Origin of the sequence: Klebsiella scottii (assembly GCF_036561945.1) — a bacterium.
GTDB lineage: Bacteria > Pseudomonadota > Gammaproteobacteria > Enterobacterales > Enterobacteriaceae > Klebsiella > Klebsiella scottii.
The window spans coordinates 2,626,811-3,082,552 of record NZ_JARXNI010000020.1 but is presented as its reverse complement, the minus strand read 5'-3'; the positions used below and the strand labels follow the sequence as shown (position 1 = coordinate 3,082,552).

Sequence of the window (455,742 nt, the reverse complement as noted above, 5' to 3'; positions counted from 1 at the left end):
AAGGTGGTGCATCAGGATTGATGATCGTCATGATGGACAGGTGGTCAAAACGGAGAACAGTAAACGTACAATACCAATTCATAACAAATTGATAGATATAGGATTTTTGGACTATGTACAGAACCAGAAGGGTAGACTGTTCCCGCAGTTAACTTTCTATAAAGGGTCATACAGCCACTATTTCACCCGCTGGTTTAGCTGTTATCGCAAAAAATTAGGGGTTCCAGAGTTTCATTCACTGCGACATTACATTGCCACTAAGTTAAAAAATGCTGGTGTAGTGGAGCATTATGCTGCTGCATTCTTAGGACATGCAGATAATTCAATCACATACCGAAGATATGGTAAGTCAGTCGCTGTGTCTCAATTATGTGATTTATTAGAACATATTTGATTCGTACTTCGTACTAAGCAGTCTCTTCGCTGAGAGCCTGCTTAGTGACGGGAGAGCATAAGGGACATCGTGCAGCCTACTGGTGATACACAGTTTTTGTACCACTAAGGCTATGGGGGAGAGATTTCAGTACTTTAGCGTATAGCTATCAAGTACTTACCCTGAAATGGGTGGGGGCCCTGCCATCAGCCATTAGTACTAAATTGTGTTGGTTAATCAATTTGTTATAGTGGTAGTACTACAACAGTACTGTACCACTCTCGATAGTACCGTTCAGCACAAAATCTTGCAAGGTAACGTGTTTCAATAGATTTGTTATTATGTTTATTGATTTTTCTTTTTTATATCCTGCCTGACCGCAAGGTCGCATAAATTTATGCACCACTTAGAAAGTACATGAATACTTCTAAAACAATTTACGAATGTATCAGTAAGAAAGTACAAAGATACTCGCTAAATCATCTAATAATGTACCAGTTAAAAAGTACAAAGATAGTGCCTAAATGATATATGATTTTTTGACTTGAATAGTAATGATATTGTCAAGAAAAAGTTGCAACTATTCCTTGATTGGGGCAATTTTGCCCGTTAACATATAGCCAATCGAACATAAACAGCAGCCGTAGGAGGTTAACCATGAGATGAGTTTTAATTTAGAGGAGTGACAAAATGTCAAAGAAAAACGGTAAAATAAAAACAAAAAATAAAATCAGGACTAATAGGAAGTCATTGAACAAATCAGTTCGAAAGAAAGAAAAGGTTAATTTCATTCAACTAACATTCTCTCAGTACGAGAATATCACTACTAAGTGATATGACAAGTGCTAGGATTTGTAATTTACTTAAAGTTAATTGCGATCAAGATTTCATTAGCAATTTACGCAAAAATAAAGTGCCAGAGTATAGTGAATGGTTCAAGAAGGTACGTGGAGTATAACCCCACCCATTTTCTTCTGAAATAAAAAGCCTGAGTATTAGGAATACATCAGGCCAATATTAATTAACATCTTCCATAGGGGTATTTATCATGGCAAAAAAAGAAAGGATTTATGACAATAAAAAGTTAGAAGAAGCACTAAAACGTGTTACTTACAGTGGCCTAACATCAGAAGCAACTTTAATAATTAACCAGACGATTCAAGAGTGTAAATCATTGGGAAAGTACAAGTTACCTGTTAAAGATGTCTTCTACATCGTCAAACACGCTACAGAGCTTTCAAAAGTACAGGTTAAGTATTATCTTACCTTAACCCGTTCAGATCAGATGAAGAAATTTGCAGCAAGTGAATCATCTATCGAGAAGTACAAATTAGCCTGTACCGCAGTTGCTAAAGCATTGGATAAGTTTGTAGAAGAAGGTGGTACGCTATGTGGACTAAAGAAAGCATTGTCTGGTAAGCCATTAACCGACGAACAGAAGAACGCAGTACAGGAACTATTGAACAGTAATGCCTCAGCGAAAGATCTGATTGCATATCTACGAACCATTGTTTAATTGTACCTATAACCGTAACTTAAAACTAATAAATACGGTTACCATGATTATTAGTGAATTGTTATTCAAATAAAAATCAGTGAAATCAGTAGGTTATTCGTGTTTTATACAGTGGGGTGAATAACCGTAACTCAATATAATATTGCCTTTCACCTGATATTTTGAATGTATTAGCCTTACTGATATTCAGTATCTAAAGAGCCTAACTTCGCTTTGCTCGTTAGTCTCTATAAAAACCAAATATCAGATCGTAACTTTGCGTTTTTCTCGCAGTACTCGAAATCACGCCAAAGCCGTTACTTGCTTTCGCTCAAACAGATAACAGTACTGACAAATGAAGTACTCAAAGTGTTTTTAGGTCGGATTATCAATTTACAAGGGGCATCAAATGCCCCCATGTTTATGATTTTATGTAATTAGGATTTCTGAATCTAAAGAATCGTGGTGATTCTTTATCATTGTTCGATATGTCTGCAACAGTTTTATCGCAGTAATATAAGGCCGTTCCAGTGCTATATATGATAAGGATAATGTAAGAGATATTTAATACCATGCTTTGATTCCATATCTGGTGCATGGAAAGTATAAAGCAAGCGTACCATATAGCTATAATTAGCTTGCTTAGAAATATATTAATCTTAGTGACTGATGGGCGTTTGGTTCTATGGTTTTCGAAGAAGAAAAGTTTATAAAGGTTTCCTGTGACATAATATTCAATTTTATCAATTATAAACTCCCAGTTTTCTTGCCAATACTTACTACCGATATTCACATAACAAAAACATAAAGCAAAAACAGAACCAATGATCGCAAGTGCAGGGGCTAAGAAAGTATAGTTGTTATGGGTGAACAAATAACCAAATGCAGCTGTTATTACAGTGAAGAATGCGAAGAAGTATGTAGCACGCTTCCAATAGAGATCTATTTCAAACTTTCTTATGTCGTGGGCTTTATCAAGTGCAAGGGTGATTTTTTTATGATCAATTGAATCTTGGATAATTGGACCTTCACAATCAATAAATTCTGCGAAAAAGTCCTTATCTTCTGGTCTTATTTCAATAACTTCTTTATTATTCTCGTCCATAATCAAATCGCTTTAGGATAAAACGGAAGTATACAAAGAATTTATTCGTTCTGTATACTACGAGAAAGTACTCCCCCTTGCTAATGGGTAGGTTTGTTGGGTGTGAGGGCTAATACTCAAAACGGCAGTTCTTCTTGTCCACAAAACCAACCATCTTCATGAAGCCTGGCAATTCATCTTCCCTCGCCAGATAAGCTAACCCTTCCAGTACTGACCAGAGCGAAGCGACTTCGATCCGATTTATCCCCCTCCATGATGGTGTTCCCGACAAAACGCACAAGAATCCCTCCTGAAAGCGATTTTAGCCAAAGGCTGAAATCCCAAGCCATATGCGATAAAGAGACCTTAGCGGTTTTCTGAGGGCGTTTAAACGGCAGACCCAAACCATACTTCTGGTGTTTCCGAAGTACTGACCAACGTCTGATCGTTTTTACCTATTGATTTTCCTTCAATTAATATATTTTGATAGATTTAATCGATCGAAAAGAAAATATTGATCGTTTTTATCGATCGGTGTTTTGCGAAGTGATACTCTGATTGCCTTTGATACACAACCTTTGAGGGATTTTATGGCCGGGCTTGTCGTTTTCATCATTTGTATGATCCTTGCAGTACTTACTTTCAGGAAAGTTTCAAACCATTCCAGAAATAAAGATCGGGGAAAGTTCCGTACTTTAATTACGTCGTTAGGCATGAGTTTTATTGTCTTTGTCGTTTCGATAGGCATCGGTTCTGGGGTTGTTTCACAAGATAAAAGTACTGATGCAAAGGCTTCAACGGCTGGCAGTACTGAAAAGAAAAAATCCGATGTTTATAAATGCGATAAGTTTGATGCGATAACTCAAACTCGACAAGGAACAAAACATGATTCTGGATTCTATTCAGATAAAAATATTCTAATAGAATATACAATTTCTGATGATAAGTTGATCATGCGAATGCCAATTCCAAATGATAAAGATAGTATCTATATAGGTACATTCAACAAGGTTGCTGCTGATGGTTCAAGGAAGTACGGAAACTCATCAGCCAACTATTTCGTGTCTGAATTGAATGATAGTACGATAAAAGTAATAACCGTAAATTTTGATGTTCAAATGACATTGACACAAATTTGCTCAAAATAAATTATATTGCTAGGGACTTACTAAGGATAGTAGTAAATGAAGAAACTCATATATGCAGTACTGCTGACCATTATTCCATTAACTACAATTGCGGCTACCATTCCTGATGGTAAAACTGAAAAGCCGTTCGTGATTAATGGCGAAGTTATTTGTTTGAAAGAGATTAAGAAACAGATCACCCCTTATCTTAAATCTTTCGAAGAAGAAAGCGGCGTTAAGTACAAGTACGTTGTAAAATCAGGTCTCTCGTACAAGGATACGGTTGGTCTACGGCTGCAAATCAATCGCGTAGATTCGGGGCTGGATGTGCGTGTTGCCGTTCTTGATTACTACTGGCTTCAGGAACGCGGTAGTGTGTGCCAGCCTGCATATATGATACTTGATCGTTCTCAATGAATTCGGTGTTCAACAAGGCCGCGAAAGCGGCCTTAGTTTTGCTCATGATATTTCTATAATGTAAGTGCTTGACATAGTACTATCTTTCTATAAGTATCATGTTACATAAATCAATATAGGAAGAAAATTGCACATGGCAAGTACTAGCAATCAGAATGATAATGGTATTGTTCACGATCTTGATGTCAATGGATACAAGAATTTAATTTCGCGTGCCAGTGGTAAAAATTTCAAACTATCAGATAGTAAATCGGATATTGACAAGTTGTTCAAAGATGACGCTGATCGCTTCATTGAACAGCTACGTCGCCTCTCTCAGAATCTCGTTATGGTAGCTGACGAGTACAAGAAAGAAATTGATAAATCTAAAGTCGCTGATCTAGCTGCATTAATCAATAGTTTAAATGAAGATGCAAGAAATAGCTTAATTGAATCTTTGGGCATTTCGACAATCAAAGGTAGTAAAGCAAAAACTAAGTCTAATGTTACAACGAAAAGAGAACGTGTTGATATTACTGTCAATGGTAAGCAGTACAAGATACCTGTTACTGGGAACATGAATAAAGAACTGAAAGCTCTAGTGTCGGCATCTGGTTTAGAACGTAGTACTTTCATTGAAAATTACCGCACCGTTTAGTAGGTCAAGATTTAATGTAAAATACTCAGGAGAGTATCGCTATAGTAGTATCGATATAACTAATAGCGGTAATTTTTAATTTCAATAAAGATGATAAATTCATGAAGATAGAGATCCTAGGCAGCGAATACTACGATGGGGCAATTCCAACAGATTCAGGGAATTTTAGAAAATGGGTGAAGATTAATCACCCCGAGATTGACATCCAGATTCCTTTAGATTCTAAAAAGTATGCATTGCATGATTACTCTTTAATACTTCCTTTCGTGAATCTAGCTATTGAAGGAACATTGGAAAACTATTTAAAGCTTGTTTTAGAGTATGTGCAATACTGTTTTAGAGGAAATCTTGATGGTGAAAAAAACGAAATTACTTTTAATGTTAAATATAAAAATGAAAAAGATGGGGTTGAGAAAGAGTTTTACTTCAAAGGTAATGCTGATGATCTAAAAGATACAGTTAAAAAGTTCAATATTAATAAATTCATGGATCAGTAATATGCATGAGCTAAAATTAAATTCCTTACAATTACCATTTAATCCTGGCAAATACATAGAGTCTATTCTTAATGAATTAAGTCTTCGTAACTATCATGAAGTTAAAGTTCTTGCAGAAGATGCAATTTCACAGATAAAGTCATCAAAAGATAATGCAACTAAAGAACAGGATAAAAATGAAGGTTATATATGGGGAGTATTTTTTACTTTTTTTGAAAAATTATCTTCTTTCTGGCAAGGTGTAGAAAGTAAAAAGTATTATAATTCATGGGTTTCTTTACAAGATGCGTTAGACTGCCTTAGAAGTGTTAAAAAATTCTATTTATTTCATAGTGTTACTATCTCTTTTTTTGAAAAGCAACTGTTGTCATTAGAGAAGTTATATCCTTATAGCATATTCTCAAGTATTGGTTTTATAGAGTCCAACCATGAATGTAGTATATGTCATAATGATATGGATAGTGATGATTGTGAGCATTTGAGAGGTGATTTATACTTTGGAGAAATAGCTTATGCTATAGTGAAAAAAATAGAAAGGCTTGATCATATTGCATTAGTATATTCTCCATTGGATAAAAGACTTGTAGTTGGTATTAATGATGAGCATCCATCGTTTAAAGTTTTTATTGATTTAATTTCTTTGTTTGACGCTAGGAAAATGAATCCAATTAATTTTACCGAAGCTGTTACTTTAGATTTTATGAAGAGGAATCCTGATTGGGTAAAGGTAGCTAGGAATGAAAAATGTTTTTGTGGTAGTGGAATAAAATATAAGAAGTGTTGTATAAAAAATGAATATGTGAAGCATCGACATATAGAGTTCAAACCATTTAAACTAATTTAAAAAGTATTTAACCTATGGAATAGGCATGCACGCTTGAATTGCCATAGCTTTAGTAGCCATTTTCTAAGTTGGTTGTCTTGGTTGATTTTTTACTGACCGTGCACCCCGATCCCTAGACTTTCAAGTAATCAATTACTAATGAAGGTTTTCCATCGTAAAATTGGTGTGAGTTAAGTATACCTCAAGCAGACCTGCACAGATCTTCATTCAAAGTGGTTCATTAAATGAATTTTACAACCTAAAACAGACTGTATATAATGAACCATATAAAACAGACTGAGGGTGAGTATCATGCGTGTATGGGCATATCTAAGAGCATCGACGAAAGAGCAAGATGCAGATAGGGCTTTGAAAGAGTTAGAGGCATTTGCTCATTCGCATGATCTGAAAATATCAAAGTACTTTAAAGAAAATGAATCAGGTGCAAGCCTACAGCGGCCTCAATTATTTTTACTCTTAGATATCGCGGAACGTGGCGATATTCTGCTCTGTGAGCAAATAGATCGTATAAGCCGACTTACCGCAGAGGACTGGAAAACCTTACGAGGACTCATCGAATCTAAAGGGATCAGGGTTGTATCGTTGGATTTGCCTACGAGCCATCAGCTTTTGCATGTTCAGGATGAGTTCACCGCTCGTATGTTTGAAGCAATGAATTCTATGATGCTCGATATGCTGGCGGCAATCAGTCGCAAGGACTATGAAGATCGCCGCAGACGACAAAAGCAAGGTATTGAAAAGGCCAAGAGAGAGAAAAAGTATCGTGGTCGTCCAGTCGATGAGAGCCTGCATCATAAAGTACAAGAACTACTGTCTGACGGTAAAAGTTGGAGCAAAATTCAGACTTTGATCGGTTGTTCAAGGGCTACTATCGCAAAGGTGGCTAAAAATTCATCTCTTTCAGAAGAGTAGCGGGTAATAAAGGGCAGAGTAGGCCAGAATTGCTAGGTTGTTAACGAATATAGCGGTATAGGGTTAAGGAAGGGTACTTACAGTTGTGTAGTGGACGAATCCTTTTGATATCTATCCACGTTTTGTGATGAAAATCAATCTTAACACAATATGTAGTATTGAGTGGTTGGTTTTAACGCTATATGCTGATGTTTCCATGGAAATAGAGGGTTCGATAATGGGTAAAGATCAGCATGTTGTTCCTCATGATGGAGGTTGGGCCGTTAAGGGGGCTGGAAACAGTAAAGCGACCTCCGTTCACCCAACAAAGCAATCTGCGGTAGACGCTGCAAGAGGGATTGCTATAAACCAAAAAAGTGAGCTTGTGATCCATAACAAGGATGGCAGGATCGCAAAAAAAGATTCGCATGGTAACGATCCTTGTCCACCAAAGGATAAGAAGTAACTGAATAAGGGGCTTGTCGCCCCTTTTTTATGCACATCGGGTAAGCACTTCCGACACTATAAATTTCGAAAAGAACATGTCATGTCCCCAACCCTGACGGCACGTTACCTTGCAAGATTTTGTGCTGAACGGTACTATCGAGAGTGGTACAGTACTGTTGTAGTACTACCACTATAACAAATTGATTAACCAACACAATTTAGTACTAATGGCTGATGGCAGGGCCCCCACCCAATTCTGCTAGCGTTTTCCCCTCGCACTTCCCCCCGGTACGTTGATATTAATCCTCTTTTCTTCGCTCGATGCTATTAACTTAATGCTGGCGTGACTTACCTTCACGGCTGATAAAAATGGCCCCTAATCCTGCCAGGCCAAAGCACGCCGACAGATAGGGAATGGGATGCGGACCGGCCAGGTTAATCAACATTCCGCCAAGCAAAGAGCCGAGACCGATCGCTGCATTGAATACCGAGACATTGATGGAGGTCGCGGCGTCAGCGGCTCCCGGAATCCGGGACGCTTCCCGGAACACCAGCGTTTGCAGCAGAACGGGCAGTGCCCCATATGCGGCTCCCCATGCCGCCAATGCAATAAACAATGCGGCCGTGCTGGCTGCAGCCAAATTCAGACATGCCAGACTCAGCATGAAGAGGGCCGTGACCAGGCCAAGGCTTGTACGCGGGGCGCTGGAGGCAAAGGGACCGATGGCAAAGTTGGTGACCACGCCAGCAGCGCCGTAGATGAGAAGCAGCATGCCGATCTGCGCAGGGCTTTGTCCTGCGATCTGCTCCAGGTAGGGCGAGATGTAGGTATATGCCAGAAAATTGCCGGTCACGACCAGGGCGGTGATGCTGAATACAGCAAGCAGCGGCCCGTTTTTCAGCACGGACGACATTGCACCACGCCTGGCGGCTTTGGAAATGCGAACGGCGGGTACCGACCAGACAATAAGCGTGAAAACTAACAGGCTCAGCGCGGAGAGCGCGGCGAACACTGCGCGCCAGTTATACAGATCGCCCAACATCGTCCCGGCAGGAACCCCGAGCACTGCTGCCAGAGAGACGCCGCCAAAAACGATGGCAGTGGCCCTCACTGCATGACGAGAAGAAACCATATGTACCGCCGTGACAACAGCGGTAGACCAAAACACCCCAATTGCGGCTGCGACAAGAATACGCCCCAGAAAGACGACAAAGTAGCCCGGCGCCAGAAAGGTGACCAGGTTGCCGACGCAGCACGCGGCCAGCAAGCCGGCCATTAGCGCTTTACGGTTGAATCCAGCCAATATGCTGGTGAGCGGCGCGGCCGTGAGGGCCACCATGAAGGCAAATATCGTAACAAGATAGCCCGCTGCTCCGAGCGATACATGCAAACCCTCAGCCATTGCCGGCAATACGCCGACAGGCATGAGTTCGGTGCTGACAAAGGTAAAGCAGCCCATGCTTAATGCGAGTATGGCGGCAACCGCTCGCGCTTGAGAAATATTGCTACCTCGATGATGAGCGGCAGCGTGGTGCGTCTGCGATGATGAATCGACTTTAGATTCAGTACCATGAGAGTGCATGAATGTTCTCCATTAAAATGATCAATTAAATAGGTCTGGCGTCGCTGCGGCTTTTTTCAGGCATAGCGCTACCTTCCCCGGGCAACTCGACCGCGGGGTTGGATATAACCTGGACGGGATTAGTGAGCGGGAAACGCAACTCCGCTAAACCGGGCGCATCTCTTCATGAAGCGATCCTGAAGCGTAGGCTCGAATGCCGCACGCATAGCTTCTGCCGATGTCTGGTGATAGACGTCGTCGCCCGTTACGCGACGCGCGGGAGAGGCACCGGCCGCGAGCCAGGCCTGAGTACGACAGGCAAGATCGAGATCGTCAGGGGCATTTGCTCCGCCCATCTTCGATGCAACCCAGCCGGGTTCGACGCAGTTAGATAAGACTTCGGGCCAACGACAGGCAGTTGCAAAAGCGAGCAGCACAACATGTAGCTTAGGGTCAGAACAGGCTTGCATTCCGTTCCAGGGGCGTGTCTCCCACTTAAGGTCTGTCAGGGACGGATCGCCATTCAGGTGCAGTCTTGAGCTGATATAGATAAGCCTTTTGGGCACATTGATCAGCGCTGTCAGGATGTAAGGTGCAAGTGAGTTCACAGCCAACACATGGGGCAGACCGTCGACGGTTGCGATGCGCCCAGGCTCCTGAAAGCCCTCTGCCGCGTTATGAATCACGGCGTCGAAGTGCCCCATATCATTAATGCGATATGCCAGAGCCTTCGTTTCCTCAATACTCGAAAGATCGGCATCTGGTACCGACCGGGCTCCCGGGAGCTGTGCAAGGGCATATTCTGCGCGTGCTTTATTACGGGCATGCAGAACGACCTGGCGACCCTGGGCTACGAGCAGTTTCGCCGCCATTTGGCCCAGGCCATCAGACGATCCGGTGATGAAGATTCTTGCCATCTGGTTATCCTGTTTGTGCCGGTCAATCGCCCCGGCATTTAAAGAAAGCGCTTCGTTCATGGAGCAACGCTCTTTCGCGTTGGTGCAATTCTGTCCCGCCGTGCTTTGAAATGCGATAGCATGGGAATCACAATATTTATGTGTCGGAGTCATAAATGAGCGCATTCAGCAAGCAGCTTCTGGAAGGTCTGGACGTCATGGCTGCGATAGTCGACACGCGCAGTTTTGGAAAAGCGGCAGAGATTGTGGATATGTCACAGTCCGGCGTCAGCAGAGCCATCGCGCGTCTTGAGGCCAGATTGGGCATTCGCCTCTTCGAGCGCACGACACGGCAGGTACGTCTGACGGATGAAGGACGACGCTTCTATGAGGAAGTCATGCCACTTATAGGCGCTCTGGCAGAAGCGACCAGCAGCGCAGCAGGGGACGCTGAACGTGTCCGCGGAAAATTGCGAGTCAATGTCGATCCCCTGTTCGCAAGATTCATTCTGGCCCCTCGCCTTGGGGCCTTCATGGACCGTTATCCGGAATTAGAAATTGAATTGCGAAGCAAGGATGAGCCAGGTGACCTGGTTGCGGACGGTTTTGATCTTGCTCTGCGCTTTGGCCATCCTCAATCCTCATCGCTGGTAGCCAGAAAGTTATTTGATACCAGAGTGTTAGCTATGGCATCACCGGACTATTTGCAGCGATTCGGCCATCCGACGGATCCCCGAGAGCTGGAGTCTCCACCGCACAAATGTATTCTGTTCAGGGAGCCCGTCACAGGAAAACCGTTTCCATGGGAGTTTCATCAGCGTCGTAAGAAACTACTTGTTGAGCCGCAAGGTATGCTGACAGTCAACGATCCGGGGACTGTATACAGCTCTTGTCTTGCCGGACTGGGTATAGCGCAGCTTTTTGAGCTGGGTATTGAAGATTACGTGGCCGCAAATCAGCTGGTACAGGTTTTCCCTGAGTGGTCAGATCATCGGTTCCCTCTCTACGCATACTACCCTTCGCGCCGATATGTCCCCTCTAAAACCCGTGTACTGCTTGACTTCGTTGATCGCCTTGTCGATTAGAAATTATAAACTGCTCTGACCCGTGAATGTCACCATCGGCTGGAATCGGCCCTACCATTTTTGCGCAGTCCTGCAAGCAGTGGCTGAACCGGTCGCATTGTTACTCCGAGTCTGCAACACCAGGCTTTACTTTTAATATATATGGAATAACATATGTGTTAATTTTCCACTGGAGCTGCTTACGGATGCTACCTGTTCAACTTTTCAAGCTACTCGCAGACGAGACGCGCACGACGATTATTCTACTGCTGCGAGAGGCGGGGGAGCTGTGCGTATGCGAGCTTTGCTCGGTTACTAATCAATCTCAACCCAAAGTTTCCCGGCATATAGCCTTGCTGAGAGAGGCTGGATTGGTGCTGGATCGGCGTGAAGGAAAATGGATTTATTATCGACTTTCCCCGCACATGCCAGCCTGGGTGGCTTCCATCATCGAAACTGCCTGGAATAGTCAACGCGATGAAGTGCGGGAGTCTTTAAATAGCGTCAATGCCGCGATCTGCGGATGATAATAAATACATATTCACTAAATCGAATGTGTTTAAGGGGTTTGACGTGTTATTGGCAGGAGCAATCTTCGTACTCACCATTATCTTTGTGATTTGGCAGCCTCGTGCCCTCAGTATTGGCTGGACGGCTTCTACTGGAGCGGCACTGGCTTTAGTTACGGGGGTTATACAAGTCAACGACATTCCGGCTGTATGGCACATTGTCTGGAATGCTACCGGGGCCTTTATCGCGGTCATCATCATCAGCTTACTGCTTGATGAATCGGGTTTTTTTGAATGGTGTGCTCTGCATGTTGCCCGCTGGGGGAATGGACGCGGGCGGATTCTGTTTACCTACATCGTTTTGTTGGGGGCTGCCGTTGCTGCACTTTTCGCTAATGATGGCGCGGCGCTGATTCTTACGCCGATCGTTATTGCTATGCTGCTGGCGCTGGGTTTCAGCAAAGGAACAACGCTGGCTTTTGTTATGGCCGCCGGGTTTATCGCGGATACGGCAAGTTTACCGCTGATCGTCTCTAATCTTGTGAACATTGTTTCCGCTGACTTCTTCCAGCTGGGGTTCAGTGATTACGCTTCCGTGATGGTACCGGTGGATCTTGCCGCTATTGCTGCCACGCTTGCTGTGCTTCATCTGTTCTTCCGTAAAGACATTCCCGCCGTTTACGAGCTATCGCGATTGAAAGCACCTGCAGAGGCTATTAAAGACCTGGCGACGTTCAGAACGGGTTGGATAGTGTTATTGCTTCTTTTAGCCGGCTTTTTTGTGCTGGAGCCTGCTGGAATCCCGGTAAGCGCTATTGCCGCAGCTGGGGCGTTAATACTCTTCCTTGTTGCTAAACGCGGGCATTCCATCAATACGGGCAAAGTGTTGCGTGGGGCGCCCTGGCAGATAGTTATTTTCTCTCTTGGAATGTACCTGGTTGTTTATGGTCTGCGTAACGCAGGACTCACCGAATACCTTTCCGCTGTTCTCAATCAGTTTGCGGAACGGGGCATCTGGGCAGCTACGCTGGGAACCGGCTTCTTATCTGCGTTCTTGTCATCGGTCATGAACAACATGCCCACTGTCCTGATTGGCGCTTTATCGATAGATGGAAGTACGGCATCAGGGGTTATCAAGGAAGCGATGATCTATGCCAATGTGATTGGCTGCGATCTGGGGCCGAAAATCACACCAATAGGCAGTCTCGCAACCTTGCTTTGGTTACATGTACTTGATCAGAAAAGCATTAAAATAAGTTGGGGGTACTATTTCCGGGTGGGCGTGGTTATGACGCTGCCTGTGTTATTGGTCACCCTTAGCGCGCTGGCTCTGCGCCTGTCGCTTTCCCTGTAAGATAGGAGAAGAACCGTGACTGATATAACCATTTATCACAATCCCGCATGTGGAACATCCCGTAATACGCTGGCTTTGATTCAAAATAGCGGTGTTGAACCAACCGTGATTCTCTATCTGGAAACGCCACCGACCAGGGCGCAACTTAAGGCGCTGATCGGCGCAATGGGGATCGGTGTTCGCGCATTATTGCGGACAAATGTTGAACCATACGACCAGCTTGGGTTAGCTGAAGACCGCTTCAGCGATGAAGAACTGATTGCAGCCATGCTAAGTCATCCGGTTTTGATCAATCGCCCGATCGTCGTTACACCGCTGGGAACGCGTCTGTGTCGCCCGTCAGAGGTGGTGCTGGAGATTCTGCCCGCGCCCCAGCAGGGAGAGTTCATTAAGGAAGACGGGGAAAAAGTCGTTGATAAGGATGGCAAGCGACTGATTTAAGTTTAACCGTAGGCTATCCCGCATCATCCGTGTTGTCCGCGCCCCTGGGCGTGAGGTTCTGAGCGGATGATGTGGGCTGATTTGTATTTTGCGCGGTAGCCCGAAGTCACCCGCTACATTGGGGCAATATGTATCTACGCTCTGCCCGCGTCATGGTCGTCAAATATTAGCAAAATGCTTCATGATCAAATTCTCGCATATTCCCCATAGCCCGGATGAGCCTCTTTTTATCGTCGGCCCATAACGAGATAATACCTGTTCAAGCGCTACGCCGTTTTCTTTCCAGGTTCCCCCGTCAGTAAATATATTAACAAGCAGTGGCTGAAAGCGATCGAGGGCCTTGGCAAATTGAGCATCTGCGGTTTCTGCCTGCTCAAACTCTTGCCACAAATTAAGGAACTCAGTGCATTGTAGCTGCGGCAATAAACCAAACAGCCGCATCGCCGCTGCGGACTCCTCTTGATACAGTTCGCCTGAATAAGAACTATGAATTGGATGATCTCCAACATCTATTTCGACAATGTCATGCAGCAAGAGCATTTTTATCACGCGACAGGGATTAACGGCTCCATCGGCATATTCGCTCAATATTAAGGCGTACATCGCCAGATGCCAGGAGTGCTCGCCAGAGTTTTCTTTGCGGCTTGTATCAAGCAGCGGTGATTGCCGTATGACCGTTTTAAGTTTGTCAATTTCTCGCAGAAAGGTTAATTGTTTTTCCAACGCCGTCATTGCATTTTCCTTCATCTGAAAATCATATAGTGGAATACGGTCACTATTTCTACTGCCTGGAGTGACGCTTAGTCCTCAGCCTCTGGGTATAGTGACTTCAGCATTGGCTCCGGCGGTATACGTCAATGCGCAAGGGCGCCAGTCCGCCCCTGCAGGCTCAGGAGGCGGACTGGCGAACACCCGAGTCTGAAAACGGTTGCGGGCTGATGACGCCCTGGAACTACCGGCCTCGCAGAGGCGTAACGCTTAGCCAATACCGATAAAGAAACCGGCGATAGTCGCGCTCATCAGATTCGATAGCGTCGCTGCGAGCAGGGCCCGCATGCCCAAACGCGCTATTTCCGAGGTGCGCTCCGGCGCAACGGCGGAGAAAGCGCCCACCACCACGCCGATGGAGCCAAAATTGGCGAATCCGCACAGCGCGAATGAAACAATGGCGATAGTTTTACTATCCAGCAGGCCGGCATCATGCAGATAGGGTGAGAAGCTAAGATAGGCAACAAACTCATTCACCACCAGCTTCTGGCCGATCAGGCTACCTGCTAGCGCGGCATCACCCCAGTCAACGCCCATCAGCCACGCCAGCGGCGCCAGCACCACGCCCAAAATAGACTGTAGGCTTGCATCACCATAGCCAAACCAGCCGCCGACGCCGGCCAGAATCCCATTGATCAACGCTATGATACCAACGAATGCCATCACCACTGTTGCCAGTCCGGCGGCGATTTTGAGACCAATGATTGCTCCGGATGCCGCTGCTTCTATCAAGCTACGAGCGGGCGTTTCATTGAATGACAGATTATCAAAATCCACTTTAGACTCTTCCGTCGCGGGGCTAAGTAAACGAGCAAACAGAATACCGCCGGGAATGGCCATCAGTGAGGCGGCCAGTAGATACTCGATCGGCACGCCCAGCCCTGCGTATCCCACCATCGTTGAGCCGGCAATCGACGCCATGCCGCTGCAAATTGCGGTAAAGAGTTCATTACGGTTGAGACGATTAATGAAAGGTTTGACGATAGCCGGGATTTCATTCTGCCCAAGGAATATTGTCGTCACCGCGACAAAAGATTCGATCTTACTAATCTTCAGCGCCTTCTGAAATAACCCGCCTAATATCCGAATTAAAAATCCCATGACGCCTATGTAATACAGGATACTTACCAGGGCAGTTATGAATATAATTGCCGGGAGTACGCGGAATGCAAAAACAAAGCCTGCACCGTCAAATACTTTATCCATCTGCGGGCCGGCCAGGGCGCCAAAGATAAAGGCGCTACCGGCATCGCTATAGGATAATACATGATGAATTCCGTTTGCCGCTTTCTCTGCCAGCCATTTTCCCGGCGGTAGGTACAGCATAGTGCCGCCAATAACAATCTGTATTAAAAGTGCCGCGCCGGTGGTGCGTAGGCTAATACTTTTTTTATTTACTGATAGCAAAAATGCAATCGCCAGCAGTACCACCATACCAGGAACGCTTCTCAGTATATCCATAATGATCTCTCTTCATGTCATCTTTGGGATGTGTCATAGCGGTATGGGCGACTGCATTCTGCCCATGGTGGTTTATTTAGTGGTATTTACGTACGCATTCTTCTACCAGGTCCCAGAACCACGCGGTATCCAACGTTATGCCAACCTTGGTATTTGCGCTTTTGCCGAGTACACCCAGTTCGTCACAGACCGTGCGGCCATAGCATGGCCCGCTGTTGACGTCGATCTCGACATACATCTCCTGCACTTTGAAAGCATCAGGATTGATGAGATAAGCGACGCAGGTGGCATCATGCACCGGGCCGCCTTCCAGGCCATAGTTGTCGTATTGTGTCTTCAGCGTGAAGTTCATCATGTCACTGAATAACTTACCGGCCGGCCCTCCGGCATTTTCCATGCGCGATATGATGTCTGGAGTACAAACCGTTTGGTGGGTCAAATCGAGCCCCATCATCACCAGAGGAACGCCAGAGGTAAAGACCACGCGGGCGGCCTCAGGGTCGGCGAAAATATTAAACTCGGCGGAAGGGGTGAAGTTGCCGGTACCATAAGCGCCGCCCATCAGCACGATTTCACGAATTTTAGGAATAATAGCTGGCTGCATCCGCATCGCTACCGCGATATTAGTTAACGGCCCCACAGGGACCAGAGTAATATCTCCTGTGCTATCCATTAATGTATCAATAATAAAGTTAACGGCGTGCTTTTTTTCTGCTTTGCGGGTAAGTGGGCCGAAAACAGGGCCATCCAGACCGGTTTCTCCATGAATATTATCGGCGACAATTTGCTTGCGCATAATCGGCTGCGGCATCCCGGCATATACCGGGGTGTCAATATTCAGCGTTTGACAAACGTTCAGGCCGTTGATCAAGGTTTTATCGAGGGTTTGGTTTCCCGCAACGATGCTGATGCCCAGTAATTCAATTGCAGGATGTTTTGCTGCCAGCATAATTGCGATGGCGTCATCATGACCCGGGTCGCAGTCCAGGATTATTTTGCGCGTTGCCATTTTTATTCCTCATCTTTTATTTTGGAACACCTGGATATAATTTCAATAAAATAATCAGGTGCAGTAGGGTTGACGTTTTCACCTTATCAGCGGCAAACTACACCGGGCATGAGAAATCTCATAGGGGCGAGCGGGTGATGAAAGAAGTACAAAATGAATCCTTTAAAAATCAACTAATAAAGGAGTCTGGCTATGTTGATAAATTTTCAATGGATGTGATCCGTAACACACATTTATTCCATGCTCAGGCCGGAGACTACATTGTGCGGGAAGGTACTTTACCTACCTTTCTTTTTTATCTGGCGAGCGGACGCACCAAACTTTATGTCACATTAGCCAATGGTCGAATATCCTTAGTCGATTTTTTCAGCGCCCCTTGTTTTATTGGTGAAATAGAAGTATTAGATGACCAGCATCAATCTCGCGGGGTGCAAGCTATTGAAGAGTGCTGGTGTCTGGCATTGCCAGTAAAAACCTTACGGACGGCATTGCTCAACGATACATTATTTCTGCGCAACGTTTGTCTCGGCCTGGTTGAAAAGAATTTTCGCAATATTGTCACCTCAACGCGTAATCAGGCTTATCCGTTGATAAATCGCCTGGCGGCTTTTATTTTGCTGACCGAGCATGATGCGCTGTATAAAGAAAAACATACTCAGGTAGCAGAGTATCTTGGCGTAACCTATCGCCATCTGTTATATGTTATTGCGCAATTGAGCGCGCAAGGAATATTGATAAAACTTAATTCCGGCTACGCGATTAATAATAAAGAAGCGCTAACGGCGCTGGCACGGGAAATGGAGCCTAATACCACAATAGCCGGCAATTAATCAGGCTGCCGCCGCGTTCGGCGTTGCCAGGTTAAACAGATACAGTCAGCCCTCATCGGTCATTTATTGAGCTGACAATATCTCTCTCAGCAGACGGCGGCATTACCTGGAATGACTCAATCTATTGGCTACTTCCTGGCCGCCTTCGCTGATGGGCGGACTTCATCAATATGGCGGCAACTGGCAGGCAACCTTGGTCATGCGTGTGGTGCTTTGCCCGATCATGACCGTCCTGGGTTTGTAAGCCGGTCGCTCGGTTCGTATCTCCGATACGGGACCTGGGGCCAGAATCAAAAAGTGCAAATCCTCGGGCCGAAAACACTTTGAGCCCGACAAAAAAAGTAGCTGTCATAATTTTGAAATAATACTGAAATATATCCGTCATACATTCGTCATAAATAACTGGCAGATTAGTAGTGGGAATTTGTTGCCAGATTACAAGCCGTAAATATATGTCTGGATCAACATGTTAACTTCGTGTATTAATTATGATGAATTTATTGCACGGGAAGCGTGACTATGACCACAGTGGTTTTGAACGTAAAAATTGATGCAGAATTAAAAGAGAAGCTGCGTCACTATGCGGAATTAAATAACGAAAATCTGGGTACTGCGACGGAGAAACTGCTGCTACTCGCTTTTCAAATAGCGGATTCAGCAGACGAGGCGGGGGTTTCGGAAGAGGATATTGACAGCCAGCATACCGAAGAGGAAGCGACCCCATTAACCCCTAAAGAAATCAAAGCGTTAAGAAAGATTCTGAAGAAGAGAAAATGAAACAACAACTCTCTACAGCCAGCAACTACAGCGAAGCCTGCGACATGTTACGTTCAGGGTATGTGAAGCACGTTCGCCTGAACTGGAATATCGGCAGCGATGAGTTCTTTCGCATTGCTTCCGACTGGTGCGAAACCGGGGCGAAAATAAAAAAAGATGACGATGGTTTTATTATCTCGCTAAAAAGCTTTCCCATTCCGCGCCAGCATTAATGAAATGCGGTTAATTTTGTCATTACGCTGACATATTGCGATGACAAGATGAACTGCAATTTTATAAAAACATCTCATATCGGTCATGGATGATGACTTTTGACGGGCTGAACCCAGCCCGTCGATATTTTATTATATTATTTTACGCGTCCGCGTATTTTCACTCTGCTGTGCGAGACTATGCCACAGCGGCTGTAGCGTCGTGAAGGCGCTGCGTAATGCCTCATCCTCCAGCGTAAACGGTAGCCGCAGATAGCGATCAAAAGCTCCTGCGAGGCCAAAGCGCGTCCCGGTTCCAATATGAATACCGCGGCTTTCTGCCCGTGCGGAAAGAATTGTCGCCAGCATTCCCGGTAGCTCAACCCAAAAAGAGAGCCCTCCTTCCGGCGGCGTAAAATGCCAGTGGGGAAAATATTCAGCCATCAATTTACCGCACATGTCCCGGCGAGCGGCCAGCATTGCCCGGCGCGGCGGGAGCAGCTGTTTTTCATTTTCCAGCAGCCAGCAGCAGGACAGCTGTTCGAGCAGAGGCGAGCCTAAGTCCAGGGAGTCGCGAGCCTGGACGAGTGAGGCGATGGTTCGGGACGATGCGCGGATCCAGCCAATGCGCAGCCCGCCCCAGAAGCTTTTGCCGGCAGAGCCGATGGTGATAACCGGCGCCTCGGGGTTGAAGGCCGCCAGCGGCGGCGGCGGCGGGGCGTTGTACCATAAATCAACCATTGTCTCATCGACCACCAGCGTGGTGCGCGTATGAGCCGCAATATCAGCCACCCTCTGGCGGGTCGCGCTATCCATACAGCGGCCGGTGGGATTGTGAAAATCCGGCATCAGCCAGGCCAGGCGCGGGGCGGTTTGCGCAATGGTTGCCGCCAGTCCGTCGCAGTCCCAGCCCTGTGAGGGCAGCGCCACGCCAACCGGCCGACAGGAGGCTCCCTGAATAGCGCTGATGGCCATGGGATAGGTTGGGGCATCGACCACCACGCGGTCGCCGGGCCCGGTCATTAAGCGCAGAACCAGCGCCAGGCCGCTAAGCGCGCCGTTTACAATCATCACTTCATCAGGCCGGGTCGGTAAACCGCGCTCGCAGTAGCGGCGGGCTATCGCCTCGCGCAGTGCCGGCAATCCCTGCTGATCGTAGCCGGTGCTGGTCAGATGCTGCGGCATCACGCCCAGCGCATGATGGTAGGCCTGATGAATCTCGGGCCCGGCGCTGAGGGCGGCGGTGGCCAGATTAACCGAGGTTGCGCTGACGGCCTGTTCCGCGACTCCAGCCTGGCGCTGGGGCAGGGCGATACGCGAGCCGCTGCCCTGGCGACTATAAAGATATCCCTCTTCCCGCAGCTGGCCGAGCGCGCTGGCGATGGTCGTGCGGCTAACGCTCAGCGCCGTCGCCAGCTCGCGTTCACCCGGCAGACGCGTTTCCAGCGTCAGGCGGCCATCGAGAATCAATAGCCTCAGGGCTTCAGCCAGCTGACGCCAGAGCGGCGTGCGGGAGGCGGACTCCTGCCAGTTGCCCAGCAGGCGAACCAAAGATTGCGTACCAAAGCGACGAGAGGTCATAGCGATCCACTTTTGTAAAACTGGCCATTAATTATCAATCCATTTTTGCTGATGATGGCGAGGTCCGCAATCATCCAGAGGTAAAAAATGTTACGTCGTCTACTGCAGCTCTATATCGGTCTTGTCCTGTACGGCGTGTCGACCGCGCTCTTTGTGCACGCCAATCTCGGAGCCGACCCGTGGGATGTTTTTCATCTTGGCATGGGTAAGCAGTTTGGCCTGGATTTTGGCACGGTCATGATCCTGACCGGCGCGGCGGTCCTGCTGCTGTGGATCCCCCTGCGCCAGATGCCCGGGCTGGGAACCATCAGTAATGTGATCGTGCTGGGCCTGGCGGCAAATGCGACCCTGGCGGTTTTGCCGCCGCTGGAATCGGTCGTGGTGCGCAGCCTGATGCTGGTCGGGGCGGTGGTCCTCAACGCCCTCGCAACCGGTATGTATATTGGCGCCGGATTTGGCCCCGGGCCGCGCGACGGTCTGATGACCGGCCTGCATGCCCGTACCGGCTGGTCGCTGCGCGGGATCCGCACCGCCATCGAGGTATCGGTACTGCTCATTGGCTGGATGGCTGGAGGCACCTTTGGCGTCGGCACCGTGCTGTATGCGCTGACCATCGGGCCGCTTATTCAGCTCTGTTTGCCCTGGTTCCGTCAGCCCGTCGCTCCGCAGTCCATTGCTGCCAGCCGCGAAGCCGCATCCTGATTTTATGCCGTCGCCGGTGATGAGAACTAAACTTAACGCTGCAAATGTCGCCGGGTTTGCCGGCTGCGCTGCTCACTTCGGAGATAACGCTCATGAAGTACGTTGATGGTTTTGTCGTTGCCGTGCCCGTGGAAAATAAGGAGGCATACCGCGAGATGGCAGAGAAGGCCGCGTCACTGTTCAGAGAGTTTGGCGCACTGCGCGTAGTGGAGTGCTGGGCGGACGACGTTCCGCAAGGCAAGTTCACCGACTTTCGGATGGCGGTAAAAGCCGAGGACGATGAAGAGGTGGTATTCAGCTGGATCGAATATCCGTCGAAAGAGACGAGGGATGCCGCCAATGCAAAGCTGATGACGGACCCGCGGATGAAGGCGCTGGGAGAGAGTATGCCCTTTGACGGCCAGCGCATGATCTTCGGCGGTTTTGCGCCGCTTCTCGATGAATAATCTGCCAGCATCCCCGTCCCCGCCGCCCCCCGGTGCAGGGGATGGCGGTAGCCGGGCTACAGGCTGCTCCAGCCGTGCAGCATCATATACAGCCCCACCGCGATAATCAGCGCGCCGGAGATCCACGGAGCCTTGCGCGACAGATCGTTGAGAGCGGGCCAGCGCTGGGTAACATGCTTCAGGCTGAGCGCCGCGATAGCGCCGGATATGACCAGCGTCAGCGCCAGTCCAACGCTAAAGCCCAGTACCAGCGTGGCCCCCAGCGAAAACTGCTTCAGCTGCAGGCAAATTAGCAGCACGGTTATTGATGCCGGACACGGGATAAGCCCGCCGGTCAGGCCAAAGATAACGATCTGCCCGGTTGTTACCCGCTGGCCGTCAAAGCGACGATTGATCTCCAGCGCGTGCGCCTGCTGGTGGGCATCCTGCCAGCCGCTGTCCACCAGCTGATGGTGGTGATGGCGATCGTCGTGGCTATGCGCATGATGATGCTCGTGCTCGTGCTCATGTTCGTGCTGATGGTCATGATGGTCGCTATCGCGATGCGCCCGCGATTCATGCCAGGTGCGCCGCAGCATCCAGCAGGCGATGAGCACAATAACGATCCCGGAGATCAGCTGAAACCAGGGCTCCGAGGTCCGCGCATCCCAGCCGCGACCAAACCAAAGCCCGGCCATTGCCACCAGCCAGACCACCGCCGTGTGCGACACCGTTGCCGCCAGCCCCAGCAGGATCGCCTGCTTTAGCGTACCGCGCACCGCCACGATAAAGGCGGCCATCATCGTTTTAGAATGCCCGGGCTCGAGGCCGTGCAGAGCGCCCAGCAGAATCGCGCTGGGAATAAAGAGCCAGGCGTTGCCCTGGTGCAGAAGAGAGCTGAAATCGTTCATGTCGCGATCCTCGTTGAAAGTGATCGCATACTACTCCCCCCATGTATACTAATACTACCCCCCAGTAGATAAATACGCTCAAAGGGAAGGGCGTGCTATGCTGGTCGCATTACGAATGCCGGCCCCTGGCGCCGCAGCAGACAGACTTAAACGGTGGATTGCCTCATGTCACACACGGTTCGACATAAGAAGATGTTATTAACCCGGCTGAAGAAAATTCAGGGGCAAAGCAGCGCCCTGGAAAAGATGCTTAATCGCGAGCATGAGTGCGGGGAAGTGCTGCAGCAGCTGGCGGCAATCCGCGGGGCGGTGAACGGCATGATGCTGCAGGTGATTCAGGGGCATCTGACCGATCATGTGGTCAAAGAGCCGGAAGAGCTGCAGCGCGAGGCCGATCTTGAAGTGGTGATGCAGGTGATTAAATCCTATCTGAAGTAGCCGTCAGCCCTTGGCGCCGCACCGACGCGATCCGGGCGGCGCTCAGGATGCCTTGAGGTTGTTTTCCGCCCACAGAATAAATTCCTCTTTCGCCAGCGCTTTGCTGTATAGCCAGCCCTGGGCGTACATCACGCCGTGATCGCGCAGCCAGTCGCGCTGGCGTTCGGTTTCCACGCCCTCCGCGACGGTCGCCAGATTTAGCGCTTTTGCCATCTCGATGATATGCGGCGTCAGCGGTTTATACTCCAGAGTATCAACGAACGATTTATCGATTTTCAGGGTATCGACGTCCAGCTGCTGCAGGTAGCTCAGGCTGGAGTAGCCGGTGCCGAAATCATCAATGGAGATGCGGTGCCCCTCCCGACGGTAGCTCGCGATCACCGGGAGAGTGGTTTGCGGGTCAACGAAACCGCGCTCGGTAATTTCCAAAATGATCTGCTGTGCGGCGATATTCCAGTGCTCAAGCTGTTCGCGCAGAAGCATCGGCAGCTTTGGCGAGCGCAAATCATCAACTGACAGATTAATCGAAATATGGACCTCCGGGCGCTGTCGCAGCCAGGGGCCGAGGTCAGCAAATATTGTTCGGACGATATCCTCAGTTAAGCGGGTAATAAGCCCCGTTTGCTCGGCGAGCGGGATAAAAATATCCGGCGACAGAAAGCTGCCGTCGGGCTGCCTCCAGCGCGCCAGCGCTTCAGCTCCGGTGATTTTTCCCGTCTGCAGCGAGACAATCGGCTGATAGTAGACCTGGATGGCGCTGGAGTTCAGGGCATCCAGCATCCCATAGCGCGGCGAGCGCAGCCGACGCAGCAGCCGCAGAATTAAAAACGAGGCCAGCAGGCTGGTGAACAGGCCGATGGGCACCCACAGCAGCAGCAGATGCCGCCATCGCTCCTGCAGCGGCAGGGTTGAAGACCAGGTCGCGATCCCCAGGCCCAGCTCCGGTATGCGGTGAATGCGGAAAACGGTATTGTCGAGGGCCAGCGTTTTGGCATTCTGGTTTTTGATTTTCTCCCAGATTAGCGGATCGATCTTTTCGCTACTGACGATCGCCTGTTCGCGCCGGGTGCCAAATAAAACGGTGTGGATCTTATCCGGACTAAGCTGGACGACGTCGATAAACGACGCGGGATCTATCATCACCATATGATTATCGCTGCCCAGCGCCGTCATCCGGCGCTGCATGCCCAGATCGTTGAGGGATGTCAGCCAGGCGCGATAGCCGTCGGAGGTGATGCTATCGGGCTCGGGAAATTTGACCGGGGCGCTGTGGTCTTCAAGAGAAGAGCACTGCGGGACTGAATTATGCAGCCACAGCACTTCCTGCACGTAGCGATGGGTATAAGCAATACGCCGCATCGCCTGTAAATGCTGCGGGCTGCACGAGGCGTAGGGAATGGCCTCTGCTTCCTGCAGGGCCTCTTTCGCCCGATCGGCCACCTGCTGAACCCGCATTAAAACGCGTTTGGAGTAGTTATCCAGTTCGCTATAAAACTGCGTTTTTGCCTGACTCGTTGCCAGCCAGATGCTCAGCCCGGTGGGTAAAATAATGGCGAGAATCAGCACCCCCGTAACCAGACTCACCAGATGTCGGGTCGTCATGAGAATATCCTTATGTCAGAGGGGGTTCGATGAGTATACCCGATAGCGTAAAAAGGTTACGGCGGAGGTGAATTATTATTGGATGTAAAAAATGCCCGAACCGGAAGATGCCGCCGATATCGGGCTAAGATGGACGATCCGCAGCGTTCAAAGCGTTGAACGCGCGGAAAAAACGAGGGCTGGAATACCTTCCGCGCTAGCGTTAAGCATTCCGTAACAGCTTAATCGACGATCGTGACAGCGAGATGTTGCTCATCATGAAGGTCTAGTGGGCGTCCGGGGCGGCAATATCGGCGCTGATGCGCAGGTCATTTTCATCAAAGACCATACAGAAGCCGTCGTCGAAGGCGACGTCGATTTTCTGCCACGGGCGGAAGTGCACGTCGCCGGGGAGCAGGATTTTGACATTATCGTGACCGTAGCACTGACCAAACAGATAGGTGTTGTTCCCCAGCCGTTCAACGACTTCGCACTGGAAGCCGACGACCGTTCCGCTGCGAATATCGGTCGACAGATGCTCAGGACGGATCCCTAACGTGACGCTATCGCCGGGCCGTAGCGGGGAGGTGGTGATATTCAGCGTCAGGTTATGGTCCTGCGCCATCTTCACGCTGAGCTGCCCCGGCTGCCATGCGGTTACCGTCGCGGGCAGGAAGTTCATCTTCGGCGAGCCGATAAACCCGGCAACGAATTTATTGACCGGGTTATAGTACAGCGACATCGGCGAGCCCATCTGCTCAACCTTGCCGTAGTTCATCACCACGATCTTATCGGCAAGAGTCATGGCCTCAACCTGATCGTGGGTGACATACACCATCGTAGTTTTGAGCTCATGGTGCAGTTTGGCGATATGCAGACGCATCTCGACGCGCAGCTCGGCGTCGAGGTTAGAGAGCGGTTCATCGAACATGAACACCCGCGGATTGCGCACGATGGCGCGACCGATCGCCACGCGCTGGCGCTGGCCGCCGGAGAGCTGTTTGGGTTTGCGGTCCAGCAGATGCGAGAGCTGCAGGGTTTTCGCCACCATTTCAACCTGACGACGAATCTCGTCTTTCGGCACCTTATTGACCTTCAGGCCGTAGCCCATGTTTTCCGCTACCGTCATATGCGGATAGAGCGCATAGGACTGGAATACCATCGCCACGCCGCGATGGGCGGGAACAACATCATTCATCACCTCATCGCCAATCAGCACCTCACCATCGCTGACCTCTTCAAGACCGGCAATCATCCGCAGCAAGGTTGATTTCCCGCAGCCGGAAGGCCCAACGAAAACCGCAAATTCACCATCTTCAATATCAAGATTGACCTGATGCAGCGTCACGGTACTGCCAAACCGTTTGGTGACATTCCTCAGTCGTATATTGGACATCAACGTTCCCCGGGGTTAGTAGTCGTTATTTGCCGTTGGGATTAGGGTTGCAGCGGGTTTTTGTATTACGTGTAACAACTCGTCTGAACGATGATCAACAGCACTGAAATCATGCTATGACTATAACTTCCAGTATTTTTGAGCCCTACACCGATGTTTCATTTCTGCAATCACGATCACACAACTGGCAGCTTTATATGGTTTTATCCGTCTCCAAAGCGTAGCGTATAACAAATCATGAAAATCGGATTTTACCGTTATAAATCACCACAAAATGGCTGATGTAAACATCGACTAACGTCAGTATGATTAATAAAAACCAATAAATTGTTATACCTTCACATGAGGTTGATAATGAAAAAGAATACTCTTGCCGCACTTATCCTCACGACGCTGGCCGCCGGGCAGCTGGTTAGCCTGCAGGCGCAGGCCGCCGGACAGCTGAACGTCTGGGAAGACATCAAAAAATCCGACGGCATCAAAGCCGCGGTGAGCGACTTTGAAAAACAGTACAACGTTAAGGTCAGCGTGCAGGAAATGCCCTACGCGCAGCAGCTGGAAAAGCTGCGTCTCGATGGTCCGGCGGGTATCGGCCCTGACGTACTGGTGATCCCCAACGACCAGCTTGGCGGCGCCGTGGTTCAGGGGCTGCTGTCGCCGCTGAAGCTGGATCAGGCGAAACAAGAGGTGTTTACGCCGGCATCAATTAACGCCTTCCGCCTCGATAATGTCCTCTACGGCGTACCGAAAGCCGTAGAAACACTGGTGCTGATCTATAACAAAGACCTGATCGACAAGCCGCTGGATAGCCTGCAGGCGTGGTATGACTTCTCGAAGGCGCAGCGGGCGCAGAACAAATATGGCCTGTTGGCTAAGTTTGATCAGATTTACTACAGCTGGGGGGCGATTGGCCCGATGGGCGGCTATATCTTCGGCAAAAACGCCAACGGCGGCTTTAACCCGCAGGACGTCGGTTTGAATAAACCGGGAGCCGTCGAGGCGGTAACCTTTCTGAAAAAATTCTACAGCGATAGCGTCTTCCCGGCGGGGATCCTTGGCGATAACGGCCTGAACGCGATCGACTCGCTGTTTACCGAGAAAAAAGCGGCGGCGGTGATCAACGGCCCGTGGGCCTTCCAGCCGTACGAAGCGGCGGGGATCAACTACGGCGTCGTGCCGCTGCCGACGCTGCCGGATGGTAAGCCAATGAGCTCTTTCCTCGGCGTTAAAGGCTATGTGGTTTCGACCTGGAGCAAAGACAAAGCGCTGGCGCAGCAGTTTATTGAGTTCATCAACCAGCCGCAGTACGCCAAGGCCCGCTACGTCGCCACCGGTGAAATCCCGGCGCTGAAGGCGATGATTGACGATCCGCTAATCAAAAATGATGAGAAGGCCAGCGCGGTGGCGGTGCAGTCGGCGCGCGCCACGGCGATGCCGGGGATCCCGGAAATGGGTGAAGTCTGGGGGCCGGCTAACGCCGCGCTGGAGCTGAGTCTGACCGGTAAGCAGGCGCCGCAGGCGGCGCTCGATAACGCGGAAAAACAGATCAAAATGCAAATTGAAGCGATGCAGGCCAGCAACCAGTAATTGCGATGCTCGCCACTCTGCAGGCGACACGTAGGCTGGCGACGTGGATTCGCGCTGTGCTGCAGCGCGAATGATTCAGGGCATCGCTGTAACAGAACGGGCGGGGAACCTCCCGTTTTCAGAAGGAGTCGTGTGTGATTATCAATCCCAGCGAAAATATTGCCGCAGCGCGCGGCGCGGGACGCCATGCGTGGTGCGGCCTGCTGCTGGCTGTGGTGCCGGGTTTTGGCCAGTTTTATCATCGTCAGTGGCTGAAGGGGCTGGTTTTCCTCGTGCTGCTGAGCAGTTTTATGAGCGTTTTTTACGACTTCCTGCATCAAGGTCTGTGGGGGCTGTACACCCTGGGCGAAGAGGTACCGAGAGATAACTCTATTTTCCTGCTGGCGGAAGGGATAATCAGCGTACTGATCGTCGCTTTTGGCGTGCTGGTCTACTCTCTCTCGCTGCGCGATGCCTGGGTTAACGGCAAAAAGCGCGATGAGGGCGTGGCGCTAAACAGCGTTCGCAAGCAGTACCAGATGCTGCTCAAAGACGGCTTCCCGTATCTGATGATTACTCCCGGCTTTATTCTGCTGGTGTTTGTCGTGATCTTCCCGATTTTGTTTGGTTTCGCGATTGCGTTTACCAACTACAACCTCTACCACACGCCGCCGGCGAAGCTGGTGGACTGGGTGGGGTTAAAGAACTTTATTAATATCTTTACCCTGTCTATCTGGCGCTCGACGTTCTTTGACGTCCTGCAGTGGACGGTGGTCTGGACCCTGCTGGCGACCACGCTGCAGTGTACCGTTGGCGTTCTGCTGGCAATCCTCGTGAACCAGAAAGACCTGCGCTTTAAGCCGATGATCCGCACCATTTTCATCCTGCCGTGGGCGGTGCCGGGTTTCGTCACCATTCTGGTGTTTGCGGGAATGTTTAACGACTCGTTCGGCGTGATTAACAACGCGATCCTCTCCTTCTTTGGCATCAGCCCGAAGGCGTGGCTGACCGATCCGTTCTGGACTAAAACCGCGCTGATTATGATGCAGACCTGGCTGGGCTTTCCGTTCGTTTTCGCTATGACTACCGGCGTGCTGCAGGCGATCCCCGACGATCTGTATGAGGCGGCGACGATGGATGGCGCCAGCGCCTGGACCCGGCTGCGGACGATTACGCTGCCGCTGGTGTTGTACTCGATTGCGCCGATCATCATCACCCAGTACACCTTCAACTTTAACAACTTCAACATTATCTACCTGTTCAACAACGGCGGGCCTGCGGTGGCGGGCTCGAACGCCGGCGGGACGGATATCCTGGTGTCGTGGATCTACAAGCTGACGATGTCGTCTTCGCAATATGCCATTGCGGCGACCATTACCATCCTGCTGTCGATTTTTGTCGTCGGCCTGGCGCTGTGGCAGTTCCGCGCCACTAAATCCTTTAAAAATGACGAGATGGCGTAAGGGAAGCAACATGGCTAAATCACCCAGTATTAAACGCGAAAAGTGGATTCGCCTGTCGCTCACCTGGCTGGTTATCGCCGCGGTGTCGGCGATCATCATCTATCCGCTGGTCTGGACGGTAGGGGCGTCGCTGAACGCTGGCAACAGCCTGCTCAGCACCTCGATTATTCCGGAGAACCTGTCGTTCCAGCACTACGCCGATCTGTTCAACGGTAACGTGAACTATCTGACCTGGTACTGGAACTCGATGAAGATCAGTTTCATGACTATGGCGCTGACCCTCATCAGCGTCAGCTTCACCGCCTACGCCTTCTCCCGCTTCCGTTTTAAAGGGCGTCAGAACGGGCTGATGCTGTTCCTGCTGCTGCAGATGATCCCGCAGTTTTCGGCGCTGATTGCGATCTTTGTTCTCTCGCAGCTGCTGGGCCTGATCAACAGCCATCTGGCGCTGGTGCTGATCTACGTTGGCGGCATGATCCCGATGAACACCTGGCTGATGAAGGGCTACCTCGACGCGATCCCCAAAGATCTGGACGAGTCCGCACGAATGGACGGCGCCAGCAGCCTGCGGATCTTTTTCGAAATCATCATGCCGCTGTCGAAGCCGATTCTGGCGGTGGTCGCGCTGTTTTCGTTCACCGGCCCGCTGGGGGACTTTATTTTATCGAGCACCATCCTGCGCACGCCGGACAAATACACGCTGCCGATCGGCCTGTATAACCTGGTGGCGCAGAAAATGGGCGCCAGCTACACCACCTATGCGGCGGGCGCGGTGCTGATTGCGGTACCGGTAGCGATTCTCTATCTGGCATTACAAAAATACTTTGTTTCCGGCCTGACCTCTGGCAGTACAAAAGGATAACCCCATGAAAAGATTAACGCCCGCGCTGCTTGCTGTTTGTCTGGCATGCAGTTTTTCCGCCAGTTTGCATGCCGCGGATACGCTGCAAACGCGGTCCTTTAACAATATGCCCGCCGACTTTATTAAAGGCGCGGATATTTCCACCCTGCTGGATGCCGAAAAGCACGGCGCAAAGTTTTATAACCACAGCAACCAGCTGCAGGACCCCATCGCGATCCTCAAAGCCGACGGCGTTAACTACGTGCGCCTGCGCCTGTGGGTCGATCCTAAAGATGCGCAGGGGCAGGGCTACGGCGGCGGTGATAACGATCTGGCGGCAACGCTGGCGCTGGCGAAGCGGGCAAAAGCGCAGGGTATGAAGCTGCTGCTCGACTTCCATTACAGCGATTTCTGGACCGACCCGGGGAAGCAGTTCAAGCCAAAAGCCTGGGAAAAGATGGATTATCCGCAGCTGAAAACGGCTATCCACGACTATACCCGCGATACCATCGCCCGCTTTAAGCAGGAGGGCGTACTGCCGGATATGGTGCAGATTGGTAATGAAATTAACGGCGGCATGCTGTGGCCGGAAGGCAAAAGCTGGGGGCAGGGCGGCGGTGAGTTTGACCGACTGGCCGGCCTGCTGAACGCCGCCATCGACGGCCTGAAGGAGAACCTGAAGGGCGGCGAGCCGGTCAAAATCATGCTCCATCTGGCTGAAGGCACCAAAAATGATACCTTCCGCTGGTGGTTCGATGAAATCAGCAAACGCAACGTGCCGTACGACATCATTGGCCTGTCGATGTACACCTACTGGAATGGCCCGATTAGCGCGCTGAAAGCCAATATGGACGATATCAGCAGGCGCTATAACAAAGACGTTATTGTGGTGGAGGCCGCTTACGCCTACACGCTGGATAATTGCGATAATGCCGAAAATAGTTTCCAGGCTAAAGAGGAAAAAGACGGCGGTTATCCGGCAACGGTGCAGGGACAATATAATTATGTTCACGATTTAATGCAGGCCGTCGCCGATGTTCCCGGGCATCGCGGCAAGGGCATATTTTATTGGGAGCCGACGTGGATTGCCGTACCGGGAAATACCTGGGCCACGCCGGCGGGAATGAAATATATCCATGATGAGTGGAAGCAGGGGAACGCCCGGGAAAACCAGGCGCTGTTTGATTGCCAGGGCAAAGTATTACCGTCGGTGAAAGTCTTTAATTAATATCCCTGAGAGGTGTTGAGCTTCGGACGCGCTGGCGGAATTTGGCTTCCCGGCATGGTCTTAATTGTCCGCCTTTTGATGCTCAAATTATTCAGGGAATATATGAATGTTAAACTTCAGGATGTTTATTATGAAAAAATTTGCGCCTTTGAGTCCGAAGGTTAATGCGCTATTGCATGGTGCGGACTACAACCCGGAACAGTGGGAAAATTATCCCGATATTATTGACCAGGATATTGCCATGATGCAGCAGGCAAACTGCAATGTGATGTCGGTGGGTATTTTCAGCTGGGCCAAACTTGAACCTCGGGAAGGCGTATTTGAGTTTGGCTGGCTGGATAACATTCTGGATAAACTCTACGCCGCCGGTATTCACGTGTTTCTTGCCACTCCGAGCGGGGCGCGGCCGGCCTGGATGTCGCAGGCCTATCCGCAGGTGCTGCGCGTGGGGCGCGATCGCGTGCCGGCGCTGCACGGCGGGCGGCACAATCACTGCATGAGCTCGCCGGTATATCGGGAAAAAACGTTCAAAATAAACAGCCTGCTGGCAGAGCGCTATTCACAGCATCCGGCGGTACTGGGCTGGCATATATCCAACGAATATGGCGGGGAGTGCCACTGCGACATCTGCCAGGAGCGGTTCCGCGACTGGCTGAAGGCGCGTTATGAAACTCTGGATAATCTGAACCATGCCTGGTGGAGCACCTTCTGGAGCCACACCTATAGCGACTGGTCGCAGATTGCCTCTCCGGCTCCGCAAGGGGAGGTGTCCATCCACGGTCTCAATCTCGACTGGCATCGGTTTAACACCGCTCAGGTTAGCGATTTTTGTCGCCATGAAATTGCCCCGCTGAAAGCGGCAAATGCCGACCTGCCAGTGACCACTAACTTTATGGAATATTTCTACGATTACGACTACTGGCAGCTGGCAAAAAACCTCGATTTCATCTCCTGGGATAGCTATCCGATGTGGCATCGCGACAAAGATGAGACGACCCTGGCCTGCTACACCGCGATGTATCACGACATGATGCGCAGCCTGAAGGGCGGCAAACCGTTTGTGCTGATGGAATCGACGCCGAGCGCAACCAACTGGCAGCCGACCAGCAAGCTGAAAAAGCCGGGCATGCATATTCTCTCCTCCCTGCAGGCGGTGGCCCACGGCGCGGATTCGGTGCAGTACTTCCAGTGGCGCAAGAGCCGAGGTTCGGTGGAGAAATTCCACGGAGCGATTATCGATCACGTCGGCCACCTCGATACCCGCGTCGGCCGGGAAGTGACCCGGCTTGGTGAGATGCTGAGTCAACTGCCGGACGTGGCGGGCTGCCGCACCGATGCCAAAGTCGCGATTATCTTCGATCAGCAAAACCGCTGGGCGCTGGACGATGCGCAGGGGCCGCGCAATATGGGTATGGAGTATGAAAATACCGTTAACGAGCACTACCGGCCGTTCTGGGAGCAGGGCATTGCCGTGGATATCATTGATGCCGACGTCGATTTAAGCCCTTATCAACTGGTGATTGCGCCGATGCTCTACATGGTTCGCGACGGCTTTGCCGGGCGCGCCGAAGCGTTCGTTGCCGGCGGCGGTCAGCTGGTGACTACCTACTGGACCGGGATTGTCAACGAGAGCGATCTTTGCCACCTCGGCGGCTTCCCCGGCCCGCTGCGCAACCTGCTGGGAATTTGGGCGGAGGAGATTGATTGTCTGAATGACGGCGAGCGTAATCTGATTCAGGGGCTGGCGGGCAATGAGAGCGGGCTGCAGGGGCCTTATCAGGTGCGTCATCTGTGCGAACTGATTCATGCTGAAAGCGCGCAGCCGCTGGCGACCTATCGCGATGATTTCTACGCCGGGCGGCCGGCGGTGACCGTTAACCGCTTTGGGAAAGGCAAGGCCTGGCACGTGGCATCGCGCAACGACCTGGCCTTCCAGCGCGATTTCTTCGCCTCGATCGGCAAAGAGCTGGCGCTGCCGCGGGCCGTAGACGCTGATTTCCCGCCGGGCGTGGTGGCAACGGCGCGTACCGACGGCGAAACGACGTTCGTTTTCCTGCAAAACTACAGCGCCCAACAGCATAGCGTGACGCTCCCGCAGGGCTACCGGGACTGCCTCTCTGGCGCCGCGGCTGACGATCCGCTCAGCCTAAGCGCCTGGGATTGCCGTATCCTCAGCCGTAAAGCCTGATTCCTCTCTGCCCATGCCTGCTCCCGTGAGCAGGCTTTTTTTTATCTGGTTATTATCAGGAGCGTATTATGGTGAGTTTAAAATCCTTCCTGCACTATTTCTCCCAGCCCCGTCCGACGGTTCCTCTGAGCGATATGGAAAAGCAGCAGGTTCAGTCCCTCATTTCCGCCTTTGGCGGTGAGGAGAATATTGTTAACGTTGACGCCTGTATTACCCGCTTACGGGTCACGGTAAATAATCTGGCGGTCGTTGACTCTCAGGCTTTACAGCAGCTTGGAGCGTTAGGCGTTATTATTCTTGGGCAGCAGGTTCATGCTATTTTTGGTAAGCAGTCGGATACCCTGCGTCAATTATTAGACGGCCATTTCACCACCCGTCGGTAAATAAAAAAGGGATAGCTCAATAGTGAGTTATCCCTAATATACGCATCATATTTCAGGCCGTAGGTGAGTGGCTGCATTCGCTATTTAAAACTCTCTTGCGCCTGCCGCCGTGCCGCAACCCGAAGTATTCAGGATATAAAAATAGCAATGGCAATAATCATTACCGGAGGGTAATTAACAACCTTACAGCTGGAGATAAAACGATATTACGCGATATTTATTACCACCAGGCTTCGACCTGGACACCGAAGTTCCACGTATTGCTGGCAGTCTGATCTTCAAACGGCTTACCGTGCTCTGAATCATTCAGGTAGGAGGCAAAAATACGCAGTTCCGGGCGCGACATAAAGTCAGGACCGTCGGCAAGGCCTAGCGCAATGGTGTATTTCTCACCCGCCTGCTTGTAATCGGTATTGTTCTTGTAGCTATCTTTCTGGTAGAAGCCGCCCACCTCGCCGATCAGCCGTACGTATTCAGTAAACTGATACTGTCCGCGGGCGACGAGGGAAAGCAGCCGCGTTTTATTGGTGTAGTCGGTAATGTCGTCGGCGGAGCCCCAGGTCAGAACGTGGTTAATGGAGAACTTCTCGGTAATCGGGATCAGGCCGGTATTGATGACGCGATAGCCGGTAGCGTCGTTGACGTAGTTCCACATGTCGTACCAGCCGCCGCCCTGGGAGACCATATTTTGCGCCAGCCCTTTATTGGCGTACTGCAGCACCAGTTTGTTATAACCGCCCAGCATATCCTGGCTTATCTCACCGGTCAGCATGACGCCGTTTTCAGCATCGTACAGGCCGCCGTAGCTGTCCTGCTTTTTGGTGGTGTTCGGCATGGCATAGTCGATACCGAATTCGGTCCACGAGCCGGACCACGGTTTCCAGCCGGCGTAGCGCAGATCGAGGTAGTTAATATTGACGTTGCTGTCGCCATCGACGCGGTAGTCGACGTCGTTAGCGTCGCCGCGGATCCACGCAAATGAGACCGCGCCTGGGCCCAGGGTGTAGTTTTCGAGTCCGGCGCCGGAGCCGGAAATATTCCAGTATTTGGTATCAATGATGTGCAGATCGTGGCGCTGGTAATAGCGTTTACCGCCCCATATCACCGCGTTCGGGTCGCCCGGGACCAGACCTTTAATCTGCAGATTTAGCTGACGCAGGCCAAACTGCGCATCATCGTTAAGCGTGGTTTCGCTGTCGTTGGAACCGTCTGACACCATGCTGACCATGCTATCAAGGTAGAAGCTGACGTCGTCCTTTTTATAGACTTCCGAGCCGAGCTCCAGCTCGCCGTAGGTATCGGATTCGTTACCCAGGCGGCCGATTTTATTTTTTTGCCATTCGGCGAGACTTCCATCACCGGAGACCCCAACTCCGGCGCGCATGTAACCATGAAAATCGATACCCGGAACCGTAGCGGAGGCCGCCATTACGGAAGGTGAAATTAGCGCGGCGGTTAACGCAGCAGAGACGGTGCGCAGCGTAGTGTTCATGTCTATCCTCTTATTGTTTTGTATTACGTTCACATTAACGATGTCATAAAATGCCTAAACGTAAGTTCAGGCAAATCAATGATCGCGATAGTGTGACTAACTGCAAATAAAACCGCGTATTTTGTTACGGTCGGTGAGTCCATTCACAATTTGATGTATTGTGAGCGTAATACTTTTATAAGTGATTTTTCGCCAGGAAACGTTGCGGGGAGCGTTTTTTCAAATAGCCCCTGTTACAATCCAGGGATAACAACATAAGGAACCGGACCATGAAGTCTAAAAGTGCAACCTTAGAAGATGTCGCTCGCCATGCGGGGGTCTCTTATCAGACGGTGTCCAGGGTACTGAATAAATCTGCCAATGTATCCGAAGCCACGCGCCATAAGGTGGAGAAATCCATTGAGCTGCTGCGCTATGTGCCAAATCGCCTTGCTCAGCAGCTGGTGGGTAAGCAAAGTCGGACCGTGGGTCTGGTGACGATTTCGCTCGCGCTACATGCGCCTTCGCAGGTGGCGGCGGCGGTAAAACGCTACGCTAATGTTGAAGGATATCAGGTGCTCATCTCAATGATTGATGAGAGCGTCAACCAAAGTATCCAGGATTCGATCAACGAGCTGAAGTCTCAGCTGGTAAACAAGGTGATTATTAACGTCCCTCTGGAGACCGAACAGGCGCAGAAAATCGCCGCTGACAATGACGATATCGTGTGTTTGTTTTTAGATGTCGACCCCTATAGCTCCGTGTTTAACGTTTCGTTTAATCCGGCCGACGGCACCCGGGCGAGCGTGAAGTATCTCTATGAGATGGGCCACCGTGAGATTGCGCTGCTGGCCGGCCCGGAAAGCTCCGTATCGGCCAAACTGCGGCTGAAAAGCTGGCTTGAAACCCTGGAGGGCTATGGTCTGCAGCCGGTAACGGTGATCCGCGGCAACTGGGATGCGCAAAGCGGCTACGCCGGGGCTTTACAGATGCTGCGCGAGACGCCGAAATTTAGCGCGGTGCTGGTCGGCAACGACCAGATGGCGTTGGGAGTATTGAGCGCTTTCCATCAGCATCAGGTGCCGATTCCCGGTGAGAAGTCGGTCATTGGCTATGACGATACCTATGAAAGCTCCTTCTTCTATCCGGCGCTGACGACGGTTTCATTGGATCTCGATTTACAGGGAAAAGAGGCCGTGCGCCGCATTCTGGACAGCGGCGATAGCGAAAAGCTGCACACCTCTTCCATCCTCCCGGCGCGGCTGGTTGTGCGTCACTCTACCGGGCCCAAAATAGAGCAGGGGAAGGACCTGCAGGCCATCGCCGAGCAGCTGCGCGCGCTTGCCCATCAGCTGAATCCCTGATAGCCGGCGGACGGGCGCTGCAGCCCGCCGCCTAAATCCCTTTTCTGTTCATGGTTGATCTTTGTTCTTTAGCGGCGTAACCTTATTGTTATGTTATAACATATCTGATGGAGTTATCATGAAAGCTAATATTCATCCTCATTACCGCACCGTTGTGTTTCACGACACCAGCGCTAATGAATATTTTAAAGTGGGTTCGACGATAAAAACCGAGCGCGAGATTGATCTGGAAGGGGTGACCTATCCCTACGTGGCGATTGAGGTTTCCTCCAAATCGCATCCGTATTACACCGGTAAGCAGAAAACCTTCTCCAATGAGGGGAGCACCGCCCGTTTCCGCAAGCGTTTCGGCAGCTTTATTGATGCGAAAAGGAGCGAATAATGCAGGTGCTTAATTCATTACGCAGCGCTAAACAGCGCCATCCGGATTGCCAGATAGTCAAACGCAAAGGTCGGCTGTACGTCATCTGCAAAAGCAACCCCCGCTTTAAGGCCGTGCAGGGGCGCAAAAAAAGACGCTAGCGTACCTCGGGGCGAAGGCTCTCCAGCGTACGGATCTGCTGGCCATCGGCGCTGAAATTGTCGCTGGCCAGCCATTTCTGCATGGCGCTATCAATCTGCGGCCACTCGGCATCGATAATGGAAAACCAGTCGGTATCCCGGTTGTGGCCCTTTATCACCAGCGCCTGGCGAAAGCGCCCCTCATAATGAAAACCTAGCCGCTGCGCCGCCCGACGCGAAGGTTCGTTCAGACTGTTGCATTTCCATTCGTAGCGGCGATAGCCGAGGGTATCAAACACGTAGCGCATCAGCAGCCAGTGCGCTTCGGTGGCCATTGCCGTTCGGCTAAGCAGCGGCGAAAAATGCACGTGACCCACCTCGACAACGCCGTTGTTTGCATCAATTCTCATCAGCGCCAGTGAGCCGACCGGCTGCCGGGTCTGGCGATCGATCACCGCAAAATGAATTGGGTCGCTAAGCCCGGTCAGGCCGGCTACCCATGCGCTAAACTCTTCGACGCTGCTATCAGGCTCGCGCAGCAGCCAGGTCCAGCTGCGCGTATCCGGCGCCAGCTGATGGGCAGCGAACAACGCCTCCGCGTGTTTCCCGGCCAACGGCTCCAGATAACACAGGCGCCCTTGCAGGGTTTGCCGCTGCGGATAGGGGCGTGGCTGCCAGTCGGGCAGGGCATCGCCAACGGGTTGACCGAAGTGGTTGTGCTGGTTCATTAAGCTTTCCTTGTATGGACAGATACGCTGAGACTAAGGTCTTGCTGGTTCCATAAAAGGTGCCATTGAATTATATTTTCATGGTGCCACGAGGAGCCGGAATGAATATCCCTGACGATGCCTTTTTCACTTTACTTGAACACGCCCTGCGCGACAGGGGAGATGAGACGCTGCAGCGGACGCTGTATCACGCGCTGCGTGGCGCCATTTTGCAGGGGACTCTGGCTGGAGGCAGCCGTCTGCCGGGTTCACGCGCTATCGCTACGTGGCTCAATCTCTCGCGCAATACGATTAACGCGGCGCTGGAACAGCTGGCGATGGAAGGCTATTTGCTACGCAGCCGGCAGGGGTCGCACGTCGCGGCGCTCAAGTCTTCGCCGGAGAGCGAAGCCGTGATACCCGCGATTGCTCTGCCGGAAGGTCTGCTGGCGCTTCCGGCGGGGACCCGGCGCGATTCTCCGGCGCTGGCCTTTACTCCCGGCACGCCGGCGATTAACTACTTCCCTCTCTCCATCTGGCGACGCCTGCTCGATCGCGTCCTGCGCGAGGAGGGCAGCACGCTGCTGGGCTACGGCGATGCGGCCGGGGAGCTGGCGCTGCGGCAGGCTATCGTTCGCCATCTGGCCCTGTCGCGCGGGATTCGCTGCGATGCCCGGCAGATTGTCATTACCGAAGGCGCGCTTGAGGGCGTGAATTTGTGTACTCACCTGCTGAGCGTTGCCGGCGATACCGCCTGGGTGGAGGAGCCGGGATATTTAGGCGCAAAAAGCGTGTTTCTCAAGGCCGGGCTGCGGGTGAAGGGGATGGCGGTCGATAGCGAAGGAATGCGTCCGGAGGTGGGTGAGGGCGAAACGCCGAGGCTGATTTTCACTTCGCCTTCGCACCAGTATCCGTGCGGAGCGGTGATGAGCGCCGGGCGACGTCTGGCGCTGCTGGAGTATGCGCGCCAGCATAATGCCTGGATCGTGGAAGATGATTACGATAGCGAGTTTCGCTACAGCGGTGAGCCGATCCCGGCGATGCTGGGGATGATAAAAAACGCGCCGGTAGTCTATCTCGGGACGTTCAGCAAAACGCTGTTCCCGGCGCTGCGCATTGGCTTTGTCGTCATGCCGCCGGCGCTGGCTGCTGCGGCCCAGGGCGTGGTTGGCGCGCTGCTGCGGGGCGGCCATCGCGCTGAACAGCGGGCGCTGGCGCTATTCATCGAAGAGGGCCACTATGCCCGTCATCTGGCCGCAATGCGCCGTTTGTATCGAAAGCGCCGGCTGCAGCTGCGCGAAGCCCTGGCCAGGGAGCTGACGCAGCCTTGTGACATCCTCGGCGGCGAGGGCGGGCTGCATCTGACGGTCGCCATTGAGGGTATTGATGATGAGGCGGTGGTTGAGCAGGCCCGCCGGTTTCAGCAGGCCCCTGCGGCATTAAGCCGCTTCTATCTGGATGCGCAGCGCGCGCGAAGCGGGCTGGTGCTGGGGTATGGCAATACGTCCGCTTCGCATTTTGGCCCTGCGCTGCGGACGTTAAATCGCCTTATCCGGCAGTACCGACGCGGGTCAGGCTGAAGACATCGTAGAACGACAGCTCCCCTTTGGTAGCAATCATTTTTTGCAGCTGCGTTTTCTGCTCGCCGGCTACGCGCGGCGACTGCAGGATCCGCTCGATCAGCTGAGGCGGTACGAAGCGGGTGTTGTACCATTCGCCGTTGTAGCAGACGCGAAAGTCCAGGACGTCGATATCTTCGTAGCGGTAGCGCGGATAGACGTCAAAGAAAAAGAAGCCGTTCAGCAGGACAAACAGCACCACCAGCAGCCACACGGAATCCACCAGCGTCTCTGAGGTGAACATGACGACGAAGGTCGCAGCAAAGGCGGCGTACATCGCGACGAACAGCCACGGATGATTGCGAATAAAACTGATGCTGAAGCGCGGACGGTTGTCGCGCTTCTCTTTCACATTGAGCTCATCAATGGTGTTGGTCAGCAGTTGCTGTATTTCTGTCATTTTGTCCCCGAATTCTACTAAGGCCCAGCCTGAAGGCTATTTTATGTTGCGGGAATCAGATGGAAAAGTAACAGATCAGTTGCGGAAAAGCATAACAGTTACTCTTTTTCCGCCGCCAGCATCCGGATGATTTGCGCGGGATTGCCGCCAACCACCGCATTCGGCGGAACGTCTTTTACTACCACGGCCCCGGAGGCAATAACGGCGTTGTCGCCAATCTTCACGCCTGGGTTAATCACGGCGCGGCCGCCAATCCAGACGTTATTACCGATGGTTACCGGTTTGCCGTACTCCCTGCCGCTGTTGCGTTCGACCGCATCCAGAGGGTGAGTGGCGGTATAGATATGTACGCCGGGTGCCAACATGCAGTTATCGCCGATCCGTATCGGGCAGACGTCGAGCATGACGCAGTCAAAATTAGCGTAGAAATTACTGCCGAGATAAATATTGTAACCATAATCACAGCGGAAGGTTGGCTCAATATAGGCATCGCCCGCCTGACCAAATAACGCTGTCAGACAGTTTTTGCGTAGCTCACGTTCGTCCGGCGCCGAATGGTTGTAGCGATGCAGCTCCTGCCTGGCATGCAGGCGGTCCGCTCGTAGCGTAGCATCTCCGGGCTGATACAACTCTCCGGCGATCATCTTAAGCTTCTCTTCACTCATGGGGCTTTCCTCAAATAGCGGGTGGGCCACAGTATAAAAAAGAAACCGGTTTCAGATACGCCGTTTGGCTATTTATGCGAGTAATATCACAAATATACCTAAAGTGAGGGGAGGGGCCGATTATCGCCTGGTAGTTACCTGAAATGAGTTAGCGAATGAATTTCCATACCGAAGTAGGGATTTTGTCGTATAGCTTATTCATGGTCAATTCGGCAAGACGGTGATCGGCCGCTGAGTAAAATACAGCCAGTTCGTTGTCCGGAAGTTCGTATTTATTTTTTTCAATTACGCGTTCCAGCGTATCAATTGTCTGACAGCGGCGTAAGCGCATCAAATAGTCTGTTTTGGTTAATGGTTCACCAGACATAAATTCACCTTTAAATTGTAATAATACTAACAAGAAAGACTTGCCGGATTTTCCCGGCTGGCGTTAACAAAACAACGGAATAACCGATTTCCCGATTTACGCCATTTCTGCAGGTCTACGCTGTTAATGCCGTAGCTGCTAAACAACATGAAAGTGTCATCAAGGTATTCATCGAGCTGAGCAATCAGTTTATTATCCTCAGCGTACTTAATTTTATAATTAAGCGCGAAGGTAGCAATGTGATCGATCAGTTCATTAAGCTGAAGATTGACAGCCGACGTCGGGTCATTAACCCACCCGTGGTTGCTTTCTTCCAGGTTTGCAAGGCAATCATGATACAGGGTTTCGCAGAGAAATCGAAGCTGTGCGATATCATGTCTTTTTGGCGAGTATTCGTCCATAACACATCCCCTTTTGAGTGGTTTAAACGACGACTAACAAGCACCGTTGTGGGATGAACACGACTAACAGACCTGGCACATACATTGTAATCCTGTTGATTTAACTATAATCCACTCTTAAACAGATTTCACCGTGCTATTACGAAAAATTACAATTATCACCGTTAATTTATCTTAAAGCCGCGGACTCTATTATACCGCAGCATATCAAGGTGATGACTATGGGAAAGCACACCTTATGGATCATTGGTTTAGCCGGTTATTTTGTCATGCGCCTGTCGGCAGCCACGGATAACACAGGTATTAAGAATATTCTGAGTGAGGCCGAAGGGTTAAACCGTGAAGAATAATCTGGTAAAAATAGGCTACCTTACATCTTCGCTGATTATATATCAGAACATCCGCTAAACAATGACATTGTGTGCGTTTTCATCGATAAAAAAAGGGCCGCAAATGCGGCCCTGAGTTCAGAGATTAATGATGCCCGGTCGGATGACTGTGCTCAATATCTTCCGTTTTTTTACTGAAACGGCGGCGCACGACCACGAAGAATACCGGCACAAAGAAGATTGCCAGAACCGTCGCGGTTACCATCCCGCCCATTACGCCGGTACCTACGGCGTTCTGCGCGCCGGAGCCTGCGCCAGAGCTGATAACCAGCGGCATAACCCCGAGGATAAAGGCCAGTGAGGTCATCAGGATTGGGCGCAGACGCATACGTACCGCCTCCAGCGTCGCTTCAATCAGACCTTTGCCTTCTTTATCCATCAGGTCTTTGGCGAATTCTACGATAAGTATCGCGTTCTTCGCCGACAGGCCGATGGTGGTCAGCAGACCTACCTGGAAGTAGACGTCGTTAGTCAGCCCGCGGAAGGTTGCGGCCAACAGCGCGCCGATGACCCCGAGCGGCACAACCAGCATAACCGAGAACGGAATCGACCAGCTTTCATACAGCGCTGCCAGACACAGGAATACCACAATCAGCGAGATGGCATACAGTGCCGGAGCCTGGTTACCGGACAGACGTTCCTGATAGGACATACCGGTCCAGTCATAGCCAACGCCAGCCGGCAGCTTGCCCGCCAGTTCTTCCATCAGGTTCATGGCTTCACCGGTACTTCTACCCGGCGCCGCCTGACCGAGGATTTCCATCGACGGCAGACCGTTATAGCGTTCCAGACGCGGTGAACCGTACTCCCAGTGCGACGTTGAGAAGGCCGAGAACGGTACCATCTGGCCGTCGCTACCGCGAACGTACCAGTTGCCAATGTCTTCTGGCAGCATGCGGTATTTCGCTTCGGACATGACGTATACTTTCTTCACGCGACCGCGGTCGATAAAGTCGTTGACGTAGCTACCGCCCCAGGCTGCGCCCAGCGTGGTATTGATGTCACTGATGGATACGCCCAGCGCCTGCGCTTTCTCCTGATCGATATCAACCTTGAACTGCGGAGTATCTTCCAGGCCGTTCGGACGAACGCCGACCAGCAGGTCAGGGTGCTTCGCAACTTCGCCAAACAGCTGGTTACGCGCCTGGGTCAGTTTTTCGTGACCTAAGCCGCCCTGGTCGATCAGCTGGAAGTCAAAGCCGGTTGCGGTACCCAGCTCAACGATAGCCGGCAGGTTAAAGGCGAAGACCATCGCATCTTTAATCTGCGAGAAACGCGCCATCGCACGACCGGTAATCGCTTCAACCTTGTTCTCGCTGCCCGGACGTTCGCTCCAGTCTTTCAGAGAAACGAACGCAATACCGGTGTTCTGACCACGACCCGCGAAGCCAAAGCCGTTAACGGCGAACACGGATTCGACGTTGTCTTTCTCTTTCGTGAGGTAGTAGTCCGTCATCTCATCCAGCACTTTCTGCGTGCGTTCCTGGGTGGCGCCAGCAGGTAGCTGCGCCATGCTCAGGAACACGCCCTGGTCTTCATCCGGCAGGAACGAGCTCGGCAGACGAACGAACAGGAATGCCATTCCGACGACGATGATCAGATACAGCACCAGATAACGACCGGTACTGCGCAGGATGTTGCCTACGCTATCGGTGTAGTGGTGGGTGCTCTTATCGAACATGCGGTTAAACCAGCCAAAGAAGCCTTTGTGCTCGCCGTGACCGCCTTTAGCGATAGGTTTCAGCATCGTGGCGCACAGCGCCGGAGTCAGAATCAACGCAACCAATACCGACAGCGCCATCGCCGAAACGATAGTGATGGAGAACTGACGATAAATTGCGCCGGTTGAGCCGCCGAAGAAGGCCATCGGGATGAATACCGCCGACAGCACCATCGCGATACCGACCAGCGCGCCCTGAATCTGGCCCATTGATTTACGGGTTGCTTCCTTCGGCGGGAGCCCCTCCTCGGCCATGACGCGCTCGACGTTTTCTACCACCACGATGGCGTCATCCACCAACAGGCCTATCGCCAGCACCATACCAAACATGGTTAAGGTGTTTATCGAGAAGCCAAAGATGGCAAGGATGGCGAATGTCCCTAGCAGGACCACCGGAACCGCGATGGTTGGGATCAGCGTGGCGCGGAAGTTCTGCAGGAACAGGTACATGACCAGGAAGACCAGGATAATTGCTTCAGCCAGCGTTTTGACCACTTCATGAATTGAGATTTTCACGAACGGCGTGGTGTCATACGGGTAAACAATTTTCAGGCCCGACGGGAAGTACGGCTCCATTTTCGCCAGTTCAGCGCGAATGGCGTTTGCGGTATCCAGCGCGTTAGCGCCGGTCGCCAGTTTGATGCCCAGACCGGAAGCCGGCTGGTTGTTAAACTTAGCGATGATGTCGTAGTTTTCGCCACCGAGCTCTACTTTCGCCACATCGCGCAGGCGAACCTGCGAACCGTCCTGGTTCACTTTCAGCAGGATATTGCTAAATTCGTCCGCAGATTTCAGACGCGTTTGCGCAATGATCGAGGCGTTCAGCTGCTGGCCTTTCACCGGCGGCGTACCGCCTAGCTGACCGGCTGCAACCTGGGCGTTCTGCGCTTTAATGGCGCTAATGACATCCACCGGCGTCAGCTGGAAGTTGTTCAGTTTGTTCGGATCCATCCAGATACGCATCGCGTACTGGGAACCAAACAGCTGAACGTCGCCCACGCCTGACGTACGGCTAATCGCATCTTTCATGTTGGCGCCAACGTAGTCGGAAATATCCTCCTGCGTCATGGTGCCGTTGGTGTTGATAACGCCGACAACCATCAGGAAGCTGCTGGAGGATTTCTCCACGCTCACGCCCTGTTGCTGTACTTCCTGCGGCAGCAGCGGCATAGCGAGCTGCAGTTTGTTCTGCACCTGCACCTGCGCGATATCCGCGTCGGTACCGGACTGGAAGGTCAGGGTGATCTGTACCGTACCGGTTGAGTCACTGTTGGAGGACATGTACATCAGGTTATCGATACCGTTCATGTTCTGTTCGATAACCTGCGTGACGGTATCCTGCACCGTTTTCGCATCAGCACCAGGGTAGGTTGCGGAGATCGACACTGCCGGCGGCGCAATCGTTGGATATTGCGCGACAGGCAGCTTCAGGATCGCAAGTCCCCCAGCTAGCATGATTATTATGGCGATCACCCATGCGAATATTGGGCGATCGATAAAGAAATTAGGCATGTCTTAACGGCTCCTGTTTAAGTTAAGACCTGGTTTACTCTGACTGAGCGTTGCTTGCAGCTTGCTGCTTGTCGTCAGAGGCTACTTCCTGCGCTTTCACCTGCACGCCTGGTTTTACTTTTTGCAGTCCGGTGACGATGACGCGATCGCCCGATTTCACCCCGGTAGTGACCAGCCATTTATCGCCAATCGCCTGCGTTGCAGTGACCTGACGAACTTCGACTTTATCACCTTCGCCCACCACCATTACGCTGGCATCACCGCGCGGAGTGCGGGTTACACCCTGCTGTGGAACCAGCAGTGCGTCAGGGTTGGTGCCTTCTTCCAGACGCGCGCGGACGAACATACCCGGCAGCAGGGAGTTATCCGGGTTCGGGAAGATAGCGCGCAAAGTGATAGAACCGGTGGTCTGATCAACGGTCACGTCGGAAAACTCCAGCGTCCCGCCCTGCGGATACTTCAGACCATCGCTGGTGACCAGCTCGACCTTGGCTTTGCCGTTTTCCTGTTTCAGCTTACCGTTTGCCAGCTCCTGTTTCAGACGCAGGAAATCGTTGCTCGACTGGGTAACGTCAACATAGATCGGATCCAGCTGCTGAACGGTTGCCAGCGCGGTGGTCTGGGCATTCTGCACCAGCGCACCTTCCGTCACTGCTGATTTACCAATACGACCGCTGATAGGCGAAGTCACTTTGGTGTACGCGAGGTTAATTCGCGCGGTTTCCACGGCAGCTTTTGCCGCCACGACGGCAGCGTTGTTCTGCTGAGCGTCAGCAACTGCGGTGTCGTAGTCTTGTTGACTGATGTATTTGGTGCCTAACAGTTTCTGGTAGCGCTTGACCGTCAGCTGAGCGATGTTTGCCGCCGCCTGCGCTTTGGCTAAGTCGCCTTTCGCGCTTTCGTAGCTGGCCTGATAGGTTGCCGGATCGATCTGATAAAGGGACACGCCTGCCTGGATATCGCTACCTTCAGTGAAGTTACGTTTCAGAATAATGCCACTAACCTGAGGGCGGACTTCAGCAACGCGGTATGCACTGGTGCGGCCAGGCAGCTCGGTGGTGATTTGTAGAGGTGCGGATTTGAGCGTCACAACGCCGACTTCCGGCATTTGCTGGGCCCCTTGTTGAGCCGGTTTGTCGTCACATCCTGTTAGCGCTAAGCTGCCTGAGAGCATCAGAACGACCGCCAGAGGCGTTAACCCTCTGTTTTTGTTCATATGTAAACCTCGAGTGTCCAATTTCAAATTGTTCAGTGGCTCAAACGACCACAAACCCACTACTGTGTTTCTATTATGGTCATGCTATGGTACATACATTCACAAATGTATGTAAACGTAACCTCTGTAAACTCATCGACCTATGGCACGAAAAACCAAACAACAGGCACTTGAAACCCGGCAACACATTCTGGACGTTGCTCTGCGTTTGTTTTCGCAGCAAGGCGTATCATCTACCTCGTTGGCAGCAATTGCAAAAGCTGCAGGGGTGACGAGGGGGGCTATCTACTGGCATTTCAAGAATAAATCAGATTTATTTAATGAAATATGGGTGCTTTCGGAGGCCAGTATTAGTGACCTCGAAGTTGAGTATCGGGCAAAATTCCCCAACGATCCACTGTCAGTTGTCCGTGAGATCTTAGTCTATATTCTTGAAGCAACGGTGACAGAAGAGCGTCGGCGGCTGATGATGGAAATCATCTTCCATAAATGTGAGTTTGTTGGCGAGATGGCGGTGGTCCAGGAAGCGCAGCGCAGCCTCTGTCTCGAGAGCTACGATCGCATTGAGCACACCCTCAACGAATGTATTGCGGCGAAGATGCTGCCGGCCAATTTATTAACCCGGCGGGCGGCGATTTTAATGCGCAGCTATCTTTCCGGCCTGATGGAAAACTGGCTGTTTGCGCCGGATTCTTTCGATCTGCAAAAAGACGCGCGCGAATTTGTCGAGACGCTTCTGGAAATGTATCAGTTTTGCCCTTCGCTGCGGGCTCCATCCGAGGCCGCGCTTTAGCGCCTGGCCCAAATTTCCGGCCCGGTTCAGCGCGAAAAAATGCCGCGATCCGCCGCTATTCGCGCGCAGGTAGAAGTGCTATTCTGCGCGCTGCGACGACCCCCGGTATTCTCCGGCTTTTGCAATCATTCATGTTAACACTATGCTGCATACTATTCGTTGGCGAAACGCCATTTCCGCTTTTGTAATTGTACTGATGTTTTTCGTTGGCAGCCTTTGCGCGACTCAGGCCTTTGCGGCTGATTTGCCCGAACGCTCTGAAGTGCAGAGCCAGCTCAATACGCTGAATAAGCAGAAGGAACTCACCCCCCAGGACAAGCTGGTTCAGCAGGACCTGACGCAAACCCTCGAAACGCTCGATAAAATTGAGCGCATCAAGTCGGAGGCGGCCCAGCTGCGTCAGCAGGTCGATCAGGCCCCGGCGAAAATGCGCCAGGCGGTCGATGGCCTGAATGCGCTCGGCGATGTGCCGGATGATGAGGCCACGCGTAAAACGCTAGGCTCGCTGTCGCTCCGTCAGCTGGAAGCCCGCGTCACCCAGACCCTCGACGAATTGCAAAATGCCCAGAACGACCTGGCGACGTACAACAGCCAGCTGGTTGCTTTGCAAACGCAGCCGGAGCGCGTGCAGAACGCCATGTACACGGCGTCCCAGCAGCTGCAGCAGATCCGTAACCGCCTGAACGGCACCTCGGTGAGTGAAGAGACCCTGCGGCCAACTCAGCAGGGGCTCCTGCTAACGCAGCAGTCGCTGCTGAACGCGCAGATCGACCAGCAGCGTAAAAGCCTGGAAGGTAATACCGTCCTGCAGGATACGCTGCAGAAGCAGCGGGATTACGTCAGCGCCAACAGCAACCGCCTGGAGCATCAGCTGCAGCTGCTGCAGGAAGCCGTTAACAGCAAGCGGCTGACGCTGACGGAAAAAACCGCGCAGGAAGCGGTGACTCCCGATGAAACCGCGCGCATTCAGGCCAATCCGCTGGTGAAGCAGGAGCTGGAGATTAACCACCAGCTTAGCCAGAGGCTGATTTCGGCGACTGAAAACGGCAACCAGCTGGTGCAGCGCAATATTAAGGTCAAAAACTGGCTCGATCGCGCGCTGCAGTCGGAACGCGATATTAAAGAACAGATATCGGTCCTGAAGGGCAGCCTGCTGCTGTCGCGTATCCTCTACCAGCAGCAGCAGACGCTGCCGTCTGCCGACGAGCTGGAGGATATGACCAACCGCATCGCCGACCTGCGCCTCGAACAATTTGAGGTGAACCAGCAGCGCGACGCCCTGTTCCAGAGCGATGCCTACGTCGCAAAACTGGAGGAAGGGCACAGCAGCGACGTGAATCCGGAAGTGCACGACGCCCTGCTGGACGTCGTGGATATGCGCCGCGAGCTGCTCGATCAGTTCAACAAACAGCTGGGTAATCAGCTGATGATGGCGATTAACCTGCAGATTAACCAGCAGCAGCTGATGAGCGTCTCCAGCACCCTGAAAGCCATCCTGACGCAGCAAATTTTCTGGGTTAACAGCAACAAGCCTATGGACTGGGAGTGGATAAAATCCTTCCCTGAAGCGCTGAAAGGGCAGTTTAAGGCGATGAAAATCACCGTAAACTGGGAAAAAGCCTGGCCCGCCGTGTTCGTGGCGTTCCTCGCCGGCCTGCCGCTGCTGCTGATTGCCGGCCTTATCCGCTGGCGCCTGCAGTGGCTGCGCAGCTACCAGGCAAAGCTGGCGTCGCAGGTCGGGCAGCTGCGTAACGATACCCAGCTGCATACGCCTAAAGCGATTTTGATCGATCTGATAAGAGCTCTGCCGGTGGTTTTGCTGATTCTGGCCGTAGGCCTGATTCTGCTGACGATGCAGCTCAATATCAGCGATCTGCTGTGGGCGTACAGCAAGAAACTGGCGCTGTTCTGGCTGGTGTTTGGCCTGTGCTGGAAGGTACTGGAAAAAGACGGCGTGGCGGTGAGCCACTTTAATATGCCGCCGCAGCTGACCAGCCACTGGCGTCGGCAGATTGTCCGCGTCAGCCTGGCGCTGCTGCCGCTGAATTTGTGGTCGGTTATCTCCGAACTCTCTCCGCTGCATCTGATGGACGATGTGCTGGGGCAGTTCGTGATCTTTATGAACCTGCTGCTTATCGCGGTGCTGGTGTGGCCGATGTGCCGCGAAAGCTGGCGTGATAAGGAGTCGCACAGCCTGCGCCTGGTGACCGTCACCGTGCTGTCGATCGTCCCCATTGCGCTGATGGCGCTCACGGCGACCGGCTACTTCTATACCACGCTGCGCCTGGCCGGCCGCTGGATTGAAACCGTCTATCTGGTGATGCTGTGGAATCTGCTGTATCAGACCGTTCTGCGCGGCCTGAGCGTGGCGGCCCGCCGTATCGCCTGGCGTCGCGCGCTGGCTCGCCGCCAGCACCTGGTCAAAGAGGGCGCCGAGGGCGCTGAGCCGCAGGAGGAGCCGACGATTGCGCTGGAGCAGGTCAACCAGCAAACGCTGCGTATCACCATGCTGGTGATGATCGCGCTGTTCGGCATCCTGTTCTGGGCGATTTGGTCGGATCTGATCACCGTATTTGCCTATCTCGACAGCATCACCCTGTGGCACTACAACGGCACCGAAGCGGGCGTCAACGTGGTAAAAAGCGTCACGATGGGCAGCCTGCTGTTTGCGATAGTTGCCTCGATGGTGGCCTGGGCGCTAATCCGCAACCTGCCGGGTCTGCTGGAAGTGCTGATCCTTTCACGGCTCAACATGCGACAGGGGACGTCGTATGCGATCACCTCGATTCTGAACTACGCCATTATCGCGATTGGCGCGATGACGGTGTTCGGTTCGCTGGGCGTATCGTGGGACAAACTGCAGTGGCTGGCGGCTGCGCTGTCGGTGGGTCTGGGCTTTGGCCTGCAGGAAATTTTCGGTAACTTCGTTTCCGGCCTGATTATCCTGTTTGAACGCCCGGTACGCATCGGCGATACGGTCACCATCGGGACCTTCTCCGGCACCGTCAGCAAGATCCGCATCCGCGCGACCACGATTACCGACTTTGACCGCAAAGAGGTGATCATTCCGAACAAAGCGTTCGTAACGGAGCGTTTGATCAACTGGTCGCTGTCCGACACCGTTACCCGCGTCGTCATCCGCCTCGGCGTGGCGTACGGCTCGGATCTGGATAAGGTGAAGGAGGTCCTGCTGCAGGCCGCGCATGAGCATCCGAAGGTGATGCCTGAACCTGCGCCGTCGGTATTCTTCACGACCTTTGGCGCCAGCACGCTGGATCACGAACTGCGTCTCTACGTTCGCGAACTGCGCGATCGCAGCTACACGGTGGACGAGCTGAACCGCACCATCGATCGCCTGTGCCGGGAGAACAATATCAACATCGCCTTCAACCAGCTGGAAGTTCATCTGCGTAATGAAAAGGGTGATGAAGTGACGGAGCTGAAGCGTGAGGTCAAAGGGGACGATCCTTCCCCGGCGCTCGGCTGACAGCCGGTCGGGGCGGCCGATGTGCCGCCCCGCAGCGCGCTACCGTTCCTCGTTTTGCGCCGATCCCGGCGCGTTCTTTAGCTTGTTTTCATAATCACGGCGAATGATTTCCAGCGCGCCGAGCACGGTTTGCGCTGAGACCTGGTTTTCTTCAAGCAGCATGATTAAATCAACGGCCAGTTTGACTTCATCCGGGGCGTTTTCTAACGACATTCTCATTCCTCTGTTAGCGCGTCAGGCGTGCCAGCACGCTTTCTATTTTTTCCAGCGCATCGCGGCAGCGGGCCAGCCGTCCGGCATAGGCATCAACCTCTTTTGCCAGGCGCTGCTGTTCATCCAGCGTCGTCGCCTGCAGCCATTGCCGCTGGCGATCGTTGCGCATGGCCAGCAGGCGGCGCTCATATTCCTGGTGCTTCAGCCGACGCCGCTGCCAGCGGCCAGGCCCCGATGACGCGCTGTCCCAGCTGCGCAGCGACCAGGTTGCCGTCTCGCGGCTGATGGCGGCAATTTGCGCGGTCAGGCGTTCCGCCAGCCAGGCAACCTGCGGCAGCTGCTGGTGCGCGACGGCCTGCTGTAATTTGGCGAAATTACCCTGTGCTTCATCCAGGTAGGCCTGCATCAGCGTGCTGCGGGTACGGAACAGCTGGCGATCGAAACGGGCGCTCAGCGTCGCATGGTTGGCCAGCGGCGCGACCTGTTCGGCCAGCCGGGCCAGCTGCTCTTCCAGCGAGTGTAAAAGCCGGGTTGTTTTCAAATAACTCCTCCATACCCTGATAAGCAACTGTGCTACAGTAGCCATCTCTGCTTGATAACGATTCGCATTATGCCACGTATTATTTTAATCATCATTGGCTGGCTGGCCGTAGTTCTGGGAACGCTCGGCGTCGTCCTGCCTTTATTGCCGACGACGCCGTTTATTCTGCTGGCAGCCTGGTGCTTTGCCCGCTCGTCGCCGCGTTTTCACCGCTGGCTGCTGTATCGCTCGTGGTTTGGCGGCTATTTGCGCCATTGGCAGCAGTATCGCGCCATGCCGCCCGGCGCAAAGCCGCGGGCTATAGGGATGATTATACTGACCTTTGCCATTTCCCTGTGGCTGGTTAAGCTTACGTGGGTACGCATCATGCTGCTGGTGATTCTGGCCTGCCTGCTGCTATTTATGTGGCGTATTCCGGTGGTTGATGCAAAGCAACAAAAGCACTGATGCACCATAATGCCTGTTGCAATTGTCGCTGACAGCCAGTAAATTCGAGCGTTTTCGAGCGCGGATACGCCTGGTCAAAGGTTAATCAAATGTTTCCTTGGCCCGTTTGGCGTGTCCGTGAGTAACACCGTTTTGATCAGGCATAAACTTATGACCGCAACTGCACAGCAGCTTGAATATCTGAAGAACAGCATCCAAAGCATTCAGGACTATCCGAAACCGGGTATTCTTTTCCGTGATGTCACCAGCTTGCTGGAAGACCCGCAGGCCTATGCCCTGAGCATCGAGCTGCTGACCGAGCGTTATAAAAATGCCGGCATCACCAAGGTGGTGGGTACCGAAGCGCGCGGTTTCCTGTTTGGCGCACCGGTTGCGCTGGCGCTGGGTGTTGGCTTTGTTCCGGTGCGCAAACCGGGTAAGTTGCCGCGTGAAACCATCTCGGAGAGCTACGAGCTCGAGTACGGCACCGACAGCTTAGAAATCCACGTTGACGCCATCAAAGAAGGCGACAAGGTGCTGGTGGTTGACGATCTGCTGGCGACCGGCGGCACCATCGATGCGACCGTGAAGCTGATCCGTCGTCTGGGTGGCGAAGTACAGGATGCCGCTTTTGTCATCAACCTGTTCGATCTGGGCGGCGAGCAGCGTCTGGATAAGCTGGGTATCAACAGCTATAGCCTGGTTCCGTTCCCGGGTCACTAAGCATTTCCCGATACATAGCCTCGCCGATCCGGCGGGGCTGTGATAGCATGGCCCCTTCGTGATTTCACCTTCCAGCGTTTCAGAGCCAGCCCATGAGTTATCAGGTCTTAGCCCGTAAATGGCGCCCACAAACCTTTGCTGACGTCGTCGGCCAGGAACATGTGCTGACCGCACTGGCGAACGGCTTGTCGTTAGGGCGCATCCATCACGCTTATCTCTTTTCCGGCACCCGTGGGGTAGGTAAAACCTCCATCGCGCGCCTGCTGGCAAAAGGGTTGAACTGTGAAACCGGCATTACCGCAACGCCGTGCGGCGTGTGCGACAACTGCCGTGAAATAGAGCAGGGGCGCTTTGTCGATTTGATCGAGATCGATGCCGCCTCGCGGACGAAAGTCGAAGATACCCGCGATCTACTGGACAACGTTCAGTACGCGCCGGCCCGTGGCCGCTTCAAAGTCTACCTGATTGATGAAGTCCACATGCTGTCGCGCCACAGCTTCAACGCGTTGTTAAAAACGCTGGAGGAGCCGCCCGCGCACGTCAAATTCCTGCTGGCCACCACCGATCCGCAAAAGCTGCCGGTGACGATCCTGTCGCGCTGCCTTCAGTTCCATCTGAAGGCGCTGGACGTCGAGCAAATCCGCCATCAGCTTGAGCATATCCTCGGCGAAGAGCAGATTGCCTTTGAATCCCGCGCGCTGCAGCTGCTGTCGCGTGCGGCGGACGGTAGCCTGCGTGATGCCCTGAGCCTGACCGATCAGGCCATTGCCAGCGGCGACGGTCGTCTGACGACGGAGTCGGTCAGCGCGATGCTTGGCACTCTGGATGACGACCAGGCGCTCTCTTTAATTGAGGCGCTGGTGGCGGCCGACGGCGAGCGGGTGATGGCCGGCGTTAACGAGGCTGCGTCGCGCGGCGTTGAGTGGGAGGCGCTGCTGGTCGAGATGCAGAGCCTGCTGCACCGTATAGCGATGGTGCAGCTGTCGCCCTCGGCGCTGGGTGCCGATATGGCCGCGATAGAGCAGCGCATGCGCGAGCTTGCGCGCACCGTCCCGCCTGCCGATGTACAGCTATACTATCAGACGCTGCTGATTGGTCGTAAAGAGCTGCCCTATGCCCCGGACAGGCGCATGGGCGTCGAGATGACCCTGCTGCGCGCGCTGGCTTTCCATCCGCGTAAGCCGCTGCCCGAGCCGGAGGTCCAGCCCGTGCAGGCGATAGCCGCCGCTCCGGCGCAGGCCGCAGCGGTGCCGCCGGTTCAGCCGCCGCCGCAGAATTTGCCGCAGAACACCAGCCAGGTACTGGCGGCGCGGAGCCAGCTGCAGCGTAATCAGGGAGCACCCAGCCCAAAAAAGAGTGAGCCGGCAGCCGCATCCCGCGCGCGGCCGGTGAATAACTCTGCGCTGGAGCGTCTGAGTTCGATTACCGAGCGCGTGCAGGCACGTCCTGCTGCAGCGGCGCTGGAGCAGGCCCCGGCGAAGAAAGAAGCCTATCGCTGGAAATCGACGAACGTCGTCGAAACGGTGAAAGAAGAAGTCGCCACGCCGAAGGCGCTGAAGAAAGCGCTGGAGCATGAAAAAACCCCGGAGCTGGCGGCGAAACTCGCCGTTGAAGCGGTCGAACGCGATAGCTGGGCGTCGGAGGTTAATCAGCTTGCGGTGCCGAAACTGGTTGAACAGGTGGCGCTTAACGCGTGGAAAGAGCAGGACGGTAACCGTATCTGCCTGCATCTGCGTCCGAGCCAGCGGCATCTCAATTCCGCTGGCGCGCAGCAAAAGCTGGCGGAAGCGCTCGGTGTTTTATACGGCGCGCCGGTTGAACTGACCATCGTGGAAGACGATAATCCTGCGATGCGCACGCCGCTGGAGTGGCGGCAGGCAATTTATGAAGAGAAGCTCGCGCAAGCGCGTGAAGCGATTATTGCGGATAACAACATTCAGACGCTGCGCCGGTTCTTTGATGCAGACCTGGATGAAGAGAGTATTCGCCCCATTTGATGACAAGTTCGACTTGCCATCATCATCCTTAACGATGACTTACTGAGAGAGAAGCCTATGTTTGGTGGAAAAGGCGGCCTGGGTAACCTGATGAAGCAGGCCCAGCAGATGCAGGACAAAATGCAGCAGATGCAGGAAGAAATTGCCAGGCTGGAAGTGACCGGTGAATCCGGCGCAGGGCTGGTTAAAGTCACCATCAACGGTGCGCACAACTGCCGTCGCGTGGAGATTGACCCAAGCCTGCTGGAAGATGACAAAGATATGCTGGAAGACCTCGTGGCTGCGGCCTTCAACGACGCGGCGCGCCGCATTGAAGAGACCCAGAAAGAGAAGATGGCTTCCGTCTCTTCCGGTATGCAGCTGCCGCCTGGCTTTAAGATGCCGTTCTGATGCAAACCAGCCCGCTGTTAACTCAGCTTATGGAAGCACTGCGCTGCCTGCCGGGCGTTGGCCCGAAGTCGGCGCAGCGTATGGCGTTTACGCTACTTCAGCGCGATCGTAGCGGCGGGATGCGTCTGGCGCAGTCATTGACGCGCGCCATGTCGGAAATCGGCCACTGTGCCGATTGCCGCACCTTCACCGAGCAGGAGGTGTGCAATATTTGCAGCAATCCGCGCCGCCGGGAAAACGGGCAGATCTGCGTGGTGGAGAGTCCAGCGGACATCTACGCCATTGAGCAGACCGGGCAATTTTCCGGCCGCTACTTCGTCCTGATGGGCCACCTGTCGCCGCTTGACGGCATCGGACCGGATGACATCGGGCTTGATCGCCTGGAGCAGCGGCTGCGTGACGAATCGATGCAGGAAGTGATCCTCGCCACCAACCCAACGGTGGAAGGCGAGGCGACCGCGAACTACATTGCCGAACTCTGCGCGCAGTACGGCGTGGAAGCCAGCCGCATCGCCCACGGCGTGCCGGTCGGCGGCGAGCTGGAAATGGTTGACGGCACCACGCTGTCGCACTCCCTCGCCGGGCGGCATAAGATTCGGCTTTAGCCCGACATTCAGGCTGCGGGCGCGCGAGCTGCCTGCAGCCTGAATTATTTAGAGTATCAGGGCATTTTTCGCGGCTGTTGCTTGAAAAATTTTCCCGTCGTCCCCATCTCACACTCAACGGTTTTTTTACCATTAAACATGGCATTGTTGAGGTTAAGCTAGATGAAAGGACAAGAAACTCGCGGTTTTCAGTCAGAAGTAAAACAGCTTCTGCACCTGATGATCCATTCTCTCTATTCCAATAAAGAAATCTTCCTGCGCGAGCTTATTTCCAACGCCTCCGATGCGGCCGACAAGCTGCGCTTTCGCGCGCTGTCGCAGCCGGATCTGTACGAGGGCGACGGTGAGCTGCGCGTGCGGGTCTCTTTTAACAAAGACAACCGCACCCTGACCATCGCCGACAACGGCATCGGGATGAATCGTGACGAGGTTATCGATCATCTTGGGACGATTGCTAAATCCGGCACCAAATCGTTCCTCGAATCGATGGGCTCCGATCAGGCCAAAGATAGCCAGCTGATTGGTCAGTTTGGCGTCGGCTTCTACTCCGCGTTTATCGTTGCCGATAAGGTGACGGTACGGACGCGCGCCGCGGGCGATAGCGCTGACAACGGCGTGTTCTGGGAGTCTGCCGGCGAAGGCGATTACACCGTTGCCGATATCACCAAAGCCGATCGCGGGACGGAGATTACCCTGCATCTGCGCGAAGGCGAGGATGATTTCCTCAACGACTGGCGCGTGCGCTCAATCATCAGCAAATACTCTGACCATATCGCGCTGCCGGTAGAGATTGAAAAACAGGAAGAAGTTGACGGCGAAACCGTTATCTCCTGGGAGAAAATCAACAAGGCGCAGGCGCTGTGGACCCGCAATAAGTCGGAAATTAAAGACGACGAATACCACGAATTCTATAAGCATATTGCCCACGACTATAGCGATCCGCTGACCTGGAGCCACAACCGGGTTGAAGGCAAGCAGGAGTACACCAGCCTGCTGTACATCCCGTCCCAGGCGCCGTGGGACATGTGGAACCGCGATCATAAACATGGCCTGAAGCTGTACGTTCAGCGCGTCTTCATCATGGACGACGCCGAGCAGTTCATGCCTAACTATCTGCGCTTCGTCCGCGGCCTCGTTGATTCCAACGACCTGCCGCTGAACGTATCGCGCGAAATCCTGCAGGACAGCAGCGTCACCCGCAACCTGCGCAGCGCGCTGAGCAAGCGCGTGCTGCAGATGCTGGAAAAACTGGCGAAAGACGATGGCGAAAAATATCAGACCTTCTGGCAGCAGTTCGGCCTGGCGCTGAAAGAGGGCCCGGCGGAAGACGCCGCGAACCAGCAGACCATCGCTAAGCTGCTGCGCTTCGCCAGTACGCATACCGACTCCGCGGCGCAGACCGTGTCGCTGGAAGAGTACGTCTCCCGTATGAAAGAAGGGCAGGAGAAGATTTACTACATCACCGCCGACAGCTATGCCGCCGCGAAGAGCAGCCCGCACCTCGAGCTGCTGCGTAAGAAAGGCATCGAAGTGCTGCTGCTCTCTGACCGCATCGACGAGTGGATGATGAGCTATCTGACCGAGTTCGACGGCAAGGCGTTCCAGTCGGTGGCCAAAACCGACGAGTCGCTGGATAAGCTGGCGGATGAAGTCGATGAAAGCACCAAAGAGGCCGAAAAGGCGCTGGAGCCGTTCGTTGACCGCGTGAAAACGCTGCTGGGCGAGCGGGTGAAAGAGGTCCGCCTGACCCATCGTCTGACCGATACGCCGGCGATCGTCACCACCGATGCGGATGAAATGAGCACCCAGATGGCGAAATTGTTCGCCGCTGCGGGCCAGTCGGCGCCTGAAGTGAAGTACATTTTTGAGCTGAACCCGGCTCATCAGCTGGTTAAACGCGCTGCGGATACCCAGGATGATGCTCAGTTTGGCGAATGGGTTGAGCTGCTGCTCGATCAGGCGCTGCTGGCCGAGCGCGGTACGCTGGAAGATCCTAACCAGTTTATCCGTCGCATGAACCAGCTGCTGGCATCGTAACTCCTGCCCCTAATCTCCTCTCCCGAAACGGGGGAGGGGATTTACCCCAGACCTTCTGAAATACCCTCTTCAGCCAAAATAAACTGACCATTAACCGTTTCAGCCGCTCTGCCTTCCTTGAGCCATCTGCGTTCTGGTGGTATGGTTTAGCGTTTTTGAAAAATAGAATCGACTTTTGAGGGGATTTTCGTAATGCGTATTATTCTGCTTGGCGCTCCGGGCGCGGGTAAAGGAACTCAGGCTCAGTTCATCATGGAGAAATACGGTATTCCGCAAATCTCTACCGGTGATATGCTGCGCGCGGCTGTGAAATCTGGCTCTGAGCTGGGTAAGCAAGCTAAAGACATTATGGACGCCGGCAAGCTGGTGACCGATGAGCTGGTTATTGCGCTGGTTAAAGAGCGTATTACTCAGGAAGATTGCCGCAACGGTTTCCTGCTGGACGGCTTCCCGCGCACCATTCCGCAGGCTGACGCCATGAAAGAAGCGGGCATCGTCGTTGATTACGTTCTTGAGTTTGACGTGCCGGACGAACTGATCGTCGATCGTATCATCGGTCGTCGCGTACACGCCGCTTCCGGCCGCGTTTACCACATCAAATTCAACCCGCCGAAGGTTGAAGGCAAAGACGACGTGACCGGCGAAGAGCTGAGCACCCGTAAAGACGATCAGGAAGAGACCGTGCGTAAGCGTCTGGTGGAATACCATCAGATGACGGCTCCGCTGATCGGCTACTACCAGAAAGAAGCGCAGGCGGGCAACACCCAATACGCCAAAGTCGACGGCACCAAAGCCGTGGCTGAAGTTCGCGTTGAACTGGAAAAAATCCTCGGTTAATCCAGTCCGTTCTCATCCCGTGGTGACGGGATGAGAACACCTCTCATTCTACCTTTTTCTATGATTGGTTCCGTTTAGCGCCATTTAAGCTACAATTGTCTGCGATTCAAATGGTTAAGAGGCGGTAATGCATCAGACGAAAACAGGTATCTTGCTAGCCAATTTAGGCACTCCCGATGCGCCCACGCCCGACGCGGTGAAGCGCTATCTGCGACAATTTCTGAGCGACAAACGGGTCGTTGATACGCCTCGTCTGCTGTGGTGGCCGCTGCTGCGCGGCGTGATCCTCCCTCTGCGTTCCCCGAGGGTGGCGAAGCTTTACCAGTCGGTATGGATGGAAGAGGGCTCGCCGCTGATGGTATACAGCCGTCAGCAGCAGCAGGCGCTGGCCGCCCGACTGCCCGACACGCCGGTGGCGCTGGGGATGAGCTACGGTTCGCCTGCGCTTGAAAGCGCGGTGGATGAACTGCTGGGCCAGGGCGTTGACCATATCATCGTGCTGCCGCTGTATCCCCAGTACTCCTGCTCCACCGTTGCGGCGGTATGGGACGAGCTGGCGCGGATCCTCGGCAAAAAGCGGGCGATCCCCGGGATCTCCTTTATCCGTGATTACGCCGACGACGCGGGCTATATTGCGGCGCTCGCCGCCAGCGTTCGCGCTTCGTTTGCCGAACACGGCGAGCCGGACGTGCTGCTGCTCTCTTATCACGGTATTCCGCAGCGCTACGCCCGCGAAGGGGACGACTACCCGCAGCGCTGCCGCGACACCACCCGGGAGCTGGTCTCCGCGCTGGATCTCTCTCCCGATCGGGTGATGATGACCTATCAGTCGCGCTTTGGCCGCGAACCGTGGCTGACTCCGTATACCGACGAGACGCTGAAAATGCTGGGCGAACAGGGCGTGAAGCATGTCCAGGTTCTCTGTCCTGGATTTTCCGCCGATTGCCTGGAGACGCTGGAGGAAATTGCCGTGCAGAACCGCGAGTTCTTCCTCGAGGCCGGCGGGCAGAAATATGAATATATTCCTGCTCTCAACGCGGACGCGGCGCATATTGAGATGATGGTTAACCTGACGGCAGCGTATCGCTAATCGCGTGCGGCACGGGGAATATGCTACTATTCCCCGCCTGTCCACTGCCACTAAATCACCACTATGAAATTTCCCGGTAAACGCAAATCTAAACACTACTTTCCCGTAAATGCCCGCGATCCGCTGCTGCAACAAATTCAGCCGGAAAATGAATCTAATATTTCCTGGGTGGTCGGCATCGATCAGACTCTGGTGGATATCGAAGCGAAAGTGGATGAGGCGTTTATTGTGCGCTACGGCCTGAGCGCCGGACATTCGCTGGTGATTGAAGATGATATCGCTGAGGCGCTTTATCAGGATCTGCTGCGCAACAATCTGATCACCCACCAGTTTGCCGGTGGGACCATCGGCAATACCATGCACAACTATTCGGTGCTGGCGGATGACCGGTCGGTGCTGCTCGGCGTGATGTGCAGCAATATCGAAATCGGCGGCTACGCCTATCGTTATCTTTGTAATACCTCCAGCCGTACCGATCTTAACTATCTTCAGGGCGTGGACGGGGCGATCGGCCGCTGCTTCACCCTGATCGGCGACTCCGGCGAACGTACCTTCGCCATCAGCCCAGGGCACATGAACAAGCTGCGTCCGGAAAGTATTCCGGAAGAGGTGATTGCCGGCGCTTCAGCGCTGGTACTGACCTCTTATCTGGTGCGCTGCAAGCCCGGCGAACCGATGCCGGACGCCACGATGAAAGCGATAGAGTACGCGAAAAAACACGACGTGCCGGTAGTGCTGACGCTGGGAACCAAATACGTCATTGCCGACAACCCGCAGTGGTGGCAGACCTTCCTGAAGGAAAATGTTTCGATTCTGGCCATGAATGAAGAAGAGGCCGAGGCGCTGACCGGGCTTGCCGATCCGCTGCTGGCCTCAGATAAGGCGCTGGAGTGGGTGGATCTGGTGCTATGTACCGCCGGACCTGCGGGCCTGTATATGGCCAGCTTCACCGAAGACGAAGTTAAGCGCAAAACCCAGCACCCGCTGCTGCCGGGGGCCATTGCCGAATTTAATCAGTACGAGTTCAGCCGCGCGATGCGCCATCAGGATTGTCAAAACCCGCTGCGTATCTACTCGCATATCGCCCCGTACATGGGCGGGCCTGAGAAAATCATGAATACCAACGGTGCCGGCGACGGCGCACTGGCGGCGCTGCTGCACGATATTACGGCGAATAACTACCACCGTCATAACGTCCCCAACTCCAGCAAGCACAAGTGCAAGTGGCTGACCTACTCATCGCTGGCGCAGGTGTGCAAATACGCTAACCGCGTCAGCTATCAGGTACTGAATCAGCACTCTCCGCGTTTAACCCGTGGGCTGCCGGAGCGTGAAGATAGCCTGGAAGAGGCGTACTGGGAGCGCTAAGCGCGTTTCCCTTGCCGCAGGGGGAGGGAGACGTTTGACCGGATCGCGCCCTCTGCCGATGCGAGAGGGCGGCAGAGCTTAGCCGGTGACCACTTCACCCGCCGGCGGCGTTTCCAGCAGCAGCAGCATGGCGCGGGCGATTTCCCGCTCGCCCATCACCACCTGATTCGCGCCGCGTTCGACAATATAGTCCACTTCGTCATCATAGTGCGCGCGGGCGATAATCTCGATATTCGGGCATTTCTCACGCGCAGAGGCAACGATTTCTCCCGCCTCGTAGCCGTTAGGGATGGTCAGAAGCAGCCAGCGGGCGCAGTCCAGATGCGCCAGATTCATAATCTCTTCGTTTGCCGCATTGCCCAGCACCGCGCGGATGCCGCGCTCGCGCAGCTCGTCCACGCGGGTGCGCGACGTTTCGATAACCACCAGCGGAATACCCTGCGCCATCAGCTTCTCGCCGAGCAGGCTGCCGACGCGGCCAAAGCCAACCAGCAGCGCGTGATTGCAGATATCGACCGGAATTTGCTTCTCTTCTTCCAGCACCTCTTCGAGGGTTTGCTCGTCGAGGGTTTCGGTTTTATCGAGGTATTTTTCCAGCAGCGCGAACAGCACAGGGTTGAGCATAATGGAGATGATCGCCCCGGCAAGCACCAGGTTTTGCCCGGCCTGCGGCAGCAGATCCAGCGCCATACCGAGGCCGGCGAGGATAAAGGCGAACTCACCGATCTGCGCCAGGCTGGCGGCGATGGTCAGCGCGGTACGCGGGGAGTGGCCGAACATCCGCACGAGGAAGAAGGCCACCACCGACTTACCGAAGATGATAATCGCCAGGGTTGCCAGTACCGCCAGCGGCTGCTCCAGCAGGATCATCGGGTCGAACAGCATGCCGACGGAAACAAAGAACAGCACCGCGAACGCGTCGCGAAGCGGCAGCGTATCGTGGGCGGCGCGGTGGCTGAGTTCGGATTCGTTCAGCACCATGCCGGCGAAAAATGCGCCGAGGGCAAAGGAGACGTCGAACAGCTCAACCGCGCCGAAGGCAATTCCGAGCGCCAGCGCCAGCACCGAAAGCGTAAACAGTTCCCGTGAGCCGGTCGCGGCGCTGCGCGACATAATCCACGGCACCAGGCGGCGGCCAACCAGCATCATAATGGCGATAAAGGCGACGACTTTACCGATAGTGATGCCCATATCAACGGCCAGCGACGCCAGGCCGACGTTGCCTTTTTCCGTCATTCCGGCGACGGCGGGCAGCAGGACCAGCGTCAGCACCATCACTAAATCTTCGACGATTAGCCAGCCGATGGCGATTTGCCCTCGCTGACTATCAATAAGCTGGCGTTCTTCTAACGCGCGCAGCAGCACCACGGTACTGGCGGTAGAAAGACACAGACCAAAAACGATACCGGTCATCAGCGACCAGCCCAACATCGCTGAAAGCGCCATACCTAGCAGCGTTGCCACGCCTATCTGGGCAATCGCGCCGGGAATGGCGATCGACTTTACCGCCATTAAATCTTTTAAAGAGAAATGCAGACCGACGCCGAACATCAGCAAAATGACCCCAAGCTCGGCCAGCTCTGGCGCCAGTTTGGTATCAGCAACAAAACCCGGGGTAAAGGGGCCAGAGAGTACGCCCGCTAATAAATAGCCCACCAGTGGAGAAATACGTAACTTATTGGCAATCATGCCAAAAATAAAAGCGAGGACCAGCCCGCCGACAATGGTGGTGATAAGCGGTGTTGCGTGGTGCATTCCGTCTCCTTGCATGTGGTGAGCCAATCCATTTTCGGTATTAAACACGTCCTTCTTCAGGCTGCCTCTGCGTTAGCTTCGCGCGTTCGCCCCGACCACATAGTTATCTATGCTCCAGGGGTGTCGTCCACTCGCCGGCTTGATGCAACCCGAATGATATTGTGCATAAACCTAAAAAACCGAGTAATAGTTTATGACACTTTTAGCTGTTTTGTTTATGAATAATTATTGAATTCTTCCGAAAACTGGAATTAGCCCGCAAAAAAGCACAGATCGGAAAACAGGGGCAGGTAATGCAGGAGCGATCCTGATGGGGTAAGGGATTACGGCAGCCAAAGTTTCACTTTGGCTGCCGTATAATCACGCTTTTTGGTGATTGTTAGGGAGGAATATCGTCAATATACCCAGCAGAGGCAGGAAAGCACAGATTTTATAGACCAGCTCGATGCTGGTATGATCGGCCAACAGCCCCAGCACCGCGGCTCCCAGGCCACCCATCCCGAATGCAAAACCGAAGAACAGGCCGGAAACCATGCCAATTCGACCCGGTAATAGCTCCTGAGCGTAAACCAGAATGGCAGAAAACGCCGATGCGAGGATAAAACCAATTATCATGGTCAAAATCCCCGTCCATTCGAGGGTTGCATACGGTAAAATAAGGGTAAACGGCGCTACGCCGAGGATTGAGCCCCAAATCACGTATTTCCGCCCAATTTTATCGCCTACAGGCCCACCAATCACCGTTCCTGCGGCAACCGCGAACAGGAAGATAAACAGGTGTATCTGCGCGTTTTGCACCGATAAGCCAAACTTATCCATCAGATAAAAGGTGTAATAGCTGCTAATGCTCGCCATATAGAAGTATTTCGAGAAAATAAGCATCAGCAGGATGCTTACCGCCAGAATAACTTTATTTTTGGGCAGCGGATTGGCGATGACAGCCTTAGGTTTACCTTTGTTCATCCGATGCTGCGCCGCGTACCAGCGGCTAATTTGCGACAGCACGACGATCGCCAGCAGAGCGGCCAGCACGAACCAGGCGACGTTGCCTTTACCGTAAGGGGCAATGATGACTGCCGCCAGCAGCGGGCCCAGAGAGCTGCCAAAGTTTCCGCCAACCTGGAACAGCGACTGGGCCAGGCCGTGGCGCCCGCCGGAGGCCATGCGCGCCACGCGAGAGGATTCCGGATGGAAGACCGAAGAGCCGGTACCGACCAGCGCGGCGGCCAGCAGCACTGTGCCAAAGCTTCCCGCCAGCGCCAGCAGCACCAGCCCGCAGAGGGTAAAGCACATTCCGACGGGCAGCGACCACGGCATCGGGTGCTTGTCGGTTATATAGCCCACCACCGGCTGCAGGAGCGAAGAGGCGAGCTGGAAAGTGAGGGTGATCATGCCGATCTGCACAAAGGAGAGGGAGAACTCCGACTGTAGCAGCGGGTAGATCGCCAGGATCAGCGACTGGATCATATCGTTCAGCAGGTGGGAAAGGCTGATGGCCCCCAGAATGCGAAACGAGGTGCGGGCTTTTTGCGGCGGCGCAGCGGAGCCGGATAAGGGTTGAGCGGTCTGATTCATTGCCATAGATTCACTTAAAGGTTCTTATTAGAGGATGCAGGTGGAATTATTATCTGACTAACATACCTGCGCCTAAGGTTTGAAGGAAGTCGCAATTCTGAAAACATATTTGTCTAATCGCGTAACTCGCTATACTTTCGGCACTTGTTATTAAATCAGGGAGAGAAGCATGCAATTTGTGAAACGCGGGGTGGCGCTGGCGCTATTCGCGGCGCTATCGCTGGGAAGTCTGTCAGCGCAGGCCTATGAGCAGGATAAAACCTACAAAATCACCATCCTGCATACCAACGATCATCACGGGCATTTCTGGCGTAGCGATTACGGCGAATATGGTCTCTCGGCGCAAAAAACGCTGGTGGACGGTATTCGTAAAGAGGTTGCCGCCGAGGGCGGCAGCGTACTGCTGCTATCCGGCGGCGATATTAATACCGGGGTTCCGGAGTCTGACTTGCAGGATGCGGAACCCGATTTTCGCGGCATGAACCTGGTTGGCTACGACGCTATGGCGGTGGGCAATCATGAGTTTGATAATCCCCTCAGCGTGCTGCGCCAGCAGGAGAAGTGGGCTAAATTCCCGTTCCTTTCGGCCAATATTTACCAGAAAAGCACCGGTGAGCGCCTGTTTAAGCCCTGGGCCTTATTTAAGCGCGGCGGACTGAATATCGCGGTGATTGGCCTGACGACGGACGACACCGCCAAAATTGGTAACCCGGAGTACTTCACCGATATTGAATTCCGCAAGCCGGCGGAAGAAGCGAAGCTGGTTATTCAGGAGCTGCAGCAGAATGAAAAGCCGGACGTGATTCTGGCCACGACCCATATGGGCCATTATGACAACGGCGAGCACGGTTCGAATGCGCCGGGCGACGTGGAGATGGCGCGCAGCCTCCCTGCCGGAGCGCTGGCGATGATTGTCGGCGGTCATTCGCAGGACCCGGTATGCATGGCGGCGGAGAATAAAAAGCAGGTGGATTATGTTCCCGGTACGCCGTGCGCGCCGGACAAGCAAAACGGCATCTGGATCGTCCAGGCGCATGAATGGGGTAAATACGTGGGCCGTGCGGATTTTGAATTCCGCAACGGCGAAATGAAGCTGGTGCACTATCAGCTGATCCCGGTCAACCTGAAGAAAAAAGTGACCTACGACAACGGCCAGAGCGAACGCGTGCTCTATACGCCGCAGATCCCGGAAAACGCGCAGATGCTATCGCTGCTGACGCCGTTCCAGAATAAGGGCAAAGCGCAGCTGCAGGTGAAAATCGGCAGCGTCAACGGTCATCTTGAGGGCGATCGCAGCAAGGTGCGCTTCGTGCAGACCAACATGGGGCAGCTTCTGCTGGCGGCGCAGATGGCGCGCAGCGGCGCCGACTTTGCGGTGATGAGCGGCGGCGGTATTCGCGACTCCATCGAAGCCGGAGATATTACCTATAAAGACGTGATGAAGGTGCAGCCGTTCGGCAACGTGCTGGTGTACGTCGATATGAACGGCCAGGAGGTGACGGAATATCTCACCGCCGTGGCGCAGATGAAACCGGATTCCGGGGCCTATCCGCAGTTCGCCAACGTCAGCTTTGTGGCGAAAGACGGCAAGCTGAATGATTTGAAAATCAAAGGCCAGCCGGTCGATCCGACGAAAACCTACCGCATGGCGACCCTGAGCTTTAACGGCACCGGCGGCGACGGTTATCCGCATATCGACGCTAAGCCAGGCTACGTCAATACCGGCTTCATCGACGCCGAAGTGCTGAAGGAGTATATCCAGAAGAACTCCCCGCTGGACGCGGCGGCGTTTGAACCGAAAGGCGAGGTGAGCTGGCAGTAACGGAGCTGCGCCGCTCGCCAGGTTGTGGTTTTGGCCCGGCCAGCGGCGCGAGGCGGCTGGAGAGATTAATCGCGGCGGGCGATATCGGCGAACTTCGCATCCAGGATTTTCGCCAGATCGCTGGCCGCCAGCTCGATATCCAGCCCGCGCTTGCCGCCTGAGATATACATGGTGGCAAACTCCTGTGCCGGGGCGTCAATCACCGTCGGCAGGCGTTTTTTCTGTCCAAGCGGGCTGATGCCGCCGACCAGATAGCCGGTTACCCGCTGCGCCACCATCGGGTCGGCCATATCCACTTTCTTCGCGCCCAGCGCTTTGGCCACTTTTTTCAAATCCAGCTGACCGGCAACCGGGGTGACCGCCACGGCCAGATGCTTCATATCCCCGTTGAGCGCCACCAGCAGCGTTTTATAAACCCGATCGGCGTTCAGGCCGAGTTTGCGCACCACTTCGTCGCCGAAATTGGTTTCGCCAGGATCGTGATCGTAGCTGTGGATCGTAAAAGCAATTTTGTTTTTTTCGAGTAACTTAACGGCGGGAGTCATCGTTATCCTTCTTACCAACCGATCTAATGTACGTTAAGCATACGCCTGATGATTGTGTAAAAAATAGTACCATCTTGCGCAATAGTATTGGCAGTGATGGTCACTTTGAGCGACAATCGAACGATCCGAGGTGCGAATCTCGGGATAATAATAATGATGAAATTCCTCTTTGACGGGCCAATAGAAATATTGGCCATTTTTTTACGTCAGCATATCAGGCAGGTTCCCTTCACCGTATAAATGCAGCGCGCCCACGGCGACAACATAGCGCCCCGGAGGCAGAGCCAGCAGTACCTCGCGCCAGGCGAGGTTGCGTTGATGCATCAAAACATCGTACAGCGACTGGCTAAAGGTCGTGGGTAGGGAGGTGGCCCCTTTTGCCGGCGGCTGCTCCAGCCACCAGCCGATCATCACCTGCAGAAGACGGGCGTTGGTTCGCCAGTGGGTCAGCGTGTCTTCCAGCAGCGCCAGCCCGCCATCGGGCAAATCGCGCAGCAGCGCTATCTGGCTATCGGTTCCCTCCAGCTCCATCACCCGCACGCGGCTTTCGCGTGCCGCCATCAGCAGCTGATAATCTATCCCGTAATCCGGACGAAGCCCCAGCTTTTGCGCCTGAGTAGCCTGCAGCGCCATGGCAACCTGCCATAGCGGCTGGCTGTCGAAAATGGCGGTTGCCAGCCCCAGCTCTGCGGCGCGGGCTTCCAGCTCAAGGATCTGTTCAGCGCTCAGGCGCTCGGCCAGCGGCGGATAAGAGGGGAGGTTGCTGAAGGGCGTCTCGTTACCGGTAATGTCGGCTTCGACAATCAGCGCATCGGCCTGGCGAATTTTTTTCAGCAGCCTGGCCGGCGGCGGCGACATATCCCGGGTGCCCATGTGAATGCTGCCGACGAGGTGCAGGTAGCGTCCGCCGGGAAGGGTAATATCCAGCGCCGGCCAGGAATAAGACGAGCCAAAGGCGGCTCGCCACAGCATTTTTATTCGGTTTAACAGGCCCATACGCGCTCCGCAATGTGAAGAACTCATGCTAGCGCGCGCGGCCGGGAGGCGCAAGCGTGGGCGGGGGATAAGCGTGCGGTAGCCCGGACAGGGCGTGATGCCGCTATCCGGGAAGGCTCCAGGTTCGGGTCCGCGTGAGAGTCTACTCTTTTGGTTTAAAACGCAGCAGCCGGTTGGCGTTGCTCACCACGGTTATCGAGGAGAGCGCCATCGCCGCCCCGGCAACCACCGGGTTGAGCAGCGTACCGGTGAGCGGCCAGAGGATCCCGGCGGCAATCGGAATGCCCAGCGAGTTATAGACAAAGGCGCCCAGCAGGTTCTGCTTCATATTACGCAGCGTGGCTTTTGCAATGGCCAGCGCGTCGGCGACGCCGTTCAGGCTATGGCGCATCAGGGTAATCGCCGCCGTTTCAATGGCTACGTCGCTGCCGCCGCCCATCGCAATGCCGACATCGGCCTGCGCCAGCGCCGGGGCGTCGTTAATGCCATCGCCGACCATCGCGACCTGATGCCCCTGGCTTTGCAGGCGCTTGATGGCATCGGCTTTACCGTCCGGCAGGACGCCGGCAATCACCTCGTCGATACCCGCTTCTTTGGCGATAGCGTTGGCCGTAACCGGGTTATCCCCGGTGAGCATCACCAGACGGTAGCCCTGGCGATGCAGGCGGGCCAGCGCCGCCACGCTGTCGCTGCGCAGCGGATCGCGAATGGCGATCAGCGCGGCAACCTCGCCGTCTACCGCCAGCAGCACCGGCGTGGCGCCCTGCGAGGCCTGAGCGTTGAGGTCACTTTCCGCCGCGTCGGTGGCAATATTCTGCTCGTTGAGCAGCGCCTGATTACCGAGCAGGAGACGATGGCCGTCGGCTTCACCGCTCACGCCCAGCCCGCGAAGGGTACGGAAGTTTCCACCCTCCGGCAGCGCGCTATCCGCCGCTTTGTCGAGGATCGCCCGCGCCAGAGGGTGGCTGGAGCCCTGTTCCAGCGCGGCGGCCAGGCGTAAAGCGGTCGCCTCATCGATAGCTGTAAAGGTTTTCACCGCCACAACCTGTGGTTTCCCTTCGGTCAGGGTACCGGTTTTATCGAATACGACGGTATCCAGCTGGCTGGCGCGCTGCAGCGCATCGGCGTCGCGAACCAGCACGCCGTACTCCGCCGCCCGGCCGACGCCGGAAATAATCGACATCGGCGTTGCCAGGCCCAGCGCACATGGGCAGGCGATAATCAGCACCGTGGTGGCGATGATCAGGGTATAGACGATTTGCGGCGCCGGGCCGAAGAAGTACCAGATTGCCGCGCTGAACAGCGCAATGACCACGACCGTCGGGACGAAGACGGCGGAAATTTTATCCGCCAGCTGGCCGATTTCTGGTTTACTGCTCTGCGCCTGGCGCACCATGCGGATAATTCGCGCCAGCGTCGTCTGACTCCCCACGGCGCTGGCGGTAAACAGGACGCTGCCATCCTGCACCACCGTACCGGCATGCAGGGGATCTCCGCCGCTTTTCTGCTGCGGGATCGGTTCGCCGGTCAGCATGGCTTCATCAAGCCAGGCCTCGCCCTGGGTGATGGTGCCGTCAACCGGCACCCGGTCGCCGGTGGTCAGACGCAGGGTCATGCCAGGCAGAACTTGCGCCAGCGGTACGCTTTTTTCACCCTCAGGAGTGACCACGCGTGCCGACGGCGGCGTCAAATCGAGCAGTTTTTCCAGCGCCCGCGAAGATCGCTGCCGGGCGCGGGCTTCCAGCATATGGCCGAGGTTAATCAGACCGATAATCATGGCGCTGGCTTCATAATAGAGATGGCGAGCTTCCATCGGGAACCACTGCGGCCACAGGTTGACGCTCATTGAGTAGAGCCAGGCAACCCCGGTGCCCAGCGCCACCAGCGTATCCATAGTGGCGGTGCCGTTTCTCAGGCTTTTCCAGGCGCTGCGATAGAAGTGGCCGCCGGCAAAGACCATCACCGCCAGGGTGACAAGCCCGATAGCCAGCCACAGCGAGCGGTTGTCGTCGGTGACCATCATGTTGTCACCAAACATTCCCCACACCATCACCGGAACGCCCACCAGCAGGGCAACGATCGCCTGCCAGCGGAAGCGTTTCATGGTGGCGATGGCGGTTTCCTGCTGGCGCTCGCGGCGCTTCAGATCGTCTTCGATAGCTTCTGCGCCGTAGCCCGCTTTTTCCACCGCCTGCACTAATTCTGCGGCGGACGCGCTGCCCATGACCAGCGCAGTGCGTTCCGCCAGATTCACCCGCGCCTGCGCGACGCCCGGTACCGCGGCAAGCGCCTTCTGTACCCGGGAAACGCAGCTGGCACAGCTCATGCCGTTGATCAGTAGCTGTTGACTGTCATCGGTGTCATGGGCTGCCGGAAGCTCAGGAGGGGCCGCTGTCAGTGCTTCCGACGGGAGTATTGATTCCGCCAGCGGTTTAGCCTTTGGGTGGCTAAGCTCCGCACCGTATCCGGCTTTCTGAATCGTATCGATTAGCGCTTCGGCGCTGGCGCTACCGGTGACATGCGCTTCGGTAGTGGTGACGTCCGCCAGTTCAACGTCAGGACGCTGCTCCAGGCTCTCTTTTACGCGTTTGACGCAGTGGCCGCAGGTGAGGCCATCGAGCGTCAGGTCGATGGTTTGTGACATAACAAACTCCTTTATTACGTGGATGAGCTGACTGTGATAAAGGTTAAACCTTCCAGCAAGGGGAAGGTCAAGGCGGTTTTCGTCAATGCGGCAAAAAGACGCCGGCTACGGGGACGCTTCGACCGGGGAACCCTGAGCTTAATAATCAAGAACGATCAGCGGCGTTTGATTTTCAGACTCTTTAATGACCGTAATGTCGGCCTGATAGAGCGTCTTTAGCGCCCGCTGCTGCAGAACATCCTGCGGACTGCCGCTATCGACGACGCGCCCTTTATCCATCAGCACCACGCGATCGGCATAGCGCGCGGCAAGATTAAGGTCGTGCAGGACGCAGCAGACGTTGAACTGCCGCTCGCGCACCAGCCGGCGCAGCAGGCGAAAAAGATGCTGCTGGTGGTGAATATCGAGGGCGGAAGTGGGCTCATCCAGAAACAGCCATTTGGGGGAGGGGATGGGCTCCCAGAGCTGCACCAGCAGGCGCGCCAGCTGTACCCGCTGCTGTTCGCCGCCGGAGAGCTGCCGGTAGTCGCGGGCGGCCAGCTCGCGGCAGTCGCACAGCGCCATGATGCGATCCGTTTCATCACGCGAGCTGCATGTCCGCCAGGGATGTCTTCCCATGCGGATCACTTCCTGTACGCTGAACGGAAACGCCATATGGCCGTTCTGCCGCATCACGGCGCGGGTTTTCGCCAGCTCGGCTATCGACCACTCCTCCAGCGGCGTACCCAGCAGGGAACATCGCCCGCCGTGCGGCCGCAGATAGCCCGTGAGCTGGCGCAGCAGCGTGGATTTCCCGGCGCCGTTCGGACCCAGAATGGCGACGATCTCCCCGCCGGGCAGAGCCAGGGAGACATTATCGGTCAGGCGACGTCCCTGCAGGGTATAAACCAGATTTTCGGCCAGAATCATGCTGACCTCCGGCTGCGCAGGATCAGCCACAGAAAATAGGGGCCGCCGATCAGGCTGGTCAGCAGGCCGACGGGCATTTCCGCCGGCTGCACCAGCGTGCGGGCCAGGGTATCGGCCACCAGCAGCAGGCAGGCTCCGGCCAGCGTCGAGCAGGGGATAAGCCAGCGATGATCGGCCCCGGTGGTCATGCGGATCAGGTGCGGGATCACCAGGCCAATAAAGCCGATAACGCCGCTCACCGAAACGGCCGCGCCGACCAGCAGCGAGCTGAGCAACAGCAGCTGCTGACGTTTATGCTTAACGTTAACGCCGAGATAGTGCGCCTCTTCATCTCCCAGCTGCAGCAGGTTGAGCGTCCCGGCAAGAAACAGCGTGGCGACAATCGCCGGCAGGACAAACGAGCTGGCGACCAGCAGCGTAGGCCACTGCGCCTGGCCAAGATTGCCCATCATCCACAGCGTGAGCTGGCGCAGCTGCTGCTCGTCGCCGACGTAGCTCAGCACGCCGATCGCCGCTCCGCACAGCGCGTTGATGGCGATTCCGGCTAACAGGAGCTGCATCATGCCGCCGTGAGCGTGGCGCCGGCTGATGAGAAAAATCACCGCGCAGACCGCCATACTGCCCGCGACGGCAAAAATCATCTGCTCGTACAGCGCCAGTACCACCGGAAATGAGAAGGGCAGAACAATCGCCACCCCCACCATCAGCGCGGAGCCGCTGCTGACGCCAAGCAGGCCGGGGTCGGCCATCGGGTTACGAAACAGGCCCTGCATAATGACCCCCGCCGTCGCCAGCGCCGAGCCCACCAGTACCGCCAGCAGAACGCGGGGCAGGCGAATGTTCAGCCAGATATCACGGTATTCCTCGTCAAACAGCGCGCTGAAGCTGATGTTCAGCGCACCCTGGCTGGCGCCAACCAGCACCAGCGCGGCCAGCAGCAGTGAAAGGCCCGTCAGTACGCTGACGGAAGAGAGTGAATCCTTGAGCACGCAAAACTCCATAACGTCTTTGCGGCGCGGATATGCCGCGCCGCAGGGGATTACGCCGGCTTCAGATCCGGCTCAATCAGGCTGTAGACCTGATTGTTGAGCGCCGGCGCAGCGGCCAGATCGTGAATGTGCGCGGCGACGTCCGCACGCCTCACGAAACCGTGGCACTCCTGATTCTGCAACCGTTGCGCTTTACCGGTGGCCTCACCGTTGAGCAGGCCGCCGGGGCGCAGGATGGCATAATCGAGGCCGCTGGTTTGCAGCCAGCTTTCCGCCAGCGTTTTTTCGCGCACGGCCTGACCAAACGCGGCTTTGGCTCGGGGGGATAAAAAGGGCCAGCTATCTCCGCAGCCCAGCGAGGTCACCAGAATCATCCGCCCGATGCCCGCTTTTTCTGCCGCATCAATAACGGTCCTGTGCGCCAGGTAGTCCTGGGCGCCGCCCATAGAGGAGACGATCAGCGCATCCGGACCGGCAGCATGACAGGCGTCAGCCACCGCGGCGGCATCGCAGGCGTCGCCGGCGAAAACCCGCACGCCTTTAGCCTCAAGGGCGGCTACGGATTGCGGGTTGCGCACCACCGCCAGCACCGGACGCTGCTCCGCCAGCGCCAGTTCAAGCACCTTTGCGCCCGTGCCGCTGCCGCCGGCGCCAAAGATTAACCACGGCGTCATCAGGCGGTTTCCTTGAGGGAAGCGGCCAGGGCCTGGAAGGCGCTAACCTGCTCAGCGAGCAGCTGGCGATGCTCATCGCGACCGAGGAAAATCTTAAACATCGCGCTACCTGCTTTGTTAAAGAAGAGAATCGACGCGGTGTCCATGCCCATAAATTTACGTTCAATCAGCGCGATATGGCTGCAGTTTTCCGCTTTGATATGGCCCGTCATGCCCTTTTTACCACGCAGATTGAAATAGCCGTGGCGATGGAATCCGGAAGGAAGCTCGCCGGTAAACTCGAGGATAACGTCGGCGGTATGGACCAGCGTCGTGACTTTGCCCCATTCGCTGACGGTTTCCCAGATGGCGTCAAACCTTTCACCCGACACGACCGTCGGCGAAGGGAGGTTTTGCACCACCTCCAGAAGGGAAGTTTGGTAGCGATCGGCGATCGCTTCCAGGGTGCCGTCCGGCTCGGTTAGCAAAAAATCCGCTAAAGAAACATGGCTCATAAATCACTCCTGTTAGGGTTGCTCTACCGCAATGTGCGGCGCGTTAAGTTGTTGAATCAGCTCATCAAGAGACTGCAAAATGTTGCTGGCCCAGAAGCGTCCTTCATTGGTCAGGCGCAGGCAGGTTGAGGCGTCGCGGGTGAGCCCCGCGCGATGCCACTGGGCGAGTAGAGGGGTCAGCTCCCCGGCGCGCGGGGTCAGTTCATCCAGCGGCACGCGCGCTGTTTCCACGCCCGCCTGCAGCGTATGCCGCCACTGAAAACCGCGCTCGGCGGCGCGCATCATCATCATCAGCGGCTTTTTACCGGCGGCGATCGATTCGTGCCAGGTCGTCAGGTTACGTTCCACCATCCACGAATAGCCGTTGACCGAGCCGCCCGCGCCGGAGCCCAGGGCCAGGCAGTCGGCCCCCTGTTTAATCAGCAGGTTGTAGAGGTTGCGTTCGCGGGTTGTGCGGGCCCAGTGGCTGTTGCTGATACAGCGCCAGCCCGCGTCGTCCATGAAGTCGCAGCCCTGAAGGTAGAGATCGCGTCGCTCTGCCGGAGTGGGGACGGCGGTGCGACCGTTTTCCACGGCTTTACCCAGCGGCGTGTTGGGGAGCAGATTAAGCGCGTAGAGATCGACGCCGTCGAGCCCGATATCGCGGGCGATTTTGAGATCTTCCTCCCACAGCTTTGCGTCCTGGCCGGGGAGGCCGAACAGCAGATCGCACACCACGGCCGCGCGATCCCGCCGCACCAGCCCCTGCATAAAGGCGGCGGCGGTGGGGCCGTCAGAGGTGCGGGCCATTTTCTTGCGCACCTTGCTGTTGAAGGACTGAATGCCGATGGAGAAGCGATTGGCTCCGGCATCCAGGCAGGCGTCGATGCGGTTGTCATCAAAGTTAAGCACCCGTCCTTCGATGGTGATTTCACAGTCCGGCGCGAGGGGGAGCTTTTCCCGCAGGGTGGTGATAATTCTCGCCAGATCCTGCGCCGCCAGCGCGGAAGGCGTACCGCCGCCAAAGTAAACCGCGTGGATCGGCGCCGACTGGTGCAGGACGCTATCGGCCTCCATCTCGATTTCGCGCAGCAGCGCGTCGGTATAGCGGGCGCAGTGGTCATCTTCGTAACGGTTCTGATAAAAACCGCAAAAAGTACAGTGGGTTGCGCAAAAGGGAATATGCAGGTACAGCAGTCTTTTACGCGGCGGCGCGCTGCGGCTGATGACCTCCTGCCAGGTTTGCTCCAGCTGCTCTTTTGCCACCGGGATCGCGCCGCGCCACGGCATGGTGGCCCGACGATCTTTAAATGGCTGGTTTCCCTCCAGCGCGAAATGCGCAGAGAGATCCAGGGCGTTGTTAGTCTTCATAGCGTCAACATCAAATCCAGTTATTGGGGCCAAAACTGCTGGTGCAGGGACTCAACCGCGTCGGCAACCCGGGGGCCCATACCGAGGATCAGCGCCTGATCGACGGTAACAATGCGCTGATTTTTCCATGCGGCGGTGTGGGTTATGCCGGCGACGGCGCGCAGCCGGTTAATATCGCCGTCCACCATTTGCGAGGTCACGACAATAACCTCCGGGTTTGCCGCAATCAGCGATTCCGCGCTGTAGCTTTTATATTGCTCGTGCGAAGCCACATTCCGTGCGCCCGCGAGGGTCAGAATGGCGTCGGCAACGCTGCCCTTACCGGCCACCTGCGGCGCGCTGCTGCCCGCGGAGAGAATAAACATCGCCCTGACCGGCGCCTTTTGCGCCGCAACGCTGTGCTGAACGCGCTCCAGACGCTGATGAATCTGGTTTACCAGCGCATCTCCTCGTTCGGGAACCCGCAGCGTCTTCGCCAGCTGGCGAATGTTGGCGTACATCTGTTCAACCGTGGCCGGCACGCGCGGCAGGGTGACAACGTTAACTTTTTGCGTCCGCAGCTGATCCAGAACGATCTGCGGCCCGGCATCCCGCCAGGTGATGAAAACGTCCGGCCTGAGGGATAAAATGCCTTCGCTGCTGAGCTGCTTCCAGTAGCCGATATGCGGCAGCCTGGCCGTTTCCGGCGGCCAGGAGGTGGTTTCATCGACGCCAACCACCTGATTTCCGGCTTCAAGCGCGTAGATCAGTTCGCTAAGCGAGCCTCCGGCAACGACGATACGTTCGCTGGCATAGGTTGCGCAGGCGGCACAAAGCGTCAGCAGGGCGAACAACAGTTTTTTCATCATCAGAAGTTCCACGCAAAACCGACCGCTGCGTTAAATCCGGCCGCCGGAATGGTTTCATGGGCGGTTTGATAGCGTTTGTTGGTCAGGTTGTTGAGCGCCAGGTTGACCTGATACTGCTCCTGCGGGCCAAACTCGGTATTGAACGCGAGGTTAAGCGTTGCCCAGCCCGGATAGCGAATCTCCCTGGTGCCGGTTTTATCGTTGGCGCTGGAGGCGGCGCGCACGAAGAGATCGGAGGTCACGTTGGCGCTATTCAGCAGCAGCGTGTGCTTAAGGCCAGCCCTTCCCGTCACGGTAGGTTCGCCGGTATCCCAGGTTTTAATGGCTTCGCCTTCATACTGCCGGCGGATAAGATTGCCGCTCAGATAGGGCGAAACGGCCCAGCCGTTGTACTCCGCCGTCAGCTCCATCCCCCAGGTTTTGGCGCGATCGATATTGTCGTAATAGAAGTACTCGCCGCGTGAAGAGGTGCTGTTGCCGTTGCAAATCGCCTGACCCGAACAGGCGAGGCTGGCGATATAGTCTTTGGCTTCGGAGTAGTAAATCGCGCCGTCAACCAGCCACATATTGCCTTTGTAACGGGCGCCCAGCTCATAGTTGTTGGAGTGTTCCGCCTTCAGGCCGGTGTTGCCATAGGTGATGCCGCCGCCGGCCGAGGTCTGCATAAACAGCTGGGTCAGCGTCGGGAAGACGTAGCCCTGGGCGTACGCCGCGCGCAGTTCAATATCTTTAAAGCCGGAATAGCGCAGGCTGGTCGAGGTGACCAGCTTATCGTCATGCGCTGATTTTCCGCCCATTGACTGGCTGACCGTGCCGCTCTGGCTGTCGTTGCGGTTAAGCTCAGAGGAGAGCCAGTACTGACGCGCGCCAACGGTCCAGGTCCAGTCATCGGCGAAGCGCCAGTCGTTTTGGGCAAACACCGAGGCGTTGCTTTGTTCCGCTTCAGTATGCGACAGCGTATGGGTCTGGATATCGAATGCGCCGGTCGCCGCCGTCTGGCGCGTGCTGCTGCTGGTATCCTGCTTCACTTTGTCATGCTGATACTGGGTGCCGATAACCAGCTCATTGTTCGCCGGCAGGGAGAAGTTGCCCTGCAGCGTTACGCCCTGGGTATATTGCTTATCGTTGGTATTGGTCTGGTTACTGACCGTCAGCGCCTGGATCGCCGGGCTGGGGATCGGCTGGGTGGTCTTAATCCGGTTTTCAAATTTACGCTCAATGGTCTGGCTGTAGGCGTCGAAGTGAATTTTTTTCAGGTAATCGCCGTCGGCGTCGTAATCATAGAACACGCCGACTTTTTCGCGTTCCAGCTTCGGAATACGAACGCTGAAGTCTTCATATTGGCCGTCCGGATCGTCAAACCAGGTTTGCGTGGAGGTTTTGTAGCGGTCGAGCGACAGGCCGAATTTATGGCGATCGAGATTGTAGCCAAGCCAGACGCCCTGGCTGTTGTTGCGGAAGTTGGTGTTCTGCAATCTGCCGTCCGGCGTATCGCGGTTGCCCTGGTCGGAGTAGCTGCCGTTGATCCGATAGTCGAACTGGCCGATGCTGCCCCAGGCCGCAGCGGACTCTTCCCAGCCCGCAGTCGCCGAGTTATAAACGGCCTTCACCGTCCCGGCGACGGGCTTATCCCCGCCTTTTTTAGTGATAAAGTTAACCACGCCCCCGATGGCCTGCGATCCGTACAGTACCGAGTAGGGGCCTTTTACCACCTCGATCCGCTCCAGCGCGGATTCATCGATCAGCAGCCCGACGCCGTAGTTCTGCCCGGCGCGCTGATAGCTGACTACCTGACCGTCAATCAAAATCAGCACGCGCGAGGAGGCCTCGCCGCGGATGCGGATTTGTTTACGTCCGGCCAGAGAGTTATCGGTCACTTCAACGCCGGGGATATCCCGCAGATCGTCGGCGATAGAGACGCTGGTTGAGTTATTTAGCGTATCCCGGTCGATAACCTGAACGGTCGCCGGGCTTTCCCAGAGGCTCGATTCGGTACGATTAGCCGTGACGATCAGCGTCTCTTCGTCGGCCGTTTTGGCTGTGCTGGCCGGGGTTGCCGCAGAAACGTTAGCGGCAACAAACAACGACAGGCTGGAGAGTAGCATGCTCCCCCGGTTTGTCCTTTTCACCATTAGAGTAACCTTTATTATAATGATAACTAATATCATTCGCATTTATATTTGTTTCTAAAGTGAACGTCCAGACGCTAAGGGGTAAATGGAATGCACCTTTGATGTGGGTCAATTTCGAACGGTGCGTAAATACTTTTTTGTGAGATTCATCACATTATGGGAAAGCACAGGCGCGGTTAACATGATAAAAAATATGGCTTATATTTTTCCTCTCCACATAGGGTTGGTTATTGCGCGAATGGTCCTACAATAGGAGCAGTGCGAGAGGCAGCGAGGTGCAGAGGCGATGAATATCAGCGATGTGGCAAAAAGGACCGGCTTAACCAGTAAAGCGATTCGCTTCTACGAAGAGAAGGGGTTGGTGACGCCGCCGCTGCGTAGTGAAAATGGCTACCGCAGCTACAGCCAGCGGCATCTGGACGAGCTGACCCTGCTGCGCCAGGCGCGCCAGGTCGGTTTTAATCTGGAGGAGTGCCGCGAACTGGTCGGTCTGTTTAACGACCCGTCGCGGCATAGCGCCGACGTAAAACGCAGAACGCTGGATAAAGTCGCTGATATTGAGCGCCATATCAGCGAGCTGCAGAGCATGCGTAGCCACCTGCTGGCGCTGGCGGAGTCCTGTCCCGGCGATGACGGCGCGGACTGCCCGATTATCGACAATCTCTCCGGCTGCTGCCATCGCAAGGCGCAGGTTTAGCGGTGGGGAGGGGCGAGCCTGATCCGCAGCGTGATGCCCTCAACGGCCAGCACCTCGACCTTACTGCCGGCGGTGAGGTCCTCGTCGGCGACTACCGGCCATGAGCTGTCGCCGACGCGCACGTGGCCGCGGCCGTTAACCAGCGCCGTCTCCAGCGAGAAGATACGGCCAACCAGCTGCTTCCCGCGCTGGTTAAGCTGGGCGTCGGCCGGCTTCTGCCGCTTCACCTGGCGGCGCAGCCAGCGCGACCATAGCCAGGCCGCCAGCAGGGTCAGCGCGGCAAACAGCGCGCCCTGCCACGCCCAGTCCAGCGGCAGCATCCAGGTCAGGGCGCCGGTGATCACCCCGGCAACGCCGCTCCACAGCAGATAACCGTTGCCGCCTAGCATCTCCGCCGCCAGCAGCAGCCCGCCGAGGCTGAGCCAGAAGAGGTGCGGATGAACCAGTATCATCGCAATCATAGTTTTTTCCGTTCGCCGGCGCCTTCTTTAAGCAGTTCGCTAATTCCGGCGATAGAGCCCATCAGGCTGGTCGCGTCGAGCGGCATCAGCACGACTTTGCTGTTATTTGATGCGCCAATCTGCTGCAGCGCGTCGGTATATTTCTGCGCAACGAAGTAGTTAATCGCCTGAATATCCCCGGAGGCAATAGCGGAAGAGACCATCTGGGTGGCGCGAGCCTCCGCTTCCGCCGAACGTTCACGCGCTTCCGCCTGCAGGAACGCCGACTGGCGCTCGCCTTCTGCTTTCAGAATTTGTGACTGCTTTTCGCCCTCGGCTTTCAGAATCTCCGCCTGACGTATCCCTTCGGCCTCCAGGATATAGGCACGCTTGGTTCGCTCGGCCTTCATCTGGGCGTTCATCGAGGCGATAAGCTCCGCCGGCGGGCGCACGTCGCGAATTTCCACGCGGGTGATTTTGATCCCCCACGGGTTGGTGGCCTCATCGACGATATGCAGCAAGCGGGTGTTGATGCTGTCGCGCTGGGAGAGCATTTCGTCGAGCTCCATCGAGCCGAGTACGGTACGGATGTTGGTCATCGTCAGGTTGATAATCGCCAGCTCCAGGTTGCTGACTTCATAGGCCGCTTTCGGCGCATCAATAACCTGAATAAAGCACACCGCATCAATGGTGACGTTGGCGTTATCGCGCGAAATAACCTCCTGCGAGGGAATATCCAGCACCTGCTCCATCATATTAATTTTTCGCCCGATGCGGTCCATGAACGGTACCACCAGGCTCAGCCCCGGCTGGAGAGTCATGGTATAGCGGCCAAAGCGTTCGACGGTCCACTGGTAGCCCTGCGGAACAATTTTCACTCCGGCAATAACGATAACCAGCGCGACGAAAATAAGAACGGGGATAAAAATTAGCATCAAAAAACCTCCTGTTTAATTGCCTGCCAGACGTCAGCAAAGTGACGCATGTTTAAACCGAGTATATCTTTCTCCTCATCCTGGCGAAAGAAAAGTGGAGTAAACTAGTCGGGTTTTGGGAAATATATGGAACGATAATGAAGGAAAATAACGCTATCTTGCGCCTTGAGGATGTTGGCTTTCAGGTCGATAAGTCGATCATTTTGCATAATATTAATCTCGAGCTGAGCGCCGGGGAATTTAAGCTGATTACCGGGCCCTCCGGCTGCGGTAAAAGCACGCTGCTTAAAATTATCGCCTCGCTGCTTAGCCCGACCAGCGGGAAGATTTTTTATTCCGGCAAGGATATCAATACGCTATCGCCGGAAACCTACCGCCAGCAGGTCTCATACTGCGCGCAAACTCCGGCGCTATTTGGCGACTCGGTCTATGACAATCTCATTTTTCCCTGGCAAATTCGCCACCAGCAGCCGGACCCGCAGGCGCTGGTTGCCGATTTACGCCGCTTTGGGCTGGCGGAAAATACGCTGGGCAAATCGATCAACGAACTCTCCGGGGGAGAAAAGCAGCGCGTTTCGCTTATTCGCAATTTGCAGTTTTTGCCGCAGGTGCTGCTGCTCGATGAAATTACCAGCGCGCTGGATGACAGCAATAAGCGCAACGTTAACGATATTATTCATCGCTATGTGACGGAAAAGAATATTGCGGTGCTGTGGGTGACGCATGACCGTAATGAAATCGACCACGCCGATGAAGTGATGACGCTGCAGCCGGCTAGCGCAGGCGGTCAGGAGGTTATCAATGAACGGGCATAATATCACTAACGAATCGCTGGCCCTGTCGATGGTGCTGGTACTGGTAGCCATCGTGGTGAGCTATCGCGAAAAGCTGGCGCTGGAGAAAGATATCGTCTGGAGCATCTGTCGGGCGGTGGTGCAGCTGATTATCGTCGGCTACGTGCTGAAATATATCTTCAACGTTAATCACGTTCTGCTGACGCTGCTTATGGTGCTGTTTATCTGTTTTAACGCGGCGTGGAATGCGCAAAAGCGCAGCAAATATATCGATAAGGCCTTCATCTCATCATTTATCGCCATTACCACCGGCGCAGGGCTTACGCTGGCGGTGCTGGTCTTCTCCGGATCGATCTCTTTCGTGCCGATGCAGGTGATCCCTATTGCCGGCATGGTCGCCGGCAACGCGATGGTGGCGGTGGGGCTGTGCTACAACAATATGGGCCAGCGCTTCAGCAGCGAACAGCAGCAAATTCAGGAGAAGCTGAGCCTCGGCGCGACGCCAAAGATGGCCTCGGCCAGATTAATTCGCGACAGCATTCGCGCCGCGCTGATCCCGACCATCGATTCGGCGAAAACGGTGGGGCTGGTGAGCCTGCCGGGGATGATGTCGGGGCTGATTTTTGCCGGGATAGACCCGGTTAAAGCGATTAAGTATCAGATAATGGTCACATTTATGCTGCTATCGACCGCCAGCTTATCAACAATCATCGCTGGCTATCTGACCTACCGGAAATTCTTTAACCCTCGTCACCAGCTGGTGGTGACGCAGTTGAAAAAGAGCGAGTAGCGTCGTTCCCGCAGAAGGCGCTGGACGCCTGACCCGGGCTACGGGGGGCCGTAGCCCGGTCAGCGAAGCGCCGCCTGGGCGTAACGATCAGTACAGCAGGGAGTAGAGCTGACGGCGATATTTCGCGGCCAGCGCATCGCCGGTGCCGAGGGCGGCAAGAATTTCCTGCAGCATCTTGCGCACCTGGCCGTCGCCGGCGTCTAAATCTTTCTGCAGATGGCTGAACAGCAGAGCCAGCGCCTCTTCGTTGCGGCCAACCTGATGCAGCTGCAGGGCCAGCTGAGCCGCCAGCGCCGCGTCTTCCGGATTTTGCTCAACCTGCTGCTGGAGCAGCTGGATTTCCGGCGTATCGGCCGCCTGCTTGAGCAGCTCAATCTGCGCAACCAGCCCCTGGTAGCGGGTATCCTGATCCTGTAGCGGAACCGTTTTCAGCACCGCTTCGGCTTCGTCGGAGCGGTGCAAGGCGATTAGCGTTTCCGCCAGCAGCAGGCCAATCTGGCTCTCCTGAGCGGAGAGCTGCCACGCCTCTTTCAGCAGCGGCAGGGCTTCGGCGTACTTCTCTTCCTGCATCAGCGCCAGCGCCTGCTGGGCTTTTAACTCTTCTTCGCGCGGTAGCACTTTATCAAGCAGCGCGCGGACGGCGGCCTCCGGCTGCGGGCCTTCAAAGCCGTCTACCGGCTGACCGTTCTGGAACAGATAAACCGTTGGAATCGAGCGCAGGCCAAACTGCGAAGCCAGCATCTGCTCGGCATCGCAGTCCACCTTCGCCAGCGTAAACTGACCGTTGTACTGCGCCGCCAGACTTTCCAGAACCGGCGTCAGCTGCTCGCAGTGCTGGCTGCGCGCGGACCAGAAATAAAACAGCACCGGCGCGGTAACGGATTGTTCCAGCGTCTGGTGCAGGTTAGCTTCGGTAATGTTGATAATATTCTGTACTGACATAAGCGCATCTCTTTAATCAATTTTTTGTATACATGGGGGCGACGGCCGGAGCTTCAACTCAGCCCTGGATAATTTTGTCCATCATCCGCGTTGGCAACAGGCGTTTGAGCAGGGCCACCGCGTGCGTGACTAAGGTCACCGGATAGCGCAGCCTGGGTTTATCGCTAACGAAAGCATGGCGCACTTTTTCCACCACCGCCTCCGGCCCGAGGGTAAAGCGCGCGGCGATACCGGGGTTTTCCACCGGCTTATCGCTCCGGGTTTGATTGACGTTGCTCGTAAAGCGGGTGCGAATCGGCCCCGGCTCAATCAGGCTGACCTTAATGCCGCTATAGCGCAGCTCCATGCGCAGGGCGTCGGACCAGGCTTCCAGCGCGTATTTGCTGGCGGCATAGGCGCCGCGACCGGGGCTGGAGATGATCCCCATGACCGAGGAGGTCATCACGATACGGCCCTCGCCGTGCGGCTCCATAGCCGGAAGCAGCAGCATGGTGAGCTGGTGGGCGCCAAAAAAGTTGGTGGAAAACTGCTGCTCCATCTGCTGGCGGCTAACGGCGATCAGCGGGCCATAGACGCCGTAACCGGCGTTATTAAACAGGCCATACAGCCGATTCTCGGTCAGGGCGATAACCTCTGCCGCAGCGCGCTCCACGCTCAGCGGATCGTCGAGATCCAGCAAAATACCGGTCAGTCCGAGTTCCTGCATCCGCGCAACGTCGTCAGCCTTGCGGCAGGCGGCCAGAACGTTAAAGCCCTGACGTTTCAGATCGAGCGCGCTTTCAAGGCCAATACCGCTGGAACATCCTGTAACTAAAACCGTTTTTTGCATAACTTTACCTGCAAACAACCCCTGAGGATCAGGAGTCATGATTAACTAAGGGAGCCAGCCGCGTCGCCATCCAGTCGGCAATAAACGGCTGGGCGTCGCGGTTGGGGTGGATTCCATCATCCTGCATCCACTGTGGCTTCAGATAGACCTCTTCCATAAAAAAGGGTAACAGAGGAATATCAAACTCTTTGGCCAGTGCGGGATACATTGCGCTAAAGGCTTCATTATAACGACGCCCATAGTTGGCGGGCAGGCGAATTTGCATCAGCAGCGGCTGGGCATTCGCCGCTTTGATATCCTGCAAAACGGTGCGCAGAGTCTGCTCCGTTTGCTGCGGCGGGAAGCCGCGCAGTCCGTCATTGCCGCCCAGTTCGACCAGCACCCAGCGCGGTTGATGCTGTTTAAGCAGCGCCGGCAGACGCGCCAGCCCCTGCTGCGACGTGTCGCCGCTGATGCTGGCGTTAACTACCGGCGTTTTTGCCTGCCACTTATCGTTAAGTAGCGCAGGCCACGCGGCGTTGGCCGCCATTCGATAGCCGGCGCTCAGACTGTCGCCGAGAACTAACAGCGTGTCCGCCGCCATCGCGCGGCAGGTAAACAGGACCAGAAACAGGAAAGGCAAATGCCAGCGGAAAACATACTTGAAGTTCATCATCTTAAGAAGTCCGTCGGTCAGGGAGAGCATCAGCTTTCCATCCTCACCGGAGTTGAGCTGGTTGTCAAACCGGCGCAGACCATCGCCCTGATTGGCGAGTCGGGTTCCGGCAAATCCACGCTGCTGGCGATCCTTGCCGGGCTGGACGACGGCAGCGGCGGTGAAGTCTCTTTACTCGGGCAGCCGCTGCACCGCATGGACGAAGAGGCGAGGGCGCAGCTGCGCGCGAAGCACATCGGCTTTGTTTTTCAGTCCTTTATGCTGATCCCGACCCTCAATGCGCTGGAAAACGTCGAGCTTCCGGCGTTGCTGCGCGGCGAGAGCGACAGCCAGAGTCGGGGCAGCGCCAGGGCGCTGCTGGAGCAGCTGGGGCTGGGTAAACGCCTGAACCATCTGCCGGCGCAGCTTTCCGGCGGCGAGCAGCAGCGGGTGGCGCTGGCCCGCGCCTTCAACGGGCGTCCGGAGCTGCTGTTTGCCGATGAGCCGACCGGCAACCTCGATCGGCAGACCGGGGATAAAATTGCCGACCTGCTGTTTTCGCTCAATCGCGAACACGGTACGACGCTGATCCTGGTGACGCACGATCCGCTGCTGGCGGCGCGCTGCGACCGGCGGCTGCGGCTGGTTGATGGTCAGCTGCGGGAGGAAGCATGATTGCCCGCTGGTTCTGGCGCGAATGGCGATCGCCATCGCTGCTGATCGTCTGGCTGGCGCTGAGCCTGGCGGTGGCCTGCGTGCTGGCGCTGGGGTCGATAAGCGATCGCATGGAAAAGGGGCTGAGCCAGCAGAGCCGTGAATTTATGGCCGGGGACCGGACGCTGCGCAGCTCGCGCGAGGTCCCCGCCGACTGGCTCACGCAGGCGCGTCGGCTGGGATTAACGGTCGGCGAGCAGCTCAGCTTCGCCACCATGACCTTTGCCGGCGATACGCCGCAGCTGGCCGACGTCAAGGCGGTTGACGACACCTATCCCCTTTACGGTCAGCTGGAAACCCAGCCGCCGGGCTTAAAACCGCAGGCGGGCAGCGTGCTGCTGGCCCCGCGATTAATGGCGCTGCTGAATTTAAAAACCGGCGATACCATTGATGTCGGCGACGCCACGCTGCGCATTGCCGGCGAAGTGATTCAGGAGCCGGACGCCGGGTTCAATCCTTTTCAGATGGCGCCGCGGCTGATGATGAACACTGCCGATGTGGCAAAGACCGGGGCGGTGCAGCCCGGCAGCCGCGTCTCCTGGCGCTATAAGTTCGCCGGAACCGCGCCGCAGCTGGCGGAGTATGAGCGGTGGCTGTTGCCAAAGCTGGGGGCGGAACACCGCTGGATTGGCCTGGAACAGGATGACAGCGCGCTGGGTAAATCGCTCGAACGCTCGCAGCAGTTCTTACTGCTCTCGGCGCTGCTCACGCTCCTGCTGGCGGTGGCGGCGGTGGCGGTAGCCATGAGCCACTACTGCCGCAGCCGTTACGATCTGGTGGCGATCCTTAAAACCTTAGGCGCCGGGCGGGCGCAGCTGCGCAAGCTGATCGTCGGGCAGTGGCTGATGCTGCTGGCGCTGGCGGCGATTGCCGGCGGCGCGATGGGGATGGGGCTGGAGAAGATCCTGCTGGTGATGCTGAAACCGGTTCTCCCGGGCGCGCTGCCGGCCGCCAGCCTCTGGCCGTGGCTGTGGGCGATTGGCGCGATGGCGGTGATTTCGCTGCTGGTGGGCCTGCGGCCCTATCGGCTGCTGCTGGCGACGCTGCCGCTGCGGGTACTTCGTCAGGACGTGGTGGCTAACGTCTGGCCGCTGAAGGTCTATATTCCGCTGGTGTGCGCGGTGGTGGTTATCCTGCTGGCGTGGCTGATGGGCGGCAGCCCGCTGCTGTGGGCGGTACTGGCCGGCGCGGTGGTGCTGGCGCTGCTGTGCGGCCTGCTGGGATGGGGGCTGCTGTGGCTGCTGAAGCGGGTGACGCTGAAGGCGCTGCCGCTGCGCCTGGCGGTCAACCGGCTGCTGCGCCAGCCGTGGTCGACGCTAAGCCAGCTGGCGGCGTTCTCGCTGTCGTTTATGCTGCTCGCCCTGCTGCTGGTGCTGCGCGGCGATCTGCTGGATCGCTGGCAGCAGCAGCTGCCGCCGGAAAGCCCCAACTACTTCCTGATTAATATTGCCCCGGATCAGGTCGCGCCGGTCAAAGCTTTCCTCGCCGGGAACCAGACGGCGGCGACGGAGTTCTACCCCATCGTCCGCGCGCGCCTGACGCAGATTAACGGCCAGGCGACGGAGGGCAATAAGGACGAAGCGCTGAATCGCGAGCTGAACCTGACCTGGAGCGACGACAGGCCGGATCATAATCCGCTGGTGGCCGGCGCCTGGCCGCCAAAAGCGGGTGAAGTGTCGATCGAGGAGGGGCTGGCGCAGCGCCTGGGGGTTAAGCTCGGCGATAGCGTCACCTTTACCGGCGATACCCAGGACTTCAGCGCTAAGGTGACCAGCGTGCGCAAAGTTGACTGGGAGAGCCTGCGGCCAAACTTCTTCTTTATCTTCCCGCCGGGCGCGCTCGACGGACAGCCGCAGAGCTGGCTGACCAGCTTCCGCTGGGATAACGGCAGCGGCATGTTGACGCAGCTGAACCGAGAATTCCCGACCGTCAGCCTGCTGGATATTGGCGCCATTCTGCGTCAGGTGGGTCAGGTACTGACTCAGGTCAGCCGCGCGCTGGAAGTGATGGTGGTGCTGGTGACCGCCTGCGGTATTTTACTGCTGCTGGCGCAGGTTCAGGTCGGGATGCGCCAGCGCTATCAGGAGCTGGTGGTCTGGCGCACGCTGGGGGCCGGAAAGTCGCTGCTGCGCACCACGCTATGGGCGGAGTTTGCCCTGCTGGGCGTGGTGTCCGGGATCGTGGCGGCGATAGGGGCTGAGGTGGCGCTGGCGATGCTGCAAACCAAAGTCTTTGATTTCCCCTGGTCTCCGGACTGGCGATTGTGGGTGATGCTGCCGCTCTGCGGGGCGCTGCTGCTCTCCCTGTGCGGCGGCTGGCTGGGGCTGCGTTTGTTAAAAGGCAAAGCGCTGTTCCGCCAGTTTAGCCAGTAATTCAGCGCGCTTGGCATCTGCAGGCCCGGGGTTGAGTACCAACGCCCCGGGCTTTTTACTGCGTTCCGTTTAAGCCTGACGCGCGGTTAGCGGTTCATTCATTGCTCTGCGACGGCAAAGCGCGCCCCTGAAAGCGTGGCGGCGGCGCGACGGAGATAGTGCATTTGCATGACGGTTTGATGAAATTCGCGGCGGCTTTCTTTTAACGGCACAAAATGATAAGTCACTGATTTTTAAGAGCACGAAAGCTTAAAAACGAGACAACACGACGTTCGTAATCACGGTTAATATTCACCTTGCAAATATAAGGTTGCTTATTACTCAAGGAAAAAGCATGGCACATAAAATAAAAGCGCTGGCGATGACGATCGGCGCAGTACTGGCAGTGACTTCTTTTGCTTCCCAGGCTGAGATTACGCTGCTGAAACAAGATCCGCAGGCCGGCGACCCGTTAAGCCGCCTGAACTTCACCGTCGGCGGAAGTATTCGTCCGCAGTTCAACATGATGTCCGGCGATGGCGATAAAGGCTCCTATAAGCGTAACGGTTTCGACGGCGGTACCCGTTTCCGCTTCGCCGCTGATTATTATCTGTTTGATGATATTAGCTGGATCAGCTATTACGAACTGGGGGTCAATATTCCGGCGCTGTTCGACTGGGATAATCACTATGCGGAAGGCGCTAATAACACCTCTCGCCGTATGCTGTATACCGGGCTGAAGAGCGACACCTGGGGGACGCTAACCTACGGTCAGCAAAACAGTATTTATTACGATGTGGTCGGCGCCAAGACGGATATTTGGGATTACGACATGATCGCCCAGGCGCCGGGTAACGGGATCAACGGCGATTACGATGGTTCTTACCGCTCGCGCAATATGCTCAAGTATAAGAAATCTGCCGGCGACGTCGATCTTTATGCTTCTTATCTGTTTGAAGATAATGAGTATCTGCCGGGGAATGGCCTGCGCTATAAGCGTAAAGGCGGGGGCTCCGTTGGCGTGGATTATCACATCATGAAGGACCTGACCTGGGGTACGGCGTGGAACTATACGCGTGCCGAAATGCGCGATCCGTCCAGCGCTGAGAATAAAACCTATGACCAAAATATCCTCGGTACCGCCCTAAGCTGGACGCCGGATAACTGGACCTTCTCCTTCGGCGGCGGCTGGTATCAGAACTTCCTGACCACCAAAAAAGCCGATGTGAATAACTACTTCGCCGGCGATGCCTGGGGTATTGAGTACTTTGCGGGCTATAAAATCCCGGTTGGCCAGTACGCGCTTAAATCCGTTCAGCCGTACTTTATGGGCGACCGCCTGGAATACGTGAACGGACGTAACTACCAGCGCATTGATAACGGTCTGGGGATCAGCTTCCAGCTGGATTATGGCTTCCGCGTTGATTACGAACACGTCTTTACTTCGAGCACCGACAACCTGGGCGATATGAACCTGGTGCGTCTGCGCTACGACTTCTAAACCGCGACCTCCCGCGCAGCGCGATGCCGAAAATCCCGGCTTGCGCTGCGTTTACGCGGGCTACCGCGCCAGCCAGGAGGCGACGTCCTGCCAGGTTCCGCGAAAGATAATCTTCTCTGCCTTTTTACCCAGCTGATAGCGATACATTGGGTCGTAGTACTCTTTCAATAGCGGAACAAGCCACGCAAAATGCGCATCGGTGCTCGCCGTACGCAGCTGTTCAGCCAGCGCGTCATCAAGCAGGGCGGTGAGCTGAGCAAAACGCTGGAGCCCCAGGCGACGGCGGATAGCAAACAGGCCGTGGTGCAGATACGCGCTGTACTCCTGCCAGCCCCGATCTTCGCCGTACGCGGCTATAAAGTCGCGGTGCATCCGGTCAAAATACTCCTCCCGCAGGCGCGCCAGGCGGACGTCAAACGGGTCCTCCACCACCGCCAGCGGCGATTGCGCCATGCGCTCGCGCAGGCATTCCGGCAGATGGTTGGCGCCTATCATATGCCCTTCATCCTCCAGCACCCAGCGGCGCTGGCTGGCCGCTTTTTTCAGCATTGCGACCGCGAGGTGGTTTTCAAACGTTGCCTGAGCATGCTGGTCGCGCAGCGTCCGCCCGAACGATGAGCCGCGATGGTGGGCGAGCCCTTCGAGGTCGATTCCGTCGGGCCGCGTGCCGACCAGCTGAGTTTTACCGTTGCCGGTGCAGCCGCCGATAAGCACTATCGAGCGCTGGACCAGCTCCTGCGTCAGCTGGATGGCGGCCTGGCGCAGCGCCTTATAGCCGCCGACGATCAGCGGATAATCGACGCCCGATTCGCGCAGCCACTGCTGAACAATGTGCGAGCGCTGGCCGCCGCGGGCGCAGCAAAGATAGCCCTGAGGATTGCGTAAGCAGGCTTCACGCCACGCCCGCATGCGTTGGGCGCGAATGTCGCCATTGACCAGGCGATGGCCGCGCGCCAGGGCGGCTTCTGCCCCCTGACGTTTATAGCAGGTGCCGACGGCGGCGCGTTCTTCATCGTCCATCAGCGGTAGGTTGAGCGCTGCGGGGAGAGCGCTTTGGCTGAATTCAACCGGGGCGCGTACGTCAATGAGTGGGGTATCCGCGGCGAGAATTGCGCGGTAATCCGTCCCATTATTCATGGGTCTTCCTTTTGCAGTGAAACCGAGATTTTCTGTAAAGCGAAGGAGGGATTCTACGCGCCTGAAGGCGTGCCGGGGAAGGAATAACGCGCTTCCCCCGGCACGAAAGGCTTAGTTAAGCTGTGACTGCGCCCAGAAAATACCGCTGGCGTACTCCGGCGGCAGCAGCGGCTTTAACGCTTCGAGCGTGGCGCTCAGGCGGTCGGTATCGCTGTCGGTGAGGTTCAGGTGGCCCACTTTGCGGCCCGGACGAACCTCTTTGTCATACCAGTGCAGGTGCACCAGCGGCAGCTTCAGCCAGTCGTAATTGAGATCGGTGCCGATCAGGTTGATCATCACCGACGGGCTGTTGACCACCGGCGGCGGCAGCGGCAGGTCGGTAATGGCCCGCAGATGCAGCTCAAACTGGCTGATGGAGGCGCCGTTCTGCGTCCAGTGGCCGCTGTTGTGCACGCGCGGGGCCAGCTCGTTGATCAGCAGACCATCGGCGGTGACGAAGCACTCCATCGCCATGACGCCGACGTATTTCAGCTCTTCCATAATGGCGGACAGCATGCCTTCGGCCTGATCCTGCTGGCGGGCATTGGCCTGCGGGAAGGCCACGCTGGTCCGCAGAATCCCGTCCTGATGCAGGTTGCGGGTCAGCGGATAGAACACCGTGCTGCCATCCTGAGCGCGGGCGCCAACCAGCGACACTTCGCCGGAGAAGTTAATTCCCCGTTCGACGATGCATTCGCCGTAGTTATCGTCGGGCAGCTGCGCGCAGTCGTTCTCACGCAGACGCCACTGGCCGCGCCCGTCGTAGCCGCCCACGCGGCGTTTAACGATAGCCAGCTCGCCCAGGGTCGCGAAAATCTCCGGCCACTGGTTTTTATCCGCCAGCAGCTGCCACGGCGCGGTGGCCAGGTCCAGCCTGTCGAACAGCTGCTTTTGCGTCAGGCGATCGGCAATAATGGGAAACACGTCGCGGTTAACAAACGCCGGGTGACGCGCCAGTTCGCGGGTGAGGGCCGTTTCCGGCCAGCGCTCGATTTCAGCGGTGATGACGCTTTGCTGAAACGGCACCGCTTCAGGATCGGCCTCAAGGCCAACCGGCCAGACCGCGATACCCAGCGGCTCTCCGGCCTGGCGCAGCATGCGGCCGAGCTGGCCGTTGCCGAGGATACAAACCTGCTTCATGCCGCACCCCGTGGGTCCGGATTATCCAGCACTTCATCGGTTTGCGCCTGGCGCCATGCGCTCAGGCGCTGGTGCAGTTCGGCGTCGTGCACCGCCAGAATCTGCGCCGCCAGCAGGGCGGCGTTGGCGGCGCCGGCTTTACCTATGGCCAGGGTGCCGACCGGGATCCCGCGCGGCATCTGGACGATGGAGTAGAGGCTGTCAACGCCGCTCAGCGCAGCGCTCTGTACCGGCACGCCTAAGACCGGGACCAGCGTTTTCGCCGCAATCATGCCCGGCAGATGCGCCGCGCCGCCCGCACCGGCAATAATCACCTGATAGCCGTTGCTTTCCGCGTCTTCGGCGAAGCTGAACAGCTTATCGGGAGTACGGTGCGCGGAGACCACTTCAACATGGTACGGAACGTTCAGGGCATCAAGGATTTCTGCGGTAAACTGCATGGTAGCCCAGTCGCTTTTGGACCCCATCACGATGGCGATACGCGCCGAATTATTGCGGGAAGACATGCGTCTTAAAACTCCTGTGGGTGTGCTTCACACTGCTTTAGAGGCCACAGAGAATAACACGATATACGGGCGAGGAAAACGGTTGCGTAGGCTGATGTCGGCGGAAAATAGCGCGATAATTAAAACGGGAAAGGGATCAGTTCAACGTCGTCTTTGGTGACTTTGACCATCGAACCTTCGCTGTGCCACGCGCCGAGGACCACGCGAAAAGCCGGCATGCCGTTAGCCTCCATTTGGTGGATGGCCGGGCGATGGGTATGACCGTGGATCAGCCACTGTACGCGATGCTTTTCCAGGGTCGCCACTACCGCCTGTTGGTTAACGTCCATAATCTCCATCGACTTACTGCTGTTGGCCGCGGTGCTGTTGGCGCGCATTTTAGCGGCGATACGGCGGCGAATAAACAGCGGCAGGGCAAGGAAAAGACGTTGGATCCACGGCGTATGCACCTTAGCGCGAAACGCCAGATAGCCGGCATCGTCGGTACAGAGGGTGTCGCCATGCATAATTAAAACGCGGCGACCGTAGAGATCGAGCACGTTCTCTTCCGTCAGCAGCGTCATACCGCAGGCGCGGGCAAAGCGCTGGCCGATAAGAAAATCGCGGTTGCCGTGGACGAAAAAGCAGGGGACGCCGGAGCGGGTCAATGCGCTGAGCGCGGCGGCGATTTCCTGATGCAGCGGGTTAGGATCGTCATCGCCGATCCAGGCTTCAAACAGGTCGCCGAGGATATAGAGCGCGTCCGCCTCGCGGGCCTGGCCGCGTAAAAAGCGGAGAAAACCGGCGACGATCGCCGGTTCTTCGGTTTGCAGATGCAGGTCTGCAATAAAAAGTGTCGCCACGAATTATTCGCTGACGCTGACGCTTTTGATCACCACATCTTCTTTCGGCACATCCTGATGCATGCCGCTGCGGCCGGTAGAAACCGCTTTGATTTTGTCTACCACGTCCATGCCTTCAACGACTTCAGCAAATACGCAGTAGCCCCAACCCTGCAGGTTTTCACCAGAGAAGTTCAGGAAGTCGTTATCAGCCACGTTGATGAAGAACTGCGCGGTGGCGGAGTGCGGCGCCTGAGTACGGGCCATCGCCAGAGTACCGCGGGTGTTTTTCAGACCGTTGTTAGCTTCGTTCTGGATCGGAGACTTGGTTGTTTTCTGCTCCATGCCCGGCTCAAAACCGCCGCCCTGGATCATAAAGCCGTTGATAACACGGTGGAAAATGGTGTTGTTGTAGAAACCTTCGCGGCAGTAGTCCAGGAAGTTTTTAACTGTTTCCGGCGCTTTTTCGTCAAAGGTTTTGATTACGATATCGCCATGATTAGTGTGGAAAGTAACCATTTTTGCATCCTGTTCCGATGATTGTGGTGCTTGAACCCAAGGTTGGGCGTGACATAGGGGGCTGTTATAGCATAACCGCGGGGTTGGATCACCTTGCATTGTGTGCTGCTTCGGGGTTGAATTCAGGTTAGAATACGCGGCTTATCACTACACACGTTTACACGGAATCTTCGATGTTAAAAATTTTTAATACACTGACGCGCCAAAAAGAAGAGTTTAAACCTATTCATGCCGGGGAAGTTGGCATGTACGTGTGTGGTATCACCGTTTACGATCTCTGTCACATCGGTCACGGCCGTACTTTTGTCTCTTTTGACGTGGTGGCTCGCTACCTGCGCTTCCTCGGCTATAAGCTGAAGTATGTGCGCAACATTACCGATATTGACGACAAAATCATTAAGCGTGCGAATGAGAACGGCGAAAGCTTCGTGGCGCTGGTCGATCGCATGATTGGCGAAATGCATAAAGATTTTGATGCGCTGAATATTCTGCGCCCGGACCTTGAGCCGCGCGCGACGCATCATATTGCGGAAATTATTGAAATCACCGGGCAGCTGATCGCCCGCGAGCACGCCTACGTGGCGGATAACGGCGACGTGATGTTCTCGGTTCCGACCGATCCGAACTACGGTCAGCTGTCGCGCCAGGATCTGGAGCAGCTGCAGGCGGGCGCTCGCGTTGACGTGGTTGACGTCAAGCGTAACCCGATGGACTTCGTGCTGTGGAAGATGTCGAAAGAGGGTGAGCCGAGCTGGCCGTCTCCGTGGGGCGCAGGGCGTCCGGGCTGGCACATCGAATGTTCGGCGATGAACTGCAAACAGCTGGGCAACCATTTTGATATTCACGGCGGCGGTTCGGATCTGATGTTCCCGCACCACGAAAACGAGATCGCGCAGTCTACCTGCGCGCACGACGGTGAATACGTGAACTACTGGATGCACTCCGGCATGGTGATGATTGACCGCGAAAAGATGTCGAAATCGCTGGGCAACTTCTTTACCGTGCGCGATGTGCTGAAGTTCTACGATGCCGAAACCATCCGCTACTTCCTGATGTCCGGCCACTATCGTAGCCAGCTGAACTACAGCGAAGAGAACCTGAAGCAGGCGCGTTCTGCGCTGGAGCGGCTGTACACCGCGCTGCGCGGTACCGACAGCAGCGTAGCCCCGGCCGGCGGCGAGGCGTTTGAAGCGCGCTTTGTGGAAGCGATGGACGATGATTTCAACACCCCGGAAGCCTATTCGGTGCTGTTCGATATGGCGCGCGAAGTGAACCGTCTGAAAACCGAAGATGCGCAGGCGGCGAACGCGCTGGCGGCGCATATGCGTAAGCTCTCCGGCGTGCTGGGCCTGCTGGAGCAGGAGCCGGACGTGTTCCTGCAGAGCGGGGCGCAGGCGGATGATGGCGAAGTGGCTGAGATTGAAGCGCTGATTCAGCAGCGTCTCGATGCGCGTAAAGCGAAGGACTGGGCCGCAGCGGACGCCGCGCGTGACCGTCTCAACGAGATGGGTATCGTGCTGGAAGATGGCGCTCAGGGCACCACCTGGCGCCGCAAGTAGGCCTGGAGCCGTACCCCGGGCGAGGCGTCCGGGGATGTCAGAGCCTTGCGCGAAATAAATTAAGCGAAATAAAAATGCCGGACCTTCAGGGGCCCGGCATTTTTTTATTCAGCGACGGCAATCAGGCGGTGATGGTTACGCTCTGGCCTTCAAAGCTCACCGTCTGGCCGGCAACGATCTTGCAGCGCTTGCGGGTTTCAACCGCCCCGTCGACTTTAACCAGACCGTCGGCAATGACGATTTTTGCCTGCGCGCCGCTTTCGCTCCAGCCTTCCAGCTTCAGCAAATCGCACAGCTCAACGTGCGGGTGTTTACCCAGAGAAAAAGTCGCCATCTTAGGCCTCCTGAATGTCGTGATACTCTTCGCACGCCTGCAGCGTGTTCTGAATTAGGGTGGCAACGGTCATCGGGCCGACGCCGCCAGGGACTGGCGTGATGTATGACGCGCGCGCGGCGGCATCTTCATAGACCACATCGCCAACCACTTTGCCGCTTTCCAGGCGGTTAATGCCGACATCGACCACAATCGCGCCTTCTTTAATCCATTCTCCCGGAATAAAGCCCGGTTTACCGACCGCGACGATCAGCAGATCGGCATTTTCGACGTGCTGGCGCAGGTTTTTGGTAAAGCGGTGGGTAACGGTGGTGGTGCAGCCTGCCAGCAGCAGCTCCATGCTCATCGGGCGGCCGACGATGTTAGAGGCGCCGATCACCACCGCGTTCAGGCCGTAGGTATCGATGTTGTAGCGCTCAAGCAGCGTCACAATACCGCGCGGCGTGCACGGGCGCAGACGCGGAGCGCGCTGGCACAGGCGGCCGACGTTGTAGGGATGGAAACCATCGACGTCTTTGTCCGGCGCAATGCGTTCCAGTACTTTCACATTATCGATCCCGGCAGGCAGCGGCAGCTGCACCAGGATACCGTCGATAGCCGAATCGGCATTCAGCGTATCGATAAGCTCCAGGAGCTCCGCTTCGCTGGTGGTTTCCGGAAGATCGTATGAGCGGGAGATGAACCCCACCTCTTCACACGCTTTGCGCTTGCTGCCGACATAAATCTGCGATGCCGGGTTGCTGCCAACCAGCACGACGGCTAACCCTGGAGCGCGTTTTCCGGCCGCAGTGCGCGCCTTCACTTTTTCCGCGACTTCAGAGCGCACCTGCTGCGCAATCGTTTTACCGTCAATAATTTTTGCTGCCATCAGAGAGAGGATTCCATCTGTATCTTAACGAAAGGGGGATGTGGATATTTTGTCAGAAGCCAGCCTCCCTGTCAGTCCTCGTTTGATTTTTTATCGCTTTTCGGCGCGAGGGGGGACGATAAACCATATCGTTGAGGCGGGTTTAAGATGAATAAATGGCGGACCAGCACGCATTTAAGCCGATGTTATGCTGGGAAATGACCGCGAGGATTGGATAATCCTTAGGCATCGCCTGTCGCATAAGTAGACAAGTGACCTACAGAAAACAGTTTGATGGCAAAATGCATTGACTCATCAGGCGTGCACCGTATAATTCCCGGCGATTGCACATCATGAAGCTCCCGCTTCTCAGTGCGCCCTTAGCTCAGTTGGATAGAGCAACGGCCTTCTAAGCCGTAGGTCACAGGTTCGAGCCCTGTAGGGCGTACCATTTTCACTTCTCTTAACGTCTCCTGAAGTCTACTAAATCCAGCATACACGCGGCACTCGCCAATATCCCATTACCTCAACGCCTGCTATCGTCTACTGAAATCGCCATTCATGTGGGGTAGATTCCGGCTCAATGAAATGAGATCCCCCAAAATGAGGCTACCATCCCGCCGGGTCGATATATCTAAACTTAAAGATAAATCCTCCAGGTCATTGCGGACAACGTCCTCAGCCGCCAGAACGGTACGTCCTGGAGGCTGGTCAGGGCCGCAGGGAGAGGCAGCAGATGCGCTGGGTCCGGGAACCGCAACCCGGCAGAAAAAGCGTTGTTGCCTCGTCTGAATCACCGGTGGAAAACCCGACGGCTTAACGCTTTCGTCGATCAGCAGGCGGCGAGGTGTCCGCCGCCAAAATCAGTAAAGCGCTGCCGGACGCTCTGCCAGCCCAGGGGTTTGATGGGGTCAGGGCGCTCCGGTATTGCGCTGGCGACGCGGGGTTCGCGCTTGCGCTGCACGTCCGGCATAGGAACGGCGCTGAGCAGGTGTCTGGTATAAGGATGCTGCGGATGGTGCAGTACCCGATCGCGCGGGCCGATCTCCACGATCTGGCCGCCAAACATCACCGCCACCCGGTGGCAAATGCGTTCCACTACCGCCATATCATGGGAAATAAACAGATAGCTGAGCTGGTAGCGCTGGCGCAAATCCTCCAGCAGCGTCAGCACCTGCGCCTGTACCGACACATCCAGCGCCGAGACCGATTCATCGGCGATAATCACTTTAGGGTTCAGCGCCAGGGCGCGCGCGATGCAGATGCGCTGGCGCTGGCCGCCGGAAAACTGGTGCGGATACCGCCGCATCGCGTCAGCAGGCAGGCCTACCTGCTGCAACAGCTGCGCCACCCGCTCCGTGCGCTGTGCCACAGGCATCTGCTCATGAATCAGCAGCGGTTCCCCCATCAGATCGAAAATGGTTTTGCGCGGATTGAGCGCCGCAGAGGGATCCTGAAACACCATCTGCAAATCACGCCGTATCGCTCTTAACGCCTCACCCTGCAGGCCGTGCATCTCCTGCCCGCTGAGCTGCGCGCTGCCGCTAAACGGCACCATATTCATCAACGCCTTCGCCGTCGTTGATTTACCGCAGCCGCTTTCCCCGACGATGCCCAGCGTTTCGCCGGGGAAAAGATCGAAGCTGACGCCATCTACGGCATGAACTTCGCGGCGCACGCGCAGGCCGTCGCCGCGCACCGGAAAGCGTACGCAGAGGTCGCGGACGCTGAGCAGCGGTTGGGTCTGTTCAACCGGCGCCAGCGCGGGCGCCTGGCCAAGCACCGGCACCGCCTGCAGCAGCTGGCGGGTATAGGGCGCCTGCGGCGCGGTAAACAGCGTTTTTACCGGGGACTGCTCCACGATTTTGCCGTGATTCATGACCAGCACGTCATCGGCCATTTCCGCTACCACCCCCATATCGTGGGTGATCAGCAGCAGGCTGGTGGAAAACTCCTGCTGCAGCTCGCGCATCAAATCGAGAATTTGCGCCTGAATAGTGACATCAAGGGCCGTCGTCGGCTCATCTGCAATCAGCACCTGCGGTTGACACAGCATCGCCATGGCGATCATCACCCGCTGGCGCATGCCGCCGGAAAGCTCGTGCGGATACTGCTGCAGGCGCTTCTCCACCTGGCCGATTTTGACCGCGTCCAGCATCGCGCCGATCCGCCCGCGCCGCTCGCGGCGGCCCAGCGCTTCGTGCCGTTGCAGGGTCTCTTCCAGCTGCTGGCCTACCGTCATCAGCGGGTTGAGCGAGGTCATCGGCTCCTGAAAAATCATGGCGACCGCTTTGCCGCGCAGCTGCTGCATTTGCCGCTCCGGCAAGCTGAGCAGATCCTGATCAGCAAAAATCACGGCGCCGCCAGGAATATGCGCCTCCTCAGGAAGCAGTCCCATGATCGCCAGCGAGGTCAGCGACTTACCGCTGCCCGACTCGCCGGCGATGCACAGGGTTTTTCCTGGCCAGAGCGCAAAGCTGACGTCATCCACCACCCGCTGTGTACCAAACTGGATCGACAGGCGCTCCACCGAGAGTAGCGGCGCCGGGAACATGGCTGCTGACATAACGCTCCTAATTAAACACGCTGTTGGGAAAATAGAACGACACCACCCAGTTAGGCCGATCGACGATTTCGCTGATGCGCAGATCGCCGCACACGGAACAGAGCATATAGGCCTCTTCTGCCGACATTCCCTGTTCGCGGCACAGGGCATCGATGGTGTAGCTTACCGCGTCGCGGGCGGCGGTCATCAGATCCGGGCCAATGCCGGTGAAGGCGCTGTAGCCTTGCCGATCCAGATGACGGGTCACCGGACCTGGGGTGGTAAAACGCGGCGTTTTCAGCGGCATATCCTTAACCACCTCCAGCTTTACCACCACATCCATGGCGCTTTCGATCGCCGTGCCGCAGACTTCGCCATCGCCCTGTGCGGCGTGGGTGTCGCCAATTGAAAACAGCGCGCCTTCTACTTCCACCGGCAGCCATAGCGTGCAGCCGGCGGCTAAATCGCGAATATCCAGATTGCCGCCGACGCGGCGCGGCGGCACCACCGAATGATGGCCGGCGGCGGCGGGGGCGACGCCGATGGTGCCGGCGAAGGGCTTCAGCGGCACGCGGCCATAGCGGCCAAAGGCGCAGGGGGATAAGTTCTGTCTGTCATACTGCCAGAGCGTCAGCGCCGGCTCGGGAAACGTATCGGCCAGCAGGCCGAAGCCCGGGATATTGGCGGTCCAGCCGAAGCCGCTGGGACGAAATGATTCCAGCGTAACCTTCAGCGCATCGCCCGGCCGGGCGCCCTCCACATAGACCGGCCCGCTGACCGGGTTGAGCTTATCAAAAGGCAGCGTCGGGATATCCGCTGCGGTTGAGCCGGCGCTGAACCAGCCGTTAGCGGCATCCAGGCAGTGAAACTCCAGCTGGCTGCCGGAAGCCACGCGCAGCGCCGGGCTCAGGCTGTTGTCCCAGCCGAAATGGTGTTGCGTATGATGAATGGTCTTCACCAGACAATTTTGGCACATCTTGAATCCCCTTTAAGCAGCGGCACCGTTCCGGCAAACGCGGCACGATGCCGGCAGATTATTTCAGCCCGATATAGTCGTAGTTGACCGGTACATGGACCGGATCCACATAGAGGGCATCCTCGCCGCCCATACGCGCGGAGTGCACGGTGTAACGCTTCTCGTTGAATACCGGCACCCAGGGCGCGTCGCTCATCGCCGTGGTAAAGATTTTGCGCCAGGCTTCAATACGCGCGGCCTGCTGGTCAGGTTTCACCATGTTGTCCGCCGCGGCCGCCTGTGCGTCCAGCGCCTTGTTACAGTAACGCGCCCAGTTCCATCCGCCCTCTACCGCCCCCGCGCAGCCGAGGATCGGGCCATAGAAGTTGGAGGGGTCCGGAAAGTCGGCGATCCACGCCATGCCGCCGGACCAGACCATCGGCGCCTGGCTAGCGGAACCGCCCGCCGCAATCACGTTCGCCTGGGCCAGGGATTTGATGCTGGCGCGAATGCCCACTTTAGCCAGATCCTGCTGGATGGACTGGGCAATACGCGGCTGCGGATCGGTATTCATCACGTACAGTTCGGTCGCAAAACCGTTGGGAAAGCCCGCTTCGCTGAGCAGCTGCTTCGCTTTTTCCGGATCGTAGCTGAAACCCTGATAAGCCTTGTCGTAGCCGGGCATAGCGGGCGGCAGCGGCTGATTGGCCGGCGCCGCGCGTCCGTTGATGATGCGCACGATGCGGTCTTTGTTGACCGCCATGTTCACCGCCTGGCGAACCTTGAGGTTATCGAAGGGGGGCAGCGTGGTTTTCATCGTCACGTAGCCGGTCTGCAGCTGGTCGCCGGTGACCATCAGGCCCTTATAGGCCGGGTTGTTTTTAAACGCCAGAAACTGCGCGGGCGGCACGCCGTCGCCGGCGATATCCACTTCGCCTTTTTCCAGCCGCAGCAGGGCGACCGAGGGATCCTGGCCTATTTCAAACTTAATGCGATCCAGCCGCGGCACGCCGGCTTTAAAGTAGTTCGGGTTCTTGCGGAAAATCAGCTCCTGGCCCAGCTTCCACTCCTGCAGCTCAAACGCGCCGCTGCCGACCGGATGCTTGCCGAAGTCCGCTCCCCATTTCGCCACCTCCTCATGCGGCACCACCGAGGCGAAGTTCAGCGCCAGCACGTGCAGGAAGGTGGCGTTGGGCTCTTTCAGGGTGATCTTTACGGTATGATCGTCCACGACCTCGATGCCGCTCAGGGTTGTGGCTTTACCGCTGGCCTCTTCGTCATAGCCCGCGATGGGGCTGAAGAATCCGGCGCCCGGGCTCTGGGTTTTCGGGTTGACGGTACGCTCCAGCGAATATTTCACGTCCGCCGCCGTGACCTCGCGGCCGTTGTGGAATTTAACCCCTTTGCGCAGCACAAAGGTGTAGACCTTGCCATCGTCGGAAACGGCGTAGCTTTCCGCCAGATCGTTCACCAGCTCGGTGGTGCCGGGGCGGTAGTCCATCAGGCCGTCGAACAGGCTTTTGATCATCGACCAGTTTTGCCAGTCATAGCCAATGGCCGGATCCAGAGTCGCCACGTCGTTCTGGTATGTCACCACGATATCGCCGCCGGTCTTCTCGTCAGCCTGCGCGCCATAAGAGAAACAGACTGCGGCCACCGCCATTGTCAGTAACGCTTTTTTCATCATTTTCCCCTGCTACTTTTTGACATCAATGCGCGGATCGACCCACGGCAGCACCAGATCCGCAATAAGGTTGCCGCCAACAATGGCAACCGCTGAGACGGTGGTGACCCCGACAATAACCGGAATATCCACCTGTTGAATCGCCTGCCAGGCCAGCTGACCGATGCCTGGCCAGCCAAAGACCGACTCGACCACCACCAGCCCGCCCATAAATATGCCGATATCAATGCCGATCATCGGAATCAGCGGCAGCACGGCATTTGGCAGCACGTGGCGCAGCAGCACGCGGGTTCTGCCGAGCCCTTTTGCCCGCGCGGTGCGGATAAAATCCTGGTGCAGCACTTCAATCATCGATGAGCGCAACATGCGCGAGTACCAGCCGCTGCCGAGCAGGCCGAGGGTGAGCGCCGGCAGCGCCAGATGGCTGAAGCCGCCGTAGCCCCCCATCGGGAACCAGTTGAGCACCACGGCGAAAAGATAGAGAAACAGCATCGCGGCGATGAACTGCGGTGCCGAGACGCCGATAAAGGAGAGCGCCATCAGCAGCCGGTCCGCCAGCCCGCCGCGCTTTAGCGCCGCCAGGGTGCCGAGAGCGATCCCCAGCACCAGCTCGCAGAAAATCCCCGCCGCCATCAGCTGCAGCGAAGGCCCGATACGGGCGGAAATCAGTTCGCTCACTTCGCTGCGCTGAATAAACGAGCGACCCAGATCGCCGTGCAGCAGCCCGTTCAGATAGCGCAAATATTGCTGATAAAACGGCAGATCCAGCCCCAGCTGATGGCGGATGTTTTCGACCACTTCCGGCGTGGCGCTGCGTCCGGCGATTTGGCGTGCCGGATCGGCGGGCAGCATAAACAGCAGCAGGTAGCAGATCAGCGTAACGCCAAGCAGGATCAGCCCGGCATGCAACAGACGTTTTCCCAGAAACAGCATCAGCTTCTCCGTTTTAAACCAGGGTCGAGGGCGTCGCGCAGGGCGTCGCCGGCGATATTGAAAGCGAGCGACAGCAGCACGATCGCTGCACCGGGAAAGAACACCAGCCACGGGGCCGAGGTGAACCAGGTCTGGCTTTCAAAGATGATATTGCCCCAGCTCGCGGTCGGCGGCTGTACCCCCACCCCGAGAAACGAGAGGGTGGCCTCCAGCAGTACCGTGGTGGAGATGCCCAGGGTGGCCCAGACCAGTACCGTAGGCACCAGATGCGGAATTAGATGCACGCCGAGAATGCGTAAGGTTCCGGCCCCCAGGGTACGTTCCACGGCGATAAAGTCGCGGGCGCTGAGGGCGCTGGTTTCGGCGTAGATAACCCGGGCGATCTGCACCCAGTTCACCATGGCGATCACCATCGCCACGATCCAGACGCTGGGCTGGAAAATCGCCGCCAGCGCAATCGCCAGCAGCAGCGCCGGAAACGCCATCATCAGATCGGTAAAGCGCATCAGCAGCCCTCCGATACGCCCCTGCATATAACCGGCGCTCAGCCCCACCAGTACGCCAGTCAGTACCGCAATACCGTTGGCGACCACGCCGATCAGCAGCGAAGTTCTCGCGCCGTAAATCAGCCGCGAGAACAGATCGCGCCCCAGCAGATCGGTTCCCAGCCAGTAAGTAGCGTTGGGCGGGAGCGGGGCGCCCTCAAGGCTCAGCCCCTCGACAAACTGTTCATTGGGATCGAAGGGCGTGAGCCAGGGGGCGAACAGCGCGGCCAGCACCACCAGCAGAATAAACAGCAGCGAGAGCAGCAGCGCGGGCCGCCGCAGGAGATACCCCATCCGGCTCATTGCGCCCCCCGTTCGCCGGGCGCCATCCGCAGCAACCACTGCTGCGCCACCTGCGCCACCGGCTGGTTGGTGCGCATCGATTCCGTGCGCAGGCGAACCCAGGCCTGTTGTTCATCAATATTTTCCGCCATCATCAGGGCCGCCAGCGCCCGGGTAATCTGCGGCATCGCCGCCAGACGCTGGCGCAGCAGCGCCTGCTGCTGCCGGCCGTCATTCAGCTGCTGACGCAGCCCTACCGCCATCATCAGGGTGGTATAGATGGCCCGCTGGGTAATGGGTTTGGCGAGGATCGCCGTGGCTCCCAGCTCCAGCGCGCGCTGTACCTGGGAAAGCCCCTCGTGCGAGGTCAGCGCAATCACCGGTATCCCCGCCAGATTGACCTGTTGCAGGGTCAGCGGGCTGGCGAACGCCTCCAGCTCCACCAGCACCGCGCAGGGGGTAAGCGGCGGCGCGGCCTCATCCGCCGTCAGGTGATGCCAGCGAATGCCCATCCGCGTGAGATTCTTTTCCAGCGCTTCACGGCTCCTCGCTTCACAATCCACCAGCAGGAGCGGCTGAGCATCAAAATCCGGGGACAGTAGCGTTTTCATTTCACAATCCTCAGGGCAGGTCTGGCCGAAACCGTCCGACCGTGGCGCAGGTCGGTCGCAGAAAGATAGGGGTCGGGCATCACCGGCTGCGGTTCGCTATGCAGCAGCTGAAAGCGGGTTTGCTGCAGCTCGGCGATGTGGCAGGGCAGGCAGGCGTGGTTGTTTTGCGCCAGCACCGAGCGAGCGCCAGGCGACCGCGCGTCATGCTGGCGATACAGCGCCGCCAGCACCGCTTCCGGCTGGCTGTCTCCGGCCTGACGCAGGCTGTCGGCAAACAGCCTTACCGCCCGCCAGGCGCCGATGTAGTAGTGGGAGATGCGCTGCGCGCCGTGCAGCAGGCGCTGCCGCGCGCAAAAGTCGGGGTCGACGCTTTCAAAAAACGGGCCGCAGGAGAGCAGGCGCACCGCCCGCAGCGGGGCAACCTCATCGACTTCCGCTTCGGTAAAGTTACAGCTGAGCACTGCTAGCGTTCGCCGCTCGCGAACACAGGCGGCGTCCAGTGCGCGCAGAAAAGCGTAAGAGCTTTCGCCCACCAGGTTGTTGAGCACAAAATCGACATCTGTGCTGAGAATCGCCTCGACCAGCTCCGTTACGCTGCTGTTTCTCAGGTGCAGATATTTTTCACCCGCCACCGTGCCGCCGGAGGCTTCCACCACTTCGCGGGCGATGCGGTTGCTCTCCCAGCCCCAGACGTAGTTGGAGCCGGTCAGCCAGGCGCGGGTTCCGAACGTATCCAGCGCCAGCCGCAGCAGCGGCAGCAGGGTCTGGTTCGGGCAGCCGCCGAGATACACCACCTGCTCGCAGCTCTCGAACCCTTCGTAAGGACAGCCGTACCACAGCAGCAGGTTATGCTGCTCCAGGTCAGGGATTATCTCCTTACGGCTGGCGGAGGTTATGGTGCCGAAAATATGGCGGATGCCGCGATCGATAAAGTCGCTCACCGCTTCGCCGTAGGCCGCCAGCTCGCCCGCCGGGTTGATATGCCGGGCCCGGAGCTGAAATGGGGAAGCGGGATCGGCATTGATTTCCGCCAGCGCATGGCGCGCGCCGGACAGCGCGCTGTTCGCCATATGGCTATAGGTCCCTTCCGTTGACAGCAGAATGCCGATATCAATGGTTTGCACGTGCTTTGCTCTCCGCCTCAATAAAAAAAGCCCGATCGTCCTTAGCAGGACAATCAGGCTTCATTACCTGTCGATATTTAATGGGAACAAGGCTTAAGGGTTGCCCCGGCTTGTATATAACCGACATGAAAAATTCATGCCATCTTTAAAGTTCTGCGAGATCATCAGGTTAGAATTTTTGATTTTGCGGCATTGCACTACGAGGATGCAGATTCCCCAGCATAGTGCAGGGTTCTACCGCATGGAACAGGAAGATCTCTCGATCAATATTGCGGGATATGGCTGCTAGCTTTAGCCCAAAGGGCAGGGATAATGCTTATTCGTCCTCACCCTCGGAGAGGTCTGTGTAATCATAATAACCATTGTGACAGTTAAGAATGACGTACGCTGAGTATCGACTCTTTTCGCCAATGACCAATAATTTCCCGGACCAGGCGTTGTCTGAAAAGGAGGGCGTTGTAATGAATGCCACCTTAGATAACCCCATCTTTTCCAGACGATCGTCCTTTGCCGCCATCCTGAACCACGACTGAATGAATTTTGTTTTTATCTCTTCAGCGTCAAACTTTCGACAGGATTGTTGAAATTCATCGCTGGCTGGGAAAACCCGAGAAAACGCCATCATCACGAAAATGGCGGAAATCGTCAAAACGGCCCCACATAATATCATCAGTAAGCTATACGCTAGTTTTCTCATCATTATCCATCTCCCTGTGAAAGTTTTTTCACTTCAGCCATCGCGTATTTATGCCGGGTCTGCACTATGCAGCTGGCAAAGATCTGGATGGTTCAATCTATTGATGCATCAGTATAGCGATCGGCCCGATCCGTCCAAACTTTTTCAAAGAACGATCGGTAAACAGAACGCTCCCCCGGCAGCATTGCCGATAGTCGGTGCCATACGCGGGCCATCATGGGTCCGGAAGTCATTTATCTGTCTCACTTTGTCCAATTTTCACAGATGCGGATGATTACTATTAGCGTTTTTGTCGGGGGCGTTAATCAATCATGTGCAACTCAATCATTAAATTTAAACGAACTGAATTAGCCAGTCTGATCCTGCTATTCACCTCAGCGGCCAGCGCCGCAGAGTCAGAGACGATGGTGGTCACAGCATCCGGATTTGAACAGCGGCTGGAAGATGCACCCGCGTCAGTGACCGTGATTTCAGGCGAGGATCTCCGTAAACGTTCTATCCAAAACCTGGCTGATGCCGTTCGCGATGTCGAAGGTGTAGCCGTCATCGGCGGCGCCAATGAAAATGACATCTCCATTCGCGGCATGCCGGGAGATTACACGCTCATCCTTGTTGACGGAAAGCGCCAGAGTGGTCGCGATTCCCGGGTGAATGGCAATGCCGGTTATGAGCAGAGTTTTATCCCGCCGGCGGCCGCCATCGAACGTATTGAGGTGATTCGCGGGCCAATGTCATCGCTTTACGGGTCAGATGCGATTGGCGGAGTCATCAATATCATTACCCGTAAGGTCAATAAGCAGTGGGGCGGGTCGCTCTCCTGGGACTATGCTGCTCGCCAGCATGACGACCAGGGCAATGCGGCAAACACGCAGTTTTACCTGGCGGGTCCCCTGGTCGATGACAAGCTGGGCTTACAGCTATGGGGGCGCTATCTGGATCGTCAGGCCGATGATGATGTGCAGAACACCAATGGCTTCAGCAAAGCCGACCATAAGGACGTAACCGGGAGGCTGTCATTCGCGCCAACCGATAACCAGGAGCTGCAGCTTGAAGGCGGCGTCAGTCGCCTGAAAAACGGTGATGGCGAGAGTGCAAACTGGGCGACGCGTGAACAAAAAAATAACCGCGATCACTGGTCTGTCAGCTACGACGGCCGCTGGGACTGGGGAACATCGACGGTTTCTTTTGCTCAGGAAAAAACCAGCCGTGAAGGATTAGCCAGCCCTTCACAGAGTGACGTTTACGGCCGTAAACCCACCATCAAAAATAGCGTGCTGGATGCAAAACTGATCGTGCCGACCATGTACCATACCGCCACGCTGGGCGGACAGTGGCAGGAAAATGAGCTAAAAGACTGGAACCAGGGAGATGGTACACGCCAGGATCATCGCTATAGCGTGGTGCAACGAGCGCTGTTCATCGAGGACGAATGGCGGCTCGCTGAAGCGTTCTCGCTCACCGGTGGATTACGCCTTGATAATCACGAACAGTACGGCAATCACTACAGCCCGCGCTTATATGGCGTTTGGTATGTCAGTGATGAGTGGACCCTGAAAGGCGGCGTCGCGCGAGGCTTTAAGGCGCCGGAAATTCGCGCGGTGATTGACGATTACGCGGTACTGCGCCGCAATACCTGGGCCATGCTCGGTAATCCCAATCTGAAGCCTGAAACCAGTACCAATTACGAGCTTTCCGCGATGTGGTCGAATCGTGACGATCTTTCTGCCAGCGCTACGCTCTTCTACAACGACTTCCAGGACAAGCTTTCCACGCTAACGACGGATCGACGCTGGAACGGTTATATCGTGATGGAGCGTATCAATATTGATAAAGCGATCATCAGAGGCGCGGAATTAACCGGCAGCTGGAAGATAACGCCTGAGCTATCGTTAAAGGCTAACTATACCTTCCTGGATTCAGAGCAGAAAAGCGGCAGCAATAAAGGGGCGCCGCTGGCTTTAACTGCTAAGCATAAAGCCAGCCTGCGCAGCGAATGGGATTACACGGGACAAACGCAGTTTTGGGCAGCGGCTAACTATTACGGTAAAGAGTACGGGACCTCCGTTACCGCTGAGCCGGCCCCCGATTACCTGACGGCAGATGTTGGCGTGTCGCATCAGCTTAGCCGGAATCTGGCCCTCAATGGCGCTATTTACAACATTGGCGATAAGCGTCTGAACGACGAAACCTACGGTACGGTCAACTACGGTCGAACCTTCTGGGGGGGAGTGACGCTCAGCTTCTGATCGCTCCTGGCAGCAAAATCGTTGCACATAAACCGGCGGGCGAGCGATTCTTCAGGCTCAGCTCGCCGCCGTGGGCATGGACGCAAGCACGGGCAATCGATAAACCTAAACCCAGCCCGCCGCCAAAGTGGTGTCGGGCGGCGCGATTATCATTCAAGCGAACGAAGGGTTCGAAGACCTGCTCAAGCTGTTTCTCCGGGATACCCGGACCGCTGTCCAGAACATCTATCCTTACCATGTTGCTCTCCGTTGTGAGTATGACGGATGCCTCGCCTGCATAGCTCAATGCGTTCTCAATAAGATTGCTTAGTACCCGTTTTATCGCCAGCGGTCGGCAGTTGATCGTAATCTCTGCCTCTCCCTGCCAGTTAACTGACTCGCCTTTTTGGCCGTAACGATGCGTCAGATCGCTCAGTAACTTGCTCAGGTTGCAGCGGCAGGTTTTCTCCTGCGGCGTTTCATCACGGATAAAGTTCAGCGTTTCACTGACCATACTCTGCAATTCAATGAGACTTTCCAGCATGTCATCACGAGCCTCTCCGGCATCCATGAGTTCTATTTGCAGGCGCAGTTCTGTCAGCGGCGTGTTGAAGTCATGGCTCATTGAGGCCAGCATACGGGTCTTGCCTTCCAGATGCCGGGCAAGACGTTGCTGCATCAGATTAAAGCTACCCGTCAGGTCTTTCGATTCCCGCGGGCCAACGAGAGGTAGACTACCGGTCCAGTCTCCCCGACTAAGGGCATCAGCGGCGGCGGCAAGTCGCTGAATCGGCCTGACAACGCGGTGGGTGAAGTAAAGACTCAGCAGAATCAGCGGAACCGTCATGATGACCAGTGACAGTGAGAGCAGCTGTATCCATGCATATGCCGGATCAAGCGGCTGTATGCCGTTCAGATAAGTCCCGTCAGGCAAAGAGAGCGTCGATCGCAGCCTTAAAGGGTCGCTATTTTCCGTACTAAAGAGATGCCAGCGCGCCGGCCCACCGTTGGAACGCTCGAGCTGAAACGTCACCTGCATGTCCGGCGCAAATCCCTTTAACTTCAAAATAGCGTCACGCAGGCGCCGCTCTTCACGCCGCATGGGGAAAGGCGTCACTTCAGCATGATCGGCAATCCAGAACCTGGCGCCATCCTCACGAAGAATATGTAACGGAGAACCAGCCGCCAGCTGGCTGGTAAGATAGGCCAGCTCAATACGTTCCACAGCCAGATTACGCGTGGCAGGAGAGAGCAAATTACCGATCAGCTGAAGGCCGCCCACCGCGAGCAGATTGGCAATCACAATTGCCGAAACCATCAGCAAACCAAGCTGGCTCATCATTCTCTGCGGCAGCAGGCGTTTTAGCTGAGGCATTCGTCGCGCGCCTCAACCTGCGAAGCCAGACGGTAGCCCTCTCCCCATACCGTATCCAGCAGAACAACCCCCGGAAGCAACTGCTGCAGGCGGTTTCGTAGGCGGCTGACCTGTCGATCGATTGCCCGGTCAAAAACCTCATTTCCGGGCGTTATGCAGCGATCCATCAGCACTTCCCGGCTGAGTACAGCACCCGGGCTGGAGAGAAAAGCGGTCAGGAGCCGGGCTTCCACAGTACTCAGCTTCAGCGTTATCCCCTGTGGATTGGTGACCGTGCGGCTGACCGGCCGGTAGATCAACCCGGAAAAATTCATCGTACGATCGGGCCGTTGGTGAGCAGTATGCTGTGGCCCATCCGTTCTCCGGGCACGCCTCAGCACGGTATGGATGCGGGCAAGTAGCTCACGCGGCTCGAATGGCTTTACCACGTAATCATCAGCCCCCATCTCCAGCCCACTGATGCGGTCGTCAAGCGCGTCCTTCGCCGTAAGCAGGATGACAGGCGTTTTGTATTTGCGCTGAATCTGCTGGCAAAGCAGCATGCCATCACCGTCAGGCAGCATGACATCCAGAACGATCAGGTTAAAGGTGTTTGAACGCAGCATTGACCACATTGAGGTGGCATCATCAGCCGTGATGACATTGAGGCGCTGACGCCGCAGCCATGCAGCAAGCGGTTCGCGAATTTTTCGGTGATCATCAACGACTAAGATACTGACAGGAAAAGAAAAGTTATCCATTATTACTGACGACTTAGACGCGGCGGAGGGAAGAATAGCATAACAATATAATGAGAATGAGTGTTATTTTCAATAATAGTGTTGGCCTCTTTATCGCAAATGGTTGGCTGTCAGTTTGCCGTGTTTCAGTTCAAACCAGACGTTCAAGGTTAAGATACTATTGAGCATGTGTATAAGAACGCCCGGTTAATATGAGCGGCATTTATTCGAAGGAGGACTTATGGCGATGAATAAAACCGCTATAAGCATTATCGCCGTTATGCTTTGTGGTTGCGTGGATCCTGGTCGTGTTGGCATTCACCCGGAATTAAAAACGGTATATTTCGCCGGGCAAAAGCCCGCTGTAGAGAATTGTCTGTATTCAGCAGCGCTCTCGCAGAAATTGTCCTTAATGAAGGATGACCCTTTGCCTGGAGGGACGCAACGCTACAATTTGCAGGACGCCAACTATGAAGATGTGGCGTGGGTTGATGTCTCATCCTTTGGTAAAAAACAAACAAGCGTAGATTTTTATTATGCCCCTCATGCTCCGGACGTACAGAGGGCCATTTTGTCTATGATATCCAGCTGCCAAAACGACCTTTAATTACACGTTCTGCCGTGTAGCGGTTATCCGGAAGCAAATATTACGTCAGCGCGAGAAAATCAGTATGACATTCAAATTAACGGTGGCGATTGGCGTAGTTCTGGTAGCGGTAGCGACAGCCCTGTTTTTTCCCAAAATATTTCGGGAGTTGCAAACCAATAGTGAGTTAGAAAAAATGTTGCAGCAACCCGACAATACTTATCTCCTTTTCAGCCAGTGCAAAAAGGACGTTTCGGATGTTGATCGCTGCTACAACGCTTACAGTGCTGCGGTACAGCTAGCTGACTCAAAAAACTGTACTCCGTCCGGTATTGAGCTCAAGCGTAAATTTAAACGACTGGTAGAGCACTCGAAAGATCGAGACATTGAGAATGAAATAAACAAAGAGTGCCGCCTGAAGTGAGCGTTCCTTATGCAACCAGATGCCCTTCTTAACAGGGCAGCATCGACTGCGTTACCCTCAAGGGACCCCAAAAGCCGTTTTTCGGCACGTAGCGTAGCGTTTCCATGTCCATAAATATCCCAAGGCGCGAATACGGCGTATCGGCTACGGGCTGTCAAATATGCGGGTATTTTTTAGATTTAAAAACATTCAATAATAGTGGTGACAAACTCCTGCCACGTGCGGCATTCGCTGGCCTTTTTCAAATTCGGCGGCTCGAGGAGCAGTACGATAAGGTTATCGAAGATATCGTAGAACAGGGCCCTCTCGGCCTGATTAATCGAAAACAGCAGCACTACATTGACCATGTTATTGCCCCACGGGAAGCTTTTCTCGCTAATCACGACGCATAGCCCGGTTTTGTCCGCATTCATCTTCATTGAATGCGGAACGGCGATATTGCCAAAGGTGGTGGAGTAGTTGTGCTCCCTCTGGAAAACATCGTGCACGAAATCCGCATCCACGTAGCCGTGGCGGTGCAGCGCATCCGCCATAAACGGAATCGCTTCGTTTTCATCCGCCAGCTGCGGATTGTGGAAAAACAGTTTTTCGTTGGAGATAAGCTGCAGGTTTTCCAGCAGCCGGGCCCGTTTCTTCTTCTGCCGTACGCGCTCGATTTTATACTGCAGGGCCGAAATATCCCTGTCGGTCAGAAACGGATTAATATAAACCCATTCCATCAGGGTTTGCGGGATCCGCAGCGTGGAGATCAGAAAGTCAGGCGCCGGCAGGTTGGCAAACTCTTCATAGGAGGTAATTATAGCCCGAATAATAAGCTGCTGGCCGAACAGGCTGTCAATCTGCGATATTAGCTGGTTGGTATGGTTATGATAGTGCGGCACCAGCAGCACGCAGCTCACCTTATTTTGTCCGGCGATCTGGTTGCCCAAAATGCTGCCAATATGCAGCGCAATATAGGCAATTTCATGCTCGTCCACGGTGAAGCCGGTGGCCTGGCGAATTTTTTCCGAAATCGCCACCGCGCAGTCAAAAATAAGCGGGCAGGATGTCCGAATCTGTTCAGTTAAGGGATTACGGGTAACGTGCCCATGCTGAAGCCGCACCAGCAAATTTTTAATATGGATGGTGAATCGCACCAGGAACTGCTCGCTGTCGCCATCAATAAAATCATAGCGCCGCATTTCTTTGCACAGTATCGCCACCAGCTCCATGCACTCTTTGCCGGCCAGCACCTCGATATTCCCGGCGTGGATTTCGTCCATGTCGATTCTGATAAGACTGCTGAGCAGAACCACGGTGAGCGCTTCGGCTTCCTGTTCGCTATAAATCACCTCGAAGTGCTGCTCAATTTCGTTAATGACGTGGCGCGCCAGCGTTGTTTCACGCTCATCATATTTTCTTTCACCGGCAGCGGGCGAGGCGGCGGAACACGGATTAAAGGTGTGGTCGTTCCGAATGCGATCAATACTGATAACGACATCCAGCACCAGGCTTAGCAACGCATATTCGTTGATGAAGTAGTGCCAGGATTTACATGATTCGACCAGAATAGAGACCAGCTGGTCGATATCGTAGCGGGGAAATATCCGTCCGATTTCCGTCAGGCTGAGAATATTCGCGCTAAATTCCGCGTACAGAATGCTGGAAAACATCCGCCGTTTGTCCTGCTCCAGCCCCTCAATAGCCAGACAATCGTTGGTCACGGTGAGGTACAGATTAAAATCTTTCAGTTTTTTTCTGACCAGTAGCAGATCTTTTTTGACGGTTTCATAGCTGACGCACAGCACATCGCTCAGACCGTACAGGTCGGGCAGTTGCGCCGTCGGCTGGCGGCTGTTGAGGAGCTGGGTCAGCAGGTAGTTAATTCTTTCTTCCGGCGTTTGCGGCATTTTATGGGCATGGCTGGAGAGCACGCGCATGATGCGCTCTTTATCCACCGCATAACCGCGGTGCGAAGACTGGATAAGCCCTGGCTCATGCGCGTTTATCTCGGCAATGTAGTTCTTCACGCTGCGATCGCTGACGGCCATATTCATAGCCAGCATCTGTGCGGTTTGCGCGTCAGCGCCGTCGAGAAACAGCCGCAGCAGTTTCAGATGCTTATTTTGCATTTCCTCTCCTTTGTCTGACGCGTTTCAGCGCGGATCTGAGCCTGCCGACAGGGCGTCTTTCCGCCGCGGCGAGCGGTTCATCACCGTGAGCCCGGCGATCGTCAGCAGCATACCCAAACATGCCCACAGCCCCAGCGTTTCATGGAAAAATATCATTCCTGACAGCGTAGCCACTACCGGTTCTATCGAGGCCATCATCGCCGCCTTGCCTGCTTCTCCCTGGCCGATCGCCTGAGTATAAAGCAGATAGGGGAGCGCCGTATTCAGTATGCCGATAACGGCTATCCAGACCACCGACCCGGGCGCCGCGTACAGGATGGCAAGTCCATGAGGTATATCGACCGCACACAGTGCGGCCGCGGTGCCGAAGATAAAACACCAGGCGGTGATCGTCAGCGGATTGCCGCGCCGCGCCTCTATTTTCGCCAGCACGGCGTAAAGCGCATACAGCAGCGCGGCGAGAAGACCAAAACCGATCCCGCGTGCGGAATAGTGCTGAGCCGCGGGGGAGACGCCGGCTGCAAGGCAGATCCCGCCTAAAGTTAGCCCCAGCGCTACCGTTTTACGCGGCGTCAGCGGCTCACGAAATACCCGGACTGAAAGCAGCATGACGATGGCCGGAGACGTATAAACCAGCACCGCGGTCAGCGAGAGCGAAAGTTCCCGTACCGACAGCACGTAGCACAGCGAGTAGAAAAACAGGCATCCTGCGCCCATTATCGCCAGCGAGGGAAGCTGGCGCAGACGGATATGCATTCCGCCGGGGCGGCGCAGCGCAATGATGCTCACCGCTGCGGCGGCAACCGTCAGGCGCAGGGCACCGATTTCGGCCGCCGTGAAGCCATAGGCGCCAAGATGGCGCATTACCAGGCCAGACGTACCCCAGCAAATGCCGGCGCCCAGCGCCAGCAATGCGGGTTTTTCTGATGCTATCAAAGCTCTTCACCGTGGCTGGCAATCGCCCGCTGATACCAGCTATAGCTTTTCTTCGGACTCCGCGCGGCGCTACCCCGGCCGTAATCGTCTAAATCAACATAGATAAAGCCGTAGCGTTTGCTCATCTCAGAGGAGGAACAGCTGACGATATCAATAGGTCCCCAGGGGAAGTAACCAATGACATCAACGCCGTCACGGACCGCTTCTTTCACCTGCGCCAGATGTGCGCTCATATAATCGATGCGATAGTCGTCGTTAACCTCGCCATTCTCTTCTTTCGTGTCGAATGCGCCAATCCCATTTTCGGCAATCATGACGGGAACCTGATAGCGATCCCAGTAGAGGTTGAGCTTGGTGCGCAGGCCGATGGGATCGATGCCCCATCCCCAGTCGCTGGCCTGAATGTTTGGGTTAGGGTAGGACGTTTTATGCTTCAGCACGCTCTGCGCGTCGCTTATTCGGGTGTAGTAATATGAGATAGCGAGAAAGTCGGCCGTATTGCGTAAAGCCTCTTCGTCGCCCGGATAGAAATGCAGCTGAATATTATGCTCTGCAAAATAGCGGAACGCATATCCCGGATAGCGGCCCCGCAGCAGCACATCGCCGTAAAAATACTCCATTTGATTGCGACGCACGGTCGCCAGCACGTCTTCCGGCTTGCAGGTCGCGGGGTAGCTAATGCCGTCGGCAAACATCATGCCGATACGAAATTCCGGGTTGATGCGGCGCGCAATCTCGGTAGCTTTTGCGCAGGCGACCATCTCGTTATGCACTCCCTGATATTTTGCTTCATGAAGATTGGCTACTTTATCTTCCGCAATCCCGAGGTGGTTGAATGACTCATGAACGATCAGGTTTATCTGGTTCACAATAATCCAGTACTTCACCTTGTGCTGATAGCGGGTAAAGACCGTCTCACAGTAGCGGACGAAGAAATCAACCAGCTCTCGTGAATACCAGCCGCTATAGGCGGTAGTCAGATGCAGCGGCATTTCATAGTGGGAGAGGGTGATTACCGGCTCCATGCCGTTGGCGATAATCTCATCGATCAGGTTATCGTAAAACTGCAGTCCGGCCTCGTTTGCGACCCGATCGTCGCCGTTAGGGTAGATTCTCGACCAGTTAATCGAGGTACGGAAAGCATTCATGCCGGTGGCGGCTAGCAGCTGCAAATCTTCTTTATAGGTATGATAAAAATCGATGGCATTACGTTTTGGATAAACGCCCTGGTCATCCGTCATCGCATTGCGGATATATTCGGTCGTGATCTCTTCGTTGTATTTTTTTTCGAGCGCAACATCATTACGAAAAAGATTAATATCCGCCACACACCATCCTTTACCATCCTCCTGCCAGGCTCCTTCACATTGATTAGCGGCTACCGCGCCGCCCCAGAGAAAGTTATTGGGAAATCCATCAGGAACGCGTTTACTGGTCAAAATAGGTCACTCCTTTTATTAAGCGGCCGGCTGGCCGCTGCTCGGGAACAGGGTATAAAGTACGGTTTCAGGATGCCGCAGCTTCTGATTCAACCTGCTGTTTTTCATACATTTTGAAAAAGGGATACCAGATCAACGTACTGACGGTCGCCACGACGGCGAACAGCACCAGCCCGCTTAAATCTTGCGATACAATCCACGTCGAAATAGGGAACGGGCAGTACCACATATCAAAGACGGCGGCCGGGATATTGACGACTCCCATATCGAGAACGACATAGGTAATTAGCGGTAAAATAATGCCCTGGAGCCACAGCGGGACCATTAATATTGGGTTCCACGCTACCGCGCCAAAAATAACCGGTTCATTAATATTAAATATTCCCGGAACCAGCGATGCCGACCCTAGCGCTTTCAATCTTTTAGATTTCGATCTGACCAGCATAATCACCAGCGGTAGGGTTGCGCCTATCCCACCGATCGCTACCCACCCGGAATAGAGCACTTCTGCCGTCACAATGTTTTTGGCTACCCCACCGGCGGCCACCGCTGCCATATTGGCGGTAATACCGGCGAGAAAAATAGGCTTGGTTATAGGGAACAGCACCCAGCCGCTGATCCCCATCGAGTAGAGAAATACGCCTAAAAAGGTAATCAGTAAAAATCCTGGCAGCGTCTGCGCGAAGCTGGTGATCGGCATAAAAATATTAAGTAATATTTGATACAGATCCAGCTGCAGTACGTATACCGCCAGCCATCCGGTCACCGTCACCACCAGGATTGGAATAATCGCATCAAACCATACCCTGACAAAATCTGGAATCGCGCTGTCTTGTTTAAAGAATGAATACCTGCCGGCAATCCCCATAATAAAGGCAACATAGATCCCGGCAATAATAGAAACAAACATCCCGCCGGCGCCAAAGTATTTAAATTGCAGGACTGAAACCTCCTGCAGTTTGACAATAATCATAAACAGGGCAATTCCGGACATACCGGCAATTAAGCGCATTTTGTTGATTTTCTTTTTTTCCATATAGTTAAATGGAATCAAAAATGCAATAAATACGGAAAGCAGCCCCATCGTGTAGCTGGATATTGTCGATAGGTTGGGGAACCACGGCAGAAAATTTTTCAGAATCGATAAAACGGTTACCAGCGAGCCAACCAGAATCATCGGCAGCACCTGCATGATTGAGTCTTTGAGCGTTAAAACCCAAACATTGCGGTTGACCTTGTTCATTGGCGGTGCAAAATGCACCTCCATCCAGTCGATAAATTTTTGCATATCGGTTATGCCTCGCTTAACCTTTCTTTAATTCGCCAAGAAGATGATCCAGCGCTTTAGCGCCATCCAACAGTGAATAATAAGATTTATCCATTAAGATGACTTTGATGTTCATGGTTGCCACTTTTTCTTCCAGTTCCGGAATTAAATATTTGAGGTGTGGCCCAACCATCAGGCAGTCGATTTCCTGTAAAAAGCTTTCAACTTCGGCTTCGCTACGAGCAACGACGCTACAGTCGAGCCCGCGCTTTGCCGCTTCCTTGCGAATGTTCGCGGCAAGAAAACCGCTGGATGCTCCCGAGCCACAAATCAGCAATACGTTTAATTTCTTCATTTGCGTATAAACCTTTATATAAGTGTTGTGATGTAGGGTCATTTTATTATGGTCATCATTATTGCCGGCATTCAAATATGCTATTTCACTGTCGAAGTGAAAATATTTACTTACGCCGGCAGCGATGAAAATAAGTGATCGCCATCACGCGGAGTGAACGTTTTTATTTCAAAATAATTTGCTGAATCGCTTTTTTTAACGGCAATAGTCCCGGTGGTGATACTGAAAGTTCAGCAACACCCAGACGAATAAAATATTCGCTCAGCGCTAAGTCTGCCGCCAGTTCGCCGCAAACGCCCACCCATATTCCATGCTGATGCGCATGGGCGCAGACCTGCTCGATCAGGCGTAATAGCGCCGGGTGCGTCGGATCGCCGTAGGGGGCAAGCGCCTGGTTCTGGCGATCGACCGCCAGGGTGTACTGCGTTAAATCGTTGGTGCCGATACTAAAGAAATCCACCTCAGGCGCTAACAGGTCGCCGGTCAGTGCGGCCGCGGGCGTTTCGATCATTATCCCCAGCTCAATATCCGCCCGGTAGGGGACACCTTCCGCATCCAGCTGCTGGCGACACTGCTGGTAAAGATCTTTCAATGCCCGCACTTCCCAAAGCGACGCCACCATCGGGAACATAATGGCAATGCGTCCCCAGGCGCTGGCCCGTAAAATTGCGCGGAGCTGGGTTATCAGCAGTTCTGGTTGCGACAGGCACAGGCGAATTGCCCGGCAGCCCAGCGCCGGATTTTCTTCTTTCTCCAGGCGCAGCGCTGCGGTCTGTTTATCCGCGCCGAGGTCCAGCGTACGAATAATCACCCTCTTGCCGTTCATGCCTTCGGCAACGGCGCGATAGGCGGCAAACTGCTCCTCCTCGCCGGGTAGATCCTGGCGCCCGAGGTAGAGAAATTCGCTACGAAACAGGCCGATGCCTTCTGCTCCGTTGTCCAGGGCCGACGCCAGTTCCTGCGCTGAGCCGATATTCGCGTACAGCGCGATGCGGCGTCCGCAGCGCGTGATGGCCGGTTCGTCTTTGGCGGCGAGCAGAATCTCGCGCTGCCGGGCCTGCTGTTCCAGCTCCTTACTATAACGCCGACGCGTTTCATCATCGGGCGTCAGGCAGAGGCGGCCGCGATTGCCGTCAATCACCGCCTCCAGGCCGTCCCATGCGGAGGGGAGTTCCGCCAGATCCAGGCCGACGAGCGCGGGGATCCCCATTGCGCGAGCCAGAATAGCGGTATGGGAATTGGCTGAGCCCTGGCGGGTGGCGATGCCGGCGACGCGCTGCCTGTCGAGCTGTACGGTCTCGCTGGGGGTCAGATCGTCGGCAAGAAGAATTGCCTCTCCGTCGGGCTGCCGTAGCCCGGGGGCCTGATGGCCGCAGAGAATGGCAACCAGTCGCCCGGAGACATCCCGCACGTCCGCGGCGCGCGCCTGGAAATAGGCATCTTCCATGGCGGCCAGCTGGTTGGCAAACAGCTCTCCGGCCTGCTCGACGGCCCAGGCGGCGTTGAGCTTTTGCTCGCCGATCGCCTCGCGTATTTCCTGCTGGAAATCGTCGTCCAGCAGCATTAGCTGATGAGCTGCGAACAGCTGGGCGGTTTCTTCTCCGCTCTCCGCGCGGACCTTATCCTCCAGCGCCTGCAGCTGTATTAGCGCGGTACTGCACGCGCGCTCCAGTTTTTCCAGTTCCTGCTGCGGGCTGTCGATAGGCTCCGGGCTGACGTGCGATTTTGCTGGCCGGTAGCACCATATTTGCCCCCGTGCGATACCTGATGAAACGGCTTTACCTGCTACGATCTGCATGAACTTTCCTTAAGCGATAATCAAAGATGCTGCTGGAAAAAGTCGTGCAGCGCGGCGATCGCCTGCTGCTCATCCGCGCCGCTGGCGCTGATCGTCACCGTATCGCCGACCTTCACGTTCAGGCCCATTACGGTGAAGATTTTTTTCAGGCTGACCTGCCGATCTTGCCTGGCAATATGCAGAGTGGAGCTGTAGCCCAGCGCCAGCCGCACCAGCAGACCCGCCGGGCGAGCGTGGATGCCGAGATCGTCGCGGATAGTGTATTGAAATTGTTCCATTAACGTTTCCTGTTAAAAGGGAGGCGGGTAGTTTTATCGCATGCTTTTACCGCTATCTACGTGGTTCCAGCTCGCCTATGCGCTTATCAAGGGTGCGAAAGATTTTGAGCAGATGACGGCTCATCAGCAGCTCGCTATTAATGGTCATCAGCGTATCCTGCGCGTGGGTAAATAGCAGAGATGGCGGGAAGACTTCACCGTGGATTTCGCTCTGCACAATATCGGTCTGGTTGCCGTGGGCTGTTTTTATTTTCTGCTGGGCCTGGGTGATTTTTTCATCCGCGAGGCTAAACTGGTTTTTTTCAATGGCAGAGAGCGCATCGGTAATTAAAGCGCGGGCATCGCCGGCATCCATAATAATATTCATTGCCGTACTATTAATCTGTTCTGTTTTATCCATTGGTTATCTCACTATGCAGTTAATCTCTTTATTGCCGTTGTTTATTAGCTTCGGATGGAGAGAGAAAATGAACTCTTGCTGAAGAGCAGTTCACCACAGGCTTTCGGTGAGTAACAAATAAATAATTTCCCACCCGCAAGGAAGACTTTTACTTTTTTTGGCTTATATATTGTAACTTGTTGTTTTTGTTTTTTTTAATTTTGAGTGTGGTGGTGTTTTTTACTATTTATTATAATTGGGTTGAGTCGATTTTAATTTAATTGTGAAGTGTGTCACATTATTAGGCTATCGTATGTAGGTGACTGCTGCTCCGATCTTTTTCTATCGCCGCTTAACGCTAATATCCGCATGGACATGATGATCCTGTCGCTATTGAATGGAATGCAAGGTGGTTTTTCGAGCAGTATTCCTGCCAGGCTATTTAGCGTTACCGTTCCTGGCAATAAATTAGCGGTGTTCAGCATTGAAACCGATGAAATCACTGCCTTAACCAATAAGAGTGATGAGTTAAGGTATGCAGATATTATCGCTACCAATATCTAATATGGCCGGATACCGGCAGAAGGGCGGACATGAGTCTGAGCCGATGGCGTTTCACTCCCGCCGCTTTTGAGGGGGAGATTGCCCGTGGTTTAATTCACGCCCGTTTGCGAAGGCATCGGAAAAGGCCGGCATACCGATGCCGGAGGGGGGAGCTTGCGGTTCGTATCCTTCCGTCCACTGCCGCCGAAAGCTCATCATCTGCTCCGGGTCGGCTGCCCGCTGGCGGAGGGCGGAAACACCCGAGCGCACAGAAAATCGACCATAGCCCGAACTTTCGGCGAGGGATGCCTGCTGGCGGGCCAGAGCACGTGGAATACGCCAGCGCGTTCCACGCGATCGGCCAGAATGGCGCACAAGCGTCCATCCGCCAGCGCTTCCCCGATCGAGAATTCCGGCAGATAGGCGATGCCCAGGCCTTGAAGAGCAAAGCACACCCGCGTCTCGATGTTGTTGCAGATCATCGAGGTGGGAAGCTGCAGCTCGGGGTCTCCAGGCGCCTGCCGTAGCGCCCACGGCTCCAGCTTGCCGCTGTTGGGAAAGCGGTAGTGCAGGCAGGTGTGCTCCAGCAGATCGGCAGGCACTTTGGGTATACCTCGCCGCGCCAGGTAATCGGGAGAGGCGACCAGCATCGAGCGGAAGGTGCCCAGCCTCCGCGCCGACAGGCGCGAGTCCGTCGGGTTTCCCGTTCTCACCACCACGTCGAAACCTTCTTCGATCACATCGACCAGCCGGTCCGTGAAGTCGAGATCCAGCTCGATGGCCGGGTACTGGCGCATGAACTCGCCGAGCACCGGCAGCACCAGCGAGCTGACCAGAGGCAGGCTGACCCGCAATCGGCCGCGCGGCGCAGCCGTCGCCTGCGACAGCTCCAGTTCCGCGGCCTCAATCTCGGCAAGGATGCGGCGGCTGCGCTCCAGGAACAGCGTACCCTCGGCCGTCAGCGTGACGCTGCGGGTGCTGCGATGAAACAGACGCACGCCGAGCTTCTCTTCCAGCCTCGCCACGCTTTTGCCGATGGCCGATGCCGATACGCCCAGCAGCCGGCTGGCCGCGACGAAGCTGCGCGTCTCGGCGACCCGCACGAACACCACGAAGCCGTTAAGGTTGTCCACTTCACCCCTCCATTGCGGACAAATAGTTCCGCTAAGAAAGGAACTGTACCCTACTTTTTCTTTAATAGCTGCGTTTCTATCATGGCGGGAATGTTCACTGATGAAAGGAATTTCCCATGTCGGTTCCCGCATTTTCGCTGCAGGCAGGCGTCCCGCTTGCGCCTCTGTCCGCCCGCATTCAGGCCGTTGTGCAACAGGCGCTGGACGAGCGGCGTCTGGTCGGTGCCGTGGTCCTGGCGGCCCGCGACGGCGCGCTTATTCACCGCCAGGCCGCCGGCTGGGCCGATCGCGAAAGTCGTCGGATGATGACCGCGGATGCGCTCTTCCGCCTGGCATCGGTGAGCAAGCCTATTGTCTCAACGGCGGCGCTGGCGCTGGTGGCGCAAGGCAGGCTCAGCCTGGACGACAGCCTCGATCGCTGGTTGCCCGAGTTCAGGCCACGATTGGCCGACGGCCAACCTGCGCGGATCGCCGTATGGCAGCTGCTAAGCCATACGGCAGGGCTGGGCTACCGATTCTTCGAGGCTGATGCCAACGGGCCCTATGCGCAAGCCGGCGTGTCGGACGGCATGGATGCGTCCGGGATTAGCCTGGCGGAGAACTTGCGCCGTATCGCCAGCGTGCCGCTGCTGTACGAACCAGGCACGAGCTGGGGTTATTCGCTGGCCACCGATGTGCTGGGCGCCTTGATCGAGCGAGTGCATGGCGAACCGCTTGACGCAGCCGTGCGCCAGCTCGTGACCGGCCCGTTGGGCATGGCGGATACCGGTTTTGTCGCGCCGGATGCGCAGCGCGTAGCGACCGCCTACGTGAGTGATGAGCCTCAGCCGCACCCGCTGGCGGAAGGTGAAACCGTTTCGCCCTTCGAGGGGGCGGTCGGCATTCGCTACAGCCCTGCACGCATCTTCGATCCGCAGGCATTCCCTTCGGCTGGCGCGGGCATGGCGGGCACGGCCGAAGACTTTCTGCGCCTGCTGGAAGCCCTGCGTCAGGGCGGCGGTGCGATTCTGCCCAACGCATTGATTGCGGAAATGGCGCGCGATCGGACGGGGGATCTGGAGCTGCCCAATGCGCCGGGATTCGGCTTTGGGCTGGGGTTTTCGGTCTTGCGCGATCGGACGCTGGCCGCTTCGCCCGAGTCGGAGGGCACCTGGCGTTGGGGAGGCGCCTACGGCCACTCCTGGTTCGTGGATCGGGCGCTGGGGCTTAGCGTCGTCGCTTTCACCAACACCCTATACGAAGGGATGTCGGGCCGTTTCGTCAGCGATCTGCGCGATGCGGTCTACGGTGCCCTGGAGGCTGAGCGATGAGTTCGACTCCTCAGGATCGCATGCCTGTCGCATCGCTACTGGCGCTTGCGATGGCGGCTTTCATCACCATTCTGACCGAAGCGCTGCCGGCCGGCCTGCTGCCCCAAATGGCGCAGGGCCTGGCCGTCTCCGAGGCGTGGGTCGGCCAGACGGTCACTATCTATGCCATCGGTTCGCTGGTGGCGGCCATTCCGCTGACCGCCGCGACGCAAGGGGTCCGTCGCCGGCCGCTGCTGCTGGCCGCCATCGCCGGCTTCGCTATCGCCAACACGGTGACGACGCTTTCCGCCAGCTATGCGCTGACGATAGTGGCGCGCTTCCTGGCGGGCGTTTCTGCTGGGCTACTGTGGGCTCTGCTGGCCGGCTATGCGGCGCGGATGGTGCCAGAACATCAGAAGGGCCGCGCCATTGCTATCGCGATGGTGGGCACGCCGCTGGCGCTTTCTCTGGGGGTACCTGCCGGTACTTTGCTTGGCAATCTGCTGGGTTGGCGCATCTGTTTTGGCATCATGAGCCTGATGGCGCTATTGCTGATGGGCTGGGTGAGGCTGAAAGTGCCGGACTTCGCGGGGCAGTCGGTGGGCAAACGCCTGTCGCTGCGGCACGTGTTCACCCTGCCGGGTATTCGCCCGGTGCTGTTCGTCGTGCTGGCCTTCGTTCTCGCGCATAACATCCTCTACACCTACATTGCTCCGTTTCTGCTGGCGGCGGGAATGGTGGAGCGCACGGATTTGGTACTGCTGGTTTTTGGTATTACGTCGGTATCCGGTATCTGGATCATCGGCGTGCTGATCGACCGGTATCTGCGGGTGCTGACTCTGGCAAGTACGGTCTTATTCGGCGTTGCGGCGCTGATGCTGGGCATAGCCGGCACCGAGCCCATCGCGGTCTATGCGGCGGTGGGTACCTGGGGGCTGGCTTTCGGTGGCGCGGCGACCTTGTTCCAGACCGCGCTGGCCAGAACCGCCGGCGATGCTGCCGATATCGCGCAGTCCATGCTGGTTACAGCCTGGAACGCGGCGATTGCCAGCGGAGGTATTGTTGGCGGCGTGCTGTTAGATCGTCTTGGCGTAGGGGCATTCTCTCCTGCGCTCCTGGTGCTACTGCTGGCTACGCTCCTGGTGACCTGGTCGGCCAGATATCACGGCTTTCCCGCGTCAGTGGGATGAGATCAGATGGAGCCGCGCCATCTTTCTTATTTCCTTGCCGTAACGCTCACGCGGCCATCAGCGTGAGCGTTACATGGTTCGGCGCAACCGGCTGAGCGCTATTAGGCAAATCCAGCCTGTTACAGCATTTTTGCCCACGCGTGGCCAGGGTGCAGGCGATCGAGACAATCCCGCAGCCATAAGCGCTCAGACGGAAGTAATCCCGGCGCGGCCTTCGCGAAATCTTCCTCGTCCTTCGTCCGGCGGTATCTGGCCTTGAACAGCAGCACGGCAGAAGGGGTGAGGTAAGGGACTCCTTCCGCGGTCAGCGCGATCATTTCGCTGCGGGGGCGCGTGATTTGCCGATCCCGCTTATAGACCCAATGCTCATCCGTTCCCGGCTCAATCATCATATCCGCCCGCCAGCGGTCAGCGGGGCGATCGAAACACCAGATCTGGGCAATCTCCGCCTTCGGTTCCCGGTCGGCCGCCAGCCGTTCGAGCACACCGTCATTAACGGTGTAAAATTCCAGATCGCGCAACTCATCGCGGAAAATGCGCAGATCTTCGCGCAGGATCGTGAACTCGAGATCCTCATGCTCGCGCGTCTTCTCCCCGTGCCACAGGTCGAGAGCCCAGCCGCCAACGACGCACCAGGGCCTCGATACGCGGCTCAGCCGACCAGATAGCTCGGCGGGGCTCCAGGGCTCCCACTTTTCCTCGTCCGGTACAACCTGTCGATCGTTCATGCTATCGGTTCTCATTATCTGGTTGTCATCGGCCAGCTTTGGCTTTGCTGACGGCGGATCGCCGCCTCGGCTACGCCGTCAGAAACACTACCGCAGCGGTGAAGACAATCACAGGAAAAGTAATCCCTGTTTTATCATCCCTCATTGTGGTGCTGGCCTGATAAATTCCCGTTTTTTGCCCGGATGGCGTTGTAACAGAAGTCTTTTTTATTTTTTAAGTTCAGCTGGCTGGATGATTTTAGCGCGTTGAAATTCTTCTTTACTCTACCGACATCAACCGGCATCAAGTAGTATCTGTTGGTATATGTGATGGTACGCCTGTTCCATGAAACCCTGTACCAGCAGCCAGCAACTAAACGGCAGGTCGCTAATGGCATTGGCCTTAGCGAACAGAAACAGGCTTGCTTGATTATTTATGCAGGAGATGAGATATGACAGATGCGCCACGCGGGCGGGGAAGGCCCCGGAAAACGGAGAGTACATATTCAGATACGCGTAATGATTTGATCCGCAGCGGGCTCGAACTTCTGACGCAAAATGGTTTTCTTTCTACCGGCGTCGATGCCATCGTCAAGAACGCAAATGTCCCTAAAGGCTCATTTTATTACTACTTTCAAAGCAAAGAAGAATATGTGCAAACCGTGCTGGGCGCATATGACAGTTTTTTTGAACACAAACTAAAAAAACATCTTCATAATAAATCCGGTACCCCGATGGAGCGCATGGAAAACTTCATCAACGACGCCTGCGAGGGGATGAAAAAATACGAATTCACCAGAGGGTGCCTTGTTGGCAATATGATGCAGGAGAGCCCGGGGCTTCCGCCATCATTTATAAAGCAGCTTCAGGATATTTTAGATAGCTGGCAAAACATCGTTTCCTCCTGTCTCTACGATGCGCTATTAGCTGGTGATATCACCTCCGATGTTAATGAAAAACAGCTGGCGGCTATTTTCTGGAGCGGTTGGGAAGGGGCCGTGATGCGGGCGAAGCTTTATTGTTCAACGCAACCCATTCACGACTTCTGGGACTATTTTAAAATCTCCGTCAGATATCGCCATGAGCAGAATGAATTCAGTGAGAAGCTGGTTTAAGGGCCCGGAAGCGAGCCCTTGGCAAAGTTTGATACTTAGCTATCCGTCTGCTTTTCTCTCAGGATATATTGGCAGCGGCCTTAGTTGCACTGAATAACCGCGCGCCCGCGGATTTCGCCATTAAGCAACTTTTCAGCGACATTGATTGCTTCACTGAGAGGGTAAACGGTGGTCATGCTCTCCAGCTTAGCGAGCGGTAAATGTTGTAAAGCTTTCAGCCAGATGCCCGCTCTTTTCTCTTTAGCGAACATGACGCTGTCAACGCCCTTTAAGGTGATCCCGCGGAGGATAAACGGCGCCACGTTGCCCATCAGCTCCATACCCTGAGCCATACCGCAGGCAGCAACAATTCCGCCATATCGTACCCCGGCACAGGCGTTGCAGAGGGTGTGGCTACCAACGGTATCAATGGCCGCCGCCCAGCGTTCTTTTTGCAGCGGCTTGCCTGGGTTTGAGAGTTCTGCACGATGAATAATGTCGTTTACGCCTATCGTTTTATAGAGCCAGGGCGCCTCTTCAGGACGGCCGGTAGAGGCCGTAACGTGGTACCCCATAGACGATAGGATCATCGCCGCGATGCTTCCTACCCCTCCGCTGGCGCCGGTAACCAGTATCGGGCCATCTTCAGGCTTAACGCCATGATTGAGAAGCGCGTCCACGCACAGCATCGCGGTGAAGCCTGCGGTCCCAATGGCCATGACGTGTTTGCTGCTTACCCCGGCCGGAACAGGGGTCAGCCAGTCGCCATTAACCTGGGCCTTCTCTGCAAGTCCGCCCCAGTGTTTTTCGCCAACGCCCCAGCCGGTCAGGAGGACCTTATCACCAGCCTGATAGTCGGGATGAGAGCTGGCGGAAACCGTACCGGCGAAGTCGATGCCCGGCACCATCGGGAAATGGCGGACGATAGGGCCGCGTCCGGTGATGGCCAGGGCATCTTTATAGTTGATGGATGAGTAGTCGACATTGACGGTCACATCCCCCTCGGGTAGCTCACTTTCCGCTATTTCAGCAAATAGTGCGGCGTAGCGATTTTCTACTTTATTGATTAATAATGATTTAAACATTTTCACCTCGTGTGTCTGGTTGTATGACAGTCAGGTATTCAGGAGTATATAAAAAATATTGACCGATCGTCTAATAATCATCATTACTATCCCTGTGCTGTCCGATATTCAAGAATTGTTCGACTTGTCATCGCCTTATCGAAGGCGTTCTTGATAAATATCAACGTGAGGTCAGATTTGTCGTGTCTGAAAAGGGGAGGCATTCAGGGCTAAGCGAGCACCCGATACCGCCGAACGGTGATGGACGACCTCCACTCCGGTCGTCGTCACGTCCGTTGCGGCGGTAGTACCTTTATGCTAATGCTCTTAGGAAAATCAGCGTAAACTCGGGGCCTGTTAACGATGGCAGAAGAAGACGGTATTTTTGATACGATTATTAACCGGGCCGATTCTCCATCAATCAAATGGGGAGGTTCCCGGCAGGCTGAAGTCATTTCGTTTGGCATAGCTGATATGGATTTTCAGTCCCCATCCTGCGTTCGCAATGCATTAATAAACAAAGCTAAAAGCGGTCTCTATGCGTACGAGTATAAAACGGATGGTTACTACCAGGCGATTAGCGGTTGGTTCAACGATCGTCACCACTGGACAATTGAAAAAGAGTGGCTGACCGACGGCCCCGGAAGCTGGGCCATGCTCGCTCTGTGCCTTCAGGCATATACGATGCCAGGAGATAACATCCTCATCCACGCTCCCCATTTTCATCCTGCGGTTAGCGTCATAGAAAGCGCAGGGCGAAAGATTGTCGCGCAAGCGCTCGCTTTCGATGGCGTCAGATACATTTTTGACCCGCGTATCTTTGAGGAAACCCTCGTCAGACAAAACGTCAGACTGTTTTTCCTTATGAATCCTCATAACCCAACCGGCCTGATGTTCAGCAGAGCAGAGTTATCCGTTATCGCAGAGATCTGTGAAAAGTACGGCGTGCTGGTGGTTTCAGATGAAATCAACGGCTATCTGACCTACGACGATGCCGTATTTGTTCCCTACGCCAGTCTATCTTCGGTTAGTCGCCTTAATTCAATCACGCTTACCTCCCCGTCCAAGGCCTTCAATCTGCAGGGGCTGACCTATGCGATCGGCATCATCCCCGACAAAGTAAAGCGGCAGAAACTGCAACAAGTCCGGGTCGGTATGGGCGTTGATTTTGCGACTAATGTATTTAGCATTGCGGCAGCCGAAGCCGCTTATCGCTATGGAGGAGAATGGCTCATTTGCCTTAACCGCTATCTCCAGGGCAATCTGGATTTTATGGATAGCTATCTGAAGACCAACCTGCCGCAGGTAAAACTGATCAGACCGCACGGCGGTTATATCGCCTGGCTGGATTTCACCGCGCTTCGCCTCACTCCTGAGGCACTCAGAAACATCATCCTCGAAAAAGCTAAGGTAAACCTGACATGGGGAGAATCGTTCGGTCACGAAGGCGAGGGATTCGAGCGTATCAATTTTGCCTGCCCCAGAGGAACCCTGGAGAAAGGGCTTGCGCGAATCAAAAACGCATTTTCCTGACTCAGGTACCGCAGACCGGCCCTGGATTAAAACGGTGCCGGGTTTTGCCTCAGGATCGTTCCTTTGCCAGCCTGCGGGCCTGCCCGTTCACGTCAGCCACGCCCGGCGCGCGATTACGCAGTAAACAGCAAGAAAATAGCGAACTGCGGGTCCGGGCTGATCCACCGTCGGGCCATCGTCCAGCCCTTGCGTTCCACCAGGGTTGTAAAGGCCGCGGGGGTGAATTTATACGAGTTTTCCGTGTGCAGGGCTTCCCCCGCCGCGAAGTGGAAGACCCGGTCGAGAACGCGTACCTCCTGTTCGCGCCGGCTGACCAGCCACATTTCCATCCGGCTCGCCGCGGCGTTCCACACCGCACGATGCTCGAAGGCGTCAGGGTCGAAGTCGCCGCCCAGTTCGCGATTGATCCGCGCCAGCAGATTCCGGTTGAACGCCGCGGTGACGCCGCCGGCGTCGTCGTAGGCGGAAAGCAAAGTCGCTTCATCTTTCACCAGGTCGACGCCGACCAGGAACTGCGATCCGGCGCCGAGCAGCAGCCGCACGCGGCTCAGAAACGCAGCCGTGTCGCCGGGCGAGAAGTTGCCGATGGTCGAGCCGGGGAAGAAACCGATGCGGGGACGACCGTGAGCGTCCGGAGGCAAGGACAGCGCGGAGGTGAAGTCCTCCGCCAGCGGGCAAACCGCCAGGCCGGGATAGTCGTCGCGGATCGCCGCCGCGGCCCGCTCCAGCGCATCTACGCTGATGTCCACCGGCACGTAGGCAGCGAGCCGAGGCGCGGCGTCAAGCAGCACGCGGGTCTTCAGGCTCGCGCCGCTGCCGAACTCGACCAGCACCGCGTCATCGGCAATGCGGTCGGCTATTTCGGCAGCGGCCGCGCGCAGCAGCGCAAGCTCGGTTCGCGTTGGGTAGTACTCGGAAGTCTGGCAGATGGCTTCGAACAGACGCGAACCCGCATCGTCATAGAAATATTTCGGCAGGAGGTACTTGTCCGGTCGCGCAAGCCCTGCGAGCACGTCCTCGGCAAAAGCCGACGGCAGTCGCGCGTTCTCCCCGGCGGCGTCCCCGGCAAGCCGCACGCCGCTGAACATCCACCGCGCCTCTGGCGGGAAAAAATTGCGATAGGTCGCGCGCGTATGGCCGGGGGGCGTGATCGACGAGCCGCCGCGCAGGCTCATCTGCCCGACCATGAACTTGCCGTTGTACTCACCGACGGTTCCGGGCTGCGGATGGAAGCCCGGGTAGGCGTCGTAAGCGCTGCGGGTCCATTGCCAGGCTTCGGTATACAGATCGCGCAGGCCCGCGGCGGTCACCGCCGCATGCTCCCATTCCGCCTCGGTCGGCAGGCGTGCGCCCGCCCATTCGGCGTAGGCAACCGCTTCGTAGTAGCTGACGTGCAGGACCGGCGCGCCGGGATCGACAGGAGCTCGTCCTTGCAGGCCAAACTCAGACCAGCCATCGGATTCGCGACGCCAGTATAGCGGCGCCTGCCAGCCCTCGGCCTGTACCGTAGCCCAGCCACTGGCCAGCCAGAGCTCCGGCCGGCGGTATCCGCCATCGGCGATGAAAGCCATCCACTCTCCGTTCGTCACCAGGCGGTCGGCCAGCGCGTAGGGCTGCAGATAGATCTTATGACGCGGGGTCTCATTGTCGAAGGCAAAGCTGTTCCCGACGGCGCCAATCTCGACGATCCCTCCCTCGACCCGGCACCATTTCAGCGGGGCGGCGGGTGGATACGTTCGCGCTGGCCCCGGCCGATAGGCCGGAGTGAGCGGCGAACGTGAGAACAGGTGCAGCACATCCATCAGAATAAGCTCCTGGTGCTGCTCCTCGTGCGCCAGACCCAGCTCAATCAGCGGTACCAGGGCCGGGGAAATCGAGCGCAGCAGGCGCGCCATACCCGCATCGACGTAGGCCCGGTAGCCCAGCACATCGCGGACAGAAGGGCGGGTAATAAGGCCTCGTTCGGGGCGGGGCTGGCGCGGCCCCACGGCCTCGTAGTAGGAGTTGAACAGATAGCCGAAGGACGGGTCGAATGCGACGTAGTCCGCCAGGTGCGGCAACAGCAGAAAGGTCTCGAAGAACCAGCTGGTGTGGCCCAGGTGCCATTTGGTCGGGCTGGCATCGGGCATCGATTGTACCACCTGATCCTCGGGGCTCAACGGCGCGGCCAAAGCCTCGCTCCTGGCACGCACCCGGCGATATAGCTGATAAAAATGGTCCCCGTTGTCGACGGGGACGGGGGCATTGCAAAGTTGTCTCATTTGGGTCATTCCTGAACGTCCAAAGACAGGGAGTCATGTCGCCCTGGCTCAGGCGATGCCGCTGTCCAACGGGTAGAACCGATCAGTCGGCGAGCACGGCGCGCTGGCGGACATTCTTGACGGTCAGCCAGATCGCAGAGACGAGGAAGTAGAACGCGCCGAAGGCCGCATAGGGAGCAACCGTGGTCACGTCCAGCGCCATGCCGCTATGAGCCTGCTTGAACATGAAAGCGCCGGCGAGCGCGGACTGGGCGCCGCTGAGGATCATCGGCCATTGGCCGCTCGTCGTTTTCCAGCGCCGCACGCCCGTAGCCAGCTGCAGCAGGCCGGAGAAGATCGCCCAGGCGCCGAACACCGTAATCACCATAGGCATGCCGACGGTAAGCGCTCCGCAGACGGCGAGGGCGATGATGATGCTGACGATGAAGTTGAACTTTTGCGATGGATTCGCGCTCAGGCCGCCGCTTCTGCGCGCGTCCAGATAGTTAGCAAAGGCGTCCCAGGCCGGATACAGGATCAGCAGGGCCGCACCGACGGCGGGATTGTGCTTGCCGACGAAAGCGGCAAGAGCGATCCAGACAATCGACACCCCGGTGCGCAGGAAGTAGTAGGTCTGGAGCCATTGGTTCAGCGACCGATTAGCGGTGGCAGCGGTATTTGGCATGTCAGTTCTCCCGGTCGTCAGGCCATCAAAACCGTTAACGACCTATTAGTAGGTAGAATGTAAGGGTGGTTGTGTCCCTGCCATACGCGCGGGGACTGACTTGAGTACAGGGCAGCAAAGTGACGGCTGGATGAGACGGTTCGTCTAATGATGTTTCTGCTCAAGTGAACAGACATTAACCTACTAGTAGGTAGGTGGTCAATGTGTTATCTTGCATAACCGTGGGGGCTGGCGCGAGGGAGTGATAGCTATGGCAGGGTTTATGCGAACTTTAACAAGTATTCAGGTGATAAACACTCTGCTTTTAGGCGCAATCGTGGGCTTTAAGCCGGCCTGTTAAGCTTTTCCGGTCCTAGAAAAACCGATCCGCAGCCTGACCGCGGACCGTGTGAGAATATCCCTCCAGCCAGGAACGTTTCCTTGCTGATGACGCTGCGATTCTGAGACAACACATGCCATATAAACCACAGGATATAGGCCATCTGGCTGCCGGTTTGCCATCCATTGAGCGGCTTTTTATGGCGTCGGTGACTTTAGATATCAGCGTAGGTGGGACATCGAACGCGCTGACGATTGCGTGCGCGGCCATGCCGCTGGCGTACAGGCATTAATTTGGCCGGCCATTTGGCGTGATGTGGGGCAGGATCTTCTTAATCAGCCGGCGATTCAGATCTCTTTTTTCAGCAGCTGGAAAAACTCTGCGATTTTCTCATTATCACGCTTGTAGTATGTCCAGGGGCCGATGCGCCGGGATGTGACAAGCTGCGCTCGCTGCAGGGCGGCAAGATAAAGCGATACGGTAGACTGCGACAATCCCACCTTTTCCTGGATAATGCTTACGCACACGCCAACCTCATCTGCATCAGCATCTGGCTGATGAAAATGTTTTTTAGGTTCTTTAAGCCACTGGAGAATTTCTTTTCGCACTGGATTGCTTAGCGCTTTCAGAACCTCATTTAGTTTGATTTCAGACATTCTCGCTAAGCTCCTGTAGATAAGTTGTCATATCCCAATATTACAATACTTAGATATGATATGCATCATCTCTGCCTGGGCGGCAGAGATGATGTTTTACCAACTGATCATTTGTAAAGAGGATAGTCGGTATAACCTTTTGCTGAGCCGCCATACATAGTGGAAGGATCGACTTCATTGAGCGCCCAGCTATTTGCCAGCCGGGCTGGTAAATCAGGATTCGCGATGAAGGGGCGGCCAAACCCAAAAATGTCTCCCCAGCCGGCATTCAGGATCCGCTCAGCACGCTCTTTTGTATAACGACCGGCATACATTATGGTGCCGCTGAAAATGCTGCGCACCTGCTGGTAGAACGATTCCGGCAATTCAGGCGCGTTATCCCAGTCGGCCTCAGCGAGGGAAAGGTAGGCGATGCCGATTTCCTGAAGAATTTTAATCGCTTCAGTGTAGGTTTCGTGCGGATTGTCCTCCACAAGCCCGAGATATACGCGCTCTTCATTGGTGCTGGCAAACAGAGGAGCAAAACGCACTCCTACGCGATCTTTACCGACCACGTTTGCCACCGCTTCAACCACTTCACGCAGAAATCGCAGGCGATTCTGCAGCGAACCGCCGTACTCATCATCGCGTTTGTTGCTATGAATGGACATGAACTGGTTAACCAGATAGCCATTTGCGCAGTGGATTTCTACCCCATCAAAACCGGCGTTCAGCGCATTTTGCGCGGCGCGGGCATACATGCGGACAATCTCCTTTACCTCGGCGGTTTCGAGGGCGCGCGGCATCGACGCGACGGCCAGGGTGCCGGTTCCAGGCCCGGTTTCGATGAACACTTTAACGTTATTACCGGCGGGAATCGCGGAAGGTGCGACGGGGGCTGCACCTCCTGGCTGCAGGGACGTATGGGATATCCGCCCGACGTGCCACAGCTGGGCAAAAATAATCCCTCCTCTGGCGTGTACGGCGTCGGTAACTTTCCGCCAGCCCTCTACCTGCGCGGCGTTGTAGATCCCCGGAGTCCACGCATAGCCCTGTCCGCGAGGCTCAATCTGCGTCCCTTCAGTCACCATAAAGCCCGCTCCGCTTCGCTGGGCATAGTATTCAGCCATCAGCTCATTGGGGATATCGCCCGGCTGCGAGCTGCGTGAGCGGGTCAACGGCGGCAGGACGACGCGGTTTTTCAGCGTAAAATGGCCAATCCTGGCGCTGGTGAAAAGGCTATTCGATTTCATTAAATACCTCGATATATAGAAATTTAGATATTGGTGGTTAAAGTAAACTCAGAACAGATTGAAAGGCTGTTCAGCCAGACTGATGTAAATGTTTTTCTTCTGCGTATACGCATCAAGGATAGATTTATGGGTTTCACGACCTAAACCGGATCTCTTATAGCCGCCAAACGGGGCATGAGCCGGGATCTCATGGTATGTATTTACCCAGATACGACCGGTTTCTATCGCCCGGGATACGCGCAGTGCCCGGTTGATATCCTGCGTCCATACCCCACCGGCCAGTCCGTATTCGGAATCATTTGCCAGCCTGATAACTTCTGCTTCGTCGTCAAACGGGATGACGCACAATACCGGACCAAAGATTTCTTCGTATGCAACCCGCATGTCGTTGCGCACGTCCACCAGGATGGTGGGTTCGATGAAATATCCGTTGTCGTATTTTTCACCCTGGAGACGTTTACCGCCGGTCAGGATGGTGGCTCCTTCCTCTTTCGCGATCGCAATGTAGCCGAGGATGCGATTCATCTGGGTTTCGCTGATCTGGGCGCCCATCTGAGTCTGCTCGTCAAGAGGGTTACCAACGCGGACGTGGGTGAAATGCTTCATGAGTCGTGACAGGAAATCCTGGTACACCGAACGGTGCACAAACAGGCGGGCGCCTGATTCACATACCTGACCCTGATTCCAGAGAATGGCCAGCGCGGCCCCTTCAACGGCACGATCCATGTTGGCATCAGGGAAGACAATGTTGGCAGACTTGCCGCCCAGTTCCAGCGTGGCCGGAATGATTTTCTTCGCTGCTGCCGCGGCGACAATTTCGCCGACGCGGGTCGAACCGGTAAAGGCCAGCTTACGGACGTCCGGATGATCGAGCAGAGCCTGGCCGGCAGTCGCTCCCAGCCCGGTCACGATGTTGACCACCCCGGCAGGAAGAACCTGGGCAAAGATTTTTGCCAGTTCCATAATGGTGACGGGGGTCATTTCTGACGGTTTGATTACCACGGTATTGCCGGCGGCAATCGCCGGGGCAATTTTCCACGCGGCCATCAGCAAGGGGAAATTCCACGGAATAACCTGACCGACTACGCCCAGCGGTTCGCTGAGAACGATGCTAAGGGTATTTTCATCAAGCATCGTCGCTTCATCGGACTGGCTGCGGATAACGCCGGCAAAATAGCGAAAGTGGTCAATGGCGCCAGGGATATCAATCATCCTCGATTCCCGAATCGGTTTGCCAACGTCAAGGGCCTCCAGAATGGCAAAGCGTTCAGCCTGTTCTTCAAGCTGGTCTGCAATTTTAAGAAGGGCGAGGGATCTCTGTGCGACCGTTGTTTTTTTCCAGGATTCAAATGCCTGTGTCGCAGCCTGAACTGCACGGTCGATATCGCCGGCAGTCGCATCCGGGATGCGGGTAATGAACTCGCCGTTAGCAGGATTACGGCTTTCAATAGTTCGCCCGCTTTCTGAATTAACCCACTGATTATTGATGAATAAACCGTACTCCTGGTCTGGTTTGAACGGCGTTTCGGTGGTGTTCATCTATAGCTCCATATGACGTTGTTTTGCGATGTTGCAAACACACTATTCTACATATTTATATTTATCAATATGTATATGTAAAAAATTTAAGCGCAACGAGCGGGGATTTTTAAAAATCCATTAAAAACAAATGATTAATTTTTTTGCGTGAAGTGGTCTGAGCGCTGTGTATAAAAAAGGGTCTCAGCTGATTGGATCGGATCTTCGGAGAAGGGCGTTATACAGAAAAGCCCGGTTTTCGGTCAGGAAAAGCGGCATCATCGGGGGGCCTCCTAAGGAAGGGGAAGAGGAAAACGGAAGCCCCTCGAAATCGGAGGGGCGATTAGCCAATGATTTATTTCGTGGTGTAGCCACCGTTGACCAGAATCGTCTGTCCGGTCATCCACCAGCCGTCGCTAACTAAAAAACGGATCCAGGGAACGATGTCACTGATATCCGTCAGGCCAGTTTTACTGAAGGGGGACAGGGCTGCTGCTGTTTTATGATAGGCGACGGCATCGGCACCTTCGGCGGGGTAGAAGAAGGGCGTGTCCATGGGGCCTGGGCCGATGGCCGTGACGGAAATACCGCGTTCACCCAGCTCTTTAGACGCCGCTCGCGTGAAGTGTTCAACCGGCGCTTTCATACCGGCATATGCCGAATAGAATGGCGTGTAAGCCCCAAGAAGCGAGGTCACTAACGTACAGATTTTTCCGTTATCTTTAACGTGTTTACCCGCTTCTTTCAGGAAAAAGAAGGCAGTTTTAGCGTTAACGGCGCTCATTTCATCGAACTCCGCCTCGCTGATTTCAGCCATCGGTTTCTTGAGAACTTTACCTACGGTATTGATGGCAATATCGGGTTGCCCCACCGCTGCCGTGGCATCAGCAAAGAGTTTTTCCATCGCGGCGGCCGAAGTCAGATCGGCCTGCAGCGCAACGGCTTCGGCACCGACGGATTTGATCCAGGCAACGGTAGCTTCGGCCTCTTCACGCGTCGCATTACTGTTGTAGTGGATAGCGATGGCGCGGGCGCCCTGCTGGGCGAAGTCTCGGGCAATGAGTCCTCCGAGATTCTTTGCCCCGCCGGCGATGAGAACGGTTTTACCTTTGATAGCGTGATCTACCATGGTTTAGCTCCTGTTTCGGTTATTGTCCGGGCGAATCCCGTCAATAGCAGCTTAATACCTGCCGGTTATGTATAAAGGGGCTAATCCTGCATACACTATCCAGAATTAACGAATAGTGAGGCGAAAATGGATATGATCGATCTTTTCCGGATATTTATCAGAGTGGCGGAAAACGGCAGCTTTATTCGCACCGCTGAGACCTTGAACCGACCGGCTTCTACTATCTCTGCCGCTATTCGGGAGCTGGAGTCCCGCCTGGGAACTCGTCTTTTACACCGCACCACGCGCAGCGTCTCCCTGACCTCTGACGGGAGCGCGCTGTATGCGCGCTGCCTGGTTGTGGTACAGGACGTAGAGGAGACGGAAAACCTTTTCCGGCAGTCCAGCGGGCAGGTGAGGGGGAAAATTAAGGTTGATGTTCCGGGCCGGGTTGGAAGCCGCATCGTTATTCCTGCGCTACCGGAATTTTTTGCCCGCCACCCGTCGATTCAGGTGGATCTCGGCATAACCGATCGCAGCGTGAATCTCCCGGAGGAGGGAGTGGATTGCGCCGTTCGCGTCGGCGTGCTGAACGATTCAGGAATGGTGGCGCGTCGGGTGGGCGAGCTGAAGTTTATTAACGTGGCTTCTCAAGGCTACATCTCTTCCTTTGGCTCGCCGGCATCGCCGGAACAGCTCGATAGTCACGTGGCCGTAGGATACGTCTCGCCGACCACCGGGCGCAGGGAGCGCTGGGAGTGGGCGCGGGACGGGGAGATATTCGGCGCCGACGTCAACAGCCACCTGACCGTAAACAGCGCTGAGGCCTATATTGCGGCCTGCGTAGCAGGAATGGGCATGATTCAGATCCCTGAGTATGATGTGAGCGAATGGCTGTCCGCGGGGATACTATGCGAAGTGATGCCGTCCTGCTTACCGCAACCGCTGCCGGTAAGTATTTTGTATCCCAGCCGACGGCATCTTTCGCGGCCGCTTCAGCTATTTATTGCCTGGCTTGAGCCGCTGTTGCGGGAAAAAATGCGCCTCAGCGCCGGAGCGTAATCGATGCGCCGGGCGCCTGCTCGCGCGGTGGCGGCAGGATATCGGCGGCGAACAGCGCCACCGCGGAAGGTACCGTCATCGGCCCCTTTCCTGCTGCCGATGCTGCCTGCTGATGGCATATAAAATATGCCAAAATGGTATTTGAATGGCGTTTCTTATTCCAATAAGTTTAGCTGATTGTTTAGCCTCACGCTGCCGTGTCTACGGCAGTTAGCAATCGGAATTCGCTTCTATGAACCGCGTGAAAAAGCCGTTGGTGCTTTCGCTGTTGCAGTACCCAAGCGGCCATCATGTCGCCGCGTGGCGCCATCCGGAGACGGACCCAAAGGCCAATATCTCCGTCGATCGCTATATTGCCAGCGCGCGCGCCGCCGAGGAGGCAGGGTTTGATATCACCTTTATTGCGGACCGCCTCGGCATTCCCGAAGGCCCTCTCGAGGCTACGCGGCGCGTGGATGAATGGTCGCATGGCTTTGAGGCGCTGACCCTGGCCGCGGCGATTGCGGCCACCACTCAGCGCATCGGCATTGTGGTCACCGCCAGCACCACCTTCAATGAACCTTACACCCTGGCGCGCCAGCTGGCTTCGCTCGATCTTATCAGCGGCGGACGTCTGGGCTGGAATATCGTGACGTCGGGCCTGTCGAGTGAAGCCACAAATTTTAACCCGACGGAGTTTCGTCACGATAAACGCTACGAGCGCGCAGAGGAGTTTATTGCGGCGGTGCGGGCGCTGTGGGGCTCCTGGGATGTCACAAAATTTCCGCGCGATAAGCAAAGCGGCGTTTTTTTTGAAGCCGATGCGCTGCGTGAGCCTGGCTTTCAGGGCCGCTGGTTCCGCGCTCTGGGCGGGCTGAATGTCTTTCCCTCGGCGCAGGGGCAGCCTGTGCTGCTGCAGGCAGGGGCTTCGCCCGCGGGACGGGATCTCGCCGCCCGCCATGCCGAAGCGATCTTCGTCGCGGCGCCCACGCTGGAAGAGGCGGTTGCCTATCGTCAGGATCTGCACACCCGTCGTAAAGCGGCAGGCCGCAGCAGCGACGACCTTTATATTCTGCCCGGCATTTTTCCGGTGATTGGCAAAACCGCAGCCGAGGCCCAGGCGAAGTTTGACCAGCTACAGGGGCTGATCGCCGAAGACGTCGCGCTGGCGCTGCTGGGGAGCTATCTCGGAGATATTGATTTAACGGATGTCGATCCCAATGGCCCTCTGCCACCGCTTCCCGCGTCCAATTCCATTGCCAGCCGCCAGCAGCTGCTGCGGGAGCTGGCAGAGCGCGAAAACCTCACCGTGCTGCAGCTGGCGCGGCGCATTGCCGGCGCGCGCGGCCACCTGCAGATCGTCGGCACCCCGGAGCAGGTGGCGGCGGAGATGATCCGCTGGTACGAAGCGGGCGGGGCGGACGGCTTTATGCTGCTGCCTCCAACCTTCCCGGAAGGGCTGGATCTCTTTATTTCCGATGTTGTTCCCCTGCTTCGCGAGCGCGGTCTGCTGACGCCGCTGGAATTTAGCGGCACGCTGCGCGAGAGGCTCTGTCTGCCCGTCCCGCAACCTCATCTCACACACAATATTGACCCGGAAGGATGATAACCAGATGAAATTTTTAGCTAAAAAAATGATTGTCGCCCTTCTGCTGGCGACACCCGCAGCCCACGCCGTAAGTATCGTGGATGCCGGCTATGCCACCGCTCAGGGCACGGCGTATGTCGTCAAACTGCTGCTCGCAGATCAAACGGGGGCGGAGACCAAAATTGTGCCCGTCTCTTCCGTGCCGGTTATCTGGGAAGGGCTGAACCGCAACAACGGCGAGATCGATATCTGGACAGACGTCTGGCTACCCAATCAGGATGCGCTGGTGGCGAAATACGCCGGGGCCGGCAAGAACGTCACCCTGGCGAAAAACGCCTATGCCGGAACGCAGGGTTACTGCACCCTGACGGCGACCGCCGAGGCGCACAACATTCATTCCGTCTATGACCTGACCGACCCTGACAAAGCAAAAGTTTTTGCGCCGAAAGGTTCGGAACGCGGTCAGATCTGGCTGGGCGCTGCGGGCTGGCTGTCCACTAATTATGAAGAGATCCGCGCGCGGACCTATGGCTTCGCGCCGTTCTTCGACCTGACCCGCTCCGATGAAGCGGTGGCGACGGCGGCGCTGGATAACGCCGCGAAAACGGGCGGCGCCTGGATTGGCTACTGCTACGCGCCGCATCAGAACTACGTCCGCTACAAGCTCACGAATCTGCAGGAGCCTGAACATAATCCGGCGACCTGGCAGGTTGCGGATCAGTCGGACCCGGACTGGTTAAAGAAATCGCGGATCAGCACCGGTTATGGCGATGCGGCGATCCACATCGCCTACAGCAATCACTTTGCCCAAACGAACCCTGACGGAGTGAAAATCGTTGAAGCTATCCGCTTCAACACCCAGGATGTCAGCGCCCTGGCGTATGCGATTGCCGTTGAAGGGAAGACGCCGGAACAGGCGGCACGCGGCTGGCTGGATGCGAATAAGGCGCGCGTTGCTGACTGGCTGAGTGCGAAATGATCCAGCTGGAAAATGTCTGGAAGGTATTCGGTTGCGATCCGCAGCATGCCATCGCTACGCTGCGGCGCGACCCCGACGCCCGCCTGCCCGCAGGCGGCCTTGCCGCAGTGCGCGGTATCGATATGAGCGTCGAGCGCGGCGAGTTGTTATGTATTTTAGGTCTCTCCGGGTGCGGCAAATCCACGCTGCTGCGCATGGTTAACCACCTGATCGCACCCAGCATCGGCTGCGTGCGAATCGCCGGGGAGCCGATTGCCGATCTCTCGCCTGCCAGGCTGCGTGAGCTACGCGCTCGCCGCATCGGCATGGTGTTCCAAAGTCATGCTCTCATTGAACATATGAGCATTCAGGAAAACGTGGCATTACCTTTGGAAATCCTCGGGGTCGCCCGCGCCCGGCGCGAAGCGCGAGCGGAAGAGCTTCTGGAACGATTAGGACTCGCCGGGATGGGGCGGCGCGGGATCGACACGCTATCCGGCGGGATGAAGCAGCGGGTTGGGCTGGCGCGCGCGCTGGCCTCAGATCCGGACGTTTTGTTGATGGATGAGCCCTTCAGCGCTCTGGACCCGTTAATCCGCGATGACCTGCAGGCCGAGTTTCGCAGCCTGTCGCGCGATCTTAATAAAACCACGCTGTTTATTACCCATGATGTCGCCGAGGCGCTGCGCATCGCGGATCGTATAGCCGTTATGCGGCAGGGCAGATTTGAGCAGTTGGCCACGCCGGCGGAGCTATTGGCCAGTCCGGCCAATGAGTATGTCGCCAGATTTATCCGCATTGGCATGGCGAAAGCAGAGGAAATCACATGATGCACCAGCCGGATGTCGTGACGCCGTTTTACCAGCGCGCGTTTAGCCAACTGCAGGATGGATCGCGCAGGCTGCCGCCTTTTCATGCCAAAGCGGCGTTGTTCGGCAGCTTCTGGCTTGGCGCACATCGGTTTCGGGGGCTGTTCTGGCTATTTTTAAGCGCGGAACTTATTGGGGCGGCGCTGATCGTGCTTGCCCTGAGCCACGGCCTGTCGCGCGACCAGCAAGAGCGCGTGACCACTCTGGTCGAACTCGCGAGCCAGCGTGCGCAGGAGGCCGCCGTGGCCCACAAACAGGACCCGCAGAGTGCGATGACGCAATCCCTGGAACGATCCGCCGCGTCGCTGAGCAAAGCCGCCAGCGATGCGCGGACGGCGCTTGAGGCCGAGCGGGGAGGGCGCGGTCTTATCCTCGGCGGGCTGGCCGCGCTGCTGGGGACGCGCGTCATTTTGGGATTCACGGCCGTGCCGTTGATGGCCGGGCGTTTGCGCAGAGCGCGCCTGACGGAGGATTTTAGCGGTATGGCCTGTTCGACCGGCTCCGCCATCTTCGCGGCGCTGATTTGGTTGGCTATTGTGCCGATGGCGCTCTTAAACTATGCCGGAATGATCCCCGCTCAGATTTTCAACCCCGCCGGGTTACCCGATCTGGCGTCGAACGCATCGCGGTGGATTGATGAGGGGATGGGCGCGTTGGCCGCGGCCCTTGCTCCCGCTGCGCAGCATATATCCCGGGTGATTGATGCGCTGCTGAGTGGCCTGGAATATGCTCTGATTGCCACGCCGTGGCCCGTGGTGTTTATCGTACTCCTCGCCTTTGCTGCGCAACGCGGCGGCTGGCGTTTGGCATTTGGCGTCGGGGTGGGGCTGGCCTATATCCTCGCCTTTGGTTACTGGATCAAAGCGATGCAGACGGTAGCGTTGCTGGGCACGGCGTCGTTTATCGCCATCGCGATCGGCATCCCGCTCGGCATCTGGAGCGGTTATAACCGGCGCGTGGCGTCCGTTATCAGGCCGGTCCTTGATTTTATGCAAACCACGCCCGCTTTCGTATACCTGATCCCGATCATTGCTCTGTTTGGTATCGGTAAGACGGCTGGGATTATTGCCACCATCATCTTCGGCATCGCCCCGGTGATTCGCCAGACGGCCTTTGGTATTGCCAACGTTCCGGCCGCCGTGCGGGAGGCGGCTCTGGCTTTTGGCGCCGGGAGGGGGTTTATGCTATTTAAAGTCGATTTGCCGATTGCCCGCCCGGCGATTCTGGCGGGCGTCAGCCAGACGGTGCTGATGAGCCTGTCGATGGTGGTGATTGCCGCGCTAATCGGCGCAAAAGGTTTAGGCGAGGATGTCCTTTCCGCGCTGCAGTACGCCGCCCAGGGGAAAGGCATTCTGGCAGGGCTGGCGATCCTGATCTGCGCGATCGTTATTGACCGGATGGTGCAGTTCCGGCGGCGATCCTGAGCCAGCGCCGCGGGCGCGTTTACGCATAGCGGACCCGTTAATCATCGGTTAAATAGTTCTGCCGCATCTTATCAAAGGCCTGTTGTGAAAAACCCAGCTCGCTGTGGATATAGTTAGCGACGCTACCGGAAAGGGCTTTGATGGTGTTAAGCACTTCAATAATAAATGATTCACGGGTATCGATTAACGTATGAAGATAGGCAAGGACATCCTCATCGTCGGTTATTTTGCGGTAGGCGTCCATTTTTATAGCGTTACGCTCCATGCGATTAGCCTGCGTGACCATATAATCGGCGATGATATCCTCTTCGGATACGCCGAGCATCGATAGCGCCAGAAGAACGCCATAACCAGTGCGGTCTTTTCCCCCACGACAGTGCTGGATATTAGGCGCGTTATGGGGATCGAGCAGCACATCGATCATGCGCTTAAATGCGCGCTTAGATTTTTCGCTGGTCACAAAGTGGCGATATTGCTCTAAAACCTGTGCGCCTCGGCCATTAATTAATTCCGCGGGGATGTCGCGCATCACGCTTTCGATTAACGCGCGATCTTCATTGCTGGGTTCTGCAGAAAACTGTGCCGCCAGCTCCGCCGTTTGTGCCGTTGCGTTTAAATGGTAGGTTCTCTCTTCGCCGACGCGGTCGTTCGGGCTTTTGGCGATTTCATTGTCGCTTCGGTAATCGATGATGGATCGAATATTAAGGCGTTGGATGTAGGATAACGCCTGCCGATCGAGTTTGTACAAATGGTTGGAGCGAAATAGCACACCCCATTTTACGGTTTTCCCCCCGGCTGCGGGATACCCCCCAAAATCGCGGAAGTTATTTAATCCAGAAACCGGCAGCGTTCGCTCGGCGAAAAGGATCGACCGGCCGCTGTGCTCCAGAATAAAATAGATACGCTGTTCGGCCCGTAAAGGGTCCTCCAGTTCATACGGGCTGGCGGCATGTTGGGTAATAAGGTAGCGCTCTTTTGTTTTGACATCATTATCTTTGGTCCAGTACAGCGCTGCGTTTTCCGCGGGAGCGGTAAAAGAAAGCGTGAGATAATTTTTATTATTTCTAGATACTGACGGGATCTGACATAAACGCATTTTTTATCCTTAAGCTAAAATACCGAAGGTCGAACAAACAACGCCGAGCACTATCATCGAGATAATGAGCGTTACGGTATATTTTCCGCGCAGCCTTTTGACGAGGAAAAACACGCCTAAAGAAAAAAGCAGGGTTAATAAATTAGGCGTAACTTTATCAAACATCTCCTGCACTTTGATGGACTGTTGACCCACCGCAATGACCAGCGGCGTTGATATTTTGACCGTCGTGGCGATTAAAGAACCGAGCACCATAACCCCAACAACGTTGGCGATGTTGGTGATGCGTTGAATAATGTTGGAATTTTTCGACTGCTCGATTAAATCTACGCCCTTGTTATAGCCATAGTGGATAAAGAAGTATTTGGTACCAATGTTGACGATATTAAATAACAGAAACATCAGCACCGGGCCAATGAGATTACCCTGTAGCGCAAAGGCCGCGCCAATACTTCCGCAGATGGGTAGCCAGGTAAACTTTAACAGGCTGTCGCCCAGGCCGGCCAGCGGCCCCATTAATCCGGCTTTTACGGAAACAACGGCGTCCTTTTCTTCTTCGCTCGTTTTTTCTTCCAGCGCGGCGGTGATGCCTAAAATAAGAGCGCCGGTGTTTATTTGCGAGTTAAAAAACTCGAAATGGCGCTGCATTGCCTTAATTCGTGTCTCTTTATCGGCTTGCGCGTAGAGTTTATCAAGAACGGGGATCATGCAGTGCGCAAAGCCGATAGTCTGCAGCTTTTCATAGTTATATGAAAAGGACATTGTTTGCAGATTCCAAAAAATACGATTCAGATCTTTTTTATTCAGCTTGCGCGGATGGGAAGCGTGTTCTTCACTGACGTCTGTACGGATATTTTCGGTATTCATAAGTCGTACTCTTCTTCAGATGTCGCGGCGGAGTTTTTTTCGTCCGGCGTCGTATTGTTAGCGTTGTTAATTCCGTTGGTGTAGGCCATGTCATACAAAACGGCAAACGCCAGGGCAATAAAGGTGATAGGAATAATTGGCAGCTTCAAATACGTTGTCAGGATGAAACCGAGCAAGAAGAAAAACCACATTCTGCCTTTTAATAACATCAATAGCAGGATACATACGCCGACGGCCGGGATCATTTTTGATGCGACGCCCATACCGGTTAAGACGTTTTCAGGGATCGCCGCTAAAATTTTACTTACCAGATCGCCGCCGAAGTAGATCGCCAGAAAGCAGGGGATGGCGCGAATTAAAAACCACAGCGGAGTGGAGAAGTAATGAACTTTAACCAGCCCTCGGTAGTTGCCATCATGGATAGATTTTTCTGCCCAGAGGTTAAGAAAGCTGGCGAAAGAGCGCCATACGATAAGCAGCTGCTGGCATAAAATAGAGACCGGAACCGCAAGCGCAATCCCTGCGGCAATCCCCCCTTTGGAGGCAATCCCCAAAGCGACGCCGATGATAGAGCCGGCAATAATGTCGGGGGCGGAGTAGGCGCCAACGTTGCCGATGCCCATCCACATCAGCTCCAGCGTGGCGCCGATCGCCAGTCCCTGAACCGTATCGCCCATGATAATACCGGCAACGGTGCCGGTTAGCAGAGGCCGGCGGAGCATCTGCGGGCCCACGTCATCCATTGAGCAAATGCCTGCCCAGATAGCGACTAAAAGCGCTTCAATTAACATTTGATATTCCTCATTTATTATAAAATAAATGTTCCAGGTACTTATTTAAGTAACGTGTGAAGCTCAATGACGGGGTCTTTAGGCACCATTTGTACTTCTACGGCAATATCTTTGGCGATAAGGGATTTAAACGCCGCTTCTTCTTCCGGCGTAACGGCAACCGCGCGGGTCAGGCTTTTGCGCCCCTCCTGCATGCGCATGCCGCCGACGTTGAGGGTGGTAATGTTTAAACCGTTTGCCACCAGAATATTGACGTCGACGCTATTGGTGAATAACAGCATCGTGCGTTTCTTTATTTCCGTTTTTTTCAGAACATCTATGAATTTTTGTACCCCAAAAACGAGGACCTTCAGCTCAGGCGGCGCGGACATGGTCAGCACGGACTGCTGAACTTTATCGCCTGCGACCTTATCGTTAATAATCAGCACCTGCTCGATATCATGATTTTTTACCCAGGTCGTAATTACCTGGCCGTGGATAAGGCGGTCGTCTATTCTTGCAACATTAACTGGCATGATATTCCCCTTAGAGATCGGCGGCTTGCTGCTGTTCTTCATTTAAAATATCCCCGACGTTGAAACAGCTTTGCGGAAATACTTCAGCAATAAGTTTGCTAACCGCAGGCAGCGGCAGGTCGCGGTTGTTAAAGACTTCAAGCAGCGTTGGAATGTTAAATCCGCAGAATAAAACAACGTCATCATAGGTTAATACCAGCTCGCTGGCTAAATTACAGGGCGAACCGCCCAGCATATCAACCAGAATGAGAACGCCATTTTCTTTATTCAGCGCACGATAGGCCTCGGCCAGCCGCGCGCGCACCTCGTTGATATTGCTCTCTTCCTCAATGGAAATAACCAAAACATGACTTTGCTTACCAATGAGCATCTCCGCGCAGGTGAGGGCTCCCTGGGCAAAGGGGCCGTGGCTGATCAAGATGACGGGAAGTTCGGCTGACATAGCTTTCCTTTTTTGTAATATTGTTACTATGATTAGTTTTAATTATAGTAATACTATTACTTTTTGCTTAAGGAAATACCGTGAAACACTATTTTGACCGATATGTGATAACGATCGCTCTTTGGCAATGAGCCAGCTTGAGCTTTCAGAGGCCGTTTTCCGGCCGGGGAGTGAGGAGTAGGGGCGAGCTTAAGACGCGGAGATGAGCGGAACACCGCCGGCGCTGGGAGAGATGCTCAGCCGCGCAAGGCGATCGGCTGAGCGGCGGCAGCTTCAGGGCTTATGATTTTGACGATAAAAACGCTCGGCGCGCATCTGGATTTGTTTGAGCAAGCGCTCGTCATATTGCTGGACGAAAAGGTTGGTCACCAGCATGTTAATCACCGCCAGCTGCGACATTTTGGAGCGGATGGGGATCAGGCGTGAGACGCTCTCCGTAGAAACCGTGTGCAGGACGATGTCGGCTAAGGCGGAAATGCGGCTTTGCCCCATTTTAGTCACGGCAATGGAGGGGACGCGGAGCTGCTGTGCCAGGGTCAATAGCATCACGCCCTCCTGGTTTTCGCCAGAATGCGAGATAATAATCAGCAGATCGTTTTCATCCAGGGTATTAACAATACTAAACTGAATGCTGTAGTCCAGATGGCAGCTGACATCCTTTTTAATTTTGATTAGCTGATATTCAAGTTCTTTCCCTACAAGGCCGCTGCTGCCTGCGCCATAAATAACGATTTTATGGCTTTTCCTGATCAGCGCATTGGCTTCAAGAAGCGTACCGGCATTAGCAAGAGCGTGCGTCTCATCGATTGATGATTTCTCTATCTGCAGGATTTTAGCATTAACGGCCTCTATTGAGTCATCAAGGCAAATATCCTCCTGGAGAAATTTATTATTGTTTAGCGTGCTGGATGAGGTCATCAAATCAATTTTCAGATCGCTGAACCCCTGATAACCTAGCTTGTGGCATAAGCGTAAAATAGTGGTGGTGCTCACGCCATTTACCTTAGCCAGCATCTGAATACTCATACTTTTCAAGGACTGTTTGTTTTCAATGATATAATTGGCGACATTCCGTTCTTTGGCCGATAGTTCGTGACTAACTTCACGGATTTTTACGTCGAACATTTAACAGCCTTTATCATATTAAGAATATTATTGCGATAATCATACAATTGAAAAAAGAAAACATCAAGTTATAAACATTTCTGCTTAATTCCTTACGTGGCGGCAATTAAATAATATGCCGGGTGCCTTTGTTCGTTAATTAAAATTAAGCCGGGGCAGCGGCAGGCCGCTTTATTCCAGACCAAAACGCTGCCGGTACTGTCCCGGCGTTACGCCGGTGATTTTGCGAAAAATCTTGCGGAAGGCTGAGGGATCGGTATATCCCACTTCCCAGGCAATACGGTCGGCCGAACGCCCGGTTAACTCCAGGGCATCCCGCGCTTTCATGATGCGAACCTGCTGCAGATACTCCGTTGGCCGCACGCCCGTCGCTTTCTGAAAGCGGCGGAGAAAAGTCCGCGGGGTCATCCCCGCCAGCGCCGCCATTTCATCGATGCTTTGCTGTTCAGAATATGTCGCATGGAGGTGATGCTGGACGCGCAGAATGACGGGGTCGCCGTGGTCGAAATGCGGAATAAATGCCGAATAGGTGTTTTGCTTGCGGCGGGGAGGGTCGATAAGTAAAAAACGCGCTGTGGCCAGCATGGTACCGTTTCCCAGCAGCTTCTCTATCAGCGTCAGGCCGAGATCTGTCCAGGCAAGGATGCCGCCAGCGGTGATAATATCGCCGTCGTCGATAACCATATTTTCCGCCGCGACGTCAATCTCCGGGAAACGCTCCGACAGGGTCTGAGCAAACGCCCAGTGCGTCGTTGCGCGACGATGATCGATAAGCCCGGTCTCCGCTAGTACGAACGCTCCGGCGCAGACCGAACAGAGCGTCACGCCGTCATGGTACAGGGCGCTCATCCAGGCGGCAGGGGCCGCCATCGGCTTCATCTGAGCGGGCATGACCAGGCTGGGCGGGGCTATCGCGTGGCTCAGGCGATGCGGCTCATCCGGATGGCTGTCCCAGACGCACGCCACCGTATCGCCGTCGGGCATGACCTGCCAGTGCGACACCCGGATCGCGCGAACGCGCTCCTCGCCGGAAATGCTCACCGCCCAGTCCGCCGCAATCCTGAACATATCCGTCAATCCATACACCGCCGCCAGCTGGCACTCGGGATAAATCAGCATACCCACTTCCGCCACGATGCTCTTTTCAACAGAAGGCTTCATTTGTCATTTTTGCCTCTTATAGTGTCATTTTTGACAATTCTATCTCCCGACGTATTCCATAACAATAGCTCCATCGGCCAACAACAGCGATGACCTGAACGATAAAGGAGCGGATATGCCAGACGAACGGTTTGCGATTTCACGGCGGCGTCTGCTGATCCTCAGCGGTACGTTGTCTGCCGGTATCGGGCTGTCACTTTCGCCCTTAGCCCGGGGTATGACATCATTCTCATCACAGACAGGAGATATTCCTATGAGCAACGGCATTATTACTACCAAAGACGGTACCCGAATTTTCTATAAAGACTGGGGCCCTAAAAACGCGCAGCCCGTCGTTTTCCACCACGGCTGGCCGTTAAGCGCTGACGACTGGGATAATCAGATGCTGTTCTTTTTATCGCAGGGGTATCGGGTGATTGCTCACGACCGTCGCGGTCATGGGCGTTCCGACCAGACCGATACCGGCAACGAGATGGATACCTATGCCGCCGACGTCGCTGAACTTGCCCGCGCGCTGGATCTGAAAAATGCTATCCATATCGGCCACTCTACCGGCGGTGGAGAAGTGGCACGCTATGTCGCCAGGGCCGAAAAAGGGCGCGTGGCGAAGGCGGTGCTGATGGGCGCGGTCCCGCCGATTATGCTAAAAACGGCCGCTAACCCAGAAGGGCTCCCGCTATCCGTGTTTGATGGCTTCCGCTCCGCGCTTGCCGCCAACCGCGCGCAATTCTTCATTGACGTGCCGTCGGGTCCGTTCTACGGCTTTAACCGCCCGGGGGCCAAAATCAGCCTGGGCCTGATCGATAACTGGTGGCGTCAGGGCATGGCAGGCGGCGCCAAAGCGCAATATGACTGTATCAAAGCGTTCTCTGAAACCGACTTTACGCAGGATTTGCTGGCGATTGATGTACCGGTACTGGTAATGCACGGCGAAGACGATCAGGTGGTGCCTGTCGATGACGCCGCGCGCAAATCAATCAAGCTCCTGAAGCACGGGACGCTGAAAACCTACCCGGGGCTGTCGCACGGGATGTTTGCCACCCATCCTGAGGTAATAAACCCGGACCTGCTGGCGTTCGTTAAATCTTGAGCCTATACGCCGGACCCAGCCTACGCTGCGGGTCCGGCTTTTATCCGTGAGCGGACAGGCATCGCCGTCGGGTCGCATGCGGAGGGCGCTGGGCCGCCCGGGCAAAGTAATTATCGGGCGCCGCGCTGCGGCCTGAAACTAACTGATAGCTGACGCTGTCTTTAATTCATTGGCGCAATGCTTTTGGTGTGGAAGATAAAGATGACGTCCGTTTTGTTGATTGAGGATGATAACCGGCTGGCCGGCATGCTGATGCCGTACCTTGCCCAGTACGAATTTAGCGTGGTACACAGCGCCAGCGCGCAGGACGCGCAAAATAAGATGAAGCAACGCAAGTTCGATGTCGTGCTGCTGGATTTGATGCTGGGCGACGCCGACGGCCTGGCGCTGTGTCGGCAGATTCGCACCCGGTTCCAGTACGACCCGGCGATTATTATGGTGACGGGCCGGGGAGATCCGGCGGATCGTATTATCGGGCTCGAAGTGGGGGCCGACGACTATCTGGCAAAACCCTTTGAGCCGCGCGAGCTGCTGGCGCGCATGCGCGCGGTGTTACGGCGTATGAAGCCCGGAGCGGCGTCGGGCGGCGACAGCGTCATTCGTTCCGGCGCGCTGGAAATTGATACCGCAGCGCGCAGCGTCACGCTTAACCAGCAAGCCTGCAGCCTGACCTCCTTACAGTTTGACCTGTTGGTCTCGCTGGCGCGCAATGCGGGCCGCGTACTCAACCGCGAACAGATCTGGCAGTCAGTGCGCGGCGAAAGCTATGACAGCTTCGATCGCGCCATCGATGTCCATATCGGGCGTATCCGACAGGCTATCGAGGACGATCCGCAGGTGCCGAAGCGCATCATTACCGTGCGCGGCGTCGGTTACGTCTTCTCAGCACTACCGAACTCATGAAACGGCTCGCCTGTTTTCCCATGCACCTGCAGATCTTTTTTGCCTTTAGCTGCGCCCTTGCGCTGGTGGTGATCTGCACTATCGCCCTGTGGCTATGGAACAACGATAACAACCGTCATTTGAACGCCTTCGCCACCTTCTCCGAGCTGGTGGAACAAAATCTTCCGCCAGCTTCCGCTCCGCGCGCCGTGCAATTCCAGGCCATCGATAGTTGGATCCAGCGCACCCATACGCGCTTCTCCCTGTACGCCGCCGATGGCTCTCCGCTTAGCCGCCCGCTTAATCCGCCGCTCTCTTTCCCGCTGCGCGTGGCGTCAGGAGGATTATTTGATGACTGGTACGGCACGCGTTTTGTCTGGCAGCTCAAGGATAAGCGCGTGCTGGTCATTCAGCTAAGCAGCGACCGGCAAAAGCGCCCGTGGCTGTTTATTCTGATGCTGCTGGCCATGACGACCAGCGTGGTGCTGGTGTCGTTTCCGGTGATCCGTCGCTTAACGGCCCGCCTGGAGTCGTTACAGCAGAGCGTCGAGTCGCTCGGCAAAGGCAATCTTGGCGCGCGCGTGCAGGTTACCGGGCGCGATGAAGTGGCGCAGCTCGCGGCCAGTTTTAACCGTGCTGCCACACAGATTGAGCAGCTGGTTCAATCACAAAAAACGATGCTGGCTAATGCCTCGCACGAGCTGCGTTCGCCGTTGATGCGTATTCAAATGGCGGCGGCGTTATTAGTGCAGAAGGAGTCGCCCGCCTCCCGCGAGCTGCGGCGCAGCGTCGGTGAGCTGGATGAGCTGGTGGAGGAGATTTTGACGCTGAGCCGCCTGACGCTGGCGACCAGCGTCATTACCGGCGATTTCCAGCCGGCTGATATAACCGCCATTGCGGCCGAGGAGTGCGCCAGCGCGCAGGTGGAGTTACGGGCTGAGCATGTGACAGCCGAGGTGGATGCGCGGTTAATACGGCGCCTGCTGCGCAACCTGATTGAAAATGCGCGGCGCTATGCGGGTCATGATATTTCGGTCGTCCTGAAGCTTACCGACCGGGAGCACTTCACCCTCGAGGTGAAAGATCGCGGCCTCGGCATTCCGGAAGCGGAAATGGAGCGTATCTTCGAGCCATTTTATCGGCTCAGCAGCAGCGGAAACGGCTACGGGCTTGGCCTGGCGCTGGTTCGTTCAATCACCGAATACCACCGGGGCGCCCTTTCGGTACGCAACCGTAGCGGCGGGGGAGCCTGTTTTCAGGTGCGTATGCCTGTCGCAGTTACATAACTTTACCGGAGGTAAAAAGAGGGGTTACAGGAGCCTGTTCTAATAAGCCAACTCATTGTCGGCTTCCTGTAACGGTAAGGATCATCTACATGCTATCCACGTTGGCTAAACCCTTTACGCTCCTGTGCCTGCTCTCTACGGCAACTTTTCCCGCCATCGCCGAGCCGTCTGATAACGGACTTTCCGGTTTTATCGGCGGCGGCGTGGGAGTAAAGCCGAAGTACTCCGGCGCTAAAGAGTCCAAAACGACGTTCGTACCCGCATTAAAGCTGGCTTACGGGCCGTTTTTTGTCGGCGGAGTGGACGATCTTACGGCGCTGGGGTGGGAGTTTGCCCGCACCGAAAGCTGGACTTTTTCGCTTGGCGTGGGCGCGGATCTCTCTCCCCGTCAGGAGTCTGATGATGAACACCTCAGAGGGCTGGGCGATATTCGCTTCTCGCCGCGCGCCTTTAGCTCGGCTGTGTATGAAAATAGGCTCTTCAACGGCGGCGTGATTTTGACCCAGGATATCGGGGGGAATCAGCAGGGCTTTAAGCTCATCTCCTGGGCGCATCTTCAGTGGCGGCCGCTGGAGAGCCTGCGCTTTTATACCGGCCCAAGCCTGAGCTGGGGGGACAGCGATTACATGCAGACGCAGTACGGCGTCACCGCCGCTCAGTCGGCGCGCAGCGGCCTGTCACGCTACGACAGCGGGGCCGGGCTGGAGAAAGTAGGCTGGCAGCTGGGTATGGACTATTCGGTGACGCCGGCATGGCTGATCGGCGCCCGGATCAGCGCGCAGCATCTGCAAAACGATGCCGCCGACAGCCCCGTTACGCAAAAGTCAGGGCAGGTTAACGGCGTCCTGTTTGCCGCATGGCGCTTCTGATAAGCGCGGACCTTTTCCGCTCAGGCGGGGGATCGCGCATCAAATGCCGTACGGCGCGCTCGTTTTAGCCGCTGGTCGGGGCGTTTTTCCGGCGTCCCGCTAAAGCGACATTCCAATCACCGCGTTGACAACGGCGGAGGACATCAGCACGCCGCCAACGATAAAGCACGCCCGGTTCTTCCTGGTCGCGCCCAGGGTTAAGAGAACAACGGCAAGAGTGAAAAAAGGTATGGCAATAATGCTGAACGTGTTCAGGATGACCTCCGCGAAGAGTAAGAAAAGCCGGCCGTAATTAAGGAGTGGCTGATTATTAAGCAACTTAGCGTAATTTGCAGCAGGCCGGTAGCGCCGGCTTATTTTATCCGCCGTCAGCCGATGAGCAGAGCAGCCAGCGCCGCGATGGCCGGGAAAGCCTGAACGTAGAGTATTTTCCTGCTTGCCGTAATCGAACCGTATATCCCGGCAAGCAGAACGCAGCACAGGAAAAAGACTTTAAACTGCAAGCCGCTCTCTCCCGCCCATAACCCCCATAGTAAACCCGCCGCTAAAAAGCCGTTGTACAGTCCCTGGTTAGCGGCCAGCACCCGAGTGTCGCGAGCAAAATCAGCGCTCAGGTTAAAGGCTTTGTGACCAGTTTTTGTATCCCATAGAAACATCTCGAGGATCAGTATGTAGAGGTGGATGGCGGCCACCAGGGCGATAAGGAGATTGGCTAACACGACAGGCCTCGCTGAAAATGTAGGTGCTGGGTGATTATAGTTAAAACTCGTTTGCGCCGCTGCCCGTTATTTCTCAGGGGGAGCGGCGCCTTTCCGCAGACCTTCGCGATCGCAGCAAATACGCCTGGATTAAAACCGGCACAATACTGGTATCGAGAATAGCCTCATGCTGACTTCATCGCGCCATCAGCTTGACATATTAAGCGTGCTTGCTATTGCTTAATCAGGCAATAGGCTGAGCCTTAAAGCAATGTTTCCTTGTAAATCATCGGCCTTATAGTTTACAGGCGAAGCGGCGGGGTGATGAATGGCAGGTAATAAGGTGAAGTTGCCCGGTATAAAAGAGAGTCAGCGCTTGCTGAATTTTGAGGCGGCCTCAAGGACGGTGGGGCTGGTTATTCTGCTGGCTATTATCTGCGCTGCATTAGCCGGTGGATTTTCTGTCGGGTATTTTAGTGAGGCTGAAAAAGTCAATGCGCCGCGAACGGTAAAAGTCGACTATGAATATTTTGGTCGGTTACAAAAAGAGTTTCGCCTCAAAATCACGGCACTTCCGCTCCCGGCTGATAAATATGTATTCAGCCTCGGCGGCGATTTTATTGAAAATTATGAGCCGGGCAGCATCTGGCCACAGCCGGACGGTATGTATAGCCAGGGAAAGACGCTGTATCTGATTTATAACAATGTGAAAAATAAAGGTGATTTCTCCATCTGGCTGTACGTCACGCCGGCGAAGCCGGGGAGAACGGAGAATTCCATCCAGGTGAACGCCGAGCCTGAAATCCGCTTTTGGCAGTTTATTTATCCTTAGGGGGCTGGTATGGAGATGGTTTTCCGGGCGTTAGCCATTTATTTAATCCTGCTGGTGGTATTTAAAATTGCCGGACGCCGTGCATTATTACAAATGACCAGTTTCGATCTGATCCTGCTGCTGATTATCAGCGAGGCGACGCAGCAGGCCCTGCTAGGCAACGATTTTTCGGTTACCGGGGCAATGCTGACGATTATTACGCTGGTGGTGGTCGATATTCTGTTTGGGTTAATGAAAAAGTATATTTCTGGCGCGGAGTCGGCGCTTGACGGCTCCCCTGTTGTGCTGGTGGCCGACGGGGTGCCGTTAACCGATAACCTGAAAAAGGTCGACGTCTCTTGCGACGACATCCTGGTCGCCGCGCGTCAAAATCAAGGCATTACGGAATTTCGCAAAATAAAATATGCCATTCTGGAGCGTAACGGCCATATATCGGTTATCCCGGCAGAAAAGTAGGGAGCGCATCATGGCGGGCTCAGGCCATCGAGCTATTCAACCGTCCAGGCCTGGCTGAAGTTATCATTGATAAAAATCTCCGCCAGCCCGCTAATCTGCTTCAGGCGTAAAACCTCATCTTTGTCCATTCCCAGCTCCTGGCCGATGCGCATATCGTCCCAGCCCAGGCGGTAAAGATCGCGCACAATATCCGACATCGCGGCGATCTGGTGTTTCCCTCTGGCGCGGTTGTGGCGAATGGTCGCGGCGATACGCTCTTTCTTCCCCTGACGCGATGAGTTAATCAGCGTAACCGGCAGATAGCCATGAAGGCGATGGTGAATCTGCGGGTTGGAAGCGCTTATCAGGTGGCGATGAAAGCCATCGACAACCAGATACTGCTCCTGCTGGCGAGCGACCACCACCGGCTGGGTGAATCCATCCATTTCTACCGAGCGTTCCAGCAGCTTTTTTTCCGTTGCGCTCATGCTATTGGGATTATAGTCATTGGCCGTGACTGATTCGGCGTCGACCCACAATACGCAGTCCACGGGCTCATCGCAGAAGGGACTGTGCCGGTGGATGAGCATTTTAAGCTGGTTAATGGCGTCAATCTTACTTTCTGTATCTGAGAAAGAGTCAAGGTATTCGGCCACGACCTTGTTGATATCCGTTGACATTACAGCGTCCCCCATGTCTTTCGTTTGTTACTGATATTGTTGCAGTATCTCTTATAATGCTGGGATTGGGTCGGGCTGAATGACAGCGTCCGGCACCAGTAATCATTCTTGAGAATCGTTTTGCAGATCCTGCGCCAGGAGGGGATATCGCGGAAGCCAAGATCCTTCTCCTGGGCATCGGGAATATCCTGCGGAAAGCCGCGCGTCTGATACCAGCGCAGGTAGATGGCGATCTTGTTGCGGTAATGCTCCGCGGTTTTATCCGGCATGCTTTCAAGCAGGAACAGCGCGTAGCTGCGCCAGGTATGCTGCTCCGGTTTACGCATTTGCGTCCTGAGGGCGAAATAGTCGCCGCTTTCGTTCGCATATTTCGCCGCGCCGTGCGCGCCGCATACCCGGCGACACATCTTCTCCCATGTTTCTGGTTCGAGCGTGTGGTACAGCCACAATCCGCGACGCTGCTCCGGGCCAAAAGGCTCGCAAACGCGCATGTTTTTCAGCGTGACGCCGGCGCGGTACATCAAATCGTACAGCGGGTTATAGGGCAGCTTTGATTTCGCATTGAAGATCCAAATATCCTGAGTTCGCCAGTCGTACAGCGGATAGCAGGTGTAGCTGTCGCCCCCCGGCAGCGCGGTAGTCCAGGGTTTTTCATTATCAAAGCGCGATTTTGTCTGCGATGTCAGCGCCATATAGCGGTGCAGCGATTCGTCGGTACGAATGCCGATCAGCGAGGCCAGGCTGCGTCCGGCGGCCAGCCACTGAATAAATGCCGGCACAAAGGATTCGAAGGTCATCGGATATTGGTAGAAGGGAAGGTCGGCGCTGCGGGTCACAGCCCCAGCCGGCGGCTGGCGCACCCATTCGGCGCCGGGTTCCCAGCAGATCCATTCCGGCTGGTGCTGCGATACGCCGCTTACCGTGGTCAGCGGCAGGGCGATCCAGTAAAACTTGCTGATTACGTCCTGATAGAGCGCCCGCATTTTTTCCACATGCTCAATAGTTAATAGATACTGCGCCTCCCAGTCAATAAACAGAACCACGAACTTTTTCCGCTTCTTGCGCGCCACGGTTGCCGCCAGGTGAAATAAGACGGTTGAGTCCTTGCCCCCGGAGAAAGACAAACAAACCTGCTCAAATGATTCAAATACCCAATCCAGGCGGAGTAGCGCCGCGTCAAAAACGTCCATGTCGAGCTTTATTTTCTTCACCAGGCCTCCTGGTTGTTAAACGTAGGTGTAGGGGGGCAGGCCCAAATTGGTTAAGGGAATAACCAGCCAATATAGTTGAGCAGAGCGATTTTATTATTTACGCCGAGCTTATCTTTAATTCTCAGGTAGTAATGGGAGACCTGTTTATTGCTCATGCAGAGTATGCGTTCGACGCCACCGCGGGTCGGCGAGGTATATGCGGCACGAAGAACGTCATACTCTCTTTTTGTTAAATGGCCGCCGCTGCGCATTTGGCTATAATATCTCAGGAGCTTACCAATGCTGGCGACATTGTTGCTCTTGAGCTTTCTACGCCATTCCCGTAAGCCGGCCTGTTTAGAGATGAAAAAATCAGCCATGCCGTCTTTTATTTGGCGATCGCTGATAATTAAAACCGAAGCGTTGCCGCGAATGATCAGCACCTGAATAACCGCGAGAAGAGCGCAGATATTAGGAAAGTAGCTTTCTTCAAGAACAAAGAGATCCCCGGCGCCGCAGGGCCTTATCGACGCTTTTAGCGTCTCAAGGCCGTCGCTTACGTACTGGTTCGCCATATATGAATAAGAAGAGATCTCCGTTGACGGCGGGATATCCGTAAGGCGACCGCCACTATAGTTTTTTAATAATAATTCAAGATCCAGGTAAGCGTAGTGTTCGGTATCGGGTTTAATTATCTTACTCTGCCGATCGGGTGAGCTTATTTGTTCATGCATAGAAAATGCCCGCAATTTTAATTGTTCACAGGGAGCGTCTGAACTCATGGTGAAAATGATAAGGCGGGTTGTGTTGTTTTTGGTAGTTAATTTATCTTAAGTAATCTTTAGTACGGAAGGTTGCCATTTTAATCATTGAACCTCAGATCTTTTTATTTCTTATTTTTCTTTAGGTTCTGACTTATATCATTGACATTTTTAATTTATTTCATTGCTGGTTTCGACAGGGCGCGATCTAAAGACGGGAGGGCTCTATTTTTGCCCGTGCTGAAGCGGAATAAATGCTTAACTTTCGCCGCCGCCGCAAAAGATCGTTATAAGTAAGGGATCCTCTATCAGGCCGGAGATGAAGTCAACACTATTCGCCCCTTCCTGAACGGCTATTTAAAACAATGTGTAGCGATAAAGTAAAAATAAAGCGATGTCATTAATGCTGGCGATAAATAATAAAGGAGAGCGGAGTGCCATTCATCCGCCGTTTTGTCCCCTCATGAGGGCTCATAAGGGGATTTTCCGGTGCGTAAAGCCAACGGCCAGCCGCCGCCGCGGCTCAGGCATGCGATAGCGTCGGGAACATCAGCTTGTTGCCCTTAAAAATGTTCTCTTTTGCGGTATAGATAAATAAAAAGTCGTCACCCTCGATTTTTTCATACTCGCCGATTCGACCTTCGATCGGGGTGAAGCCTAAAATCGCCAGCTGAGTTTGTTGGTCGGCGAGCTCATTGACGATCGCTGACATCGAACGGGTGGCGTCGCAGAAAATATCGAAGCAGATTAGCGCACGATCGTTTTGCATCGCGATCGCCACGGCACCATTTTTTTCCGAATAGTAGACGAAGTGCTTCATAAACGCGGAGCAATAGAACATCAGCAGGCCGAAGTTATCGTGCGCCGAGAGCTGAGAGAAGGGATTGGATTTTTGATAATAGTGCTTCAGGATCGCCACATCGCTCTCTTTATCCATATCAAGCCGGCGGAAGTCTCCCGGGGTTGGAGTCACCGGCAGGGTATATTGATACTCATCGTACTGCTCGAAACCAAATCGTGGATAGAAATCCACGGTAGTAGAGTTAGCAAACAGAAAGATCGCATCAGCTTTATCTTTCCAGTCATCCAGAATGTGGTTAATCAACTGCGTCGCGAGGCCTTTATCGCGATGGTCGGTATCGGTCATCACGGTGCCGATCTGAATATAATGGACGATCTTTCCTTGCCACTTCAGATCGATGACGTTGGCGGAGGCATTAGCGATAACTCTATTATTATCAACGAAAGCGTAGGGAATATATGACCCGGTCCAGTAGCCTTTTTTGTACCAGTCCTTAAATGAGAGATCAAAGGTCTTAATAGCCAGGTCAATGAAGCTGTTCCTTAATGCATCATTATCCATAACCTGTTTGACTAATTTGTATTTCATTGGCCGGTCTTCCTTTTTATTTATTGTGCTACACGACAGTGCTAATACTAAATTAATATTAAAAATCAATGACTCATCTATACAGTTAAGTATGAACGGTTCACGATATTTGTACACCCCGCAGCCCGCAGTCATTTCTCAGGACGTTGGCTCGGTCACAGTAAATAAGGGGAAGCGGGCTCTTTGCCGACTTTGCGGAGGTTGTTGCGCGAGGGGACGGCGATTGCCGCCGGAGCAGTGGTGACCAAAGACGTGCCGCCGTATGCTGTGGTGGGTGGTAATCCGCCAAATTTATCAAATACCGCTTTGCGGAGTCAGATATTCAGCGTCTGCTTGCGCTGAACCTCTACGTTTTGCCGGAAGACGACCTGCTGGCGCTGCTGTCCGGCGAGGATATTACGGCGCTGGAGCAGGCGGTGCGGCGCTATCGCTAGCTCGTCAGGCGCGAAAAGGCCCGGAGCAAAAGGGCTCCGGGCGAGTCCCGGTTTACTTCGCCGCGACGGGGGGAGTCGAGATAGCCCTCCTGGCCCCCGCCTTTCAGCGCAGCGCGGATAAAGGGTAGCGATTAAATAGCATGATGCGTCTCCCAGGAGTCCGTTCGCCGCCGGCGCGTAAACCCTCGCGCCTCCCGGAACGGACCCTGAATAAATGATGGACGCAGAATAGTCCCCGGCTATTTTTAATGAAATGACAAAAGTGTTAATAGACTATTGCTGATTTTGTCTAAAAACAAAAAATGGCTAAACTTAATAAATGCAGAGTGATATAACGCGCTCAAGGTCATGACCCCTATCATAAATAGGTAGGGGAAATGTGGTATCATCCCGCCTTTCCCTTTTCGTTTGGGCTCTTTTTATGCAACAACCTGTTGTTCGCGTTGGAGAATGGCTGGTTACCCCCTCTGTTAACCAAATTAGCCGGAAGGGACGCCAGCTTACCCTTGAACCGCGCTTGATCGATCTTCTGGTTTTCTTTGCCCGCCACCCTGGCGAGGTGCTCAGCAGGGATGAACTTATTGATAATGTCTGGACGCGCAACGTTGTGACCAGCCATGTTGTCACCCAGAGCATTTCTGAACTGCGCAAGTCGTTGAAGGATGGCGACGACGGTAGCCTCGAATATATCGCAACGGTACCGAAGCGCGGCTATAAGCTGACGGTGCCGGCTATCTGGTGTACGGAGGAGGGGGAAGAGCTGACGCCGCTCGCACCGCAGGCGATGCCGGAAGCCACTGCGCCATCTTCGCCCGCCGCGCCCGACGTTCAACCCCCAACCAGAACCGAGAAACGTAAGCGGATCAGCACCTTTATTGTCTGGGGTCTGTTCCTGCTGGCGCTGGGAACCTGCGTGGCGCTGGTGGCGCTGTCGAGCATCGAATCGCGCCCGCCGGTCAATAAAGCCCGCCTGCTGTTAAACCCGCGCGATATCGATATCCACCTGCTTAACGGCAACTCCTGCACCAACTGGGCGTCCCAGCACTCCTACGCGGTGGGGCTTGGCAGCCTGGTCACCACGTCGCTGAATACCTTCTCCACCTTTATGGTGCATGATAAAACCAACTACAACATCAACGAACCGAGCAGTTCCGGTAAAACCCTGACCATCGAGTTCGTCAACCAGCGGCACTATCGCGCCCAGCAGTGCTTTATGTCGGTGCAGATGGTGGATAACGCCGACGGCTCCACCATGATGGACAAGCGCTATTTCATCACCAGCGACAACCAGCTGTCGATTCAAAACGACCTGCTGAACAGCCTGTCGGAAGCGCTGAAGCAGCCGTGGCCGGAGCGTATGCAGACCATGCTTAAGCAGTATCAGCCGTCGCAAAGCATAGCGCTGACCCATTTCTATCAGTCGCATCAGCTATTAATGAATGGTGATGTCGATTCATTAGGGAAAGCCAGTGCGCTGCTTGATGACGTGATTAAACAAGCCCCTGACTTTTCCTATGCGTATGCGGAAAAGGCGCTGGTAGATGTATTACGCCATTCGCAACAGCCGCTGGATGAACAGCAGCTCGCGGCGCTGTACGCAGAAATAAACCGGGTTGGCGATATGCCGGGTATTAAAGATCTGGCGGTATTTTATCAAATTAAAGCCGTCGATATGCTAGGGCAGGGGAAAGTAGACGAAGCGTACCACGCGATTAATACCGGCATCGACCTGGAAATGTCGTGGATGAATTATGTGCTGCTGGGTAAAGTCTACGAAATGAAGGGGGAGAACCGGGAAGCCGCCGATGCTTACCTGACCGCCTTTAATTTACGTCCGGGCGAAAACACTTTTTACTGGATTGAAAACGCGGTATTCCAGACCTCGGTTACGCGCGTTGTGCCATATCTCGATAACTTCCTCTCTTCAGAATAAGTAAACCCTCACCGCGCGAATGGTTTCGGGCCTGGTGAGGTTAAACTTATGTTTCTCATGAGGCCGGTGATTGTTATATTTATGCGGTAATTTAACTGCCGGTTGCAACACATTTTCAACACCGCGAGCGTCTTGTAACTGACTGTAATTTAATGGTGTTTATCTTTTTATGATATCAACATGTCATCCTGATATGTTAATCCAAAAAGGTCAAAATATCATTTGTCTGACGTTTGCTGTTATTTCACTTTATCTTTAGGACTTATCTCGTATGAGTCAGTAATCTTATTGGCAGTTGGTCGGGTCAATAAAAGGTTCACTATCATGATCTGTACCTCCAAAATAAACTTAGGAGAAAAGCAAACATGAGTTCTGCCAAGAAGATCGGGCTATTTGCCTGTACCGGCGTGGTCGCCGGTAATATGATGGGGAGCGGTATTGCATTATTACCAGCGAACCTCGCCAGTATCGGTTCAATTGCTATCTGGGGGTGGGTGATCTCTATTATTGGCGCAATGTCTTTGGCTTATGTTTATGCCCGGCTGGCGACCAAGAATCCGCAGCAGGGGGGGCCAATTGCGTACGCTGGTGAAATATCTCCGGCGTTCGGTTTTCAGACCGGGGTGCTTTATTATCATGCCAACTGGATTGGTAACCTGGCGATCGGGATTACCGCCGTATCTTATCTGTCGACATTCTTCCCAATATTAAATAACCCGGTTCCGGCCGGTATCGCCTGTATCGCGATCGTCTGGGTATTTACCTTCGTTAATATGCTCGGTGGGACCTGGGTTAGCCGCCTGACGACAATTGGTCTGGTGCTGGTATTAATTCCGGTGGTCATGACGGCGGTTGTCGGCTGGCACTGGTTTGACGCTGCAACCTATCAGGCCAACTGGAACACCTCCACCACCCCCGACAGCCACGCGGTAATCAAAAGTATCCTGCTGTGCCTGTGGGCTTTCGTCGGGGTTGAATCCGCTGCCGTCAGTACCGGGATGGTGAAAAACCCGAAACGTACCGTGCCGCTGGCCACCATGCTGGGTACCGCGCTGGCAGGTATCGTTTATATCGCCGCAACTCAGGTGATTGCCGGGATGTACCCTGCAGCCCAGATGGCCGCATCGGGCGCACCGTTCGCCATTAGCGCTTCAACTATCCTCGGCGGCTGGGCGGCTCCGATGGTTTCCGCCTTCACCGCCTTTGCCTGCCTGACGTCTCTCGGTTCCTGGATGATGCTGGTTGGACAGGCCGGCGTACGTGCCGCCAACGACGGCAACTTCCCGAAAATCTACGGCGAGCTTGATAGCAACGGTAACCCGAAAAAAGGCCTGCTGCTGGCGGCGGTGAAAATGACCGTGCTGATGGTGCTGATTACCCTGATGAACTCCAGCGGCGGTAAAGCATCTGACCTGTTCGGCGAGCTGACCGGCATCGCGGTACTGCTGACCATGCTGCCTTACTTCTACTCCTGCGTTGACCTGATTCGCTTCGAAGGCATCAACATCCGTAACCTGGTTAGCCTGATTTGTTCGGTGCTGGGCTGCGGCTTCTGCTTCATCGCCCTGATGGGGGCAAGCTCCTTCGAACTGGCCGGTACCTTTATCGTCAGCCTGATTATCCTGATGTTCTACGGCCGCAAAATGCACCAGCGCCAGCATGAAAATGACCCTGCTGACAACTCTACCGCTGGCGCGCATTAATCAGTAACCCCTTTTCCTGGGGCTCCTTCCTGCACCTGTCACCACGCGACGGGAGGGGCTTTCTATATCTGGAGATTTGACTATGAACGTTATCGCAATCATGAATCACATGGGCGTCTACTTTAAAGAAGAGCCTATCCGTGAGCTGCATCGCGCCCTTGAACGCCTGGACTTCCGTATTGTCTATCCGAACGACCGCGAAGATTTACTAAAACTTATCGAAAATAACTCCCGCCTGTGCGGCGTTATCTTCGACTGGGATAAATACAATCTTGAGCTGTGCGAAGAGATCAGCAAGCTGAACGAATATATGCCGCTGTACGCTTTCGCCAACACCTACTCCACGCTGGACGTAAGCCTCAACGATCTGCGCATGCAGGTTCGCTTCTTCGAATATGCGCTGGGCGCGGCCGACGACATCGCCGACAAAATCAAACAGAACACCGATGAATATATCGATGCTATTCTGCCGCCGCTGACCAAAGCGCTGTTCAAATACGTGCGTGAAGGCAAATATACCTTCTGTACCCCAGGCCACATGGGCGGTACCGCCTTCCAGAAAAGCCCGGTCGGCAGCATCTTCTACGATTTCTTTGGCCCGAACACCATGAAATCGGATATCTCCATCTCGGTTTCTGAGCTCGGCTCCCTGCTGGATCACAGCGGCCCGCATAAAGAAGCGGAAGAGTATATCGCCCGCGTATTTAACGCTGAACGCAGCTACATGGTGACCAACGGGACCTCTACCGCCAACAAAATCGTCGGCATGTACTCCGCCCCGGCCGGCAGCACCGTGCTGATTGATCGTAACTGCCACAAATCGCTGACCCATCTGATGATGATGAGCGATATTACGCCAATCTACTTCCGCCCGACCCGTAACGCCTACGGTATCCTCGGCGGTATCCCGCAGAGCGAATTCCAGCACGCGACCATCGCGAAGCGCGTTAAAGAGACCCCGAACGCCACCTGGCCGGTGCACGCGGTGATCACCAACTCCACCTACGACGGTCTGCTGTACAACACCGACTTCATCAAGAAAAACCTCGATGTGAAATCCATCCACTTTGACTCTGCGTGGGTGCCTTACACCAACTTCTCGCCAATCTATGCCGGTAAATGCGGGATGAGCGGCGGTCGTGTGGAAGGGAAAATCATCTACGAAACCCAGTCCACCCACAAGCTGCTGGCGGCGTTCTCCCAGGCTTCAATGATCCACGTGAAAGGTGATATCAACGAAGAAACCTTTAACGAAGCCTACATGATGCACACCACCACCTCCCCGCACTACGGGATCGTGGCGTCCACCGAAACCGCCGCGGCGATGATGAAAGGTAACGCCGGTAAGCGTCTGATCGACGGCTCTATTGAACGTTCTATTAAGTTCCGTAAAGAGATCAAACGTCTGAAAGGCGAGTCCGAGGGCTGGTTCTTCGACGTATGGCAGCCGGAGCATATCGACGGGGCTGAATGCTGGCCGCTGCGCTCTGACAGCGCATGGCACGGCTTCAAAAACATCGATAACGAACACATGTACCTCGATCCGATTAAAGTCACTCTGCTGACTCCGGGGATGAAAAAAGACGGCACCATGGACGAGTTCGGTATTCCGGCCAGCATCGTGGCGAAATACCTCGACGAACACGGCATCGTGGTGGAGAAAACCGGTCCGTACAACCTGCTGTTCCTGTTCAGCATTGGTATCGACAAAACCAAGGCCCTGAGCCTGCTGCGCGCGCTGACCGACTTCAAACGCGCGTTCGATCTGAACCTGCGTGTGAAAAACATGCTGCCGTCTCTGTACCGTGAAGATCCTGAATTCTATGAAAACATGCGCGTTCAGGAGCTGGCGCAGAACATTCACAAACTGGTTGAGCATCACAACCTGCCGGACCTGATGTTCCGCGCGTTCGAAGTGCTGCCAAAAATGATAGTAACGCCGTACGCCGCGTTCCAGAAAGAGCTGCACGGTCAGACGGAAGAAGTCTATCTCGAAGAGATGGTCGGCCGCGTCAATGCCAACATGATCCTGCCGTATCCTCCGGGAGTTCCGCTGGTTATGCCGGGTGAAATGATCGCCGAAGAGAGCCGTCCGGTGCTGGAATTCCTGCAGATGCTGTGCGAAATCGGCGCCCACTACCCGGGCTTCGAAACCGATATCCACGGCGCATACCGTCAGGCGGATGGTCGCTACACCGTTAAGGTGCTGAAAGACGAAAACAACAAGTAACTGAAGCACCGAAGGGAAGTGGCCTGCCGCTTCCCTTTTTCACGCTGCAAGGAGACCTCATGAAAACACCCTCACAGCCGCGCGCGATCTATTACATCGTGGCGATTCAAATCTGGGAATACTTCAGCTTTTACGGCATGCGTGCCTTACTTATCCTCTATCTCACCCATCAGCTTGGCTTTGATGACAGCCACGCCATCAGTCTGTTTAGCGCCTACGCCTCTCTGGTTTACGTTACCCCCATTCTTGGCGGCTGGCTTGCCGACCGCCTGCTCGGCAATCGCACGGCGGTCATTGCCGGCGCGCTGCTGATGACGCTCGGCCACGTGGTGCTCGGCGTCGAATCCGACTCAACCTGGAGCCTGTACCTCGCGCTGGCGATCATTATCTGCGGCTATGGCCTGTTCAAATCCAACATCAGCTGCCTGCTCGGCGAGCTGTATGCCGTTGACGATCGTCGTCGCGACGGCGGTTTTTCGCTGCTCTACGCGGCGGGGAACGTCGGCTCAATCGCCGCGCCGATTGCCTGCGGGCTGACCGCCCAGTGGTACGGCTGGCACATTGGCTTTGCGCTGGCGGGGATCGGCATGTTTATCGGTCTGCTGATTTTCTTAAGCGGCAGCCGCTACTTCAGCCACACCCGGGGCGTCGACAAGCAGGCGCTGCGGGCGGTGACGTTTGTGCTGCCAGCCTGGGGCTGGCTGGCGGTGATGCTGTGCGTGGCGCCGGTGTTCTTTACGCTGCTGCTGGAAAATAACTGGTCCGGCTATCTGCTGGCGATCGTCTGCGTGTTTGCCGCCCAGATGGTGGCGCGGATTATGATCCGCTCTCCGCAGCACCGCCGGGCGCTGTGGCAAATCGTTCTGCTGATGCTGACCGGCACGCTGTTCTGGGTTCTGGCGCAGCAGGGCGGCAGCTCGATCAGCCTGTTTATCGACCACTTCGTTAACCGGCGCCTGCTGAATATTGAAGTGCCGACGGCGCTGTTCCAGTCGGTCAACGCGGTGGCGGTGATGGCGGCGGGCGTAGTGCTGGCATGGCTGATGCGCCCGGAAGGCGCAGCCCGCTCCGCGCTGCGGGTATGGCTGAAATTTGCCTTTGGCCTGGTGCTGATGGGCTGCGGATTTATGCTGCTGGCGCTTAACGCCCGCCACGCAGCCGTCGACGGCCAGGCCTCAATGGGGCTGATGGTCGGCGGGCTGGCGCTGATGGGATTTGCCGAGCTGTTTATCGACCCGGTGGCGATGGCGCAGATTACCCGCCTCAACATGCCCGGCGTGACCGGGGTGCTGACCGGTATTTACATGCTCGCCACCGGCGCGGTCGCCAACTGGCTGGCGGGGATGGTGGCGCAGCGGACCACCGAATCGCAAATCAGCGAAACGGCCATTGCCGCTTATCAGCACTTTTTCTCCCAGATGGGCGCATGGACGCTCGGCTGCGTGGCGGCGATCGTGCTGCTGGCGTTTGCCGCAACCTGCAGCCTCGGCAAACGTCGCGCCGCCGGCGAAATTCCCGGCGGCGGCGCGTAAGCCATGAGGCTATCTCAAGTGCGGGAGCGGCATACGCTCCTTGCACCGTTCAATAATCAGGAGGAGGATATTCTGGCTGGTGCGGAATCCGAAGACTAAAAATCGTTAGTGAAGCGATGGCTGAGTGAGATCGGCCGGAAGTGAAGCCAGGTTCGTTAAGATTGTTCTCCGGTGATGACGCCCGAGACGGGCCGCGCCGGATGGTGACCTGGTTCAATTATCGAAGCAAGTTTGAAAGCAGGGTTATGAGGAACCAACATGTCTGAACAACAAGCACAAAGTGCCGATGAGGCAATTGACCTTAATAATGAACTGAAAAGCCGTCGCGAAAAGCTGGCTGCGCTGCGCGAGCAGGGTATCCCGTTCCCGAACGATTTTCGCCGTGACCATACCTCTGACCAGCTGCACGCTGAATTTGACGGCAAGGACAACGAAGAACTTACCTCCTTGAACGTTGAAGTCTCCGTGGCTGGCCGCATGATGACCCGTCGTATCATGGGTAAAGCCTCCTTCGTCACCTTGCAGGACGTCGGCGGCCGTATCCAGCTGTACGTGGCGCGTGACGATCTGCCGGAAGGCGTCTACAACGAGCAGTTTAAAAAGTGGGACCTCGGCGACATCATCGCCGCCCGCGGCAAGCTGTTCAAAACCCAAACCGGCGAACTGTCGATCCACTGCACCGAGCTGCGTCTGCTGACCAAAGCCCTGCGCCCGCTGCCAGACAAATTCCACGGCCTGCAGGATCAGGAAGCGCGCTATCGCCAGCGCTATCTGGATCTGATTTCCAACGACGCCTCGCGTCACACCTTTAAAGTACGCTCGCAGATCCTCGCGACGATGCGTCAGTTCATGGTGGCTCGCGGCTTTATGGAAGTCGAAACCCCGATGATGCAGGTGATCCCCGGCGGCGCCTCCGCCCGTCCGTTTATCACCCACCACAACGCGCTGGACATGGACATGTACCTGCGTATCGCGCCGGAACTGTATCTTAAACGGCTGGTTGTTGGCGGCTTTGAACGCGTGTTCGAGATTAACCGTAACTTCCGTAACGAAGGCATCTCCGTGCGCCATAACCCCGAGTTCACCATGATGGAACTCTATATGGCGTACGCGGATTACAAAGACCTGATCGAACTCACCGAGTCGCTGTTCCGCACCCTGGCGCAGACCGTGCTGGGTAAAACCGAAGTGCCTTACGGCGACCAGGTTTTCGACTTCGGCAAGCCGTTTGAAAAGCTGACCATGCGCGAGGCTATCAAGAAATATCGTCCGCAAACCGAGATGGCGGATCTGGATAACTTCGATGCGGCGAAAGCGATTGCCGAATCTATCGGCATCAACGTTGAGAAGAGCTGGGGCCTGGGCCGCATCGTCACCGAAATCTTTGACGAAGTGGCGGAAGTGCACCTGATTCAGCCGACCTTCATCACCGAGTATCCGGCAGAAGTGTCGCCTCTGGCGCGGCGTAACGACGTCAATCCGCAGATCACCGACCGCTTTGAGTTCTTTATCGGCGGACGTGAAATCGGCAACGGCTTCAGCGAGCTCAACGATGCCGAAGACCAGGCGCAGCGTTTCCTCGATCAGGTGAACGCCAAAGCCGCCGGCGACGACGAAGCGATGTTCTATGACGAAGACTACGTGACCGCGCTGGAGTATGGCCTGCCGCCGACCGCCGGTCTGGGCATCGGCATCGACCGAATGGTGATGCTGTTTACCAACAGCCACACCATCCGCGACGTGATCCTGTTCCCGGCGATGCGTCCGCAGAAATAAGCCAGCGTAAAAAGCAAAGCCCCGAGGCGCGTCGGCGTCCCGGGGCTTTTTTATGTCCGCCTGCCGTCAGGCGCGGCCCACACGGCCCCAGACCATCTGGCCCCGGTGGAAGGTTGCGGTGCGCGGCGAAATGCGCGCCACCGCTTCGGCGGAGCAGGAGGCGTCAACCAGCACGAAGCTGGCGTCGTCCTGGACTTTTGGCCACACGCGCTCGCCCTTATCGTTCAGCGGCAGCACGTCGCCGGTGGCAATCGCCAGCGAGCGGGAGAGCGTCTGCTCATTCGGGCGAATGTAGAGCTGGGCGTAGAGATTGGCTTTTTCCAGCATATCGCCGAGGCCGTACGGCGACCAGTGATCGATGACGCTGTCGGTGCCGGTCATCACAAACACGCCTTTCTCACGCAGCTGACGCAGCGGCATATGCAGGGTGCCGATCGGTACGGTTGAGGCGATGGTTATCCGCGCCGCCGCCATGCGGTCAGCAATCGCATCGACCTGCTGTTCGTTGAGGGTCGCCAGGGCAAAGGCGTGGCTGATGGTCAGCTTGCCTTTCAGCTGCGGGGTTTTCTCCACGGTTTCTACCATGTAGTTTATCGCCGCCACGCCCGCCGGGCTGGTTTCGTGCAGATGAATATCCACCCCTTTGTCATAGTCCAGCGCGATCTGGAACATGGTATCGAGCGACTTCTCCATCGCGCCGTCGACGTTGGTCGGATCGAGCCCGCCGACATAGTGCGCCCCGGCCTGCATCGCTTCGCGTACCAGCGACTCGGAGTGCGACAGCAGCAGGCCGTGCTGCGGGAAGGCGACGATTTCACATTCGAATCCCGGACTGCGCCGCGCCAGCACCGCCTGCAGGTTTTCGAGGTTTTTTAGCCCCGAAGTCGGTTCGATATTACAGTGGCTGCGGGCCACGGTGGAGCCTTTGGACTGGATCAGATCGATCAGCTTCTCCGCGTGCTGCTGGGTATAGGGCTGCAGCTCCGGCAGGAGCTTCTGCTCAAGCTTAATCATATCCTGAATCGTGGTGCCCGCCGGGCGGTTCAGGGAGCGCCACGGGCCGCCGTAAAAGGTTTTATCGAGGTGGATATGCATGTCGCGCATCGCCGGGAGCATCAGCATGCCCGCCGCGTCGTAGCGGGGAAGGGTGGCATCGGGATGGCTTTTATTGGGCCGCAGGGCCGCTATCTTCCCGTCGCGAATCTCCAGGGTCTGCAGCTCGGTGCGGGTATGGACCACCGCTCCGTTTTCATAGTCGAAGCCGCTCTCCAGCAGCACGTTATCGAGGTAATAGTGTTTATCGCTGAGGCTCATGGTCCCCTGAGGATCGCTGCAGGCGGCCGCTGCGCTGCTGTCCGCGTAGGCGGACGGCGCCGCGGCGCCGAGCAGGGCCGCGGCGGCGGCTATTTTTCCACTGCGGGTGATAAATTCCCGGCGGCTATTGTCTTTGTTCATCTTTCTTCCTTTAGTCATGCACAGTTAGTCATGCACAATGTGGGTGCCCGTTTCCCCGCGCAGCGCGGCGGGCAGGCGCTCCGGGGTGGTAATAATGACCCGGCTGCCGCCGTGGGCTAAAAATGCCAGGCTGGCGACGATTTTCGGCAGCATGCTGCCCGCCGGAAAGTGGCCCTCCTGCATATAGCGGGTCATCTCTCCGACCGTCACCGTTCCCAGCGCCTGCTGGTTGGCTTTGCCAAAATGAATGCACACCTTTTCAACGCCGGTGGTAATAACCAGCACGTCGGCGTGGATCTCACGCGCCAGCAGCGCGGTGGAAAGGTCTTTATCGATGACCGCATCCACGCTCTGATAATCGCCCTGTTCGCCGCGCACCACGGGAATGCCGCCGCCGCCGGCGCCAATCACCAGGAAGCCCTGGCGGGTGAGGGTTTTAATGGCCTCGGCCTCGACGATGCGTTTTGGCTCCGGCGAGGCTACCACCCGGCGATAGCCGCGTCCGGCATCTTCGACGAAGCGCCAGTCGGGATGAGCCCGCTGCAGCTCGTCACGCTGGGCGGCGCTAAAAAATGCGCCAATCGGCTTGGTGGGATGAGCAAACCCCGGATCGTTTTTATCCACCTCAACCTGGGTGACGATCGTGACCGCCTTTTGCTCGCCGCGATGGGCCAGGCGATTATTGAGCGCCTGCTGGATCAGATAGCCGATGCCGCCCTGGGTATCGGCGACACAGTTGGCCAGCGGCGTTAGCGGCAGGCCTTCGCGCTCGTGAGCGATTTCGGCGCGACGTAAATCCAGCCCGACCTGCGGCCCGTTGCCGTGGGTCAGCACGATGTTATAGTCCGATGCCAGCATCTCCAGCACCGTATCCGCCACGGCTTTCACGGCCTCGGCCTGATGCTCAATCGACTGGCTGGCGTTATCTTTTATGATGCTGTTGCCGCCAATGGCAACGACCACGAGTTCTTTCATTGTCCAGATTCCGCTACAGAGGGTAAGAAAGCTTGTTGTTCACCGTTGCCCGGACGCGGCGCCTGCGCCGCTCCCGGACAACTCTTTGCTACGCGAGGTAGCGCTCGCTCCAGCGCAAAATCGCCTTTTCAAAGCAGGCGAACGGCGGGTGGACAATGCCGGCGCCGATCATGCCGATCCCGGCATCTTTATGCGCGATGGCGGTATTGATCACCGGTAGAATGCCGCTGCTGCCGACGCGGGTGATATCGATAGCGGTCGGGATGCCCATAAAGCCGAGCAGCGGAATGGTGACGTTGGGGTTTTCACCGAGGGTGATTTCGCGCATCTGGCGTGAAAAATCGATAGCCTCCTCAACCGTGCCGCCAACCAGCGCGACGATAGCGGGGGCCGTCGCCATCGCAAAACCGCCGATGCCGTAGGTTTCGGTAATCGCGCTATCGCCGATATCCAGCCCGGAGTCTTCCGGTTTATAGCCGGCAAACATCGGGCCGATAACCTGCTGGGCCGGGCCGGTAAACCACTCTCCCGGCAGGCCGCTGACGCGCAGGCCGAACTCGACGCCGTTGCGCGCCATGGTGGTGACCACGGTGCTGTACTCAATGCCGTGGGCCGCATCCATCGCCGCTTTACACATCGCCATCCACGTCGGGCCGGAGAAGTAGTCGCTGCTGGCGACAAACTCGAAGACTTCGCGCTGCTGCTCGACGGAATAGCCGGCCTGAATAATGCCCGGCGTCAGTGCCTGGATCAGCAGGGTGGTGCCCGCATTGTTGCGGTTGTGGCACTCGTCGCCCATATGCAGAGCCTGAGCCAGCATCAGGCGCAGATCGATTTCGCCAACGATCTTCATTGCGTCCCGCAGCATCGGCCCCTGAACGTCGCGCATCCAGTTGAGGCGATCGATCACGCTCTGGTCGTTGGCCCCCATGCGCAGGATCTTCGCCATCTGCTCGCTCATGTTGGTAAACGCCACGTTGCCGTAGGTTTTATTCTCGACAATATGCATAAACATTGAGGCCGAGGTGACGCCCGCCATTGAGCCGACGCAGTCATGTTCGTGGCACGGCGAGAAGATGATCTCCCCGGAAGCCGCCAGCTCTGCGGCCTCATCCAGATCCTGCGCCAGGCCTTCGAACACCAGCGCCCCGGTCACCGCGCCCTTCATCGCGCCGCACATCTGCTCCCACTGCACTGGCGGCCCGGCGTGGAGGATGGTTTTGGCGGTCATGCCGGGAACCACGTTAATGGCCTGGTCGAAGCCGGTCAGCACCGGGTGCGACTGAATAATGCGCTCCAGCGCCTGCTGGTTGGCGGCGGCGATTTTGTCGGCCAGCGCGGAGTCGGCGATGGCGTCCAGCGCCTGTACTATCCGCATATTTCCCTGGCCCGGCGGCGTCCAGTCGAGCTGAGTAACGGCGGCGTGCTGCTTTTTCAGATCGTCGCTGAACAGGGCGATCCCAACGTTAATCACGTTCAGCGGCTGGTTGAATAGTGGCTGGCTCATCAGGCTTTCTCTCCTTTGCAGATAAACTCGCGCGCCAGCAGGCCGGTATGGCTGCTGCTGCTGGTCAGAATGACGCCCGCATCGCTAAGCATGCGGCGCTGTTGCTCCAGGGAAGGGGCGTCGAGGTCGGTGCCCAGCACGTAGCCGAGGATCGCCAGCGGGCGCCCGTCGGCGGCGGCAATAGCCTGCGCCTGCTTGATCGCCTCCAGCATCGCGCCGGCCGGGTCTTCATGGGAGCCGAAGCCGAGCACGAAATCCATGACGATGACGCCGACCTGCGGATCGCGGGCCTCCTGCAATAGCCGCTGGATGCGGTTGGTCGGGTCGATCATCGGGTGCGGCTTGCCGTTGGTGAAGTCGTCGTCGCCAAAATCGAGGAAGGTATGCTTAATGCTGCGGCTGATATCCGTCAGGCGCAGGGCCGGATCGGGCTGGATATTGCTGTAGACCTCGGCCTCTTTTTCCAGCAGCGCGAACATCGTTTCATCGCACAGGGTACCGCCGCAGAACAGGCCGCGAATATACTTCTGCTGCGGAGTCAGGCGCCCGCGAACCTCGGCAATCAGCGCCCGATCGGCAGCCTGGCGATCGTCGTCTGCGGGCGTAATGCCGCAGAGCGCGACCGCTTTCAGCGCCGCTTCGTAGGTTCCGCGGGCAAACTGCAGGCCGCTCTCATCCGCAGGCGCTTCGGCGCGACCGAGGAAGCAGGCCACCACCGGCTTGCGGCAGGCGCGGGCGCGCTCAACGACCTTCCGCGCCACCGCCGGAGCCGGGGGTTTGGAGATCAGGACGATGATTTCGGTCTGCGGATCGTTTTCCAGCATCCCGATGGCGTCCAGCATCATCAGGCCGCCGATTTTTTCGCTCAGATCGCGGCCGCCGGTGCCGATAAGCTGCGACACGCCGCCGCCGAAATCGTGGATCCTGACGCTCAGCTCCTGGCTGCCGGTGCCGGAAGCGCCGATAATCCCGATATTGCCGCGGCGCACCGCGTTGCCAAAGCACAGGGCGGTGCCGTTAATAATGGCGGTGCCGCAGTCCGGCCCCATCATCAGCAGACCTTTTTCATGGGCCAGCTGCTTAAGCGCCAGCTCCTCTTCTACCGTGACGTTATCGGAGAACAGCATAACGTTAAGGTCGTTTTGCAGCGCCTGGCGGGCTTCCCGGGCGGCGAACAGGCCGTTGACCGAAATCACCGCGAGATTGCTCTCGGGAAGATGCTTTTTGGCGCTGGCAAGCGTGGCATAACGGGCTTCATGCTGGCCGCTCTGCGCCTTGTTGTGGAACAGCTCTTCGATGGCCGCCAGGGTTTGTTCGTTGTCCGCGCCGTCGCGACCCTTAATGACGATCATCAGGTCGCCGTTTTTCGCTGCCGCCAGCTCCGGCGTCAGCAGCCCGAGATTTTTCAGCACCCCTTTGTTCATTTCCGTGGCCATCGCCACAAACGCCTGCTCGACGCCGTCGAGCTTATTAGCCCGCGTCGAAATCGACATCAGCGAAACGGAATCAAAATAGGTATTTGGCTTAACGATTATTTTAACTGACATCATTTCCTCCATACGCCTGGCTCAGGGCGCAGGCGTCCGCCATGCCGTACAGCATGTCGCAGCCGGAACTTGAGCCAATATTTTTAATATCGCCAATAGCGTCGACAGAAAAAGATTCTGGTTCATTCAGTAAATAATGAATAAAGCGCGCAATACTTTCTCTGTAACGCTGGTTTAATGCAGCCTCTAAGGTTATGGCGCTGAGCGTCGTGGTATTATTCCCGGTGCGCTGGAGGGCCAATAAAAAATCTTCCCGGTATTTTTCTGCCGGGTGTCCTGGGAGCAATAAAATAGTGCTCATGCCAACCAGGTAATCATCCGCCGACGGCGTCAGGCCAATACCCAACCCCAGCATCGAGGATACCGCAGGCGTAATTTCTTCTCCCTGCTGCAGGGCCGCTAGTAAAATGCGGCGGCGTTGCCGTAATTGCCGGCTAATTTCCTGATGAAAAGGATTATTGCCGCGATAGAGAAATAAAGTTTCATCTTCGCGCAGCTGCTGGCGGAGCGTTTGGCTCCAGCGCCGCCACGGAATATGCCGCAGGCGGTCGACGCTCAGCGTCGGTTTGGCCATTTGCCAGCGCCGGCATAGCGATGTCTCTATCCATCCGCTATCGCCGAACGCGATGCCTGAATCAAGAAAGCGAACCGGCTGGCCGGGCCGCAACAGATTGTCAAAGTGTGTGAGTGCCAACCTACAGCTGTTGGGCGCGTTATCGTAATCCGCGCAAAGCAGCGTCAGCATCCGCTGCGGACCCGGAACAAACAGATTTACCGCCCGGGAAAAGAGCTGTTCAACCCGCCCGCTGCCGCGCTGTGCGAGAAACCGTTCGTCCGCAGTTAGCGCTTGCACACACCGCCGTCCGGAGGTGTCGATAGCGGTTCTCCTCGGCTAGGCGCCCGCGGCAATCAGCAGCCGGGCTATTTCGCTAAAGCCTTTATCCCGCGCCAGCTCCAGCGGAGTTCGGCCATATTTATCGGTCATATGCGGGCTGGCGCCGTGCTCCAGCAGCAGCGCAACGATCGCCTGCTGCGTGTCGCCGCCGTCGTTGAGCACGATGGCTTCCAGCAGCGGCGTCCAGCCGACAAAGTTGGTGTGATTAACGTTAATCGCGGTGTGCGTCAGCAGCTCTTTGACGATCGCCAGATGGCCTTTTTCACAGGCTGGGGTCAGGCCGACTCCGCCGAAACGAGTTAAACAATTCAGGTCCGGAGCGGCGGGAAGAATTAAACGCAGCAGCGTTAAATCATTATTCAGGCAGCTTAGCAGGAAGGGGTTAAAACAGGTCTGGTCCTGTTTATTAATATCGATTCCCGCATCGATAAGCTGCGCCACGCAGTCATAGTGTTGATGGAGGCTGGCAAGGACAATTGCCGTCTGGCCGAGGCGGTTAGTGCTGTTAATATTAACGCCCTGGAGCAGGCACTGTTTTAATTGTGCGAGGTTTCCTTGCTCCGCCGCTAACAGGTATTCAGTGATGAGATTTTCCCTGGACATAAACCGGCTCCGGATAAATTTGCGCTGATGCTTTTGGTCGATGGGCTGAGAATAGCAATGAAAAAATGATAAAAGAACCCGCTTAAAATTTATTCGCCGGAAAGCGGCCGATTGTTGAATTTTATTTAATAATGGATGCAGACTGTGCGGTGATGCACCCTTTGCTGGTTTCTCCGTATTCCCCTTAATGCAATCGGGTTTTATTTATATATAGTTGCCGAACGTAATAACGACTCCTGGAAACGATTATCCGGAGGAGGACAAGATGAACGGACTCACGGCTACGGGGATTACTGTCGGAATTAGCGCCGGCGTCTGGCAGCTGATCTCCTCGCAGGTTGGGCTTGAGCACGGCTGGGAATTATTAGGTACGATTGGCTTCGTCGCCTTCTGCAGTTTTTACGCCGCGGGCGGGGGAAAAGAGGGGTTTATCAAAAGCCTGTTTGTTAACTATTCCGGGGCGGGGTGGGCGTTTCTTGCGGCGCTGGCCTCGGGATGGGTCGCCGCGCTGAGCGGCATATCGGGCTTCTGGGCCAGCGTCATCGTCACGGTGCCGTTCTCGGCCGTGATTGTCTGGCAGGGACGGTTTGCTCTGACTTCGTTTATCCCCGGCGGCTTTCTCGGCATGACGCTATTCTTCGCCTCCGGGCTGAACTGGCCGGTGACGCTGCTGGGCTTCTTTGCCGGCAACTGCGTCGGCCTTATTTCCGAGTATACCGGCCGTCGGCTGAGCGAAGCGACGTCGAAACCCGAGGCCTGAAACGACGCCGCTGGCCGAAGGAACCGGGAGCTCCTTCGGCCAGGCTGTCAGCATGGCGTTAAAAGTTATTCAAAAATGGTTGCCCAATCATCAGCGCAGCAAATACATTCAGCGTGAGGATCTAACGGATGGCCGGTTGACGAGAGCAGGAGCGGGCGCATGAACTCAATTTTTACCGAAGAGAATCTTCTGGCGTTTACCACGGCGGCGCGCTTTGGCAGCTTTAGCAAGGCGGCGGATGAGCTGGGGCTCACGACCTCCGCCATCAGCTATACCATTAAGCGGATGGAGACCGGGCTGGACGTGGTGCTGTTTACCCGCAATACCCGCAGCATTGAGCTCACCGAATCCGGCTACTACCTTTTTCGCAAAGCCACCGACCTGCTGAATGATTTCCACGCCATCAAGCGCAGCATCGATACCATCGCCCAGGGCATCGAGGCGCGGGTGCGGATCTGCATTAATCAGCTGCTGTATACGCCGCGCCACACCGCACGCCTGCTGCAGGTGCTTAAAAAACAGTTTCCCACCTGCCAGATAACCGTCACCACCCAGGTTTATAACGGCGTCTGGGACGCCATTATTAATAATCAGGCCAACATTGCCATCGGCGCCCCGGATACGCTGCTTGACGGCGGCGGCATTGATTACACCGAAATCGGCGCGATTCGCTGGGTATTCGCCATTGCCCCGGATCACCCGCTGGCGTTTATGCCGGAGCCTATCTCCGAAAGCCAGCTGCGCCTGTATCCGAATATCATGGTGGAAGACACCGCGAATACGATTAATAAAAAGGTCGGCTGGCTGCTGCATGGTCAGGAGGCGATCCTGGTGCCGGATTTTAATACCAAGTGCCAGTGCCAGATCCTCGGCGAGGGAATTGGCTTTCTGCCGGATTATATGGTCCATGAAGCGATGGACGAGCGGCTGCTGGTGACGCGCCAGATCCACAACCCGCGCCAGGATTCGGGAATGCTCCTCGCCACCCAGCACGCGGCGACCGGGCAGGTGACCCAGTGGATTAAAAAGGAGTTTCGTCCGGGCGGCCAGTTGACCGCTATTTATCAGGATTTACTCCATCGGGGGAAATAACGGGAACGGACCCGGCCACTTTATGTGATATAACAGCGGGTATAAAAACATAAGGTGTTAATTAAATGAGAAAATTAAAGCTAATTGTTGGCGGCTTGATCTGTGCTGGTTGTTTATTAACGCCGGTATTATCGCTGGCAAATTATAAAATAAATACCCAGCCGATTCATTTCGCTAAAGGCACCAGCGGCGCCAGGCTCCATAATGCGGTGAGCGGGGCCGACGTGAAAGACTATACGCTGGTGGCTAAAGCGGGCCAGACGATGCGCGTCAGTATGAAAAGCAGCGCCCACCATCCCTATTTCAACGTCATTAACCCGGCTAATGAAACGGTTTTTAATGGCTCCATGCGTGAAGGCGATTTCGAGCAGCGCCTGGCGACCGGCGGGAAATATACCGTTCGCGTGTACCAAATGGGCGGCGCGCGCGATGAGGGTAAAACCAGCCCCTATGAGCTGACGCTTAAAATTATCCACTAGCCTGCCGGCAAACCGCCTGCGGGCGGCTATTTAGTGCGCTTATAGCCCGCCGGCGGGAGTACCCTGCGCCCACCGCGATCGCCAGTGCGCGATATACTTCCTCGCAATCTCCGGCCGGTTACGAATAACCACTACGTTTTCGCTATTCATCGTTTCCGCCGAAGGGGCGTAGTTAAATGACCCGGTTTCCACCGTTGCGCCATCGGCGATAATCGTCTTGTCGTGCTGAATGTGATAGTGGCCATCGACGCGGAGCGGCACGCCATGTTGCACCATATATTGCATCATGAGCCGGCTGGCTTTCGCGCGGTTGCGCTTTTTATCCACCACGATCCGCACGTCAACGCCGCGATCCCTGGCGGCCACCAGCGCACGGGCAATATCTGGAGCCTGAAAGGCGTAGGCGATCATGCGGATCGAGATGTGGGCCTGATTAATCGTTTGTAGAACCAGCTGCCGGGCCGATCCCTCCGGTGAAAAGCCCACCTCGACATCAGGCGCGGCCTGGGCGAAAGCGGACAGCGATAGCGCCGTTGCGAATATCAGCGGCTGATAGATTGAGGAGCGCAGCATAACTGTCCTGTCGAGATCGGGAGAACCGGAAGGGCGCAGTCTACGCTCCCGGCGGCGCATCGTTCCAGTGTCTATCCATGATAAAGCATGTCCATCCATGAATGATTCCCCAATGAAATCATCTCCTGCTGAATGCCAGTCCCGCCCCATCGGCTCGTGAGCAAACTGCTGGCCGCCTCTCATTTTTCGCTCGTTTATGCAGCAATGTTAGATATCTGTCAAAGTTCTGTTACTACGTGGTTTTAAAATTTTCATTTCAGTTATTTAATTATAAAAGTTTCAAATTAGTTGTTAATGAAACAAACTGACTGAAATGTGATGACCGCAAGCGTAGATGATTAATGAACTGCTGTTTTAATAATTCATTATAAATCAACTGATTTTAGCGGTTTTTAGCGAAAGGTGAGCCGACGGCGCTGGCAGAGACGCGTGCTCTGGCCGAAGGACAGGCAGGTGTTTGCCCCGTTATTTATGAAATTAATTTTTCATTTATCTCAATAAACTGGCGTATCAACGACGCTCAAGGATCAACTGTGAATATCAAGAAAACGATTGTTGCCTCTTTGTTAGCCTGTATGTTGCCTGCGGTTGTTATGGCAAAAGATATTTCCGTCGGCGTTTCGATGGCGCTTTTTGATGATAACTTTCTGACGATCCTGCGTACCGCAATGCAAAAAGAGATGCAAAAAGATGGCGTCAAGTCGCAGGTTGAAGACGCCAAGGGCGACGTGGCGCAGCAGCTCCAGCAGGTTCAGAACTTCATCGGCCAGGGCGTTGATGCCATCATCGTTGCCCCGGTCGACACCAACGCGGTGAAACCGATTATAGATCAGGCGACCAAAGCCGGTATTCCGCTGGTGTTCGTTAACCGTCGCCCGCAGCTGCCGCTGACGGACAAAATGGCCTACGTCGGCTCGGATTCAGTCCTCGCCGGTCGTCTGCAGATGGAAGCGCTGGCGAAGGCGATGAACGGTAAAGGAAACGTCGCGATTCTGCTGGGCGATCTGGCGAATGAATCGACCCGCGACCGCACCAGGGGCGTGGAAGAGGTAGTGGCAAAATACCCGAATATTAAAATTGTGCAAAAGCAGACCGCCAAATTCATGCGTAATGACGCGGTGGACGTGGTGAGCAACTGGATGACCAGCGGGGAAGATATCCAGGCCATTGCGTCAAACAATGATGAAATGGCCATTGGCGCGCTGCAGGCGCTGGGCAGCAACCCAAATCATATTCTGATCGCCGGCGTTGACGGCACCCCCGACGCGCTGCAGATGCTCAAAAACGGCAAGATGATCGCCACGATTTTCCAGGACGCGAAAGGTCAGGGTGAAGGCGCGGTCAACGCCGCCATCAAGCTGGCTAACGGTGAGAAAGTAGAAAAATTCATCGACGTCCCCTACCAGCTGATTACCAAAGAAAACATGTCTGATTTCGTCAGCCGCAACCAAAAATAACCATTCCAGGCCCAGCGGTACGGAGGTTGATGTATGAACGCTTTTGCCCTAGAAGCCGAAGGTATCAGCAAGTTCTTTCCCGGAGTGAAGGCGCTCGATAATGTCTCATTACGCGTGCGCCCGGGAACGGTGCACGCGCTGATGGGCGAAAATGGGGCCGGTAAATCCACGCTAATGAAATGCCTTATCGGGATTTACCGGCCCGATAAGGGCGCAATAAGAGTCAAAGGCCAGCCGGTTCAGTTTCAGGACACGATGGATGCGCTGCGATCGGGGATCTCGATGATCCACCAGGAGCTTAATCTGGTGCCGCATATGACGGTGGCGGAAAATATCTGGCTGGGCCGCGAGCCGATGAAGTATGGCTTTGTCGATCATCGCCAGCTGATTAGCCAGACCCATGCGCTGCTGAATAAACTCAATATTCGCCTCGCTGCCGATCGGCTGGTGGGCGATCTTAGCATCGCCGCCCAGCAGATGGTCGAAATTGCCAAAGCGGTCTCGTGGAACGCCGATATCGTCATTATGGATGAGCCGACCTCGGCATTAACCGAAGGGGAGGTCGCGCACCTGTTTACGATTATTCGCGACCTCCGCGCGCAGGGTAAAGCCATCATCTATATCAGCCATAAGATGGATGAGATTTTTGCTATCACCGATGAAGTCAGCGTCTTTCGCGACGGCAGCTGGGTGGACAGTAAACAGACGGCGGAGTACACCCGCCAGTCGTTAATTACCCAGATGGTCGGGCGTGAATTAACCCAGCTGTTCCCAAAATTCAATAATACGATTGGGGAGGATGTCCTGAGCGTGCGGAATCTGTCGCGAAAGGGCTATTTCGATGACATCAGCTTCAGCGTGCGTCGCGGCGAAATCCTCGGCGTTGCCGGGCTGGTCGGGGCCGGACGCAGCGAGGTGATGGAGTGTCTGTTCGGCATGGAGAGCTTTGACGACGGAGAGGTCCTGATTGATGGCGTCCCGGTGAAGATCGATTCTCCTTCCGTGGCCATCGAAAAAGGGATGGCGCTGCTGACCGAGGATCGCAAAAAGTCAGGCCTGTTCCTCGTCCTGTCGGTGCTGGAGAATATGAGCATCGTCAATATGCCGGAATATGTCGGCAAAAGCGGGTTCGTGAAACATATGAAAATGGCGGAAGACTGTATGGCGCAGATCCGCCGCCTGAATATAAAAACTCCGACGATGGATCAAATTATTAATAACCTCAGCGGCGGTAATCAGCAAAAAGTACTGATTGCCCGCTGGCTCTTAGCCCAGCCCAAAATATTAATTCTCGATGAGCCGACCCGCGGTATTGACGTGGGAGCGAAGGCTGAAATTTACCATCTGATTAGCGAACTGGCGAACCGTGGCGTCGCGGTGATTATGGTTTCTTCTGAACTACCGGAAATTCTCGGGATGAGTGACCGCGTGATGGTCATGCACGAAGGGCGTATTACCGGCATCCTTGAAAAAGATGAGGCCGATCAGGAAACCATTTTGTCGCTGGCATCCAATTGAGGCGTAGAGAATGAGCAATATGAAATTGACCGCAGCTCCCGTAAATGAGAAACCCTCTTTCTTTCGTCATCTGCGGCATAAAATGCCGAAAGATACCGGGATATTTATCGTCATGGTGGTGATTGCCCTGACTTTTGAAATTGCCGGCTGGTTCGTTCGCGACCAATCATTTTTAATGAATAGCAACCGCCTGGTGCTGATTGTTTTACAGGTGGCAATTATCGGTATTATCGCCGTTGGGGTGACTCAGGTGATTATTACCACCGGGATTGACCTCTCCTCCGGTTCGGTTATCGCCCTTGCGGCGGTGGTGGCGGCGAGCCTGGCGCAGACCTCGGACAGCCTGACGCCTATGTTTCCGTCGCTGGTCAACCTGCCGGCGGCGATCCCCGTTTTGGCCGGGATCGGCGTCGGCCTGCTCTGCGGATTGACCAACGGTTTTCTGGTGACCCGCACCGGGATCCCGCCGTTTATCGCCACCCTCGGGATGATGGTCTCCGCCCGCGGTCTCGCGCAGTATTACACCCAGGGCAACCCGATTAGCTTCCTGTCCGACAGCTTTACCGCCGTGGGGCAGGGGGCGATGCCGGTCATTATTTTCTTTGTGATCGCCGCGCTGTTCCATGTCGCGCTAAAGCATACCCGCTACGGTAAATACGTCTACGCCATCGGCGGCAACATGACCTCGGCGAAAGTTTCCGGCATCAACGTCAACAAGTATCTGGTTATCGTTTATACCATTGCCGGCGCGCTCTCCGGCCTCGCCGGCGTGGTGCTGGCGGCGCGCGTCAGCAGCGGCCAGTCGAGCATGGGGATGTCCTATGAGCTGGATGCCATTGCCGCCGCGGTGATCGGCGGCAGCAGCCTGATGGGCGGCGTCGGGCGGATTACCGGAACGCTGATAGGGGCGGTGATCCTGGGGCTGATTAAAAGCGGCTTCACCTTCGTCGGGGTGGATGCCTACGTGCAGGATATTATTAAAGGCATCATTATCGTGGCCGCGGTGACCATCGATATGCGCCGCAACCGTAAAAAACACTAGGTTTTAAAAATGGCCCGCCGCGGGCCATTGGTTTTCATACGCGGGGGGGTTACGCCTCGTTTGCCGCCAGCAGCAGGCTGTGCAGCAGGACGTTGGCCCCTTTTTCGGCCCAGGCGGGCAGAATATTTTCGGCCTCATTATGGCTAATCCCCTTCTCGCAGGGGATAAATATCATGCTGGCGGGGGCTACCTTGCTGATATAGCAGGTATCGTGCCCGGCGCCGGAAACCATCCGTTTAGCGCTGTAGCCGAGCGCCAGCGCGGCCCGCTCGCTGCGCGCCAGGCAGTCGGGGTCGAAGGCGATGGGCGCGTAGTCAAAAATGCGCTCGACCTCTGCCGTCACGCCGCGTTCGCCCAGCGCCGCGGCGGCGCGGCGCAGCGCGAGCTCCATCGCTTCGAGAGCGTCGCTTTGCGGATGGCGAAACTCGACGCTGCACTCCACGCGGCCGGGCACCACGTTGCGCGAACCCGGCGTCACCTGCACGGTGCCGACCGTCGCGCGGCCGTCTGGCTGGTGGGCAAGACCGATCTCTTCCACCGCCAGCGCCAGCTCGGCAAAAGCGGTTAGCGCATCGCGACGGCTGCCCATCGGCGTGGTGCCTGCGTGGGCGGCGAAGCCGGTCAGGCTGACGTTGAACCAGCGCTGGCCCATCGCCGCGTGCACGAGGCCGATATCAATTCCTTCGTCTTCCAGAATCGGCCCCTGTTCGATATGCACCTCGTAGCAGGCGTGCAGGGGAAATGCGGCCGTCGGGTGCTGGCCGCGATAGCCGATAGCCTCCAGCGCTGCGCCGACGCTGACGCCGGTGCGATCTTCGCGGGCAAGGGCCCACTCTTCGCTGAACTGCCCGGCCCACACGCCGGAGGCGAGCATCGCCGGGGCAAAGCGCGCGCCCTCTTCGTTGGTCCAGTTCACCAGCACGATATCGCGCTCGGTTTCGCTGCCGCGTTCGTTAAGCGCCCGCAGCGCCTCCAGCCCCGCCAGTACGCCGTAGATACCGTCATAGCGGCCGCCCAGCGGCTGGGAGTCGACGTGCGAACCGGTCAGTACCGGCGCCAGCGCCGGGTTTTTACCCGCCCGGCGGATAAACATATTGCCCATGCTATCGACCCGGTAGCCAAATCCCGCCTCCAGCGCCCAGTCGCGCAGCAGATCCCGGGCCTGGCGGTCCTCTTCGCTCAGCGTCAGCCGGGTGACGCCGCCGGCGGGCGTCGCGCCGATGGTCGCCATTGCGTTAAGCGTTGCCCACAGGCGCTCGCCGTTGACGGTTATCATGATGGGTCCTTCTTTACGCGATAGCGGAAATCACAGCACGGCGCGCCCTGCATAATGGTCGTCGTGCGGGTTAGCTCAACCTCCGGCGCATAGCCGACGATAAACTTGTCATCGCGGGCGCAGGAGAGCAGGTGGCCAATCTCGCCGAGGCCCATCTGGTGATACATTTCGGCATAGCGGCAGCGGTTAACGTTGTAGTTGTACTGCCGATCGTCGGCATCCAGCACGGTGACCTCCAGCGCATTGTCCTTTTCCCACAGATACTGCAGGGCGATAAAGCTCTGGATATCCGCGCCGTTGGGCTCTTTGGCGGCGAAGGTTTTCCCCGCCTCAATGGCGGCGTTTTCAATCGCCTCGCCGATGACCGCCTGGGCGCGAGCTTTGCCAATCTCGCGGACCAGGATGTCGTAAATCGGCTTAATAATCTCTGCTTCAATTTTGCGGCGGGCGAGAATGCCCAGCTCATTATTATCACTCATCACGTTGCCTCACTGCGTTACTTCGTGGCGCCGCCGCCGAGTACGGTTTGCGGCTGCCATTTACCGTCGACGACTTTGTAGACGGTAAAGGTTGGCGACTTCAGGTTGCCCTCTTTATCAAAGGCGATCTGCCCGGTAACGCCTGAGTAGCTGATGGCGCGCAGGGCGGGCAGGTAGACGGCCGGATCGACGGAGTCGGCTTTTTCCATCGCCGCGACCAGCACGCGCGTAGCGTCGTAGGCGAACGGCGCGTGCAGCTCGATATGGGTGTGATAGCGCGACTGATAGGCCTGCTCAAAGGCCTTGCCGCCCGGCATCTGCTCCACCGGCAGTCCCGGCTCCAGCGCCACCACGCCGTTGCCCTCTTTTTGCGCCAGCTGCAGGAAGGTCTGGCTGACGAAGCCGCCTGCGCCCATCAGGGTGGCGCTGAGCCCCAGCTGCTTGATGCGGCGCGCCAGCGGTGCAGCCTGGCTGTCGACGCCGCCGAAGAAGATCAGATCGGCGTTTTTGCTGCGAATCGCCGTCAGCACGGCGCTGAAGTCCACCGTTTTGTCATCGACGTACTGGCGATCGACGATATCGATCCCCTGGGCCTTCAGCGACTTAATAAACTCATCCGCCAGGCCCTGGCCGAAGGCGGTGCGATCGTCGATCACCGCAATGCGTTTGGCCTTCAGGGTCTGCACCGCGTACTGGCCGGCAAACTGGCCGCCGTCATCGTCATGGCCCATCACCCGGAAGCTGGTATCGAAGCCCTGTTTGGTATACGCATGACCGGTCGCCACCGGCGCAACTTGGGCGATCCCGGCGTCGTGATAGACCCGCGCCGCCGGAATGCTGGTGCCGGTATTCCAGTGGCCGACCACGCCCGCCACGCCGCTATCCACCAGGCGCTGAGCCACGGCTACCGCGGTGCGCGGGTCAGACTGGTCGTCTTCTGATTGCAGCTTAAAGGTTACCGCCTTGCCGCCGATCGTCGGGTGCTGCTTGTTGATATCGTCAATGGCCAGCCGGGCGCCGTTTTCCAGGTCCTTGCCGATACGCGCGGAAGGGCCGGTTAGCGGGCCGGCAAGGCCGATAGTGACGGTTTCGCCGGCGGCGGACCATGCGGCGGTTGAGGCAAAACCGCTGAGCACAATAGCGGCGCTGAGCGCACTGATTTTTGCTGTTTTCATTGTTTTTCCCTGATGTTGGTTGGTGTGTTAAACGGGCATTTCGCCCAAATAAATCTGTGCAATGCGGTCGTCGGCCAGCAGCGCCTGCGATGCGCCGCGCTCAACGATGCTGCCGCTGTCCATCACCCACGCGCTGTCGGTGGCCTCCAGCGCCAGGCGCGCGTTCTGCTCAATGAGCAGCAGCGCCACGCCGCGCTGGCGCAGGGTGGCAATAACGCGAAAAACATTCTCCACCATCAGCGGCGCCAGCCCCATCGACGGCTCGTCGAGGATCAGCAATCGCGGGCGGCTGAGCAGGGCGCGGTTCAGCGCCAGCAGCTGCTGTTCGCCGCCGGAGAGCAGCCCGGCCAGCTGATGCTGGCGCTCGCCGAGGCGGGGAAACTGGCTGAAGATGTCGTCCATCTCCCGCTTAACCGCCGCGCCGTCGCGGCGCAGCCAGGCGCCCATCTGCAGATTTTCCAGCACCGTCATGCGGGCGAAAATGCCGCGGCCTTCCGGCACCATCACCAGCCCTTCACGCAGCAGCGTTTCGGCCCGGCGTTTGCGTACCGGCCTGCCGTTGAAGAAGATGTCGCCGCTAAACGGCTCCAGGCCGGTAACGGCGCGGACGGTGGAGCTTTTGCCCGCGCCGTTGGCGCCGATAAGCGTCGTCTGCTCGCCCTCCTGGACGCTAAACGACACCTCGCGTACCGCCTGGATGCCGCCGTAGTGCACCCCAAGACCGCTGACGGTTAACAGATCAGACATGCGCATTTCCTCCCAGCCAGGCGGCGATAACCGCCGGGTCGCGACGTACGGTTTCAGGCGTGCCGCTGGCCAGCGTTTTGCCATAGTCCAGCACCATCAGGCGATCGCAGATCCCCATCACCAGCTTGACGTCGTGCTCAATCATCAGCAGCGTTTTGCCGTCGTTACGGATGCGCAGCAGCAGCTCTCCAAGCGCCACTTTTTCCGCGGCATTCATCCCGGCGGCCGGCTCATCCAGCGCCAGCAGACGCGGATCGGTAGCCAGCGCGCGGGCAATCTCCAGACGCCGCTGGTGGCCGTAGGCGAGGTCGCAGGCGCGGTAGTGGGCGAACTGCGCGATGCCGGTATACTCCAGCCAGTGCCACGCCAGCTCGCGGGTTTGCGCCTCTTCGGCGCGGGCGCGGCGGTGGCGGCTCAGTGCCGCCCACAGGCCGTTGCGGGTGCGTACGTGGCGGCCGACCATCACGTTTTCCAGCACCGACATCTGGTTAAACAGCCGCACGTTCTGGAAGGTGCGGGCGATACCGGCGGCGGTGACTTTCTCAATGTTCTTCGGGAAGTAGGGCTGACCGGCAATGGCGAACTCGCCGCTGTCCGCCGGATAGAGCCCGGTTATCAGGTTAAAGCAGGTGGTTTTACCCGCCCCGTTGGGGCCGATAAGACCGTAGATTTCGCCCTCGTTGATGGTGAGCGAGACGTTATCGACCGCCGTCAGGCCGCCGAAGCGCTTTGACATATGGCTGACGCTTAGCAGGCTCATGCTTTGGCTCCTTTATGTCCGGCGGGCCAGATGCCCTGCGGGCGCAGCAGCATCACCAGCACCAGCGCCAGGCCGTAAAAGAGCTGGCGCAGAATTTCCGGGTCAATCAGCACTTCGCCAAACAGCGCCTGCTGCAGCGGGGCGGCCTGGCTGCGCAGCAGCTCGGGCAGGGCGGTCAGCAGCACGGCGCCGAGGATAACGCCCGGGATATGCCCCATTCCGCCGAGCACCACCATCGCCAGGACCGCAATCGACTCCTGCAGGGTGAAGGATTCGGGGGAGACAAAGCCCTGGAATGCGCCGAACAGCGCCCCGGCGACGCCGCCGAACGACGCGCCGATGGCGAACGCCAGCAGCTTATAGTTACGCAGATTAATGCCCATCGCCCGGGCAACGTCCTCATCCTCACGGATGGCGTGCCAGGCGCGGCCGATCCGCGAGTGCTGCAGGCGCAGGCAGACGAAAATAATCGCCACAATCACCAGCATCAGCAGGTAGTACCACAGCCACAGCGCCGGAACCTTAACGCCGAACCAGTGATAGACGCCGCTGAATTTAAGACCAAACAGGCTGAGCGTATCGATGCCGGAAATGCCCTTTGCGCCGTTGGTAATATTCACCGGGCGATCGAGGTTGCGCATCAGAATGCGGATAATCTCGCCAAAGCCGAGGGTGACGATGGCCAGGTAGTCACCGCGCAGCTTCAGGGTCGGCGCGCCCAGCACGATGCCGCAGCCCGCCGCCACCAGCGCGGCGAACGGAATAATCAGCAGCCAGGAGGTGTGCAGGCCGTCCGGGAACCAGGCCAGAAGCTGCGGGAACGTCTCCAGCAGATGCGGGGAGGCCAGCAGAGCCGCGAGGTACGCGCCGACGGCGTAAAAGGCGATAAAGCCCATATCCAGCAGGCCGGTGTAGCCGACCACGATGTTGAGACCCAGCGCCAGCATGATGTACAGCAGGGCGAAGTCGATGACCCGCACCCAGTAGTTGCCGCCGAGCTGGCTGGCGACCATCGGCGCCACCAGCAGCGCGCAGATAAACAGGGTCATGCCGGACCAGAAGCGACGGGAGGCGGCGGGGGCCGCGACGAGTTGTGCCGTTGTCATATTTTTTCCTATGCCCGATGCGCGACGCGCTCGCCGAGTAAACCGGCGGGACGGAACACCAGCACCACAATCAGCACCATAAAGGCGAAAATATCCTGATAGTTGCTGCCGAAGACGCCGTGGGTCAGGTCGCCGAGATAGCCGGCGCCCAGCGATTCGATGATCCCCAGCAGCAGGCCGCCGAGCATCGCGCCGCGAATATTGCCGATGCCGCCGAGTACCGCCGCGGTGAAGGCCTTAATGCCGGGGAGAAAACCCATTGAGAAGCTGGCGCTGCCGTAGTTGCTGGCCATCATGACGCCCGCCAGCGCCGCAAAAGCGCCGCCAATCGCGAAGGTGAGGGTGATAATGGCGTTGGGGTTCACCCCCATCAGCGTGGCGATGCGCGGGTTCTCCGCCACCGCGCGCATGCCGCGGCCTAAGCGGGTAAATTCCACCAGCAGCCACAGGCCGAGCATGACCGCAAAAGCCAGCGCAACGGTGACGATGCCGGTCACGGTGACGATCGCCGGCGGATGCGCTTCGCTGCCGTGGGTAATGGCGATCGGCTCCATCGGCAGGATCTGCGGGAACATCTGCGGGTTGCGGGTCCAGATAATCATCGCCGCGGTTTGCAGCAGCACCGATACGCCGATCCCCGAGATCAGCGGCGCCAGGCGCGGAGCGTTGCGCAGGCGGCGGTAGGCAAAGCGCTCAACCGCCATCGCCAGCAGCGCGCATACTGCCATAGCCAGCATCAGCGCCAGGATCAGCTGGGCCAGCGGCGGCAGGTTGGGAAAATGGGCGTTCAGCGCGTTCATTGCCGACAGCGTCGTCAGCGCGCCGATCATCAGAATATCGCCGTGGGCAAAGTTAATGATGCGCAGGATGCCGTACACCATGGTGTAACCGAGCGCGATAAGGGCATAGATGCTTCCCAGCATGATCCCATTGATGAATTGTTGTATGAGTGTGTCCAACCGAGTTACCCGACAATTTGCTCAAATTACGGCTACCATCCAATAAATGAATTAAATTGTAAAATACGGATATATTCTTTCTTATTATGATCGCGAATTTATCTATCTTTATGATATTTAATATAATTAAATAACGTATCGGATCTCATTTAGCGCTAAGAAAATCAATATATGAAAAAAACAGAACAGTCAGCGGAGCGGGAAGTATGGACGGAAAGCGGCCTGGTCAACGATCCGCCGCTGCGGGCAGTGCGCGCATTTGAAGCTATCGCCCGTCTCGGCAGCATCACCCTGGCCGCCCGGGAGCTGGCGATATCGCCGTCGGCGGTCAGTCATCAGCTGAAGGTGCTGGAAGGATACCTGCAGATCCCGCTCACCGAGCGGCAGGGGCGACGGCTGACCCTCAGCCTGCAGGGGCGCGAATACTACCGCTCCATTCGCGCGGCGTTTAACGTTCTGCGCCAGGCCACCGAGCATCTGGTCGATCAGGTCCAGAGCCAGCAGGTCACGATCAGCCTGATCCCGCTGTTTGGCATGGGCTGGTTTATTCCTCGCCTGCCGTCATTTGTCCACGCCAACCCGCAGACCGAAATCAATGTGGTTTACGCCAACCACCGTAACTACCTCAGCGACGCCTCGGATATGTCGATTCGCTTCGGCAACGGGCAGTGGGCGGGATATCAGAGCGAAAAGCTGATTTCCGGCAGAATGGTGGCGGTGTGCAGCCGGGCGTTTATCCGCCTGCACGGGCATATTGATACGCCGGAGCAGCTGCTGCAGATGCCGCTGCTTCATGACGAGGAGCGCAGCACCTGGAACCAGTGGTTTGTGCAGCAGGGGGTGAGGCGCCCGCCGCGATCGACGGGGCCGCTGTTCGAGGACGGGCTGTTAACCCTCGCCGGCGTGCAGGCCGGGCTGGGCTGCGCGCTGATGCGCGAACCGCTGATCGCGCCGTACCTCAACAGCGGCGAGATGGTGAAAATCTTTGACGCGGCGATCGATGACGGCCGGGATTACTATCTGTGCGTGCGCCAGGACAGCGAAATGACGCCTAACGGCAGGCTGCTGCAGAGCTGGCTGCGCAGCGAGGCGCTGGGATAGCCCACTAGTCATCGACCGTTGACGTTTGCGCATACAGGATCACGATGCCCAGCGCGTTGCTGCGTTTTATAATCGTAATCCGGTTGTCACCGGGATAGTAGCCAAAGGGGTAGCAGATGCGGATCTCTTTTTGTAGCTCCGGTTCTTCAACGTACGCCCCGGAGCAGCTGCGCGAGCCGCCGGAGGCATACTGGTAGGGGGCGGTATAGGTTGATACTTCACCGGGCTGCAGCCAGGTCAGGGTGATCAGTATCACATGCTGAATTAACATGGCGAGGGCAAACGTCACCACAAAACTGCCGACTATGGCGTTGAACAGCTGGCGAGGAGGCATATTGCTGACGACGCCCTTACGGATGCTTAACCAGATAAACAGGGCCATGATAAGCAGGGCCAGCGCTAAGGCGGCATACAGCATGCCGCGAATCACGACCGGATTGAGAAATGTTTCACGGTCGATTTCAACGCTCCACGCCACGGCAAAAAAAATCACCAGCAGCGTAGAAACGGTGACGGATATTAACCACGGATATGAATATTTCTTCACTGACTAGCCTCCCTGCTGCAATCAGTATGCGCTTAAGAATTTACCCAATGCCGCTCACATTTTTGCCTGGTGACGAATTTGCAGCGTCGCCGGCAGGTAGCGCTGCAGCGGCTCCGGGGCCGCGCCGTCGATTAGCTGGCTGATGAGGTCATAGCAGTGCCAGGCCAGCTGGCGATTATCCTGCTGGACGGTATCAATGCGCAGCGACAGCGAGTCATACAGATAGTGGTCATCAAAGCTGGCGAGGTGGATGCCGGAATCCAGTAAATTATGCTGGCTCATATAGCGCAGCACCCCTTCCAGCAGGCCGCAGGCGGCGGTGAACAGCGCCTTCGGCGGTCGCCCCAGCCGCGCGCAGAGCGCGGCAAACATTTCGTAGCCGGAGCTGGGATGATAGTTGCCGTTAATCACCCATTCGGGGCGGAGCTCAACGCCCGCCTGCGCCAGTCCCTGGGTGAAGCCGGCCAGCCGGTCCCGCGAAGGCGAAAGCCGCGGCTGGCCGCCGAGAAACCAGAACTCGTCGGCGTGTTGGGGGGCGATCCGTGAGATCAGCTCGGCGGTGGGGGTGATGGAGTCGGTCATCACCAGCGGCAGGCTGCTGCCGCTGGGGCTGCGGTCAAACAATACTACCGGCAGCTGTTCGCTGAGCTTGAGATAATCCGCGTCGTTGTGCATGCAGGAGGCGACGATCAGCCCGTCAACCTGGCGGGCAATCATATTATTGACCACCATGCTTTCCTGAGCCGGGTTTTCGTCGGTGCAGGAGATCAGCAGCTGAACGCCCGCCTCGCGGCACAGCATCTCCAGCTCATGGGAGAAGACCGCGAAGCCGTAGTTGGTGATTTCAGGCACCACCAGTCCGATGGTATGGCTGCGGTTATCGCGCAGGGAGCGGGCGTGAATGCTCGGCTGATAGTGCTGCTCGCGGGCTATGGTCTGGACGCGTTCGCGGGTTTCCTGAGCCACGCGCAGCTCTTTGCCACGACCGTTCAGCACGAGGCTGGCGGTCGCTTTCGAGACGCCCGCCAGCTCGGCGATATCTTTAATGGTAACGCGTTTGGTTTTCATCACGACAGCATACGCCCGAAATTAAAACGCTGATTCTACCATGCATGGCCGCAGCGGCCAGTAGCAGAATGCAGCCGGCGTCGCACCGCTGAAAATCATTTGTCCGGGATACTGCGGGAAATAGCGGCTGCTCATCACGCCTTCCCCTCCGTTGATGAAAACCTCAACGCTTGAGCTGTCGCATAAAATCCGCAGGGCATGCACCTCTCCCCGCCAGTAGCGGTAGAGCGCTTCGTCGGCGGTCAGGCTGCGCCGTTCGAGGCGAATGCCGTCGGCGTCGAGAGTGAGCTTGAGGGCGCCGCCGAAATCAATCGCCAGCTCGTCGCCGGGCGCGACCTCAAAGGCGATGTCCACTGGCGCCAGCGGCAGGGTTGGTCCCTGCCAGCCGCGGGCTTCACCGCGCAGGTCCGCCAGTTCGCGCACCGGATGCTGGTAGAGTTTTCCGTCGCGTAGCTCCAGCTCCCGCAGGCAGGTCATCTGGTGGATCCAGCCGTGGGCGAGGGTCGGCTGGCGCATCTCTTCGCCGTCCGGAACCCCCATCCAGCCGACCAGCAGCCGACGGCCGTCGGCGGCCTGCATGGTCTGCGGGGCGTAAAATTCGAACCCGGCATCCAGCTCATTAAGCGCGCCGTGGTCAAAGCTGGCGCTGGCGTAGTCGAAGCGGCCCGCCATCCACACGGCGGGGTAGGTGTTGAGGTAGCGGTCGGCCTCGCGGGCGATGCCCTGGGGGCAGCAGATCAGGATATGCTGGTCAGCGAGCGGGAACAGATCCGGACACTCCCACATATAGCCGGCATCGTGCAGGCCGTTGACGTCGCTGCCGGCAATTTCGCCTTCCGCCTCCCACTGGTGCAAATCCGCGGAGCTGAACAGCAGCACCTTACCGCGCTTTTGCAGGTCCTGGGCGCCGAGGACCATGTACCAGCGGCCTTCGTGCTGCCAGACCTTCGGGTCGCGGACGTGGCCGGTATAGCCCTTCGGCAGCGGCAGCACCGGGCCGGTTTTGCTAAAGGTACCGTCGCTGTTTTCCGTTGCCAGGCACTGCCACGCGGTTCTGCTGCCGTCTTCAAACTTCACGTTGCCGGTGTAGCACAGGGTCAATTTTCCGTCGTTATCGACGGCGCTCCCCGAGTAGCAGCCGCTGCGGTCGTACTCTTCGTCCGGCATCAGCGCGATCGGCTCATGCTGCCAGTGCAGCAGGTCGGCGGAGCTCCAGTGCCCCCAGCACTTGAACTTATGATCGCAGGCTATCGGGTTCCACTGATAAAACAGATGATAGCGCCCGGCAAATTCGATAAAGCCGTTAGGATCGTTCATCAGGCCGGTGGTCGGGGCCAGGTGCCACTGCGGATAGTGGCTATCGCGCAGCGCGCGCGGCTGGCCCTGCATTACGGCCCGTAAAATTGCCGGCAAACGTGAAGGAAGTGACATTATTCAGCGTCCGTTTTGTATTTCAGCAGCAGGGAAACGGTGAAGGCCACGCCGAAGGCGATAACCATCCCGATGATGTAGTTCAGCAGCGAGCTGGCCTGCACGATAGCCATGCCGGGGATCGCCGTCAGCCCGACCGCCGTCATGTAGACGTGCATCGAAACCACCCACGCGCCGCCCGCCGCGCCGCCGATAAGGGCCGCGATAAACGGCTTCACGAAGCGTAGGTTAATACCGAATATCGCCGCCTCGGTGATCCCCAGCATAGCGGAAAAGGCTGAGGGCAGGGTGATGGCTTTGATTTTGGCATCTTTGGTTTTAAACCATACCGCCAGACAGGCGCCGCCCTGGGCGACGTTGGCCATGGCCCAAATCGGCAGCAGGAAGTTGACGCCGATCGACGGGTTGCCCAACAGCCCTGCCTCAATGGCGTGGAAGCTGTGGTGAATGCCGGTGATCACGATAACCGAGTAGAGGCCGCCGAACAGCAGCCCGGCCAGCCAGCCGGCGTGGGCGATCAGGGTGCTAAGAATAAACGAGATGCCATCGCCCAGCGCGCGGCCGGCGGGGCCGATAATCAGCAGAGCGATAAAACCGGAAATGATAACCGTCAGGAACGGCGTCAGGATCAGATCGAGGGCGTCAGGGATCACCCGGCGCAGCTGTTTCTCGACGATGCTCATAAACCATACCGCCAGCAGCACCGGGAATACCGTGCCCTGGTAGCCGATCATGGCGATTTCCAGACCGAAAAAGTTCATCGAATGGAAACCGGCGGCCACGCCCCAGGCGTTGGTGAGCGCCGGGTGGGTTAAGATTCCGCCCAGGGTTGCGCCGAGATAAGGGTTGCCGCCAAATTCGCGTGCGGCGGTGAAGCCAATCAGGATCGGCAGAATGATAAATGCCGCCGAGCTGCACATATCGAGAATGATATAGATGGCGTTGCTCGGATCGACCCAGCCGTAGGTTTTTACCATCCCCAGCAGGCCCATCAGCAGGCCGGAGGCGACGATAGCCGGGATAATGGGAACGAAGATGTTCGACAGCAGGCGCGCAATGCGCTGGAAGGGGTTGAGCTTTCTCGCCGCAATATTGGCGGCTTCCGACTTGCTGGACTCGCCGATCCCGGCGGCCTGGATAAACGCGGCGTAGACTTTGTTCACGATGCCGGTGCCAAAGATAATCTGCATCTGGCCGGCGTTATTAAAGCAGCCCTTCACCCCTTCGATTTCGCCGATGGCCTTCTTGTCGGCCAGCGAATCATCGACCAGCACCAGACGCAGGCGCGTGGCGCAGTGCGCGGCGCTGGCGATATTTTCCTTACCTCCCAACAGCGGAAGCAGCGAGCGGGAAATGTGTTCGAAATCCATAGTACCCTCTGAATGCGTAATGATTTGCGTGTTTGGTCCCGTGGTGACGGGGGCGCAGTCTCTGCGTTGTTATTGTGTCCGGGGCGATGAAACGCGCTTTGTCGCCCCGGTTGTTTCTGTCGTCAGGTGTTAACCATCAGAACCAGGTTTCCATTTGCATACCGAACGACCATTCGCCGCCCGATTTAAAACCGCTGCTGCCTAAAGCGTCATCGCTGGCGTAATTATCCAGTTTTTTGCTCCAGTCCATCCACGAGGTGTAGAGACGGATCTCCGGACGACTGAAGAAATCACCGATGCTGCCGACCTTAAAGGTCGGTGCGAAGGTGAGCTTATAGAAGCTACCGTTCACCGCATGACGGTCGTTATAGCCCTCGGGTTTGAGATCCATGTATTGGTAGGTGCCTTCGTAAGCGAGGGCGAAGTTCTGGTTGATCTCCTGAATCAGACGCATGTTGAGGGTCGCCCACTGATAGCTGTCGCCATCGACATAACGGTCTTTACTGCTCTGCGCCAGTACCGCCGGGGCGATAAACCAGTTCTCGCTGAGCGGCGTGGTGCCGTAGCTGGCGAAGCGCCAGGTATTGGCTCCCGGACGCAGTGCCCCGTCGGAACCGAGGCCTTTCACCTCTGCGCCCAGACCGTGCCCATAGAGCAGGGCCGTTTTGCTGCTCCCTTCCCGTAGGCCGTAAAAACTGTCGTTGTGCAAACCGAGTAGCGTATGTACCCCGGTATTTGCCGCATCGCCTTTGACCAGATTGCCGTTGGTATCTTTCCGCTCGTCATTATCTTTCGCCCGCATCCCGCTGACCATCACCTGCACCGGGCCGATGAAGTTGTTCATGCTGAGGATGTAGTTCTGCACGCTATTGCTCGAATCATCAATATCGCCGAAGTTGCGTCCGTATAGAGAGAAGTTACTGCGCAGACTGTCGTTCCACTTCACGTCGTAAATACCGCCGCCGGTACCCGCGAGGAATACCACGTCGGAATCGACCCAGTGAATATCAAAGTTGTCGCGGTCAAAGCGTTTCCCGGCCCACAGGGTTGAACCTTTGAACGGTCCTTCGAAGGTCGGCAGGTTGCCCAGTTCTACGAAAGCCTGGCGAACGTTCAAATCGCTGGTGCTTGCCGTCCAGTCGTTGTAGGTGGTTTGTCCGTCGGCCACCATCACTTTGAAGCGGGTCGTCGCGCCGTTATCCAGGGTCTGCTTATGTTCAAGATTCATTTCAACATAGGTGTCGGCCTGGTTCCCCAGGCGGCCGATAGCCCCACCGGTTTCCCCCGCAGGCGTCATATATGCGCCGGATTTAGTACTGGAGGCTGAGTCGTTCATGATTACGCCGGAGCGGGCGTAGCCGTGGAACTCAAAGCCGCTCTTTTCATCGGCTTTCTTCTCCAGTTGGGCGGTGCGCTGGGCTACCTGCTGGGTGTTGTCCTGGGTTTTCTGCTGCTGCGTGGTGAGCTGCTCGACTTTCTTCTCGGCCGACTCGGCGCGGTTTTCCGCGGTCTGCGCCCGGTTTTCCGCGTCCTGTAGGCGTTTTTCCAGGGCGATCAGACGGGCTTCGATGGTGCTTAAATCCGTTTGCGCATGGGCCGATCCGGCACCGGTTAGCAAAGCAATAAGGACGGCAAGTGTGCGTTTTTTATACATGCTGTTCGCATCCCAAAGGTAAATTGAATGGTGTGTTGTTTTTGCTAAACCGGTTTAAGTCATATGTTAAACACGACTGATAACATCTTGAAATGAATTTTGCTAAACCGATTTAATAATTGTGACGGAGGCAACAAAGCGGGCCGTTGAGGACGGCCCGCGGGGGATCAAAACTGGCGATTGAGATCCTGCTGCCAGGGGAGGGCGGTCATGGCGCCTTTGGCGGTGGTCGCCAGCGCGCCGCAGGTCTGCGCCAGCAGCAGCGCGGGCTCCAGCGACGCCAGGTCGGTGGGTATTCCGTTGGCGGCGAGGCTGGCGAGCAGCCCGGCGACGAAGGCATCGCCAGCGCCGGTGGTGTCGACGCTGACCACCGGTTTCGCCGCAAAGTGGATCGTCTGCTGCTGGAAAGCCGCCAGCACGCCGGCTTTACCCTGGGTGACCAGCAGCAGCTCCGGGCGGTAGCGCTGGGTTAAGATGGCGATACCCTGCGCCAGATCGCTGCTGCCGCTGATAAGGACCAGCTCCTCCTCTGAGAGCTTCACCACGTTGGCAAGCGACAGCGCCCTGTCGAGGCAGGCCTGCAGCAGCGCCGGGTCCTGCCACAGGTCCTCGCGAATATTGGGGTCGAAGCTCACCCAGCCGCCGACGCTTTTTATCTTCTCCATCGCCGAGAAGGTTGTGCTACGGCTTGGCTCAGCGCTGAGGGCAATAGAGCAGACGTGGAGCCACTGGCGGGGCGCGAAGAGCGGTAAATCCTCCGGCTGCAGGAAAAGATCGGCGCTGGGGCGCACCATAAAGGTAAAGGTTCGCTCGCCGTAGCTGTCGAGGTCGACCACCACGGTTGACGTTCTCTGCTGCGGGTCGAGGCGCATATGGCTCACGTCGACCCGTTCCTGACTCAGCGTCTGGTACATAAAGCGGCCGAAGGGATCGTCGCCGACGCGACCAATAAATCCGCTCTCTCCGCCGAGGCGGGCAATGCCTACCGCGACGTTGGCCGGCGCGCCGCCGGGACACTGCAGCAGACGCCCTCCGCTCTCCGGCAGCAGGTCCACCACCGCATCTCCGACCACCCAGACTTTTGCGTTCATGCTCATTTCACCTCATTGCTAAACTATATTAAACCGGTTTAGCTTTATTAAAGCATAGCCCTGTGCAGATCGAAACGCCGTGATGCGTAAAGTGGGAGACAGGACAAAAAAACGCGGCGCCAGGATTGACGCCGAAAAATGGCCGCCGGGCGCGGCGGGAATATGCCCGTTTTGCGATCGGGGATGAAAAGGGCGACTTTTCCGATCCAATGGTCGATACCCGTCGCCGGACGTGGAAAGCGGGCGAAGCCGCGTAGCGACAGCAAAAGAGAACGTTGTTCAGGCGCGCAATGCCCTGCACTCCGCGGTTGGCGGGGAAAATACCCGGATTGCCTCGCTATCTCTCTCGATCGCTCATTCCCGCACCAGGCCGGCGCTGTTTAACATTCCCCCGCCTACGTCGGCACCGCGCTACCGACCAGACCGTCAATAATCACCTGCATGACCCCCTGGGAGCAGGGCTCAATGCGTCCCCGCACGCCGTACACCTCGGCTAATATCTGCGGAGTAATAACCTGCGACGGAGCGCCTTCGGCCAGCAGAAGCCCCTCTTTTAACATCAGCACGCGATCGGCATGGCGTAGGGCGATATTAATGTCATGCACCACCACCAGGGTGACGATGTTGCGCCTTCGGGTCTCTCTGCGCACCAGATCCATCACGTGAAACTGATAGTTTAAATCCAGCGCGCTGAGCGGCTCATCGAGCAGCAGCAGCGCAGGCTGGCGGATAAGCGACTGGGCCAGGCCGACGAGCTGCTTCTGCCCGCCGGAAAGCCTATCGAGGTAGCTTAGCGCCAGATGTTCAATGCCCAGCTGGCGCAGCAGGGACATCACCTGCGCCTCGCTTTCCGCGCCGTGCAGCCCGCCGGCCGCGCGCTGGGCGACGATAATCGACTCCAGCACGTGCAGGTGGACGCCCGCCGGCAGCGTTTGCGGCAGATAAACCACCTTTTCCGCCCGCCGGGCAAACGGCAGCGCCAGCAGATTTTCCCCGTCAAGCGACAGCTCGCCCGTCGAGGGGCCCAGACCGGCCATCGCCCGCATCAGGGTCGATTTGCCGCTGCCGTTGGGGCCCAGCAGGGCGGTGATTTTACCGCGCGGCAGCTGCGGTACCGTCAGGTCGCGGATAACCTGGCGCTTCGGATAGCCGGCGCTAAAGCGCGACAGCGCCAGTCCGGTACAGGTGTGCGGATTCATACGTTCCCCCGATGGCGTAAAATGATGCTCAGAAAGAACGGAACGCCAACCAGGGAGGTGACGATCCCTACCGGAATAATGGCGCCAGGGATCAGATTCTTCGACGCCACGGACGCCAGCGACAGCACCAGCGCGCCGATCAGGGCGCTGGCCGGGAGATAAAAGCGATGGTCTTCGCCGAAAATCAGGCGCGCGATATGCGGGGCCACCAGACCGATAAAGCCAATTGGACCGACGAACGCCACCGAAATAGCCGACAAAATGCTGATCCGCAGCAGGGTGGTTAAGCGCAGACGACGCACGTTAATCCCGAAGCTCATGGCCCGATCTTCGCCAAGGCGCAGCGCCGTCAGCTTCCATGAGCTCAGCATCGATAGCGGCATCACCACCGCCAGCACCGCGAGTAAAATGCCGACCTTCTGCCACGAGGCGCGGTCAATACTGCCCATAGTCCAGAACACCAGCCCCTGCAGCGTGTCTTCGTTGGCGACAAACTGCAGCATCGAGACCAGCGCGTTGAAGGTAAAGACCAGCGCGATACCGAACAGAATCACCCCGGAGGAGGCCACCTGCGTCCAGCGGGTAATGCCGTCCAGCAGCAGCGCGGCCAGCAGCGCGAAGATAAACGCGTTGGCCGAGATAAACCACTGGCTGGGGATACCCGGAATGCCGATCCCCAGCACGATGGCCAGCGCCGCGCCGAACGCCGCCGCCGACGAAACGCCAAGGGTAAAAGGGCTGGCCAGCGGATTGTTGAGGATGGTCTGCATCTCCGCTCCGGCGAGGCCGAGCGCGAGGCCCACAATAATCGCCATCAGGGCGTACGGCATGCGGATATCCCAGACGATGACCCGCGTTCCGGCGCTGGCGCCGGCAGGATCGATCAGGGTTTGCCACAGCGTATGCAGCGGCATCCCGGACGGGCCCATCATAAAATCGAGCAGCAGCGAGGTGACAATCAGCACCACCAGCAGCAGCATAAAACCCACACGGCGGCGCACGATGCGGCGATAGTTTGCCATCACCTCCCGTCCGGCGCTGAGGACGCCGATGGCGGATTCAGTCGTCGAGCTCATGGGCGCTTACTCACCTTGTTTCCAGGAAAAGACGAAGGGCAGATCGGGCAGCGAGGTGAAATGGCGCACGATATAGCGGTAACTATCATCCGGATTAAGGCTGTTAAACGTCTGCGGATAGATATCTTTCGCCAGATACTCCATGCCGACGATATTCCACGGATGGTTGTAGAAGTGGTGATAAATCCCGTAGGCCCGGCCGGCCTTCACCGGCGGAATGTCGCTGACCCCGGTCCGCGACAGCAGAACCTGAACCTGAGCGTCCACCTCCTGCTGATTAACCCGGTAGCCAAGCGGCAGAACCTGGCTGTTGCCGCGTTTTGAGCCGGTCATGATATAGGCGTCGGGCTTCATGCTGATAACCTTCTCCAGCGCCACAAAACCGGAGGCGCCGGGCAGCACCTGCGCGCCGATGTTGTTGGCCCCGACCGCTTCAACCAGCCCGCCCCAGCCGCTGTGTCCGTGGGTAAAGCAGCAGGCGTCGCTATTGCCTGCCAGCGCCTCCACGAAGACATTCGCCTTTGGCTCGATGGCCGCGGTTTTCTGGCGAATGGCCTGCAGCTGCTGGCGATAGTAGTCGGTATAGGCTTTAGCGTTGTTTTCACGGTTGAGCACCTGGCCCAGCAGGTCGATGCTCGGGGCGGTATCTTTCGCCGGATTCACTTCGTAATCGACAAACAGCACCGGAATATTGAGCGCGCCGAGCTTGCTGATAATGCCGCTCTCTTCCAGCGCCGGCTTCGCGCGCAGCTGGGCAATCATCAGGTCCGGCTGGCGGGAAATCACGCTTTCAAGGTCAATATTGCCCTTGTCGCTAAAGCCCATATCAAGAACGCTCGCCGACTGCGGCCACTTCTGCTGCAGCATTTTCCAGGTTTCAACATCTTGTTTTTTCGCCAGATTATTCCAGGCGACCAGCCGCCTGAAGGGATTATCCCGGTCCAGAAGCGCCAGCGCCATAATATCCCGGCCATCCTGCAGGATGATGCGCTGCGGCTCGTGCTGGAGAGTAATGCTGCGGCCGTCGAGGTCGGTTACGGTGAGCGGATATTGGGTGGCATAGCCGTACAGCGGAGCGGAGATTAGCGCAGTGAAAATAAGCGAACCTACTGATTTTATTGCCATAATGTGAGTTCCGTTTGCTAATTATAAATATAATGATTTTGATAATTATTCTCGTGTGAAAATAAACGGCAGATATATGAATCGTTGATTTCATAAAATGTAACAACTTTACTGGAATTTATAAGAGTGGCCGGAACCCGCCATTCGCTGATTAAAAAACAGGCAATTAACGTTAAAGGAAGTTTTAAGAACTATCCCTAAAGCCAAACGGCAGCATCTTGTGCCATGCTGAATGCGACTCATAACAATAAGCACGTTAGAGAGGATATTATGAAAAAGGCAATGATTGCGTTATCTGCGATTCTGGTAGCAGCTCCTGTTTTTGCTGCGACAACCACCACACACGCAACTGATGAAACCGTCGCGGCGGCCCATGAAGGGGCAAACACGGCGAAAGAAAAACTGCATAAGGCCCAGAATGAGGGCGATGAGCTGAAGCTCAAATCCCAGCACGCGGCTGAAGGCAAAAGCGATAGCTTAGGCAGCAAGGTCAGCGAAGGCACGCAGAAAACCTGGAACAAGACCAAAGAAGGGACTGAGAAGGGTTGGGATAAGACCAAAGAAGGGACTGAAAAAGGCTGGAATAAAACCAAAGCCGCCACCGAGAAAGGCTGGGATAAAACCAAGCAGGGTGCTGAAGATTTAAAAAAGAAAGTCACTGAGTAATCACTGACTGTTCCACATAAAAGGGCCGCGCAAGCGGCCTTTTTATTTTGCTATTTCAGGCGTAATCCCCACAGTTCGATTAAGGTAACTGCCCCGGCAATATGCCAGGAATACTCCTGGTTATCCCGATACTCACCGTTTCTCCACATTCTGGCGGTAAAAAGGAAATACATCAGGAGGTGGACAATGAAAAAGATTATTTCTCTGGCGGTTATTTTATCCTGCACGTTAACGTCTCTGGCCTATGCCGATGGCCCGAACGGCAACAACAACCCCGGCCAGCAGCAGGTATGGCAAAATGAATCCGGGCACGGAAAAACGGACGGCAATCGTCAACAGGGCCCCGGCAACGGGCCGCAGGGAAAGCAGGCGAACGGCCATCAGGATAGTGGCAATAATCGCGGACCGAATCGCGGCGAGCAGGAGCGCGGTAAGGCTTCGCAGGCGCGCCATGAGCAGGAGCATTTTGCCTGGAACGGCCATGACTTCCGCAAAGGACAGCCCGCGCCTGAGCGCTTCCGCGGCAATGCGTATCGGATTAATGACTGGAACGATCGCGGCCTGCCGGCGCCTCCTCAGGGGCAGCACTGGTCCTATATTGACGGCAACTACGTCCTGATTGCGGCGGCGACCGGGATCATCACCTCAATTCTGGTGAATGGTCTTCTCAACCACTAGCAGTCGATATCCCGGAGCGGTATTCCGTACCGTCTCCGGGAATGCCCGCCGTCAAGCCAGGGACGACGCTGCTCCCTGTCCCCGAACCCGATCCCGATCCGTGCGGCCTGTTCTCTATTTAGCCCATCATCCGGCCAGTCGCTGTAGCCGTTAATCATAAAAGGCCACGACGGTTCGCCGCCGCTTTCTGCGAAAGGGAAATAGCCCGCTCGTTGGCGCGCTTTTTTAATGCGTCGGGCGGCGGCGTATTTTCCCGGGCCGCTTGATAAACCGCTGAATAATCATTAGTAAATAAGATGACGCCCCCCTCAGGAATTAGAAATCCTGCTTGCATTAAACGCTTATCCAGATAAGTTATTCAGTCTGAGTATATTCTTCGTCCTTCAGGTTTTCAGCGCCGCTGGAGCGTGAATTATTGAAGATATCTTTACCCAATGGCTTTTGAGTTGCGGCAAGGCGGCAGCGCATCCCCCCGGAGCTGACATAAGCAAGCGGCCGTACGCCGCGCCCGTCGGGGCTAAACCAGGGATCGTCCTGGCTATTGCCAACGCAGATGCGGCCTGAAAGACAGCGGGTATATCTTATTTCCCGGAGACCGGCATGACAGATTTTGTAATTCCAGAAATAAAAGCAGCTGAAGATGAAATGATTGCGATCCGTCATTATTTACATGCCAATCCGGAATTAAGCCTGGAAGAGTTTAATACCAGCGAGCTGGTGGCCGGAAAACTGGCGGAGTGGGGCTATCAGGTGACCCGCGAGCTGGGAAAAACCGGGCTGGTAGGCTCATTAAGCAAGGGCGACTCGCCGCGCACCATCGGGCTGCGCGCCGATATGGACGCGCTGCCGATTTTTGAAACCACCGACCTGCCCTGGGCCAGCACCGTTGCGGGAAAAATGCACGCCTGCGGCCATGACGGCCACACCACCATTCTGCTGGCGGCGGCGAAGTATATCGCTTCTCCGGCCTGCGAATTTAACGGTACCGTGCACCTTATTTTCCAGCCCGCGGAAGAGGCCATCGGCGGGGCGGATTTAATGATCAAAGACGGGCTGTTCGAGCGTTTCCCCTGCGATCGTATTTTTGCGCTGCACAACATGCCGGGGCTGCCGGTCGGCAAGCTGGGCTTTTACGCCGGGAATTTTATGGCCTCGGCGGATACGGTCAAAATCACCGTTCATGGCTACGGCGGGCACGGCGCCCACCCGGACCGCACGGTTGACCCCATTCTTGCCGGCGCGGCGCTGGTCATGGCCCTGCAAAGCATCGTCGCCCGCAACGTGCCGCCGGGAGAAACCGCCGTTGTCACCGTCGGGACCTTCCAGTCGGGCATCGCCTCCAACGTCATTCCGGAAAGCGCGGTCATGGAGCTGACCGTGCGGGCGATGAAGCCTGAAGTGCGCGATCTGCTGATTAAACGTATCCACGAAATCACCGAGTTCACCGCCAAAAGCTACGGCGCAACCAGCGAGATCGAGGTTTATGACTCCTATCCGGTGCTGACGAACAGCGTTGAGGAGACCGCGTTTGCCAGGGAGCTGGCGCTGGAGGTCTTCGGCAGCGAGAAGGTGCTGCCATCGATCTCGCCGATGAACGCCAGCGAAGATTTTGCCTTTATGCTGCAGGCGCGTCCGGGCTGCTACTTCCTGCTGGGCAACGGCGAGAAGGGCGGAAAGGGCAGCTGCATGGTGCATAACCCGGGCTATGACTTTAATGATGACATTATTAGCACCGGCGCGACGCTTTTCGCCCGGTTAGTTGAAACGTACTGCCGCTGATCTCTGGAGCTCGTAAATAATGAAAAAATCTCTTCTGCTGTGGGTTGCGCTGATGGTCTCAACGTCGGCGCTGGCCGCAGAAAATAAGGAAATTCGCTTTGGCGTCGATCCGACCTTTGCGCCGTTTGAATGGAAGGACCCGCAGGGCAAGCTGGCGGGTTTCGATATTGATTTAGGCAACGCCATCTGCCAGCAGCTGCAGGCCAAATGCGTGTGGGTGGAAAGCAACTTCGACGGCATTATTCCGGCGCTGAAGGCGCGTAAATTTGATGCCATTCTGTCCGGTATGTATATGACCGAGAAGCGCAAAGAGCAGATTGGCTTTAGCGATAAGCTCTATAACGGCCCGGTGTTCCTCGTGGCGCGCAAAAATACGCTGAGCGGCAATACGCCGGAGCAGCTGAAGGGCAAAACCATCGGCGTGGAGCAGGGCTCGGCGCAGGAAACGTACGTTAATCAGCACTGGCGTCCGGCGGGAATTAATATCGTGGCCTATCAGGGCGCCGACAGCGTGGTTCGGGATCTGGAGTCCGGGCGTATCGACGGCGCGGTGCTCTCCGGGATGATGGCGGACTATAGCTTCCTGCAGCAGCCGCAGGGCAAAGATTTCGCCTTCGTTGGCGGCCATTTGCAGGACGATAAGCTGTTTGGCGCCGGGGCGGCCATTGGCCTGCGCAAGGACGACGAAGCCTTACGTCAGGAGATTAACGGCGCGATTGCCAAAATTCTTGCCGACGGAACCTATAAAAAACTGGCCGGTAAATATTTTAGCTTTGACGTCTATTCCGGGACATAATGCGGTTATGCATCCAGCGGGCACGGAAAGCCCGCTTCAGGCTTCCTTTCTCTACTATCATTTCTGACCCTGGCTCGATTTCTCAGGACGCAGAATATAAACGAGACCCTAACTAATTCGAGTTGAACCAGGCCGGGCGCGGGCAACCTGAAGGATGACGGGTCAATAAGGAGTGAACGGCATGATGACACGTCCATTGGGCAAAACCGGATTTTCCATTGCGCCGCTGGTTTTTGGCGGCAACGTTTTCGGCTGGACCTGCGATGAAAAAACCAGTTTTACCATTCTTGATGCTTTCGTTGACCACGGCTTTGACGCTATCGATACGGCGGACGTTTACTCCCGCTGGGCGGACGGCAATCAGGGCGGAGAGTCGGAAACGATTATCGGCCGCTGGCTGCAGGCGCGGCCAGGGATGCGCGACAGGGTCAAAATCTTCAGCAAGGTCGGTTCAGATATGGGGCCTGCCGGGCAGAAGGGACTGGGTAAAGCCTGGGTCCAGCAGGCGGTAGAAAACTCGCTGCGCCGCCTGAATACCGATTATATCGATCTCTATTTTGCCCACTGGCCGGATCCGCAAACCCCGCTGGCGGAAACCCTGGAAGCGTTCCAGGCCCTGCAGCAGGCCGGAAAAATTCGCGCGACGGGCGCGTCAAACCTCGATGCGCAGCAGCTTTCAGCGGCGCTGGAGGTGGCGCGTAAGGGCGGCCTGCCGGCCTGGCAGGTGCTGCAGCCGGAATATAATCTTTATCACCGCTCCGCTTTTGAAGGCGCGCTCTGCGATCTCTGCATCAGCCGCGAGATTGGCGTGGTGACCTACTACAGCCTGGCCTCCGGCTTTTTGAGCGGCAAATACCGCCAGCAGGCTGACCTGACGCAGAGCCAGCGCGGCGGCGGCATCGCTAAATACCTCAATCCGCGCGGTATGCGCATTATCGATACCCTGGAAGAGGTCGCCGGGCAGCACCATGCTAAACCGGCGGAAGTGGCCCTCGCCTGGCTGATGAGCCGGGAAGGGGTGACCGCGCCGATCGCCAGCGCGACCAGCGTAGCCCAGGTTGAAAGCTTTGCTCGCGCCGCCGGGCTGACGCTCAACGCCGCGCAGCTGGCGCGGCTCGAAATTGCCAGCGCCTGACGGCCGCCCGCCGGAGCCGTCGGGCTCCGGTTTTTCCCCGGCTAGCGGTGCGTCGTAACGTTCAGCACCTGCGCGCTGGCGCTCCCCTTTGGCGGCATAAAGGGTCAGGCATCGGCCGTGAGTCTGGCCGCGCGTTTATCGATAATTACGCCGGACTTAAATCCGTCATGGTGCGTTATTAAGGCGGGGCTGACCTGACGAAATATACTCGTTAGGGCTTACCTGTCGTCGGGAATAAAATAATACTTTTGGTTTATATTTAAATCACCCTCCCTCCGGCCTCTAACTAACAATTTAGTGGCCATTTTATTTACCTCATATATGTCTGCCGGTTAATTCACCGAAAACTTGTACAATAATAAGCTGGTTGGAAATTGGCGCTTATCCATTTTGACCTTATTACTACAGGCTGCGGAATTATTTCTTTTGCTTATCGCTTCTCGGCGAACTGTTGTTAATTAAATATTAACTAATGATTTTTAATTAACATTTGTTTTTTATTTTCAGGAGGTCGCAGTGACTGCGCCATTAAAAAAAATTGTCATTGTCGGCGGCGGCGCCGGCGGGCTGGAGCTGGCCACGCAACTGGGGCATAAGCTTGGCCGCCGTAATAAGGCCCAGATTATCCTCGTCGATCGCAGCCAGAGCCACCTGTGGAAGCCGCTGCTGCATGAGGTGGCGACCGGATCGCTGGATGCCGGCGTGGATGCCCTGAGCTTTATGGCGCATGCCAGTAAGAATTATTTTGAGTTCCAGCACGGTTCCGTTATCGATATTAATCGCGACGCGAAAACCATCGTGCTGGCGGAGCTGCGCGATGAAAGCGGCGAGCTGCTGGTTGCCGAACGCACGCTTGGCTGGGACACCTTAGTGATGGCGCTGGGCAGCACCTCTAACGACTTTAATACCCCGGGCGTGAAGGAGAACTGTATTTTCCTCGACAGCGCCGAACAGGCAAAGCGCTTCCATCAGCAGATGCTTAACCTGTTCCTCCGGCATTCGGCTAACCCGCAGAACCTCGGCAAGGTGAACATTGCGATTGTCGGCGGTGGGGCGACGGGCGTCGAACTGTCGGCCGAGCTGCACAATGCGGTGAAAGAGCTGCGGCGCTATGGCTATAAGCGCCTGACCAACGAGGCGCTGAACGTCAGCCTGGTTGAAGCCGGGGAGCGTATTCTCCCGGCGCTGCCGGAGCGCATCTCCTCGGCGGCACGCGACGAGCTGACGAAGCTGGGCGTCAAGGTGCTGACCCAAACCATGATCACCCGCGCCGACGAGCGGGGCCTGCATACCAAAGACGGTAACCTGATTAGCGCGGACCTGATGGTGTGGGCTGCCGGCATCAAGGCGCCGGACTTTATGCGCGAGATTGCGGGCCTTGAGACCAACCGGATCAATCAGCTGGTTGTTGAGCCGACGCTGCAGACGACGCGCGATGCCAATATTTTTGCCTTCGGCGACTGCGCCGCCTGCCCGCGTCCGGAGGGCGGATTTATTCCCCCGCGCGGCCAGGCGGCGCACCAGATGGCCCTCTTCACGGCGAATAATATTATTGCGCAGATGAAAGGCCGGCCGCTGAAATCGTTCGTCTACCGCGACCGCGGCTCGCTGGTCTCGCTCTCCGGCTATACCACTCTGGGGAGCATTATGGGCCATCTGCCGGTGGGGCCGATGATGGTGGAGGGGCGTCTGGCGCGTTTGGTCTACGATTCGCTGTACCGTATGCATCAGGTGACGCTGCACGGCTATGTGAAAACCGGCCTGCTGATGCTCTCCGGCGGGATCAACCGCATCATTCGTCCGCACCTCAAGCTGCACTAAAGGTGAGATAACCTCCCGGACGGCGGCGCAGGCGGCGGTCCGGGAGGCGTTAAATCCGGCTGCCCGTCCCGGCGCTAATCCGGCGACAAAACCCTTCGCGTATCATCCTCTAAAATCAGCCGATTACTGTTTTTGCCCTCGGCGGAGGCGATTGCGCTTGCCTGATTTTCGATAATGAGTATAGTTCTCATTCTTCTTTTTGTTTGCAGGCTAAGTAGGGAATGACCTGCGTTAGTGAGTCGCTCACAGGGAAACAGCGAAGGCGTAGGGTGGGGCTCAGTACGATAAGGCTGAAGAAAACAATATCGGCCAGGAGCTACCATCAGGTCATTGATTTTGTAAAGGATACCTCCTGTGAAATACGCTATCCCGGCCCTCGCGCTGGCTATCTCTGCGGTCTTAAGCGGCTGTGCCGCTACCCATACTCCTCCTGTTACTCAACCGGTTGCCGAAAGCGCCGCCGCTGCCGCCGTGGCTCAGCCGCTGAAGCGCGAGCTGGCCGAAGGTCTCTACGAAATGGCGCTGAGCCCGAAAGGCGATGCGCTGTATGTCGCCAGCGCGGAAGGTTTTAAAGACGTGCAGGGCGGGGCGGTATATAAGCTCGACCCGAAAACGCTGAAAACCATCGGCCTGAGCTACACCGACCTGAAAAACTTTGCCGTCCAGATAACCCCGGATGGCGAAACGCTGTTCGTCACCAACTCGCTTGACGGCGGCATCAGCGCCATTGACACCGCCACCGGCAAAGTCAAAAAGCGCCTGCTGTTTAGCGAGCGCAACGAGAAGGGGCTGCCGTACGGCGCGCGCCAGATCCTGCTGCTGAATAATACCCTCTACGTGGGTGCCGTTGCCGATCCGGCGCAAATCTGGGTGGTTGATGCCAATACGCTGAAGCTGAAAGCCCGGATTAAAAATACCGGCAAATGGATGACCGGCCTGCACTATTCCGCGCAAACCGGGCGTCTGTATGCGGCCAACGGCGGCGGGGAAATCCTCGTAATCAACCCGCGCAATAACCGCATTGAACAGCGCTGGAAGCCGCTGGGCGACAAGCCGGCGCTGCTGCTGAATATCGCCGAAGATAGCGAGACCGGCCGCCTGTTCGTCACCGATAACTCAAAAGCGAAAACCACCCTGGTGCTGGATATTCACAGCGGCAAGGTGATTAAGCAGCTCGACGTGGGCGACTCGCTGGCGGTGCTGTTCAACCCGAAACGCAATGAGATTTATATCTCCCAGCGCGAGTCCGGCAAGGTTATCAGCCTCGACGGCACCAGCTACGCGCAGAAACATCAGTGGGATATTCCGGCCAACCCGAACAGCCTGCTGCTCTCAGCCGATGGTCAGACGCTGTTTGTTACCGTCAAGCAGCCGTTTAATAAAGATCATTCGACCAAAGGTCCGGACAGCGTTGCCCGCATCGACCTGACGAGTAAATAAATAAAATTGGCCCGGCAGCGGGCCCTTTGTTTCACTTCTTTTTCTCCTCCACGGGACAAATTATGCACGTCACTCATACTTCATCTTTCCCGCTACGTAAAACGCTGCTGGCGTTAACGATTGGCGCCATCACCCACGGCGCTGCGGCGGCGGACGACGCGGCCGGCAGCAAGAAAAGCGAAGAGGTTATGGTCATCCAGGCGAGCGAAGGCGGCGACTTTAAAGCCGGCGGCGACCTGGTGGTTCCGGCATTCCTTGATGGGCAGATTGCCCACGGCGGCCGTCTGGGCATGCTGGGCGAACAAAAGGCGATGGACGTCCCCTTTAACGTCATCGGCTACACCGCCAAACTGATCCAGGACCAGCAGGCGCGCACCATTGCCGACGTGGTCAGCAACGATGCGGGGATCCAGACGGTCCAGGGCTACGGCAACTTTGCCGAAACCTATCGCATTCGCGGCTTTAAGCTCGACGGCGACGATATGACTATGGGCGGCCTCGCCGGGGTGGTGCCGCGTCAGGTGATGGATACCCAGATGCTGGAGCGCGTGGAGGTCTTTAAGGGCGCCAACGGCCTGCTTAACGGCGCCGCCAGCAGCGGCGTCGGCGGGATGATTAACCTTGAACCGAAGCGGGCTGAGGATATTCCCACCGCCCGGGTGGGCGTCGACTATACCTCCGATTCTCAGATCGGCGGCAGCCTCGACCTCGGCCGTCGTTTTGGCGACGATAACCAGTTCGGCGCGCGCGTAAACCTGGTGCATCGCGAAGGCGAGGCGGCGGTGGAGAACGACCGCCGCCGGACGACGCTGGCCTCCCTGGGGCTGGACTATCGCAGCGACCGCTTGCGCTCCTCGCTCGATTTTGGCTACCAGAAAAAGACCTTCCACGGCGGCGAGATGGGGGTTAACGTCAGCGGCGTCGACTTCGTGCCCGCGGTGCCGGATAACCGCAAAAACTACGGCCAGAAGTGGGGCTACAGCGATATCGAAAACGAATTCGGGATGGCGAAGGCGGAGTACGATCTCAGCGACAGCTGGACGCTGTACGGCGCCCTCGGCGGCCAGCATGCGCACGAGACCGGCACCTACAGCACGGCGAAGCTGCTGAATAAAAACGGCGACGCCACCGCCGGGCGTCTGGATACCAACCGGATTATCGACGCCTTCAGCGGCATGGGCGGCGTGCGCGGCAATTTCAACACCGGCGCAATTTCCCATCAGATCAACGTCGGCTACTCGGCGCAGATCAAGCGCGATAAAACCGCGTGGCGGATGTCGACGAAAAACCCGGCCATCAATATTTATGACGGCCACGACGTGCCGATGCCGGATAACACCGCTTTTGGCGGCAACTACTTCGACCCGCTGACCACTTCGCGCAGCCGCACTCAGGGCTGGCTGCTGAGCGATACGCTGGGCTTCTTCAACGACAAGGTGCTGCTGACCGCCGCCGCCCGTCATCAGAAGGTGGTGGTGCGTAACTACAGTAATAAAACCGGCGTGGAAGATCCCACTTCGCTCTATACCCAAAGCCGCTGGACGCCGACGGTGGGGCTGGTCTACAAGCCGTGGGAATCCCTGTCGCTGTATGCTAACCATACCGAAGCGCTGCAGCCGGGCAGCGTGGCGCCGAATTCCGCCGCCAACGCCGGGCAGAGCACCGGGATCGCGCACTCGAAGCAGGATGAAGTGGGCGTGAAGGTTGACTACGGCACCGTCGGCGGGTCGCTGGCGCTGTTTCAAATCAAAAAGCCGAACGCGATTTCCGATGCCAACGGCTACTACGGGCTGGACGGCGAACAGCGCAACCGCGGCGCCGAGCTGAACGTCTTCGGCGAGCCGATGCTGGGGCTGCGCCTCAACGGCAGCACGCAGTGGCTCGATCCTGAGCAGAGCAAAACGGCTAAGGGCGCCAACGACGGTAAAGACGCGGTGGGCGTCGCGCGCTTCTATGCGGTGCTGGGGGCCGAATATGATATCAAGCCGGTCGAGGGCCTGACGGCGACCGCCCGCGTTAACCACACCGGTTCGCAGTACGCCGATGCGGCTAACACGAAAAAGCTCGACAGCTACACCACCCTCGATCTGGGCGTTCGCTACCGCATGCGCCTCAACGCCGATCGTAACGAGATGGTCTGGCGCGCGGGCGTCACCAACGTGACCAACGAGAAGTACTGGTCCGGCGTCGATGATTCCGGCACCTATCTGTCGGTGGGCGATCCGCGCACCCTCCGCGTATCGATGAGCTACGATTTCTAAGGCCAAAGCGAGGGGCGGGCCCGGACGGCTCGCCCCTCGTCGCCGGCAACAAACGCAACTGCGGCTTGAAGTCGGACGAGCATAAGTGTAAAAGGACCCCCTTCACTAAAACTGACAGGGGATCGACGTGAAAGACGCGTCAACGCAGTCGGATACCGTAGAACAAAGCGGTCCGATGCTTCATCGCGGTTTACAGAACCGACATATCCAGCTCATCGCCCTCGGCGGCGCTATCGGCACCGGCCTGTTTCTCGGCATTGGCCCGGCGATTCAAATGGCGGGACCGGCAGTTCTGATCGGCTACGCCGTCGCCGGGATCATCGCCTTTCTCATCATGCGCCAGCTTGGCGAAATGGTCGTGGAAGAGCCCGTCTCCGGCTCGTTTGCCCACTTTGCCTATAAATACTGGGGCCCGTTTGCCGGCTTTCTTTCCGGCTGGAACTACTGGGTGATGTTCGTGCTGGTGGGCATGGCGGAGCTGACCGCCGCCGGCATCTACATGCAGTACTGGCTTCCGGACGTGCCGACCTGGGTGTGGGCCGCGGTCTTCTTTATTATCATCAACGCCGTTAACCTCGTGAACGTTCGCCTGTACGGCGAGGCGGAGTTCTGGTTTGCGTTGATTAAAGTGCTGGCGATTGTCGGGATGATCGGCTTCGGCCTGTGGATGCTGTTTGGCGGCCACGGCGGCAGCAACGCGGGATTCGATAACCTGTGGCGTCACGGCGGCTTCCTGGCCACCGGCTGGCATGGCCTGGTGATGTCGCTGGCGGTGATTATGTTCTCCTTTGGCGGCCTCGAACTGATCGGCATTACCGCAGCGGAAGCGCAGAACCCGGAAAAGAGCATTCCGAAAGCGGTGAACCAGGTGGTCTACCGTATCCTGCTGTTCTATATCGGTTCGCTGGTGGTGCTGCTGGCGCTCTATCCGTGGGTGGATATCAAATCTGACAGCAGCCCGTTCGTGATGATTTTTCATAATCTCGACAGTAACGTGGTAGCTTCTGCGCTCAATTTCGTCATCCTGGTGGCCTCGCTGTCGGTCTATAACAGCGGCGTGTATTCCAACAGCCGGATGCTGTTCGGCCTGTCGGTGCAGGGCAACGCGCCGAAGTTTCTCGCCCGGGTCAGCAAGCGCGGCGTGCCGGTCAACTCCCTGATCCTCTCCGGGGTGATCACCTCCCTGGTGGTGCTGCTCAACTACCTGCTGCCGCAAAAGGCGCTGGGCCTGCTGATGGCGCTGGTGGTGGCGACGCTGCTGTTGAACTGGATAATGATCTGCATGGCGCATCTGAAATTCCGCGCCGCGCAGCGTCGTAAGGGGCGGGAGTCGAAGTTTAAAGCGCTGCTGGCGCCAGGCGGAAACTACCTCTGCATCGCCTTCCTGGCGCTGATTCTGGTGCTGATGTGCACTATCGACGGAATGCGGCTGTCGGCCATTCTGCTGCCGGTGTGGATCCTGTTCCTGTTTATCGTCTTCAGGCTGCTGCGCCGCCCGGCGTAACGCCCGCGGCTCCGTCGTCCGGCGGAGCCGTTACCCTTTATTGTGATCTTCTTCGCGCTTAGCGCATTTGCTTAAGGATCTTCTTTTTGTAATCGATTACTTTGTTTGTCGAGCGGTTTTGTAATCGATTACTTTTTGAGGGCGGTCAAAATGGTATCAACAGCTGAAGGTCGTGAAAGTGCCCGCGTACAGCACCGGTTTCTGGTGCCGCGCCTGTCGTTAATGATGTTTATGCAATTCTTTATCTGGGGGAGCTGGTCGGTCACCCTCGGCCTGGTGATGACGCGCTACGATATGGCGCTGCTGATCGGCGATGCGTTCTCTGCCGGGCCGATTGCCTCAATTTTATCGCCGTTTGTGCTGGGGATGCTGGTCGATCGCTTCTTCCCGTCGCAGAAGGTGATGGCGGTGATGCACCTGGCGGGGGCGGCGATCCTGTGGTTTGTCCCGCAGGCGCTGGTTGCGCAAAACGGCGCGCTGCTGATCGGCCTGCTGTTTGGCTATACGCTGTGCTATATGCCGACGCTGGCGCTGACCAATAATATCGCTTTCCACAGCCTGGCGAACGTCGATAAAACCTTCCCGGTGGTGCGCGTCTTCGGCACCATCGGCTGGATTATCGCCGGGATCTGTATCGGCGTCACCGGCATTTCCGATACCACGGCGATCTTCAGGCTGGCGGCGCTGTGCTCCGTGGCGCTGGCGCTCTATAGCCTGACGCTGCCCCATACCCCGGCGCCGGCGAAAGGCATTCCGCTGAAGTTTCGCGATCTGCTGTGCGCCGATGCTTTTGCGCTGCTGAAAACGCGCCACTTCTTTATCTTCTGCCTGTGCGCCACGCTGATCTCCATTCCGCTGGGGACCTACTACGCCTACACCGCCTCATACCTGGCGGATGCCGGCGTGGCTGACGTCAGCACCGCGATGTCGTTCGGTCAGATGTCGGAAATCGTCTTTATGCTGGTGATCCCGCTGCTGTTCCGTCGCCTCGGGGTGAAATATATGCTGCTGGTGGGGATGCTGGCGTGGTTCGTCCGCTACGCCTTCTTTGCCCTTGGCGTCAGCGAAGAGGGGCGCTTCCTGCTTTATCTCGGCATCCTGCTGCACGGCGTGTGCTACGACTTTTTCTTTGTCGTCGGCTTTATCTATACCGACAGGGTGGCGGGAGAAAAGGTAAAAGGCCAGGCGCAGAGCATGATTGTGATGTTCACCTACGGCATCGGCATGCTGCTCGGTTCGCAAATCTCCGGGGCGCTGTATAACCAGCTGGTTGCCGGACAGGCCGTACCGCAGGCGTGGGTCACCTTCTGGTGGATCCCGGCGATCGCGGCGGCCGTTATCGCACTGATTTTCCTTTTCTCTTTCCAGTATCGTGAGAAAGAGCAGCACTAATTATTTCGGAGGTGGTGATGAGAACTATCAAGGGGCCGGGCATTTTTCTGGCGCAGTTTATCGGCGCGCAGCCGCCGTTTAACACCCTCGACGGGCTGGCGGAGTGGGCCGCGGGTCTGGGCTATCGCGCGCTGCAGATCCCGTGCAATCATCCGGCGATCTTTGACCTTGAGCAGGCGGCCGCCAGCCAGACCTACTGCGACGACGTTAAGGGGCGGCTGGCGGATCGCGGGCTGGTGATTAGCGAGCTGTCTACGCATCTGGAAGGGCAGCTGGTGGCGGTGCATCCGGCGTACGACGCGGCGTTTGATGGCTTTGCGCCCTCGGCGCTGCGCGGAAATCCGCAGGCGCGTCAGCGGTGGGCCAGCGAAAAGGTGAAACAGGCGGCGATCGCTTCCGGGCGATTAGGCCTGGCGGCGCACGCCACGTTTTCCGGGGCGCTGGCGTGGCCCTATTTTTACCCCTGGCCGCCGCACAACCCGCAGCTGCTTGAGGACGCGTTTAGCGAACTGGCCCGCCGCTGGCGGCCGATCCTCGATTGCTTTGACGAGCAGGGGGTGGATCTGTGTTACGAAATTCATCCCGGCGAAGATCTGCACGATGGCGTGACCTTTGAGCGTTTTCTGCAGCTGGTTGATAACCACCCGCGCTGCAATATGCTCTATGACCCCAGCCATCTGCATTTACAGCAGATGGACTATCTGGCCTACATCGACATCTATCATCAGCGGATAAAAGCCTTCCACGTCAAAGACGCGGAGTTCCGCCGCGACGGCCGCTGCGGCGTTTACGGCGGCTACCAGAACTGGCTCCAGCGGGCGGGGCGCTTCCGCTCGCCGGGGGACGGGGAGATCGATTTTAAGCGTATTTTTAGCAAGCTCGCCGAGTATGACTATGCGGGCTGGGCGGTGCTGGAGTGGGAGTGCTGCCTGAAAGAGGCGGAAGCCGGCGCCCGCGAGGGCAGCGAATTTATCCGCCGCCATATCATTCCGGTCTCCGGGCGCGCGTTTGACGATTTTGCCGCAGGAAGCGAGGTGCAGGGATGATTCAGGTCGGCATTATTGGCAGCGGGTTTATCGGCCCGGCGCATATTGAGGCGCTGCGCCGGGTAGGCGATATAGAGGTGGTGGCGCTGGGCGACCATAGCCTGGCGCAGGCGGAGCAAAAGGCCCGGCAGCTGAACGTAGCCCATGCTTACGGCAGCGTCGAAAGCCTGCTGGCTCATCCGGGCCTGCAGGTGGTGCATAACTGCACGCCGAACCATCTGCATGCCGGGATTAATCGCCAGATCCTGCGCGCCGGGCTGCACGTATTCTCGGAAAAGCCGCTGTGCATGCTGCCGGAAGAGGCGCGCGAGCTGGTGGCGCTGGCGGAAAAGGCCGGGGTGGTGCACGGCGTGAGCTTTGTCTACCGCCAGTATGCGATGGTTCAGCAGGCGGCCAGCATGATCCGTGAGGGCCTGGTCGGGCGGCTGTTTTCGGCGCACGGCGGCTATTTACAGGACTGGATGCTGCTGCAAACGGACTACAACTGGCGGGTGGAGTCGGCGCTGGGCGGGGCGTCACGGGCGATGGCGGATATTGGCTCGCACTGGTGCGATACGGTGCAGTTTATGACCGGACGCCGCATCACCGAGGTGATGGCCGACCTCTCTACGGTATGGCCGACCCGCCGGGCGGCTTCGCAAGGCGATGCGACCTTCGGCCTGCAGGATGACGGCCAGGGCGACGAGGAGCGGGCGGTGGATACCGAAGATCGGGGATCGGTGCTGGTGCGCTTTGATGACGGCAGCAAAGGCTGCTTCAGCGTCTCGCAGGTGAGCGCCGGCAGGAAGAATCAGCTGACGGTTGAAATCAGCGGCAGCGCCTGCGCCCTGGCGTGGGATCAGGAGATCCCCCAGCGGCTATGGGTCGGCCAGCGCGGGCAGCCAAATCAGATCCTAAGCGATGATCCGACCTTGATGCAGCGGGACGTTGCCGGCAGCGCGCACTTCCCCGCCGGTCATATCGAAGGCTGGCCCGACGCCTTCAAAAACATGATGCTGAGCTTCTACCAGGCGGTGCGCGCCGGGACAATGCCGGATGCGCGCTCCCGGCGGTTCGCATCGTTTTATGAAGGGGCGGACGTGATGTATATCGTTGATGCTATTTTGCGCAGCCATCAGCAGCAGCGCTGGGTCAGCGTCGAGAGGTAGCGTGGGGATAATGCGCCGCCTGAGGCGGCGCATTGACGGGCTATTTCACGCCGAGATAGCCATCGAGATAGGCGGCGGAAAGCTCGCGGCCAAACAGCTGCGCGTCTTTATCCTCCATCGATGAGGTCCACTTATCGTCAGACTTACGGTCAAAAGAGTGCTCGGTCTTCGTCCCCTGGCTGGCCTGCTGCTTAATCTGCTCGGCCCTGCTTCTGGCGTCGCTTTCACTCATTCCCGCCGCGCGATCCTCTTTGCCGAGCTGATAGATTTTACTGAACGTCGGCAGATTTAAGCGGTAATTATCCTGGACATTGACGGCAAAATTACCGCCGACAAAATCGGAGCGATGGGAGACAAAATAGTAGGCGTGGCGCTCGGGGGAAGGCTTTGAGGCGCTGCAGCCGGAAAGAACGGCCGCCGTGCAGGCGATGGCGATAATCGTTGATTTTAATTTCATTGTAACATCATCCCTAACTATGAGTGGTTTAACTATTTGAAACTTAATAATTATTAATTAATCGGAGGCGTAAATAACGCTCTGTTTTTATCTTCTTTTGGACCTATTTTGCATAAAAAAAAGACAGCGTAAACGGCAGAAGAGAATAGCCCTGATAATTGATAGTTTTTCGCCGCAGCCGCAGCGGCGAACGATTTTACGGCCCGGGCGGGCCATCGTGCCGCTCCCGACGATGCTGGATGCCTGCGGCACGCTCATTTATGATAGCCTGCGTCATATTACGCTTATCGCAGGAAGTGCAGCCCCTATGTCAATTCAGAAAATTGCTCGTCTGGCGGGCGTCTCGGTGGCGACGGTATCGCGCGTGCTCAATAACAGCGAGACCGTTAAAGAGAAAAATCGCGAGCGCGTGCTGCAGGCAATTGCGGAAAGCAACTATCAGCCTAATCTGCTGGCCCGCCAGCTGCGCACCGCCCGCAGCTATATGATCCTGGTGATGGTCTCAAATATCGCCAATCCCTTTTGCGCCGAGGTGGTGAAGGGGATAGAAGAAGAGGCCGAAAAGCACGGTTATCGTATTTTACTCTGCCATTCCGGCTCCGATTTGGCGCGCTCGACCTCCGGATTACGGCTGCTCTCCGGGAAAATGGTTGATGGCGTCATTACGATGAACGCGCTCGCCAGCCTGCCGGAGCTGACCACGCTTATCGGCGACGCGCCGTGGGTGCAGTGCGCCGAATACGCCGATGCCGGCAATATCTCCTGCGTGGGGATTAACGATCTTGATGCGGCCCAGGGGGCGGTGCTGCGTCTGGCGGAGAGCGGTCGTCAGCGTATCGCCCTGATTAACCACGATCTGAGCTATCGCTACGCCCGCCTGCGCGAGCGCGGCTATAAAAGCGTGCTGCACGTGCGGGATCTCAGCTATCAGCAGGTGGCCTATGCCAGCGAACTCAGCGCGGCGGCCGGCAAAGCGGCGATGGAAACCCTGCTGGCGGCGAAAGAGCGGCCTGATGCGGTTTTCGCGGTGGCGGATTCACTGGCCGCCGGCGCGCTGCGGGCTATTGCCCAGGCCGGGCTGCGGGTTCCGGAAGATATTGCGGTGATCGGCTTTGACGGCACCGAGCTGGCGGAGATGGTCTCGCCGCAGCTGACCACCGTTGAGCAGCCCTCGCGCGATATTGGCCGCACGGCGGTGACCCTGCTGCTGAAGAAAATCGATAACCCGACGGCGGAAGCCGAGCGGGTGATGATGGACTGGCGCGTGATTATCCGCGCCAGTGCCTGAGGTCAGGAGCCGATGCTCCCGGCCAGCGAGCGAATGTCGTTGCCGGTAGGCGACTGGTGAATGCGCAGGCCAAACTCGTCGACCACGGCGAAGATGTGGTCGAAGATATCGGCCTGAATGCTCTCATATTCCGCCCAGACCACGGTGTTGGTGAAGCAGTAGATCTCAATCGGCAGGCCGTTGGCATCCGGGGCCAGCTGGCGCACCATCATCGTCATATCTTTACGCAGCCGCGGATGGTTGCGTAAGTACTCCTGCAAATAGGCGCGGAAGGTGCCGATATTGGTCATCTTGCGCAGGTTCAGCACCGAGAGATCGGCGGCATTTTGCTGATTCCACAGGCTGATCTCCTCATGCCGCGAGTTCATATAGGGTTTCAGCAGCTTTGCCTGAATTAACCGCTGCTGCTCCTGCTCATCGAGAAAATGGATGCTGGTGGTGTCAATATTCAGGCTGCGCTTAATTCGGCGGCCGCCGGAGGCTGACATTCCGCTCCAGTTTTTAAAGGAGTCAGAAACCAGCGACCAGGTCGGCACGGTGGTGATGGTATTATCCCAGTTGCGGACTTTTACCGTCGTCAGGCCAATATCGATAACCGCGCCGTCGGCGCCGTATTTCGGCATTTCCAGCCAGTCGCCGAGCTTGAGCATGTCGTTGGCGGAGAGCTGGATGCCGGCGACCAGGCCGAGAATAGGGTCCTTAAATACCAGCATCAGGACCGCGGCCATTGCGCCAAGGCCGCTAATCAGAATAGCCGGCGACTGACCAATCAGCAGTGAAATCACCAGAATCCCGATGATAATGGCGCTGACCAGCTTAATGCCCTGGAATATGCCCTTCAGCGGCAGCTGCGACGCGGTGGCGAATTTTTGCGAGAGATTGAATACCACGTCCAGCAGCGAAAAGAAGGACAGCAGGGCATATATCATCACCCACAGCTGAGCGCAGGTGGTTAATATGTCGGCGGCTTCGCTGCCTTTTTGCAGCCACAGAACCGCCTGCACGTTGACGATAATCCCCTGGAGGGTAAAGGCCAGCCGGTGAAACAGCTTGTTCTGGGTAATGATTTGCAGCCACAGGTGGCTGCTGGCCTGCGCGCGCTTTTCGAAGGTCCGTAGCACTACCTTATGCAATATAAGATGGACAATGATTGCGGTCAGAAAAATAATGCCGAAGATAATAATGAGCGAGGTCGTAGGGGTAATTTTGATGCCTGCTGCGGCGATTTGCGATATTAATTCCTGCATAACGTCTCCTTTACATCCAGCGGTTATGATGACCGCTGGATGTCTATTATGCAAATCTCCGGTTACGCGCCGATGAACTATGAGGCGGCGACCAGCGGGCGGATATTAAGATGGTGACGCAGGCGCAGCGCGATGGCGCCGAGTAGCAGCATCATCACGACCTCAACCGCCAGAAAGTCGATCAGCGCCAGCGCGTAGTCGCCGCCGCTGCGCCGGGCGAGGGCTAAAAAGAGCGAACCCAGCAGCGCCGGGCCCAACCCCAGCGAGGCCTGCTGAAGCGTGCTGAGGATCGCGCTGCCGGCCCCCGCGTCGCTGGCGCTAATATCGCGCATCCCGATACGGTAAAAGCTGTTCACGATCAGCGCCTGGCCATAGCCGACCAGCACGGTGGAAGGGACCAGCGCCAGCGCCGAGGTGCGGGTGCCGAAATGATAAAAGGTCGCCATCAGCAGCAGCAGGCCGATAATCTGCACCGTCAGGCCGATCAGCAAAATTCGCCCCATGCTGTAGCGGGCAATCAGCTTTGGCGCGTACAGCGCGGAGACGAAATAGGCCACCCCAAGGGCGATAAAGCTGTTGCCCGACTGCCACGGCGCCATGCCCATTCCGGCCTGCATGGTCAGCGCCATGCAGAACATAAAGCCGGACCAGGCGCTGAAAAACAGCAGGGCGGTTGCCATGCCGAAGCGGATGCTGGTGAGCCTGAGCAGGCGAGGAGGCAGCAGCGGCTGCTCGCCGCGACGCTGTTTGCGCAGCGCGCTTACGCGCATCCATGCCAGCAGCGGCAGCACCGCCGCCAGCATCAGCTGCAGCGTCCACGGCCAGTGCAGCTCCGGCCCCAGCGCCATCGGGAACAGCAGGCAGCAGAGGATCAGCGCCAGGCTGAAGGTGCCCTGCCAGTCGATTCTGGAGCGCCCTTCGCGGCGCGTTTCCGGTACGTAGCGGCGGCTGAAAGCCAGCACCAGCAGGCAGATTGGCACGTTGATAAAGAACGCGTTGCGCCAGCCCAGCCCGGCAATATCCGCCGACACCAGCCAGCCGCCGCCCATCTGACCGACGATAAACGCAATCCCGCCGATGCCGCCATAGAGGCTGATGGCGCGCGCGTGGGCGGTGCCCTTGAGGGTGACGTGCAGGGTGGCGAGGATCTGCGGGACGATCAGCGCCGCCCCGGCGCCCTGCAGCGTACGGGCCGCCAGCAGCGCGCCGATGGAGTTGGCCATCCCGCAGAGCAGCGAAGCGACACCGAATAGCGTCACGCCCCACATAAACAGGCGCCGGCGACCGTAGTTATCGCCAAGCTTGCTGCCCATCGCCAGGCACACGGCAAAAGCGACGCCGTAGAGCGCGACGATCAGCTCCAGCTGGGTGGCGCTGGCGTCCAGCGAGCGGGTGATTGAATCCAGCGCGACGTTGGTAATTGAGGTATCGATCAGCGGCAGCATCTGACCGGTCAACAGCAGAAATAAACCGGCGCGGCCGGGTGAAACAGCAGACGAATTCATTGGATCTCTCCATTGCGTCATTCAGCGGATGGACGTAGCATCAACGATAAATTAAACGGGTACCAGTTCCTGCTTATACTGGTATTGGCACTACCATGCTGGAGGTCATATGACCGTAATGCCGCAACGCGCGCCGCTGCCGGTCGCGCCCGATGACAGCCGTAAGCAGCTGGGCGCCTTTCTGCGCGCCCGCCGTGAGAGCCTCGATCCGCAGCGTCTCGGCCTGCCGCGCGTCGGGCGGCGGCGAACGCCCGGCCTGCGCCGCGAAGAGGTGGCGATGCTCGCCGACGTCGGCGTCACCTGGTACACCTGGCTGGAGCAGGGGCGGGACGTTAATCCCTCTGAATCGGTGCTGGCCGCGGTGGCGAATGCGCTGCAGTGCAGCCCGCTGGAGACCCGGCATCTGTTTGTGCTGGCGGGAGTGACGCCGCCGGAAGCCGCCCAGGTTACGGTTTGCGAAGGGATCAGCCCCGGCACCCGGCGGATGCTCGATAGCCTGATGCCGCAGCCGGCCAGTATCCAGAAACCGAACTTTGATATCGTGGCGTGGAACGAGAGCTTTTGCCGGCTGATGGGCCTCGATTTCGCCACCCTCCCCGAGGAAGACCGCAACTGCATCTATCTCTATCTGACCAACGAAACCTGGCGCAGCCGGATCGAAAACCGCGACGTGCTGGCGACGTTTGTCTCCTATTTCCGCGCGGCGATGGCCGAGCATCGGGGCGATCCGCTATGGGAAAATAAGCTGGCGCGATTTTTCGCCGCCTCGGCGGAGTTTGAGGCGCTCTGGCACCAGCGCTACGAGGTCCGCGGCGTGGAAAATCAGGTGAAAAACTTCAACCATCCGCAGCTGGGGCGCTTCAGCCTGCAGCAGATGTACTGGTACTCGGCGCCGCGCAACGGCTCGCGGCTGCTGGTCTATCTGCCGATGGATGAGGCCGGCGAGCGGGCGCTGGCGTGGCTGGATAACCAGTAGGGCCGGCGGATTTCAGACGCCTGAAGTCGGCGTCGGGGGCGTGAAGCCGGCCCGGGCGAGGGCGCAAGAGCGCCGCCCCCGGGCTTTCTGCGGGGCGAGATTAAATCTCGGTAATGGTGGTCGCCTGCGGCAGGCGTGATTTTGGCAGCGCGGCGTTGAAGTCTTCGACGCTATGATGGCCAACCGGCACCACCACCAGGCTGGTATAGCCCTGCGCTTTGAGGTCAAACTCAGCATCAAGGATCGCGAAATCGACGCCTTCAATCGGCACCGCATCGAGGCCCATTGCGGCCACGCCGAGCAGGAAATTACCGACGTTCAGATAGACCTGTTTGGCCATCCAGTGGTTAGCGTCTTTAAAATCTTTGCGGTGCATATCGGCAAAGAAGGTGCGGCCTTTGTGATTACCCGCTTTCGCTTCCGGCGTCGCGAAACGGCCGTCGGCCTCCTCCTGATCGACCACGCGTTCCAGCCAGGCATCGTCCAGCTCGGTTTTTGCGCAGAAAACAACCACGTGAGAAGCATCGAGAATTTTACGTTCGTTGAACACGTAGGTGCCGCTGGCCGCTTTAGCTACCCGCGCTTTGCCTTCATCGGTGCTGGCAACGATAAAGTGCCACGGCTGGGAGTTGGTGCTCGACGGGCTGAACTGCAGCAGCGTTTTCAGGTTTTCCGCCTGTTCTGCCGTCAGTTTTTTGCTGGCGTCAAATGCTTTGGTGGAGTAGCGCTTTAGGGCGACAGAAACGATATCCATAACTCTTCCTCAGGTTTAATCTCAAGATAATTTGAGTTTACAGCCCCTTACGGAGCGTTCGGTGAAGGAAGAGTACAGCGATGCCGGGGAAATGATAAGAGACAAAAATGCGATAACACTTATCGCGCTGCGCTGAAAATCATTCAGGGCGCAGCCGCTGCTGGACTTTTTTCGGCAGTTTGTTCACCACCTGGTTCCACGAGTCGTCAATCAGCTCCGCCAGCAGATCTTCGCTGATGTCGGCGCCGGGAACTACGGTAATCCAGTGCTTCTTGTTCATGTGGTAGCCCGGCTCAATGCTGCGATAAATCTCCTGATTAAGCAGCGATTTTTGCGGCTCGGCCTTCAGATTCACCAGCGCCCGGCCGCGAATGTGCGTGGTCAGCATAAAAATGCGTCCGCCCACTTTAAACACGTCGTACTCCGGGCCGAACGGCCAGCAGTGCTCGGTAAACGGGTAGGCCAGCGCCATTCGGTGGGCGCTGGCGTGCAGTGATGCAGGTGTCATCAGGCGGCATCCTCATGCAGCGCCTGCCACATGGCTTCAAACCCGAGCGCGATCAGCTCCCGGGCGCGGTGCGGGTCGTGGCTGGCAAATTCGATAGTCGTTTCCGCCAGCGACAGAAACAGCGCATCGCAGAAGGCGCGATAGGCGTCGCTCTGAAAGATAGCCTTTATCGACAGCTGGCACATCTCGTTGAGTTCGGGGAACATCTCTTTAACGCGAGTGCGGGTTTCGTCGGTGATCCTTTCGCTAAGCGCCATCCGGCGGATGGCCTTGTGCTCCATCGGGCTGCGAATACCCCAGTCGATATAGCTGTTCCAGATATTGCGCGCGTTCTCTTTTGGACGCTTCTCGTTCGGCGTCAGCCCGGCCACCATCGAGGCAACCAAACCCGATTTGATAGAGAGGTACAGTTCGTTGAGCAGATCGTCCTTGGTGGCGAAATAGCGGAACAGCGTCCCCTCGGCAACCCCCGCGCTGCGGGCTATGGCCGACGTTGAGGCGGCAATACCTGACTGGGCGAAGGCGGCGGTTGCGGCCTCCAGTAACGCCTGCTTTTTATCTTCACTCTTAGGACGAGCCACTGCGCTTTACCTCGCACGTAATTAAACCCGGATCTAAGCATGCCTGGTCATGGCACTGCAACGGTGTATGTCAAAAATTGAAAATCGTCTTGACGACTTTCGTCTTCTTCCTAATAATGAGTGCTTACTCACTCATAATCAAGTCTTATAGTAGCAAAACCTTTGGGACAGAGGGTTGAGCCTGGTCCGAATATGAACCGTGTCATTGTCAGCGTGGTCGCCATCATGTTATTAGCCTCAGCAACAGCTTTACCGTTTGTGTTAAATGCCGGGTTTGGTAAGGCGCCACAGGGCGCACAGCTTAGCCTCGTTGAACAATCGCCGCACTATCATGACGGCCAGTTTCATAACCAGCTGTCCACGCCGAGCTTTACCGGACAGAAAAATATGCTGGCCGCGATGTGGGATTTTCTGGTGACTAAACGCGAAAACGCCAGGCCACAGCAGCCGCTGCCGCTGGTCAATACCGATCTTGCCAGCCTTCCGGCAGGGCAGGACGCGATGGTGTGGCTCGGCCACTCCTCCTGGTTTTTGCAACTGGCGGGCAAACGTATCCTGATTGACCCGGTCTTCAGCAACTATGCCGCGCCGTTTTCGTTTATCAACAAAGCCTTCCCGGGTGACTACCCGTGGCGCGCCGAGCAGATGCCGGAAATCGATCTGCTGATTATCTCGCACGACCACTACGACCATCTCGATTACGCAACCATCAAAGCGCTGATGCCGAAAATTAAGCGCGTGGTTACGCCGCTTGGCGTCGGCTCACACCTGCGCTACTGGGGAATGGACGGGGCGATTATCAGCGAGGCGGACTGGAACGAGTCGGTGAAGATCAGCGATGAGTTCACCGTGCACGTGCTGCCGGCCCGCCACTTCTCCGGGCGCGGCCTCAAGCGCAACCAGACGCTGTGGGCCAGCTTTATGCTGGTGACGCCGCAGCAGAAAATTTACTACAGCGGCGATAGCGGCTATGGCCCGCATTTCAAGGCCATCGGCGAGCGGTTTGGCGCGGTGGATCTGGCGATTATGGAAAACGGCCAGTACGACCAGGACTGGAAATATATTCATATGATGCCGGATGAGACGGCGCAGGCTGCCGACGATCTCGGCGCTCGCGCGGTATTGCCGGGACATGCCGGGCGTTTCGTGCTGGCAAAGCACAGCTGGGACGACCCCTATAAACGGCTGGCTGCGGCCAGTGAAAAACGCGCATGGCGTTTGCTGACGCCAATGCTGGGCGAGCCGGTTTGGGTCGCTGATAAGACACAATCATTTAATGCCTGGTGGCAGTAATCGCCAGTATGGTTCAAGAGGAGAGAGGACTTATGACTATTTCCGCTCAGGTGATTGAGACTATCGTCGGGTGGATTGATGACAATTTGCATCAGCCGCTGCGTATTGATGATATTGCTCGCCACTCCGGTTACTCAAAATGGCATCTGCAACGACTGTTTTTACAATATAAAGGGGAGAGTCTGGGGCGCTATATTCGTGAACGTAAGCTGCGGCTGGCGGCGCGCGATCTGCGCGATACCGACCAGCGGGTTTACGATATCTGCCTGAAATACGGCTTTGATTCGCAGCAGACGTTTACCCGCATCTTTACCCGGACGTTTAACCAGCCGCCGGGCGCCTACCGTAAAGAAAACCACCATCGCGCCCATTGAGACGCATCCGCCGGGGGAGACCGGCGGATGCTTTTCTTACCAGGCGTAGTTCACCGTCGCCGTTACCGTTCTGCCAATACCGTAGAAACACGCGCTATCGCTGGCGCATGATGCGACGTATTTGGTATCGGCGATATTATTCACGTTGAACTGCACCTTCGCCCCCTGCAGGCGCGGGCTAAGCTCGCCTAACTCATAGCTCACCATCGCGTCATACAGATCCACCGACGGCACCTTGAAGGTGTTTTTGGCGTCACCGTAGCTGGTGCCGATATAGCGCATGCCTACCCCGGCGGTCAGGCTTTTCAGCGCGCCGCTCGGCAGTGTGTAGCTGGTGAAGGCCGACGCCATATGAGTCGGGATACGCGCCGGCGTTTTCCCTTCGGTTCCCGCCACGGTGGTGCTGACGGTTTCGGCGTCCGTCCAGGTGTAGGACGCAATCAGGTTCAGGTTGTCGAATACCGTGGCGTGCGCCTCGGCCTCAATCCCTTTCGAACGCACTTTGCCGCTGTTTTCAAACCATCCCGCCGCGCTGTTGTAGGTGGCGACGTTGCTCTGCGTCAGGTCGTACATCGCCAGGGTCATCAGCGCATTCTGGTTTGGCTGATACTTCAGGCCCACCTCCAGCTGCTTGCCTACGCTAGGGTCGAACGGACCGACTCCCGGCGCCCGGTTGGTTTGCAGGTTAGGTTCAAAGGAGGTGCTGTAGCTGATATACGGAGAGAGGCCGAAATCAAAGGCGTACAGCAGGCCGGTGCGCCAGGTGAACTTGCTGTCGTTTTTCTGGCTGCGGCTGGCGTCGGTAAAATCGGTCGTCCGCACCTCCGCCCAGTCATAGCGGCCGGAAAGCAGCAGCTCCCAGTTCTCCCAGCTCAGCTGATCCTGCAGATAGACGCCCAGCTGGTCGAGATTCTGCTGCTCATCGCTGGCGGTGCTGAAGGTACTTTCGTCGACGTTAACGCCGTACGCCGGATGGCGCCAGTCGAGATCGTACTGCGATCCGCCGGCGCGGCCGAGGTACTGTTTATCCTTGCTGGTCTTATAGTCCAGCCCGCCGATGGCGGTATGCGTCAGCTGGCCGCTGGTAAACTGCGCCTCAAGCTGGTTATCAATGCCGAACTCATCGGTCTGCCGCTCCTCGCGCTGGGCGCGGCGCGACAGTACCGAACTGTTGGCGTCGCTGGTGGTGTACACCAGATAGCGATACTTCTGCTTGATGGTGGCGTAGCGCGCGTTCTGGCGCAGCGTGAAGGTGTCGTTAAGCTGATGCTCAAACTCATAGCCGATCATCGTTTGCTCGCGCCACGACTGATTATAGTTAGGGTCGCTGACGTTAAAATCGCGCGGAATATAGCTGCCGTCGACGCTGCTGACGGTGCCGTAGCGCGGCAGGAAGTTACGGTAGCCGGCATCGGGATCTTTTTGATAGCTGGTGAGCAGCGTGAAGCGGGTGGCCTGGTTTGGATACCAGGTCAGCGCCGGCGCAATCGCCATCCGCGTCTCTTTGTAGTCGTCGATCTGGTTATTCTGGCTGCGGCCGATACCGTTCAGGCGATACAGCAGGCTGCCGTCATCGTTCAGCGGGCCGCCAAAATCGAAGGCCCCTTCGGCCAGATTGTTATTGCCGGTGCGGAACTGCACTTCGTGAACCGGCTGGCTGGTAGGGCGTTTGCTGGTCATGCTGATAAGCCCGCCGGGATTGACCTGACCAAACAGCACCGAGGCCGGGCCGCGCACCAGCTCCACGCGCTCCAGCAGCCACGGGTCGAAGGTGCCGGTTTGCGATGAGGCGGTGGCGCCGTAGCTCAGGCCATCGAGATATTTTGGCACGTAGCTGAAGCCGCGAACGAAGACTTCGTCATTGCGGTTGGAGGACCCGCGATACTCGGTAAAGACGCCGGCGCTGTAGCGCAGCGCCTGGGATACCGAGGTAACGTCGAGGGCCTTCATCTGATCGCGGGTGACCACCGAGACCGACTGCGGCGTTTTGATAAGCTCGGCGGCGGTTTTGGTGGCCGATAGCGTTTTTGTCGCCACGATGCCCCTGAGCGGCGCGGTAGGATCTTCGCCGCTGCCCGCGGTGACCACCAGCGTCTCCTCCGCCGCCCGTACCTGCCCCGCGCATGAAGCCAGCGCCAGACCCGTGACCCAGATTTTTGTTATATTATTATTTTTAAACATATTTTCTGCTATATCCTTGGTTTTAATTGCCATAGAAATCCGTTTTTCCGCTAAGGGAAAATCTAACGGTCATCACTAACCTCCTGGATGTTATTGCAAATCATTCCCATTTGCATTAGCGTTGTTAACAAATTCTTACAGGGATAATCGGGCAATGAAGATGGCATGGAGTGGTCTGCTGGTGGGGATGAGCGCGCTACCGGCGGCGGCAATGAACTGCGAGTCTCCCTCGCTGCAGGGAGAGTTGCAGGGAAAATTCGATGCCAGCGGTGAGGTCTGTTTTGACCTGCCGACGTTGGGTGAAAACTACGTCACCGCGACCCTTTCTGGGGTGACGGATGCCCGTCTGCTCGATGAGCACAGCCGCCGTCTGCGCACGCTGCTGGCGGGCGGGCCGGCGGACGGCGAACAGACGCTGCTGTTCTCTCTGCCGGTCAACCGCCCTTCGGCGCTGGTGCTGCACGGCGAAGAGGGCACCCGCTGGCGCTTTCAGTGGCGGATGAAGGAGACGACCGCGCTGGCAAAAAACCAGCCTCTGGACCCCGTTAGCCCGCGTCTGCAGCTGCTGATGCGGGAGCTGGCGGCGGGAGGCTCAACGGCGGGCTTCTGGCAGGAGCGCGAGCAGGAGGGGACGCCGATGGTTGAGGCGCTGGACGCGAGCCATAAGCGCGTCACCTTCCTGTGGCGCGGGGCGAGCCGCAACGTGTTTATTCTGGGATCGCCGGCGGGCGATCACGATCCGCTGTTTCGTCTCGGCAGCTCCGACGTCTGGTTCCGCAGCTACGTCGTTCCGGCGGATACGCTGATGCAGTACAAGCTGGCGCCGGACGTGCCGGTGATTGACGGCAGCGCGCGCGACCAGCGGCGGGCGATTCTGGTCAGTGCCCAGGCCGATCCGCTGAATCCGCAAAGCGTCAACGCCGCCAGCGATCGCTGGAACCGCTATTCGCTGCTGGCCCTCAATCCGGCGCGTTTCTGCACCCCGCAGCGGATGGCGCAGCCGCTGCGCTACGGCACCTTGACCCGCCATCAGCTGTACAGCGACTTTTTGCAAAATAGTCGGGAGGTATCGATCTATCGCCCGCGCCTGCCGCAGCCGGCGCGCTGGACGCTGATGCTGTTTGATGGCAAAACCTACCAGGATGAATACCACTTCGCCAACGTCCTCGATAGCCTGATCGCCAGCCACGCGCTGCCGCCGGTTAACGTGGTGTTTATCGATAGCCTCGATCACCCGCGGCGGGCAAAAGAGCTGCCGCCCAACCCCTTCTTCGCCGACTTTATGGCCCATGAACTGCTGCCCTGGCTGCGCCAGCAGGGGCTGAGCCTGACGCGGCAAAAAACCGTGGTCGCCGGTTCGAGCTACGGCGGCCTGGCCGCTTCATGGGTGGCGCTGCGCTATCCGCGCCAGTTCGCCAACGTGCTCAGCCTGTCGGGTTCGTACTGGTGGGCGCCGAAGGGGGAGGAGGCGAGCTGGCTGACGCGGCAGTATCAGCAGTCGCCGCGCTATCCGGTGCGCTTCTGGCTGCAGGCGGGTAAGTTTGAGAGCTCGGGGCCGGACGGCGGGATTTATGCCAATACGCTGGAGTTTGAGCAGGTGCTGCGCGACAAAGGCTATCGCGTCAGCTTCCACCCCTCCTCCAGCGGCCACGATTATGCCGCATGGTGCGAGGCGCTGGTGGCGGGGATGCGCGATTTTACCGGACTAACGCTCAAGGGAAAACCAGCGGCGCCAGATCCAGCGCAGCACCACGTATTCAATCGCGCCAAGCGCTAAAAACCACAGGCAAAACAGCAGGGTGTAGAGCTGGTTGAGATCGAGCAGGTGAAAGGTCGCAACCAGCTTCTGCGCCAGCGTTAGCCCAAGGGAGGGGGCCGGCAGCAGCAGGCAGGAGAGCAGAGCCAGCAGCAGGATACCGGCGGCAGAGATCAGCGTTTCAAGCGGATGTTTCATTACTTGTTAATCGTCAGTTAAAAAACATATTGTCGGGCAAAATATTCTTTAACGCAATATTCTTTCGCCGGCTATTATTTTCTCCTCTCTGTATTATATCTGATACTTCAATTTTAATTTTTCTGTTAATTTAAATGGAGACTTTTGTGATTAAGTTAATAACACTTTAATGTAAATTAAAGTCATTATTAGATCGTCGCTTTTACAAAACTATAGGTGCTGTAGCCCACCAGAGTGGCGATAATGATAGCCAGCAGGATGTACAGCACCAGGCGGCGTCCGCGGTAGATTCCAAACATAATAGGCCTCGTTTAATATAGGTTTATTAATCTTCTGTAATAGTTGCTTAGAGAAATAACTTATCACATATTTTGATTTTTGCGAGAGATTAAAAGTTGCCCTTGGGTAATCTCTTGCACCCCGTGAAATTATAATCGTTCATTGGCCAGAAATGATTTCAGGCTTTCCGAATCACGGAGTTTATAAGGAAAATTTAATTTGACCAGAATGATAAATCCCCGCAACGCGCCCCTTTCGGGAGAGGCCGCATCCCGTCAGGCTTATCAGCAGACCGTGGCTGATGTTCTGGCGCAGAAAGAGAGCCGTGCCGACGGCCTGACTTCCGCCCAGGCCGCAGAGCGCCTGGAAACCTATGGCCCTAACGCGCTGCCGGAAAAGAAAGGCAAGCCGGGCTGGCTGCGCTTTCTCGCGCATTTTAACGACGTCCTGATCTTTGTCCTGCTGGCCGCCGCCGCGCTCACCGCGGTGATGGGCCACTGGGTGGATACGCTGGTTATTCTTGGCGTCACCGTTATCAACGCCCTGATTGGCCACGTGCAGGAGAGCAACGCCGAAAAATCCCTGCAGGGCATTCGCAATATGCTCTCCAGCGATGCGCGGGTGCAGCGCAACGGCAGGCACGAAACCGTGGCGACCCGCGAGCTGGTGCCGGGCGATATCGTTATTCTGCGCGCCGGCGACCGCGTCCCGGCGGATATGCGCCTGATTGAAACCCACAGCCTGCGGGTGGAGGAGGCGATCCTGACCGGCGAATCGACGGTCGTGGATAAGACCACCGACGCGCTGCAGGGCGAGCTGCCGCTGGGCGATCGCACCAATATGCTGTTCTCCGGCACCACCATCAGCGCCGGCGCCGGCGTTGGCGTGGTGACCGCCACCGGCCAGGAGACCGAGCTCGGCCATATCAACCAGATGATGGCGGGGATTGAGAAGCACCGCACGCCGCTGCTGGTGCAGATGGACAAGCTCGGAAAAGCGATTTTCGTCATCATCCTGGCGATGATGGCCGCGCTGTTCATCTTTAGCCTGGCGCTGCGCGACATCCCGATTGGCGAACTGCTGCTGTCGCTGATTAGCCTGGCGGTGGCCGCGGTACCGGAAGGTTTACCGGCCATCATCTCGATTATTTTATCGCTGGGCGTACAGGCGATGGCGCGGCAGCGGGCGATTATCCGCAAGCTGCCGACCGTCGAAACCCTCGGGGCGATGACCGTGGTGTGCTCGGATAAAACCGGCACCCTGACGATGAACGAAATGACCGTCAAAGCGATCGTTACCGCCGACTGCTGCTACCGCGTCGAAGGTGACAGCTACGAGCCGCAGGGCGATATCTGCCTCGAAGGCAGCGACGAGCCGGTGCAGATTAAGCCGGGCAGCGTGCTGGAAAGCTGGCTGCGGACCATCGACCTGTGTAACGACAGCCAGATCATCAAGGACGAGCGCGGGCTGTGGGGCATTACCGGCGGGCCAACCGAAGGCGCGCTGAAGGTGCTGGCGGCGAAAGCGCAGCTGGCGCCGGTTGACACGCGTCTGATTGCCAAAATTCCGTTCGACTCGCAGTACAAATATATGGCCACCCTGCAGCAGATTGGCGATGAGGCGCGGGAGCTGATTACCGGCGCGCCGGACGTTATTTTCGCCATGTGCCGCCAGCAGATGAGCAAGCAGGGCGCGGTACCGTTCGAGCTGCAGTACTGGGAAGATGAGATGGCGCGCTTCGCCCGTCAGGGCCTGCGTATGGTTGCCGCCGCCAGCAAGCCGGCGGCCGCCGGCAGCGCGACGCTGACCCACGATGATCTGCGCGAAGGCCTGGTGTTCCTCGGCATCGCCGGGATGATGGACCCGCCGCGTCCGGAAGCCATCGACGCCATTCACGCCTGCCAGAATGCGGGGATCCGCGTGAAGATGATCACCGGCGATCACCCGCAGACGGCGATGAGCATCGGCCAGATGCTGGGGATCACCAACAGCAGCCAGGCGATGACCGGCTACCGGCTGGAGCACATGGATGATGCCGAGCTGACAAAAGTCGCCGCAGAGTACGATATTTTCGCCCGCACCAGCCCGGAGCATAAGCTGCGCCTGGTGAAGGCTCTCCAGGATAACGGCGAAGTGGTCGGGATGACCGGCGACGGCGTTAACGACGCGCCGGCGCTGCGTCAGGCCGACGTCGGTATTGCGATGGGGATTAAAGGGACGGAAGTCACCAAAGAAGCCGCCGATATGGTGTTGACCGACGACAACTTTGCCACCATCGCCAGCTCGGTAAAAGAGGGGCGCCGGGTCTACGACAACCTGAAGAAAACCATCCTGTTTATCATGCCCACCAACCTGGCGCAGGGGCTGCTGATTATCATCGCCCTGCTGGCGGGGAACATTATTCCGCTGACGCCGGTGCTGATCCTGTGGATGAACATGGCGACCTCCGCCACGCTCTCCTTCGGCCTCGCCTTTGAAGCCGCCGAGCGCAACGCCATGAACCGTCCGCCGCGTAAAACCGGCCAGCACGTGATGGATGCCTTCGCCGTCTGGCGGGTGGCGTTCGTCGGCACGATGATCGCCGTCGCCGCCTTTATCCTTGAGGCCTGGCTGGCGCCGCGCGGCCACAGCCCGGAGTTTATCCGTACCGTGCTGCTGCAGATGCTGGTGACCGCCCAGTGGGTGTATATGATTAACTGCCGCAGCAGCGACAGCTTCTCGCTGAACATGGGCCTGCTGCGTAATAAAGGCATCTGGCTGGTGAGCGGCGTGCTGCTGCTGATGCAGCTGGTCATCATCTACGTCCCGGTGATGCAGACGATGTTTGGCACCGAAGGGCTGCCGCTGCGCTACTGGTTTATCACCCTCGTCATCGGCATGGTGATGTTCCTGGTGGTGGAGGTTGAGAAACGCCTGACCCGCCGTTGGCGTAAAACCGCCTGAACCTTCGCGTCCCTCCCCGTCCGGGAGGGACGCGATAACGTCAGCAAGGAATTCCCCTCATGAAAAAAATACTCCGCTGCGCCTTACTGGCCTGCGGCCTGGCCGGCTGCACCCTCAGCGCCGCCGCCGCGCCGGCGATCCCGGTCCGCGTGGCGACCGTCGAACGCACCGCCCATGTCGATGAACGTCAGCTTCCCGGACGCGTCGAGGCGATTCACGCGGTCGAGATCCGCGCCCGTACCGAAGGCGCGATCGTCCAGCGCCATTTTGCGGACGGACAGTACGTCAAACAAGGCGATCGCCTGTTTACCCTCGATGACGCCCAGCCCCGCGCCGCGCTGGCGCTGGCGCAGGCCGAGCTGAAAAGCGCGCAGGCTTCGCTGCGCCAGGCCGAACAGCTGCTTAGCCGCTATCAGCGCCTGAAAAACAACCACTCGATTAGCCGCAACGATGTCGATAACGCGCAGATGCAGCGCGATGTCGCCGCCGCCGCCGTGGAGCAGGCGCGGGCGCGCGTTGCCGCCGGACAGATTACGCTCGGCTACACCCGCATTGATTCGCCGGTGACCGGGCGCGTGGGCCACAGCCTCTTTCACGTCGGCAGCCTGGTGAATCCGGCCAGCGGCATGCTGGTGGATATCGTGCAGCTTGATCCGATCCGCGTCTCTTTCGCCTTAGATGAAAGCGCTTTTTATAGCAAGGCGGGGCAGCACGACGATATTGGCGCGCTGAAGCAGGCGTGGCAGGCGCAGATCGCCCCGGGCGGCGAGCGCGAAGAGGGCGTGCTGACCTCGGTTGATAACCGCATCGACAGCCGCACCGCCAGCGTCGTGATGCGCGCCGAATTTGCCAATCCGCAGCATCGCCTGCTGCCGGGCGGCAGCGTGACGGTGATTTTGCGCCCGCGCCAGCAGCAGGAAAGCCTGACGATCCCGCTGGCGGCCGTGCAGCAGGACGTGGAGGGCTTTTACTGCTGGGTGCTGACGGCAAATGACACCGTCGCGCTGCGTCGGGTGACGCTGGGCGCGCAGCAGGGGCAGCGCTACGCGGTAGCGCAGGGGCTGGATGTCGGCGAGCGCGTGGTGACGGAAGGCGTACAGCGCCTGCGTGACGGTGCGGCCGTGCGGCTACTGAAATAAGGAAGGAGAAGGGATGCTGACGTTTTTTATCCGTCGCCCGCGCTTTGCGATGGTGATTGCGCTGCTGATAACCTTTATCGGCGCGGTGTCGCTGAAGCTGATTCCGGTTGAGCAATATCCACAAATTACGCCGCCGGTGATCAGCGTCAGCGCCAGCTGGCCGGGCGCCAGCGCGGGAGATGTGGCCGAGGCGATCGCCGCGCCGCTGGAAACCCAGCTCAACGGCGTTGACCATATGCTGTACATGGAGTCCACCAGCTCCGATGAGGGGACCTACAGCCTGAGCCTGACCTTTGCGGCCGGCACCGACGCCGATCTGGCGGCGATCGATGTGCAAAACCGCGTCTCGCAGGCGGTGGCGCAGCTGCCCGCCGAGGTGCAGCAGAACGGGGTGCAGGTGCGCAAGCGGGCGACCAATCTGCTGATGGGGATCAGCCTCTATTCGCCGACGGAAACGCTCTCGCCGCTGTTTGTCAGCAACTATGCCAGTACCCAGGTGCGCGAGGCGCTGGCCCGGCTGCCGGGCGTCGGCGAAGTGCAGATGTTCGGCGCCCGCGACTACAGCATGCGCGTCTGGCTGCGTCCGGATCGCATGAATGCGCTGAACGTCACCAGCGAAGATATTGCCCAGGCGCTGCGGGAGCAGAACGTGCAGGGCGCCGCCGGGCAGGTGGGAACGCCGCCGGTGTTTAACGGCCAGCAGCAAACGCTGACCATCAACGGTATCGGGCGTCTGAGCGATGCGGCAAGCTTCGGTCAGATAGCGATCCGCAGCGGCGAGCAGGGGCAGCTGGTGCGCCTTTCCGAGGTGGCGACTATTGAGCTCGGCGCGCGCAGCTACAGCTCCGGCGCGCAGCTCAACGGTCGCGACTCGGCCTATCTCGGGGTTTATCCCACGCCGACCGCCAACGCGCTGCAGGTTGCCAGCGCGGTGCGCGCCGAGCTCACGCGGCTACACGCGCGCTTCCCGCCGGATCTCACCTGGGAGGTGAAGTTCGATACCACGCGCTTTGTGTCGGCGACCATCAAAGAGATTGGCGTTTCGCTGGTGCTCACCCTGCTGGCGGTAGTCGCGGTGGTTTCGCTGTTCCTGCAAAGCTGGCGGGCGACGCTGATTGTCGCCCTGGCGATCCCGGTATCGCTGATCGGCACCTTCGCGGTGCTCTATCTGCTGGGCTACAGCGCCAATACCCTCAGCCTGTTTGCCGTTATCCTCGCCCTGACGATGGTGGTGGACGACGCCATCGTGGTGGTGGAGAGCGTCGAAAGCCAGATGGCGGAAGGCGCGGGCCGCCTGGAGGCGACCGCCCTGGCGCTGCGTCAAATCGCCGGGCCGGTTATCGCCACCACCCTGGTGCTGCTGGCGGTGTTTGTGCCGGTGGCGCTGCTGCCGGGCATTGTCGGCGAGCTCTATCGCCAGTTTGCGGTCACCCTCTCCACGGCGGTCACGCTGTCGAGCATCGTGGCGCTGACGCTGACGCCGGCCCTGTGCGCGCTGCTGCTGCGCCCGCGTCCGGCGCAGCCCGCGGCCGTCTGGCGGTTGTTCAATCGCGGCCTCGATCGCCTGCGCGACGGCTACGGGGCGATCGTCGCTCGCATGAACCGCCGTCCGTGGCTGGCGCTGACGGCGGTCGCGCTGGCCGCCGGGGTGGTGGCGTTCAGCTTCAGCACCATGCCGAAGGGCTTTCTGCCCGAGGAAGATCAGGGCTACTTTTTCGCCAGCGTTCAGCTGCCGGAGGCGGCTTCGCTGGAGCGCACCGAAGCAGTGATGGCCCAGGCGCGCGAGCTGCTGCTGGTCAATCCGGCGGTGGAGGATGTGATTCAGGTGTCGGGCTTCAATATTTTGAACGGCACCAGCGCCTCAAACGGCGGGTTTATCTCGGTGATGTTGAAAGATTGGCACCTGCGGCCGCCGCTGGAGCAGGTGATGAGCAAGCTGCAGGGGCAGCTGCTGGCTCTGCCGGAGGCGACGATTATGGCCTTTGCGCCGCCGACGCTGCCGGGGTTGGGCAACGCCTCGGGCTTTAACCTGCGCATTCTGGCCCAGGCCGGACAATCGTCGGCGGAGCTGGAGCGCGTGGCGCTGCAGGTGCTGCAAATTGCCAATCAGCATCCGCAGCTGAACCGGGTCTTTACCACCTGGAGCAGCAACGTGCCGCAGCTGACGCTGAGCGTCGATCGCGATCGCGCCGCCCGGCTGGATGTCCCGGTTTCGCGGATCTTCAGCAGCCTGCAAACGGCATTTGGCGGCACCCGCGCCGGGGACTTTAGCATCAATAATCGGGTCTACCACGTGGTGATACAAAACGAGATGCAGTGGCGCGAGCGGGCGGAGCAGATAAGCGAGCTCTACGTGCGCAGCAACCACGGCGATCGGGTGCGCCTGAGCAATCTGGTCACCGTCACCCCGGCGGTGGGGGCGCCGTTTATCCAGCAGTACAATCAGTCCCCGTCGGTATCGATAAGCGGCTCGGCGGGAGAGGGCGTCAGCAGCCGCGCGGCGATGGCCGCGATGGCGGAGATTCTGCAGGCCAATTTGCCGCAAGGTTACGACTACGCCTGGAGCGGGATCTCGTGGCAGGAGCAGCAGACCGGTAATCAGGCTATCTGGATCGTGCTGGCGGCGGTGGCGATGGCGTGGCTGTTCCTCGTCGCGCAGTATGAAAGCTGGACGCTGCCGGCGAGCGTGATGCTGTCGGTGCTGTTCGCCATCGGCGGGGCGCTGCTGTGGCTGTGGATCGCCGGCTACGCCAACGACGTGTACGTGCAGATTGGCCTGGTGCTGCTCATCGCCCTTGCGGCGAAGAACGCGATCCTGATCGTCGAGTTCGCCCGGGCGAAGCGCGAAGAGGGGATGTCGATAGCCGACGCCGCCCGGGAAGGGGCTATCCGCCGCTTTCGCGCGGTGCTGATGACCGCGGTCTCTTTTATTATCGGGATCATGCCGATGATGTTCGCCACCGGCGCCGGGGCGCAGAGTCGGCGGATTATCGGCACCACCGTGTTCAGCGGCATGCTGGTGGCGACGCTGATTGGCATTCTGTTTATTCCCTCGCTGTTCGTGCTCTTTCAGCGCCTGCGCGAGTGGGGACACCGCCGGATGTAGGTCCGGCGCTACCGGGCTTCCACCGTAATCATGCTGACGAACGGATGGTACTGCCAGGGTACGCCGCCGCCCCGCTGGTACATTTTCGAAATGGTGCCGTCGAGGTAGAGCATCTGCCGGACGTTGAGCTTTGACTGCGCGTAGCAGGCGAAATCGTAGAAATTGGTTTCCCGCTCGCTGAGCATGAATATTACCTGTCCCTCGCGGGTGAGGCCGACGCCGTTGCGCAGCTTGCGCGAGGCGGCCGACGGCTTCAGCCGCCAGTTTATCCTGCCGTTTTCGATCAGCATCGGGCCGGACTGCACGGCGTAATCGATGGCCGGCGACGGCCGGTATTTATCGATGCTGACAATCCCCGCCTGCTGGCCTTTAACAAAAAAGACCCCGCCGGGACGAATGAAAAAGTTGCCGCCGCCGGAGGCGCGGTTGAGCGCGGTCAGCCGTTTGCCCTTTTCGATATACAGCCCCAGCGGGGCATAGGCTTTATCGTAAATCCCGCCGTTCATCGCCATCCGCACGCGGCCGTCGCGATTGATATCCGCCAGCAGCGATCGCAGGGAGCCCCAGGCGCTACCGTCGCCGTTTTTCCAGTACATCGCGATCCGCTCCTGCTGCGGATTGACGGCGTAGCTTTGCAGCGTCAGCGACGGGTCGGTGAGGGTGCATTTTCCGGCGGCAAAGGCCGAAAACGGTAACAGCATCAGCGCGACGAGTCGCGGAGAGAGGCGCGGGAGCATGGGCATTCCTTGAAGCGGCTAAGGCGGGCAGTATACCTTTTTGCCGGCGCTACGCCGCCCAGATCTCGCAGTGCTTTTGCACCAGGCCGATCAGAGAGCCGCCGTTGGCGACAAATTCGCGCATGCGCCGGGCTTCGCTGCGATCCTGCTGCGCCTGGCGGACGATGGCGTCGAGGGCGCTGGTGGCATTGAGCCGGTGGGCGAAGGGGACCAGGCGATCCGCCAGGCGTAAAATCTCCTCCCGGACGGTGCGCCGCTCGCCGGAGCGGACGTCGGTGACGATCCCCGCGAGGCCGTAGCGGCAGGCCTGGTAGCGGTTGAAGGGATAGAGCAGATAGTCCTCGGGCTGCGGGGTAAAGGGCCTTTCCGTCAGCAGCCAGCAGGCAAGGATCTGAATATAGCCGGCAATATTTACCGCCTGCGCAACGGTCAGCGGGGTATCCATCACCCGCACCTCAACGGTGCCGAAGCGCGGACTGGGACGAATATCCCAGTGCAGATCCTTCATGCTGTCGATCATGCTGGTATAGCTGAGGCGCCGGAACAGCCCGTTAAACGCCTGCCAGCCGGTGACCCACGGCATCGGACCGTTGTCAGGGTAGGCGGAAAAGAGGTTCAGGCGGGCGGTGGCGAATCCGCTGTCGGCTCCGTCGAGCCAGGGAGATGCCGCGTTAAGCGCAATAAAATGCGGCACGTAGCGCGACAATCCGTGGACAAGATAAATCGCATCGTCGCCGTTTTGGCAGCCGACGTGGACGTGCTGGCCGAACACCGTTGACTGCTGCGCGAGGTAGCCAAAGTGCTCGACGGTCTTCAGGTAGCGCGGGTTGCTGCTGATCTGCTGGCGCTGCCAGGCCTGAAACGGATGAGTGCCGCCGCCGCATATTTGCAAATGCTGCTGCGCGCCGGCGCGCAGTATCTCCTGCTGAATAGTGGTCAGCTGCGCCATCGCCTGGTGAATGTCGTGGCAAATCCCCGTCGCCACCTCAAGCATGCTCTCGGTGATATCGTGCTTAACCTCCCCGGCAGGAATGGCGTCCTCCACGGCCGCAATCAGCGCCGAGGAGTCCTGGCTCAGATCGTATCCCGGCGGGTTGACCACCTGCAGCTCCAGCTCGATACCGAGCGTAAAAGGGTCCGAAACGTGAAAATCAGGTAATGACATGGCGATTCCTTGCGTACGGATATGCCAAAAGTATAGGTAAAATTTTTCCGGCTTAGAGCCTGTCCCGTTGGATGAGTGGGACAAACGCTTATAAATTGAGGGGGATTATGAATTTATTTTATATAAGCTTCCGCTGCGTTATTATTACCTGCCGCGACAAAATAAGCTGGTGCAGTTCTGCAACATATTTCACGATGGCGGTGCGGGAGAATAAGCTGTTATTATTTTATTAATACATATCATGTAGATACCATAATTTATTCTTATTTTATAAGCGCTTTCACACTTATTTTCATGACGTTCAGATGTGGTATGCATCTTGCCTGCTAAATAACGACTTTTTATTTAACAGGGACATTGTGATGCTCAAAAATACCTTACCCTTGCGTAAACGCCGCCCCGTGGCCGCGGCGGTTGGGGCGCTGGCGCTGCTGACCTCCCTGCAGGCGACCGCCTCAACGCTGCGAATTGCGATGACCGCGGCCGACATCCCGTTAACCCTCGGCCAGCCTGACCAGGGCTATGAAGGCAACCGCTTCACCGGGATCCCGCTGTACGATGCGCTGGTGGAATGGGACCTCTCACAAGGGGAGAAACCGAGCGGTCTGGTACCGGGCCTGGCGACGGAGTGGCACGTTGACCCGCAAAATCAGACCCGCTGGATCTTTACCCTGCGCCCCGGCGTGAAGTTTCATGACGGTACCGACGTTAACGCTGACGCCATCGTCTGGAACGTCGATAAGGTCTTAAACAAAAATGCGCCGCAGTATGCCCCAGGGCAGATCGGCAATACGCTGTCCCGTATGCCGACGCTGACCGGGGCCGAAAAAATTGACGATCGCACCGTCGCGCTCACCACTTCCGAAGCCGATGCCCTGCTGCCGTACAATATTACCAACCTGTTTATCGTCTCGCCGACGGCATGGCAGAAACTGTATGCCGCGGTACCGGCCAGCGCCGGCGATACCGCCGCGCGCGGCAAGCTGGCGTGGACGGAGTTCGCCGCCCATGCGGTGGGCAGCGGCCCGTTCAAAATGGAAAAACTGGTTCCTCGCCAGCAGCTGATCCTCGATAAAAACCCGGACTACTGGAATAAAGACCGCATCCCGCGGGTCGATAAGGTGGTGCTGATCCCGCTGCCGGAGGCCAATGCCCGCACCGCGGCGCTGCTGTCGAAGCAGGTGGACTGGATTGAGGCTCCGGCCCCGGACGCGGTGGATCAAATCAAAGCCCAGGGCTTTAAAATCTACGCCAACACCCAGCCGCACCTGTGGCCGTGGCAGTTCTCATTCGAAGAGGGCTCGCCGTGGAAGGATATTCGCGTGCGCAAGGCGGCCAACCTGTGCCTTAACCGCGCGGAGCTGAAGAGCTACCTTGGCGGCTATATGACCGAAGCGACCGGCGTCTATGAGGCCGACAGCCCGTGGCACGGCAAGCCCTCCTTCCAGATCAAATATGACCCGGAAGCCGCCCGTAAGCTGATGACCGAAGCGGGGTACAGCACCGGCAAACCGCTGCACGTTACCGTCGCCACCTCGGCGTCCGGCTCCGGACAGATGCAGCCGCTGCCGATGAATGAGTACATTCAGCAGAGCCTGAAAAGCTGCTTCTTTAACGTCGACATCAAGGTGACCGAATGGAACACCCTGTTCACCAACTGGCGCCTCGGGGCAAAAGACCCTTCGGCAAAAGGCATTGATGCCATCAACGTCAGCGCGGCGGTTAACGACCCTTACTTCGGCATGATCCGCTTCTCAACCGCCAAAGCGTTCCCGCCGGTGGCGACCAACTGGGGCTATTTCTCCACCCCGGAAACCGAAAAGCTGGCAACGGCGGTGAAGCACGCCTTTACCCCCGAAGAGATGAACAAAGCGGCCGGCGAGCTCCACGCCGCGCTGGTGGACCAGGTCCCGTTCCTGTTCGTCGCGCATGACGTGGGACCGCGGGCAATTTCGCCGGCGGTTAGCGGCGTGGTGCAGCCGCAGAGCTGGTTTATCGATCTCAGCCTGGTGAGTAAGAAAGAGTAATCGTGACGGGAGCCAAAGATGATCAATACGCTGCTGTACCGCGTTCTGCTGGCCGTGCCGACCATGCTCGGCGTGGCGGTAATCTGTTTCATGCTGGTGCAGATTGCGCCGGGGGATCCGCTGGTGTCGGTGATGCCGCCGGACGCCTCGGAGGCGCTGCGCCAGACGCTGATGCAGGCCTACGGTTTTGATAAACCGCTGCCGCTGCAGTTCGTTCACTGGCTGTGGCGGGCGCTGCACGGCGACTTAGGGATGTCTGTAGCCACCGGACGCCCGGTGATCGGCGAAGTGATGACCGCCGTCAGCTACTCCCTGCGCCTGGCGCTGCTGGCGACGATTATCGGCTTCGTGCTCGGCAGCCTGTTTGGCTTTGTCGCCGGCTATTTTCGCAACAGCATCATCGATCGTCTGGCATCGGTGCTCTCGGTGTTTGGCGTCAGCGTGCCGCACTACTGGCTGGGAATGCTGCTGGTGATTGCCTTTAGCGTCAAGCTGGCGGTCTTACCCGCCACCGGCGGCGGGCCGATCGGCGAAATCGGCTGGCAATGGGATTGGGATCATCTGCAGTTTATGCTGCTGCCGGCGATCACCCTGTCGGTGATCCCGACCGGGATCATTGCCCGCACCGTGCGTTCGCAGGTCGCCGACATTTTGAGCCAGGAGTTTATCGTCGGGCTGCGCGCTCGCGGGCTGGGCGAATCGCGCATTTTCCTCCACGTGGTGAAAAATGCCGCCCCCACCGCGCTGGCGGTCATGGGGCTGCAGGTGGGGTATCTGATGGGGGGCTCGATTCTGGTGGAAACGGTGTTCTCGTGGCCCGGCACCGGTCTGTTGCTCAACACCGCTATCTTCCAGCGCGATCTGCCGCTGCTGCAGGGCACCATCTGGGTGCTGGCGCTGTTCTTTGTGCTGCTCAATCTGCTGGTGGATATTCTGCAAACCGCCCTCGATCCGCGCATTAAGAGGAGCTGACAATGGTGGATACCTTGACGACGAAAGCGCGACCCGCTTCCCCGGCCATTCCCGCCCGGCAGGGCTACTGGCGCGGCGTATTCCGCCGCCTGCTGCGCGATCCCGGCGGCGTGGCGGTCGGGTCAATTATTCTGCTGCTGCTTATTCTGGCGCTGTTTGGTCCGTGGCTGATAATGAAAGACCCTTACCAGACGTCGATGTTTCTGCGCCTGAAGCCGATTGGCACCGACGGCTTTCCGCTGGGCTCCGATGAGCTGGGCCGGGATATGCTATCGCGGCTGATTCTCGGCACCCGGCTGTCGCTGTTTATGGGGATTGTCCCGGTGGTCTTCGCCTTTTTCATCGGCGGAGCGATCGGCATCGTCGCCGGCTACGCGGGCGGTAAAACCAACACCCTCATCATGCGCACCGTCGACGTGTTTTACGCCTTTCCCTCCGTCCTGCTGGCGATTGCGCTCTCCGGCGCGCTGGGGGCGGGCATTGGCAACGCGCTGCTGTCGTTAACGCTGGTTTTCGTCCCGCAGGTGGCGCGCATCGCCGAAAGCGTCACCGCCCAGGTGCGGCACATGGACTATATCGATGCCGCCCGGGCTACCGGGGCCAGCGCGTTGACGATTATCCGGGTTCAGGTGTTAGGCAACGTGCTGGGACCGATCTTCGTCTTCTCAACCGGTTTAATTTCGGTCTGCATGATCCTCGCCTCCGGGCTCTCGTTCCTTGGGCTGGGCGTGCGTCCGCCTGAGCCGGAGTGGGGATTGATGCTCAACACGCTGCGCACGGCGATTTATACCCAGCCGTGGGTGGCGGCCCTGCCGGGATTGATGATTTTTATCACCTCCATTTCGTTCAATATCCTCGCGGACCGCCTGCGCGCGGCGATGGCGATCAAGGAGTAAACGATGCAACCTTTTGTCAATATTGACCTCGGCGGCCCGGCCCAGCCGCTGCTGCAGGTCAACAATCTGTTGAAATACTTTCGCGCCGGCGGCGGGAAGGGACATGAAGTGGTGCAGGCGGTGGATGACGTCAGCTTTACGGTGGTCAAAGGCGAAACGCTGGGCGTCGTCGGAGAGTCGGGCTGCGGGAAATCAACCACCGCGCGGCTGCTGATGCAGCTCCTGAACCAGGATCGCGGAGAGCTGGTTTTCGACGGACTTGAGGTGGGATCGTCCCGCCTGCCGATGAAAGAGTACCGTCGCCAGGTGCAGATGGTGTTTCAGGATAGCTACGCCTCGCTCAACCCGCGGATGACTATGGAGGAGAGCATTGCCTTCGGCCAGCGCGTGCACGGGGTCAGCGCGAAGGAGGCCAGCGAGTACGCGCGCTATCTGCTGGCGCACGTTGGCCTTGAGCCGGGGCGCTTTGCCCACCGTTATCCGCACGAGCTTTCCGGCGGCCAGCGGCAGCGGGTGAATATTGCCCGCGCGCTGGCGATGAAGCCGCGGCTGGTGATCCTCGACGAAGCGGTCTCGGCGCTGGATAAATCGGTGGAGGCGCAGGTGCTGCAGCTGTTGCAGGAGCTGAAGCGCACGCTGGAGCTGACCTACGTATTTATCAGCCACGATCTGCACGTGGTGCGCTGGCTGTCGGATCGGATCCTGGTGATGTATCTCGGCGAGGTGGTGGAAATCGGGCCAGCGGAGCAGCTGTTTACCGCCTCGGCCCATCCCTATACCCGGGCGCTGCTGAGTTCGATGCCGTCAATGGACCCGAAAAACCGCACCCTGACCTCGCCGCTCAGCGGCGATCCGCCCAGCCCGATTTCACCGCCAGCGGGCTGCCGTTTCCATACCCGCTGCCCGCACGCCAGAACGGTCTGCGCCGAGGTGAAACCCGCCCTCGAAAGCGTGGGGGAGGGGCATCAAAGCGCCTGCCTGATGGCGCAGCCGGCGTCGCCCTGGCATCACGCTATCGCCGTACGGGAGGTACGCCATGTCGCATGAAGCCTTTGTCCATATCCGCGATCTGCGGGTTGAATTCCGCCGCGACGGTCAGACGATCAATGCGGTAAACGGCGTCTCTTTTGATGTGCAAAAGGGCGAGGTGCTGGCGCTGATTGGCGAGTCCGGCTCCGGAAAAAGCGTGACCCTCAGAGCGCTGATGCGCCTGCATCCTCCCAAAAGCAGCGTCCTTTCCGGAACCCTGCGGGTGGATGGCGAAGCGGTGCTGGAGATGAGCGCTTCCCGGCTGCGGCGCTATCGCGGCGCGCGCTGCGCAATGATATTTCAGGAGCCGCTGCTGGCCTTCGATCCGGTGTATACCGTCGGCCAGCAGATCGTCGAAGGCCTGCGCCGCCATGAAGGGCTTTCGCGCCCGGCGGCAAGGGAGCGGGCGCTGGAGGCGCTGCGTCAGGTGCGCATTCCGAGCCCCGAGCGGCGGCTGGATGCCTATCCGCACGAGATGTCCGGCGGGATGCGCCAGCGGGCGATGATCGCCCTCGCGCTGTCGTGCAACCCGCAGCTGCTGCTGGCGGATGAACCGACCACCGCCCTCGACGCGACGGTGCAGATCCAGATTCTGATCCTGCTGCGCGAGCAGCAAAAGGAGCGCGGGCTGTCGATTATCTTTGTTACCCACGACATCGGCGCCGCGGTGGAAATTGCCGACCGCGTGGCGGTGATGTACGCCGGGCGCATCGTCGAAGAGGCGTCGATGGAGGATATTCTCTACCGTCCGCGCCACCCTTATACCCAGGTTCTGCTGGGCAGCCGCCCGAAAGAGGGGCTTAAAAAAGGCGATGCGCTGCGCTGCATCCCCGGCTCGCCGCCGGACTTAGCGCGCCTGCCGGCGGGCTGCGCGTTTGCCGACCGCTGCCCCCATGCGAGGGCGGTCTGCGGGCAAAGCCAGCCGGCGACGGAGCAGGTTGGTCAGCGTCACGTGGTGAGCTGCCATCGCTGGCGGGAGCTGGCCGCCAGCGTCGAGAACCAGGCGCAGTACGCCTGAAGCAATAAGGAGACAAGCATGCAGGATGATATTCGCGCGTTTATGCCCTATCCGGCGCACCCGGTTCCGCACGCGCACAGCGGGCCGCTGAGCGGCATGACCTTTGCGGTAAAAGATCTGTTCGACGTGGCGGGCTACCCGACCGGCGGCGGTAATCCGCATCTGCTGGCGCTCTCCGGGATTAAAAGCCGCACCGCGCCGGTCGTGCAGACGCTGCTGGATAGCGGCGCGCGGTTTATGGGCAAAACCCACACCAGCGAGCTGGCCTATTCGATGAGCGGCCACAACGTTCATTACGGCACCCCGCGCAACGGCGCGGCGCCGAATCATATTCCCGGCGGCTCCTCCTCGGGCTCGGCCTCGGCGGTCTCCAACGCGGCCTGCGATTTTGCCCTCGGCACCGACACCGGCGGTTCGGTACGCACGCCGGCGAGCTACTGCGGGCTGTTCGGCCTGCGGCCAACCCACGGGGGGATCTCCCTCGACGGCTGCCAGCCGCTGTGCGCCACGATGGACACCTGCGGCTTCTTTGCCCGTTCGGCGGAGGTCTTTAGCGCCGTCGCCGGATGCCTGCTCGGCGGCGAGCGCCCGGCGGTCGATGACGTCAGGCTGGCCTGCCACGAGGCGCTGTTTTCACGCCTGCCGCTGCGCAGCCAGCAGGCGCTGCTGCCGGTACGCCAGCGCCTGAGCCGCGCTTTTGGCGAAATAGCCTCGCTTAGCGCGCCGCTGCCGGACGTCGACGATATCTATCTCGCCTTCCGCCAGACTCAGGGTTATGAAGCCTGGCAGGCGCAGGGAGAGACGATTGAGCGCTACGGGCTGCAGCTGGGGCCGGACGTGCGCGAGCGGTTCCTGTGGGGGAAAGCGGTGACGGCGGCGCAGTTCGACAGCGCCTGCCAGCAGCGGGCCCGCTTCAGCGCCTGGTGGGATCGGCAGCTGGGCGAGGCCATCTTAGTGCTGCCGACGGTGCCTGACGGCGCGCCTCTGCTGACGGCGCAGGCCGATGAAATTGAGGCGGTGCGCCGCCTGTCGCACGATCTGTTGCTGATTTCCGTTATGACCCGGCGCCCGCAGGTGACGCTGCCGGTCGCCCTGGTGGGCGGCCTGCCGCTGGGTATTTCATTCCTGGGGCCGCGCGGCAGCGATCGTCTGCTGGTGGAGCTGGCCGCCGCTTTTGTGCAAGGAGAAGACAATGAGCAGTGATGTCCTTTTTACCCCGGCCGCCGGGGTTGACGCCGGTCGGGTCAACGGCGAACGGCTGTGGGATTCGTTAATGGCGCTGGCGGAGATTGGCGCGACGCCGAAAGGCGGCTGCTGTCGTCTGACCTTAACCGATCTCGACAGGCAGGGGCGGGATCTGGTGATCGGCTGGGCGAAAGAGGCCGGGCTGAGCGTCACCGTTGATAAAATCGGCAACGTTTTTATGCGCCGGGAAGGGCGCAACCCTCAGCTGCCGCCGATCGTTTCCGGCAGCCATATCGATACCCAGCCCACTGGCGGCAAGTTTGACGGCAACTACGGCGTGCTGGCGGCGCTGGAGGTGGTGCGCACGCTCAACGACCTCGATATCGAAACCGAAGCGCCGATTGAGGTGGTGTTCTGGACCAACGAGGAGGGCTCGCGCTTTGTACCGGTGATGATGGGCTCCGGGGTCTTTGCCGGCGTGTTTGCGCTGGAAGATATCTATGCCGTGCAGGATGCGGAAGGGAATACGGTGGGCGAAGAGCTGGCGCGAATTGGCTATATCGGCAGCCAGACGCCGGGGGATCGGCCGGTCGGCGCCTATTTTGAAGCGCATATTGAGCAGGGCCCGATCCTCGAAGCCGAAGAGAAGGTGATTGGCGTGGTGCAGGGCGTGCTGGGCATTCGCTGGTACGACTGCGTGGTCAGCGGCCAGGAGTCTCACGCCGGGCCGACGCCGATGCGCCTGCGAAAAGACGCCCTGCAGGTGGCAACCCACATTATGCAGGAGGTGGTGGCGATCGCCGGGCGCAGCGAAGAGGGGCGCGGGACCGTTGGCCGGGTGCAGGTGTATCCGAACAGCCGCAACGTGGTGCCGGGCGAAGTGACCTTCTCTATTGATATGCGCAATCTCAGCGACGAGCTGGTGGATGAGATGGACCGCCAGCTGCGGGAGTTTATCGCCAAAGTCGAACAGGAGAGCGGCCTCGCGGTGGCGCTGAAAGAGGTCAGCCACTATCCGGCCGCGCCGTTCAATCCGGATTGTCAGGCCGCGATTGCCGCAGCGGCGCAGCGGCTGGGCTATCCGGCCCGGGCGATCGTCTCCGGCGCCGGGCATGATGCGGTGTACATGAGCTATCTGGCGCCAACCGGCATGATTTTTATCCCCTGCAAGGACGGCATCAGCCATAACGAAATCGAGTACGCCTCGCCGGAACACGTCACCGCCGGCGCTAACGTGCTGCTGCAGGTGATGCTGCAATACGCCCGGGCGGTATAGTCCTGCGCAACGGTAGCCCTTAGCCGGGCTACCCCATCTGCTCCAGCTGGCCGCACAGCACCTCAACCCCCTGTTCGATGGCGTCGGGGTTGATGGCGTGGAACCCCATACGAAAGAAGTTATCCGGCGGAGCGTCGCTGAGAAAATGGCGCGCTCCGGGCTCAATCAGCACTCCCGCATGGGCGGCGCGCCAGGTGAGCTGCTGGGTATTGATATGTTCCGGCGTCGCCAGCCAAAAGGCGTTGGCGTACTCGCTGCCGGGTATGATCCGGCAGTCCGGGAGATGGTTCTGCAGGGCGCTATTGAGCCGATCCCAGCGCTGGGCCGAATCGTAATGGTAGCGCCGCAGGTGCGTTTCATAGTGCCCCTGGGCGAGGAAGTGCGCCATCTGATACTGAATATTGGTGGGCGGATGGCGATAGATCAGGCGCCGCAGCGCCCGCGCCTCGTCGATAAGATCCGGGTCGGCCACCATAAAGCCCAGGCGCAGCCCCGGCGACAGCGCTTTTGACAGGCTGCTGACGTACACCACGCGCCCGCTACGATCGCTGGCCTTCAGCGCCGGCAGCGGGTTGAGCATAAAGTTACTCTCCGAATCGTAATCATCCTCAACGATCACCGCGTCATGGCGCGCGGCGTATTCCAGCAGCTGGCTGCGCCGGGCCTTACTCATCGCCACGCCGGTGGGGACCTGGTGGCCGGGAGTCACGTAGTAGTAATCGCAGGGGGCGTCGTTGAGCACAATCCCTTCGTCATCCACCGGATGCGGCACGATGTCGGCATCCGCCAGCAGGAAAGTATTAATCGCCTCGCGAAAGCAGGGATTCTCCACGCCGACCCGGGTCGCGGAGGACATCAGCAGACGGGTGAGCAGGTACAGCGCGTTCTGCGAACCGAGGGTAATCAGGATTTCATCCGCAGCGGCCACAATTCCGCGCTTCGGCAGCACCCGGGTGCGGATTTGCTCAATCAGCATCGGCACGTCCTGGTCAACGTGATCGACGACCCATGCCGGATCGCGCACGCCGCCGTGCAGCCAGTTGGCCGCCGAGCGCCAGGTCGCCAGCGGGAACTGGCGGGTATCCGGCTGGCCGTAGATAAACGGATAGCGGTAGTTCATCCAGCCGGCGGGTTTGAGGATCGACTCCTGCTGGCTGGGCGTCATCTGCAGCCGGGTGCCCCAGCGTGGTGCAGCGGCCTCGTCTTCCGGTGCACTGTGAACGGCGGCGCCGGCGGTGGGCTGCGGATAATCCGGGTGCAGATAGAACCCGCTGCGCGGCCGGCTGATGAGATAGCCTTCGTTGACCAGGCTTTCAAAAACCAGGGCCGTGGTATTGCGCGAGACCCGCAGCTGGCTGGCCAGCTGGCGGCAGGAGGGGAGCGGGGTATCGGCGGCGAAGATACCGCTCAGAATGGCGTTAATCAGCGTCTCTCGTACCTGTTCCTGCAGCCCGCGATGCGGGTCGAAATCGACGTGTAAAAGGTGACGGATCATGCTCAGCTCCTTACGCAAAAACGGTATCGGGCATGTTGCAAACTCCATACCACCCTGAAAATGACTGACACATCTACGCGGCGAATCTGGCTCTATGGAGAAATTGAAAACGCTCCATACAGTAAGAAACCATCTATCGGTCGTGGACCGGAACGTCCGTCGGCACATATTTTGCAAAACCTTTCCGTGTTCCGGAGTGAACCAGTCTGGCGAATTAATGAGGGGTAGATTGATGAACAAATCATTGGGTTCAGTTTGTCTGGGCGCCGTTATGGCAATGGCCTTTTCTTATCACGCAGCCGCCGCCGATCTTCCGGCAATCGAAAAAGCGGGCACCCTGAAAGTCGCGACCGAAGATGATTACGCGCCTTTTAACTTTATGAATAATGGCCAGGCAGATGGTTTTAACAAAGATATGCTCGATGAATTGCGTAAATATGCGAAATTCAACGTCGACCAGAGCATCCTGCCGTGGACCGGCCTGCTAGCGGCGGTCTCAACCGGCCAGTACGATATGGCCCTCACCGGCGCGGTGATTACCGACGACCGGCTGAAGGTGTTTGACTTCACTCCTCCGTGGGCATCGGCGCAGCACTATTTCGTGAAACGCGCCGGGGATAACTCCCTCGATACCATCGCCGCGCTTAGCGGCAAAAAGGTTGGCCTGCAGGCCGGCAGCGCGCTGCTGGCGCGGCTGCCGGAGCTGAAAGCGATGCTGGAGAAAACCGGCGGCAAGCTCGGGCCGGTGGTGGAGTATCCCTCTTACCCGGAAGCCTACGCGGATCTTGCCAACAAGCGCCTTGATTACGTGATTAACGTGGTGATTTCGGTGAACGACCTGGCGAAGTCTAAGCCCAAGGTTTTTGCCAAAGGGCTGGCGGTTTCCGGTCCGGGCTATATGGCGTGGCCTATTCCTAAAAACTCACCGCAGCTTTTGGCCTATATGACCAAATTTATCAACCATATGCGAGAAACTGGCCGCCTCGCAGAGCTGCAGAAAAAATGGTTTGGTGAAACCTACGACAACCTCCCGACGGAGGCGATAACCAGCCCTGAGCAGTTCCATAAGCTGGCGGGTCTGTAACACGTCGCGGCGGGCAACCGCCGCCTGTTGATGCGAAGGAGGGCCACATGGATGCAATTTCCTGGCAGTTATTGATTGAAGGCGCGTGGACGACCCTCTGGATTTCGGCTATCGCCATCGCCCTCGGGGTGGTGATTGGCCTGCTGATCGCGCTGGTACGGATGCTGCGAATTCCGCTTATCGATCAGCTGCTGGTCGTCTATATCAGCCTTGCCCGCGCCACGCCGCTGGTGACGCTGGTGCTGTTTCTGTTCCTTTCGCTACCGACGGTGGGGATCAATCTCGATAAGAACCTGTCGGCAATCGTGGCGCTGACGCTGAATACCTCGGCATTTAACGCCGAGATCTGGCGCAACGCGTTTCGCACCTTTCCCCGCGAGCAGCGCGAGGCCGCGGAATCCGTCGGCATGCGGCGCTGGACCTACTTCCGCTACATCATGCTGCCGCAAATGTGGATCGAGAGCCTGCCGGCGCTGGTTAACGAAATGTCCTTTCTGATCAAAGGCAGCCCGGCGATTGCGGTGATTGGGGTGGTGGACTTAACCCGCGTCACAAACCGTATCTCCTCGGTGACCTACGAACCTTTATCGCCGATCCTCGCCGCGGGGCTGCTGTATGTGGTCATTATCGGGCTGCTGCTGAAGCTGCAGAGTATGGCGGAACGCAAAGCTAAACGCCTGGCGCGCTAAAACAGGAGATCCTATGAATCAGTGGGCCGTTATCTGGTCGGTGCGCGACAGCTTTATTGCCGGTTTGTTTGCCACCCTTGAACTATTTATCATCGCGGCGCTGGCCGGTTTATTTATCGGGATTGTGCTGTGCTATCTCACCGAATATCAGAAGAAGTTCCTTAACCGGCTCATTATCGGCTTCGTCAGCCTGATGCGGGCCATTCCTTTTTTAATTCTCGCGTATCTGCTTTATTACGGACTGCCCGAAATCGGTATCAGCCTGGAGGCCTGGACGGCAGGGCTGGTGGCTCTGATTATTTATCATGGCGCCTATTTCTTTGAAATACTGCGCAGCCAGCGGCGGGTCTTCTCCAGCGGCTATATTGAGGCGGCGGTGGCCCAGGGCTTTTCGCGCTACAAAATATTTATCCGCATTATTCTGCCCAATATCGTTTCATCATCGCTGCCGCTGATGGGCAACCAGCTGATTATTTGCCTGAAAGATACCGCGTTTCTGAGCATTATCACCGTCCAGGAAATTACCGCCGCCGCTAACAGCGTCCAGGCGACCTATTTTATCCCGTTTAACGCGTTTATCGTCGCCATTGCGCTCTACTGGGCGATCGGCATTCTGCTGGAGCTGCTTGTTAAGCGGCTGAGCGCCTGGGGAGCGAAAAGAGGAATGAGCCATGCCTGATTCAACCGCTGTCAGCATTAAAAACGTCTCCAAACAGTTTGATAATATTGAAGTGCTCCGCGACATCAACCTGACGGTTGAAAAAGGCACGGTGGTCAGCATTCTGGGGTCGTCGGGGTCCGGAAAATCGACGCTGCTGCGCTGCATGAACTGGCTGGAGCAGCCGGATCGCGGCGAGATCCATATCGGCGGCCTGCGCCTCGGGGTTGATGAACGCAGCGGCCGGGCCATGTCCCACCGCCAGCTGTCAAAGGTGCGAGAGCGGGTGGGCATGGTATTCCAGAGCTTTAACCTGTGGCCGCACCTGACCGTGCAGCAGAACGTCAGCGAAGCCCTGCTGCACGTGAAGGGAATGAAGCGCGGCGAAGCCAATGAGATGGCCCTGCGTCAGCTGGAGAAAGTCGGCATGGCGCACAAAGCGGACGTCTATCCGATCACCCTGTCAGGCGGGCAGAAGCAGCGGGTGGCGATTGCCCGCTCGCTGGCCATGTCGCCGGAAGTGATTCTCTTCGATGAGCCCACCTCGGCGCTGGACCCTGAGCTGGTCAACGAAGTGCTGGGGGTGATGAAAGCGCTGGCGGCCGAGGGCTACACGATGGTGGTGGTGACCCACGAGATGGACTTTGCTCGTCAGGTATCCGATGAGGTGGTGTTTCTTGAGAAAGGGCTGCTGATTGAGAAAGCGCCGCCGGAGAAGTTCTTCACTAATCCGGACTCCGAGCGGGTACGGCAGTTTTTGCAGAGCAGCCGCTAGCGCTAAAAAGCCCGGTCGGCTGGCCGACCGGGCCTGTTCAATACGCTGTTTTAATCGCGATCGATGGCGAACGGCTGCCAGGCCTGACGTACCGGCATCACCTCCACGCGGTTGATATTCATATGATCCGGCAGGGTGGCGATATAGAACATCTGTCCGGCAATATCCTGCGCGCTCAGCGGCGTGGTGCCACGATAGAGGTTATCGGATGCCGCCTGGTCACCTTTGGTGCGTACCAGGGTGAATTCGGTCTCGGCGATCCCCGGCGCGAGGTCGGTGACCCGCACGCCGGTCCCCAGCAGGTCGCAGCGCAGGTTGTAGCTGAACTGCTTCACGAACGCTTTGCTTGCGCCGTAGACGTGGCTGCCGGGATAGGGCCACTGGCCGGCGATAGAGCCGATGTTGATAATCGAGGCCCCGGCGCCGTGCTTAATCAGCGTCGGCAGCAGCGCGTGGGTGACGTTGACCAGCCCGGTGACGTTGGTATCGATCATCGTTTTCCAGTCCTGCAGGTCAACCTTTTGCGCCGGCTGCGGCGACAGCGCCAGCCCGGCGTTGTTAATCAAGGTTTTGATATCGGCGAAGGCCGCCGGCAGCGCGGCCACCGCCGCCTCCACCGCGTCGCTGTCGCGCACGTCGAGCTCGATAATATGCACCGGCACCTTTTGGCTCAGCGCATCCTTCAGCTTCTCCAGCCGCGCCAGACGGCGGCCGCTGAGCACCAGCGACCAGCCCGCCTCGGCAAAAACCTGCGCCGCCGCTTCGCCAAAACCCGAGGTTGCCCCGGTAATAAATACCACGTTGTTGGTCGTCATTTCATTCTCCTGTGTGCCTGGTTCACCCACTATAAAAATCCGCGGCGGGCGCGCACAGGGCCAGTCGTCATGCGGCGATGTGACACCGTGTCACATCGCCTGCCGCGCACTGGCTCTATCCCTTTTTCGGCAATGCGCCCAATGATAGGGACAACAACAACGCCATCAGAGGGGCAGGGTATGAAGCTGGCACTACAAGACGATGTATCGGTAAGCAACGATGACGTACGCCAACTGGATCGCGCTTATGTATTTCACTCATGGTCGATGCAGGGCAATTTAAACCCGCTGGTGATTGCCGGAGCCAAAGGCTGCGAGCTGTGGGATTACGAAGGTAAAACGTACCTTGATTTCAGCAGCCAGCTGGTCAACGTCAATATCGGCTATCAGCATCCTCGGGTGCTGGCGGCGATGAAGGCGCAGCTGGAGGAGCTGGTGACCATCGCGCCGGCTACCGCCAACCTCGCCCGCGGCGAAGCGGCGAAGCGCATCGTTGAGCTGGCGCCGGAAGGCTTTAGCAAGGTGTTCTTCACCAACGCCGGCGCGGACGCCAACGAAAATGCGATCCGCATGGCGCGGCTGTATACCGGGCGCGATAAGGTGCTGTCCGCCTACCGCTCCTATCATGGCAATACCGGCAGCGCGATTGCCGCCACCGGCGACTGGCGTCGGGTGCCGAACGAGTATTCGCGCGGCCACGTTCACTTCTTCAACCCGTACCTCTATCGCAGCGAATTTAATGCCGCCAGCGAAGAGGAGGAGTGCCAGCGCGCGCTGGCGCATCTGCGCAGAATGATCGAGTGCGAAGGCCCTGGCGCTATCGCCGCGATCCTGCTGGAGTCTATTCCGGGCACCGCCGGGATCCTCGTGCCGCCGGATGGCTATATGCAGGGCGTGCGGGCGCTGGCCGACGAGTTTGGCATCGTGCTGATCCTTGATGAAGTGATGGCCGGCTTTGGCCGTACCGGCAGCTGGTTCGCCTTTGAACAGGATGGCGTTGTGCCGGATCTGGTGACCTTCGCCAAAGGGGTTAACGCCGGCTACGTGCCTGCGGGGGGCGTGCTGATTAGCGAGCCGATAGCCCGTCACTTTGACGATCATTTCTTTGCCGGCGGCCTGACCTACTCCGGCCACCCGCTGGCGATGGCGGCCATTGTGGCCACTATCGACGCGATGAAAGAGGAAAAGATCGTCGAAAATGCGGCGACGATTGGCAACGGCGTGCTGCGCCAGGGGCTGGAGGCGCTGGCGCAAAAGCACGCTATCATCGGCGACGTGCGCGGGCGCGGGCTGTTCCAGGCGCTGGAGCTGGTCAGCAGCCGCGCGCAGAAAACGCCGCTGGCCGCCTCCGATATGGCGGCGATTAAGGGCGCATTAACCGAGGCCGGACTGCTGGCCTTCGTGGTGGAAAACCGGATCCACGTGGTACCGCCCTGCACCATCAGCGCCGAGCAGGTCGAAAAAGGGCTGGCTATTTTTGACGCGGTGTTCGCCCGGTTTGCCGATCTGGCGAAGTAGAACACGCGCCGCGGCCGCCTCCCTGATTGGGCATTTACGCCGGGGCGGCCTGCGGATCGACAACCTCAGCTCATTCGATGCTCGCCGTTGACCAGCGCTTCGCGGTTGAAGAAGCGCTGGATCGCCCCTTCCGCCATAAACGCCGCCCGGTCCGACATATGGGCCACCACGTCCGCGTCGTGACTGACCAGCAGGTAGGTCATACCGTGTTCCTGCTTCAGGCGGTTCAGCAGGTTGAGGATCTCCGCCTGTACCGACATATCCAACGCCGACGTCGGCTCATCCAGCAGCAGAATCTGCGGGCGCAGCAGCAGCGCGCGGGCAATCGCCACGCGCTGGCGCTGGCCGCCGGAAAGCTGGTGCGGATAGCGGCGCGCGGCATCGGCGGGCAGCCCTACCTGCTCCAGCGCGGTGGTGACCCGCTGCTCAATATCGCCGATGCCGTGAATTTTCAGCGGCTCCGCGAGGGTGCGCCACAGGGTATGGTTTGGATGCAGCGAGGCGTACGGGTCCTGAAACACCATCTGCACGTTGCGCCGCAGCTGGCCCTGAAAGCGAACGCCCGGCGTAATGGCTTTGCCGAACAGCGCGACGTCGCCGCTCCAGTCGCGCTGCAGGCCGCCGAGTACCCGCAAAATGGTGGATTTTCCGCAGCCGGAAGCGCCGATCAGGCTGAAGGTTTCCCCGGCGTCAACGCTAAAGCTGGCGGCGGAAACCGCCGTTTTATCGCCGAAAACAACCTGTAACGCTGCGAGATTAACGACCGTCATGCGCCGCCTCCGTAAAGGATTGATTTCTGTCGAGGGTCGGCAGCATCCGGCCGTAGGTCTGCGCGTCGGGACGGCAGGTCCACAGCGTGCGGGTATACGGGTGGGTGGCCGTAGGCAGGTCGCGCGCCGCCATCTCGTCGACCTGCGACCCCTGATACATCACCAGCACCCGATGGCAGTGTTCGGCCACCAGCGGCAGGTCGTGGCTGATCAGCAGCATCGCCATCTGCCGCTGCTCGCACTGTTCAACCAGCAGTTCGAGGATCTGGCTACGCAGGCGGGCGTCGAGGGCCGAGGTTGGCTCATCGGCAATCAGCACCTTCGGGTTGTTGAGCAGCGCCAGGGCAATCATCACCCGCTGGCCCATGCCGCCGGAGAGCTCCCCCGGATAGCGGCCGAGCACCGGTAAATCGAGGCCCACGGCGGCAACGGCGGCTTTTACCGCCTCCAGCCGCTGGCGGCGGTTCAGGCGCTGGTGGAGCGTTAGCGCCTCCTCCAGCTGCGCCTGGATGCTGAGCACCGGGTTTAGCGCATAGCGCGGGTCCTGCAGCACCATCGCCATATCGTTGCCGCGCAGCGCGCGCCAGCCGCGGTTGTTGAGGGTTAGCGCGTCGCGGCCCAGCACGTTGAGCGCGCCGGCGCTGACCACGCCCGGCCTGCGCACCAGCCCCATCAGGGCGCGGGCGGTCATCGATTTCCCGGAACCCGATTCGCCAACCAGCGCCAGGCGCTCGTTGCCGAGCGTAAAGCTTAAATCGTTCACCACCCGGGCGCCGGGGTAATCAATGGAGAGCCCCTGGACGTTGAGTCGGATATCAGTCATGTTGCGGCTCCAGAACGTCGCGCAGGCCGTCGCCCAGCAGGTTAAACGCCAGGCTGGCGATCAGGATCGCCGCCCCGGGCGCGGCGGCAATCCACCATTGGTCGAAAATCACCTGCATTCCATCGGCGATCATCGCCCCCCATTCCGCCATCGGCGGGCGGGCGCCGAGGCCAAGAAAGCCCAGCCCGGCGGCGGCGAGGATAATGCCCGCCAGATCCAGCGCCAGGCGCACGATGGCCGAAGGCAGGCACAGCGGGAGAATATGGCCCATCAGCAGCCGCCAGCCGCGAATGCCCATCATTTCCGCCGCCGCCAGGTAATCGCTATGGCGCAGGCGCTGAATTTCGCTCCGCGCCTGGCGGGCGTAGGCCGGCCAGGTGGTGAGCGCCAGCGCCAGCGCGCCGTTGACCAGACCCGGGCCGAGCATGGCGACAAAGGCAAAGGCCAGAATCAGCCGCGGCATCGACATCACCACGTCGGTAAAGCGCATCAGTCCGCGTTCCAGCCAGCCGCCGTAGTAGCCGGAGAGAATGCCCACCAGCAGGCCGGCTGGAAGGGTAATCAGGGTGACCAGCGCGACCAGCCCTAGCGCCGGCCGGGCGCCATAGATCAGGCGCGAAAGCAGATCGCGGCCGTAGCTGTCGGTGCCGAGCCAGTGTTGGGCTCCCGGCCCCTGCAGGCGGGCGGCGGCATCCTGCCAGTTGGGGTCCAGCGGCGCCAGCCACGGCGCGAACAGCGCCACCAGCACCAGCAGCAGAATAATCACCAGCCCGCAGAAGGCGGCGGGGGAGCGTCGCAGGCGGCGTAAAAACAACCAGGTCGGCATCAGCGCACCCTCGGGTCGGTTAACCGTACCAGCAGGTCGGTGAGGTTATTAATCAGGACGAAGCTGGCGCCAATCAGCAGCGTGCCGCCCATGATCGCCGTGGTGTCGCCGGCAAACAGCGCGGTGGTCAGATAGCGCCCAATTCCCGGCCATGAGAAGACGGTTTCGGTGAGCACCGCGCCTTCAAGCATGGCGGTGTAGGCCAGAGCGATCACCGTCAGCAGGGTGCCGCGAATATTGGGCAGCACGTGGCGCAACAGGATCGTCATTTCGCTGGCCCCTTTGGCGCGCGCCAGCAGGATGTACTCTTTGTTCATCTCGCTCAGGCATGCGGACCGCGTCAGGCGGGTGATGCTGGCCAGCGAGTAGTAGGCCAGCAGCAGCACCGGCAGCAGCAGGTGGCCGACGGCATTTTTAAACGCCTCTTTGTCACCCGACAGCCAGGTGTCAATCAGCGCAAATCCAGTGCGCGGCTCGACGCTGTACTGATAGATATCGTCCAGCCGCCCCGGGCCAGGCGTCCACTGCAGCCTGGCGTAGAACAGCGCCAGCATCAGCAGGCCGAGCCAAAAAATCGGCACCGAGTTGCCGAGCAGGGTAAAGGTGCGTACCACCAGGTCCCACGGCGAGCCGACGTAGCGGGCGCAGAGCACGCCGGCAATGACGCCAAGCAGGGCGCCAATAATCAGCGCCAGCGTCGCCAGTTCGAGCGTCGCCGGGAAGGTGGAGAGCAGGTCGTGAAGCACCGGCTGACCGGTGGCGCTGGCGGTGCCAAGATCGCCGTGCGCGAGCCGGGTGAGATAGTGCCAGAACTGTACCGGCAGCGGCCGGTCAAGGCCGAGCTGGTGGCGTACCTGATCGTAGGTGGACTGGCTGGCGTGGTCGCCGACGATTTGCAGAACCCGGTCAACCGGCGACAGCGCCGAGAGCGCGAAGGTCACCAGCAGCAGGCCGAGCAGAGTCAGCGCCAGGGTGAGCAGCCCCTGAAATAGCGCGAGCAGAGGGCGCTTTGCGCGCCGCTCCGCTCCGGTGGGTGAAACAGCAGACATGGTTATTCCGTAGGTAAAGAGTGCAGTGTAACCGTTGCGGGTAAAATCCCCGGACCGCGGCGTAACGCCGGTTCCGGGTGACTAAAATATCGCTATTTGCTTACCCGATCGTACCAGACCATATCGGCGTTCAGGCCCTGCTGGTAACCCTTCACGTTGTCGCGGACCACAATCTGCGTTTTTCCCTGATCGACAAACACGTACGGCGAGCTGCGCTGCAGCTCTTCCTGCATCTGTTTATACAGTCCGAGGCGTTTGGCGGCATCCGGCTCGGCAACCGCCGCGAGGGTGGCTTTATTCAGCTCCGGGATTTGCCAGCCGTTAAGACCGGCCACGGTGCTCGACTTACCGTCGTTGTAAGCAAAGGCGCTGGCGTTGGAGTGGGCGTCGAAGTAGTCGGGGATCCACAGGCGAATCGCCGCCTGATGCTGCTTCGCCCGCACGCGGGCGTACACCTGGCTACCGGCCGCCGGCAGCAGATCGATCTTCACGCCGCCCTGGGCGAAGCTGGCCTGCATGGACTGGGCGATAGTGATAAACGGCGGTTTGTTTTCGACATCGAGGGTGAAGTGGGCGTCTTTAATTCCGGCTTTGGCGAGGATCGCTTTGGCTTTCGCCGGGTCGAATTTAAACGGATTGTTGTCCAGCGCCCCCGGCAGACCGACCGGCAGGAAGCTCTGATGGACAAAATACTGGCCTTTGAGCAGGTCCTTCGTGATGCCGTCGTAATCCACCAGCCAGCGCGCGGCCTCCCACAGCGCCGGGTTTTTCAGCAGCGGGTTGGCGGCGTTGCCGGTGTTAAACGCCAGATAGTTTTGTTCCGCCGACGGGATGCTCAGCACCTTCACGCCGGGCTTGCCCTGCAGGGCGGCAATCTGATCGGCGCCCAGATCGCGCGCCACGTCGGCGTCACCCTGCTGGATCAGCAGGCGGCGGGAGGCCGGATCGGGCACGTTTTTGATGATGATGCTTTTCAGCTTCGGCGCGCCGGTGGGCGAGCTGTCGTTAGCCTCCAGCACGATGGCCTGATGCGGCTGGTAAACGCGCATTTTAAAGGCCCCGCTGCCCGCTGAGTGCATCTTCAGCCAGCCGTTGCCGAAATCGTTATCTTTGGCATTCGGCGCCACCAGCTTTTCATCGACGATAGAGGCGATAGGCGTGGAGAGAATATTCAGCGCCACCGCCGGGCTCACCTCGGCGGTCCAGTGCAGCGCCAGCGTGTGGTCATCCACCTTCTTCAGCTGGCCGGCAATGTTGTCCGCCTGCCAGCCGAGGACGTTGAGGATAAAGGCCGGTGATTTATTCAGGGTCACCGCGCGGGTGTAGGAGAAAATAACATCTTCCGGACGTAGCGGGTTACCGGAGGCGAACTTCGCCTCGGGCTTGAGCTTAATGGTCAGCGTTTTCGCCGCCGGGTCCGCCTGCCAGCTCTCTGCCAGAATAGGGGTGATTTTTTCAGGGTTGTCGCGGTCCGGCTGCACCAGACGCTGGTAGAGGCTCGGTACCGTCTGGATGCTGGAAAGTTCGTTGGCTTCCGCCGGGTCGAGGCTGACGATGTCGTCGAGGCCTTGGGCAACGACCAGGGTAGTTGGCGGCGTGGCGGCATGGACGGCGGCGGATAGCGCGGTCAGCACCAGTAATGACAGCAGTTTTTTAGTCATGAGCAATCCCTGAAAAATGATGTTTTGATTATTTATGTGTCGCTAAATTAGGCCCCTTCATGAAAGGCGTAAAGTCAAAATGCGGATAAGCTTATGCTTAAAAAGCATAATCAATATCATCGGGCTATGAGTGAAAAATAACGCGGTCGTCTTTCTGCGCGTTGTGCTTCTTGATATAACGATTTGATCACAATTTAACGGAACTTAAAGATGCCGGAAATCAATCAGTATGGCCAGCAGGTGAACGATGTGGTCGTTGGCTGGCAGGGCGCCAGCGTGCTAAAGCGAAGCGCGTTAACGGGACGCTATTGCCGGCTTGAACCGCTGGATACCCGGCGACACGCCGCCGATCTGTTTGCCGCCTACGCGCTGGGCGACGGCAGCGACTGGACCTGGCTTGCCAGCACGCGCCCCGAAACCGTGGAGGCCACGGCGCACTGGGTGGCAGGTAAAGTTGGCGACGACGCGCTGGTCCCCTTTGCGGTTATCGATCTTGGCTCCGGTCAGGCGGTGGGGCTGGTGAGCTTTATGGCGATTGAACAGGCTATGGGCTCGGTCGAAATCGGCCACGTCACCTGGTCGCGAAAGATGAAAAATACCCCGCTGGGAACCGAGGCGGTTTGGCTGCTGCTGAAGGACGCGTTCGCAGCCGGCTACCGGCGTCTGGAGTGGAAGTGCGACTCGATGAATATCGCCTCCCGGCGGGCCGCCGAGCGGCTGGGCTTTACCTGGGAGGGGCGCCTGCGCCAGAAGATGGTGCGCAAGGCGCGCAGCCGCGACAGCGACATGCTGTCGATTATCGATGGCGAATGGCCGCAGCGCGACGCCGAACTGCGGGCGTGGCTGGCGGCGGACAATTTTGATGCCCAGGGGCGGCAGATAAAGCGGCTGGATGAGTTCCGGGAAGCCATTTCCCCCTCCTGAATAACCGGAGGGGGAGGCGCATAGCGGGCGGCGCCAAAGGGCTGACGCGGTCGAAGAGGCGGCGCGGTTTACCAGCAGATAAATCCGCCATCGACCACCAGGTCGACGCCGGTGCAGAATGACGCGGCGTCGCTGGCGAGGAACAGCGCCGGGCCTGCCATCTCCTCGACTCTCGCCATCCGCTGAACCGGCGTCTGGCTTTCGAATTCGCGGGTCTGATGGACCATTTCCGGACGGGTGTTCATCGGGGTGGCGGTATAGCCGGGGCTGATGGAGTTCACGCGGATACCTTTACCGACCCACTCCATCGCCAGGCTTTTGGACAGATGGATGACGCCCGCTTTAGAGCTGTTGTAATGCGCCTGCTCAAGGCCGCGGTTAACGATAATGCCGGACATGGAGGCGATATTAATGATCGAGCCGCCGCCGGATTCCAGCATCAGCTCCGCCTCGGCTTTACAGGAGTTCCACACTCCGGTGAGGTTGATATCAATCACGCGCTGCCACTGCTCGGTTTCCATCTCCAGGGCCGGGTTGGCGTTGGCGATACCGGCGGCGTTAACGGCGATATCCAGGCGTCCGAAGCGGCTTTTCGCCAGCGCTACGGCCGCGCGGAGATCGCTGAGCTGGCGTACGTCCCCGGTGTACAGGCAGGCCTGCCCGCCGATGGCTTCGATATGATTCACGGTATCGGTGAGCCCGCCGTCTTCCCGCAGATCGAAGCACACGACCCGCGCACCCGCGCTGGCAAGTCCGTAAGCAATGGTCTGGCCGATCCCGCTGCCCGCGCCGGTTACGAAGGCGACGCGTCCCTGCAGATTAAACAGCTGTTGAGCAAAATCTTTTGCGATCATAGTTATCACTCTTTTAATGAATGTCCCGTAGCCCGGAGCGGCGCAACGCGCGGCCTCCGGGCTATCTGTTATGAACCATCGCTGAACGGCGCTGCCCGATAATCCCTCTGAGGGGCATCAGGACATAATCAGGCCGCCGTCGATGTTAATCGTTTGTCCGGTGAGGTATCGCGCGTCGTCGGAGGCGAGAAACGCCACCAGCCCGGCGACATCCTCCGGTTTCCCCGCGCGCTTCATCGGAATACCTTCAACCCACTCGGCCATCAGCTCGCCTTTGGCGTAGCGTTTCCGATCGCTGCTGAGGACCTCCCCCCACACGCGGTCGTTGTAGTCCCACATTTCGCTCTCGATGATCCCGGGGCAGAAGGCGTTAACGGTGATATTCCACGGCGCCAGTTCATGGGCCAGGCTTTGGGTGATCCCGATAACGCCCATCTTGCTGGCGGCGTAGTGCGGGGTATAGATAAAGCCCTGGCGGCCCTGACCCGAAGAGGTATTAATCAGGCTGCCGTGGTTTTGCTTGACCATGTATTTAGCCGCTTCGCGGCAGCACAGCCAGACGCCGGTGGTATTTACCGCCAGCACCTTCTCAAAATCAGCCTTTGGCATACGGTCGAAGTAGTCGATAGTGATCACTCCGGCATTTTGAATAGAGACGTCAATGGTGCCGAAACGCGCGGCGGCCTGTTCATAAAGAGACTGAACCTGGGCTTCGTTGGTCACATCGACCTCCAGTGACAAAATGTCCGCCTGGTAGCGCTGACGCAGGGTTTCCGCGGTTTCATGAACGCGGTCGGCGTTAGAGACCATCACCAGCCTGGCGCCATCGCGCGCAAAGCGCTCGGCGATCCCCGCGCCAATGCCGCGACAGGCTCCGGTAATAACAATCGTTTTGTTGTGAAAATTTCTGTTCATATTATTTTCCCTTTAGCGAGGCCGGGCGGTGTACGCCCGGCGCAATGATCGTTGTCTGTCGGCGTATTAGCTGGAGGCGGCGCCGCCAGGCAGCGCGGTGGTCTGCTTTTCTTCATGACGACGCATCAGGATGACTTTGTTCTGTAGTTTTTGCTGGAACTGGTCAACGACGACGGCGGTTACAATCACCACGCCTTTAATGACCATCTGCCAGAAATCGCTGACGCCCATCATGACCATGCCGTCGGCGAGGAACACGATAACGAAGGCGCCAATAATGGAGCCTGTGACCCGGCCTCGGCCGCCTGCCAGCGCCGTGCCGCCAAGCACGGTGGCGCCGATGGCGTCCATTTCAAACATATTGCCGGTCATCGGGTGGGCGGTTTGCAGCTGAGAAGCAACGATCAGCCCAACGAACGCCGCGCAGAGACCGGAGAAGGCGTAGACGAAGATCTTCGCTTTCACGATGGGCACCCCGGCGAGGCGGGCAGCGGACTCGTTGCCGCCGATCGCGTAGATGTAGCGACCGAGCGGCGTTTTTGTCGTCAGCCAGTAGCCGAGCACAAGGAAGGCGATCATCAGCCAGATGGGCAGATAAATGCCGAGCACGGTGCCGGAACCGAGGATCGAGAAACCGGTATTTCCCAGCGCTTCCATGCCGTTGAGGTTAGGGTAGGTGCTGCCGTCATTAAACAGCAGCGCAGAACCCCTGGCGACGTACATCATCCCGAGCGTGCAGATAAAGGGAGCGACGCCAAAGCGGGTGATCACGGCGCCGTTAATAAAGCCGACCAGGATGCCAAAAATGGCCACGCAGAGGATCACTTCAGGCACGTTGAAGAAGATCACGCTGCCGTTCCATAGCGGCAGCCCGTTGGTCAGCAGCGCGCCGGCGACCATGCCGCAGATCCCGGCGACGGCCCCGACCGAGAGGTCGATACCGCCGGTAAGGATCACCAGCGTCATCCCAATGGCCAGCAGGCCGGTAATCGCCACGTGCTGGGTCATAATCAGCAGGTTAGAGGTGGTCAGGAAATTCGGTACCATCACGCTGAAGAATGCAATTACCAGCAGCAGAGCGATAAACGTTCTGGCCTTCAGCAGGTACATATAAATCATATATTTCTGGTTCATGATGGATTCCAGCCTGATTAATCTTGGGGTGTTGAAGCCGCGATGAGCTTTTCGCGGGTAACCGCATGGCGCGGTAAATCGGCGGTAATACGGCCATCGGCCATCACCAGAATGCGGTCGGCCAGGGCCATCACTTCATCCAGTTCCGAGGAGGAGAACATGACGGCCAGCCCCTGATGCGCCATTTTGCCGATCAGGTGATAGACGTCCGTTTTGGCACCGACGTCAATCCCGCGGGTGGGTTCATCGAGAAACACCACCTGTGGCTGCGTCATAAGCGCTTTACCCAGCACGACTTTCTGCTGGTTGCCGCCGCTCAGGGAGGTAATGGGCAGCTCGGGGTCGCTGACCTTGATGGCGAGCTGGCGGATCATCTCCTTCACGCTGGCGCTCTCTTTCTGCGGATTCAGCCACTTCCACGCCCGGCGAAAGCCCTGCAGGCTAAAGTCAGAGAGCGTCATGTTGGATTGAATGGACATCATCTGCACCACGCCTTCGCCCTGGCGGTCTTCTGGTACCAGCGCCAGACCCTTTTTTAAGCGGGTTTGAAAGTGGGCTTTGCCGATATTCTCCCCGTTGAGATGGATGCTGCCGGTCTGGCAGGTCATCAATCCGATCAGGCCCTTAAACAGCTCGGTGCGCCCGGCGCCCAGCAGGCCATAGATGCCGATGACCTCGCCTTTATTCAGCGTGAAGGTCACGTCATTAAGCTTGTAGCCGCCGCTGTGATGCAGCGCGGTCAGGCCCTCGACGGCAAGAACCGCCTCGCCCTGCGGGGCCGGCTGATAGTCGAAGTGCTTTTTCTTATCCCCGACCATCTGCTCAATGATCCAGGGAATGCTGGCATCGCTGACGGTGCGTTCGCTGATAAAGCGGCCATCGCGGAAAATAGTGATGTGGTCGCCAATCTCCATCAGCTCTTCCAGGCGATGGGAGATATAAATAATGGTGACGCCGCGTCGTTTTAGCTGCTCAATGACGTTAAACAGGACCTTAACTTCCGACTGGCTGAGCGCTGAAGTGGGCTCATCCATGATCAGGACCCGGGTGTCCTTTGAGAGCGCGCGCGCGATTTCCACCAGCTGCTGATGGCCGATCCCCAGCTCTCCCAGCGGGGTGTAGGGATCGACATCAAGCTCCAGTCTTTCCAGCAGCGATTTCGCCAGTTCATACTGATATTTTTCGTTAATCCGGCCTTTCTGGAAAAATTCGTTCGCCATGAAAATATTATCCATGACGTTCATATTGGGGAATAAATTGAGCTCCTGGAAAATAATGCTAATGCCCTGACTTTCCGCCTGATGAGTGGAGCTTAATGACACTTCGGCACCGTCGAGAATAATCTGTCCGGAGGAGGGCGTTTCGACACCGGCAAGCATTTTCATCATGGTGGATTTACCCGCACCATTTTCTCCGATCAGAACGTTTACTTTATTTCGATATACCCGGTAATTGACATTATCTAAGGCAATAACGCCCGGATAAACCCGCGACAGCTCGCGCGTTTCGATAATAACTTCAGATTCGACTGGTTGGGGAGCGACGATAGGTTGCGACGGCATCTTATTGTCCTCCGGAACGTTCGATTTTTGCTGGCGTAATGTCGGGTAGCGTCTGCGGAATATCCCAGGCGGAGAAGACGCCGTATACCTGGGTCATTTCGCCGCTTTTCACCTGCGCGGCCTGGATCATTTTCACCGCCTGTTCATTAATGGCCCGGCCGTATTCGCCAAACAGTACCTGGTCATTAAAATCCTGATAGCTGGCGCCTTTATAGCCATCCCGCAACTGGGTGCCGCGAAGCGTCGGGCCAATTTGCACGACAACCGGGCCGCCGGCGCTATCTTCGACCGTCATTTTTCCGCTGCGGGAGGCTGAGTCGATCCCGGTGATTTTACCTGCTACTTTGACGTAAAAAATGCAGGGATTCTCCTCCTGGGCGCGATAGCCCAGAGCCTGACAGGCGCTATCGAAATCTTTAGCCGCGCGCAGTGCGGCCATCAGTTCGCTGACCGGACGGGCCTGCGCCACAACCTGCGGCACGATTTTGTTCTGCCACGTTTGATCGATATTTGCCATGTGCGGATTGGGCGGGGATTTAAGATCGGCCAGCTCCTGCTGGGAGACGATACGACAGCCCCCGAGAGCAAGAACGGCCAGTGCCAGCCAGGTTTTTTTGTACATATCACTCTCCTACGCGCCCCCGAAGGGGCGCAACAACCCGAACTCAGGATTTGATGTTGAAGTCCTGAACTTTATCTGCGTTATCTTTGGTTATCAGAATTCCGCGGAACATGACGCGTTGCTTCGCGGGCTTCACGCCTTTTTGCAGGTAGTTATCGAGGTCGGTAACGCCCTGCGCCGCAATAGCCTGGGCCTGCAGCATGACGGTTGCCTGCAACGTGCCGGCCTTAACCGCATCGCGCTCGTCGTTGCTGCCGTCGATGCCGACCACCACGACGTCAGTACGGTTGGCCGCCTTCAGGGCGGCGATGGCGCCAAGAGCCACCGGGCCGTTGCCGCAGATCACGCCTTTGACATCAGGGTGGGCCTGCAGAATGCTGTCCATGATGCGCTTGCCGTCAATTAACGTACCTTTGGCATCCTGTTTAGCTACGCTGACCATATCCGGATACTGGTCAATAACCTGGTGGAATGATTTAGAACGCGTGACGCAGTTATTATCTGCAAGGTTGCAGGTCAGTTCGGCGTATTTTCCTTTTTCCGCCATTTTCTCGACAAATACGTTGGCGACTTCCGAACCAGCCTGGAAGTTATTATGCGTAATCTGCTCAAGGGCCACGTCATCGACAGGAATTTCCCGGTTAATTAATATAATCGGAATGCCTGCTTGTTTCGCTTTTTCAATCGCCGCGACGCTGGCGGTTGAGTCGGCGTTATCCAGAATAATACCCTGAACTTTTTTGCCGATGGCTGTATCAATCAGTTCGTTCTGTTTTTTTACATCTTCGCCATGAGACAGAATGGTTGTTTTATATCCGAGTTCTTTTGCTTTCTCGCTGGCCCCTTTGGCTTCAGAAGCGTAATACGGGTTATCCAGCGAGTTAACCATGATCATGATGGTGCCTTTTTCTACTGCCTGAGCAGTAAAAGAAAGCGCGGTCAGGGTTGCAACAGTCAAAAGCGTTAAACGTAATTTCATGACAATGTTCTCTCTATGTTGTTATTGTCGGGTACGGTGAAACAACGTAAGGCCGGAAAGGCGGTTGTATGGGCCGGAATTCTCCTTCTGTTAATGATTAAGGTTCGTCACCTTCGTTTTCCCTGGTGGGCGTCAGGCGGACGTAGCCGGTTTCCATAATGTTCTGTCCACCGCATGGCGCCACTCCTGCCACCTTGCCTGCAGGCGCTGATGGCGGGCCATGTCGGGGCTAAATTCACTGTGTTCGGTTAAAAAGGCCGTCAGGTCGACGGGCGTATCGGGATTGAGCGCCTTGCGGGCAAGCAGGGCTGCGCCGATGGCGGAGAGTTCAGGCACATCGCTGCGCATGACCGGGCAGCCCAGCAGATCCGCCTGGTACTGCATGAGCCAGTCGTTTTTGGTCGGTCCGCCGTCGACCATCAGCGCCGACAGGCTGAAATCATCATGCTGGCGCATGGCGACCACCACATCGGCTATCTGATAGGTGATGGATTCCAGCGCGGCGCGGATCAGGTGCGCGCGCTTAACGCCGCGGCTCAGTCCACAAATCACGCCGCGGGCGCTATCGTCCCACCACGGAGCGCCAAGCCCGGTCAGCGCCGGCACAAAATAGACTCCCATCGTCGAGTCAACCGAAGCGGGCAGGGTGTTAAGTTCGTGGGCCAGCTCGTCGGCGGAGAGTTCGCTCAGGCCGGTGCTGTCAGCCATCCACGCCACGGCATCGCCGGTATGGGGAATATTGCCTTCCAGTCCATAGGTGATGCGCTCGCCGTCATGCCAGGCAATGGTGGTGGCCAGCGCGTCAATATCGCACTGCGCTGATTTAACCGGCGCCATCACCGACGAGCCGGTACCGTACGTGGCTTTCACGCACCCGAGTTCCCCTAATGCATGGCCAAAAAGCGCGGCGTGAGAGTCGCCGACCATCGCCATGATCGGAATGCCGTCAGGTATCGCCGCGAGCCCGCGGGTGTAGCCAAATAATCCGCTGGATGGCTTAATTTCCGCCAGCGCGGCGCGGGGGATCTGGAACAAGGCCAGCATGTCGTCATCCCACTGCCCGCTCTGTAAATTGAGCAGCTGGGTGCGCGCGGCGTTGGAGTAATCGCAGCAGAAGGCGTCGCCGTGGGTTAAATTCCACAGCAGCCAGCTATCAATGGTGCCGAGGCAGATCTCACCGCGTTCGGCGAGAAGGCGACCCTCGGGGATAGACTCCAGCAGCCAGCGCATTTTGGAGGCGGAAAACAGAGGAGCAATCGGCAGCCCGGTCGTGGTTTTAATCTGCTGCTCTTTGCCCGCATGGCGCAGATCGTCGCAAAAAACGGCGCTGCGGGTGCATTGCCAGGTGATGGCGGCGTTAACCGGCTTTCCGCTATGGCGATACCAGCCGATGGCGGTTTCCCGCTGGTTGCTGATGGCTAATGCGGCAACATTTTCCGCGCCAACGTGCTCAACCGCTTTGGCAATCACCTCAAGCGAGGCCTCGATCAACGTCTCGCCAGATTGCTCTACCCAGCCATCGCGAGGGGTTTGAATCGCCAGGGGTTGTGAAAATTTCACAATAACGTTGCCGCGGCCGTCGAGCACCACCGCTTTTGCATTGGTCGTCCCTTCGTCGAGCGCAATAATGAACTCTTGTTGTGTTGCCGGCATTAGATAGTCTCCTGAGTCACACTTCGTCCTGGCGCTGAGGGGCGAACATTCCTCGCTATCGCGTTGCTACTTAGCAGGCCATGATGTGACATTTCGTTATCACTTTTGTAATCACTGAATATATATTCGATAGTGATTATTTATTTAATACCTTAGCCAGAAACTTTCCCCGGGGCTAGAGGAAAAGTTATCAATTGTGCTGGCAATCACACTTATCTGCATGGATAAATGCGCGGAGGGCTGGAGGGGGAAGCGCCAGGAAATTTAATCAGGATATTGAAATATAAATGTTTATTTTGCATGCCTCGGCATCAGAAAAGGTGGCGCAAAGGCATGCAAAAAGATGTCTGATGGAAAATTAGCCGGTGACCAGCAGCCTCGCGGTTGGATAATCGGTGATTAAAACATCGATATAGCCGCCGGAGAGGGCGCCTTTGATCGCCGCAACCTTATCGCTACCGCCGGCCAGCGCCACGACGTTGGGGCATTTTTTTACTTTTTCCAGCGCCATGCCGATAACAGGATCTTCATCATCGCTTAACACGGCCTGGCCTTTTTTGTCGTAATAGTGCAGGCAGATATCCCCCACCGCGCCGCGCTCGGCGAGCACCTGCAGCATATCTTCGTGGTAATAGTTACCTGACGTTTTCAGCAGCTGAGAAGGTTCGAGAATACCAATCCCGACGATGGCAATATCGACCTCGTCGAAACGCGAAACCACATCGGCGACGTCCTGGCTGGCGATGAGACGGTTTTTCTCCGCCATCGAGCCCTCAATGCTCTGCGAAGGAAGCAGCCAGGCCTGGCAGTTAAGATGCTGAGCGAGCGTCTGGGTCAGGATGGTTGCCTGTACGTTGCCGTTCGGCCCCACGCCGCCGAGCAGCTGGATAACTCCGCTGGCCTTCAGGTTTTGCGCGTGGACCTCATCGACCATGGCCCTGATGGTCGAACTCCATGAGGAGACGCCGATCAGATCTTTTGGTCGCAGGCGGGTTTCCAGATAGTGGGCCGCAGCGGACCCAATCGCGCGTTTGAGGGTGTGATCGCTGGCATCCTCTTCGGTATCGACGACGATAGCCTGCTTAATTCCGTAGCGATCTTCGATGCCTTTTTCGAGGTTAAGAAAAATATTCGAGGGCTGAACGACGCTAATTTTTACCACCCCTTCTTTCTGGCAGCGGGTGATGGCACGGGAGACAAATGACTGGGAAAGCGAAAGAAGTTGTGCAATGTCGGACTGCTTTCGTCCTTCAAGATAGTAAAGTGTGGCAATCTTAACTAACAGCCTTTGTTCATCCTGCTTAGCCATATATATCCCCGAAAATCATTAACGTATATCCATTATGTTATACCCGTCAGGCCGAAAACTACATGTCCGCTGGCTGCGTGCGTCTACCGCGCCGGCCCCTGCCTGAGCAGACTGCAATTCGAATAATTCAGGGTATAGAGGCTTTTATCATACGTGAAAAAGAAAGAGAACTAAGTGTGATGAAACTCTAACTTTTATCAATCCTCAAAATCAGCTATGGACAAAAACAGAACAGTTGTCGCATAATTGAATAAAGAATCATTGTTGAATATATATTCATGGTGATATCAAGTCAACTGAAAACTTATCCAGGCACAGACATGCCTGATAGTAAGGAGGCAGAATGTTCCTGAGTATGATGCAGCGGCGGAAGCCTGATGATGCGCTGCCTGGGGATGTCTGGTTTTTTTAGTCCCTTGTGGAATAAATATTCCAAGTTGAAATTAAATTCAGAGGTATTAAATGAATCCCTATAGCTACGATGTCCAGGCACTTGAGCGTAAAGCTCGCGCGGTACGCCGCCATATTATCAGATTGAATGCCAACAGCCCGGCCGGGGGGCATACCGGCGCCGATTTGTCGCAGGTAGAGCTATTAACCGCCCTCTATTTCCGCGAGCTAAACGTCTCCCCGGAGCAGATTGCCGACCCGGAGCGGGATATTTATATCCAGTCTAAAGGCCACGCGGTGGGGTGCTACTACTGCGTGCTTGCGGAAGCCGGCTTTTTCCCGGTCGAGTGGCTGGCGACCTATCAGCACGCGAACTCGCACCTTCCTGGCCACCCGGTTCGTCAAAAAACCCCCGGCATCGAACTGAATACCGGTGCATTGGGCCACGGTTTGCCTGTTGCGGTGGGGCTGGCGCTGGCTGCAAAGAAAAGCAACAGCACCCGCCGCATCTTTTTAATTACCGGCGATGGCGAACTGGCCGAGGGCAGCAACTGGGAGGCGGCGCTGGCTGCGGCGCATTACGAGCTCGATAACCTGATTATTATCAACGATAAAAACAACCTTCAGCTCGCCGGGCCGACCCGCGAGATTATGAATACCGACCCGCTTGCCGATAAGTGGAAAGCGTTTGGCATGACCGTGACCGAGTGTCAGGGAAACGATATGGCCTCAGTGGTGGCCGCTCTGGAAGGGTTGCAGCAGGCAGGTAAACCTAACGTCATTATCGCAAATACGACAAAAGGCGCCGGTATTTCCTTTATCCAGGGGCGTCCGGAATGGCACCACCGGGTACCGAAAGGCGAAGAGATTGAACTGGCACTGGAGGAACTGAAAGATGAGTAATGCAGAACACCTGGCGAGCGTAATGGTGCAAGCGTTTATTGACGCGGTAGAAAGCGGTGTTGATCTGGTGCCGGTCGTTGCTGATTCCACTTCGACGGCGAAAATTGCGCCCTTTATTAAACAATTTCCCGGCCGTCTGGTTAACGTCGGGATTGCCGAACAAAGCATGGTCGGCATGGCGGCCGGGCTGGCGCTGGGCGGGAAAGTTGCGGTGACCTGTAACGCCGCGCCCTTCCTGATTTCGCGCGCCAATGAGCAGATCAAAGTCGACGTCTGCTACAACAACACCAACGTTAAGCTGTTTGGTCTGAACGCCGGGGCCAGCTACGGCCCGCTGGCGAGCACCCATCACTCCATTGACGACCTTGCCGTGATGCGCGGGTTCGGCAATATCCAAATCTTTGCCCCCTCTACGCCGCGCGAGTGCCGGCAGATAATCGACTACGCCATCCAGCATCAGGGGCCGGTCTACATCCGCCTTGACGGCAAGGCGTTGCCGGAGCTGCACGACGAGAGCTACCGCTTTGTGCCGGGGGCGGTGGTTACCCTGCGCGAAGGCCGGGATATTGCGCTGGTTGCTACGGGGTCGACGGTGCATGAAATCGTCGACGCTGCGCAACTGCTGGCGGAACAGGGCATTGAAGCGAAGGTGGTGAGCGTTCCGTCGATTCGCCCTTGCGACACTCAGGCGCTGCTGGCGGCGCTGGAGGGCTGTAGCGCGGTCATCACGGTTGAAGAGCACAACGTGAATGGCGGACTCGGCAGCCTGGTTGCCGAAGTGCTGGCCGAAGGCGGTGCCGGTATCCCCCTGAAGCGCCTGGGGATCCCGGACGGTGAGTATGCGGCGGCGGCAGACCGCGGCTGGCTTCGTCAGCACCACGGTTTCGATGCGCCGGCGATCGCGGCGCTGGCGCCTACGCTGCTCTAACCGTAGCCAGATAACCCGTGCGGGCAGCCCGCGCGGGTGATGCTATTTTGGCAACCCGCAGAGCGTGATGACCCGCGCGTCGCTTTGCATCCAGTGAACCTGAACTATCTCATCATCAATTTGCATCCGCAGCACTCCTTCCTCTATATACGTCACCCGCATGCGCAGAAAATCCATCCCGAGCTGGCGGGGGAGGGAGAGCGCCTTAAACCCGCTCTCTTTTGCCGAGAACGCCAGCGTCAGCGCCAGCGCAAAGGGCAGCCCGCTGGCCGCCAGCAGCGTTTTTTCCGCCGGGTTGATAATGCTGCTGGCAAGTTCCTCCGCGAGGATTGGAGTAAAGCACCGCTCAATATCAATCCCTATAGGGCGAGAAGAGACTACCGCCAGGGCGCTATTTTCACAGTGGCTGATGCTGCCGAACCACGGCGCGGGCCACAGCGGCTGGCGCTGCTCGCCGGGCGGCGGCGGCATTTTTTCGCCAACTTCGCGCAGGGCGTGAACGGCGGCGATGCGTCCGGCAAGATGTTCGGCCTGGCGCTTACGGCCGCCTGCGGCGAGCAGGGCGTGATGGGGCAGCCACAGCAGATCCGCGGGTTGGAAGCTGGCTGGGTCGAAATCAATCCGCTGGAGAGGATGGCCGGCAAGTAAAAGGGTGCTGTGATGTGTCTGCATGAAAGGATGTTAACCGATTTCCCGGCCGCCCTCTATGGCTGGAGGGCGGCGGGATTCAGGCGAGCAATCAGAAGTGAGTGTTGACGCCCATATACCAGGTACGGCCCGATTCGTTATAGGTTTCGGCGCCCGCGCCGTACATATAACCGGTGGTGCCGCCGGTTGTCTGGGCGTTACCCGCACGCCAGTGGCGCTTGTCGAAGACGTTATCCACGCCGCCGGTCAGGCTGACATTTTTGGTGACGTCCCAGGTCGCGCTCAGGCCGAGGATGCTGTATGGGCTAACCTCGTTCTTCTCGCTGCCGGTAACCGGTTCGCCCTTGTAGTTATACTTTTTCGGCTCCTGCTTGCCGTACCAGGTAAAGGTCGACTGCACGGAAACATCCTGGTATATCTGCCAGCTGAGGGTCGAGTTGAGCGTATATTCCGGGATAATCGACAGGCGATCGCCGGTCTCTTTGTTCTTACTCTGCAGCATGTAGGTGATGTTGTTGGTCCAGTTAACGGTCTCGCTAACCGGAACGTTTAACGTCCCTTCCAGGCCCTCAACCACCGCTTTCGGCACGTTCTCCCACTGGTAAATATCGGTTTTCACCTTACCGCTTGATGTAGAGGAGAGCGGCGCGTATCCCGCTTCGATTTTGTCGCGGTAATCGTTGCGGAACCAGGTCACCCCGGCCAGCCAGCCGTCTCGTTTAAACTCAAGCCCAATCTCTTTGTTGATGCTGGTCTCTGCCTTCAGGTCATCGTTACCCACCATATAGCAGCCGGTGCCGGTTGCGCTGGCGTAGCAGCCCTGGCCCTTACTGTACAGGATGTAGTTCGGGTTGGTCTGATACAGGCTCGGCGCTTTATAGGCGCGGGCAATACCCATCTTCAGGGTAAAGTCGTCGCCCAGGCCCTGGGACAGGTTCAGCGATGGGCTCCAGTTATTGCCGACGATGCTGTGGTGATCGAAACGTAGCGCCGGCGTCAGCATGGTGGAATCGGTGAGCTCAACGTTGTCTTCGGCAAACAGCGAGAAGATCTCCGCCTGTGAGTACGGGCTGCGGTTGGTACTGCTTGCGCCCGGAATATCGCCACCCATAAAGGTCTGGGTATTGGAGGCGTTATCCTTCATCCGCTGCTGGTTCCATTCGCTCCCCAGGGTCAGGTTCTGATTGACCCACAGGTCGAACGGAATGCTGATTTCGCTGTGCAGCATCACGTCGGAAAGGTCGGTATCGGAGAACAGGTTGCTGTTGAAGATACCTTCTGTGCCCCCGGCCAGGCCTTCGCCCTTACGCGAGTTGCGGGTGTGCTCGTACTGCGCCCAGTTGCTGGTGGTGATACCATTATCCCAGCCGCCGTTCCAGGTGACGGAGTAGGTCTGACGATAGAGACGGTTGGTCTCTTTACCGTAGTTCTCTTTCACCAGGTCGTTGGTGTTGGTGTTCTGCGTGTCGCCCGCGTAGAGGTTGCCCTGGCGGCTGTAACCTGACTCAAACTCCAGCGACTGCATCGGCGCGAAGTCCCAGCGCACGACGCCGTTGATACTTTTGTTTTTAACCCCTTCACGCCCGGCAGGCATGGTATCGGCGTAGATGCCGGTACGCTCGGACTGATGCCCCTGGTTAATATCCCAGGCATCGGCCTGCGTCTTCTCAAGGTTGCCGAACAGGCGGAAGCTGAAATCGCCGCCCAGCGGACCGTTGAGGCTGAAGTTAGTGCGCTTGGTGGAGCCCTCGTCTTTATGTTCCGGAGCGTTCATGTAGGTATTCCATGAACCGTGCCACTCGTTGCCGCCTTTTTTGGTGATGATATTGACCACGCCGCCCGCCGCGCCGTTGCCGTAGCGCGCCGCAGCAGGGCCGCGAATGACCTCAATGCGTTCGATCATTTCCGGCGGCACCCAGCTGGTATCGCCGCGGGTGTCGCGCTCGCCGCGCCAGCCGAGACGAATAGAGTTGCGGCTGGTGACCGGCTTACCGTCAATCAGGATCAGGGTATTTTCCGGGCCCATGCCGCGAATATCAATCTGGCGGTTGTTGCCGCGCTGGCCGCTGGTGGAGTTGCCGGTCAGGTTAACGCCCGGCATAGTGCGGATAATTTCTGAGACATCGCGGGCCGGTGGACGCTTACGAATTTCATCGGCGGTGATGGTGGAGACGCCGGGAGCCTGCAGATTCTGTTCCGCCGCGGTAACGACCATAGTCTCTTCGGCGGCCGCTTTTTTGCTGTCTGTGGTCTCTTCCGCGCACAGCGGGAAGGCAACACCATAAATTCCCAGATTGACCAGCAAGGCCAGGGATTTGATCCTGTTATTCATTTTAAATCCTGCTGTCTGTTGCCGCTTTCCCCAAAGGCCCCTTCCCACCGGGAGAGGAGACGGCATACACCAATGTTGCCAGTAGAGGACAAATGGGTTCCATCTCTGGCATGTTTTTAGAAGTTACTCTTATCAACGCGCGGTAATACGCTATTGCAAATGCAAATAGTTATCAATAATATTATCAATAAAATATTACGTTTATTGATAAATATCACGATAAACATAGGGTTATTGAATGCTCAAGACAGGAAGCGATGACTGGTGGCAGATTCTTACCGGCCCGCAGTCAGAGGCGTCTGGCGATGCATACCGGGTGACGTTCTGGTGGCGGGACCCGGCGGGCAGCGAGGCCACTTCGGCGACGCGGCGGGTGTGGATTTACATCACCGGCGTCACCGACCACCACAAAAATGCCGTCCCGCAAACCCTGCGGCGCGTCCCGGGCACCGATGCCTGGCAATGGCAGACCACGCTCTCGTCGACCTGGCGCGGCAGCTACTGTTTTATCCCCTCCGAACGCGATGACGATTTTGCTCCTGAGATTTTTAACGGCGACAGTCCGGACCGCACGCTGCTGCGCGAGGGCTGGCGACGTCTGCTGCCGCGTGCGGTTGCCGACCCGCTCAATCCGCAAAGCTGGAAGGGCGGGCGCGGCCACGCGGTCTCCGCGCTGGAGCTTGCGCAGGCGCCGGAGCAGCCCGGCTGGGCGCTGCGCGATGAAAATTACGCCCCGCCGGTCTGCATTCAGTGGCGCAGCGCGCGGCTTGGCAACAGCCGTCGGGCGTGGATTTATGCCACCGGCGACGGCGCGGCGGAAGAGCGCCCGCTGGCGGTGCTGCTGGACGGCCAGTTCTGGGCCGAGAGCATGCCGGTATGGTCGCCGCTGGCCGGACTCACCCGCGAGGGCCGGCTGCCGGCGGCGGTATATCTGCTGATCGACGTGATTGATAACGCGCACCGCGGCCGCGAGCTGCCCTGCAACCGCGATTTTTGGCTGGCGGTGCAGGAGGAGCTGCTGCCGCAGGTGCGTCAAATCGCGGCCTTTAGCGACCGGGCCGAGCGTACCGTCGTGGCCGGGCAAAGCTTTGGCGGCCTGGCGGCAATGTTTGCCGCCCTGAACTGGCCGCAGCGTTTTGGCTGCGTGCTCAGCCAGTCCGGCTCCTACTGGTGGCCGCACCGCGGCGGCGCGCAGGATGGCGCGCTGATTGAAGGCCTGAGTTCGGGCGAGCTGCGCGCCGAGGGGCTGCGAGTCTGGCTCGAAGCCGGCGAGCGGGAGCCCCTAATTTTCCGCGCGAATCAGGCGCTTTTAGCCCGGCTGCAGCGGCCGGAAGGGACGGTGTTCTGGCGCCAGGTTGACGGCGGACACGATGCGCTGTGCTGGCGCGGCGGGCTGACGGCGGGACTGATTCAGCTGTGGCAATCTACAGAATCCGCCCCTTCGCAACCCAATCATTGATCATGCGCCAGGGCTGCCGACGCGGCCAGCAGGATAGCGAGTATTAACAGGAGTTTGAAATGCAATTCAGTAACCCCTTCGATAATCCGCAAGGGCAGTTTTACATTCTGCGTAACGAGCTGCAGCAGTACAGCCTGTGGCCCCATCACTGCGCGCTGCCGGAGGGCTGGACGGTAGAGTGTCCACCGCAGTCGCTGGAAGCGTGCAATGCCTGGCTGGCGGCGAACTGGTCAACCCTCACCCCCGCGCACTACGCGTCCTAAGGAGCCGATGATGACCACTCGTTTACCGCTGGTTGCAGCGCAGCCGGGGATCTGGATGGCGGAGCGGCTGTCTACGCTGCCCGGCGCCTGGAGCGTCGCTCACTACGTCGAGCTCAGCGGCAGCCTCGATCCGGCGCTGCTCGGCAGGGCGATCGTCGCCGGTCTGAGCCAGGCCGATACGCTTAGCATGCGCTTTTGCGAAGACAACGGCGAAGCCTGGCAGTGGGTTGATGAGGCCCGGGCCTTCGACGAACCGCAGTACCGCGACCTGCGCGAGGCGGACGATCCGCACGAGGCCGCGCTGGCAATTATGCGGGCCGACCTCGGACAGAATTTGCGCGTCGATAGCGGGAATTCGCTGGTCTGCCACCAGCTGCTGCGCACGGCGGATAATCGCTGGTACTGGTATCAGCGCTATCATCATTTACTCGTAGATGGCTTTAGTTTCCCCGCTATTACCCGCCAGATCGCCGCCATTTACCGCGCCTGGCAGCGCGGCGAGGCGACGCCGGAGTCGCCGTTTACGCCGTTCGCTGAGGTGGTGGAAGAGTATCAGCGCTATTACGGCAGCGACGGCTGGCAGCGGGACAAGCAGTTCTGGCAGGAGCAGCGCAAGGCGCTGCCGGCGCCAGTCTCGCTCTCCGCCGCGCCGCTGGCGGGACGGGCAACGGGCACGGAGATCTGGCGCCTGAAGCTTGACGCTGACGCCGCGACGTTCAGCCGTCTGGCCGCCGGCGCCCCGCAGTGCCAGCGCGCCGACCTGGCGCTGGCGCTTACCGCGCTGTGGCTGGGGCGCCTGTGCGGCCGTATGGACTATGCCGCCGGCTTTATCTTTATGCGCCGCATGGGATCGGCGGCGCTGACCGCGACCGGGCCGGTGCTTAACGTCCTGCCGCTGGCGATAAACATCGATGCCCAGGAAACCCTGGCCGAGCTGGCGCTCCGCCTGGCCGGACAGCTGAAAAAAATGCGTCGCCACCAGCGCTATGATGCGGAACAAATCGTCCGCGATAGCGGCAAGGCCGCGGGCGATGAGCCGCTGTTTGGCCCGGTATTAAATATCAAAGTCTTTGATTACGTTCTCGATATTGACGGCGTGCAGGCGGTGACGCATACCCTGGCGACCGGCCCGGTTAACGATCTTGAGCTGGCGCTGTTCCCGGACGAAGCCGGCGGCCTGTCGCTGGAAGTGCTGGCCAATAAGCAGCGCTACGATGAGGCCACGCTGCGCGCGCACGTTGAGCGCCTCTCCGCGCTGCTTGCCCAGTTTGCCGCCGACCCGGCGCTGCGCTGCGGCGAAGCGAACATGCTGTCAGCGCGGGAAACGCAGCGGCTGGCGGAAATCAATAATACCGGCATCGCGCTGCCCGCCACGACGCTGAGCGCGCTGGTCGCAGAACAGGCGATGAAGACCCCGGATGCGCCCGCGCTGGTGGACGCCAGCTGGCAGTTCAGCTACCGCGAAATGCGCCAGCAGGTTGTGGCGCTCGCCGAGGTGCTGCGCGCGCGGGGGGTTAAGCCCGGCGATAGCGTGGCGGTGGCGCTGCCGCGTTCGGTCTTCCTCACCCTGGCGCTGCACGCCATCGTTGAAGCGGGCGCCGCCTGGCTGCCGCTCGATACCGGCTATCCTGACGATCGCCTGCGCATGATGCTCGAAGACGCGCGCCCGACGCTGCTGCTGACCTCTGACGATCAGCTGGCGCGCTTTAGCGATATCCCCGGGCTTGCCAGCCTGTGCTATCAGCAGCCGCTGGCGGCGGGGGATGACGCGCCGCTGGCGCTCTCAATGCCGGAGCATACCGCCTATATCATCTTTACCTCCGGCTCGACCGGACGCCCGAAAGGGGTGATGGTGGGGCAGACCGCGATCGTCAACCGCCTGCTGTGGATGCAAAATCACTATCCGCTCGGCGCCGATGACGTGGTGGCGCAGAAAACGCCGTGCAGCTTTGACGTCTCTGTATGGGAGTTCTGGTGGCCGTTTATCGCCGGCGCCCGGCTGGTGATGGCGGAACCCGAAGCGCATCGCGACCCGCTGGCGATGCAGCAGTTCTTCGCCCGCTACGGCGTGACCACGACCCACTTTGTGCCGTCGATGCTGGCGGCGTTCGTCGCTTCGCTCGACGCGGAAAACGTCACCGCCTGCCAAACGCTGCGGCGGGTATTCTGCAGCGGGGAAGCGCTGCCGACCGGGCTGTGCCGAGAATGGGAGGCCCTGACCGGCGTGGCGCTGCATAACCTCTACGGTCCGACCGAAGCGGCGGTAGACGTCAGCTGGTACCCGGCCTGCGGCGCGGAGCTGGCGGCGGTGACCGGCAGCAGCGTGCCGATCGGCTGGCCGGTGTGGAACACCGGATTACGTATTCTTGATGCCGCGATGCGCCCGGTACCGCCCGGCGTCGCGGGGGATCTGTACCTTACCGGCATCCAGCTGGCGCAGGGCTATCTCGGACGTCCGGACCTGACCGCCGGCCGCTTTATTGCCGACCCGTTTAGCGCCGGCGAGCGCATGTACCGCACCGGGGACGTGGCGCGCTGGCTCGATAACGGGGCGGTGGAGTATCTGGGGCGCAGCGACGATCAGCTGAAAATTCGCGGCCAGCGCATTGAGCTGGGCGAAATAGATCGCGTCATGGCGGCGCTGCCGGAGGTGGCTCAGGCGGTCACCCACGCCTGCGTCTTTAATCAGGCGGCGGCGACCGGCGGCGATGCGCGCCAGCTGGTCGGTTACCTGGTGTCTGAATCCGGGCTGCCGCTGGATACCGCGGCGCTGAAAGCGCGTCTTGGCGAGCAGCTGCCGCCGCATATGGTGCCGGTGGTGCTGATCCAGCTGCCGGCGCTGCCGCTGAGCGCTAACGGCAAGCTGGATCGTAAAGCGCTGCCGCTGCCAACGCTGAGCCAGGAGCGTCGCGGCCGGCCGCCGGAGTCAGAGAGCGAGCGTGCGGTTGCCGAGGCGTTCAGCCAGCTGCTGGGCTGCGAAGTGAACGATATTGAAGCGGATTTCTTTGCGCTTGGCGGCCACTCGCTGCTGGCGATGCGCCTGGCGGCGCAGCTGAGCCGCCGCTTTGCGCGTCAGGTGACGCCGGGACTGGTGATGGTCGCTTCGACGGTAGGGCAGCTGAGCGCGCTGCTGGCGTCCGATCTGAGCGACGAGCAGGCGCAGCGCCTGGGCTTTGATACGATTTTACCCCTGCGTAAAAGCGACGGCCCGACGCTGTTCTGCTTCCATCCGGCCTCCGGCTTTGCCTGGCAGTTCAGCGTGCTGGCTCGCTATCTCAACCCGCGCTGGTCAATTACCGGCATTCAATCGCCACGCCCGGAAGGGCCGATGGTGAGCGCCGCCAGCCTTGATGAAGTCTGCGAATCTCATCTGCAAACTTTACTGGCGCAGCAGCCGCACGGGCCATATTACCTGTTCGGTTATTCCCTCGGCGGCACCCTGGCGCAGGGAATTGCCGCGCGCTTACGCCAGCGCGGCGAAGCGGTAGCGTTCCTCGGGCTGCTGGATACCTGGCCGCCGGAGTCGCAAAACTGGGCGGAAAAAGAGGCCAACGGCCTCGACCCGCAGGTGCTGGCCGAAATTGATCGCGAGCGGGAAGCGTTCCTCGCCGCGCAGCAGGGTCAGCCGTCCGGCGAGCTGTTTAGCGTGATTGAGGGCAACTACGCCGACGCGGTGCGCCTGCTGACCACCGCGCACAGCGCGAAGTTCGACGGCAAGGCGACCCTGTTCGTTGCGGAAAAAACGCGCCAGCCGGGGATGGACCCGCGGGCGGTGTGGGGGCCGTGGATCGGCGAACTGGAGGTCTTCAGCCAGGCGTGCGCGCACGTCGAGATCATCTCTCCGCAGGCCTTTGAGTCGATAGGTCCGGTGGTGCGGGAGATTCTGGAATAGGTAGAGCGTCGCCCGGAGTTATCCGGGCGACCCCGGCGCATAATCCTGTAACCCCGGTAAGCGTAGCGCGACCGGGGTTTTTTTATGCTTTAGCCTGGGAGAAAAGGGGAGGCTAGCGTCGGCCCAGCGGCACCACCAGCGGCGTATGGGCGACCGGATCGTCGATGATCGTGCAGCGCAGGCCGTAAATCCGCTCGATAAGCTCGGCGGTAACGATCTCTTTCGGCGCCCCTTCGGCGATAATTTTGCCGTCGCGCAGGGCGATCAGATGGGTGGCGTAGCGGCAGGCCTGGTTGAGATCGTGCAGCACCGCCGCCAGGGTATAACCCTTCTCGCGATTCAGCTCGCTCAGCAGCTCCAGGAGATCGATCTGATGGCTGATATCCAGCCAGGTCGTCGGCTCATCGAGCAGCATGATGGCGGTTTCCTGCGCCAGCACCATTGCAATCCACGCGCGCTGACGCTGGCCGCCGGAGAGCGTGTCAACGCTCTGCAGCGCAAGGTCGGTGATGCCGGTGGCCCTCATCGCCTGATTGACCGCGTCATCGTCTTCTTTACGCCAGCGGGTGAACATCGGCTGATGCGGATAGCGGCCGCGGGCAACCAGCTCCTGGACGGTAATATCGCCCGGGGTGGTGGCGTTTTGCGCCAGCAGGCCGATCCGCCTGGCCACGTCCTTGCTGGCGTAGCGCTGGATCTGCTCACCGTCGAGATAAACATGGCCGCTGGCCGGAGTCATCAGGCGGCTGAGGGTGCGAAGCAGCGTCGATTTGCCGCAGCCGTTGGGGCCGATAATGGCGGTGAAGTGGCCGTCGGGAATGGTCACGTTCAGCGATTCGGCGATGATCTTTTTGCCGTATGCCAGGGTCAACTGGTCGCCGCGCAAACGGGGGGTTACAGCGGTCATTTTTTGCGGGACTCCTGAATTAACAGTGCGATGAGATAGATACCGCCGAGGCTGACGGTGACGACTCCCACCGGTAGCTGATAGGGCATAAACAGACGCTGGGCGCTGTAGTCGGCCAGCGCCAGCAGCAGCGCGCCGCACAGCGCCGACTGGGTCAGACCCCAGCGCGCGGTGCCGCTGAGGCGGCGGGCGATATGCGGAGCTACCAGCGCAATAAAGGAGATCGGACCCGCCAGCGCGGTGGCGGCGGCGGTCAGCACCACCCCCACCAGCATCAGCAGCAGGCGAGAGCGCTCAACCCGCACGCCCAGCGCGCAGGCGGTGTCGTCACCCATTTCCAGCAGGCGCATACGCCGCGCCAGCAGCACGCTGCACGCCAGCATCAGCACAATAAGCGGCGCCGATGGCCAGGTTTTACTCCACGTCAGCCCGTTGAGCGAACCGGCGTTCCATAGCCCGGCGGAAAGCGCGGTTTCCAGCGACGCGCGCAGCAGCAGCCAGGTATTGAACGCCACCAGCATCGCGCGGATACCGATGCCGATAATAATCAGCCGGAAGGTTTCAATCCCGTTACGCCAGGCCAGCAGCCAGACCAGCAGGGCGGTAAGCACCCCGCCAACCATCGCCGCCAGCGCGATAGCCGTCAGGTTCTGGCCAAAGATCACCATCGCCACCAGCACGCCGCTCCACGCGCCGGTGTTGAAGCCCATGACGTCCGGGCTGCCCAGCGGGTTGCGCATCAGCGACTGAAAAATCGCGCCGCTGACGCCCAGCGCCGCGCCGATCAGCAGCGCCATCAGCACCCGCGGCAGCCGCCATTCGGTGACTACCATCGTAATATTACGCGGCGCATCGCCCAGCAGAGCGGAGATAACCTGCTCCACCCGCAGCGGCACCAGGCCGCTGCCGAGCCCCCAAAGGGAAACCAGCACGCTGGCGACGATCAGGATAAAACAGCTAAGCAGTAAACGACGGGAAGGGGCGATCACATTGCACCTCCGCGCGGCTGACGACGCACCAGCCAGATCAGCACCGGCGCGCCGATAAAGGCGCTGACTACCGATACCCGCAGCTCTCCGGGAACCAGCAGGCGGCCAAGAACATCGGCAAACAGCAGCAGCGCCGGGGTTGCCAGCAGGGTGACCGGTAGCGACCAGCGGTGGTCGGCACCCACCAGCCAGCGCGCCATATGCGGCATCATCAGGCCGATAAAGGCGATTGGGCCGACCACCGCCGTGGCGCTGCCGCAAAGGACGGTTATCGCCAGCAGGCCGATAAACTGCGTGCGCGCCACCCGGCTGCCGAGCGCGGTGGCGGTATCGCTGCCGAGGCTCAGGCTGTTCAGCGCCCGGCTGAGCAGCAGCGTGACGGCGCCGGCGATCAGCACCGGGATCAGGACAATTTTAAGCGTTTGCAGGGTACGGATATCCAGCGAGCCGGCCTGCCAGAACCGCAGCTGGTCGTATACATCGGGGTTAAGCAGCGCAATGCCGTTAGAGAGGCCTTCGAGCACCGCCGCCAGCGCGACGCCGGCCAGGGTCAGGCGCACCGGGCTAAGCTGACCTCCGCCCTGGCTGCCGGTGAAGGCCACCAGCAGCGAGGCGGCAAAGGCGCCGCAAAAGGACATCAGCAGCTGTTCCTGCGGAGAATGAATGCCGAACAGCGCGGCGCCGAGGACGATCGCGAAGCTGGCGCCGGAGTTGACGCCCAGAATGCCGGGGTCGGCCAGCGGATTGCGGGTGAGGGTCTGCATCAGCGCCCCCGCCAGGCCCAGCGCGACGCCGGCGAGCAGTCCGGCAAGGGTGCGCGGCAGGCGGGCATCGAGCACGATGGTGCAGTCAGCGCTCTGGCAGGTGCCGGTAAAGGCATCCACAACGACGTTGAGTGGCAGAGGTTTGGCGCCGACCAGCAGGCTGAGCGCAATCGCAACGGCTAAAACCAGCAGCAGACCAGGCACGGCAACGGCGCGCACCGTGGTCGTAGAAAACGACATAGTTCACATCCCTGACATGATAATGATAGTAATTATCGTTATCGATTCTATCCAGTTATGTTAGCATGGCGGCCCCTAAGAATGGTATACGCAAATCATTCGGGATGCATCGCGACGGCAGGGCGTGGGCGCCCGGGCGCTGACGCACAGCGCCGCTCGGGCGAAGAGTCAATCCGCCCGCAATGGCCCGAGGTGCAGCGAGGCGGGGTCGTTCGGTCGCCGCCGGCGCATCTGCAGCCCGACGTATGACGAGTATTGATGGAAAATAATAACAAGGTGTTGTAATGAACCGACAATCCCGGCTGCTGGACCTGAGCCTGCTGAAAACGCATCCGGCGTTTCGCGCCGTCTTTATCGCCCGCTTTATCTCTATCCTCTCGCTTGGCCTGCTGGGCGTTGCGATCCCGGTACAAATCCAGATGATGACCCACTCCACCCTGCAGGTGGGACTCTCGGTCACTCTGACCGGCGGCTCGATGTTTATCGGCCTGATGGTGGGGGGCGTGCTGGCGGATCGCTACGAGCGTAAGCGCCTGATCCTGCTGGCGCGCGGTACCTGCGGGATCGGTTTTGTCGGCCTGTGCCTGAACGCGCTGCTGCCCGAGCCTTCGCTGATCGCCATCTACCTGCTGGGCATCTGGGACGGCTTCTTTGCCTCGCTGGGCGTGACGGCGCTGCTGGCGGCAACGCCCGCGCTGGTCGGGCGGGAAAATCTGATGCAGGCCGGGGCGATTACCATGCTGACGGTACGCCTGGGCTCGGTGATTTCGCCGATGATCGGCGGCCTGCTGCTGGCGACCGGCGGCGTGGCCTGGAACTACGGCCTGGCGGCGGCCGGAACCTTTATCACCACCTTGACCCTGCTGCGCTTACCGCAGCTACCTCCGCCGCCGCAGCCGCGCGAGCATCCGCTGAAGTCGCTGCTGGCGGGGCTTAAGTTCCTCTTTAATAGCCCGCTGATTGGCGGTATCGCGCTGCTTGGCGGCCTGCTGACGATGGCGAGCGCGGTGCGCGTGCTCTATCCGGCGCTGGCCGAAGGCTGGCGGATGTCGGCCTCGCAAATCGGCCTGCTGTACGCGGCGATCCCGCTGGGCGCAGCGCTCGGGGCGCTAACCAGCGGCCAACTGGCGCAAACCGCCAGGCCTGGCGCGCTGATGCTGGGCACCACCGTCGGCTCCTTTGTCGCCATCGCGCTGTTTAGCCTGATGCCGCTGTGGCAGCTGGGCGCGCTGTGCCTGGCGCTGTTTGGCTGGCTGAGCGCCATCAGTTCGCTGCTGCAGTACACCCTGATTCAAACCCAGACGCCGGAGGCGATGCTTGGGCGCATTAACGGCCTGTGGACCGCGCAGAACGTCACCGGCGATGCCGTTGGCGCCGCGCTGCTGGGCGGCCTCGGCGTGATGATGACCCCGGTCGCTTCGGCAAGCGCCAGCGGCTGGGTGCTGGTTATCGTTGGTGCGATTTTGATTGGGCTGCTGAGTGAATTACGCCGCTTTCAGCGTCCGGAGACGGTGAGCGAAAGTTGAGCCTGCTTCCCGGCCAGGCGTTGCGCCGGCCGGGAACAGGGTTTAGCCGAAGAAGGTTGCGAGACGCTGCAGCACCAGCATGGCGCTGTAGTAGTCGAGACGGAACGTTTCGATGCCCAGCGGATAGACGCGTTTGGCTTCGACCGCAGGCAGGTGGGCCAGCAGCGGATTAGCGTAAATCGCCTTAACGTCCTTCTCGTCGCCGGCGAACAGGAACAGGCTTTGACCATTGAGTCCGGCGGCTAAATTCTCCCCGCCCAGCTGGACGATATCGTGACGTTTACCCTGACTCTGGCTGGCATGCAGCCCGGCGGGCAGGGTGGCCAGCGTAAAGCCCAGCTGTTCGAGCATCTGGCCCTGAGCCGACTCCGGCGTCCACAGATTGGCGCTATGGGCCGCGGCGGTATAAACCAGCGCGCTAACCGGCTGCGGCGGTAGCTTCATCTGCTGCTTCAGCGCCGCCAGCTGTTTATCAAACTCAGCAATGCGCACCGAAGCCTGCTGTTCCTGACCGGTAATCTGCCCGAGCTGGGTGAGCAGCGCCTGCCAGCTTTTGTCGTCGTAGTTGATGATAAGCGTTGGCGCAATAGTAGAAAGCTGATCGTACAGCGCCAGCGCGGAATCGCCCCCGGTGGCGCTAATCAGGATCAGGTCCGGCATCTGCGCGGCGACGGCTTCAGCGCTCGGCTCGCCGATATAGAGTCGCGCCAGCTTACGATCCCGGGCGACTGTGCTCCACTGACGCAGAAATCCCTGAGCATCGGCCACGCGGTTATTCGGCGTGGTGGCCCCGCTGGCTACCACCGGGGCATCAATCGCCAGCAGCGAGCCGGTGAGGGTGACGCTGGTGGAAACAATGCGCAGCGGCTTGTGTTCGAGGGTGTGCGCGCCGCGGCTGTCGGTAATCTGACGCGGCCAGTCGGCGGCGAGCGCTGAGGTAATTCCTAAATACGCCAGCCCGCAGGCCAGCAGAGTACGGCGGCACAAAGTGGAGAAATTCACGAATTTGCATCCTGATTGAGTTGAGATAAATGCGTCTCATTTTCAGCTTTGTGCCGCATGGATGCAAGCCTAAGTAGCACAACATGCTGTTTATACGGTTGACATGTAGAGCAATACCTTTTAGGTTAGCCAACCAAAATATAAATGATAATTATTCGTAATATCTTTATCGTTTTTGGAGGATGATATGGAAACGTCACTGGCCGAGGATGTACGGGAACAAAAAATGACTCTGGCACCAGAAAGCTTCTTCTTTATGTCGCCGTACCGCAGTTTTAGCACTTCAGGCTGTTTCAGGCGCTTCTCCCATTCCGCCGCCGACGGCGATGCGCTGACCGGTGAATTCCAGCAACAAATGGCCGCCGCGTTCCGGGAGGCGAAAGCCGCCGGGATCCACAAGCCGGTGATGGTCGGTGCGATCCCCTTTGATACCCGCCAGCCGTCCGAACTGTTTATTCCCGAGCGCTGGGAAACCTTCTCCCGCACCGGCAAGCAGCAGTCTGCGCGCTACGCGTCAGGCCAGGCGGCGATGGACGTCGTGGCCCGGCAGGAGATCCCCGAGCAGGACGCATTTATGGCAATGGTCGAGCGCGCCGCCGCGCTGACCGCTACGCCGGAAGTCGATAAGGTCGTACTGTCGCGCCTGATTGATATCACCACCCGCGATCGCGTGGACAGCGGTGCGCTGCTGGAGCGCCTGATTGCGCAAAACCCCGCCAGCTTTAACTTCCATGTGCCGCTCTCGGACGGCGGCGTTTTACTCGGCGCCAGCCCGGAGCTGCTGCTGCGTAAAGAGGGCGATAGCTTTAGCTCCCTGCCGCTGGCGGGATCGGCCCGGCGCCAGCCGGACGATGTGCTGGATCGCGAAGCGGGCAATAAGCTGCTGGCTTCCGGCAAAGATCGCCACGAGCACGAGCTGGTGACCCAGGCGATGAAAGCGGTGCTCGCGCCGCGCTGCCGCGAGCTGTCGCTGCCGGACTCTCCGCAGCTGATCACCACCCCAACTTTATGGCATCTGGCGACGCCAATCGCAGGGACCGCCGCGGCCGGGGAAAACGCCATGTCGCTGGCGTGCCTGCTGCATCCGACGCCGGCCCTCAGCGGTTTCCCGCACCAGGCCGCCACGCGCCTGATCCGCGAGCTGGAACCGTTCGATCGCCAGCTGTTCGGCGGCATCGTCGGCTGGTGTGATGACGAAGGCAACGGTGAGTGGGTTGTGACCATTCGCTGCGCCCGCCTGCATCAGCACACGCTGCGCCTGTTTGCCGGCGCAGGGATCGTTCCGGCCTCCTCTCCGCTGGGGGAGTGGCGCGAAACTGGCGTCAAACTGACCACTATGCTGAACGTGTTCGGCTTGTATTAAGAGGCGATGATGATTGCATTTAACCGCTGGCCGGAAAGTTTTGCCGCCCGCTACCGTGAAAAAGGCTACTGGCAGGATCTGCCGTTAACTCAGCTGATTACCCGTCACGCGGCGAGCGATGCCGTGGCGATTATCGACGGCGAAGTCCAGTACAGCTATCGCCAGTTCAACCAGCTGGTGGATAATCTCGCCTGCTCCCTGCAGGGCATGGGGCTCAAACGCGGTGAAACCGCGCTGGTGCAGCTGGGCAACGTCGCCGAATTCTATATCACCTTCTTTGCGCTGCTGCGCATCGGCGTGGCGCCGGTCAACGCGCTGTTCAGCCATCAGCGCAGCGAGCTCAACGCCTACGCCACGCAAATTGAACCCGCGCTGCTGATTGCCGATCGCCAGCATGCGCTGTTTGCCGACGATAGCTTCCTTAACGGATTTATCGAACAGCATCCGTCGGTGCGGGTGGCGCTGCTGCGCGGCGATAGCGGTGAGTATGACCTGGCCGCGGCGATCGCCCAGCCGGCCGCAGGCTTCATCCCTAACCCGACGCCTGCCGATGAGGTGGCTTTTTTCCAGCTCTCCGGCGGCAGCACCGGCACGCCAAAGCTGATCCCGCGCACCCACAACGATTACGAATACAGCATTCGCCGCAGTAATGAAATTTGCGCTATCAGCGCCGATACGCGCTATCTCAACGCGCTGCCCGCGGCGCATAACTATGCGATGAGCTCGCCGGGATCGCTGGGGGTGTTTCTTGCCGGAGGACGGGTGATCCTTGCCGCCGATCCGAGCGCCACGCTGTGCTTCCCGCTGATTGAAAAGCATCAGATTAACGTTGCCTCGCTGGTGCCGCCGGCGGTCAGCCTGTGGCTGCAGGCGATCCACGAATGGGGCAGCAATGCGCAGCTGCAGTCGCTGCAGCTGCTGCAGGTTGGCGGAGCGCGCCTGTCCGCGACGCTCGCCGCGCGCATTCCGGCCGAGATTGGCTGCCAGCTGCAGCAGGTTTTCGGCATGGCGGAAGGGCTGGTGAACTACACCCGCCTCAGCGATAGCCAGCAGCGCATTATCAATACCCAGGGCTGCCCGATGAGCCCCGACGACGAAGTGTGGGTCGCGGATGCCGAAGGCAACCCGCTGCCGCGCGGCGAAGTCGGCCGCCTGATGACCCGCGGGCCCTACACCTTCCGCGGTTACTATAAAAGCCCGCAGCATAATCTGGAGGCGTTTGACGCCGACGGGTTCTACTGCTCAGGCGATCTGATCTCGATCGACGAAGACGGCTATATCACCGTGCAGGGGCGTGAGAAAGATCAGATCAACCGCGGCGGAGAGAAGATCGCTGCGGAAGAGATTGAAAACCTGCTGCTGCGCCACCCGGCGACGATCCATGCCGCGCTGGTGAGCATGGAGGATAGCCTGCTGGGCGAGAAAAGCTGTGCGTATCTGGTAGTCAAAGAGCCGCTGCGCGCGGTCGCGGTACGCCGGTTCCTGCGCGAGCAGGGCGTGGCTGAATTTAAGCTGCCGGATCGCGTGGAGTGCGTGGACGCGCTGCCGCTGACGCCGGTGGGCAAAGTCGATAAAAAACAATTACGTCAGTGGCTGGCTGAACGCAAGCTGGGCTGAAGGAGAAGACAGAATGGCCATTCCTCAATTACAGGCTTACGCGCTGCCGGAAGCCAGCGATATCCCGGCGAACAAAGTAAGCTGGGCCTTTGAGCCGTCCCGCGCCGCGCTGCTTATCCACGATATGCAGGAGTATTTCCTCAACTTCTGGGGTGAAGATAGCGCGATGATGGCGAAAGTGGTCGCCAACATTGCCGCGCTGCGCGATTTCTGCAAGCAGCACAATATTCCGGTGTTTTACACCGCGCAGCCGAAAGAGCAGAGCGAGGAAGATCGCGCCCTGCTGAACGATATGTGGGGACCGGGCCTGACCCGCTCGCCGGAGCAGCAGCGGGTGATTGCCGCCCTGGCGCCGGACGAAAACGACACCGTGCTGGTGAAGTGGCGCTACAGCGCGTTCCACCGTTCGCCGCTGGAAGAGATGCTGAAAGAGAGCGGACGTGACCAGCTGATCGTCACCGGCGTGTATGCTCATATCGGCTGCATGACGACCGCTACCGATGCGTTTATGCGCGACATCAAGCCGTTCTTCGTTGCCGACGCGCTGGCGGACTTTAGCCGCGAAGATCATCTGATGGCGCTGAAATACGTCGCCGGACGCTGCGGTCGGGTGGTCATGACCGAAGAGCTGCTGCCGCTGCCGGCGTCAAAGGCGGCGCTGCGCGCGCTGATACTGCCGCTGCTCGATGAGTCAGACGAGCCGATGGATGATGAAAATCTGATCGACTACGGCCTGGATTCGGTGCGCATGATGGCGCTGGCCGCGCGCTGGCGCAAAGTGCACGGCGATATCGACTTCGTCATGCTGGCTAAAAATCCCTCTGTTGACGCCTGGTGGGCGCTGCTGTCCCGCGAGGTGAAATAATGGCCGCTCTCGATTTTCAGGGCCAGACCGTATGGGTTACCGGAGCGGGTAAGGGCATCGGCTACGCCACCGCGCTGGCCTTCGTCGAGGCCGGCGCGCAGGTAACCGGTTTTGACCTCGCGTTCGCGGGCGAAAGCTATCCGTTCGCCACCGAGACGCTGGACGTGGCCGACGCGCCGCAGGTGGCTGAGGTGTGTGGTCGCCTGCTGAACGGCATTGAGCGTCTCGACGTGCTGGTTAATGCGGCCGGTATTTTACGCATGGGCGCGACCGATGCGCTGAGCGTTGAAGAGTGGCAGCAGACCTTCGCCGTTAACGTTGGCGGCGCGTTTAACCTGTTCCAGCAGACGATGCCCCAGTTCCGCCGCCAGCGGGGCGGGGCGATTGTCACCGTGGCGTCCGACGCCGCGCATACGCCGCGGATCGGGATGAGCGCCTACGGCGCGTCGAAGGCGGCGCTGAAGAGCCTGACGCTGACCGTCGGACTTGAGCTGGCGGGCAGCGGGGTGCGCTGTAACCTGGTCTCGCCGGGTTCGACCGACACCGATATGCAGCGCACGCTGTGGGTTAGCGATGACGCCGAGCAGCAGCGCATTCGCGGTTTTGGCGAGCAGTTCAAGCTCGGCATTCCGCTGGGTAAGATCGCCCGGCCGCAGGAGATTGCCAGCACCATTTTGTTCCTCGCCTCCCATCACGCCAGCCATATCACGCTGCAGGATATCGTGGTCGACGGCGGCTCGACGCTGGGGGCATAAATGGCCTGGAAACGTCAGCTGACGCTGGACGAGCTTAACGCCACCAGCGCGAATACGATGGTGGCCCATCTCGGCATTGTCTATACCCGGCTGGAAGAGGGAGTGCTGGAGGCCGAAATGCCGGTCGATGCCCGCACCCATCAGCCCTTTGGCCTGCTGCACGGCGGCGCGTCGGCGGCGCTGGCGGAGACGCTGGGTTCGATGGCCGGCTGGCTGATGACCGAAGAGGGCCAGTGCGTGGTCGGGACCGAACTGAACGCCACCCACCATCGGGCGGTCTCCAGCGGTAAAGTCCGCGGCGAGTGCCGTCCTCTGCACCTGGGCCGCCAGGGGCAAAGCTGGGAAATTGCCATCTTCGACGCCCGCGGACGGCGCTGCTGCACCTGCCGCCTGGGCACCTCGGTGCTCGGCTAAGTCGCCGCTTTCCCCGGCTCGCGCTGCGCCCGTCCGGGCTACGGTCTCATTTCTGTAGCCTGAACAGGCACCGCGCGAACGCCTTTATGACGCCACGGTTTTCATCCATTTTCCTGCCAGAAGTGATCTCGCTAGCAATGTGAGATAAATCCCTGCCCCTGGGCGACATCTACACGGTTCCGAAGTTGTTAAAATCTGCGTTGTGTTCTAGAAACAAAATGTAACAGATTGATTACCCTACCCGTGGAACCCGATAATGAATAATTCAGGGAAATACCTCATCTGGACACTGCTCTCCGTCATTGGAGCCTTTGCCCTCGGCTACATAGCTTTAAACCGCGGTGAACAGATTAATGCGCTATGGATTGTCGTGGCGGCAGTCTGCATCTATCTGATTGCCTATCGCTTCTATGGCCTCTATATCGCCAAAAACGTGCTGGCGGTTGACCCGACGCGGATGACGCCCGCGGTGCGGCACAACGACGGCCTCGACTACGTTCCGACCGATAAAAAAGTGCTGTTCGGTCACCATTTTGCGGCAATTGCCGGCGCCGGACCGCTGGTTGGGCCGGTGCTGGCGGCGCAGATGGGCTACCTGCCGGGGATGATCTGGCTCCTCGCCGGCGTGGTGCTGGCCGGCGCCGTGCAGGACTTTATGGTGCTGTTTGTCTCGACCCGCCGCGACGGGCGCTCGCTCGGTGAGCTGGTGAAAGAGGAGATGGGGCCGACCGCCGGGGTGCTGGCGCTGGTGGCCTGCTTTATGATCATGGTGATCATCCTCGCGGTGCTGGCGATGATCGTGGTTAAAGCGCTGACCCACAGCCCGTGGGGAACCTACACCGTCGCCTTCACCATCCCGCTGGCGGTCTTTATGGGGATCTACATTCGCTATCTGCGTCCTGGGCGCATTGGCGAAGTGTCGGTGATTGGCCTGGTGATGCTGGTGTTTGCCATCGTTTCCGGCGGATGGGTTGCGGAAAGCCCGACCTGGGCGCCGTGGTTTGACTACACCGGCGTACAGCTGACCTGGATTCTGGTGGGCTACGGCTTTATCGCCTCGGTGCTGCCGGTCTGGCTGCTGCTGGCCCCGCGCGACTACCTCTCGACCTTCCTGAAAATCGGCACCATCGTCGGGCTGGCGATTGGTATTCTGATTATGCGCCCGACGCTAACCATGCCGGCGCTGACCAAATTTATTGATGGCACCGGCCCGGTGTGGAGCGGCAGCATGTTCCCGTTCCTGTTTATCACCATCGCCTGCGGCGCCGTTTCGGGCTTCCACGCGCTGATCGCCTCCGGCACCACGCCGAAAATGCTGGCCAACGAAGGCCAGGCCTGCTTTATCGGCTATGGCGGCATGCTGATGGAATCATTCGTCGCCATTATGGCGCTGGTGGCGGCCTGCGTTATCGACCCCGGCGTCTACTTTGCGATGAACAGCCCGATGGCGGTGCTGGCGCCTGCCGGAACCACCGACGTGGTGGCGTCCGCCGCGCAGGTGGTCAGCAGCTGGGGCTTTAGCATCACCCCGGATACGCTGCGCCAGATAGCCAGCGAGGTCGGCGAACAGTCGATTATCTCCCGCGCCGGCGGCGCGCCGACGCTGGCGGTCGGGATGGCCTACATCCTGCACGGTTCGCTTGGCGGCCTGATGGATGTCGCCTTCTGGTACCACTTCGCCATTCTGTTTGAAGCGCTGTTTATTCTGACGGCGGTGGATGCCGGCACCCGCGCGGCGCGCTTTATGCTGCAGGATCTGCTCGGCGTGATAAGCCCGGGGCTGAAGAAAACCAGCTCGCTGCCGGCGAACCTGCTGGCGACGGCGCTGTGCGTACTGGCCTGGGGCTACTTCCTGCACCAGGGGGTGGTGGACCCGCTCGGCGGGATTAACACCCTGTGGCCGCTGTTCGGCATCGCCAACCAGATGCTGGCAGGGATGGCGCTGATGCTCTGTGCGGTGGTACTGTTTAAAATGAAACGTCAGCGCTATGCATGGGTCGCGCTGCTGCCCACGTCGTGGCTGCTGATTTGTACCCTGACCGCCGGTTGGCAGAAGTCGTTCAGCCCGGATACCAAAGTCGGCTTCCTGGCCATCGCCAATAAGTTCCAGGCGATGATCGACAGCGGCGCCATCCCGCCGCAGTACACCGAATCCCAGCTGGCGCAGCTGGTCTTTAACAACCGTCTGGATGCCGGTCTGACCATCTTCTTTATGGTGGTGGTGGTCGTGCTGGCGCTGTTCTCAATCAAAACCGCGCTGGCGGCGCTGAAAGAGGACCAGCCAACGGCCAAAGAGACGCCGTACGAAGCGATGCCCGCCGATGCCGAGCGCCTGGTCACCCAGGCGAAACGCGCGCATTAGCGAGCCGCTTTTTGTTAGCCAAATCCTCTCCCGTAAGGGAGAGGATGATGTGAGAGATGAAAATGTTCGATAGCCTTTCGAAAGCGGGAAAATACCTAGGCCAGGCGGCAAAAATGATGATTGGCGTGCCTGATTACGATAACTACGTCGAGCATATTCGCCAGACTCACCCTGAGCAGACGCCGATGACCTACGAAGAGTTCTTCCGCGAGCGCCAGGACGCGCGCTACGGCGGCAAGGGCGGCGCTAAGTGCTGCTAGGCCGCTCCCTCAGGCGTTAAACCCGCCACCTACGTCCAGACCGGCGCCGGAAATCTTCCCGGCGGCCGGGCCTTTCTTACGCTTTCCCGCGCTCAGTGCACCTGGCGGCGGAAATTTTCCACTTTCTCAAAGGCGGCCATCAGGGTCTGCGGGGTCAGCTCCACCGGCAGGAAGTGGATCGATTCCACCGGGCGCAGCGTATGGGCAATCACCTTCTCCAGCTCGGCCTGGTTGTGGATATCTACGTCGAGCTCCGCGAGGGTGGTCGGCAGGTTAAAGCGCTGATAGGCAGCCACCAGCTGAGCCAGCACTGCATCCTGGCCGAGCAGGGCGCTCTGCACCAGAATGCCGTAGGCGACCTTGGTGCCGTGGAGAAATTTATCCGTCTGCGGCAGCACCGTCAGGCCGTTGTGCACCGCGTGGGCGGCCGCAACCCGGGTGTAGCGCTCGCCCAGGCCGCCGACCATCCCGCCGCCGGCGATAATCGCATCGATAACGTCCAGAAGCGGCTGGCTCAGCTCGCCGCGCTGCCGGTCGGCGAGCGCCGTTTCGCTGCTCTCCAGCAGGACGTCGCGGATCGCCAGCGCGCCGTTAATCCCCAGGCGTACGGTCAGCGGCAGGGTTTCCGGACGCGGCGCCAGCACCACCGCCTCATACCATTTCGCCAGCGTATCGCCGATCCCCGCCAGCAGATACTCCTCCGGCGCGTTGAGGATGATCCTCGGCTCCACCAGCACCAGGAAGTTGGCGTCGTCGAAAATTTCAAAATGCAGCGCCTGGCCGGCGTCGTTGTACCACACCGATAGCGGCGTCCACGCCGCGCAGGTGGCGGCGATGGTCGGGATCGCCACCACCGGTAGCGCAAGCCGCCTGGCCACCGCTTTGGCGGTATCCAGCAGCGCGCCGCCGCCAACGCCAATCACCACGGAGCGGTCTTCACCCGCCTCGCGAACCAGTCGGGCGACGTCGCTTTCGCTGCAGTGGCCCTTAAAGAGGATTTTTTTGGCGCCGGGCGCATTGAAGGCCTCGGGTAAAAAGGGTTCTGCGCCGGCGATTGCCCGCTCGCCGTAGATCCACAGCGCCCGGGAAAGCTGCTCTGCGCTGTAAAAATCATTCAGCCGCGCGAGGCTGCCGGGATGGGAGAAGTAGTTGGCGGGGCCGGGGACCACGCGGATATCGCTGTTGCTCATAGAGGCTGACCTTATTGTCGTTTCGCTAACCTGATGTTATGTCTGGACATCCGGATGGCTAATATTATTTCGTTTTATCTTATGCCTTTTACGCAGTTGTCAGTCAAGGGCGGCTGTGAAAAATTCATTAAATCAAAATATTAATCGTAAAGGGTAGCAGGGGATGACAGCCAATCGCCTCGAGATGCACAACATTAACCTGGCCTTTTCCGGCTTTCGGGCGCTGAACAACGTGGCGTTTTCCCTGAAGGGGGGGACCGTGCACGCGCTGACCGGCGCCAACGGCGCGGGAAAATCGACGCTGATGGCGGTGCTCTGCGGGACGCACGCGCATTATGAGGGCGAGATTGTCATCAATAATCAGCCGGTCAATATTCGTTCTCCACGCGATGCAAAGCAGCTTGGCATTCATCTGGTGCAGCAGGAAGTCGACGTGGCGCTCGTTCCCGGCCTGAGCATTGCCGAGAACATCATGCTGGACCGGCTGGCGCTGCCGGGCCAGGGCTTTAGCTGGCGGCGGGTCCGCGAGCAGGCCCGGGCCGCGCTGGCCCAGCTGGATATCGTTCTTGACGTGCGGCGCTCTATCGATAGCTGCTCTCTGGCCGAGAAGCAGCAAATTCTGCTGGCGCGGGCCCTGTCGCACCACTGCCGCTTCCTGATCCTTGATGAACCGACGGCGCCGCTGGATCGTCACGAAAGCGAACGCCTGTTTACCGTGGTGCGCCGCCTGCAGCAGCAGGGGATCGGCGTGGTGTTTATCTCCCACCGCATTCATGAGCTGAAGGCCATTTGCGACACCTTAACGGTGCTGCGCGACGGACGGCTGATCGAAAGCGGCCCGATGGCGGAGCTCAGCGGCGAGCAGATCGTGGAAAAGATGCTCGGCCATGAGCTTAGCGATATTTTTCCGCCGAAGCGCCCGCCGCACGGTGAAGAGGTGCTGCTCCAGGTGGAAGGGCTGCACGACGAGGGGCTGCTGCAGGATATCTCTCTGCGCCTGCGCAAAGGCGAAATTCTCGGCATCGCCGGGCTGGCGGGAGCCGGTAAAACCGAACTATGTAAGGCGCTGTTCGGCGCCAGTAAAAGCCGTCTGACGCGCGGCGAGCTGAATAGCCAGCCGTGGCGCCCGCGCGACCCGGCGGACTCCGTCGCCCGCGGGCTGGCGCTGGTGCCAGAGGAGCGGCGCAAGGAGGGGATTTTTATCGAAGAGCCTATCGCCATGAACCTCGCGGTGAGCGCCGATCGCAGCTTTTCGCGCTGGAGCCTGTTTGGCCATCGTCAGGCGTGGCGCTGGGCGGAGGAGGTGGTGGCCCGGATCGGTATTCGCACCACCGGCCCAGGCCAGACGCTGCGTCGTCTCTCCGGCGGCAATCAGCAGAAGGTGGCCATCGGTAAATGGCTGCGCGGTAGCGCCAACGTGCTGATTTTTGATGAGCCGACCAAAGGCGTTGACGTGAAGGCAAAGACCGACCTGTTCAATTTAATCGACGGACTGGCGCGAGAGGGCAAAGGGGTGATCTACGCCTCGGGCGAATTCTCGGAGCTGGTTGGTTTGTGCGACCGTATTTGCGTGCTGTGGGATGGCCGCATTGTGGCAGAAATAGCGGGCGCAGAGGCCCGCGAAGAGACCCTACTTTATTACTCCACCGGAGGAGCAGCAGCGTGAGCAAGGCCCTGACCGCTACCGCGACGGCATCGAGCCGTCAGCGATTTTTCGATTTTCTCTACAAATGGGGCATGTTGCTGACCGTTGTGCTGCTGATCGCCGTTTTTGGCCTCGCATCGGATAACTTCCTTGACCCGTTCAACATCATCAACATCCTGCGCTCGATTGCCATCGTGACGGTGATCGCCATCGGGGTGTCGATTTCGCTCACCATCGGCGGATTCGATCTGTCGGTCGGCTCGACCGCCTCGCTGGCGAACGCGCTGGTGATTTCGCTGTTCGTCTGGCACGGATTTGGCACCACCGAGGCGATTCTGATCACCCTGGCGCTGTGTACGCTGGTGGGGCTGTTTAACGCCTTTCTGATCGTGGTGCTGCGCATTCCCGACATGCTCGCGACCCTCGCCAGCCTGTTCGTGATTCAGGGCGTGGCGATGACCTACAGCTACGGCGGCTCGATTACCGAGAACATGGTGCTGCCGAGCGGCGAGATGGCTGAAGGGACCATTCCGGCGGCGTTTGGCCTGCTGGGGCAGGTTCCGACGATTGTCATCATTATGCTGGCGGTGACCGTGGTTGCCCAGCTGGCGCTCTCTTTCACCACCCACGGGCGGCGGATGTACGCCATCGGCGGCAACCCGGAGGCCGCGCGCCTCTCCGGCCTGCGCATCACGCGCTATAAGGTGGCGGCGTACGTTATCGCCTCGCTGCTGGCGGGCCTCGGCGGCATCCTGCTGGCGTCGCGCATCGGCTCCTCCCAGGTTAACGCCGGCGGGGGATACCTGATGGACGCGGTGGCGGCGGCGTGGATCGGCTTCTCGCTGGCGGGCTCGGGCAAACCGAACGCGCTGGGCACGCTGGTGGGGGCGGTGATCCTCGGGGTGCTCTCCAACGGCCTGGTGATGCTCTCGGTTCCGTACTACGCAATGGACATTATTAAAGGGCTGGTGCTGGCTGGCGCGTTAGCACTGACCTATTTTCAGCGCCGCACTTAATTATAAACAGGGTAAACATGATGAAAAAAATAACGCTTTCTCTTATTGCGCTTGGGCTGCTCAACTCCGTAGCCGCCTATGCTCAAACCCCAACGCCGGTGCCGGCCGCTATCGCTGAACATAACGGGCCGATCCGCATTGCGGTGATCCGTAACCTGGGTTCCGATGATAACACCACCCAGTTTGTGTCCGGGGCTATCCAGGAAGGCAAGAAGCTCGGCTTTAAAATGAGCACCTTCCTGAGCAACGGCGACGACGCGAAATTCCAGGACTTCGTCAATCAGGCCATTAGCCAGAAATATGACGGCATTATTCTCTCCCAGGGGCGCGATCCCTACTCGACCGCGCTGGTGAAGAAGGCGGTGGACGCCGGGATTAAGGTCGCGGTATTCGACACCGCCGTCAGCGGCGAGATCCCGGGCGTGACCGTGACCCAGCAGGATGACGCCTCCCTGACCGATCTCTCTTTTGGTCAGCTGGTGAAAGATTTCAACGGTAAAGCCAACATTATCAAGCTGTGGGTCGCCGGCTTCCCGCCGATGGAGCGCCGTCAGGTGGCTTACCAGGCGCTGCTTAAGCAGAACCCGGGCATCAAAGAGCTGGAGTCGATCGGCGCCGTCTCCTCCGACGTGCAGGGCGATACCGCCAACAAAGTCGGGGCGATCTTAGCGAAATACCCGAAAGGCAAAATTGACGCGATTTGGGGCACCTGGGACGCCTTCAGCCAGGGGGCTTATAAGGCGCTGAAAGAGAACGGCCGTACCGAAATTAAGCTCTACAGCATTGATATCTCTAACCAGGATCTGCAGCTGATGCGCGAATCCGGCAGCCCGTGGAAGGTGAGCGTGGCCGTGGATCCGAAGCTAATCGGGGCGACCAACGTACGTCTGGTGGCCAACAAGATTGCCGGGGAGCCGACGCCTGCAACCTACGATTTTAAAGCCGCGGCAATCCCTCAGGCGCTGCTGGCCGCGCAGCCGGGGGCGGTAAACGTGGCGTCGCTTGGCAAAATCATTCCGGGCTGGGGCCAGACCGAAGACTTTATCGCCCCGTGGTTCGCCACCCTGGAAGCTAAAAACAAGTAAGGAGCAGGTATGGCGACGGAACTCCCGCGTCCCGATTACAGCCGCAATATGCGGCTGATTGGGCATAGCGATCAGGGCGGACGCCCGGATGGCGTCCAGCTGATGGTGCATCGTGGTTTTGCCTATATCGGCCACATGGTGTCCCAGGGTTTTTCGGTGGTGGACGTTCGCGACCCGAAAAACCCCAAAGCGGTGAACTACGTTGCCGCGCCGCCCGGCACCTGGAACGTCCACCTGCAGGCGCACGACAACCTGCTGCTGGTGATCAACGCCCGGGATCTGTTTGCCGACGCCCGCTTTGCCGACGAGAAGGTCTACTACACCCGTTCGGTGGGCGAGACGGTCAGCGACGTACGGGAGAAGGGCTGGAGCGCCGGGCTGCGTATTTTTGATATCTCCGTTGCGGATAAACCGCGTGAAATCAGCTTTCTGTCGCTCGACGGGATCGGCATTCACCGGATCTGGTACGTCGGCGGCCGCTGGGCCTACGTTTCCGCGCTGATCGACGGTTTTAGCGACTATATCTTCCTGACCATCGATCTCGCCGATCCGCGCAAGCCGCAGGTCGCCGGGCGCTGGTGGCTGCCGGGGATGAACCAGGCGGCAGGGGAGACGGCGAGCTGGCCGCAGGGTAAACGCTACGCCCTGCATCACGCCATTATCGCCGGAGATACCGCCTACGGCAGCTGGCGCGACGGCGGTCTGACCCTGCTCGACGTCAAGGACCGCACCCAGCCTAAGCTGATTAGCCACCGCAACTGGAGCCCGCCGTTTGGCGGCGGCACCCATACCGCGCTGCCGCTGCCGGATCGCGATTTACTGGTGGTGCTGGACGAGGCGGTGCTCGACAACCAGCAGGATGGCGAGAAGCTGATCTGGCTGTTCGATATCCGCGACCCGGCGAATCCGGTCAGCATCTCGACCTTCCCGCAGCCGCGGGAGAGCGACTATGTGGCGAAAGGGGCGCATTTTGGCCCGCATAATCTGCATGAGAATCGCCCCGGAAGCTTCGTCAGCTCGACGCTGATTTTCGCCACTTACCAAAACGCGGGCGTGCGGGCCTACGACATCTCCGACCCGTACCGGCCGGTAGAAACCGGGGCGCTGGTGCCCGCGGCGCCGGAGAAGATGATGGATACCCGTCCGGGTCGCCCGCGGGTGATCCAGTCCTGCGACGTGTTCGTTGACGCGCAGGGGATTATCTACAGCACCGACTATAACGGCGGGCTGTCGGTGATTGAGTATTTGGGGTAGGGAAGTGCGGTGAGCGGGTAGCCCGGGCAAAGCAGCGCTAGCGCCGCGCCCGGGAATACACGGGGAACGGCTTAGCTGTACTGGCGAATGCGGGCGATCAGCTCGTCGACGCTGTCGATACGTTCGGCAATCACGATCAGCGCTTTGCCGAGCGAAATCGCATGGCGCAGACATTCATGGCGCATGGCCCGATCCTCAATGCTGTCGATATCGGCAACGTGCGACAGGCCGACGCTGCGGCGAATCAGCTCGGTTCCGCAGAAGCCAATCGCATCCGCCCACACTTTTTTCAGGAACGCTGAGGCATAGCCGGGATAAGCCAGCGCCGCATCGCGGCTCTTCTCCGCCGCCAGCGCCTGGAAGCGTTCGGCAAAGGTCGTCCACAGCGCCTGAATATCGTTCAGGCGCTGTTCGCGCGCGGCGGCGGCGTCGCGAATGCCCAGATGGCCCGGCAGGCCGCAGTAGTTCAGCAGCAGGTTGCCGATGGCGGTGCCGACATCAAAGCCAATCGGGCCGAAATAGCCGAACTCGGCGTCGATGGCTTTAAAGCTGCCCTCGGCAACGAAAATTGAACCGCTGTGGATATCGCCGTGCAGCAGCGATTCCGCCTGGGAGAAGAAGCGGTGCTTGAGCGAGGCCACCGCCAGCCTGAGCTGGCTATCGTGGCGCAGGGCGGCAATATCGTCCTCCAGCTCCGGCGGATAGCTGTTGCGTTCATGAACCTGGTAGGGGTCGTTGAAGAACAGATCCTCGGTTATTTCACACATCTCCGGGTTAATAAAGCGCGCGACCTGGGCTTTTTTATCGTGAGGATGGAGATAAAAATCGCTGGTATGGAACAGCGCCTGGGCCAGGTATTCGCCCAGCTGGCTCGCCGCCTGCGGATAGTAAACGTTGGCGATAAGCTCGCCGCGCCAGATACGGTGATCGGAAAGATCTTCCATCACCATCACCGCCAGTTCAGCATCGAAATGGTGAATTTTTACCGTGTGCTGCGGGCAGTGTTGATAGTGGGTCACCAGCGTCTGCGCCTCGAGTCGGGCGCGATCGAGCGTCAGCGGCCAGGACTCTCCGACGCAGCGGACGTAGGGCAGCGCCTGCTTAACGACAATGCGGCTCACGCCCTGGGTATCAAAAATTTTAAATACCAGGTTGAGGTTACCGTCACCCACTTCCTGCGCGGACACCAGTTCCGACGGGTCGTCGAGACCGCCAAATTGTTGTGCATAAGCCACCGCATCGCTGGCCGTGAAGGTATGGTATTGCGACATTGCCTCGATCCTCAAAAGTTCCAGTTAAGCCGTTCAGACGTCTATACTTCTGGATTCCATCCTGACACAATGTGATACAACAACGCAACAGGGATTTAACGACATGCAGACACTACAGACCACCAGCCTGCGGGTAAGCGAAAATCAGCTTTTTATTCTTGACCAGCAGGCATTGCCGCAGGAAAAACGCTGGCTGGCGGCAGATAACGTTTCGTTACTGGTTGACCATATTCACGCTCTGCGGGTGCGCGGCGCGCCGTTAATCGGTCTCTCTGCCAGTCTGCTGTTAGCGCTTCTGGCGCAGCGCGGCCTGACCCGCGATGAGCTATCGCAGGCGCTGGATACGCTGCGCGCCGCGCGTCCGACGGCGGTCAACCTGATGAATAATCTCGACCGCATGAAGCTGGCGCTGGCGAAAGAGAACTATATTCCGGCTCTTGAAGAAGAAGCGCTGCGCCTGATCGCTGAAGATAAGCAGCTGTGCGCCAGCATCGCGGAAACCGGCGTCAGCCTGGTCAAAGCGGGCAGTCGCCTGCTGACCCACTGCAACACCGGCGGGCTGGCGACCGCAGGGGTGGGCACGGCGTTAGGGGTGATCGCGCTGGCCCATCAGCGCGGCCTGGTGGCGAACGTGTGGGTCGACGAGACGCGCCCGCTGCTGCAGGGCGGCCGTCTAACCGCATGGGAGCTGGGTGAGCTGGGGGTGCCCTATCAGCTGATTACCGATTCTATGGCCGCCAGCCTGATGGCTAAAGGGCAGGTCGATGCGGTGTGGGTTGGCGCCGATCGCATTGCCGCCAACGGCGACGTGGCGAACAAAATCGGTACCTATTCGCTGGCGGTGCTGGCGAAATATCACGGTATTCCGTTCTATGTCGCCGCGCCGCAAACCACGCTCGACCGCGGCTGCCCGAACGGCGAGGCCATTCCTATTGAACAGCGCGCGGCGGCGGAAGTGACCGGCGTGGCCGGCAGCTTCGGCGCGGTGCAGTGGGCGCCGGCGGATGCATCGGTTTATAACCCGGCGTTTGACGTCACGCCTGCGGCATTAATCAGCGGCTGGGTGCTGGACAGCGGCGTCGTTACCCGCGAGCAGGTGGCGGCCGGAGCATTTGCGCCAAATATTGGCTAACGGCGCGGGTCTGCCGCCGGATAGCGGATCTGCTCCGGCTGGCGCTGCAGAATGATTTTGCCGCGGCGAATGGAGGTCAGCACTTTGGCCTGACGCCGCACGGCGTCATAGTCATTTTCCGCATCGAGGATCAGCAGGTTCGCCGGGCGGCCTTCGGCGATACCGTAATTATCGCCGAGGCACAGCGCCCGGGCGCTGTTATCGGTAATCAAATCGAGACAGCGCTGCAAATCTTCATACCCCAGCATATGGCAGATGTGCAGTCCGGCATCGAGGATGCGCATGATGTTGCCGTTGCCCAGCGGGTACCAGGGGTCCTGAATGGAGTCCTGGGCAAAGCAGACGTTAATCCCGGCGCGGTCCAGCTCCGCCACCCGCGTCACGCCGCGGCGTTTTGGCCAGCTGTCGAAGCGCCCCTGCAGGTGAATGCTTTCGGTTGGGCAGGAGATAAAGTTGATGCCCGACGCCTTGAGCAGGCGGAACAGCTTCGAGCAGTAGGCGTTATCGTAGGAACCCATCGCGCAGGTATGGCTGGCGGTGACCTGCGCGCCCATGCCGCGTACCCGAGCCTCTTCCGCCAGCACTTCGAGAAAGCGCGACTGCGGGTCATCGATTTCATCGCAGTGCACGTCCACCAGGCAGCCGTGGCGCTGGGCCAGGTCCATCAGAAAGGCCAGCGAGCTGACGCCCTTGTCGCGGGTGTTCTCGTAGTGCGGAATGCCGCCCACCACGTCGGCGCCCATTTCGATGGCGCGGGTCATCAGCTCTCGTCCGCCGGGGAACGACTCGATCCCCTCCTGCGGGAAGGCGACGATTTGCAGGTCGATAAGATCGGCAGCCTCTTTTTTCACCTCCAGCATCGCCTCCAGCGCCGTCAGGGAAGGGTCGGTGACATCAATGTGGGTGCGCACGTGCTGCACGCCGTTATCGCGCAGCATACCGATGGTCTTCAGCGCGCGCTGGCGCGTATCTTCTACCGTGACGCTCTCTTTACGCTGGCTCCAGCGGGTGATGCCCTCAAACAGCGTGCCGCTCATATTCCACTCCGGCTCGCCCGCCGTCAGGGTGGCGTCAAGATGGATATGCGGCTCGACGAACGGCGGGATAACCAGCTTTTGCTGCGCGTCGATATCGCTGGCGTCAGCCGCCCGCGCGGCGGCCTGCGGGGCGATGCTTTTAATCATGCCGTCCTGTAACTCAAGGGTATAGAGCGCTTCTTTATGGCGCAGGCGCGCGTTGATAATTTTCATGGTTGTTCCCGTAAATGGTTTTGCGACATACGCCAGATCGCTAAGGCGACCGAGGCGTTGAGATGAAACTGCGGATGGCTGACCGGATAGCGGGTCAGCTTTTCAATACGTTGGATACGCTGATGCAGGGTGTTGCGGTGAATGCCCAGCCGCTCGGCGGCCCTCATCACGTTGCCGTTCTCCTGGAGCAGGGTTTCCAGGGTCTCCATGAGCAGCCACGGGCTTTTACGATCGGGTTCGATCAGGCAGCCAAGGGTGTCGTGCATAAAATCGCTCAGCAGCGTGGGATCGCCGACGGCGGAGAGCAGCTTGATAAAGCCCAGCTGCTGATAGTCGCTGATGCGCTGAGCCGGGCGCAGGGTATCGCTGAGATCCAGCGCCTGGCGCGCCTGCGACAGCGCCCGCTGATAGCCCTGCAGTTCCTGCACCGGCGCGGAGAGGCCGCACAGCAGCGACAGCCCGTCGTCGCCCTCCGCAAGCTGGAGCAGCCACTGCTGCAGCCACTTTTTCTGCTGATAAAATTCGCCTTCCTCATCCGGGAGCAGGAACAGCAACATATTGCTGCGCTCTACCAGCGGGAAGGGGTTGCCCTGCTGGTTAAGCTGCTGCTGCAATCGCTGGCGCACGGTGCGACGGGCCTGCTGCAGCCAGGCTTCGGCCTGCTCTGGCGGAAACTGGCGAAACAGGCGCTGAATCCCCTCAAGGCGCAGCGCCGCTACCCGCAGCGGGCGGGTAAAATCCAGCTGCTGATGAAGCGCGCGTTGATGCAGGATCTGCAGGTCGGGATAGTCGCCGGTTAACAGCTGCAGCAGAATATCGCGCTGCGACTGCAGCGCGTTTTCGCTGCGCACCAGCGCGGTACCGATGCGCTCGGTGACGATCACCATTTTGAGCAGATAGGGCTGTTCGATCAGCGGAATGCCCAGCTCGTCGGCCAGCGCGATCAACCGCGGAGGGATCGTCTGGATATAGGCGTCGCCGGTCAGGATCACCATGCCGGCGATCCCGCGCTGCTTGCCCTCCATCAGCAGATGGATCAGGTTCTCCTCATTGCGGGGATGGTTGATCCCGGTGATAAACACCAGCTCTCCGCCCATGATCCACTCGGCGATATTTTCATTTTCCGCTACGTAGTACCAGCGCACCGCCAGCTGGAGCCCCTGCTGCCCCGCGCGCAGCCGCATCGCCGAGAGTCCCTCCAGCGCGAGGATTTCGCTGACCGTCAGGCTCATGGCTACTGCTCCGCGGCCGCGTCAGCCGCGGGCTGGCGTTTGCTCAGGCGGGTCAGGATGATATAGACCAGCGCGGAGACGGAGATGCCCACCAGCGGCGCAACCCACGGCGACAGGTAAGCCACCAGCGCGCCGACGGCATAAGCGCCCAGGCCCAGCCAGTTGAAGCGCGGTAAGCGCGCGGTGTGCAGCAGAGGATAGCGTCCGCCGCGATAAAACCAGTAGTCGGCGAGGATCACGCCGCCGATGGGCGGGATGATGCTGCCCAGCAGAACCAGGAACGGGATCAGCATTTCGTACATCCCGCCAATGGCCAGCAGAATGCCGACGCCGGCGGCGACAACGGTCAGGGTCCGGCGGCGTTCGCTGCGCAGCAGGTGGCAGGCGGCGGCCGAAACGTTATAGATTGTCGGTCCCTGAATCGTCAGCAGATTGAGGCACAGCATGACCACCGCGGCGACGGAGAGCCCCTGCAAAATCAGCACTTCCACGATATCGGCCTGCTGATAAACGATGGCGCACCAGGCCCCGGCCACAATCATCAACCCGTTACCGATAAGGAAGCTGCCCATGCTGGCGAGGATGGCGGTGCGGCTGGAGTTAGCCAGCCGCGTCCAGTTCGTCGCCTGGGTCGCGCCGCTGGCGAAGGTGCCAAATACCATGGTGATGGCCGCCGACCAGGTCATGGTTTCGCCCGGTTCGATTTTGGTCATCGCCTGCCAGCCGCCGGCGTGGTGGGCGGCAAGGTACATGGAGACCACCAGCAGGATAAACATCAGCGGGACCGAAACCCTCGATAGCGCATCCAGCCCCTTATAGCCCACCAGCGCGGTGACGCAGAACAGGATGCCGAACAGCACCATCAGCGGAACGGTCATCGCCTCGGGCAGGGCAAGGATTTTGACCAGCGAAATAGCCACCGTGGCGGTACCCCAGGCGTACCAGCCCAGCTCGGCGAAGCCGAGAATAAAATCGGCAAGCCTGCTACCGATCTCGCCGAAGCAAAAACGCCCCATCAGTACGGTGTTCAGCCCGCTGCGGGCGGCAATCCAGCCGAGCGACGCCGCGTACAGGGCCAGCAGAAAGTTACCGATAACCGCAATCCACAGCAGGTTAACGATGGAAAAGGAGACGCCGAGCTTCCCGCCCGCGAACATCGTGCCGGTAAAAAAGGTAAAGCTGAACAGAACCATGGAGATTGAAAACAGGCCCTTGCGCCCTGAGGCCGGCGCTTCGACGAGCGGGAAATCGTTGCTGTTTGACATAGTGGAACCTCTGAGTGGTCACCCGAATGGCGATGCCAGAGGGGTAGCAAGAGGTGTGCCAAAAAAAGCGGGGCAACGGGAACATATTGGGGTGTGCAGTGTGCACATAAAAAGGCGTTAAACGGCGCCGTTTTGCCAGAATGGTGTGCATGGTGCAAAGTTTTGCACCAGCGTGGAGCAGCCGTTCGGACTTTGCCATCGCGCGCGGTCGCTATCGCTGGCGCTGAAATTTACGCCAGCCGCACGCAGAACGATCCCCCGTCTTTTTAGCGGCCCGCAGCGGGTAATATTGGCGTTATGAAAACGTTCAGTTGTATCACTGTTAAAAACGGTAATTTTATATGCGTTTCTGATATAACCATTCTTAATGTAAGCCTTTCCTGAAATATTGTTCAGCCGGGCAGGCGGTGTTAGTATCGGATAAATAGCCATTTAGACGGCTAAAGAACGTTGTCTCGGGATACCCTGTTTACCATTTTGAGTCACAGCAGCGCCCACGCTGCCAGCAACAACGGCGCCCGAGCGTCAAGGTTCTCAAAATACCATCGCTAAACTAAGGAACTGCTATGTGGCAAGAAAGACTCGCGCAACTGGTCACCACCTGTCATTGGATCGGTGCGAAGGGCTGGGCGCCGGCGACCGGCGGCAATATGTCCGTGCGCCAGGATGAGACCTGGTGCTGGCTCAGCGAGTCGGGACGCGATAAGGGCAGCCTGACCAGCGAAGATTTTCTGCAGGTTGATATTGCCAGCAATACCGCGCCTTCCGGGCGCAAGCCCTCGGCGGAAACCGGGCTGCATACCTTGGTCTATCGCCTGTTCCCCGAGGCCAACGTCGTGCTGCACGTCCATACCGTCAACGCGACGGTGCTGTCGCGCATCGAGAAGAGCGGGACGCTGGCGCTGCAGGGCTACGAAATGCAGAAAACGCTGACCGGCCAGCACAGCCATCTCGACACCGTCCCGGTGGCGATTTTCGATAACGATCAGGATATCGACGCCCTGGCGGCGCGCATCGAAGATTATGCGCAAACCCGCCCGCTGCGCTACGGCTTCCTGCTGCGCGGCCACGGTCTGACCTGCTGGGGGAAAGATATTAACGAGGCGCGCCGTCAGTTGGAAGGTCTGGAATTCCTGTTCGAGTGCGAGCTGATGCGTCGCCGCTACGAGCGCGACTAATTTTCAATAAGCGATCGGATCAGGCATGGATTTTTATCTGGGTATCGATATCGGCACCTCGCGCGTCAAGGCGGTGCTGTTTGATGAGCATTTTCAGGCGCGGGCCAGCGCGGCGGAGAATACCGGGCCGCGTCTGTCGGCTAACGGCTACGCCGAGCAGGATATGGCGCAGCTGTGGCAGTCGGTCATCGCTATTTTGCGCCAGATTGCGCAACGCCCGGAGCTGCAGAGCGGGCGCTTAAGAGCCATTGGCCTTGCCGGGCAGGGCGAAGGGGTGTGGCTAAGCGATGCCGAGGGCGAGCCGGTCGGGCCGGGGATCCTGTGGAGCGATACCCGCAGCCGGGAGCTGATGAGCGATCTGCTGCGCCGCCCGGGCTTCGATCGCCGCTTTTTTGCCGAGACCGGCACCCACCTGCAGCCGTGCAATACCAGCATGCAGCTATGCTGGCTCCGGCATTATCAGCCGGAGCGGCTGGCGGCGGCGCGCTATCTGTTTTTTGCCAAAGACTGGATCCGCTTTCGCCTGACCGGCGTCGCGGCGCTGGATATCACCGATGCCAGCACCTCGCTGCTCAATCAGCAGAGCGGGGAGCTGTCGGCGGTGGTGCTGAATGAAATGGGGCTTGCCGACCTGCATCATCTGTTCCCGCCGCTGCTGGCGCCGGATGCGCAGGCCGGCGCCCTGCGCGACGAGGTGGCGGAGCTGACCGGGCTGGCGGCCGGTACGCCGGTGGCCGCCGGCGCGCTCGACGTGTGCAGCGCGGCGCTCGGCTGCGGCGCGGTGAACGACGGCGATATCTATACGATCCTCGGTACGACCTGCTGTACCGGCATCGTGTGCCACGGTCGTCAGACGGTGAACGAAGGAACGCGCTACGTCACCCATACCGAAGCGGGGAGCTTTATTAACCTCTTTCCGATGCAGGCCGGAACGCCGAATATCGACTGGCTGCAGCAGCATATCTCCCTGAGCCCGGATCTCCAGCAGCTTGAGCGGGCGATTGCCGACGTCGAGCCGGGCAGCGGGGGCGTGTTCTGGCAGCCCTATCTGAACGGCGAACGCGCGCCGTTTTATAGCCCGGATGCGCGGGCCGGCTATTTTGGCATCAGCCAGCATACCACCCGCGCCGAGCTACAGCGGGCGGTCTTTGAGGGGCTGGCTTACGCCATCGTCGACTCGCTGCAGGGCTATCCGCAGGGCGGAGAGCTGTACCTGACCGGCGGCGGCGCGGCCTCCGCGACCTGGCTACAGATTATTGCCGACTGCAGCGGCAGAACGGTGGTCTCCAGCACCTTTAACGAACTCAGCGCCCGCGGGGCCGCGATTCTGGCAGCCCGCAGCGTTAACGAACTCTCGCACTACCCGCAGCTGGAGCAGACGCGCTATCAGCCAGATCCGCGGGCGCACGCCCGCTACGCCGCGCTCTATCCGGTTTATCGCCTGCTACGCGAACAGATGCTGCCCGTCTGGCAGGCCAGGCAGGAGGCGCTTCAACGTATTTCTCAGGAATCAGACCAATGAAAATTGTATTTACCGCTGAACACTCCGGCGATCTTGCGGCGTTCCACCAGCTGGGCGATCTGCGGGTTGAGGGATGGGCGCTGGGCAAACCGAAGCTCAGCGCCGGCCAGCTGATCGATCTGGCTCACGATGCCGAAGTGCTGGTGACCAGCTACGACGACGTGACGGAAGAGGTGATCGCCGCCTGCCCGCGCCTGAAGGTGATTGCCTGTACCCGCGCCAATCCGGTGAATATCGATGTTAAAGCTGCGGCGGCGCGCGACATTCGCGTGCTCTACACGCCGGGCCGCAACGCCGACGCGGCGGCGGAGCTCACGCTTGGGCTGATGCTGAGCCTGGCGCGGCATATCCCGCAGGCGCACGCGGCGCTGAAGCGCGGCGAGTTTACCAACGCCGACAATGCGGCGGCGGTCACTCAGGCCGGGCTGCGCCGCGACGTGGTGTGGGACGTGAGCCCGCAGAGCCCTTACGAGGTGTTTAAAGGCAGCGAGCTGCGCAATAAAACGCTGGGGCTGATTGGCTACGGGAATATTGGTCGCCGGGTGGCGCGTATCGCCCGCGCGTTCGGCATGGCGGTGCTGGTGGTGGACCCGTTCGTGGCGGGCGAGGATATCAACGAGCCGGGGCTGCGCAAAACCACTCTCGAAGCGCTGTTCCGCGAGGCGGATATCGTCAGCCTGCATCTGAGCAGCGGCGCCGGCAGCGACGGCCTGGTAAACGCGCCGCTGCTGAACAGCATGAAGCCCGGCGCGCTGCTGATTAACACTTCCCGCGCGGCGGTGGTTGACGAGGAGGCGCTCATTCACGCTCTGCGCCACGGGCCGCTGGGCGGCGCGGCGCTGGACGTTTATCATCGCGAACCGCTGTGGCGCGATCACCCGTTTGTCACCGAGTTTGCTAACGTGATTATCACCCCGCATATTGCCGGCGCGACCCGCGAAAGCATCAGCAAGCATACGGCGATGATTGCCGCCGATCTCCAGCGCTACGTCGCCGGCGAGCCGCTGTTATACCAGTGGCGCTAAGCGCGGGGCCGCAGGCTATCCGGCCCGATTCGCGGCCATAAATGCCAGGGTGTGGTCCCAGTCGATCACGCCCGCATCCGATCCCAGGCCGGTGGCGACCAGCGCCGCCACGGCCGATGCCACTTCGCAGGCCTCTTTTTCGTTCAACCCGCGGGCCAGCGCGGCAATAAAGCCGCCGCAGTAGCTATCGCCGCAGCCGGTAGTATCCACCGCCTCTACGCGCCACGGGGCGATATGCTCGACGCGGCCCTCGCGGGTCAGCAGCCAGGAGCCGTTGGCGCCGTCTTTCAAAATACAGGTCCCCACGCCGAGGTCGAAGAAGAAACGGGCGATTTCGGCGGGCTCGCTGCGTCCCGACAGATAGGCGGCCTCCTCCAGCGAGGGCATAAAGTAGTCTACCGACGGCAGCAGCGGGCGCAGCAGATCCAGGGTTCGCTCATCGGGGGCGATCAGGTCGAAGCTGGTGGTGACGCCGCGCGCCCTGGCCGCCGCCAGCAGTCGCGCGCTCTGACCCTGGTCCATTGCCGCCAGCAGACCCGTGCCGCCGTGATGCAGGAAGCGGCAGTCGAGAATCGAGGCGAACGTCTCTTCGCCGACGAACAGCGCATCGGAGGCGCCGCGACAGTGCAGCGCGGGCCGCTCGCCGTTCGGGCGGATAGGCAGGATCGTTGCCGAGGTCTCCTTTTGCGTCGTGCGCTGGATCAGCGAGCAGTCGATCCCCAGGCGCGCGTAGCTGGCGAGAATAAAATCGGCTTTTTCATCGTGGCCAAGGCAGGCGACGGCGGCGGTGCGAACGCCGAGCTTCGCGGCGTTGATATTCGCTCCGGCGGCGGTGCCCGCCGGGTTCAGGCGAATTTGTTCGATAAAGGCCACCCCGCCGCGGGGCGGGATGTCGAGAACCGGGCGACCGGCGATATCAAGGATCGTCAGGCCGACAAAAACGGCGTCAAAGGCTGCCATAGATACTCCGTTAACGATGCTGCTGACGCAGACGCGCCTGCCAGAAAGAGAGGGCCAGCGCGACCACCAGAATGACGCCGACCAGCGCGTCTTTGACCAGGTAGTTAAGACCCATCAGGTTCAGGCCGTTATCAATGATGGCGAGGAACAGCACCCCGCCGAGGGTACCGGCGATGCTGGCCCGGCCCTGGCGGTTAAAGGCGGTGCCGATAAAGACGGCGGCAATCGCATCCATCAAATAGGACTGGCCGGCCAGCGGCGTAAACTGCCGCAGGTTAGCGGAGAGGATCACGCCGCCGATGGCGCACAGCGCTGAGGCCGCGACCAGCACCCATAGCATGGTCAGCCGATCGCGGATCCCGGCGATGCGCGCCGCTTCCCCGTTCTGGCCAATGGCGCGAACGTACTTGCCGAAGAGCGTGCGCTCGGTAATCAGCCAGGCCACCAGCCACAGCGCCAGCACGATAACCACCGGCGTCGGAATACCGGCGATATTTCCCACTGCCAGATCGTGGTACTCCGGCGCCATCCGGCGATAGGCGATCGAGCCGCCGCCGTCGGTATAGATCCGCTCCACGCTGCTGGCAATAAACCAGGTCCCGAGGGTGGCAAGGAACGGACGGATCTGGCAAATCAGGATCAGAAAGGCGTTCAGCAGACCGATGATCGCCCCGCCGAGCAGAGCATAGCCCACCGCGGCCTGCCACGGCAGGTGCCAGGTTTTCAGGGCCACCAGCGCAAAGGCGGCGCCAAAGTCGAGCGCGACGCCAACCGAGAGATCGATGGCGCCCGCGCTGACAATGAGGGTCATCGCCATCGCCACAATCAGCAGAATCGCGCTGCCCTGGAGCAGGTTTGCCCAGTTATCAACGGTCAGAAATACCGGGTTAGCCCAGCCGAACAGGGCAATAGCCAGCAGGGTGATAATGCCGAAGCCCGCCCGCGACAGATAGGCCAGCGGGCCGCCGGCGGTCTGCTCCGGCGATGAGGATTTGAGCGTCAGCTGGCTCATTGATTGCCTCCGTGATGTCTGACCGCAGAAGCCGCCAGCACGATAAGGATCAGGGTGCCTTTGATGGCACCCATCCAGAAAATATTGACCCCCAGCAGCCCGAGGCCGTTGGAGAGGGCGTTGACCAGCACCGCGCCAAGCAGCGCGCCCCAGATGGTGACGACGCGCCGGCGCGAGAAGGCGGCGCCGATAAAGGTCGCCAGCACGGTCTCCAGCAGCAGCGGCGTGGCGGTACCGCTGGAGCTGCCCGAGCCCTGGCTCAGCAGCGGCAGAATCGCCAGACCGGCGGCGATGCCTGCCAGCAGCCAGACGTAAACCGTCAGCCGGCGCACGTTAAGCCCGCTCATTTGCGCCATATCGCGGTTGCCGCCGACCGCCTGCAGATGCTGGCCGAAGCGCGAGTGGTGCACCAGCAGCTGGAACAGGACGAAGACCGCCAGCAGATAGATCAGCGGCCAGGGGATGCCGAGCAGCGTCTGGTCGCGAAAAGCCACCATCAGCGGATCGCTGACCGCAATGCGCCGCTGGCCGGTGAGTAAATCGGTCAGGCCGGTAAAGGCCACGGAGGTTGAGAGCGTTGCCAGCAGCGGCGGCAGCCCGGCGACCAGCACCAGCCCGGCGTTGATCGCCCCGCAGGCGAGGCAGACCACGAGCGGCAGGAGCAGCAGCCACAGATAGGACATCTGCCACTCCACCATGCCGAGGCTCAGAAGCGCGACCCCGAGCACCGCGATGGCGGGAAGCGAGAGGTCGATCCCGCCGGTGACCACGTCATCGCCGCCGACGGCAATCACGCAAACCAGTCCGAAGCAGAGAATGGCCAGCGGCACGCTCTGCACCAGCATCATGCTGATATTCTGCCAGCTTAAAAAGAAGGGCGACTGGAGGCTAAGCCAGACCAGCAGGGCAAAGAAGAGAATCAGCGGAAATTTTTCGATAAGCGTCGTTATGCCCGGCAGGCCGCGGCGTTGGATACCCGTACTCATAGCTGTTGTTCCTGTCCACCGTTAATCGTTGCCAGCAGGGCGTCGAGCGTCAGCCCCTGGGTGGTGAGATTCGCCACCAGCTCGCCGCGCCACATCACGAGGATCCGATCGCATAGCCCCAGCAGCTCCGGCGCATCGCTGGAGGAGACCAGCACCGCGCGTCCGCGATCCGCCAGCTGACGGGTTCGCTGATAGATATCGCTGCGGGCGCCGATATCGACCCCGAGGGTCGGTTCATCGAGAATAAAGAGCCGCGCAGCGGTGCCCAGCCAGCGGGCCAGAATCGCCTTTTGCTGGTTGCCGCCGCTCATCAGCCGCACCGGCAGCTCCGGGCGGCCGGGGCGGATAGAGAGCTGCTCAATCCAGCTGCGGGCTTTCTCCAGCGCCCGGCCTCGGTGTTCCCAGCCGAAGGTGGCGGTGTCCGACAGGGAGGCCAGATTAATGTTATCGGCGGTGGTGAAGGGGAGGATCAGCCCCTGATGGCGGCGGTCGCGGGGCACCAGCGCCATGCCGGCGCGAATCGCCTGCTTCGGCGTGCGTATGCGCTTCGGCTGGCCGTCGATGCTAATCACGCCGCTGTCTACGCGCCTCAGGCCGTAGAGAAGGTCGACCAGCACGTCCCGCCCGGCGCCCAGCAGGCCGGCGACGCCGACGATTTCTCCGGGCTGGATATCAAAGGTAATGTCGCGCAGCTGATGGCCGTCGCCGAGCCCGCGCACCGACAGCAGCGGCGCGCTGGCGTCGGCTTCAGGCGGCGCGGACTGGCGCGGGGTATAGAGCTGCTCTATTTCCCGGCCGACCATCATTTTGATCAGCGCATCGGTATCCTGCAGCAGCGAGCGGTCAGGGTAGCCCACCACCTCGCCGTTGCGCAGAACGGTTCCGCGATCGCAGAGGGCGGCGATTTCGTTCAGATAGTGGGAAATATAGAGAATGGCGATCCCCTGCTCGCGCAGGCGCAGGATCGCCGAGGAGACCAGGCTGGCCTCCTGCGCTTCCAGCGGCGCGGTGGGTTCATCAAAGACCACCAGCTTCGCGGCGCCGTCGATCAGCGCCCGGGCGATTTGCACCAGCTTACGTTCGGCAAGGCTGAGATCGCGAATCAGCCGCCGCGGGTTAATGCTCAGCTGCCAGCTATCGCGGAAAAAGGCCTCGGTGGCGGCGTTCATGCGCTTTCTGTCCAGCGCGCCCCAGCGGTGGCGATACTCCTGGCCGAGAAAAACGGATTCCGCCACCGTGAAGTGGGCAATCAGGTTGAGTTCCTGGTGGATAACGCGGATGCCCATTGCTTCAATGGCCGCAGGGTTGCCGAACGGGATCGCCGCGCCATCGAGGGTGGCGCTGCCGCTATCGGCCTGGTACACGCCGGCAAGGATCTTGATCAGGGTGGATTTTCCCGCCCCGTTTTCGCCGATCAGACCGTGAATTTCACCGGGGTTAAGAAGCAGCGTGACCGCATTTAATGCAGTCACGTTGGCAAAGCTTTTGCCGATCTGGCTCATGACCAGACCAGCGGCGGGGCGCTCCCCGCCGAGGGGTTGATTAATCACTGCAGTTCGCCATATCCCAGCTGTTTGTAGACCGCTTTCGCTTCCTGCGGGCCCTTCACCGGGACCACCGGAATAAAGGTTTGCAGCGGCAGAGCCTGTTTAGCGAAGTAGTGCGCGACGTTGTCGGCCGACGTCTGGCCAATCAGGTGCGGCTGCTGAGCGACGTTAGCGACGAACGGGCTGCCGGGTTCGGCCATAATCTCCAGCGTTTCCGGGCCGGCATCGATGGCGGTGACCTTCACGTCTTTGTCGCGTCCGGTCTCTTCCAGAGCCTGCACGATCCCGATGGCCGGCTGATCCCAGCAGGCGACGTGGATGGCATCCAGTTTGCCTTTCGGATACTGGCTGAGCAGTTCGAGGGTTTTCTTACGCGCATCTTCCGGAGAGTTGGCAAACTGTTCGGCCAGCTCCGGCTGAATAATATGAATATCCGGATAATCCTTAAGGACATATTTCCACTGGTCGTAGCGGATGCCGCAAATTCGCAGCGAGCTGGAGAATGCATTAAATACCGCAACGTTACCTTTGCCGCCTAATTCATCAGCCATATAGCGGCCAATGGTTGAACCCAGGGTGTAGTTGTCGGAGGTTGTGTTATTGACGGAGTATTTTGACACGTGGTCCACGGTAAATACCGGGATGCCGGCATCGCGCAGCGCTTTAAATTTAGGTTCAACGGCGCTGTCGCCGAGAATACTAATTACGGCATCGACCTTGCGTGATAATAAAATATCGTGGTTATTGGCGTGTACCTGATTATCACGACCGCCGTCGACGCCGATGACTTTACCACCCAGTTTTTCAACCTCTTCGGTGGCGCCTTTATAGGCTTCGCGATCCCAGAAGTGCTGGGTACCGACAACGGCGACGCCGATGGTTTTCCCCTGCAGCGACAGGGGCTCTGCGGCGGAGGCGCTGACGGAGACGAGCGTCATCAGACCCAGCGCGGCGGGCAGTAATTTTATTCTCTGCGACATTCTTATTATAGTCCTGTGATAAAGGTGTTTGCGGATTCGTAGCATGACAATAACGACCACGCAACCTCAAATACAAAATATGTCTAAGTTATACCAATAATGGTATATCGACGGAATAGGGCAGGAAAACTTAATTTTACCCGCTATAACCTGAAAATATTTCATGATGCTGAAATTAAGGCATGTTTATATTGTGGGTATAAGGTAAAAGCGCTGACTTTTATTGCAAACGGTAATTGCTGCTTAATGATGGCTATATTTATGGTGGGATATGGTGAATATAACCCAGGGCTCGCGTCATGCGGATGGTTATCGGCTAAAGTGACAGGATATTATAGTGTCATTGGCATTTTATCTTCAGCCAGCTCCCGACTTATTATAGCGGCCTCTATCGGGTGACAAAAAAACGGGCAACATGAATAAACAACATAATCTGGCGGTGATGCACTGGGGAACCTGGCAGGTGCAAACCCGCGATGGCGCCATTGATGCCGTCGTACCGGTCGCCTGGGATAAAAATCCCTCGCGCATCGGTCAGTCCCTCACCGATGCGGTCACCAGCAAAACGCGCATTCGTCGTCCGGCGGTGCGGGCCGGCTATCTGAAAAATGGCCCCGCGTCGCGGGAAGGTCGCGGCAAAGAGCCCTTTGTAGAGGTGAGCTGGGAGGTCGCCCTCGACCTGCTGGCCCGTGAACTCACTTCGGTGAAGGAGCGCTGCGGGAACGAAGCCATATACGGCGGCTCCTACGGCTGGGCCAGCGCCGGGCGTTTTCATCACGCCCAGAGCCAGCTGCATCGTTTCCTGAAATCTTTCGGCGGCTACACCGCCAGTACCAATACCTACAGCAGCGCCGCCGGCGAGCGTATTTTGCCGCATGTGCTGGGGCCGCTTAGCCCGCTGCATCGTCAGCATACGCACTTCTCTGAGCTGGCGCGGGAGTGTCAGCTGTTCGTGGCGATTGGCGGCCTGCCGCTGCGTAACTCTCAGGTTAACGGCGGCGGCGCCAACGACCATATGCTGAAGCACTGGCTGGAGAAGATGCAGGCCAACGGCACGCGCTTTATCAATATCAGCCCGGTCAGCAACGATCTGAGCGCCGTCGACTCCGCGCAGTGGCTGGCGGTGCGTCCGGGGACCGATACCGCGCTGCTGCTGGCGCTGTGCTACGTCCTGATTACCGAATCCCTGTACGACAGTGACTTTGTGGCCAGCCACACGGTGGGCTTTGCTCCCTACCGCGCCTATCTGCTGGGAGAGCGTGACGGGGTGGCAAAAACGCCGCGCTGGGCCGCGGCGATCGTGGGGATTTCCGAGCAGCAGATCGTCTCTCTGGCGCGCGAGATGGCCAGCCAGCGCACGATGGTCAATATCTCCTGGTCCATTCAGCGCGCCCGCCAGGGGGAGCAGGCCTACTGGGCAACGGTCGCCCTGACCGCTCTGCTGGGGCAGATTGGCACCCCGGGCGGAGGGCTGGGCTTCGGCTACGCCTGTACCAACCTGGCGGGCGCGGCGCGCAAAGCCTTTTCCGGCCCCCGTCTGCCGGCGGGGAAAAATGCGGTTAACAGCGCGATCCCGGTGGCCCGGCTGGCGGACATGCTGCTGCACCCCGGCGGCGAATATGAGTTTGATGGCCAGCATCTGCGCTACCCTGATATCCGCCTGGTCTACTGGGCGGGGGGCAATGCTTTTCACCATCATCAGGACCTTAACCAGCTCTGCGAGGCGTGGCGACGGCCGGAAACGGTGGTGGTGCATGAGCAGTACTGGACCGCGCAGGCGAAGTTTTCCGACATTGTGCTGCCGGTGACCACCTCCCTGGAGCGGGAGGATATCGGCAGCGGCGGGCATGACGGATTTATGATTGCCATGAGCGCGCAGATCCCGCCGGTTGCCGAGGCCCGCGACGACTACGCGATTTTCTGCGATCTTGCCGCTCGGCTAGGCTGCGGCGAGCGCTTCAGCGAAGGGCGCAGCGTCGGGCAGTGGCTGCGGCATATTTATGATGAGTCGCGCCCGCGGGCCCGGGAAGAGGGCATTGAGCTGCCGTCGTTTGAGGATTTCTGGCAGCAGGGGGTGCTGGAGTACAGCGCGCCGGAGCAGCCGCAGGTCTTCCTGGCCGATTTTCGCGCCGACCCGCTGGGCTCTCCGCTCTCCACGCCGTCCGGCAAGATTGAGCTCTTCTCGCAAACCGTCGCCGACTTCGGCTACCGCGAGTGCCCGGGCCATCCGTGGTGGGATGAAGAGGAAGCTAGCTGGCAGCGGGAAGAGGCCAGCCGCTGGCCGCTGCATCTGCTGTCCAGCCAGCCGCGCACGCGTCTGCACAGCCAGTACGATCATGGCAGCGTCAGCCGGGCGACCAAAATTCAGGGGCGCGAGCCGCTGTGGATGCATCCCCAGGATGCGCAGGCGCGGGGAGTAACCGAAGGCAGCGTGGTGAAGGTGCATAACGCCCGCGGAGCGATTCTGGCCGGGGTGCATCTCAGCGAAGGGATCCGCCAGGGGGTAGTGCAGATGGCCACCGGCGCCTGGTACGATCCGCTGAACCCCAGCGAAAAAGGCTCCCTGGATAAGCACGGTAATCCGAACGTGCTGACCGAAGATCGCGGCAGCTCGCGGCTGGGCCAGGGCTGTAGCGCGCAGAGCTGCTGGGTCGAGATTGTCCCGTGGCGCGAGGCGCTGCCGCCCATTACCGCGTTCGATCCGCCGGCGTTTATCAGCGCGGACGCGTTGCCCTGAACGGCAGCCCGGCGGCGCAGGGCCGCCGGGCTGGATGAAGGAGATTACGCCAGCCGTGGGTAGGCGTCGGCAATATCATCCCCGGTAAACTTCGCCACCCAGCCTTCCGGGTTATCGAAAATTCGGATGGCGGTGAAGTTCGGTTCCGAGCCCATATCAAACCAGTGCGGCGTGTCGGCGGGGACGGAGATTAAATCGTTCTTCTCGCACAGCACCTGGAATACCTCATTGCCGATATGCAGGCAAAACAGCCCGGCACCCTCGACGAAGAAACGCACCTCGTCCTCGCCGTGGGTATGCTCGTTGAGAAACTTCGCGCGCAGCGCCTCTTTCTGCGGGTTGTCCGCGCGCAGGCTGATAACGTCCCAGCTCTGGTAACCCTTTTCGGCAACCAGCTTATCAATCGCGTGCTGGTAGGCCTCAAGCACCGTTTCCGGCGTTGGCGCGACGCCTAAATCGCGGTCGGCCTGCCAGCGCTCAAAGCGTACGCCTTTCGCCTTTAGCTGCTGCTGAATTTCGTCGGCGTCGGTGCTGTGCCAGATGGCGTTTCCGGCGTCCTGGTCAGAAAAAATCGTTAATGCGCTCATGCAGGTATTTGCTCCGGATGAATGTCGTCAAAACGCTGAATCTGCGGATGATGGCTGGCGGGGTCGCGATCGCCGCGTACCAGCTGCAGGGTGCGAAAACCGGCCTCCTCGGCGGCATCCAGCTCCTGATGGATATCGGAAAGGAACAGGATGGCGGCAGGGTGGTGACCCAGCTGTTCAGCAATGTTGCGGTAGGACTGCGCTTCGCGCTTCGCGCCTACCAGAGTATCGAAATAGCCGTTGAACAGATGAGTAATATCACCTTCGTCGCTGTAGCCAAATAACAATTTCTGCGCAGCGACCGAGCCTGAGGAATATACATATAAATCAATTCCCTGCGACTTCCACTTTTCCAGCGCCGGCAGAACATCGGGATACAGATGGCCGGTAAAGTCGCCGTTAAGGTAGCCATCGCGCCAGATAATCCCCTGCAGCGCCTTCAGCGCGGTGGATTTGCGATCCTCCTGCATAAAGGCAAATAGCGTATCGATAAGCTCGGCGGTGCTGGCAGCGGGAGCGGCGATTTCGTGGCGGAGGTTATCAAGGATCGTTTTGACCGGCTCAGCGTACTGCTGGGCGGTCACGAAGCCTGCTAATCGTTCACGGGCGTACGGAAACAGAATGTTATGTACGAAGCGAATGTCGCTGGTGGTACCTTCAATATCGGTCACGATGGCGCGGATCATGGTTTCTCCAGAGTGGGCGTTACGCCGCATTGATGGTGGCGGCAGACCATAGCCGGCCTGACATCATCATTTATACACGTCATTGCGCAAAGCGCGTTGCAGCTTTTTTGCATAACGGCGCATATAGACGTCTAAGCGTCTCGATTGCCAAATATTAACATCGTGTTATAGTGGCTTCAACAACAGCATTACAATCGGTAATAACAAAATGAGCAATAAGCCACTGATTCCTGAGAGTAAACTCCCTTCACTGGGCACCACTATTTTTAGCCAGATGAGCGCTCTTGCGCAGCAGCATCAGGCGATAAATCTTTCACAGGGCTTCCCGGATTTTGACGGGCCGCGCTACCTGCAGGAGCGACTGGCTTTTCATGTCGCCCAGGGCGCCAACCAGTACGCCCCGATGACCGGCGTACCGGCGCTGCGCGAAGCCATCGCCGATAAAACCGCCGAGCTTTACGGCTACCGACCGGACGCCAACAGCGATGTGACCGTTACGGCGGGCGCAACCGAGGCCCTGTATGCGGCCATTACCGCCCTGGTGCGTAGCGGGGATGAGGTGATCTGCTTTGACCCGAGCTACGACAGCTATGCCCCGGCGGTTGAGCTGTCCGGCGGCGTGCTGAAGCGCATTGCCCTGCAGCCGCCGCATTTTCGCGTTGACTGGCAGGAGTTTGCCGCCGCGCTGAGCGAGCGTACCCGGCTGGTGATCCTCAATACCCCGCACAACCCGTCGGCGACGGTCTGGCAGCATGAGGATTTCGCCGCGCTGTGGCAGGCGATTGCCGAGCGTGAGATTTACGTGATCAGCGATGAAGTCTACGAGCATATCTGCTTTGCGGCGCAGGGACACGCCAGCGTGCTGGCCCATCCGCAGCTGCGCGAGCGGGCGGTAGCGGTCTCTTCGTTTGGTAAAACCTTCCATATGACCGGCTGGAAGGTCGGCTACTGCGTCGCCCCTGCGGCAATCAGCGCCGAGCTGCGTAAAGTGCATCAGTATCTGACGTTCTCGGTGAACACGCCGGCGCAGCTGGCCATCGCCGATATGCTGCGTCACGAACCGGAGCACTATCGTCAGCTGCCCGAGTTTTACCAGCAGCGCCGCGACCTGTTTATCGAGGCCCTGCGCGCCAGCCGCCTGGAGATATTACCCTGCGAGGGCACCTACTTCCTGCTGGCAGACTACAGCGCGGTTTCCGATCTCGACGACGTCAGCTTTTGCCGCTGGCTGACGACTGAAATCGGCGTGGCGGCGATCCCGCTGTCGGTGTTCTGCGCCGATCCGTTCCCGCACAGGCTGATTCGGCTGTGCTTTGCCAAGCAGCCGGCAACCCTGCTGGCCGCCGCGGAGCGTCTGCGCCAGCTGTAGCGCGCCGGCGTCGGGTCGCTGAGTGAATTGATGGTCGCCGGACGTTTTAAGTCGACCATTAATTTTCTCCGATGGCTGTTTTCGCTATTTTATTTTTCTGATTTATGTGCGGATATTCACGTGGTCGATAATTAACGGCGGCCACTTTTATTATAATGCCGCCTCTTTAATAAGAGAGGCTAAAACAGGGTGGTCCATCTGCACCCGATTATAAATCATATGAATCATCGCCCGGGGAATATCCGCCGGAGCAGGTATTATTCTCAGCCTGAGGTCGAAGAGCTGCGGGGTTGACGCAATTTTTGGCATAAAGCCGATAAAATCAGTCTGGCTAATAATATTGAGGATGGCAATGTGTGAGTCGCTGCTGAAGGCAATATTTCGTTCGGGGAACAGTTTCTCAAGCCAGTAGTCAACCGCCTGCATCCCCGCCTCTTTGGTCAGATAGTCAGTAAAGCTCTCCCGCGCAATGGATTCTGCGGAGGTGAATTCGGCTATTCGCGGATGATTCTGCCGGCAGACCAGCACCATCTCTATTTCCTGAAACGGCAGGCATACGGTGGTCGGGCTGGCAAGCGGTGAAAGGCTAAAAATCAGATCGGCTTTGCGGTAGGCGAGCAGGCTCTCCGCCGACTCCGAGGCGAGCTGAAGGTCGTGGTGCTCCACCTGCAGGTTGGGGTCACGGTAGAGCGTGCTGATGAGCGTTGCGGAGGAGGGCGAGAGGAAAAACTGCGGGCTGTAGATAACAAAGCGTTTTCTCAGTTCGGCGCCGTGGACGATATTGATCGTCTGCTCAAGCTGGTTGAGATTTTTTTCCAGATGATGATGAAGGTTAACCGCCAGGGTGGTGGGGCTCATCCCTTTACCGGTGCGGATAAACAGCGGATCGTTGAGCTGATTGCGCAGGCGCTGCAGCGACTGGCTGACGGCTGAAGGGGTAATAAATAAGGTTCCTGCGGCCTGGCTTATACTTAAATGCTGATAGATACATTCAAAAATAACCAGTAGGTTAAGATCGAACTTTTTAAGTTCGTAAAGTTTAGCCATTGCTAGCATCCTGTCCGTTGCTGTGTCTGGTGCGAATTATTATCTTTTTATTCTATTTGTTTATTATATTTAATTTGCGTAGCGATTGATGGGCTGAATTATTTAAGGCCGGTTTTATTAATGACTCTGAATGTATACGACGAAAAGTGATTTAGCCAGACCCTTTTGGGGCGAGTAGTCCGGCTAAAAAGGGTCTGACGGGATGCTTTATTTTTCGCCCATCATCACCTGGAGCTTATCCGCTTCCGGTAAGCCGACAACCTGCTGCAGCATATTTTCTTTATTCATATAGTAAATAGCCGGCGTGGCGTTAGCCCCTAGCCGATCCATCAGCTGCTGGTTTTGGTTGAGGATGCGCATTTTTTCCGCCGGGATGTCCGCCGGGATCTCAACTTTCATTTTCCCGGCCGATTTTTCGTAATCGTGCCAGGTTTTTGCCGGATCGCGGCTGGCGAGAATGGCGGCGGCCACCGGCGTACTTTCCGGTTTGATAACGCCTACCAGCAGCGTGCGAATCTGCACTTTCCCCGACTCCACCCAAGGTCGAGCCTGTTGCCAGAACTGCTTGCAGTACGGGCAGAAGGGATCGGCGAAGACGTACAGGATAATCGGCGCCTCTTTTTTGCCGTCAAGCAGCCAGCTGGCGGCCTCCATTTGCTTCCACATCTGCTGGCCCGCCGGAGTATAGAGCTCTTTCTGGAACAGCTGTTCGCTAAGATTGGTGCCGTTTTCGTCATACATGTAGCCGGAGATGGCGTGCTTGCCGTCAGGCGTCAGATAGATAGCGACGCCCATATCCTGATATTTACCCAGCCAGCCTTTCACTCCGCCCGGCGCTGCGAAGGGTTTAATGATGGTAATACCCTGTTTTTCTATCGCTTTTACGGGGGCAGGGAGATCTTCTGCATAGCTGCAAAGGGGCAAAAGGCTCAGGAAAAGCAGACGTTTTAACATGATTATTCCTTGTGAAATCAATGTATAAGGCACAGCAGATGATGGAACCTATCGCAGCTATAGGCAAGACCTGCGCCCGGGCAGATTGCCCTTTGCTGAGGCGGGTGGTGTAATCGCCCATGCTGTTACATTAAGGTAATGTAGAGCGCAACGCATAGCCAGCTTGCCTGGCGCTGAAGCTACCTGCGGGTATTTCAGGTAATAGGGCCGCCTGAGAGGGCGGCCTTTTTACTTTATCGGCTTAGCGGGTGCGTTCGGCGGCGCGACTTGTCCCGACGGGTTCACAAAGTTGTCTTGTTGCGGTTGTTAGATATTGCTTATTGATTTGATAATGCAAACGCATTGGTCGGGTCAGGAAAAATTAGTTACCTTAGACCTCAACGAAAACACGGAGGAAGTATAGATGTCCTTAATTAACACTAAAATCAAACCTTTCAAAAACCAGGCGTTCAAAAACGGTGAATTCATCGAAGTTACCGAGAAAGATACCGAAGGCCGCTGGAGCGTTTTCTTCTTCTATCCGGCTGACTTCACCTTCGTATGCCCGACTGAACTGGGTGACGTTGCTGACCATTACGAAGAGCTGCAGAAACTGGGCGTAGACGTCTATTCCGTCTCCACCGATACCCACTTTACTCACAAAGCATGGCACAGCAGCTCTGACACCATCGCTAAAATCAAGTATGCGATGATTGGTGACCCGACTGGCGCCCTGACCCGTAACTTCGAAAACATGCGTGAAGACCAAGGCCTGGCCGACCGCGGCACCTTTATCGTTGACCCGCAGGGCATCATTCAGGCGATCGAAGTTACCGCTGAAGGTATCGGCCGCGATGCGTCTGACCTGCTGCGTAAAGTGAAAGCAGCTCAGTACGTTGCTTCTCACCCAGGCGAAGTTTGCCCGGCTAAATGGAAAGAAGGCGATGCGACTCTGGCTCCGTCCCTGGACCTGGTCGGCAAAATCTAAAATTTCCATGTCTTTCACGCCATGGCGGCGTTGGCGTCACCTGCTCACCCCGGTCACTTACTTATGTAAGCTCCCGGGGATCCCCAGACTAGCCGCCTTGCCCTGACGCGAAATCCAAAGGGAAATTGATACCGAATAACGGGTGTTTTATTACGCCCGTTTTTCTTCCAAACCCCATGATGCAAGCCGCATTCAGGCAGCCGTGAGGCCGCTTGCATGATGACGTTTTAAGAGAGGGATAACGAGATGCTCGACGCAAATATGAAAACCCAGCTCAGGGCCTACCTTGAGAAACTGACCAAACCTGTTGAGCTGATTGCTACGCTGGACGACAGCGCTAAATCGGCAGAAATCAAAGAGCTGCTGGCGGAAATCGCTGAGCTGTCTGAGAAAGTGACGTTTAAAGAAGACAACACGCTCGCCGTGCGCAAACCGTCTTTCTTGATAACTAATCCAGGTTCTACCCAGGGGCCGCGCTTTGCCGGTTCACCGCTGGGGCATGAGTTTACCTCTCTGGTTCTGGCGCTGCTGTGGACCGGCGGTCATCCGTCGAAAGAGACCCAGGCCCTGCTGGAACAGATCCGCGACCTTGACGGTGATTTTGAGTTTGAAACCTACTACTCGCTCACCTGCCATAACTGCCCGGACGTGGTGCAGGCGCTGAACCTGATGGCGGTGCTGAACCCGCGCATTAAGCATACGGCGATTGACGGCGGGACGTTCCAGAATGAGATTACCGATCGTAACGTGATGGGCGTTCCGGCGGTCTTTGTCAACGGCAAGGAGTTTGGCCAGGGGCGCATGACGCTGGCGGAGATCGTCGCGAAAGTTGACACCGGCGCGGAGAAACGTGCCGCAGAAGAGCTGAACAAGCGTGATGCTTACGACGTGCTGATTGTCGGCTCCGGCCCGTCCGGCGCGGCGGCGGCGGTTTACTCGGCGCGTAAAGGGATTCGTACCGGCCTGATGGGCGAACGTTTCGGCGGCCAGGTGCTGGATACCGTGGATATCGAAAACTACATTTCGGTACCTAAAACCGAAGGTCAGAAGCTGGCCGGGGCGCTGAAGGTTCACGTCAATGAATATGATGTCGACGTCATTGACTCACAGAGCGCGTCGAAACTGATTCCGGCGGCGGTAGAAGGCGGCCTGCATCAGATTGAAACCGCCTCCGGCGCGGTGCTGAAGGCGCGCAGTATCATCATCGCCACCGGCGCTAAATGGCGTAACATGAACGTGCCGGGTGAAGACCAGTACCGGACGAAAGGGGTGACCTACTGCCCGCACTGCGACGGCCCGCTGTTTAAAGGCAAGCGCGTGGCGGTGATCGGCGGCGGTAACTCGGGCGTCGAGGCGGCAATCGATCTGGCGGGCGTGGTGGAACACGTTACGCTGCTGGAATTCGCGCCTGAAATGAAGGCGGACCAGGTGCTGCAGGACAAAGTCCGCAGCCTGAAAAACGTCGATATCATTCTTAACGCGCAGACCACGGAAGTGGTCGGCGATGGCAGTAAAGTGACCGGATTGCAGTATCGCGATCGGCTGAGCGGTGATGAGCATCACGTCGAGCTGGCGGGGATCTTCGTACAGATTGGTCTGCTGCCTAATACCACCTGGCTGGAAGGCGCGATTGAACGTAATCGGATGGGTGAAATTATCATCGATGCGAAGTGCGAAACTAACGTCAAAGGCGTGTTCGCGGCGGGCGACTGCACCACCGTACCGTACAAGCAGATTATTATCGCCGCCGGCGAAGGGGCAAAAGCATCCCTGAGCTCGTTCGATTATCTGATTCGGACAAAAACCGCATAATAAAAGAGAGTAAGATCGACCTGCACAGCAAAGAGGCTACCCACCGGTAGCCTCTTTTTTTATCGCCTTTCTTCACGCCGTCGGCAGGCGAGCGGCGTCTCCCGCTTATCGGACAACCATTACCGGGATATGCGCATGGCGAATGACGCTCGAGGCATTAGAACCGAGCAAATGGGTGCTGATAGACGGATTGCGTGAACCAATGACGACCACGTCGGCGTTAATTTCGTTAGCCAGCTCGTTCACCATATCCCGCACGTTGCCGAAGCGTACGTGCTTTTTAATTCGTGAGGGATCGATGCTGAAGTGCCCGGCCATGGTGGTTAGCCGCGTTTCCGCCTCATGCTGCAGATGCTCTTCAAAGCGGCGCAGGTCGGCGGTGAATCGACTCATGGTGAAGCTGGATGAGCCTGGCAATACGTGGAGCAGGTGAATAATTCCGTCCTTCTGGGCCAAAAACTCCGCATGGCGGACGGCTTTGTCGCTTAACTCCATCTCAAAAACGTCAACCGGCATAATGATTGTTTTATACATATGCATTCCTCCTTGTTCGACTGTTTCTATATCAACATATTATACGAAGATATTGTGCCATTCAGGTCGCAAAACTGTCAGCTGAGGCTCAGGGCGGCGTAAAAGTTTGTCAGGGCGGGGAGGGCAGAAAGAGGATGCGAAGACACCCTCTGAATAAAGCGCAGAACGCCTCAGGCGGCGGGAGGGTTAGCGGTGAAATTCACCCGCGGCTTCCGGCTGGTACAGCAGCTCCAGGACTTCGAGGTGCGCAGAGGCGCCGCCCGGTAATTCCCAGTGAATGGCGCTGCCGACCTTCAGGCCCAGCAGCGCGGCGCCGACGGGGGCGAGTACCGAAAGCTGGGTGGCGCTATCGGTTACCTGCGAGGGGAAAACCAGCGTCCGCACGCGCTCTTCGCCGTTGGACAAATCACGGAATCTGACGGTGCTGTTCATGCTGACGACATCATGCGGCATCGCTTCCGGCGCCAGCATTTGTGCGCGATCCAGCTCGTCGTTCAGCGCATCGGCGACCGGTGAACTGGCGAACGCCGGCTGCTCGAGCAGTCTGTCGATGCGTTCGGCATCGAACTCATTGATGATGATTGCGGGTCTGGTCATTGCGTACTCCATGTTATCCAGGAACCTGTCCGTAAAAGAAAACCCTCACCGAAAATGGCAAGGGTTAATGTCTTCCCATCATACTGAGACTTGTCGGCGGTTTGAAGTGATTAAACGCACATTAAGCAACGATCGCGAACGGCGTCATATGAAATTTATGCTGCTGCCGTCGCAGTAAGAAAAATTGTCTTATCCTTTTTAGGCGATATCAGGCACGTCCTTTCCAATACATGCAGGAGGACTCTATGAGCGGTTTTGACAAACTTACTCTCGATGACGGCAGCTATCTCTATTTTAAAGACTGGGGGAGCGGGCAGCCGGTTGTATTTAGCCACGGCTGGCCGCTAACGGCTGACGCTTTTGAAGATCAGATGCTGTTTCTGGCCGATAACGGATTTCGGGCGATAGCGCACGATCGCCGTGGCCATGGCCGATCGGCCCAGCCCTGGGACGGCCACAACATGGATCGCTATGCTGACGATCTGGCTCAGCTGACGGCACATCTCGACCTGCGCGATGCGGTGCACGTCGGCCATTCGACCGGCGGTGGCGAGGTGGCGCGCTATATCGGGCGCCACGGGACCGAAAGAGTGGCAAAAGCGGTGCTTATCAGCGCCGTGACGCCGATAATGATCCGCACGGATTTTAACCCGGACGGCGTGCCCAAAGAGGTATTTGACGGCATCAGAGAGGGCGTTATCGAGGATCGCGGCGCGTTCTTCTATGAGCTGACCGCCGCGTTCTATGGCTACAACCGGGACGGGGCTAAAGAGTCAAAAGCGGTACGCGAAGGGTTTGTCGAACAGGGGCTGCAGGGATCGATTAAGGCGCTCTATGACTGTATCAAAGCCTTCTCGGAAACCGATCTGCGCGAGGATCTGCGCAAGATGACCATTCCGACCCTGGTTATCCACGGCGATGACGACCAGATCGTACCTTTCGAAACCTGCGGTAAAGCAGCGGCGCAAATATTGCCAGACGCCAGATTAACCGTCTATAAAGGCGGGTCGCACGGGATTTGCACGACCCACAAGCATCAGATAAATCAGGATTTACTGGCGTTCATTCGCGAATGAAGCCTCTGTGGCGGCTGGCGCCGCCGCATGATTAATTACCGACCTTATCCAGAACAAACTGCTTACCGCAGTTGCCCGGATGGGGTTGGGGCAGGAAGGCATCGGCGGAGAGCGGCGTATTGATAGCCGCGGCCTTAATGGCGATCTGTATTTCGGTTAAATAGGCCGGATTGCCGTTGCAGGTCAGCTTGAACGCCTTAACGCTCTGTTTTCCGTAGGCCTGGGCGATGGCCGCATCGAAGTCCTCGCGGCTGACGCTCTGCCCGTAGCGTTGCGCCAGGAATGTCCCGAGGGCGCTGTGCTTCACTTCACCGCCGAGGCGGACCATCGTGCCGAAGTAGCTGTCAGGATCGAAGCCAAAACAGACGCCGTGTTTCGCGTACTCGTAGCGCTCAAGGCAGGAGTTGCCGCCGGCACCGGGCATTACGCTGTTGAGCTTATTGGCCATCTCCAGCGACAGGCCGGTTTCCGCTGCCTGGCATTTCCGCCCGGCTTTGACTTCCGGCATATTGGGTATCGGGCGCGTGGCGCAGCCAAAACGCATCCAGCGGCGATCGTCCACGCCGCGAGCGGCGATGGATTTCGGCAGGCCCGGCCACAGGCCGTGCACGGTAAGATGATCGGTTTTGTTGGCCGTCTCCTGCTGCAGACGGCACTCTTCCGGCTCGCTGCGGTTTCGGTCATGCATGCTCTGGCAGAAACCGGTTTGCCAGGATAAGGCCAGAACGTAGCGGTCGAAATCGCCGTATTGTGTTGCGGTGAGCGGTTCAGCGCCGACCTGAGTTGCCGTTAGCAAGAGGGCAATGGCGACGAAATCCTTCCTGAACATTTTTATTCCTGATAGTGGATGGTAATGGGTTCCTCGAATTATTAAAGCATAAAAAAGGCGCCTGCTGGCGCCTTTTCACGTTTATTGAACGGTGGTTCCGGGCACCAGAATCTCGGTGGTGATAATCACCACCAGCAGGCCAACAAGAACCGGTACCGAGGTCCGTTTCACCACTTCAAATGGCGAGATTTTTGCCATCCCGGCGACGGCGACCACCACGCCCGATACGGGGGAAATGGTACGCCCGAGGTTCGACGCCTGCAGCATCGGGATCGACAGGTAGGCCGGGTTAATACCCGATGAGTGCGCCAGCTTGGGGATCATCTCAACGAAGGCGTAAAACGGCGCGTTGCCTGAACCGGTTGTCATGGCTGCCAGCATCGTCAGCACGACCAGCACCAGCATCAGAATGATGCTGGCGGAGCCAAACGAGGTCGCAATCGAAATCAGGCTATTGATAAAGCCGATGGTGCTCAGGCCCTGGGCAAAAACGCCGGCGGCGACCAGCAGCATGACCACGCCGGCAAAGGCGTCGGCCATGCCGCGATAGGCGGCTTCCAGTCCGCTAAAGACGTTTTTGGTGTTAAAGCCGCGGCAGAATTCCAGCACCGCCGCCAGCAGCATGCAGATAACCAGGATGGCAATAATATGCAACTCCGGGCCCCATTTCCCGTCGAAAATCAGCACGCCGATAATGGGCGTGAAGGGCAGAATGGCATAGAAGGAGGGGGCGGTAGTGGTTATCTCGTTCACATCGAGCATTTCGTGGGAGGCGTTCTCTTTTTTATCCAGATAGCGCTGCCAGAAAAAGTGGGCAATCGCCATACTGACAATCGCCACGATGGAGATCGGCAGCGTGGTTTTAAAGGCAAAGTCGATGAGCGGCATTTCGGCGGCCTTCGCGGCCAGGACGACATCGCCGGAGGTCGGGGAGAGGATAATGGCCGCCGGGGAGGCGCAAATGGCCGCCGCCGCGCCGCGGCTGATGCCGACGTTCACCATCACCGGGAACAGCGTTGCCATCAGCAGGACGCCGAGGCCGGTCGCCGAAGAGACGGCCAGCGACATCAGGCAGGCGACAAAATAGGCGGCGATCATCAGCAGGTAGGGGGAGTTAATGTAGCGCAGTGGCCTTGAGGCCAGTTTGACCACCATATCGTTGGCGCCAATATGCGTCATATAGGTGGCAAATCCGCAGAGCATCATGATCATCATGCCGAGGTCGCCGCCGCGGCTCATCAGCAGAATTTTGATATATTCGATGATGTCGGTTGCGGAATACCCCGTGCTTTTCGCATCGCCGGGTAAAATTTTATGTCCCATCAGCGCGCTGACGATAAGCAGCGTCAGACCACCAACAAAGAGTACGCCGGTGGCGGAGTACCCTTTGATGATATAGCGGGCGACGCCCACAATGACCACAATCCCGATAAGGATCTCAACTAGCGTAAGCATTATTTTACCCCTGAACCATTAACCCAAAGAATCTGCTGATAAATAAGGTTGTGCAAAAATTAAGTCAGGGAATGTGCCGAATAAATCGACGAAACATGCTGATGCAAATCAATAAACTGATGAGAATTATCTAATCATCAGCCGGTGCGGGGGCGCTATCACAAAGTCGACGGGCAGGGTTGTTGCGATTTGGTAGGCGGTAAATCAAGACTTTGCCGTATTTCGTTAAGGTTATATTAAGATTATATTTGCTACTTTATTCCGCTTTAAAATCGATATTGGTAATTGAGAAGTGTTAAGACTACGTTATGTTGTACTGTTTTTGCTCAGTTTTTCCGGGCTGCTGCTCTCCAGTGGGATAGCAAATGCGTCATTCAGCTCGACGATTCGCGATGGCTATAGCACCTTAAGCGATAACGTCGTTGAGACCTGGCAGGAGCCTGAACACTACGACCTGTATATTCCCGCGATCACCTGGCACGCCCGTTTTGCCTATGACAAAGAAAAAACCGATGCGTATAACGAACGTCCCTGGGGGGCGGGTTTCGGCGTGTCGCGCTGGGATGATAAAGGCAACTGGCATGGCCTGTATCTGATGGCGTTTAAGGACTCGTTTAACAAATGGGAACCGATCGCCGGCTACGGCTGGGAGAAAACCTGGCGTCCGCTCGCCGACGATAACTTTCATCTTGGACTCGGCTATACGCTCGGGGTGACCGCGCGCGATAACTGGAACTATATTCCGCTGCCGGTGGTTTTGCCGATGGCGTCTATCGGCTACGGCCCGGCGACGTTCCAGATGACCTATATCCCCGGCACCTATAACAACGGTAACGTTTACTTCGCCTGGGCACGCTTTCAGTTTTAAATCCGCAATAGCTTAGTGATAAAAGAGATGAGCACTATGTTGTGTGGAAAAACAATAACTAAAGCGCAACCACTAAAAAAGATAGCGACTTTTGTCACTTTTTAGCAAAGTTCGACTGGACAAAAGGCACCACAATTGATGTACTGGATCGCGACACAGTATCAGTGTCTTTTTTTCATATAAAGGTAATTTTGATGTCTAAGATTAAAGGTAACGTTAAGTGGTTTAATGAGTCCAAAGGATTCGGTTTCATTACTCCGGAAGATGGCAGCAAAGATGTATTCGTACATTTCTCTGCAATCCAGTCCAACGGTTTCAAAACTCTGGCTGAAGGTCAGCGCGTAGAGTTCGAAATCACTAACGGTGCCAAAGGCCCTTCTGCTGCAAACGTAAACGCTATCTAAGCAACGCGTCAGTAGAATATAAAAACCCGCAATTTGCGGGTTTTTTTTTGCCTGTTTTTAACGACTGGCGGCATGAGAAAACAGCCAGAACGCCGCTGCCGTCATGGCGAATGAACCCAGTAGATTGACCAGGATATTGAGCAGGGCCCAGCTGAAACGTCCCTGCTGCAGCAGAAACACCACTTCCGCTGAGAAGGTGGAGAAGGTTGTCAATCCGCCGCAAAAGCCGGTGGTGATGAGCAGCTTCCACATCGGGTCGATATCGGTCAGTCGGTTAAACCAGGCCAGACCGGCACCAATGATAAATGCGCCCAGCAGGTTGGCCGTTAGCGTGCCAACGGGAATGGCATGGTGCATTGGATTAAACTTCATGCCTAACCACCAGCGCAATACGCTGCCGGTGCCGCCGCCAAGAAAAACGGCTAAAAGTAGTTGTGACACTCTCATTCCCTGCTATTTGGTTAATACCGGGAATTGAGTGTAGCGCGCAAAATGCGTCGCTGGCTATGAATTCGCGAACGGGAGATTAAGATGCTGGTTGCTGCTGGACAATTTGCCGTCACCTCGGACTGGCGGACGAATGCGCTGACCTGCGTAGCGCTGATGGCTCAGGCCGCCGGGCAGGGAGCATCGCTACTGGTGTTGCCCGAGGCGCTGCTGGCGCGTGACGATAACGACCCTGATCTATCGGTTAAATCGGCGCAGGAGGTGGATGGCGGCTTCTTACAGCTGCTGCGCGAGGAGAGCCGTAATAACGGCTTAACCACGATTTTGACGATTCACGTACCTTCTGGCGAGGGACGAGCGGCTAATACGCTGGTGGCGATACGCCGCGGCGAGGTTATCGCGCAATACCAGAAGCTACACTTATACGATGCGTTTAATATACAGGAGTCGCGGCGCGTTGATGCCGGCCTGCAGATCCCGGCGCTGATTGACGTCGACGGGGTTCGGGTTGGCCTGATGACCTGCTATGATTTGCGCTTCCCGGAGCTGGCGTTAAGCCTCGCGTTGAGCGGCGCCGAGATCCTGGTTCTCCCCACCGCATGGGTAAGAGGGCCAATGAAGGAGCATCACTGGGCGACGCTGCTGGCCGCCCGGGCGCTGGATACGACCTGCTATATCGTGGCGGCGGGCGAGTGCGGCAGCCGTAATATTGGCCAAAGCCGGATTATCGATCCGCTCGGCACGACGCTGGCCGGCGCGGCGGACCGGCCGCAGATGATTTTTGCCGACGTTTCCGTGGATTATCTTCGCCAGGTGCGCGAGCGCTTGCCGGTGCTGCAGAACCGCCGCTTTGCGCCACCGCAATTATTGTGACGTTTTTTTAAACAGAGCTTGATTCACCTTGTTACAGATTGCTATTGTGTCCGCGCGTCAAATAGCCGTTAATTGTTCGCGTGTATGATGGCGTATTCGCAGATTGTTTTAGAGAAGAAGGTTAGCTATGGGTGAGATTAGTATTACCAAACTGCTGGTTGTCGCAGCACTGATTATTTTAGTGTTTGGTACCAAAAAACTACGTACGCTGGGTGGAGACCTGGGTTCGGCTATCAAAGGCTTTAAGAAAGCCATGAACGACGACGACGATAGCGCGAAGAAAACCAGTGCGGAAGAAGAAACTCCGGCACAGAAGCTCTCTCATAAAGAGTAATTAAACGCCTGCTCCCCGACAGCGGGAGCAGGCTGCCGCCAGGCGTCAGCCTGCACGGATAAGAGGCCGCAGCGATTATCGTTGCGGCCTCTTTTTATATCCAGCAATGTTATTGGCAGAAAAAATGCAACCGACTGTAACCGCGCCGGCGGATTCGCTGTTGGCAAAAAGATGGCATACGGAAGGAGAGCTGACCGCCGCACGCGGGAAACGTGCAGCGGTCGAGGTTGTGAGTGAATTACTTCACTTCCATCCCTTTGGCCTGCAGATCGGCGTGATAGGACGAACGGACGAACGGGCCGCAGGCGGCGTGGGTGAAGCCCATCGCCATCGCTTCGGCTTTCATCTCTTCGAACTCGTCCGGGCTAACGTAGCGCTGTACCGGCAGGTGGTGACGGCTCGGCTGCAGATACTGGCCTAAGGTCAGCATCGTGACGCCGTGGCGACGCAGGTCGCGCATAACTTCAACGATTTCAGCGTTAGTTTCGCCGAGACCGACCATCAGACCCGATTTGGTTGGGATCTCCGGATGCGCTTCTTTGAAGTTTTCCAGCAGCTTTAACGACCAGTTGTAATCGGCGCCTGGGCGTACCTGGCGATAGAGACGCGGCACGTTTTCCAGGTTGTGGTTAAAGACGTCCGGCGGCGTAACCTTGAGGATTTCCAGCGCGCGATCCATACGGCCGCGGAAGTCCGGAACCAGAGTTTCAATCTTAATCGACGGGCTTTTCTCACGGATAGCGCTGATGCAATCGGCGAAATGCTGAGCACCGCCGTCGCGAAGGTCATCGCGGTCGACGGAGGTCACGACGACGTACTTCAGGCCCATGTCGGCGATGGTTTGCGCGAGCTTCTGCGGTTCATTAGCATCAGGCGTCACCGGACGACCGTGCGCGACGTCGCAGAACGGGCAGCGGCGGGTGCAGATAGCACCGAGGATCATAAAGGTTGCCGTTCCGTGGTTGAAGCATTCCGCAAGATTCGGGCAAGAAGCTTCTTCGCACACGGAGTGCAAACCGTTCTTACGCATCGCTGCTTTGATACCCTGGATACGGGACGAGTCAGCCGGAAGTTTGATTTTCATCCATTCCGGTTTTCTGAGCAGAGCTTCACGCTCAGTTGCCACGTTTTTCACCGGGATAAGGGCCATTTTATCGGCGTCGCGGTACTTAACACCGCGTTCCATCACAATGGGTTTACTCATAGCGTGCGTGTTCCAGTTGCGAGTACGAAGGAAAACGAATTAATTCAAGTAAATGTTGTATTTATCAACTATTTTTGAATCAAGGACAGGCAGTATACCATTGATATGGGACAGAAAGCAGCCTACCTGTTCGGCAAATTGTAAAATAGTTGTTGTTTTATGCTTTCCCTCACGTGCGGTATGGTTTAAAAAGCCTGACGAATCGCCTCAATGACCTCATTTAGCAACGGTTCCTGGGCGCTGAGTTTGTTGTAATGCAGTGAAATATCGATATTTTCATCCGCGAGCGGCGGGTAGTCCAGCGCCGCCAGGGGCCACGTTTTGGCCAATAGCGAAAACATTCGCTTCGGCATCAGCCCCAGCATATCGCTCGCGCTAACCAGCGCTGCCTGAGTTAACAGATTGTAGCTGCTAAAACCGCAGCGGCGCTCCCCTGGCAGCTCCTGCAGCCGGCGGTGCAGCGCCGCATAGCGCTGGCCCTCGGGCAGCAGCAGGGCAAACTCGTACTGACGAAGATGCTCTTCGTTGTACGGCATACCCAGCGCCGGATGCGCCTCACGGCAATACATCATCACCCGATCCTGAAACAGGACGTGATGCACGATCGACAGGCCGCTGTGCGCGTAGCTGTCGATCAGTAAATCCACCTGGCGCTGATTGAGCTGGCTGGTGGCGTCGATAATGGCGACATTATGCAGCAGCACCTGCGGGAAGCGAGGCTTCAGGGCTTGCGCAATTGTCGGCATGACCAGCGCGCCGACGGTGGGCGAGGTGGCGATGGTGATGACCCGCTGCTGATGCGGGCTACCGGTTAAATCCAGCGCGCTCAGGAAGGCTTCCATGCCTTGACTGATGTACTGATGGAGGTGCGTCGCGTAAGCGGTCGGCGTCACCCCCTGACCCTTGCGGATAAACAGCGGGTCGGGAAACAGCGCGCGGAGTTTATTCATCGACTGGCTAATGGCCGAGGGGGTGATATTCAGCACCCTGGCCGCATTCACGATGCCTTTGTGCACGTATACGGCTTCGAAAATAGTCAGTAAATTCAGATCAATATTACGCAGAATGCGGAATACCTGGCGATCGTTGAGCCGTTCGGTGGGTTCCGGTTGCGGATGATTTTTTTCCACTCTGCGCCTCCTGTCATAGCGAATAGCGCAAGTATAGCGGTCAGCGACGCCGCCGTTTGTGGCAATTAATTGCAAATATAATGGCTTAACAGAAGTCAGGCGCAAAACGCGCCCCGGGAAGCCGGGACGCGCGGATTTACCCTGCGGGAACGTACTCGTGAGGCGGGTTGTTGAGCAGCGCCAGCAGGTTGGCGACCAGGCGCGGCGCCACGATTTGCGGCACCGCTTCGGGCTGCCACTGGCGCATTTGCGCCATTTCCATTCCGGCGTAGCCGCAGGGATTAATCCGCAGGAACGGCGAGAGATCCATCGCGATATTTAGCGCCAGGCCGTGGAATGAGCACCCTTTGCGAATGCGTAAGCCCAGCGAACAGATCTTTTGATCGCCGACGTAAACGCCGGGCGCATCGGCACGCGGATGGGATTCAATGCCATACTCCGCCAGCGTATTAACCACGGTCTGCTCGAGCAGCGTCACCAGTTCGCGCACGCCCAGCTTGCGGCGTTTGAGATTTAGCAGCACGTACATCACCTGCTGCCCCGGCCCGTGATAGGTCACCTGGCCGCCGCGATCGCTTTGAATGACCGGAATATCACCCGCCACCAGAACGTGTTCCGCTTTTCCCGCCTGGCCCTGGGTAAAGACCGGATGATGTTCAACCAGCCAGATTTCATCGAGGGTTGTCTCATCGCGCGAGTCGGTAAAGTCATGCATTGCCTGAGAGACAGGAGCGTAAGGCTGCAGGCCGAGTTGCCGAATGAGGATTTTATTGTGCTGCAAAACAACGTCTCCGCACAGAGAAGTGATTTAAGGCAGCGAGTATATCACAGCGGGGAAGGGGATTACCCGGCGCGGGGCCGGGTAACGGGATGGGTTACAGCACCATCCGGACGATCTCGATATTACCCAGCTCTTCGTACAGGGTTTCGACCTGTTCGATATGGGTGGCGTTGATGGTGATAGAAACCGAGTGGTAGTTACCTTTGCTGCTCGGCTTTACCTGTGGAGAGTAATCACCAGGCGCATGGCGCTGTACCACTTCCACCACCTGATCAACCAGCTCAGGCAACGCCTGCCCCATTACTTTGTAAGTAAATGGAGTAGGGAATTCAAGCAGTTCGTTAAGTTTGGTTTTCATGTCAGCTCCGGTGTTACGACAAAAAATAATAACTCCCACAAGATGTGGGAGTTATCAGGTTACTTTGATAGTTAGTATATGGGGATGTAAATCACACTTTCAAGCGTTCGATTTTTAACCAAACCAGTGGTGGAACATTAACTTAATGTAATCAATCATTTTGCCGAAGAAATTGCCTTCCGGGATCTCCTGCAGCACAACCAGCGGGCGCTGATCGATAGTTTTGCCGTCCAGCTGGAAGTTAATGGTACCGACAACCTGGTTTTTCTGCAGCGGTGCGTGCAGCTCGGTATTGTTCAGTACGTAGCTGGCTTTCAGATCTTTCATCCGACCGCGCGGAATGGTCAGATACACGTCCTTATCGACGCCCAGCGATGCGCGATCGCTATCGCCAAACCAGGCCGGCTCGGAAGAGAACTCTTTGCCCGCTTTCAGCGGATTCACGGTTTCAAAGAAGCGGAAGCCCCAGGTCAGCAGCTTTTTGCTTTCTGATTCACGGCCTTTATAGGTGCGACCCCCCATCACGGCGGAGATCAGACGCATCTGGCCTTCGGTCGCCGATGCGACGAGGTTATAGCCCGCTTTATCCGTGTGGCCGGTTTTAATACCGTCGACGTTGAGGCTGTTATCCCACAGCAGCCCGTTACGGTTGAGCTGGCGGATACCGTTGAAGGTGAACTCTTTTTCTTTGTAGATGGTGTATTCGTTCGGCACGTCGCGGATCAGCGCCTGGCCAATCAGCGCCATATCGCGCGCGGAGCTGAACTGACCTTCGGCATCCAGGCCGTGAACGGTCTGGAAGTGGCTGTTTTTCAGGCCGAGGGCGTTGACGTAGCTGTTCATCAGGCTGACGAAAGCGTCCTGGCTACCGGCAACGAAGTCCGCCATCGCGACGCAGGCATCGTTCCCTGACTGCAGGTTGATGCCGCGGATCAGCTGAGAAACCGGCACCTGCATGCCTGGTTTGAGGAACATCAGGGAGGAGCCTTTAAATACCGGGTTACCGGTTGCCCACGCGTCGTTGCCCACGGTGACCAGATCGGACTCTTTGAATTTACCCGCTTTCATGGCCTGACCAATAACGTAGCTGGTCATCATTTTGGTCAGACTCGCCGGGTCGCGGCGTGAATCGGCGTTATTTTCCGCCAGCACTTTGCCTGAATTGTAATCGATAAGTATCCAGGATTCGGCGTCAATCTGCGGCGCGCCAGGGATCATGGTTTTGAGATTCAGGTCATCGGCGTGGGCTGCGGAGGAGAGCGCGGCAACGGAGAGGGCCGTAACGAGTAAACGTGCGGTGAAAGAGATCTTCATGGTCTGAACAACGGCATCCGTGATGGAGTTAAAAAAGTGCCTTACTATAACAAATGCTCTGCGGACCGGCATCCGACATTGCGCATGACTTTGTTAACGATTTTGTCATGCCCAATGCGATACGGACGGCGGTCCGACGCGTTTAGTTGGCGTGAGTAATAAATGACTGCAGCTGAGCTTCGCTTTGCAGGCGCTGCTGGACGGTACTGGCCTGCGGTTTGCTGCCGAATGGACCCAGCTGAATACGCCACACCGCGCCGTTTTGCACCACGCGGCCGGGAACCGAGAACTGCTGGCTCAAGCGCTGCTGGTACTGTCGGGCGCGCGCCTGGTCGCTAACGGCGCCAACCTGCACCACATAATCACCGCTGGCAGCAGCGCTGGAGCTGGTAGAGGCGGCGGCAACCGCAGTCGTCGCGGCGGCGGCTGGCGCAACGCTGCCCTGGATGGACCCGGGAGCGGTGACCGGCGCGGTTGATGCCGCAGCCTGAGCGACGGGTTCACTGCCTTCCAGCACGCCGTTATTCAACGGCGTAGGGGCGCCAAGGAAGCCGCTGCTGTTGACCGGTGCGCCGACGCTATCGTCTGATTTCAGCGTCGAGTTGCTGATGGCGCGCACGTCGGTTTGCACCGGCTGATCGGCTGAGACGCTGGTGCCGCCGTCCAGATCCGGACGCGCCGGCAGCGCATAGGTTTGTTTGGCGACGGTGGTACAGGCCATTCCCGGGCCTGAGAGCGAGCCGTCCGGCGCGACGACGATCGGGTCGATGCGCACTTTGGTATTATTCGAGGTGTTCAGGCGATCGGCGGAAGCGCGCGAAAGCGATATCACGCGATCGTTGCCGTACGGGCCGCGATCGTTAATGCGCACCACGATCATCCGGCCGTTGGCGACGTTAGTAATACGCGCGTAGCTGGGGATCGGCAGCGTAGGATGCGCAGCGGTGAGCTGGGTAGGATCGAAGGCTTCACCGGATGCGGTCAGGTTGCTGTTGGGCTCAGCATCATAAATCGCCGCCAGGCCGGTCTGGGTGAAATTAGACGGGTCCTGCACGATTTTATAGCTTTTACTGTCGCGTTCGTAATCCTGATTCGCCGTCGGATTCGGCGCTTCATAATGCGGATCGGCGCCGCTGATTTCTACGCTTGGGCCATTACATACCGCCGGCTGCGGTGTGCTGACGGTTTTTTGTTGAACGTCTTCACCCGAACATGCCGCCAGCAGCCCTGCTGCTATGCAGATCCCCAGCCATTGCTTACGCATTGCGAACCCCTTTAAACGCTTTTCGACAACATTTTTCTGTGGGTGTGGATCGACATTACGATACCAAACCCGGCCATCAAGACGATCAGGGCTGAGCCCCCGTAGCTGACCAGCGGCAACGGTACCCCCACCACTGGCAAAATACCACTCACCATACCAATATTTACGAAGACATAAACGAATAAAATCAACATTAAACCACCGGCCATTACCCGGCCAAAGGTGGTTTGCGCCTGGGCGGCAATCCACAGCCCGCGCATAATGAGCAGGATATAGAGCGCCAGCAGCACCAGCACGCCAATCAGCCCAAGCTCTTCAGCCAGTACCGCGAAGATAAAATCGGTATGTCGTTCCGGCAAAAATTCCAGCTGCGACTGGGTACCGTGCAGCCAGCCTTTCCCGCGCAATCCGCCGGAGCCAATAGCAATTTTAGACTGAATAATATGATAGCCGGCGCCCAGCGGGTCGGTTTCCGGGTCGAGCAGCATCATAACGCGCTGACGCTGATAGTCGTGCATCAGGAAGAACCACAGAATAGGGATAAACGCGGCGACCAGCACCACCGCTACGCCGATCAGGCGCCAGCTCAGCCCGGAAAGGAACAGCACAAACAGGCCGGAGAGGGCGATAAGTATAGAGGTCCCGAGGTCAGGCTGAGCCGCAACCAGCAGGGTCGGCAGGAAAATCAGCACCAGCGCAATGGCGGTATTTTTCAGCGAGGGCGGGCAAACGTCGCGGTTAATAAAGCGCGCCACCATCAGCGGAACGGCGATTTTAGCGATTTCCGAGGGCTGGAAACGAACGATGCCGAGATCCAGCCAGCGCTGGGCGCCTTTCGAGATAGCGCCGAAGGCATCCACCGCCACCAGTAAAATAATACAGAATATATAGAGATAGGGCGCCCAGCCTTCATAAACGCGCGGCGGGATTTGCGCCATGACGATCATAATCACGAAACCCATCGCGATCTGGCCGATTTTACGTTCCATCATCCCGATATCCTGGCCGCTCGCGCTCCAGATAACCAGCGCGCTGTAGGTCAGCAGCGCCAGCAGTATCAGCACCATCGTCGGGTCGAGATGGATTTTATCCCATAGCGATTTTTTGTTTGGATTATCGGTCATTATTGATCCTCCCCCGCCGTCACCGCCGGGTTTTCACTCGGCAGATTCGTGTTGTTATCACCCAGCATAATGTGATCGAGAATCTGGCGCATAATCGTACCGACAGCCGGGCCTGCGCCGCCGTTCTCGAGAATGATCGCCACGGCAACCTGGGGGTTGTTGTAAGGAGCAAACGCCGTCATGAGTTTATGGTCACGCAGGCGCTCAGCGATTCTGTGCGCGTTATAGGTTTCATTGGCCTTCAGGCCAAAGACCTGTGCCGTACCGGATTTCGCCGCGATTTTATAAGGCGCGCTGGCGAAGTACTTATGCGCGGTACCGTTGCCGCGGTTGGCAACGCCGAACATTCCGTCTTTGGCTATCTCCCAAAAACCGGAGTGAATATCGCCGACCGGCGGCTCGTGCGGCTGAACCCACGGCACCTGCTTGCCGTCTTCCACGGTGCTTTGCAGCAGATGCGGCACTTTTACCACGCCGTCGTTAATCAGGATCATCAGCGCCTTGTTCATCTGAATCGGCGTTGCGGTCCAGTAGCCCTGGCCGATACCGACCGGAATGGTGTCCCCCTGATACCAGGGCTTTTTAAAGCGCTTCAGCTTCCATTCACGGGTGGGCATATTCCCGGAGCGCTCTTCCGACAGGTCGATGCCGGTATAGTGGCCGTAGCCGAATTTATTCATCCATTCCGACAGGCGGTCGATGCCCATATCATAGGCAACCTGATAGAAATAGGTATCCGCAGACTCTTCCAGCGCTTTGGTCACGTTCAGGTGCCCGTGGCCCCATTTTTTCCAGTCGCGGTAGCGTTTATCGGAACCGGGCAGCTGCCACCAGCCGGGATCGAACAGGCTGGTATTGCGGGTGATAACGTTGGCGCTCAGCGCCGAGACGGCAACGTAAGGTTTCACCGTCGAGGCAGGCGGGTAGACCCCCTGGGTGGCGCGGTTGACCAGCGGCGTATTCGGATCGTTTAGCAGCCCGGAGTAGTCCTTGCTGGAGATCCCGTCAACGAACAGGTTCGGATCGTAGCTCGGGGTGGAAACCAGCGCCAGAACGCTGCCGGTGCGCGGATCGGTCACTACCACCGCGGCGCGGCTGCCGGCCAGCAGCGTTTCAATATACTGCTGCAGCTTGAGATCGAGGGTTAAATAGATATCGCGCCCGGCCTGCGGCGGTACCTCTTTGAGCTGGCGAATGACGCGGCCGCGGTTGTTGACCTCTACCTCTTCGTAGCCGGTCTGCCCGTGCAGGACGTCTTCATAGTAGCGTTCGATACCCAGCTTGCCGATATCGTGGGTTGAGGCGTAGTTAGCCAGCTTGCCTTCTTTATCCAGGCGATCGACGTCTTTATCGTTAATTTTTGAGACATAGCCGATAACGTGGGTGAGGGCGGAGTTGTAGGGGTAATAGCGGCGCTTATAGCCTTTAACTTCGACGCCGGGAAAGCGGTACTGGTTGACCGCGAAACGGGCAACCTGCACTTCCGTCAGGTTAACCTTGACCGGAATAGAGGTGAAGCGATGGGAACGCGAGCGCTCCTTTTTAAAAGCGGCGATATCATCATCCGTGAGATCAATGACGTTACGCAGCGCGTCCAGCGTCTGCTGCACGTTATCGACTTTCTCCGGCATCATTTCAAGCTGGTAGATGGTGCGGTTCAGCGCCAGCGGCGTGCCGTTACGGTCATAGATAATGCCGCGGCTTGGCGGGATGGGAACCAGCTTGATACGGTTTTCGTTCGAGCGCGTCTGATAGTCCGTGTAACGGACTATCTGCACGTTATAAAGATTGGCAACCAGTATGCCGGTAAGCAGCAAAATCCCCAAAAAAGCGACCAGCGCCCGGCGCACAAACAGCGAGGATTCAGCCGTATAGTCGCGGAAAGAATTCTGTAATTTCATTCGCTGCTTAGTCTACCCTGGTCATCATTATTCACGGTGGTAAGGGTGGTTGGTTGTAATACTCCACGCCCGATACAGGCTCTCCGCAACCAGTACGCGTACCAGCGGGTGAGGCAAGGTCAGGGTGGAGAGCGACCAGCTCTGTTCCGCCGCGGCTTTACACGCCGGAGAAAGCCCCTCCGGGCCGCCGATCAGCAGGCTGACATCGCGGCCATCTTGCTTCCAGCGCTCCAGCTCGCGCGCGACCTGCGGCGTATCCCACGGTTTCCCCGGAATATCCAGGGTCACGATGCGGTTTTTACCCGCCGCCGCCAGCATCATTTCCCCTTCTTTTTCGAGGATACGCTTGATATCGGCATTTTTACCGCGTTTACCGGCGGGGATTTCCAACAGCTCGAACGGCATATCTTTTGGAAAACGACGCAGATACTCACTAAAGCCGGTCTGAACCCAGTCCGGCATTTTGGTGCCAACGGCCACCAGCTGCAGCTTCACGCATTAACTCCAGAGTTTTTCCAGCTCGTACAGACGACGGCTCTCTTCCTGCATGACGTGAACCATGACGTCGCCAAGATCGACAACAATCCAGTCGGCGGCGCTTTCGCCTTCAACGCCCAGCGGCAGCATGCCGGCGGCGCGAGACTCTTGTACCACGTGGTCGGCGATGGACATTACGTGGCGCGTAGACGTGCCGGTGCAAATAATCATGCAATCTGTAATGCTGGATTTGCCATGAACGTCAATGGCTACGATGTCCTGACCTTTCAGGTCATCAATTTTGTCGATAACAAAATCCTGGAGTGCTTTACCCTGCAAGAGTTCCCCCTGGGTGAGTGAAGAGTGACAATAATAAACAGCCTGGCAGTATACCTGAACTCATAAAGAAGTCGGGATAAATGTCTGCCAACGGGCGTTGGAGGCGGCTATCATCCCATCCATCGCCGTCGATTGCATCGCCATTTTTGTAAAACATCTGTATGGCGGATACCTTCAGGCTGCGGAGAATAACAGCCTGCTCTGACCTGTCAATGGTCTGGGCTGAATTCTTCTTCCGCCCGCCAGACGGCCCGGCTATTTAGTACCCGCAGCGTGGTGAAATCTGCGCGAAGATCGAGCATGCTCCACGCGCCGTGCTCGATGGGGAAATGCCACATCGCCGCCGCTGGCATCTCCAGCAGCAGGGCGGTTAACAGGCTAAGCACGCCCTGATGGCCGACGATGAGCAGATGGTCAAGATGCTGATACTGCGCCAGCTCCTCGCTAAATACCGCTACCCGGCGGGCAAAATTCTGAAAACTCTCGCCGTTGGTCGGCGCCGCGTGCTGCCAGTCCGCGCACCAGGCGGCATAGTTTTCCGCATCTTCGTGCTGCAAATCCCGATGGTGGCGCATTTCCCAGTCGCCGAAGAACATCTCATTGAGGCCAGGAATAATCTCGCGGGGGATCTCTCTGCCTTCCAGCAGCAGGCTGGCGGTGCGCTGGGTACGCTCAAGCTCGCTGCAAAGAACGCGGTCGAACGGAACCGCCTGCAGGCGTTGACCAAGCCAGCTGGCCTGGGCCTCGCCGCGTTCGGTCAGGGGGGTTGGGGCCCGTCCGCTGTACAGACCGGCGGCGTTAGCCTGGGTTTCGCCATGACGAACTAACCATAATCTCATGATCATCCTCACTGAGCCGAAAGGGGAGCGCTGGCCGGGCACCCGCGCTGAGGGTTAGCAATAAAGCTTTTGCTGATGGATGTAATCCAGGACGGCTGCCGGCAGCATATCGGCACAGGATTCGCCTTGTTCAAGCCGCTGGCGAATGAGGGTGGCTGAAATATCAAACCACGGCGTTTCCGCCAGATAGATAGCCCCGGCGGGACGGCGGTGCAGCTGCTCGACATCGTGCGTTAAATGCTTATCAAGCCACTGCTGGTCCTCCGGGCGCTGCATTACCAGCGGATAGCCCGGACGGCGGCAAACGATCAGGTGCACGTTATCAAGAATGCTGGCGTAGTTGTGCCAGGTCGGGAAGGTGAGCAAAGAGTCCTGGCCGATGATAAATGCCAGCGACGGCTTTGGCCCCTGCTCCTGGCGCCACTCCTGTAGCGTTTGCGCCGACCAGGAGGGCGTCTGGCGCTGCAGTTCGCGCTCATCCAGCACGAACAGCGGATTGTCAGCGATAGCCAGTTCGAGCATATGCTTGCGCTGGGCGCTGGTTGCCTCGGGCTGTGGACGATGCGGCGGCACGTTGTTAGGAACGATAATCACTTTTCCCAGGCCGATCTGATTTGCCAGAATCTCGACCGGTTTGAGGTGACCGTAATGCACCGGATCGAAGGTACCACCGTACATTGCCTGCAGCTGCGCCATATCAACCATCAATAAACACGTCCGCCAGCGCTTTGTGGCAGAGCAATAAGGAAAGACTCTCTAACTCGGGCCAGATGCTGGTTCCGTAATCCTGCTTGAAGGTGAGCTCTGTGCGGGTAAGCAGGGTGACGGCCTGACGCAGCTGATCGCTACCGAGGCGCGTGAGCGCGTCAGTCAACAGCGGCCGGCGGTTTTGCCACACGCGATGCTTATCGAACAGCGAGCGCAGCGGCGTATGGGCCGACTGGCGCTTCAGGTTCACCAGCAGCAGCAGCTCTCGCTGCAGCGTACGCAGCAGGATTGCGGGTTCGCTGCCTTCGAGCCGGAGCTGCTGCAGAATATGCAGCACGCGCTTGCTTTTGCCTGCCAGCAGCGCATCGACCCAGTGATACGGCGTAAAGTGGGCGGCATCGTTTACCGCCTGCTCTACGCGCGGCAGCGTGAGCTTGCCGTCTGGCCACAGCAGGGACAAACGCTCCAGCGCCTGCGACAGCGCCAGCAGGTTGCCTTCGTAGCAGTAGCACAGCAGCTGGCTGGCCGCGTCGTCAAGCTGCAGATTGTTCTGCTTTGCGCGCGCGGCGAGCCAGCGCGGCAGCTGGGCATATTCCGGCGTTTGACAGCTTACCTGCACCGCGCGGCTGGCGAGGGCGGTGATCCAGGCGGCGTTCTCCTGCGCTTTGGTCAACTTACTGCCGCGCACAATCAGCAGCAAATCGTCATGCAGCATGCCGATAAGCGTCGCCAGCTGTTCGTTAATGGCCGCATTGGGGCCATTTTCAGGCAGGATCAGGAGCAGCGTCTGACGGCTGGCGAACAGGCTCATGGCCTGACTCAGCGAGAAGAGAGCGTGCCAGTCGGTGCTGGCGTCGATCGTAGCGGTATGGTGTTCGATAAAGCCCTGAACGGCAGCGGCTTCGCGAATGGCATCCTGACTTTCCTGCAGCAGCAGAGGATCGCCACCCAGCAGTAAATAGGCCGCGCGCAGCCCTTCATTGAGCTGCGCGCGGAGCTGTTCCGGGTACAACCGAATCATCAGTTACCCAGCGTGGTGGAGACGCGATTGCCGGAGGTGGAGGAGGCTGGGGTCGTGGTGACCGGCTTCTCCTCGCCTTTGGTGGCTTCGACATCCGCAACGTGGACGCTTGGCAGCTTACGAATCAGCTGCTCTGCCGCTTTGTCGTACATTTCCTGGATTATCATATCCTGCTCGGCATCTTTCGCTAACGCCGCCTGCGGGTTATCGAAGAACGAGCGGTAGACTTTCGTCGTGATCGGATAGATATCATGGCCCGGGATCAGCACGCTGGCATGAACCGTCATCACCATCTGGTATTCCGCGGTACGCCCGTCCTGGAAAATGGAGGCCGTATCTTTCTGAATAGATGATGATTCCAGACGCAGAGAAGGAACATCCTTACGCAGCGTGCTGCCATCGATCAGTTCAACCCCGTTCAGGCGCAGCTGGTTACGCACCGAACGGCTCAGCGGGCCATTCGGATCGCCCGACTGGAAGATCATGGTTTTCATTGCGGTTGGGACCTGGGTAGTACTCCGCAGGTGCCAGCCGCATCCGGCGGTGATTAACACCGCCAGAGATAACAACAATGTTGCCAGATATCGCACGCTTCCTCCTGCGCTTAGCCAACGACCAGATTGAGCAGTTTGCCCGGAACGTAGATCACTTTACGTACGGTGACGCCGTCGAGATACTTCGCGACCAGATGTTCCTGACCCGCGCGGGCGCGGACCTGATCTTCGGTGGCATCTACCGGTACGGTAATTTTACCACGAACCTTACCATTAACCTGGACGACGACCAGAGTGGTATTTTCCACCATGGCGCTGTCGTCGGCGACCGGCCACGGCGCGCTGTCGATATCGCCTTCGCCGCCCAGCTCTCGCCATAAGGTGAAGCAAGCGTGCGGGGTGAACGGGTTGAGCATACGCACTACCGCCAGCAGCGCTTCACGCATCAGCGCGCGATCCTGCTCGCCTTCCTGCGGCGCTTTCGCCAGCTTGTTCATCAGCTCCATGATCGCCGCGATCGCGGTGTTGAAGGTCTGACGACGGCCGATATCATCGGTGACTTTAGCAATCGTTTTGTGCACATCGCGACGCAGCGCCTGCTGATCTTCGCTCAGGCTGGCAGCGTCGAGGGCGATGGCCGGACCCTGAGTGGTGTGCTCGTAAACCAGTTTCCAGACGCGCTTCAGGAAGCGGTTTGCCCCTTCAACGCCGGACTCCTGCCATTCGAGGGTCATATCCGCCGGAGAGGCGAACATCATGAACAGACGCACGGTATCCGCGCCGTAGCGTTCAACCATCACCTGCGGGTCGATGCCGTTGTTCTTCGACTTGGACATTTTGCTCATGCCGGTATACACCAGCTCGCGGCCCTGCGGATCGAAGGCTTTAACGATACGGCCTTTCTCGTCGCGCTCGACGGTGGCATCAACCGGGGAGACCCAGTTACGCTCGCCGTTTTCGCCGACGTAGTAGAACGCGTCCGCCAGAACCATCCCCTGACACAGCAGCTGCTTAGCCGGCTCGTCAGAGTTAACCATGCCCGCGTCGCGCATCAGCTTGTGGAAGAAGCGGAAGTACAGCAGGTGCATGATCGCATGTTCAATACCGCCGATATAAATATCAACCGGCAGCCAGTAGTTCGCCGCTTCCGGGTCCAGCATGCCCTGGTCGTACTGCGGGCAGGTATAGCGCGCGTAGTACCAGGAGGATTCCATAAAGGTATCAAAGGTGTCGGTTTCACGCAGCGCAGGCTGGCCGTTGACGGTGGTTTTAGCCCACTCAGGGTCGGCCTTAATCGGGCTGGTGATGCCATCCATGACCACGTCTTCCGGCAGAATAACCGGCAGCTGATCTTCCGGGGTCGGCATTACGGTGCCGTCTTCCAGGGTAACCATCGGGATCGGCGCGCCCCAGTAGCGCTGACGGGAAACGCCCCAGTCGCGCAGACGGTAGTTCACTTTACGCTCGCCAACGCCCATCGCCGCCAGCTTGTCGGCGATGGCGTTGAAGCCCGCTTCAAAGCTTAGCCCGCTGAATTCGCCGGAATTGAACAGCACGCCTTTTTCCGTCATCGCCTGCCCGGAGAGGTCAGGTTCAGAGCCGTCTGCCGCGAGGATAACCGGTTTGATGTTGAGGCCATATTTGCTGGCAAACTCATAGTCGCGCTGGTCGTGGCCTGGAACCGCCATCACCGCGCCGGTACCGTACTCCATCAGCACGAAGTTGGCCGCCCATACCGGAATAGCTTCGCCGGTCAGCGGGTGAATCGCTTTAAAGCCGGTGTCGACGCCTTTTTTCTCCATCGTCGCCATTTCAGCTTCTGCGACTTTGGTATTGCGGCATTCGTCGATAAATGCAGCCAGCGCCGGGTTATTGGCCGCCGCCTGCTGTGCCAGCGGGTGGCCCGCGGCTACGGCCAGGTAGGAGCAGCCCATAAAGGTATCAGGACGAGTCGTGTAGACGGTCAGCTTGTCGGCGTAGTCGTTGACGTTGAAGGAGATTTCTACCCCTTCAGAACGGCCGATCCAGTTGCGCTGCATGGTCTTGACGGTATCCGGCCAGTGATCCAGATTATCCAGATCTCTCAGCAGTTCGTCGGCGTAGGCGGTAATTTTGATAAACCACTGCGGGATCTCTTTACGCTCAACCTTGGTATCGCAGCGCCAGCAGCAGCCGTCGATAACCTGTTCGTTGGCGAGAACGGTCTGGTCGTTAGGGCACCAGTTCACCGCGGAGGTTTTTTTGTACACCAGGCCTTTTTTATACAGTTCAGTGAAGAACTTCTGCTCCCAGCGGTAGTATTCCGGGGTGCAGGTCGCCACTTCACGGCTCCAGTCGTAGCCGAAGCCCAGCTTTTTCAGCTGGTTTTTCATGTAGGCGATGTTGTCATAGGTCCACGGCGCCGGCGCCGTATTGTTTTTCACCGCCGCGCCTTCTGCAGGCAGGCCGAAGGCATCCCAGCCGATTGGCTGCAGGACGTTTTTGCCGAGCATACGTTGGTAGCGGGCAATCACATCGCCGATGGTGTAGTTACGCACGTGGCCCATGTGTAGTCGGCCAGAAGGATAAGGTAGCATCGACAGGCAGTAGTACTTCTCTTTGCTCTCGTCTTCAGTGACTTCAAATGTACGATTATCGTCCCAGTGAAGCTGGACTTTCGATTCTATCTCTTCCGGGCGGTATTGCTCTTGCATGGCAGCCAGTGGTCCTGTTTTCAATACAGCTACATATGTAGCCAATGGATGTGTTATCTCAGATCGGCATAGCATAGCCCAAACGCCCACGTCAAAACAGCCTTTCGCACATTAACATCGGCAAAAGCGGCGGAGAATATTTAGCGACTCTGTGGCCTGGATGGCAAAGCAGCCGGCAGATAACGTCTATTATTAGAATAAGTTAACCACACTGGAGGCGAAATGATGAACAAGGTTGCTCAATTCTACCGCGAGCTGGTGTCAACGCTCAGCGAACGGTTACGCAGTGGAGAGCGTGATATAGACGCGCTGGTGGAGCAAGCGCGGGTGAAAATCAGCCAGTCTGGTGAGTTAACGCATCGCGAAGTTGAGACGCTGACTAAGGCGGTAAGGCGCGATCTGGAAGAGTTTGCCCGCAGCTATGAAGAGAGCCAGGATGAGCTGACGGACAGCGTATTTATGCGGGTCATAAAGGAGAGCCTGTGGCAGGAGCTGGCCGATATTACGGATAAAACTCAGCTGGAGTGGCGCGAGGTGTTTCAGGACCTGAACCACCACGGCGTGTACCATAGCGGCGAGGTGGTCGGGCTGGGTAATCTGGTGTGCGAGAAGTGCCACTACCATCTGGCGGTTTACACCCCGGACGTGCTGCCGCGCTGCCCGAAGTGCGGCCACGATCAGTTCCAGCGCCGGCCGTTCGAACCTTAATATTGCGTTGAGAATTGCCGTGAACAGCGCGCACGGACCCGTGCGCGCCTGACCGTTAGTGGAGGATTTTGGCGAGGAAGTCTTTTGCGCGTTCGGACTGTGGGTTGGCGAAAAATGCTTCTTTATCGGCATCTTCGACGATCTTCCCTTCATCCATAAAGATCACCCGGTTGGCGACCTTGCGAGCGAAGCCCATTTCGTGGGTCACCACCATCATGGTCATCCCTTCGTTTGCCAGTTCGACCATGACGTCCAGCACTTCGTTGATCATCTCCGGATCCAGCGCCGAGGTCGGTTCGTCAAACAGCATGGCAATCGGATCCATGCACAGCGCGCGGGCGATGGCGACGCGCTGCTGCTGGCCGCCTGAAAGCTGCGCCGGATATTTTTCCGCATGGGCGGAAAGCCCCACGCGCTCCAGCAGCTTCAGGCCTTTGGCGCGGGAAGCGGCCTTATCGCGGTTGAGCACTTTTACCTGCGCCAGCGTCAGGTTGTCGATAATCGACAGATGCGGAAACAGCTCGAAGTGCTGGAATACCATCCCGACGCGGGAGCGCAGCTTCGCGAGGTTGGTCTTTTTATCGTTCACCTGAGTGCCGTCAACGGTTATCTCGCCCTGTTGAATCGGCTCCAGGCCGTTAACGGTTTTAATCAGCGTTGATTTTCCCGAGCCGGACGGCCCGCAAACCACTACCACTTCACCTTTTTTCACTTCCGTGGAGCAATCGGTCAGCACCTGAAAGTGACCATACCATTTTGAAACGTTTTTCAGGGTAATCATTACACAGTCCTTTTCTTCAACCAGCTGACCAACAGCGATGCGCTGAGACTAATTGCAAAATAAACGGCACCTGCGAACAGGATCATTTCGACCTGGGTTCCGTCACGCTCGCCGATAGTGGACGCGGTGCGGAAGAAATCTGCCAGGCTCAGAACATAGACCAGCGAGGTATCCTGGAACAGGACGATCCCCTGGGTTAACAGCAGCGGCACCATCGCGCGAAAGGCCTGCGGCAGGATAATCAGCTTCATCGACTGCCAGTGGGTCATCCCCAGCGCCAGCGCGGCGCTGGACTGCCCGCGGGAGATGCTCTGGATTCCCGCGCGGATAATTTCCGAATAGTACGCCGCTTCAAACATGGAGAACGCAATCATGGCCGAAATGAGCCGGATATCGGTCTTCGGCGACAGGCCAAGCACGTTCTGTAAAAAGCCGGGAACAATCAGATAAAACCACAGCAGCACCATCACCAGCGGGATGGAGCGGAATACGTTGACGTAGGTTTTGGCAAACCACGCCAGAGGTAAAAAGCTCGACAGACGCATAACCGCCAGAAGGGTGCCCCAGACAATACCGATAACGATGGCGATAACGGTAATTTTCAGGGTGATGACCAGTCCTGCCAGCAGATACGGCATGGATGGAACGATGGAACTCCAGTCAAAATCGTACATTATTATTTGCCCCCCAAATTGCCCGGCAGGCGAACTTTGCGCTCAACCACATACATAATCAGCATAATCACCGCGTTAATGAACACATAGGCGAGGGTAATTGCGGTAAACGACTCCCAGGCGTGGGCGGAGTAATCCAGCAGCTTGCCCGCCTGCGCCGCCATATCCGCCAGCCCGATGGTGGAGGCGATAGCCGAGTTTTTTACCAGGTTCATCATTTCCGACGTCATCGGCGGGACGATAACCCGATAGGCGTTGGGCAGCAGCACGTAGCGATAGGTCTGCGGCAGGGTGAGGCCCATTGCCAGCCCGGCGTTTTTCTGCCCGCGCGGCAGCGACTGGATCGCCGCCCGCACCTGCTCACACACGCGGGCGGCGGTAAACAGCCCGAGGCAGAGCATGGAGGAGATAAAGAACTGAATATTTGGGTCCAGCTCGGACTTGAACCACATGCCGATATTTTCCGGCAGCAGTTCCGGCACGACCAGGTACCAGGTAAAGAACTGCACGATCAGCGGAACGTTACGGAACAGTTCGACGTAGCAGGTGCCGATGCTGGATAACAGTCGATTAGGCGCGGTACGTAAAATACCGAAGAGCGAGCCGACGAGAAAAGCGATAACCCAGGCGGTAACCGACAGGGCGACGGTGACCTGAAAGCCGCTCCATAGCCAGCCCAGATAGGTGGTGTTGCCGAACGGGGCCTGTTGCAGGAATATCCCCCAGTTCCAGTCTATTGACATAAATGACTCCTGGAAAAAAAAGGGTAGCAGCGCTACCCTCGAAGATCCTTGTCCAGCGTACTTCGGTATTCGCGGCGGCTGGGGAACGACCAGCCACCGTATAGTCTGTCCGTGCTGTGACAACAATCGGGAGGGCAGGATGTCCTGCCCCTTGTTTTTTTAATTAGTTAAGAGCCTTGTCATTAGGTGATTTGAACAGCGCCTTCATATCTTCAGAGAGTTCGAAGTTCATATTCAGGTTCTTCGGCGGGATTGGGTTTTTGAACCACTTGTCGAACCATTTTGCCGCTTCGCCAGAGGTCTGCGCCTTGGCGACGGTGTCGTCTACCAGAGTTTTGAACTGCGGATCGTCTTTACGCAGCATACAGCCGTAGGCTTCCTGGGACTGCGGCGTGCCGATGATTTCCCAGTTGTCCGGTTTCTTGGCCTTAGCGCGTTCGCCGGCCAGCAGCGCGTCATCCATCATAAAGGCCACCGCGCGGCCGCTTTCCAGAGTACGGAAGGAGTCGCCGTGATCCTTGGCGCTGATGATGCGCATATTCATTTTTTTCTCATCGTTCAGCTTATGCAGCAGAATTTCTGAGGTTGTCCCGGAAGTGACCACGACGGCTTTATCTTTCAGGTCAGCAAAGTCTTTGATCGCGCCACCTTTTTTCGCCAGCAGGCGGGTGCCGACGACAAAAATGGTGTCAGAGAAAGCAGCCTGTTTCTGCCGCTCCAGGTTGTTGGTCGTGGAGCCACATTCGAAATCGTAGGTCCCGTTTTGCAGCAGCGGAATACGGTTCTGCGAGGTGACCGGAATCAGTTTTACCTGCAGGTCAGGTTTGTTCAGCTTCTTCTTGATAGCATCGACAATGGCGTTGGAGTAATCCTGCGAGTAGCCGACGACCTGCTGCTGGTTATCGTAGTAGGAGAACGGTACGGATGATTCGCGATGGCCAACGACGATCACGCCGTTTTTGGCAATTTTATCCAGAGTGCTCTGGCCTGTAGCCGGTGCGGCATCTTCCGCGTGCGCCAGGCCGGCGGTCATACCCATGACCAGCATAGCTGTGGCCAGTTTACGTAATTGCATATCCAACTCCTTATCCGCAGCGCCAGGGACGCCATTGATGCCCATTGTGAGTGTGTCTGTGTTTTATTATCGCTGCTGCCTTTAAGTGCAGCGTTTGTATGTGTTTGTTAGCATTTAGTTTGGCTTAATGTAAAGATTTTGCTGTTATATTGTTTATTTTTGCGAAGTGGTCCGCACCATTTAAAGGCAAAAATCGTTCATTGCACCAAAATAGCGCGCAGCAGGTTTACCTGTGGTGCAACCCGGTTGTACCAGCAGCCATAGCGGCGCGATGTAAGTATATTAAGCAATGGGCGTGCCAGATTAGGCGGGAAGAGAAAAATCCCCGGCGATGCGTCTCACCGGGGCGGGGCGGAGAAGGGCTTAGCGGCGGCGTTGACGCAGGCTCATCAGCAGCGCGCCGAAACCAAACAGCGCGGTCAGCGACCACAGCGGCCAGTTGCCGGTACGGGCGTACGGGGTCAGGCCCGTCGTCGGAGTCACCTTCGTGGTTAACACGGCGCGGGTGAACTGCGGGATCATGTCCTGAATTTCCCCCCGAGGACCAATGACGGCGGTAATGCCGTTATTGGTGCTGCGCAGCAGCGGGCGCGCCAGCTCCAGCGCCCGCATGCGCGCCATCTGGAAGTGCTGCCAGGGGCCTATCGACTTGCCAAACCAGGCGTCGTTGGAGATGGTCAGCAGGAAGTCGGTATCCGGGCGGAAATTATCGCGCACCTGCTCGCCGAGAATGATCTCGTAGCAGATGGCGGCCGTCAGCTTCAGGTTGTGCGCCACCAGCTGCGGCTGAACGTACGGGCCGCGGCTGAAGGAGGACATCGGCAGATCGAAGAACGGCGCCAGCGGACGCAGAATCGATTCCAGCGGTACAAACTCGCCAAACGGAACCAGATGGTTCTTGTTGTAGCGATCGGTAGAGCCGTAGCTGTAAGGGTTATCCTTGCCCAGCGTAATGATGGTGTTGTAGGTATCGTATCGATTCTGCTTGTTCAGCCGGGCATCGACGATGCCGGTCACCAGCGAACTGTTTTTCGACCGTAGCAGGTCATCCATCATGGTGAGGAAATTCTGCTGATTGATCTCCAGATCCGGAATGGCGGATTCGGGCCAGATAATCAGCTGGGATGAGCCCATATGCGGCTGGGTCAGATCCAGATAGGTCTTCAGCGTGTTGAACAGCTGTTTTTCATCCCACTTCAGGGCCTGAGGAATATCGCCTTGCACCAGCGACACTTCGGTCGCGCGCTCCGGCAGCAGCTGATACCACTGGATGTAGCGCAGCGGGAAGGGCAGGGCGAAGAGCACCGCGGCGACGATCAGCGGTTTCCAACTGCGCCGGACGACGGCCAGCGTCAGCAGGCCGCTGACCACCATCAGCAGGAAGTTAATCGCCTCGACGCCCACGATCGGGGCTAAGCCTTTCAGCGGGCCGTCAATCTGGCTGTAGCCAAACTGCAGCCACGGGAAGCCGGTCAGCACCCAGCCGCGCAGGAACTCGGTGATTTGCCAGACTACCGGCGCGGCGATGGCGACGCGCAGCCAGCTGGTTTTCGGCCACAGGCGGGAGAGCAGGCCGGCGAACAGCCCGGTGTACAGCGACATATACGCCGCCAGCAGCACCACGAGGAACACGTTGACCGGGCCAGGCATGCCGCCAAACTGCGCGATGCTGACGTAGACCCAGTTAATCCCCGAGCCGAACAACCCCATGCCCCAGAAGAAACCAATCCAGGTGCTCTGTAAAGGACGACGGTTAAGGGTTAAGCCCTGCAGGCCGATGAGCGAAATAATCGCCGCGGGCCAGATGTCATAAGGAGAAAAAGCCAGCGTTCCGCTGGCTCCGAATAGTAGCGCCAGCAGCAGGCGTACGCGCTGGCGTTCGAGAAGAGAGGCAAATACCATTTAGGTTAATCGTCCCGTGTGATTAGTCTTCCAGCTTCGGCTGCGGCGCGTCGTCAGGAAGTTTGACATGTACCTGGATAATACGTCGGCTATCGGCCATTGCGACCTTGAATTGGTAACCATCAATGTCGATAGACTCGCCGCGAGCCGGCAGATGGCCAAAGGCCTGCATCACCAGTCCGCCAATGGTATCAACTTCTTCATCGCTGAAGTGGGTGCCGTAGGCTTCGTTGAAGTCTTCAATGGAGGCCAGCGCGCGGACCGTCCAGGTGTGGCGGCTCAGCTGACGAAAATCGATATCTTCTTCTTCATCGTATTCGTCTTCGATCTCACCGACGATAAGTTCAAGGATGTCTTCAATGGTCACCAGACCGGAGACGCCGCCAAACTCATCGATAACGATAGCCATATGATAACGCTGGGAGCGGAACTCTTTCAGCATGCGATCGACCCGCTTGCTTTCAGGCACGACAACCGCCGGGCGTAACACTTTTTCCATGCTGAAGGCTTCGGAGTCGCTGCGCATAAACGGCAGCAGATCTTTGGCCATCAGAATCCCTTCGATGTGATCTTTGTCTTCGCTGATCACCGGGAAACGCGAGTGGGCGGATTCGATGATGACATCGAGGCACTCGTCCAGGGTCTGGTTGCGTTTCAGGGTAATCATCTGCGAGCGGGGGATCATAATATCGCGGACGCGCTGGTCGGCGATGTCCATTACCCCTTCGAGCATATCGCGCGTATCTTCGTCGATAAGATCGTTCTGCCCGGAATCACGGATCAGCGCCAGCAGTTCATCACGGTTTTTGGGTTCTCCGTGAAAGAGCTGGCTGAGTAACAGGGAGAAGAATCCCTTTTTGCTGTTTACTGTGTCACTACTGTGTGAGTTGTCGTCGCTCATGGCGTCGTGTGGGTTCTCATGTTAGTTAAATCGTCGCACGTCGCGCGTATACTCAGCGCCCGGCATAGCGGCCAGTCGCCGGCAAAGCCGGCGGCAGGTTATTCCTTCTCGGCAATGTACGGATCCTCATAGCCCAGAGCAAGCATTATCTCTGTTTCGAGGCTTTCCATCTCTTCCGCTTCTTCATCAACGATATGGTCATAGCCCAGCAGGTGCAGGCTGCCATGAATAACCATATGCGCCCAGTGCGCTTCCAGCGGTTTTTCCTGCTCTTTCGCTTCCTGCTCAACCACCTGGCGGCAGATGATCAAATCGCCGAGCAGCGGCAGCTCGATACCCGGCGGCGCTTCGAAGGGGAATGACAGGACGTTGGTCGGCTTATCCTTGCCGCGATAGGTCAGATTTAGCTCGTGGCTCTCGGCTTCGTCTACCAGGCGAACGGTAACTTCCGACTCTTCCTGGAACTGCGGGATCACGGCATCCAGCCAGCGCTGAAACTGCGCTTCATCCGGCAGCCCGCCGTTCTCTTCGCAAGCCAGCTGTAAATCGAGAATGACCTGACTCATTTCTGCTCCTGTTCCTGGGCTTCGCGTTTGCGCTCGGCGGCCAGTTCTGCTTTACGTTTTTGATCCGCTTCTTCCCACGCTTCATAGGCATTGACGATACGGGCAACCACCGGGTGGCGCACCACGTCTTCGCTATTGAAGAAGTTGAAGCTGATTTCATCGACTTCCGCCAGAACTTCGATGGCGTGGCGGAGGCCGGATTTGGTGCTGCGCGGCAGGTCAATCTGGGTGACGTCGCCGGTGATCACCGCTTTAGAATTAAAGCCGATACGGGTCAGGAACATCTTCATCTGTTCGATGGTGGTGTTCTGGCTTTCATCGAGAATGATAAAGGCGTCGTTCAGCGTACGGCCGCGCATGTAGGCCAGCGGCGCGACTTCAATCACGTTGCGCTCGATCAGTTTCTCAACTTTCTCAAAGCCCATCATTTCGAACAGCGCATCGTACAGCGGGCGCAAATAGGGGTCGACCTTCTGGCTCAGATCCCCCGGCAGGAAGCCCAGCTTCTCACCGGCCTCAACGGCGGGGCGGGTCAGCAGAATACGACGCACGTCCTGACGTTCAAGAGCATCGACCGCGGCGGCAACCGCCAGATAGGTTTTCCCGGTCCCGGCAGGGCCGACGCCGAAGGTGATATCGTGGTCGAGAATATTAGCGACGTACTGCGCCTGGTTTGGCGTACGGGGCTTGATAACGCCACGCTTGGTCTTGATATTAATGGCCTTGCCGTACTCCGGGACGCTCTCGGCGCTCTGCTCCAGCACGCGGGCCTCTTTGATGGCAAGGTGAATCTGTTCCGGCTCGATATCGTTAATCTGCCCGCGCATTGGGGCGGTATCGACGTACAGGCTGCGCAGAATATCCGCAGCCGCGTTCACGCATATTGGGCGTCCGGTCAGCTTAAAGTGATTGTCACGGCGGCTGATTTCGATGCCCAACCGGCGCTCAAGCTGTTTGATGTTGTCGTCAAACGGGCCGCACAGTCCAAGCAGGCGCGCGTTGTCCGCTGGCTCCAGGGTGATTTCACGGGTTTCTGTGTTCAAGCTGTTCCTCTTATCTGCGTTTTGCCGGGCGGTAAAAAGGTATACCCGCCTTCATGCAGGCGTTACCCCGGCGGGTAAGGAAATTATTCACGTCACGGGAATATGGCGCAAGCATTGCTATGAATATTGGGTCCGGGAGAGGAAATACAAGGCCTGCCGGAGCCGGCAGGCCTGAACGGATTAAGGCTGATAAAGCGTGACGCCCGAATCGTTTTCTTTACGGGTCCGCGCGATGACGGATTGCGGTGATTCCACAATGCGCAGCCCCATTTCCTCTTCGGTACGCACGATTTTTCCGCGCAGCGAGTTGGTGTAGACGTCGACGATCTCGACATCGACAAACTTGCCGATCATATCCGGCGTTCCTTCGAAGTTGACGACCCGGTTATTTTCGGTGCGCCCGGTGAGCTCCATAATGCTCTTGCGGGAGGTCCCTTCGACCAGAATACGCTGGGTGGTGCCGAGCATCCTGCGGCTCCAGGCCATCGCCTGCTGGTTGATGCGCTCCTGCAGAATATACAGGCGCTGTTTCTTATCTTTTTCCGGAACGTCGTCGACCATATCCGCCGCCGGCGTCCCCGGCCGCGCGGAGAAGACAAAGCTGTAGCTGACGTCGAGATTTACATCGGCAATCAGCTTCATGGTCTTTTCGAAATCGTCGTTGGTTTCGCCAGGGAAGCCGACGATAAAGTCGGAGCTGATCTGGATATTCGGCCGCGCTTCGTACAGCTTGCGAACGATGCCTTTATATTCCAGCGCCGTGTGGGTGCGCCCCATCAGGTTCAGCACGCGGTCAGAGCCGCTCTGAACCGGCAGATGCAGGAAGCTTACCAGCTCCGGGGTGTCGCGATAGACGTCGATAATGTCATCGGTAAATTCAATCGGGTGGCTGGTAGTGAAGCGAATGCGATCGATCCCGTCGATCGCCGCGACCAGACGCAGCAGATCGGCAAAGCTGCCGGTGGTGCCGTCGTAGTTTTCACCGCGCCAGGCGTTAACGTTCTGTCCGAGCAGGTTGACCTCGCGGACGCCCTGAGCCGCCAGCTGGGCAATTTCGAACAGGATATCGTCAGAAGGACGGCTGACCTCTTCGCCGCGGGTATAGGGCACCACGCAGTAGGTACAGTACTTGTTGCAGCCTTCCATAATGGAGACGAACGCCGTCGGTCCGTCGGCGCGAGGTTCCGGCAGACGGTCGAACTTTTCGATTTCCGGGAAGCTTACGTCGACCACCGGGCGGCGGTTGCCGCGCACCGAGTTAATCATTTCCGGCAGGCGATGGAGCGTCTGCGGGCCAAAAATAATGTCGACATAGTGGGCGCGCTGACGGATGAGCTTGCCTTCCTGCGAGGCGACGCAGCCGCCGACGCCGATAATCAGGTTGGGATTTTTTTCTTTCAGTAATTTCCAGCGGCCCAGCTGGTGGAAGACTTTTTCCTGGGCCTTCTCACGGATTGAGCAGGTATTGAGCAGCAGTACATCCGCTTCTTCCGCGATTTCAGTGAGCTGATACCCGTGCGTGGCATCCAGCAGATCGGCCATCTTTGATGAATCGTATTCGTTCATCTGACAGCCCCAGGTTTTAATATGGAGTTTTTTTGTCATCGACATGCTCATGCTCAATTATAGATATCCAAAATGACGGGTACAGACGCTCTATGAATTTCGAATTGCAGGCGGCAGGCCGCAAAATCGCAGCTCGCCAGGGGACCGGGCGCTGCCAGGGCACCTGCAATTTGAAAAACGACGAGTATAGCCAGGATTGCAGGGGGCATATTGTAATGCTTTGGTCGTGCCCTGACCAGTGCGAGCGTAATCGCCGCAGGGCGCCTGAAAATCCGGTAAACTGAACGGATTGAGGTTTTAAGGATAATTGCCATGACAACTCACGCAACGGATATCGCCATTATTGGCGGTGGAATGGTCGGCGGCGCCCTCGCGCTGGGGCTGGCGCAGCGCGGTTTTACGGTGACGGTGATCGAGAAGGCCGCGCCCGCGGCCTTCGATCCGGCGCTACCGCCGGACGTGCGCATTTCGGCGATCGGCTCTTCTTCAGTCGGGCTGTTGAAAAGCCTCGGCGTCTGGGAGGCGATACGCGCGATGCGCGTGCATCCCTATCGTCGTCTCGAGACCTGGGAGTGGGAAGCGGCCCACGTCTCCTTCGATGCCGCGGAGCTGGCGCTGTCTGAGCTGGGATATATGGTTGAGAATAACGTGCTGCAGCTTGCTCTGTGGCAGGCTCTGGAAGCGCATGAGCAGGTCACGCTGCGGGTTGGCGTTTCGCTGCAGGCGCTGCTGCGCGAATCTGGGCATACGCAATTGCGCCTGAGCGACGGCGGCGAGTGCGCGGCCCGGCTGGTTATCGGCGCCGACGGCGCAAACTCCGAGGTGCGTCGGCTGGCCGGTATTGGCGTACATGCGTGGCAGTACCAGCAGTCCTGCATGCTGATTAGCGTCCAGTGCGCCGACGATCCCGGCGATAGCACCTGGCAGCAGTTTACGCCGTCCGGGCCGCGCGCGTTTCTGCCGCTGTTCGATCGCTGGGCCTCGTTGGTCTGGTATGACACCCCCGCGCGAATTCGTCAGCTGCAGGGGATGAGCATGGCGCAGCTCAGGCAGGAGATCGGGCGCCACTTTCCGTCGCGCTGTGGCGATGTCACGCCGCTAAGCGCCGGCGCGTTTCCGCTGACCCGCCGCCACGCGCTGCAGTATGTGCAGCCGGGTCTGGCGCTGGTGGGCGACGCCGCGCATACCATTCATCCGCTGGCGGGGCAGGGCGTCAACCTCGGCTATCGCGACGTTGATGCGCTGCTGGATGTCTTAACGCGCGCGCGGGATCGCGGTGAGGAGTGGGACAGCCTGCCGGTGCTCAAACGCTATCAGACGCGGCGGAGAGCCGATAATTTCATTATGCAGTCGGGGATGGATCTGTTTTACGTTGGCTTCAGTAACGATCTGGCGCCGGTGCGCGCGCTGCGCAATATCGGCCTGATGGCGGCGGCGCGGGCGGGCATTTTAAAGCGTCAGGCGCTGAAGTATGCGCTGGGGCTGTAGCTAAGCGGCTCCCCGGCCTGCGCTGCGCGAAGCCGGGGAGGTGCTTGATGCTAGCGTGCGCTGAAAACGGCGGACGATAAAAACAAAAAAGCTCGCCGAAGCGAGCTTTTTTGTTACTAAGTGGCTGGGGTACGAGGATTCGAACCTCGGAATGCTGGTATCAGAAACCAGAGCCTTACCGCTTGGCGATACCCCAACGGGTGCGCTCACAAGTGAGCGACTTTTTTAAATTGGCTGGGGTACGAGGATTCGAACCTCGGAATGCTGGTATCAGAAACCAGAGCCTTACCGCTTGGCGATACCCCAACAATTTTTTTGGATTTATCGAACTGAATCAATAATTCCCTATCTGGTGGCTACGACGGGATTCGAACCTGTGACCCCATCATTATGAGTGATGTGCTCTAACCAGCTGAGCTACGTAGCCAAATCTTATCACATTCTTCGATGGCTGGGGTACCTGGATTCGAACCAGGGGATGCCGGTATCAAAAACCGGTGCCTTACCGCTTGGCGATACCCCAATAACCGTCGCGGTGAACCGCTAACCTCGAAGAAATATGGCTGGGGTACCTGGATTCGAACCAGGGAATGCCGGTATCAAAAACCGGTGCCTTACCGCTTGGCGATACCCCATCCGCGCAACGCTTTCGGTGAATGGTGCGGGAGGCGAGACTTGAACTCGCACACCTTGCGGCGCCAGAACCTAAATCTGGTGCGTCTACCAATTTCGCCACTCCCGCAAAAAAAAGATGGTGGCTACGACGGGATTCGAACCTGTGACCCCATCATTATGAGTGATGTGCTCTAACCAGCTGAGCTACGTAGCCATCTTTTTTTTCGCGTTACCTTATCGGCGTTGCGGGGCGCATTATGCGTATTGGGCCTGCGAGCGTCAACCTCTTTTTCAAGGAAAATCGCCGGAATGTGACTGTTTGGTTAGGTTGCGAACAGCGTGGTGGAATAATCGGCAATTATTGGTTATTTATCGCTTTTAAGCCGTAAATAAAGGCATAAAAAAACGGACCCCGCGGGGTCCGTTTGTCGTCTGGCGTGATTATTTATAGGCCGACTGGTGCACGCCTACCGCGCGTCCTGACGGATCGTTCATGGTTTTGAAGGTTTCATCCCATTCGATCGCTTTAGCCGAAGAGCAGGCGACTGACGGGCCACCGGGGACACACTCCGCGGCGCTTGGCAGCGGGAACAGCTCTTCGAAGATTTCACGGTACAGATACGCCTCTTTCGACGATGGCGTGTTGTACGGGAAACGGAAGCCGGCGGTTTCCAGCTGCTGGTCGGAAATCTGTTTGGCCGCAACTTCTTTCAGCGTATCGATCCAGCTGTAGCCGACGCCATCAGAGAACTGCTCTTTCTGACGCCACGCCACGCTTGCCGGCAGGTAGGATTCAAAGCATTCGCGCAGGATATGCTTTTCCATTTTACCGTTGCCGCACATCTTATCCTGCGGGTTGATGCGCATCGCGACGTCGAGGAACTGCTTGTCGAGGAACGGCACGCGGGCTTCCACGCCCCACGCGGACATCGCTTTGTTCGCACGGGCGCAGTCAAACATATGCAGCGCCTGCAGCTTGCGCACGGTTTCTTCATGCAGCTCTTTGGCGTTCGGCGCTTTGTGGAAATAGAGATAGCCGCCAAAGACCTCATCAGAACCTTCGCCTGACAGCACCATCTTGATGCCCATCGCTTTGATTTTACGCGACATCAGGTACATCGGGGTCGACGCGCGGATGGTGGTCACGTCGTAAGTTTCGATGTGATAGATCACGTCGCGAATGGCGTCGAGGCCTTCCTGCACGGTGAAGTGGATCTCGTGGTGGACGGTACCCAGATGGTTGGCCACTTCCTGTGCGGCTTTCAGATCCGGCGACCCTTCAAGGCCGACGGCAAATGAGTGCAGCTGCGGCCACCAGGCTTCGCTACGCTCCTGATCTTCAACGCGACGGGCGGCGAACTTTTTGGTGATTGCGGAAATGACCGAAGAGTCCAGACCGCCGGAAAGCAGCACGCCGTAAGGAACGTCGGACATCAGGTGGCTTTTCACCGACTCTTCCAGAGCCTGACGCAGTTCGTTTTTATCGGTAACGTTGTCTTTTACCGCGTCGTAATCAAACCAGTCGCGCTGGTAGTATTCGCGGATTTCGCCATCTTTGCTCCACAGGTAGCTGCCGGCCGGGAACTCTTTAATGGTGCGGCACACCGGAACCAGCGCCTTCATTTCTGATGCGACGTAGAAGTTACCGTGTTCGTCGTGACCCATATACAGCGGAATAATACCGATATGGTCGCGGCCGATCAGATAAGCATCCTTCTCGCTGTCGTACAGCGCGAAGGCAAACATTCCCTGCAGATCGTCGAGGAAGGCCGGACCTTTTTCCTGATACAGCGCGAGGATGACTTCGCAGTCCGAACCGGTCTGGAAGGTATAGCGGTCGCCGTATTCTGCGCGCAGCGCCTGGTGGTTATAAATTTCGCCGTTTACCGCCAGGGCGTGAGTTTTTTGTTGGTTATACAGCGGCTGAGCGCCGGCGTTAACGTCAACGATAGACAAACGTTCATGTACCAGAATGGCTTTATCGCTGGCGTAGACGCCGGACCAGTCCGGCCCGCGGTGGCGCATCAGGCGGGAAAGCTCCAGTGCCTTTTTACGCAGTTCTACCGCGTCAGTTTTAATATCCAGTACGCCGAAAATTGAACACATAGCCTTCTCCGTTACCCTGTCGTATTTGATGTTGTGCAGACGTCGTCTTGTTGCGAGGTCTTAGTGCGTGCTTAAGAAAATGCCGCAAAGGAGAGGGCGGTGCAAGGGATTTACGGGGCTAACAGGAAAAAACGCAATTGTGATTGTTGAATATTAAAAAAAGAGCATGTTTTGAGCGGCTTTATTGATGGATATTCAAAAATAAGCTGATTTTATTAGATGAGGGTTTTTAATTGCCGGCGATAAATGAAAAACCACGTCCTGGGACGTGGTTTGGCTTAGAAAATATCAATTTCGGCGACCGACGGATAGATCCACGACGGCCGGAACGGCAGGCTGTCGATATCGTCGAGCGTCGAGACGCCGGACAGCACGAGGATCGTTTCCAGCCCGGCCTGGAAGCCCGCCAGAATATCGGTACGCAGGTTATCGCCGACAATCACGGTTTGCTCGGAGTGCGCCTGCATCTTGTTCAGCGCGGAGCGGATAATCCACGGGCTCGGCTTGCCGACGTAAAACGGCTTGCGGCCGGAGATCTTCTCAATGCCCGCGCACAGCGCGCCGCAGGCCGGGTAGAAGCCGCGGCCGTGGGTGTCCGGATTGGTGGCAATAAAGCGCGCGCCGTTTGCCACAAAGAAGGCCGCTTTGTGCATCATCTCCCAGTTGAAGGAGCGGGTCTCGCCGACGATGACAAAATCCGGGTTGACGTCGGTGATGGTGAAGCCAGCCTTATAAAGCTCGTGGATCAGCGCGCCTTCACCCACAACGTAGGCTTTTTTGCCTTCCTGACGGCGCAGAAAGTCGGCAGTCGCCATAGCTGAGGTATAAAAGGCGCTATCCGGGACGTCAATGCCCGCCGTGGCGAAGCGGTTTGCCAGATCCTGGCCGGTCTGGGACGGATAGTTGGTCAACATCACCAGCGGCATATCTTTTTCGAGAATGCGTTTGATAAATTCAGCAGCGCCCGGTACGGCCACATTGTCGTGCATCAGCACGCCGTCAATATCACAAATTACGTTTTGAATGGTCATGGACAGTCCGACATCGTTGAAGAAAAGCAGAAATTCGTGAACCAGAATACGCTAACTTTCCAGCAAACGCTGGAGCAGGATCCCGTTGAGCATCGCGCGTTTCACCAGCGCAAAGGCGCCGATCGCCGAACGATGGTCGAGCGTGGAACGCACCACCGGCAGATTTTTACGAAACGCTTTTAGCGCCTGGGCGTTAATACAGCCTTCGATGGCCGGCAGCAAAACCTTTTCGGCTTCGATGATTTCACCGGCGATCACCACTTTCTGCGGGTTGAACAGGTTAATGGCGATGGCGATGGTTTTCCCCAGGTGGCGACCGACGTGTTCGATAACCTCGCAGGCCAGCGTATCGCCCTTATTGGCGGCTTTGCAGATGGCTTTTATATTGCACTCATCGACGCTAAGGCGACTCTGATAGCCCTGTTCCAGCAGGTGGCGCACCCGCTGTTCGATGGCCGCATTGGCGGCAACGGTCTCCAGGCAGCCGAAGTTGCCGCAGTGGCAGCGTTCGCCGAGCGGGTCGACCTGGATATGGCCGATCTCGCCCACGTTACCGTTGCGGCCGATAAAAATGCGTCCGTTGGAGATGATTCCCGCCCCGGTGCCGCGGTGGACGCGCACCAGAATAGAGTCCTCGCAGTCCTGACTTGCCCCAAAGTAGTGCTCAGCCAGCGCCAGGCTGCGGATATCATGGCCGACAAAACAGGTGACTTTAAAGCGTTTTTCCAGCGCCTCTACCAGACCCCAGTTCTCAACCTGAATGTGCGGCATGTAGCGGATGACGCCGCTTTCCGGATCGACAAGGCCGGGTAAAATCACCGAGATGGCGATGAGTTCACGGATCTTGCGCTGGCAGCGTTCGCTAAAGGCGGCGATGATGTTCAGCAGCGCGTGTTCGAGGGTTTCCTGGGTGCGTTCCGGCAGCGGGAAGTGCTCCTCTTCCAGCGTCTTGCTGCTTAAATCGTACAGGGTCAGCGTGGCGTCGTAGCGGCCGAGGCGTATGCCGATGGCCTGGAAGCTGCGGGTCTCCGCAATGATGGAGATGGCGCGGCGGCCTCCGGTGGAGGCCTGCTGATCGACTTCTTTGATCAGCCCGCGTTCAATCAGTTGACGCGTGATTTTAGTCACGCTGGCAGGGGCAAGCTGGCTTTGTTCCGCGATCTGAATGCGCGAGATAGGGCCATGCTGGTCAATCAGGCGGTATACGGCCGCGCTGTTCAGCTGTTTTACGAGATCAACGTTACCAATTTGAGCATGTCCGCCTGCTGTCATACTTTTACTTACTCAGTGACGACCTCGTTACCATTAACGATGGTCTTGATGATTTTATAGTCGCGGGTAAAGGCGGTCAGGTTAGCGACCATTCCCGGCGCAATGCTGCCGAGCTGCTTTTCCACGCCAATGGCACGCGCAGGGTAGAGGGTTGCCATCCGCAACACTTCTTCCAGCGCGATACCGCAATGTTCAACGAGATTACGCACGCCTTCAATCATGGTCAGCGAAGAACCACTGAGGGTACCGTTTTCATCTACGCACAGTCCGTTACGGTAGTATATTGTTTTACCAGCAAAAATGAACTGCTCAATATTGGCACCCGCCGGCGCGGTCGCATCGGTTACGAGGCACAGCTTGTCGCCCTTCAGGCGCTTCGCATTGCGTACGTTAGCATAATCAACGTGCATACCGTCGACGATAATACCGCAGTAAACGTCCGGCTCGTCAAAAATAGCGCCCGCCAGGCCCGGCTCGCGACCGGTAATATACGGCATGGCGTTATACAGATGGGTCGCAAAAGTGATGCCCGCGCGGAAACCGATTTTGGCTTCCTTAAGGGTGGCGTTGGAGTGCCCTGCGGAGACGACAATCCCGGCGTTGACCAGCTGGCGAATCACTTCTGGCCCGACGCGCTCCGGAGCAAGGGTCACCTTGGTGATGACATCGGCATTTTCGCACAGGAAGTCCACCAGCGCGGCGTCCGGTTTACGCACGTAGTCCGGGTTGTGAGTCCCTTTTTTTACGATGTTCAGCCACGGGCCTTCAAGATGCAGGCCCAGCGCCTGGTTAGGATATTTTTGCAGGTACTCGCGCATGACGCGCACGCCCTGTTTCATCAGATCGTCGCTGGAGGTAATCAGCGTTGGCAGATAGCTGGTGCAGCCGGATCGTTCGTTGGCCTTCTGCATGATTTCCAGCGTTTCGACGGTCACCGCATCCGGGCTATCGTTAAACTGCACGCCGCCGCAGCCGTTCAGCTGGACGTCGATAAAACCGGGGGCGAGAATGGCGCCATTGACCGAGCGTTGCTCAATCTCGGACGGTAAATCAGCCAGGGAACAGATTCGTTCGATAAGGCCATCAGCGATAACTATCGCATGGTCATCCAGAATTTCATGACCGGTATAGATCCGGCCTTGGGTTAATGCATACATACGACCCCCGGTTTACGCACGCTATCCTTCAAGCCAGCCTCTTTAGCAGACCGTTAATTGACCGTTTTACTGCCGCCTGAATGATTTTGTGCATCAGAAAAAAAGAAATGTCCCGCGGGGGTAGCCGCAGGACGGGACCAGATTACAGCCCTTTGACGTTTTCGGCTTCTAATTCGTTGAAGTATTTCAGCGTCTTCACTTTCAGTTCCATGGTGGACGGCTCGTCGCAAACGATCACTGCTTTCGGGTGCAGCTGCAGACAGGTAATGGTCCACATGTGGTTGACGTTGCCTTCTACCGCCGCCTGCAGCGCCAGCGCTTTCTGATGGCCCAGCACCAGAATCATCACTTCTTCGGCATCCAGCAGGGTGCCAACGCCAACGGTCAGCGCATATTTCGGTACCAGGTCAACGTCGCCGTCGAAGAAGCGGGAGTTCGCCACGCGGGTGTCATGGGTCAGGGTTTTAATACGGGTACGGGAAGCCAGAGAAGAAGCCGGCTCGTTGAACGCGATGTGACCATCGTTACCTACGCCGCCCATAAACAGATTAATTTTGCCGTAGGAGCGGATTTTTTCTTCATAGCGACGACATTCTGCATCGATGTCTGACGCATTACCGTTGAGCAGGTTAATGTTTTCTGCCTGAATATCAACGTGATCAAAGAAGTTGCGGTGCATAAAGCTATGATAGCTTTCCGGGTGCTCCTTCGGCAGGCCAACGTACTCATCCATGTTGAAAGTAACAACGTGTTCGAAGCTGACCTGGCCCGCTTTGTGCATCTCAACCAGAGCTTTGTAGGCGGTAAGAGGTGTACCACCGGTAGGCAGACCCAGTACAAACGGACGGTCCGCAGTCGGTTTGAACGCATTAATGCGGTTAACGATGTGGCGAGCAGCCCATTTGCCTACTTGTTCAGCTGTTACCAGGGGAATCAGTCTCATTCTTCACCTCTATAGTTAAATTATAACCTGGCGGATTGGCGCCAGTACTCTATGAAGAGTATTGCAGTAACTACGCCGACCGGGTCAATCCGTGTTGATTTTTTGAATGATAAAATAAGTTTTCGTTGTTAGCCAGTCCAGGGGAGGGGTTAATACGATATTTGGTGATTATAGTCACAAAAAATACGCGTTTAATTTGCGATACGAATTAAATTTTCACACACTTTGCGGGTAAGTTAAAAAACTGACCTTTTTACACAATAAAAAAATGGCTTTGAGTGAGCCTCATCGGGGTCTCATAGGGGGAATAAGATGAATATTTTAGGTTTCTTTCAGCGGCTCGGTAGGGCGTTACAGCTCCCTATCGCGGTGCTGCCCGTCGCGGCGCTGCTGCTGCGATTCGGTCAACCCGATCTGCTTAACGTGGCGTTCATCGCGCAGGCAGGCGGGGCGATCTTTGATAACCTGGCGCTGATTTTTGCGATCGGCGTGGCGTCCAGCTGGTCTAAAGACAGCGCCGGCGCCGCGGCATTGGCCGGTGCGGTAGGTTATTTCGTATTAACAAAAGCAATGGTCACCATCAACCCTGAAATCAACATGGGCGTGCTGGCGGGTATCATTACCGGTCTGGTCGGCGGTGCCGTTTATAACCGCTGGGCTGGCATTAAGCTGCCTGATTTCCTGAGCTTCTTCGGTGGGAAACGTTTTGTTCCTATCGCTACCGGCTTCTTCTGCCTGGTGCTGGCGGCCATCTTTGGCTACGTCTGGCCTCCGGTACAGCACGCTATTCACGCCGGCGGCGAGTGGATCGTGGCTGAGGGCGCGGTGGGTTCCGGTATCTTCGGTTTCATCAACCGTCTGCTGATCCCAACCGGTCTGCATCAGGTGCTGAATACCATTGCCTGGTTCCAGATTGGTGAGTTCACCAACGCGGCAGGCGCGGTGTTCCACGGCGACATCAACCGCTTCTACGCCGGCGACGGCACCGCGGGGATGTTCATGTCCGGCTTCTTCCCGATCATGATGTTCGGTCTGCCGGGTGCGGCGCTGGCGATGTACTTCGCTGCGCCGAAAGAGCGTCGTCCGATGGTTGGCGGTATGCTGCTGTCGGTCGCTATCACCGCGTTCCTGACCGGTGTTACCGAGCCGCTGGAATTCCTGTTCATGTTCCTGGCTCCGCTCCTGTACCTCCTGCACGCCATCCTGACCGGCATCAGCCTGTTTGTGGCAACGTCGCTGGGTATCCACGCGGGCTTCTCCTTCTCCGCAGGGGCCATTGACTATGTTCTGATGTACAGCCTGCCGGCAGCCAGCAAAAACGTCTGGATGCTGATTGTCATGGGCGTGGTGTTCTTCTTCATCTACTTCCTGCTGTTCAGCGCGGTTATCCGCATGTTCAACCTGAAAACGCCGGGTCGTGAAGATAAAACTGACGACGTGGTGACTTCGGAAGCCAACAGCAACACCGAGGAAGGTTTGACTCAGCTGGCTACGCAGTACATTGCGGCCGTCGGCGGGACTGACAACCTGAAGGCGATTGATGCCTGTATTACCCGTCTGCGTCTGAGCGTTGTGGATTCCGCGCGCGTTAACGATGCAGCCTGTAAACGCCTCGGCGCTTCCGGCGTGGTTAAACTGAACAAACAAACCATCCAGGTTATCGTCGGTGCGAAAGCAGAGTCCGTCGGTGATGAGATGAAAAAAGTGGTAGCACGTGGCCCGGTAGCCGCTACTGCCGCCGCAACCGACAGCGCGCCTGTCGCCGCCGCGGCTGCGAAACCGCAGGCTGTGGCTAACGCGAAAACTATCGCCGCGCTGGTTTCACCCGTTACCGGTGATATCGTGGCGCTGGAGCAGGTCCCGGACGAAGCGTTCGCCAGCAAGGCCGTCGGTGACGGCGTGGCGGTGAAACCGACCGATAAGATCGTTGTCTCCCCGGCTGCGGGTACCATCGTTAAGATCTTCAATACCAACCACGCGTTCTGTCTGGAAACGGAAAACGGTGCGGAAATCGTCGTCCATATGGGCATTGATACCGTCGCGCTGAACGGCCAGGGCTTCAAACGCCTGGTGGAAGAGGGCGCGGAAGTGAAGGCCGGTCAGCCGATTCTGGAAATGGATCTGGACTTCCTTAACGCGAACGCCCGTTCGATGATTAGCCCGGTAGTCTGCAGCAACAGCGATGATTACAGCGCGCTGGTGATTCTGGCGACCGGTAAAGTTATCGCCGGCCAGACGCCGCTGTATGAGATTAAAGGCAAGTAAGGCTCCTGAGTAGAGTTTATGCCTGTGCGGCGGGGGGAAACCTCCGCCGCTTTTTTTTGCAGCAAATGACCCCATAATCTCCTTCAGATACGTATTTTCAGTAACTAATAGTTGTCTCCACGTCCTGCTTGTAAGATCATGTCCCGTTATACGTTGTTTACGCTTTGAGGAACCCACGATGAGTGAGGCAGAAGCCCGCCCAACTAACTTTATTCGTCAGATCATTGATGAAGATCTGGCTACTGGTAAGCACACCACCGTTCATACGCGCTTCCCGCCGGAGCCGAACGGTTATCTGCACATTGGCCACGCGAAATCGATTTGCCTGAACTTCGGCATTGCTCAGGATTATCAAGGCCAATGCAACCTGCGCTTCGATGACACCAACCCGGTGAAGGAAGATATCGAATACGTTGAGTCGATTAAAAACGACGTGCAGTGGTTAGGTTTCCACTGGTCCGGGAAAGTTTGCTACTCGTCTGATTATTTCGACCAGCTGCACAGCTACGCCGTTGAACTGATTAATAAAGGCCTGGCATACGTTGACGAACTGTCGGCGGAAGAAATTCGCGAATACCGCGGTTCGCTGAAAGCGCCGGGCAAAAACAGCCCGTACCGCGATCGCAGCGTAGAAGAGAACCTGGCGCTGTTTGAAAAAATGCGCGCCGGTGGTTTTGCGGAAGGTAAAGCCTGCCTGCGTGCGAAAATCGATATGGCCTCGCCGTTTATCGTTATGCGCGACCCGGTGCTGTACCGCATTAAATTCGCCGATCACCATCAGACCGGCAGCAAGTGGTGCATCTACCCGATGTACGACTTTACCCACTGCATCAGCGATGCGCTGGAAGGCATCACGCACTCTCTGTGTACGCTGGAGTTCCAGGACAACCGTCGCCTGTACGATTGGGTGCTGGATAACATCAGCATCCCGGTTCACCCGCGCCAGTACGAATTCTCGCGCCTGAATCTCGAATATACCGTGATGTCCAAGCGCAAGCTGAACCAGCTGGTGACCGAGAAGCATGTGGAGGGCTGGGACGATCCGCGTATGCCGACCATTTCCGGCCTGCGTCGTCGCGGCTATACCGCCGAATCGATTCGCGAGTTCTGTAAGCGCATCGGCGTGACCAAACAGGACAACACCATTGAAATGGCGTCGCTGGAGTCCTGCATTCGCGAAGATCTGAACGAAAACGCCCCGCGCGCAATGGCCGTTATCGATCCGGTAAAACTGGTTATCGAAAACTATCCGCAGGGCGGCAGTGAAAATGTGACCATGCCGAACCACCCGAGCAAGCCGGAGATGGGCAGCCGCGACGTGCCGTTCAGCGGTGAGATCTGGATCGATCGCGCTGACTTCCGTGAGGAAGCCAACAAGCAGTACAAGCGTCTGGTACTGGGCAAAGAGGTTCGCCTGCGCAATGCCTACGTGATCAAAGCCGAGCGCGTAGAGAAGGATGCAGAGGGCAATATCACCACTATCTTCTGCACCTATGATGCCGATACGCTGAGCAAAGATCCGGCGGACGGCCGCAAGGTGAAGGGCGTTATCCACTGGGTGAGCGCGGCGCACGCGCTGCCGGTAGAAATTCGCCTGTACGACCGTCTGTTCAGCGTGCCGAATCCGGGCGCAGAAGAGGACTTCCTTGCAGTAATGAACCCCGAATCGCTGGTTATCAAGCACGGCTTCGCCGAGCCGAGCCTGGCGCAGGCGCAGGCCGGTAAGGCCCTGCAGTTCGAGCGTGAAGGCTACTTCTGCCTCGACAGCCGCTATGCAAGCGCCGACCGTCTGGTGTTCAACCGCACCGTTGGCCTGCGTGATACCTGGGCGAAGATCGGCGCATAAACCCGCGTCGCCGCATCGTCATCAAAAACGCCGCATCGCGCGGCGTTTTTTTATTTCCGCATTTAGCTGACTCATTTGGTTATTTTCGCGATGCGAATTAATCTTGTTTACAGCTTGTAATATATCCCGCCTGGCCCGTCTGTTATTTTTGTGTAAAAAACCGCTGTAAGCGTTTCCATCTCATCTTTTATCCTGATTTTGCAAATACTTCCGCGCTAAATGTACGAAATCCCAGGCTGTAACAAAAAGACATAGATTATGTGCGCTTTGTCATAATCTTAAGCTTTGGTCGGCGAAAGAGATTGATAATTCGCGTCACGAAAAATAGTCTATCCAGAGTGGATATGCGGATTTTTACCGCACCGCTTTTTAGCAGTCTTATTTATTTTTCGCGGCTTGCCTTTGGCTCCGCGTTTTAAAACGTCAAAGAGGATATGCACATGCGTACGTTTAGTGGCAAACGTAGTACGCTGGCGCTGGCTATTGCCGCCGTCACCGCGATGTCGAGCTGGATCGTTGTTCCGCAGGCCAGCGCAGCAGGTTTTATTGATGATTCCACGTTAACCGGCGGTATCTATTACTGGCAGCGTGAGCGCGACCGTAAAGACGTCACCGACGGCGATAAGTACAAAACCAACCTTTCGCATTCAACCTGGAACGCCAACCTGGATTTCCAGTCCGGCTATGCTGCCGATATGTTTGGTATTGACGTGGCTGCCTTTACCGCAATTGAAATGGCGGAAAGCAGCGAAAGCGGTCACCCGAACGAAATTGCCTTCTCCTCAAGAAATAAAGCCTACGACGAAGATTACTCCGGCGACAAGAGCGGGATTAGCCTCTATAAAGCGGCGGCAAAATTTAAGTATGGCCCGGCGTGGGCGCGCGCTGGCTATATTCAGCCAACCGGGCAAACGCTGCTGGCTCCGCACTGGAGCTTTATGCCGGGCACTTATCAAGGTGCCGAAGCCGGAGCCAACTTTGATTACGGCGACTCTGGCGCGCTGAGTTTCTCCTACATGTGGACGAACGAATACAAAGCGCCGTGGCACATTGAGATGGATGAGTTCTATCAGAACGATAAGAAGACGAAAGTCGATTATCTGCACTCTCTGGGCGCCAAATATGATTTTAAAAATGACCTCGTGCTGGAAGCCGCGTTTGGCCAGGCTCAAGGCTATATCGACCAGTATTTTGCTAAGGCCAGCTATAAATTTGACGTCGCCGGCGCTCCGTTAAGCACCAGCTATCAGTTCTACGGTACCCGCGATAAGGTCAGCAACGGCGGCGCGAACGATATTTATGACGGCACCGCCTGGCTACAGGCGCTAACCTTTGGCTACAAGGTTGCCGACGTGCTGGACCTGCGTCTGGAAGGCACCTGGGTGAAGGCTGAAGGTCAGCAGGGCTACTTCCTGCAGCGTATGACTCCAACCTACGCATCCTCTAACGGTCGCCTGGACGTGTGGTGGGATAACCGCTCAGACTTCAACGCCAACGGCGAAAAAGCCGTGTTCTTCGGCGCCATGTACGACATGAAAAACTGGAATATGCCGGGCTGGGCGTTTGGCGCGTCTTACGTTTACGCGTGGGATGCGAAACCAGGCAAAATGGCGACGCCCGATGCGTACTACAACGCGGACAAACGTCTGGAAGAGTCGGCCTACAGCCTCGATGCCATGTATACCGTGCAGGACGGCCGGGCGAAAGGAACGCTGTTCAAACTCCACTTCACTCAGTACGACAACCACTCCGATATTCCAAGCTGGAGCGGCGGTTACGGCAACATCTTCCAGGATGAGCGCGACGTGAAGTTTATGGTTATTGCCCCGTTCACTATTTTCTGATGCCGTAGCGGCGGGCGTAAGCCTGCCGCCAGCCCGTGAGGTTGATTATGAAGAAGCTATTGCTCATCGCCATCATGGCATCGGGTCTGGTGGCCTGTACGCAGTCACCGGCGCCAAAAGAAGATACTAAATTGAAGGATGCCTACAGCGCCTGCATCAATACGGCAGAAGGGAATCCGGATAAAGTTCAGGCGTGCCAGAGCGTGCTGAACGTTCTTAAAGAGGATAAGCAGCATCAGCAGTTCGCTAATCAGGAAAGCGTGCGCGTGCTGGATTATCAGCAGTGTATCCTGGCGACCCGCACCGGCAACGATCAGGCGGTGAAAGCCCGCTGCGACCAGATCTGGAAAGAGATCCGCAGCAACAATACCCGGCCCTGATTTCCCTCGTACTCCGTATTTGCGGGCATAAAAAAAGCCAACCTGCGGGTTGGCTTTTTGCTGCTTACGCTGCGGGAAACTATTTTTCCACCGCGTCGTGCGCGTGTTCATCTTCGCGGCAATCGCCTTCTGCACAGTGGCCGTACAGGTACAGGCTGTGGTTGGTCAGGCGGATACCGTGACGGTGGGCAATTTCACGCTGACGCGCTTCGATGGAGTCATCGCTGAATTCGATCACTTTGCCACAATCGAGGCAAATCAGATGATCGTGATGATGCTGCTGCGTCAGTTCGAAAACGGATTTACCGCCTTCAAAATTATGGCGGGTAACAATGCCGGCATCATCAAACTGGTTCAGTACGCGATAAACGGTAGCCAGACCGATCTCTTCACCCATGTCGATCAGGCGTTTGTATAAATCTTCCGCGCTGACGTGATGGTTATCCGGCCCCTGCAGCACTTCCAAAATTTTTAATCGTGGAAGTGTGACTTTCAGGCCAGCCTTCTTCAATGCGGTATTGTTGTCAGTCATGCGGAATCTGTCCTGTTGCTAAACGATCTACTTCCATTAGCGGAAGTAATACAGAGAATCACCCGATGTAATGCGTCTCATTATAGAACTGCCATGATGAAATGAAAACCGCAAGCATCGAGCCTTGTATGCTGTCAAAAACGAGGCACACGCTACAAACTGTGTCACGTCTCCTCGTTAAATCAGAGGACATTGTACAGATATGTGATTAAAAGTTAAAAACTTGTAGCTATTAGTTTTATTGCTTTTACCTATCAATACGGCGATACCCGAAGGTAGCGCCGTTTAACGATCAGGCGTTTTTGATTTCTTCGAGATGCAGTTCTTCAGAAATCTGTTTAACCCACTTCTCTACGCGCTCGTTGGTCAGCTCAGGCTGACGGTCTTCATCGATAGCCAGACCGACGAAATGGTCGTCATCGGCGAGACCTTTAGAGGCTTCAAAATGGTAGCCTGCAGTCGGCCAGTGGCCGACGATGGTTGCGCCGCGCGGTTCGATGATGTCGCGAATGGTACCCAGCGCGTCACAGAAGTATTCAGCGTAGTCTTCCTGGTCGCCGCAGCCAAACAGGGCTACCAGCTTACCGTTGAAATCGACCTCTTCCAGCGTCGGGAAGAAATCATCCCAGTCACACTGCGCTTCACCGTAGTACCAGGTTGGGATGCCCAGCAGCAGAATATCATGACCTTGCAGGTCTTCTTTGCTGCTTTTGGCAATGTCGTGAACATCAGCAACATCTTTACCAAGCTGCTTTTGGATCATTTTTGCAATATTTTCGGTGTTGCCGGTGTCGCTGCCAAAAAAGATGCCGATGATTGCCATGAGTAAAATAACCTCTTGAAACTTAATGATGTGGTAGTGGCGTAATGCCCGCAGATAACGGCAATCATAGCAGAACAGGGAAGGGCGCGGAAACAGCAATCACACCCGACTGCACACTCTGCTACATGAAAGTGTTGTTTTTGAGGTTTCTCAGACTTTACCCTGGCTATGCAGGGCTGCCAGCTGGTTCATCAACATCTCTTCAATCAGATCGCTACGGTTCATATTACGGGCATCAGCTAACTCGTTGAGCGCATCAACCGCTTCAGCGTTGAGCTTGAGCTCCACGCGCCTTAAGCCGCGAACTTTGTCGCGTTTAAGCTGGTTGCGTTTATTGATGCGCAGCTGCTCGTCGCGCGAAAGCGGATTGGTCTTTGGTCTACCCGGGCGACGCTCGGTTGCGAACAAATCTAATGTCGTACGGTCCGTTTGTTCTTTTGCCATGATTCAGAGTGACTTCGGGGAAACGAGTTGTCGGGCCATTGCCGACACAGATAGCGCGCCATAATACATCAGGCGAACCGCTGCGCCAACGACCGCAGGCATTCTGCGGCGCGGTCGGGCAGTTTTTAGCCAGTTATGCCGCTAAAAAGGAGAGATATCGACGAATTGCGCGCAATACCGCTTCCGGTTTCTCCGCATGGACCCAATGGCCCGCGCCGGCAATCACGTGCGCGCGGGCCTGAGGGAACTGAGCCAGCAGCGCGTCGCGATATTCATCGGTCACGTAGGGAGAGTTGCCGCCTGGGATAAACAGGGCCGGATGCGGCCACGCGGGAACCGGCTGCCAGCCGACGATATGGCTATATTGATTCCACAGGACCGGCACGTTAAAACGCCACTGGCCGTCAACGAAGGATTTCAGCAGAAACTGAATGACTCCCTCTTCCTGCAGATGCTTGCGCATAATTGCCGCCGCCTGCTGACGGGTTGCGGCGCCGGCAGCGGTCACGGCGTTAATGGCGGCAAAGATTTCGTCATGGCGGCGGACGTGATAATCCACCGGCGCGATATCAATAGCCACCAGGCCGTCGATGCGTTCCGGGGCCAGGGCGCTCAGCGCCATCACCGCTTTACCGCCCATTGAGTGGCCGATAAAGGTCGCTTTTTCCAGCTGAAGATCGTCAAGGGTGTCGAGCAGATCCTGAGCCATAGCGGCGTAGGTCATCTGCGGATCGCGCGGGGAAAGACCGTGATTGCGCATATCGACCTGCAAAATATCGTAGTCGGCGACCAGGTCGCGTGCGAGGATACCGAGGTTATCAAGGCTGCCAAACAGACCGTGAACCAGGACCACAGGGGAATTATTGTGCGGATTTTGTGCAGATTGCGCGCGGCTATTTAATTTCATGGCAAAGTTCTTTTTTTCGCTCCGTCGGGTTAGGGTATTATGTTGGACATTCTGCCATCCGGCTGCAAGACCCAGAGCTATCTGAGTTTTACCGCCATCCTGGTTTGACGCTATCCGCGGTTAGGATTTGTCCTTATAATCCTGACAACTTGTATTCAGAATAAGATATCGCACTGGATTAAGATGAAAACAATTGAAGTTGATGATGATCTCTATCGCTATATTGCCAGCCACACCCAGCATATTGGTGAGAGTGCATCCGACATTTTACGGCGCATGCTGAAATTTTCCGCCGCTTCCCAGACTGCCACCTCCGTCGCGAAAGCCGCGCCGGCTCCGGCTCCGACCGCTGTTGTTGAGGCCAGGCCCGCGAATCCGGTGAAGGATAAGGTCCGCGCCGTGCGCGAGCTGCTGTTATCTGATGAATATGCCGAACAAAAGCGCGCGGTAAACCGTTTTATGCTGGTACTGACGACGCTTTACTCGCTGGACGGCAAAGCGTTTGCTGCGGCCACCGAGTCTCTGCACGGACGTACGCGTACCTATTTCGCTGAAGACGCCCGCATCCTGCTGAAAAGCGGCAATCAGACCAAACCTAAGCAGGTCCCCGGCACGCCGTGGTGGGTGATTACCAATACCAATACTGGCCGTAAATGCAGCATGATTGAACATATCATGCAGTCAATGCAATTCCCCGCGGAGTTGATTGAGAAGGTTTGCGGCACGATCTAGCTTTATTCACCCTTGCATCAGAAGGATCAGGCAATGGCAATCGATAAGCGTGCGGGGCAGCCTGCACAACAGAGTGATTTGATTAACGTCGCCCAGCTGACTGCCCAGTACTATGTACTGAAGCCGGAAGCAGGCAATGCGGAGCATGCGGTGAAGTTCGGGACCTCTGGCCATCGCGGCAGCGCAGGTCGCCATAACTTCAACGAGCAGCATATTCTGGCGATTGCTCAGGCAATTGCGGAAGATCGCGCGAAGAACGGTATTACCGGTCCATGCTACGTCGGTAAGGATACCCATGCGCTCTCCGAGCCGGCCTTTATTTCCGTACTGGAAGTACTGGCAGCTAACGGTGTTGATGTGATCGTGCAGGAAAACAACGGCTTCACCCCGACGCCGGCGATTTCCAACGCTATTCTGGTGCACAACAAAAATGGTGGTCCGCTGGCGGATGGCATCGTGATTACGCCGTCGCATAACCCGCCGGAAGATGGCGGTATCAAGTACAACCCGCCGAACGGTGGTCCGGCTGATACCAACGTCACCAAAGTGGTGGAGAACCGGGCTAACGAACTGCTGGCTTCCGGCCTGCAGGGCGTGAAGCGCATCTCCCTCGATGCTGCTCTGGCCTCCGGCCACGTGAAAGAGCAGGATCTGGTTCAGCCGTTTATTGAAGGGCTGGCGGATATCGTCGATATGGCGGCGATTCAAAAAGCGGGCCTCAAGCTTGGCGTCGATCCGCTGGGCGGTTCCGGTATTGAATACTGGAAGCGCATCGCAGAGTACTACAAGCTGAATCTGACCATCGTTAACGATCATGTCGATCAAACTTTCCGCTTTATGCATCTGGATAAAGACGGCGCCATCCGCATGGACTGCTCGTCCGAGTGTGCGATGGCTGGCCTGCTGGCGCTGCGCGACAAGTTTGATCTGGCCTTCGCCAACGATCCGGATTACGACCGTCACGGCATCGTTACCCCGGCCGGTCTGATGAACCCGAACCACTATCTGGCGGTGGCGATCAACTATCTGTTCCAGCACCGTCCGCAGTGGGGCAAAGAGGTTGCCGTCGGCAAAACGCTGGTCTCCTCGGCGATGATCGACCGCGTGGTCGGTGACCTTGGCCGTAAGCTGGTGGAAGTGCCGGTAGGCTTTAAATGGTTCGTTGACGGCCTGTTTGACGGCAGCTTTGGCTTCGGCGGTGAAGAGAGCGCGGGCGCTTCGTTCCTGCGTTTTGACGGCACGCCGTGGTCCACCGACAAAGACGGTATCATCATGTGCCTGCTGGCCGCGGAAATCACCGCCGTCACTGGTAAAAACCCGCAGCAGCACTATGATGAGCTGGCCGCACGCTTCGGCGCGCCGAGCTATAACCGCCTGCAGGCATCGGCAACTTCCGCGCAAAAAGCGGCGCTGTCGAAGCTGTCGCCGGAGATGGTCAGCGCAAGTACGCTGGCGGGCGATCCAATCACCGCTCGCCTGACCGCCGCGCCTGGCAACGGCGCGTCGATCGGCGGTCTGAAAGTGATGACCGATAACGGCTGGTTTGCCGCCCGTCCGTCAGGCACGGAAGACGCCTACAAGATCTACTGCGAAAGCTTCCTCGGCGAAGAGCATCGCAAGCAGATTGAGAAAGAGGCGGTAGAAATTGTCAGCGAAGTGCTGAAAAACGCCTAAACGAAAAAGGAGCCGCAGGGCTCCTTTTTTATATCACTGTACTCAGATTACCTCACCAGCCGCTCCTGCGCATCGCCGATAATCCGGGTTCGCCAGGTATCAGCCGTGTTTGTTTTTCAGCTCAAAACGTGGCGATACCAGACCATAAAGCGTCCAACCGAGGAAGGTGACGATCGAGCCGTACAGCATGGCTTCTTCGCCGGAGGAGTAGAGCGCGTAAAAGCTATACAGTGCGCCGATAAAGGCCACAACGTTGGCGGATTTGGCTTTCGCCGGATTGACGTTCGCCATTTTCTGAATAATCACCAACGCGGCCATCGACAGAATATACGGGATGATATTGGTCACTACCGCCAGGTTTACCAGTACATTGAACTGGCTGTTCAGCGACGGACTGATAGTCATCAGCGCGAGTCCGCTCTGGATGATCACGATGGTCAGCATACCCTGAACCGGAGCGTCCACTTTTGTGACCCGAGAGAAGATTTTCGGGAAATAGCCTTCATCGGCCGATGATTTAAAGACCTGGGCGATAGTGAACTGCCAGCCGAGCAGCGAACCGCAGCAGGACATCACCATCAGGGCCATGATGACCTTGCCTGCTTCCGGAGTAAACATCTGCGCGAAGGCCAGCCCGAACGGCGCCGTGGAGTTAGCTAAATCCATATTTGGCACAATCCCGGCAATCACGTTGGTTGAGATGATATAAATTACCGCTGCACCCAGCGTACCTCCCAGCACCGCAATCGGCACGTTGCGTTCCGGATTTTCCACGACTTCGGCGTTGGCGCAGGCCGACTCCAGCCCGAGGAAGGCCCACAGCGTCATCGCAATGGAAGAACCAACGGCCGAGAAGAACGGCACGTGGTGCGGATTCCATGAGCTGGCGTAGAGGGTTGGACTAAACCAGAACCAGCCGATGACGCACAGGCCGACAACCGGAATGATCACCCCCCAGACGGTGATACTACTGATCTGTCCGGTAATGCGCGCGCCGCCAAAGTTGGCGACGGTGCACAGCCACAGCACGCCGATGGTTGCGAGACCGATCTGTACCGGCGACAGCGCGGCGCCGAACAGCTCGGTGCCGTAGCCGACGGCGGAGATCGCGATTGCGACGTTGGCAATCAGCAGCGAAACGCCATAGGTATAGTTGGCCATAAAGTTGCCGGATTTACCGAACGCATACTCGGCGTAGCCGCCCATCCCACCGGATTTACGGCTGAACATCCCGCACTTAGCGAATGCCCATGCCAGCGCCATTGAACCGACGGCGGTCACCAACCATGAAATGATCGAGATGGTACCCACCTCCGCAAGCTTGGTCGGCAGCATAATGATCCCGGAGCCCATCATATTCACGATGGTCAGAATAGTGAGCTGGACAACGCCCATTTTGTTGGACTTAGGCTTGCTCATAGTTTTTCCCCTTTCAGCAGAGCGTGCCTGGGGGCGCATTGCTGAATGACGTAGCACCATACCTGCTTACGGCCGTCCTGTTCTTCGATATACACACCCTGCAACTCAGGTGCAAAACCTGGCAACAGATTGATCCCTTCTTCCAGCGCGCTGAAATAACGCAGCGCTGAGCCGCCCCAGACTTCGCCGGGGACAACGCAAAGAACGCCCGGTGGGTAAGGAAGCGCGCCTTCCGCCGCAATTCTTCCTTCCGCATCCCCAAGGCGAACCAGCTCAACCTCTCCGCGCAGATAGGCGTAGTTGGCCTGTTGAGGATTCATACTGACGCGGGGAAAGTGCGTTTTGCGGAACATCTCTTTTTGCAGCTGTTTCACATTGTTGCGGGAATACAGATCGTGCATCTCCTGGCACAGCTGGCGCAGGGTGTAACCGGCATAACGCGCTTCATGTTGCCGGTAGATTGATGGCAGAACGTCGGCCAGCGGCACGTCGGACGCCAGCAGGCTTTCGAAACGCACCAGCAGGGCAACGAGCTGCTGCAGCTTGGCCATATCTTCCGCAGGCGTCAGCAGAAAAAGGATCGAGTTGAGGTCGCATTTCTCCGGGACAACGCCGTTTTCACGCAGAAAGTTGGCGAGAATGGTTGCCGGTACGCCAAAGTCATCATATTCGCCGCTGCGTGCATTGATACCTGGGGTGGTGAGCAGAAGTTTGCAGGGATCAACGAAATATTGCTGTTCCGCGTAGCCCTCGAATGCATGCCACTGTTCGCCGGGGACAAAGTGGAAGAAACGCAGATCGTTGGCGATTTGCGCGGTGGGGTAAGATGCCCAGGGTTTTCCATCGACCGTTTCCGGTACAAACGGTCGAATATGCTGACAGTTATCGAGGATCAGCTTGCGCGCATCAATGCCGTTCGCCACACAATTCATCCACATGTTACGCCCGCCGATCCCCTCATGCATTTTGGCGTTGATATCAAGTGCCGCGAAGAGCGGGTAGAACGGGCTGGTGGAGGCGTGCATCATGAAGGCGTTATTCATGCGTTTATGCGGCACGTAGCGCGGCTGTCCTTTGATATGGCTATCTTTTTTATGGATCTGCGAGGTCTGGGAGAAGCCGGCCTGTTGCTTGTGCACGGACTGGGTGACCAAAATACCCGGATCGTTCTCATTCAGTTCTAATAACAGCGGAGAGCAATCGGCCATCATCGGAATGAACTGTTCATAACCCACCCAGGCGGAGTCAAACAGAATGTAGTCGCATAGATGGCCAATCTTATCAACGACCTGACGGGCGTTATAAACAGTACCGTCATAGGTTCCAAGCTGAATGACCGCCAGGCGGAAGGGGCGCGCGTCCGTGGCCCGCTGCGGCGCGACTTCGCAAATAAGCTCGCGCAGGTAGCCCTCTTCAAAGCAATGGGCGTCAATCCCGCCGATAAAACCATAGGGGTTACGCGCTGTCTCCAGGTAGACCGGCGTGGCGCCGGCCTGTAGCAAGGCGCCGTGATGGTTGGATTTATGGTTATTACGGTCAAAGAGCACCAGGTCACCCGGCGTTAGCAGGGCATTAAGCACAACCTTGTTGGATGATGACGTCCCGTTGAGGACAAAATAGGTTTTATCCGCGTTAAAGACTTTCGCCGCGTGCTGCTGGGCGATGCAGGGCGCGCCTTCATGGATAAGCAGATCCCCCATGGCTACATCGGCGTTGCACAGGTCGGCGCGGAAAAGCGTCTCTCCAAAGTACTCAACGAACTGATTTCCCGCCGGGTGGCGCCGGAAAAACTCGCCCCCTTGATGACCGGGACAATCAAAAGCGCTGTTACCCTGATTGACATAGTCGACCAGGGCGCGGAAGAAAGGCGGACGCAGCTGGGTTTCATAGTGACTGGCTGCGGTTTCCAGCTGGCGGCCGTAGAATGCGCTGCGCGCTTCGTTGTGTTCGAAAACACCCGATATACGCGGTAAATATTCCGCCGGCACCCGCTCTTCGCCATGCGTCGTAACGAAGACCGGGATGCCGTAGCCTGTTGCATCGATTTCGTCGAGTTTTCCTTCTTCAATATCATTGATGGAAAGTACCACTGCAGCAATATCAATAAAACTTGTTTCATTAACATTAATGATGCTGCGTTGCGTCGAAAAACTATCCGGGCAGAGACGACTTACGGCTATTTTTAATTTTGACATTTTTTAACTCTTTATTTTTGGTAATGGCTGGCCCTCAACTTCTCGCATGAGAAATTGATATCTCCGGAAAAAAAGCAAAACCATCTCGCTGATAATAAAATCAGTAAATTGCTTTTTTTAGATACAATAAACCCTACCGTATCCGGTCATGGTTAATTCAGGGTTTATGTGGGTGAGCACCACGCGGAGTGCAGGAATTCCCCCGTATCACAAGGGATCGGGAAGACCTGCATACTGAGTGCCCGAAGTCAGAAGACTATCGGGCATTAAAGAAATGAAAATCGAAGCTATTGCGGTGAGAGAACATCATAATATGCGTTGTACGCCTTATATGAGGCATTAGTCGGTTATTGTTTTCCATTTTTAACGTTCCTTTCATTTTCTGTTGAAAGTGCAGTCATTTTATTTGTAAAACTGATAGTTTCCGTGAAGTTGATCAATAAAACAGATCAATGGCAATATATTTGACTGGTTTTTGTTGCGTTTTTGTTATGATTGTCTTTATTGTTCTTGTTAAGTTGATTTTTTGTTACATTATGAGGGTGAAATGATTCGTTGCCGGAGAAATATTATTTCCTCAGCAATGAGATTTTTTCTGCAAATAAAATTATTTTTATTAAAAATAAATGAAAAAGAATTTACGGCATAAACCGGTAGCCAATGCCGGTCTCGGTCAGCAGATGCTGCGGCCGCGCGGGATCAACCTCCAGCTTTTGCCGCAGATGCCCCATATAAATTCGCAGATAGTGGCTGTGCTCCACCGCGTTCGGCCCCCAGACGTGATTCAGCAGATGGCGCTGGGTCAGCACTTTGCCTGCATTATTCAGCAGCGCAGCCAGCAGGCGGAACTCAATCGGAGTCAGATGCACTTCCTCCTCGCCGCGAAGGATACGCCGCGCCGGGATATCAACCTGGATAGTGGAAAAGCGGACGATGGGTTCATCGGCCTGGGCGCCGGCGTGGCGGCGCAGCGCGACCCGCAGCCGCGCCTGCAGCTCGCCAATGCCAAACGGCTTACTCAGATAGTCATCGGCGCCGGCATCCAGCGCGGCAATCTTATCCTGTTCTTCCGTACGCGCCGACAGCACGATAATCGGCATCTGGCTCCACTGGCGCACTTCGCGAATAAAATCGCTGCCGTCGCCATCGGGGAGGCCAAGGTCAAGGATCGTCAGGTCAGGCTTGCGGGTTGCGGCTTCGAGAAGACCGCGCTGCAGCGTTTCGGCTTCAAATACGCGCATGCCGTCGGCTTCCAGCGCGGTGCGCAGAAAGCGACGAATAGCATGTTCATCTTCAATAATAAGAACGTTGATCACGGTTCCTCGGCTAGTGCTTGCAGTCAGGTCAGGCGTCGCCGCACCACTCATCCAGCTCCGGCGGCGCTTCTCGCGGCAGTGTAACACGGAAGCAGGCGCCGCCCTCAGGGCGCGTTTGCGCGGCGATGGTGCCGCCGTGGACCTCGACGATCGCCTGGCAGATTGCCAGCCCCAGCCCTACGCCTGGGATCGCGGACTCTTTATGACCGCGGGCGAACTTATCAAAGATAGCCTGCTCCTGGCCCAGGGGGATCCCCGGGCCATTATCCCACACGTTGAGCAGCAGCTGGCGATCGTCGGCCTGCGCCGTAATGCCGATTTGCGCCTGCGGTCCGGCGTACTTCAGCGCATTCTCCAGCAGATTGATCAGCACCCGCTCAAACAGCGGCCCGTCAACGTGAACCAGCAGCAGCGGGTCGGGTAGCGCCAGCTGAATATGCTGGCCGCCGAGACCCGGCTCCAGCATCCGCAGCGCGCTGCCGACCACCTCTTCGAGGGTGAGCCACTCTTTGTGTAAATTAAAGCCGCCGGACTGGATCCGCGCCATATCCAGCAGATTATTCACCAGCCGGGTGGTGTTGAGCACGTGCTGGCGAATTTCGTTGGCCTGCGGCGCGTGCTTCGATCCTTCGCTCGCCAGGTCGAGGGTCAGAATCTCCGCCTGACCGAAGAGGATCGTCAGCGGGGTGCGTAAATCATGCGACAGCGCCGCCAGCAGGGAGTTACGCAGGCTTTCGCGTTCGCTGTTAAGCCGGGCCTGCTCTTCGCTGGCGGTGAGCGTCAGCCGCTCAAGGGCGCTGGCGACCAGCAGGGTAAAGGTCTCCAGCAGGCGCTGCTGCTCGGGGATCATCAGCTGGCGCAGGTTATCCGGCTCAACCACCAGCAGCCCCCAGCTGCGGGCGGCGCTTTTCAGCGGCAGAATCTGATAGGGAACGCCGGGCAGCGTATCGGTACCCGCGCCGGCGGGCTGGCCTTTATCGAAACTCCAGCGCGCAATCGCATCATCCCACGAGGTGAGCCCCGTCTGCTGGGTCAGCGGCCGCAGAGCTCCGCTATCGTCGGGCAGCAGGAGCTGGCCGCGGGCCTGGAAAGTAGAGGCGATAAAGCGCTCGCTGGTCAGCGCAATATCTTCCCGGCTGCGCCCGACCGCCAGCGCTTTTGACATCTCATACAGGTGGCGGGTGCGCTGCTCGCGGTAGCGGGCCACGCGGGCCTGGTAGCGCACGCCGGCGGTAAGGTTGCCGATCACCAGGCCAACGGTGAGCATGACTCCGAAGGTCAGGAGATACTGGACGTCGGAAACCGCCAGCGTCCCGCGCGGGGCGATAAAGAACAGATCGAAGCTGACGACGTTGATAACCGTCGCCAGCACCGACGGCCAGCGGCCGTACAGCAGGGCGATAACCACCACCCCGAGCAGGTAGATCATCACCAGGTTAGCGGCCTCAAAGGCCACCAGCCACTGCATGGCGACGAGCGTAATTACCGCGCATATTGCCACCGCGACGCAGCAGCCCTGCAGCTGCAGACGCCACTTATCCATCGTGGTGCGGCTATCGCCGGCGCGAGCGGGCAGGGGAGCGCTCTTTTCATCAAGGGCGATAACCACCAGATCGAGGTCCGGCGCGTGGCGGGCCAGGCGGTCGGCAAAACCCTGCCGATCCCACCAGCGGCGCTGACGCTGACGGCCAATAACGATCTTGCCGAGGTTATGTTCCCGCGCGTAGTGCAAAACCGCTTTCTCTTCCGAAGGATCGGACAAGGTGGCGGTCTCCGCGCCCAGCTCCTGGGCGAGCCTGAGCGCCGCGAGGATCGCCCGCCGCCTGGCTTCCGGCAGGCGATGCAGCGAGGGGGTTTCAACGTAGACCGCGTGCCAGACGCTGCCGAGCCTGGCCGCCAGGCGGGCGGCGGCGCGTACCAGCTTCTCGCTGCCGGTATTGTGGCCAATGCACAGCAGGATGGCGTCGCGGGTGTGCCAGACCTTCTCCTGACCCTGGCGGTCGCGCCAGGCGCGCATCTGCTCATCGACCCGGTCGGCGGTGCGGCGCAGCGCCAGCTCGCGCAGGGCAATCAGGTTACCTTTGCGAAAGAAGTTTTCGATGGCGCGTTCGGCCTGGCCGCCGATATAAACCTTCCCCTCGTTGAGGCGCTGGCGAAGATCGTCGGGCGGGAGATCGACCAGCACCACGTCATCGGCGGCATCAAAGAACGGGTCGGGGACGGTTTCGCGGACCTGCACGCCGGTGATGCCGCTGACCACGTCGTTCAGGCTTTCCAGATGCTGGACGTTAACGGTGGTAAAGACGTCGATTCCGGCTTCAAGAAGCTCTTCGACGTCCTGCCAGCGTTTGGGGTGGCGTGAGCCGGGGGCGTTGCTGTGCGCCAGCTCATCGACCAGAATCAGCGCCGGGCGGCGGGCCAGGGCGGCGTCGAGATCGAATTCGTGAACGTAGCGCCCGCGGTGGGAGAAACGGCGCGGGGGGAGGGTGCTCAGCCCCTCCAGCATCGCCGCCGTCTCTTTACGCCCGTGGGTTTCCGCCACGCCAATCAGAATATCGAGCCCCTGGGCACGCAGCCGCTGCGCCTCCGCCAGCATCGCCCAGGTTTTACCGACGCCCGCGCAGGCGCCAAAGAACACCTTCAGCTTCCCGCGATGCGGGTCGGCGGCGTGTTGCAACAGACGGTCAGGGTCCGGGCGCAGCGGCTCGTCACTCATTTTTAGTTATCCTTCAGGGCATCCAGCGCCATATTCAGCTGCAGTATATTTACCACAGGTTGGCCGAGAAAACTGACCAGCGGTTTTTGCGTCGCCTCATTCACCAGCCGGGTGACCTGCTCCGCGCTCAGACTGCGGGCTTTGGCGATGCGCGGAACCTGCCACAGCGCCGCCGCCGGAGTCAGGCCGTTATCCAGCCCGCTCGCCGAGGCGGTGACCAGCTCCACCGGCACCCGTGGGCTGGCGTCCGGGTTGGCGCGGCGCAGCGCCGCGACCCGTTCGCTGATGGCTTTATCCAGCGCCGGGTTGCTGGCGGCGAGGTTGCTTCCGCCGGACGCCAGCGGACTGTCCGCCGTCTGGGCGATGGCCGAAGGACGTCCCTGGAAATAGCCTGCGGCGGTAAAATTTTGCCCAATCAGGCTGGAGCCGCGCACTTCGCCATTGAGGAGGATCGGCGAACCGTTCGCCTGCTGGGGGAACCACCACTGCCCCAGAGCGGTGGTGAGCAGCGGATAGAGCCCGCCGGTGAGCAGCGTTAACAGGATAAATAGCACAACGGCCGGACGAATGAATGACATGGTATTTTCCTCACACCAACCCGGTCAGGGTCAGCAGCAGATCGATGATTTTGATGCCGATAAACGGCACCAGCAGCCCGCCAAGACCGTAGACCCACAGGTTACGGCGCAGCATGGCCGATGCCGACAGCGGGCGATAGCTCACGCCCTTCAGCGCCAGCGGGATCAGGAAGACGATAATCAGCGCGTTAAAGATAACCGCGCTGAGGATCGCCGATGACGGCGAGTGCAGGCGCATTACGTTGAGCATGGCGAGCTGCGGGTAGACGGCGGCAAAGGCGGCCGGAATAATGGCAAAATATTTCGCCACGTCGTTGGCGATACTGAAGGTGGTTAACGAACCCCGGGTCATCAGCATCTGCTTACCGATATGCACCACCTCAATTAATTTGGTCGGGTTGGAGTCGAGGTCGACCATATTTCCGGCCTCTTTTGCCGCCTGGGTACCGGAGTTCATCGCCACCGCAACGTCGGCCTGGGCCAGCGCCGGGGCATCGTTGGTACCGTCGCCGGTCATCGCCACCAGCCGACCTTCGGACTGGTACTGGCGAATCAGCGCCAGCTTGGCTTCCGGCGTGGCTTCGGCGAGAAAATCATCGACCCCCGCTTCGGCGGCAATCGCCGCCGCGGTCAGGCGGTTATCGCCGGTGATCATCACCGTTTTGATGCCCATCTTGCGCAGCTGGGCAAAGCGCTCCTTGATCCCGCCTTTGACGATGTCTTTCAGCGAAATAACCCCCAGCACGCGCTCGCCTTCGGCCACCACCAGCGGCGTGGCGCCCAGGCGGGCGACCTCTTCCACCTGTTTGTCGACGTCCGCCGGGAAGTGGCCGCCGTTGGCCTCGACGTGGCGACGAATGGCATCGACCGAGCCTTTGCGGATCATGCGCTGATCGATGTTGATGCCGCTCATCCGCGTTTGGGCGGTGAACGGAACGAAGGTCGCCTGCAGCGACTGCAGATCGCGTTCGCGGAGATTGAACCGCTGTTTAGCCAGCACCACGATGCTGCGTCCTTCGGGCGTCTCATCCGCCAAGGAAGAGAGCTGCGCCGCGTCGGCGAGGGTTCGCTCCTCCACGCCGCGGGCCGGCAGGAAGGCCGAGGCCTGACGGTTGCCGAGGGTGATGGTGCCGGTTTTATCCAGCAGCAGAACGTCAACGTCGCCGGCGGCTTCAACCGCGCGCCCGCTGGTAGCGATAACGTTCGCGCCCAGCATGCGGCTCATCCCGGCGACGCCGATGGCCGACAGCAGGCCGCCGATGGTGGTGGGGATCAGGCATACCAGCAGCGCCACCAGTACCGTTACGCTGACCGCATTGCCGCTCCATGCGGAGAAGGGCCAGATAGTGGCGGTGGCCAGCAGGAACACCAGCGTCAGGGCGATCAGCAGGATCGTCAGCGCGATCTCGTTCGGCGTTTTGCGCCGCTGGGCGCCTTCCACCATCGCGATCATCCGGTCAAGGAAGGTTTCGCCGGGATTAACGCTGCAGCGGATCACCAGCCAGTCGGAGAGAATGCGCGTCCCGCCGGTGACCGACGCGAAGTCGCCGCCGGATTCGCGGATCACCGGCGCCGATTCCCCGGTAATGGCGCTCTCATCTACCGAAGCGCCACCTTCAATCACTTCGCCATCGCAGGGAATGATATCGCCGGCTTCCACCAGCACCACGTCGCCTTTGCGCAAATCCTCGGCCGGAATATGGTCGATCCGGGCATCGTGCTGCGGGGCGCGTAGTTTACGGGCGAATGAGGTCTTTTTGACGCCTTTCAGGCTGTTGGCCTGGGCTTTACTGCGCCCCTCCGCCATCGCTTCGGCAAAGTTAGCGAACAGCACGGTAAACCACAGCCAGATGCTCACGGCGGCGGTAAAACCGGCGCTGCCGGCAATATGTCCGCTGGTCATGCCGATGGCGAGCAGGGTGGTGACCAGGCTGCCGATCCAGACAATGAACATAACCGGGTTACGCCACTGCACCGAAGGGTTCAGCTTTTTCACCGCGTCCAGCAGCGCCTGGCGCACCAGCGTCGGCTCCAGCAGGGCTAATTGTTTGCGACTCATAACAGGTTGCTCCGCATCGCTTAAAGTAAGGAGAAGTGTTCCGCCAGCGGGCCGAGCGCCAGCGCGGGGATAAAGGTCAGGGCACCAACCAGCAGCACGGTCCCGATCAGCAGGCCGATAAACAGCACGTCATGGGTGGCGAGCGTGCCGGTGCTGGCGGGCTGAATTTTCTTGCCGACCAGCGAGCCGGCAATCGCCATCACCGGAACGATGACCGCGAAACGACCGATCAGCATGCAGAACGCCAGCAGCAGGTTCCAGAACGGGGTGGCCGCGCTCAGGCCGCCGAAGGCGCTGCCGTTGTTATTGGCCGCCGAAGTGACGGCGTACAGCACTTCGCTAAAGCCGTGCGGGCCGGGGTTAAACATCGCTGCCCGTCCGGCATCGGTCATCATCGCCAGCGCGGTGCCGAGCAGAACCAGGGTCGGGGTAACGAGGATCGCCAGGGCGATCATTTTCATCTCGCGCACGTCGATCTTTTTACCCAGATACTCCGGCGTCCGGCCGATCATCAGTCCGGCGATAAACACCGCCAGCATGACGAACAGCAGCATGCCGTACAGCCCCGATCCCACGCCGCCGAAGACCACCTCGCCGATCTGCATCAGCCACATCGGCACCATGCCGCCCAGCGCGGTAAAGGAGTCATGCATGGCGTTCACCGCGCCGCAGGAGGCGGCGGTAGTCACCACCGCAAACAGGCTGCTGGCTAAAATGCCAAAGCGGCTCTCTTTGCCTTCCATATTCGCGCTGCTATCGGCGCCAAGCGCCAGCAGATGCGGGTTGCCGTGGGTTTCCGCCCACATTACTACCGCCGCGCAGACGATGAAGATAAGCGTCATGGCCCACAAAATTGCCCGACCCTGACGGCGATCGCCCACCGCCTCACCGAAGGCAAAGCACAGCGCCGCCGGGATCAGGAAGATCGCCAGCATCTGCACCATATTGCTTAGCGCCGTCGGGTTTTCGAACGGATGCGCCGAGTTGGCGTTAAAGAATCCGCCGCCGTTAGTCCCCAGCATTTTAATGGCTTCCTGCGACGCCACCGGCCCCATCGGCAGCGTCTGGCGTACGCCTTCCAGGGAGGTGAAAGCCTGGTACGGCAGCAGATTTTGCGGCACGCCCTGCTGAATAAAGAACAGGGCAAGCAGCAGCGAGATCGGCAGCAGCAGCCAGAGCGTGATGCGGGTGAGGTCGACCCAGGCGTTGCCGAGGGTGCTCACCTGCTGGCGTGACCAGGCGCGGGTGAAGGCGAAGATCACCGCGATACCGGTTGCCGCTGAGAGGAAGTTCTGCACCGCCAGGCCCACCATCTGGCTGAGATAGCTCATGGTGGTTTCACCGGCGTAGGCCTGCCAGTTGGTGTTACTGACAAAGCTAACCGACGTGTTCAGCGCCAGGTCCCAGGAGAGGCCGGGCAGATGCTGAGGGTTAAGCGGCAGCGATCCCTGCAGCATCAGCAGCGTAAACAGCGCCGCCATCCCGAGGGCGTTAAACAGCAGAATGGCGAAGAGATACTGATACCAGTTCATCTCCTGTGAACGAATACCTGCGACGCGCCAGATCCCGCGTTCGATCCCGGCCAGGCCGGGCAGCGGGGTATCGGCGATCATTCTGGCAAGCACCGTTCCCAGCGGGCGGGCCAGAACCATCAGCAGCCCAATAAAGCTGGCGATAAGTAAAAATCCTTGAGCGGCCATCAGAATGCCTCCGCGTTGATCAGGGCATAAACCAAATAAGCCAGCAACAGGAACACCAGCGCCACGCCAGCGATTACGCCTGCACTCACAATCCACCTCCGGGTGTATTTACGATTTACCCGCAGGATAGGAATTACGGCGCAAAGATTTTGCAAAAATCGGCGGGGGCGGTGTAAAAAAAGTATAAAAATGCCAAAGACCATTATTTAACTAATGGTTAGTATTAATTTAACTTTTCTGTAACTCAATTACCGGATGAATGTAAATAAAGGCTAAATAAGCCGCCTTTAGTGGTCGGATGAGTAGTAAAATTACAACCAAAGCGCTATTATTTTGCGCAGAGAGACATTGATAATTTACCGGCGTTAATTGCCGGCCTGACATAAGGGAGAGAAATTATGGCGTTATACAAAACTTATCCTGCTCACGTAGTCTTCTTACGTCGCGCTTTCGCCGTCGTGGCCGGCGTTGCGGCATTTCCGGTGATGCTGTTCTGGAAAGACAGAGCCCGCTATTACAGCTGGCTGCACCGCGTATGGGCGAAGACCAGCGAACAGCCGGTATGGATGGCGCAGGCCGAAAAGGCCGCCGCTGATTTTTACTGATCGCCATCCCGTCGACTGACAAAGCAACCGCCGGTTTTCCGGCGGTTTTTTTTCGCCCGTTGTGGCTTACACTGATAGCTCTTTAACGATAAAGGAGCCGTCATGAGCGATAACTGGCTAGAGGATGATGACAAAACCCGTTTTTACACCCTGCGCGAGCTGGATAATCTGCGCCGCGATGGGCTGACCCGGGGCCGGCTGATGGATTTTCACAGCCGCTATAAGCTGTTGCTGCTGGCCCATTCACAGCCTGAATACCGCCAGATTGGTCCCTTCATGGCGGAGATCGCCCGATGGCCGTCGCTGGAGGAGTTTTTTGTTGCCTATCGCGAGCGGCTGGTGAAGCTGCTGGCCCATCCGTCCACTCGCGCCAATCACACCAACGTGCTGATGCACGTTCAGGGCTACTTCCGCGAACATTTGACTGCACAGCAGAAGCAGGAGCTGACGTCGCTGATTGACGAATATCGCCGCGGCCAGCAGCCGCTGCTTGCGCCGGTGAGCCTCCTCCAACACTATATGAGCGAATTTCCCGATCCCTGGCTCGCCGGCCAGCGCTATTTCAACCCCTGGCCTGAGTTGCAGGACTAATGAGACGCTATTAAGAGCAGGAGTTTTATGGCCACCCATCTGGTCTGGTTTCGCGCGGATCTGCGCATTCACGATAATCTGGCGCTGGCTGCGGCCTGCCGCGATCCCGACGCCAACGTTCTGGCGCTATTTATCGCGACGCCCGAACAGTGGCGTCAGCACGGGATGGCGCCGCGTCAGGCGGCGTTTATGGTCAGCCATTTGCGGAGCCTGCAGGTCGCGCTGGCCGAGCGCGGTATCGCGCTGCAGGTGGCGCAGGCGACCGATTTTGCCGCCAGCGTCGCGCTGCTGGCCAGGTTCTGCGAGGAGCAGCAGGTCAGCCATCTGTTTTACAACTATCAGTATGAAATCAACGAGCGCCAGCGCGACGCGGCGGTGGAGAAAACGTTGGGCCGCGTGGTGTGCCAGGGATTTGACGACAGCCTGCTGCTGGCGCCTGGCAGCGTGCTGACCGGCAGTCGTGAAATGTATAAGGTGTTCACGCCGTTCAAAAATGCCTTTATCCGCCGTCTGCGCGAGATACTGCCGGAGTGCGTGGCGGCGCCGAAGGTGCGTAAAAACGGGCCGCTGACGCCGGCTGCCCTGCCGGAGATTGACTACCCGCAGACGGCGTTCGACCCGCTGCTGTTTGCCGGCGATGAAAAAGCGGCCATCGCCGGCCTGCGCGCTTTTTGCCAGCAGAAGGCCGCCGATTATGACCAGCAGCGCGACTTTCCAGCACTGGAGGGCACCAGCCGGCTTTCGCCGTGCCTGGCGATTGGCGCGCTCTCGCCGCGCCAGTGCCTGCATCGTCTGCTGGCGGAGCAGCCCGGCGCGCTGGACGGCGAGGGCGGGGCGGTATGGCTCAACGAGCTTATCTGGCGCGAGTTCTATCGCCACCTGATGGTTTACTACCCGGCGCTGTGCAAGGGGCGGCCGTTTATCGCCTGGACCGACAGGGTGGCATGGCTCGACGATGAGCCGGGGCTGCAGGCATGGCAGGAGGGGCGCACCGGCTTTCCGATTGTCGATGCCGCTATGCGTCAGCTCAACGCAACGGGCTGGATGCACAACCGACTGCGGATGATTGTTGCCAGCTTTCTGGTTAAGGATCTGCGCGTCGACTGGCGCGCCGGCGAGCGCTATTTCATCAGCCAGCTGATCGACGGCGATTTAGCCGCCAATAACGGCGGCTGGCAGTGGGCGGCGTCTACCGGGACCGATGCGGCGCCCTATTTCCGCATCTTCAACCCCACGACCCAGGGCGAGAAGTTCGATAAAGCGGGAAGGTTTATTCGCCAATGGCTGCCGGAGCTGGCAGCGGTGCCGGAAAAGGCCCTGCACCAGCCGTGGGTCTGGGCCGATAAGCAGGGCGTAACCCTGGCGTATCCGCGCCCGCGGGTCGATCACAAGCAGGCGCGGCTGGAGACGCTGGCCGCCTGGGAGGCCGCCAGCAAAGGCGCTACTCCAGCGCCAGGCGGCGGGTCCTGACCCGCAGCGAGTGATAGAGCCAGATTGCCAGCACCAGGCCGACGCAGGCCAGCGAGCCCCAGGTAATCTGGCTGAACACGTCGATGTAGGCCTCAATGGCGTAGTGCGCTGCCCCGGCCGCATCGAACGAACCCTGCGACGTCTGGTCGGCGATAACCCCCGCCAGATAGTTGGCGATGGCGCCGGAGAGCAGCATATAGATGCCGGTCAGCACGCCGGTGACGCCGGGTATTTCAATCCGCGTAATCTGCGACATCGCCACCGGATCGATAAACAGTTCGGCAAAGCCCATTACCGCCAGCCCGAGTACCATCAGCGGCATTGAGGAGTGGCCGTAGGTGGCCGACCAGCGGGCGCTCAGCGTCAGGATACAAAAACCGGCGCTCATCAGGCCAAGGCCCAGCGCAAATTTGCCCCAGATGCGCACGGTGCGGTTGCCGCTGATATTCTCTTTGACCAGCCACGCCAGAACCATCCCGCAGAGCATCACCGCAAAGGCGTTCACCGACTGGAACATCGCGGTCGGGACTTCGTAGCGCATAACATGGCGGTTAACGAAGCGGTCGATGTACAGGCTGATGGAGCTGCCGCCCTGCTGGGCAAAGGCCCAGAACAGCAGGCTGAAGCCGGTCAGGATGATAATCAGCCGCAGATCCCGGCGCTGTTTGGCGGTTTCCGCCCGCAGATAGATTCTTGCCAGCACCGCCAGGCCAATGACGGTGGCGACAATCAGCGCATAGACCGACCACTCCTGCCAGAACAGCACGGTAATCAGCAGCGGGGCGGCCACCATCAGCACCAGCAGCCAGCCCCAGTTCGGCAGCATAAAGCGGCGGGCGCGCAGCGCCTGACGGTTGACGCCGGAGGTATGGCGAAAATGACGGCTGCCGCAGAGGAAAATCACCAGCCCGGCGATCATGCCGATGGCCGCCAGCGCGAAGCCCATCGCCCAGCTGTACTCTTCCTGCACGTATCCGCAGGCGATAGGCGCGATAATGGAGCCGATGTTGCCCGCGGCGTACATCAGCGAGAAACCGCCGTCGCGACGCGGATCGGTCGGCTCGTATAGCTCGCCGAGCAGGCAGCTGACGTTGGACTTAAACAGTCCGTAGCCGCAAACGATAATGGCCAGCGACAGGTAGAGGAAGGTGGGGGCGATTTCGCTGGCGCCGAGCACCAGGTGGCCAATAGCCATCAGCAGCGCGCCGATCATCACCGCCATGCGGTTGCCTAACAGCTTATCAGCCAGAAAACCGCCGAGGATCGGCGTAACGTAAACCAGGGAACAGTAGGCGCTGAAGAGGGCGTAGGCGTGGTTATCATCATACTTAAGCTGATTGGTGAGATACAAAATCAGCAGCGCCCGCATACCGTAAAAACTGAAATATTCCCAGATTTGCAGCGCGACGACGTAGTAGATGGCGCGTGGCTGCGATGATTGTGTGTTCATGTAACGCTCAGTTCCTGCCGTAAAGCGAAAGTCGATCTTCCTGCATGAATAGCGCTTTAGTAGTGGAATTCATGGTCTTAAAGGCTTTCTGATTATTTAATATGCTGTAATAGTGCATAAATATACACGAATGCGCGGTGGGGTGGGTAGACAAATTGCGGCTCTAAGCTAAAAGTCAAAATAGAGGGCGTCGCGAGCGTGCTATCGACGGTCAGCGCGGTTATCGTTATGTTATCTTCGCAGATAACCTGACGACCTGATGGAGCGGCAATGAAAAATAGCGAACTGGAACAACTCATTAACGAAAAGCTTAACAGCGCGACGTTCAGCGACTATGCGCCGAACGGCCTGCAGGTGGAAGGACGCGAGACGGTGCAAAAAATTGTCACCGGCGTGACCGCCAGCCAGGCGCTGCTGGATGAGGCCGTGCGCCTGCAGGCGGATGCGGTGATTGTCCATCATGGCTATTTCTGGAAGGGAGAAGCGCCGGCTATCCGCGGCATCAAGCGCCAGCGCCTGAAAACCCTGCTGGCCAACGATATCAACCTCTACGGCTGGCACCTGCCGCTGGATGCTCATCCTGAACTGGGCAATAACGCGCAGCTGGCCCAGCTGCTGGGTATCACCATTATGGGGGAAATTGAGCCCCTGGTGCCGTGGGGAGAACTGTCGATGCCGGTCTCCGGCCTGGAGCTGGCCTCGTGGGTTGAAGCGCGTTTGGGACGTAAACCGCTGTGGTGCGGCGATACCGGGCCGGAAAAAGTCTCGCGGGTGGCGTGGTGCACCGGCGGCGGTCAGGGCTTTATCGACAGCGCGGCGCGCTTTGGCGTCGATGCCTTTATTACCGGCGAAGTTTCGGAACAAACCATTCACTCGGCGCGCGAGCAGTCGCTGCATTTTTATGCCGCCGGGCACCATGCAACCGAGCGCGGCGGCATTCGCGCCCTTAGCGAATGGCTGACGGAAAATACCGATCTGGACGTCACGTTTATTGATATCCCTAACCCGGCCTGAAGGGAGAGAGAAAAGTGCAGCGAGCGCGTTGTTATCTGCTAGGCGAAACGGCGGTAGTTCTGGAGCTGGAGCCCCCGGTTACGCTGGAAAGTCAAAAGCGCATCTGGCGCCTGGCCCAGCGGCTGGTGGATCATGAAGATGCGGTGGACGTTATACCGGGCATGAATAATATCACCGTGGTGCTGCGCCACCCGCAGCTCATGGCGTGGGATGCGATTGAACGTTTGCAGCGCTGGTGGGAAGAGAGTGAAGCCCTTGAGCCTGAGTCGCGGGAGATTGCGATCCCGGTCATCTACGGCGGAGAAGCGGGGCCCGACCTCGCCGAGGTGGCGCGCCACTGCGGGCTGACGGAGAAGCAGGTGGTCGAGCTGCACTCGTCGGTGGAGTACGTGGTGTGGTTCCTCGGCTTCCAGCCGGGTTTTCCCTATCTCGGCGGCCTGCCGGAACGGCTGGCAATGCCGCGCCGCGCGGAGCCGCGTCTGCAGGTCGCGGCGGGTTCAGTCGGTATCGGCGGCGCGCAAACCGGCATCTATCCGCTGGCGACGCCCGGCGGCTGGCAGCTGCTGGGGCGGACGCCGCTGGCGCTATTTGATGCGCAGCGCAAGGAGCCGGCGCTGCTGCGGTCTGGGGACAGAGTACGCTTCGTGCCGCAAAAGGAGGGCCTATGTTGAAGATGATTCGCGCAGGGATGTATACCTCGGTGCAGGACGGCGGCCGGGAAGGGCAGCGCCAGTCGGCTATCAGCCGCTGCGGCGCGCTGGATAAGCCGGCGCTGACCATCGCTAACCTGCTGGTGGGGAATGACGCCAACGCGGCCGCTCTGGAGATCACTCTTGGGCAGGTGGATATTGAGTTTGAACAGGACTGCTGGTTTGCGCTGACCGGCGCCGCCTGTGAGGCGACGGTGGGCGGCAAGCCGGTTTGGATCGGCTGGCGGACGGCGGCGCAAGCCGGCCAGCATCTGGTGCTAAAGAACCCTCAGCACGGCATCCGCAGCTATCTGGCGGTGGCGGGGGGCATCGACGTGCCGCTGGTGCTCGGTTCTCGCAGCACGGACCTGAAGGTCGGGATCGGCGGGCTGGAGGGGCGGCGCCTGAAGGACGGCGATCGGCTGACGTCGGGCAAGCCGTCCCGCCATTTCAGCGGCCCGCAGGGCGTCAAACAGCTGCCCATCGGCAACCGCATTCGCGCGCTGCCCGGGCCGGAATATCATGAGTTCGACAGTACCTCGCAGGCCTCTTTCTGGCGTTCGCCGTGGCAGCTGAGCGCGCAGAGCAACCGGATGGGCTACCGCCTGCAGGGACAGCCGCTTACGCGCACGACCGATCGCGAAATGCTCTCTCACGGCCTGCTGCCCGGCGTGGTGCAGGTGCCGCATAGCGGCCAGCCGATTGTGCTGATGAACGATGCGCAAACCACCGGCGGCTATCCGCGTATCGCGAGCATCATTGAGGCGGATATGTACCAGCTGGCGCAAATTCAGTTGGGTCAGCCGATTCACTTTGTTTCCTGTTCGCTGGAGGAGGCGCTGAAAGCGCGCGCCGACCGCCAGCGTTACCTGGACCAGCTGGCGTGGAGGCTTAACGATGAAGATTGACCTTAATGCCGATCTTGGCGAAGGCTGCGCCAACGATAGCGCTCTTTTGCAGCTGATCTCTTCCGCCAATATCGCCTGCGGCTTTCACGCCGGCGATGCGCTGCTGATGCATCAGTGCGTGCGCGAGGCGCTAAAAAATGGCGTTGCGATTGGCGCGCATCCGGGTTATCCGGACCGACAAAACTTTGGCCGTACCGCGATGCAGCTACCGCCGGAGACGGTTTACGTCCAGACGCTGTACCAGATTGGCGCCCTGGCCGCGATTGCCCGCGCCGAGGGCGGCGATCTGCAGCACGTCAAGCCGCACGGGATGCTGTACAACCAGGCGGCAAAAGAGGCACCGCTGGCGGATGCGATTGCCAGAGCCGTTCGCGATTTTAACCCCGGGCTGGTGCTGATTGGGCTGGCGGGGAGCGAGCTGATTCGGGCAGGCCAGCATTACCGGCTATCCACCCGCCAGGAGGTTTTCGCCGATCGGGGATATCTGGCCGACGGCAGCCTGGTGCCGCGTTCACAGCCCGGCGCGTTGATTGCCGACGAGGAGCAGGCGCTGGCGCAAACGCTGGAGATGGTGCAGCACCAGCGGGTGCGCAGCGTGACCGGCGAGTGGGCGCACGTCATGGCTGAAACCGTTTGTCTGCACGGAGACGGGGAGCACGCGCTGGAGTTTGCCCGCCGTTTACGCGCGGCGTTTGCCGGACGCAACATTCAGGTCAGCGCGGCGTTGGAAGAGTAGCCAGATAGTGACAACCTACGATGACGATGCAGGGAGAGGAGAAGGGAGCATGGCTGGCGTATTGATTACCGGTTTCGAGCCATTTGACGGCGAAGCGCTTAACCCTTCATGGGAAGTGGTAAAGCGACTTGATGGCGCTATTATTGCCGGAGAGCGCGTCGTGGCGCGACGGCTGCCCTGCGTTTTTAACGAGGCGCTGACGGTGCTTCACGCCGCGCTGGATGAGCTCAACCCCGCGTTGACCCTTGCCGTTGGCCAGGCGGGAGGGCGGGCTGATATTACCGTTGAACGCGTGGCGATAAACATCGACGATGCGCGGATCCCGGATAACAAGGGCCAGCAGCCGATCGATCTGCCGATCGTGGCCGGCGGTCCGACCGCCTGGTTTAGCAGCGTGCCGATCAAAGCGATCGTCGCCGCGCTGCGCCAGCAGGGCATTCCCGCATCGGTATCACAAACGGCGGGGACGTTCGTGTGCAATCACGTGATGTACGGTTTGCTGCACCGGCTGCAGGGTAAAGCTGGCGCAAAAGGCGGCTTTATTCATATTCCGTATCTGCCGGAGCAGGCTGCGGCCCATCCCGGCGAGGCGAGTATGGCGCTGGAAACGATACGAGCGGCGCTGGAAACGGCGATTGCCGTGGCTCTGACCCACGACGACGATCTCAGCCTTACCGGCGGCGCGACGCACTAACAGAAGGACGACATTATGCCGGAAGGTCCGGAAATCCGCCGCGCGGCGGACAGCCTGGAATTGGCGATTAAAGGCGAGCCCCTGACCGAAGTGTGGTTTGCCTTCCCGCAGCTGCAGCCCTGGCAGCCTGAGCTGGTGGGCCAGCGGGTGACGCATATTGAGACGCGCGGCAAAGCGCTGCTGACGCATTTCTCCGGCGGGCTGACGCTGTACAGCCACAATCAGCTGTACGGCGTGTGGCGCGTGGCGGCGGCAGGAGAGCAGCCGTCGACCAACCGCATTTTGCGCGTCAGGCTACAGACGGCGGAGAAGGCGGTGCTGCTCTACAGCGCTTCGGATATTGAAATATTGACCCCGGCGCAGTTGGCAGTACACCCTTTCTTACTCCGGGTCGGCCCCGACGTGCTGGATATGACCCTGACGCCTGAAGAGGTAAAGGCCCGTCTGCTATCGGCAAAATTCCGTCAGCGTCAGTTTTCCGGCCTGCTGCTGGACCAGGCATTCCTCGCCGGGCTGGGCAACTATCTGCGCGTCGAAATCCTCTGGCAGGTGGGGTTGACCGGGCGGCACAAGGCCTCGGAGCTGACGGACGGGCAGCTCGATGCTCTGGCGCAGGCGCTGCTGGAGATCCCGCGTTTATCCTACAGTACCCGCGGCCAGGTGGATGACAATCTGCATCATGGGGCGCTGTTTCGTTTTAAGGTTTTCCACCGCGACGGCGAGCCCTGCGAACGCTGCGGCACGCTTATCGAGAGAACCATGCTCTCATCCCGACCGTTCTACTGGTGCCCCGGCTGCCAGCTTTAAAGCGCTTGCTAACCCTGCGCGTAGACGGGCAGGGTTAGCGTGTTTTTTGAGGGCTGGCCGTGCCGTATTCAGGCCGCGCTCATCTCGGCGCTGATTTGCTCAAGGGATTTATCTTTGGTCTCCGTTACGCAGAAGAGATTGAGTAAAAACCATAGCAGGCAGCACAATCCGTAGAGCAGGAAAGGGAAACTGCCGTTGAACCACTCGTTGAGCACGCGGCTATCCATCAGCATCGGGAAGGTCTGGGAGACAATAAAGCTACCGCTCCAGATTAAAAATGTCGCCCACGACATCAGCTTACCGCGAATAATGTTTGGTGATAGCTCCGGGATAATTATCCATAGAATAGGTCCGACGGTTCCGCCAAAAAATAAAATATAGATAATCATAATAACCAGCATAAAGATGCTGGTGATGCCCATCCATATTAAAATTCCGAGCAGCATAAGCGATACAAAGCAGACAAACGATCCCACGATCAAGAGCTTACGCCGACCATATTTATCCACCCGGTATACGGCCCATACTGCAGCGGCAAAAAATGCGCTGCCGATAATAATTTGCTGATAATAGGCGGTGCGTTCGTTCGCGATTCCAATATTTTCAAGTAATACGTTGCCATAATACAGGACGGCGTTAATGCCGCAAAGATTTGCCAGCAGCGCCACGGCGAGGATCGTAAATGATACCCGGCGGTATTTTTTCGATAATAGTGAGGTGGTTACCCCTGAGCTACCGGCCCCGCTAGCGGAAAATGAGCGTTTAATTTCCGATAATGCAGTGGTACAGTCATAGTCCTCGCCATTAATATATTTCATTATCTTATTTGCTTCGGCATCCCTGTTTTTACCCATTAGCCAACGCGGGGATTCTGGCAAAAAGCAGACAAGGATCATAAACAAACAGCCGGGAAGCGCCATGGCGCCTAACATAAGGCGCCATGAATATTGGGTCGCCCATGCCTGGTCTGGCGCCTGTGCGGCGACCAGCGCATTTACCAGATAGACCAGCAGGATGCCGAAAGCGATCATCATCTGGTAAAAACCCAGCGTTTTACCGCGTATTTCTTGTGCCGATATTTCGCCGATATACACGGGGGCGGTTGCCGAACCCAGGCCCACTCCGACGCCACCAAGGATTCTGAACAGGATAAACAGGGTAAAGTTATAGGGGAATGCGGTGAATATCCCCGCTAAAAAAACCAGTAACCCGGAGATCAGTAATGCTTTTTTCCGCCCCAAAGAGTTATTGATAAACTGCCCGCTCAGCGCGCCTATCATAAACCCTAAAACGACCGAAGAAACCGCCCATCCGGTACCGATAGCATCGAGTGAAAAATATTTACTGAGATGAGAAATTGCCCCGGCGATAACTGCGGAATCAAAACCATACAACAACCCCGCTAATGAGGCAATGAGGGACAGTTTATAACTCATATGATGTGTTGTATTCATGTGCAGGCATCCATCAGTAAATTTTTTTTATTTTGGGTACGGCCTTGTCGATAATGCGCCGGGAGCGTTCAATATATTCAGGGATGATTTTCATGGAGTCATCGAACCAGGCATCAGGATCGGTGCTGGCGACCAGCGCAAAGTTTCCCCAGGGCATCAGTGAACCTGAACGAATAGTCACTTTAGCCCGCGGATAAATATCGGTAACGAGATTTCTGTGCGGAATCAAGGTGAAGTCCGCACCGCTGCCGGTAAATATCTCGGTTACACGGGTGAGTAGTTTTGGATTATTATCCGGGACCTCATCGGCAAAAATAACTTCTTCGATGAAAATTTCGTTGCGCAGAACGGCGAGAATTTCAAGAAGATTGACGCTCCCGGAATAAAAGGCTAGATCGATGCGATTCGCGCTAGCGGGAATCGGCGCGCCGGCATCGGTAACTAATATAATGTCGCCATGCCCTAAACTGGCTAACGCTGAGGCGATTTGCGGATGTAGGATTTTTCCAGGTCTCATAATGTTCTCCGGATAGTGTTATTTATATAAGTAAAATACGGTACAGGGTGTCAGGCGGTGAAACGCTCCCGCCGTGGGCTAAGGACTATTTACGGTGTAATTCGAGCTCTATTTCTTCCAGCGTCTTGCCTTTAGTTTCAGGAACCATGGTCAGGACAAAAATTAGCGCGACCGCCGATGTTGCGGCAAAAATAAAGAATGTACCTGCCGCACTGATATTTTCTACGAGGACCGGGAAAAAGCGCGACACGAAGAAGTTGCCTCCCCAAAGGGCAAACGTTGCGATAGAAACCGCCACGCCGCGGATGTGAATAGGGAATATTTCTGCGATGATGACGTAGGCCACGGTGCCATAAGAGACGGCGAAAATAGCCACATAGGCGAGAATACTCAGCAGTAGCAGGGTGGTGTGCGCTTCGCTGGCGCGGAACAGCATCCCAATACAGGTTAACGCAATCGTCATACCGATAGAGCCGAAAATCAGCAGCGAACGGCGTCCGACTCTATCAATGATCCACATGGAGAGCAGGGTCGAAATAACCAGCGTCAGGCCAATCAGTACGGTAAAAGACATCGCGCCGCTGACATCCACACCCGCTGTTTTAAAGATTTCCGGGGCGTAGTAAAAAATGGCGTTAATCCCGGTAATTTGTTGAAACAGCGCCACGCAAAAGCCGACGATCAGCGCTTTACGCAGGCGCGGGGTAAATAGCTCGCTCAGCCGGGACTGGCTTTCGTTTTGTAACGCGGATTTGATCGCCGCCAGCTGCTGCCTGGCCGTTGCCTCATCCGGATTAATTTTCCGCAGTACATCGAGCCCTTTCGCATCATGCCCCTTGCGCAGCAGCCAGCGTGGGCTTTCCGGCACCCATGCCAGCAGGATCAGAAAGATCGCCGCCGGGGCGATGCCGGTCGCGAAGATAACCCGCCAGCCGTATTCGATATTCCACGCTTCGCTGGCGCTGCTGGCGATGATTGCCGCAATCGAAAAAATAGCCAGATTGCCCACGCAGTTAAAAAGCTGATTTAACGAGACCAGCCGACCGCGAATGTGCGCTGGAGAAACCTCGGCGATGTAGAGCGGCGCGATGGTTGTTTCCACGCCAATACCAACCCCCACGAGGATGCGAAACCACACCAGCATCTCCGCCGAGGTCGCTATGGCCTGACCGAGTACGCCAAAAATAAAAATCAGCGCCGTCAGCAGCAGAACTTTTTTTCGTCCTACCGCATCGGAAAGCGGTCCCGCCAGCGCTACGCCGATGATACAGCCCACGATAATCGACGACGTCACCCAGCCGATACCGTTCGCATCAAGGGTGAATTTACTTTGTAAAAAACCTACGGATCCGGAAATACTGCCGTTATCAAAACCAAACAGAAACCCGCCGACGGCGGTCACTATGGAGATCAACAGAACGTTACGCATCCAGGCGTTTTTTGCTGAGATAGAGGCATGATTGACCATAATACACTCCGTTATTAAGCGGGTGAGCGTACCGCGCGTACCGCGCAGCGTTGTTGTAATACATGAAGGCTGACATCGGCGGCCAGGCCTGCCGTTGAGCTGGCCGCATTGGCCGCGCCGCAGGCCGCCGCGAGCGTCAGGTGCGCCGCCCAGCCCGACTGCGGTCGGGCCAGCAGGCTGGCGATGAGCCCGGCGCAGTACGCATCGCCAGAGCCAACCGCGCTGAGCGTCGCCACTGCGGGGGCGGCGACTGTAAAATTTCCGTCCGGCGTAAGCGCCTGGGTTGGCTGCTGTCCATCGGTAATAATCACGCAGCGCACGCCCTGTGCGAGCCAGTGGTTGGGTAAGTCGTCCGCCGTCTCTGCGTTGGCCTGCCGCAGCTCATCGCGGTTGATTTTGATGATGTCGGGCAGCGCGGCGGCGGATTGCAGCAGTGCTGCTCCGTGAGTATCGAGCAGCGAAAGGACGCCATGTTCGCGGGCCAGGGATATCCAGCGCCCGTACTCGTCCGGCGTCAGGTTCTGCGCCAGAGAACCGGTGCAGACAACGGCGCTGGCGCGAGGAAGCTCCGTCGCCAGCATGCTCCACAAACGACGGTATTCCTCGGGCTGAATAGCCGGGCCAACGGCGTTGTAGACGCTGGCTTTGTCCGGTGCTTTTTGCTCCGTCACCACCTCACAGATGCGGGTGCTCGCGGCAATCTCGCACCAGCGTCCCTCCAGCCCTTCCTCGGCCAGCAGCTCGCGGCATAGCCGACCCGTCGCGCCGCCAAGAAAACCGAGCAGCAGGGGCTCCGGCGCGTTTTCCAGCTGTAGCTGAAGCTGGCGTAAAACGCGCGCCACGTTTACCCCTTTCCCGCCGGCCAGGGTTTTATCGTTCAGCAGGCGATGGACCGTTCCGGGACGCTGTTGGTCGACCAGCAGCAGACGTTCAATAGCCGTATTCAGCGAGGCGATAAGCACGTTCACAGGCGGTTCTCCCGGTGAGTGGTAATGAGCCAGCTTTCGCGAGCGATCATGGCGGCGCCCGTGGCAACCGGTTCAGCGAGCTCGCTGACGAACAGCGGCATTTTCCAACGGCGTTTGCGGTGCTCAAGCATCTCCTTGCGCTGGAATAGCGAGCCCATCAGCACGGCATCCTGAGGGCGGATTACGCCAATCTCGCACATCATGGTCAGCAGTCGAAATGCGCGATCGGCGATATGGTTCAAGGTTGCCTGCACGATGCTTGCCGGCTGAATACCGGCAGGCAAATGGTGCAGTGAAAACAGGCCCAGAGATTCGTCTTCATTAACCGAGACCGACACGCCAGGCGTGCGCGCCTCCTCGAGCAGCTCGCGAAACAGCGGGTCGTAATCCCCCTGATAGAGCAGTTCCGCCAGCGTCTGAATGATTTTCCCCGACGGAGTCGCACAGCCCATGACAAATTCTCCCGGCTGCCAGGTTCGTTCGATATCCACGCCAAGCTGCCAGGCGATGGGCGTATCCGGGAAGTGGGGCGTCAGCACCATCAGATATTCCGAGGTGCCGATCGAATCGAAAACGTGAGTGGGCTGGCGACTCTGAACAGCCCAGGCGGCAATAATTTGATCGTGCCCGCCGGCAAAAACGCAGGCCGCGGGATGCAGCGCCACCCCGGGGAGAGCCTGAGGCCTGATCTCCCCGCAATGCTCGCCGGTGTTAACCGTAGTCGGGAAAATTTCGGGGCGCAGTCCGAGCTTATCCAGCGTGGGTTCATGTAGGTACATCGATTGTAAATCGACGCACTGCGAGTGGGTTATTTGCGACGTGCAGGAGCGCCATTCACCGGTTAGACGCCACATGGTGTAGCTGCCGAAATCTACCCACTGGTCGGTTTGCCTCCAGAGATCGGGATGCTGCTGGCGTATCCAGCTCAGCCGTTCCGGACTCTGGTTTGGGCGCGATCGCATCCCGGAAATAGCGTAATGCTCCTGGCTATCCAGCCAGAGATGAACGTCGTCGGGCAGCGCAGTGACAGGATAGTTCTCCCACCACGCCAGCGATGGATAGATAACGTCACCATAGCGATTGACCGCCACCGACTCCTCCTGCCCGAAGGTGCCGATGGATATCGCCGCCAGCGGGCCGCAGGCGCAGGCCTCGCTGCGGGAATAATCGATGATAAGCGCAGCCACGGTTTGCCAAACCGACTGCGCATCGTGGAAGGTCAGCCCGTTGCGCTGGAGGACGGGCGTGCGGCACTTCTTCACCGCCAGCGGCTGACCTTCTTCGTCGATGCCGATAATTTTTATATGCGTGGTGCCAATATCAATGCCGAGAAACCACATGGTGATGACCCTCAATTAAGCGTTATAGCCCCAGTTTGCCAGGGTTGAGAATGCCATTTGGATCGAGCGCCTGCTTGACGCGTCGCAGCAGTATATGCGCCGAACCAAGCGATTCTCGGGCATAGGGTGAGCGTACCAGTCCGCCGCCGTGGTGGTGCGAGAGCTCGGCGTTGTGCGCCAGGCAGACGCGCATCGCTTCCCGCCATATAGTGCGAAGCTTGTCTACCGCCTCGGCGTCGTTGGTTTCGTGTCCGAGAAGGATCATGTACATGGAGGTCCCCTGCGGGTAGACGTGGGAGAAATGCGAGAGAACTTCGCCGGCCAGCGGCGTCAGCGCTTGATTCAGGTCGTGATACAGGCTGGCAATACCATCCCAGGTATGGGCGACTTCGATGGTTTCGGCAAAGCCGCCGCTGCAATCCAGCAGCTTTTCGACCGTTGAGAAGTCGAAGCGGCGATCCATCCACTGGAGTACGCCCTGAGTACCGAGCGATTTGCCGCCGTGACGCTGGACAAGGGTCATAAATGCGTCCATTTCCGCACGGGCAACGGCCTCAACGCCCTGAGTGCCGAGAAACATCACCGGCTTTTCCTGAGCCGGATTTTGCATAGCATGGCGGGCTTCGGTGGGATCGTACAGCCGGAGGAGGAAAGGGCGCAGCCCGGCCATCGCCTGTTCGCGCATGATCTGCAGTCCGGCTTCTACGGAGGGCAGCTCCAGGGTGTCGTAAAGACGCGTTTGCGGCAGCGGGAATATCTTGAGCTGCACTGAGGTTACTACGCCCAGCGTTCCTTCGGCGCCGATAAATAGCTGGCGTAGATCCGGCCCCATCGCCGCGCGCGGCGAGGCTTTCAGCCGTACCTTTTCACCCGTTGCGAGGATAACCGTATAGGCGGTAATGAGATCTTCAATTCCGCCGTAGTAAGAGGAGAACTGGCCGGTCGCCAGCGTTGATAGCCAGCCACCGACGCTGGACAGGTACAGCGATTGCGGCGAGTGTCCTAGCGTCCAGCCCATCTGCTGCAGTTCATCTTCCAACTGGCCGCCGTTGTAGCCGGCGGAGACTTCGACGGTCAGGTTGGTCGTATTGATTGCGCGCTGATGCGCCATGGCGGTGAGATCGAGGACTATACCGCCCCGCGTGGGTAGCGGCTGTCCGGTAACCGAAGAAGCCAGAGCCCGAGGGGTGACCGGCGTATCGTTGGCCGTCGCCAGCGCGAGCACCTGCTGGATCTGTTGCTCATCGGTGACCTTCACCACAACGTCCGCCTGGTAATCATGGCACCCTAAGCGCCTGAGCTTTGTCGACAGTGGCCATGTATCGTGGCTTGAGGCCTGAAGGGTTTCGCGGTCGCTCAGTACCTGCTGTTCTGGCAATATATTTTTCAAGGCGCTAATGAGATGAGAAATGTCCGGCATACCGACTCCTGCATTGACAATTGTAGAGAACATCCTGGCGGTCTGGCGGAGAGAACGCGCTCAGGGATAATTCATTGACATCGTGTTGATGGCTAATATACGATCAATTTGCAGAAAGCTGCAAATTGCATTTTATTTTTTTAGTCAACTTTGTGAAGGAGAGCAAGATGGATTCCCGTACCGGCAAGGCAGTTCGTTTAAGTCGTATTTTGCGCCCGGAAACAGGGCACGCGGTGGTCGTCGCCGCCTCCCACGGGGTGATGTCCGGCCCACCGTCGGGGCTGAAAACCCGTGGGGATATTGAAAGCGTCTTTGCCCAGCTGCGCGGCGCGGATGGGGTGATGGTTTCGCCGGGGATGATCCCGCTGGTGGATCAGACGTTTATGGGGCGCGACAGGCCGGGGTTTGTGCTACATCTCGACTGGAAAAACCACGCGCGTTCGATCTATACGCCGGGAAAAGATGGCCGCAGCGAAGGCGTACTGGTGCAGCTGGCAGAAATTAGCGAGGTGGCCGCCAGCGGTATTGATGCAGTGATGACCTATATGTACCTCGGGCAGAAGGATACGGCGCTGGAACAGGCGGAAATTGCGCGCAACGCGCGTATTGTTCGCGAATGTGAACGATACGGTATCGCGGTGATTATCGAACCCCGCTCGGCGCTGGAGGGCATCGATCCCGACGCGCTTAGCGCCGGGGTGATGAGTATGTACTGCCGGATTGCCGCCGATATCGGCGCGGATCTGGTGAAGGCGCTTTGGCCCGGCTCGGTGGAGGATTTTGCTGCGGTAACAAGCACCTGCTATACTCCGGTGCTGCTGGCAGGCGGTGCGGGCGGCGAAGATCCGCAGTCAACGCTGCAGCTGGCGGCCGATGCCATGCAGGCGGGAGCGAAAGGGGTCATGTTTGGACGACGTATTTTCCGCGCGCAGCGGCCGGCCGGCGTGCTTCGCGCGCTGAATGCCGTGGTGCATGAAAACCACAGCGTTGAACGGGCGCTGCGGCTTCTGGAACAGTAAGAGTTGACGGAAACAATGACGGTTATTGCGCGCGATGCGAAACAGCTTTCTCCGGTCGCATTTATTGCCCGTACGATTATCTCGCTTGGGCTATCCGGCCGTCTGCCGACCACCTCCTGGTTTCAGGAGGTGCTGGATATCGGCTCTGGTACGGTGCAAAAGGCGCTGCAGGAGCTGAAAAAAGACGGCGCGGTCAATCTCGTCTCTCGCGGGCACCAGGGGACATTTGTCGTCTCCTGGGATTTCCCGACGCTCTGGGACGCCGCGCGCATGCCGCCGGTGCATATCCTGCTGCCGCCTCGAGGCTCCCTCGAAGCGACGCAGGTGGCCTCCGCGTTTGTACAGCAGTCCGAATGCTGGGGTGTGGTCACCACCGTCGGCTACCTGCGCGGCGCGCGTTCGCGCCTGGCCGCTTTTGAGCAGCATGCGGTGGATATTGTTCTGCTCTCTTCCGGTTCTGCACAAATGCTGATGGCGGATGCCGCCGAACAGGGCTTCGAACTCTTTGACGTCGGCTACGGAAGCTACTATCGGCCGGGTAGTCTGGTGGTGGTGGAGAAAACCGATGCGGCGTTAGCCCGGCGCCCGCGCGTCGGCATCGATTTTCATTCCAGCGATCATCAGCGGCTGACGCGAGCCCAGTTCCCGGAAGCGGATTATGAGTATGTGGAAGTGGACTTTACCCTGCTGCCGCGTTCCGTTTTTCTCGGCGAAATTGATACCGGCGTCTGGCATCAGCAAGCATCGCTGATTCCGCTGGATAAGGTTGGGCTGAACATTTGTCCGCTGGATAATTCGTCCGCGCAGGCGCTGGCCAAAGAGATTTCCAGCGCGGTACTGGTGGTCCGCTCGTCCTCTCCCGTAGCCCAACTGCTGCATCAGCTCGATCTTCCGCGCCTGCAGCAGCAATCATCTCAGGCGTTCGATAGCCTCAATGACGTTCAGCTGGCGTTTCGTCTGCCCTGAATGGTGCTCAGATAGCGGCGATATCGCAGCCATAAAAAAACGCGCCCTGAAGGCGCGTTTTTTGTTGCCGAAATCTGGCTTAGTGCTTGATGTCGCACTTGAAATCGCGTTTGTCGTAGCCGGTGTACAGCTGACGCGGACGGGCAATTTTCATGCCGTCGCTGTGCATTTCGTTCCAGTGGGCAATCCAGCCTACGGTACGCGCCATCGCGAAGATAACGGTAAACATGGAGGACGGAATGCCCATCGCTTTCAGGATGATACCGGAGTAGAAATCGACGTTCGGATAGAGTTTCTTCTCGATGAAGTACGGGTCGTTGAGCGCAATATGCTCAAGCTCCATCGCCACTTCCAGCAGATCGTCTTTGGTGCCCAGCTCTTTCAGCACTTCATGGCAGGTTTCACGCATTACGGTTGCGCGCGGGTCGTAGTTTTTGTACACGCGGTGGCCGAAGCCCATCAGGCGGAAAGAGTCATTTTTATCTTTCGCGCGACGAACAAATTCCGGAATGTGTTCAACGGAGCTGATCTCTTCCAGCATCTTCAGCGCCGCTTCGTTTGCGCCGCCGTGCGCCGGTCCCCACAGGGAGGCGATGCCCGCGGCGATACAGGCGAACGGGTTCGCGCCTGAGGAGCCTGCGGTACGGACGGTTGAGGTCGAGGCGTTCTGTTCGTGGTCAGCGTGGAGGATCAGAATACGGTCCATTGCGCGTTCCAGTACCGGATTTACCTCATAGGTTTCACACGGCGTGGAGAACATCATGTTGAGGAAGTTACCCGCGTAGGAGAGGTCGTTGCGCGGATAAACAAAAGGCTGGCCGATTGAATATTTGTAACACATGGCTGCCATTGTCGGCATTTTGGACAGCAGACGGAACGCTGCGATATCACGGTGGCGCGGATTATTAACGTCCAGGGAGTCGTGATAAAACGCCGCCAGCGCGCCGGTAATACCGCACATCACCGCCATCGGATGCGAGTCGCGACGAAACGCATGGAACAGACGGGTAATCTGCTCGTGGATCATGGTGTGGCGGGTAACGGTGGTTTTGAACTCTTCGTACTGGGCCTGATCCGGCTTTTCACCGTTCAGCAGGATGTAGCATACTTCGAGGTAGTTGGACTCGGTCGCTAGCTGATCGATCGGGAAACCACGGTGGAGCAGAATACCTTCATCACCGTCGATAAAAGTGATTTTAGATTCACACGATGCGGTTGAAGTGAAACCAGGGTCAAAGGTAAATACGCCTTTTGAACCAAGACTACGAATATCAATAACATCCTGGCCGAGCGTGCCTTTTAGCACATCCAGTTCGATAGCAGTATCACCACCTAGGGTGATTTTTGCTTTTTCATCAGACATTTATGGTCTCCTTAGCGCCTTTATTGCTTAAGACTGCCGGGGGGGATTTGCCTTCGGCTCGTGCCTGATTACGTTACCAGTTTGTTATGTTGCACACAGCTCTGCGACAGCGGAATTGGCAGGGTACAGAGCAAAGGCGCTTGATGGAACGTTTTCAGTTTACGACGAAATAACAGCAAATCAGCGTTTTAGCAGCCCGAATTTGAAAATCGTTATACCACTAATAACCGTCCTGATTACATTGGTCAATACCGTCACACTGTTGCATAACTTATTCTCAGGTGAAAGAGTGACCCCATAACTTTTGAGCATTATTGCATTTATCTGGTGATGGTTGTAACAAGAATGTTTAATATTTGTCAAATCAGGTGATTAAATTTTAAAATAATGTTGTTATCGTGATATTGATCACTGTTCGGGACAAAACCCGACAAACTATATGTAGGTTAATTGTAATGATTTTGTGAACGGCCTATACTGCCGCCAGGTCTCCGGAACACCCTGCAATCCCGAGCCACCCAGCGTTGTTTGGTCACGTTTTCGCTCCTGGAAAGGGGGTTATTCATGACTACAGGTTATAGAAAGGACGCTGTCTGACCCGCAAGCAGACCGGAGGAAGGAAACAATAAGAACAGCATGTGGGCGTTATTCATGGTAAGAAATGTGAAAAAACAAAGACCTGTCAATCTGGATCTGCAAACGATCCGGTTCCCAATCACGGCGATAGCGTCCATTCTCCATCGCGTATCCGGTGTGATCACCTTCGTGGCGGTCGGGATTCTGCTTTGGCTGCTGGGCACCAGTCTTTCCTCTCCCGAAGGTTTCCTCACTGCAGCATCCATTATGGATAGCTTCTTCGTGAAATTCATTATGTGGGGCATTCTGACCGCATTGGCTTATCACGCTGTGGTTGGTATCCGCCACCTGATGATGGACTTTGGCTACCTGGAAGAAACCCTCGAAGTAGGGACACGCTCCGCCAAGATTTCTTTTGTTATTACTGTCGTGCTTTCACTTCTCGCAGGAGTCCTCGTATGGTAAGCAACGCCTCAGCACTGGGACGCAACGGCGTACATGACTTCATTCTGGTTCGTGCCACCGCTATCGTTCTGACCCTCTACATCATCTATATGGTCGGCTTTTTTGCCACCACGGGTGAAATTTCATGGGAAGTCTGGACGGGTTTTTTCTCCTCCGCGTTCACTAAAGTCTTCACCCTGTTGGCCCTCGTCTCCATCCTGATCCACGCCTGGATCGGTATGTGGCAGGTACTGACGGACTACGTTAAACCACTGGCTGTGCGCCTGGTTCTGCAACTGCTTATCGTTGTTGCGCTGGTGGCTTACGTTCTTTATGGATTTGTTGTGGTGTGGGGTGTGTAATGAAATTGCCTGTCAGAGAATTTGATGCTGTTGTGATTGGTGCCGGTGGCGCAGGTATGCGCGCGGCGCTGCAAATTTCCCAGAGCGGCCAGTCCTGTGCGCTGCTCTCCAAAGTGTTCCCTACTCGTTCCCATACCGTTTCCGCTCAGGGTGGCATCACCGTTGCGCTCGGTAATACCCATGAAGATAACTGGGAATGGCACATGTACGACACCGTAAAAGGGTCGGACTATATTGGTGACCAGGACGCCATTGAATATATGTGCAAAACCGGTCCGGAAGCGATTCTCGAACTGGATCATATGGGCCTGCCGTTCTCGCGTCTCGAAGATGGCACCATTTATCAACGTCCGTTTGGCGGCCAGTCGAAAAACTTCGGCGGCGAGCAGGCGGCACGTACCGCGGCGGCGGCTGACCGTACCGGCCACGCCCTGCTGCATACCCTGTATCAGCAAAACCTGAAAAACCACACTACTATCTTCTCCGAATGGTACGCGCTGGATCTGGTGAAAAACGCCGACGGCGCGATCGTTGGCTGTACCGCGCTGTGTATCGAAACCGGTGAAGTGGTCTACTTCAAGGCCCGTGCGACCGTGCTGGCTACCGGTGGTGCAGGTCGTATTTATCAATCAACCACTAACGCCCACATCAACACCGGCGACGGCGTTGGGATGGCTATCCGCGCCGGCGTTCCGGTGCAGGATATGGAAATGTGGCAGTTCCACCCGACCGGTATTGCCGGAGCCGGGGTGCTGGTCACCGAAGGCTGCCGCGGTGAAGGCGGCTATCTGCTGAATAAACACGGCGAACGCTTCATGGAGCGCTATGCTCCAAATGCGAAAGACCTGGCGGGTCGTGACGTGGTGGCGCGTTCCATCATGATCGAAATCCGTGAAGGCCGCGGCTGCGATGGTCCGTGGGGCCCGCACGCCAAGCTGAAGCTTGATCATCTGGGCAAAGAAGTTCTCGAATCCCGCCTGCCGGGTATCCTCGAACTGTCGCGTACCTTTGCGCACGTTGACCCGGTTAAAGAGCCGATTCCGGTTATCCCAACCTGCCACTATATGATGGGCGGTATTCCGACCAGAGTAAGCGGCCAGGCGCTGACCGTTAACGAGCAGGGCGAAGATGTCGTTATCCCTGGGCTGTTCGCCGTCGGCGAAATTGCCTGCGTATCGGTCCACGGCGCTAACCGTCTGGGCGGCAACTCGCTGCTTGACCTGGTGGTGTTCGGCCGCGCGGTCGGCGTGCATCTGCAGGAATCTATCGCCGAGCAGGGCGAGCTTCGCGACGCGACGGAAGAAGAAGTTGATGCTTCTCTGGCGCGCCTGAACCGTTGGAACGGCAACCGTAACGGCGAAGACCCGGCCGAAATCCGCAAAGCGCTGCAGGAATGTATGCAGCACAACTTCTCGGTATTCCGCGAAGGCGATGCGATGGCGAAAGGGCTTGAGCAGCTGAAGGCGATCCGCGAGCGTCTGAAAAACGCGCGCCTCGACGACACCTCCAGCGAGTTCAACACCCAGCGCGTTGAGTGCCTGGAGCTGGATAACCTGATGGAAACCGCATACGCAACGGCGGTCTCTGCCAACTTCCGTACCGAAAGCCGTGGCGCGCATAGCCGCTTCGACTTCCCGGAACGTGACGATGAAAACTGGCTGTGCCATTCCCTGTATCTGCCAGAGTCGGAAGCCATGACGCGTCGTAGCGTCAACATGCAACCGAAGCTGCGCCCGGCATTCCCGCCGAAGATTCGTACTTATTAATGCGGAGACAGGAAAATGAAACTCGAGTTTTCAATTTATCGTTATAACCCGGACGTTGACGATGCTCCGCATATGCAGGATTACAGCCTGGAAGCGGAAGACGGTCGCGACATGATGCTGCTGGACGCCCTGATGCAGCTGAAGGAAAAAGACCCGTCGCTCTCATTTCGTCGTTCCTGCCGTGAAGGGGTCTGTGGCTCCGACGGTCTGAACATGAACGGTAAAAACGGTCTGGCGTGCATCACGCCGATCTCCGCGCTGAATAAGCCGGGTAAGAAAATTGTTATCCGTCCGCTGCCAGGTTTACCGGTTATCCGCGATTTGGTTGTAGACATGGGGCAATTCTATGCACAATATGAGAAGATTAAGCCTTACTTGTTGAATAATGGGCAAAATCCTCCGGCTCGTGAGCATCTGCAGATGCCTGAGCAGCGTGAGAAACTCGACGGGCTGTACGAATGTATTCTGTGCGCATGTTGTTCAACGTCCTGCCCGTCCTTCTGGTGGAACCCGGACAAATTTGTCGGCCCGGCAGGATTACTGGCGGCGTATCGCTTCCTGATCGATAGCCGCGATACCGAAACCGACAGCCGCCTGGAAGGGTTGAGCGATGCTTTCAGCGTATTCCGCTGTCATAGCATTATGAACTGCGTCAGTGTTTGTCCTAAGGGGCTGAACCCGACGCGCGCCATCGGCCATATCAAGTCGATGCTGCTGCAGCGCAGTGCGTAAGTAACCCGGTCTGTCCCGGATGGCGCTATCGCTTATCCGGGCTACCCGAAGCAGTAGCCCCGGCAGCGTTTGTGCCGCCGGGAAATGAATACCCTAAATAATTCGAGTTACAGGAAGGCGGCGACGCCGCGAATCCCCAGGAGCTTACTCAAGTAAGTGACTGGGGTGAGTGAGGAAAGCCAACGCACATGTAACTTGAAGTATGAAGGGGATGGCAGGAAATCTTTAAAAACCGCCAAATATGTACCAGTAATCAAGGCGTTCAGAGCGAGGTAAGGCGGCAACTGAACGCATCCCCGGGAGCATAGTGAACTATGTGACCGGGGTAAGTGCAGGCAGCTAACGCAACCGCAGCCTGAACGCCGAAGATTAATGGCAGTTTTTAAAGGTTCCTTCGCGGATGCAGAAGCCACAACTCGTCCGCAACAAGTGAACCCCGGCACGTACAATCCATGTGCGTGGTAGTTTCTACGGCGAAATAAGCATATAAATGCTTAAGGGATCACGATGCAGAACGGCGCAATGAAAGCCTGGCTGGACTCTTCTTACCTCTCTGGTTCGAACCAGAGCTGGATAGAACAGCTCTATGAAGACTTCTTAACCGATCCTGACTCTGTTGACGCCAACTGGCGTTCTATGTTCCAGCAGTTACCTGGCACCGGAGTCAAACCGGATCAATTTCATTCCAAAACGCGTGATTATTTCCGTCGATTGGCGAAGGATGCCTCACGTTACACTTCTTCGATTTCCGACCCTGACACCAATGTGAAGCAGGTTAAAGTCCTGCAGCTCATCAACGCCTATCGCTTCCGCGGTCACCAGCACGCGAATCTCGATCCGCTGGGACTGTGGAAACAGGATAGAGTGGCGGATTTAGACCCGGCATACCACGATTTGACCGAGGCCGACTTCCAGGAAAGTTATAACGTAGGTTCTTTTGCCATCGGCAAAGATACGATGAAGCTGGGCGAGCTGCTGTCAGCGCTCAAACAGACCTACTGCGGCGCTATCGGCGCGGAATACATGCATATCACCTCTACCGAAGAGAAGCGCTGGATCCAGCAGCGTATTGAATCGGTAGCAGGGAAAGCCAGCTTTACCGCTGAAGAGAAAAAACGCTTCTTAAGCGAACTGACCGCCGCTGAAGGTCTGGAACGCTACCTTGGCGCGAAATTCCCGGGCGCGAAACGCTTCTCGCTGGAAGGCGGCGATGCGCTGATCCCGATGCTGAAAGAGATGATCCGCCACGCTGGCAAAAGCGGCACTCGCGAAGTGGTGCTGGGCATGGCGCACCGCGGCCGTCTGAACGTGCTGGTCAACGTCCTCGGTAAAAAGCCGCAGGATCTGTTTGATGAGTTCGCCGGCAAGCATAAAGAACATCTCGGCACCGGCGACGTGAAGTACCACATGGGCTTCTCTTCCGATATGGAAACCGAAGGCGGTCTGGTACACCTTGCGCTGGCGTTTAACCCGTCGCACCTTGAGATCGTCAGCCCGGTGGTTATCGGTTCCGTGCGCGCCCGTCTGGATCGTCTGGACGAGCCAAGCAGCAATAAAGTGCTGCCGATTACCATTCACGGCGACGCCGCGATAACCGGTCAGGGCGTGGTTCAGGAAACGCTGAACATGTCGAAAGCCCGCGGTTACGAAGTGGGCGGTACCGTACGTATTGTTATCAACAACCAGGTGGGCTTCACCACCTCGAACCCGCTGGACGCGCGCTCTACGCCGTACTGCACCGATATCGGTAAAATGGTTCAGGCGCCGATCTTCCACGTTAACGCGGATGACCCGGAAGCCGTGGCTTTTGTTACCCGCCTGGCGCTGGATTTCCGCAATACCTTCAAACGTGATGTTCTGATCGACCTGGTGTGCTACCGCCGTCACGGCCATAACGAAGCCGACGAGCCGAGCGCAACCCAGCCGCTGATGTACCAGAAAATCAAAAAACATCCGACTCCACGCAAAATCTATGCGGACAAGCTGGAGCAGGACAAAGTGTCGACGCTGGAAGACGCCACCGAGCAGGTTAACCTCTACCGTGATGCGCTGGATGCCGGCGAATGCGTGGTAGAAGAGTGGCGTCCGATGAACCTGCACTCCTTTACCTGGTCACCGTACCTCAACCACGAGTGGGATGAGAGCTACCCGAGCAAGGTGGAGATGAAGCGCCTGCAGGAGCTGGCTAAGCGTATCAGCACCGTGCCTGAAAGCATTGAAATGCAGTCTCGCGTCGCCAAAATCTACGGCGATCGTCAGGCGATGGCTGCCGGCGAGAAGCTGTTTGACTGGGGCGGTGCGGAAAACCTGGCCTATGCGACGCTGGTCGATGAAGGTATTCCGATTCGTCTGTCCGGTGAAGACTCCGGTCGCGGCACCTTCTTCCACCGCCACTCGGTTATTCATAACCAGGTGAACGGCTCAACCTATATTCCGCTGCAGCACGTGCATAACGGCCAGGAGCATTTTAAAGTCTGGGACTCCGTGCTCTCTGAAGAAGCGGTTCTGGCGTTTGAATACGGCTATGCCACCGCTGAACCGCGCACTCTGACCATCTGGGAAGCCCAGTTCGGCGACTTCGCCAACGGCGCCCAGGTTGTTATTGACCAGTTCATCAGCTCCGGCGAGCAGAAATGGGGCCGGATGTGTGGCCTGGTGATGCTGCTGCCGCACGGCTACGAAGGTCAGGGCCCGGAGCACTCCTCCGCGCGTCTGGAACGCTATCTGCAGCTCTGCGCTGAGCAGAATATGCAGGTCTGCGTACCGTCGACCCCGGCTCAGGTTTACCACATGCTGCGTCGTCAGGCGCTGCGCGGTATGCGCCGTCCGCTGGTGGTGATGTCACCGAAATCGCTGCTGCGTCACCCGCTGGCGGTTTCCAGCCTCGATGAGCTGGCAAACGGCACCTTCCTGCCGGCGATCGGCGAAGTGGACGATCTTGACCCGAAAGCCGTGAAGCGCGTGGTGCTGTGCTCTGGTAAAGTTTATTACGACCTGCTGGAGCAGCGTCGTAAAAACGACCAAAAAGATGTCGCTATCGTGCGCGTAGAGCAGCTCTATCCGTTCCCGCATCAGGCGGTACAGGAAGCGCTGAAGCCTTATGCGCAGGTGCATGATTTTGTCTGGTGTCAGGAAGAACCGCTCAACCAGGGCGCGTGGTACTGCAGCCAGCATCACTTCCGCGAAGTGATTCCATTTGGGGCCTCTCTGCGCTATGCAGGCCGCCCGGCCTCCGCCTCTCCGGCGGTAGGATATATGTCCGTTCACCAGAAACAGCAACAAGATCTGGTCAATGACGCGCTGAACGTCGATTAATTAAAGGATACATAATGAGTAGCGTAGATATTCTGGTTCCCGATCTGCCTGAGTCCGTAGCTGACGCGACCGTTGCAACCTGGCATAAAAAACCGGGCGATAGCGTCCAGCGTGATGAAGTGCTGGTGGAAATCGAAACTGACAAAGTGGTACTGGAAGTACCGGCATCAGCGGACGGCATTCTGGAAGCAGTGCTGGAAGATGAAGGCGCGACCGTGCTTTCTCGTCAAATTCTTGGTCGTCTGCGCGAAGGCAACAGCGCGGGCAAAGAGTCCGGCGCGAAAGCCGATGCTAAAGAGTCCACCCCGGCTCAGCGTCAGCAGGCTTCTCTGGAAGAGCAGAGCAACGATGCGCTCAGCCCGGCGATCCGTCGCCTGCTGGCTGAACATAACCTCGATGCGAGCGCGATTAAAGGCTCCGGCGTTGGCGGCCGTCTGACCCGTGAAGATGTTGAAAAACATCTGGCGGCAGCGCCGGCTAAAGCGGAAACCAAAGCGCCGGCCGCGGCCGCTGCTCCGGTTGCTCAGCTGGGCCACCGTTCTGAAAAACGCGTTCCGATGACCCGCCTGCGCAAACGCGTAGCCGAGCGTCTGCTGGAAGCGAAAAACTCCACCGCCATGCTGACGACCTTCAACGAAGTCAACATGAAGCCGATTATGGATCTGCGTAAGCAGTACGGCGACGCGTTTGAAAAACGTCACGGCATCCGTCTGGGCTTTATGTCCTTCTACGTGAAAGCGGTTGTGGAAGCGCTGAAGCGCTATCCGGAAGTGAACGCCTCCATCGATGGCGACGACGTGGTTTATCACAACTACTTCGACGTCAGCATGGCCGTATCGACGCCGCGTGGCCTGGTAACGCCGGTTCTGCGCGATGTTGATCTGCTGGGCATGGCGGATATCGAAAAGAATATTAAAGAGCTGGCAGTGAAAGGCCGCGACGGCAAGCTGACCGTAGAAGATCTGATTGGCGGTAACTTCACCATTACCAACGGCGGCGTCTTCGGGTCTCTGATGTCTACGCCAATCATCAACCCACCGCAGAGCGCAATTCTGGGTATGCATGCTATTAAAGATCGTCCGATGGCGGTCAATGGCAAGGTGGAAATTCTGCCGATGATGTACCTCGCGCTCTCCTACGACCACCGTCTGATCGATGGGCGTGAATCGGTAGGCTTCCTGGTAGCGATTAAAGAGCTGCTGGAAGACCCGACTCGTCTGCTGCTGGACGTGTAGCGAACATGGCCCGGCAGCGTTCAGCTTACCGGGCCAATAAAAACATCATCAGCGCTGTAAACCGCGATTTATCGCCTTACAGACTAAATGATAACGATTACCTGAAGGATGGACTGAACACATGAACTTACATGAATATCAGGCGAAACAACTGTTTGCCCGCTATGGCTTACCGGCGCCGGTGGGTTATGCCTGTACTACTCCGCGTGAAGCAGAAGAAGCCGCTTCAAAAATCGGTGCGGGTCCGTGGGTAGTGAAATGTCAGGTTCACGCTGGTGGCCGCGGTAAAGCGGGCGGTGTGAAAGTAGTTAACAGCAAAGAAGACATTCGCGCATTTGCTGAACATTGGCTGGGCAAACGCCTGGTGACCTACCAGACGGATGCGCACGGCCAGCCGGTTAACCAGATCCTGGTTGAAGCTGCGACCGATATCGCCAAAGAGCTCTATCTTGGTGCGGTAGTTGACCGTAGCTCCCGTCGCGTAGTGTTCATGGCTTCCACCGAAGGCGGCGTGGAAATCGAAAAAGTGGCGGAAGAAACTCCGCACCTGATCCACAAAATTGCCATCGACCCGCTGGCGGGCCCGATGCCTTACCAGGGTCGTGAGCTGGCGTTCAAACTGGGTCTGGAAGGTAAGCAGGTTCAGCAGTTCACCAAAATATTCATGGGCCTGGCGACCATCTTCCTGGAGCGCGACCTGGCGCTGATCGAAATCAACCCGCTGGTAATCACTAAGCAGGGCGACCTGATCTGCCTCGACGGCAAGCTGGGCGCCGATGGCAATGCCCTGTTCCGCCAGCCGGATCTGCGTGAAATGCGCGACCAGTCTCAGGAAGACCCGCGTGAAGCTCAGGCGGCGCAGTGGGAGCTGAACTACGTTGCTCTGGACGGCAACATTGGCTGTATGGTTAACGGCGCAGGCCTGGCGATGGGCACCATGGACATCGTTAAGCTGCACGGCGGCGAACCGGCTAACTTCCTTGACGTTGGCGGCGGCGCAACCAAAGAGCGCGTTACCGAAGCATTCAAAATCATCCTTTCCGACAGCAATGTTAAGGCCGTACTGGTTAACATCTTCGGCGGTATCGTGCGTTGCGACCTGATCGCCGACGGCATTATCGGCGCGGTAGAGGAAGTTGGCGTTAACGTTCCGGTGGTCGTTCGTCTGGAAGGTAACAACGCCGAACTGGGCGCGAAGAAACTGGCTGACAGCGGCCTGAATATTATTGCAGCGAAAAGTCTGACGGACGCAGCACAGCAGGTTGTTGCCGCAGTGGAGGGGAAATAATGTCCATTTTAATTGATAAAAATACCAAGGTTATCTGCCAGGGCTTCACCGGTAGCCAGGGGACTTTCCACTCCGAACAGGCGATCGCTTACGGTACGCAAATGGTCGGCGGCGTTACGCCGGGCAAAGGCGGCACCACGCATCTGGGCCTGCCGGTGTTCAACACCGTGCGCGAAGCCGTTGACGCAACCGGCGCTACCGCGACCGTTATCTATGTACCGGCTCCGTTCTGCAAAGACTCCATTCTGGAAGCTATTGATGCGGGCATTAAGCTGATCATCACCATCACCGAAGGTATCCCGACGCTGGATATGCTGACCGTGAAAGTGAAGCTTGATGAAGCTGGCGTACGCATGATCGGCCCTAACTGCCCGGGCGTTATCACCCCAGGCGCATGCAAAATCGGCATCATGCCGGGTCACATTCATCAGCCGGGTAAAGTGGGCATCGTTTCCCGTTCCGGTACGCTGACCTATGAAGCGGTTAAGCAGACTACTGACTACGGCTTCGGCCAGTCTACCTGCGTCGGTATCGGCGGTGATCCGATCCCGGGTTCTAACTTCATTGATATCCTGAAGCTGTTCCAGGAAGACCCGCAGACCGAAGCGATCGTGATGATCGGTGAGATCGGCGGCAGCGCTGAAGAAGAAGCGGCAGCCTACATCAAAGAGCACGTGACCAAGCCGGTGGTAGGTTACATCGCCGGTGTGACCGCGCCGAAAGGCAAGCGTATGGGCCACGCTGGCGCCATCATCGCTGGCGGTAAAGGTACGGCTGACGAGAAGTTCGCTGCCCTGGAAGCGGCCGGTGTGAAAACCGTCCGTAGCCTGGCAGATATCGGCGAAGCGCTGAAATCTATCATTAAGTAAATGTAATAAACGGCCCCTGCTATTTGATGGTTGCTATTGAATAGACCGGGGCTGGTCCAGTTTCGACATGGTTGGCCACCTTCCGGTGGCCTTTTTTACGCCAGCCTCTCTGCTATCCTCGAATTTTTCGATCACGCCGGCTATGATGCTCAGCGGTAATAATACGAATAACACGGATTAGTTTTTTTGAGCCACCCTCGGGATCGCCGACGATCGAAAAGAACGATGGCTTTATACTTGAATAACCCCTGTTAAATCAATAGTAATCAAAGGGTTACTTCCGTTTTTGTTTGCGGAGTGCGGGCGATGAACAGCGCTTTAAATAAGCATGAATTTATATTTATAGGCGGGCTGTTATTTTACCGCCGAGGTGAAATCAATATTTAATAACGTCGCGGAATTGCTTTTTAATTATGTGATAAACGGCGTGAAGAAATTTCCAAAGGGAATTACGTTTTTCGGTAGATACATTTTTTAATGTAGGTAATAACAGCGAAAACGTCTGTTATATATTCATTTTTGTTGGCAGGCGCTGAAGGCGAGAGGGTAGGCCAACGCGCGTAATTATTCTTTGCGCCATCAGCGGCGGTGCGCTACGCATTTGCGGAACTGAGGAGCCGGCGGCGGGGAGGTATCCCGATTTTGTCGATTCGGCGATAGTTTCCCTGCGGTGTTAAGTGTAAGTAAAAACAATGATAAATAAAATAAGTAGAAATTAAACGGGTAATAACTTGATAAAAAAAATCCGTGAGCTACGCGACATTATTTGCCGATAGTGGCCAACCCCGGCACTGTTTCCCCGGCTTAAAAGGCGATCCGGCTTTAAATAAATCGACTATCATTTTTTAGTAACTGATGACACCTTCACAAAACATATCTTTAACCTGCCGTTTACTAGCGTTGTACATAGTAAACATAATTAACATTCAAAATGAAAATTGATTTAAATCAATGTTTAACTGTTGGAAAAAAATGAGAAATGGAGTTAAATTGTCGCCGATCAAATTGGCTGAAAACCGGTATTTTCGCTATAAATTGATCGCTGTCGAAAAGCGCAAATTTATCTCAATAAAAACCTATTTATTGTAAGGGATTTGCAGCGTAATATAACCACGGGATCAATTTGGGTGTTTTTTTAACATGTTTGTAACTTTTCACCATTACCGTTTCCTCTTAAAGGAAGACAGGGTGCGGCGAAAGGGCGCAAATAAATTTGTATTGGGGCATGTGTGTGACCCTTTCTAACGGGGTTCACTCTCGGAGTCTTCATGCGATGAGCAAGGAGTCATGATGTTAGATATAGTCGAACTGTCGCGCTTACAGTTTGCCTTGACCGCGATGTACCACTTCCTTTTTGTGCCACTGACGCTCGGTATGGCGTTCCTGCTGGCCATCATGGAGACGGTTTACGTCCTTTCCGGCAAACAGATTTATAAAGATATGACCAAATTCTGGGGCAAGTTGTTTGGTATCAACTTTGCGCTGGGTGTAGCAACCGGTTTGACCATGGAGTTCCAGTTCGGGACAAACTGGTCTTATTACTCTCACTACGTGGGCGATATCTTCGGTGCGCCGCTGGCCATTGAAGGGCTGATGGCCTTCTTCCTTGAATCTACCTTTGTCGGTCTGTTCTTCTTCGGCTGGGATCGTCTGGGCAAAGTACAGCACATGGCGGTGACCTGGCTGGTGGCTCTGGGGTCCAACCTTTCCGCATTGTGGATCCTTGTTGCTAACGGCTGGATGCAAAACCCGATCGCCTCGGACTTCAACTTCGAAACCATGCGTATGGAGATGGTCAGCTTCTCCGAGCTGGTCCTGAACCCTGTCGCTCAGGTGAAGTTTGTCCACACCGTCGCCTCTGGTTACGTCTGCGGCGCGATGTTCGTGCTGGGCATCAGCTCCTACTATATGCTGCGCGGTCGTGACTTCGCCTTTGCTAAACGCTCCTTCGCCATCGCGGCAAGCTTCGGTATGGCCGCTATTCTCTCCGTTATCGTACTCGGCGATGAGTCCGGTTACGAAATGGGCGACGTGCAGAAGACTAAACTCGCGGCTATCGAAGCCGAATGGGAAACGCAGCCGGCGCCAGCCGCCTTCACCCTGTTTGGTATTCCCGATCAGGATGCGCAGCAAAACCGCTTCGCGATTCAAATCCCGTATGCGTTGGGGATTATCGCCACCCGCTCCGTGGATAAGCAGGTTACCGGTCTGAAAGAGCTGTTGGTGCAGCACGAAGCGCGTATTCGCAACGGGATGAAAGCCTACACCCTGCTGGAAGAGCTGCGTGCCGGTTCGAAAGATCAGGCCGTTCGTGATGAATTCAATAGCATCAAAAAAGACCTTGGCTACGGTCTGCTGCTGAAACGCTATACGCCTAACGTCTCCGACGCGACGGAAGCTCAGATTGCGCTGGCAACGAAGGACTCGATCCCTCGCGTGGCTCCGCTGTACTTTGCCTTCCGTATCATGGTTGCCTGCGGCATCCTGATGCTGGGTATCATTGCGGCCTCGTTCTGGACGGTTATCCGCAATCAGGTCGGCGAGAAAAAATGGCTGCTGCGCATCGCGCTTTACGCGATCCCTCTGCCGTGGATTGCCATCGAATCCGGCTGGTTCGTTGCTGAATATGGCCGTCAGCCGTGGGCGATAGGTGAGGTGTTGCCGACCGCCGTGGCGAACTCCTCGCTGACCGCCGCTGACCTGATCTTCTCGATGTTGCTGATTTGCGGTCTGTACACCCTGTTCCTGGTGGCGGAGCTGTACCTGATGTTCAAATTCGCACGCCGTGGCCCAAGCAGCCTGAAAACCGGTCGCTACCATTTTGAGCAGTCTTCCGCGACTACTCAGCCGGCACGCTAAGACAGGAGTCGTCAAATGATCGATTATGAAGTATTGCGTTTAATCTGGTGGCTGCTGATCGGCATTCTGCTGATTGGTTTTGCCGTCACCGATGGCTTCGACATGGGGGTGGGGATGCTCACCCGCTTCCTCGGTCGTAATGACACCGAGCGTCGAATCATGATCAACTCCATTGCCCCGCACTGGGACGGAAACCAGGTATGGCTGATTACCGCGGGCGGCGCGCTGTTTGCCGCCTGGCCGACGGTCTATGCCGCAGCGTTTTCCGGCTTCTATGTGGCAATGATTCTGGTGCTGGCGTCTCTGTTCTTCCGTCCGGTGGGTTTCGACTACCGCTCGAAGATTGAGGACACCCGCTGGCGTAACATGTGGGACTGGGGCATCTTCATCGGTAGCTTCGTGCCGCCGCTGGTGATCGGCGTTGCGTTCGGTAACCTGCTGCAGGGCGTGCCGTTTCACATGGATGAATATATGCGCCTGTACTACACGGGTAACTTCTTCCAGCTGCTGAATCCGTTTGGTCTGCTGGCCGGCGTGGTTAGCGTGGCGATGATCCTGACCCAGGGCGCGACCTATCTGCAGATGCGTACCGTCGGTGAACTGCACCTGCGCGCTCGCGTAACCTCACAGGTTGCGGCACTGGTGACGCTGGTCTGCTTCCTGCTGGCAGGCGTTTGGGTGGTCTACGGTATCGATGGTTACGTAGTGACCTCGGTTATCGATCGCGCAGCGCCGTCTAACCCGCTGACTAAAGAAGTCGCTCGTCAGGCCGGCGCGTGGATGGTCAACTTCAATAACATGCCGTCGCTGTGGGCGATCCCTGCGCTGGGCGTCGTGCTGCCGCTGCTGACTATTCTGACCTCACGTATGGAGAAGGGCGCTCTGGCGTTTGTTTCTTCCTCCATCACGCTGGCGTGTATCATCCTGACTGCGGGCATCGCTATGTTCCCGTTCATCATGCCTTCCAGCACGATGATGAACGTTAGCCTGACCATGTGGGATGCGACCTCCAGCCAGATGACGCTGAACCTGATGACCTATGTGGCGATTGTCTTTGTGCCGATTATTCTGGGCTACACCAGCTGGTGTTACTGGAAAATGTTTGGCCGCATCACCAGAGAAGACATCGAAAAGAACACCCACTCGCTGTACTAAGGTAAGGAGCTATATATATGTGGTATTTCGCATGGATTTTGGGAACGCTTCTTGCCTGTGCTTTTGGGGTTATCACCGCGCTGGCGCTTGAGCACGTGGAAGCCACCAAAGCAGGTAAAGAAGAACACTGATGATAGTTATCGCAACGCGATATACGAAATCAGTCGGGTTGCATCGAGGCGGCAAGCCAGGGAATCCCCGGGAGCTTACGGTGGTAAGCGACTGGGGTGAGCGGGCATAGCCAACAAGGAGGCAACACGAATGATAAAATATATCTATGCGATAATGGATAAGCGCCCGCTCAGGGCGCTTTCTCTGCTGATGGCGCTGCTGCTGGCAGGCTGCATTTTCTGGGACCCGTCGCGCTTTGCGGCGAAAACCAGCGAGCTTGAAATCTGGCATGGTTTCCTGCTGATGTGGGCCGTTTGCGCCGGCGTTATCCACGGCGTGGGCTTTCGTCCGCGCGCCGTCTTCTGGCAGGGGATTTTCTGTCCACTCATCGCTGACATTGTCCTCATTACAGGGCTTTTCTTTTTCTTCTTTTGAACGATAAAAGTATAAGAGAACTCTGGTAACCTCATGGGCTTGCATAAGCCCATAAAAATTTACTCGCCGTTTACTTTCTCCCATTCCAAACCACGATTCCCGCGCGTATAGTAGCGAAGTTTGAAAGCACTAATCTTTTTTTGCATTACCGGGATGTAAAGTGAACACAACGCGATATACAACGGCATTCTCAATGCATCGCGGCGGCAGGTACGCAACTCACCGGGAGCTTACAAGAGTAAGTGACTGGCGTGAGCGGACGAAGCCAACAAAGAGGCAGCAGGAATGAATAAGTATATGTTTCGATGGCCGGTTCGGGTCTACTACGAAGATACCGATGCCGGTGGTGTGGTTTACCACGCCAGCTACGTCGCTTTTTATGAAAGAGCACGTACGGAGATGCTGCGTCACCATCACTTCAGTCAGCAGGTTTTGTTGGCTGAGCGAGTTGCCTTCGTGGTTCGCAAAATGACGCTTGAATATTTTGCGCCCGCCAGACTCGACGACATGCTCGAAATCCAGACGGAAATATCTTCGATGCGAGGCACCTCATTGGTCTTCACGCAGCGAATCGTCAACGCCGAGAATACAGTGTTAAACGAAGCTGAGGTTCTCATTGTGTGCGTTGATCCACTCTTAATGAAGCCTCGTGCGCTTCCCAAGTCTATTGTCGCGGAGTTTAAGCAGTGACTGACATGAATATCCTTGATTTGTTCCTGAAGGCCAGCCTTCTGGTTAAACTTATCATGTTGATTTTGATTGGTTTTTCTATCGCTTCCTGGGCTATTATTATTCAGAGAACGCGTATCCTCAATACCGCAACCCGCGAGGCTGAGGCCTTTGAAGATAAGTTCTGGTCGGGTATTGAGCTTTCTCGCCTGTATCAGGAAAGCCAAGGGCGTCGCGATAATCTGGTCGGTTCGGAACAGATTTTCTACAGTGGTTTCAAAGAATTTGCCCGCCTGCATCGCGCCAACAGCCATGCGCCTGAGGCGGTGGTCGAAGGGGCCTCGCGCGCTATGCGCATCTCCATGAACCGCGAACTGGAAACCCTGGAAACGCATATCCCGTTCCTGGGAACAGTCGGCTCCATCAGCCCTTATATCGGCCTGTTTGGTACCGTTTGGGGGATTATGCACGCCTTTATCGCTCTCGGGGCGGTGAAACAGGCGACTCTGCAGATGGTTGCGCCGGGTATCGCCGAAGCGCTTATCGCCACGGCAATCGGTCTGTTTGCCGCAATCCCGGCGGTAATGGCCTATAACCGTTTGAACCAGCGGGTGAACAAACTTGAACTGAACTACGACAACTTTATGGAAGAGTTCACCGCGATTCTGCACCGTCAGGCTTTTACCAGCAGCGAAAGCAATAAGGGGTAAGCCATGGCCAGAGCTCGTGGACGCGGACGTCGCGAACTGAAGTCCGAGATCAACATCGTTCCGCTGCTGGATGTCTTGTTGGTGCTGCTGCTGATCTTTATGGCAACAGCGCCGATCATTACGCAGAGCGTAGAGGTCGACCTGCCGGATGCTACCGAATCGCAGGCGGTTAAAAGCAACGACGAACCGCCGGTGATCGTTGAAGTTTCCGGCGTCGGGCAGTACAGCGTGAAAGTTGGCCAGGAAACGCTGTCGCAGCTGCCGCCGGAGCAGGTTATTGCCGAAGCGAAGCGCCGACTCGAGGCCAATGAGAAAACGGTGTTCCTGATCGGCGGTGCGAAGGACGTACCTTACGATGAAATTATTAAAGCGCTTAACCTGTTGCATAGCGCAGGGGTTAAATCGGTTGGCTTAATGACCAAGCCTATTTAATCGCTTCAGATATGTGCGCCCGCAGGACGCAGGCGACGAGAGAAACAGGCTCGTCGCCTGCGAGAAGAGCGGGAACAGGCGAACAGTTTTTGGGAACCGATAGTGTCAAAGGCAACCGAACAAAACGACAAGCTTAAACGAGCCATCATAGTTTCAGTCGTGCTGCACATCTTTCTGATCGCGCTGCTGATCTGGAGTTCGTTCGATGAGCATCTGGATACCTCATCCGGTGGAGGAGGAGGCTCTTCTATTGATGCGGTGATGGTCGATCCTGGGGCGGTCGTTAACAACTACAACCGTCAGCAGCAGCAGCAGGCCAGTTCGCGCCGCGCCGCAGAGCAACGCGAAAAGCAGGCTCAGCAGCAGGCCGAAGAGCTGCGTGAAAAACAAGCCGCAGAGCAGGAGCGCCTGAAGCAGCTGGAGCAGGACCGCCTGCAGGCTCAGGAAGCGGCTAAAGAAGCGAAAGAACAGCAGAAGCAGGCTGAAGAAGCCGCAGAGAAAGCGGCTTCAGCGGCGAAAGCGAAGGCTGACGCTCAGGCGAAAGAAGCGCAGGAAGCGGCTGCGAAAGCCGCCGCCGATGCAAAAGCGAAGGCGGATGCTCAGGCTAAAGTAGCGGAAGCTGCCGCAGCCAAGGCCGCCGCTGATGCGAAAAAGCAGGCGGAAGCGGAAGCGGCGAAAGCTGCAGCGGACGCGCAGAAGAAAGCCGAGGCGAAAGCTGCGGCAGACGCGCAGAAGAAAGCTGAAGCCGACGCGGCGAAAAAAGCGCAGCAGCAGGCTGAGAAGAAAGCACAGCAGGACGCGGCTAAACAGGCCGCCGCCGAGAAGGCTGCGGCAGAGAAAGCGGCTGCAGCCAAAGCCGCCTCTGAAAAAGCCGCGGCAGATAAAGCTGCAGCGGCTGCAGAGAAAGCAGCGGCAGCCAAAGCCGAGGCCGCGGAAAAAGCTGCCGCAGAAAAAGCGGCTAAGGCCGCCGCAGCGAAGGCCGCAGCCGGTAAAGCCGCCGCCGCGAAGAAAGCCGCGGCAGCTAAAGAAGCTGACGGCGTTGACGACCTGCTCGGCGATCTGAGTTCGGGTAAGAATGCGCCGAAAGGTGGCGGAGCGAAAGGTCAGGGGCAGCCGGCGAATGCAACCGGCACTTCGGGCAGCAACGGCGGGGCGTCTGGCGCAGATATCAGCGGCTACGCGTCGCAGATTCGTAATGCTATTCAGAGCCGTTTGTACGGTGCTGATTTGTATGCAGGAAAGTCTTGTGTGCTGCATATTAAGCTGGGGCCTGATGGTCAATTGCTTGATATACAACAGGAAGGTGGGGATCCGGCTCTTTGCCAGGCTGCATTGACGGCGGCCAAAACGGCGAGGATTCCGAAACCACCTAGCCAGGCAGTTTATGAGAAAATAAAAGATGCCAAACTAGACTTTAAACTGTAATAGTTTTCCCCGTGCAAACGGGGCAAAACAATCTATGGTTGTCACCGGGTTTTGGTAGTTTTGTGTATTTGAGTTTGTTAACATTCTGCTAAATTATCGTGGGCTTTCCGCCCGGATAAGGGAGATATGATGAAGCAGGCATTACGAGTAGCATTTGGTTTTTTAATGCTGTGGGCGGCTGTGCTGCACGCAGAAGTACGTATCGAGATCACCCAAGGGGTGGACTCGGCACGCCCGATCGGCGTTGTACCGTTCCAGTGGGCCGGGCGGGGTGCTGCACCTGAAGATATTGGCGGTGTGGTGGCGGCTGACCTGCGCAACAGCGGTAAATTCAACCCGCTGGATCGCTCGCGTCTGCCTCAGCAGCCGGGAACCGCGCAGGAAGTTCAACCTGCCGCATGGTCCGCGCTGGGCATTGACGCCGTAGTCGTCGGCCAGGTTACGCCAAACCCGGACGGTTCTTACAACGTAGCCTACCAGCTGGTCGACACCGGCGGTGCGCCGGGCACGATTCTGGCGCAGAACTCCTATAAGGTGACTAAACAGTACCTTCGCTATGCGGGTCATACCGCCAGCGATGCGGTATTTGAGAAGCTGACCTCGATTAAGGGCGCGTTCCGTACCCGTATTGCTTACGTTGTCCAGACCAATGGCGGCCAGTTCCCGTATGAGCTGCGCGTCTCCGACTACGACGGCTACAACCAGTTTGTCGTCCACCGTTCTCCGCAGCCGCTGATGTCTCCGGCATGGTCTCCGGACGGTTCTAAACTGGCTTACGTCACTTTCGAAAGCGGTCGTTCTGCGCTGGTCGTGCAGACTCTGGCCAACGGAGCGGTGCGTCAGATTGCCTCGTTCCCGCAGCATAACGGCGCACCGGCATTCTCGCCTGACGGTAGCAAGCTGGCCTTCGCGCTGTCGAAAACCGGTAGCCTGAACCTGTACGTGATGGATCTGGGCTCTGGTCAGATTCGTCAGGTGACCAACGGTCGCAGCAACAACACCGAACCAACCTGGTTCCCGGACAGCCAGAACCTGGCCTTTACTTCTGACCAGACCGGTCGTCCGCAGGTGTACAAAGTCAGCGTCGGCGGCGGTACTCCGCAGCGTATTTCCTGGGAAGGTTCGCAAAACCAGGATGCGGATGTCAGCAGCGACGGTAAATTTATGGTAATGGTGAGCTCGGCCAGCGGCCAGCAGCACATTGCCAAACAAGATCTGGTAGCGGGTGGCGTACAAGTTCTGTCGTCAACGTTCCTGGATGAAACGCCAAGTCTGGCACCTAACGGCACTATGGTTATCTACAGCTCTTCTCAGGGGATGGGATCCGTGCTGAATCTGGTTTCTACAGATGGGCGTTTCAAAGCGCGTCTTCCGGCGACTGATGGACAGGTAAAATTCCCTGCCTGGTCTCCGTATCTGTGATAATAAATAATTGATTATTAAAGGAATCAAAGAAATGCAACTGAACAAAGTGCTGAAAGGGCTGATGATCGCTCTGCCGGTTATGGCAATCGCGGCGTGTTCTTCCAACAAGAACGCCAGCAACGACCAGAGCGGTGAAGGCATGCTGGGTGCCGGCACTGGTATGGATGCTAACGCTAACGGCGGCAACATGTCTTCTGAAGAGCAAGCTCGTCTGCAAATGCAGCAGCTGCAGCAGAACAACATCGTTTACTTCGATCTGGACAAGTACGATATCCGTTCTGACTTCGCTGCAATGCTGGATGCGCACGCTAACTTCCTGCGTAGCAACCCGTCCTATAAAGTGACCGTTGAAGGTCACGCGGATGAGCGCGGTACTCCGGAATACAACATCGCTCTGGGCGAGCGTCGTGCTAACGCCGTTAAGATGTATCTGCAGGGCAAAGGTGTTTCTGCTGACCAGATCTCCATCGTTTCTTACGGTAAAGAAAAACCTGCAGTACTGGGCCATGACGAAGCGGCTTACGCTAAAAACCGTCGCGCCGTACTGGTTTACTAAGAGAATTGCATGAGCAGTAACTTCAGACATCATCTGTTGAGTCTGTCGTTACTGGTTGGCATAGCGGCCCCCTGGGCCGCTTTTGCTCAGGCGCCAATCAGTAGTGTCGGCTCAGGCTCGGTCGAAGACCGCGTCACTCAACTCGAGCGTATTTCTAATGCTCACAGTCAGCTTTTAACCCAACTTCAGCAACAGCTCTCCGATAACCAGAACGATATTGATTCCCTGCGCGGTCAGATTCAGGAAAGTCAGTATCAGCTTAATCAGGTTGTTGAGCGCCAGAAACAGATCCTGCTGCAAATTAACGGGATGAGCAGCGGCGGGGCGGCGACGGATGCGCAGACGCCGGCGGCATCGTCTGGCGACGGGCAGGGCGCAGCGGCCGCTACGGCGGCACCAGCGGCGAACTCTGGCGTTCCGGCGCTGACCGGAGATGCGAACACCGATTACAACGCCGCTATTGCGCTGGTGAAGGATTCGTCCCGCCAGGATGACGCCATGGCTGCGTTTCAGAATTTCGTCAAGAAGTACCCGGACTCAACGTATCAACCGAACGCCAACTACTGGCTCGGTCAGTTGAATTACAACAAGGGGAAAAAGGACGATGCGGCCTACTATTTCGCTTCGGTGGTGAAGAATTACCCTAAATCCCCAAAAGCGCCGGATGCGATGTTTAAAGTCGGCGTGATCATGCAGGACAAAGGTGATACCGCAAAAGCGAAGGCAGTTTACCAGCAGGTAGTCGGTAAATTTCCCGGTACCGATGGCGCGAAACAAGCTCAGAAACGTCTTAACGCGCTCGGATGATTATGCCATGACCAGAAATTGCAGTATTTCTGGTCGTGTCGCATGAATCCTAAGCAGTCAGATGTTTTTTATCGAAATACTTGTTGCGCTGAATTCTTAAATCAGTAATATATGCCGCCGTTGCCACGGGATATCGAACAAGCCTGAAGCGACGAAAAAAGTGGGTCGTTAGCTCAGTTGGTAGAGCAGTTGACTTTTAATCAATTGGTCGCAGGTTCGAATCCTGCACGACCCACCAATCGTTCTGGTGGAACGCGATAGTAAAACGTGAAGGATAACGTTGCATTAGCAACGGCCCGTAGGGCAAGGCGAAGCCGAGTCATCCTGCACGACCCACCACTAACTCGCTTAGTTAGTAGCAGTATCCAGCGTAGTATCGGGTGATTAGCTCAGCTGGGAGAGCACCTCCCTTACAAGGAGGGGGTCGGCGGTTCGATCCCGTCATCACCCACCACTCGGGTCGTTAGCTCAGTTGGTAGAGCAGTTGACTTTTAATCAATTGGTCGCAGGTTCGAATCCTGCACGACCCACCAATTTTAACGTCTTACTCAGATGTTAAGCGTGAAGGATAACGTTGCACGGCAACGGCCAGTAGGGCGAGCGCAAGCGAGTCATCCTGCACGACCCACCAACTTTGTTGGTGACGAGTAAAAATGATTCAGGTAGTACCCGAGCGGGTCGTTAGCTCAGTTGGTAGAGCAGTTGACTTTTAATCAATTGGTCGCAGGTTCGAATCCTGCACGACCCACCAACGCTTAAGGTATTTACCGGTAGAGACAGTGAAGGATAATGTTGCGCGGCAGCGGCCCGTAGGGCGAGCGCAAGCGAGTCATCCTGCACGACCCACCAACCTGAATGATTTAAAGTAGTAAACCCGCAAGGGGTCGTTAGCTCAGTTGGTAGAGCAGTTGACTTTTAATCAATTGGTCGCAGGTTCGAATCCTGCACGACCCACCAATTTTAATGTCTTACTCAGATGTTAAGCGTGAAGGATAACGTTGCACGGCAACGGCCAGTAGGGCGAGCGCAAGCGAGTCATCCTGCACGACCCACCAGTGTAAAAAGGCGCCCTAAAGGCGCCTTTTTGCTATCGGCAATTTATAATATTCAACCCGCAGCTTTATCCCTTTTCCCGCAGATAAATTCCCCACGACATTTTCTGTACAATCGGCTATCTTGTTTAGCATATAAAACACTACGGCCGTCCCGGTGCCGCGTGAAGGCATTTTAACGGTCTTTGAGTTAAGCCAGTAAAACGAGATTGCATGATGAGCGTAATGTTTGACCCTGAAACGGCGATTTATCCTTTCCCGCCCAAGCCGATGCCGTTGAACCGCGATGAAAAGCACTTTTATCGTGAAAAGATCAAGCGCCTGCTGCGCGAACGGGATGCGGTCATGGTTGCCCACTACTATACTGACCCTGAAATTCAGCAGCTGGCGGAAGAGACCGGCGGGTGCATCTCTGACTCTCTTGAAATGGCGCGCTTTGGCGCCCGCCACCCGGCATCCACGCTGCTGGTTGCCGGCGTGCGTTTTATGGGCGAAACGGCAAAAATCCTTAGCCCGGAAAAAACGATCCTGATGCCGACGCTTCACGCCGAGTGCTCCCTCGATCTGGGCTGTCCCATTGATGAGTTCAGTCAGTTTTGCGATGCGCATCCTGACCGCACCGTGGTGGTCTACGCCAATACCTCCGCGGCGGTTAAAGCCCGCGCTGACTGGGTGGTGACCTCCAGCATTGCGGTTGAGCTGATCGAGCATCTTGATAGCCTGGGCGAAAAAATCATTTGGGCGCCGGACCGCCACCTGGGCAATTACGTACAGAAACAGACGGGCGCAGACGTTCTGTGCTGGCAGGGCGCCTGTATTGTGCACGATGAATTTAAAACCCAGGCGCTGAGCAGAATGAAGGCGCTGTACCCTGACGCCGCGGTGCTGGTTCATCCTGAATCGCCGCAGTCGATTGTGGATATGGCCGATGCCGTGGGGTCAACCAGCCAGCTAATCAATGCGGCCAGAACGCTACCTCAGCGCCAGCTGATTGTCGCCACCGACCGCGGTATCTTCTATAAAATGCAGCAGGCAGTGCCGGAGAAAGAGCTGCTGGAAGCGCCGACGGCCGGCGAAGGGGCAACCTGCCGCAGCTGCGCCCACTGCCCGTGGATGGCGATGAACGGTCTGAAGGCGATTGCTGAAGGTCTGGAACATGGCGGAGCAGCGCACGAGATTCAGGTTGATGAGCAGCTGCGTACCGGCGCATTAATTCCGCTTAACAGAATGCTGGATTTTGCGGCTACACTACGGGGATAACCGACAACGCGTGCAATACGCTCTGGGGAAAAGATGGATTTTTTAAGTACACAGAATATTTTGGTACATATACCCATTGGCGCCGGGGGATATGACTTATCCTGGATTGAGGCCATAGGGACGATTGCCGGGCTGCTATGCATCTGGCTGGCGAGTCTGGAAAAGATCGGCAACTATGCATTTGGGCTAATTAACGTCACCCTGTTTGCCATTATCTTCTTTCAGATCCAGCTCTATGCCAGCCTGCTGCTGCAGGTATTTTTCTTCGTGGCCAACGTCTACGGCTGGTACGCCTGGTCGCGGCAGACCAGCAGCCATGAGGCCGCGCTGCAAATCCGCTGGCTACCTCTACCCAAAGCTCTGGGCTGGCTGGCGGCGTGCGTGGTGGCGATTGGCCTGATGACGGTATTTATCGATCCGGTATTCGCGTTCCTGACGCGGGTGGCGGTGACGCTGATGCAGGGGCTGGGACTGCAGGTCGCCATGCCGGAGCTACAGCCGGATGCCTTCCCGTTCTGGGACTCCTGCATGATGGTGCTGTCGATCGCAGCCATGATCCTGATGACCCGCAAATACGTTGAGAACTGGCTGCTGTGGGTGATTATTAACGTGATCAGCGTGGTCATTTTTGCGCGGCAGGGCGTCTACGCGATGTCGCTGGAATACCTGCTGCTGACCTTTATAGCCGTCAACGGCAGCCGGATGTGGATCAACAGCGCGCGTGAGCGGGGTTCTCACGCGTTTTCTCGCTAGTGATGATGCTGATGGGCGTGCCCGGAGTGAGTCATGTTAAGACGGCATTCCGGGCCGCTGCAGGGCTGATACTCCATCTGCACGGTCGCGTGCTCAACGTCGTACTTGTGGTGCAAAAATGCCTGGATACGATTCAGCAGGGCGTCGTGATCGTGCGGAGGGACGACCTGTACGTGCAGCGTCATCACCGTTTTTTCCCCGACCAGCCAGACGTGAACATGGTGCACGTCGCGGACCTCGACAACCGAACGGCGTAAATCACGCTTCAGACCGTCAACATCCAGCGAACGCGGCGCCCCCTCCAGCAGCTCGTTCAGGCTCTCCTGCAGCAGCCGCCAGGCGCTGCGCAGCACCAGGCAGGAAACCAGCACCGACAAAATCGGGTCAATCGGCGTCCAGCCGGTGGTTAAAATCACTATCGCGGCGATAATCGCGCCCACTGAACCAAGTAAATCGCCCAGCACGTGCAGCGCCGCGGCGCGAACGTTAAGGTTGCGCTCCTCGCTGCCGCGGTGAAGGATCCAGAAGGCCAGAATATTGGCCAGCAGCCCGGCAACGGCGATGATCATCATGGCCGCACCGGCGACGGGCTGCGGATGATTAAAGCGCTGAATCGCTTCCCATACGATAAGGATGGTAATGACCACCAGCGCGATGGCGTTAACGAAGGCGGCGAGGGTCGTCAGACGCAGCCAGCCAAAGGTATGCCGGGCGTTAGGTGGACGGCTGGCAAAACGGACGGCCAGCAGGGCGAAGAGCAGGGCGGCGGAGTCGGTCAGCATATGGCCGGCGTCGGCCAGCAGCGCCAGAGAGCCTGAGAGCGCGCCGCCAACGGCTTCAACCACCATAAAGCCGGCGGTGACGATAAAGGCCAGCAGCAGGCGGCGAGCGTTATTATCCTGCGGCTGCTGAGGTGAATTATGCGAGTGCGCCATGGTGTCATCCCCTGATTATTCTCATTATTACTGTATGACATCATACCGATTTTCGGTGAATAAAATAAAAAAGGAGAGCCGCGGCTCCCCCTGTTTTCAGGCGCGGATGCTACTGCGTCGTCCCGTCCGTTTTGCTACCGTTATCGCCTGGGGTGCTTTCCGGGCAGCGGCCGTCCTTGCACATCGCATTTTTATGGGCTTCGTCGCTGGTCATTCCGTCATGGTTCATGGTTGAACCGTCGGAGTTGAGCATCTTGTCGCCAGAGTTGATCTTATCGTTATCAACCTTGTTTGGCGCGACGTTGGCGCGGGCATCAGGCGCGACCTGCCCGGCATCGGCGGAAGCGTTGGCCTGTCCGTTGTTGGACTGGGCGCCCGTATCTGCTGCCAGCGCGGCGGCGCTGCTCAGGCCAAGGGTAGCGGCTAAAAAGAGTGGGGTGAGGATGGTCATTTTCATAGGATGCTCCTGTTATGGTCGATATGTCGGATAACCTCTTCCAACAGTGCATGTGCCAGAGTTCACGCGCTCTCTACGGTTAAAAGCTTCACATCAATAAGTTACATCAGCACGGAATACTGATTAGTGGCGTGAAGATTGGTCTTAACAGTTAAAAATTGTAGTTCATGACCTGTTTTTCGCTGCTTTATTGCGTTTTTTAATCTATTTTCAGGATTAATCTGTTGTCACTGTAAAATCACGTTTACACTTTTTGAATGAAGATATAGATTGGGGGGATTGCATTTAAATAGATAAGATGGCAGAGCTGGAAAGAAAATGAATTATCAGAACGACGATTTACGCATTAAAGAGATCAACGAATTACTCCCTCCCGTTGCGCTTCTCGAAAAATTCCCCGCGACCGAAAATGCTGCTAATACCGTGGCGCATGCTCGTAAAGCGATCCACCAGATCCTCAAGGGCAACGACGATCGTCTGCTGGTTGTTATTGGGCCCTGCTCTATTCACGATACGGCGGCGGCGAAAGAGTACGCTGAGCGCCTGCTGACCCTGCGAGAAGAGCTGAAAGGCGAGCTGGAAGTGGTGATGCGCGTCTATTTCGAGAAACCGCGCACTACCGTCGGCTGGAAGGGGCTGATCAACGATCCGCATATGGATAACAGCTTCCGCATCAACGACGGTCTGCGCATTGCGCGTAAGCTGCTGCTGGAGATTAACGACAGCGGTCTGCCGGCGGCGGGCGAATTCCTTGATATGATCACCCCCCAGTACGTCGCTGACCTGATGAGCTGGGGCGCAATCGGCGCGCGTACCACCGAATCACAGGTTCACCGCGAGCTCTCCTCAGGCCTCTCATGCCCGGTTGGATTTAAAAACGGTACCGACGGGACGATTAAAGTCGCTATTGATGCCATCAACGCCGCCGGCGCGCCGCACTGCTTCCTGTCGGTGACCAAGTGGGGTCATTCGGCGATTGTGAACACCAGCGGCAACAGCGACTGCCATATCATTCTGCGCGGGGGTAAAGAACCAAACTACAGCGCGAAGCACGTTGCTGAAGTGAAGGTTGGGCTGGCGAAAGCGGGTCTGCCGGCGCAGATCATGATCGATTTCAGCCACGCCAACTCCAGCAAACAGTTTAAAAGACAAATGGACGTGGGGAGCGATGTCTGCCAGCAGATTGCCGGCGGCGAGCAGGCGATTATGGGCGTGATGATTGAAAGCCACCTGGTGGAAGGTAGCCAGAGCCTGGAGAGCGGAGAGCCGCTGACCTATGGTAAGAGCGTGACCGATGCCTGCATTGGCTGGGAAGACACGGATATTATCCTGCGCCAGCTGGCGGATGCGGTGAAAGCCCGCCGCGGGTAGCGTGTTCATTGCCCGACCGCGCGTCGCGACGCCGGGATTAAGGGCAAATAAAAAAGCGTGGAGCAATCCACGCTTTTTTTATACCGGCGAAAATTACTTCGCTTTACCCTGGTTCGCTACCGCCGCCGCTTTGGCAGCGATTTCATCAGCATTGCCCAGATAGTAATGTTTGATCGGCTTAAAGTTTTCATCGAACTCATATACCAGCGGCACGCCGGTCGGGATATTCAGTTCGAGGATCTCTTCTTCGCCCATGTTGTCGAGGTACTTCACCAGCGCACGCAGGGAGTTACCGTGAGCGGCAATAATGACGCGCTCACCGCTTTTCAGACGCGGCAGAATGGTTTCATTCCAGTAAGGCACCACGCGCTCGATGGTCAGCGCCAGGCTTTCAGTGACCGGCAGCTCGGCATCGGTCAGTTTCGCATAACGCGGATCGTGGCCCGGGAAGCGCTCGTCGTCTTTGGTCAGCTCTGGCGGCGTAATGGCAAAACCACGGCGCCACTGCTTAACCTGCTCGTCACCGTATTTCTCAGCGGTTTCGGCTTTGTTCAGACCCTGCAAAGCGCCGTAGTGGCGTTCGTTCAGTTTCCAGGATTTCTCAACCGGCAGCCAGGCCTGATCCAGTTCGTCCAGCACGTTCCACAGGGTATGGATGGCACGTTTCAGCACAGAGGTATAAGCAAAGTCGAAGCTGAAGCCTTCCTCTTTCAGCAGTTTACCTGCCGCTTTTGCTTCACCCACGCCTTTTTCGGACAGATCGACATCGTACCAACCGGTGAAACGGTTTTCGTTGTTCCATTGGCTTTCGCCGTGACGGACCAGTACCAGCTTAGTTACAGCCATTCTCTCACTCCTCAATACAACACGCCGTCCTTCGCGCTGTGGCTCAGCAGCCGCCTTCGTTCCCCCTGCGAGCATAGCGAGACTATGTTTTGCGGGACTCACTCAGCGGCCGAATCGATACAACCCGAATGCTGCGGTGTATGCGTTTATTGATTGATAACTATTCTCATTATATTGCTGTGATTTACCTCACGGCAACGCTTATCCCTAACCATAGCGAAAATAGTGGCTCAGTGTAAGATGCTTGTAAATCAGCGGTTATATTTTTGTCGGCAGGTGGCGTAATTTACGCCAAAGTGGCGAAAAAAAGCCCTCCATCAGGAGGGCGGGGGCATTATCTGGCGATGAACTGGTATTCCGTCAGGCTGACGTACTCCTCGCCCGGGTGTAATACGCAATCCGGCTGCGGCCAGTGCGGGTGGTTTGGCGAGTCGGGCAGGAATTCGCTCTCCAGCGCCAGGCCTTGCCAGTCTGCGTACGGTTGTTCCGTGCGCGACGGCGTGCCGCCGAGGTAGTTGCCGGAATAAAACTGCAGCGCCGGGGCGGAGGTGTACACCGTCATCTGCAGCTTTTCATCCTGCGACCAGACGTGGGCCGCCGGCTGGCCGGCATCGCCCTGCGCCTGCAGCAGAAACGCATGATCGTAGCCTTTCACCTTGCGCTGATCGTCATCGCTCAGGAACCGCTCCGCCAGCACCTGAGGTTCGCGGAAGTCAAAGCTGGTTTCGCTAACGTCGCGCAGATCGCCGCCGGGGATGCCGTCGCTCTCTACCGGCAAATAGCGGTCGGCGAAGAGCTGCAGCCGATGCTGACGAACGTCGGTCTGCTGACCATCAAGGTTGAAGTAGACGTGGTTGGTCAGATTCACCGGGCAGGGCCGATCGACGATGGCGCGATATTCGATGGCAATACGGTTATCGTCGGTCAGGCGATAGCGCGCCGTAGCCTGCAGATCTCCGGGGAATCCCTGGTCGCCGTCGGCGGAAGAGAGTGAAAACAGCGCCTGGCGTTCGTCGGCGCTGACTATCTGCCAGCGGCGCTTATCAAATCCGTCCGGCCCGCCGTGCAGCTGGTGGCCAGCGTCATTGGACGGCACCAGGTTGACGGTATGGCCATCGAGAACAAACCGACTGTTGGCGATGCGGTTGGCATAGCGACCGACCGAGGCGCCGAGATAGGCCGCCTGGCGGGTATATTGTTCCGGCGAGGCGCAGCCGAGCAGGGCTTCGCGGACGCTGCCGTCAGCCAGAGTGACCTGGGCGGAGAGCAGCGTAGCGCCCCAGTCCATCAGCGTGACCACCATCCCGGCGTCATTGCGCAAGGTAATGAGCTGCCACGGCTGGCCATCCGGCGCGCGTTCTGTTGTTTGATTTAGCACTGTCCGGCTCCCTGCGAAGGTTTGCAAACGTAGAAGGTCTCTTTAATACCGGTTTTCGCTTCATACTGCGCGGCAACGGCCTGCTGAACGGTATCCACCAGCTCTTCCGGCACCAGCGCCACAATGCAGCCACCGAAGCCGCCGCCGGTCATGCGTACGCCGCCTTTGTCGCCGATGGCGGCTTTGACGATCTCGACCAGGGCGTCAATTTGCGGGACGGTAATTTCAAAATCATCGCGCATCGAGGCGTGAGACTCGGCCATCAGTTCGCCCATACGCTTCAGGTCGCCTTTCTCCAACGCGCTGGCGGCTTCGACGGTGCGGGCGTTTTCGGTCAGCACGTGGCGAACGCGCTGAGCAACGATCGGGTCCAGCTCAGCGGCCACGGCGTTGAATTCGGCAAGGGTAACGTCACGCAGCGCCGGCTGCTGGAAGAAGCGCGCGCCGGTTTCGCACTGTTCGCGGCGGGTATTGTATTCGCTGCCGACCAGGGTGCGTTTAAAATTACTATTGATGATCACCACCGCCACGCCTTTCGGCATCGAGACGGCCTTGGTGCCCAGCGTGCGGCAGTCAATCAGCAGGGCGTGGTCTTTCTTGCCCAGCGCGGAGATCAGCTGGTCCATAATGCCGCAGTTACAGCCGACGAACTGGTTTTCCGCCTCCTGACCGTTCAGCGCGATTTGCGCGCCGTCCAGCGGCAGATGATAGAGCTGCTGGAATACGGTTCCAACGGCAACCTCCAGCGACGCCGAGGAGCTTAAGCCGGCGCCCTGGGGAACGTCTCCGGCAATGACCAGATCCGCGCCGCCGAAATGGCTGTTGCGCTTCTGCAGATGCTTCACCACGCCGCGCACGTAGTTGGACCACTGTTGGCTATCGTGGCTGACAATTTTCGCATCCAGCGAAAACTCGTCGGACTGATTTTCATAATCCGCGGCGATCACGCGTACCACGCGGTCCGTGCGCGGCGCGCAGCTGATGACCGTTTGATAATCAATGGCGCAGGGCAGCACGAAACCGTCGTTATAGTCGGTATGTTCGCCGATCAAATTAACGCGACCCGGAGCCTGAATGGTGTGGCTGGCAGGGTAGCCAAATTTCTCGGCAAACAGGGCTTGGGTTTTTTCTTTCAGACTCATTGTTATTCTCCGGATTCGCGAAAATGAACGTCGCTGACCGCGCGCAGACGCTCGGCGGCTTGCTCCGCCGTCAGGTCACGCTGGGTTTCGGCCAGCATTTCGTAGCCGACCATAAATTTGCGTACCGTAGCGGAACGCAGCAGCGGCGGATAAAAGTGGGCGTGTAGCTGCCAGTGATTATTGTCTTCACCATTAAACGGCGCGCCGTGCCAGCCCATAGAGTAGGGGAACGAGCACTGGAACAGGTTGTCGTAACGGCTGGTCAGCTTTTTCAGCGCCAGCGCAAGGTCGGTGCGCTGTGCGGCGGTTAAATCGGTCAGGCGCAGGATGTGCGCTTTCGGCAGCAGCAGGGTCTCAAATGGCCAGGCCGCCCAGTAGGGAACAACGGCCAGCCAGTGTTCAGTTTCGACAACCGTGCGGCTGCCGTCAGCGAGTTCACGCCGGGCGTAATCCACCAGCATCGGCGAACCGTACCCGGCGTAGTGCGCCTTCTGCAGGCGATCTTCGCGTTCGGCTTCGTTCGGCAGGAAGCTGTTGGCCCAGACCTGGCCGTGCGGATGCGGGTTGGAGCAACCCATCGCGGCGCCTTTATTCTCAAACACCTGCACCCACGGGTAGTGCTGGCCGAGATCGGCCGTCTGTTCCTGCCACGCTTTAACCACGCCGTCCAGGGCTTCAACGCTCAGCTCAGGCAGCGTTTTGCTGTGGTCTGGCGAGAAGCAGATGACCCGGCTGGTCCCGCGCGCGCTTTGACAGCGCATCAGGGGATCGTCGCTTTCCGGTGCATCCGGAGTATCGGTCATCAAGGCCGCAAAGTCGTTAGTAAACACGTACGTGCCGGCGTAATTCGGGTTGGTATCACCGGTGACGCGGGTGTTACCCGGGCACAGGAAACAGTCCGGATCGTGCGCTGGCAAGGTCAGTTTTGCCGGCGTTTCCTGCGCCCCCTGCCAGGGGCGCTTGGCGCGATGCGGGGAAACCAAAATCCACTGCCCGGTTAACGGGTTATAGCGACGGTGCGGATGGTCGACGGGGTTAAATACGCTCATGACGGTTCCTTAGTCTGGGTAACCCTGCGGATGACGGGACTGCCAGTGCCAGGTGTCCTGTGCCATCTCGTCAAGGTTGCGCGTGACGCGCCAGTTCAGTTCACGGTCGGCCTTTTCGGCGTCAGCCCAGTAGGCCGGGAGATCGCCTTCACGGCGCGGCGCGAAGTGGTAGTTAATCGGTTTGCCGCAGGCTTTGCTGAAGGCATTAATGACGTCAAGGACGCTGCTGCCAACGCCTGCGCCAAGGTTATAAACGTGCACGCCTGACTTACCGGCCAGTTTTTCCATCGCCGCAACGTGACCGTCCGCGAGGTCCATAACGTGGATATAGTCGCGCACGCCGGTGCCGTCTTCGGTCGGATAGTCATTACCGAATACCGCCAGCGATTCGCGACGGCCCACCGCCACCTGCGCAATGTACGGCATCAGGTTGTTGGGGATGCCCTGCGGATCTTCGCCCATATCCCCGGACTGGTGAGCGCCAACCGGGTTGAAGTAGCGCAGCAGCGCAATGCTCCACTCGGGCTGGGCTTTCTGCAGGTCGGTAAGAATTTGTTCGACCATCAGCTTGCTTTTGCCATACGGGCTTTGCGGAGTGCCGGTCGGGAAGCTTTCAACGTAAGGGATCTTTGGCTGGTCGCCGTAGACGGTAGCGGAGGAGCTGAAAATAAAGTTTTTAACGCCGGCGGCGCGCATGGCGGAAACTAACTTTAACGTGCCGGTCACATTATTGTCGTAGTATTCCAGCGGTTTAGCGACGGATTCGCCGACGGCTTTCAGTCCGGCAAAGTGGATCACCGCCTCAATGGCGTGATCGTGCAGGATCTCGGTCATCAACGCTTCATTGCGGATATCGCCTTCAACAAAGGTCGCTTTTTTCCCGCCAAGACGCTCAATCACCGGCAGCACGCTGCGCTTACTGTTGCAGAGGTTGTCGAGAATAATCACTTCATGTCCCTGCAGCAGCAGCTGTACGCAGGTATGACTTCCAATGTAACCGCTACCACCTGTAACCAATACTTTCATGACTCGCTCCAATAGGCTTATCGTATGTGAAGACGATAGCATATCAAAGAACGAAAAAGTGTGACACAGACCAAATTGGTGGTATCGCTTACACTAAAATACACAAACGCGATGTTTAAATAAATACTGTTTTAAAACATTATGTTAATGGTTATTTTTGAACTTTATCTGAAAAAATACAGGGATCCGCAGACCCCTGGATTGGTTTATTTTGCCAGCGGACCGATCCGGTAAGTGTAACCGTCTCCACTCGGAATAAACTCCAGGCGGTGGGTGATGCAGTCCGGGGCGTCTTCGGCATGGTGGGAAACAAACAGCAGCTGGGTGGCCCCTTCGCTAATCAGCACGTCAACAAAGCGGCGTACCAGCTGGCGGTTGAGAGGGTCGAGACCCTGCAGCGGCTCGTCGAGGATCAGCAGCGTCGGGTGTTTCACCAGCGCGCGGACAATCAGCGCCAGACGCTGCTGGCCCCACGACAGGCTGTGGAACGGGGCGTCGGCGGTGCGGCCGTCAATACCCAGAATATCCAGCCAGGTTTGTACCAGCTTGCGCTGCTTATCGGAAACGGCCTGATAGATGCCGATCGAGTCGAAATAGCCCGACAGAATGACGTTGCGCACGGTGGTGCTGACGCGATACTCCAGGTGCAGGCTGCTGCTGACGTAGCCGATATGCTTTTTGATATCCCAGATGGTTTCACCGCTGCCGCGACGGCGGCCAAAAAGGGTCAGGTCGTTGCTGTATCCCTGGGGATGGTCGCCGGTGATCAGGCTGAGCAGCGTCGATTTCCCGGCGCCGTTGGGCCCGACTATCTGCCAGTGCTCGCCGGGGTTTACCTGCCAGCTGAGGTGATTGATGATTGGCCGGTCGTTGTATGACACCACGCCATCGTTGAGGATAATGCGCGGCGTATCGGCAGCGAGAGAGTGGCGGGCGGCGGGCGCATCCGGTTCCGGTAACGCGATCCCGTCAAGCTGCTCGCTGTGGGCCAGCTGGGCGATCAGCGCCTGCTGCAGCAGGGTCTGCTTCTCACCGATCTCGCTTAGCGTACAGTCCGCCAGCACGCCGGCAAACTGGACGAATGCGGGGATTTCATCGAACCGGTTGAGTACCAGCACCAGGGTGATGCCTTCTCCGTTCAGGGTTGCCAGCAGTTCGGCCAGCTGGTGGCGGGAGGCCACGTCAAGGCCGTCGAAAGGCTCATCAAGGATCAGTAAATCCGGTTTGGCCATCAGCGCCTGGCACAGCAGCGTTTTGCGCGTCTCGCCGGTGGAGAGATATTTAAAACGGCGCTGCAGCAGGCTGGAAATGCCAAACAGCCCGGCAAGATGAGCGCAGCGGGCGGCATCCTTATATTCATCCTGGATTATCTCATGCGTAAAACGGCCGGTATCTTCTTCGCCAGGGCTGAGCAGATCGGTGTTGTTGCGCTGCCACTCGTCGCTGACCAGCTTCTGTAGCTGTTCAAAGGAGAGGCGGGTGATGCGGGTAAAATCACTTTCACGCCGGCCGGAGAGCAGGGTGAGTTCGCCGGATAGCGCGCGGGCCAGCGCGGATTTACCGCTGCCGTTGCTACCGACGAATGCCCAGCTTTCGCCGGCGCCAACGGTGAGGTGTTCAATATTTAGCGTTTTTGTGTCGCTCAGGCGGAACGTGCCTTGCGATATTTGCAATGATGACATTGTGTATCCCACTTTTTGCAGCAAAGTGCTTCAGGGATACGTCTTCAGGCGGATAATGTCAATCCCGTCAGCACAAGGTGGCAAGAATGATGCGATCGGCATTGAAATAGGCGATCGCCTCGGCACTTTCAGCCAGATCGCGAATCTGCTCCCGAGGAAGGGTCGCACACAGGTTCTGGCCGTCCGGCAGCGTCATCAGCACTTCGCACTGCTCCGGCCCGTATTCGATATGACCGATCCGTCCCGTGAGCTGGTTGTCCGCTTCTGCGGCCACCGCCGGGTCCTGGGTCATACCGACCCACGGCGCTTTCAGCAAAACCAGCACCTCCTGGCCTTCATCCAGGCCGAGCCGTTCGGCGCTTTGGGCGGTGATCGCGACTTTAAAGCGGGTCTGTCCGTCGGCCAGCAAAACCTCCACATGCTGCTGCACCTGCTGATGGTCGCGGCCGGTGATGGTGCCAAACCACTGGTTACGGGCGCTGGTTTGCAGGGAGAAGCGGGAGATGGCGGCGAGCAGGCTGTCGAGAGGCAGCGCGTCGTCGTCGCTCAGGACGTCAAAAGCTTTCTGTTGAATCTGCGCCAGCAGATCGTAAAGCTGAATCAACCGCTGGCCGTAGCGGGTCAGCACCGCGCCGCCGCCGCCTTTACCGCCGGTCGCGCGGTCAACCAGCGCCTGCTCGCTGAGCTGATTCATTTCGTTAATAGCATCCCACGCGCTTTTATAGCTGATGCCGGCATTTTTCGCGCCCTGGCTAATTGAACCCGTCTGGTCAATCTGTTTCAGCAGGGAGATGCGGCGAGGGTCGGCGAACAGGCGCTGCTGTAATTTCAGGGTGAGGAGAATTTCGGCCTGCATAATAATATCCTGGCAAAAAGGGTATTGTGACCGATAGCGAGCATCTTGCAAGATAGATCTATGACCGTAGTCGGCGAGGCATCGCACAAATGGGGCGTGTTTTTCCTGCTGAAACGGTTACAATTAAGCATTCGTACTTTCTGGAGCCAACTATGTTAGAGCTATTGAAAAGTCTGGTTTTTGCCGTGGTCATGGTCCCGGTGGTGATGGCTATCATCCTCGGTCTGATTTACGGTCTGGGCGAAGTGTTCAACATCTTCTCCGGCGTCGGTCATAAAGATCGCGGCCAGCAAAAAAACTGATTTCCTGACGCCCGGTTTCTCCGGGCGTTTTTTTATCCCTTCCTTTTGATCCTTCTCTATTTACCACCAATTCGCACTGGGAAAACCCTGTTCACATCGTTATATTGTTTCGTACATAACGCACGCACAGGAGTTTCAGATGGCACGTCAATGGTTACGTTTTTTTGTCGGAGCAACGTTAACGCTCTCCGTCGCCGGGCAGGCGCTGGCAGAAGAGGGGAAGATAACGGTCTTCGCGGCGGCTTCATTAACCAACGCGATGCAGGATATCGCTAAGGCGTATAAGCAGGAGAAAAAGGTTGATGTAGTCTCATCCTTTGCCTCCTCTTCAACGCTGGCACGGCAAATTGAAGCGGGCGCGCCTGCTGACCTGTTTATCTCCGCAGACCAGAAATGGATGGATTACGCGGTTGAGAAAAAAGCGATTGATACCGCCTCACGCGAAACGCTGCTGGGAAACAGCCTGGTTGTCGTTGCGCCAAAGGCCAGCGCGCAGGGCGATATTACCATCAACAGCAAGACTGACTGGACCAGCCTGCTGAAGGGCGGCCGTCTGGCGGTGGGCGACCCGGAACATGTACCGGCCGGGATTTATGCTAAAGAAGCGCTGCAAAAGCTGGGGGCATGGGACACCTTGTCAGCAAAACTGGCTCCGGCGGAAGACGTGCGCGGGGCGCTGGCATTGGTTGAACGTGACGAAGCGCCGTTGGGCATCGTTTACGGCTCCGATGCGGTTGCCAGCAAAGGTGTTAAAGTAGTGGGCACCTTCCCGGAAGATTCGCATAAGAAGGTTGAGTATCCGCTGGCCATTATTGACGGGCATAAAAATGCAACCGTCAGCGCATTCTATGACTACCTGAAAGGGCCTGAGGCGTCAGCTATCTTCAAACAATACGGATTTACCACGCGCCAATGATTTTAAGCGATCCCGAATGGCAGGCGGTGCTGCTGAGCCTCAAAGTATCATCCCTGGCGGTGGTGTTTAGCTTACCTTTTGGGATCTTTTTTTCCTGGCTGCTGGTCAGGCGCAGCTTCCCCGGAAAAGCGCTGCTCGACAGTATTCTCCACCTCCCGCTGGTGCTGCCGCCGGTGGTGGTCGGCTATTTACTGCTGGTTGCGATGGGAAGACGCGGTTTCATCGGCAGCTGGCTGTACGACTGGTTCGGCCTGACATTTGCCTTTAGCTGGCGCGGCGCGGTGCTGGCGGCGGCGGTGATGTCGTTTCCTCTGATGGTGCGGGCGATTCGCCTGGCGCTTGAAGGGGTCGATATCAAGCTGGAGCAGGCGGCGCGAACCCTCGGCGCCGGGCGCTGGCGGGTGTTCTTTACCATCACCCTGCCGCTGACGCTGCCGGGCATTATTGTCGGCACCGTGCTGGCCTTCGCTCGCTCGCTGGGCGAGTTTGGCGCGACCATCACCTTCGTTTCCAATATCCCCGGCGAAACGCGCACGATCCCCTCGGCAATGTATACCCTGATCCAAACGCCGGGCGGCGAGGGCGCCGCCGCGCGTTTATGCTTAATTTCGATCGTCCTGGCGCTGATCTCGCTGCTGGTTTCCGAATGGCTGGCTCGCCTCAGCCGCGCGCGGATGGGTAAATAACGATGCTTGAACTCGATTTTACCCAGACGCTGGGAACCCACTGCCTGAACATTCAGGAGACGCTGCCCGCCAGCGGTATTACTGCGATATTTGGCGTATCCGGAGCCGGTAAAACCTCGCTCATCAATGCCATCAGCGGCCTGACCCGGCCGCAGAAAGGACGAATCGTGCTCAACGGCCGGGTGCTGAATGATGTCGAAAAGCGCATCTGCCTGGCGCCGGAAAAACGGCGGATTGGCTACGTTTTCCAGGATGCCCGCCTGTTCCCGCACTACAAAGTGCGCGGCAATTTGCAGTACGGCATGGCGAAGAATATGGCCGGGCAGTTCGATAAGCTGGTGGCGCTGCTGGGGATTGAGCCTCTGCTCGAGCGCCTGCCGGGCGGCCTCTCCGGCGGCGAGAAGCAGCGGGTGGCCATCGGCCGGGCGCTGCTGACCGCCCCCGAGCTGCTGCTGCTCGATGAGCCGCTGGCATCGCTGGATATTCCCCGTAAGCGTGAGCTGCTGCCCTACCTGCAGCGGCTGGCGCGCGAAATCAATATCCCGATGCTGTACGTCAGCCATTCGCTGGATGAGATCCAGCATCTGGCGGATAAAGTGCTGGTGCTGGAAAACGGCAGCGTGAAGGCGTTTGGCGATCTCGAAGAGGTGTGGGGCAGCAGCGTGATGCACCCGTGGCTGCCGCAGGACCAGCAGAGTACGATACTGAACGTTTCGGTTGTCGCCCAGCATCCGCAGTATGCGATGACCGCGCTGGCCCTCGGCGAGCAGCGGCTGTGGGTCAACCAGCTCGAGCGGCCGCTGGGCGAGTCGGCGCGCATTCGCGTTCAGGCGTCCGACGTGTCGCTGGTGCTGGAGCTCCCGCAGCGAACCAGCATTCGTAATATTTTACGCGCGCAGGTGGTGCAGTGTATTGAAACCAACGGACAGATTGAGGTGCAGCTGGAGGTCAGCGGCCGCACTCTATGGGCGCGCATCAGCCCGTGGGCCAGAGATGACCTGGGGGTTACGCCAGGTCAGTGGCTGTACGCGCAAATCAAGAGCGTGTCGATTACCGCCTGATCACAGCAGGTTGCGGTTGATAAAGTCGGCAATGCTGTTGCTTTCGTTCTCGCCAATCACCACGTTCGCGCGCGCTTTGACTTCGTCGACTGCGTTACCCATCGCCACGCCGGTACCGGCGGCTTCCAGCATGCTGAGATCGTTATAGTTGTCGCCGAAGGCCACCACGTCCTGCATCGACAGCCCCTGGGCTTCAACCCACTGCGCCAGGCGCTTGCCTTTGCTGTTGCCGGCGCGGGCGATATCGACCTGATCGTGCCACGACCATTCGCACTCCAGCCCCAGCGTCTGGCCGACGTGCTGCGCGAACTGCTGCAGTTTGGGAATGTTTTCATCGGTGAGGGCAAACTTCCACACCGCCTTCACCTCGCGCGCCGCCTGCGCCAGGGAGTCAACCTGGGTGAAGACCGGACGCTGTTCCGGCGGCAGCGACTCTGCCCAGCGGGCGGTACGGATGACGTGCCCGGTCGGTTGCTCGTAGAGCATGGCGTCGTCGACGTACATCAGGCCGTGAACGTCGTGGTCGGCCAGCATCCCGGCGAGGCTTAGCGCCTTATCTACCGCCATCGGATCGGCTTGCAGAACCTTTTTTGCCTGATAATCATACAAATAAGTGCCATTACAACAAATTGCAGGTGTATCCAGAGCCAGTGCCTGATAAAAAGGATGGATCGCGACGTGATGTCGACCCGTGACGACGATCACCTGGTAACCGGCCGCGCGGGCACGCGCCAGCGCCTCAAGTGAGGCGGGCAGGATCGTCTTGCTTGAGGTCAATAAGGTGCCGTCTAAATCCAGGGCAATCACGCGTGAGGTCATGTGTTGTTTCCGGTTAATGGTGAAAAGTGAGCAGGCCATGATGGTACACCGCTGTGCCTCAGGGGCAAATTTTTCAGCATCTACCGTTAAAAGAGTCTATACATTGCATCGAACAAGCAGCTTGCTGAATGAAATGTATAAGTTTTCCATGCGCAGTGAGGAAAGGAGTATTCATGAAACAAACCGTTTATACCGCCAGCCCGGAAAGCCAGCAGATTCACGTCTGGAGTCTGGATCTTGCGGGAAATTTGACCCTGGTACAGGTTGTTGACGCCCCGGGTCAGGTGCAGCCGATGGTGGTTAGCCCGAATAAAGAGTATCTCTACGTCGGCGTGCGTCCGGAGTTTCGCGTACTGGCTTACCGCATTGCGCCAGATAACGGGGCGCTGACTTTCGCCGGTGAAGCCGCGCTGCCGGGGAGCCCGACGCATATTTCGACCGACAGGCTGGGCCGCTTCGTGTTCAGCGCCTCCTACAATTCGGGCTGCGTTAGCGTCACGCCGCTGACCGACGGTCTGCCGGGTGAAACGGTGGCCGTGGTTGAAGGGCTGGAAGGCTGCCACTCGGCCAATATTGCCCCGGATAACCGCACGCTGTGGGTACCGGCGCTGAAGCAGGATCGCATTTGTCTGTTTACCCTCAGCGATGACGGTTTCCTGGCGGCGCAGGAGCCGGCGGAAGTCACCACCGTTGAAGGCGCCGGCCCGCGTCATATGGTGTTCCATCCGAACCAGCAGTACGGCTACTGCGTTAACGAGCTGAACAGCTCCGTCGACGTCTGGGAGCTGAAGGACCCGCACGGCAAAATTGAGTGTGTGCAGACGCTGGATATGATGCCTGCCGACTTTACCGGCGTGCGCTGGGCGGCGGATATCCACCTGACCGCCGACGGCCGTCATCTGTACGCCTGCGATCGTACTGCCAGCATTATCACCATCTTCAGCGTCTCCGAAGACGGCAGCGTGCTGGCGATTGAAGGCTACCAGCCGACCGAGGCCCAGCCGCGCGGCTTTAACCTCGATCACAGCGGCAGGTACCTGATTGCCGCCGGGCAGAAATCACACCACGTCGCGGTATATGAAATTAGCGGCGAGCAGGGCCTGCTGCAGGAGAAAGGGCGCTATGCCGTAGGTCAGGGGCCGATGTGGGTTGTGGTTAACGCTCACTAAGCCGCAGAGGCTGATAAAACCTCGCTGCGGCGAGGTTTTTTTATGCGTCGGGCGAGGTCGTTGCAAATGAGCCCGCCGTCCGGTCGCGGCGGTATGGCACTTATGACAGCGCCGCCTGTAGCGCCCGGGCGCTATTGTGCAGCTGTAGGCCAGGGTTGCGGCCAATTAATACGAACTGATATCCCCGATCGTGCCACCAGGCGAGATTCATCCCGTGGCGCTGCTCGCTGCTAATCTCCGCGCTGCCCGGCTGGCGCAGCGGAGAGATGCACAGCGCCATGGGGCCATATTCGGCATGCATCCAGGCAATCTGCGCGATGGAGGTGCTGTCGTAGCGCAGCATGCGGACCATTTTAAGCTCCGCGCCCTGCAGCCTGAGCTGCTGTTCATTGAGATGCAGGCCGATATCCTCGGCGGTGCGCGTCAGGCCGCGCTGCAGCAGCGGCGACGAGCTGTCGAGATCGAGCAGCGTTTCGGCGCTGTAGAGCGACATGTAGCGGGCTTCAAGATCGCGAATATTTTCGCTCTCGTCGGGCTCGCCCGCCGGAGCGCGCGCCAGATAGCCTAACCCGGAGCCAATCAGCAAAAAGCTGAGCGAGGCGGCAATCATCGAGCGGCGGCTAAACGACGGCCGTGGCGCGCGGCTATCCTCGTCCTCCGCCAGCTGCGCTTCCAGCCTTGCCTGCATGCGCTCCAGCGGAGCCTCGTCGAGTAAGGGAGCGAAGGCCTGACGATAGTTCTGATTGCTGCTCATCAGCTCGGCGGTGCGGGCGGCAAGCTGCCCATCGCTCTTGAATGCGGCTTCGAACCTGCGGGCGTCGGCGTCGCTCATCTCGCCATCCAGCCAGGCAACGATGGCCTCATCGTTATAGGGAGGCGTAAAACTTAAGGATTTCAAGAGCGTTTCTCCTTCGCAGAGGGCGGGGTAGCTATCGATTTTGCCAGCGTCAGCCTTGCCGCCGCCAGCCGGCTCATAATGGTACCAACCGGCACCGACAGGGTGTCCGCCGCCTCCTGATAGGTAAAGCCTTCGACATACACCAAAAATACGGCATTGCGCTGCGCTTCCGCCAGCGCGCCCACGCGCCGCATAATTTGCCGGTACTGCAGGCTATCTTCCGCCATTTCACGGGAATCCGGCGCAACCAGCTCTTCGCTGTCAACGAATCCTTGCCCCATCCGCACGTGGCGCGCGCGCAGCTCTGAGATCCAGATTGAGTGGAGAATAGAAAACAGCCATCTGTCGATACGCGTGCCCGGCGTATACTGCGCGCTCTTTTCGAGCGCGCGTACGCAGGTGGACTGTACCAACTCTTCGGCTACATCGCGGCTGCGCGACAGTACCAGCCCGTAGCGCCAAAGGCGGGCCAGATGCGCGGCAAGCTGTGAGCGAACTTCACTGGTTGTGATTTTCTTACCCTCGTGACGATATTCAGGATTCGGGATGTCCGTTAATGGCCGCCTGCAGATCGCGATACTCCTCGCAGCCCTGGCCGCAGATCCCGGCAATCACCTTCAGCTGCTCCTTCGCGAGATCCGGACGACCTTTTATCATCCAGGCTTCACCCAGATACTCCCGCGCTTTGGCATAATTCGGCTCAAGCGCCAGCGAACGCTGATAATAGCCGATGCCTTCGTCCGTGCGGCCGAGCTTGCGGGTTGCATAGCCGCGGTAGTTCCAGGCCTCGGCCGTATTACCGTTTTTTAACGAATCCAGCAGGTTCAGCGCCGTCTGGTACTCGCCTTTTTTCGCCAGATGGTAAGCGTAGTTGGTTTTATCCTGGTCGCTGAGGCTGCTGGTTTTCTCCGGCACGCACTGTTTGGTGGCGCTGTTGTAAACCTGCCCGCTCGGGCAGTCCGGAGTTTTACTCTCGGTACTATTATCGCCCATGGCAAAAACCGGCGGCACGGACAGGAAAAATAGCAGTGCCGGAACGGCCATGCGGCGCGAAGCGGGGCGTAATGCAGAGGAAAGTGCGTTCATTTTAGTCTCCAGAGTGGGCGAATGCGCGACCGGGCGTACAGGTGAACCGCAAGGGTTAAGTGCCGTCATGGTCTTGCATGGTATAAACGCGCCAGCGGGAGTTTTTATTCGCCTAAAAAGCGTATTTTTTTGCGGCCGGGAAAGCCCGTCGGGAAGAGGGGGAGGTAAAGGGGGAGCGGCGTCCCCCTTTTAAGCTGCGGCGGTTACTGCTTAGGCTCGGCTACGATAAAGCTTCCCACGCCGCGGTTGTTGTATTCCCACATGCGGTTGAAGCCGTTGTCGTTGAGATTACGCTGCGCAACGCCTTTAGCGTCCACCGCGCCGGTATCACCGCTGAATGCGCGGTTAGATACTGCCGCGTCGGCCCACGGCTTAGCGACATTAAAGCCTTCGTTAATCACGCTATCGCGGATAACAACCTGACCGTTGGTGTTGCTATCAACGTCCAGAGAGCGGCCCAGCTGAGCGAAGCCGTCGCCGGAAGCGGTGAAGCGGCTGTTGATGGCCAGGAAGCCGTAGGTGACGCTCTTCAGCGTAGCCGGAGCAAAAACGTAGCCCTCTTTCTGCGTGCGGGAATTCACGACGCGGAAATCGGTATTATCAAATACGACGGCGCCGCGGCCGGCAACGATATCGACGTCGCCTTCAATATAGCTGTTGCTGACCAGCGTGCGGGTCTGGCGATCGTTCTGCAGGCGGTTCTGCACGCCGCTGTTGGTCACGAAGAAGGTGTTCTGGCGGCCCAAAATATTGACGTTGTTAATCTGGACCTGGTCGCCATCGCTGCGCAGGGCTACGGCCTGGTGGGTACCGGCATCAACGCTATCGCCGAGGTTGTTAGCGATGGTCAGGTTCTGCAGCTGCAGGCCGTTATTCTGCGACCAGAAGACCGCAGAGCACATCATGCCAACGGTGGCCGTACGCTTGCTCTGGCAGTTGTCGAACATATACCACGCCGGTTTGCCTGGCATATATTTTCCGGCCGGATTGACCAGGTGGCGCCAGCTGGTGACGTCCATTTCAGAATCGATCGCCTGGCTAATTTTCACATCCAGCGGCTTCTCGCCGGTACCGTACAGGGTCAGCGCGCCGGGGGCGGCCGGAACATAGACGGTACCGGTATATTCACCCGGCATAATCGCAATGAACAGACGGCGGTCGGAATGGCGGGCGATTGCCGCATCAACGGCAGCCTGAATCGTGGTGTGGGTAACGCCTTGAGTGCCCGCAGGCCCGACGACGAAGTCAGGCTGGGCCGGCACGGCAATGGCTGCCGGCTTCCACGCTGCGGCGTTCGGGTCCAGCGACTGGAAATAGCTCGTCGGCAGGAAGTTCTTCGCTTCATCGGCGCTTAAAACCGGGCGAGAGGCGATACCCGGCGCGGCCTGGGTAGAGGGTTGCTGATCGGCAGGGGTTGAGCTGCAGGCGGATAACGTCACGCCGAAGGCCAGCGCCAGCGCCAGTCGGGAAACTGAGAATGTGTTCATGTTGCTCCGGGCAAGAATCAATTAGCTATACCCGCCATACTTCAAGCCGCTTCTTTGCTGGCAGCGTGCGCCTGCCATCTCGATACGGGCCGAATTATTTGGGGTGTGTGAATAGATAAGCTCTTTAAAACCTGCTTTTTTATACTAAGTTGAGCAAAACGGGAAGACGCTGAGCTAAAAAGTTAGCGTAATGCTGTTTTGCATCCTGAAGCGGGGCCGCTCGCAGTCACAAAAAAATAACAATTCCGCCTGCTTTTATTGACATTCTCGGTGGAATGAAAATAAATGTCTATACAACCCATGACAAGTTGACTGGTATGACTAAAGCCACTTCCGATCTCGTTATCTGGCGAAACGCCCGCCTCGCCACGCTGAACCCTCACGACTCGCGGCCTTATGGCCTGCTGGATCGCCACGCGCTGCTGGTGCGCGATGGCCGGATTGAGGCCGTGATCCCTGAAAGCGACGCCCCGGCCGGGCGGAGTATTGACCTTGGCGGCAGGCTGTTGACGCCGGGGCTGATTGATTGCCATACCCACCTGATCTTCGGCGGCAGCCGGGCGCAGGAGTGGGAGCAGCGGCTAAACGGCGTCTCTTACCAGACGATTAGCGCTAACGGCGGGGGAATTAACTCGACGGTGCGCGCCACCCGCGAGAGCAGCGAAGCGCAGCTGCTGGCGCTGGCGCAGCAGCGCCTGGATCGCCTGCTGCGTGAAGGGGTGACCACGGTTGAAATTAAGTCCGGCTACGGGCTGGATCTGGAAAACGAACGCAAGATGCTGCGCGTGGCGCGAGAGCTTAGCGAAAGCAACGCGGTGGAGCTGTCGGCCACGCTGCTCTCCGCCCACGCCACGCCGCCGGAGTATAAAGATGACCCGGACGGCTACATCGCGCTGGTCTGCGAAACCCTGCTGCCGACGCTGTGGGAAGAGGGGCTGTTTGAAAGCGTCGACGTGTTCTGCGAAAACGTCGGCTTCAGTCCGCAGCAGACCGAACGGGTATTCCAGGCGGCGCAGGCCCGCGGAATCCCGGTGAAGGGCCACGTCGAACAGCTGTCATCGCTCGGCGGCGCCGAACTGGTCAGCCGCTATCGCGGGCTCTCTGCTGACCATATCGAATATCTGACGGAAGAGGGCGTGTCGGCGATGAGCCAAAGCGGGACGGTCGCGGTGCTGTTGCCCGGGGCGTTTTATTTCCTCAACGAGACCCGCCGGCCGCCGGTAGAACTGCTGCGCCAGCACCGGGTCCCGATAGCCGTCGCCACCGACTACAACCCGGGCACCAGCCCGTTCGCCAGCCTGCATCTGGCGATGAATATGGCCTGCGTCAAGTTCGGCTTAACGCCGGAGGAGGCATGGGCCGGCGTGACCCGCCACGCGGCCCGGGCGCTGGGGCGCCAGGCGAGCCACGGCCAGCTGGCGGCGGGATTCGTCGCCGATTTTGCCATCTGGGACGCCGAACATCCGGTAGAGATGGTTTATGAACCGGGGCGCAGCCCGCTCTGGCATCGCGTGGTTCGAGGAGAAATGCAATGAAGCTGTGGCAACCGACGCCCGCCGGGCTGTGGCAAGGACGTGATGACAGCGGCGAAGCCGCCAACGCGCTGCGCCTGTTTCAGACGATAGCGCGGGTGGACCGTTTCGCTCCCGACGAGCAGCCGGGCGAGATTGCGCTGCTGGGGTTTGCCTGCGACGAGGGCGTGCGGCGCAACCGCGGGCGCACCGGGGCAGAAAAGGGGCCCGAGACGCTGCGGCGGGCGCTGGCGAATATGGCCAGCCACGACGGCCACGACCGCTGCGTGGATATGGGCAGCATTAGCGTGATGGGCGACGCGCTGGAAGAGGCTCAGCAGGCGCTGCGCGAGGCGGTAACTGCCTGCCAGCGCGCCGGCAAACGCACCCTGGTGCTGGGCGGCGGCCACGAAACCGCCTTTGGCCACGGCGCCGGCGTGCTGGACGCGTTCCCCGACGAAAAGGTCGGCATTATCAACCTCGACGCCCATCTCGATTTACGCTTTGCCGACCGGGCCAGCTCGGGAACGCCGTTCCGCCAGCTGGCGCTGGAGTGTGAAGCGCAGGGGCGCGGTTTTCACTACGCCTGCATCGGCGCCAGCCGGGCGGCGAATACCCAGGCCCTGTGGGATGAGGCGGCGCGTCGCGAGGTGCGGGTCATTGAGGATCTGGACGTGCTGCAGGCCTATGAAGAACGGGCTGCGCCGGAAATCGCGCGCCAGATAGCCCTCTACGATCGCCTCTACCTGACCATCGACCTTGACGTCATGCCGGCGGCTGAAATGCCGGCGGTGTCGGCTCCTGCTGCGCTGGGCGTGCCGCTGACGACGCTGCTGCGCATCGTCGAGCCGCTGTGCCGCAGCGGCAAGCTGCAGGCGGTGGATCTGGTGGAGTTTAATCCGCAGTTTGACCTCGATAGCCGGGGGGCCCGCACGGCGGCCCGGCTGGCGTGGCAAATCGCCCATTGGTGGCGCTGACGATTCAGTATATTCTGATCGTTTCGCCGCCCATTGAGTATAAGGAAAGCCAGGCTATGTTTTCACAGCAATCTCTCTCCGCGCCGGCACCGTTCTATGAAAAGGTGAAGCAGGCGATCAGCGAAAAGATCCAAAGCGGCGTCTGGCGCCCGCACGATCGCATCCCTTCGGAAGCGGAGCTGGTGGCGCAGTTTGGGTTTAGCCGGATGACCATCAACCGGGCGCTTCGCGAGCTCACCGATGAAGGCCTGCTGGTGCGCCTGCAGGGCGTGGGGACCTTTGTGGCGGAGCCGAAAGGACAGTCGGCTCTGTTTGAAGTCCGCAGCATCGCCGATGAAATCGTCTCCCGCCAGCACCAGCACCGCTGTGAGGTGCTGCTGCTGGAAGAGACCCAGGCCGATCTTATTCAGGCGGCGGCGCTCAACGTCGCCGAAGGCACGCGGATATTTCACTCCCTGATGGTGCATTTTGAAAACGACGTTCCGGTACAAATTGAGGACCGCTGCGTCAATGCCACCGTGGTGCCGGACTATTTACGCCAGGACTACACCGCCACCACGCCGCACGACTACCTGTCGCTAATTGCCCCGCTAACCGAGGGGGAGCATATTGTGGAAGCGGTGCAGGCGAGCGCGAAGGAGTGCGAGCTGCTGCACATTCATGCCCACGATCCCTGCCTGATGATTCGCCGCCGCACCTGGTCGACGACGCATATTGTTTCCCACGCCCGCCTGCTGTTTCCCGGCAGCCGCTATCGCCTGCAGGGGCGTTTCGGATCCTGATCCTCCGCGCGTCGGCAAAAGCGTGATTGCTGACGCAATATAACAAAATTGTATCATTTCTGTTAAATCCTGGCTTGCGTAGAGTTGTATAGACAAGTATATGTATCTACGTAAACAACGTTAATTGTCAGGAGAAACCCCGATGTCGCAAAGCAAATATCGCCAGCTGGACGTACGTGCACCGCGAGGCACCACGCTGAGTGCGAAGAGCTGGTTGACCGAAGCGCCGCTGCGTATGTTAATGAATAACCTCGATCCGGACGTTGCCGAAAACCCGCATGAGCTGGTGGTTTACGGCGGTATTGGGCGCGCGGCGCGTAACTGGGAATGCTATGACGCTATCGTGAAGGCGCTGAAAAACCTGGAAAACGATGAGACCCTGCTGGTGCAGTCCGGCAAGCCGGTGGGGGTGTTCAAAACCCATGAAAACTCACCCCGCGTGCTGATCGCCAACTCTAACCTGGTGCCGCACTGGGCGACCTGGGAACACTTCAACGAACTCGACGCCAAAGGTCTGGCAATGTACGGCCAGATGACCGCCGGGAGCTGGATTTATATCGGCAGCCAGGGCATCGTGCAGGGAACCTACGAAACCTTCGTCGAAGCCGGCCGCCAGCACTATGAAGGCAGCCTGAAAGGGCGTTGGGTCCTGACCGCCGGTCTGGGCGGCATGGGCGGCGCTCAGCCGCTGGCCGCGACCCTGGCGGGCGCCTGCTCGCTGAACATTGAGTGCCAGCAGAGCCGTATCGATTTCCGCCTGCGTACCCGCTACGTTGACGAGCAGGCGACGTCGCTGGATGACGCCCTGGCCCGCATCAAAAAATATACCGCCGAAGGCCGCGCCGTCTCGATCGCGCTGTGCGGCAACGCCGCCGACATCGTGCCGGAAATGGTGAAACGCGGCGTGCGCCCGGACATGGTCACTGACCAGACCAGCGCCCACGACCCGCTGCACGGCTATCTGCCGAAAGGCTGGAGCTGGGAAGAGTATCAGGAAAAAGCGGTCTCCGACCCGCAGGGCACCATTCAGGCCGCCAAACGCTCGATGGCCGACCACGTTCAGGCCATGCTGGCCTTCCATGAGATGGGCATCCCGACCTTCGACTACGGTAACAACATTCGCCAGATGGCCCAGGAAATGGGCGTCGACAAGGCCTTCGACTTCCCGGGCTTCGTTCCCGCCTATATTCGCCCGCTGTTCTGCCGCGGTATCGGCCCGTTCCGCTGGGTGGCGCTCTCCGGCGACCCGCAGGATATTTATAAGACCGATGCCAAAGTGAAAGAGATTGTCAAAGACGACAAGCATCTGCACCACTGGCTGGATATGGCGCGCGAGCGCATCAGCTTCCAGGGCCTGCCGGCGCGTATCTGCTGGGTTGGCCTCGAGTGGCGCCAGAAGCTGGGTCTGGCCTTTAACGAAATGGTTCGCAGCGGCGAAGTTTCCGCGCCGATCGTTATCGGTCGCGACCACCTTGACTCCGGGTCGGTTGCCAGCCCGAACCGTGAAACCGAATCCATGCGCGATGGTTCTGATGCGGTTTCCGACTGGCCGCTGCTCAACGCCTTGCTGAATACGGCCAGCGGCGCGACCTGGGTTTCGCTGCACCACGGCGGCGGCGTAGGCATGGGCTTCTCTCAGCACTCCGGGATGGTTATCGTCTGCGACGGGACCGACGAAGCGGCCGCGCGAATCGCTCGCGTTCTGCATAACGACCCGGCAACCGGCGTGATGCGTCACGCGGATGCGGGCTATGAGATTGCGATTGAATGCGCAGCGGAACAAGGACTGAATCTTCCTATGGTGTCAGCAACGCAGGGGCAACGCTGAAATGAAAACTTTAACTCTTATTCCCGGCCAGCTGAGCCTGACGCAGCTGCGCGATATTTATAGCTATCCGCTGAACGTCGTGCTCGATGAGAGCGCCTTTGCGGCGATTGACGAGAGCGTGGCCTGCGTCAACGCGATCCTCGCGGAAGGGCGCACCGCTTACGGTATTAACACCGGTTTTGGTCTGCTGGCACAAACCCGTATCTCAACCGAGGACCTCGAAAACCTCCAGCGCTCGCTGGTGCTGTCCCATGCCGCCGGCATCGGCGAGCCGCTGGATGAGGCGATGGCGCGGCTGATTATGGTGCTGAAGATTAACAGCCTCTCCCGCGGCTTTTCCGGCATTCGTCTGAGCGTCATTCAGGCGCTGGCGCAGCTGGTGAATAAAGGCGTTACGCCGTGGATCCCGGCGAAAGGCTCCGTTGGGGCATCCGGCGACCTGGCGCCGCTGGCGCATATGTCGCTGACGCTGCTGGGGGAAGGGAAAGCCCGCTGGCAGGGGGAGTGGATGCCGGCCGCGCAGGCGCTGGAAAAAGCGGGCCTCAAGCCGATTACGTTGGCGGCCAAAGAGGGGCTGGCGCTGCTTAACGGCACGCAGGCCTCGACGGCGTTCGCGCTGCGCGGCCTGTTTGAAGCCGAAGATCTGTTTACCTCGGCGGTGGTGTGCGGCGCGCTGACGACCGAAGCGGCGCTGGGCTCGCGTCGTCCGTTTGACTC

The 455,742-nt window shown here is 57.5% G+C and carries 419 protein-coding genes, 13 tRNA genes, 2 pseudogenes and 1 other annotated feature (2 of these 435 only partly in view); of the genes and pseudogenes, 203 read left to right on the top strand and 231 right to left on the bottom strand.

The window, feature by feature from the left end; genetic code table 11:
* Together QFI97_RS22160 and QFI97_RS22155 are read left to right on the top strand one after the other, a co-directional pair.
* Positions 1-394, top strand: partial view of a tyrosine-type recombinase/integrase gene (locus QFI97_RS22160; protein WP_346431998.1) — the 3' portion only. The gene continues 668 nt to the left of window position 1, outside the view; only the last 394 of its 1,062 coding nucleotides appear in the window; its start codon lies beyond the left edge, outside the window; it ends in the stop codon at positions 392-394.
* A 1,027-nt stretch (positions 395-1,421) separates the two neighbouring features.
* Positions 1,422-1,889, top strand: coding sequence for a hypothetical protein (locus QFI97_RS22155; RefSeq protein ID WP_346431997.1), 468 nt, complete (start codon positions 1,422-1,424; stop codon positions 1,887-1,889).
* A gap of 400 nt (positions 1,890-2,289) precedes the next feature.
* Here QFI97_RS22155 and QFI97_RS22150 read toward each other — a convergent pair whose 3' ends face one another.
* Positions 2,290-2,973 (bottom strand): RipA family octameric membrane protein, encoded by a 684-nt coding sequence (locus QFI97_RS22150; protein WP_346431996.1) that lies wholly within the window; start codon positions 2,971-2,973, stop codon positions 2,290-2,292.
* Positions 2,974-3,542: 569 nt separating this feature from the next.
* Here QFI97_RS22150 and QFI97_RS22145 point away from each other — a divergent pair.
* The 7 genes from QFI97_RS22145 (at position 3,543) to QFI97_RS22115 (ending at position 7,831) form a co-directional block, all read left to right on the top strand.
* Positions 3,543-4,100: a hypothetical protein gene (locus QFI97_RS22145; protein ID WP_346431995.1), complete on the top strand. Its 558-nt coding sequence runs from the start codon at positions 3,543-3,545 to the stop codon at positions 4,098-4,100.
* A 36-nt stretch (positions 4,101-4,136) separates the two neighbouring features.
* Positions 4,137-4,496: a hypothetical protein gene (locus QFI97_RS22140; protein ID WP_346431994.1), complete on the top strand. Its 360-nt coding sequence runs from the start codon at positions 4,137-4,139 to the stop codon at positions 4,494-4,496.
* A gap of 133 nt (positions 4,497-4,629) precedes the next feature.
* Complete coding sequence (locus tag QFI97_RS22135; protein WP_346431993.1) at positions 4,630-5,133, top strand: hypothetical protein; 504 nt, start codon at positions 4,630-4,632, stop codon at positions 5,131-5,133.
* 101 nt (positions 5,134-5,234) lie between these two features.
* Positions 5,235-5,630 carry a hypothetical protein gene (locus tag QFI97_RS22130; RefSeq protein ID WP_346431992.1) on the top strand — a complete coding sequence of 132 codons (396 nt, stop codon included), beginning with the start codon at positions 5,235-5,237 and terminating at the stop codon, positions 5,628-5,630.
* Between the two features lies 1 nt (position 5,631).
* The gene (locus tag QFI97_RS22125; protein ID WP_317358798.1) at positions 5,632-6,474 is read left to right on the top strand and encodes a YecA family protein; all 843 of its coding nucleotides are present in this window, start codon (positions 5,632-5,634) and stop codon (positions 6,472-6,474) included.
* 291 nt (positions 6,475-6,765) lie between these two features.
* The gene (locus QFI97_RS22120; RefSeq protein ID WP_189095069.1) at positions 6,766-7,386 is read left to right on the top strand and encodes a recombinase family protein; all 621 of its coding nucleotides are present in this window, start codon (positions 6,766-6,768) and stop codon (positions 7,384-7,386) included.
* A 127-nt stretch (positions 7,387-7,513) separates the two neighbouring features.
* Positions 7,514-7,831 carry a DUF2188 domain-containing protein gene (locus QFI97_RS22115; protein ID WP_438943439.1) on the top strand — a complete coding sequence of 106 codons (318 nt, stop codon included), beginning with the start codon at positions 7,514-7,516 and terminating at the stop codon, positions 7,829-7,831.
* A 313-nt stretch (positions 7,832-8,144) separates the two neighbouring features.
* On the opposite strand, the gene QFI97_RS22110 is transcribed toward QFI97_RS22115, so the two are convergent.
* Positions 8,145-9,395: an MFS transporter gene (locus QFI97_RS22110; RefSeq protein ID WP_346431991.1), complete on the bottom strand. Its 1,251-nt coding sequence runs from the start codon at positions 9,393-9,395 to the stop codon at positions 8,145-8,147.
* A 119-nt stretch (positions 9,396-9,514) separates the two neighbouring features.
* A complete protein-coding gene (locus QFI97_RS22105; protein WP_223261736.1) occupies positions 9,515-10,351 on the bottom strand; it encodes an SDR family NAD(P)-dependent oxidoreductase in 837 nt (278 codons plus the stop codon).
* 95 nt (positions 10,352-10,446) lie between these two features.
* Between QFI97_RS22105 and QFI97_RS22100 the strand changes: the two genes are divergently transcribed.
* From QFI97_RS22100 to arsC, 4 genes are all read left to right on the top strand, one after another.
* The gene (locus QFI97_RS22100; RefSeq protein WP_346431989.1) at positions 10,447-11,355 is read left to right on the top strand and encodes a LysR family transcriptional regulator; all 909 of its coding nucleotides are present in this window, start codon (positions 10,447-10,449) and stop codon (positions 11,353-11,355) included.
* Between the two features lie 185 nt (positions 11,356-11,540).
* Positions 11,541-11,861, top strand: a complete 321-nt coding sequence (locus tag QFI97_RS22095; protein WP_346431988.1) for a metalloregulator ArsR/SmtB family transcription factor — start codon at positions 11,541-11,543, stop codon at positions 11,859-11,861.
* 46 nt (positions 11,862-11,907) lie between these two features.
* Positions 11,908-13,197, top strand: coding sequence for an arsenic transporter (locus QFI97_RS22090; protein ID WP_346431987.1), 1,290 nt, complete (start codon positions 11,908-11,910; stop codon positions 13,195-13,197).
* 15 nt (positions 13,198-13,212) lie between these two features.
* Positions 13,213-13,638 carry a glutaredoxin-dependent arsenate reductase gene (gene arsC, locus QFI97_RS22085; protein WP_095094441.1) on the top strand — a complete coding sequence of 142 codons (426 nt, stop codon included), beginning with the start codon at positions 13,213-13,215 and terminating at the stop codon, positions 13,636-13,638.
* A 159-nt stretch (positions 13,639-13,797) separates the two neighbouring features.
* Here arsC and QFI97_RS22080 read toward each other — a convergent pair whose 3' ends face one another.
* The 3 genes from QFI97_RS22080 to rihB all read right to left on the bottom strand — a co-directional run bounded on the left by QFI97_RS22080 (position 13,798) and on the right by rihB (position 16,876).
* Positions 13,798-14,370, bottom strand: a complete 573-nt coding sequence (locus QFI97_RS22080; RefSeq protein ID WP_346431986.1) for an HD domain-containing protein — start codon at positions 14,368-14,370, stop codon at positions 13,798-13,800.
* A 246-nt stretch (positions 14,371-14,616) separates the two neighbouring features.
* Positions 14,617-15,867, bottom strand: coding sequence for a NupC/NupG family nucleoside CNT transporter (locus QFI97_RS22075; protein ID WP_346431985.1), 1,251 nt, complete (start codon positions 15,865-15,867; stop codon positions 14,617-14,619).
* Positions 15,868-15,943: 76 nt separating this feature from the next.
* The gene (gene rihB, locus QFI97_RS22070; protein ID WP_095094447.1) at positions 15,944-16,876 is read right to left on the bottom strand and encodes a ribosylpyrimidine nucleosidase; all 933 of its coding nucleotides are present in this window, start codon (positions 16,874-16,876) and stop codon (positions 15,944-15,946) included.
* A 137-nt stretch (positions 16,877-17,013) separates the two neighbouring features.
* Here rihB and yeiL point away from each other — a divergent pair, with 137 nt between their 5' ends.
* The 3 genes from yeiL (at position 17,014) to QFI97_RS22055 (ending at position 18,695) form a co-directional block, all read left to right on the top strand.
* Entirely contained in the window at positions 17,014-17,706 is a 693-nt protein-coding gene (gene yeiL / locus QFI97_RS22065; RefSeq protein WP_346431984.1) for a transcriptional regulator YeiL, read from the top strand.
* A gap of 519 nt (positions 17,707-18,225) precedes the next feature.
* Positions 18,226-18,483 (top strand): hypothetical protein, encoded by a 258-nt coding sequence (locus QFI97_RS22060; protein WP_331834166.1) that lies wholly within the window; start codon positions 18,226-18,228, stop codon positions 18,481-18,483.
* On the top strand, positions 18,480-18,695 hold the full coding sequence (locus QFI97_RS22055; RefSeq protein WP_041144338.1) for a hypothetical protein: 216 nt from the start codon (positions 18,480-18,482) through the stop codon (positions 18,693-18,695). Before QFI97_RS22060 ends, QFI97_RS22055 begins: the two co-directional genes overlap by 4 nt.
* Before the next feature lie 132 nt (positions 18,696-18,827).
* Here QFI97_RS22055 and yczR read toward each other — a convergent pair whose 3' ends face one another.
* Positions 18,828-20,255: a MocR-like transcription factor YczR gene (gene yczR / locus QFI97_RS22050; RefSeq protein ID WP_346431983.1), complete on the bottom strand. Its 1,428-nt coding sequence runs from the start codon at positions 20,253-20,255 to the stop codon at positions 18,828-18,830.
* Between the two features lie 87 nt (positions 20,256-20,342).
* On the opposite strand from yczR, the gene yczE reads away from it, so the two are divergent.
* Complete coding sequence (gene yczE / locus QFI97_RS22045) at positions 20,343-20,957, top strand: membrane protein YczE (protein ID WP_095094454.1); 615 nt, start codon at positions 20,343-20,345, stop codon at positions 20,955-20,957.
* Between the two features lie 92 nt (positions 20,958-21,049).
* Entirely contained in the window at positions 21,050-21,403 is a 354-nt protein-coding gene (locus QFI97_RS22040) for a DUF1428 domain-containing protein (protein ID WP_346431982.1), read from the top strand.
* Positions 21,404-21,459: 56 nt separating this feature from the next.
* On the opposite strand, the gene QFI97_RS22035 is transcribed toward QFI97_RS22040, so the two are convergent.
* A complete protein-coding gene (locus tag QFI97_RS22035) occupies positions 21,460-22,293 on the bottom strand; it encodes a nickel/cobalt efflux protein RcnA (protein ID WP_346431981.1) in 834 nt (277 codons plus the stop codon).
* A 165-nt stretch (positions 22,294-22,458) separates the two neighbouring features.
* Between QFI97_RS22035 and QFI97_RS22030 the strand changes: the two genes are divergently transcribed.
* Complete coding sequence (locus QFI97_RS22030; RefSeq protein WP_095094458.1) at positions 22,459-22,731, top strand: metal-sensing transcriptional repressor; 273 nt, start codon at positions 22,459-22,461, stop codon at positions 22,729-22,731.
* 42 nt (positions 22,732-22,773) lie between these two features.
* On the opposite strand, the gene pdeB is transcribed toward QFI97_RS22030, so the two are convergent.
* Together pdeB and QFI97_RS22020 are read right to left on the bottom strand one after the other, a co-directional pair.
* Positions 22,774-24,333 (bottom strand): cyclic di-3',5'-guanosine monophosphate phosphodiesterase PdeB, encoded by a 1,560-nt coding sequence (gene pdeB / locus QFI97_RS22025; RefSeq protein ID WP_331834171.1) that lies wholly within the window; start codon positions 24,331-24,333, stop codon positions 22,774-22,776.
* Between the two features lie 265 nt (positions 24,334-24,598).
* Complete coding sequence (locus tag QFI97_RS22020) at positions 24,599-25,708, bottom strand: ABC transporter ATP-binding protein (RefSeq protein WP_331834172.1); 1,110 nt, start codon at positions 25,706-25,708, stop codon at positions 24,599-24,601.
* Positions 25,709-26,062: 354 nt separating this feature from the next.
* Here QFI97_RS22020 and QFI97_RS22015 point away from each other — a divergent pair, with 354 nt between their 5' ends.
* From QFI97_RS22015 to QFI97_RS21990, 6 genes are all read left to right on the top strand, one after another.
* On the top strand, positions 26,063-27,295 hold the full coding sequence (locus tag QFI97_RS22015; protein WP_331834173.1) for an extracellular solute-binding protein: 1,233 nt from the start codon (positions 26,063-26,065) through the stop codon (positions 27,293-27,295).
* Between the two features lie 134 nt (positions 27,296-27,429).
* Complete coding sequence (locus QFI97_RS22010; protein WP_045854241.1) at positions 27,430-28,737, top strand: carbohydrate ABC transporter permease; 1,308 nt, start codon at positions 27,430-27,432, stop codon at positions 28,735-28,737.
* A 10-nt stretch (positions 28,738-28,747) separates the two neighbouring features.
* Positions 28,748-29,599 carry a sugar ABC transporter permease gene (locus QFI97_RS22005; RefSeq protein ID WP_041144345.1) on the top strand — a complete coding sequence of 284 codons (852 nt, stop codon included), beginning with the start codon at positions 28,748-28,750 and terminating at the stop codon, positions 29,597-29,599.
* A gap of 4 nt (positions 29,600-29,603) precedes the next feature.
* A complete protein-coding gene (locus QFI97_RS22000) occupies positions 29,604-30,806 on the top strand; it encodes a glycoside hydrolase family 53 protein (RefSeq protein WP_331834174.1) in 1,203 nt (400 codons plus the stop codon).
* Between the two features lie 130 nt (positions 30,807-30,936).
* A complete protein-coding gene (locus QFI97_RS21995; protein WP_346431980.1) occupies positions 30,937-32,994 on the top strand; it encodes a beta-galactosidase in 2,058 nt (685 codons plus the stop codon).
* Between the two features lie 68 nt (positions 32,995-33,062).
* Complete coding sequence (locus QFI97_RS21990; RefSeq protein ID WP_095094468.1) at positions 33,063-33,377, top strand: PTS sugar transporter subunit IIB; 315 nt, start codon at positions 33,063-33,065, stop codon at positions 33,375-33,377.
* Between the two features lie 220 nt (positions 33,378-33,597).
* Here the strand turns inward: QFI97_RS21990 and QFI97_RS21985 are convergent, their stop codons facing one another.
* Positions 33,598-34,869 (bottom strand): maltoporin, encoded by a 1,272-nt coding sequence (locus QFI97_RS21985; protein ID WP_095094470.1) that lies wholly within the window; start codon positions 34,867-34,869, stop codon positions 33,598-33,600.
* Between the two features lie 269 nt (positions 34,870-35,138).
* Between QFI97_RS21985 and QFI97_RS21980 the strand changes: the two genes are divergently transcribed.
* From QFI97_RS21980 to ykgO, 3 genes are all read left to right on the top strand, one after another.
* Entirely contained in the window at positions 35,139-36,212 is a 1,074-nt protein-coding gene (locus QFI97_RS21980; RefSeq protein ID WP_331834176.1) for a LacI family DNA-binding transcriptional regulator, read from the top strand.
* A 118-nt stretch (positions 36,213-36,330) separates the two neighbouring features.
* Positions 36,331-36,594 (top strand): type B 50S ribosomal protein L31, encoded by a 264-nt coding sequence (locus QFI97_RS21975; RefSeq protein ID WP_095094474.1) that lies wholly within the window; start codon positions 36,331-36,333, stop codon positions 36,592-36,594.
* Positions 36,594-36,734 (top strand): type B 50S ribosomal protein L36, encoded by a 141-nt coding sequence (ykgO, locus tag QFI97_RS21970; protein WP_003859006.1) that lies wholly within the window; start codon positions 36,594-36,596, stop codon positions 36,732-36,734. The genes QFI97_RS21975 and ykgO overlap by 1 nt, the downstream gene beginning before the upstream one ends.
* On the opposite strand, the gene QFI97_RS21965 is transcribed toward ykgO, so the two are convergent.
* Positions 36,731-37,441: a GNAT family N-acetyltransferase gene (locus QFI97_RS21965; protein ID WP_331834177.1), complete on the bottom strand. Its 711-nt coding sequence runs from the start codon at positions 37,439-37,441 to the stop codon at positions 36,731-36,733. The genes ykgO and QFI97_RS21965 overlap by 4 nt on opposite strands.
* A gap of 101 nt (positions 37,442-37,542) precedes the next feature.
* Between QFI97_RS21965 and pdxR (QFI97_RS21960) the strand changes: the two genes are divergently transcribed.
* Positions 37,543-39,000, top strand: coding sequence for a MocR-like pyridoxine biosynthesis transcription factor PdxR (gene pdxR / locus QFI97_RS21960; RefSeq protein WP_346431979.1), 1,458 nt, complete (start codon positions 37,543-37,545; stop codon positions 38,998-39,000).
* Here pdxR (QFI97_RS21960) and QFI97_RS21955 read toward each other — a convergent pair.
* A complete protein-coding gene (locus tag QFI97_RS21955) occupies positions 38,969-39,439 on the bottom strand; it encodes a YlaC family protein (protein WP_095094480.1) in 471 nt (156 codons plus the stop codon). The two genes, pdxR (QFI97_RS21960) and QFI97_RS21955, sit on opposite strands and share 32 nt — an antisense overlap.
* On the opposite strand from QFI97_RS21955, the gene QFI97_RS23550 reads away from it, so the two are divergent.
* Complete coding sequence (locus QFI97_RS23550) at positions 39,429-39,569, top strand: hypothetical protein (protein WP_370525524.1); 141 nt, start codon at positions 39,429-39,431, stop codon at positions 39,567-39,569. The genes QFI97_RS21955 and QFI97_RS23550 overlap by 11 nt on opposite strands.
* Here QFI97_RS23550 and maa read toward each other — a convergent pair.
* The 3 genes from maa to tomB form a co-directional block, all read right to left on the bottom strand.
* A complete protein-coding gene (gene maa, locus QFI97_RS21950) occupies positions 39,538-40,104 on the bottom strand; it encodes a maltose O-acetyltransferase (protein WP_095094482.1) in 567 nt (188 codons plus the stop codon). The two genes, QFI97_RS23550 and maa, sit on opposite strands and share 32 nt — an antisense overlap.
* Before the next feature lie 148 nt (positions 40,105-40,252).
* Positions 40,253-40,471, bottom strand: coding sequence for a hemolysin expression-modulating protein Hha (gene hha, locus QFI97_RS21945; protein WP_041144355.1), 219 nt, complete (start codon positions 40,469-40,471; stop codon positions 40,253-40,255).
* 26 nt (positions 40,472-40,497) lie between these two features.
* Entirely contained in the window at positions 40,498-40,872 is a 375-nt protein-coding gene (gene tomB / locus QFI97_RS21940) for an Hha toxicity modulator TomB (protein WP_041144356.1), read from the bottom strand.
* Positions 40,873-41,093: 221 nt separating this feature from the next.
* Between tomB and QFI97_RS21935 the strand changes: the two genes are divergently transcribed.
* Positions 41,094-41,222, top strand: coding sequence for a hypothetical protein (locus QFI97_RS21935; protein ID WP_255430867.1), 129 nt, complete (start codon positions 41,094-41,096; stop codon positions 41,220-41,222).
* Between the two features lie 124 nt (positions 41,223-41,346).
* On the opposite strand, the gene acrB is transcribed toward QFI97_RS21935, so the two are convergent.
* Together acrB and acrA are read right to left on the bottom strand one after the other, a co-directional pair.
* The gene (gene acrB / locus QFI97_RS21930) at positions 41,347-44,493 is read right to left on the bottom strand and encodes a multidrug efflux RND transporter permease subunit AcrB (RefSeq protein WP_095094484.1); all 3,147 of its coding nucleotides are present in this window, start codon (positions 44,491-44,493) and stop codon (positions 41,347-41,349) included.
* Between the two features lie 34 nt (positions 44,494-44,527).
* Positions 44,528-45,709 (bottom strand): multidrug efflux RND transporter periplasmic adaptor subunit AcrA, encoded by a 1,182-nt coding sequence (gene acrA / locus QFI97_RS21925; RefSeq protein ID WP_095094486.1) that lies wholly within the window; start codon positions 45,707-45,709, stop codon positions 44,528-44,530.
* A 142-nt stretch (positions 45,710-45,851) separates the two neighbouring features.
* On the opposite strand from acrA, the gene acrR reads away from it, so the two are divergent.
* On the top strand, positions 45,852-46,502 hold the full coding sequence (gene acrR, locus QFI97_RS21920) for a multidrug efflux transporter transcriptional repressor AcrR (RefSeq protein WP_095094488.1): 651 nt from the start codon (positions 45,852-45,854) through the stop codon (positions 46,500-46,502).
* 142 nt (positions 46,503-46,644) lie between these two features.
* Entirely contained in the window at positions 46,645-49,989 is a 3,345-nt protein-coding gene (gene mscK / locus QFI97_RS21915; RefSeq protein ID WP_346431978.1) for a mechanosensitive channel MscK, read from the top strand.
* Between the two features lie 39 nt (positions 49,990-50,028).
* Here the strand turns inward: mscK and rsmS are convergent, their stop codons facing one another.
* Both rsmS and priC read right to left on the bottom strand, forming a co-directional pair.
* Positions 50,029-50,202: a pleiotropic regulatory protein RsmS gene (rsmS, locus tag QFI97_RS21910; protein ID WP_095094492.1), complete on the bottom strand. Its 174-nt coding sequence runs from the start codon at positions 50,200-50,202 to the stop codon at positions 50,029-50,031.
* Positions 50,203-50,215: 13 nt separating this feature from the next.
* The gene (priC, locus tag QFI97_RS21905) at positions 50,216-50,743 is read right to left on the bottom strand and encodes a primosomal replication protein N'' (protein ID WP_095094494.1); all 528 of its coding nucleotides are present in this window, start codon (positions 50,741-50,743) and stop codon (positions 50,216-50,218) included.
* A gap of 69 nt (positions 50,744-50,812) precedes the next feature.
* On the opposite strand from priC, the gene QFI97_RS21900 reads away from it, so the two are divergent.
* From QFI97_RS21900 to QFI97_RS21860, 9 genes are all read left to right on the top strand, one after another.
* Positions 50,813-51,190 (top strand): DUF454 family protein, encoded by a 378-nt coding sequence (locus QFI97_RS21900; RefSeq protein ID WP_095097930.1) that lies wholly within the window; start codon positions 50,813-50,815, stop codon positions 51,188-51,190.
* Between the two features lie 150 nt (positions 51,191-51,340).
* On the top strand, positions 51,341-51,892 hold the full coding sequence (gene apt, locus QFI97_RS21895) for an adenine phosphoribosyltransferase (RefSeq protein WP_095094496.1): 552 nt from the start codon (positions 51,341-51,343) through the stop codon (positions 51,890-51,892).
* 92 nt (positions 51,893-51,984) lie between these two features.
* Positions 51,985-53,889, top strand: a complete 1,905-nt coding sequence (gene dnaX / locus QFI97_RS21890) for a DNA polymerase III subunit gamma/tau (RefSeq protein WP_331834181.1) — start codon at positions 51,985-51,987, stop codon at positions 53,887-53,889.
* Positions 53,222-53,286 (top strand) — a sequence feature (DnaX frameshifting element). (Overlaps the previous gene by 65 nt.)
* A 57-nt stretch (positions 53,890-53,946) precedes the next feature.
* Entirely contained in the window at positions 53,947-54,279 is a 333-nt protein-coding gene (locus QFI97_RS21885) for a YbaB/EbfC family nucleoid-associated protein (protein WP_041144364.1), read from the top strand.
* Entirely contained in the window at positions 54,279-54,884 is a 606-nt protein-coding gene (recR, locus tag QFI97_RS21880; RefSeq protein ID WP_041144365.1) for a recombination mediator RecR, read from the top strand. Before QFI97_RS21885 ends, recR begins: the two co-directional genes overlap by 1 nt.
* Before the next feature lie 162 nt (positions 54,885-55,046).
* Entirely contained in the window at positions 55,047-56,921 is a 1,875-nt protein-coding gene (gene htpG / locus QFI97_RS21875; protein WP_331834182.1) for a molecular chaperone HtpG, read from the top strand.
* A gap of 192 nt (positions 56,922-57,113) precedes the next feature.
* Complete coding sequence (gene adk, locus QFI97_RS21870) at positions 57,114-57,758, top strand: adenylate kinase (RefSeq protein WP_095094501.1); 645 nt, start codon at positions 57,114-57,116, stop codon at positions 57,756-57,758.
* Positions 57,759-57,885: 127 nt separating this feature from the next.
* A complete protein-coding gene (hemH, locus tag QFI97_RS21865; RefSeq protein ID WP_095094503.1) occupies positions 57,886-58,848 on the top strand; it encodes a ferrochelatase in 963 nt (320 codons plus the stop codon).
* A gap of 63 nt (positions 58,849-58,911) precedes the next feature.
* Positions 58,912-60,216, top strand: coding sequence for an inosine/guanosine kinase (locus QFI97_RS21860; protein WP_095094505.1), 1,305 nt, complete (start codon positions 58,912-58,914; stop codon positions 60,214-60,216).
* A gap of 78 nt (positions 60,217-60,294) precedes the next feature.
* On the opposite strand, the gene ybaL is transcribed toward QFI97_RS21860, so the two are convergent.
* The gene (ybaL, locus tag QFI97_RS21855; protein ID WP_095094507.1) at positions 60,295-61,971 is read right to left on the bottom strand and encodes a YbaL family putative K(+) efflux transporter; all 1,677 of its coding nucleotides are present in this window, start codon (positions 61,969-61,971) and stop codon (positions 60,295-60,297) included.
* 360 nt (positions 61,972-62,331) lie between these two features.
* Positions 62,332-63,552 (bottom strand): MFS transporter, encoded by a 1,221-nt coding sequence (locus tag QFI97_RS21850; protein ID WP_095094509.1) that lies wholly within the window; start codon positions 63,550-63,552, stop codon positions 62,332-62,334.
* 163 nt (positions 63,553-63,715) lie between these two features.
* On the opposite strand from QFI97_RS21850, the gene ushA reads away from it, so the two are divergent.
* Entirely contained in the window at positions 63,716-65,368 is a 1,653-nt protein-coding gene (gene ushA / locus QFI97_RS21845) for a bifunctional UDP-sugar hydrolase/5'-nucleotidase UshA (protein WP_346431977.1), read from the top strand.
* Positions 65,369-65,433: 65 nt separating this feature from the next.
* On the opposite strand, the gene ybaK is transcribed toward ushA, so the two are convergent.
* The 10 genes from ybaK to QFI97_RS21795 form a co-directional block, all read right to left on the bottom strand.
* The gene (gene ybaK, locus QFI97_RS21840) at positions 65,434-65,913 is read right to left on the bottom strand and encodes a Cys-tRNA(Pro)/Cys-tRNA(Cys) deacylase YbaK (protein ID WP_095094513.1); all 480 of its coding nucleotides are present in this window, start codon (positions 65,911-65,913) and stop codon (positions 65,434-65,436) included.
* A 201-nt stretch (positions 65,914-66,114) separates the two neighbouring features.
* Entirely contained in the window at positions 66,115-66,909 is a 795-nt protein-coding gene (locus QFI97_RS21835; RefSeq protein ID WP_095094515.1) for a TraB/GumN family protein, read from the bottom strand.
* Between the two features lie 142 nt (positions 66,910-67,051).
* Positions 67,052-69,553: a copper-exporting P-type ATPase CopA gene (gene copA / locus QFI97_RS21830; RefSeq protein ID WP_346431976.1), complete on the bottom strand. Its 2,502-nt coding sequence runs from the start codon at positions 69,551-69,553 to the stop codon at positions 67,052-67,054.
* A gap of 138 nt (positions 69,554-69,691) precedes the next feature.
* Positions 69,692-70,462, bottom strand: a complete 771-nt coding sequence (locus QFI97_RS21825) for a heme ABC transporter ATP-binding protein (protein WP_095094520.1) — start codon at positions 70,460-70,462, stop codon at positions 69,692-69,694.
* Entirely contained in the window at positions 70,459-71,451 is a 993-nt protein-coding gene (locus QFI97_RS21820; RefSeq protein ID WP_331834185.1) for a FecCD family ABC transporter permease, read from the bottom strand. Before QFI97_RS21820 ends, QFI97_RS21825 begins: the two co-directional genes overlap by 4 nt.
* Positions 71,452-71,501: 50 nt before the next feature.
* A complete protein-coding gene (gene chuY / locus QFI97_RS21815; protein ID WP_095094522.1) occupies positions 71,502-72,125 on the bottom strand; it encodes an anaerobilin reductase in 624 nt (207 codons plus the stop codon).
* Entirely contained in the window at positions 72,125-72,619 is a 495-nt protein-coding gene (gene hutX / locus QFI97_RS21810; RefSeq protein ID WP_095094524.1) for a heme utilization cystosolic carrier protein HutX, read from the bottom strand. The genes chuY and hutX overlap by 1 nt, the downstream gene beginning before the upstream one ends.
* 12 nt (positions 72,620-72,631) lie before the next feature.
* Positions 72,632-73,969, bottom strand: a complete 1,338-nt coding sequence (hutW, locus tag QFI97_RS21805) for a heme anaerobic degradation radical SAM methyltransferase ChuW/HutW (RefSeq protein ID WP_095094526.1) — start codon at positions 73,967-73,969, stop codon at positions 72,632-72,634.
* A 20-nt stretch (positions 73,970-73,989) separates the two neighbouring features.
* Positions 73,990-74,814, bottom strand: coding sequence for a heme/hemin ABC transporter substrate-binding protein (locus QFI97_RS21800; RefSeq protein ID WP_331834205.1), 825 nt, complete (start codon positions 74,812-74,814; stop codon positions 73,990-73,992).
* Between the two features lie 2 nt (positions 74,815-74,816).
* Complete coding sequence (locus QFI97_RS21795; protein ID WP_346431975.1) at positions 74,817-76,949, bottom strand: TonB-dependent receptor plug domain-containing protein; 2,133 nt, start codon at positions 76,947-76,949, stop codon at positions 74,817-74,819.
* Positions 76,950-77,235: 286 nt separating this feature from the next.
* Here QFI97_RS21795 and cueR point away from each other — a divergent pair, with 286 nt between their 5' ends.
* Positions 77,236-77,646 (top strand): Cu(I)-responsive transcriptional regulator, encoded by a 411-nt coding sequence (gene cueR / locus QFI97_RS21790; RefSeq protein ID WP_095094530.1) that lies wholly within the window; start codon positions 77,236-77,238, stop codon positions 77,644-77,646.
* Here cueR and QFI97_RS21785 read toward each other — a convergent pair.
* Both QFI97_RS21785 and QFI97_RS21780 read right to left on the bottom strand, forming a co-directional pair.
* The gene (locus tag QFI97_RS21785) at positions 77,643-78,107 is read right to left on the bottom strand and encodes an NfeD family protein (protein ID WP_331834189.1); all 465 of its coding nucleotides are present in this window, start codon (positions 78,105-78,107) and stop codon (positions 77,643-77,645) included. The two genes, cueR and QFI97_RS21785, sit on opposite strands and share 4 nt — an antisense overlap.
* A complete protein-coding gene (locus QFI97_RS21780; RefSeq protein ID WP_045854276.1) occupies positions 78,104-79,021 on the bottom strand; it encodes an SPFH domain-containing protein in 918 nt (305 codons plus the stop codon). The genes QFI97_RS21785 and QFI97_RS21780 overlap by 4 nt, the downstream gene beginning before the upstream one ends.
* Before the next feature lie 137 nt (positions 79,022-79,158).
* Here QFI97_RS21780 and fetA point away from each other — a divergent pair, with 137 nt between their 5' ends.
* On the top strand, positions 79,159-79,836 hold the full coding sequence (gene fetA / locus QFI97_RS21775) for an iron efflux ABC transporter ATP-binding subunit FetA (RefSeq protein WP_095094534.1): 678 nt from the start codon (positions 79,159-79,161) through the stop codon (positions 79,834-79,836).
* Positions 79,823-80,605 (top strand): iron efflux ABC transporter permease subunit FetB, encoded by a 783-nt coding sequence (fetB, locus tag QFI97_RS21770; RefSeq protein ID WP_095094536.1) that lies wholly within the window; start codon positions 79,823-79,825, stop codon positions 80,603-80,605. The genes fetA and fetB overlap by 14 nt, the downstream gene beginning before the upstream one ends.
* An 87-nt stretch (positions 80,606-80,692) precedes the next feature.
* Here fetB and QFI97_RS21765 read toward each other — a convergent pair whose 3' ends face one another.
* The 3 genes from QFI97_RS21765 to tesA are packed head-to-tail and all read right to left on the bottom strand — an operon-like array spanning position 80,693 to position 83,031.
* Positions 80,693-81,547, bottom strand: coding sequence for a thioredoxin family protein (locus tag QFI97_RS21765; RefSeq protein ID WP_095094538.1), 855 nt, complete (start codon positions 81,545-81,547; stop codon positions 80,693-80,695).
* A 58-nt stretch (positions 81,548-81,605) separates the two neighbouring features.
* Positions 81,606-82,415 carry an SDR family oxidoreductase gene (locus QFI97_RS21760; RefSeq protein WP_346431974.1) on the bottom strand — a complete coding sequence of 270 codons (810 nt, stop codon included), beginning with the start codon at positions 82,413-82,415 and terminating at the stop codon, positions 81,606-81,608.
* Positions 82,405-83,031, bottom strand: coding sequence for a multifunctional acyl-CoA thioesterase I/protease I/lysophospholipase L1 (gene tesA / locus QFI97_RS21755; RefSeq protein WP_095094542.1), 627 nt, complete (start codon positions 83,029-83,031; stop codon positions 82,405-82,407). The genes QFI97_RS21760 and tesA overlap by 11 nt, the downstream gene beginning before the upstream one ends.
* Here tesA and ybbA point away from each other — a divergent pair.
* The 3 genes from ybbA (at position 82,999) to QFI97_RS21740 (ending at position 87,576) form a co-directional block, all read left to right on the top strand.
* Positions 82,999-83,685, top strand: coding sequence for a putative ABC transporter ATP-binding protein YbbA (gene ybbA / locus QFI97_RS21750; protein WP_041144387.1), 687 nt, complete (start codon positions 82,999-83,001; stop codon positions 83,683-83,685). The two genes, tesA and ybbA, sit on opposite strands and share 33 nt — an antisense overlap.
* Positions 83,682-86,096 (top strand): putative ABC transporter permease subunit YbbP, encoded by a 2,415-nt coding sequence (ybbP, locus tag QFI97_RS21745; RefSeq protein WP_346431973.1) that lies wholly within the window; start codon positions 83,682-83,684, stop codon positions 86,094-86,096. Before ybbA ends, ybbP begins: the two co-directional genes overlap by 4 nt.
* A 334-nt stretch (positions 86,097-86,430) precedes the next feature.
* Positions 86,431-87,576, top strand: coding sequence for a porin (locus tag QFI97_RS21740; RefSeq protein ID WP_095094546.1), 1,146 nt, complete (start codon positions 86,431-86,433; stop codon positions 87,574-87,576).
* Positions 87,577-87,636: 60 nt separating this feature from the next.
* Here the strand turns inward: QFI97_RS21740 and mnmH are convergent, their stop codons facing one another.
* The 5 genes from mnmH to ppiB form a co-directional block, all read right to left on the bottom strand.
* Positions 87,637-88,713, bottom strand: coding sequence for a tRNA 2-selenouridine(34) synthase MnmH (mnmH, locus tag QFI97_RS21735; RefSeq protein WP_346431972.1), 1,077 nt, complete (start codon positions 88,711-88,713; stop codon positions 87,637-87,639).
* A gap of 111 nt (positions 88,714-88,824) precedes the next feature.
* Positions 88,825-89,892 carry a 5-(carboxyamino)imidazole ribonucleotide synthase gene (gene purK, locus QFI97_RS21730; RefSeq protein WP_346431971.1) on the bottom strand — a complete coding sequence of 356 codons (1,068 nt, stop codon included), beginning with the start codon at positions 89,890-89,892 and terminating at the stop codon, positions 88,825-88,827.
* Positions 89,889-90,398 carry a 5-(carboxyamino)imidazole ribonucleotide mutase gene (gene purE, locus QFI97_RS21725; protein ID WP_346431970.1) on the bottom strand — a complete coding sequence of 170 codons (510 nt, stop codon included), beginning with the start codon at positions 90,396-90,398 and terminating at the stop codon, positions 89,889-89,891. The genes purK and purE overlap by 4 nt, the downstream gene beginning before the upstream one ends.
* A 119-nt stretch (positions 90,399-90,517) precedes the next feature.
* Entirely contained in the window at positions 90,518-91,240 is a 723-nt protein-coding gene (gene lpxH, locus QFI97_RS21720) for a UDP-2,3-diacylglucosamine diphosphatase (protein ID WP_095094555.1), read from the bottom strand.
* Between the two features lie 3 nt (positions 91,241-91,243).
* The gene (gene ppiB / locus QFI97_RS21715) at positions 91,244-91,738 is read right to left on the bottom strand and encodes a peptidylprolyl isomerase B (protein WP_095094557.1); all 495 of its coding nucleotides are present in this window, start codon (positions 91,736-91,738) and stop codon (positions 91,244-91,246) included.
* A gap of 173 nt (positions 91,739-91,911) precedes the next feature.
* On the opposite strand from ppiB, the gene cysS reads away from it, so the two are divergent.
* The gene (gene cysS, locus QFI97_RS21710) at positions 91,912-93,297 is read left to right on the top strand and encodes a cysteine--tRNA ligase (RefSeq protein WP_095094559.1); all 1,386 of its coding nucleotides are present in this window, start codon (positions 91,912-91,914) and stop codon (positions 93,295-93,297) included.
* Positions 93,298-93,418: 121 nt separating this feature from the next.
* Here the strand turns inward: cysS and ybcJ are convergent, their stop codons facing one another.
* On the bottom strand, positions 93,419-93,631 hold the full coding sequence (gene ybcJ / locus QFI97_RS21705) for a ribosome-associated protein YbcJ (protein WP_095094561.1): 213 nt from the start codon (positions 93,629-93,631) through the stop codon (positions 93,419-93,421).
* 1 nt (position 93,632) lies between these two features.
* Positions 93,633-94,499 carry a bifunctional methylenetetrahydrofolate dehydrogenase/methenyltetrahydrofolate cyclohydrolase FolD gene (gene folD, locus QFI97_RS21700; RefSeq protein WP_041144398.1) on the bottom strand — a complete coding sequence of 289 codons (867 nt, stop codon included), beginning with the start codon at positions 94,497-94,499 and terminating at the stop codon, positions 93,633-93,635.
* A 353-nt stretch (positions 94,500-94,852) separates the two neighbouring features.
* On the opposite strand from folD, the gene QFI97_RS21695 reads away from it, so the two are divergent.
* A tRNA-Arg gene (locus QFI97_RS21695) sits at positions 94,853-94,929 on the top strand.
* A gap of 381 nt (positions 94,930-95,310) precedes the next feature.
* Here QFI97_RS21695 and QFI97_RS21690 read toward each other — a convergent pair.
* The 8 genes from QFI97_RS21690 to QFI97_RS21655 all read right to left on the bottom strand — a co-directional run bounded on the left by QFI97_RS21690 (position 95,311) and on the right by QFI97_RS21655 (position 103,857).
* A complete protein-coding gene (locus QFI97_RS21690) occupies positions 95,311-97,044 on the bottom strand; it encodes an ABC transporter ATP-binding protein (RefSeq protein ID WP_346431969.1) in 1,734 nt (577 codons plus the stop codon).
* A 7-nt stretch (positions 97,045-97,051) separates the two neighbouring features.
* Positions 97,052-97,999, bottom strand: coding sequence for an acetamidase/formamidase family protein (locus QFI97_RS21685; RefSeq protein WP_346431968.1), 948 nt, complete (start codon positions 97,997-97,999; stop codon positions 97,052-97,054).
* A 58-nt stretch (positions 98,000-98,057) separates the two neighbouring features.
* Entirely contained in the window at positions 98,058-99,662 is a 1,605-nt protein-coding gene (locus QFI97_RS21680) for an ABC transporter substrate-binding protein (protein ID WP_346431967.1), read from the bottom strand.
* A 12-nt stretch (positions 99,663-99,674) separates the two neighbouring features.
* Positions 99,675-100,595, bottom strand: coding sequence for an ABC transporter permease (locus tag QFI97_RS21675; RefSeq protein WP_095094593.1), 921 nt, complete (start codon positions 100,593-100,595; stop codon positions 99,675-99,677).
* Positions 100,595-101,443 (bottom strand): ABC transporter permease, encoded by an 849-nt coding sequence (locus tag QFI97_RS21670; RefSeq protein WP_095094595.1) that lies wholly within the window; start codon positions 101,441-101,443, stop codon positions 100,595-100,597. Before QFI97_RS21670 ends, QFI97_RS21675 begins: the two co-directional genes overlap by 1 nt.
* Positions 101,440-102,033, bottom strand: a complete 594-nt coding sequence (locus QFI97_RS21665; RefSeq protein WP_346431966.1) for an ANTAR domain-containing response regulator — start codon at positions 102,031-102,033, stop codon at positions 101,440-101,442. Before QFI97_RS21665 ends, QFI97_RS21670 begins: the two co-directional genes overlap by 4 nt.
* The gene (locus QFI97_RS21660) at positions 102,030-103,157 is read right to left on the bottom strand and encodes a transporter substrate-binding protein (RefSeq protein WP_346431964.1); all 1,128 of its coding nucleotides are present in this window, start codon (positions 103,155-103,157) and stop codon (positions 102,030-102,032) included. Before QFI97_RS21660 ends, QFI97_RS21665 begins: the two co-directional genes overlap by 4 nt.
* A 316-nt stretch (positions 103,158-103,473) precedes the next feature.
* Positions 103,474-103,857, bottom strand: coding sequence for a hypothetical protein (locus QFI97_RS21655; RefSeq protein WP_095094601.1), 384 nt, complete (start codon positions 103,855-103,857; stop codon positions 103,474-103,476).
* A 308-nt stretch (positions 103,858-104,165) separates the two neighbouring features.
* On the opposite strand from QFI97_RS21655, the gene QFI97_RS21650 reads away from it, so the two are divergent.
* Positions 104,166-106,100: a TonB-dependent receptor domain-containing protein gene (locus QFI97_RS21650; protein WP_346431963.1), complete on the top strand. Its 1,935-nt coding sequence runs from the start codon at positions 104,166-104,168 to the stop codon at positions 106,098-106,100.
* Here QFI97_RS21650 and QFI97_RS21645 read toward each other — a convergent pair.
* Together QFI97_RS21645 and QFI97_RS21640 are read right to left on the bottom strand one after the other, a co-directional pair.
* Entirely contained in the window at positions 106,090-107,454 is a 1,365-nt protein-coding gene (locus QFI97_RS21645) for an ATP-binding protein (protein WP_223261740.1), read from the bottom strand. The two genes, QFI97_RS21650 and QFI97_RS21645, sit on opposite strands and share 11 nt — an antisense overlap.
* On the bottom strand, positions 107,442-108,194 hold the full coding sequence (locus QFI97_RS21640; protein WP_095094605.1) for a response regulator transcription factor: 753 nt from the start codon (positions 108,192-108,194) through the stop codon (positions 107,442-107,444). Before QFI97_RS21640 ends, QFI97_RS21645 begins: the two co-directional genes overlap by 13 nt.
* 220 nt (positions 108,195-108,414) lie before the next feature.
* On the opposite strand from QFI97_RS21640, the gene QFI97_RS21635 reads away from it, so the two are divergent.
* Together QFI97_RS21635 and QFI97_RS21630 are read left to right on the top strand one after the other, a co-directional pair.
* Positions 108,415-108,780 carry a hypothetical protein gene (locus QFI97_RS21635; protein WP_223261741.1) on the top strand — a complete coding sequence of 122 codons (366 nt, stop codon included), beginning with the start codon at positions 108,415-108,417 and terminating at the stop codon, positions 108,778-108,780.
* 64 nt (positions 108,781-108,844) lie between these two features.
* On the top strand, positions 108,845-109,183 hold the full coding sequence (locus QFI97_RS21630; protein WP_095094607.1) for a hypothetical protein: 339 nt from the start codon (positions 108,845-108,847) through the stop codon (positions 109,181-109,183).
* A 179-nt stretch (positions 109,184-109,362) separates the two neighbouring features.
* On the opposite strand, the gene QFI97_RS21625 is transcribed toward QFI97_RS21630, so the two are convergent.
* The 8 genes from QFI97_RS21625 to QFI97_RS21590 form a co-directional block, all read right to left on the bottom strand.
* A complete protein-coding gene (locus tag QFI97_RS21625; RefSeq protein WP_095094609.1) occupies positions 109,363-111,294 on the bottom strand; it encodes a BglG family transcription antiterminator in 1,932 nt (643 codons plus the stop codon).
* Between the two features lie 24 nt (positions 111,295-111,318).
* A complete protein-coding gene (locus QFI97_RS21620) occupies positions 111,319-112,230 on the bottom strand; it encodes a DMT family transporter (RefSeq protein ID WP_346431962.1) in 912 nt (303 codons plus the stop codon).
* Complete coding sequence (locus tag QFI97_RS21615; protein WP_331850664.1) at positions 112,227-113,669, bottom strand: glycoside hydrolase family 1 protein; 1,443 nt, start codon at positions 113,667-113,669, stop codon at positions 112,227-112,229. The genes QFI97_RS21620 and QFI97_RS21615 overlap by 4 nt, the downstream gene beginning before the upstream one ends.
* 67 nt (positions 113,670-113,736) lie before the next feature.
* On the bottom strand, positions 113,737-114,957 hold the full coding sequence (locus QFI97_RS21610; RefSeq protein WP_095094615.1) for a PTS sugar transporter subunit IIC: 1,221 nt from the start codon (positions 114,955-114,957) through the stop codon (positions 113,737-113,739).
* Positions 114,958-114,973: 16 nt separating this feature from the next.
* Positions 114,974-115,291 (bottom strand): PTS sugar transporter subunit IIB, encoded by a 318-nt coding sequence (locus QFI97_RS21605; protein ID WP_095097948.1) that lies wholly within the window; start codon positions 115,289-115,291, stop codon positions 114,974-114,976.
* 163 nt (positions 115,292-115,454) lie between these two features.
* The gene (ptsP, locus tag QFI97_RS21600) at positions 115,455-117,089 is read right to left on the bottom strand and encodes a phosphoenolpyruvate--protein phosphotransferase (protein WP_346431961.1); all 1,635 of its coding nucleotides are present in this window, start codon (positions 117,087-117,089) and stop codon (positions 115,455-115,457) included.
* A gap of 20 nt (positions 117,090-117,109) precedes the next feature.
* The gene (locus QFI97_RS21595) at positions 117,110-117,367 is read right to left on the bottom strand and encodes an HPr family phosphocarrier protein (protein WP_095094619.1); all 258 of its coding nucleotides are present in this window, start codon (positions 117,365-117,367) and stop codon (positions 117,110-117,112) included.
* 52 nt (positions 117,368-117,419) lie between these two features.
* Positions 117,420-117,767 (bottom strand): PTS lactose/cellobiose transporter subunit IIA, encoded by a 348-nt coding sequence (locus tag QFI97_RS21590; protein WP_331850662.1) that lies wholly within the window; start codon positions 117,765-117,767, stop codon positions 117,420-117,422.
* Positions 117,768-118,115: 348 nt separating this feature from the next.
* Here QFI97_RS21590 and QFI97_RS21585 point away from each other — a divergent pair, with 348 nt between their 5' ends.
* The gene (locus QFI97_RS21585; RefSeq protein WP_346431960.1) at positions 118,116-118,310 is read left to right on the top strand and encodes a hypothetical protein; all 195 of its coding nucleotides are present in this window, start codon (positions 118,116-118,118) and stop codon (positions 118,308-118,310) included.
* Between the two features lie 194 nt (positions 118,311-118,504).
* On the opposite strand, the gene QFI97_RS21580 is transcribed toward QFI97_RS21585, so the two are convergent.
* Positions 118,505-119,422 carry a LysR family transcriptional regulator gene (locus QFI97_RS21580; RefSeq protein ID WP_331850661.1) on the bottom strand — a complete coding sequence of 306 codons (918 nt, stop codon included), beginning with the start codon at positions 119,420-119,422 and terminating at the stop codon, positions 118,505-118,507.
* A gap of 116 nt (positions 119,423-119,538) precedes the next feature.
* Between QFI97_RS21580 and QFI97_RS21575 the strand changes: the two genes are divergently transcribed.
* Together QFI97_RS21575 and QFI97_RS21570 are read left to right on the top strand one after the other, a co-directional pair.
* The gene (locus QFI97_RS21575) at positions 119,539-120,732 is read left to right on the top strand and encodes a serine hydrolase domain-containing protein (RefSeq protein WP_346431959.1); all 1,194 of its coding nucleotides are present in this window, start codon (positions 119,539-119,541) and stop codon (positions 120,730-120,732) included.
* A complete protein-coding gene (locus tag QFI97_RS21570; protein WP_346431958.1) occupies positions 120,729-121,901 on the top strand; it encodes an MFS transporter in 1,173 nt (390 codons plus the stop codon). The genes QFI97_RS21575 and QFI97_RS21570 overlap by 4 nt, the downstream gene beginning before the upstream one ends.
* Before the next feature lie 119 nt (positions 121,902-122,020).
* Here the strand turns inward: QFI97_RS21570 and QFI97_RS21565 are convergent, their stop codons facing one another.
* Together QFI97_RS21565 and QFI97_RS23625 are read right to left on the bottom strand one after the other, a co-directional pair.
* A complete protein-coding gene (locus tag QFI97_RS21565; RefSeq protein WP_346431957.1) occupies positions 122,021-122,644 on the bottom strand; it encodes a nucleotidyltransferase domain-containing protein in 624 nt (207 codons plus the stop codon).
* Between the two features lie 55 nt (positions 122,645-122,699).
* Entirely contained in the window at positions 122,700-122,774 is a 75-nt protein-coding gene (locus tag QFI97_RS23625; RefSeq protein ID WP_487333643.1) for a hypothetical protein, read from the bottom strand.
* Positions 122,775-123,060: 286 nt separating this feature from the next.
* Here QFI97_RS23625 and acuR point away from each other — a divergent pair, with 286 nt between their 5' ends.
* Positions 123,061-123,723 carry an acrylate utilization transcriptional regulator AcuR gene (gene acuR, locus QFI97_RS21560; RefSeq protein ID WP_346431956.1) on the top strand — a complete coding sequence of 221 codons (663 nt, stop codon included), beginning with the start codon at positions 123,061-123,063 and terminating at the stop codon, positions 123,721-123,723.
* A gap of 80 nt (positions 123,724-123,803) precedes the next feature.
* On the opposite strand, the gene acuI is transcribed toward acuR, so the two are convergent.
* Positions 123,804-124,787 carry an acrylyl-CoA reductase (NADPH) gene (acuI, locus tag QFI97_RS21555; protein WP_095097952.1) on the bottom strand — a complete coding sequence of 328 codons (984 nt, stop codon included), beginning with the start codon at positions 124,785-124,787 and terminating at the stop codon, positions 123,804-123,806.
* 342 nt (positions 124,788-125,129) lie between these two features.
* Here acuI and QFI97_RS21550 point away from each other — a divergent pair, with 342 nt between their 5' ends.
* Positions 125,130-126,299 carry a MalY/PatB family protein gene (locus QFI97_RS21550; RefSeq protein WP_346431955.1) on the top strand — a complete coding sequence of 390 codons (1,170 nt, stop codon included), beginning with the start codon at positions 125,130-125,132 and terminating at the stop codon, positions 126,297-126,299.
* A gap of 113 nt (positions 126,300-126,412) precedes the next feature.
* Here the strand turns inward: QFI97_RS21550 and egtB are convergent, their stop codons facing one another.
* The 6 genes from egtB to QFI97_RS21520 all read right to left on the bottom strand — a co-directional run bounded on the left by egtB (position 126,413) and on the right by QFI97_RS21520 (position 134,078).
* Positions 126,413-128,560, bottom strand: coding sequence for an ergothioneine biosynthesis protein EgtB (gene egtB / locus QFI97_RS21545; RefSeq protein ID WP_346431954.1), 2,148 nt, complete (start codon positions 128,558-128,560; stop codon positions 126,413-126,415).
* 82 nt (positions 128,561-128,642) lie between these two features.
* Entirely contained in the window at positions 128,643-129,224 is a 582-nt protein-coding gene (locus QFI97_RS21540; protein ID WP_331850653.1) for a DUF308 domain-containing protein, read from the bottom strand.
* Positions 129,225-129,890: 666 nt separating this feature from the next.
* Entirely contained in the window at positions 129,891-130,199 is a 309-nt protein-coding gene (locus QFI97_RS21535; RefSeq protein WP_095094637.1) for an ArsR/SmtB family transcription factor, read from the bottom strand.
* A 107-nt stretch (positions 130,200-130,306) separates the two neighbouring features.
* Positions 130,307-131,431: an alkene reductase gene (locus tag QFI97_RS21530; RefSeq protein WP_346431953.1), complete on the bottom strand. Its 1,125-nt coding sequence runs from the start codon at positions 131,429-131,431 to the stop codon at positions 130,307-130,309.
* A 48-nt stretch (positions 131,432-131,479) separates the two neighbouring features.
* Positions 131,480-132,970 (bottom strand): aldehyde dehydrogenase family protein, encoded by a 1,491-nt coding sequence (locus QFI97_RS21525; protein WP_346431952.1) that lies wholly within the window; start codon positions 132,968-132,970, stop codon positions 131,480-131,482.
* Positions 132,971-133,304: 334 nt separating this feature from the next.
* On the bottom strand, positions 133,305-134,078 hold the full coding sequence (locus tag QFI97_RS21520) for an SDR family oxidoreductase (RefSeq protein ID WP_095094643.1): 774 nt from the start codon (positions 134,076-134,078) through the stop codon (positions 133,305-133,307).
* A 132-nt stretch (positions 134,079-134,210) separates the two neighbouring features.
* On the opposite strand from QFI97_RS21520, the gene QFI97_RS21515 reads away from it, so the two are divergent.
* The 5 genes from QFI97_RS21515 (at position 134,211) to QFI97_RS21495 (ending at position 139,937) form a co-directional block, all read left to right on the top strand.
* Positions 134,211-135,119, top strand: a complete 909-nt coding sequence (locus tag QFI97_RS21515; protein WP_346431951.1) for a LysR family transcriptional regulator — start codon at positions 134,211-134,213, stop codon at positions 135,117-135,119.
* Between the two features lie 232 nt (positions 135,120-135,351).
* Positions 135,352-136,704, top strand: coding sequence for an LLM class flavin-dependent oxidoreductase (locus QFI97_RS21510; protein WP_346431950.1), 1,353 nt, complete (start codon positions 135,352-135,354; stop codon positions 136,702-136,704).
* Positions 136,705-136,711: 7 nt separating this feature from the next.
* A complete protein-coding gene (locus QFI97_RS21505) occupies positions 136,712-137,665 on the top strand; it encodes a glycine betaine ABC transporter substrate-binding protein (RefSeq protein WP_346431949.1) in 954 nt (317 codons plus the stop codon).
* Complete coding sequence (locus QFI97_RS21500; protein WP_346431948.1) at positions 137,662-138,474, top strand: ATP-binding cassette domain-containing protein; 813 nt, start codon at positions 137,662-137,664, stop codon at positions 138,472-138,474. Before QFI97_RS21505 ends, QFI97_RS21500 begins: the two co-directional genes overlap by 4 nt.
* Entirely contained in the window at positions 138,471-139,937 is a 1,467-nt protein-coding gene (locus QFI97_RS21495) for an ABC transporter permease (RefSeq protein ID WP_346431947.1), read from the top strand. The genes QFI97_RS21500 and QFI97_RS21495 overlap by 4 nt, the downstream gene beginning before the upstream one ends.
* Before the next feature lie 37 nt (positions 139,938-139,974).
* Here the strand turns inward: QFI97_RS21495 and QFI97_RS21490 are convergent, their stop codons facing one another.
* From QFI97_RS21490 to QFI97_RS21460, 7 genes are all read right to left on the bottom strand, one after another.
* Positions 139,975-141,033, bottom strand: coding sequence for a tyrosine-protein phosphatase (locus QFI97_RS21490; protein WP_095094655.1), 1,059 nt, complete (start codon positions 141,031-141,033; stop codon positions 139,975-139,977).
* Between the two features lie 9 nt (positions 141,034-141,042).
* Positions 141,043-141,900 carry a PTS system mannose/fructose/sorbose family transporter subunit IID gene (locus QFI97_RS21485; protein WP_095094657.1) on the bottom strand — a complete coding sequence of 286 codons (858 nt, stop codon included), beginning with the start codon at positions 141,898-141,900 and terminating at the stop codon, positions 141,043-141,045.
* Complete coding sequence (locus QFI97_RS21480) at positions 141,897-142,691, bottom strand: PTS mannose/fructose/sorbose/N-acetylgalactosamine transporter subunit IIC (protein WP_346431946.1); 795 nt, start codon at positions 142,689-142,691, stop codon at positions 141,897-141,899. Before QFI97_RS21480 ends, QFI97_RS21485 begins: the two co-directional genes overlap by 4 nt.
* Before the next feature lie 41 nt (positions 142,692-142,732).
* Positions 142,733-143,206 carry a PTS sugar transporter subunit IIB gene (locus QFI97_RS21475; RefSeq protein WP_095094660.1) on the bottom strand — a complete coding sequence of 158 codons (474 nt, stop codon included), beginning with the start codon at positions 143,204-143,206 and terminating at the stop codon, positions 142,733-142,735.
* A 10-nt stretch (positions 143,207-143,216) separates the two neighbouring features.
* Positions 143,217-143,648 (bottom strand): PTS sugar transporter subunit IIA, encoded by a 432-nt coding sequence (locus tag QFI97_RS21470; RefSeq protein ID WP_095094662.1) that lies wholly within the window; start codon positions 143,646-143,648, stop codon positions 143,217-143,219.
* Positions 143,649-143,921: 273 nt separating this feature from the next.
* Positions 143,922-144,773 (bottom strand): MurR/RpiR family transcriptional regulator, encoded by an 852-nt coding sequence (locus QFI97_RS21465; protein ID WP_095094663.1) that lies wholly within the window; start codon positions 144,771-144,773, stop codon positions 143,922-143,924.
* Positions 144,774-144,944: 171 nt separating this feature from the next.
* The gene (locus tag QFI97_RS21460; RefSeq protein WP_346431945.1) at positions 144,945-145,934 is read right to left on the bottom strand and encodes a GlxA family transcriptional regulator; all 990 of its coding nucleotides are present in this window, start codon (positions 145,932-145,934) and stop codon (positions 144,945-144,947) included.
* 253 nt (positions 145,935-146,187) lie between these two features.
* On the opposite strand from QFI97_RS21460, the gene QFI97_RS21455 reads away from it, so the two are divergent.
* The 4 genes from QFI97_RS21455 to QFI97_RS21440 all read left to right on the top strand — a co-directional run bounded on the left by QFI97_RS21455 (position 146,188) and on the right by QFI97_RS21440 (position 150,061).
* A complete protein-coding gene (locus QFI97_RS21455) occupies positions 146,188-147,024 on the top strand; it encodes an alpha/beta fold hydrolase (RefSeq protein WP_346431944.1) in 837 nt (278 codons plus the stop codon).
* A 201-nt stretch (positions 147,025-147,225) separates the two neighbouring features.
* Positions 147,226-147,927, top strand: a complete 702-nt coding sequence (locus QFI97_RS21450; RefSeq protein WP_189339812.1) for a response regulator — start codon at positions 147,226-147,228, stop codon at positions 147,925-147,927.
* A 20-nt stretch (positions 147,928-147,947) separates the two neighbouring features.
* Positions 147,948-149,192, top strand: coding sequence for a sensor histidine kinase (locus QFI97_RS21445; RefSeq protein ID WP_157349057.1), 1,245 nt, complete (start codon positions 147,948-147,950; stop codon positions 149,190-149,192).
* 89 nt (positions 149,193-149,281) lie between these two features.
* Positions 149,282-150,061, top strand: a complete 780-nt coding sequence (locus tag QFI97_RS21440; RefSeq protein WP_095094674.1) for a MipA/OmpV family protein — start codon at positions 149,282-149,284, stop codon at positions 150,059-150,061.
* A gap of 368 nt (positions 150,062-150,429) precedes the next feature.
* On the opposite strand, the gene QFI97_RS21435 is transcribed toward QFI97_RS21440, so the two are convergent.
* Complete coding sequence (locus QFI97_RS21435) at positions 150,430-150,780, bottom strand: DUF1304 domain-containing protein (protein WP_095094678.1); 351 nt, start codon at positions 150,778-150,780, stop codon at positions 150,430-150,432.
* A 307-nt stretch (positions 150,781-151,087) separates the two neighbouring features.
* Here QFI97_RS21435 and QFI97_RS21430 point away from each other — a divergent pair, with 307 nt between their 5' ends.
* Both QFI97_RS21430 and QFI97_RS21425 read left to right on the top strand, forming a co-directional pair.
* The gene (locus QFI97_RS21430) at positions 151,088-151,591 is read left to right on the top strand and encodes a hypothetical protein (RefSeq protein WP_095094681.1); all 504 of its coding nucleotides are present in this window, start codon (positions 151,088-151,090) and stop codon (positions 151,589-151,591) included.
* Between the two features lie 9 nt (positions 151,592-151,600).
* A complete protein-coding gene (locus QFI97_RS21425; protein WP_095094683.1) occupies positions 151,601-152,047 on the top strand; it encodes a DUF421 domain-containing protein in 447 nt (148 codons plus the stop codon).
* Between the two features lie 32 nt (positions 152,048-152,079).
* Here the strand turns inward: QFI97_RS21425 and QFI97_RS21420 are convergent, their stop codons facing one another.
* The 4 genes from QFI97_RS21420 to QFI97_RS21405 form a co-directional block, all read right to left on the bottom strand.
* Positions 152,080-152,706: an IbrB-like domain-containing protein gene (locus QFI97_RS21420; protein ID WP_095094685.1), complete on the bottom strand. Its 627-nt coding sequence runs from the start codon at positions 152,704-152,706 to the stop codon at positions 152,080-152,082.
* Complete coding sequence (locus tag QFI97_RS21415; RefSeq protein WP_095094687.1) at positions 152,706-153,917, bottom strand: phosphoadenosine phosphosulfate reductase; 1,212 nt, start codon at positions 153,915-153,917, stop codon at positions 152,706-152,708. The genes QFI97_RS21420 and QFI97_RS21415 overlap by 1 nt, the downstream gene beginning before the upstream one ends.
* 50 nt (positions 153,918-153,967) lie before the next feature.
* Complete coding sequence (locus tag QFI97_RS21410) at positions 153,968-154,630, bottom strand: helix-turn-helix transcriptional regulator (RefSeq protein WP_143350128.1); 663 nt, start codon at positions 154,628-154,630, stop codon at positions 153,968-153,970.
* A 550-nt stretch (positions 154,631-155,180) separates the two neighbouring features.
* Positions 155,181-156,047, bottom strand: a complete 867-nt coding sequence (locus QFI97_RS21405) for a GNAT family N-acetyltransferase (RefSeq protein ID WP_331850638.1) — start codon at positions 156,045-156,047, stop codon at positions 155,181-155,183.
* A gap of 855 nt (positions 156,048-156,902) precedes the next feature.
* Here QFI97_RS21405 and cadC point away from each other — a divergent pair.
* The 5 genes from cadC to lysS all read left to right on the top strand — a co-directional run bounded on the left by cadC (position 156,903) and on the right by lysS (position 165,655).
* Positions 156,903-158,414, top strand: a complete 1,512-nt coding sequence (gene cadC, locus QFI97_RS21395) for a lysine decarboxylation/transport transcriptional activator CadC (protein ID WP_331850637.1) — start codon at positions 156,903-156,905, stop codon at positions 158,412-158,414.
* Positions 158,415-158,779: 365 nt separating this feature from the next.
* Positions 158,780-160,117 (top strand): cadaverine/lysine antiporter, encoded by a 1,338-nt coding sequence (gene cadB / locus QFI97_RS21390; RefSeq protein WP_095094695.1) that lies wholly within the window; start codon positions 158,780-158,782, stop codon positions 160,115-160,117.
* 82 nt (positions 160,118-160,199) lie between these two features.
* Positions 160,200-162,347, top strand: coding sequence for a lysine decarboxylase CadA (gene cadA, locus QFI97_RS21385; protein ID WP_095094697.1), 2,148 nt, complete (start codon positions 160,200-160,202; stop codon positions 162,345-162,347).
* A 59-nt stretch (positions 162,348-162,406) separates the two neighbouring features.
* The gene (gene dtpD / locus QFI97_RS21380; protein ID WP_346431943.1) at positions 162,407-163,879 is read left to right on the top strand and encodes a dipeptide permease DtpD; all 1,473 of its coding nucleotides are present in this window, start codon (positions 162,407-162,409) and stop codon (positions 163,877-163,879) included.
* A gap of 258 nt (positions 163,880-164,137) precedes the next feature.
* Entirely contained in the window at positions 164,138-165,655 is a 1,518-nt protein-coding gene (lysS, locus tag QFI97_RS21375; protein WP_346431942.1) for a lysine--tRNA ligase, read from the top strand.
* A gap of 66 nt (positions 165,656-165,721) precedes the next feature.
* Here lysS and QFI97_RS21370 read toward each other — a convergent pair whose 3' ends face one another.
* From QFI97_RS21370 to QFI97_RS21345, 6 genes are all read right to left on the bottom strand, one after another.
* Positions 165,722-167,110 (bottom strand): amidohydrolase family protein, encoded by a 1,389-nt coding sequence (locus tag QFI97_RS21370; RefSeq protein ID WP_346431941.1) that lies wholly within the window; start codon positions 167,108-167,110, stop codon positions 165,722-165,724.
* Between the two features lie 24 nt (positions 167,111-167,134).
* Positions 167,135-168,085, bottom strand: a complete 951-nt coding sequence (locus QFI97_RS21365) for a carbamate kinase family protein (RefSeq protein WP_346431940.1) — start codon at positions 168,083-168,085, stop codon at positions 167,135-167,137.
* Between the two features lie 88 nt (positions 168,086-168,173).
* The gene (locus QFI97_RS21360; protein WP_095094707.1) at positions 168,174-169,592 is read right to left on the bottom strand and encodes a YlbE family protein; all 1,419 of its coding nucleotides are present in this window, start codon (positions 169,590-169,592) and stop codon (positions 168,174-168,176) included.
* Positions 169,592-171,139 (bottom strand): acyl-CoA synthetase FdrA, encoded by a 1,548-nt coding sequence (gene fdrA, locus QFI97_RS21355; RefSeq protein WP_346431939.1) that lies wholly within the window; start codon positions 171,137-171,139, stop codon positions 169,592-169,594. Before fdrA ends, QFI97_RS21360 begins: the two co-directional genes overlap by 1 nt.
* Positions 171,129-171,992 carry an oxamate carbamoyltransferase subunit AllH family protein gene (locus QFI97_RS21350; RefSeq protein ID WP_095094711.1) on the bottom strand — a complete coding sequence of 288 codons (864 nt, stop codon included), beginning with the start codon at positions 171,990-171,992 and terminating at the stop codon, positions 171,129-171,131. Before QFI97_RS21350 ends, fdrA begins: the two co-directional genes overlap by 11 nt.
* Before the next feature lie 39 nt (positions 171,993-172,031).
* Positions 172,032-172,637: an ankyrin repeat domain-containing protein gene (locus QFI97_RS21345; RefSeq protein ID WP_095094713.1), complete on the bottom strand. Its 606-nt coding sequence runs from the start codon at positions 172,635-172,637 to the stop codon at positions 172,032-172,034.
* Positions 172,638-172,902: 265 nt separating this feature from the next.
* On the opposite strand from QFI97_RS21345, the gene QFI97_RS21340 reads away from it, so the two are divergent.
* The 3 genes from QFI97_RS21340 to QFI97_RS21330 all read left to right on the top strand — a co-directional run bounded on the left by QFI97_RS21340 (position 172,903) and on the right by QFI97_RS21330 (position 174,968).
* Complete coding sequence (locus QFI97_RS21340; protein ID WP_331850631.1) at positions 172,903-173,397, top strand: DUF1097 domain-containing protein; 495 nt, start codon at positions 172,903-172,905, stop codon at positions 173,395-173,397.
* Between the two features lie 159 nt (positions 173,398-173,556).
* Complete coding sequence (locus tag QFI97_RS21335) at positions 173,557-174,489, top strand: LysR substrate-binding domain-containing protein (protein WP_095094717.1); 933 nt, start codon at positions 173,557-173,559, stop codon at positions 174,487-174,489.
* A 65-nt stretch (positions 174,490-174,554) separates the two neighbouring features.
* Positions 174,555-174,968 (top strand): DNA breaking-rejoining protein, encoded by a 414-nt coding sequence (locus QFI97_RS21330; RefSeq protein WP_346431938.1) that lies wholly within the window; start codon positions 174,555-174,557, stop codon positions 174,966-174,968.
* A gap of 39 nt (positions 174,969-175,007) precedes the next feature.
* On the opposite strand, the gene QFI97_RS21325 is transcribed toward QFI97_RS21330, so the two are convergent.
* Complete coding sequence (locus tag QFI97_RS21325) at positions 175,008-175,541, bottom strand: phospholipase D family nuclease (RefSeq protein ID WP_095094721.1); 534 nt, start codon at positions 175,539-175,541, stop codon at positions 175,008-175,010.
* Between the two features lie 533 nt (positions 175,542-176,074).
* On the opposite strand from QFI97_RS21325, the gene QFI97_RS21320 reads away from it, so the two are divergent.
* Genes QFI97_RS21320 through QFI97_RS21310 form a run of 3 tightly spaced genes read left to right on the top strand, consistent with a single transcriptional unit; the run spans position 176,075 to position 179,558 of the window.
* On the top strand, positions 176,075-176,998 hold the full coding sequence (locus QFI97_RS21320) for a sugar ABC transporter substrate-binding protein (protein ID WP_095097958.1): 924 nt from the start codon (positions 176,075-176,077) through the stop codon (positions 176,996-176,998).
* A 33-nt stretch (positions 176,999-177,031) separates the two neighbouring features.
* Positions 177,032-178,516 (top strand): sugar ABC transporter ATP-binding protein, encoded by a 1,485-nt coding sequence (locus tag QFI97_RS21315; protein ID WP_346431937.1) that lies wholly within the window; start codon positions 177,032-177,034, stop codon positions 178,514-178,516.
* A gap of 19 nt (positions 178,517-178,535) precedes the next feature.
* Positions 178,536-179,558 carry an ABC transporter permease gene (locus QFI97_RS21310; protein ID WP_331850713.1) on the top strand — a complete coding sequence of 341 codons (1,023 nt, stop codon included), beginning with the start codon at positions 178,536-178,538 and terminating at the stop codon, positions 179,556-179,558.
* 49 nt (positions 179,559-179,607) lie between these two features.
* Here QFI97_RS21310 and QFI97_RS21305 read toward each other — a convergent pair whose 3' ends face one another.
* Genes QFI97_RS21305 through QFI97_RS21275 form a run of 7 tightly spaced genes read right to left on the bottom strand, consistent with a single transcriptional unit; the run spans position 179,608 to position 186,024 of the window.
* Positions 179,608-180,834 carry a Zn-dependent hydrolase gene (locus tag QFI97_RS21305; RefSeq protein ID WP_331850629.1) on the bottom strand — a complete coding sequence of 409 codons (1,227 nt, stop codon included), beginning with the start codon at positions 180,832-180,834 and terminating at the stop codon, positions 179,608-179,610.
* Complete coding sequence (locus QFI97_RS21300) at positions 180,831-181,313, bottom strand: L-2-amino-thiazoline-4-carboxylic acid hydrolase (RefSeq protein ID WP_095094729.1); 483 nt, start codon at positions 181,311-181,313, stop codon at positions 180,831-180,833. The genes QFI97_RS21305 and QFI97_RS21300 overlap by 4 nt, the downstream gene beginning before the upstream one ends.
* Before the next feature lie 17 nt (positions 181,314-181,330).
* A complete protein-coding gene (locus QFI97_RS21295) occupies positions 181,331-182,488 on the bottom strand; it encodes a branched-chain amino acid ABC transporter substrate-binding protein (protein ID WP_095094731.1) in 1,158 nt (385 codons plus the stop codon).
* Between the two features lie 27 nt (positions 182,489-182,515).
* Positions 182,516-183,235 (bottom strand): ABC transporter ATP-binding protein, encoded by a 720-nt coding sequence (locus QFI97_RS21290; protein ID WP_095094733.1) that lies wholly within the window; start codon positions 183,233-183,235, stop codon positions 182,516-182,518.
* A complete protein-coding gene (locus QFI97_RS21285) occupies positions 183,228-183,995 on the bottom strand; it encodes an ABC transporter ATP-binding protein (RefSeq protein WP_346431936.1) in 768 nt (255 codons plus the stop codon). Before QFI97_RS21285 ends, QFI97_RS21290 begins: the two co-directional genes overlap by 8 nt.
* The gene (locus QFI97_RS21280) at positions 183,992-185,101 is read right to left on the bottom strand and encodes a branched-chain amino acid ABC transporter permease (RefSeq protein WP_346431935.1); all 1,110 of its coding nucleotides are present in this window, start codon (positions 185,099-185,101) and stop codon (positions 183,992-183,994) included. Before QFI97_RS21280 ends, QFI97_RS21285 begins: the two co-directional genes overlap by 4 nt.
* Before the next feature lie 8 nt (positions 185,102-185,109).
* A complete protein-coding gene (locus tag QFI97_RS21275; RefSeq protein ID WP_223261742.1) occupies positions 185,110-186,024 on the bottom strand; it encodes a branched-chain amino acid ABC transporter permease in 915 nt (304 codons plus the stop codon).
* A gap of 207 nt (positions 186,025-186,231) precedes the next feature.
* Between QFI97_RS21275 and QFI97_RS21270 the strand changes: the two genes are divergently transcribed.
* Positions 186,232-187,161, top strand: coding sequence for a LysR substrate-binding domain-containing protein (locus tag QFI97_RS21270; RefSeq protein WP_346431934.1), 930 nt, complete (start codon positions 186,232-186,234; stop codon positions 187,159-187,161).
* Positions 187,162-187,165: 4 nt separating this feature from the next.
* Here QFI97_RS21270 and QFI97_RS21265 read toward each other — a convergent pair whose 3' ends face one another.
* From QFI97_RS21265 to cscK, 6 genes are all read right to left on the bottom strand, one after another.
* A complete protein-coding gene (locus tag QFI97_RS21265; RefSeq protein WP_331850623.1) occupies positions 187,166-187,708 on the bottom strand; it encodes a hypothetical protein in 543 nt (180 codons plus the stop codon).
* 54 nt (positions 187,709-187,762) lie between these two features.
* Positions 187,763-188,776, bottom strand: a complete 1,014-nt coding sequence (locus tag QFI97_RS21260; protein ID WP_331850622.1) for a LacI family DNA-binding transcriptional regulator — start codon at positions 188,774-188,776, stop codon at positions 187,763-187,765.
* A gap of 21 nt (positions 188,777-188,797) precedes the next feature.
* A complete protein-coding gene (locus tag QFI97_RS21255) occupies positions 188,798-190,207 on the bottom strand; it encodes a sucrose-6-phosphate hydrolase (protein WP_331850621.1) in 1,410 nt (469 codons plus the stop codon).
* Entirely contained in the window at positions 190,207-191,577 is a 1,371-nt protein-coding gene (locus QFI97_RS21250) for a sucrose-specific PTS transporter subunit IIBC (protein WP_095094749.1), read from the bottom strand. Before QFI97_RS21250 ends, QFI97_RS21255 begins: the two co-directional genes overlap by 1 nt.
* A gap of 136 nt (positions 191,578-191,713) precedes the next feature.
* The gene (locus tag QFI97_RS21245) at positions 191,714-193,231 is read right to left on the bottom strand and encodes a carbohydrate porin (RefSeq protein WP_095094751.1); all 1,518 of its coding nucleotides are present in this window, start codon (positions 193,229-193,231) and stop codon (positions 191,714-191,716) included.
* Between the two features lie 167 nt (positions 193,232-193,398).
* Complete coding sequence (gene cscK, locus QFI97_RS21240) at positions 193,399-194,322, bottom strand: fructokinase (protein WP_331850712.1); 924 nt, start codon at positions 194,320-194,322, stop codon at positions 193,399-193,401.
* 125 nt (positions 194,323-194,447) lie between these two features.
* On the opposite strand from cscK, the gene QFI97_RS23545 reads away from it, so the two are divergent.
* Positions 194,448-194,579 carry a hypothetical protein gene (locus QFI97_RS23545; protein ID WP_438943438.1) on the top strand — a complete coding sequence of 44 codons (132 nt, stop codon included), beginning with the start codon at positions 194,448-194,450 and terminating at the stop codon, positions 194,577-194,579.
* Positions 194,580-194,717: 138 nt separating this feature from the next.
* On the opposite strand, the gene QFI97_RS21230 is transcribed toward QFI97_RS23545, so the two are convergent.
* Genes QFI97_RS21230 through QFI97_RS21220 form a run of 3 tightly spaced genes read right to left on the bottom strand, consistent with a single transcriptional unit; the run spans position 194,718 to position 197,722 of the window.
* Positions 194,718-195,521, bottom strand: coding sequence for an ABC transporter ATP-binding protein (locus tag QFI97_RS21230; RefSeq protein ID WP_095094755.1), 804 nt, complete (start codon positions 195,519-195,521; stop codon positions 194,718-194,720).
* Complete coding sequence (locus QFI97_RS21225; protein ID WP_189339833.1) at positions 195,518-196,546, bottom strand: FecCD family ABC transporter permease; 1,029 nt, start codon at positions 196,544-196,546, stop codon at positions 195,518-195,520. Before QFI97_RS21225 ends, QFI97_RS21230 begins: the two co-directional genes overlap by 4 nt.
* A 57-nt stretch (positions 196,547-196,603) precedes the next feature.
* A complete protein-coding gene (locus tag QFI97_RS21220; protein ID WP_346431933.1) occupies positions 196,604-197,722 on the bottom strand; it encodes an ABC transporter substrate-binding protein in 1,119 nt (372 codons plus the stop codon).
* A gap of 270 nt (positions 197,723-197,992) precedes the next feature.
* Here QFI97_RS21220 and QFI97_RS21215 point away from each other — a divergent pair, with 270 nt between their 5' ends.
* Positions 197,993-198,388: a KPN_00521 family repetitive protein gene (locus tag QFI97_RS21215; RefSeq protein WP_095097961.1), complete on the top strand. Its 396-nt coding sequence runs from the start codon at positions 197,993-197,995 to the stop codon at positions 198,386-198,388.
* Between the two features lie 186 nt (positions 198,389-198,574).
* Positions 198,575-199,066, top strand: coding sequence for an RcnB family protein (locus QFI97_RS21210; protein ID WP_095094761.1), 492 nt, complete (start codon positions 198,575-198,577; stop codon positions 199,064-199,066).
* 154 nt (positions 199,067-199,220) lie between these two features.
* Here the strand turns inward: QFI97_RS21210 and QFI97_RS21205 are convergent, their stop codons facing one another.
* On the bottom strand, positions 199,221-199,400 hold the full coding sequence (locus QFI97_RS21205) for a hypothetical protein (protein ID WP_095094763.1): 180 nt from the start codon (positions 199,398-199,400) through the stop codon (positions 199,221-199,223).
* A gap of 266 nt (positions 199,401-199,666) precedes the next feature.
* On the opposite strand from QFI97_RS21205, the gene QFI97_RS21200 reads away from it, so the two are divergent.
* The 11 genes and pseudogenes from QFI97_RS21200 to QFI97_RS21150 all read left to right on the top strand — a co-directional run bounded on the left by QFI97_RS21200 (position 199,667) and on the right by QFI97_RS21150 (position 213,388).
* Positions 199,667-200,845 carry a M20 aminoacylase family protein gene (locus QFI97_RS21200; RefSeq protein ID WP_331850616.1) on the top strand — a complete coding sequence of 393 codons (1,179 nt, stop codon included), beginning with the start codon at positions 199,667-199,669 and terminating at the stop codon, positions 200,843-200,845.
* Positions 200,846-200,864: 19 nt separating this feature from the next.
* Complete coding sequence (locus tag QFI97_RS21195) at positions 200,865-201,641, top strand: ABC transporter substrate-binding protein (protein ID WP_346431932.1); 777 nt, start codon at positions 200,865-200,867, stop codon at positions 201,639-201,641.
* A 181-nt stretch (positions 201,642-201,822) separates the two neighbouring features.
* Positions 201,823-202,776 (top strand): aldo/keto reductase, encoded by a 954-nt coding sequence (locus QFI97_RS21190; RefSeq protein WP_346431931.1) that lies wholly within the window; start codon positions 201,823-201,825, stop codon positions 202,774-202,776.
* Between the two features lie 78 nt (positions 202,777-202,854).
* A pseudogene (locus QFI97_RS21185) lies at positions 202,855-202,958 on the top strand (aldehyde dehydrogenase family protein); the annotation flags it as partial.
* Between the two features lie 334 nt (positions 202,959-203,292).
* Positions 203,293-204,597: an NAD(P)/FAD-dependent oxidoreductase gene (locus QFI97_RS21180; protein WP_095094771.1), complete on the top strand. Its 1,305-nt coding sequence runs from the start codon at positions 203,293-203,295 to the stop codon at positions 204,595-204,597.
* Positions 204,598-204,951: 354 nt separating this feature from the next.
* Entirely contained in the window at positions 204,952-206,037 is a 1,086-nt protein-coding gene (locus QFI97_RS21175) for a YncE family protein (RefSeq protein WP_331850614.1), read from the top strand.
* Between the two features lie 62 nt (positions 206,038-206,099).
* Positions 206,100-208,298: a TonB-dependent receptor gene (locus QFI97_RS21170; protein ID WP_346431929.1), complete on the top strand. Its 2,199-nt coding sequence runs from the start codon at positions 206,100-206,102 to the stop codon at positions 208,296-208,298.
* Positions 208,299-208,425: 127 nt separating this feature from the next.
* Positions 208,426-209,802 carry a phenylalanine transporter gene (pheP, locus tag QFI97_RS21165; protein WP_346431928.1) on the top strand — a complete coding sequence of 459 codons (1,377 nt, stop codon included), beginning with the start codon at positions 208,426-208,428 and terminating at the stop codon, positions 209,800-209,802.
* Between the two features lie 150 nt (positions 209,803-209,952).
* Positions 209,953-211,194, top strand: a complete 1,242-nt coding sequence (locus tag QFI97_RS21160) for an MFS transporter (protein ID WP_346431927.1) — start codon at positions 209,953-209,955, stop codon at positions 211,192-211,194.
* 17 nt (positions 211,195-211,211) lie between these two features.
* Positions 211,212-212,240, top strand: coding sequence for a sugar phosphate isomerase/epimerase family protein (locus QFI97_RS21155; protein WP_346431926.1), 1,029 nt, complete (start codon positions 211,212-211,214; stop codon positions 212,238-212,240).
* Positions 212,237-213,388, top strand: coding sequence for a Gfo/Idh/MocA family protein (locus QFI97_RS21150; RefSeq protein WP_346431925.1), 1,152 nt, complete (start codon positions 212,237-212,239; stop codon positions 213,386-213,388). The genes QFI97_RS21155 and QFI97_RS21150 overlap by 4 nt, the downstream gene beginning before the upstream one ends.
* Before the next feature lie 40 nt (positions 213,389-213,428).
* Here the strand turns inward: QFI97_RS21150 and QFI97_RS21145 are convergent, their stop codons facing one another.
* On the bottom strand, positions 213,429-213,845 hold the full coding sequence (locus tag QFI97_RS21145) for an Exc2 family lipoprotein (RefSeq protein ID WP_346431924.1): 417 nt from the start codon (positions 213,843-213,845) through the stop codon (positions 213,429-213,431).
* 307 nt (positions 213,846-214,152) lie between these two features.
* Here QFI97_RS21145 and QFI97_RS21140 point away from each other — a divergent pair, with 307 nt between their 5' ends.
* The gene (locus tag QFI97_RS21140) at positions 214,153-215,133 is read left to right on the top strand and encodes a LacI family DNA-binding transcriptional regulator (RefSeq protein WP_095094787.1); all 981 of its coding nucleotides are present in this window, start codon (positions 214,153-214,155) and stop codon (positions 215,131-215,133) included.
* A gap of 2 nt (positions 215,134-215,135) precedes the next feature.
* Here QFI97_RS21140 and QFI97_RS21135 read toward each other — a convergent pair whose 3' ends face one another.
* Entirely contained in the window at positions 215,136-216,380 is a 1,245-nt protein-coding gene (locus QFI97_RS21135; protein ID WP_095094789.1) for a mechanosensitive ion channel family protein, read from the bottom strand.
* Between the two features lie 77 nt (positions 216,381-216,457).
* Positions 216,458-217,885 (bottom strand): MFS transporter, encoded by a 1,428-nt coding sequence (locus tag QFI97_RS21130; protein WP_095094791.1) that lies wholly within the window; start codon positions 217,883-217,885, stop codon positions 216,458-216,460.
* Between the two features lie 109 nt (positions 217,886-217,994).
* On the opposite strand from QFI97_RS21130, the gene QFI97_RS21125 reads away from it, so the two are divergent.
* Positions 217,995-218,861 (top strand): helix-turn-helix transcriptional regulator, encoded by an 867-nt coding sequence (locus QFI97_RS21125; RefSeq protein ID WP_095094794.1) that lies wholly within the window; start codon positions 217,995-217,997, stop codon positions 218,859-218,861.
* Between the two features lie 100 nt (positions 218,862-218,961).
* On the opposite strand, the gene nfsB is transcribed toward QFI97_RS21125, so the two are convergent.
* From nfsB to QFI97_RS21110, 3 genes are all read right to left on the bottom strand, one after another.
* A complete protein-coding gene (gene nfsB, locus QFI97_RS21120; RefSeq protein ID WP_095094796.1) occupies positions 218,962-219,615 on the bottom strand; it encodes an oxygen-insensitive NAD(P)H nitroreductase in 654 nt (217 codons plus the stop codon).
* A 139-nt stretch (positions 219,616-219,754) separates the two neighbouring features.
* Positions 219,755-220,123 carry an MmcQ/YjbR family DNA-binding protein gene (locus QFI97_RS21115; protein ID WP_095094798.1) on the bottom strand — a complete coding sequence of 123 codons (369 nt, stop codon included), beginning with the start codon at positions 220,121-220,123 and terminating at the stop codon, positions 219,755-219,757.
* Entirely contained in the window at positions 220,123-220,704 is a 582-nt protein-coding gene (locus QFI97_RS21110) for a TetR/AcrR family transcriptional regulator (RefSeq protein WP_095094800.1), read from the bottom strand. The genes QFI97_RS21115 and QFI97_RS21110 overlap by 1 nt, the downstream gene beginning before the upstream one ends.
* A 192-nt stretch (positions 220,705-220,896) precedes the next feature.
* Between QFI97_RS21110 and QFI97_RS21105 the strand changes: the two genes are divergently transcribed.
* Together QFI97_RS21105 and QFI97_RS21100 are read left to right on the top strand one after the other, a co-directional pair.
* Positions 220,897-221,997 carry an MBL fold metallo-hydrolase gene (locus QFI97_RS21105; RefSeq protein WP_095094802.1) on the top strand — a complete coding sequence of 367 codons (1,101 nt, stop codon included), beginning with the start codon at positions 220,897-220,899 and terminating at the stop codon, positions 221,995-221,997.
* 32 nt (positions 221,998-222,029) lie between these two features.
* On the top strand, positions 222,030-222,371 hold the full coding sequence (locus QFI97_RS21100; protein ID WP_041144482.1) for a RamA family antibiotic efflux transcriptional regulator: 342 nt from the start codon (positions 222,030-222,032) through the stop codon (positions 222,369-222,371).
* Positions 222,372-222,407: 36 nt separating this feature from the next.
* On the opposite strand, the gene QFI97_RS21095 is transcribed toward QFI97_RS21100, so the two are convergent.
* A complete protein-coding gene (locus tag QFI97_RS21095; RefSeq protein WP_331850604.1) occupies positions 222,408-224,552 on the bottom strand; it encodes a TonB-dependent siderophore receptor in 2,145 nt (714 codons plus the stop codon).
* A 154-nt stretch (positions 224,553-224,706) separates the two neighbouring features.
* On the opposite strand from QFI97_RS21095, the gene QFI97_RS21090 reads away from it, so the two are divergent.
* Entirely contained in the window at positions 224,707-226,329 is a 1,623-nt protein-coding gene (locus QFI97_RS21090; protein WP_331850603.1) for an alpha/beta hydrolase-fold protein, read from the top strand.
* On the opposite strand, the gene QFI97_RS21085 is transcribed toward QFI97_RS21090, so the two are convergent.
* Positions 226,258-226,506 carry a DUF1158 domain-containing protein gene (locus QFI97_RS21085; protein WP_095094806.1) on the bottom strand — a complete coding sequence of 83 codons (249 nt, stop codon included), beginning with the start codon at positions 226,504-226,506 and terminating at the stop codon, positions 226,258-226,260. The two genes, QFI97_RS21090 and QFI97_RS21085, sit on opposite strands and share 72 nt — an antisense overlap.
* Before the next feature lie 498 nt (positions 226,507-227,004).
* Here QFI97_RS21085 and QFI97_RS21080 point away from each other — a divergent pair, with 498 nt between their 5' ends.
* Genes QFI97_RS21080 through QFI97_RS21070 form a run of 3 tightly spaced genes read left to right on the top strand, consistent with a single transcriptional unit; the run spans position 227,005 to position 233,973 of the window.
* Entirely contained in the window at positions 227,005-229,728 is a 2,724-nt protein-coding gene (locus QFI97_RS21080) for a cation-transporting P-type ATPase (RefSeq protein ID WP_346431922.1), read from the top strand.
* Between the two features lie 59 nt (positions 229,729-229,787).
* The gene (locus QFI97_RS21075; RefSeq protein ID WP_331850601.1) at positions 229,788-230,867 is read left to right on the top strand and encodes an efflux RND transporter periplasmic adaptor subunit; all 1,080 of its coding nucleotides are present in this window, start codon (positions 229,788-229,790) and stop codon (positions 230,865-230,867) included.
* Between the two features lie 13 nt (positions 230,868-230,880).
* Complete coding sequence (locus tag QFI97_RS21070) at positions 230,881-233,973, top strand: efflux RND transporter permease subunit (protein WP_346431921.1); 3,093 nt, start codon at positions 230,881-230,883, stop codon at positions 233,971-233,973.
* Positions 233,974-233,981: 8 nt separating this feature from the next.
* Here QFI97_RS21070 and QFI97_RS21065 read toward each other — a convergent pair whose 3' ends face one another.
* Together QFI97_RS21065 and QFI97_RS21060 are read right to left on the bottom strand one after the other, a co-directional pair.
* A complete protein-coding gene (locus QFI97_RS21065; protein WP_095094814.1) occupies positions 233,982-234,710 on the bottom strand; it encodes a phosphodiester glycosidase family protein in 729 nt (242 codons plus the stop codon).
* Between the two features lie 49 nt (positions 234,711-234,759).
* Positions 234,760-235,875, bottom strand: coding sequence for a YbdK family carboxylate-amine ligase (locus QFI97_RS21060; RefSeq protein ID WP_346431920.1), 1,116 nt, complete (start codon positions 235,873-235,875; stop codon positions 234,760-234,762).
* 362 nt (positions 235,876-236,237) lie between these two features.
* Here QFI97_RS21060 and QFI97_RS21055 point away from each other — a divergent pair, with 362 nt between their 5' ends.
* The 7 genes from QFI97_RS21055 to QFI97_RS21025 are packed head-to-tail and all read left to right on the top strand — an operon-like array spanning position 236,238 to position 244,278.
* Entirely contained in the window at positions 236,238-237,902 is a 1,665-nt protein-coding gene (locus QFI97_RS21055; protein WP_346431919.1) for an ABC transporter substrate-binding protein, read from the top strand.
* An 18-nt stretch (positions 237,903-237,920) separates the two neighbouring features.
* The gene (locus QFI97_RS21050; RefSeq protein ID WP_045854382.1) at positions 237,921-238,874 is read left to right on the top strand and encodes an ABC transporter permease; all 954 of its coding nucleotides are present in this window, start codon (positions 237,921-237,923) and stop codon (positions 238,872-238,874) included.
* A 2-nt stretch (positions 238,875-238,876) separates the two neighbouring features.
* Positions 238,877-239,770, top strand: a complete 894-nt coding sequence (locus tag QFI97_RS21045; RefSeq protein WP_346431918.1) for an ABC transporter permease — start codon at positions 238,877-238,879, stop codon at positions 239,768-239,770.
* 3 nt (positions 239,771-239,773) lie between these two features.
* Positions 239,774-240,817: an ABC transporter ATP-binding protein gene (locus tag QFI97_RS21040; protein ID WP_095094821.1), complete on the top strand. Its 1,044-nt coding sequence runs from the start codon at positions 239,774-239,776 to the stop codon at positions 240,815-240,817.
* Positions 240,807-241,817, top strand: coding sequence for an ABC transporter ATP-binding protein (locus QFI97_RS21035; RefSeq protein ID WP_095094823.1), 1,011 nt, complete (start codon positions 240,807-240,809; stop codon positions 241,815-241,817). Before QFI97_RS21040 ends, QFI97_RS21035 begins: the two co-directional genes overlap by 11 nt.
* Before the next feature lie 18 nt (positions 241,818-241,835).
* A complete protein-coding gene (locus QFI97_RS21030; protein WP_346431917.1) occupies positions 241,836-243,020 on the top strand; it encodes an amidase in 1,185 nt (394 codons plus the stop codon).
* Entirely contained in the window at positions 243,010-244,278 is a 1,269-nt protein-coding gene (locus tag QFI97_RS21025) for a Zn-dependent hydrolase (RefSeq protein ID WP_346431916.1), read from the top strand. The genes QFI97_RS21030 and QFI97_RS21025 overlap by 11 nt, the downstream gene beginning before the upstream one ends.
* 28 nt (positions 244,279-244,306) lie before the next feature.
* Here QFI97_RS21025 and pdxR (QFI97_RS21020) read toward each other — a convergent pair whose 3' ends face one another.
* Entirely contained in the window at positions 244,307-245,773 is a 1,467-nt protein-coding gene (gene pdxR, locus QFI97_RS21020; RefSeq protein WP_346431915.1) for a MocR-like pyridoxine biosynthesis transcription factor PdxR, read from the bottom strand.
* Between the two features lie 232 nt (positions 245,774-246,005).
* Here pdxR (QFI97_RS21020) and QFI97_RS21015 point away from each other — a divergent pair, with 232 nt between their 5' ends.
* Genes QFI97_RS21015 through QFI97_RS21000 form a run of 4 tightly spaced genes read left to right on the top strand, consistent with a single transcriptional unit; the run spans position 246,006 to position 248,979 of the window.
* A complete protein-coding gene (locus QFI97_RS21015) occupies positions 246,006-246,857 on the top strand; it encodes a transporter substrate-binding domain-containing protein (RefSeq protein WP_095094831.1) in 852 nt (283 codons plus the stop codon).
* 47 nt (positions 246,858-246,904) lie between these two features.
* Complete coding sequence (locus QFI97_RS21010) at positions 246,905-247,546, top strand: amino acid ABC transporter permease (RefSeq protein WP_095094833.1); 642 nt, start codon at positions 246,905-246,907, stop codon at positions 247,544-247,546.
* A 13-nt stretch (positions 247,547-247,559) separates the two neighbouring features.
* Positions 247,560-248,225: an amino acid ABC transporter permease gene (locus QFI97_RS21005; protein WP_095094835.1), complete on the top strand. Its 666-nt coding sequence runs from the start codon at positions 247,560-247,562 to the stop codon at positions 248,223-248,225.
* Entirely contained in the window at positions 248,218-248,979 is a 762-nt protein-coding gene (locus QFI97_RS21000; protein ID WP_095094837.1) for an amino acid ABC transporter ATP-binding protein, read from the top strand. The genes QFI97_RS21005 and QFI97_RS21000 overlap by 8 nt, the downstream gene beginning before the upstream one ends.
* A gap of 50 nt (positions 248,980-249,029) precedes the next feature.
* On the opposite strand, the gene QFI97_RS20995 is transcribed toward QFI97_RS21000, so the two are convergent.
* Entirely contained in the window at positions 249,030-249,794 is a 765-nt protein-coding gene (locus QFI97_RS20995) for an SDR family NAD(P)-dependent oxidoreductase (protein ID WP_346431914.1), read from the bottom strand.
* A 180-nt stretch (positions 249,795-249,974) separates the two neighbouring features.
* On the opposite strand from QFI97_RS20995, the gene QFI97_RS20990 reads away from it, so the two are divergent.
* Positions 249,975-251,312: an aspartate aminotransferase family protein gene (locus QFI97_RS20990; protein ID WP_095094841.1), complete on the top strand. Its 1,338-nt coding sequence runs from the start codon at positions 249,975-249,977 to the stop codon at positions 251,310-251,312.
* Between the two features lie 65 nt (positions 251,313-251,377).
* Here QFI97_RS20990 and QFI97_RS20985 read toward each other — a convergent pair whose 3' ends face one another.
* The 5 genes from QFI97_RS20985 to QFI97_RS20965 form a co-directional block, all read right to left on the bottom strand.
* A complete protein-coding gene (locus QFI97_RS20985) occupies positions 251,378-252,082 on the bottom strand; it encodes an ABC transporter ATP-binding protein (RefSeq protein ID WP_346431913.1) in 705 nt (234 codons plus the stop codon).
* Positions 252,069-252,905 (bottom strand): ABC transporter ATP-binding protein, encoded by an 837-nt coding sequence (locus QFI97_RS20980; RefSeq protein ID WP_346431912.1) that lies wholly within the window; start codon positions 252,903-252,905, stop codon positions 252,069-252,071. The genes QFI97_RS20985 and QFI97_RS20980 overlap by 14 nt, the downstream gene beginning before the upstream one ends.
* Complete coding sequence (locus tag QFI97_RS20975; protein WP_095094847.1) at positions 252,898-253,731, bottom strand: ABC transporter permease; 834 nt, start codon at positions 253,729-253,731, stop codon at positions 252,898-252,900. Before QFI97_RS20975 ends, QFI97_RS20980 begins: the two co-directional genes overlap by 8 nt.
* The gene (locus QFI97_RS20970) at positions 253,731-254,780 is read right to left on the bottom strand and encodes an ABC transporter permease (RefSeq protein WP_346431911.1); all 1,050 of its coding nucleotides are present in this window, start codon (positions 254,778-254,780) and stop codon (positions 253,731-253,733) included. Before QFI97_RS20970 ends, QFI97_RS20975 begins: the two co-directional genes overlap by 1 nt.
* A gap of 92 nt (positions 254,781-254,872) precedes the next feature.
* Positions 254,873-256,441, bottom strand: a complete 1,569-nt coding sequence (locus QFI97_RS20965; protein WP_331850588.1) for an ABC transporter substrate-binding protein — start codon at positions 256,439-256,441, stop codon at positions 254,873-254,875.
* Positions 256,442-256,651: 210 nt separating this feature from the next.
* Here QFI97_RS20965 and QFI97_RS20960 point away from each other — a divergent pair, with 210 nt between their 5' ends.
* Positions 256,652-257,365 (top strand): GNAT family N-acetyltransferase, encoded by a 714-nt coding sequence (locus QFI97_RS20960; protein WP_346431910.1) that lies wholly within the window; start codon positions 256,652-256,654, stop codon positions 257,363-257,365.
* A gap of 68 nt (positions 257,366-257,433) precedes the next feature.
* On the opposite strand, the gene QFI97_RS20955 is transcribed toward QFI97_RS20960, so the two are convergent.
* From QFI97_RS20955 to QFI97_RS20920, 8 genes are all read right to left on the bottom strand, one after another.
* Positions 257,434-258,219: an SDR family oxidoreductase gene (locus tag QFI97_RS20955; protein ID WP_095094853.1), complete on the bottom strand. Its 786-nt coding sequence runs from the start codon at positions 258,217-258,219 to the stop codon at positions 257,434-257,436.
* A 117-nt stretch (positions 258,220-258,336) separates the two neighbouring features.
* A complete protein-coding gene (locus QFI97_RS20950) occupies positions 258,337-259,134 on the bottom strand; it encodes an SDR family oxidoreductase (RefSeq protein ID WP_331850586.1) in 798 nt (265 codons plus the stop codon).
* Between the two features lie 66 nt (positions 259,135-259,200).
* Positions 259,201-260,268: an ABC transporter permease gene (locus tag QFI97_RS20945; protein ID WP_095094857.1), complete on the bottom strand. Its 1,068-nt coding sequence runs from the start codon at positions 260,266-260,268 to the stop codon at positions 259,201-259,203.
* Positions 260,269-260,285: 17 nt separating this feature from the next.
* Entirely contained in the window at positions 260,286-261,830 is a 1,545-nt protein-coding gene (locus QFI97_RS20940; protein WP_095094859.1) for a sugar ABC transporter ATP-binding protein, read from the bottom strand.
* 1 nt (position 261,831) lies between these two features.
* Positions 261,832-262,452, bottom strand: a complete 621-nt coding sequence (locus QFI97_RS20935) for a DUF2291 family protein (protein ID WP_346431909.1) — start codon at positions 262,450-262,452, stop codon at positions 261,832-261,834.
* 43 nt (positions 262,453-262,495) lie between these two features.
* The gene (locus QFI97_RS20930; RefSeq protein WP_095094863.1) at positions 262,496-263,431 is read right to left on the bottom strand and encodes a D-ribose ABC transporter substrate-binding protein; all 936 of its coding nucleotides are present in this window, start codon (positions 263,429-263,431) and stop codon (positions 262,496-262,498) included.
* 132 nt (positions 263,432-263,563) lie between these two features.
* A complete protein-coding gene (locus tag QFI97_RS20925) occupies positions 263,564-265,084 on the bottom strand; it encodes an FGGY family carbohydrate kinase (protein WP_095094865.1) in 1,521 nt (506 codons plus the stop codon).
* 358 nt (positions 265,085-265,442) lie between these two features.
* On the bottom strand, positions 265,443-266,393 hold the full coding sequence (locus QFI97_RS20920) for a sugar-binding transcriptional regulator (RefSeq protein ID WP_041144517.1): 951 nt from the start codon (positions 266,391-266,393) through the stop codon (positions 265,443-265,445).
* Between the two features lie 462 nt (positions 266,394-266,855).
* On the opposite strand from QFI97_RS20920, the gene QFI97_RS20915 reads away from it, so the two are divergent.
* Positions 266,856-267,686 (top strand): transketolase, encoded by an 831-nt coding sequence (locus QFI97_RS20915; RefSeq protein ID WP_095094867.1) that lies wholly within the window; start codon positions 266,856-266,858, stop codon positions 267,684-267,686.
* A complete protein-coding gene (locus QFI97_RS20910; protein ID WP_095094869.1) occupies positions 267,679-268,614 on the top strand; it encodes a transketolase family protein in 936 nt (311 codons plus the stop codon). Before QFI97_RS20915 ends, QFI97_RS20910 begins: the two co-directional genes overlap by 8 nt.
* A 42-nt stretch (positions 268,615-268,656) precedes the next feature.
* Here the strand turns inward: QFI97_RS20910 and entD are convergent, their stop codons facing one another.
* Together entD and fepA are read right to left on the bottom strand one after the other, a co-directional pair.
* Positions 268,657-269,286, bottom strand: coding sequence for an enterobactin synthase subunit EntD (entD, locus tag QFI97_RS20905; RefSeq protein WP_346431908.1), 630 nt, complete (start codon positions 269,284-269,286; stop codon positions 268,657-268,659).
* A gap of 67 nt (positions 269,287-269,353) precedes the next feature.
* Positions 269,354-271,594 carry a siderophore enterobactin receptor FepA gene (gene fepA, locus QFI97_RS20900; RefSeq protein WP_095094873.1) on the bottom strand — a complete coding sequence of 747 codons (2,241 nt, stop codon included), beginning with the start codon at positions 271,592-271,594 and terminating at the stop codon, positions 269,354-269,356.
* 238 nt (positions 271,595-271,832) lie between these two features.
* Between fepA and fes the strand changes: the two genes are divergently transcribed.
* The 3 genes from fes to entF are packed head-to-tail and all read left to right on the top strand — an operon-like array spanning position 271,833 to position 277,208.
* Positions 271,833-273,053 (top strand): enterochelin esterase, encoded by a 1,221-nt coding sequence (gene fes, locus QFI97_RS20895; protein ID WP_346431907.1) that lies wholly within the window; start codon positions 271,833-271,835, stop codon positions 273,051-273,053.
* 59 nt (positions 273,054-273,112) lie between these two features.
* Positions 273,113-273,316, top strand: a complete 204-nt coding sequence (locus QFI97_RS20890; RefSeq protein WP_041144522.1) for an MbtH family protein — start codon at positions 273,113-273,115, stop codon at positions 273,314-273,316.
* Between the two features lie 10 nt (positions 273,317-273,326).
* Complete coding sequence (gene entF, locus QFI97_RS20885; protein ID WP_346431906.1) at positions 273,327-277,208, top strand: enterobactin non-ribosomal peptide synthetase EntF; 3,882 nt, start codon at positions 273,327-273,329, stop codon at positions 277,206-277,208.
* A gap of 112 nt (positions 277,209-277,320) precedes the next feature.
* Here entF and fepC read toward each other — a convergent pair whose 3' ends face one another.
* Genes fepC through fepD form a run of 3 tightly spaced genes read right to left on the bottom strand, consistent with a single transcriptional unit; the run spans position 277,321 to position 280,108 of the window.
* Complete coding sequence (fepC, locus tag QFI97_RS20880; RefSeq protein ID WP_095094883.1) at positions 277,321-278,115, bottom strand: iron-enterobactin ABC transporter ATP-binding protein; 795 nt, start codon at positions 278,113-278,115, stop codon at positions 277,321-277,323.
* Positions 278,112-279,104 (bottom strand): iron-enterobactin ABC transporter permease, encoded by a 993-nt coding sequence (gene fepG, locus QFI97_RS20875; protein ID WP_095094886.1) that lies wholly within the window; start codon positions 279,102-279,104, stop codon positions 278,112-278,114. The genes fepC and fepG overlap by 4 nt, the downstream gene beginning before the upstream one ends.
* The gene (fepD, locus tag QFI97_RS20870) at positions 279,101-280,108 is read right to left on the bottom strand and encodes a Fe(3+)-siderophore ABC transporter permease (RefSeq protein WP_346431905.1); all 1,008 of its coding nucleotides are present in this window, start codon (positions 280,106-280,108) and stop codon (positions 279,101-279,103) included. The genes fepG and fepD overlap by 4 nt, the downstream gene beginning before the upstream one ends.
* A gap of 284 nt (positions 280,109-280,392) precedes the next feature.
* Here fepD and entS point away from each other — a divergent pair, with 284 nt between their 5' ends.
* On the top strand, positions 280,393-281,634 hold the full coding sequence (entS, locus tag QFI97_RS20865; RefSeq protein ID WP_095094892.1) for an enterobactin transporter EntS: 1,242 nt from the start codon (positions 280,393-280,395) through the stop codon (positions 281,632-281,634).
* 42 nt (positions 281,635-281,676) lie between these two features.
* Here entS and fepB read toward each other — a convergent pair whose 3' ends face one another.
* Positions 281,677-282,636, bottom strand: coding sequence for a Fe2+-enterobactin ABC transporter substrate-binding protein (fepB, locus tag QFI97_RS20860; protein WP_095094895.1), 960 nt, complete (start codon positions 282,634-282,636; stop codon positions 281,677-281,679).
* A 187-nt stretch (positions 282,637-282,823) separates the two neighbouring features.
* Here fepB and entC point away from each other — a divergent pair, with 187 nt between their 5' ends.
* The 7 genes from entC (at position 282,824) to QFI97_RS20825 (ending at position 290,272) form a co-directional block, all read left to right on the top strand.
* Complete coding sequence (entC, locus tag QFI97_RS20855; RefSeq protein ID WP_331850579.1) at positions 282,824-283,999, top strand: isochorismate synthase EntC; 1,176 nt, start codon at positions 282,824-282,826, stop codon at positions 283,997-283,999.
* A gap of 9 nt (positions 284,000-284,008) precedes the next feature.
* Positions 284,009-285,616 (top strand): (2,3-dihydroxybenzoyl)adenylate synthase EntE, encoded by a 1,608-nt coding sequence (gene entE / locus QFI97_RS20850; protein ID WP_346431904.1) that lies wholly within the window; start codon positions 284,009-284,011, stop codon positions 285,614-285,616.
* Between the two features lie 13 nt (positions 285,617-285,629).
* Positions 285,630-286,481: an isochorismatase gene (locus QFI97_RS20845; protein ID WP_095094904.1), complete on the top strand. Its 852-nt coding sequence runs from the start codon at positions 285,630-285,632 to the stop codon at positions 286,479-286,481.
* The gene (gene entA, locus QFI97_RS20840; RefSeq protein ID WP_346431903.1) at positions 286,481-287,236 is read left to right on the top strand and encodes a 2,3-dihydro-2,3-dihydroxybenzoate dehydrogenase EntA; all 756 of its coding nucleotides are present in this window, start codon (positions 286,481-286,483) and stop codon (positions 287,234-287,236) included. Before QFI97_RS20845 ends, entA begins: the two co-directional genes overlap by 1 nt.
* Positions 287,237-287,650 carry a proofreading thioesterase EntH gene (entH, locus tag QFI97_RS20835; RefSeq protein WP_095094910.1) on the top strand — a complete coding sequence of 138 codons (414 nt, stop codon included), beginning with the start codon at positions 287,237-287,239 and terminating at the stop codon, positions 287,648-287,650. It begins immediately after the preceding gene.
* A 256-nt stretch (positions 287,651-287,906) separates the two neighbouring features.
* A complete protein-coding gene (cstA, locus tag QFI97_RS20830) occupies positions 287,907-290,012 on the top strand; it encodes a pyruvate/proton symporter CstA (RefSeq protein WP_095094913.1) in 2,106 nt (701 codons plus the stop codon).
* 62 nt (positions 290,013-290,074) lie between these two features.
* Positions 290,075-290,272, top strand: a complete 198-nt coding sequence (locus QFI97_RS20825; RefSeq protein ID WP_095097970.1) for a YbdD/YjiX family protein — start codon at positions 290,075-290,077, stop codon at positions 290,270-290,272.
* A gap of 92 nt (positions 290,273-290,364) precedes the next feature.
* Here the strand turns inward: QFI97_RS20825 and QFI97_RS20820 are convergent, their stop codons facing one another.
* On the bottom strand, positions 290,365-291,462 hold the full coding sequence (locus QFI97_RS20820; RefSeq protein WP_346431902.1) for an oxidoreductase: 1,098 nt from the start codon (positions 291,460-291,462) through the stop codon (positions 290,365-290,367).
* A gap of 163 nt (positions 291,463-291,625) precedes the next feature.
* On the opposite strand from QFI97_RS20820, the gene QFI97_RS20815 reads away from it, so the two are divergent.
* The 4 genes from QFI97_RS20815 to QFI97_RS20800 are packed head-to-tail and all read left to right on the top strand — an operon-like array spanning position 291,626 to position 296,462.
* On the top strand, positions 291,626-293,128 hold the full coding sequence (locus tag QFI97_RS20815; RefSeq protein ID WP_331850577.1) for a sugar ABC transporter ATP-binding protein: 1,503 nt from the start codon (positions 291,626-291,628) through the stop codon (positions 293,126-293,128).
* The gene (locus QFI97_RS20810; RefSeq protein ID WP_095094922.1) at positions 293,125-294,123 is read left to right on the top strand and encodes an ABC transporter permease; all 999 of its coding nucleotides are present in this window, start codon (positions 293,125-293,127) and stop codon (positions 294,121-294,123) included. The genes QFI97_RS20815 and QFI97_RS20810 overlap by 4 nt, the downstream gene beginning before the upstream one ends.
* A 20-nt stretch (positions 294,124-294,143) precedes the next feature.
* Positions 294,144-295,208, top strand: coding sequence for a sugar ABC transporter substrate-binding protein (locus QFI97_RS20805; RefSeq protein WP_331850708.1), 1,065 nt, complete (start codon positions 294,144-294,146; stop codon positions 295,206-295,208).
* Between the two features lie 9 nt (positions 295,209-295,217).
* Entirely contained in the window at positions 295,218-296,462 is a 1,245-nt protein-coding gene (locus QFI97_RS20800) for an LVIVD repeat-containing protein (RefSeq protein ID WP_346431901.1), read from the top strand.
* A gap of 71 nt (positions 296,463-296,533) precedes the next feature.
* Here the strand turns inward: QFI97_RS20800 and mtnK are convergent, their stop codons facing one another.
* Positions 296,534-297,733 carry an S-methyl-5-thioribose kinase gene (gene mtnK / locus QFI97_RS20795; protein ID WP_346431900.1) on the bottom strand — a complete coding sequence of 400 codons (1,200 nt, stop codon included), beginning with the start codon at positions 297,731-297,733 and terminating at the stop codon, positions 296,534-296,536.
* Between the two features lie 103 nt (positions 297,734-297,836).
* Here mtnK and mtnA point away from each other — a divergent pair, with 103 nt between their 5' ends.
* Positions 297,837-298,865 carry an S-methyl-5-thioribose-1-phosphate isomerase gene (gene mtnA, locus QFI97_RS20790; RefSeq protein WP_095094934.1) on the top strand — a complete coding sequence of 343 codons (1,029 nt, stop codon included), beginning with the start codon at positions 297,837-297,839 and terminating at the stop codon, positions 298,863-298,865.
* On the opposite strand, the gene codA is transcribed toward mtnA, so the two are convergent.
* From codA to QFI97_RS20770, 4 genes are all read right to left on the bottom strand, one after another.
* Positions 298,862-300,115: a cytosine deaminase gene (codA, locus tag QFI97_RS20785; protein ID WP_159236034.1), complete on the bottom strand. Its 1,254-nt coding sequence runs from the start codon at positions 300,113-300,115 to the stop codon at positions 298,862-298,864. The genes mtnA and codA overlap by 4 nt on opposite strands.
* A complete protein-coding gene (locus tag QFI97_RS20780) occupies positions 300,112-301,347 on the bottom strand; it encodes a PucR family transcriptional regulator (RefSeq protein ID WP_331850575.1) in 1,236 nt (411 codons plus the stop codon). Before QFI97_RS20780 ends, codA begins: the two co-directional genes overlap by 4 nt.
* 2 nt (positions 301,348-301,349) lie before the next feature.
* Positions 301,350-302,612: a cytosine permease gene (gene codB, locus QFI97_RS20775; RefSeq protein ID WP_346431899.1), complete on the bottom strand. Its 1,263-nt coding sequence runs from the start codon at positions 302,610-302,612 to the stop codon at positions 301,350-301,352.
* 117 nt (positions 302,613-302,729) lie between these two features.
* On the bottom strand, positions 302,730-303,044 hold the full coding sequence (locus QFI97_RS20770; RefSeq protein WP_346431898.1) for a hypothetical protein: 315 nt from the start codon (positions 303,042-303,044) through the stop codon (positions 302,730-302,732).
* A 134-nt stretch (positions 303,045-303,178) separates the two neighbouring features.
* Here QFI97_RS20770 and QFI97_RS20765 point away from each other — a divergent pair, with 134 nt between their 5' ends.
* From QFI97_RS20765 to QFI97_RS20755, 3 genes are read left to right on the top strand one after another with little or no spacing between them, the layout of a single operon-like run.
* The gene (locus QFI97_RS20765; RefSeq protein WP_095094944.1) at positions 303,179-303,790 is read left to right on the top strand and encodes a methylthioribulose 1-phosphate dehydratase; all 612 of its coding nucleotides are present in this window, start codon (positions 303,179-303,181) and stop codon (positions 303,788-303,790) included.
* Positions 303,791-303,815: 25 nt separating this feature from the next.
* Entirely contained in the window at positions 303,816-305,312 is a 1,497-nt protein-coding gene (locus tag QFI97_RS20760; protein WP_095094946.1) for an FGGY-family carbohydrate kinase, read from the top strand.
* The gene (locus QFI97_RS20755) at positions 305,309-306,337 is read left to right on the top strand and encodes a 2-hydroxyacid dehydrogenase (protein WP_095094949.1); all 1,029 of its coding nucleotides are present in this window, start codon (positions 305,309-305,311) and stop codon (positions 306,335-306,337) included. The genes QFI97_RS20760 and QFI97_RS20755 overlap by 4 nt, the downstream gene beginning before the upstream one ends.
* A 15-nt stretch (positions 306,338-306,352) precedes the next feature.
* Here the strand turns inward: QFI97_RS20755 and QFI97_RS20750 are convergent, their stop codons facing one another.
* Genes QFI97_RS20750 through QFI97_RS20730 form a run of 5 tightly spaced genes read right to left on the bottom strand, consistent with a single transcriptional unit; the run spans position 306,353 to position 311,822 of the window.
* Positions 306,353-307,297 carry a carbohydrate kinase family protein gene (locus tag QFI97_RS20750; protein WP_346431897.1) on the bottom strand — a complete coding sequence of 315 codons (945 nt, stop codon included), beginning with the start codon at positions 307,295-307,297 and terminating at the stop codon, positions 306,353-306,355.
* 10 nt (positions 307,298-307,307) lie between these two features.
* Positions 307,308-308,309: an ABC transporter permease gene (locus QFI97_RS20745; RefSeq protein WP_095094955.1), complete on the bottom strand. Its 1,002-nt coding sequence runs from the start codon at positions 308,307-308,309 to the stop codon at positions 307,308-307,310.
* Entirely contained in the window at positions 308,306-309,295 is a 990-nt protein-coding gene (locus QFI97_RS20740; RefSeq protein WP_095094958.1) for an ABC transporter permease, read from the bottom strand. Before QFI97_RS20740 ends, QFI97_RS20745 begins: the two co-directional genes overlap by 4 nt.
* Positions 309,292-310,797 (bottom strand): sugar ABC transporter ATP-binding protein, encoded by a 1,506-nt coding sequence (locus tag QFI97_RS20735; protein ID WP_346432112.1) that lies wholly within the window; start codon positions 310,795-310,797, stop codon positions 309,292-309,294. Before QFI97_RS20735 ends, QFI97_RS20740 begins: the two co-directional genes overlap by 4 nt.
* Before the next feature lie 44 nt (positions 310,798-310,841).
* Positions 310,842-311,822: a sugar ABC transporter substrate-binding protein gene (locus QFI97_RS20730; protein WP_331850570.1), complete on the bottom strand. Its 981-nt coding sequence runs from the start codon at positions 311,820-311,822 to the stop codon at positions 310,842-310,844.
* Positions 311,823-312,237: 415 nt separating this feature from the next.
* Here QFI97_RS20730 and QFI97_RS20725 point away from each other — a divergent pair, with 415 nt between their 5' ends.
* Entirely contained in the window at positions 312,238-314,559 is a 2,322-nt protein-coding gene (locus tag QFI97_RS20725) for a molybdopterin-dependent oxidoreductase (RefSeq protein ID WP_346431896.1), read from the top strand.
* Positions 314,560-314,603: 44 nt separating this feature from the next.
* Here the strand turns inward: QFI97_RS20725 and QFI97_RS20720 are convergent, their stop codons facing one another.
* Positions 314,604-315,146, bottom strand: a complete 543-nt coding sequence (locus tag QFI97_RS20720; RefSeq protein WP_095094970.1) for a 1,2-dihydroxy-3-keto-5-methylthiopentene dioxygenase — start codon at positions 315,144-315,146, stop codon at positions 314,604-314,606.
* Positions 315,143-315,832 (bottom strand): acireductone synthase, encoded by a 690-nt coding sequence (gene mtnC / locus QFI97_RS20715; protein ID WP_095094973.1) that lies wholly within the window; start codon positions 315,830-315,832, stop codon positions 315,143-315,145. Before mtnC ends, QFI97_RS20720 begins: the two co-directional genes overlap by 4 nt.
* Before the next feature lie 223 nt (positions 315,833-316,055).
* Between mtnC and QFI97_RS20710 the strand changes: the two genes are divergently transcribed.
* On the top strand, positions 316,056-317,201 hold the full coding sequence (locus tag QFI97_RS20710; RefSeq protein ID WP_346432111.1) for a pyridoxal phosphate-dependent aminotransferase: 1,146 nt from the start codon (positions 316,056-316,058) through the stop codon (positions 317,199-317,201).
* A 150-nt stretch (positions 317,202-317,351) separates the two neighbouring features.
* On the opposite strand, the gene citR is transcribed toward QFI97_RS20710, so the two are convergent.
* Positions 317,352-318,248, bottom strand: coding sequence for a DNA-binding transcriptional repressor CitR (gene citR, locus QFI97_RS20705; RefSeq protein WP_346431895.1), 897 nt, complete (start codon positions 318,246-318,248; stop codon positions 317,352-317,354).
* Positions 318,249-318,455: 207 nt separating this feature from the next.
* Positions 318,456-319,202 carry a thiol:disulfide interchange protein DsbG gene (gene dsbG / locus QFI97_RS20700; protein WP_346431894.1) on the bottom strand — a complete coding sequence of 249 codons (747 nt, stop codon included), beginning with the start codon at positions 319,200-319,202 and terminating at the stop codon, positions 318,456-318,458.
* A 403-nt stretch (positions 319,203-319,605) separates the two neighbouring features.
* Between dsbG and ahpC the strand changes: the two genes are divergently transcribed.
* Together ahpC and ahpF are read left to right on the top strand one after the other, a co-directional pair.
* Complete coding sequence (gene ahpC / locus QFI97_RS20695) at positions 319,606-320,169, top strand: alkyl hydroperoxide reductase subunit C (protein ID WP_095094985.1); 564 nt, start codon at positions 319,606-319,608, stop codon at positions 320,167-320,169.
* A 246-nt stretch (positions 320,170-320,415) separates the two neighbouring features.
* Positions 320,416-321,981: an alkyl hydroperoxide reductase subunit F gene (gene ahpF, locus QFI97_RS20690; protein ID WP_095094988.1), complete on the top strand. Its 1,566-nt coding sequence runs from the start codon at positions 320,416-320,418 to the stop codon at positions 321,979-321,981.
* A gap of 105 nt (positions 321,982-322,086) precedes the next feature.
* On the opposite strand, the gene uspG is transcribed toward ahpF, so the two are convergent.
* Positions 322,087-322,515: a universal stress protein UspG gene (uspG, locus tag QFI97_RS20685; protein ID WP_346431893.1), complete on the bottom strand. Its 429-nt coding sequence runs from the start codon at positions 322,513-322,515 to the stop codon at positions 322,087-322,089.
* 186 nt (positions 322,516-322,701) lie between these two features.
* Positions 322,702-323,112 (bottom strand): nucleoside diphosphate kinase regulator, encoded by a 411-nt coding sequence (gene rnk, locus QFI97_RS20680; protein ID WP_095094991.1) that lies wholly within the window; start codon positions 323,110-323,112, stop codon positions 322,702-322,704.
* A 245-nt stretch (positions 323,113-323,357) separates the two neighbouring features.
* Here rnk and QFI97_RS20675 point away from each other — a divergent pair, with 245 nt between their 5' ends.
* A complete protein-coding gene (locus QFI97_RS20675; RefSeq protein ID WP_095094994.1) occupies positions 323,358-324,188 on the top strand; it encodes an alpha/beta fold hydrolase in 831 nt (276 codons plus the stop codon).
* 31 nt (positions 324,189-324,219) lie between these two features.
* On the opposite strand, the gene rna is transcribed toward QFI97_RS20675, so the two are convergent.
* Positions 324,220-325,017: a ribonuclease I gene (rna, locus tag QFI97_RS20670; RefSeq protein ID WP_346431892.1), complete on the bottom strand. Its 798-nt coding sequence runs from the start codon at positions 325,015-325,017 to the stop codon at positions 324,220-324,222.
* A gap of 81 nt (positions 325,018-325,098) precedes the next feature.
* A complete protein-coding gene (gene dcuC / locus QFI97_RS20665) occupies positions 325,099-326,472 on the bottom strand; it encodes an anaerobic C4-dicarboxylate transporter DcuC (protein WP_346431891.1) in 1,374 nt (457 codons plus the stop codon).
* 292 nt (positions 326,473-326,764) lie between these two features.
* On the opposite strand from dcuC, the gene pagP reads away from it, so the two are divergent.
* Together pagP and cspE are read left to right on the top strand one after the other, a co-directional pair.
* Entirely contained in the window at positions 326,765-327,340 is a 576-nt protein-coding gene (gene pagP, locus QFI97_RS20660; RefSeq protein ID WP_095095003.1) for a lipid IV(A) palmitoyltransferase PagP, read from the top strand.
* A gap of 194 nt (positions 327,341-327,534) precedes the next feature.
* Positions 327,535-327,744: a transcription antiterminator/RNA stability regulator CspE gene (gene cspE, locus QFI97_RS20655; protein ID WP_004859511.1), complete on the top strand. Its 210-nt coding sequence runs from the start codon at positions 327,535-327,537 to the stop codon at positions 327,742-327,744.
* A 57-nt stretch (positions 327,745-327,801) separates the two neighbouring features.
* Here the strand turns inward: cspE and crcB are convergent, their stop codons facing one another.
* Positions 327,802-328,185, bottom strand: coding sequence for a fluoride efflux transporter CrcB (gene crcB / locus QFI97_RS20650; protein ID WP_045854454.1), 384 nt, complete (start codon positions 328,183-328,185; stop codon positions 327,802-327,804).
* A gap of 90 nt (positions 328,186-328,275) precedes the next feature.
* Between crcB and QFI97_RS20645 the strand changes: the two genes are divergently transcribed.
* Positions 328,276-329,064: a deaminated glutathione amidase gene (locus QFI97_RS20645; RefSeq protein WP_095095006.1), complete on the top strand. Its 789-nt coding sequence runs from the start codon at positions 328,276-328,278 to the stop codon at positions 329,062-329,064.
* Positions 329,065-329,191: 127 nt separating this feature from the next.
* A complete protein-coding gene (gene tatE, locus QFI97_RS20640; RefSeq protein WP_041144572.1) occupies positions 329,192-329,398 on the top strand; it encodes a twin-arginine translocase subunit TatE in 207 nt (68 codons plus the stop codon).
* A gap of 238 nt (positions 329,399-329,636) precedes the next feature.
* Here the strand turns inward: tatE and lipA are convergent, their stop codons facing one another.
* The 15 genes from lipA to leuS all read right to left on the bottom strand — a co-directional run bounded on the left by lipA (position 329,637) and on the right by leuS (position 345,045).
* Positions 329,637-330,602 carry a lipoyl synthase gene (gene lipA, locus QFI97_RS20635; protein WP_095095009.1) on the bottom strand — a complete coding sequence of 322 codons (966 nt, stop codon included), beginning with the start codon at positions 330,600-330,602 and terminating at the stop codon, positions 329,637-329,639.
* Positions 330,603-330,787: 185 nt separating this feature from the next.
* Positions 330,788-331,732 carry a YbeF family transcriptional regulator gene (locus QFI97_RS20630; protein WP_346431890.1) on the bottom strand — a complete coding sequence of 315 codons (945 nt, stop codon included), beginning with the start codon at positions 331,730-331,732 and terminating at the stop codon, positions 330,788-330,790.
* Positions 331,733-331,868: 136 nt separating this feature from the next.
* Entirely contained in the window at positions 331,869-332,513 is a 645-nt protein-coding gene (gene lipB, locus QFI97_RS20625; RefSeq protein ID WP_346431889.1) for a lipoyl(octanoyl) transferase LipB, read from the bottom strand.
* Between the two features lie 94 nt (positions 332,514-332,607).
* Entirely contained in the window at positions 332,608-332,871 is a 264-nt protein-coding gene (ybeD, locus tag QFI97_RS20620) for a DUF493 family protein YbeD (protein ID WP_041144576.1), read from the bottom strand.
* A gap of 114 nt (positions 332,872-332,985) precedes the next feature.
* Positions 332,986-334,185: a D-alanyl-D-alanine carboxypeptidase DacA gene (dacA, locus tag QFI97_RS20615; protein WP_045854459.1), complete on the bottom strand. Its 1,200-nt coding sequence runs from the start codon at positions 334,183-334,185 to the stop codon at positions 332,986-332,988.
* Positions 334,186-334,327: 142 nt separating this feature from the next.
* Positions 334,328-335,449, bottom strand: coding sequence for an endolytic peptidoglycan transglycosylase RlpA (gene rlpA / locus QFI97_RS20610; RefSeq protein WP_346431888.1), 1,122 nt, complete (start codon positions 335,447-335,449; stop codon positions 334,328-334,330).
* Between the two features lie 11 nt (positions 335,450-335,460).
* Positions 335,461-336,573, bottom strand: a complete 1,113-nt coding sequence (gene mrdB, locus QFI97_RS20605) for a peptidoglycan glycosyltransferase MrdB (RefSeq protein ID WP_095095022.1) — start codon at positions 336,571-336,573, stop codon at positions 335,461-335,463.
* The gene (gene mrdA / locus QFI97_RS20600) at positions 336,573-338,474 is read right to left on the bottom strand and encodes a peptidoglycan DD-transpeptidase MrdA (protein WP_095095025.1); all 1,902 of its coding nucleotides are present in this window, start codon (positions 338,472-338,474) and stop codon (positions 336,573-336,575) included. The genes mrdB and mrdA overlap by 1 nt, the downstream gene beginning before the upstream one ends.
* 27 nt (positions 338,475-338,501) lie before the next feature.
* Positions 338,502-338,969 (bottom strand): 23S rRNA (pseudouridine(1915)-N(3))-methyltransferase RlmH, encoded by a 468-nt coding sequence (rlmH, locus tag QFI97_RS20595; protein WP_041144581.1) that lies wholly within the window; start codon positions 338,967-338,969, stop codon positions 338,502-338,504.
* 3 nt (positions 338,970-338,972) lie between these two features.
* On the bottom strand, positions 338,973-339,290 hold the full coding sequence (rsfS, locus tag QFI97_RS20590; RefSeq protein WP_004859547.1) for a ribosome silencing factor: 318 nt from the start codon (positions 339,288-339,290) through the stop codon (positions 338,973-338,975).
* 209 nt (positions 339,291-339,499) lie between these two features.
* Positions 339,500-340,129 (bottom strand): adenosylcobalamin/alpha-ribazole phosphatase, encoded by a 630-nt coding sequence (locus tag QFI97_RS20585; RefSeq protein WP_346431887.1) that lies wholly within the window; start codon positions 340,127-340,129, stop codon positions 339,500-339,502.
* A 54-nt stretch (positions 340,130-340,183) separates the two neighbouring features.
* Positions 340,184-340,834, bottom strand: a complete 651-nt coding sequence (nadD, locus tag QFI97_RS20580; RefSeq protein ID WP_189339814.1) for a nicotinate-nucleotide adenylyltransferase — start codon at positions 340,832-340,834, stop codon at positions 340,184-340,186.
* On the bottom strand, positions 340,827-341,858 hold the full coding sequence (holA, locus tag QFI97_RS20575) for a DNA polymerase III subunit delta (RefSeq protein WP_095095030.1): 1,032 nt from the start codon (positions 341,856-341,858) through the stop codon (positions 340,827-340,829). The genes nadD and holA overlap by 8 nt, the downstream gene beginning before the upstream one ends.
* Positions 341,858-342,448 carry an LPS assembly lipoprotein LptE gene (gene lptE, locus QFI97_RS20570; RefSeq protein WP_095095033.1) on the bottom strand — a complete coding sequence of 197 codons (591 nt, stop codon included), beginning with the start codon at positions 342,446-342,448 and terminating at the stop codon, positions 341,858-341,860. Before lptE ends, holA begins: the two co-directional genes overlap by 1 nt.
* A gap of 14 nt (positions 342,449-342,462) precedes the next feature.
* Complete coding sequence (leuS, locus tag QFI97_RS20565; protein ID WP_346431886.1) at positions 342,463-345,045, bottom strand: leucine--tRNA ligase; 2,583 nt, start codon at positions 345,043-345,045, stop codon at positions 342,463-342,465.
* A gap of 225 nt (positions 345,046-345,270) precedes the next feature.
* On the opposite strand from leuS, the gene QFI97_RS20560 reads away from it, so the two are divergent.
* Positions 345,271-345,753, top strand: coding sequence for a zinc ribbon-containing protein (locus QFI97_RS20560; protein WP_095097976.1), 483 nt, complete (start codon positions 345,271-345,273; stop codon positions 345,751-345,753).
* A gap of 55 nt (positions 345,754-345,808) precedes the next feature.
* Here QFI97_RS20560 and QFI97_RS20555 read toward each other — a convergent pair whose 3' ends face one another.
* The 9 genes from QFI97_RS20555 to miaB all read right to left on the bottom strand — a co-directional run bounded on the left by QFI97_RS20555 (position 345,809) and on the right by miaB (position 355,043).
* Positions 345,809-346,534, bottom strand: coding sequence for an amino acid ABC transporter ATP-binding protein (locus tag QFI97_RS20555; protein WP_045854468.1), 726 nt, complete (start codon positions 346,532-346,534; stop codon positions 345,809-345,811).
* Positions 346,534-347,208, bottom strand: a complete 675-nt coding sequence (gltK, locus tag QFI97_RS20550; RefSeq protein ID WP_041144588.1) for a glutamate/aspartate ABC transporter permease GltK — start codon at positions 347,206-347,208, stop codon at positions 346,534-346,536. Before gltK ends, QFI97_RS20555 begins: the two co-directional genes overlap by 1 nt.
* A gap of 2 nt (positions 347,209-347,210) precedes the next feature.
* Complete coding sequence (locus tag QFI97_RS20545) at positions 347,211-347,951, bottom strand: amino acid ABC transporter permease (RefSeq protein ID WP_095095039.1); 741 nt, start codon at positions 347,949-347,951, stop codon at positions 347,211-347,213.
* Between the two features lie 163 nt (positions 347,952-348,114).
* Positions 348,115-349,026, bottom strand: a complete 912-nt coding sequence (locus QFI97_RS20540; protein ID WP_095095041.1) for an amino acid ABC transporter substrate-binding protein — start codon at positions 349,024-349,026, stop codon at positions 348,115-348,117.
* Positions 349,027-349,389: 363 nt separating this feature from the next.
* A complete protein-coding gene (lnt, locus tag QFI97_RS20535; RefSeq protein ID WP_346431885.1) occupies positions 349,390-350,928 on the bottom strand; it encodes an apolipoprotein N-acyltransferase in 1,539 nt (512 codons plus the stop codon).
* Between the two features lie 22 nt (positions 350,929-350,950).
* Positions 350,951-351,829 (bottom strand): CNNM family magnesium/cobalt transport protein CorC, encoded by an 879-nt coding sequence (corC, locus tag QFI97_RS20530; protein ID WP_095095048.1) that lies wholly within the window; start codon positions 351,827-351,829, stop codon positions 350,951-350,953.
* A gap of 98 nt (positions 351,830-351,927) precedes the next feature.
* A complete protein-coding gene (gene ybeY / locus QFI97_RS20525) occupies positions 351,928-352,395 on the bottom strand; it encodes an rRNA maturation RNase YbeY (protein ID WP_041144593.1) in 468 nt (155 codons plus the stop codon).
* On the bottom strand, positions 352,392-353,438 hold the full coding sequence (locus QFI97_RS20520; protein WP_095095051.1) for a PhoH family protein: 1,047 nt from the start codon (positions 353,436-353,438) through the stop codon (positions 352,392-352,394). Before QFI97_RS20520 ends, ybeY begins: the two co-directional genes overlap by 4 nt.
* Positions 353,439-353,618: 180 nt before the next feature.
* Positions 353,619-355,043 carry a tRNA (N6-isopentenyl adenosine(37)-C2)-methylthiotransferase MiaB gene (miaB, locus tag QFI97_RS20515; protein ID WP_095095054.1) on the bottom strand — a complete coding sequence of 475 codons (1,425 nt, stop codon included), beginning with the start codon at positions 355,041-355,043 and terminating at the stop codon, positions 353,619-353,621.
* Between the two features lie 273 nt (positions 355,044-355,316).
* On the opposite strand from miaB, the gene ubiF reads away from it, so the two are divergent.
* A complete protein-coding gene (ubiF, locus tag QFI97_RS20510; protein ID WP_331850560.1) occupies positions 355,317-356,492 on the top strand; it encodes a 3-demethoxyubiquinol 3-hydroxylase in 1,176 nt (391 codons plus the stop codon).
* Between the two features lie 121 nt (positions 356,493-356,613).
* Here the strand turns inward: ubiF and QFI97_RS20505 are convergent.
* The 12 genes from QFI97_RS20505 to nagB form a co-directional block, all read right to left on the bottom strand.
* Positions 356,614-356,688: transfer RNA gene (locus QFI97_RS20505), tRNA-Gln, on the bottom strand.
* A gap of 35 nt (positions 356,689-356,723) precedes the next feature.
* Positions 356,724-356,798, bottom strand: a tRNA-Gln gene (locus QFI97_RS20500).
* Positions 356,799-356,842: 44 nt separating this feature from the next.
* A tRNA-Met gene (locus tag QFI97_RS20495) sits at positions 356,843-356,919 on the bottom strand.
* A 21-nt stretch (positions 356,920-356,940) separates the two neighbouring features.
* Positions 356,941-357,015, bottom strand: a tRNA-Gln gene (locus tag QFI97_RS20490).
* A 37-nt stretch (positions 357,016-357,052) separates the two neighbouring features.
* Positions 357,053-357,127: transfer RNA gene (locus QFI97_RS20485), tRNA-Gln, on the bottom strand.
* Positions 357,128-357,149: 22 nt separating this feature from the next.
* Positions 357,150-357,234: transfer RNA gene (locus QFI97_RS20480), tRNA-Leu, on the bottom strand.
* 10 nt (positions 357,235-357,244) lie between these two features.
* A tRNA-Met gene (locus QFI97_RS20475) sits at positions 357,245-357,321 on the bottom strand.
* 227 nt (positions 357,322-357,548) lie between these two features.
* Positions 357,549-359,213: an asparagine synthase B gene (gene asnB / locus QFI97_RS20470; RefSeq protein WP_095095060.1), complete on the bottom strand. Its 1,665-nt coding sequence runs from the start codon at positions 359,211-359,213 to the stop codon at positions 357,549-357,551.
* A 278-nt stretch (positions 359,214-359,491) separates the two neighbouring features.
* Positions 359,492-360,244 (bottom strand): HAD-IIA family hydrolase, encoded by a 753-nt coding sequence (locus QFI97_RS20465; RefSeq protein ID WP_015584887.1) that lies wholly within the window; start codon positions 360,242-360,244, stop codon positions 359,492-359,494.
* Between the two features lie 51 nt (positions 360,245-360,295).
* Positions 360,296-361,516, bottom strand: a complete 1,221-nt coding sequence (nagC, locus tag QFI97_RS20460) for a DNA-binding transcriptional regulator NagC (protein WP_095095066.1) — start codon at positions 361,514-361,516, stop codon at positions 360,296-360,298.
* 8 nt (positions 361,517-361,524) lie between these two features.
* Positions 361,525-362,673: an N-acetylglucosamine-6-phosphate deacetylase gene (gene nagA / locus QFI97_RS20455; RefSeq protein WP_095095069.1), complete on the bottom strand. Its 1,149-nt coding sequence runs from the start codon at positions 362,671-362,673 to the stop codon at positions 361,525-361,527.
* 142 nt (positions 362,674-362,815) lie between these two features.
* A complete protein-coding gene (gene nagB, locus QFI97_RS20450; RefSeq protein WP_346431884.1) occupies positions 362,816-363,616 on the bottom strand; it encodes a glucosamine-6-phosphate deaminase in 801 nt (266 codons plus the stop codon).
* Positions 363,617-363,928: 312 nt separating this feature from the next.
* On the opposite strand from nagB, the gene nagE reads away from it, so the two are divergent.
* The 4 genes from nagE (at position 363,929) to QFI97_RS20425 (ending at position 369,951) form a co-directional block, all read left to right on the top strand.
* The gene (nagE, locus tag QFI97_RS20445; RefSeq protein ID WP_095095072.1) at positions 363,929-365,881 is read left to right on the top strand and encodes a PTS N-acetyl glucosamine transporter subunit IIABC; all 1,953 of its coding nucleotides are present in this window, start codon (positions 363,929-363,931) and stop codon (positions 365,879-365,881) included.
* Positions 365,882-366,059: 178 nt separating this feature from the next.
* Positions 366,060-367,727: a glutamine--tRNA ligase gene (gene glnS / locus QFI97_RS20440; protein ID WP_095095074.1), complete on the top strand. Its 1,668-nt coding sequence runs from the start codon at positions 366,060-366,062 to the stop codon at positions 367,725-367,727.
* Positions 367,728-368,167: 440 nt separating this feature from the next.
* Positions 368,168-369,571: a chitoporin ChiP gene (gene chiP, locus QFI97_RS20430; RefSeq protein WP_095095077.1), complete on the top strand. Its 1,404-nt coding sequence runs from the start codon at positions 368,168-368,170 to the stop codon at positions 369,569-369,571.
* 47 nt (positions 369,572-369,618) lie between these two features.
* The gene (locus tag QFI97_RS20425) at positions 369,619-369,951 is read left to right on the top strand and encodes a ChiQ/YbfN family lipoprotein (RefSeq protein WP_095095080.1); all 333 of its coding nucleotides are present in this window, start codon (positions 369,619-369,621) and stop codon (positions 369,949-369,951) included.
* A 79-nt stretch (positions 369,952-370,030) separates the two neighbouring features.
* On the opposite strand, the gene fur is transcribed toward QFI97_RS20425, so the two are convergent.
* The 4 genes from fur to ybfF form a co-directional block, all read right to left on the bottom strand.
* Positions 370,031-370,483 (bottom strand): ferric iron uptake transcriptional regulator, encoded by a 453-nt coding sequence (gene fur, locus QFI97_RS20420; RefSeq protein ID WP_095095083.1) that lies wholly within the window; start codon positions 370,481-370,483, stop codon positions 370,031-370,033.
* 292 nt (positions 370,484-370,775) lie between these two features.
* Positions 370,776-371,306, bottom strand: coding sequence for a flavodoxin FldA (fldA, locus tag QFI97_RS20415; protein WP_148250773.1), 531 nt, complete (start codon positions 371,304-371,306; stop codon positions 370,776-370,778).
* A gap of 150 nt (positions 371,307-371,456) precedes the next feature.
* The gene (gene ybfE / locus QFI97_RS20410) at positions 371,457-371,750 is read right to left on the bottom strand and encodes a LexA regulated protein (protein ID WP_095095086.1); all 294 of its coding nucleotides are present in this window, start codon (positions 371,748-371,750) and stop codon (positions 371,457-371,459) included.
* Positions 371,751-371,883: 133 nt separating this feature from the next.
* Positions 371,884-372,657, bottom strand: a complete 774-nt coding sequence (gene ybfF, locus QFI97_RS20405; RefSeq protein WP_346431883.1) for an esterase — start codon at positions 372,655-372,657, stop codon at positions 371,884-371,886.
* A 183-nt stretch (positions 372,658-372,840) separates the two neighbouring features.
* Between ybfF and seqA the strand changes: the two genes are divergently transcribed.
* Together seqA and pgm are read left to right on the top strand one after the other, a co-directional pair.
* Entirely contained in the window at positions 372,841-373,389 is a 549-nt protein-coding gene (gene seqA / locus QFI97_RS20400) for a replication initiation negative regulator SeqA (protein WP_095095093.1), read from the top strand.
* Positions 373,390-373,422: 33 nt separating this feature from the next.
* Positions 373,423-375,063, top strand: coding sequence for a phosphoglucomutase (alpha-D-glucose-1,6-bisphosphate-dependent) (pgm, locus tag QFI97_RS20395; protein WP_095095097.1), 1,641 nt, complete (start codon positions 373,423-373,425; stop codon positions 375,061-375,063).
* Between the two features lie 99 nt (positions 375,064-375,162).
* Here the strand turns inward: pgm and potE are convergent, their stop codons facing one another.
* The 9 genes from potE to kdpF form a co-directional block, all read right to left on the bottom strand.
* The gene (potE, locus tag QFI97_RS20390) at positions 375,163-376,482 is read right to left on the bottom strand and encodes a putrescine-ornithine antiporter (RefSeq protein ID WP_095095101.1); all 1,320 of its coding nucleotides are present in this window, start codon (positions 376,480-376,482) and stop codon (positions 375,163-375,165) included.
* A complete protein-coding gene (gene speF, locus QFI97_RS20385; RefSeq protein ID WP_331850555.1) occupies positions 376,479-378,677 on the bottom strand; it encodes an ornithine decarboxylase SpeF in 2,199 nt (732 codons plus the stop codon). The genes potE and speF overlap by 4 nt, the downstream gene beginning before the upstream one ends.
* 256 nt (positions 378,678-378,933) lie before the next feature.
* A complete protein-coding gene (gene speFL / locus QFI97_RS20380; RefSeq protein ID WP_143350131.1) occupies positions 378,934-379,038 on the bottom strand; it encodes a leader peptide SpeFL in 105 nt (34 codons plus the stop codon).
* A 277-nt stretch (positions 379,039-379,315) separates the two neighbouring features.
* Entirely contained in the window at positions 379,316-379,993 is a 678-nt protein-coding gene (gene kdpE / locus QFI97_RS20375; RefSeq protein WP_095095103.1) for a two-component system response regulator KdpE, read from the bottom strand.
* Between the two features lie 28 nt (positions 379,994-380,021).
* Complete coding sequence (kdpD, locus tag QFI97_RS20370) at positions 380,022-382,709, bottom strand: two-component system sensor histidine kinase KdpD (protein WP_095095104.1); 2,688 nt, start codon at positions 382,707-382,709, stop codon at positions 380,022-380,024.
* A gap of 2 nt (positions 382,710-382,711) precedes the next feature.
* A complete protein-coding gene (kdpC, locus tag QFI97_RS20365) occupies positions 382,712-383,287 on the bottom strand; it encodes a potassium-transporting ATPase subunit KdpC (RefSeq protein ID WP_095095105.1) in 576 nt (191 codons plus the stop codon).
* Between the two features lie 10 nt (positions 383,288-383,297).
* On the bottom strand, positions 383,298-385,346 hold the full coding sequence (gene kdpB / locus QFI97_RS20360; RefSeq protein WP_095095108.1) for a potassium-transporting ATPase subunit KdpB: 2,049 nt from the start codon (positions 385,344-385,346) through the stop codon (positions 383,298-383,300).
* A 20-nt stretch (positions 385,347-385,366) separates the two neighbouring features.
* Entirely contained in the window at positions 385,367-387,046 is a 1,680-nt protein-coding gene (kdpA, locus tag QFI97_RS20355) for a potassium-transporting ATPase subunit KdpA (RefSeq protein ID WP_346431882.1), read from the bottom strand.
* A complete protein-coding gene (gene kdpF, locus QFI97_RS20350; RefSeq protein WP_015584874.1) occupies positions 387,046-387,135 on the bottom strand; it encodes a K(+)-transporting ATPase subunit F in 90 nt (29 codons plus the stop codon). Before kdpF ends, kdpA begins: the two co-directional genes overlap by 1 nt.
* Positions 387,136-387,444: 309 nt before the next feature.
* On the opposite strand from kdpF, the gene QFI97_RS20345 reads away from it, so the two are divergent.
* From QFI97_RS20345 to phrB, 3 genes and pseudogenes are all read left to right on the top strand, one after another.
* On the top strand, positions 387,445-387,651 hold the full coding sequence (locus tag QFI97_RS20345; RefSeq protein WP_095095114.1) for a DUF2517 family protein: 207 nt from the start codon (positions 387,445-387,447) through the stop codon (positions 387,649-387,651).
* A 102-nt stretch (positions 387,652-387,753) separates the two neighbouring features.
* A pseudogene (locus QFI97_RS20340) lies at positions 387,754-388,242 on the top strand (DUF1722 domain-containing protein); the annotation flags it as partial.
* 27 nt (positions 388,243-388,269) lie between these two features.
* Positions 388,270-389,712 carry a deoxyribodipyrimidine photo-lyase gene (phrB, locus tag QFI97_RS20335; protein ID WP_346431881.1) on the top strand — a complete coding sequence of 481 codons (1,443 nt, stop codon included), beginning with the start codon at positions 388,270-388,272 and terminating at the stop codon, positions 389,710-389,712.
* On the opposite strand, the gene dtpD (QFI97_RS20330) is transcribed toward phrB, so the two are convergent.
* Positions 389,684-391,162: a dipeptide permease DtpD gene (dtpD, locus tag QFI97_RS20330; protein WP_346431880.1), complete on the bottom strand. Its 1,479-nt coding sequence runs from the start codon at positions 391,160-391,162 to the stop codon at positions 389,684-389,686. The genes phrB and dtpD (QFI97_RS20330) overlap by 29 nt on opposite strands.
* Before the next feature lie 270 nt (positions 391,163-391,432).
* Between dtpD (QFI97_RS20330) and QFI97_RS20325 the strand changes: the two genes are divergently transcribed.
* From QFI97_RS20325 to nei, 6 genes are read left to right on the top strand one after another with little or no spacing between them, the layout of a single operon-like run.
* Entirely contained in the window at positions 391,433-392,176 is a 744-nt protein-coding gene (locus QFI97_RS20325; RefSeq protein ID WP_095095125.1) for a type 2 GTP cyclohydrolase I, read from the top strand.
* 14 nt (positions 392,177-392,190) lie between these two features.
* Entirely contained in the window at positions 392,191-392,847 is a 657-nt protein-coding gene (pxpB, locus tag QFI97_RS20320) for a 5-oxoprolinase subunit PxpB (protein WP_095095128.1), read from the top strand.
* Entirely contained in the window at positions 392,841-393,773 is a 933-nt protein-coding gene (pxpC, locus tag QFI97_RS20315) for a 5-oxoprolinase subunit PxpC (RefSeq protein ID WP_095095132.1), read from the top strand. The genes pxpB and pxpC overlap by 7 nt, the downstream gene beginning before the upstream one ends.
* Positions 393,763-394,509 (top strand): 5-oxoprolinase subunit PxpA, encoded by a 747-nt coding sequence (gene pxpA, locus QFI97_RS20310; protein WP_346431879.1) that lies wholly within the window; start codon positions 393,763-393,765, stop codon positions 394,507-394,509. Before pxpC ends, pxpA begins: the two co-directional genes overlap by 11 nt.
* 49 nt (positions 394,510-394,558) lie before the next feature.
* Positions 394,559-395,203: a pyroglutamyl-peptidase I gene (gene pcp / locus QFI97_RS20305; RefSeq protein ID WP_346431878.1), complete on the top strand. Its 645-nt coding sequence runs from the start codon at positions 394,559-394,561 to the stop codon at positions 395,201-395,203.
* A gap of 15 nt (positions 395,204-395,218) precedes the next feature.
* Positions 395,219-396,010, top strand: a complete 792-nt coding sequence (gene nei / locus QFI97_RS20300) for an endonuclease VIII (protein WP_331850546.1) — start codon at positions 395,219-395,221, stop codon at positions 396,008-396,010.
* 68 nt (positions 396,011-396,078) lie between these two features.
* Here the strand turns inward: nei and QFI97_RS20295 are convergent, their stop codons facing one another.
* From QFI97_RS20295 to QFI97_RS20270, 6 genes are all read right to left on the bottom strand, one after another.
* On the bottom strand, positions 396,079-397,464 hold the full coding sequence (locus tag QFI97_RS20295; protein WP_346431877.1) for a sugar porter family MFS transporter: 1,386 nt from the start codon (positions 397,462-397,464) through the stop codon (positions 396,079-396,081).
* A 13-nt stretch (positions 397,465-397,477) separates the two neighbouring features.
* Positions 397,478-397,981: an RbsD/FucU domain-containing protein gene (locus QFI97_RS20290; protein ID WP_346431876.1), complete on the bottom strand. Its 504-nt coding sequence runs from the start codon at positions 397,979-397,981 to the stop codon at positions 397,478-397,480.
* 85 nt (positions 397,982-398,066) lie between these two features.
* Complete coding sequence (locus tag QFI97_RS20285) at positions 398,067-399,449, bottom strand: sugar porter family MFS transporter (protein ID WP_346431875.1); 1,383 nt, start codon at positions 399,447-399,449, stop codon at positions 398,067-398,069.
* A 14-nt stretch (positions 399,450-399,463) separates the two neighbouring features.
* Positions 399,464-400,417 carry a 1-phosphofructokinase family hexose kinase gene (locus QFI97_RS20280; protein ID WP_346431874.1) on the bottom strand — a complete coding sequence of 318 codons (954 nt, stop codon included), beginning with the start codon at positions 400,415-400,417 and terminating at the stop codon, positions 399,464-399,466.
* Complete coding sequence (locus tag QFI97_RS20275; protein ID WP_346431873.1) at positions 400,414-401,757, bottom strand: FGGY-family carbohydrate kinase; 1,344 nt, start codon at positions 401,755-401,757, stop codon at positions 400,414-400,416. The genes QFI97_RS20280 and QFI97_RS20275 overlap by 4 nt, the downstream gene beginning before the upstream one ends.
* Before the next feature lie 22 nt (positions 401,758-401,779).
* A complete protein-coding gene (locus tag QFI97_RS20270) occupies positions 401,780-403,177 on the bottom strand; it encodes an FAD-binding oxidoreductase (protein WP_346431872.1) in 1,398 nt (465 codons plus the stop codon).
* A 167-nt stretch (positions 403,178-403,344) separates the two neighbouring features.
* Between QFI97_RS20270 and QFI97_RS20265 the strand changes: the two genes are divergently transcribed.
* Both QFI97_RS20265 and QFI97_RS20260 read left to right on the top strand, forming a co-directional pair.
* Positions 403,345-404,196, top strand: a complete 852-nt coding sequence (locus QFI97_RS20265) for a class I fructose-bisphosphate aldolase (RefSeq protein ID WP_331850539.1) — start codon at positions 403,345-403,347, stop codon at positions 404,194-404,196.
* 15 nt (positions 404,197-404,211) lie between these two features.
* Complete coding sequence (locus QFI97_RS20260) at positions 404,212-405,162, top strand: YhfZ family protein (protein ID WP_346431871.1); 951 nt, start codon at positions 404,212-404,214, stop codon at positions 405,160-405,162.
* A 79-nt stretch (positions 405,163-405,241) separates the two neighbouring features.
* Here the strand turns inward: QFI97_RS20260 and QFI97_RS20255 are convergent, their stop codons facing one another.
* Together QFI97_RS20255 and QFI97_RS23540 are read right to left on the bottom strand one after the other, a co-directional pair.
* Positions 405,242-406,525 carry a citrate synthase gene (locus QFI97_RS20255; RefSeq protein ID WP_346431870.1) on the bottom strand — a complete coding sequence of 428 codons (1,284 nt, stop codon included), beginning with the start codon at positions 406,523-406,525 and terminating at the stop codon, positions 405,242-405,244.
* Between the two features lie 180 nt (positions 406,526-406,705).
* Positions 406,706-406,837, bottom strand: a complete 132-nt coding sequence (locus tag QFI97_RS23540; protein ID WP_421672170.1) for a hypothetical protein — start codon at positions 406,835-406,837, stop codon at positions 406,706-406,708.
* A gap of 324 nt (positions 406,838-407,161) precedes the next feature.
* On the opposite strand from QFI97_RS23540, the gene sdhC reads away from it, so the two are divergent.
* From sdhC to pnuC, 26 genes are all read left to right on the top strand, one after another.
* Positions 407,162-407,566: a succinate dehydrogenase cytochrome b556 subunit gene (gene sdhC, locus QFI97_RS20250; protein WP_045854497.1), complete on the top strand. Its 405-nt coding sequence runs from the start codon at positions 407,162-407,164 to the stop codon at positions 407,564-407,566.
* On the top strand, positions 407,560-407,907 hold the full coding sequence (sdhD, locus tag QFI97_RS20245) for a succinate dehydrogenase membrane anchor subunit (protein WP_041144632.1): 348 nt from the start codon (positions 407,560-407,562) through the stop codon (positions 407,905-407,907). The genes sdhC and sdhD overlap by 7 nt, the downstream gene beginning before the upstream one ends.
* A complete protein-coding gene (sdhA, locus tag QFI97_RS20240; RefSeq protein ID WP_346431869.1) occupies positions 407,907-409,673 on the top strand; it encodes a succinate dehydrogenase flavoprotein subunit in 1,767 nt (588 codons plus the stop codon). Before sdhD ends, sdhA begins: the two co-directional genes overlap by 1 nt.
* A gap of 15 nt (positions 409,674-409,688) precedes the next feature.
* Positions 409,689-410,405, top strand: a complete 717-nt coding sequence (gene sdhB / locus QFI97_RS20235) for a succinate dehydrogenase iron-sulfur subunit SdhB (RefSeq protein ID WP_095095154.1) — start codon at positions 409,689-409,691, stop codon at positions 410,403-410,405.
* A 507-nt stretch (positions 410,406-410,912) separates the two neighbouring features.
* Positions 410,913-413,720, top strand: coding sequence for a 2-oxoglutarate dehydrogenase E1 component (gene sucA, locus QFI97_RS20230; protein ID WP_045854500.1), 2,808 nt, complete (start codon positions 410,913-410,915; stop codon positions 413,718-413,720).
* A 14-nt stretch (positions 413,721-413,734) separates the two neighbouring features.
* The gene (gene odhB / locus QFI97_RS20225) at positions 413,735-414,955 is read left to right on the top strand and encodes a 2-oxoglutarate dehydrogenase complex dihydrolipoyllysine-residue succinyltransferase (protein ID WP_095095157.1); all 1,221 of its coding nucleotides are present in this window, start codon (positions 413,735-413,737) and stop codon (positions 414,953-414,955) included.
* Positions 414,956-415,076: 121 nt separating this feature from the next.
* On the top strand, positions 415,077-416,243 hold the full coding sequence (gene sucC, locus QFI97_RS20220) for an ADP-forming succinate--CoA ligase subunit beta (RefSeq protein WP_095095160.1): 1,167 nt from the start codon (positions 415,077-415,079) through the stop codon (positions 416,241-416,243).
* Entirely contained in the window at positions 416,243-417,112 is an 870-nt protein-coding gene (gene sucD / locus QFI97_RS20215; protein WP_041144638.1) for a succinate--CoA ligase subunit alpha, read from the top strand. Before sucC ends, sucD begins: the two co-directional genes overlap by 1 nt.
* A gap of 1,290 nt (positions 417,113-418,402) precedes the next feature.
* On the top strand, positions 418,403-419,971 hold the full coding sequence (gene cydA, locus QFI97_RS20210) for a cytochrome ubiquinol oxidase subunit I (RefSeq protein WP_095095162.1): 1,569 nt from the start codon (positions 418,403-418,405) through the stop codon (positions 419,969-419,971).
* Positions 419,972-419,986: 15 nt separating this feature from the next.
* Positions 419,987-421,126 (top strand): cytochrome d ubiquinol oxidase subunit II, encoded by a 1,140-nt coding sequence (cydB, locus tag QFI97_RS20205; protein ID WP_331850537.1) that lies wholly within the window; start codon positions 419,987-419,989, stop codon positions 421,124-421,126.
* 17 nt (positions 421,127-421,143) lie between these two features.
* Positions 421,144-421,257 carry a cytochrome bd-I oxidase subunit CydX gene (gene cydX, locus QFI97_RS20200; protein WP_004100325.1) on the top strand — a complete coding sequence of 38 codons (114 nt, stop codon included), beginning with the start codon at positions 421,144-421,146 and terminating at the stop codon, positions 421,255-421,257.
* Between the two features lie 130 nt (positions 421,258-421,387).
* A complete protein-coding gene (ybgE, locus tag QFI97_RS20195; protein WP_095095170.1) occupies positions 421,388-421,672 on the top strand; it encodes a cyd operon protein YbgE in 285 nt (94 codons plus the stop codon).
* 285 nt (positions 421,673-421,957) lie between these two features.
* The gene (ybgC, locus tag QFI97_RS20190; protein ID WP_041144642.1) at positions 421,958-422,362 is read left to right on the top strand and encodes a tol-pal system-associated acyl-CoA thioesterase; all 405 of its coding nucleotides are present in this window, start codon (positions 421,958-421,960) and stop codon (positions 422,360-422,362) included.
* The gene (gene tolQ, locus QFI97_RS20185; RefSeq protein WP_095095173.1) at positions 422,359-423,051 is read left to right on the top strand and encodes a Tol-Pal system protein TolQ; all 693 of its coding nucleotides are present in this window, start codon (positions 422,359-422,361) and stop codon (positions 423,049-423,051) included. Before ybgC ends, tolQ begins: the two co-directional genes overlap by 4 nt.
* Before the next feature lie 3 nt (positions 423,052-423,054).
* Positions 423,055-423,483: a colicin uptake protein TolR gene (gene tolR / locus QFI97_RS20180; protein ID WP_015367661.1), complete on the top strand. Its 429-nt coding sequence runs from the start codon at positions 423,055-423,057 to the stop codon at positions 423,481-423,483.
* A 102-nt stretch (positions 423,484-423,585) separates the two neighbouring features.
* The gene (gene tolA / locus QFI97_RS20175; protein ID WP_095095176.1) at positions 423,586-424,908 is read left to right on the top strand and encodes a cell envelope integrity protein TolA; all 1,323 of its coding nucleotides are present in this window, start codon (positions 423,586-423,588) and stop codon (positions 424,906-424,908) included.
* Positions 424,909-425,037: 129 nt separating this feature from the next.
* On the top strand, positions 425,038-426,330 hold the full coding sequence (gene tolB, locus QFI97_RS20170; RefSeq protein ID WP_346431868.1) for a Tol-Pal system beta propeller repeat protein TolB: 1,293 nt from the start codon (positions 425,038-425,040) through the stop codon (positions 426,328-426,330).
* 34 nt (positions 426,331-426,364) lie between these two features.
* Positions 426,365-426,889: a peptidoglycan-associated lipoprotein Pal gene (gene pal, locus QFI97_RS20165; RefSeq protein ID WP_004859700.1), complete on the top strand. Its 525-nt coding sequence runs from the start codon at positions 426,365-426,367 to the stop codon at positions 426,887-426,889.
* A 9-nt stretch (positions 426,890-426,898) separates the two neighbouring features.
* Positions 426,899-427,696: a cell division protein CpoB gene (cpoB, locus tag QFI97_RS20160; protein WP_095095179.1), complete on the top strand. Its 798-nt coding sequence runs from the start codon at positions 426,899-426,901 to the stop codon at positions 427,694-427,696.
* A gap of 162 nt (positions 427,697-427,858) precedes the next feature.
* Positions 427,859-427,934 (top strand) — tRNA-Lys (locus QFI97_RS20155).
* 140 nt (positions 427,935-428,074) lie between these two features.
* Positions 428,075-428,150 (top strand) — tRNA-Val (locus tag QFI97_RS20150).
* Between the two features lie 3 nt (positions 428,151-428,153).
* A tRNA-Lys gene (locus QFI97_RS20145) sits at positions 428,154-428,229 on the top strand.
* A gap of 142 nt (positions 428,230-428,371) precedes the next feature.
* A tRNA-Lys gene (locus QFI97_RS20140) sits at positions 428,372-428,447 on the top strand.
* A gap of 130 nt (positions 428,448-428,577) precedes the next feature.
* Positions 428,578-428,653 (top strand) — tRNA-Lys (locus QFI97_RS20135).
* A 311-nt stretch (positions 428,654-428,964) separates the two neighbouring features.
* Positions 428,965-430,008, top strand: a complete 1,044-nt coding sequence (gene nadA / locus QFI97_RS20130) for a quinolinate synthase NadA (RefSeq protein ID WP_095095182.1) — start codon at positions 428,965-428,967, stop codon at positions 430,006-430,008.
* Between the two features lie 33 nt (positions 430,009-430,041).
* Entirely contained in the window at positions 430,042-430,761 is a 720-nt protein-coding gene (gene pnuC / locus QFI97_RS20125; protein WP_095095185.1) for a nicotinamide riboside transporter PnuC, read from the top strand.
* Here the strand turns inward: pnuC and zitB are convergent.
* Both zitB and QFI97_RS20115 read right to left on the bottom strand, forming a co-directional pair.
* Positions 430,758-431,696, bottom strand: coding sequence for a CDF family zinc transporter ZitB (gene zitB, locus QFI97_RS20120; RefSeq protein WP_346431867.1), 939 nt, complete (start codon positions 431,694-431,696; stop codon positions 430,758-430,760). The genes pnuC and zitB overlap by 4 nt on opposite strands.
* A gap of 109 nt (positions 431,697-431,805) precedes the next feature.
* Entirely contained in the window at positions 431,806-432,153 is a 348-nt protein-coding gene (locus tag QFI97_RS20115; RefSeq protein WP_095095191.1) for a YbgS-like family protein, read from the bottom strand.
* Between the two features lie 318 nt (positions 432,154-432,471).
* Between QFI97_RS20115 and aroG the strand changes: the two genes are divergently transcribed.
* Complete coding sequence (aroG, locus tag QFI97_RS20110) at positions 432,472-433,524, top strand: 3-deoxy-7-phosphoheptulonate synthase AroG (protein WP_095095194.1); 1,053 nt, start codon at positions 432,472-432,474, stop codon at positions 433,522-433,524.
* 93 nt (positions 433,525-433,617) lie between these two features.
* Here aroG and gpmA read toward each other — a convergent pair whose 3' ends face one another.
* The 7 genes from gpmA to modE all read right to left on the bottom strand — a co-directional run bounded on the left by gpmA (position 433,618) and on the right by modE (position 441,503).
* Complete coding sequence (gene gpmA, locus QFI97_RS20105; RefSeq protein ID WP_041144652.1) at positions 433,618-434,370, bottom strand: 2,3-diphosphoglycerate-dependent phosphoglycerate mutase; 753 nt, start codon at positions 434,368-434,370, stop codon at positions 433,618-433,620.
* 334 nt (positions 434,371-434,704) lie between these two features.
* A complete protein-coding gene (gene galM, locus QFI97_RS20100) occupies positions 434,705-435,748 on the bottom strand; it encodes a galactose-1-epimerase (protein WP_346431866.1) in 1,044 nt (347 codons plus the stop codon).
* Positions 435,742-436,890 (bottom strand): galactokinase, encoded by a 1,149-nt coding sequence (gene galK / locus QFI97_RS20095; RefSeq protein WP_095095200.1) that lies wholly within the window; start codon positions 436,888-436,890, stop codon positions 435,742-435,744. The genes galM and galK overlap by 7 nt, the downstream gene beginning before the upstream one ends.
* Positions 436,891-436,892: 2 nt before the next feature.
* The gene (gene galT, locus QFI97_RS20090) at positions 436,893-437,939 is read right to left on the bottom strand and encodes a galactose-1-phosphate uridylyltransferase (RefSeq protein ID WP_095095201.1); all 1,047 of its coding nucleotides are present in this window, start codon (positions 437,937-437,939) and stop codon (positions 436,893-436,895) included.
* 9 nt (positions 437,940-437,948) lie between these two features.
* Positions 437,949-438,965: a UDP-glucose 4-epimerase GalE gene (gene galE / locus QFI97_RS20085; protein WP_095095203.1), complete on the bottom strand. Its 1,017-nt coding sequence runs from the start codon at positions 438,963-438,965 to the stop codon at positions 437,949-437,951.
* A gap of 206 nt (positions 438,966-439,171) precedes the next feature.
* Entirely contained in the window at positions 439,172-440,647 is a 1,476-nt protein-coding gene (modF, locus tag QFI97_RS20080) for a molybdate ABC transporter ATP-binding protein ModF (RefSeq protein ID WP_095095206.1), read from the bottom strand.
* A 67-nt stretch (positions 440,648-440,714) separates the two neighbouring features.
* Entirely contained in the window at positions 440,715-441,503 is a 789-nt protein-coding gene (modE, locus tag QFI97_RS20075) for a molybdenum-dependent transcriptional regulator (RefSeq protein WP_346431865.1), read from the bottom strand.
* A gap of 152 nt (positions 441,504-441,655) precedes the next feature.
* Between modE and QFI97_RS20070 the strand changes: the two genes are divergently transcribed.
* The 4 genes from QFI97_RS20070 to modC all read left to right on the top strand — a co-directional run bounded on the left by QFI97_RS20070 (position 441,656) and on the right by modC (position 444,468).
* A complete protein-coding gene (locus QFI97_RS20070) occupies positions 441,656-441,805 on the top strand; it encodes an AcrZ family multidrug efflux pump-associated protein (protein ID WP_041144659.1) in 150 nt (49 codons plus the stop codon).
* Between the two features lie 139 nt (positions 441,806-441,944).
* Entirely contained in the window at positions 441,945-442,721 is a 777-nt protein-coding gene (gene modA / locus QFI97_RS20065) for a molybdate ABC transporter substrate-binding protein (RefSeq protein WP_095095211.1), read from the top strand.
* Positions 442,718-443,407 carry a molybdate ABC transporter permease subunit gene (gene modB, locus QFI97_RS20060; protein ID WP_095095212.1) on the top strand — a complete coding sequence of 230 codons (690 nt, stop codon included), beginning with the start codon at positions 442,718-442,720 and terminating at the stop codon, positions 443,405-443,407. Before modA ends, modB begins: the two co-directional genes overlap by 4 nt.
* A gap of 2 nt (positions 443,408-443,409) precedes the next feature.
* A complete protein-coding gene (gene modC, locus QFI97_RS20055) occupies positions 443,410-444,468 on the top strand; it encodes a molybdenum ABC transporter ATP-binding protein ModC (protein WP_095095215.1) in 1,059 nt (352 codons plus the stop codon).
* Here the strand turns inward: modC and QFI97_RS20050 are convergent, their stop codons facing one another.
* A complete protein-coding gene (locus tag QFI97_RS20050) occupies positions 444,469-445,287 on the bottom strand; it encodes a pyridoxal phosphatase (protein ID WP_346431864.1) in 819 nt (272 codons plus the stop codon).
* Between the two features lie 173 nt (positions 445,288-445,460).
* On the opposite strand from QFI97_RS20050, the gene pgl reads away from it, so the two are divergent.
* Positions 445,461-446,456, top strand: a complete 996-nt coding sequence (pgl, locus tag QFI97_RS20045; RefSeq protein WP_346431863.1) for a 6-phosphogluconolactonase — start codon at positions 445,461-445,463, stop codon at positions 446,454-446,456.
* 100 nt (positions 446,457-446,556) lie between these two features.
* Here the strand turns inward: pgl and QFI97_RS20040 are convergent, their stop codons facing one another.
* The 4 genes from QFI97_RS20040 to QFI97_RS20025 form a co-directional block, all read right to left on the bottom strand.
* Positions 446,557-447,354: an anti-sigma factor family protein gene (locus QFI97_RS20040; RefSeq protein ID WP_346431862.1), complete on the bottom strand. Its 798-nt coding sequence runs from the start codon at positions 447,352-447,354 to the stop codon at positions 446,557-446,559.
* The gene (locus QFI97_RS20035) at positions 447,351-447,866 is read right to left on the bottom strand and encodes a sigma-70 family RNA polymerase sigma factor (RefSeq protein ID WP_346432110.1); all 516 of its coding nucleotides are present in this window, start codon (positions 447,864-447,866) and stop codon (positions 447,351-447,353) included. Before QFI97_RS20035 ends, QFI97_RS20040 begins: the two co-directional genes overlap by 4 nt.
* A gap of 22 nt (positions 447,867-447,888) precedes the next feature.
* A complete protein-coding gene (locus tag QFI97_RS20030) occupies positions 447,889-448,440 on the bottom strand; it encodes a tetratricopeptide repeat protein (protein WP_331835743.1) in 552 nt (183 codons plus the stop codon).
* 203 nt (positions 448,441-448,643) lie between these two features.
* The gene (locus tag QFI97_RS20025) at positions 448,644-449,927 is read right to left on the bottom strand and encodes a putative acyl-CoA thioester hydrolase (protein WP_346431861.1); all 1,284 of its coding nucleotides are present in this window, start codon (positions 449,925-449,927) and stop codon (positions 448,644-448,646) included.
* Positions 449,928-450,202: 275 nt separating this feature from the next.
* Between QFI97_RS20025 and hutI the strand changes: the two genes are divergently transcribed.
* The 5 genes from hutI to hutH all read left to right on the top strand — a co-directional run.
* On the top strand, positions 450,203-451,462 hold the full coding sequence (gene hutI / locus QFI97_RS20020) for an imidazolonepropionase (RefSeq protein WP_346431860.1): 1,260 nt from the start codon (positions 450,203-450,205) through the stop codon (positions 451,460-451,462).
* Positions 451,459-452,415: a formimidoylglutamase gene (gene hutG, locus QFI97_RS20015; RefSeq protein ID WP_346431859.1), complete on the top strand. Its 957-nt coding sequence runs from the start codon at positions 451,459-451,461 to the stop codon at positions 452,413-452,415. The genes hutI and hutG overlap by 4 nt, the downstream gene beginning before the upstream one ends.
* A gap of 56 nt (positions 452,416-452,471) precedes the next feature.
* Positions 452,472-453,197, top strand: a complete 726-nt coding sequence (locus QFI97_RS20010) for a histidine utilization repressor (RefSeq protein WP_095097985.1) — start codon at positions 452,472-452,474, stop codon at positions 453,195-453,197.
* A 142-nt stretch (positions 453,198-453,339) separates the two neighbouring features.
* A complete protein-coding gene (gene hutU, locus QFI97_RS20005; RefSeq protein ID WP_045854530.1) occupies positions 453,340-455,025 on the top strand; it encodes a urocanate hydratase in 1,686 nt (561 codons plus the stop codon).
* Between the two features lies 1 nt (position 455,026).
* Positions 455,027-455,742, top strand: the 5' portion of a protein-coding gene (gene hutH / locus QFI97_RS20000) for a histidine ammonia-lyase (RefSeq protein ID WP_346431858.1). 817 nt of this gene lie beyond the right edge of the window; the window shows 716 of its 1,533 coding nt (coding positions 1-716); the start codon lies at positions 455,027-455,029; its stop codon lies off the right edge, out of view.

Excerpts from the sequence above, each read along its gene's own strand:
- hutW (WP_095094526.1), bottom strand. The coding sequence starts at position 73,969 with ATGAAGACTAACAACGCCCTGGATCTCTCTGCGCATTTCGCGCTGGAG.
- QFI97_RS21935 (WP_255430867.1), top strand. The coding sequence starts at position 41,094 with ATGGGAAAGCACACCTTATGGATCATTGGTTTAGCCGGTTATTTTGTC.
- QFI97_RS20270 (WP_346431872.1), bottom strand. The coding sequence starts at position 403,177 with ATGCCGGACATTTCTCATCTCATTAGCGCCTTGAAAAATATATTGCCA.
- miaB (WP_095095054.1), bottom strand. The coding sequence starts at position 355,043 with ATGACAAAAAAACTCCATATTAAAACCTGGGGCTGTCAGATGAACGAA.
- QFI97_RS20995 (WP_346431914.1), bottom strand. The coding sequence starts at position 249,794 with ATGACGACCAACAACGTGGTATTTATTACCGGGGCAACCTCGGGTTTT.
- cstA (WP_095094913.1), top strand. The coding sequence starts at position 287,907 with ATGAATAATTCAGGGAAATACCTCATCTGGACACTGCTCTCCGTCATT.
- codB (WP_346431899.1), bottom strand. The coding sequence starts at position 302,612 with ATGTCAAACAGCAACGATTTCCCGCTCGTCGAAGCGCCGGCCTCAGGG.
- QFI97_RS21190 (WP_346431931.1), top strand. The coding sequence starts at position 201,823 with ATGATGACACGTCCATTGGGCAAAACCGGATTTTCCATTGCGCCGCTG.
- QFI97_RS22115 (WP_438943439.1), top strand. The coding sequence starts at position 7,514 with ATGAAAATCAATCTTAACACAATATGTAGTATTGAGTGGTTGGTTTTA.
- acuI (WP_095097952.1), bottom strand. The coding sequence starts at position 124,787 with ATGTTTAAATCATTATTAATCAATAAAGTAGAAAATCGCTACGCCGCA.
- hutG (WP_346431859.1), top strand. The coding sequence starts at position 451,459 with ATGAAGCTGTGGCAACCGACGCCCGCCGGGCTGTGGCAAGGACGTGAT.
- QFI97_RS21610 (WP_095094615.1), bottom strand. The coding sequence starts at position 114,957 with ATGCAAAAATTTATCGACTGGATGGAGGTGCATTTTGCACCGCCAATG.
- ahpC (WP_095094985.1), top strand. The coding sequence starts at position 319,606 with ATGTCCTTAATTAACACTAAAATCAAACCTTTCAAAAACCAGGCGTTC.
- corC (WP_095095048.1), bottom strand. The coding sequence starts at position 351,829 with ATGAGCGACGACAACTCACACAGTAGTGACACAGTAAACAGCAAAAAG.
- cscK (WP_331850712.1), bottom strand. The coding sequence starts at position 194,322 with ATGAACGCAAAAGTCTGGGTGGTCGGAGATGCGGTGGTGGACCTGCTG.
- acrA (WP_095094486.1), bottom strand. The coding sequence starts at position 45,709 with ATGAACAAAAACAGAGGGTTAACGCCTCTGGCGGTCGTTCTGATGCTC.
- pxpA (WP_346431879.1), top strand. The coding sequence starts at position 393,763 with ATGAAGATTGACCTTAATGCCGATCTTGGCGAAGGCTGCGCCAACGAT.
- modA (WP_095095211.1), top strand. The coding sequence starts at position 441,945 with ATGGCACGTCAATGGTTACGTTTTTTTGTCGGAGCAACGTTAACGCTC.
- QFI97_RS21420 (WP_095094685.1), bottom strand. The coding sequence starts at position 152,706 with ATGTCAACGGATATCAACAAGGTCGTGGCCGAATACCTTGACTCTTTC.
- sucC (WP_095095160.1), top strand. The coding sequence starts at position 415,077 with ATGAACTTACATGAATATCAGGCGAAACAACTGTTTGCCCGCTATGGC.
- entD (WP_346431908.1), bottom strand. The coding sequence starts at position 269,286 with ATGCAGACACATCACAGCACCCTTTTACTTGCCGGCCATCCTCTCCAG.
- QFI97_RS22110 (WP_346431991.1), bottom strand. The coding sequence starts at position 9,395 with ATGCACTCTCATGGTACTGAATCTAAAGTCGATTCATCATCGCAGACG.
- QFI97_RS21270 (WP_346431934.1), top strand. The coding sequence starts at position 186,232 with ATGAAAAAAACAGAACAGTCAGCGGAGCGGGAAGTATGGACGGAAAGC.
- cueR (WP_095094530.1), top strand. The coding sequence starts at position 77,236 with ATGAATATCAGCGATGTGGCAAAAAGGACCGGCTTAACCAGTAAAGCG.
- seqA (WP_095095093.1), top strand. The coding sequence starts at position 372,841 with ATGAAAACAATTGAAGTTGATGATGATCTCTATCGCTATATTGCCAGC.
- QFI97_RS21985 (WP_095094470.1), bottom strand. The coding sequence starts at position 34,869 with ATGAACACTACGCTGCGCACCGTCTCTGCTGCGTTAACCGCCGCGCTA.
- kdpD (WP_095095104.1), bottom strand. The coding sequence starts at position 382,709 with ATGAGTGACGAGCCGCTGCGCCCGGACCCTGACCGTCTGTTGCAACAC.
- QFI97_RS20945 (WP_095094857.1), bottom strand. The coding sequence starts at position 260,268 with ATGAACCAGAAATATATGATTTATATGTACCTGCTGAAGGCCAGAACG.
- QFI97_RS20780 (WP_331850575.1), bottom strand. The coding sequence starts at position 301,347 with ATGAGCCTGACGGTCAGCGAAATCCTCGCGCTGGAGGGACTCTCGGCG.
- QFI97_RS21090 (WP_331850603.1), top strand. The coding sequence starts at position 224,707 with ATGAAGATGGCATGGAGTGGTCTGCTGGTGGGGATGAGCGCGCTACCG.
- hemH (WP_095094503.1), top strand. The coding sequence starts at position 57,886 with ATGCATCAGACGAAAACAGGTATCTTGCTAGCCAATTTAGGCACTCCC.
- zitB (WP_346431867.1), bottom strand. The coding sequence starts at position 431,696 with ATGGCGCACTCGCATAATTCACCTCAGCAGCCGCAGGATAATAACGCT.
- QFI97_RS21500 (WP_346431948.1), top strand. The coding sequence starts at position 137,662 with ATGATCCAGCTGGAAAATGTCTGGAAGGTATTCGGTTGCGATCCGCAG.
- QFI97_RS21065 (WP_095094814.1), bottom strand. The coding sequence starts at position 234,710 with ATGCTCCCGCGCCTCTCTCCGCGACTCGTCGCGCTGATGCTGTTACCG.
- QFI97_RS20720 (WP_095094970.1), bottom strand. The coding sequence starts at position 315,146 with ATGAGCGCATTAACGATTTTTTCTGACCAGGACGCCGGAAACGCCATC.
- QFI97_RS20935 (WP_346431909.1), bottom strand. The coding sequence starts at position 262,452 with ATGTACAAAAAAACCTGGCTGGCACTGGCCGTTCTTGCTCTCGGGGGC.
- QFI97_RS21145 (WP_346431924.1), bottom strand. The coding sequence starts at position 213,845 with ATGAAATTAAAATCAACGATTATCGCCATCGCCTGCACGGCGGCCGTT.
- cadB (WP_095094695.1), top strand. The coding sequence starts at position 158,780 with ATGAGTTCTGCCAAGAAGATCGGGCTATTTGCCTGTACCGGCGTGGTC.
- QFI97_RS21345 (WP_095094713.1), bottom strand. The coding sequence starts at position 172,637 with ATGTCCAGGGAAAATCTCATCACTGAATACCTGTTAGCGGCGGAGCAA.
- tesA (WP_095094542.1), bottom strand. The coding sequence starts at position 83,031 with ATGATGAACTTCAAGTATGTTTTCCGCTGGCATTTGCCTTTCCTGTTT.
- dnaX (WP_331834181.1), top strand. The coding sequence starts at position 51,985 with ATGAGTTATCAGGTCTTAGCCCGTAAATGGCGCCCACAAACCTTTGCT.
- QFI97_RS20955 (WP_095094853.1), bottom strand. The coding sequence starts at position 258,219 with ATGATCGCAAAAGATTTTGCTCAACAGCTGTTTAATCTGCAGGGACGC.
- QFI97_RS20940 (WP_095094859.1), bottom strand. The coding sequence starts at position 261,830 with ATGCCGTCGCAACCTATCGTCGCTCCCCAACCAGTCGAATCTGAAGTT.
- QFI97_RS20675 (WP_095094994.1), top strand. The coding sequence starts at position 323,358 with ATGAGCGGTTTTGACAAACTTACTCTCGATGACGGCAGCTATCTCTAT.
- purK (WP_346431971.1), bottom strand. The coding sequence starts at position 89,892 with ATGAAGCAGGTTTGTATCCTCGGCAACGGCCAGCTCGGCCGCATGCTG.
- QFI97_RS21300 (WP_095094729.1), bottom strand. The coding sequence starts at position 181,313 with ATGAGTGATAATAATGAGCTGGGCATTCTCGCCCGCCGCAAAATTGAA.
- QFI97_RS20025 (WP_346431861.1), bottom strand. The coding sequence starts at position 449,927 with ATGAACACATTCTCAGTTTCCCGACTGGCGCTGGCGCTGGCCTTCGGC.
- QFI97_RS21135 (WP_095094789.1), bottom strand. The coding sequence starts at position 216,380 with ATGCAGGAATTAATATCGCAAATCGCCGCAGCAGGCATCAAAATTACC.
- yeiL (WP_346431984.1), top strand. The coding sequence starts at position 17,014 with ATGAAAGAAGTACAAAATGAATCCTTTAAAAATCAACTAATAAAGGAG.
- modC (WP_095095215.1), top strand. The coding sequence starts at position 443,410 with ATGCTTGAACTCGATTTTACCCAGACGCTGGGAACCCACTGCCTGAAC.
- QFI97_RS23540 (WP_421672170.1), bottom strand. The coding sequence starts at position 406,837 with ATGCTCAAAAGTTATGGGGTCACTCTTTCACCTGAGAATAAGTTATGC.
- QFI97_RS22095 (WP_346431988.1), top strand. The coding sequence starts at position 11,541 with ATGCTACCTGTTCAACTTTTCAAGCTACTCGCAGACGAGACGCGCACG.
- QFI97_RS21885 (WP_041144364.1), top strand. The coding sequence starts at position 53,947 with ATGTTTGGTGGAAAAGGCGGCCTGGGTAACCTGATGAAGCAGGCCCAG.
- QFI97_RS20275 (WP_346431873.1), bottom strand. The coding sequence starts at position 401,757 with ATGTGGTTTCTCGGCATTGATATTGGCACCACGCATATAAAAATTATC.
- QFI97_RS21455 (WP_346431944.1), top strand. The coding sequence starts at position 146,188 with ATGAGCAACGGCATTATTACTACCAAAGACGGTACCCGAATTTTCTAT.
- dcuC (WP_346431891.1), bottom strand. The coding sequence starts at position 326,472 with ATGCTTACGCTAGTTGAGATCCTTATCGGGATTGTGGTCATTGTGGGC.
- mscK (WP_346431978.1), top strand. The coding sequence starts at position 46,645 with ATGCTGCATACTATTCGTTGGCGAAACGCCATTTCCGCTTTTGTAATT.
- ybbP (WP_346431973.1), top strand. The coding sequence starts at position 83,682 with ATGATTGCCCGCTGGTTCTGGCGCGAATGGCGATCGCCATCGCTGCTG.
- QFI97_RS21540 (WP_331850653.1), bottom strand. The coding sequence starts at position 129,224 with ATGCCAAATACCGCTGCCACCGCTAATCGGTCGCTGAACCAATGGCTC.
- rsmS (WP_095094492.1), bottom strand. The coding sequence starts at position 50,202 with ATGTCGTTAGAAAACGCCCCGGATGAAGTCAAACTGGCCGTTGATTTA.
- QFI97_RS21515 (WP_346431951.1), top strand. The coding sequence starts at position 134,211 with ATGATCGATCTTTTCCGGATATTTATCAGAGTGGCGGAAAACGGCAGC.
- QFI97_RS21220 (WP_346431933.1), bottom strand. The coding sequence starts at position 197,722 with ATGGCAATAAAATCAGTAGGTTCGCTTATTTTCACTGCGCTAATCTCC.
- QFI97_RS21480 (WP_346431946.1), bottom strand. The coding sequence starts at position 142,691 with ATGTTAATTGAAGCGCTTTTAGTCGCTATCTGGGCAGGCATTTGCTCA.
- QFI97_RS21440 (WP_095094674.1), top strand. The coding sequence starts at position 149,282 with ATGCTATCCACGTTGGCTAAACCCTTTACGCTCCTGTGCCTGCTCTCT.
- QFI97_RS20560 (WP_095097976.1), top strand. The coding sequence starts at position 345,271 with ATGAACAAGGTTGCTCAATTCTACCGCGAGCTGGTGTCAACGCTCAGC.
- pnuC (WP_095095185.1), top strand. The coding sequence starts at position 430,042 with ATGGATTTTTTAAGTACACAGAATATTTTGGTACATATACCCATTGGC.
- QFI97_RS20465 (WP_015584887.1), bottom strand. The coding sequence starts at position 360,244 with ATGACCATTCAAAACGTAATTTGTGATATTGACGGCGTGCTGATGCAC.
- gltK (WP_041144588.1), bottom strand. The coding sequence starts at position 347,208 with ATGTACGATTTTGACTGGAGTTCCATCGTTCCATCCATGCCGTATCTG.
- QFI97_RS21365 (WP_346431940.1), bottom strand. The coding sequence starts at position 168,085 with ATGAAAGAACTCGTGGTCGTTGCCATTGGCGGCAACAGCATCATAAAA.
- QFI97_RS21585 (WP_346431960.1), top strand. The coding sequence starts at position 118,116 with ATGGACATGATGATCCTGTCGCTATTGAATGGAATGCAAGGTGGTTTT.
- sdhA (WP_346431869.1), top strand. The coding sequence starts at position 407,907 with ATGAAATTGCCTGTCAGAGAATTTGATGCTGTTGTGATTGGTGCCGGT.
- QFI97_RS21370 (WP_346431941.1), bottom strand. The coding sequence starts at position 167,110 with ATGAACAAAGACAATAGCCGCCGGGAATTTATCACCCGCAGTGGAAAA.
- modF (WP_095095206.1), bottom strand. The coding sequence starts at position 440,647 with ATGTCATCATTGCAAATATCGCAAGGCACGTTCCGCCTGAGCGACACA.
- ybbA (WP_041144387.1), top strand. The coding sequence starts at position 82,999 with ATGCCAGCGGAAAACATACTTGAAGTTCATCATCTTAAGAAGTCCGTC.
- QFI97_RS21255 (WP_331850621.1), bottom strand. The coding sequence starts at position 190,207 with ATGTCACTTCCTTCACGTTTGCCGGCAATTTTACGGGCCGTAATGCAG.
- QFI97_RS21310 (WP_331850713.1), top strand. The coding sequence starts at position 178,536 with ATGAAATTGACCGCAGCTCCCGTAAATGAGAAACCCTCTTTCTTTCGT.
- ybfE (WP_095095086.1), bottom strand. The coding sequence starts at position 371,750 with ATGGCAAAAGAACAAACGGACCGTACGACATTAGATTTGTTCGCAACC.
- cpoB (WP_095095179.1), top strand. The coding sequence starts at position 426,899 with ATGAGCAGTAACTTCAGACATCATCTGTTGAGTCTGTCGTTACTGGTT.
- QFI97_RS21005 (WP_095094835.1), top strand. The coding sequence starts at position 247,560 with ATGAATCAGTGGGCCGTTATCTGGTCGGTGCGCGACAGCTTTATTGCC.
- sdhC (WP_045854497.1), top strand. The coding sequence starts at position 407,162 with ATGTGGGCGTTATTCATGGTAAGAAATGTGAAAAAACAAAGACCTGTC.
- QFI97_RS21170 (WP_346431929.1), top strand. The coding sequence starts at position 206,100 with ATGCACGTCACTCATACTTCATCTTTCCCGCTACGTAAAACGCTGCTG.
- hutI (WP_346431860.1), top strand. The coding sequence starts at position 450,203 with ATGAAAATAAATGTCTATACAACCCATGACAAGTTGACTGGTATGACT.
- adk (WP_095094501.1), top strand. The coding sequence starts at position 57,114 with ATGCGTATTATTCTGCTTGGCGCTCCGGGCGCGGGTAAAGGAACTCAG.
- QFI97_RS21305 (WP_331850629.1), bottom strand. The coding sequence starts at position 180,834 with ATGATAACCGTCAACGGCGAGCGCCTGTGGGCAACGCTTAACGCAATG.
- modB (WP_095095212.1), top strand. The coding sequence starts at position 442,718 with ATGATTTTAAGCGATCCCGAATGGCAGGCGGTGCTGCTGAGCCTCAAA.
- QFI97_RS21965 (WP_331834177.1), bottom strand. The coding sequence starts at position 37,441 with ATGAACCAGCACAACCACTTCGGTCAACCCGTTGGCGATGCCCTGCCC.
- QFI97_RS20740 (WP_095094958.1), bottom strand. The coding sequence starts at position 309,295 with ATGAGTACGGGTATCCAACGCCGCGGCCTGCCGGGCATAACGACGCTT.
- entS (WP_095094892.1), top strand. The coding sequence starts at position 280,393 with ATGAACCGACAATCCCGGCTGCTGGACCTGAGCCTGCTGAAAACGCAT.
- htpG (WP_331834182.1), top strand. The coding sequence starts at position 55,047 with ATGAAAGGACAAGAAACTCGCGGTTTTCAGTCAGAAGTAAAACAGCTT.
- QFI97_RS21060 (WP_346431920.1), bottom strand. The coding sequence starts at position 235,875 with ATGTCATTACCTGATTTTCACGTTTCGGACCCTTTTACGCTCGGTATC.
- QFI97_RS21275 (WP_223261742.1), bottom strand. The coding sequence starts at position 186,024 with ATGCTGGGAAGCATCTATGCCCTTATCGCGCTCGGTTACACCATGGTG.
- nagC (WP_095095066.1), bottom strand. The coding sequence starts at position 361,516 with ATGACAGCAGGCGGACATGCTCAAATTGGTAACGTTGATCTCGTAAAA.
- QFI97_RS21685 (WP_346431968.1), bottom strand. The coding sequence starts at position 97,999 with ATGTGCCAAAATTGTCTGGTGAAGACCATTCATCATACGCAACACCAT.
- egtB (WP_346431954.1), bottom strand. The coding sequence starts at position 128,560 with ATGAGACAACTTTGCAATGCCCCCGTCCCCGTCGACAACGGGGACCAT.
- chiP (WP_095095077.1), top strand. The coding sequence starts at position 368,168 with ATGCGTACGTTTAGTGGCAAACGTAGTACGCTGGCGCTGGCTATTGCC.
- speF (WP_331850555.1), bottom strand. The coding sequence starts at position 378,677 with ATGTCAAAATTAAAAATAGCCGTAAGTCGTCTCTGCCCGGATAGTTTT.
- QFI97_RS21550 (WP_346431955.1), top strand. The coding sequence starts at position 125,130 with ATGGCAGAAGAAGACGGTATTTTTGATACGATTATTAACCGGGCCGAT.
- acrR (WP_095094488.1), top strand. The coding sequence starts at position 45,852 with ATGGCACGAAAAACCAAACAACAGGCACTTGAAACCCGGCAACACATT.
- QFI97_RS21640 (WP_095094605.1), bottom strand. The coding sequence starts at position 108,194 with ATGGATAACTTTTCTTTTCCTGTCAGTATCTTAGTCGTTGATGATCAC.
- QFI97_RS21525 (WP_346431952.1), bottom strand. The coding sequence starts at position 132,970 with ATGAACACCACCGAAACGCCGTTCAAACCAGACCAGGAGTACGGTTTA.
- ubiF (WP_331850560.1), top strand. The coding sequence starts at position 355,317 with ATGACAACTCACGCAACGGATATCGCCATTATTGGCGGTGGAATGGTC.
- QFI97_RS22015 (WP_331834173.1), top strand. The coding sequence starts at position 26,063 with ATGAAAAAGAATACTCTTGCCGCACTTATCCTCACGACGCTGGCCGCC.
- folD (WP_041144398.1), bottom strand. The coding sequence starts at position 94,499 with ATGGCAGCAAAAATTATTGACGGTAAAACGATTGCGCAGCAGGTGCGC.
- QFI97_RS22135 (WP_346431993.1), top strand. The coding sequence starts at position 4,630 with ATGGCAAGTACTAGCAATCAGAATGATAATGGTATTGTTCACGATCTT.
- sucA (WP_045854500.1), top strand. The coding sequence starts at position 410,913 with ATGCAGAACGGCGCAATGAAAGCCTGGCTGGACTCTTCTTACCTCTCT.
- QFI97_RS21470 (WP_095094662.1), bottom strand. The coding sequence starts at position 143,648 with ATGTCAGCCGAACTTCCCGTCATCTTGATCAGCCACGGCCCCTTTGCC.
- QFI97_RS21655 (WP_095094601.1), bottom strand. The coding sequence starts at position 103,857 with ATGATGAGAAAACTAGCGTATAGCTTACTGATGATATTATGTGGGGCC.
- odhB (WP_095095157.1), top strand. The coding sequence starts at position 413,735 with ATGAGTAGCGTAGATATTCTGGTTCCCGATCTGCCTGAGTCCGTAGCT.
- QFI97_RS21975 (WP_095094474.1), top strand. The coding sequence starts at position 36,331 with ATGAAAGCTAATATTCATCCTCATTACCGCACCGTTGTGTTTCACGAC.
- QFI97_RS20585 (WP_346431887.1), bottom strand. The coding sequence starts at position 340,129 with ATGAGATTATGGTTAGTTCGTCATGGCGAAACCCAGGCTAACGCCGCC.
- galT (WP_095095201.1), bottom strand. The coding sequence starts at position 437,939 with ATGAGCGTATTTAACCCCGTCGACCATCCGCACCGTCGCTATAACCCG.
- QFI97_RS21675 (WP_095094593.1), bottom strand. The coding sequence starts at position 100,595 with ATGCTGTTTCTGGGAAAACGTCTGTTGCATGCCGGGCTGATCCTGCTT.
- galK (WP_095095200.1), bottom strand. The coding sequence starts at position 436,890 with ATGAGTCTGAAAGAAAAAACCCAAGCCCTGTTTGCCGAGAAATTTGGC.
- QFI97_RS21690 (WP_346431969.1), bottom strand. The coding sequence starts at position 97,044 with ATGTCAGCAGCCATGTTCCCGGCGCCGCTACTCTCGGTGGAGCGCCTG.
- QFI97_RS21990 (WP_095094468.1), top strand. The coding sequence starts at position 33,063 with ATGGTGAGTTTAAAATCCTTCCTGCACTATTTCTCCCAGCCCCGTCCG.
- QFI97_RS21575 (WP_346431959.1), top strand. The coding sequence starts at position 119,539 with ATGTCGGTTCCCGCATTTTCGCTGCAGGCAGGCGTCCCGCTTGCGCCT.
- ppiB (WP_095094557.1), bottom strand. The coding sequence starts at position 91,738 with ATGGTTACTTTCCACACTAATCATGGCGATATCGTAATCAAAACCTTT.
- ybfF (WP_346431883.1), bottom strand. The coding sequence starts at position 372,657 with ATGAAATTAAATAGCCGCGCGCAATCTGCACAAAATCCGCACAATAAT.
- QFI97_RS20930 (WP_095094863.1), bottom strand. The coding sequence starts at position 263,431 with ATGAAATTACGTTTAACGCTTTTGACTGTTGCAACCCTGACCGCGCTT.
- QFI97_RS22150 (WP_346431996.1), bottom strand. The coding sequence starts at position 2,973 with ATGGACGAGAATAATAAAGAAGTTATTGAAATAAGACCAGAAGATAAG.
- QFI97_RS20800 (WP_346431901.1), top strand. The coding sequence starts at position 295,218 with ATGGCGACGGAACTCCCGCGTCCCGATTACAGCCGCAATATGCGGCTG.
- QFI97_RS21860 (WP_095094505.1), top strand. The coding sequence starts at position 58,912 with ATGAAATTTCCCGGTAAACGCAAATCTAAACACTACTTTCCCGTAAAT.
- kdpB (WP_095095108.1), bottom strand. The coding sequence starts at position 385,346 with ATGAGTCGCAAACAATTAGCCCTGCTGGAGCCGACGCTGGTGCGCCAG.
- cysS (WP_095094559.1), top strand. The coding sequence starts at position 91,912 with ATGTTAAAAATTTTTAATACACTGACGCGCCAAAAAGAAGAGTTTAAA.
- lnt (WP_346431885.1), bottom strand. The coding sequence starts at position 350,928 with ATGGTATTTGCCTCTCTTCTCGAACGCCAGCGCGTACGCCTGCTGCTG.
- QFI97_RS20255 (WP_346431870.1), bottom strand. The coding sequence starts at position 406,525 with ATGTCTGATGAAAAAGCAAAAATCACCCTAGGTGGTGATACTGCTATC.
- QFI97_RS21680 (WP_346431967.1), bottom strand. The coding sequence starts at position 99,662 with ATGAAAAAAGCGTTACTGACAATGGCGGTGGCCGCAGTCTGTTTCTCT.
- citR (WP_346431895.1), bottom strand. The coding sequence starts at position 318,248 with ATGGCTAAACTTTACGAACTTAAAAAGTTCGATCTTAACCTACTGGTT.
- entC (WP_331850579.1), top strand. The coding sequence starts at position 282,824 with ATGGAAACGTCACTGGCCGAGGATGTACGGGAACAAAAAATGACTCTG.
- QFI97_RS21210 (WP_095094761.1), top strand. The coding sequence starts at position 198,575 with ATGAAAAAGATTATTTCTCTGGCGGTTATTTTATCCTGCACGTTAACG.
- QFI97_RS21030 (WP_346431917.1), top strand. The coding sequence starts at position 241,836 with ATGCAGGATGATATTCGCGCGTTTATGCCCTATCCGGCGCACCCGGTT.
- pcp (WP_346431878.1), top strand. The coding sequence starts at position 394,559 with ATGGCTGGCGTATTGATTACCGGTTTCGAGCCATTTGACGGCGAAGCG.
- QFI97_RS20890 (WP_041144522.1), top strand. The coding sequence starts at position 273,113 with ATGCAATTCAGTAACCCCTTCGATAATCCGCAAGGGCAGTTTTACATT.
- QFI97_RS21995 (WP_346431980.1), top strand. The coding sequence starts at position 30,937 with ATGAAAAAATTTGCGCCTTTGAGTCCGAAGGTTAATGCGCTATTGCAT.
- rnk (WP_095094991.1), bottom strand. The coding sequence starts at position 323,112 with ATGACCAGACCCGCAATCATCATCAATGAGTTCGATGCCGAACGCATC.
- fes (WP_346431907.1), top strand. The coding sequence starts at position 271,833 with ATGCTCAAGACAGGAAGCGATGACTGGTGGCAGATTCTTACCGGCCCG.
- QFI97_RS20970 (WP_346431911.1), bottom strand. The coding sequence starts at position 254,780 with ATGTCTGCTGTTTCACCCACCGGAGCGGAGCGGCGCGCAAAGCGCCCT.
- QFI97_RS21150 (WP_346431925.1), top strand. The coding sequence starts at position 212,237 with ATGATTCAGGTCGGCATTATTGGCAGCGGGTTTATCGGCCCGGCGCAT.
- QFI97_RS21360 (WP_095094707.1), bottom strand. The coding sequence starts at position 169,592 with ATGAGCCAGCCACTATTCAACCAGCCGCTGAACGTGATTAACGTTGGG.
- kdpC (WP_095095105.1), bottom strand. The coding sequence starts at position 383,287 with ATGTCATTCATTCGTCCGGCCGTTGTGCTATTTATCCTGTTAACGCTG.
- QFI97_RS22125 (WP_317358798.1), top strand. The coding sequence starts at position 5,632 with ATGCATGAGCTAAAATTAAATTCCTTACAATTACCATTTAATCCTGGC.
- QFI97_RS21460 (WP_346431945.1), bottom strand. The coding sequence starts at position 145,934 with ATGAAGCCTTCTGTTGAAAAGAGCATCGTGGCGGAAGTGGGTATGCTG.
- pxpC (WP_095095132.1), top strand. The coding sequence starts at position 392,841 with ATGTTGAAGATGATTCGCGCAGGGATGTATACCTCGGTGCAGGACGGC.
- mtnK (WP_346431900.1), bottom strand. The coding sequence starts at position 297,733 with ATGTCGCAATACCATACCTTCACGGCCAGCGATGCGGTGGCTTATGCA.
- QFI97_RS21160 (WP_346431927.1), top strand. The coding sequence starts at position 209,953 with ATGGTATCAACAGCTGAAGGTCGTGAAAGTGCCCGCGTACAGCACCGG.
- ptsP (WP_346431961.1), bottom strand. The coding sequence starts at position 117,089 with ATGCAGATCGTAGCAGGTAAAGCCGTTTCATCAGGTATCGCACGGGGG.
- QFI97_RS20115 (WP_095095191.1), bottom strand. The coding sequence starts at position 432,153 with ATGAAAATGACCATCCTCACCCCACTCTTTTTAGCCGCTACCCTTGGC.
- QFI97_RS21010 (WP_095094833.1), top strand. The coding sequence starts at position 246,905 with ATGGATGCAATTTCCTGGCAGTTATTGATTGAAGGCGCGTGGACGACC.
- QFI97_RS20760 (WP_095094946.1), top strand. The coding sequence starts at position 303,816 with ATGGATTTTTATCTGGGTATCGATATCGGCACCTCGCGCGTCAAGGCG.
- QFI97_RS21430 (WP_095094681.1), top strand. The coding sequence starts at position 151,088 with ATGGCAGGTAATAAGGTGAAGTTGCCCGGTATAAAAGAGAGTCAGCGC.
- modE (WP_346431865.1), bottom strand. The coding sequence starts at position 441,503 with ATGCAGGCCGAAATTCTCCTCACCCTGAAATTACAGCAGCGCCTGTTC.
- QFI97_RS21075 (WP_331850601.1), top strand. The coding sequence starts at position 229,788 with ATGAAAAAAATACTCCGCTGCGCCTTACTGGCCTGCGGCCTGGCCGGC.
- chuY (WP_095094522.1), bottom strand. The coding sequence starts at position 72,125 with ATGACGCCGTGGTTAATCTTTGGCGCCGGCGGCAGCGGCACGGGCGCA.
- QFI97_RS21530 (WP_346431953.1), bottom strand. The coding sequence starts at position 131,431 with ATGAAATCGAATAGCCTTTTCACCAGCGCCAGGATTGGCCATTTTACG.
- ybeD (WP_041144576.1), bottom strand. The coding sequence starts at position 332,871 with ATGAAAACCAAACTTAACGAACTGCTTGAATTCCCTACTCCATTTACT.
- QFI97_RS21980 (WP_331834176.1), top strand. The coding sequence starts at position 35,139 with ATGAAGTCTAAAAGTGCAACCTTAGAAGATGTCGCTCGCCATGCGGGG.
- QFI97_RS22130 (WP_346431992.1), top strand. The coding sequence starts at position 5,235 with ATGAAGATAGAGATCCTAGGCAGCGAATACTACGATGGGGCAATTCCA.
- QFI97_RS21740 (WP_095094546.1), top strand. The coding sequence starts at position 86,431 with ATGGCACATAAAATAAAAGCGCTGGCGATGACGATCGGCGCAGTACTG.
- nagA (WP_095095069.1), bottom strand. The coding sequence starts at position 362,673 with ATGTATGCATTAACCCAAGGCCGGATCTATACCGGTCATGAAATTCTG.
- fur (WP_095095083.1), bottom strand. The coding sequence starts at position 370,483 with ATGACTGACAACAATACCGCATTGAAGAAGGCTGGCCTGAAAGTCACA.
- QFI97_RS21055 (WP_346431919.1), top strand. The coding sequence starts at position 236,238 with ATGCTCAAAAATACCTTACCCTTGCGTAAACGCCGCCCCGTGGCCGCG.
- QFI97_RS22020 (WP_331834172.1), bottom strand. The coding sequence starts at position 25,708 with ATGTCCAATATACGACTGAGGAATGTCACCAAACGGTTTGGCAGTACC.
- aroG (WP_095095194.1), top strand. The coding sequence starts at position 432,472 with ATGAATTATCAGAACGACGATTTACGCATTAAAGAGATCAACGAATTA.
- QFI97_RS21835 (WP_095094515.1), bottom strand. The coding sequence starts at position 66,909 with ATGGGCCTGTTAAACCGAATAAAAATGCTGTGGCGAGCCGCCTTTGGC.
- QFI97_RS21155 (WP_346431926.1), top strand. The coding sequence starts at position 211,212 with ATGAGAACTATCAAGGGGCCGGGCATTTTTCTGGCGCAGTTTATCGGC.
- QFI97_RS21535 (WP_095094637.1), bottom strand. The coding sequence starts at position 130,199 with ATGTCTGAAATCAAACTAAATGAGGTTCTGAAAGCGCTAAGCAATCCA.
- QFI97_RS20750 (WP_346431897.1), bottom strand. The coding sequence starts at position 307,297 with ATGGCAGCCTTTGACGCCGTTTTTGTCGGCCTGACGATCCTTGATATC.
- ybaL (WP_095094507.1), bottom strand. The coding sequence starts at position 61,971 with ATGCACCACGCAACACCGCTTATCACCACCATTGTCGGCGGGCTGGTC.
- QFI97_RS22100 (WP_346431989.1), top strand. The coding sequence starts at position 10,447 with ATGAGCGCATTCAGCAAGCAGCTTCTGGAAGGTCTGGACGTCATGGCT.
- nadA (WP_095095182.1), top strand. The coding sequence starts at position 428,965 with ATGAGCGTAATGTTTGACCCTGAAACGGCGATTTATCCTTTCCCGCCC.
- QFI97_RS21900 (WP_095097930.1), top strand. The coding sequence starts at position 50,813 with ATGCCACGTATTATTTTAATCATCATTGGCTGGCTGGCCGTAGTTCTG.
- QFI97_RS21765 (WP_095094538.1), bottom strand. The coding sequence starts at position 81,547 with ATGTCAGTACAGAATATTATCAACATTACCGAAGCTAACCTGCACCAG.
- QFI97_RS21230 (WP_095094755.1), bottom strand. The coding sequence starts at position 195,521 with ATGAATCCGCACACCTGTACCGGACTGGCGCTGTCGCGCTTTAGCGCC.
- pal (WP_004859700.1), top strand. The coding sequence starts at position 426,365 with ATGCAACTGAACAAAGTGCTGAAAGGGCTGATGATCGCTCTGCCGGTT.
- QFI97_RS21290 (WP_095094733.1), bottom strand. The coding sequence starts at position 183,235 with ATGTCTGATCTGTTAACCGTCAGCGGTCTTGGGGTGCACTACGGCGGC.
- QFI97_RS21205 (WP_095094763.1), bottom strand. The coding sequence starts at position 199,400 with ATGCAAGCAGGATTTCTAATTCCTGAGGGGGGCGTCATCTTATTTACT.
- QFI97_RS22105 (WP_223261736.1), bottom strand. The coding sequence starts at position 10,351 with ATGAACGAAGCGCTTTCTTTAAATGCCGGGGCGATTGACCGGCACAAA.
- QFI97_RS21605 (WP_095097948.1), bottom strand. The coding sequence starts at position 115,291 with ATGAAGAAATTAAACGTATTGCTGATTTGTGGCTCGGGAGCATCCAGC.
- QFI97_RS21670 (WP_095094595.1), bottom strand. The coding sequence starts at position 101,443 with ATGAGCCGGATGGGGTATCTCCTGCGGCGGCCCGCGCTGCTGCTCTCG.
- QFI97_RS21510 (WP_346431950.1), top strand. The coding sequence starts at position 135,352 with ATGAACCGCGTGAAAAAGCCGTTGGTGCTTTCGCTGTTGCAGTACCCA.
- sdhD (WP_041144632.1), top strand. The coding sequence starts at position 407,560 with ATGGTAAGCAACGCCTCAGCACTGGGACGCAACGGCGTACATGACTTC.
- QFI97_RS21955 (WP_095094480.1), bottom strand. The coding sequence starts at position 39,439 with ATGACAGAAATACAGCAACTGCTGACCAACACCATTGATGAGCTCAAT.
- QFI97_RS21025 (WP_346431916.1), top strand. The coding sequence starts at position 243,010 with ATGAGCAGTGATGTCCTTTTTACCCCGGCCGCCGGGGTTGACGCCGGT.
- hutX (WP_095094524.1), bottom strand. The coding sequence starts at position 72,619 with ATGAGCCATGTTTCTTTAGCGGATTTTTTGCTAACCGAGCCGGACGGC.
- QFI97_RS21050 (WP_045854382.1), top strand. The coding sequence starts at position 237,921 with ATGATCAATACGCTGCTGTACCGCGTTCTGCTGGCCGTGCCGACCATG.
- QFI97_RS21780 (WP_045854276.1), bottom strand. The coding sequence starts at position 79,021 with ATGCTAATTTTTATCCCCGTTCTTATTTTCGTCGCGCTGGTTATCGTT.
- QFI97_RS20555 (WP_045854468.1), bottom strand. The coding sequence starts at position 346,534 with ATGATTACCCTGAAAAACGTTTCAAAATGGTATGGTCACTTTCAGGTG.
- QFI97_RS20925 (WP_095094865.1), bottom strand. The coding sequence starts at position 265,084 with ATGCCGGCAACACAACAAGAGTTCATTATTGCGCTCGACGAAGGGACG.
- QFI97_RS21445 (WP_157349057.1), top strand. The coding sequence starts at position 147,948 with ATGCACCTGCAGATCTTTTTTGCCTTTAGCTGCGCCCTTGCGCTGGTG.
- QFI97_RS20725 (WP_346431896.1), top strand. The coding sequence starts at position 312,238 with ATGAATAAACAACATAATCTGGCGGTGATGCACTGGGGAACCTGGCAG.
- QFI97_RS20290 (WP_346431876.1), bottom strand. The coding sequence starts at position 397,981 with ATGAGACCTGGAAAAATCCTACATCCGCAAATCGCCTCAGCGTTAGCC.
- QFI97_RS21410 (WP_143350128.1), bottom strand. The coding sequence starts at position 154,630 with ATGCATGAACAAATAAGCTCACCCGATCGGCAGAGTAAGATAATTAAA.
- fdrA (WP_346431939.1), bottom strand. The coding sequence starts at position 171,139 with ATGTCAGTTAAAATAATCGTTAAGCCAAATACCTATTTTGATTCCGTT.
- QFI97_RS20540 (WP_095095041.1), bottom strand. The coding sequence starts at position 349,026 with ATGCAATTACGTAAACTGGCCACAGCTATGCTGGTCATGGGTATGACC.
- QFI97_RS20745 (WP_095094955.1), bottom strand. The coding sequence starts at position 308,309 with ATGAGCCAGCTGACGCTCAAATCCTCATCGCCGGAGCAGACCGCCGGC.
- lipA (WP_095095009.1), bottom strand. The coding sequence starts at position 330,602 with ATGAGTAAACCCATTGTGATGGAACGCGGTGTTAAGTACCGCGACGCC.
- QFI97_RS21635 (WP_223261741.1), top strand. The coding sequence starts at position 108,415 with ATGGCGATGAATAAAACCGCTATAAGCATTATCGCCGTTATGCTTTGT.
- hutU (WP_045854530.1), top strand. The coding sequence starts at position 453,340 with ATGTCGCAAAGCAAATATCGCCAGCTGGACGTACGTGCACCGCGAGGC.
- yczR (WP_346431983.1), bottom strand. The coding sequence starts at position 20,255 with ATGACCTCTCGTCGCTTTGGTACGCAATCTTTGGTTCGCCTGCTGGGC.
- QFI97_RS22040 (WP_346431982.1), top strand. The coding sequence starts at position 21,050 with ATGAAGTACGTTGATGGTTTTGTCGTTGCCGTGCCCGTGGAAAATAAG.
- ybcJ (WP_095094561.1), bottom strand. The coding sequence starts at position 93,631 with ATGGCGACTTTTTCTCTGGGTAAACACCCGCACGTTGAGCTGTGCGAT.
- QFI97_RS21315 (WP_346431937.1), top strand. The coding sequence starts at position 177,032 with ATGAACGCTTTTGCCCTAGAAGCCGAAGGTATCAGCAAGTTCTTTCCC.
- ybeY (WP_041144593.1), bottom strand. The coding sequence starts at position 352,395 with ATGAGTCAGGTCATTCTCGATTTACAGCTGGCTTGCGAAGAGAACGGC.
- QFI97_RS21795 (WP_346431975.1), bottom strand. The coding sequence starts at position 76,949 with ATGGTGAAAAGGACAAACCGGGGGAGCATGCTACTCTCCAGCCTGTCG.
- tolR (WP_015367661.1), top strand. The coding sequence starts at position 423,055 with ATGGCCAGAGCTCGTGGACGCGGACGTCGCGAACTGAAGTCCGAGATC.
- QFI97_RS21125 (WP_095094794.1), top strand. The coding sequence starts at position 217,995 with ATGACCGTAATGCCGCAACGCGCGCCGCTGCCGGTCGCGCCCGATGAC.
- cydB (WP_331850537.1), top strand. The coding sequence starts at position 419,987 with ATGATCGATTATGAAGTATTGCGTTTAATCTGGTGGCTGCTGATCGGC.
- QFI97_RS20805 (WP_331850708.1), top strand. The coding sequence starts at position 294,144 with ATGAAAAAAATAACGCTTTCTCTTATTGCGCTTGGGCTGCTCAACTCC.
- QFI97_RS20260 (WP_346431871.1), top strand. The coding sequence starts at position 404,212 with ATGACGGTTATTGCGCGCGATGCGAAACAGCTTTCTCCGGTCGCATTT.
- QFI97_RS21465 (WP_095094663.1), bottom strand. The coding sequence starts at position 144,773 with ATGTTCGACGTAAAAATCCGTGAAGTTAGTCACGAACTATCGGCCAAA.
- QFI97_RS22155 (WP_346431997.1), top strand. The coding sequence starts at position 1,422 with ATGGCAAAAAAAGAAAGGATTTATGACAATAAAAAGTTAGAAGAAGCA.
- QFI97_RS22060 (WP_331834166.1), top strand. The coding sequence starts at position 18,226 with ATGACCACAGTGGTTTTGAACGTAAAAATTGATGCAGAATTAAAAGAG.
- cadC (WP_331850637.1), top strand. The coding sequence starts at position 156,903 with ATGCAACAACCTGTTGTTCGCGTTGGAGAATGGCTGGTTACCCCCTCT.
- QFI97_RS20815 (WP_331850577.1), top strand. The coding sequence starts at position 291,626 with ATGACAGCCAATCGCCTCGAGATGCACAACATTAACCTGGCCTTTTCC.
- QFI97_RS21285 (WP_346431936.1), bottom strand. The coding sequence starts at position 183,995 with ATGAGCCTGCTAAGCGTCAGCCATATGTCAAAGCGCTTCGGCGGCCTG.
- kdpA (WP_346431882.1), bottom strand. The coding sequence starts at position 387,046 with ATGGCCGCTCAAGGATTTTTACTTATCGCCAGCTTTATTGGGCTGCTG.
- QFI97_RS21085 (WP_095094806.1), bottom strand. The coding sequence starts at position 226,506 with ATGAAACATCCGCTTGAAACGCTGATCTCTGCCGCCGGTATCCTGCTG.
- hha (WP_041144355.1), bottom strand. The coding sequence starts at position 40,471 with ATGTCTGGTGAACCATTAACCAAAACAGACTATTTGATGCGCTTACGC.
- QFI97_RS21590 (WP_331850662.1), bottom strand. The coding sequence starts at position 117,767 with ATGGATAAAACAGAACAGATTAATAGTACGGCAATGAATATTATTATG.
- QFI97_RS20975 (WP_095094847.1), bottom strand. The coding sequence starts at position 253,731 with ATGCCGACCTGGTTGTTTTTACGCCGCCTGCGACGCTCCCCCGCCGCC.
- QFI97_RS21000 (WP_095094837.1), top strand. The coding sequence starts at position 248,218 with ATGCCTGATTCAACCGCTGTCAGCATTAAAAACGTCTCCAAACAGTTT.
- nadD (WP_189339814.1), bottom strand. The coding sequence starts at position 340,834 with ATGGTTGATATGGCGCAGCTGCAGGCAATGTACGGTGGTACCTTCGAT.
- tolB (WP_346431868.1), top strand. The coding sequence starts at position 425,038 with ATGAAGCAGGCATTACGAGTAGCATTTGGTTTTTTAATGCTGTGGGCG.
- QFI97_RS20825 (WP_095097970.1), top strand. The coding sequence starts at position 290,075 with ATGTTCGATAGCCTTTCGAAAGCGGGAAAATACCTAGGCCAGGCGGCA.
- ybaK (WP_095094513.1), bottom strand. The coding sequence starts at position 65,913 with ATGACTCCCGCCGTTAAGTTACTCGAAAAAAACAAAATTGCTTTTACG.
- QFI97_RS21645 (WP_223261740.1), bottom strand. The coding sequence starts at position 107,454 with ATGCCTCAGCTAAAACGCCTGCTGCCGCAGAGAATGATGAGCCAGCTT.
- QFI97_RS21040 (WP_095094821.1), top strand. The coding sequence starts at position 239,774 with ATGCAACCTTTTGTCAATATTGACCTCGGCGGCCCGGCCCAGCCGCTG.
- QFI97_RS22035 (WP_346431981.1), bottom strand. The coding sequence starts at position 22,293 with ATGAACGATTTCAGCTCTCTTCTGCACCAGGGCAACGCCTGGCTCTTT.
- cadA (WP_095094697.1), top strand. The coding sequence starts at position 160,200 with ATGAACGTTATCGCAATCATGAATCACATGGGCGTCTACTTTAAAGAA.
- QFI97_RS20325 (WP_095095125.1), top strand. The coding sequence starts at position 391,433 with ATGAAAAATAGCGAACTGGAACAACTCATTAACGAAAAGCTTAACAGC.
- QFI97_RS21045 (WP_346431918.1), top strand. The coding sequence starts at position 238,877 with ATGGTGGATACCTTGACGACGAAAGCGCGACCCGCTTCCCCGGCCATT.
- dacA (WP_045854459.1), bottom strand. The coding sequence starts at position 334,185 with ATGAAGATCTCTTTCACCGCACGTTTACTCGTTACGGCCCTCTCCGTT.
- QFI97_RS21105 (WP_095094802.1), top strand. The coding sequence starts at position 220,897 with ATGAACCGTGTCATTGTCAGCGTGGTCGCCATCATGTTATTAGCCTCA.
- holA (WP_095095030.1), bottom strand. The coding sequence starts at position 341,858 with ATGATTCGGTTGTACCCGGAACAGCTCCGCGCGCAGCTCAATGAAGGG.
- QFI97_RS20915 (WP_095094867.1), top strand. The coding sequence starts at position 266,856 with ATGAATCCCTATAGCTACGATGTCCAGGCACTTGAGCGTAAAGCTCGC.
- nagB (WP_346431884.1), bottom strand. The coding sequence starts at position 363,616 with ATGAGACTGATTCCCCTGGTAACAGCTGAACAAGTAGGCAAATGGGCT.
- QFI97_RS20920 (WP_041144517.1), bottom strand. The coding sequence starts at position 266,393 with ATGGCTAAGCAGGATGAACAAAGGCTGTTAGTTAAGATTGCCACACTT.
- ahpF (WP_095094988.1), top strand. The coding sequence starts at position 320,416 with ATGCTCGACGCAAATATGAAAACCCAGCTCAGGGCCTACCTTGAGAAA.
- nei (WP_331850546.1), top strand. The coding sequence starts at position 395,219 with ATGCCGGAAGGTCCGGAAATCCGCCGCGCGGCGGACAGCCTGGAATTG.
- QFI97_RS21520 (WP_095094643.1), bottom strand. The coding sequence starts at position 134,078 with ATGGTAGATCACGCTATCAAAGGTAAAACCGTTCTCATCGCCGGCGGG.
- QFI97_RS21625 (WP_095094609.1), bottom strand. The coding sequence starts at position 111,294 with ATGCAAAATAAGCATCTGAAACTGCTGCGGCTGTTTCTCGACGGCGCT.
- QFI97_RS21570 (WP_346431958.1), top strand. The coding sequence starts at position 120,729 with ATGAGTTCGACTCCTCAGGATCGCATGCCTGTCGCATCGCTACTGGCG.
- potE (WP_095095101.1), bottom strand. The coding sequence starts at position 376,482 with ATGAGCAAGCCTAAGTCCAACAAAATGGGCGTTGTCCAGCTCACTATT.
- fepC (WP_095094883.1), bottom strand. The coding sequence starts at position 278,115 with ATGACCGCTGTAACCCCCCGTTTGCGCGGCGACCAGTTGACCCTGGCA.
- purE (WP_346431970.1), bottom strand. The coding sequence starts at position 90,398 with ATGTCTTCCCGCAATAATTCGGCGCGTATCGCCATCGTGATGGGGTCC.
- QFI97_RS21015 (WP_095094831.1), top strand. The coding sequence starts at position 246,006 with ATGAACAAATCATTGGGTTCAGTTTGTCTGGGCGCCGTTATGGCAATG.
- ybgC (WP_041144642.1), top strand. The coding sequence starts at position 421,958 with ATGAATAAGTATATGTTTCGATGGCCGGTTCGGGTCTACTACGAAGAT.
- acuR (WP_346431956.1), top strand. The coding sequence starts at position 123,061 with ATGACAGATGCGCCACGCGGGCGGGGAAGGCCCCGGAAAACGGAGAGT.
- QFI97_RS20755 (WP_095094949.1), top strand. The coding sequence starts at position 305,309 with ATGAAAATTGTATTTACCGCTGAACACTCCGGCGATCTTGCGGCGTTC.
- QFI97_RS21200 (WP_331850616.1), top strand. The coding sequence starts at position 199,667 with ATGACAGATTTTGTAATTCCAGAAATAAAAGCAGCTGAAGATGAAATG.
- QFI97_RS20765 (WP_095094944.1), top strand. The coding sequence starts at position 303,179 with ATGTGGCAAGAAAGACTCGCGCAACTGGTCACCACCTGTCATTGGATC.
- pgl (WP_346431863.1), top strand. The coding sequence starts at position 445,461 with ATGAAACAAACCGTTTATACCGCCAGCCCGGAAAGCCAGCAGATTCAC.
- rna (WP_346431892.1), bottom strand. The coding sequence starts at position 325,017 with ATGTTCAGGAAGGATTTCGTCGCCATTGCCCTCTTGCTAACGGCAACT.
- QFI97_RS21595 (WP_095094619.1), bottom strand. The coding sequence starts at position 117,367 with ATGGAACAATTTCAATACACTATCCGCGACGATCTCGGCATCCACGCT.
- QFI97_RS21825 (WP_095094520.1), bottom strand. The coding sequence starts at position 70,462 with ATGATTCTGGCCGAAAATCTGGTTTATACCCTGCAGGGACGTCGCCTG.
- ykgO (WP_003859006.1), top strand. The coding sequence starts at position 36,594 with ATGCAGGTGCTTAATTCATTACGCAGCGCTAAACAGCGCCATCCGGAT.
- QFI97_RS21335 (WP_095094717.1), top strand. The coding sequence starts at position 173,557 with ATGAACTCAATTTTTACCGAAGAGAATCTTCTGGCGTTTACCACGGCG.
- QFI97_RS21140 (WP_095094787.1), top strand. The coding sequence starts at position 214,153 with ATGTCAATTCAGAAAATTGCTCGTCTGGCGGGCGTCTCGGTGGCGACG.
- QFI97_RS20425 (WP_095095080.1), top strand. The coding sequence starts at position 369,619 with ATGAAGAAGCTATTGCTCATCGCCATCATGGCATCGGGTCTGGTGGCC.
- speFL (WP_143350131.1), bottom strand. The coding sequence starts at position 379,038 with ATGGAAAACAATAACCGACTAATGCCTCATATAAGGCGTACAACGCAT.
- QFI97_RS21490 (WP_095094655.1), bottom strand. The coding sequence starts at position 141,033 with ATGCGTTTATGTCAGATCCCGTCAGTATCTAGAAATAATAAAAATTAT.
- ybgE (WP_095095170.1), top strand. The coding sequence starts at position 421,388 with ATGATAAAATATATCTATGCGATAATGGATAAGCGCCCGCTCAGGGCG.
- entF (WP_346431906.1), top strand. The coding sequence starts at position 273,327 with ATGACCACTCGTTTACCGCTGGTTGCAGCGCAGCCGGGGATCTGGATG.
- entE (WP_346431904.1), top strand. The coding sequence starts at position 284,009 with ATGATTGCATTTAACCGCTGGCCGGAAAGTTTTGCCGCCCGCTACCGT.
- QFI97_RS20980 (WP_346431912.1), bottom strand. The coding sequence starts at position 252,905 with ATGACTGATATCCGACTCAACGTCCAGGGGCTCTCCATTGATTACCCC.
- QFI97_RS21245 (WP_095094751.1), bottom strand. The coding sequence starts at position 193,231 with ATGTATAAAAAACGCACACTTGCCGTCCTTATTGCTTTGCTAACCGGT.
- QFI97_RS22120 (WP_189095069.1), top strand. The coding sequence starts at position 6,766 with ATGCGTGTATGGGCATATCTAAGAGCATCGACGAAAGAGCAAGATGCA.
- QFI97_RS21130 (WP_095094791.1), bottom strand. The coding sequence starts at position 217,885 with ATGAATTCGTCTGCTGTTTCACCCGGCCGCGCCGGTTTATTTCTGCTG.
- fldA (WP_148250773.1), bottom strand. The coding sequence starts at position 371,306 with ATGGCAATCATCGGCATCTTTTTTGGCAGCGACACCGGCAACACCGAA.
- QFI97_RS21650 (WP_346431963.1), top strand. The coding sequence starts at position 104,166 with ATGTGCAACTCAATCATTAAATTTAAACGAACTGAATTAGCCAGTCTG.
- mrdA (WP_095095025.1), bottom strand. The coding sequence starts at position 338,474 with ATGAAATTACAGAATTCTTTCCGCGACTATACGGCTGAATCCTCGCTG.
- pdeB (WP_331834171.1), bottom strand. The coding sequence starts at position 24,333 with ATGACGACCCGACATCTGGTGAGTCTGGTTACGGGGGTGCTGATTCTC.
- pdxR (WP_346431915.1), bottom strand. The coding sequence starts at position 245,773 with ATGATCCGTCACCTTTTACACGTCGATTTCGACCCGCATCGCGGGCTG.
- QFI97_RS20645 (WP_095095006.1), top strand. The coding sequence starts at position 328,276 with ATGCTGGTTGCTGCTGGACAATTTGCCGTCACCTCGGACTGGCGGACG.
- cydX (WP_004100325.1), top strand. The coding sequence starts at position 421,144 with ATGTGGTATTTCGCATGGATTTTGGGAACGCTTCTTGCCTGTGCTTTT.
- QFI97_RS21665 (WP_346431966.1), bottom strand. The coding sequence starts at position 102,033 with ATGAAAACGCTACTGTCCCCGGATTTTGATGCTCAGCCGCTCCTGCTG.
- QFI97_RS21565 (WP_346431957.1), bottom strand. The coding sequence starts at position 122,644 with ATGAGAACCGATAGCATGAACGATCGACAGGTTGTACCGGACGAGGAA.
- QFI97_RS20950 (WP_331850586.1), bottom strand. The coding sequence starts at position 259,134 with ATGAACAGAAATTTTCACAACAAAACGATTGTTATTACCGGAGCCTGT.
- QFI97_RS21800 (WP_331834205.1), bottom strand. The coding sequence starts at position 74,814 with ATGAAAAAACTGTTGTTCGCCCTGCTGACGCTTTGTGCCGCCTGCGCA.
- cspE (WP_004859511.1), top strand. The coding sequence starts at position 327,535 with ATGTCTAAGATTAAAGGTAACGTTAAGTGGTTTAATGAGTCCAAAGGA.
- QFI97_RS20965 (WP_331850588.1), bottom strand. The coding sequence starts at position 256,441 with ATGACTAAAAAACTGCTGTCATTACTGGTGCTGACCGCGCTATCCGCC.
- QFI97_RS21100 (WP_041144482.1), top strand. The coding sequence starts at position 222,030 with ATGACTATTTCCGCTCAGGTGATTGAGACTATCGTCGGGTGGATTGAT.
- QFI97_RS22140 (WP_346431994.1), top strand. The coding sequence starts at position 4,137 with ATGAAGAAACTCATATATGCAGTACTGCTGACCATTATTCCATTAACT.
- codA (WP_159236034.1), bottom strand. The coding sequence starts at position 300,115 with ATGAAAATTATCAACGCGCGCCTGCGCCATAAAGAAGCGCTCTATACC.
- QFI97_RS22000 (WP_331834174.1), top strand. The coding sequence starts at position 29,604 with ATGAAAAGATTAACGCCCGCGCTGCTTGCTGTTTGTCTGGCATGCAGT.
- QFI97_RS20265 (WP_331850539.1), top strand. The coding sequence starts at position 403,345 with ATGGATTCCCGTACCGGCAAGGCAGTTCGTTTAAGTCGTATTTTGCGC.
- QFI97_RS21325 (WP_095094721.1), bottom strand. The coding sequence starts at position 175,541 with ATGCTGCGCTCCTCAATCTATCAGCCGCTGATATTCGCAACGGCGCTA.
- fetB (WP_095094536.1), top strand. The coding sequence starts at position 79,823 with ATGAACGGGCATAATATCACTAACGAATCGCTGGCCCTGTCGATGGTG.
- mrdB (WP_095095022.1), bottom strand. The coding sequence starts at position 336,573 with ATGACCGATAATCCAAACAAAAAATCGCTATGGGATAAAATCCATCTC.
- QFI97_RS20820 (WP_346431902.1), bottom strand. The coding sequence starts at position 291,462 with ATGAGCAACAGCGATATCCGCGTGGTCCCCGGCCCCGCCAACTACTTC.
- QFI97_RS20545 (WP_095095039.1), bottom strand. The coding sequence starts at position 347,951 with ATGTCAATAGACTGGAACTGGGGGATATTCCTGCAACAGGCCCCGTTC.
- sdhB (WP_095095154.1), top strand. The coding sequence starts at position 409,689 with ATGAAACTCGAGTTTTCAATTTATCGTTATAACCCGGACGTTGACGAT.
- QFI97_RS20295 (WP_346431877.1), bottom strand. The coding sequence starts at position 397,464 with ATGAATACAACACATCATATGAGTTATAAACTGTCCCTCATTGCCTCA.
- QFI97_RS21215 (WP_095097961.1), top strand. The coding sequence starts at position 197,993 with ATGAAAAAGGCAATGATTGCGTTATCTGCGATTCTGGTAGCAGCTCCT.
- yczE (WP_095094454.1), top strand. The coding sequence starts at position 20,343 with ATGTTACGTCGTCTACTGCAGCTCTATATCGGTCTTGTCCTGTACGGC.
- QFI97_RS21450 (WP_189339812.1), top strand. The coding sequence starts at position 147,226 with ATGACGTCCGTTTTGTTGATTGAGGATGATAACCGGCTGGCCGGCATG.
- QFI97_RS21070 (WP_346431921.1), top strand. The coding sequence starts at position 230,881 with ATGCTGACGTTTTTTATCCGTCGCCCGCGCTTTGCGATGGTGATTGCG.
- QFI97_RS20345 (WP_095095114.1), top strand. The coding sequence starts at position 387,445 with ATGGCGTTATACAAAACTTATCCTGCTCACGTAGTCTTCTTACGTCGC.
- tomB (WP_041144356.1), bottom strand. The coding sequence starts at position 40,872 with ATGGACGAATACTCGCCAAAAAGACATGATATCGCACAGCTTCGATTT.
- QFI97_RS21330 (WP_346431938.1), top strand. The coding sequence starts at position 174,555 with ATGAGAAAATTAAAGCTAATTGTTGGCGGCTTGATCTGTGCTGGTTGT.
- QFI97_RS21495 (WP_346431947.1), top strand. The coding sequence starts at position 138,471 with ATGATGCACCAGCCGGATGTCGTGACGCCGTTTTACCAGCGCGCGTTT.
- leuS (WP_346431886.1), bottom strand. The coding sequence starts at position 345,045 with ATGCAAGAGCAATACCGCCCGGAAGAGATAGAATCGAAAGTCCAGCTT.
- QFI97_RS21785 (WP_331834189.1), bottom strand. The coding sequence starts at position 78,107 with ATGATTGCGATGATACTGGTTCATCCGCACCTCTTCTGGCTCAGCCTC.
- QFI97_RS21475 (WP_095094660.1), bottom strand. The coding sequence starts at position 143,206 with ATGCCAGTTAATGTTGCAAGAATAGACGACCGCCTTATCCACGGCCAG.
- uspG (WP_346431893.1), bottom strand. The coding sequence starts at position 322,515 with ATGTATAAAACAATCATTATGCCGGTTGACGTTTTTGAGATGGAGTTA.
- QFI97_RS21295 (WP_095094731.1), bottom strand. The coding sequence starts at position 182,488 with ATGAAAACAGCAAAAATCAGTGCGCTCAGCGCCGCTATTGTGCTCAGC.
- ushA (WP_346431977.1), top strand. The coding sequence starts at position 63,716 with ATGCAATTTGTGAAACGCGGGGTGGCGCTGGCGCTATTCGCGGCGCTA.
- copA (WP_346431976.1), bottom strand. The coding sequence starts at position 69,553 with ATGTCACAAACCATCGACCTGACGCTCGATGGCCTCACCTGCGGCCAC.
- nfsB (WP_095094796.1), bottom strand. The coding sequence starts at position 219,615 with ATGGATATCGTTTCTGTCGCCCTAAAGCGCTACTCCACCAAAGCATTT.
- QFI97_RS21760 (WP_346431974.1), bottom strand. The coding sequence starts at position 82,415 with ATGACTCCTGATCCTCAGGGGTTGTTTGCAGGTAAAGTTATGCAAAAA.
- fepA (WP_095094873.1), bottom strand. The coding sequence starts at position 271,594 with ATGAATAACAGGATCAAATCCCTGGCCTTGCTGGTCAATCTGGGAATT.
- QFI97_RS20845 (WP_095094904.1), top strand. The coding sequence starts at position 285,630 with ATGGCCATTCCTCAATTACAGGCTTACGCGCTGCCGGAAGCCAGCGAT.
- QFI97_RS20730 (WP_331850570.1), bottom strand. The coding sequence starts at position 311,822 with ATGTCGCAGAGAATAAAATTACTGCCCGCCGCGCTGGGTCTGATGACG.
- QFI97_RS21485 (WP_095094657.1), bottom strand. The coding sequence starts at position 141,900 with ATGAATACCGAAAATATCCGTACAGACGTCAGTGAAGAACACGCTTCC.
- acrB (WP_095094484.1), bottom strand. The coding sequence starts at position 44,493 with ATGCCTAATTTCTTTATCGATCGCCCAATATTCGCATGGGTGATCGCC.
- QFI97_RS20960 (WP_346431910.1), top strand. The coding sequence starts at position 256,652 with ATGCCGGAAATCAATCAGTATGGCCAGCAGGTGAACGATGTGGTCGTT.
- QFI97_RS22075 (WP_346431985.1), bottom strand. The coding sequence starts at position 15,867 with ATGGATATACTGAGAAGCGTTCCTGGTATGGTGGTACTGCTGGCGATT.
- QFI97_RS21195 (WP_346431932.1), top strand. The coding sequence starts at position 200,865 with ATGAAAAAATCTCTTCTGCTGTGGGTTGCGCTGATGGTCTCAACGTCG.
- QFI97_RS21405 (WP_331850638.1), bottom strand. The coding sequence starts at position 156,047 with ATGAAATACAAATTAGTCAAACAGGTTATGGATAATGATGCATTAAGG.
- QFI97_RS20770 (WP_346431898.1), bottom strand. The coding sequence starts at position 303,044 with ATGGCTATTTATCCGATACTAACACCGCCTGCCCGGCTGAACAATATT.
- QFI97_RS22145 (WP_346431995.1), top strand. The coding sequence starts at position 3,543 with ATGGCCGGGCTTGTCGTTTTCATCATTTGTATGATCCTTGCAGTACTT.
- mtnC (WP_095094973.1), bottom strand. The coding sequence starts at position 315,832 with ATGATCCGCGCCATCGTGACCGATATTGAAGGTACCACCAGCGACATT.
- QFI97_RS22030 (WP_095094458.1), top strand. The coding sequence starts at position 22,459 with ATGTCACACACGGTTCGACATAAGAAGATGTTATTAACCCGGCTGAAG.
- QFI97_RS21035 (WP_095094823.1), top strand. The coding sequence starts at position 240,807 with ATGTCGCATGAAGCCTTTGTCCATATCCGCGATCTGCGGGTTGAATTC.
- dsbG (WP_346431894.1), bottom strand. The coding sequence starts at position 319,202 with ATGTTAAAACGTCTGCTTTTCCTGAGCCTTTTGCCCCTTTGCAGCTAT.
- QFI97_RS20010 (WP_095097985.1), top strand. The coding sequence starts at position 452,472 with ATGTTTTCACAGCAATCTCTCTCCGCGCCGGCACCGTTCTATGAAAAG.
- QFI97_RS21095 (WP_331850604.1), bottom strand. The coding sequence starts at position 224,552 with ATGTTTAAAAATAATAATATAACAAAAATCTGGGTCACGGGTCTGGCG.
- QFI97_RS20070 (WP_041144659.1), top strand. The coding sequence starts at position 441,656 with ATGTTAGAGCTATTGAAAAGTCTGGTTTTTGCCGTGGTCATGGTCCCG.
- QFI97_RS21260 (WP_331850622.1), bottom strand. The coding sequence starts at position 188,776 with ATGAAAACCAAACGCGTTACCATTAAAGATATCGCCGAGCTGGCGGGC.
- maa (WP_095094482.1), bottom strand. The coding sequence starts at position 40,104 with ATGAGTGAAGAGAAGCTTAAGATGATCGCCGGAGAGTTGTATCAGCCC.
- recR (WP_041144365.1), top strand. The coding sequence starts at position 54,279 with ATGCAAACCAGCCCGCTGTTAACTCAGCTTATGGAAGCACTGCGCTGC.
- fepD (WP_346431905.1), bottom strand. The coding sequence starts at position 280,108 with ATGTCGTTTTCTACGACCACGGTGCGCGCCGTTGCCGTGCCTGGTCTG.
- mnmH (WP_346431972.1), bottom strand. The coding sequence starts at position 88,713 with ATGAATAATGGGACGGATTACCGCGCAATTCTCGCCGCGGATACCCCA.
- QFI97_RS21280 (WP_346431935.1), bottom strand. The coding sequence starts at position 185,101 with ATGACAACGGCACAACTCGTCGCGGCCCCCGCCGCCTCCCGTCGCTTC.
- QFI97_RS21850 (WP_095094509.1), bottom strand. The coding sequence starts at position 63,552 with ATGGCAATGAATCAGACCGCTCAACCCTTATCCGGCTCCGCTGCGCCG.
- rihB (WP_095094447.1), bottom strand. The coding sequence starts at position 16,876 with ATGGCAACGCGCAAAATAATCCTGGACTGCGACCCGGGTCATGATGAC.
- lysS (WP_346431942.1), top strand. The coding sequence starts at position 164,138 with ATGTCTGAACAACAAGCACAAAGTGCCGATGAGGCAATTGACCTTAAT.
- QFI97_RS20050 (WP_346431864.1), bottom strand. The coding sequence starts at position 445,287 with ATGACCTCACGCGTGATTGCCCTGGATTTAGACGGCACCTTATTGACC.
- QFI97_RS22005 (WP_041144345.1), top strand. The coding sequence starts at position 28,748 with ATGGCTAAATCACCCAGTATTAAACGCGAAAAGTGGATTCGCCTGTCG.
- QFI97_RS22080 (WP_346431986.1), bottom strand. The coding sequence starts at position 14,370 with ATGACGGCGTTGGAAAAACAATTAACCTTTCTGCGAGAAATTGACAAA.
- QFI97_RS20030 (WP_331835743.1), bottom strand. The coding sequence starts at position 448,440 with ATGAACGCACTTTCCTCTGCATTACGCCCCGCTTCGCGCCGCATGGCC.
- QFI97_RS21340 (WP_331850631.1), top strand. The coding sequence starts at position 172,903 with ATGAACGGACTCACGGCTACGGGGATTACTGTCGGAATTAGCGCCGGC.
- QFI97_RS20990 (WP_095094841.1), top strand. The coding sequence starts at position 249,975 with ATGAAGCTGGCACTACAAGACGATGTATCGGTAAGCAACGATGACGTA.
- apt (WP_095094496.1), top strand. The coding sequence starts at position 51,341 with ATGACCGCAACTGCACAGCAGCTTGAATATCTGAAGAACAGCATCCAA.
- pdxR (WP_346431979.1), top strand. The coding sequence starts at position 37,543 with ATGAATATCCCTGACGATGCCTTTTTCACTTTACTTGAACACGCCCTG.
- tatE (WP_041144572.1), top strand. The coding sequence starts at position 329,192 with ATGGGTGAGATTAGTATTACCAAACTGCTGGTTGTCGCAGCACTGATT.
- QFI97_RS21425 (WP_095094683.1), top strand. The coding sequence starts at position 151,601 with ATGGAGATGGTTTTCCGGGCGTTAGCCATTTATTTAATCCTGCTGGTG.
- fetA (WP_095094534.1), top strand. The coding sequence starts at position 79,159 with ATGAAGGAAAATAACGCTATCTTGCGCCTTGAGGATGTTGGCTTTCAG.
- QFI97_RS20910 (WP_095094869.1), top strand. The coding sequence starts at position 267,679 with ATGAGTAATGCAGAACACCTGGCGAGCGTAATGGTGCAAGCGTTTATT.
- entA (WP_346431903.1), top strand. The coding sequence starts at position 286,481 with ATGGCCGCTCTCGATTTTCAGGGCCAGACCGTATGGGTTACCGGAGCG.
- QFI97_RS20735 (WP_346432112.1), bottom strand. The coding sequence starts at position 310,797 with ATGAGCCAGATCGGCAAAAGCTTTGCCAACGTGACTGCATTAAATGCG.
- pgm (WP_095095097.1), top strand. The coding sequence starts at position 373,423 with ATGGCAATCGATAAGCGTGCGGGGCAGCCTGCACAACAGAGTGATTTG.
- glnS (WP_095095074.1), top strand. The coding sequence starts at position 366,060 with ATGAGTGAGGCAGAAGCCCGCCCAACTAACTTTATTCGTCAGATCATT.
- QFI97_RS20985 (WP_346431913.1), bottom strand. The coding sequence starts at position 252,082 with ATGACGGTCGTTAATCTCGCAGCGTTACAGGTTGTTTTCGGCGATAAA.
- dtpD (WP_346431943.1), top strand. The coding sequence starts at position 162,407 with ATGAAAACACCCTCACAGCCGCGCGCGATCTATTACATCGTGGCGATT.
- entH (WP_095094910.1), top strand. The coding sequence starts at position 287,237 with ATGGCCTGGAAACGTCAGCTGACGCTGGACGAGCTTAACGCCACCAGC.
- QFI97_RS22055 (WP_041144338.1), top strand. The coding sequence starts at position 18,480 with ATGAAACAACAACTCTCTACAGCCAGCAACTACAGCGAAGCCTGCGAC.
- cydA (WP_095095162.1), top strand. The coding sequence starts at position 418,403 with ATGTTAGATATAGTCGAACTGTCGCGCTTACAGTTTGCCTTGACCGCG.
- nagE (WP_095095072.1), top strand. The coding sequence starts at position 363,929 with ATGAATATTTTAGGTTTCTTTCAGCGGCTCGGTAGGGCGTTACAGCTC.
- QFI97_RS21505 (WP_346431949.1), top strand. The coding sequence starts at position 136,712 with ATGAAATTTTTAGCTAAAAAAATGATTGTCGCCCTTCTGCTGGCGACA.
- QFI97_RS21115 (WP_095094798.1), bottom strand. The coding sequence starts at position 220,123 with ATGACACCTGCATCACTGCACGCCAGCGCCCACCGAATGGCGCTGGCC.
- sucD (WP_041144638.1), top strand. The coding sequence starts at position 416,243 with ATGTCCATTTTAATTGATAAAAATACCAAGGTTATCTGCCAGGGCTTC.
- asnB (WP_095095060.1), bottom strand. The coding sequence starts at position 359,213 with ATGTGTTCAATTTTCGGCGTACTGGATATTAAAACTGACGCGGTAGAA.
- QFI97_RS20285 (WP_346431875.1), bottom strand. The coding sequence starts at position 399,449 with ATGGTCAATCATGCCTCTATCTCAGCAAAAAACGCCTGGATGCGTAAC.
- galE (WP_095095203.1), bottom strand. The coding sequence starts at position 438,965 with ATGAAAGTATTGGTTACAGGTGGTAGCGGTTACATTGGAAGTCATACC.
- phrB (WP_346431881.1), top strand. The coding sequence starts at position 388,270 with ATGGCCACCCATCTGGTCTGGTTTCGCGCGGATCTGCGCATTCACGAT.
- dtpD (WP_346431880.1), bottom strand. The coding sequence starts at position 391,162 with ATGAACACACAATCATCGCAGCCACGCGCCATCTACTACGTCGTCGCG.
- mtnA (WP_095094934.1), top strand. The coding sequence starts at position 297,837 with ATGCAGACACTACAGACCACCAGCCTGCGGGTAAGCGAAAATCAGCTT.
- QFI97_RS21250 (WP_095094749.1), bottom strand. The coding sequence starts at position 191,577 with ATGGATTTCGAACACATTTCCCGCTCGCTGCTTCCGCTGTTGGGAGGT.
- QFI97_RS21630 (WP_095094607.1), top strand. The coding sequence starts at position 108,845 with ATGACATTCAAATTAACGGTGGCGATTGGCGTAGTTCTGGTAGCGGTA.
- gpmA (WP_041144652.1), bottom strand. The coding sequence starts at position 434,370 with ATGGCTGTAACTAAGCTGGTACTGGTCCGTCACGGCGAAAGCCAATGG.
- rlpA (WP_346431888.1), bottom strand. The coding sequence starts at position 335,449 with ATGCGTAAGCAATGGCTGGGGATCTGCATAGCAGCAGGGCTGCTGGCG.